At 60.3% G+C, this 342,404-nt stretch carries 311 protein-coding genes, 1 tRNA gene, 1 rRNA gene and 9 pseudogenes; 158 read left to right on the top strand and 164 right to left on the bottom strand.

The window, feature by feature from the left end; genetic code table 11:
* Window positions 1-175: 175 nt before the first annotated feature.
* Window positions 176-1,390 carry an aldose 1-epimerase family protein gene (locus HBO41_RS18275; RefSeq protein ID WP_099548732.1) on the bottom strand — a complete coding sequence of 405 codons (1,215 nt, stop codon included), beginning with the start codon at window positions 1,388-1,390 and terminating at the stop codon, window positions 176-178.
* Between the two features lie 227 nt (window positions 1,391-1,617).
* Window positions 1,618-2,412 carry a helix-turn-helix domain-containing protein gene (locus tag HBO41_RS18270; RefSeq protein WP_099548731.1) on the bottom strand — a complete coding sequence of 265 codons (795 nt, stop codon included), beginning with the start codon at window positions 2,410-2,412 and terminating at the stop codon, window positions 1,618-1,620.
* Between the two features lie 88 nt (window positions 2,413-2,500).
* Here HBO41_RS18270 and HBO41_RS18265 point away from each other — a divergent pair, with 88 nt between their 5' ends.
* Entirely contained in the window at window positions 2,501-3,748 is a 1,248-nt protein-coding gene (locus HBO41_RS18265) for an MFS transporter (protein ID WP_169987268.1), read from the top strand.
* Here HBO41_RS18265 and HBO41_RS18260 read toward each other — a convergent pair.
* Window positions 3,661-4,572, bottom strand: a complete 912-nt coding sequence (locus HBO41_RS18260) for a LysR family transcriptional regulator (RefSeq protein ID WP_083213987.1) — start codon at window positions 4,570-4,572, stop codon at window positions 3,661-3,663. The genes HBO41_RS18265 and HBO41_RS18260 overlap by 88 nt on opposite strands.
* A gap of 145 nt (window positions 4,573-4,717) precedes the next feature.
* On the opposite strand from HBO41_RS18260, the gene HBO41_RS18255 reads away from it, so the two are divergent.
* The 8 genes from HBO41_RS18255 (at window position 4,718) to HBO41_RS18220 (ending at window position 11,591) form a co-directional block, all read left to right on the top strand.
* The gene (locus tag HBO41_RS18255; RefSeq protein ID WP_169987266.1) at window positions 4,718-6,115 is read left to right on the top strand and encodes an amidohydrolase family protein; all 1,398 of its coding nucleotides are present in this window, start codon (window positions 4,718-4,720) and stop codon (window positions 6,113-6,115) included.
* An 11-nt stretch (window positions 6,116-6,126) separates the two neighbouring features.
* A complete protein-coding gene (locus HBO41_RS18250) occupies window positions 6,127-6,600 on the top strand; it encodes a DMT family transporter (RefSeq protein WP_099548728.1) in 474 nt (157 codons plus the stop codon).
* 39 nt (window positions 6,601-6,639) lie between these two features.
* Window positions 6,640-7,500, top strand: a complete 861-nt coding sequence (locus tag HBO41_RS18245) for an SMP-30/gluconolactonase/LRE family protein (RefSeq protein WP_099548727.1) — start codon at window positions 6,640-6,642, stop codon at window positions 7,498-7,500.
* Between the two features lie 567 nt (window positions 7,501-8,067).
* Window positions 8,068-8,361 carry a hypothetical protein gene (locus HBO41_RS18240; RefSeq protein WP_056859523.1) on the top strand — a complete coding sequence of 98 codons (294 nt, stop codon included), beginning with the start codon at window positions 8,068-8,070 and terminating at the stop codon, window positions 8,359-8,361.
* A gap of 447 nt (window positions 8,362-8,808) precedes the next feature.
* Window positions 8,809-9,300, top strand: a complete 492-nt coding sequence (locus tag HBO41_RS18235) for a GNAT family N-acetyltransferase (protein WP_017139679.1) — start codon at window positions 8,809-8,811, stop codon at window positions 9,298-9,300.
* 175 nt (window positions 9,301-9,475) lie between these two features.
* Window positions 9,476-10,021 carry a hypothetical protein gene (locus HBO41_RS18230; protein WP_169987264.1) on the top strand — a complete coding sequence of 182 codons (546 nt, stop codon included), beginning with the start codon at window positions 9,476-9,478 and terminating at the stop codon, window positions 10,019-10,021.
* A 193-nt stretch (window positions 10,022-10,214) separates the two neighbouring features.
* Window positions 10,215-10,634, top strand: coding sequence for a GNAT family N-acetyltransferase (locus HBO41_RS18225; protein ID WP_169987262.1), 420 nt, complete (start codon window positions 10,215-10,217; stop codon window positions 10,632-10,634).
* Window positions 10,635-10,697: 63 nt separating this feature from the next.
* Window positions 10,698-11,591, top strand: coding sequence for an AraC family transcriptional regulator (locus HBO41_RS18220; protein ID WP_169987260.1), 894 nt, complete (start codon window positions 10,698-10,700; stop codon window positions 11,589-11,591).
* Here the strand turns inward: HBO41_RS18220 and HBO41_RS18215 are convergent.
* Window positions 11,533-12,120: a LysE family translocator gene (locus HBO41_RS18215; protein ID WP_017139683.1), complete on the bottom strand. Its 588-nt coding sequence runs from the start codon at window positions 12,118-12,120 to the stop codon at window positions 11,533-11,535. The two genes, HBO41_RS18220 and HBO41_RS18215, sit on opposite strands and share 59 nt — an antisense overlap.
* 219 nt (window positions 12,121-12,339) lie before the next feature.
* Entirely contained in the window at window positions 12,340-12,774 is a 435-nt protein-coding gene (locus HBO41_RS18210; RefSeq protein WP_017139684.1) for a helix-turn-helix domain-containing protein, read from the bottom strand.
* 107 nt (window positions 12,775-12,881) lie between these two features.
* Here HBO41_RS18210 and HBO41_RS18205 point away from each other — a divergent pair, with 107 nt between their 5' ends.
* Window positions 12,882-13,580, top strand: coding sequence for an SDR family oxidoreductase (locus HBO41_RS18205; RefSeq protein WP_099548724.1), 699 nt, complete (start codon window positions 12,882-12,884; stop codon window positions 13,578-13,580).
* Between the two features lie 190 nt (window positions 13,581-13,770).
* Here the strand turns inward: HBO41_RS18205 and HBO41_RS18200 are convergent, their stop codons facing one another.
* From HBO41_RS18200 to HBO41_RS18190, 3 genes are all read right to left on the bottom strand, one after another.
* Window positions 13,771-15,216 (bottom strand): mechanosensitive ion channel domain-containing protein, encoded by a 1,446-nt coding sequence (locus HBO41_RS18200; RefSeq protein WP_099548723.1) that lies wholly within the window; start codon window positions 15,214-15,216, stop codon window positions 13,771-13,773.
* Window positions 15,217-15,430: 214 nt separating this feature from the next.
* Window positions 15,431-16,057: an isochorismate family cysteine hydrolase YcaC gene (gene ycaC / locus HBO41_RS18195; RefSeq protein WP_017139687.1), complete on the bottom strand. Its 627-nt coding sequence runs from the start codon at window positions 16,055-16,057 to the stop codon at window positions 15,431-15,433.
* A gap of 85 nt (window positions 16,058-16,142) precedes the next feature.
* Window positions 16,143-17,009, bottom strand: coding sequence for a pirin family protein (locus HBO41_RS18190; protein ID WP_017139688.1), 867 nt, complete (start codon window positions 17,007-17,009; stop codon window positions 16,143-16,145).
* A gap of 106 nt (window positions 17,010-17,115) precedes the next feature.
* Here HBO41_RS18190 and HBO41_RS18185 point away from each other — a divergent pair, with 106 nt between their 5' ends.
* Complete coding sequence (locus HBO41_RS18185; RefSeq protein WP_026013891.1) at window positions 17,116-18,024, top strand: LysR family transcriptional regulator; 909 nt, start codon at window positions 17,116-17,118, stop codon at window positions 18,022-18,024.
* Between the two features lie 117 nt (window positions 18,025-18,141).
* On the opposite strand, the gene HBO41_RS18180 is transcribed toward HBO41_RS18185, so the two are convergent.
* Window positions 18,142-19,344 carry a multidrug effflux MFS transporter gene (locus HBO41_RS18180; protein ID WP_169987258.1) on the bottom strand — a complete coding sequence of 401 codons (1,203 nt, stop codon included), beginning with the start codon at window positions 19,342-19,344 and terminating at the stop codon, window positions 18,142-18,144.
* A gap of 101 nt (window positions 19,345-19,445) precedes the next feature.
* On the opposite strand from HBO41_RS18180, the gene HBO41_RS18175 reads away from it, so the two are divergent.
* The 6 genes from HBO41_RS18175 to HBO41_RS18150 all read left to right on the top strand — a co-directional run bounded on the left by HBO41_RS18175 (window position 19,446) and on the right by HBO41_RS18150 (window position 29,682).
* Window positions 19,446-20,552: an efflux RND transporter periplasmic adaptor subunit gene (locus HBO41_RS18175; RefSeq protein WP_169987256.1), complete on the top strand. Its 1,107-nt coding sequence runs from the start codon at window positions 19,446-19,448 to the stop codon at window positions 20,550-20,552.
* A gap of 2 nt (window positions 20,553-20,554) precedes the next feature.
* On the top strand, window positions 20,555-23,638 hold the full coding sequence (locus HBO41_RS18170; protein ID WP_169987254.1) for an efflux RND transporter permease subunit: 3,084 nt from the start codon (window positions 20,555-20,557) through the stop codon (window positions 23,636-23,638).
* 146 nt (window positions 23,639-23,784) lie between these two features.
* A complete protein-coding gene (locus HBO41_RS18165; protein WP_169987287.1) occupies window positions 23,785-28,584 on the top strand; it encodes an RHS repeat-associated core domain-containing protein in 4,800 nt (1,599 codons plus the stop codon).
* Complete coding sequence (locus HBO41_RS18160; RefSeq protein WP_099547779.1) at window positions 28,581-28,961, top strand: hypothetical protein; 381 nt, start codon at window positions 28,581-28,583, stop codon at window positions 28,959-28,961. Before HBO41_RS18165 ends, HBO41_RS18160 begins: the two co-directional genes overlap by 4 nt.
* A gap of 26 nt (window positions 28,962-28,987) precedes the next feature.
* Window positions 28,988-29,272, top strand: a complete 285-nt coding sequence (locus tag HBO41_RS18155; protein ID WP_169987252.1) for a hypothetical protein — start codon at window positions 28,988-28,990, stop codon at window positions 29,270-29,272.
* Window positions 29,266-29,682, top strand: a complete 417-nt coding sequence (locus HBO41_RS18150; RefSeq protein WP_169987250.1) for a hypothetical protein — start codon at window positions 29,266-29,268, stop codon at window positions 29,680-29,682. Before HBO41_RS18155 ends, HBO41_RS18150 begins: the two co-directional genes overlap by 7 nt.
* A gap of 94 nt (window positions 29,683-29,776) precedes the next feature.
* On the opposite strand, the gene HBO41_RS18145 is transcribed toward HBO41_RS18150, so the two are convergent.
* The 5 genes from HBO41_RS18145 to HBO41_RS18125 all read right to left on the bottom strand — a co-directional run bounded on the left by HBO41_RS18145 (window position 29,777) and on the right by HBO41_RS18125 (window position 33,953).
* The gene (locus HBO41_RS18145; RefSeq protein WP_169987248.1) at window positions 29,777-31,006 is read right to left on the bottom strand and encodes a M20/M25/M40 family metallo-hydrolase; all 1,230 of its coding nucleotides are present in this window, start codon (window positions 31,004-31,006) and stop codon (window positions 29,777-29,779) included.
* A gap of 47 nt (window positions 31,007-31,053) precedes the next feature.
* The gene (locus HBO41_RS18140) at window positions 31,054-32,112 is read right to left on the bottom strand and encodes a diguanylate cyclase (RefSeq protein WP_169987246.1); all 1,059 of its coding nucleotides are present in this window, start codon (window positions 32,110-32,112) and stop codon (window positions 31,054-31,056) included.
* Window positions 32,113-32,192: 80 nt separating this feature from the next.
* Window positions 32,193-32,825 (bottom strand): LysE family translocator, encoded by a 633-nt coding sequence (locus HBO41_RS18135; protein ID WP_017137772.1) that lies wholly within the window; start codon window positions 32,823-32,825, stop codon window positions 32,193-32,195.
* Between the two features lie 66 nt (window positions 32,826-32,891).
* Complete coding sequence (locus tag HBO41_RS18130) at window positions 32,892-33,761, bottom strand: sugar phosphate isomerase/epimerase (protein ID WP_169987244.1); 870 nt, start codon at window positions 33,759-33,761, stop codon at window positions 32,892-32,894.
* A 27-nt stretch (window positions 33,762-33,788) separates the two neighbouring features.
* Complete coding sequence (locus HBO41_RS18125) at window positions 33,789-33,953, bottom strand: rubredoxin (protein ID WP_016968943.1); 165 nt, start codon at window positions 33,951-33,953, stop codon at window positions 33,789-33,791.
* A 158-nt stretch (window positions 33,954-34,111) separates the two neighbouring features.
* Between HBO41_RS18125 and HBO41_RS18120 the strand changes: the two genes are divergently transcribed.
* From HBO41_RS18120 to HBO41_RS18105, 4 genes are all read left to right on the top strand, one after another.
* Window positions 34,112-35,521 (top strand): PLP-dependent aminotransferase family protein, encoded by a 1,410-nt coding sequence (locus HBO41_RS18120; protein ID WP_138452299.1) that lies wholly within the window; start codon window positions 34,112-34,114, stop codon window positions 35,519-35,521.
* 116 nt (window positions 35,522-35,637) lie between these two features.
* Entirely contained in the window at window positions 35,638-36,378 is a 741-nt protein-coding gene (locus HBO41_RS18115) for a response regulator (RefSeq protein ID WP_169987242.1), read from the top strand.
* Entirely contained in the window at window positions 36,375-37,682 is a 1,308-nt protein-coding gene (locus HBO41_RS18110) for an ATP-binding protein (protein WP_169987240.1), read from the top strand. Before HBO41_RS18115 ends, HBO41_RS18110 begins: the two co-directional genes overlap by 4 nt.
* Before the next feature lie 199 nt (window positions 37,683-37,881).
* The gene (locus tag HBO41_RS18105) at window positions 37,882-38,964 is read left to right on the top strand and encodes an LLM class flavin-dependent oxidoreductase (protein WP_169987238.1); all 1,083 of its coding nucleotides are present in this window, start codon (window positions 37,882-37,884) and stop codon (window positions 38,962-38,964) included.
* 137 nt (window positions 38,965-39,101) lie between these two features.
* On the opposite strand, the gene HBO41_RS18100 is transcribed toward HBO41_RS18105, so the two are convergent.
* Together HBO41_RS18100 and HBO41_RS18095 are read right to left on the bottom strand one after the other, a co-directional pair.
* Window positions 39,102-39,896 (bottom strand): class II aldolase/adducin family protein, encoded by a 795-nt coding sequence (locus tag HBO41_RS18100; protein ID WP_058421580.1) that lies wholly within the window; start codon window positions 39,894-39,896, stop codon window positions 39,102-39,104.
* Window positions 39,897-40,138: 242 nt separating this feature from the next.
* Window positions 40,139-41,044: a LysR family transcriptional regulator gene (locus HBO41_RS18095; protein WP_017137765.1), complete on the bottom strand. Its 906-nt coding sequence runs from the start codon at window positions 41,042-41,044 to the stop codon at window positions 40,139-40,141.
* A 225-nt stretch (window positions 41,045-41,269) separates the two neighbouring features.
* Here HBO41_RS18095 and HBO41_RS18090 point away from each other — a divergent pair, with 225 nt between their 5' ends.
* From HBO41_RS18090 to HBO41_RS18065, 6 genes are all read left to right on the top strand, one after another.
* The gene (locus HBO41_RS18090; protein WP_017137764.1) at window positions 41,270-41,881 is read left to right on the top strand and encodes a cysteine dioxygenase; all 612 of its coding nucleotides are present in this window, start codon (window positions 41,270-41,272) and stop codon (window positions 41,879-41,881) included.
* A complete protein-coding gene (locus HBO41_RS18085; RefSeq protein WP_169987236.1) occupies window positions 41,878-43,461 on the top strand; it encodes a rhodanese-related sulfurtransferase in 1,584 nt (527 codons plus the stop codon). The genes HBO41_RS18090 and HBO41_RS18085 overlap by 4 nt, the downstream gene beginning before the upstream one ends.
* Window positions 43,462-43,560: 99 nt before the next feature.
* Window positions 43,561-44,535, top strand: coding sequence for an ABC transporter substrate-binding protein (locus HBO41_RS18080; protein ID WP_169987234.1), 975 nt, complete (start codon window positions 43,561-43,563; stop codon window positions 44,533-44,535).
* 14 nt (window positions 44,536-44,549) lie between these two features.
* Window positions 44,550-45,890 carry an LLM class flavin-dependent oxidoreductase gene (locus tag HBO41_RS18075; RefSeq protein ID WP_169987232.1) on the top strand — a complete coding sequence of 447 codons (1,341 nt, stop codon included), beginning with the start codon at window positions 44,550-44,552 and terminating at the stop codon, window positions 45,888-45,890.
* The gene (locus HBO41_RS18070; RefSeq protein ID WP_262380412.1) at window positions 45,887-47,143 is read left to right on the top strand and encodes an acyl-CoA dehydrogenase family protein; all 1,257 of its coding nucleotides are present in this window, start codon (window positions 45,887-45,889) and stop codon (window positions 47,141-47,143) included. Before HBO41_RS18075 ends, HBO41_RS18070 begins: the two co-directional genes overlap by 4 nt.
* 13 nt (window positions 47,144-47,156) lie before the next feature.
* Window positions 47,157-48,104 (top strand): D-isomer specific 2-hydroxyacid dehydrogenase family protein, encoded by a 948-nt coding sequence (locus tag HBO41_RS18065; protein ID WP_138454135.1) that lies wholly within the window; start codon window positions 47,157-47,159, stop codon window positions 48,102-48,104.
* 139 nt (window positions 48,105-48,243) lie between these two features.
* Here the strand turns inward: HBO41_RS18065 and HBO41_RS18060 are convergent, their stop codons facing one another.
* From HBO41_RS18060 to HBO41_RS18040, 5 genes are all read right to left on the bottom strand, one after another.
* Window positions 48,244-49,125 (bottom strand): LysR family transcriptional regulator, encoded by an 882-nt coding sequence (locus tag HBO41_RS18060; protein ID WP_169987230.1) that lies wholly within the window; start codon window positions 49,123-49,125, stop codon window positions 48,244-48,246.
* Window positions 49,126-49,241: 116 nt separating this feature from the next.
* A complete protein-coding gene (gene ycaC / locus HBO41_RS18055) occupies window positions 49,242-49,859 on the bottom strand; it encodes an isochorismate family cysteine hydrolase YcaC (RefSeq protein WP_017137757.1) in 618 nt (205 codons plus the stop codon).
* A 28-nt stretch (window positions 49,860-49,887) separates the two neighbouring features.
* The gene (locus HBO41_RS18050) at window positions 49,888-51,726 is read right to left on the bottom strand and encodes an amidohydrolase (RefSeq protein WP_099547767.1); all 1,839 of its coding nucleotides are present in this window, start codon (window positions 51,724-51,726) and stop codon (window positions 49,888-49,890) included.
* The gene (locus HBO41_RS18045) at window positions 51,723-52,313 is read right to left on the bottom strand and encodes an antibiotic biosynthesis monooxygenase (protein WP_017137755.1); all 591 of its coding nucleotides are present in this window, start codon (window positions 52,311-52,313) and stop codon (window positions 51,723-51,725) included. Before HBO41_RS18045 ends, HBO41_RS18050 begins: the two co-directional genes overlap by 4 nt.
* A gap of 96 nt (window positions 52,314-52,409) precedes the next feature.
* Complete coding sequence (locus tag HBO41_RS18040; protein ID WP_017137754.1) at window positions 52,410-53,318, bottom strand: LysR substrate-binding domain-containing protein; 909 nt, start codon at window positions 53,316-53,318, stop codon at window positions 52,410-52,412.
* Between the two features lie 204 nt (window positions 53,319-53,522).
* Here HBO41_RS18040 and HBO41_RS18035 point away from each other — a divergent pair, with 204 nt between their 5' ends.
* Window positions 53,523-53,921, top strand: coding sequence for a helix-turn-helix domain-containing protein (locus HBO41_RS18035; RefSeq protein WP_169987228.1), 399 nt, complete (start codon window positions 53,523-53,525; stop codon window positions 53,919-53,921).
* Between the two features lie 57 nt (window positions 53,922-53,978).
* Complete coding sequence (locus HBO41_RS18030) at window positions 53,979-56,741, top strand: winged helix-turn-helix domain-containing protein (RefSeq protein ID WP_169987226.1); 2,763 nt, start codon at window positions 53,979-53,981, stop codon at window positions 56,739-56,741.
* Here the strand turns inward: HBO41_RS18030 and HBO41_RS18025 are convergent.
* Together HBO41_RS18025 and HBO41_RS18020 are read right to left on the bottom strand one after the other, a co-directional pair.
* On the bottom strand, window positions 56,688-58,133 hold the full coding sequence (locus tag HBO41_RS18025; RefSeq protein ID WP_178110954.1) for a winged helix-turn-helix domain-containing protein: 1,446 nt from the start codon (window positions 58,131-58,133) through the stop codon (window positions 56,688-56,690). The two genes, HBO41_RS18030 and HBO41_RS18025, sit on opposite strands and share 54 nt — an antisense overlap.
* 147 nt (window positions 58,134-58,280) lie before the next feature.
* Window positions 58,281-59,231 carry a GlxA family transcriptional regulator gene (locus HBO41_RS18020; protein ID WP_017137750.1) on the bottom strand — a complete coding sequence of 317 codons (951 nt, stop codon included), beginning with the start codon at window positions 59,229-59,231 and terminating at the stop codon, window positions 58,281-58,283.
* A gap of 180 nt (window positions 59,232-59,411) precedes the next feature.
* On the opposite strand from HBO41_RS18020, the gene HBO41_RS18015 reads away from it, so the two are divergent.
* Window positions 59,412-60,134, top strand: a complete 723-nt coding sequence (locus HBO41_RS18015; protein ID WP_099547764.1) for a pirin family protein — start codon at window positions 59,412-59,414, stop codon at window positions 60,132-60,134.
* A gap of 121 nt (window positions 60,135-60,255) precedes the next feature.
* Here the strand turns inward: HBO41_RS18015 and HBO41_RS29910 are convergent, their stop codons facing one another.
* Both HBO41_RS29910 and HBO41_RS18005 read right to left on the bottom strand, forming a co-directional pair.
* The gene (locus HBO41_RS29910; protein ID WP_169987224.1) at window positions 60,256-60,660 is read right to left on the bottom strand and encodes a hypothetical protein; all 405 of its coding nucleotides are present in this window, start codon (window positions 60,658-60,660) and stop codon (window positions 60,256-60,258) included.
* Between the two features lie 152 nt (window positions 60,661-60,812).
* The gene (locus HBO41_RS18005) at window positions 60,813-61,811 is read right to left on the bottom strand and encodes a quinone oxidoreductase (protein ID WP_099547762.1); all 999 of its coding nucleotides are present in this window, start codon (window positions 61,809-61,811) and stop codon (window positions 60,813-60,815) included.
* 102 nt (window positions 61,812-61,913) lie between these two features.
* On the opposite strand from HBO41_RS18005, the gene HBO41_RS18000 reads away from it, so the two are divergent.
* Window positions 61,914-62,777, top strand: coding sequence for a LysR family transcriptional regulator (locus tag HBO41_RS18000; RefSeq protein ID WP_099547761.1), 864 nt, complete (start codon window positions 61,914-61,916; stop codon window positions 62,775-62,777).
* 1 nt (window position 62,778) lies between these two features.
* On the opposite strand, the gene HBO41_RS17995 is transcribed toward HBO41_RS18000, so the two are convergent.
* On the bottom strand, window positions 62,779-63,735 hold the full coding sequence (locus HBO41_RS17995) for a GlxA family transcriptional regulator (RefSeq protein ID WP_099547760.1): 957 nt from the start codon (window positions 63,733-63,735) through the stop codon (window positions 62,779-62,781).
* Window positions 63,736-63,841: 106 nt separating this feature from the next.
* Here HBO41_RS17995 and HBO41_RS17990 point away from each other — a divergent pair, with 106 nt between their 5' ends.
* Window positions 63,842-64,384 carry an acyl-CoA thioesterase gene (locus tag HBO41_RS17990; RefSeq protein WP_099547759.1) on the top strand — a complete coding sequence of 181 codons (543 nt, stop codon included), beginning with the start codon at window positions 63,842-63,844 and terminating at the stop codon, window positions 64,382-64,384.
* A gap of 352 nt (window positions 64,385-64,736) precedes the next feature.
* Here the strand turns inward: HBO41_RS17990 and HBO41_RS17985 are convergent, their stop codons facing one another.
* The 4 genes from HBO41_RS17985 to HBO41_RS17970 all read right to left on the bottom strand — a co-directional run bounded on the left by HBO41_RS17985 (window position 64,737) and on the right by HBO41_RS17970 (window position 69,025).
* Window positions 64,737-65,525 (bottom strand): ABC transporter ATP-binding protein, encoded by a 789-nt coding sequence (locus HBO41_RS17985; protein WP_099547758.1) that lies wholly within the window; start codon window positions 65,523-65,525, stop codon window positions 64,737-64,739.
* Window positions 65,519-66,508 (bottom strand): ABC transporter permease, encoded by a 990-nt coding sequence (locus HBO41_RS17980; protein WP_169987222.1) that lies wholly within the window; start codon window positions 66,506-66,508, stop codon window positions 65,519-65,521. Before HBO41_RS17980 ends, HBO41_RS17985 begins: the two co-directional genes overlap by 7 nt.
* Complete coding sequence (locus tag HBO41_RS17975) at window positions 66,495-67,553, bottom strand: ABC transporter substrate-binding protein (protein WP_169987220.1); 1,059 nt, start codon at window positions 67,551-67,553, stop codon at window positions 66,495-66,497. The genes HBO41_RS17980 and HBO41_RS17975 overlap by 14 nt, the downstream gene beginning before the upstream one ends.
* A 152-nt stretch (window positions 67,554-67,705) precedes the next feature.
* Window positions 67,706-69,025: an LLM class flavin-dependent oxidoreductase gene (locus tag HBO41_RS17970; RefSeq protein ID WP_169987218.1), complete on the bottom strand. Its 1,320-nt coding sequence runs from the start codon at window positions 69,023-69,025 to the stop codon at window positions 67,706-67,708.
* 345 nt (window positions 69,026-69,370) lie between these two features.
* Between HBO41_RS17970 and tal the strand changes: the two genes are divergently transcribed.
* Window positions 69,371-70,294 carry a transaldolase gene (tal, locus tag HBO41_RS17965; RefSeq protein ID WP_169987216.1) on the top strand — a complete coding sequence of 308 codons (924 nt, stop codon included), beginning with the start codon at window positions 69,371-69,373 and terminating at the stop codon, window positions 70,292-70,294.
* A gap of 161 nt (window positions 70,295-70,455) precedes the next feature.
* Here the strand turns inward: tal and HBO41_RS17960 are convergent, their stop codons facing one another.
* The 4 genes from HBO41_RS17960 to HBO41_RS17945 all read right to left on the bottom strand — a co-directional run bounded on the left by HBO41_RS17960 (window position 70,456) and on the right by HBO41_RS17945 (window position 73,569).
* Window positions 70,456-70,812, bottom strand: coding sequence for a lysozyme inhibitor LprI family protein (locus HBO41_RS17960; protein ID WP_169987214.1), 357 nt, complete (start codon window positions 70,810-70,812; stop codon window positions 70,456-70,458).
* Window positions 70,813-70,825: 13 nt separating this feature from the next.
* Entirely contained in the window at window positions 70,826-72,010 is a 1,185-nt protein-coding gene (locus tag HBO41_RS17955; RefSeq protein ID WP_169987212.1) for a sugar transporter, read from the bottom strand.
* 111 nt (window positions 72,011-72,121) lie between these two features.
* Window positions 72,122-72,484 (bottom strand): type 1 fimbrial protein, encoded by a 363-nt coding sequence (locus HBO41_RS17950; RefSeq protein WP_169987210.1) that lies wholly within the window; start codon window positions 72,482-72,484, stop codon window positions 72,122-72,124.
* Between the two features lie 86 nt (window positions 72,485-72,570).
* Entirely contained in the window at window positions 72,571-73,569 is a 999-nt protein-coding gene (locus HBO41_RS17945) for a bile acid:sodium symporter family protein (protein ID WP_169987209.1), read from the bottom strand.
* Window positions 73,570-73,654: 85 nt separating this feature from the next.
* Between HBO41_RS17945 and HBO41_RS17940 the strand changes: the two genes are divergently transcribed.
* On the top strand, window positions 73,655-74,443 hold the full coding sequence (locus HBO41_RS17940) for a helix-turn-helix domain-containing protein (protein ID WP_017137733.1): 789 nt from the start codon (window positions 73,655-73,657) through the stop codon (window positions 74,441-74,443).
* Between the two features lie 127 nt (window positions 74,444-74,570).
* On the opposite strand, the gene HBO41_RS17935 is transcribed toward HBO41_RS17940, so the two are convergent.
* Window positions 74,571-75,584, bottom strand: coding sequence for an ABC transporter substrate-binding protein (locus tag HBO41_RS17935; RefSeq protein ID WP_017137732.1), 1,014 nt, complete (start codon window positions 75,582-75,584; stop codon window positions 74,571-74,573).
* Window positions 75,585-75,749: 165 nt separating this feature from the next.
* Here HBO41_RS17935 and HBO41_RS17930 point away from each other — a divergent pair, with 165 nt between their 5' ends.
* Together HBO41_RS17930 and HBO41_RS17925 are read left to right on the top strand one after the other, a co-directional pair.
* On the top strand, window positions 75,750-76,178 hold the full coding sequence (locus HBO41_RS17930) for a hypothetical protein (RefSeq protein WP_169987207.1): 429 nt from the start codon (window positions 75,750-75,752) through the stop codon (window positions 76,176-76,178).
* 185 nt (window positions 76,179-76,363) lie between these two features.
* The gene (locus HBO41_RS17925) at window positions 76,364-76,702 is read left to right on the top strand and encodes a hypothetical protein (protein ID WP_169987204.1); all 339 of its coding nucleotides are present in this window, start codon (window positions 76,364-76,366) and stop codon (window positions 76,700-76,702) included.
* 81 nt (window positions 76,703-76,783) lie between these two features.
* Here the strand turns inward: HBO41_RS17925 and HBO41_RS17920 are convergent, their stop codons facing one another.
* Genes HBO41_RS17920 through HBO41_RS17895 form a run of 6 tightly spaced genes read right to left on the bottom strand, consistent with a single transcriptional unit; the run spans window position 76,784 to window position 82,724 of the window.
* Window positions 76,784-78,526: an ABC transporter substrate-binding protein gene (locus HBO41_RS17920; protein ID WP_017137730.1), complete on the bottom strand. Its 1,743-nt coding sequence runs from the start codon at window positions 78,524-78,526 to the stop codon at window positions 76,784-76,786.
* 48 nt (window positions 78,527-78,574) lie between these two features.
* Complete coding sequence (locus tag HBO41_RS17915) at window positions 78,575-78,847, bottom strand: DUF2160 domain-containing protein (RefSeq protein WP_026013758.1); 273 nt, start codon at window positions 78,845-78,847, stop codon at window positions 78,575-78,577.
* Between the two features lie 11 nt (window positions 78,848-78,858).
* Complete coding sequence (locus HBO41_RS17910) at window positions 78,859-79,659, bottom strand: carbohydrate ABC transporter permease (protein WP_003174634.1); 801 nt, start codon at window positions 79,657-79,659, stop codon at window positions 78,859-78,861.
* Window positions 79,660-79,669: 10 nt separating this feature from the next.
* On the bottom strand, window positions 79,670-80,536 hold the full coding sequence (locus HBO41_RS17905; RefSeq protein ID WP_017137728.1) for a carbohydrate ABC transporter permease: 867 nt from the start codon (window positions 80,534-80,536) through the stop codon (window positions 79,670-79,672).
* Entirely contained in the window at window positions 80,533-81,630 is a 1,098-nt protein-coding gene (locus HBO41_RS17900) for an ABC transporter ATP-binding protein (protein WP_099488668.1), read from the bottom strand. Before HBO41_RS17900 ends, HBO41_RS17905 begins: the two co-directional genes overlap by 4 nt.
* The gene (locus tag HBO41_RS17895) at window positions 81,630-82,724 is read right to left on the bottom strand and encodes an ABC transporter ATP-binding protein (protein WP_017137726.1); all 1,095 of its coding nucleotides are present in this window, start codon (window positions 82,722-82,724) and stop codon (window positions 81,630-81,632) included. Before HBO41_RS17895 ends, HBO41_RS17900 begins: the two co-directional genes overlap by 1 nt.
* A 289-nt stretch (window positions 82,725-83,013) precedes the next feature.
* On the opposite strand from HBO41_RS17895, the gene HBO41_RS17890 reads away from it, so the two are divergent.
* Window positions 83,014-84,831, top strand: a complete 1,818-nt coding sequence (locus HBO41_RS17890) for a sigma-54-dependent Fis family transcriptional regulator (RefSeq protein WP_017137725.1) — start codon at window positions 83,014-83,016, stop codon at window positions 84,829-84,831.
* 1 nt (window position 84,832) lies between these two features.
* Here the strand turns inward: HBO41_RS17890 and HBO41_RS17885 are convergent, their stop codons facing one another.
* The 3 genes from HBO41_RS17885 to HBO41_RS17875 all read right to left on the bottom strand — a co-directional run bounded on the left by HBO41_RS17885 (window position 84,833) and on the right by HBO41_RS17875 (window position 88,772).
* On the bottom strand, window positions 84,833-85,765 hold the full coding sequence (locus HBO41_RS17885) for a FecR family protein (RefSeq protein WP_169987202.1): 933 nt from the start codon (window positions 85,763-85,765) through the stop codon (window positions 84,833-84,835).
* Entirely contained in the window at window positions 85,762-86,304 is a 543-nt protein-coding gene (locus HBO41_RS17880) for a sigma-70 family RNA polymerase sigma factor (RefSeq protein ID WP_058421309.1), read from the bottom strand. Before HBO41_RS17880 ends, HBO41_RS17885 begins: the two co-directional genes overlap by 4 nt.
* A gap of 353 nt (window positions 86,305-86,657) precedes the next feature.
* Window positions 86,658-88,772, bottom strand: a complete 2,115-nt coding sequence (locus HBO41_RS17875; RefSeq protein ID WP_169987200.1) for a TonB-dependent receptor domain-containing protein — start codon at window positions 88,770-88,772, stop codon at window positions 86,658-86,660.
* Window positions 88,773-89,014: 242 nt separating this feature from the next.
* Between HBO41_RS17875 and HBO41_RS17870 the strand changes: the two genes are divergently transcribed.
* The 3 genes from HBO41_RS17870 (at window position 89,015) to HBO41_RS17860 (ending at window position 90,376) form a co-directional block, all read left to right on the top strand.
* Window positions 89,015-89,173: a hypothetical protein gene (locus tag HBO41_RS17870; RefSeq protein WP_169987198.1), complete on the top strand. Its 159-nt coding sequence runs from the start codon at window positions 89,015-89,017 to the stop codon at window positions 89,171-89,173.
* 5 nt (window positions 89,174-89,178) lie between these two features.
* Window positions 89,179-89,805 carry a helix-turn-helix domain-containing protein gene (locus HBO41_RS17865; protein ID WP_244972933.1) on the top strand — a complete coding sequence of 209 codons (627 nt, stop codon included), beginning with the start codon at window positions 89,179-89,181 and terminating at the stop codon, window positions 89,803-89,805.
* 61 nt (window positions 89,806-89,866) lie between these two features.
* Window positions 89,867-90,376 (top strand): hypothetical protein, encoded by a 510-nt coding sequence (locus HBO41_RS17860; RefSeq protein ID WP_169987196.1) that lies wholly within the window; start codon window positions 89,867-89,869, stop codon window positions 90,374-90,376.
* A gap of 240 nt (window positions 90,377-90,616) precedes the next feature.
* On the opposite strand, the gene HBO41_RS17855 is transcribed toward HBO41_RS17860, so the two are convergent.
* Together HBO41_RS17855 and HBO41_RS17850 are read right to left on the bottom strand one after the other, a co-directional pair.
* Window positions 90,617-90,916 (bottom strand): hypothetical protein, encoded by a 300-nt coding sequence (locus tag HBO41_RS17855; RefSeq protein ID WP_169987194.1) that lies wholly within the window; start codon window positions 90,914-90,916, stop codon window positions 90,617-90,619.
* Window positions 90,917-91,033: 117 nt separating this feature from the next.
* Window positions 91,034-91,774: a hypothetical protein gene (locus tag HBO41_RS17850; RefSeq protein ID WP_138453772.1), complete on the bottom strand. Its 741-nt coding sequence runs from the start codon at window positions 91,772-91,774 to the stop codon at window positions 91,034-91,036.
* Between the two features lie 427 nt (window positions 91,775-92,201).
* Here HBO41_RS17850 and HBO41_RS17845 point away from each other — a divergent pair, with 427 nt between their 5' ends.
* Genes HBO41_RS17845 through HBO41_RS17835 form a run of 3 tightly spaced genes read left to right on the top strand, consistent with a single transcriptional unit; the run spans window position 92,202 to window position 96,251 of the window.
* The gene (locus tag HBO41_RS17845) at window positions 92,202-92,660 is read left to right on the top strand and encodes a (2Fe-2S)-binding protein (protein ID WP_169987192.1); all 459 of its coding nucleotides are present in this window, start codon (window positions 92,202-92,204) and stop codon (window positions 92,658-92,660) included.
* Window positions 92,660-94,897, top strand: a complete 2,238-nt coding sequence (locus HBO41_RS17840; RefSeq protein WP_017137715.1) for a molybdopterin cofactor-binding domain-containing protein — start codon at window positions 92,660-92,662, stop codon at window positions 94,895-94,897. Before HBO41_RS17845 ends, HBO41_RS17840 begins: the two co-directional genes overlap by 1 nt.
* Before the next feature lie 16 nt (window positions 94,898-94,913).
* Window positions 94,914-96,251, top strand: coding sequence for a cytochrome c (locus tag HBO41_RS17835; protein ID WP_169987190.1), 1,338 nt, complete (start codon window positions 94,914-94,916; stop codon window positions 96,249-96,251).
* A 146-nt stretch (window positions 96,252-96,397) separates the two neighbouring features.
* Here the strand turns inward: HBO41_RS17835 and HBO41_RS17830 are convergent, their stop codons facing one another.
* A complete protein-coding gene (locus HBO41_RS17830; RefSeq protein ID WP_017137713.1) occupies window positions 96,398-96,760 on the bottom strand; it encodes a hypothetical protein in 363 nt (120 codons plus the stop codon).
* Window positions 96,761-96,762: 2 nt separating this feature from the next.
* Window positions 96,763-97,680, bottom strand: a complete 918-nt coding sequence (locus tag HBO41_RS17825) for a hypothetical protein (RefSeq protein WP_099547743.1) — start codon at window positions 97,678-97,680, stop codon at window positions 96,763-96,765.
* 619 nt (window positions 97,681-98,299) lie between these two features.
* On the opposite strand from HBO41_RS17825, the gene HBO41_RS17820 reads away from it, so the two are divergent.
* The 11 genes from HBO41_RS17820 (at window position 98,300) to HBO41_RS17770 (ending at window position 108,723) form a co-directional block, all read left to right on the top strand.
* Window positions 98,300-98,602, top strand: coding sequence for a DUF6124 family protein (locus HBO41_RS17820; protein WP_099547742.1), 303 nt, complete (start codon window positions 98,300-98,302; stop codon window positions 98,600-98,602).
* 296 nt (window positions 98,603-98,898) lie between these two features.
* Window positions 98,899-99,912, top strand: coding sequence for an iron ABC transporter substrate-binding protein (locus HBO41_RS17815; protein ID WP_017137711.1), 1,014 nt, complete (start codon window positions 98,899-98,901; stop codon window positions 99,910-99,912).
* Between the two features lie 3 nt (window positions 99,913-99,915).
* On the top strand, window positions 99,916-101,505 hold the full coding sequence (locus HBO41_RS17810; protein ID WP_026013755.1) for an iron ABC transporter permease: 1,590 nt from the start codon (window positions 99,916-99,918) through the stop codon (window positions 101,503-101,505).
* A complete protein-coding gene (locus HBO41_RS17805; RefSeq protein WP_169987188.1) occupies window positions 101,502-102,569 on the top strand; it encodes an ABC transporter ATP-binding protein in 1,068 nt (355 codons plus the stop codon). Before HBO41_RS17810 ends, HBO41_RS17805 begins: the two co-directional genes overlap by 4 nt.
* A gap of 61 nt (window positions 102,570-102,630) precedes the next feature.
* Window positions 102,631-103,395 (top strand): hypothetical protein, encoded by a 765-nt coding sequence (locus tag HBO41_RS17800; RefSeq protein WP_169987186.1) that lies wholly within the window; start codon window positions 102,631-102,633, stop codon window positions 103,393-103,395.
* A 23-nt stretch (window positions 103,396-103,418) separates the two neighbouring features.
* Entirely contained in the window at window positions 103,419-103,841 is a 423-nt protein-coding gene (locus HBO41_RS17795) for a hypothetical protein (RefSeq protein ID WP_017137707.1), read from the top strand.
* 82 nt (window positions 103,842-103,923) lie between these two features.
* Complete coding sequence (locus HBO41_RS17790; RefSeq protein WP_017137706.1) at window positions 103,924-104,589, top strand: response regulator transcription factor; 666 nt, start codon at window positions 103,924-103,926, stop codon at window positions 104,587-104,589.
* Window positions 104,565-105,911 carry an ATP-binding protein gene (locus HBO41_RS17785; RefSeq protein WP_169987184.1) on the top strand — a complete coding sequence of 449 codons (1,347 nt, stop codon included), beginning with the start codon at window positions 104,565-104,567 and terminating at the stop codon, window positions 105,909-105,911. The genes HBO41_RS17790 and HBO41_RS17785 overlap by 25 nt, the downstream gene beginning before the upstream one ends.
* An 83-nt stretch (window positions 105,912-105,994) precedes the next feature.
* Window positions 105,995-106,942, top strand: a complete 948-nt coding sequence (locus HBO41_RS17780) for an ornithine cyclodeaminase family protein (RefSeq protein ID WP_169987182.1) — start codon at window positions 105,995-105,997, stop codon at window positions 106,940-106,942.
* 21 nt (window positions 106,943-106,963) lie between these two features.
* Window positions 106,964-108,097, top strand: a complete 1,134-nt coding sequence (locus HBO41_RS17775; protein WP_017137703.1) for an FAD-binding oxidoreductase — start codon at window positions 106,964-106,966, stop codon at window positions 108,095-108,097.
* Entirely contained in the window at window positions 108,097-108,723 is a 627-nt protein-coding gene (locus HBO41_RS17770; RefSeq protein ID WP_138815588.1) for a transcriptional regulator, read from the top strand. Before HBO41_RS17775 ends, HBO41_RS17770 begins: the two co-directional genes overlap by 1 nt.
* A gap of 140 nt (window positions 108,724-108,863) precedes the next feature.
* On the opposite strand, the gene HBO41_RS17765 is transcribed toward HBO41_RS17770, so the two are convergent.
* The gene (locus HBO41_RS17765; RefSeq protein WP_169987180.1) at window positions 108,864-109,640 is read right to left on the bottom strand and encodes an ABC transporter substrate-binding protein; all 777 of its coding nucleotides are present in this window, start codon (window positions 109,638-109,640) and stop codon (window positions 108,864-108,866) included.
* A 388-nt stretch (window positions 109,641-110,028) separates the two neighbouring features.
* Here HBO41_RS17765 and HBO41_RS17760 point away from each other — a divergent pair, with 388 nt between their 5' ends.
* The 3 genes from HBO41_RS17760 to HBO41_RS17750 all read left to right on the top strand — a co-directional run bounded on the left by HBO41_RS17760 (window position 110,029) and on the right by HBO41_RS17750 (window position 112,362).
* Complete coding sequence (locus HBO41_RS17760; RefSeq protein WP_169987178.1) at window positions 110,029-110,778, top strand: response regulator; 750 nt, start codon at window positions 110,029-110,031, stop codon at window positions 110,776-110,778.
* Entirely contained in the window at window positions 110,775-111,836 is a 1,062-nt protein-coding gene (locus HBO41_RS17755; protein ID WP_017137699.1) for an ATP-binding protein, read from the top strand. The genes HBO41_RS17760 and HBO41_RS17755 overlap by 4 nt, the downstream gene beginning before the upstream one ends.
* Before the next feature lie 220 nt (window positions 111,837-112,056).
* A complete protein-coding gene (locus tag HBO41_RS17750) occupies window positions 112,057-112,362 on the top strand; it encodes a hypothetical protein (RefSeq protein WP_169987176.1) in 306 nt (101 codons plus the stop codon).
* 258 nt (window positions 112,363-112,620) lie between these two features.
* Here HBO41_RS17750 and HBO41_RS17745 read toward each other — a convergent pair whose 3' ends face one another.
* Window positions 112,621-113,475, bottom strand: coding sequence for a DNA/RNA non-specific endonuclease (locus HBO41_RS17745; RefSeq protein ID WP_099547733.1), 855 nt, complete (start codon window positions 113,473-113,475; stop codon window positions 112,621-112,623).
* A gap of 320 nt (window positions 113,476-113,795) precedes the next feature.
* Here HBO41_RS17745 and HBO41_RS17740 point away from each other — a divergent pair, with 320 nt between their 5' ends.
* Window positions 113,796-114,692 carry a LysR family transcriptional regulator gene (locus HBO41_RS17740; protein ID WP_169987174.1) on the top strand — a complete coding sequence of 299 codons (897 nt, stop codon included), beginning with the start codon at window positions 113,796-113,798 and terminating at the stop codon, window positions 114,690-114,692.
* Window positions 114,693-114,797: 105 nt separating this feature from the next.
* Here HBO41_RS17740 and HBO41_RS17735 read toward each other — a convergent pair whose 3' ends face one another.
* From HBO41_RS17735 to HBO41_RS17725, 3 genes are all read right to left on the bottom strand, one after another.
* Window positions 114,798-115,097: a putative quinol monooxygenase gene (locus HBO41_RS17735; protein WP_017137694.1), complete on the bottom strand. Its 300-nt coding sequence runs from the start codon at window positions 115,095-115,097 to the stop codon at window positions 114,798-114,800.
* 239 nt (window positions 115,098-115,336) lie between these two features.
* On the bottom strand, window positions 115,337-116,407 hold the full coding sequence (locus HBO41_RS17730) for an FAD-binding oxidoreductase (RefSeq protein WP_169987161.1): 1,071 nt from the start codon (window positions 116,405-116,407) through the stop codon (window positions 115,337-115,339).
* Between the two features lie 47 nt (window positions 116,408-116,454).
* Window positions 116,455-117,309 carry an AraC family transcriptional regulator gene (locus HBO41_RS17725; protein ID WP_099547730.1) on the bottom strand — a complete coding sequence of 285 codons (855 nt, stop codon included), beginning with the start codon at window positions 117,307-117,309 and terminating at the stop codon, window positions 116,455-116,457.
* 157 nt (window positions 117,310-117,466) lie between these two features.
* On the opposite strand from HBO41_RS17725, the gene HBO41_RS17720 reads away from it, so the two are divergent.
* Window positions 117,467-118,018 (top strand): GNAT family N-acetyltransferase, encoded by a 552-nt coding sequence (locus tag HBO41_RS17720; RefSeq protein ID WP_017137691.1) that lies wholly within the window; start codon window positions 117,467-117,469, stop codon window positions 118,016-118,018.
* On the opposite strand, the gene HBO41_RS17715 is transcribed toward HBO41_RS17720, so the two are convergent.
* On the bottom strand, window positions 117,982-118,473 hold the full coding sequence (locus tag HBO41_RS17715) for a DUF2938 domain-containing protein (protein WP_026013751.1): 492 nt from the start codon (window positions 118,471-118,473) through the stop codon (window positions 117,982-117,984). The genes HBO41_RS17720 and HBO41_RS17715 overlap by 37 nt on opposite strands.
* 81 nt (window positions 118,474-118,554) lie before the next feature.
* Between HBO41_RS17715 and HBO41_RS17710 the strand changes: the two genes are divergently transcribed.
* Window positions 118,555-118,980: a helix-turn-helix domain-containing protein gene (locus tag HBO41_RS17710; protein WP_017137689.1), complete on the top strand. Its 426-nt coding sequence runs from the start codon at window positions 118,555-118,557 to the stop codon at window positions 118,978-118,980.
* Window positions 118,981-118,983: 3 nt separating this feature from the next.
* Here the strand turns inward: HBO41_RS17710 and HBO41_RS17705 are convergent, their stop codons facing one another.
* The gene (locus tag HBO41_RS17705; protein WP_017137688.1) at window positions 118,984-119,868 is read right to left on the bottom strand and encodes a LysR family transcriptional regulator; all 885 of its coding nucleotides are present in this window, start codon (window positions 119,866-119,868) and stop codon (window positions 118,984-118,986) included.
* Window positions 119,869-119,987: 119 nt separating this feature from the next.
* On the opposite strand from HBO41_RS17705, the gene HBO41_RS17700 reads away from it, so the two are divergent.
* Together HBO41_RS17700 and HBO41_RS17695 are read left to right on the top strand one after the other, a co-directional pair.
* Window positions 119,988-121,373 (top strand): M20 family metallopeptidase, encoded by a 1,386-nt coding sequence (locus tag HBO41_RS17700; RefSeq protein ID WP_017137687.1) that lies wholly within the window; start codon window positions 119,988-119,990, stop codon window positions 121,371-121,373.
* Between the two features lie 66 nt (window positions 121,374-121,439).
* Window positions 121,440-122,729 (top strand): MFS transporter, encoded by a 1,290-nt coding sequence (locus HBO41_RS17695; RefSeq protein ID WP_017137686.1) that lies wholly within the window; start codon window positions 121,440-121,442, stop codon window positions 122,727-122,729.
* 8 nt (window positions 122,730-122,737) lie between these two features.
* Here HBO41_RS17695 and HBO41_RS17690 read toward each other — a convergent pair whose 3' ends face one another.
* Together HBO41_RS17690 and HBO41_RS17685 are read right to left on the bottom strand one after the other, a co-directional pair.
* Window positions 122,738-124,102, bottom strand: coding sequence for a hypothetical protein (locus tag HBO41_RS17690; protein ID WP_169987159.1), 1,365 nt, complete (start codon window positions 124,100-124,102; stop codon window positions 122,738-122,740).
* A gap of 183 nt (window positions 124,103-124,285) precedes the next feature.
* Complete coding sequence (locus HBO41_RS17685; RefSeq protein WP_017137684.1) at window positions 124,286-125,071, bottom strand: helix-turn-helix transcriptional regulator; 786 nt, start codon at window positions 125,069-125,071, stop codon at window positions 124,286-124,288.
* Window positions 125,072-125,167: 96 nt separating this feature from the next.
* Here HBO41_RS17685 and HBO41_RS17680 point away from each other — a divergent pair, with 96 nt between their 5' ends.
* The 4 genes from HBO41_RS17680 (at window position 125,168) to HBO41_RS17665 (ending at window position 127,740) form a co-directional block, all read left to right on the top strand.
* Entirely contained in the window at window positions 125,168-125,419 is a 252-nt protein-coding gene (locus HBO41_RS17680) for a hypothetical protein (protein ID WP_017137683.1), read from the top strand.
* A 396-nt stretch (window positions 125,420-125,815) separates the two neighbouring features.
* A complete protein-coding gene (locus HBO41_RS17675; protein ID WP_017137682.1) occupies window positions 125,816-125,992 on the top strand; it encodes a hypothetical protein in 177 nt (58 codons plus the stop codon).
* Window positions 125,993-126,249: 257 nt separating this feature from the next.
* Window positions 126,250-126,705 carry a GNAT family N-acetyltransferase gene (locus HBO41_RS17670; RefSeq protein WP_099547725.1) on the top strand — a complete coding sequence of 152 codons (456 nt, stop codon included), beginning with the start codon at window positions 126,250-126,252 and terminating at the stop codon, window positions 126,703-126,705.
* A 15-nt stretch (window positions 126,706-126,720) separates the two neighbouring features.
* Window positions 126,721-127,740, top strand: a complete 1,020-nt coding sequence (locus tag HBO41_RS17665; protein WP_169987156.1) for an alpha/beta hydrolase — start codon at window positions 126,721-126,723, stop codon at window positions 127,738-127,740.
* 100 nt (window positions 127,741-127,840) lie between these two features.
* On the opposite strand, the gene gabP is transcribed toward HBO41_RS17665, so the two are convergent.
* The 4 genes from gabP to HBO41_RS17645 form a co-directional block, all read right to left on the bottom strand.
* On the bottom strand, window positions 127,841-129,253 hold the full coding sequence (gene gabP, locus HBO41_RS17660) for a GABA permease (RefSeq protein WP_178110952.1): 1,413 nt from the start codon (window positions 129,251-129,253) through the stop codon (window positions 127,841-127,843).
* Between the two features lie 246 nt (window positions 129,254-129,499).
* Entirely contained in the window at window positions 129,500-130,867 is a 1,368-nt protein-coding gene (locus tag HBO41_RS17655; protein ID WP_169987154.1) for a glutamine synthetase family protein, read from the bottom strand.
* 72 nt (window positions 130,868-130,939) lie between these two features.
* Complete coding sequence (locus HBO41_RS17650) at window positions 130,940-132,337, bottom strand: aspartate aminotransferase family protein (RefSeq protein WP_169987152.1); 1,398 nt, start codon at window positions 132,335-132,337, stop codon at window positions 130,940-130,942.
* A gap of 168 nt (window positions 132,338-132,505) precedes the next feature.
* Window positions 132,506-133,297, bottom strand: coding sequence for an SDR family NAD(P)-dependent oxidoreductase (locus HBO41_RS17645; protein WP_169987150.1), 792 nt, complete (start codon window positions 133,295-133,297; stop codon window positions 132,506-132,508).
* A gap of 95 nt (window positions 133,298-133,392) precedes the next feature.
* Between HBO41_RS17645 and HBO41_RS17640 the strand changes: the two genes are divergently transcribed.
* Window positions 133,393-134,298, top strand: coding sequence for a LysR family transcriptional regulator (locus HBO41_RS17640; RefSeq protein WP_017136660.1), 906 nt, complete (start codon window positions 133,393-133,395; stop codon window positions 134,296-134,298).
* 112 nt (window positions 134,299-134,410) lie between these two features.
* On the opposite strand, the gene HBO41_RS17635 is transcribed toward HBO41_RS17640, so the two are convergent.
* From HBO41_RS17635 to HBO41_RS17615, 5 genes are all read right to left on the bottom strand, one after another.
* The gene (locus HBO41_RS17635) at window positions 134,411-136,021 is read right to left on the bottom strand and encodes a gamma-glutamyltransferase family protein (protein WP_169987148.1); all 1,611 of its coding nucleotides are present in this window, start codon (window positions 136,019-136,021) and stop codon (window positions 134,411-134,413) included.
* A gap of 23 nt (window positions 136,022-136,044) precedes the next feature.
* Window positions 136,045-136,824, bottom strand: a complete 780-nt coding sequence (locus HBO41_RS17630) for an amino acid ABC transporter ATP-binding protein (protein ID WP_053256191.1) — start codon at window positions 136,822-136,824, stop codon at window positions 136,045-136,047.
* Between the two features lie 2 nt (window positions 136,825-136,826).
* Entirely contained in the window at window positions 136,827-137,603 is a 777-nt protein-coding gene (locus HBO41_RS17625) for an amino acid ABC transporter permease (protein WP_056857994.1), read from the bottom strand.
* Window positions 137,604-137,615: 12 nt separating this feature from the next.
* Window positions 137,616-138,425 (bottom strand): ABC transporter substrate-binding protein, encoded by an 810-nt coding sequence (locus HBO41_RS17620; protein WP_169987146.1) that lies wholly within the window; start codon window positions 138,423-138,425, stop codon window positions 137,616-137,618.
* A 76-nt stretch (window positions 138,426-138,501) separates the two neighbouring features.
* Window positions 138,502-139,170 carry a GntR family transcriptional regulator gene (locus HBO41_RS17615; RefSeq protein WP_169987144.1) on the bottom strand — a complete coding sequence of 223 codons (669 nt, stop codon included), beginning with the start codon at window positions 139,168-139,170 and terminating at the stop codon, window positions 138,502-138,504.
* Between the two features lie 435 nt (window positions 139,171-139,605).
* On the opposite strand from HBO41_RS17615, the gene HBO41_RS17610 reads away from it, so the two are divergent.
* Window positions 139,606-140,667: an aromatic ring-hydroxylating dioxygenase subunit alpha gene (locus HBO41_RS17610; protein WP_169987142.1), complete on the top strand. Its 1,062-nt coding sequence runs from the start codon at window positions 139,606-139,608 to the stop codon at window positions 140,665-140,667.
* 29 nt (window positions 140,668-140,696) lie between these two features.
* Window positions 140,697-141,647, top strand: coding sequence for a PDR/VanB family oxidoreductase (locus HBO41_RS17605; RefSeq protein ID WP_058420702.1), 951 nt, complete (start codon window positions 140,697-140,699; stop codon window positions 141,645-141,647).
* Between the two features lie 6 nt (window positions 141,648-141,653).
* Here HBO41_RS17605 and HBO41_RS17600 read toward each other — a convergent pair whose 3' ends face one another.
* From HBO41_RS17600 to HBO41_RS17575, 6 genes are all read right to left on the bottom strand, one after another.
* A complete protein-coding gene (locus HBO41_RS17600) occupies window positions 141,654-142,367 on the bottom strand; it encodes a GntR family transcriptional regulator (protein WP_017134659.1) in 714 nt (237 codons plus the stop codon).
* Between the two features lie 55 nt (window positions 142,368-142,422).
* Window positions 142,423-144,165, bottom strand: a complete 1,743-nt coding sequence (locus tag HBO41_RS17595) for an acyl-CoA dehydrogenase (protein WP_169987140.1) — start codon at window positions 144,163-144,165, stop codon at window positions 142,423-142,425.
* A gap of 34 nt (window positions 144,166-144,199) precedes the next feature.
* The gene (locus HBO41_RS17590; protein WP_169987138.1) at window positions 144,200-145,435 is read right to left on the bottom strand and encodes a thiolase family protein; all 1,236 of its coding nucleotides are present in this window, start codon (window positions 145,433-145,435) and stop codon (window positions 144,200-144,202) included.
* The gene (locus HBO41_RS17585; protein WP_169987136.1) at window positions 145,432-147,306 is read right to left on the bottom strand and encodes a feruloyl-CoA synthase; all 1,875 of its coding nucleotides are present in this window, start codon (window positions 147,304-147,306) and stop codon (window positions 145,432-145,434) included. Before HBO41_RS17585 ends, HBO41_RS17590 begins: the two co-directional genes overlap by 4 nt.
* A 62-nt stretch (window positions 147,307-147,368) precedes the next feature.
* Window positions 147,369-148,817: an aldehyde dehydrogenase gene (locus HBO41_RS17580; RefSeq protein WP_099547708.1), complete on the bottom strand. Its 1,449-nt coding sequence runs from the start codon at window positions 148,815-148,817 to the stop codon at window positions 147,369-147,371.
* 76 nt (window positions 148,818-148,893) lie between these two features.
* The gene (locus HBO41_RS17575; protein WP_017139056.1) at window positions 148,894-149,724 is read right to left on the bottom strand and encodes a p-hydroxycinnamoyl CoA hydratase/lyase; all 831 of its coding nucleotides are present in this window, start codon (window positions 149,722-149,724) and stop codon (window positions 148,894-148,896) included.
* 213 nt (window positions 149,725-149,937) lie between these two features.
* Between HBO41_RS17575 and HBO41_RS17570 the strand changes: the two genes are divergently transcribed.
* Complete coding sequence (locus HBO41_RS17570; protein ID WP_017139055.1) at window positions 149,938-150,426, top strand: MarR family winged helix-turn-helix transcriptional regulator; 489 nt, start codon at window positions 149,938-149,940, stop codon at window positions 150,424-150,426.
* Between the two features lie 5 nt (window positions 150,427-150,431).
* Here HBO41_RS17570 and HBO41_RS17565 read toward each other — a convergent pair whose 3' ends face one another.
* Window positions 150,432-151,757, bottom strand: a complete 1,326-nt coding sequence (locus HBO41_RS17565; RefSeq protein ID WP_169987134.1) for an OprD family porin — start codon at window positions 151,755-151,757, stop codon at window positions 150,432-150,434.
* A 306-nt stretch (window positions 151,758-152,063) separates the two neighbouring features.
* Here HBO41_RS17565 and mhpT point away from each other — a divergent pair, with 306 nt between their 5' ends.
* Window positions 152,064-153,272 (top strand): 3-(3-hydroxy-phenyl)propionate transporter MhpT, encoded by a 1,209-nt coding sequence (gene mhpT / locus HBO41_RS17560; protein ID WP_169987132.1) that lies wholly within the window; start codon window positions 152,064-152,066, stop codon window positions 153,270-153,272.
* On the opposite strand, the gene HBO41_RS17555 is transcribed toward mhpT, so the two are convergent.
* The 3 genes from HBO41_RS17555 to HBO41_RS17545 form a co-directional block, all read right to left on the bottom strand.
* On the bottom strand, window positions 153,250-154,197 hold the full coding sequence (locus tag HBO41_RS17555) for a transporter (RefSeq protein WP_169987130.1): 948 nt from the start codon (window positions 154,195-154,197) through the stop codon (window positions 153,250-153,252). The two genes, mhpT and HBO41_RS17555, sit on opposite strands and share 23 nt — an antisense overlap.
* Before the next feature lie 80 nt (window positions 154,198-154,277).
* The gene (locus HBO41_RS17550) at window positions 154,278-155,045 is read right to left on the bottom strand and encodes a coniferyl-alcohol dehydrogenase (RefSeq protein ID WP_169987128.1); all 768 of its coding nucleotides are present in this window, start codon (window positions 155,043-155,045) and stop codon (window positions 154,278-154,280) included.
* Between the two features lie 73 nt (window positions 155,046-155,118).
* Window positions 155,119-156,594 carry a benzaldehyde dehydrogenase gene (locus HBO41_RS17545; protein WP_169987126.1) on the bottom strand — a complete coding sequence of 492 codons (1,476 nt, stop codon included), beginning with the start codon at window positions 156,592-156,594 and terminating at the stop codon, window positions 155,119-155,121.
* A 270-nt stretch (window positions 156,595-156,864) separates the two neighbouring features.
* Between HBO41_RS17545 and HBO41_RS17540 the strand changes: the two genes are divergently transcribed.
* Both HBO41_RS17540 and HBO41_RS17535 read left to right on the top strand, forming a co-directional pair.
* The gene (locus tag HBO41_RS17540) at window positions 156,865-158,619 is read left to right on the top strand and encodes a sigma-54-dependent Fis family transcriptional regulator (RefSeq protein ID WP_017139049.1); all 1,755 of its coding nucleotides are present in this window, start codon (window positions 156,865-156,867) and stop codon (window positions 158,617-158,619) included.
* Window positions 158,620-158,718: 99 nt separating this feature from the next.
* Complete coding sequence (locus HBO41_RS17535; RefSeq protein ID WP_099547700.1) at window positions 158,719-159,330, top strand: TetR/AcrR family transcriptional regulator; 612 nt, start codon at window positions 158,719-158,721, stop codon at window positions 159,328-159,330.
* 46 nt (window positions 159,331-159,376) lie between these two features.
* Here the strand turns inward: HBO41_RS17535 and HBO41_RS17530 are convergent, their stop codons facing one another.
* The 5 genes and pseudogenes from HBO41_RS17530 to tnpC form a co-directional block, all read right to left on the bottom strand.
* A complete protein-coding gene (locus tag HBO41_RS17530) occupies window positions 159,377-160,480 on the bottom strand; it encodes a polyamine ABC transporter substrate-binding protein (RefSeq protein WP_169987124.1) in 1,104 nt (367 codons plus the stop codon).
* 40 nt (window positions 160,481-160,520) lie between these two features.
* The gene (locus HBO41_RS17525; RefSeq protein ID WP_017139045.1) at window positions 160,521-161,858 is read right to left on the bottom strand and encodes an alginate export family protein; all 1,338 of its coding nucleotides are present in this window, start codon (window positions 161,856-161,858) and stop codon (window positions 160,521-160,523) included.
* A gap of 116 nt (window positions 161,859-161,974) precedes the next feature.
* On the bottom strand, window positions 161,975-163,237 hold the full coding sequence (locus HBO41_RS17520) for a serine hydrolase (RefSeq protein WP_169987122.1): 1,263 nt from the start codon (window positions 163,235-163,237) through the stop codon (window positions 161,975-161,977).
* A 268-nt stretch (window positions 163,238-163,505) separates the two neighbouring features.
* On the bottom strand, window positions 163,506-163,913 hold the full coding sequence (locus HBO41_RS17515; protein WP_017139043.1) for a DUF3224 domain-containing protein: 408 nt from the start codon (window positions 163,911-163,913) through the stop codon (window positions 163,506-163,508).
* 69 nt (window positions 163,914-163,982) lie between these two features.
* Window positions 163,983-165,118, bottom strand: a pseudogene (gene tnpC, locus HBO41_RS17510) (IS66 family transposase).
* 52 nt (window positions 165,119-165,170) lie between these two features.
* Between tnpC and fabI the strand changes: the two are divergent.
* Window positions 165,171-165,533: pseudogene (gene fabI, locus HBO41_RS17505) on the top strand (enoyl-ACP reductase FabI); the annotation flags it as partial.
* 390 nt (window positions 165,534-165,923) lie between these two features.
* On the opposite strand, the pseudogene HBO41_RS17500 reads toward fabI, so the two are convergent.
* Together HBO41_RS17500 and HBO41_RS17495 are read right to left on the bottom strand one after the other, a co-directional pair.
* Window positions 165,924-166,137, bottom strand: a pseudogene (locus tag HBO41_RS17500) (helix-turn-helix domain-containing protein); the annotation flags it as partial.
* 22 nt (window positions 166,138-166,159) lie between these two features.
* Window positions 166,160-167,725, bottom strand: a complete 1,566-nt coding sequence (locus HBO41_RS17495; RefSeq protein WP_017139041.1) for a carbohydrate porin — start codon at window positions 167,723-167,725, stop codon at window positions 166,160-166,162.
* 164 nt (window positions 167,726-167,889) lie between these two features.
* On the opposite strand from HBO41_RS17495, the gene HBO41_RS17490 reads away from it, so the two are divergent.
* The 15 genes from HBO41_RS17490 (at window position 167,890) to HBO41_RS17420 (ending at window position 181,987) form a co-directional block, all read left to right on the top strand.
* Window positions 167,890-169,164, top strand: coding sequence for an ABC transporter substrate-binding protein (locus HBO41_RS17490; RefSeq protein ID WP_026013843.1), 1,275 nt, complete (start codon window positions 167,890-167,892; stop codon window positions 169,162-169,164).
* Between the two features lie 21 nt (window positions 169,165-169,185).
* Window positions 169,186-170,148 carry a carbohydrate ABC transporter permease gene (locus tag HBO41_RS17485; protein ID WP_099547696.1) on the top strand — a complete coding sequence of 321 codons (963 nt, stop codon included), beginning with the start codon at window positions 169,186-169,188 and terminating at the stop codon, window positions 170,146-170,148.
* Complete coding sequence (locus tag HBO41_RS17480; RefSeq protein WP_017139038.1) at window positions 170,145-170,987, top strand: carbohydrate ABC transporter permease; 843 nt, start codon at window positions 170,145-170,147, stop codon at window positions 170,985-170,987. The genes HBO41_RS17485 and HBO41_RS17480 overlap by 4 nt, the downstream gene beginning before the upstream one ends.
* A gap of 27 nt (window positions 170,988-171,014) precedes the next feature.
* Entirely contained in the window at window positions 171,015-172,160 is a 1,146-nt protein-coding gene (locus tag HBO41_RS17475) for a sn-glycerol-3-phosphate ABC transporter ATP-binding protein UgpC (RefSeq protein WP_169987120.1), read from the top strand.
* A gap of 29 nt (window positions 172,161-172,189) precedes the next feature.
* On the top strand, window positions 172,190-173,659 hold the full coding sequence (locus HBO41_RS17470; RefSeq protein WP_080593801.1) for a sucrose-6-phosphate hydrolase: 1,470 nt from the start codon (window positions 172,190-172,192) through the stop codon (window positions 173,657-173,659).
* A gap of 82 nt (window positions 173,660-173,741) precedes the next feature.
* The gene (locus HBO41_RS17465; RefSeq protein WP_169987118.1) at window positions 173,742-174,734 is read left to right on the top strand and encodes a LacI family DNA-binding transcriptional regulator; all 993 of its coding nucleotides are present in this window, start codon (window positions 173,742-173,744) and stop codon (window positions 174,732-174,734) included.
* Window positions 174,735-174,928: 194 nt separating this feature from the next.
* Complete coding sequence (locus HBO41_RS17460) at window positions 174,929-175,645, top strand: autoinducer binding domain-containing protein (protein ID WP_017139034.1); 717 nt, start codon at window positions 174,929-174,931, stop codon at window positions 175,643-175,645.
* A 159-nt stretch (window positions 175,646-175,804) separates the two neighbouring features.
* Complete coding sequence (locus HBO41_RS17455; protein WP_169987116.1) at window positions 175,805-176,380, top strand: acyl-homoserine-lactone synthase; 576 nt, start codon at window positions 175,805-175,807, stop codon at window positions 176,378-176,380.
* 139 nt (window positions 176,381-176,519) lie between these two features.
* Window positions 176,520-177,113 (top strand): NAD(P)H-dependent oxidoreductase, encoded by a 594-nt coding sequence (locus HBO41_RS17450; RefSeq protein ID WP_017139032.1) that lies wholly within the window; start codon window positions 176,520-176,522, stop codon window positions 177,111-177,113.
* A gap of 13 nt (window positions 177,114-177,126) precedes the next feature.
* The gene (locus HBO41_RS17445) at window positions 177,127-177,657 is read left to right on the top strand and encodes a DUF2867 domain-containing protein (protein ID WP_099547692.1); all 531 of its coding nucleotides are present in this window, start codon (window positions 177,127-177,129) and stop codon (window positions 177,655-177,657) included.
* Window positions 177,654-178,859 carry an AfsA-related hotdog domain-containing protein gene (locus tag HBO41_RS17440; protein ID WP_169987114.1) on the top strand — a complete coding sequence of 402 codons (1,206 nt, stop codon included), beginning with the start codon at window positions 177,654-177,656 and terminating at the stop codon, window positions 178,857-178,859. Before HBO41_RS17445 ends, HBO41_RS17440 begins: the two co-directional genes overlap by 4 nt.
* Before the next feature lie 13 nt (window positions 178,860-178,872).
* Window positions 178,873-180,021 carry a hypothetical protein gene (locus HBO41_RS17435; protein ID WP_017139029.1) on the top strand — a complete coding sequence of 383 codons (1,149 nt, stop codon included), beginning with the start codon at window positions 178,873-178,875 and terminating at the stop codon, window positions 180,019-180,021.
* Window position 180,022: 1 nt separating this feature from the next.
* Window positions 180,023-180,793, top strand: coding sequence for an SDR family NAD(P)-dependent oxidoreductase (locus HBO41_RS17430; RefSeq protein WP_017139028.1), 771 nt, complete (start codon window positions 180,023-180,025; stop codon window positions 180,791-180,793).
* A gap of 8 nt (window positions 180,794-180,801) precedes the next feature.
* Window positions 180,802-181,569, top strand: a complete 768-nt coding sequence (locus HBO41_RS17425) for an SDR family oxidoreductase (RefSeq protein WP_099547690.1) — start codon at window positions 180,802-180,804, stop codon at window positions 181,567-181,569.
* Window positions 181,550-181,987: a hypothetical protein gene (locus tag HBO41_RS17420; RefSeq protein WP_017139026.1), complete on the top strand. Its 438-nt coding sequence runs from the start codon at window positions 181,550-181,552 to the stop codon at window positions 181,985-181,987. The genes HBO41_RS17425 and HBO41_RS17420 overlap by 20 nt, the downstream gene beginning before the upstream one ends.
* Before the next feature lie 30 nt (window positions 181,988-182,017).
* Here HBO41_RS17420 and HBO41_RS17415 read toward each other — a convergent pair whose 3' ends face one another.
* A complete protein-coding gene (locus HBO41_RS17415; protein ID WP_169987113.1) occupies window positions 182,018-182,932 on the bottom strand; it encodes a LysR family transcriptional regulator in 915 nt (304 codons plus the stop codon).
* Between the two features lie 141 nt (window positions 182,933-183,073).
* Between HBO41_RS17415 and HBO41_RS17410 the strand changes: the two genes are divergently transcribed.
* A complete protein-coding gene (locus HBO41_RS17410) occupies window positions 183,074-183,469 on the top strand; it encodes a RidA family protein (protein WP_169987111.1) in 396 nt (131 codons plus the stop codon).
* A 266-nt stretch (window positions 183,470-183,735) separates the two neighbouring features.
* On the opposite strand, the pseudogene HBO41_RS29530 reads toward HBO41_RS17410, so the two are convergent.
* The 6 genes and pseudogenes from HBO41_RS29530 to HBO41_RS17380 all read right to left on the bottom strand — a co-directional run.
* Window positions 183,736-183,969, bottom strand: a pseudogene (locus HBO41_RS29530) (phage integrase central domain-containing protein); the annotation flags it as partial.
* A 167-nt stretch (window positions 183,970-184,136) separates the two neighbouring features.
* Window positions 184,137-184,212, bottom strand: a tRNA-Gly gene (locus HBO41_RS17400).
* A gap of 63 nt (window positions 184,213-184,275) precedes the next feature.
* On the bottom strand, window positions 184,276-184,836 hold the full coding sequence (gene pgsA, locus HBO41_RS17395; RefSeq protein ID WP_099547687.1) for a CDP-diacylglycerol--glycerol-3-phosphate 3-phosphatidyltransferase: 561 nt from the start codon (window positions 184,834-184,836) through the stop codon (window positions 184,276-184,278).
* A 32-nt stretch (window positions 184,837-184,868) separates the two neighbouring features.
* A complete protein-coding gene (uvrC, locus tag HBO41_RS17390; RefSeq protein WP_017139022.1) occupies window positions 184,869-186,692 on the bottom strand; it encodes an excinuclease ABC subunit UvrC in 1,824 nt (607 codons plus the stop codon).
* Between the two features lies 1 nt (window position 186,693).
* Window positions 186,694-187,335 carry a UvrY/SirA/GacA family response regulator transcription factor gene (uvrY, locus tag HBO41_RS17385; RefSeq protein WP_003190387.1) on the bottom strand — a complete coding sequence of 214 codons (642 nt, stop codon included), beginning with the start codon at window positions 187,333-187,335 and terminating at the stop codon, window positions 186,694-186,696.
* Window positions 187,336-187,486: 151 nt separating this feature from the next.
* On the bottom strand, window positions 187,487-187,852 hold the full coding sequence (locus HBO41_RS17380; RefSeq protein ID WP_099547685.1) for a helix-turn-helix domain-containing protein: 366 nt from the start codon (window positions 187,850-187,852) through the stop codon (window positions 187,487-187,489).
* 81 nt (window positions 187,853-187,933) lie between these two features.
* On the opposite strand from HBO41_RS17380, the gene HBO41_RS17375 reads away from it, so the two are divergent.
* Complete coding sequence (locus HBO41_RS17375) at window positions 187,934-188,173, top strand: DNA-binding protein (RefSeq protein WP_017139021.1); 240 nt, start codon at window positions 187,934-187,936, stop codon at window positions 188,171-188,173.
* Between the two features lie 35 nt (window positions 188,174-188,208).
* Here HBO41_RS17375 and HBO41_RS17370 read toward each other — a convergent pair whose 3' ends face one another.
* Both HBO41_RS17370 and HBO41_RS17365 read right to left on the bottom strand, forming a co-directional pair.
* The gene (locus tag HBO41_RS17370; RefSeq protein ID WP_099547684.1) at window positions 188,209-188,655 is read right to left on the bottom strand and encodes an N-acetyltransferase; all 447 of its coding nucleotides are present in this window, start codon (window positions 188,653-188,655) and stop codon (window positions 188,209-188,211) included.
* A 1-nt stretch (window position 188,656) separates the two neighbouring features.
* Window positions 188,657-189,406, bottom strand: a complete 750-nt coding sequence (locus HBO41_RS17365; protein WP_017139019.1) for a carbon-nitrogen hydrolase family protein — start codon at window positions 189,404-189,406, stop codon at window positions 188,657-188,659.
* Window positions 189,407-190,026: 620 nt separating this feature from the next.
* Here HBO41_RS17365 and HBO41_RS17360 point away from each other — a divergent pair.
* A complete protein-coding gene (locus tag HBO41_RS17360; RefSeq protein WP_056858042.1) occupies window positions 190,027-191,106 on the top strand; it encodes a 3-deoxy-7-phosphoheptulonate synthase in 1,080 nt (359 codons plus the stop codon).
* A gap of 120 nt (window positions 191,107-191,226) precedes the next feature.
* On the opposite strand, the gene HBO41_RS17355 is transcribed toward HBO41_RS17360, so the two are convergent.
* The 11 genes from HBO41_RS17355 to HBO41_RS17305 form a co-directional block, all read right to left on the bottom strand.
* Complete coding sequence (locus HBO41_RS17355) at window positions 191,227-191,928, bottom strand: NAD(P)H-dependent oxidoreductase (protein ID WP_017139016.1); 702 nt, start codon at window positions 191,926-191,928, stop codon at window positions 191,227-191,229.
* A 9-nt stretch (window positions 191,929-191,937) separates the two neighbouring features.
* Complete coding sequence (locus tag HBO41_RS17350) at window positions 191,938-193,557, bottom strand: ABC transporter ATP-binding protein (protein WP_017139015.1); 1,620 nt, start codon at window positions 193,555-193,557, stop codon at window positions 191,938-191,940.
* 2 nt (window positions 193,558-193,559) lie between these two features.
* The gene (locus HBO41_RS17345; RefSeq protein ID WP_169987109.1) at window positions 193,560-194,387 is read right to left on the bottom strand and encodes an ABC transporter permease; all 828 of its coding nucleotides are present in this window, start codon (window positions 194,385-194,387) and stop codon (window positions 193,560-193,562) included.
* Window positions 194,388-194,390: 3 nt separating this feature from the next.
* Window positions 194,391-195,350, bottom strand: a complete 960-nt coding sequence (locus HBO41_RS17340; protein WP_169987107.1) for an ABC transporter permease — start codon at window positions 195,348-195,350, stop codon at window positions 194,391-194,393.
* A gap of 149 nt (window positions 195,351-195,499) precedes the next feature.
* Window positions 195,500-197,086 (bottom strand): ABC transporter substrate-binding protein, encoded by a 1,587-nt coding sequence (locus HBO41_RS17335; RefSeq protein WP_169987105.1) that lies wholly within the window; start codon window positions 197,084-197,086, stop codon window positions 195,500-195,502.
* Between the two features lie 19 nt (window positions 197,087-197,105).
* Complete coding sequence (locus tag HBO41_RS17330) at window positions 197,106-198,713, bottom strand: 5-guanidino-2-oxopentanoate decarboxylase (RefSeq protein ID WP_169987103.1); 1,608 nt, start codon at window positions 198,711-198,713, stop codon at window positions 197,106-197,108.
* The gene (locus tag HBO41_RS17325) at window positions 198,703-200,811 is read right to left on the bottom strand and encodes an acetate--CoA ligase family protein (RefSeq protein ID WP_169987101.1); all 2,109 of its coding nucleotides are present in this window, start codon (window positions 200,809-200,811) and stop codon (window positions 198,703-198,705) included. The genes HBO41_RS17330 and HBO41_RS17325 overlap by 11 nt, the downstream gene beginning before the upstream one ends.
* Window positions 200,812-200,829: 18 nt before the next feature.
* Entirely contained in the window at window positions 200,830-201,990 is a 1,161-nt protein-coding gene (locus tag HBO41_RS17320) for an acyl-CoA dehydrogenase family protein (RefSeq protein WP_169987098.1), read from the bottom strand.
* 31 nt (window positions 201,991-202,021) lie between these two features.
* Window positions 202,022-202,813: an enoyl-CoA hydratase/isomerase family protein gene (locus tag HBO41_RS17315; RefSeq protein WP_169987095.1), complete on the bottom strand. Its 792-nt coding sequence runs from the start codon at window positions 202,811-202,813 to the stop codon at window positions 202,022-202,024.
* A 150-nt stretch (window positions 202,814-202,963) separates the two neighbouring features.
* On the bottom strand, window positions 202,964-203,602 hold the full coding sequence (locus HBO41_RS17310; protein ID WP_069787296.1) for a TetR family transcriptional regulator C-terminal domain-containing protein: 639 nt from the start codon (window positions 203,600-203,602) through the stop codon (window positions 202,964-202,966).
* Between the two features lie 41 nt (window positions 203,603-203,643).
* On the bottom strand, window positions 203,644-204,402 hold the full coding sequence (locus tag HBO41_RS17305) for a class II aldolase/adducin family protein (RefSeq protein ID WP_169987093.1): 759 nt from the start codon (window positions 204,400-204,402) through the stop codon (window positions 203,644-203,646).
* Window positions 204,403-204,534: 132 nt separating this feature from the next.
* Here HBO41_RS17305 and HBO41_RS17300 point away from each other — a divergent pair, with 132 nt between their 5' ends.
* From HBO41_RS17300 to HBO41_RS17290, 3 genes are all read left to right on the top strand, one after another.
* On the top strand, window positions 204,535-206,490 hold the full coding sequence (locus HBO41_RS17300) for an FAD-dependent oxidoreductase (protein ID WP_169987090.1): 1,956 nt from the start codon (window positions 204,535-204,537) through the stop codon (window positions 206,488-206,490).
* Complete coding sequence (locus tag HBO41_RS17295; RefSeq protein ID WP_169987088.1) at window positions 206,478-207,056, top strand: cupin domain-containing protein; 579 nt, start codon at window positions 206,478-206,480, stop codon at window positions 207,054-207,056. Before HBO41_RS17300 ends, HBO41_RS17295 begins: the two co-directional genes overlap by 13 nt.
* 310 nt (window positions 207,057-207,366) lie before the next feature.
* Complete coding sequence (locus tag HBO41_RS17290; RefSeq protein ID WP_169987085.1) at window positions 207,367-208,197, top strand: hypothetical protein; 831 nt, start codon at window positions 207,367-207,369, stop codon at window positions 208,195-208,197.
* Between the two features lie 9 nt (window positions 208,198-208,206).
* Here the strand turns inward: HBO41_RS17290 and HBO41_RS17285 are convergent, their stop codons facing one another.
* A complete protein-coding gene (locus tag HBO41_RS17285; RefSeq protein ID WP_058420656.1) occupies window positions 208,207-208,602 on the bottom strand; it encodes a carboxymuconolactone decarboxylase family protein in 396 nt (131 codons plus the stop codon).
* 275 nt (window positions 208,603-208,877) lie between these two features.
* Here HBO41_RS17285 and dkgB point away from each other — a divergent pair, with 275 nt between their 5' ends.
* Entirely contained in the window at window positions 208,878-209,696 is an 819-nt protein-coding gene (dkgB, locus tag HBO41_RS17280) for a 2,5-didehydrogluconate reductase DkgB (RefSeq protein WP_169987082.1), read from the top strand.
* Here the strand turns inward: dkgB and HBO41_RS17275 are convergent.
* From HBO41_RS17275 to HBO41_RS17240, 8 genes are all read right to left on the bottom strand, one after another.
* Window positions 209,693-210,115 carry a hypothetical protein gene (locus HBO41_RS17275; RefSeq protein WP_017138999.1) on the bottom strand — a complete coding sequence of 141 codons (423 nt, stop codon included), beginning with the start codon at window positions 210,113-210,115 and terminating at the stop codon, window positions 209,693-209,695. The genes dkgB and HBO41_RS17275 overlap by 4 nt on opposite strands.
* A 134-nt stretch (window positions 210,116-210,249) precedes the next feature.
* Complete coding sequence (locus HBO41_RS17270) at window positions 210,250-213,876, bottom strand: transporter substrate-binding domain-containing protein (RefSeq protein ID WP_169987079.1); 3,627 nt, start codon at window positions 213,874-213,876, stop codon at window positions 210,250-210,252.
* A 6-nt stretch (window positions 213,877-213,882) separates the two neighbouring features.
* Window positions 213,883-214,527 carry a response regulator transcription factor gene (locus HBO41_RS17265; RefSeq protein ID WP_026013841.1) on the bottom strand — a complete coding sequence of 215 codons (645 nt, stop codon included), beginning with the start codon at window positions 214,525-214,527 and terminating at the stop codon, window positions 213,883-213,885.
* Between the two features lie 262 nt (window positions 214,528-214,789).
* A complete protein-coding gene (locus HBO41_RS17260; RefSeq protein ID WP_017138996.1) occupies window positions 214,790-215,506 on the bottom strand; it encodes an MgtC/SapB family protein in 717 nt (238 codons plus the stop codon).
* A gap of 574 nt (window positions 215,507-216,080) precedes the next feature.
* Window positions 216,081-216,662, bottom strand: a complete 582-nt coding sequence (locus HBO41_RS17255) for a GNAT family N-acetyltransferase (protein WP_099547667.1) — start codon at window positions 216,660-216,662, stop codon at window positions 216,081-216,083.
* A 13-nt stretch (window positions 216,663-216,675) separates the two neighbouring features.
* The gene (locus HBO41_RS17250; protein WP_017138994.1) at window positions 216,676-217,020 is read right to left on the bottom strand and encodes an FKBP-type peptidyl-prolyl cis-trans isomerase; all 345 of its coding nucleotides are present in this window, start codon (window positions 217,018-217,020) and stop codon (window positions 216,676-216,678) included.
* A 94-nt stretch (window positions 217,021-217,114) separates the two neighbouring features.
* Window positions 217,115-217,735: a hypothetical protein gene (locus tag HBO41_RS17245; protein WP_017138992.1), complete on the bottom strand. Its 621-nt coding sequence runs from the start codon at window positions 217,733-217,735 to the stop codon at window positions 217,115-217,117.
* A gap of 123 nt (window positions 217,736-217,858) precedes the next feature.
* The gene (locus tag HBO41_RS17240) at window positions 217,859-218,827 is read right to left on the bottom strand and encodes a hypothetical protein (RefSeq protein ID WP_017138991.1); all 969 of its coding nucleotides are present in this window, start codon (window positions 218,825-218,827) and stop codon (window positions 217,859-217,861) included.
* A gap of 171 nt (window positions 218,828-218,998) precedes the next feature.
* Here HBO41_RS17240 and HBO41_RS17235 point away from each other — a divergent pair, with 171 nt between their 5' ends.
* From HBO41_RS17235 to HBO41_RS17225, 3 genes are all read left to right on the top strand, one after another.
* Window positions 218,999-220,495 carry a PAS domain S-box protein gene (locus tag HBO41_RS17235; protein ID WP_169987077.1) on the top strand — a complete coding sequence of 499 codons (1,497 nt, stop codon included), beginning with the start codon at window positions 218,999-219,001 and terminating at the stop codon, window positions 220,493-220,495.
* Window positions 220,496-220,627: 132 nt separating this feature from the next.
* Window positions 220,628-220,879 (top strand): CsbD family protein, encoded by a 252-nt coding sequence (locus HBO41_RS17230; RefSeq protein ID WP_064451786.1) that lies wholly within the window; start codon window positions 220,628-220,630, stop codon window positions 220,877-220,879.
* Between the two features lie 14 nt (window positions 220,880-220,893).
* Entirely contained in the window at window positions 220,894-221,166 is a 273-nt protein-coding gene (locus HBO41_RS17225; protein WP_017138988.1) for a DUF1652 domain-containing protein, read from the top strand.
* A gap of 119 nt (window positions 221,167-221,285) precedes the next feature.
* Here the strand turns inward: HBO41_RS17225 and HBO41_RS17220 are convergent, their stop codons facing one another.
* Both HBO41_RS17220 and HBO41_RS17215 read right to left on the bottom strand, forming a co-directional pair.
* Complete coding sequence (locus HBO41_RS17220) at window positions 221,286-221,594, bottom strand: RcnB family protein (protein ID WP_017138987.1); 309 nt, start codon at window positions 221,592-221,594, stop codon at window positions 221,286-221,288.
* A 119-nt stretch (window positions 221,595-221,713) separates the two neighbouring features.
* Window positions 221,714-222,172, bottom strand: coding sequence for an REP-associated tyrosine transposase (locus tag HBO41_RS17215; protein WP_099547842.1), 459 nt, complete (start codon window positions 222,170-222,172; stop codon window positions 221,714-221,716).
* A gap of 421 nt (window positions 222,173-222,593) precedes the next feature.
* Between HBO41_RS17215 and HBO41_RS17210 the strand changes: the two genes are divergently transcribed.
* The 4 genes from HBO41_RS17210 to HBO41_RS17195 all read left to right on the top strand — a co-directional run bounded on the left by HBO41_RS17210 (window position 222,594) and on the right by HBO41_RS17195 (window position 227,649).
* Window positions 222,594-223,151: a helix-turn-helix domain-containing protein gene (locus HBO41_RS17210; RefSeq protein ID WP_017135024.1), complete on the top strand. Its 558-nt coding sequence runs from the start codon at window positions 222,594-222,596 to the stop codon at window positions 223,149-223,151.
* 11 nt (window positions 223,152-223,162) lie between these two features.
* A complete protein-coding gene (locus HBO41_RS17205; protein WP_169987074.1) occupies window positions 223,163-224,509 on the top strand; it encodes a glutamine synthetase family protein in 1,347 nt (448 codons plus the stop codon).
* Window positions 224,510-224,523: 14 nt separating this feature from the next.
* Window positions 224,524-225,624, top strand: a complete 1,101-nt coding sequence (locus tag HBO41_RS17200; protein ID WP_017135022.1) for a DNA alkylation repair protein — start codon at window positions 224,524-224,526, stop codon at window positions 225,622-225,624.
* 165 nt (window positions 225,625-225,789) lie between these two features.
* On the top strand, window positions 225,790-227,649 hold the full coding sequence (locus HBO41_RS17195) for a DUF3857 domain-containing transglutaminase family protein (protein WP_169987278.1): 1,860 nt from the start codon (window positions 225,790-225,792) through the stop codon (window positions 227,647-227,649).
* Between the two features lie 135 nt (window positions 227,650-227,784).
* Here HBO41_RS17195 and HBO41_RS17190 read toward each other — a convergent pair whose 3' ends face one another.
* A complete protein-coding gene (locus tag HBO41_RS17190) occupies window positions 227,785-228,678 on the bottom strand; it encodes a LysR family transcriptional regulator (RefSeq protein WP_099547661.1) in 894 nt (297 codons plus the stop codon).
* Between the two features lie 227 nt (window positions 228,679-228,905).
* Between HBO41_RS17190 and HBO41_RS17185 the strand changes: the two genes are divergently transcribed.
* The 6 genes from HBO41_RS17185 to HBO41_RS17160 all read left to right on the top strand — a co-directional run bounded on the left by HBO41_RS17185 (window position 228,906) and on the right by HBO41_RS17160 (window position 236,773).
* The gene (locus HBO41_RS17185; protein ID WP_169987072.1) at window positions 228,906-230,552 is read left to right on the top strand and encodes a GMC family oxidoreductase; all 1,647 of its coding nucleotides are present in this window, start codon (window positions 228,906-228,908) and stop codon (window positions 230,550-230,552) included.
* A 65-nt stretch (window positions 230,553-230,617) separates the two neighbouring features.
* Window positions 230,618-232,240, top strand: a complete 1,623-nt coding sequence (locus HBO41_RS17180) for an MFS transporter (protein ID WP_017135018.1) — start codon at window positions 230,618-230,620, stop codon at window positions 232,238-232,240.
* Between the two features lie 221 nt (window positions 232,241-232,461).
* Window positions 232,462-234,411, top strand: coding sequence for a DNA topoisomerase III (locus HBO41_RS17175; protein ID WP_169987069.1), 1,950 nt, complete (start codon window positions 232,462-232,464; stop codon window positions 234,409-234,411).
* 132 nt (window positions 234,412-234,543) lie between these two features.
* Window positions 234,544-234,984, top strand: a complete 441-nt coding sequence (locus tag HBO41_RS17170; protein ID WP_017135016.1) for a CBS domain-containing protein — start codon at window positions 234,544-234,546, stop codon at window positions 234,982-234,984.
* A gap of 8 nt (window positions 234,985-234,992) precedes the next feature.
* The gene (locus HBO41_RS17165) at window positions 234,993-235,838 is read left to right on the top strand and encodes an NAD-dependent protein deacetylase (RefSeq protein WP_169987066.1); all 846 of its coding nucleotides are present in this window, start codon (window positions 234,993-234,995) and stop codon (window positions 235,836-235,838) included.
* A gap of 605 nt (window positions 235,839-236,443) precedes the next feature.
* Window positions 236,444-236,773: a hypothetical protein gene (locus HBO41_RS17160; protein WP_017135014.1), complete on the top strand. Its 330-nt coding sequence runs from the start codon at window positions 236,444-236,446 to the stop codon at window positions 236,771-236,773.
* 122 nt (window positions 236,774-236,895) lie between these two features.
* On the opposite strand, the gene HBO41_RS17155 is transcribed toward HBO41_RS17160, so the two are convergent.
* Window positions 236,896-237,798, bottom strand: coding sequence for a LysR family transcriptional regulator (locus tag HBO41_RS17155; protein ID WP_017135013.1), 903 nt, complete (start codon window positions 237,796-237,798; stop codon window positions 236,896-236,898).
* Window positions 237,799-237,931: 133 nt separating this feature from the next.
* On the opposite strand from HBO41_RS17155, the gene HBO41_RS17150 reads away from it, so the two are divergent.
* The 3 genes from HBO41_RS17150 to HBO41_RS17140 are packed head-to-tail and all read left to right on the top strand — an operon-like array spanning window position 237,932 to window position 240,514.
* Window positions 237,932-238,630, top strand: coding sequence for a CoA transferase subunit A (locus HBO41_RS17150; RefSeq protein ID WP_017135012.1), 699 nt, complete (start codon window positions 237,932-237,934; stop codon window positions 238,628-238,630).
* A 31-nt stretch (window positions 238,631-238,661) separates the two neighbouring features.
* On the top strand, window positions 238,662-239,321 hold the full coding sequence (locus HBO41_RS17145) for a CoA transferase subunit B (RefSeq protein ID WP_017135011.1): 660 nt from the start codon (window positions 238,662-238,664) through the stop codon (window positions 239,319-239,321).
* An 11-nt stretch (window positions 239,322-239,332) separates the two neighbouring features.
* On the top strand, window positions 239,333-240,514 hold the full coding sequence (locus tag HBO41_RS17140) for an acetyl-CoA C-acetyltransferase (RefSeq protein WP_138454037.1): 1,182 nt from the start codon (window positions 239,333-239,335) through the stop codon (window positions 240,512-240,514).
* A 244-nt stretch (window positions 240,515-240,758) separates the two neighbouring features.
* Here the strand turns inward: HBO41_RS17140 and HBO41_RS17135 are convergent, their stop codons facing one another.
* Entirely contained in the window at window positions 240,759-241,184 is a 426-nt protein-coding gene (locus HBO41_RS17135; RefSeq protein ID WP_099547658.1) for a PaaI family thioesterase, read from the bottom strand.
* Between the two features lie 90 nt (window positions 241,185-241,274).
* Window positions 241,275-242,360 (bottom strand): DUF1615 domain-containing protein, encoded by a 1,086-nt coding sequence (locus HBO41_RS17130; RefSeq protein WP_169987064.1) that lies wholly within the window; start codon window positions 242,358-242,360, stop codon window positions 241,275-241,277.
* Window positions 242,361-242,505: 145 nt separating this feature from the next.
* Between HBO41_RS17130 and HBO41_RS17125 the strand changes: the two genes are divergently transcribed.
* The 3 genes from HBO41_RS17125 to HBO41_RS17115 all read left to right on the top strand — a co-directional run bounded on the left by HBO41_RS17125 (window position 242,506) and on the right by HBO41_RS17115 (window position 248,469).
* On the top strand, window positions 242,506-243,120 hold the full coding sequence (locus HBO41_RS17125) for a LysE family translocator (RefSeq protein WP_169987062.1): 615 nt from the start codon (window positions 242,506-242,508) through the stop codon (window positions 243,118-243,120).
* A 184-nt stretch (window positions 243,121-243,304) separates the two neighbouring features.
* A complete protein-coding gene (locus HBO41_RS17120) occupies window positions 243,305-248,041 on the top strand; it encodes an RHS repeat-associated core domain-containing protein (RefSeq protein ID WP_169987276.1) in 4,737 nt (1,578 codons plus the stop codon).
* On the top strand, window positions 248,038-248,469 hold the full coding sequence (locus tag HBO41_RS17115) for a hypothetical protein (protein WP_017137783.1): 432 nt from the start codon (window positions 248,038-248,040) through the stop codon (window positions 248,467-248,469). The genes HBO41_RS17120 and HBO41_RS17115 overlap by 4 nt, the downstream gene beginning before the upstream one ends.
* A 659-nt stretch (window positions 248,470-249,128) precedes the next feature.
* Here the strand turns inward: HBO41_RS17115 and hemB are convergent.
* The 3 genes from hemB to HBO41_RS17100 all read right to left on the bottom strand — a co-directional run bounded on the left by hemB (window position 249,129) and on the right by HBO41_RS17100 (window position 251,763).
* Window positions 249,129-250,103, bottom strand: coding sequence for a porphobilinogen synthase (gene hemB / locus HBO41_RS17110; RefSeq protein WP_169987060.1), 975 nt, complete (start codon window positions 250,101-250,103; stop codon window positions 249,129-249,131).
* 115 nt (window positions 250,104-250,218) lie between these two features.
* Complete coding sequence (locus tag HBO41_RS17105) at window positions 250,219-251,061, bottom strand: PhzF family phenazine biosynthesis protein (RefSeq protein WP_017137780.1); 843 nt, start codon at window positions 251,059-251,061, stop codon at window positions 250,219-250,221.
* 3 nt (window positions 251,062-251,064) lie between these two features.
* Window positions 251,065-251,763, bottom strand: coding sequence for a glutathione S-transferase N-terminal domain-containing protein (locus HBO41_RS17100; protein ID WP_017137779.1), 699 nt, complete (start codon window positions 251,761-251,763; stop codon window positions 251,065-251,067).
* A 252-nt stretch (window positions 251,764-252,015) separates the two neighbouring features.
* Here HBO41_RS17100 and HBO41_RS17095 point away from each other — a divergent pair, with 252 nt between their 5' ends.
* The gene (locus tag HBO41_RS17095; protein WP_169987058.1) at window positions 252,016-252,717 is read left to right on the top strand and encodes a histidine phosphatase family protein; all 702 of its coding nucleotides are present in this window, start codon (window positions 252,016-252,018) and stop codon (window positions 252,715-252,717) included.
* Window positions 252,718-252,916: 199 nt separating this feature from the next.
* Entirely contained in the window at window positions 252,917-253,972 is a 1,056-nt protein-coding gene (locus HBO41_RS17090) for a permease (RefSeq protein ID WP_169987056.1), read from the top strand.
* A gap of 117 nt (window positions 253,973-254,089) precedes the next feature.
* Here the strand turns inward: HBO41_RS17090 and mnmH are convergent, their stop codons facing one another.
* The 4 genes from mnmH to HBO41_RS17070 all read right to left on the bottom strand — a co-directional run bounded on the left by mnmH (window position 254,090) and on the right by HBO41_RS17070 (window position 257,350).
* Window positions 254,090-255,193: a tRNA 2-selenouridine(34) synthase MnmH gene (gene mnmH / locus HBO41_RS17085; RefSeq protein WP_169987054.1), complete on the bottom strand. Its 1,104-nt coding sequence runs from the start codon at window positions 255,191-255,193 to the stop codon at window positions 254,090-254,092.
* Window positions 255,193-256,227 (bottom strand): selenide, water dikinase SelD, encoded by a 1,035-nt coding sequence (gene selD / locus HBO41_RS17080; RefSeq protein WP_017134558.1) that lies wholly within the window; start codon window positions 256,225-256,227, stop codon window positions 255,193-255,195. Before selD ends, mnmH begins: the two co-directional genes overlap by 1 nt.
* 93 nt (window positions 256,228-256,320) lie before the next feature.
* Window positions 256,321-257,070, bottom strand: a complete 750-nt coding sequence (locus tag HBO41_RS17075) for a TerC family protein (protein WP_017134559.1) — start codon at window positions 257,068-257,070, stop codon at window positions 256,321-256,323.
* A gap of 28 nt (window positions 257,071-257,098) precedes the next feature.
* On the bottom strand, window positions 257,099-257,350 hold the full coding sequence (locus tag HBO41_RS17070) for a hypothetical protein (protein ID WP_017134560.1): 252 nt from the start codon (window positions 257,348-257,350) through the stop codon (window positions 257,099-257,101).
* A gap of 134 nt (window positions 257,351-257,484) precedes the next feature.
* On the opposite strand from HBO41_RS17070, the gene nhaR reads away from it, so the two are divergent.
* Window positions 257,485-258,387 (top strand): transcriptional activator NhaR, encoded by a 903-nt coding sequence (gene nhaR, locus HBO41_RS17065; protein WP_017134561.1) that lies wholly within the window; start codon window positions 257,485-257,487, stop codon window positions 258,385-258,387.
* Between the two features lie 126 nt (window positions 258,388-258,513).
* Here the strand turns inward: nhaR and HBO41_RS17060 are convergent, their stop codons facing one another.
* A complete protein-coding gene (locus HBO41_RS17060) occupies window positions 258,514-259,671 on the bottom strand; it encodes an MFS transporter (RefSeq protein ID WP_169987052.1) in 1,158 nt (385 codons plus the stop codon).
* A gap of 242 nt (window positions 259,672-259,913) precedes the next feature.
* On the opposite strand from HBO41_RS17060, the gene sstT reads away from it, so the two are divergent.
* Window positions 259,914-261,134: a serine/threonine transporter SstT gene (gene sstT / locus HBO41_RS17055; protein ID WP_017134563.1), complete on the top strand. Its 1,221-nt coding sequence runs from the start codon at window positions 259,914-259,916 to the stop codon at window positions 261,132-261,134.
* A gap of 69 nt (window positions 261,135-261,203) precedes the next feature.
* Here sstT and HBO41_RS17050 read toward each other — a convergent pair whose 3' ends face one another.
* Window positions 261,204-261,713, bottom strand: coding sequence for a DUF1993 family protein (locus tag HBO41_RS17050; protein WP_017134564.1), 510 nt, complete (start codon window positions 261,711-261,713; stop codon window positions 261,204-261,206).
* A gap of 117 nt (window positions 261,714-261,830) precedes the next feature.
* Here HBO41_RS17050 and HBO41_RS17045 point away from each other — a divergent pair, with 117 nt between their 5' ends.
* On the top strand, window positions 261,831-262,481 hold the full coding sequence (locus HBO41_RS17045) for a YceH family protein (RefSeq protein WP_017134565.1): 651 nt from the start codon (window positions 261,831-261,833) through the stop codon (window positions 262,479-262,481).
* Window positions 262,482-262,595: 114 nt separating this feature from the next.
* On the opposite strand, the gene HBO41_RS17040 is transcribed toward HBO41_RS17045, so the two are convergent.
* Window positions 262,596-263,414 carry a shikimate 5-dehydrogenase gene (locus HBO41_RS17040; RefSeq protein ID WP_169987050.1) on the bottom strand — a complete coding sequence of 273 codons (819 nt, stop codon included), beginning with the start codon at window positions 263,412-263,414 and terminating at the stop codon, window positions 262,596-262,598.
* 156 nt (window positions 263,415-263,570) lie between these two features.
* Between HBO41_RS17040 and HBO41_RS17035 the strand changes: the two genes are divergently transcribed.
* The 3 genes from HBO41_RS17035 to HBO41_RS17025 all read left to right on the top strand — a co-directional run bounded on the left by HBO41_RS17035 (window position 263,571) and on the right by HBO41_RS17025 (window position 264,648).
* Complete coding sequence (locus HBO41_RS17035) at window positions 263,571-263,924, top strand: hypothetical protein (RefSeq protein ID WP_017135284.1); 354 nt, start codon at window positions 263,571-263,573, stop codon at window positions 263,922-263,924.
* A 256-nt stretch (window positions 263,925-264,180) separates the two neighbouring features.
* Entirely contained in the window at window positions 264,181-264,375 is a 195-nt protein-coding gene (locus tag HBO41_RS17030) for a hypothetical protein (protein WP_010211349.1), read from the top strand.
* Window positions 264,376-264,465: 90 nt separating this feature from the next.
* Window positions 264,466-264,648: a hypothetical protein gene (locus HBO41_RS17025; RefSeq protein WP_017135285.1), complete on the top strand. Its 183-nt coding sequence runs from the start codon at window positions 264,466-264,468 to the stop codon at window positions 264,646-264,648.
* Between the two features lie 17 nt (window positions 264,649-264,665).
* Here HBO41_RS17025 and HBO41_RS17020 read toward each other — a convergent pair whose 3' ends face one another.
* Window positions 264,666-265,733: an AI-2E family transporter gene (locus HBO41_RS17020; RefSeq protein ID WP_017135286.1), complete on the bottom strand. Its 1,068-nt coding sequence runs from the start codon at window positions 265,731-265,733 to the stop codon at window positions 264,666-264,668.
* Window positions 265,734-265,826: 93 nt separating this feature from the next.
* A pseudogene (locus HBO41_RS17015) lies at window positions 265,827-266,273 on the bottom strand (thioredoxin family protein); the annotation flags it as partial.
* Between the two features lie 266 nt (window positions 266,274-266,539).
* Between HBO41_RS17015 and yegQ the strand changes: the two are divergent.
* A complete protein-coding gene (yegQ, locus tag HBO41_RS17010; protein WP_169987048.1) occupies window positions 266,540-267,853 on the top strand; it encodes a tRNA 5-hydroxyuridine modification protein YegQ in 1,314 nt (437 codons plus the stop codon).
* Between the two features lie 65 nt (window positions 267,854-267,918).
* On the opposite strand, the gene HBO41_RS29905 is transcribed toward yegQ, so the two are convergent.
* From HBO41_RS29905 to HBO41_RS17000, 3 genes and pseudogenes are all read right to left on the bottom strand, one after another.
* Window positions 267,919-268,674, bottom strand: a complete 756-nt coding sequence (locus HBO41_RS29905) for a methyl-accepting chemotaxis protein (protein WP_371318509.1) — start codon at window positions 268,672-268,674, stop codon at window positions 267,919-267,921.
* Between the two features lie 102 nt (window positions 268,675-268,776).
* A pseudogene (locus HBO41_RS29900) lies at window positions 268,777-269,598 on the bottom strand (cache domain-containing protein); the annotation flags it as partial.
* 246 nt (window positions 269,599-269,844) lie between these two features.
* On the bottom strand, window positions 269,845-271,164 hold the full coding sequence (locus tag HBO41_RS17000; protein WP_169987274.1) for a Na+/H+ antiporter family protein: 1,320 nt from the start codon (window positions 271,162-271,164) through the stop codon (window positions 269,845-269,847).
* A gap of 308 nt (window positions 271,165-271,472) precedes the next feature.
* Here HBO41_RS17000 and HBO41_RS29895 point away from each other — a divergent pair.
* Both HBO41_RS29895 and HBO41_RS29890 read left to right on the top strand, forming a co-directional pair.
* A pseudogene (locus tag HBO41_RS29895) lies at window positions 271,473-272,762 on the top strand (HAMP domain-containing protein); the annotation flags it as partial.
* Window positions 272,763-273,110: 348 nt separating this feature from the next.
* Window positions 273,111-273,620, top strand: a pseudogene (locus tag HBO41_RS29890) (methyl-accepting chemotaxis protein); the annotation flags it as partial.
* A 109-nt stretch (window positions 273,621-273,729) separates the two neighbouring features.
* Here the strand turns inward: HBO41_RS29890 and HBO41_RS16990 are convergent.
* The 3 genes from HBO41_RS16990 to HBO41_RS16980 are packed head-to-tail and all read right to left on the bottom strand — an operon-like array spanning window position 273,730 to window position 276,031.
* A complete protein-coding gene (locus tag HBO41_RS16990) occupies window positions 273,730-275,043 on the bottom strand; it encodes a sensor histidine kinase (RefSeq protein ID WP_017135292.1) in 1,314 nt (437 codons plus the stop codon).
* Window positions 275,040-275,708 (bottom strand): response regulator transcription factor, encoded by a 669-nt coding sequence (locus tag HBO41_RS16985; protein WP_017135293.1) that lies wholly within the window; start codon window positions 275,706-275,708, stop codon window positions 275,040-275,042. The genes HBO41_RS16990 and HBO41_RS16985 overlap by 4 nt, the downstream gene beginning before the upstream one ends.
* Window positions 275,708-276,031 carry a PepSY domain-containing protein gene (locus tag HBO41_RS16980; RefSeq protein WP_017135294.1) on the bottom strand — a complete coding sequence of 108 codons (324 nt, stop codon included), beginning with the start codon at window positions 276,029-276,031 and terminating at the stop codon, window positions 275,708-275,710. The genes HBO41_RS16985 and HBO41_RS16980 overlap by 1 nt, the downstream gene beginning before the upstream one ends.
* Before the next feature lie 171 nt (window positions 276,032-276,202).
* On the opposite strand from HBO41_RS16980, the gene HBO41_RS16975 reads away from it, so the two are divergent.
* The 7 genes from HBO41_RS16975 (at window position 276,203) to codA (ending at window position 281,989) form a co-directional block, all read left to right on the top strand.
* Entirely contained in the window at window positions 276,203-277,282 is a 1,080-nt protein-coding gene (locus tag HBO41_RS16975) for a patatin-like phospholipase family protein (RefSeq protein WP_017135295.1), read from the top strand.
* Between the two features lie 76 nt (window positions 277,283-277,358).
* Window positions 277,359-277,715 carry a 6-carboxytetrahydropterin synthase QueD gene (queD, locus tag HBO41_RS16970; RefSeq protein WP_003237990.1) on the top strand — a complete coding sequence of 119 codons (357 nt, stop codon included), beginning with the start codon at window positions 277,359-277,361 and terminating at the stop codon, window positions 277,713-277,715.
* A gap of 234 nt (window positions 277,716-277,949) precedes the next feature.
* Window positions 277,950-278,147, top strand: a complete 198-nt coding sequence (locus tag HBO41_RS16965; protein WP_017135296.1) for a helix-turn-helix transcriptional regulator — start codon at window positions 277,950-277,952, stop codon at window positions 278,145-278,147.
* A 25-nt stretch (window positions 278,148-278,172) separates the two neighbouring features.
* Entirely contained in the window at window positions 278,173-278,613 is a 441-nt protein-coding gene (locus tag HBO41_RS16960; protein ID WP_169987044.1) for a GNAT family N-acetyltransferase, read from the top strand.
* A 9-nt stretch (window positions 278,614-278,622) separates the two neighbouring features.
* Window positions 278,623-279,246 (top strand): NUDIX hydrolase, encoded by a 624-nt coding sequence (locus tag HBO41_RS16955; protein WP_017135298.1) that lies wholly within the window; start codon window positions 278,623-278,625, stop codon window positions 279,244-279,246.
* A gap of 140 nt (window positions 279,247-279,386) precedes the next feature.
* Window positions 279,387-280,655, top strand: coding sequence for a cytosine permease (gene codB, locus HBO41_RS16950; protein ID WP_017135299.1), 1,269 nt, complete (start codon window positions 279,387-279,389; stop codon window positions 280,653-280,655).
* A gap of 98 nt (window positions 280,656-280,753) precedes the next feature.
* Window positions 280,754-281,989 carry a cytosine deaminase gene (gene codA, locus HBO41_RS16945; RefSeq protein WP_169987042.1) on the top strand — a complete coding sequence of 412 codons (1,236 nt, stop codon included), beginning with the start codon at window positions 280,754-280,756 and terminating at the stop codon, window positions 281,987-281,989.
* 9 nt (window positions 281,990-281,998) lie between these two features.
* On the opposite strand, the gene HBO41_RS16940 is transcribed toward codA, so the two are convergent.
* The 5 genes from HBO41_RS16940 to HBO41_RS16920 form a co-directional block, all read right to left on the bottom strand.
* Complete coding sequence (locus HBO41_RS16940; protein WP_169987040.1) at window positions 281,999-284,155, bottom strand: lipase family protein; 2,157 nt, start codon at window positions 284,153-284,155, stop codon at window positions 281,999-282,001.
* Between the two features lie 14 nt (window positions 284,156-284,169).
* Window positions 284,170-284,955: a hypothetical protein gene (locus tag HBO41_RS16935; protein WP_138449295.1), complete on the bottom strand. Its 786-nt coding sequence runs from the start codon at window positions 284,953-284,955 to the stop codon at window positions 284,170-284,172.
* The gene (locus HBO41_RS16930; RefSeq protein ID WP_169987038.1) at window positions 284,948-285,772 is read right to left on the bottom strand and encodes a DUF4123 domain-containing protein; all 825 of its coding nucleotides are present in this window, start codon (window positions 285,770-285,772) and stop codon (window positions 284,948-284,950) included. The genes HBO41_RS16935 and HBO41_RS16930 overlap by 8 nt, the downstream gene beginning before the upstream one ends.
* Window positions 285,772-287,790, bottom strand: coding sequence for a type VI secretion system tip protein TssI/VgrG (gene tssI / locus HBO41_RS16925; RefSeq protein ID WP_169987036.1), 2,019 nt, complete (start codon window positions 287,788-287,790; stop codon window positions 285,772-285,774). The genes HBO41_RS16930 and tssI overlap by 1 nt, the downstream gene beginning before the upstream one ends.
* Before the next feature lie 302 nt (window positions 287,791-288,092).
* Window positions 288,093-289,079 (bottom strand): diaminopimelate epimerase, encoded by a 987-nt coding sequence (locus HBO41_RS16920; protein ID WP_169987272.1) that lies wholly within the window; start codon window positions 289,077-289,079, stop codon window positions 288,093-288,095.
* Between the two features lie 356 nt (window positions 289,080-289,435).
* On the opposite strand from HBO41_RS16920, the gene HBO41_RS16915 reads away from it, so the two are divergent.
* Window positions 289,436-290,587, top strand: a complete 1,152-nt coding sequence (locus HBO41_RS16915; protein WP_017135306.1) for an MFS transporter — start codon at window positions 289,436-289,438, stop codon at window positions 290,585-290,587.
* Between the two features lie 25 nt (window positions 290,588-290,612).
* On the opposite strand, the gene HBO41_RS16910 is transcribed toward HBO41_RS16915, so the two are convergent.
* From HBO41_RS16910 to HBO41_RS16845, 14 genes are all read right to left on the bottom strand, one after another.
* Window positions 290,613-291,149 carry a type III secretion effector protein gene (locus HBO41_RS16910; protein WP_178110951.1) on the bottom strand — a complete coding sequence of 179 codons (537 nt, stop codon included), beginning with the start codon at window positions 291,147-291,149 and terminating at the stop codon, window positions 290,613-290,615.
* Window positions 291,150-291,162: 13 nt separating this feature from the next.
* Window positions 291,163-291,384, bottom strand: a complete 222-nt coding sequence (locus tag HBO41_RS16905) for a hypothetical protein (RefSeq protein WP_099550076.1) — start codon at window positions 291,382-291,384, stop codon at window positions 291,163-291,165.
* Between the two features lie 814 nt (window positions 291,385-292,198).
* Window positions 292,199-294,604, bottom strand: a complete 2,406-nt coding sequence (locus HBO41_RS16900; protein ID WP_169987034.1) for a TonB-dependent receptor — start codon at window positions 294,602-294,604, stop codon at window positions 292,199-292,201.
* Between the two features lie 97 nt (window positions 294,605-294,701).
* Window positions 294,702-295,652, bottom strand: coding sequence for a FecR family protein (locus HBO41_RS16895; RefSeq protein ID WP_169987032.1), 951 nt, complete (start codon window positions 295,650-295,652; stop codon window positions 294,702-294,704).
* 32 nt (window positions 295,653-295,684) lie between these two features.
* Window positions 295,685-296,185: a sigma-70 family RNA polymerase sigma factor gene (locus HBO41_RS16890; RefSeq protein ID WP_017135310.1), complete on the bottom strand. Its 501-nt coding sequence runs from the start codon at window positions 296,183-296,185 to the stop codon at window positions 295,685-295,687.
* A 90-nt stretch (window positions 296,186-296,275) separates the two neighbouring features.
* Window positions 296,276-296,920 (bottom strand): ABATE domain-containing protein, encoded by a 645-nt coding sequence (locus HBO41_RS16885; RefSeq protein ID WP_169987030.1) that lies wholly within the window; start codon window positions 296,918-296,920, stop codon window positions 296,276-296,278.
* 94 nt (window positions 296,921-297,014) lie between these two features.
* Window positions 297,015-297,629, bottom strand: a complete 615-nt coding sequence (gene cysC / locus HBO41_RS16880) for an adenylyl-sulfate kinase (RefSeq protein ID WP_099550080.1) — start codon at window positions 297,627-297,629, stop codon at window positions 297,015-297,017.
* On the bottom strand, window positions 297,626-298,855 hold the full coding sequence (locus tag HBO41_RS16875) for a nitrate/nitrite transporter (protein ID WP_169987028.1): 1,230 nt from the start codon (window positions 298,853-298,855) through the stop codon (window positions 297,626-297,628). The genes cysC and HBO41_RS16875 overlap by 4 nt, the downstream gene beginning before the upstream one ends.
* A gap of 10 nt (window positions 298,856-298,865) precedes the next feature.
* Window positions 298,866-299,636: a bifunctional 2-polyprenyl-6-hydroxyphenol methylase/3-demethylubiquinol 3-O-methyltransferase UbiG gene (locus HBO41_RS16870; RefSeq protein ID WP_138454194.1), complete on the bottom strand. Its 771-nt coding sequence runs from the start codon at window positions 299,634-299,636 to the stop codon at window positions 298,866-298,868.
* 12 nt (window positions 299,637-299,648) lie between these two features.
* Window positions 299,649-300,785 carry a hypothetical protein gene (locus HBO41_RS16865; RefSeq protein WP_169987026.1) on the bottom strand — a complete coding sequence of 379 codons (1,137 nt, stop codon included), beginning with the start codon at window positions 300,783-300,785 and terminating at the stop codon, window positions 299,649-299,651.
* A complete protein-coding gene (locus HBO41_RS16860) occupies window positions 300,782-301,507 on the bottom strand; it encodes an SDR family oxidoreductase (protein ID WP_169987024.1) in 726 nt (241 codons plus the stop codon). Before HBO41_RS16860 ends, HBO41_RS16865 begins: the two co-directional genes overlap by 4 nt.
* A gap of 10 nt (window positions 301,508-301,517) precedes the next feature.
* A complete protein-coding gene (locus tag HBO41_RS16855; protein ID WP_017135317.1) occupies window positions 301,518-302,246 on the bottom strand; it encodes a sulfotransferase family protein in 729 nt (242 codons plus the stop codon).
* A complete protein-coding gene (locus HBO41_RS16850; RefSeq protein ID WP_169987022.1) occupies window positions 302,243-303,466 on the bottom strand; it encodes a transaldolase family protein in 1,224 nt (407 codons plus the stop codon). Before HBO41_RS16850 ends, HBO41_RS16855 begins: the two co-directional genes overlap by 4 nt.
* A gap of 25 nt (window positions 303,467-303,491) precedes the next feature.
* Window positions 303,492-304,208 (bottom strand): HAD family phosphatase, encoded by a 717-nt coding sequence (locus HBO41_RS16845; protein ID WP_169987020.1) that lies wholly within the window; start codon window positions 304,206-304,208, stop codon window positions 303,492-303,494.
* Between the two features lie 256 nt (window positions 304,209-304,464).
* Here HBO41_RS16845 and HBO41_RS16840 point away from each other — a divergent pair, with 256 nt between their 5' ends.
* The 6 genes and pseudogenes from HBO41_RS16840 (at window position 304,465) to HBO41_RS16820 (ending at window position 309,831) form a co-directional block, all read left to right on the top strand.
* Window positions 304,465-305,265: a glucose 1-dehydrogenase gene (locus HBO41_RS16840; RefSeq protein ID WP_017135320.1), complete on the top strand. Its 801-nt coding sequence runs from the start codon at window positions 304,465-304,467 to the stop codon at window positions 305,263-305,265.
* On the top strand, window positions 305,258-307,084 hold the full coding sequence (locus tag HBO41_RS16835) for a glycoside hydrolase family 15 protein (RefSeq protein ID WP_169987018.1): 1,827 nt from the start codon (window positions 305,258-305,260) through the stop codon (window positions 307,082-307,084). Before HBO41_RS16840 ends, HBO41_RS16835 begins: the two co-directional genes overlap by 8 nt.
* A gap of 123 nt (window positions 307,085-307,207) precedes the next feature.
* Complete coding sequence (locus tag HBO41_RS16830; protein ID WP_169987016.1) at window positions 307,208-307,756, top strand: GNAT family N-acetyltransferase; 549 nt, start codon at window positions 307,208-307,210, stop codon at window positions 307,754-307,756.
* A gap of 56 nt (window positions 307,757-307,812) precedes the next feature.
* A pseudogene (locus HBO41_RS29520) lies at window positions 307,813-308,053 on the top strand (hypothetical protein).
* 12 nt (window positions 308,054-308,065) lie between these two features.
* Complete coding sequence (locus HBO41_RS16825; protein WP_169987014.1) at window positions 308,066-308,695, top strand: BRCT domain-containing protein; 630 nt, start codon at window positions 308,066-308,068, stop codon at window positions 308,693-308,695.
* Between the two features lie 209 nt (window positions 308,696-308,904).
* The gene (locus tag HBO41_RS16820; RefSeq protein ID WP_099550087.1) at window positions 308,905-309,831 is read left to right on the top strand and encodes an alpha/beta fold hydrolase; all 927 of its coding nucleotides are present in this window, start codon (window positions 308,905-308,907) and stop codon (window positions 309,829-309,831) included.
* On the opposite strand, the gene HBO41_RS16815 is transcribed toward HBO41_RS16820, so the two are convergent.
* Window positions 309,801-310,769, bottom strand: coding sequence for a GlxA family transcriptional regulator (locus tag HBO41_RS16815; RefSeq protein ID WP_017135325.1), 969 nt, complete (start codon window positions 310,767-310,769; stop codon window positions 309,801-309,803). The two genes, HBO41_RS16820 and HBO41_RS16815, sit on opposite strands and share 31 nt — an antisense overlap.
* A gap of 90 nt (window positions 310,770-310,859) precedes the next feature.
* On the opposite strand from HBO41_RS16815, the gene inhA reads away from it, so the two are divergent.
* Window positions 310,860-311,540, top strand: coding sequence for an isonitrile hydratase (gene inhA, locus HBO41_RS16810; protein WP_017135326.1), 681 nt, complete (start codon window positions 310,860-310,862; stop codon window positions 311,538-311,540).
* 50 nt (window positions 311,541-311,590) lie between these two features.
* On the opposite strand, the gene HBO41_RS16805 is transcribed toward inhA, so the two are convergent.
* Window positions 311,591-312,220, bottom strand: coding sequence for a LysE family translocator (locus HBO41_RS16805; RefSeq protein WP_017135327.1), 630 nt, complete (start codon window positions 312,218-312,220; stop codon window positions 311,591-311,593).
* 165 nt (window positions 312,221-312,385) lie between these two features.
* Between HBO41_RS16805 and HBO41_RS16800 the strand changes: the two genes are divergently transcribed.
* The 15 genes from HBO41_RS16800 to HBO41_RS16730 all read left to right on the top strand — a co-directional run bounded on the left by HBO41_RS16800 (window position 312,386) and on the right by HBO41_RS16730 (window position 332,039).
* A complete protein-coding gene (locus HBO41_RS16800; protein ID WP_407073965.1) occupies window positions 312,386-312,907 on the top strand; it encodes a sigma-70 family RNA polymerase sigma factor in 522 nt (173 codons plus the stop codon).
* Window positions 312,894-313,844, top strand: a complete 951-nt coding sequence (locus HBO41_RS16795; protein ID WP_017135329.1) for a FecR domain-containing protein — start codon at window positions 312,894-312,896, stop codon at window positions 313,842-313,844. Before HBO41_RS16800 ends, HBO41_RS16795 begins: the two co-directional genes overlap by 14 nt.
* Before the next feature lie 106 nt (window positions 313,845-313,950).
* Window positions 313,951-316,437 carry a TonB-dependent receptor gene (locus tag HBO41_RS16790; protein ID WP_169987012.1) on the top strand — a complete coding sequence of 829 codons (2,487 nt, stop codon included), beginning with the start codon at window positions 313,951-313,953 and terminating at the stop codon, window positions 316,435-316,437.
* 431 nt (window positions 316,438-316,868) lie between these two features.
* The gene (locus HBO41_RS16785) at window positions 316,869-318,308 is read left to right on the top strand and encodes an undecaprenyl-phosphate glucose phosphotransferase (RefSeq protein WP_017135331.1); all 1,440 of its coding nucleotides are present in this window, start codon (window positions 316,869-316,871) and stop codon (window positions 318,306-318,308) included.
* Window positions 318,308-319,768 carry a mannose-1-phosphate guanylyltransferase/mannose-6-phosphate isomerase gene (locus HBO41_RS16780; RefSeq protein ID WP_169987010.1) on the top strand — a complete coding sequence of 487 codons (1,461 nt, stop codon included), beginning with the start codon at window positions 318,308-318,310 and terminating at the stop codon, window positions 319,766-319,768. The genes HBO41_RS16785 and HBO41_RS16780 overlap by 1 nt, the downstream gene beginning before the upstream one ends.
* Entirely contained in the window at window positions 319,768-320,679 is a 912-nt protein-coding gene (locus HBO41_RS16775; protein ID WP_099550091.1) for a glycosyltransferase family 2 protein, read from the top strand. Before HBO41_RS16780 ends, HBO41_RS16775 begins: the two co-directional genes overlap by 1 nt.
* Before the next feature lie 6 nt (window positions 320,680-320,685).
* The gene (locus tag HBO41_RS16770; protein WP_017135334.1) at window positions 320,686-321,513 is read left to right on the top strand and encodes a polysaccharide biosynthesis/export family protein; all 828 of its coding nucleotides are present in this window, start codon (window positions 320,686-320,688) and stop codon (window positions 321,511-321,513) included.
* Window positions 321,514-321,583: 70 nt separating this feature from the next.
* Window positions 321,584-323,563 (top strand): exopolysaccharide transport family protein, encoded by a 1,980-nt coding sequence (locus HBO41_RS16765; RefSeq protein WP_169987008.1) that lies wholly within the window; start codon window positions 321,584-321,586, stop codon window positions 323,561-323,563.
* Complete coding sequence (locus tag HBO41_RS16760) at window positions 323,563-324,744, top strand: glycosyltransferase (protein WP_017135336.1); 1,182 nt, start codon at window positions 323,563-323,565, stop codon at window positions 324,742-324,744. Before HBO41_RS16765 ends, HBO41_RS16760 begins: the two co-directional genes overlap by 1 nt.
* Window positions 324,741-326,081: a beta-xylosidase gene (locus HBO41_RS16755; protein WP_032865434.1), complete on the top strand. Its 1,341-nt coding sequence runs from the start codon at window positions 324,741-324,743 to the stop codon at window positions 326,079-326,081. Before HBO41_RS16760 ends, HBO41_RS16755 begins: the two co-directional genes overlap by 4 nt.
* Window positions 326,082-326,103: 22 nt before the next feature.
* The gene (locus tag HBO41_RS16750) at window positions 326,104-327,318 is read left to right on the top strand and encodes a glycosyltransferase family 4 protein (RefSeq protein WP_169987006.1); all 1,215 of its coding nucleotides are present in this window, start codon (window positions 326,104-326,106) and stop codon (window positions 327,316-327,318) included.
* Window positions 327,309-328,412 (top strand): glycosyltransferase family 1 protein, encoded by a 1,104-nt coding sequence (locus HBO41_RS16745; RefSeq protein ID WP_169987004.1) that lies wholly within the window; start codon window positions 327,309-327,311, stop codon window positions 328,410-328,412. The genes HBO41_RS16750 and HBO41_RS16745 overlap by 10 nt, the downstream gene beginning before the upstream one ends.
* Window positions 328,412-329,815: an O-antigen ligase gene (locus HBO41_RS16740; protein WP_017135340.1), complete on the top strand. Its 1,404-nt coding sequence runs from the start codon at window positions 328,412-328,414 to the stop codon at window positions 329,813-329,815. Before HBO41_RS16745 ends, HBO41_RS16740 begins: the two co-directional genes overlap by 1 nt.
* A complete protein-coding gene (locus HBO41_RS16735; RefSeq protein WP_169987002.1) occupies window positions 329,812-330,633 on the top strand; it encodes an acyltransferase in 822 nt (273 codons plus the stop codon). Before HBO41_RS16740 ends, HBO41_RS16735 begins: the two co-directional genes overlap by 4 nt.
* The gene (locus tag HBO41_RS16730) at window positions 330,633-332,039 is read left to right on the top strand and encodes a lipid II flippase MurJ (protein WP_017135342.1); all 1,407 of its coding nucleotides are present in this window, start codon (window positions 330,633-330,635) and stop codon (window positions 332,037-332,039) included. Before HBO41_RS16735 ends, HBO41_RS16730 begins: the two co-directional genes overlap by 1 nt.
* A 59-nt stretch (window positions 332,040-332,098) precedes the next feature.
* Here HBO41_RS16730 and HBO41_RS16725 read toward each other — a convergent pair whose 3' ends face one another.
* The 4 genes from HBO41_RS16725 to HBO41_RS16710 all read right to left on the bottom strand — a co-directional run bounded on the left by HBO41_RS16725 (window position 332,099) and on the right by HBO41_RS16710 (window position 336,493).
* Window positions 332,099-332,674 (bottom strand): DUF4174 domain-containing protein, encoded by a 576-nt coding sequence (locus HBO41_RS16725; protein WP_017135343.1) that lies wholly within the window; start codon window positions 332,672-332,674, stop codon window positions 332,099-332,101.
* Window positions 332,675-332,850: 176 nt separating this feature from the next.
* On the bottom strand, window positions 332,851-333,471 hold the full coding sequence (locus HBO41_RS16720; RefSeq protein WP_169987000.1) for a glutathione S-transferase family protein: 621 nt from the start codon (window positions 333,469-333,471) through the stop codon (window positions 332,851-332,853).
* A 13-nt stretch (window positions 333,472-333,484) separates the two neighbouring features.
* Window positions 333,485-334,063, bottom strand: a complete 579-nt coding sequence (locus HBO41_RS16715; protein ID WP_099550095.1) for a GNAT family N-acetyltransferase — start codon at window positions 334,061-334,063, stop codon at window positions 333,485-333,487.
* Between the two features lie 72 nt (window positions 334,064-334,135).
* Complete coding sequence (locus tag HBO41_RS16710) at window positions 334,136-336,493, bottom strand: DNA polymerase II (RefSeq protein ID WP_169986998.1); 2,358 nt, start codon at window positions 336,491-336,493, stop codon at window positions 334,136-334,138.
* A gap of 324 nt (window positions 336,494-336,817) precedes the next feature.
* On the opposite strand from HBO41_RS16710, the gene HBO41_RS16705 reads away from it, so the two are divergent.
* The gene (locus HBO41_RS16705) at window positions 336,818-339,040 is read left to right on the top strand and encodes a TonB-dependent siderophore receptor (protein WP_169986996.1); all 2,223 of its coding nucleotides are present in this window, start codon (window positions 336,818-336,820) and stop codon (window positions 339,038-339,040) included.
* Window positions 339,041-339,084: 44 nt separating this feature from the next.
* On the opposite strand, the gene HBO41_RS16700 is transcribed toward HBO41_RS16705, so the two are convergent.
* The gene (locus tag HBO41_RS16700) at window positions 339,085-339,552 is read right to left on the bottom strand and encodes an SRPBCC family protein (protein WP_017135349.1); all 468 of its coding nucleotides are present in this window, start codon (window positions 339,550-339,552) and stop codon (window positions 339,085-339,087) included.
* 100 nt (window positions 339,553-339,652) lie between these two features.
* On the opposite strand from HBO41_RS16700, the gene HBO41_RS16695 reads away from it, so the two are divergent.
* Window positions 339,653-340,054, top strand: a complete 402-nt coding sequence (locus HBO41_RS16695; RefSeq protein WP_017135350.1) for a GFA family protein — start codon at window positions 339,653-339,655, stop codon at window positions 340,052-340,054.
* Here the strand turns inward: HBO41_RS16695 and mrdA are convergent, their stop codons facing one another.
* Both mrdA and rrf read right to left on the bottom strand, forming a co-directional pair.
* On the bottom strand, window positions 340,055-341,947 hold the full coding sequence (mrdA, locus tag HBO41_RS16690) for a penicillin-binding protein 2 (protein ID WP_099550099.1): 1,893 nt from the start codon (window positions 341,945-341,947) through the stop codon (window positions 340,055-340,057).
* Window positions 341,948-342,294: 347 nt separating this feature from the next.
* Window positions 342,295-342,404 (bottom strand): 5S ribosomal RNA (gene rrf / locus HBO41_RS16685); the annotation flags it as partial.

Genomic DNA, 342,404 nt, shown 5'->3' with positions numbered 1-342,404 from the left:
ATATCCAGAGCATCAGTGAGCGCTGTCCGATGACATCCGCAGGGCATTGATCTATTGCTGCCAGTCGCAGGCCCAAGGTCACGCGCTCGCGGGCGGACCTTGAACAAGCCAACGGAATCAGACGCGACACTTGGCCGAGGAGCTGCAATATCGGCCGACAATGCTCCAGCCGGAGTCACTCCTTGGTCAGATCAACCAACGGCGTCTGCCGCACTTCAGTCTCCCGCCCATCCTGAATCTCGCTCACCTGCTTCAGGGCCTTATCCACCGCTGCCTTATCCGCTAACAAGCTGTAGCTGATGCGGAACTGCTTGTGTTCCTTGGGCCCAATTGTCGGTACCAGGTTCAGTGGCCGCTGGTAACGGCGGTTGTAGGAAAAACTTGTCCCTGGCTCCAGCCCCGTGACATAGCCCTGGCCTTGGGTATCGGTGTTTTTCCACAGGGAAAACACCGGCAATGTCTGGGTATTGAAGCCGACCGAAACGCCCAGGCTGCCGGCCTTGTTATGCAACACGGTCAACGTATCGCCCTTGGCATCGGCATACGGCACCACGTTGTAAACTGTTTCGTCGTAGTCCTTGGTCGGTGCGCGGTAGGTTTGCCAGTCGGGCAGATCGCCCTTGGCCTTGTCGTTGAACGGCGACACCTGTTTCACCGGCGCGACGAAACGAGCGCCTTGCTCCAGGAACGGGGTGCTGAAGTTGCTGTGATACAGCGCCTGGTATTCCTTCGGATAGTCGCCGTTGTTGGTCAGGGTGTCGTTGAGGGCGAACACGACGCTGCCAGGTTCGGTGACCAGTTCGGTCGCGACCGAGAAGTCGACCTTCTTGAACGCCTGCTCTTTCAATTCGCCGCGCAGGGTGATGGCGTACGGTGGTTTTTCATCGATATGCAGGGTGACTTTGTTCGCAGGAATGTTGGCGGCCCGACCGTGCAGGGTCAGCAGTTCGCCGTTGTCGACGCCGGGGTGGCCGACCCATTCGTAGCCGCAGCGGGCGACCAGTTCATTAAAACCTTCCAACCAGCCCAGACCACCGCGGCCATTGAGTTCAATGAAGGACGGATTGACCACTTCCTTGACCGGAGAATCCCAGCCCATGCGCACACTGCCGACCGAGGCCTGCAAGACGTTCATGCCGCGAGTCGGCACTACCGAGAGCTTCATCGTGCCGTTATCAATGTCGACGATGCTGACGCCCTCCTGCCGACCGCCGTGCAAGGTGCGCAGGGTAACGCTGAAGGGCTTGTCGGTTTTTATTCCGAGTTGCTGGCTGGTGATCTGCCAGCTCTGGGCGGCTTTGTCGGTGTCGAGCAGAACGTAATCCCAGGCCATGGCGTGGGAGGCAGCGGACAGTGCGCTGAGGGCAACGAAGAGTTTGAGCGGGGTCATGGCGGCAGCCTTTCTTGGAGTTGTGCCATTTTTATAAACTTGATGAAACGTTTCAGCAAGCTAAAAATAGGGTTAACGCCGACGAGGTTGGCTGCGTGCAGTGGGCGTAAGGCAAAAAGCGGTAATGTCGCTGATAGCCGCTTGCAGCCCTTCTTTACAGTCAGCAATCGGCCAATAGCAGACAGATCGTTCTACAGCCTCGGCGCTTTGTATCAGCCAGCAGAGCACTAGCGCAGAGAGGAAAAATACTGAGTAGGCGGTTTACCCAGTGCTTTCTTGAACATAGTGATGAATGCATTAACAGAGTCATATCCCAGGATGCCCGCCACACGTTGCACGGATACCCCCTCCGCCAAATGACTCAGTGCGATCATCAAATGCAATTGTTGACGCCAGCGTCCGAAGCTCAGCCCGGTCGTGCTTTCTACAAGCCTGGCCAGCGTTCGCTCACTGGTTGCAAGCCGAGTGGCCCACTCGCGCAACGTGGTTCGGTCGCCTGGATCGGAGAAGAGCATATCCGCGATTTGTTTGATCTTGGGGTGGTCTGATATCGGCAAATGCAGCTCTTTCAGCGGAGCATCGGAAAGCTGCTCAAGCAGCACTGCAACCAGCCGCGCTGTCTTGCCCTCGGAATCGTAAGCAGGTTCCTGTTCAGCGAGATGCAGGATCATCTCCCGAACAAGGGGCGTAATGGCAACCGTGCAGCATTCTTCAGGCATGGCTGCCGCACCGGGCTCAACGAACAGAAAGCAGGTCCGGGCGTTTTCGGTCACTCGGCAACTGTGCGGCGTGCCGCCCGGGATCCATACGGCGTGCTGGGGAGGGACAAGCCAGAGTGCATTTTGCACCTCACAGCTCACTGCGCCATGCAAAGACAGGATCAGCTGGCCTTTGCGATGATCATGCGGACGGGCACCCGAACCATTGAGGTCAGGCGCAACCTTGAGCGCAATCGCTGCCTGGGCGAAAAGGTCTGAATCGAAATCTTCCGGCGAGGAAACGACATTTTTTGAGCTTGGCATAATTTAGATATCAGGTGTCTTGATATCTATATTAGACGATTCTGAAGTTCTCTACATTTGTCTTCTTTTAAGAGGACAGATAAAGAATATGTCAGATACAAAAAACAAGTGGCATGCCATCGCGCTCGTCGCAGGCATTCTGCTTATCGCCGTGAACCTGCGCGTTCCCTTTACCAGCATCGCGCCCGTTTTGCCGCTGATCCAGAATGATTTTGGCTTGAGCGCCTCAGCTCTAGGCCTGCTTACTTCACTGCCATTACTTGCCTTTGCAGCCTTCTCCCCGCTCAGCGCATCGGTCGCCCGCAGGTTCGGCATCGAGCGCACGCTTTTCGGTGCACTGTTGGTCATTTCAGCGGGCATCCTGCTCCGCTCCGCAGGCAGTGCCTGGGCGTTGTACGCCGGTGCGGTATTGATAGGCACCGGGATCGCCCTGGGCAACGTGCTGCTGCCCGGCCTGATCAAACGCGACTTTTCAACAAAAATGGCGTCCATGACCGGCGCTTACTCCATCACAATGGGCGCAGCAGGCGCTGTCGGTTCAGCTGTGATAATTCCGCTGACCCAATCATGGGAATGGCCGATTGCCCTGAGTTTGTTGGTCGCAGCCCCTCTGTTGGCGATGGTGGTGTGGCTTCCGCAGTTGAAAAAACACGAACACGTAAATCTGTCCGGTCCGAAACAAGCGCCAACCGTGGCCGTCTGGCGTTCGCCGCTGGCATGGCAGGTCACGCTGTTCATGGGGCTGAACGCGATGCCTTTTTATGTCGCCGTCGGCTGGCTGCCGACCATTCTGATGGACCATGGCATATCCCCGGAGCAAGCAGGCACGGTACACGGCACGCTTCAACTGACCACGGCCATTCCCGGCTTGATTCTGGCGGCCACGCTTCGTCGTCTCAAAGACCAGAAACTGGCAGCCGCTACCGTCAGCCTGTTAACCGCCTCATCCCTGATCGGGCTCATTTACGCGCCAGACTACGCCATGTTGTGGGCCGCGGTCCTGGGCTTCGGCTCTGGTGCCAGCATGATGCTCGGCCTGACCTTCATCGGCTTGCGCACAAAAAATGCCGGTGACACGGCGGCACTTTCAGGAATGGCGCAGTGCGTCGGCTACCTGATGGCAGCCGCAGGCCCCTTGCTGCTGGGCCAACTGCACGACTGGACCGGTGGCTGGACAGCACCGCTGCTGATCACAGCCGCAATCTCCGTAGCCGGCGCATTCACCGGCATGCTGGCCGGGCGCAACGTTCAACTTGAATCTGCTGAATCATCGTCGCGAACAAGCCCAGCAATCCAGTCAGCGAATGCGCTCACAGTTGGCGATAAAAAGCGCTGATGCGGGTATAGCAGGTGCACAGGAACCGATGCGGGCTGCCAGTCAGCAAGCACTTCGACCAGTCGCCCTTCTCGCAGATGCTCGCTGACCACATTCTCAGCGAGCTGCACCAGCCCGAAGCCTTCAAGGCACATTTTGATGTAAAGCCCAGTCTCGTTGACGGCCGCTGTGCCGTTCACCGGGACTGAGATTTTTTCGGTACCACGGGCAAAACGCATTTCACCTGCTTGCCTTGCGCGGCCCGAGAAGTAATGGATGGCCCGGTGGTGAGACAAATCTTGCGGATTTTGCGGAGTGCCGTTCTCTTCGAGATAGGCGGCAGACGCACAGGTTACCCAGCGAAACCGACCGAGTGGGCGCGCAACGAGCGTTGAGTCATCGAGCTCGCCTGTACGAATAACGCAATCGACACCCTCTTGAACCAGATCAACCTGCCGATCGTTGACGCCTATCATCAGGTAGATATCTGGGTAGCGCCTGTAGAAGTCTTGCAGGTTTGGCATGACGATGAAGTGTGCAATGCCACCCGGCATATCGACACGCAAACGCCCCTGTGGCCGTTTTACGGAATCCGTCAGGCTGGTCTCTGTGTGTTCGATCAGCTCCAATATTTCCCGGCATTGCGCCAAATATTGTGCGCCCTCAGAGGTCAGGCTGACACGCCGCGTTGTTCTGTTCAGCAGGCGTACCTGCAAGTACTTCTCAAGATTTTTAACGCTGCTGGTAACTGTCGAGGCCGGCAGTGAGAGCGTCTGCGCCGCCTGGATAAAGCTTCCTGCTTCAGCCACACGTACGAAAACCTGCATCGCTTGAATACGGTCCATGACTGTTAGCAGCCTCAAAGCAGTGATCGGGGGAAGTCGTTATTATTCGTAAATATTGAATAATAAAAACAGTTTAACCATCTTTTTCCCGCGGTACCGCATTGCGTACATTGCTTCCAACGAAATTTGAAGAGGTGTACAGAAAATGGCTGAATATAACCGCAGCATTGTGCAGGCCCCGGCCGCTCCGGCCGCCCGCACCCTTATCCGCGGCGCCACTGTGCTGAGCATGGATGGCGATATTGGCAATCTGGCGCGCGGCGATATCCTTATCGAAGGCAGCACCATCACGGCCATAGGTGAAAACATCGAGGCTGGCGACGCCGTTGTTATCGAGGCATCCGGTATGATTGCCATGCCTGGCATGGTCGATACGCATCGTCACTCATGGGAGGGCCAACTGCGTCGAATCAATCCGAATGCCGAAACCCTGGAAGACTACTGCAACGCCACGCACTTCTCGTTCGCCAAATACTATCGCCCGGCTGACATGTATATCGGCAACCTGCTGACTGCATTGGGCTGCATCGATGCGGGCATCACGACCGTGGTCGATAACTCGCACAACAGCCGTACCGGCGCGCACTCCGATGCTGCGGTAGAGGCGCTGCTTGATGCTGGTATCCGATCTGTACACGCCTCCGGTGCGCCAGTTTCCGGTGAGTGGGACAAAGCCCACTGGCCCGGCAACCTGGAGCGTCTCCAGGAAAAATACGTCAATAACGGTGACAACCCGCTGCTCTCGCTGGCGGTGATGGCACAGCTTGAACCTGAGCTGTGGGCTGAGGCCAGGCGTCTGGGGCTGCCGATCATCACCGAATTTTTTGGCGGGGACATGGCAGCTGAGTTGGAGGGTTTGCATCGCGAGGGCCTGCTGCGTCCCGATAACATCTTCAACCACTGCACCTCGCTGCCGGACGCCGGCTGGAAAATCCTTAGCGAGGCTGGCGTTCGGGTCAACGTATGCCCGCGTTCAGATGCCCACTACGGCATTGAAGATGGAATGTTCGCCATGCAGTCGGCCCAGCGCCACGGCATCAGCCCGGGGCTGAGTGTCGATAACGAAACCTCCTACAGCGGTGACATGTTCATGGAGATGAGGGTGGCTTTCTACCTGCAGCGCGTCATGGGCATGCATCAGCAGCGCTGCTGCGGCGCAGAACATCATCCGGTGACCCTGCCTGCTCATGGCCTGCTCAAAGCCGCCACTCTCGACGGCGCTGCCTGCGCCGGATTGCAGGAGAAAGTCGGCAGCCTGGCCCCCGGCAAACAGGCCGACTTGATCCTTATAAACACGCAGGACATCAACCTTTACCCGTCAGGCAACGCATTCGGCACCGTGGTACACGCGGCCGAACGCAGCAATGTCGACACAGTCATGATTGGCGGGTGCATCGTCAAACGCGGCGGCAAGGTGCTGGGCGTGGACAGCGCAAGGCTGCGTGCAGCAATCGACGAGTCCCGTGAGCATCTGTTTGCTGCCGCAGGCTACCAGCCCGATATTTTTGCCGAGACATTCATGCCGCTTGAGTCAGCCAAGTAAGGGGGCGCGAGATGAACGCAGCTTACTACCTGCTGGCCATCGCCGCGGGGCTTGGCATTACCCTGCAGACCACGCTGAATGGTCAACTCGCTAAAGGTGTGGGTGGAGATTCCGTAGCGGCGGCGCTGTTCTCATTTACTGCAGGTGCGGTATGCCTGGGCTTCTTTTCATTGATGCGCGGCGGGATAGTGGCCTCACTGGCGGCTATACCTGCCCAGCCCTGGTGGAGCCTGTTGGGCGGTCTGCTGGGTGCCGGTGCCTTGCTTAGTTATGTGGTGCTTGCGCCAAAAATCGGTCTGTCAGCCCTGCTGGGCCTCGCTATCGCAGGTCAGATTATCTCTTCACTGGTTATCGATCATTTCGGATTGATGGGGGCATCGGAAAGGCCGGTGTCTCTCGTCAAGTTGGCCGGGGCGATGGTGATGCTCGCAGGCCTGGCAATCGCCTTGTTCGGTGATAGGTGGTCAGCGCTTTTCTCCAACTGACTGCCTTGTTTGCCCCATCCTGTTTCGTAGGACGCAACCATGTTTAAAACCCTAACCGGCACCACAAGTCTTCTTGGCGAGTGCCCTATCTGGTGTGAAAGAACCGAACGCCTGTTCTGGACCGACATCTCCGGTTGCGAGTTGCGTGCTCTGGACCCCGAAAACGGCGAAGTGCAGCGTTGGTCCCTGCCAGAGCCGCTAGGGTCATTTGCCCTCACGGCAGACGAAGACATATTGCTGATGGGACTGGCATCCTGCCTGGGCTACTACAACCTGAGCACTGGTCGTTTCAGCAAAATCACAGCCACCCCTGGCGTGGCAGGAACCCGGATCAATGATGGCCGCTGCGACCGTATGGGCAACTTTGTGTTTAGCACTATGGATGCCGGTGAGCCGGTGCAAACTATAGGGCGATTTCACCGGTTCAATGCCGCGACGCTCAAGACTGAAACGCTGGACCTTCCCGAAGTGGCGATCCCGAACAGCATCTGTTTTAGCCCGGACGGTTCCACCATGTACTACGCGGACTCCCTGCAAGAATGCATTTTCTGCTGCGATTACCCGTCGCTAGAAAACCAGCGTGTATTCACTACAGTCAACGGTCAGGGTGCTCCAGACGGTTCTTGTATTGATGCCCAGGGCTTTCTCTGGAATGCGGAATGGGGCGGTAGCAGAGTCGTGCGTTACGCGACTGACGGCAAAGTTGACAGCGTGATCGACTCCCCGTGTATTCAGACAACTTGCCCGGTGTTAGCGGGACCTGGTTATAAAACGCTTTACTGCACCAGCGCACGGATAGGGCTGGATAAGCCGGCAGATTTCGATAGCACGCTGATAAAAGCCGAAGCCGTTTTAGCTGCCGGATCCCCTGAAGAGCGATTTACAGGACGACTGCACTGAATAGTAGGTTCTAGCCTGTCGCGCCGTTCTGAATGCCAACTTGGTAGACGCGTATGAATGACCGGTTCTGGCCGTTTGCCGCCGTTCACCTTCGATGGATCTAAGCTATTTGCACCAGGTAACGCTAGTAGCCAATCAGGAGATTTCTGCCAGCTATGCACGCAGACCTACTGAGGCTCCCGCTGCAAACGACTGTGCAGGCCGAACGCACTTGACTGCGCTGGCCTGTGAAACTAACCAAATCTTCCTGACCTAGGGATGGAAAAGTTAATGACTGAGGTTGATACATCCTCTCAGTTGCACCCTGGCTAACCACACCTTATAGTTCGCCCCGTCGCCAGCCTTGGCCAGCGACAGGGTTTCGCAGCCCTAAAAACTATTACCTGTACCGTCAAACTCGACGCAGCCGATTCACAGCTGTCTCTCGTTTTATGGCGGTTGTGCGTGGGAGACCTTCGGGTCTGCCGGGTCTGGTAATAGTCCTCCGGTCTGCGAACCCGCGCACAGCTGCCACCCGTTTGTTTCGCAGCAAAAGGTGGCAATTTTTCTTTTTTAAGGACTATTACCATGACTACTCAACACCCGCCCCGCCGCTTCACCCCCATGTCCCAAACCGCAACCGAATACCCTGTCCTGCTCATCGACAGCGACGCCCCGCTCAGCGAGCTCCATGCCTGCGCCAGCGAGCGTCTCAATGCTGCCCTCGCCTACCTGCACCTGATGGCCTGTTCCAATGTGTCCGACTACGCCGAGCATGACGTTAATACCGTCGCCAATACCGCGCGGATCATGATCCAGGACGTGTCGGATGTGTTTACGGTGATGGAGCGGCGCGGTTTTGATGTGCCTGCTGTGAGTTGAGGTGATGTGAGCTGTAAGGAAACCCGCTTTGGCGGGTTTTCTGGTTTTTGGGGCGACTACTGCCTGGCGGTCTTGATGGTCACAACGTTTTTTCTAGGCGGCTCGCCAAACAGGCGCTTGTATTCTCGACTAAGGTACGCGGTGATAGGCGTGATGCTCGATTCACACTCCCCTCTTTTATTGGCGAAAATGGCTGTTGGAAACCCCGGCATCTGTGGCGAGGGAGCTTGCTCCCGCTGGGGCGCGAAGCGGCCCAAAAAATGGGACAGCTACGCAGTCCAACGGGAGCAAGCTCCCTCGCCACAATTACCGGCTATGCCTTAACTGACTGGCATTAGCGCAAGCCCCCTCGCCACAGTGAGCTTGTTTGCCATCACCACAATCTGTGTCAGGCACTGGATGTTTCTTTATGATGTGGCCTTTCGCTTAATGCCCCAGGAAACTCCCATGCCCGCCCTCACCTTCCGCAACGCCCTGCCCGCCGACGCCGCGCGTTGCTTTGAAATCGAAACCAGCGCCTACGAAGGCGATGAAGCGGCGACGCTGGAGAAGATCGCCACGCGTATTGCGCAGTACCCCGAGGGCTTTTTGATTTTGGAGGCGGATGGCGCGGTGGTGGGGTTTATCAATTGTGGCTGCGCCCATCAGGTGGTGATGTCGGATGAGGCGTTCAAGGAGTTGGTGGGGCATGCGGCCGAGGCGCCGAATGTGGTGATCATGTCGGTGGTGGTCGACCCGGCGCAGCAGGGTAAGGGCTATTCCAAACTGCTGATGACTGAGTTTGTGCAGCGCATGCGTGCGATGGGCAAGCAAACGATTCATTTGATGTGCAAGGAGCAGCATGTACCGTTGTATACGCGCATGGGTTACGGCTATGTGCAGCCGTCGCCGTCGGAGCATGGCGGGATGGCGTGGCATGAGATGGTGATGGGCCTTTAGGCCGTTAACTTTCTGGTCGTGTTTATGTAACGGGATTTACGCCCGTCAGCCATCATTGAACGGGCAACTGTGTTGCAACAGGTAAGAAGCGCGCCTCTATTGCCTTTTCTGACAGCCAAGTTGAAACGTCATACGCGGTTTTGAGCCACGGCCGATAGACCGCACCCATCGTTACATGAGCGCAGTCACCAGCAGTTTTGAGCAGTTACATCTGCAAAAAATCACCTTATTGAATGCCTTGGCAGGGCTCTGTAGTTTTCGAAAGGAATCGCCGGATCAGGTTCTGGCGATACTTTTTCTTAAAGATCGCCGAGGTACGTCCATGTTTCCAATCACCCGTACGCCCTACACTCCCCCTTCGCACATCCAACACATGCATGAGGCAGCTCACCGTGCTCCCTTGGATCGCGAGCCCCAGGCCTCGCATACAATCATGTCCCCAAGGGGCAAGACGGAAAACCAGGCAGATTTCCCGCTGGTCAATTCGAATACCAAACTCTGGGTCAGCCTCGAACACCGAATTGATAGCGACACGCCCTTGCGCAACAAGATGGATGACACTGCCGGTGACGATGCCGAAGTGTTCGATCCAGAGACGCAAACATGGCAGCCTACCCAAGCACTCGGCGGGGGGCTGCACGCCAATCTTGGCGACGCTTACCGCGAAGCCATCGATTTCGAAATCAAGGCCGACAACATGGGCGGTTGGCAGCGAGTGTGAGTCGCTGACGGTGTTAGGCTCGGTGGAGGGTGTTCTAAGCGCTAGACGAACCCGGCCCACACCTTCGGCCGCTCACAGGAGCTGTCTCTGCTGATGGAAGGCGCGCAGGTAGTGGCGCAAAACAAAAGGTTTGATCAGGTGGGTGAACGGCTGATGCACATGGTGCGCCAGCGGCTTTGAGGAGCGAGAACGCATGAGCATGATTGAAATCAGCGACCAACCCAACCCCGACGCCGAGCGCCTGCTGGGCGATGGCCTTGCCGCGTTCAATGAGGCCGTCACCGGCGGCAATGATCGTCGGCCGTTGATGGTGTTGCTCAAAGACCCGGACACTCAGCAGCTGCTCGGTGGCATCACGGGTAAAACCACCCTGGGCATGGCCTTCCTCGACCTGTTCCACTTGCCCGACGCCCTGCGCGGTTCGGGCCTGGGCAGCCGGTTGCTGCAGGCCTTCGAAGACGAGGCGCGGCGCCGGGGCTGCCAGCATGCGGTGCTGTACACCCTGAGTTTTCAGGCACCGGGGTTTTACGAGAAACAGGGGTGGGTGCGGTTGGGTGAAATACCCTGCCAGCCCGAAGGCAGCAGCCGGGTGTTTTTGTCCAAGCAGCTTTGAAGCTGACGCCCCCGGCGGTCTGTGCAATGATCGCAACTCGCCTCAAGGGATGGAGCCACCGCCATGTCGCTGAACACCCCGCCTCACCTCGCGCACGCGCCACGCTTCTGGCGTGACGAACGCTTGCCGTTCATCGAGGCGCGCACCATCCCCGACGGGCGCAAGGTCACTTACACCCGTCACGCCCACGAGCATTTTTCCATCGGCGCCATCACCAGCGGGCGCAGTTATTACCACTATGGCGCGCAGACCTTCGAGATCAGCGCCGGCACGGTGGTGTTGATGAACCCCGGTGATGTGCACGCGTGCAACCCGATCCACGACCAGCATTGGTCGTATCACATGATTTACCTCGACACACCGTGGCTGACGGACCTGCAATACCAGCTGGGTTTCAGTACCGAGCAGGGTTATCGGCCGTTCAATACGCCGCATACCCCCGACACGGTGTTGTATCACGGCCTGATCGAGCTGTACGGCATTCTGCTGGATGAGCAGGCCGAGCTGCTGCAAAAAGAGAGTGCGCTGGTGAGTTATTTCACCGAAGTGCAGCAGCGCCTGAACCCGTCGCTGACGCCGCTGCGTGAGGTCAACCACAAGCTGGAGCGCGCCGCGGAGTACATCCGCGCGCACTGCACCGAGGCGTTGAAGCTGGAAGATATTTGCCTGGCGGCCGAGCTGTCGCCGTCGTATTTGATTCGTGCGTTCAAGCAGTATTACGGGCTCACGCCCCATGCGTTTCTGGTCAACCGGCGCATTCAGTTTGCCCGCACGCAATTGCGCAATGGCGAGCTGATCGCCGATGTAGCCCTGGCCGCCGGGTTTGCCGACCAGGCGCATTTTCAGCGCACCTTCAAACTGCATTTCGCCGCTACGCCGGGCCAGTACCGCGACTTGCTCAAGCCATCAGCAAATAACCCACACTGGCCACCAGCAACGCGGCCATTGAGCGGTTGAACAGCCGCACGCCTTGCGGGTTGCTCAGGTAGCGCCGCAAAAACGTGCCGGCATAGGCCCAGCACGCCACCGACAGGTAGCAGATCACCAGGTACAGCGCCGCAAACAGCCACACTTGGCGCGCATCGCCATCGGCCACGAACAAGCCCATGCCCGCCACACAGGCCAGCCAGGCTTTGGGGTTGAGCCATTGCATGATCGCGCCGTAGAGCATCGAGGGCGCGGTGGCAGTGCCTTCGGCGTCGAGTCGGCCATCGTCGACCGCGAGTTTCCAGGCCATGTACAGCAAAAAGGCGACCCCGCCCCACTGGATCAACTGGGTGAGGATCGGCCAGCGCACCAGCACTTCATGCAGGCCCAGGCCGATCAGCACCAGCAGCAAGGTGAAGCCCACGGCGGCGCCGACTACGTGTTTCTGGCTGGCGGCAAAGCCAAAGCGCGCGCCGGAGCTGAGCGCCACCACATTGACCGGGCCGGGGGTGATGGAAGTGGCCAAAGCGAAGGCGGCCATGGAGATGATCAAGCTCATTGCAGTTCCTTTTGGTGATGCCGAGTGACGATGACTTCACGGTAAAGGGCTGAGCTGCGGTGGTATTGAAGAAAATGCCCCTGAGGTCTTGGAGGCTTTGCCTGAGAGCGTTTCAGGTCGCCATGTTCCCTTTGTGGCGAGCCTGCTCGCCACAACAAGCCTGTTTTCCATAACAAGCCTGTTTGCCACAACAGCCTGCTCGCCACAATGGCCCAGTCGTTATGCCGCTGGCATCTGGGTGATGATGTCTTCCAGGCCCAGCACCCGGCCGTCTTCGGACACGATCTCAACCTTGCGCAGCGGCTTGAGCAAGCGCGCATCCAGCAAGTGGGTGCTGCCATCGGCCGGCTGCGTGAAGGTTTCGCCCCATTGCGCCAGGGTTACCAGTACCGGCATCAGCGCGCGGCCTTTGTCGGTGAGTTGATATTCGCTGCGCGCGCCCACTTCACTGGTTTGCAACAGGCCTTGTTCGACCATGTCCTTGAGGCGCGTGGCGAGGATGTTTTTCGCTACGCCCAGGCGTTTTTGAAAGTCGCCAAAGCGCGTCACCCCGGCGTAGGCGTCGCGGATGATCAACAGCGTCCACCAATCCCCCACCACGTCGAGCGCGCGGGCGACCGGGCAGCAGTCGCCTTCCAGGCATTTGCGTTTCATCGTCGGGCCTCCGGGCATGCATAAATATTAGGTTGCATTATAGGACCAACAGGCTCAAGATAAAAACGGTTTCATTATTAAACCTAATTCGTTGCCTGGAGTGCATCATGGATATTCGTGGAAAAGTGGTGTTGGTTACCGGTGCCAATCGTGGCCTGGGCAAAGCGTTTGTCACCGCGCTGCTGGCAGCGGGTGCGGCCAAGGTGTATGCCGGTGCACGTGACCCGGCCAGTGTGGATATCCCCGGCAGCACGCCGATTGCCCTGGACATTACCGACCCGGCCAGCGTGCAGCGCGCCGCCGAGCAGTGCGGCGATGTCAGCGTGTTGATCAACAACGCGGGCTGGCTCAAGTACGGCTCGTTGCTGGCCGAAGACAGCATCGAGAACCTGCAGCAGCACTTTGAGGTGAACACCTTCGGCACCTTGCGCCTGAGCCGCGCTTTTGCACCGATCCTGGCCCGGCACGGCGGTGGCGCGTTGATCAATATCCTCTCGGTACTGAGCTGGCTGAGCCCTCCCGGCTCCGGCGGCTACAGCACCTCCAAGTCGGCGCAGTGGGGTCTTACCAATGGCCTGCGTGGTGAATTGCGCGAGCAGAACACCTTGGTGATCGGCGTACACCCGGCCTATATCGACACTGACATGGTGGCGGATGTGCAGGCGCCAAAAAGCACCCCGCAGGAAGTGGTGGCCATTACCCTCAAGGCATTAAGTGAGGACCGCGAAGAAGCGCTGATCACCGACATGACCCACGCGGTAAAAGCTTCGCTGTCCACCGACAGCCCGGTGTATTTGAGTCATTGAGCAACCAGCAGTGCGCGCCGAACCCGGTGCGCACCTTCCAACTGAAACAACTCAGTCTGAATGTGGGAGCGGGCTTGCTCGCGAATGCGTAGTGTCAGTCGATGCATAGGCGACTGACCCACCGTATTCGCGAGCAAGCCCGCTCCCACATTTAGATCGCGTTATATCCCGAAGATATGGCGTTACGGCCTCACAACCCGCGGTTACGCAGCCATTGCAAAAAGCCTTTCTTGACCGGCACCACCGGCGCGTCCTGGGTCAGGGCTTGCGCGGCGTGCACACGGAAATCCAGCAGTGCCTTCATCGCTTCGCTGATGTCGTGGCGCGCGTCCAGGCAGGGTTTGAGGTATTCATTCTCGATGCGGTACAGCGTGCAGAAGGTCTTGGCGGTGAAGTCCGCCAGCGCCGCTTGATCGGACAAAATCCCCGACTCGCCAATCACCTCGCCCGGCCCCATGCGCCCGGCTTCGAACGTGTGGCCATCCTTGATCAACATCACCGAGACCACGCCGGACTCGACGATAAACAAATGGTCGCTGACCTCCCCCGCCGGCAGGATCATCTCGCCGGCACGGTAGGTGTGCAGGGTCATGTTCTGGCTGAAGGTGTCTTTTTCCTCTTGGCGCAACGTGGAGAAAATCGACGAACGCTCCAGCAATGCCCGTGCGTGGGACATCACCGGCGGCGCGCTGCTTTCAGTGGCCGACAGCAGGCCCACGCCCGCTGCTTGCAGGTGGCGGAACGCCAGGTCGTAAAGCTGGTTACGCACTTCGCGCTTTTGGCCCATGGCCGGCACAAACCCGCTGATCTCGTATTCCACGCCGCCACTGGCTGAAGCCTTGAACGCCACGCTGGGCGCGGGCTTGGTCAACAATGGCCGGCAGCCTTGCATCGCGCGCTCCAGCGCTTCGATCACGGTTTGCGGGCGCGCATGCGGGCTGACTTGCAGGCTGACCGCCAGGCCGAACATGTCCGCCGGGCGTGAGAAGTTGATGATCTTGGCCTTGGCCGCCAGGGAGTTGGGGATCACCGCCATGCTGCCCTGGGAGGTTTGCAGGCGTGTGGCACGCCAGTCGATGTCAGTGACGCGCCCTTCGGTGCCGTCGATGGAGATCCAGTCATCCACCTGATACGGCTTGGTGGTGTTGAGCACGATCCCGGAAAACACGTCGCTCAAGGTGCTTTGCAGCGCCAGGCCGACGATGATCGCCACCGCGCCGGAGGTAGCGAGCACGCCCTTGACCGGCAAGTCGAGCACATAGGCCATGGCGGCGATGATCGCGATCAGGAAGATCACTGCGCCCAGCAGGTCTTGCAGCAAGCGCCCGCCGTGCCCGACGCGATTCATCATGACCGTGCCGAGCAATACCGTGAGGGTGCGCGCTGCGAACAGCCACCAGCCGATCTGCAACGCCGTGGCCGCCAGGTGCAAGGCGGTGTTGTCGCCATAGGGCGCAAGCTGCATGGGGTTCATGCCGTCGTTGAACAGCACGGCGCTGAACACCGCAAAGATCGCCAGGCGCGCCGCCAGCTTCCAGTTGGCGAGGTTGGCGGAAATAAGCCGCCACACAGCGATGTCGATAAAGATCAGCGCCACGGCGCACAGCATCGGGTGATCAGCGATAAATGAGGGCATCCAGGCGACTCCAGGGTGTATGGCGAGAAGATCGCATGAATCGGCAATACTGAATAACAAAATGTGGGAACAGGCTTTGTGTGGGAGCTGGCTTGCCTGCGATGCGGACACCTCGGTATGACTGATAAACCGAGGTGATGCCATCGCAGGCAAGCCAGCTCCCACACTAACCCGCTCCACACATGGGGTATGTGGCAACCCTTGGGTCTTGCGCTTACTTGGCGCCAGTCAGCGCGTTATAGCTGGTAAACAAGTTGCGATAGTCCGGGATATGGTTGGCAAACAAGGTGCCCAGGCCTTCGATATCGTTGCGCCAGTCGCGGTGCAGCTCACAGGCCAGGCCGAACCAGGTCATCAGTTGCGCGCCGTTGGCCGACATTCGGTCCCAGGCCGAATCGCGGGTGATTTCGTTGAAGGTGCCGGATGCGTCCGTCACCACGAACACCTCAAACCCTTCAGCCAGAGCCGACAACGCAGGGAACGCCACGCAAACCTCGGTTACCACACCGGCTATGATCAGTTGTTTCTTGCCGGTGGCCTTGACCGCCTTGACGAAATCTTCGTTGTCCCAGGCATTGATCTGGCCAGGGCGCGCAATGTACGGCGCGTCCGGGAACAGTGTCTTCAGCTCCGGTACCAGTGGGCCGTTGGGGCCGGTTTCGAAGCTGGTGGTGAGGATGGTTGGCAGCTTGAAGTACTTGGCCAGGTCAGCCAGGGCCAGCACGTTGTTCTTGAACTTGTCCGGTTCGATATCTCGCACCAGAGACAGCAGGCCAGCCTGATGATCAACCAGCAGAACGGCGGCGTTGTCCTTGTCCAGACGTTTGTAGGGAGTAGTCATGAGTGCTTCCTCTTTTCCATGGGCGACAGCCATCCTTGGCCGGTAAACCGGCCTGGCTATCTGGGTTGGGTGTTGCGGGGGTGAATCAGTGATGCATCTGGCCGAACTGGCCTGATTGGAAGTCAGCAAAAGCCTGGTGGATCTCTTGCTCGGTGTTCATCACGAACGGGCCGTGGCCGACGATAGGCTCGTCGATGGGTTCGCCGCTGAGCAGCAGGAACATCGCATCGTTGTTCGACTCCAGGGCGAGTTGGTCGCCGTCGCGTTCGAACAACGCCAGTTGCCCTTCGCGCACCAGTTCCTGGCCATTGACCTGCACCGTGCCTTTGAGCACTACCAGCGCGGTGTTGCGCCCGGCGTGCAGGTCGAGGGTCACAGACTTACCGGCATTGAGGCGCACATCCCACACGTCGATCGGCGTGAAGGTGCGGGCCGGGCCTTGTTTACCGGCAAACTCACCGGCAATCAGGCGCAAGCTGCCGGCGTTGTCGGCCAGCGGTAATGACGGGATATCGCCGTCGAGGATGGTCTGGTAGCCGGCATCGGTCATTTTGTCCTTGGCCGGCAGGTTGACCCACAACTGCACCATTTCCAGCGCGCCGCCCTTTTGGGCAAACGCTGCGGAGTGGAACTCCTCATGCAGGATGCCTTTGGCCGCCGTCATCCATTGCACATCGCCTGGGCCGATGGTGCCGCCAGCGCCGGTGGAATCGCGGTGCTCGACTTCGCCCTTGTAGACGATGGTCACGGTTTCAAAGCCGCGATGCGGGTGCTGGCCGACGCCACGACGTGCTTGGGTCGGGGTGAAATCGGCCGGCCCGGCGTGGTCCAGCAACAGGAACGGGCTGATGTGCTTGCCCATGGTGTCGTAGGAAAACAGCGTGCGAACCGGAAAGCCGTCGCCTACCCAATGGCTGCGTGGGCTGGTGTAGATACCGATGATATTTTTCATGGCGTTTCTCCAAAGGCGTGAAAGCAGTGCATGTACACAGCTTAAATCCGCTACCTTTACCGCGCTAGACGGCAAAAATAACCCTTAGCGTTCTATTTGGAGAACGATAGTGGAAGACCTCAACACCCTCTATTACTTCACCCAAGTGGTCGAGCACCGTGGTTTTGCCGCCGCGGGCCGCGCGCTGGACATGCCTAAATCGAAGCTCAGCCGGCGTATCAGCGAGCTCGAAGAGCGCCTGGGTGTGCGCCTGATCAACCGCACCAGCCGGCATTGTTCGCTCACCGAAATCGGCCAGGTCTATTACCAGCGCTGCCTGGCCATGCGGGTGGAGGCCGAAGCCGCTGCCGAAGTGATCGAGCGCAACCGTTCCGAGCCCCAGGGCATTGTGCGTTTGAGCTGCCCCACCGCCCTGCTCAACTCCTGGGTCGGGCCGATGCTGACCCGCTATATGCTCAAGTACCCGCTGGTGGAGTTGCACCTGGAGAGCACCAACCGGCGCGTGGATGTGATTCACGAAGGCTTCGACATCGCCCTGCGCATTCGCTTTCCGCCCTTGGAAGACACCGATCTGGTGATGAAGGTGCTTGGCAACAGCACGCAGTGCCTGGTGGGCAGCCCGGCGTTGGTGTCGCGCCTGTCCAACCCGCCGTTGCCGGGGGATTTGAATGGGTTGCCGAGCGTGTATTGGGGCTCGGCGCAGCGTGAGTACCAGTGGGAATTGTTTGGCGAGAACGGCGCCAGCGCGGTGATCCGGCATTTCCCACGGATGATCACCGATGACCTGTTGGCGTTGCGCCACGCGGTGTGTGCCGGGGTGGGTATTGCGCACCTGCCGAGTGTGGTGGTGCGCGAGGACATTGCTGCCGGGCGCCTGGTCAACTTGATCCCGGGTTGGTCGCCAAGGACCGGGATCGTGCACGCGATTTTCCCTTCGCGCCGTGGGCTGTTGCCGTCGGTGCGCACCCTGATTGATTTTCTCGGCGAGGAATTCGCGCACAGCGACATGGCCTGACCGCTGATCGTTCCCACGCTCCGCGTGGGAATGCATCCAGTGACGCTCTGCGTCACGACTGCCAGAGCGGGACGCGGAGCGTCCGGGGCGGCATTCCCACGCAGAGCGTGGGAACGATCAAGCCGCGGCCAGCAGCGCTTGGCGCTGGCGCAGCAGGTGGAACGCCACAAACGCCGAAACCGCAAAGCTCGCCTGGATCATGATCATCGGCGTGGCACTGCCATCACGCAGATGGCTCAGCAACAGGCCACTGCACGTCGCGCCAAACATCTGCGAAAAGCCCATCAACCCCGCCGCCAACCCCGCACGATGGGCGTTGGGCATCACCCCGCCCGTGACAGAGCCCGGCAACACCAGGCCGCCGCCGAGGGTGACCAATGCCACCGGAATATCCAGGCCCAGCGCCGACAGGCCGAACAGCTCGTAAATCACCACCGCTAGAATCCCGCCGATGGCGACCAGCGTCACGCCCATCGACACAATGCGTTGCGGCCCCAGGCGCAGGATATTGCGCCGGGTGTAGGTAGAGCCAACGATCAGCATCGACACGATCAGGCCAAAATTAAGCCCGTACTCAAGGCTGCTGAACCCCAGCAGGTTGATAAATACCGCCGATGAACCCGCGATCACCGCGAACATCGCGCCGTAGGTGCAGGCCAACGCCACCGCGTACGCCCGATACTGGCCGCCCTTGAGCAGATCCAGGTATTGCCCGCCGAGGGGGCGCCAATGCCCGGCCTTGGGGTCCAGAAAGTGATTGCTCTCGCGAAAGAACAACAGCGCCAACACCAGCACCACGCTGCCGATCACCAGCGCCAGCAGGATCGGCGCCTGCCAGCCCAGCAGCTTGATCAGCAACCCGCCAATCATCGGCGCCACAACGATGGCGTAGAGCATGCCGATCATGGTCAACGCCAGCGCCGGCCCCGCTTCGGCCTTCCACACATCACGCACCACCGTGCGCGCCAGCACCAGCGCGGCGCAGGCGCCCAGGCCTTGCAGCACGCGGGCGGCAATGAACTGTTGAATGTCGCTGACCAGCAGCATCGACAGGGTTGCCAGCACATACAGCGCCAGGCCGCCAAGTAGCACGGGGCGACGGCCGATGCGGTCCGACAGCGGCCCGAACAGCAATTGCCCAAGGCCAAATGCAGCCACAAATGCCGACAACGCCATCAACGCCGAACCCGCTGGCGCCGCCAGTTCCTGCTCGATGGCGCCCAGGCCGGGGATGAGCAATTGGGTCGAGACTTCACCGAGTGCGGTGAGCGCCATCAGTAAAAACAACAGGCTTCGTGAGGGGGCCGGGGCGTTCGACATAAGGAATATCCGGGGGCTGGATTAATTTATATTTCGACCATAATATGAGCAAAAAATTATGTCCATAATTTTTTATCCATTGGCCACCCCTGGAGCCCGTCATGCGCCCTCTTCCCCTGCGTCTTCTCACGCCCCTGGCCCTGTTGATTGTCCTCAGCGGCTGCAACAGCAAGGCCGACACCGCCGCCGAAGTGCCCCTGCCGCGTCCCGTTCTGGCCGCCAAGGTAGAAGCCGCCGGCACCCAGCAAAGCGCCTACACCGGCGTGGTCGCGGCGCGCACCGAAAGCGATTTGGGCTTCCGGGTCAGCGGCAAAGTCATCGAACGCAAGGTCGACCCCGGCCAGCATGTCGCCCGTGGTGACACCTTGCTGGTACTGGACATCGGCGACTTCGAACTGGCCCTGCGCTCGGCCAAAAACCGCGTCAACGCCGCCCAGGCCCAATTGCGCCAACGCCGTGATGACGAAAACCGTTACCAGCGCCTGGCCAGCACCGGCGCCGTGTCGCGGCAGATCTTCGACCAGTCGGCGACCAACCTGCGCGTGGCCGAAGCCGAACTGGCCGCGGCGCAATCGGATGCCAGCCAGATCGAAAACCGCCGCACCTACTCGGTGCTCAAGGCCGACGGCGACGGCATCATCACCGATGTTCGCGTGGATCGCGGCCAAGTGGTCGCCGAAGGCCAGATCGTGGCGCGCCTGGCCCACGACGGCGCCCGCGAAGCCATCGTCAACCTGCCGGAAAACCAGCGCGACCGAGCCGCGCAAAAAGCCCTGGCCTTCCCGTTCGGCGCACAGGACCAGGCCGTGACGGCCACCCTGCGCGAGCTGTCGGCGAGCGCCGACCCCACCACTCGCACCTACCGCGCACGCTACGTGCTGCATGGCGCCGTCGACCGTTTTGCCCTCGGCTCGACCATCACCGTGCGCCTGCAAGGCAATGGCCAGGCCCAGCAAACCCGCGTGCCCATCGGCGCGTTGCAGGATGCGGGGCAAGGCACCGGCGTGTGGGTGATCGGCGTGGACGACAAGGTCAGCTTCGCCCCCGTCAACGTCGCTAGCCTTGGCCAGGAAGACGCGCTGCTCGACAGCGGCGTAACGCCCGGCCAAATCGTCGTCGCCCTCGGCGCGCACTTGCTGCACAGCGGCGACACGGTGCGCCTGCTGCCGGCCCAGGCACTGGCCCTCAACCGTAAACAGGACCACTGAGCATGCGCGGCATCAACCTCTCCGAACTGGCGGTAAAGCACCGCGCCGTCACGCTGTTTCTGATCATTGCGATCCTCGCCGCCGGGATCTTCTCGTTCGGCAAGCTGGGGCGCGCTGAAGACCCGTCGTTTACCGTCAAGGTCATGACCATCACCACCGCCTGGCCCGGCGCCACCGCCCAGGAGATGCAGGAGCAAGTCGCCGACCGCCTGGAAAAACGCCTGCAGGAACTGGACTACTACGACCGCGTCGAGACCATCGCCCAGCCGGGTTTTGTGTCGATGCGCATGACCTACAAGGAATCCACGCGCCCCAGTGAGATCCAGGACCTGTTCTACCAGACCCGCAAAAAGCTCAGCGACGAAGCGGCGAAACTGCCCAAAGGCGTGATCGGGCCGTTCTTCAATGACGAATATTCCGATGTGTATTTCGCCCTGTATGCGCTGGAAGCCGAGCACCTGCCCCATCGCCAGCAAGTGCAGATGGCCGAAGACTTGCGCCAGGGCTTGCTCAACCTCCCGGGCGTGAAGAAGGTCAATATCCTCGGCGAGCAGGCGCAGCGGATCTTTGTCGAGTTCTCCTATGAGCGCCTGGCCACGCTGGGCATCAAGCCGGACCAGATCTTCGCCGCCCTCGCCGCACAGAACGCCGTGGCGCCGTCGGGCTTTGTCGAAACCGCTGGCGCGCGTGCCTATATTCGCATCGACGGCGCCTTCGACAGCCTGGCGCTGATCGAAAACGTACCGCTGGAAGTCAACGGCCGCGTACTGCGCATTGCCGATGTGGCGACCGTGAGCCGTGGTTATGAAGACCCGCCCAGCTATCGCATCCGCCATCAGGGCGACCCGGCGCTGATGCTTGGCGTGATCATGGAGAAGCACTGGAACGGCCTGGAACTGGACAAAAGCCTCAAGGCCCAGGAAGCCAGAATCCAGGCGGACCTGCCGCTGGGCGTGAACTTCGCCAAGGTCTCCGACCAGGCGAAAAACATCAGCCTGGCGGTGAATGAATTCATGCTCAAGTTCTTCGTCGCCCTGGCCGTAGTGATGGTAATCAGCCTGTTGGCCCTGGGCTTTCGCGTCGGGCTGGTGGTGGCCGCCGCGGTGCCGCTGACCTTGTCGGTGGTGTTTGTGATCATGCTGCTCACCGGGCGTGAATTTGACCGCATTACCTTGGGCGCGCTGATTATTTCCCTGGGTTTGCTGGTGGACGACGCGATCATCGCCATCGAGATGATGGTGGTAAAACTCGAAGAAGGGTTTGACCGGATTCACGCCGCCACGTTTGCCTGGAGTTCCACCGCGGCGCCGATGCTCACCGGCACCTTGGTGACCATCATCGGCTTTCTGCCGGTGGGTTTTGCCCGCTCCGGCGCCGGCGAATATGCCGGCAATATCTTCTGGATCGTCGGCTTTGCGCTGATCTCGTCCTGGCTGGTGGCCGTGGTGTTCACGCCGTACCTGGGCGTGAAGTTGCTGCCGCAGATCAAACCGGTGCCAGGCGGGCATGACGCGATTTACGCCGGCCGGTATTACCAGAAACTGCGCAGCCTGGTCGAAGCCTGCGTGCGCCAACGCTGGCTGGTCACTGGCCTGGTGGTCGGTGCCTTTGTGCTGTGCGTGCTGGGCATGGGCGTGGTGAAGAAGCAGTTTTTCCCCAACTCCGACCGTTCCGAGCTGATCCTTGAGGTGTACATGCCGCCCGGCAGCGCCTTCAAAAGCACCGAAGCGGTGGCGGCGCAGCTGGAAAAAGCCTTGCTGCAAGAACCGCAAACCAGCCTGGTCGACACCTATGTGGGCGGCGGTGCGCCACGCTTTTTCCTGTCGCTGAACCCCGAACTGCCCGACCCGGCGTTTGCCAAGCTGATTGTGCAAACCCCCGACTCGCATGCCCGCGATGCGCTGAAACTGCGCATGCGTGAACGCATTGCCGCCGGTGAATTCCCGGCAGCGCGGGTGCGCGTCACGCAATTGCTGTTTGGCCCGCCGGTGCCGTTCCCGGTGGTGTTTCGTGTGTCCGGGCCGAACCTGGATGTGCTGCGCGGGGTGTCCGAAGACGTGCGCCGCGTCGTGGCGGCCAACACGCTGACCAGGGACGCTTTCCTCGACTGGGGCGAACGCACCAGCGGTTATCGGCTGGTGCTGGACCAGGACCGCCTGCGCCTGCTGGGTTTCACGCCCAACGAGGTCAAATCCCAGCTCAATGCCTTGCTCAGTGGCAACCCGATCACCGAAGTGCGCGAAGGCAACCGCACCGTGTCGGTGGTCGCGCGTGCCCAGGGCAACCAGCGCGAGAACCTCGGTAACCTCAACAACATGACCCTCACCAACAGCGCCGGCACCTCGGTGCCGCTGGCCCAGGTCGGGCACTTCCAGGCGGTGATGGAAGAGCCGATCCTCAAGCGGCGCAACCGTGCAAGCACCGTGGAAGTGCGCGCCGACATCATCGACGGCGTGCAACCGCCCGACGTGGAAATGGCCGTGTACAAAGACCTGCAACCCTTGATCGCCAAGCTGCCCGACGGTTACCAGATCGAGATCGGCGGCCCGGTAGAAGAAAGCGCCAAGGCCAACGTGGCGCTGGCGGCACTGTTCCCGATCATGATTTTGCTGACCCTCACGGTGATCATGTTCCAGGTGCGTTCGTTCGGCGTGATGTTCATGGTCTTCGCCACTGCGCCGCTCGGGTTGATTGGCGCGGTGCCGACCTTGCTGCTGTTCAACCAGCCGTTCGGGTTTAATGCGATTCTGGGCCTGATCGGGATTGGCGGCATTCTGATGCGCAACACGCTGATCTTTACCGACCAGATCCGCCAGAACCAGGACCATGGCATGGCGGTGCGCGAGGCGATTATCGAAGCCACCGTGCGCCGGGCGCGGCCGGTGATCCTGACCGCACTGGCGGCGGCGCTGGCGTTTATTCCGTTGACGCTGTCGGTGTTCTGGTCGTCCCTGGCCTACGTGCTGATTGGCGGGGTGCTGGTAGGCACCGTGTTGACGCTGTTGTTCCTGCCGGCGCTGTGCAGCCTGGTGCTTGGGCGGGAGCGCACGAAGGCCGTTGAAACTTCCCACGTAACCACCGGATAAGCTCTACAGAGTTGTCCTGAAAATCTCTGCAAAGTCCTTCGCCTGATCACACAGTGCGAGGGATTGCAGATGGTTTTTCCGACTTACAAGGTTGTCTTTTGATCGCCGCTAGCGGCCAGACCATTGGCCTGTTGGTGCTGGCGGCCATGGATTCGAAGACGCGGGACGTCGAGTCCGTGCTTGGCGATTTCCGGCGCTGCCTCAATACCTACGATGCCTGGGCAGAAAGCTTTTTCAGCTTTTCAGCGCTGGACGTCGAACAGGTGTTCAAGGTCGGTGACGAAGTGGCGCTGGTGGCGCCGATCGACCGTTCGATCATTCCCAGCACTACCGTCGCCACCTGCCAGGCCAACGGCACGTTGACCCTGGTGCACATGTTCCAAAGCGCGCGCTTTGTGCCCATCGGCAATACGCCGGTGGTGCTGCAACGCGTCGACCCCAATGGCGGCCCGTTGGGCGATCCGATCCACAAGACCATCGGCCCTGGCGGCATTCTCGAAATCACCGAGTGTGATCGCAACCAGCAGTACCGGGTCAATTTTTACCCCAACGTTTCCAGCGAACACTTCAAAGCGCTGTATGCCTCGTATCAGTCGGTGATCGCGCCGCTGGAAGGTTGGCTGCGCAGCGAGTGGAGCGGCACATTTGCACCACTGTGGCAGGACTACTCCGAGGCCAATGTCCTCAAGCGTTATCTGTTGCTGGACCAGGCGTATGCCAAGGGGTTTGGCCAGGCGCTGTACTCACTCTGGGACAGCCTCAAGCAGCTGTTTGAGTGGCTTGCACACCCGCTGGACAACGCTGAAAAGCTGCTGAGCTATTTGTCCCAGGCCGAGTTTGAACAGCTGCTGAATGTGAGCGCCGAGGCGCTTGCGAAAGGTCTGCTGGTGCTCAGCGATGAGCCGCTGTTGTTCATCTACCTGTCGGCCATGGTCAGTTGGATGCGGTTGTTGCCGCCCGCGTACATGAACGAGTTGCTGGGTGAGATCAGCGCCGACGTGCTGATCAACCTGGTGCTGGCCCTGGCCACGGGCGGTATGGGGATTGCGATACGCATGAGCGCCCAGGTGCTGGGCGGCATCAAGTCTCGGCGTGCGCGCCGGTGGTTGGAGCAACTGGCCGGGCAATTTGGTAAATCTCGCTTGGGTGAGCATGTCGAGGCGGCCAAGCCGATCTTGCTGGGCAGTGCCCCGACGCCGATCAAGACCGTGCCGGTTGCGCCGCTGAAGGCTGGGGACCAGTTGGTTGCCAACCCGGTGCCGGCGGTGCGCGGCAAGACGCAGCAGACCGCGTTGGTGCGCCAGGAACCTGTGGATGATGTGCCGGCTTCGGGCAAGAACCTCAATGGCGATGCGGCGGCCCCTGCGGACAAAACCGTCACCCACGGTTGCCCCGTTTCGATGGTCACCGGCGAGGAATTGCTGACCCTCACCGATGGCACGTTGGACGGGATTTTGCCGTTTGAGTGGACGCGGGTGTATCGCACCAGTGCGGTGGAAGTCGATTGCGGGTTGGGGTTTGGCTGGAGTCATTCGCTGGCGCAGCGGCTTTCTGTTTCCGGTGATTCGGTGGTGTGGACGGATCATGAGAACCGTCGTACTGAGTTTGTGCTGCCCTCCGCAGCTCGACCGGCGATTACCAACAGCTTGGCTGAAGCGGCGATTTATTTGGGTGAGTTGCCCGATGAATTAGTGCTGGCTCAGGCGTCGCGTTTTTATCACTTTCACGATGGCGTGCTGATTGCCATCAGCGATGCGTATGACAACCGGCTGCGCGTTTTTCACGATCGTTTGGGGCGGGTTGAGCGGCTGGATAATGGTGTAGGTCGCTCGCTGTTTCTGCGTTATGAGCTGGGCCGCATTGTGGCGGTGGACTATCAGGTTCATCGGGCCAAAGGGCATGAGCCGTTTGAATGGGTCACCGAACAGAGCATTGTTTCCTACGCCTATGACGACCTTGGCCGACTGGTTTCTGCGACCAATGCTGTGGGTGAAAGCGAGGTTTATCGCTACGACGAGCAGCACGTCATTCTTGAACGTGGGTTGGCCGGTGGCGCGAGCTTCTTTTGGGAGTGGGAACGGGCTGGCAAGGCCGCTCGGTGTGTTCGGCATTGGGCCAGCTTTTCGCAGATGGATACGCGGTATGCCTGGGGCGATGACGGCCGTGTCACGGTGCATAACGCTGATGGCAGCCGGGAAGTGTATGTTCATGATGACCGTGCGCGGCTGGTGCAACGGATTGATCCGGACGGTGCTGAACACTTCAAATCCTATGACGACAAGGGCCGGCTGACGGTCGAGCAGGACCCGCTTGGGGCGGTGACGGCGTACCAGTACGACGAAGCCGGACGCTTGGTGGCGTTGTTTCCGGGGGACGATGAGCCGACGTCCTACGAGCATGACAACGGGTTCGTACGGGTCGTAAGGCGTGGTCTCGCCGTCTGGAAATATGAGCGCAATGATCAGGGCGACGTCATTCGCAAGACCGATCCTGACGGCAATATTACGGACTACAGCTACAACAAATATGGGCAGCTGACGGGGGTTTGGTTTCCCGACAACAGTTGCCATCGGCTGGTCTGGAATGAGCGCGGGCAGCTGCTTGAGGAGCTGCTGCCCAATGGGGGTATCAAGCGTTATAGCTATGACGATCTTGGTCGTCAGATCACGCGGGAAGATGAGCACGGCAAGCTCACACAGTACCAACGGGACGCTGCCGGGCGCCTGCGAAAACTGACCCTTCCAGGCGGCGCGACGCGCGAATACAGCTACAACGCCTACGGAAAAATTACCGCCGAACACGACGAACTCGGCCACGTCACCCGTTACGAATACGCCGACGGCCTGCACCTGATCAGCCGTCGTATCAATGCCGATGGCAGCCATGTCAACTACCGCTACGACAACGCGCGCCTGCTGCTGACCTCGATCGAAAACGAGGCAGGCGAAACCTACCAACTCGATTACCACCCCAATGGCCTGATCCAGCAGGAAATCGGCTTTGACGGCCAGCGCACGGCTTACGTGTATGACCTCAACGGCAACCTGGCGGAAAAAACCGAACACGGCGACGACGGCAGTCAGCTCGTTACACGCTATAAGCGAGACCACGCCGGGCGCCTCGTAAGAAAAACCCTGCCAGACGGCAATGTTGTCGACTATACCTACGACCGCCAAGGCAACCTCCTCAGCGTCGACGACGGCCACTGGGCGCTGGCCTACGAGTACGACCCACAAAACCGCCTCACCGCCGAACACCAAGGCTGGGGCACCTTGCGCTACGGCTATGACGCCTGCGGCCAACTGCACAAACTGCGCCTGCCAGACAACAACCGCCTTACCTTCAACCACGACAAAGGCGGCCACCTTTCCACCGTCGAGCTGAATGGCGAAACCCTCACCTCCCACCTGTTCAAAACCGGCCGCGAACACCAACGCCAGCAGGGCCAGCTCCTCAGTCACTACCACTACGACGACCAAAACCGCCTGCACGCCCACGCGGTCAGCCAACAGCAACACACGCTTTACCAACGCCAATACGACTACGACAAAAGCGGCAACCTCACCCGCCTGCTCGACACCCGCAAAGGCGAACACCACTACCACTACGACCCCCTCGCCCGCCTGACCCGCGCCGACCACTCGCAAGACGTACAGGAACGCTTCGGCCACGACCCGGCCGGCAACCTGCTCATGCAAGACCGCCCCGGCCCGGACATCGTGGCGGGGAACAGGTTGATGATCCAAGGCGATCATCACTACGACTATGACGCCTTCGGCAATTTGATCCGCCAGCGACGTGGCAAGGGTCATCAGCTGGTTACTGAATACCGCTACGACTGCCAGCATCGGTTGATTGGCATTACCCAACCCAACGGGCAAACCGCCAGCTACCGCTACGACCCGTTTGGGCGGCGGATCAGCAAAACCGTTAACGACATAACCACGGAGTTTTTCTGGCAAGGCGACAAGCTGGTGGCAGAACACCACGCGGACTGCCATCGCAGCTACCTCTATGAGCCAGACAGTTTCCGGCCGCTAGCACTACTGGAAGGTTTTGGCCCTGAAGACACCAAGCCCTTCCACTACCAACTCGACCACCTGGGCACGCCGCAGGAACTCACAAATCCCGAAGGCGAAATCGTCTGGTCCGCGCACTACCGCGCCTACGGTGAAATCGCACGTCTAGACGTCGGAAAAATCGACAATCCGTTGCGCTTCCAGGGCCAATATTTTGATGCCGAAAGCGGGCTGCACTACAACCGTCATCGCTACTACAATCCGAATATTGGTCGTTACCTGACGCCGGACCCGGTGAAGCTGGCGGGTGGGATTAATGCGTACCGGTACGTGCCTAACCCTACCGGGTGGGTAGATCCGTTAGGCTTGAATACTTGTCCTGGGGCTGATGGGTGCAAGCCAAACAATTCTGCTCAGAATCCTATAGCAGGGGTTGAACACGGAGAACCCGCTTTACCTCAACTGGGACGCGCACAGCGACAAGCACGCATTAATGAGCTTGGAGAGGCCAACGCTCACCGGCGCTTATCAGAACTGGAAAGGTCAATCCCAGGGGCGCACTTCTTGGAAAAACACGGTGCTCAAACGTTACTCGAATCTCAACTTGAGCGAGTGATTACAGCTAGAAACCCTACCACTGGGGAAATTGAAACGTTCGATAGAGGGAGGAACGCAGGACAACCTCGGCCTCCAAGCGCCGCCACACGCTTCCTGAGCCATAGAGATCAATTGAACGCTATTGATCGAGCGATTTTAATCTTCAAACTTAACGGCCGGTCCCGAGCGCCTAAAGCAATGAACATGGGCAAAACAATCGGAGAAGGATATAAAAGAGAGGGACTCGAATATGGAAAACAAACCAAAGCAATCGTACATCTAAACACAGATGGAAAACCCATCACTGCTTATACGGAGTTTGACAAATGAACAAAAAACCAGACTTGGAAATCCTTCGAGGCCTATTGTTCACTTATTGTATAGAAAACACTAAAGATCTAGACAGAGAAGAAATTATAGTTTCCAAAAACGTCAACAACCCAAAAGAGCTTGCAGAGCTTTTCGATGCATTGACCAAATCAGAATTTTTCTCCTACAGAGAAGACGAGCAACAATGGTTTATCGATACCCTTGAGCACTTCCTCTCTACCGACGAAAATTTCGAATCTGTTTTTTACTTATTCGATACCTACTTCGAAGATGAAATATTTGACAAAAGAGCCTTCATGATGGTGCTGCTCGAACGCCTCAAAAGCTACATGAGCGAAGCGCTCTCAGCTAAACCGATACAAGACGGCACCCACTAAACCCAACCCAAAGGCAAAACCAACCTATGCAACTAAGTACTAAATTCAAAAGCCACAAAATGCAACTTGCAGCACTGAATAAAGTCACCACAAGAACAGCCCGCAAACTGGAGCCTTTCACTGGAGAGGATTACTACGGAAACCCCATCGTCCGCATAGAACTGCAAGGCTGTGGAGAAGGCTACATTCCTAACCCAGAGGATCTGACCAACCCAGTATATGATGATGACATGAATACCATCGTTGCAAAATTCGACCGTGAAACCAAAAAACTCTACACCGTATTCCCCGTGAGTGACGACCAATGCTAAAACACCCTTTTCTAACTAAGCCCTACCAGCCAAAATTTCGACACTTCCTTTCCCCCTTCGACATCTATGATCGTGAAGAAACACTGGACGAAATATTTTCAACCTACAACATCAATCATAAACGCGACAGAGAAAAACTAATCAAAAAGTACATTATAGACAAAAGTACAGACTTAAATTATCGGCATCGAAAACTCCTGGTCGACACTTTAGGCGATGCTCTTGAAGACGAAACTTATGATTTTTCGCAAGCTTTGAGCCAGGCTCCTGGTTTTTACTGTTCTCTACCTTGGGGATGGAGCGATATGGAGGATCCAAGAGGTTTCTTCGAGGACATCTACAGGATGACGAATGAGTGGTGGAAAGACGACCTCCAAAAAGCCAGCCTTGAAGACCCATCAACATGGTGAAAACACCACCTACACCACTGAAACACCCCACCACTGTGGCGAGCAGGCTTGCCACATGAGTAAGCTCAGCCGTTCAATGAGCCCTGCGAACCTCTCACCGCTTCGACAGCTCCATAATCATCCGACTCAACAAATAAACCCGTGGCGCCACGCTCTCCACCTCGGCATATTCCTCCGGCGTATGAATATTCCCACCGACAATCCCAAACCCATCCAACGTCGGCGTCCCGACCCCAGCCGATAAGCTCGCATCCGCCGCCCCGCCGCTGCCTTCAATGGTCAATGTACGACCCAATTCGCCGTAGATTCCCTGGGCAATTGCGACCAATTTGTCCGACTCCGGCGTCTGTGGCATCGGCGGCAGGCCGCGCAACAAACTCGTTTTCACTTCAGTGTCCGGGATCAGCTTATTGGCTGACATCCGCGCCAGGTCTTTTTCGATCCGATCAAACTCTTCCGGCAGTGCCGCGCGCACGTCGGCTTTGGCGGTGGCTTGGTCGGGGATGACGTTGGTGCGGTCGCCGGCCTTGATCACGGTGAAGTTGATGGTGGTTTTCTTCTCTTCATCGCCGAGTTTGCCCAGTTGCAGAATCTGGTGCGCGGCTTCCATGGCGGCGTTGCGGCCCAGTTCGGGGGCGACGCCGGCGTGGGCGGCTTTGCCTTTGACTTCGACCATTGCAGTGGCGCTGCCTTTGCGCCATACCACCAGGCCGTCGGCTGGGCGACCGGGTTCCAGGTTCAAGGTTACGTCGTGGGCCTTGGCGGTTTTGCGGATCAGTTCGGAGGCGGCTTCTGAGCCGGTTTCTTCGCTGGCATCGAGCAGGAAGGTGATTTGTGCGTAGTCCTTGAAGCCCTGGTTTTTCAGGACTTTGAGCGCGTAGATGCCGGCGACGATGCCACCCTTGTCATCCATCACGCCGGGGCCGTAGGCGCGACCATCCTTGATATGAAACGGTCGCTCGGCGGCCGAGCCTTCCTTGAACACGGTGTCCATGTGCGCCATCAGCAGGATTTTGGCTTTACCGGTGCCCTTGAGGGTGGCGATCACATGGCTGTTGTTAGCCGCTTTGTCGGGCACCAGCTCAATGCTGAAACCGAGCTGCTTGAGCTCATCCACGGCAATGTCGCGCACTTGGGTCAGGCCCGGCTCGTAGCCGGAGCCGGAATCGATGTTCACCAGGCGTTCGAGCAGTTTCAGGGCCTCGGCCTTGTACTGTTCGGCATCCGCCTGGATTTGCTTGTGGGGTTCGGCGCTGTAGGCCGGCACGGCGAAGGTCAGGGCCAGGGTGGCGGCCAGCAGGGTACGGGAGAAGGTGAAGAGCATGGACCGATCCTTGTTGTTGTGGGGGTATGCTGCGCTACCCTACCCCACTAAACCGAGCGTAACCAACTGCCTTGCACCGAACTGACGCGGTTGCGCCCGCTGCTCTTGGCCTCATACAGCGCCTGGTCGGCGTCGTTGAGCCAACTGGTGGAGTCGGCGTGCGCCGGCTGGTACGGCGCCAGGCCAATGCTCAAGCTGGCGCGCAGGGTCGGGTCTTGCGCATAGGCCAGCGCGCTGAAGCGATCACGCAAAGCGTCCATCACTTCGGTGGCGCGATTGAGCGGCATGCCTGGCAAAATCACACAGAACTCGTCGCCGCCATAGCGCCCGGCCAGGTCGGACGCCCGCAGGTTCTGGCGCAACACCTTGCTGAGTTGGCGCAGCACGATGTCGCCGGTGACATGCCCGTAGGTGTCGTTGATGGTCTTGAAATGGTCGATGTCGATCAGCGCAATGGCCGCGCCCACCTGTTCACGGCGGCAACGTTGAAACTCGATTTCCAGATGGTCCTTCCAGGCGCCGTGATTGAGCAAGCCAGACAGGCTGTCGGTGCGGCTCAAGGCCAGCAACTCGCGCTTGTGGCGGGCCAGGGTCACGGCCTGGCGGTAGCAGATCCAGCCCAGCGCCAGGGGATACAGCATCAGGATCGGCAGGCACGCATACAGCTGCGCCTCGCTGGTCACCGCGACAAACGCCGGCGCGAACACCAGCAGGGCGGCGCCGATGCCCAGCCCCTGCGCCACCCAGCCGGCGAGCATAAAGCGCGGCCCGCCGATGGCGACGTTGTTCATGGTCATCATCGACAGCGTGGTCACGCTGGGCAGCGGGTTGAAGTGCATGGCACCGACCCAGAAGCCGCCGCAGAACGAATCGAAGAGTAAATTACGCCGTTCGCTGCGCAGTGAGTTGCTCGCCCGGCGCGACAACTGGTAGGCCAGGTGCGGCCACACAAACGCGTTAATCAGCATCCAGGCCCACACCCACAGCGACGGGTGCAAGGGGTACATGCCAAATACCACGCAGACAAAACCGAGCGTCAGCCCCAAGAGCCGCGATTTGAACAGGCGCGAAGCGAGCGGAAGTCCATTTCCTCCGGCGGCTGACATGGTGGGGTGTAATCCTGGATGAGTGCCTGGAGTCTAACAGGGCAACGTCAAAGCGCCACTACTGCTTACCTGCTAATACTTCAGTGCGAAAACCCGCGCGCCAGCATCAACGCAACACCCAATAGCAGCACCGCCGTGATCCGCTGCAACAGCACCCGGCGCTTGGGGTTTTCCAGCACGTGCTTGATGCGCTGGCCGAAATAGCAGTACAGGCAGCCGCTGGCAAACTGCAGGGTCAGAAACGTCAACCCGAGGATGGCGATATCCGCCGCCGAGCTGTGCTCGCCTGCACCGGCAAACTGCGGGAACACGGCGCTGAACATGATGATGGTCTTGGGGTTGGAAAACCCGGTGAGCAACCCCTTGCCGAACAGGCTGCGCGAGCCTTCCACGGCGCCGCCCTGGTTGATCGACACGCCGCTGCTGGTCCACTGCTTGTAGGCCAGGTACAAAATATAGGCCACACCGACAAACTGGATGGTCTGGGTAATGGCGAGGTTGCCCTTGATCAGTTCCGAAAAGCCCACGGCAAAGATCAGGATGGAAATCAGGTAGGACACACTGGCGCCGATCTGGGCCGGGATCGAACTGCGCAAGCCGTCCTTCAAGCCCAGGCTTAACAGCAACAGGGTCATGGGGCCGGGGCTGAAGGTCATGGTGGCGCAAAACAGCAGAAAGTAGAGAAACGAAGACAGCGTTAACGCACTTGTCATGGGCCAGAACCTTGGAATGGTAAAAACAACAACGGGGCGCGCTTGAAACGCACGCCCCTGCGCCTGTCAGGCAACGGCAATTTCAGTGGTCAGGGATTCACGGTACATCAGCGCCAGGTCGGCCAGGGCGGCCTTCGCGGTCTGGTTGCGGGTTTCGAACGCCACCAGGCCCTTCCAGTTGGTTTCTACTATTGCCTGCACCACGTCGGCGTAATCACAGTTGCCGTCATGAATGCCGAAGTGCTGATCCTGCACGCCATTGTTGTTGCTGAAAGAAATGCCCTTGATCAAGTGGTGATACTTGCGCACCACGTCGGCCGGCAGGCCGTTCTCGATGTTGGCGTGGCCCGCATCCAGGAAGAAGTACACGTTGCCATGGGCCTTCAAGCACTCGAACACAAACGCGTATTCGGCCTCATGGGTAAAGATGTAGTGGAACGGCCGGTAGTTGACGTAGTTGGACAGGTTCTCCAGGTAGATATCCGTGCCCTTGGCCTCGGCGTAGCTCGCCAGTTCCTGTACCGACTTGAGGTAGTGTTCCAGCGCAACTTTCTTGGCCATCAGCACCATTTTTGGCTCAACGATGCAGCCGCCGTGGATGATCAACGGCGCGCCCAGGCGGCTGGCGATATCAATCTCTTTTTTTACGTAGTCCACCGCCGCTGCGCGGAACGCCTCGACGTCACTGCCCAGCGGCGCCTTGAAGTTGCCGTGGAAGATCGGCTTGACGCCGGTGGCGGCGATTTGCGCCTGCAGGCTCTCAATGCGTGCATCGGTCCAGTCGTCGACCATCTCGCCGAACAGGCTGCCGTCGATGTACCAATGGGTGCAATCACCCTCGATAGCGGTTTGCAGGCCTTTTTCGGCGCTGAGGTATTTCTGGTGCGCCACACCGGTACAGAACGGCACGGTGGGGTTGATCAGTTTGCTTTCCATGGAGCGATTCCTTTCGTTGATGGAGGATTAGAGTTCAATGGCCATAAAGTCGGCCTTGGTCACGCCGCAGTCAGGGCATGTCCAGTCTTCCGGCACTTCTTCCCAAGGGGTGCCGGCCGGGATTCCGTCCTCCGGAATACCCAATTCTTCTACGTACATAAAACCGCAGGGGGCGCACATATAAGTCTTCATGAGAATGCGAAATCCATTGCTCGCGTGTAAGAAACTTCGCCAGTTTCCGGCGAGATGGCGCGCAGTCTAGGGCAGCGTCATTGCACAAGGCAGGTAAAGTGGTGCCTAATCCGGCCTAACTTCACCGGTAAAAGCACCGGCAAAGACAAGGAAGGTTTATGTTTGTATCCGCCATCGCTTTTGTGGAAGGCACGCCCAAGGTGCAGCAGATCGTCGACGCCTTCAGCCAGGCCATCGAGGCCGGTGAATGGGCACCCGGCAGCAAGTTGCCGTCGGTGCGTGAGCTGACCCAGACCCTGGGCGTCAGCAAGTTCACCCTCAACGAAGCACTGGACCGCCTGCGCGGGCGCCACCTGCTGACCTCAAGCCAGGGCCGCGGCTATTTTGTGGCGATGGAAACCGCACGCCCGGCCGCCGCGACCTGGGTCGACCTGCTGCCCCAAGACCTGCTCAGCGTGCTGCGCCGCCCGCTGGTCACCGCCAGCGGCGAGCTGCGCCCCGGTGGCGGGCACTTGCCGGAGGACTGGTTGAACGGCGAGGCCATCCGCCAAACGATGCGCAGCGTGGTGCGTGCGCCGTCACTGCGCATCGCCGGCCTGGGCACGCCGGCCGGGTTGCTGCCCTTGCGCCAAGCCCTGCAACAGAAGCTGCACGGCGAAGGCTTGTCGGTGCCGGTGGAACAGATCATCACCACGCCCAACACCGTGCAGGGCCTGGACATGCTCATGCGCCTGCTGGCGCGCCCCGGCGACACGGTGCTGCTGGACGCGCCGTGCTACTTCAACTTCCACGCCAACCTGGCCCTGCACGGGGTCAAAGTGGTGACCATCGAGCGGCGCCCCGACGGTTTTGACTTTACTGCCCTCGAACAGCTGCTGGCCGAGCACCGCCCCAGCCTGTACCTGACCACCAGCGTGCTGCATAACCCCACCGGCCATTCCTTCAGCCCCGGCCAGGCGTTTCGCCTGCTGCAACTGACCCAGCAGTACCATTGCCATATCGTCGAGGACGACCTCTACGGCGACCTGCACCCCAACCCGCCGCCGCGCCTGGCCGCCCTCGCCGGGCTGGATCAGGTCACCTACCTGTCCGGGTTCTCCAAGATCCTCAGCGCTAACACCCGCGTCAGCTACGTGGTGGCCGCGCCGCAATTGGCCGCCAACCTCACCAACATGAAGCTGATGAGCGGCGGCGTGACCTCGGAGCTGTTCGAGCAGATTGTCTACCGCATGCTCAGCGAAGGCAGCTACGCCAAGCACCGCAAGCGTATGGTCCAGCGCTTGATGGAGTCCGGCGGGCGCGTCGAACAATGGCTCAAGCGCTGTGGCTGCGAGCTGCCGATGGCGTATGAAGGCGGGATGTTTATCTGGGCGCGCCTGCCCAAGGGCGTAAACGGAGAACTGCTGGCCCAGGAGGCGTTGAAACGCAGCCTGGTGCTGGCGCCGGGCGCGCTGTTCGGCTACGACCCGGCGCACCTCAATTCGATGCGCTTCAATGTCGCCCACACTGATGAACCGCGCGCCCAGCGGGTGTTCGAGGCGCTGTTGCTCAAGGCCGTGCGCCACTGATTTTTGCTTCGCCGTGTATCTGGTCAGCGCCAGATACACTGCAATACAAAGCGCACAAGGCAAAGGCTGCGGCGATGGCTAGACTGCGGCCAAGAGCATTTAACGAGGAAGGCAGCATGGATCATGTCGATCACATCCTGATCGTCGATGACGACCGGGAAATCCGCGAACTGGTGGGCAATTACCTGAAGAAAAACGGCATGCGCACCACCGTAGTCGCCGACGGCCGCCAGATGCGCAGCTTCCTCGACACTACCCCCGTGGACTTGATCGTGCTGGATATCATGATGCCCGGCGACGACGGCTTGCAGCTGTGCCGCGAACTGCGGGTGGGCAAGCACAAAGCCACGCCAGTGCTGATGCTCACGGCGCGCAACGATGAAACCGACCGCATCATCGGCCTGGAAATGGGCGCCGATGATTACCTGGTCAAGCCTTTCGCCGCGCGTGAATTACTCGCGCGCATCAACGCGGTATTGCGCCGCACACGCATGCTGCCACCGAACCTGATAGTGAGTGAAACCGGGCGGCTGATCCGCTTTGGTCGCTGGCGCCTGGACACCACCGCCCGCCACCTGCTCGACGAGGACGACACCCTGGTGGCCCTCAGCGGCGCCGAATACCGTCTGTTGCGGGTGTTTCTCGACCACCCGCAGCGCGTACTCAACCGCGACCAATTGCTGAACCTGACCCAGGGGCGTGACGCCGACTTGTTCGATCGCTCCATCGACCTGCTGGTGAGCCGCTTGCGCCAACGCTTGCTGGATGACGCCCGCGAACCGGCCTATATCAAGACTGTGCGCAGCGAGGGTTATGTGTTTTCACTGGCGGTGCAAATCCTCGGGGCCGAGCAATGAGGCCATGGCGGCTTGGCTGGCCGCGCACACTGGCGTCCCAACTGTCGCTGATTTTTCTGATCAGCCTGGTGTGTGCCCATGGGTTGTCATTCAGTGCGCAGTTCTACGAGCGCTATATCAGTGCGCGCACGGTGATGCTCGGCAACCTGGAAAACGACGTGTCCACCTCGGTGGCCATCCTCGACCGCCTGCCCGCCAACGAGCGCGCCAGTTGGCTGGCGCGTCTCGACCGGCAGAATTACCGGTACTTGCTCAACGCCGGCGAGGCCGGTGAACCGATGACTAGCAACGATGTGCCAATGGCCGCCACCTCGATTGCGGACGCACTGGGCGAGCATTACGCCCTGACCTTTCGCGATATTCCGGGCATCCAGAAACACTTTCAGGTGCACCTGACCCTGGCCGATGGCAACCCGATCACCCTCGACGTACGCCCCGCCGCCCTGCCCGTAGCCTATTGGTTGCCGGTGGTGCTGGTGCTGCAACTGGCGCTGCTGCTCGGCTGCACCTGGGTCGCGGTGCGCCTGGCCGTGCGCCCGCTGACACGCCTGGCCCGTGCGGTCGAAACCCTCGACCCGAACGCTCACCCCACACCCCTGGACGAAACCGGCCCGAGTGAAGTCGCGCATGCTGCCGCGGCGTTCAATGCCATGCAACAGCGCATTGCCGAATACCTCAAGGAACGCATGCAGATCCTCGCGGCGATTTCCCATGACCTGCAAACGCCGATCACCCGCATGAAACTGCGCGCCGAGTTTATGGATGACAGTGCCGACCGCGACAAATTGTGGAACGACCTCAGCGAAATGGAGCACCTGGTGCGTGAAGGCGTGGCGTATGCGCGCAGCGTTCACGGCGCCACCGAGGCCAGCCACCGCATTGACCTGGACGCCTTTCTCGACAGCCTGGTGTTTGACTATCAGGACATGCAAAAGCAGGTCAGCCTGCGCGGCAAAAGCGCGCTGATCCTCGACACCCGCCCCCACGCGCTGCGCCGCGTGTTGGTGAACCTGGTGGACAACGCCCTTAAATTCGCCGGCAACGCCGAGCTGGAAGTCGGCTCGACAGCCAATGGGCAGTTGTCGATCAAGGTGTTGGACCAAGGCCCCGGAATTGCCGAAGACGAATTGGCGCAGGTGCTGCAGCCGTTCTACCGGGTAGAAAGCTCACGCAATCGCGGCACCGGCGGCACCGGGCTGGGGTTGGCGATTGCCCAGCAACTGGCGGTGGCGATCGGCGGCACGCTGACCTTGAGCAATCGGGTTGAAGGCGGCTTGTGCGCCGAGATTCGTTTGAGTCTTTAGCGCCCTGTTCTGTGGGGAGCAGGCTTGCCACATTGAATGCACAGATTTAATAAAATTTACGCATGATAATTCTGCTTTTTATAATTAGGTTAGAACCAACAGGCATTTTACAGACCCCGCCACGGCCCTTACTTTTGACCCGAGTGACCGACCCCACGCCCGGAGGAGGTGTTAATCGCGCAATCGACAAGGACAGACCATGAGCATCGAATTTATCGGTTATATCGGCGGCCATCACGCATCCGAGATTCACCCGCGCAGCGGCCCTACCCTGCAGCCGGACTACGTCGAAACCGTGGCCCGCGCCCACGAAGCGGCCGGCTTCGACCGCGCGTTGGTGGCGTTTCATTCCAACAGCCCGGACAGCACGCTGATCGCCGCGCATGCCGCCAGCGTGACCCAAAAGCTGCAGTTCCTGATCGCCCATCGCCCAGGTTTTGCCCAGCCGACCCTGGCAGCTCGCCAGTTCGCGACCCTGGACGTGTTCAACGGCGGGCGCACGGCCGTGCATATCATCACCGGCGGCGATGACCGTGAACTGCGCGCCGATGGCAGCCATATCGGCAAGGACGAACGTTACGCACGCACCGACGAATACCTCAGCGTGGTGCGCCAGGAATGGACCCACGAGCAGCCTTTCGATTTCAAAGGCACCTACTACCAGGTCGAAGGCGCGCACTCGACGGTGAAGTCGCCGCAGCAACCGCATATCCCGCTGTACTTCGGCGGCTCTTCAGCGGCCGCGATTGCGGTGGCCGGCAAACATGCCGACGTGTATGCGCTGTGGGGCGAAACCTACGAGCAGGTGCACGAAGTGGTGACCCAGGTGCGCGCAGAAGCGGCCAAGCACGGGCGCACGATTCGCTTCAGCTTGTCGTTGCGCCCGATCCTCGCGCAAACCGAGGAGCTGGCCTGGGCACGTGCCGAGACAATCCTGCAACAGGCGACCGCACTGGCTGACAAGCAGGGCTTTGTGCGCCGCGAACCACCCAACGAAGGCTCGCGCCGCTTGCTGGCAGCGGCAGCGCAAGGTTCGCGCCTGGATAAGCGCCTATGGACCGGGATCGCCGAGTTGCTGGGCGCGCAGGGCAACTCCACTTCATTGGTCGGCACCGCCGAACAAGTCGCGCAGGCATTGCTGGACTACTACGACCTGGGCATCACCACCTTCCTGATACGCGGGTTCGACCCGCTCAACGACGCAATCGACTACGGCAAGCAGCTGATCCCACTGACCCGCCAGCTGGTCGCCGAGCGCGAACAAGCCAAACAGGTCGCCTAACTAAAGAACACCACACAACCCATGTGGGAGCGGGCTTGCTCGCGAATGCGGCGGGTCAGTCAACGCAAATATTGACTGATCCACCGCATTCGCGAGCAAGCCCGCTCCCACATTTTTGATCTTCAGTGGTTTCAAGTTCAGTTTTTGTAGTCGGTATCCGTACGCTCCAACTGCCGAATCAACGCATTCCAATGCCGCGCCACACCCGGCCCTGCGCCATTGCTGAACACCTTGGCCTGCTCCTCCACCTTGGCCACCACCTCTGCCGGCGGGAAGACAAGCTCGGCATTGCCGCCTGCCTGCGCCGCGATCTGGATATTGCACGCGCGCTCCAGCCCTTGCAGTTGCTGGAAGGCGTGTTCCACGCTGATACCGGCAGTCAACAGCCCATGGTTACGCAAAATCATCACACTCTTATCGCCCAGGTCAGCCACCAAGCGCTCGCGCTCATCCAGGTCCAACGCCACGCCTTCATAACCGTGGTACGCCACGCGCCCGGAGAACGCGATGGCGTGCTGGGAGATCGGCAGCAGGCCATCCTTCTGTGCCGACACCGCAATGCCGTCGCGGGTGTGAGTGTGCAGCACCGCTTGCAGGTCATGACGCGCGCCGTGGATGGCGCTGTGGATCACGTAACCTGCGTAGTTGATACCCAGGCCGGTCGGGTCGTCGACAATCGTGCCGTCGAGGTCGACCTTGACCAGGTTGGAGGCGTTGATTTCATCGAACAACAGCCCGTAGGCGTTGATCAGGAAATGCTCATCCGGCCCCGGCACACGGGCGGAGAAGTGCGTGTAGATGTGATCGGTCCACTTATACAGCGCCGCCAGCCGATAGGCCGCCGCCAGTTTGACGCGCACCTCCCACTCTTCTGGCGTGACACGCTGGCGGACGTTGCTGGAAACACTGGAAAGCGAGGTGACGCTGCTCATGGCAAAACTTCCTGGATGGCCTTAAGGACTTCCAGTCAGCCTAGGGGATGGCCAAAAATAATAAAAATCACATTTTAATCTAAGCTAATTATTATTTTTTTTTATAAAAAAACCAGCTACCACATAGATAGTTCCCACGCTCCGCGTGGGAATTCAGCCCTGGACGCTCCGCGTCCCAAAGCGTGACGCAGAGCGTCACAGGAGGCATTCCCACGCAGAGCGTGGGAACGATCAGTCTGCACTCACGCAGCATTGCGGATCTTGTGTAAAGAGGCCGCCACCAGCGTCCCAAACGCATCCACCGGCCCTTGCAGGTTGCCCAGGAAGTGCGGGTAGATCAGCCACAAATCCATCACCGGCTTGAAGTCCTTGAGCGGCACCACCGCCAGTTGCTCAAGGTGCGCACTGCGCTCCAGCAGCGGCCGCGGCACCAGCCCCAAGCCCAGGCCGTCCGCCACCAGGCCCAGTTGCAATTCGGTGCCGAAGGTTTCCAGGTTCACCCGCAGCGCCAAGCCCTGGTCGGACAAGGTGCGCTGCAAACCGGCACGAAAACCACAGCCATCCGGGTTGAGAATCCAGCCGCCCTGGTACACATCAGCCAACTTGCAGGGCTTTTTCGGCAACTGTGCCTTGGCACACACCACCACCAACTCCATCTTGCCGATGGACTCGCCGACAATGTTGTCCGGGAAGATCTTGCCCGCCGGGAACAACGCCACCGCCGCATCCAGTTCGCCGCGCTCGATCTTGCCGACCAGTTGGCTGCCCCAACCCGTGGCGACCTGGGCGCGCAAGTCGGGGTATTCACTGCGCAAGTGCTTGAGCGCATCCAGCAGCACCACATCGCCAATGGTCTGCGGCACGCCCAGGCGCAACACGCCGGTGGGCGGCGCATCGGTGGCCACCAGCTCACGCAGGGCATCCATCTCGCGCAGGATCAGCCGGCATTGTTCATACACACGGGTGCCGATCAGCGTAGGTTTGAGCGGCTTGGTGTTGCGGTCGAAAAGCTCCACGCCCAGCGCCTGCTCGAAGTTCTGCACGCGGCGGGTGATGGCCGGTTGAGTCAACTGCAACGACTCGGCGGCGTGGCTGATGGACTGGCAACGAATCACTTCGACAAAGGCATCGATATCGTCAATTTTCATTTGGGCCGCACATAGAGAACAGTCATTAAGATGTGTGGCAAGCATAGTTGCCACACGGCGGTCTGGATAGCCTGCGCTGTGATCGATAACGTCTAACGCTATTCAGACCGGTTCTAAATTACCTAAAGCTATAAGCTAATCATTAAAAAATAGCATATTAACTATAAACATTATGCTTATATAAACCCATCAAGCCATCCCCATAACCGCCATGATGGAATTGCCATGACCCAGTCCCGACACCCCGAAAGACTCAGAGCCTTTATAGGCGCCCTGGCGGAACTGATCGACGGCAACCCGCGCGAAGGCGACCTGTTGCACCGTGGCGGCAAGCTGTTGGCGCAACTGGTCAGCCATGACGACTGGCTGCCCGACGAGTACGCCCAACCGGATCCCGAGCGCTACCAGCAATTTTTGCTGCATGCCGATTCGCGCCAGCGTTTCAGCATCGTCAGCTTTGTCTGGGGGCCGGGCCAGCGCACGCCGATTCACGACCATCGGGTGTGGGGCCTGATCGGCATGTTGCGTGGTGCAGAGTTCTCCCAGGGTTTTGAGCGTGCGCCGGATGGCAGCCTGGTGGCCGAAGGCACACCGGTTCAACTGCTGCCCGGACAGGTTGAGGCGGTGTCGCCCAAAATCGGCGATATCCATCAGGTCAGCAATGCCCACAGCGACCAGGTGTCGATCAGCATTCACGTGTACGGCGCCAATATTGGTGCCGTGCGCCGTGCGGTGTATCAGCCCGACGGCAGCGAGAAACTGTTTATCTCCGGTTATTCCAACGCCTACCTCCCGAACATCTGGGATTTGTCCAAAGAAAAGAGCCCTGCCCTATGACCACCGTATCGAACCGCAGCTTCGCCCAGATTCGCCAGGCCCTGTTGGACCGTGAAGAAGTCGCCTTGGTCGACGTACGCGAAGAAGCGCCCTTTGCCGAGTCGCACCCGCTGTTCGCTGCGAATATCCCGCTGTCCAAGCTGGAGCTGGAGGTGTATTCGCGTATTCCCCGTCGCGATACCCAAGTGACGGTCTACGACAATGGCGAAGGGTTGGCCGAACGCGCCGCCGCACGCCTGGTTGCGTTGGGCTACACCCAGGTCAGCCTGCTCGAAGGTGGCCTGGACGGTTGGCGCCGCGCCGGTGGCGAGCTGTTTATCGACGTCAACGTACCGAGCAAAGCCTTCGGCGAGTTGGTTGAGAGCGAGCGCCACACGCCCTCCTTGGCCGCCGAAGAAGTGCAGGCGCTGCTCGACAGCCAGGCCGATGTGGTGGTGCTCGACGCGCGCCGCTTCGACGAATACCAGACCATGAGCATTCCTACCGGCATCAGTGTGCCGGGTGCCGAACTGGTGCTGCGCGCCCGTGAACTGGCACCGGACCCGGCCACCCGCATCATCGTCAACTGCGCCGGGCGTACCCGCAGCATTATCGGCACGCAGTCGCTGATCAACTCAGGCATCGCCAACCCGGTGTCGGCACTGCGCAACGGCACCATCGGCTGGACCCTGGCCGGGCAGAAACTCGCCCATGGCCAAGCGCGCCGCTTTGCGCCGACCCGCGAAGAACACCGCCAGATCGCCGCACGGGATGCGCGCAGCGTGGCCGACAAGGCGCGGGTTGGCCGCGCCACGCTCGCCGACCTGCAACGCTGGCAGCAAGAACCCAAGCGCACCACGTACCTGTTCGATGTGCGCACGCCGGAGGAATTCGAAGCCGGCCACTTGCCGGGCGCGCGCTCCACACCGGGCGGCCAGTTGGTGCAGGAAACCGACCACGTGGCCAGCGTGCGCGGCGCGCGCCTGGTGCTGGCCGATGACGACGGCGTGCGGGCGAACATGTCCGCCTCATGGCTCGCGCAATTGGGCTGGGAGGTGTACGTGCTGGACGACCTGCAAGCGGCGAACTTCAGCGAACAAGGCGCCTGGGTAGCGCCGGTGCCGGCACCCTTGCAGGCCGAACTGATCAGCCCCCACACCCTGGCCGAGTGGCTGCCCCATGGCGACACGGCGGTGCTGGATTTCACCCCCAGCGCCAACTACGTCAAACGCCATATCCCCGGTGCCTTCTGGGTCTTGCGTGCGCAATTGGCCAACGCCCTGGCCAAGGTGCCGCCTGCCGAACGTTATGTGCTGACCTGCGGCACCAGCCAACTGGCGCGCCTGGCGGTCGCCGACGTCGAAGCCATCACCGGCAAGCCGGTGTTCCTGTTGCAAGGGGGCACGCTTAACTGGATCGCCGAAAAACTGCCGCTGGAAGAAGGCGAAACCCATCTCGCGTCACCGCGTATCGACCGCTATCGCCGCCCGTACGAAGGCACCGACAGCCCGAAAGAAGCCATGCAGGCATATCTGGACTGGGAATTCGGCCTGGTCGACCAACTGGCACGCGATGGTACCCACGGTTTCTACGTGATCTGAACCACCTTCACGCCTGCCCCACACCGGAGCAGGCCGCACCGACCCCTTGCCAGGCGGAGGTAACCCACACCTTTTCAATTTGCCTGGGATTTATCCATCATGGTCTTTAGCACGCCCTTCAAACACCTGCTGCTGAGCAGCGCCCTGGCCCTCGGCCTGATCAGCACTGCACACGCCGCCGACTTGCAACCGCTACGCGTGGCCAACCAGAAATCCACGATCAAGGCATTGCTGGAAACCTCGGGCGAAACCAACAACGTGCCCTATCAAATCCAGTGGTCGGAGTTCCCTTCCGCCTCGCCGCTGGGCGAAGCCCTGAACGCAGGTGCCGTCGACATTGGCGCCCTCGGCGATGCGCCGTATGTGTTCGCCTTGGGCGCCGGGGCCGCGCTCAAGGTGGTCAGCATCATCCACGCCGAAGGGCGCAACACCACCGCCCTGGTGGTGCCCAAGGACTCGCCGATCAAGACGGCCGCCGACCTCAAGGGCAAGAAAATCGTCACCGGGCGCGGCTCCATCGGGCACTACCTGGCGATCAGGGCCTTGGCCAGCGCAGGCCTGACGACCAAGGATGTGCAATTCATTTTCCTGCTGCCCGCTGAATCCCGGCTGGTACTCGATAACGGCACCGTTGATGCCTGGGCCACTTGGGATCCCTACACCACGGTGGTCACCTCACAAAGCCACGCCCGCGTCCTGGTCAGCGGCAAACAGTTGTTGAGCAACCACCTGTATTTCGCCGCCACCAGCCAGGCCATCGCCAACAAACGCCCGCAACTGGATGACTTCGTGGCCCGCGTCGACCGTGCCTACGCCTGGGCCAACACACACCCGGATGAATACGCCGCTGCCCAAGCCAAAATTACCGGCCTGCCCTTGGCGGTGCACCTGGAGGTGGCCAAAGACACGCAACTGAACCCCGTGGTGATTGACGACAGCGTGATCAAGGGCCTGCAAGCCACCGCCGACACCTATCAGCAAGAAGGCCTGCTGCCCAAGCGCATCGACGTGTCCCAGGGTTTCGACACCAGCTTTAACGCCGAACGTTTTCCCACTTCCCAAGCATCGCGCTAAGCAAGGAGCCGCATATGAGCACGCCACGTCATCTGAAACTGGGCGCTATGGTCCACGGTGTCGGTCACGGCTGGGGCGAATGGCGCCATCCGCAGGCGCAACCGAATGCCAGTACCAACTTTGGCTTCTACAAACAGCAGGCCGAGTTGGCCGAAAGCGCCAAGTTCGACTTCGTGTTTATCGCCGACAGCCTGCACATTCACGCCAAATCCAGCCCGCACTACCTCAACCGTTTCGAGCCGCTGACCCTTCTCTCGGCCCTTGCCGCGTTGACCACCCACATCGGCCTGGTCGCCACCGTGACCGTCAGCTACACCGAGCCCTACCAGGTGGCGCGCCAGTTCGCCTCTTTGGACCATATCAGCGGCGGCCGCGCCGGCTGGAACGTGGTCACCTCCTGGCTGAGCGGCACCGCCGACAACTTCGGCAAATCCGAGCACCCGCCCCACGCCGTGCGCTACCGCATCGCCAAGGAACACTTGAACGTGGTCAAGGGCCTGTGGGATTCCTGGGAAGACGACGCCTTTGCCTACAACAAGCAGAGCGGCGAATTTTTCACCCCCGACAAGCTGCACGCGCTGAACCACAAGGGCGAGTTTTTCTCGGTCAAAGGCCCGCTGAACATCGCCCGCTCGCGTCAGGGCCAGCCGGTGATTTTCCAGGCGGGCACCTCTGAAGATGGGCGCAACTTTGCCGCCGAGCATTCCGATGCGATTTTTGTGCATGTGGAGACACTCGAAGAAGCCAAGGCGTACTCGGCTGATTTAAAACGCCGCGCCAAGGGTTTTGGCCGTGATGCGGGCAGCCTGTCGATTTTGCCGGGCATTCGTCCGATTGTCGGGCGCGATGCTGCCGAGGTGGAAAGCCGCTATCAGCAGGCCGTGGACCTGGTCACCGTCGAAGATGCGATTGTGGCGCTGGGCCGTCCGTTCAACGACCACGATTTCAGCCAATACCCGCTGGACGCACCGTTCCCGGAGCTTGGCGACCTGGGCAGCAACAGCCAGAAAGGCGGTTCTGACCGTATCAAGCAACTGGCCAGGGACGAAGGCCTGACCCTGCGCGAAGTGGCCTTGCGTTTTTCGCGGCCCAAGCGCGAGTTTGTCGGCACTCCGGAGCAGGTTACCGATGCCATCCAAACCTGGTTCGAGTCCGGCGCCAGCGACGGCTTCATCATCAACTCGGTACTGCCCGATGGCTTGCAGTACTTCACCGAACTGGTGGTGCCGGTGTTGCAACAACGCGGGCTGTTTCGCAGCGAATACAGCGGCCAGACCTTGCGCGATAACCTGGGGCTGGAGGTGCCGACCAATCGGTACAGCGAAGTTGAAGTGCAACAGGAAGCGCTGGCATGAGTGAACCTCTCAACCGACTAGCCAAGGTGGGAGCTGGCTTGCCTGCGATAGCGGTCTCTGGGCCTGCCTTGCGGGTGGCTGATCCACCGCCTTCGCAGGCAAGCCAGCTCCCACAAGGGCCGGCGCAATTCGACGCCCTGCTCGAACGCCTCAGCGCCGAGCTGGCCAGCAGCGCGCACCTGTATGACCAAAGCGGCGCCTTCCCCCACGCCAACTTCAAGCGGCTGCATGAACATGGCCTGGTCGCCCTCACCGTGCCCAAGGCCCTGGGTGGGGGTGGCGCAAGCTTGGCGCAGGCGCGCAAGGCCATCAGCGCGATTGCCAGGGGCGAGCCGTCTACCGCGCTGATTCTGGTGATGCAGTACCTGCAACACACACGCCTGCAAGACAGCAAAACCTGGCCGCAGCACCTGCGCGTACAAGTCGCCGAAGACGCCGTGCGCAACGGAGCGTTGATCAACGCGCTGCGCGTCGAACCTGACCTGGGCACCCCGGCCCGTGGCGGGCTGCCGGCAACCACGGCGGTGCGCACCGCTGACGGCTGGCGCATCAGCGGCCGCAAGATTTACTCCACCGGCAGCCACGGCCTGAGCTGGTTCAGCGTGTGGGCGCGCAGTGATGATGCCGACCCGCTGGTGGGCGCCTGGCTGGTGCCGAAAAACAGCCCCGGCGTGAGCATCATCGACACCTGGGACCATCTGGGCATGCGCGCCACCTGCAGCCACGAAGTGGTGCTCGATAATGTCCTGGTGCCGCTGGACCATGCCGTCAGCGTCAGCCCCTGGAGCGCACCGCAACCTGAGCTGGATGGCGAGGGGTTCCTGTGGATGTCGGTGCTGCTGTCGTCGGTGTACGACGCCGTGGCCCAGGCGGCGCGGGACTGGCTGGTGAACTGGCTGGAGCAGCGCAAGCCGTCCAACCTCGGCGCCGCGCTGTCGAGCTTGCCGCGTTTTCAGGAAACCGTCGGCCATATCGACACCCTGCTGTTTGCCAACCGCAGCCTGCTCGAGGCCGCCGCCCAGGGCCACACGCCAGCCGCCAATGCGGCGCAGCTTAAATACCTGGTGACCGGCAATGCGATCCGCGCCGTGGAGCTTGCCATCGAAGCCTCGGGCAACCCTGGCCTGTCGCGCCATAGCCCGCTGCAACGGCATTACCGCGACGTGCTGTGCAGCCGCGTGCATACGCCGCAGAACGACGCGGTGCTGCAAGGTGTGGGTAAAGCAGTGTTCGCTCAACGTGAGCAACAATGAATAAGGAACGCTCATGAGTCAGGTGATTATCGCCAGCCAGCTGGACGAAGATTACAACCAGGTATTGCGCGAACGCCTTGCCTCGATCCACCCCCATGCCCAGGTGATCGGCGTGCCTGCCGGTGTGCCCAGCGACCTGCCGCCGCAAGCCAATATACTGCTGCTGCGCCCTATCAATGTGCGCGGCTACACCGCGCCCGATACTCCGCCGCCGGGCTGGCCGTATGGCGCGCAGTGGGTACACCTGGTGTCGTCGGGCATCGACTTCTACCCGCAGTGGCTGTTCAACGGCCCGCCGGTAACCACCTCACGGGGCAGCGCCGCCGATAACCTTGCCGAGTTCGCCCTGGCGGCGATCTTTGCGGCGGCAAAGCATTTGCCGGCTATCTGGGTGAAGGATGCCCAGTGGACATTCACCGCGCTGCGCCCGCTCAAGGGCAGCACATTGGGCATTCTCGGCTTTGGTGCGATCGGCAAGAGCCTGGCGCAAAAAGCCCAGGCCTTGGGGATCAACGTGGTTGCGCTGCGCCAGAGCCAGGCACCCTTTGAGGTGGACCATGTTGAGGCCGCCAAGGACATCCACGACCTGTTTGCCCGCGCCGACCACCTGGTGCTGGCGGCGCCGCTCACCGAGGCCACGCGGCATATTGTCGACCGCGATGTGCTCGGCAGCGCCAAGCCGGGATTGCACCTGATCAATATTGCGCGCGGTGGTTTGCTGGATCAGGAGGCCCTGCTGGAAGCCCTGGATAACGGTCAGATCGGCCTGGCCTCGCTGGATGTGACCGAGCCGGAGCCACTGCCGCAGGGCCACCCGTTGTACAGCCATGCGCGGGTGCGGTTGTCGCCGCATACCTCGGCGATTTCGACCAACAGCCAGCAGGAGATTGCCGATACGTTCCTGGCGAATCTGCAGCGGTATGTGCAAGGTTCAACGTTGGCCAATCTTGTCGCCCCTTGAATATGTGTGGGAGCTGGCTTGTGTGGGAGCTGGCTTGCCTGCGATGCAGTCACCTCGGTGTGTCAGTCACACCAAGGTGATGCTATCGCAGGCAAGCCAGCTCCCACATAAGCCAGTCTTCACAATAGATGCGTGTGAGTCAGCAACCGCTGGCCAGGCGTTCGCGCAAAAACTCCACCAGCGCCTGCACTGGCCGCGAACTTTGCCGGTGCTGCGGGTACACCGCCGACAAGGTCAGGGCTTCGGGGGCGAAGTCGTCCAGCAGGGTTACCAAGCGCCCGTCTTTCAACGCCTCGGCAACAATAAAAGTCGGCAGGTAGGTCACGCCCAACCCGGCGATTGCGGTGTCGCGCAGCAATTCGCCATTGTTCACGCGCATGCGTCCACTGACATTGAGCGCCTGCAACTTGCCTTTGAAGCGCCATTGCACTTGGCGGCCATGGCCATAGGGCAGGCAGTCATGATCAGCCAGGTCTTCGGGCTTGAGCGGCGTACCCCGGGCGGCGAGGTAATCAGGGCTGGCGCAATACACTCGCTGCACACTGGCGATGCGCCGGGCAATCAGGGTTGAGTCTTCCAGCGTGCCGATGCGCAAGACCAGGTCGTAGCCCTCGCCGATCAGGTCCACCGGGCGATCACTCAAGTCGACTTCCACCGACACCTGCGGGTGGCGTTGCAGGAACTGCGGCAACAGGCAGCCCAGATGGGCCATGGCAAACGACAACGGCGCGCTGAGCCGAATCGTGCCCCGCGGTTCGCTGTTCTGGCCGGCGATGCCCTGCTCCACTTGCTCGACTTCACCGAGCAGGCGCAAAGCGGATTCGTAATAACTCTGGCCCAGTGGCGTGACGTCCAGCCGACGCGTGGAGCGGTTGAGCAGGCGCTCGCCGAGGCGGTCTTCCAACTGGATAAGGCGGCGGCTGACGAACTGCTTGGACAGGCCGAGTTGCTCGGCGGCGGCGGTGAAGCTGCCGGACTCCATGACCTGGCAAAACAGGCGCATGTCTTCGAAGGGGTTCATTGTCGCTTCTCGGTGGACATTTGGCTGGTTTATAGCCTGTCAGCCGCTACGACACAATCAAATGCAGGAGGGGCTTGCCCCCTCCTACAGGGTTAATCTACCCCTTCAAACGCAGCTTACTTGGCCGTAAACGCCGAGTAGCTGTTCATCAGGTTACGGTAGTTCGGAATGCGCGGCGACAGCAGGTTGGCCAGGCCTTCCATGTCGTTGCGCCAGTCAACTTGCAGTTCACAGGCGACAGAGAACCAGTTCACCAATTGTGCGCCGGCGGCCGTCATGCGTGCCCAAGCGGCTTGTTGCACGGTTTCGTTGAAGGTACCCGAGGCGTCGGTCACCACGAACACCTCAAAGCCTTCAGCGAGGGCGCACAGGGTCGGGAACGCGACGCACACATCCGTTACCACGCCGGCAATGATGATCTGCTTGCGGCCGGTGGCCTTGACGGCCTTGACGAAATCTTCGTTGTCCCACGCGTTGATCTGGCCAGGGCGGGCGATGTAAGGCGCGTCCGGGAACAGCGCCTTGAGTTCCGGAACCAACGGACCGTTAGGGCCACTTTCAAAACTGGTGGTGAGGATGGTCGGCAGGTTGAAGAACTTGGCCACGTCGGCCAGGGCCAACACGTTGTTCTTGAACTCGTTCGGAGAGAAGTCTTGCACCAGGGAAATCAGGCCGGTCTGGTGATCGACCAGCAATACAACGGCGTCATCTTTGTTCAAGCGCTTGTAAGTCATGGGTGAACTCCTTTGGGTGTTTTTAAAATCAGAAGGCAAAGCACGAGCAACCAAACGCGCCCCAGAAACCCTGGAAATCGCTGACCGGTACGCTGGAGAGCCGCGCTTTTTCATGGCCGTGGGCATGCACGCCGCACGGTCCGCTGCAGTGGTGTACTTGCGCTTGCACCGGTGAACCTGGGCGCCAGTGCCCCGGCACCTTGACCACCGGCGACCAGTCCGGCAGCACCGGTACTTGGGGCGGGGCGAAATCTTCGAAGTCGCCGGCGCCGTACACCACCTTGCCGCCGACCACGGTCAGTACCGACTCGATCCATTTGATGGCTTCTTCATCGACGCTGAAGAAGTCCGCCGAGAGTGCCGCCACATCCGCCAACTGGCCGACCTTGATCTGGCCCTTCTTGCCCTGCTCCGAGGAGAACCAGGCGCTGCCGTGGGTGAACAACTCCAGCGCGGTGAGGCGCGGCAGGCCTTCGGCGTGCAGCTCCAGGCCGCCGACGGTGCGGCCGCTGACCATCCAGTACAGCGAAGTCCAGGGGTTGTAGCTCGAGACCCGCGTGGCGTCGGTGCCCGCCCCTACCGGCACGCCTTCGGCCAGCATGCGCTTGATCGGTGGCGTGGCTTCGGCGGCCTTGGCGCCGTAGCGCTCGACAAAATATTCGCCCTGGAACGCCATGCGGTCCTGGATCGCGATACCACCGCCCAAGGCCCGGACGCGCTCGATGTTTTTCGGCGTAATGGTTTCGGCGTGGTCGAAGAACCACGGCAGACCATTGAACGGAATGTCGCGGTTGACCTTCTCGAACACATCGAGCATGCGCGAGATGGATTCGTCGTACGTGGCGTGCAGCCGGAACGGCCAGCGCTGCTCAACCAAATGGCGCACCACCGGTTCCAGTTCCTGCTCCATGGTCAACGGCAGGTCGGGGCGTGGCTCAAGGAAATCTTCGAAGTCCGCCGCCGAAAACACCAGCATCTCGCCTGCGCCGTTGTGGCGCAGGTAATCGTCGCCCTGGTGCAGGGTGACGCTGCCGGTCCAGTGCTTGAAGTCGCTGAGTTCTTCCTTGGGCTTTTGGGTGAACAGGTTGTAGGCGATGCGCACCGTCAGCTGTTGGTCCTTGGCCAGTTGTTCAATGACCGCGTAGTCATCGGGGTAGTTCTGGAAACCACCGCCGGCGTCGATGGCGCTGGTGAGGCCCAGGCGATTGAGTTCACGCATGAACTGGCGGGTCGAATTGACCTGGTATTCGAGCGGCAGTTTCGGGCCCTTGGCCAGGGTTGCATACAAGATCATCGCGTTGGGACGCGCCACCAGCATGCCGGTGGGGTTGCCGTTGCTGTCGCGCACAATCTCGCCGCCCGGCGGGTTCGGCGTGTCCTTGGTGTAACCGGCCACGCGCAGGGCGGCGCGGTTGAGCAAGGCACGGTCATACAGGTGCAGCACGAACACCGGCGTATCTGGCGCGGCCTGATTCAACTCTTCCAGGGTCGGCATGCGTTTTTCGGCGAACTGGAATTCGTTCCAGCCCCCCACCACACGCACCCATTGCGGCGTCGGCGTGCGATCGGCTTGATCCTTGAGCATGCGCAACGCATCGGCCAGTGACGGCACGCCTTCCCAGCGCAGTTCAAGGTTGTAGTTCAGCCCGCCACGGATCAGGTGCAAGTGCGAGTCGTTAAGGCCGGGGATCACGGTGCGGCCCTTGAGGTCGATGACCTGGGTGCCGCTGCCGCGCAGGGCCATGGCCTCGCCGTCGGTGCCGACCGCGACAAAGCGGCCCTTGTGGATTGCGACCGCAGTGGCCCGTGGGTTTTCGCGGTCCACGGTGTGGAACTGGCCATTGAACAGAATCAGATCGGCGTTCATAGGGTGTCCTTTACAGAGGCTTCAAGCCAGGGAGCGAACAGGCGGGTGGCGGCCGGCATCAGCAGGTAAACCACCAGCAACACAATGGTCAGGGTCACCAAAAAAGTGGAAACCACATAGTTGGACAGGAACGGGTGCAGACGCAGGATCGGCCCCCAGATAAACGGCAGCAGCAGGGTTTGCGGCAGAATCACGCACAGGCTGACCACCGCCTGCTTCCAGCGCGGCGGTTTGGCGGCGCTGTCGGCCAGTGGCGCGAACCAGAACTCATTAGCCGCACCGATTTCGGTTTTGTCGCCGTCGGCCAGCATCGGCGCCGCTTCAGCGATCAGCGCCTGGCGTTCGGGGGAGTCGAGCCAGCGTTGCAGCGCGTCGGTGGAGCGATAGCGCAAGACGCAGGTAAACAGTGCTTGCCCGCCCTGCTTGCCGCGCACCACATCCACACCGAGGTGGCCGGGCCGCTCGCCGGCGATGCGCACGATGCGCCGCAGCCAGGCCTCGTAATCGGCTTCACGGCCGGCCTTGATCAGGTGTTTGACGACCAGGGTGACGACTTCGTCGGGGCTGGTTTCAGGTGTCGGGTCCATACGGTGTGATTCCCCCTGGAAAGCTAAGCGATGGGGGGAGTCTGGCGGGGAACGGGGGGCAGGAATTGGATGTTTGTGCTGTTTCGCCTGGCGCGCTCACGCCACACGCGCCATATGCTCACTGATGCGCGAGCGCAACCAGCGCTCCGCCGGGTCGTTGTCATGCACGCCGCTCCAGACCATCGACAATTCCGAGGCTTCAATTGCGAACGGCGGGTCCTCGGCGCGCAGCACCGTGCCTTCGGTCAAGGCACAGGCGGCGTAGTCGGGCACTGTCGCGATGATTTGCGTGCCCGCCAACAGTGCGCGCAAGCCGCTGAACTGGGGTACCGCCAGCACCACCCTGCGCGCCCGGCCGATGCGCGCCAGGTCAAGGTCGATATTGCCGCTCAAGTCCCCCGAGAACGACACCATAGCGTGGGGCCGCGTGCAGTAGTCATCCAGTGTCAACGGCGCCGCGCCGTCGTCGCCGCGCAGCACCTTGCAGGGAATGTCCCGCAGCTTCTTGCGCTTGGCATTGGCCGGCAGTTCGGTGGTGTAGCTGACGCCCACGGAAATCTCGCCACTGGCCAGCAACGAAGACATCAACAGGTAATTGGCGCGGCGTACCACCACGATGATCCCCGGTGCCTCTTCGCGCAGCTGGCTGAGCAACGGCGGGAACAGACCGAACTCGGCATCATCGGACAGGCCGATTCGAAACACCGCGCAGCTGGTGGAAGGGTCGAAATCCTTGGCGCGGCTGACCGCGCCTGAAATGGTGTCCATCGCCGGTTGCAGCTCCTTGAGTATCGCCACCGCCCGTGGCGTGGGCTCCATGCCGCGCCCGTTGCGCAGCAGCAATGGGTCGTCGAACAAGTCGCGCAGGCGCCCGAGCGCGGCACTCACGGCCGGCTGGCCCATGAAGAGTTTTTCGGCGACCCGGGTCAGGTTCTTCTCGAACATCAGCGCCTCGAAAATCACCAACAGGTTCATGTCGACGCGGCGCAGGTCGTTGCGGTTCATGGCGGTATCCAAACGGTTATCAGGCCGTCAGGTAAGCATGTCGCACGGATCGACGATTGCATGCCTGTGCTGTCTTTTCCGGGCGCGCACCTGGCGAAATTAACAACGATTAACTCGCCAGCCAGACGGCCCGGCGCCAAAAATACAGCGGTCTACACTGCATCCATTCACCGGGAACGCTCCCATCGACTACGGATATTTGTCATGGCCCGACTTGATGACTGTGCCCCTCGCTTTGGCGTCACCGGTGGCTTGTGCCCCCGGCGCGAGCGAGTTGCCAAGCAACTGATCCTCGCCAACCTCGGCGAAAGCCTGGCAATTGCCGACTTGGCGCAGGCCTGTGCGCTGTCGCGCAGCCATTTTTCCCGTGCGTTCAAGTGCACCACCGGGCTGTCGCCCCAGGAGTGGATTCGCCAACAGCGCATTCAGCGGGCCAAGGAACTGATCACCGGATCGTCCCTGAGCCTGACCCAGATCAGCGTCGAATGCGGCTTCTGCGACCAGGCGCACTTCTGCCATATGTTCACGCGCAGCGAGGGCGTGAACCCGATGACCTGGCGAAGTCACCACATCCGTCAAAAATCACAGGTGATTGCAGCCTAGTGGTCTGCACCGGCCTGGAATATGCTGGCCAAACTCTTTTCCTGAACAGGGGCCACTATGCGTGACCTCAACGACCAGGCCGTGCATTTCGGTCCCTACCGTGTCCACCCGCGCCAGCGCCTGGTGCTGGAGGCTGGCCGCCCCTTGCGCCTGAGCCGACGCGCGCTAGAAATCTTGCTGATTTTGCTGGAGCACGCCGGCAATGTGGTGAGCAAGCAGGAACTGATCACGCGGGTATGGCCCAAAACGGTGGTCGAAGACGGCAACCTGCGTGTGCATATGGCCGCGTTGCGCAAGGCCCTGGGCGATGGCCAGGCCGGGCAGCGCTATATCGTCACCGTCGCCCAGCGCGGCTACAGCTTTGTCGCCCCCCTGAGCATTGAACCGATGACGACAGCCATCGACGGTATTCCCCACAACCAGGGCCATAACCTGCCGCTGCGCCGTACGCGGATGATTGGCCGCCAGGTGTTGATCGACGCACTGGTGCAGCAACTGCCGCAGCAACGCTTCATCACCCTGACCGGCGCGGGCGGTATCGGCAAGACCACCGTGGCGCTGCGTGTGGCGGAATTATTGATCGGCCATTACCGCGACGGTATTCACCTGCTGGATCTGGCGCCGCTCAGCGCGCCGTCAATGATCCTGCCCAACCTGGCCGCCCTGCTCCACCTCGCACCCACCGAACATGACCCGCTGCTGACCTTGGCCCGAAGCCTGCACGCGCGGCAGTTGCTGCTGGTGATCGACAACTGCGAACACCTGCTGGACGACATCGCGCTGATCAGCGAAACCTTGCTGCGTCACCTGCCACACCTGCACATTTTGGCCACCAGCCGCGAAGCCCTGCGCGCCGAGGGCGAGTACGTGCAACGCCTGGAGCCGCTGGCCTGCCCACCCGCCACCGGGAACCGCGCCCAGGCCCTCGGCTACCCGGCCTTGCAACTGCTGATCGAGCGTGCCATGTCGCACCAGGACAGTTTTGAGCTCAGCGAGGCGCAACTGCCCCTGGCGATCGAGATCTGCAAGCGCCTGGACGGCATTCCCCTGGCAATCGAATTGGTCGCCACGCAGATCGAGCGCTTCGGCTTGCCGGGTTTGCTGGTGCAGATGGAGGACAATCTGCGCCTGCTCAACCGTGGCCTGCGCAGCGACCTGCCCCGCCAGCAAACCTTGCGCGCCACGCTGGATTGGAGTTTTAACCTGCTCACCGCGTGCGAACAGATCTGCCTGCGCCGCCTCGCGGTGTTTCGCGGCGGGTTCAGCCTGGCAAGCGCGGCGGCGGTGATCGCCGGGGAGCAGATCGCACCGGCCGAAGTGCTGGGTTCGATCACCCAACTGGTGGCCAAGTCGCTGCTCAACGTCGAGGCCGGCGATGATGACATGGTCTATCGTCTGCTGGATGTCACCCGCAGCTATGCCCTGGAAAAGCTCGACCACGCAGCTGAACTCGACAGCACACGCGAACGCCATGCGGCGCGCTGTCTGGCGCTGATGGACCAGGCGCGGGAAGACTGGGAATTCACTGCCACCGAGCTGTGGATCAACCGTTATGCGCCGTTGCGCGAGGACATTCGCGCCGCCCTCGACTGGGGCTTGGGCGAACACGGCGCGCACCTGCTTGGCATTCGCCTGACGGTCAGCGCCATGCCCTTGTGGCAGGAGTTGTCGCTGCTGCGCGAACATGGGCTGTACGTAGACCAGGCCCTGGCGCTGATGCCGCAATCGGGCGCGCCCTGCACGCAGTTGACCATGCAACTGCAACTGGCCCTGGGCAGCCTGTCCTATCACGCCTTGGGCGGCGCACCGCAGACCATCGCTGCGTTTGTGGCGGCCCGGCGCCTGGCGCAAGCGCTCCAAGACAATGGGGGCCAGTTGCGAGCCGTCTCCGGGCACATGGCGGTCAACCTGTGTGCCGGCCGCTACCGTGAGGCGCTGGAGCAGAGCATGCAGTTCGACCGCCTCGACCCGCGCACCGATCCGCTGCTGGATTTGAGTGCCCAGCGCTTACGGGTACTGGCCCAGCATTTCGCGGGCAACCAGGTCCTGGCCCTGCACAATGCCGAACAAGTACTACAGCGCATGGCCCACAGTGGCCATCTCAACCGTTTCACCCATGGCTTTGGCGTGCAATACGACCAGAGTGTGGCGTCGCTGACGGTGCTGGCGCGCATCCTGTGGCTGCGCGGGTTTCCAGAGCGGGCCGCACGAATGGCAAACCAGGCGCTGGAGCTGGCGTTGCAGATCAACCACGGCACCTCTATCTGCTATACCCTGGCCCTGGCCAGCGTACCGATTACCCACTACAACGGTGGCAGCGGCGCGGCGCACGCGCTGCTGGCGCTGTTGCTGGAGCACTCACAGAAACATTCGGTGCAGTTGTTTCATACCTGGGCGCGGCATTACGAGGGCACCGCACCCCATGCGACATTGCAAGGCCTGGGCCTGGTTCAGGACATACTGGTGACCTTCAATGCCGCGCAGGTAGATGACACGGTATTTGAGCGCGCAAGAAACGGCGCGGCCGGTTGGTGCACGGCCGAGATTCTCAGGGTGCGCGCCGAGGCCCTGCCCGACCTGCGCGCGCGCGAATCGCTGCTGCTGGAGGCATTGGGCTTGGCGCACGAGCAAGGCGCACTGGCCTGGCAGTTGCGCTGCGCGACCTCACTGGCTTGCCTGTGGCAAAGCCAGGGCCGTGTGCGGGCAGCACGTGAGCTGTTGAATTCGGTCTACGGGCAATTTACCGAAGGCTATGCCACCCAGGATCTAGTCCGCGTGCGCAGCCTGCTCGACCAGTTGCAGGACAAACGGCCGGCCTGAAAATGGCCCCAGATAATGCCCATAGCCCTGCTGCAAACGCGCCACCTGCAACGGGTCACGCAGCTGCGCCAGGGCGTAGCTGCGCACACTGTTGAGCAGCCGATAGCGCCGCGGGCCGGGGCCGGGCTCGACCACCAGGGAAGACGTCGCGACCAGGCGTGCCAGCAGGTAAGCCAGGTCGGCGTGCGCAAGTTCAGTGCCGGCCACCAGTTCGGTCAAGGCTGGCAACGTCACCGCGCTTTTGAACAGCGCCAATTGCAGGAACAGCCAACGCTGCGGCAGGCTCAGGCGTTGATACGTCCAATCCAGCGCCGCCGTCAGCGACTGATGGCGCTCGACCGCCGTGCGTCGGCCACGCCTTAACACTTGCACGCCGTTGTGTAACTGCTTTTGCAACCCGCGTATTCCCAGGGCTTCAACCTGGGCCGCCGCCAGTTCCAGCGCCAGCGGGATGCCGTCCAGACGCCGGCAGATATCGCACAACGGCGCCAGGTCCTCAGACCGCAGTACAAATCCCTGCTGACCGGCACGCACCCGCGCCACAAACAATTGCAGGGCCGGATACAGCATGGCCTGCTCGACACCACCCCGGTCAGCCGATGTCGGCAGCGCCAGCCGTGGCACGTGGTGCACCCATTCGCCGGGCACCTGCAAGGTTTCGCGGCTGGTCAGCAGCACGCTCACCAGAGGCGCCCTGGCTTGCAGTGTATGCACCAGATGACGGCAGGCGCCCAGCAACAAATCGGCATTATCGAGCACCAGCAACAGTTGCCGGGCGGCCAATTGCTCGCACAGTGCATGGGCGCCGACACAGGGTTGGAGGTGCAGGGTTTCGCTCAGGTAGTCCAGCAACCGGTTCGGCGCCTGCACAGTTGCCAGGTCCAGCCACCACACGCCATCGCGATAACGCGGCAACACCCGTTCGGCCAGCGCCAGTGCCAGGGTGCTCTTGCCGATGCCGGCGCAGCCGGTGAGCATCATCAGCCGTTGGCCGCCCAGGCGTCGCACCAGGCTGCCCAGCAGTTCGTCGCGGCCGATCACTGGGCTGAGCCGTGCGGCCAGATTGTGCCGAGGCCGCGGTGACGGCACCGGTGACGGCGCCACGAAGCAGTAGCCGCGTTGCGGTTCATTGAGGATATAGCGTTGTCCGTCCAGCGCACGACGCAGGGCGGCGATGTGCACGCGCAAATTATTGTCTTCCACCACGCTGTTCGGCCAGACCCGGCCGATCAAAGTGTCCTTGCTGACAAATTGCCCCGGCGTCTCCAACAGTATCGCGAGGATATCCAGCGCACGCCCACCCAATGGCACCGGCTGGCCGGTCTTGCTGACCAGACGTTGATCACGATGAAAGGTATAGGGGCCGAAGCTCACCGAGTGTGCATTGTTCATCTGCTGACAGCGCTGGAACACCCGGCCTTGGGCGCCTGCGCCTCCTTTCAAGGGGCCTGGGGCTATCTTGCCAGCTATGCGTGACAGGACAATGCTGGCACAGGGAGCGACACGGACAATCAGGGCAGCCAGACGGACATTCCGGCGTCAACTGAACTGTTGGCGGTACTGCGTGGGGTTAAGGCCGAGTTTTTCACTGAACAGAAAGCGCATATGCCGCACGCTGCCGAAGCCTGCGCGGAAAGCCACGGTCTTGAGCGGCAGGTCTGTGCTTTCCAGCAGGTGCCGGGCACGGTCGATACGCGCGCCTTGCACAAAGGCCATGGGCGTCATGCCCACCTCTTTGGCGAACAGCCGCGCAAAATGGCGCGCGCTCATGCCCGCCAGCGCGGCCATGGACACGATGCTCAATGGCTGATCCAACTGCGCCAGCACCTGGTTCTGCACGCGGGTGATCGGGGTTTCCAGCGGCGCGACGGCGGCGGTCATCGGGCTGAACTGAGCCTGCCCGCCCTGGCGTTTCATCACCACCAGCAGCACCTTGGCGACGTCGACCGCCACCTGCCGGCCATGGTCCTGGGCGATGATCGACAGCGCCAGGTCGATGCCGGCAGTGACCCCGCCGGAGGTAATCAAGCGGCCATCCTGCAAGTAAATGCGATCGGTTTCGACGGTGGCCTTGGGAAAGCCTTTGATCAGGCGGTCGGTGTAGTGCCAGTGCGTGGTGACGCGGTGGCCGTCGAGCAGCCCGGCGTGCCCCAGCACAAAGGCGCCGGTGCAGATCGAACCGAAGCGCCGTGCCCGAGGCGCTGCGGCCCGCAGCCAAGGCAGCAGAGCCGGATGGCATTCGTTATAAGCGCCAGGCCCGCCGGGCACCAGCAGAAGGTCGTAGGCCTCATCGGCATGCGCCAGTTGCAGGTCGGCATGCACGTGCACGCCATTGGAGGCGCGCAGCGGACCGGGCTCGGTACCGATCGTCAGGATCCGATAATGCTCCGACGCCGGCAAGTAGCGATTGGCTATGGAAAACACCTCCAGCGGCCCGGCCATATCGAGCAGCAGGAAGTCTGGAAACAGCGCCATGGCCACGGTTTTCATCAAGAGCAAGTCCATCGTAACGGGAGTCGGGACGGCATTATGGCACGCTTGAAACTGTCAACTAAAATGAGACATTAATTCAATTTTCAGCTTATTAATGAATCACTGGAAAACCATTAACCTTCTTCTCAACGCAAGCGCCCTGCATTTCGCAGCCAGCGCTCACTTGAGGACAAGACCATGCTGACCCTTCGCAAAGCCTCGGAACGCGGCGCCGCCAATCACGGTTGGTTGAAGTCGTTCCACACCTTCTCGTTTGCCAACTACTGGGATCCCAAGGAGCAGGGTTTTTCCGACCTGCTGGTGATCAACGATGACCGCGTCGCCGCCGGCAAAGGCTTCGGCCAGCACCCGCATCGGGACATGGAGATTTTCTCCTATGTGCTCGAAGGCGCCCTGGAACACAAGGACACCCTGGGCACCGGTTCGGTGATCCGCCCTGGCGACGTGCAACTGATGAGCGCCGGCAGCGGCGTGGCCCACAGCGAGTTCAACCACAGCCAGAGCCATGGCGTGCACTTCCTGCAGATCTGGATTGTGCCGAATGTGGTCGGCGCCGAACCGCGCTACCAGCAGGAGCACTTCAGCGCGGCGCAAAAACGTGGGCGCTTGCAGTTGATCATCTCGCCGGAAGGCACGGATGGCTCGCTCAACGTTCGCCAGGATGCACGGGTGTATGCCGGGCTGTTCAACGGCGATGAAGCCGCCACCCTGGAGGTGCCAGTGGACCGCCATGTGTACGTGCACGTGGCCCACGGCAGCGTCGAACTCAATGGCCAACGCTTGCAGGAAGGCGACGGCGCACGGCTGCGCAATGAGCGGCAGATCCGCCTGAGCCAGGGCGAAGACGCCGAGGTGCTGGTGTTTGACCTGCGCCCTCAGGAACTGCCGCAGATGCCTTGAGCGCCTGCACGATGGCCCGCCACAACGGGCCATCGCTGGCGTCGATAGTCACCATCAGCGCAATGAAGTTCTCTTAAAAAATCCAACGCGTACCATCAAACCCATACCCGGCAACACCCAACTACAACTCTCGGAGCACACCACCATGAAACGCCAACTCTTGCTTAGCCTCGCTTTCTCGGTACTGGCTGCCAACGCTTTTGCCCACCCGGTTGTCGCTGAAGGCGGCGCGGATCGCCTGCAAGGCAACCACGTAGCCGAAAATGGTTCTGACCGTCTGCAGGAACGCCGTATAGCCGAAGGTGGCGCTGATCGCTTGCAGGAACGTGGCCTGGCTGAAGGCGGTGCTGATCGCCTGCAGGAACGCGGCCTGGCTGAAGGCGGTGCTGATCGCCTGCAGGAACGCGGCCTGGCTGAAGGCGGTGCTGATCGCCTGCAGGAACGCGGCCTGGCTGAAGGTGGTGCTGATCGCCTGCAGGAACGCGGCCTGGCTGAAGGTGGTTCGGATCGCCTGCAGAGCAACCACGTATAACCCTCGCTGTTGGCGAGGCACCCCAAACCGGCCTGATCAGCCGGTTTTTTTTCGCCTGCGATCTGGCCATGTACCCACCCAACTTCTGGTTAACGCAGTGCCGGTGGCAAGCTTGCTAGCCACAACAAGCCTACTCACCCCACCAATCAGCGCAGGTCTCGGTCCACCCACAACACCGCCTTGCCGATCTGCTGGCGCGCCTCGATGCGCGCGTGTACCTGTTGCACCGTCTCCAGGCTGTAATGGCCCTCGATCTCCACGCTCAACGCCCCTTCCAGCATCGCCGCGAACACCGCATTGGCACGCCGCTGCACGGTCGCCCCGTCGGCCATGTGGTCCGCCAGACGTGGTCGGGTCAAAAACAGCGAGCCCGCCTCGCCCAATTCAATCGGGTCCAAATCGCTCAGTGAGCCCGACACGTTGCCATAATTGACGATCAAACCCCGCGTGCGGCAAGCACGGAAACTCTCGCGCAAGGTGGTTTTGCCGAGCGAATCAAACACCACATCCACTCCGCGCCCATCCGTGGCTTGCAGCACCTGATCGGCAAAGCCGTCATAGGTCCAGGCCCGGTGGGCGCCACGTTGCCGGGCAATCGCGCATTTTTCGGCGCTGCTGCCGGTGGTCAACACGGTCGCGCCCAACCGCCGCGCCATCTGCACCAACAACTGGCCGATGCTGCCGGACGCCGCGTGAATCAGGCAGCTGCTGCCTGCCTGCAAGCGCGCCACGTCCTCAACCAGGTAGTGCGCGGTGCAGCCCTGAAACATCGCCGCAGCCGCTTGATCGAAGGGGATGGCGCTCGGAATCTGCGCGACTTTGTCGGCAGGCACATTGGCGTATTCGGCATAGGCGCCCCAGGCAATGCACCAGGCCACCCGGTCGCCCACGGCCAGGTGGCTCACGCCCGGGCCAACCTCAACCACCACGCCGGCGCCCTCCATGCCCAGGGTGCAAGGCAAGCGCACCGGGTAAGTCACCGACGCCGCGTATTTGCCCTGGCGGGTATGAATATCCATGAAATTAATCCCGGCGCAGGCCACCTTGACCAGCACATGCCCGGCCGTGACCTGGGGTTTGGCCACATCATGGCGCAGTTGGGCGAAATCGGGACCGCCGTAGGCTTGCAGGGTAATGGCTTTCATCAGGGAACAACTCCGTTTGCACTGGGAAGCGGCCATGGTAAAAGGGATTATTCGGTTGGAATATTCCCCAATCCCTCCCAGCCTCTGTGCGGAAATAACCCGATGTTCGATTGGCAGGACCTCTACTACTTCACCGTGCTGGCCCGCACCCAGTCATTGTCGGCCGCCGCCCGCGAGCTGCAGGTGGAGCACGCCACCGTCGGGCGCCGGGTCGATGCACTGGAAAAAGCCCTGGGCGTAAAGCTGGTGGACCGCCTGCCCCGCAGCCGCCCGCTCACGGCGCAAGGCCTGGCCTTGGCGCAAGTGGCGGCGGGCATGGGCGATATGGCCACGCAGGTGATGCGCTTGTCGCGTGTGGCCTCCATTGAACTGGCCGGCACTGTGCGCGTCAGTTGCCCGCCCTCCATCGCCAACCACTGCATTGCACCTCAGCTTGCGCGTTTACGCGCCCACTACCCGCAGCTGAATCTGGTGCTGATGCCGTCCACTCAACTGGCCGCGCTGGACAAGGGCGAAGCCGACATCGCCTTGCGCACCGTGCGCCCCGACGAAGCAGCCCTGGTGCGGCGCAAAGTCGGCGTGGTGCGCTTCGGCTTGTACGCCGCACCTGCGCTCGAACACTTGCCGGCAGCGCAATGGACCTTCATCGCCTACGACGCCAGCCGCGACCACCTGCCCCAGCAAGCCTGGCTGCACCAACTGCGCGGCCCTCGCCCTATCGTATTTGCCGCCAGCGAGTTGATCACCCAGCAAATGGCCGCTCGCGCGCAGGTCGGCGCGGTAGTGCTGCCGACCCTGGTGGGCGACCACGACCCGCTGTTGACCCGGTTACCTACGCCCAGCGACGGCCCGGTGCGTGATATCTGGCTGACGGTCTACCCGGATATGCGCCGCTCACCGTCGGTGAAAGTGGTGATGGAGTTTCTGGTGGAATGTATTGAAGCGCAGGCGCAGCTACGTCGCTGATTCAGGCCGTGGCGAGGAATTTCTTGCGATACGCCGCCGGCAGCATCCCCACGCGCTGCTGGAACAGGCGGCGAAACGAATTACTGTCTTCATACCCCACCGCGTAGGTGATGCTTTCGAGGGTCATGCGCGTGGACTCCAGCATCTGCTTGGCCCGCTCCAGGCGCAGGGTTTGCACATAACCCACGGGCGTATAGCCGGTCGCCTCCTTGAAACGCCGCTTGAAATTGCGCACACCAAAACCAAAGCGCCGCGCCACGTCGTCAATTACCAACGCCTGGGCAAAGTGCTGCTCCAGCCAATGCTGCACCCGCAGGATCTCGCCGTCGCCGTGGTTCTTGGGCAACGACCACAGGGCGTACACCGACTGCTCGGTACGCACGCCGTCGATCAACAGGTATTTGCCACAGGTATGCGCAAGCTCTGGTGAACCGAAGCGGCGGATCAGGTGCAGCATCAGGTCCATCGCCGCGCTGGCGCCACCGCTGGTGATTACACGGTTTTCTTCACACAGGATCTGCGCGTCCTCCAGGGTCACGTCGGGGTAACGGCGCCGGAACAGCTCGGCAAACGCCCAGTGGGTGGTAGCGCGCAAGCCTTGCAACAGGCCGCTTTCGGCCAGCAAAAAAGCTGCGGTGCACATTGATGCCAGCACCGCGCCCTGGGCATATTGCTCACGCAGCCACGGGCCGTAGGCAGGAAAAGTGGGCAGGGCCTGCTTGAGGGTAAACAGGAAACCGGGGATCAGGATCAGGTCGGTGCGGCGCACCTGCGCCGCCGCGCACGCCACCTGCATGCACTGCCCGCTCCACGTGGTGACGGGCTGGCCGTCCAGGGAGACCACCAAGACCTCAAAGGGTGGGCTGTCGGCAAACAGATTGGCGGCGCTGAGCATTTCCAGGACCAGGGTGGCGTTGGCGGCAGAACAATCATCGGCCAGGAGCAAGGTAATGTGCATAAAAAGCCTGTTTGCGTTTTTCGCATGTAATAAGTCATTTGCGCACCTACCTTAGCCGATTCCGGCTGCGTACAGTGCGGCTTCTGATCAACTGCCTGGCACGTTTATGAATCTCTGGTTTCGATTGCTGTTCATGTTGTTCCGTCGTCCCTGGCGCAAGCCCGTGCAGGGTTTGGACACCACTGTAGTGCGCATGCGGGTGTGGCCGCTGGACCTGGATATCAACCGGCACGTCACCAACGGCCGGTACTTCACCCTGGCAGACGTTGCGCGGATGGATTTTGTGCTGCGTACCGGCGCTTTTCGCGTGGCCCTGCGCAACAAGGCGTTGCCGATTGTGGGCGACACCTGGGGCAAGTTCCGCCGCGAGCTGAAGCTCTTTGAAGTGTTCGAGGTACACACCCGCATGCTCGGCTGGGACCACAAATGGAGCCTGATGGAGCATCGTTTTATCAGCAAGGGCCGAGTGGTGGGCGTGGTGGTGATGCGCGGCCTGTTCCGCTCCGCCAAGGGCACCCTGCCCCCGGCCGACTTTGTGCGCGAACTCGGCTTGGCCGAAGCGTCACCGCCCATGCCGCAGTGGCTGAGTGACTGGGCAAACAGTTGTGATGAGATGAGCGTGCAGTTGCGGGCGCAGGAGCAGGTTTGAGCGCACCTAGGCCTTGGATACGAGTTTCTTCAGGTTGGCTTCGGCGTCATCCCTGGCCAGGTGGAGTATCGACGAAATTCATCCCAGTGCAAGTACCGACTTTTGCCGTCGACCGCTTTGCAGAGGCCCGCCAGCTCGATAACTTCCAAGCCGTATTGCTTTAGCAAATCTGCGAAATCGGTTGGCTTATGGGTTCTCGCCATCGCTGAAACTCAATTTTCGAAAACTGAGTTGTTCCTTGCGCATGGGGTTGGCGGTGTCAAGGGCTATGCAGTCAGACTGTGGGGTTGCGGGACGCGGAGCGTCCCAAGCGGCATTCCCACGCAGAGCGTGGGAACGATCAGACCGACAACTACCAGCTCTCCCCCAACCCCAACAACCCCAGAATCTGCCGGCGCAAACCCACCAGATAGGCATCATCGCGATGCCGAGGATAGGGCCGGTCAATGGTCAACTGCGCCTGGATCTTCGCCGGGCGGTCGCTGAACACGATCACGCGGTTGGCCAGCAGCAAGGCTTCTTCCACGTCGTGGGTCACCAGCAACGCCGTGTAGCCCTGGCGCTGCCACAGGTCGATAAGCTCCTTTTGCAGGGTGATGCGCGTCAGCGAGTCCAGCTTGCCCAGGGGTTCATCCAGAATCAGCAGCCGTGGCTGGTTGACCAGCGCACGGGCCAACGCCACGCGCTGGGCCATGCCGCCGGAAAGTTGTCGAGGGTAGGCGTGCGCGAAGGCGCTGAGGCCAACTTTTTCCAGGGTTTGATCGACCTTGGCCGAATGGGTCTTGAGCAAGCCTTGAGCCTCCAGGCCCAGCGCGACGTTGTCCCACACGCGGCGCCACGGGTACAGGGTCGGGTCCTGGAACACCACCACGCGGCTCGGGTCGGGGCCGGTGATGGCGTGCCCATCGGCCAGCAAACGCCCGGAGTCAGCCGGTTCCAACCCGGCCACCAGGCGCAGCAAAGTGGATTTGCCGCACCCCGAAGGCCCCAGCAACGCCACGAATTCACCGGGCGCCACCTCCAGGGAAACCCGCTCCAATACCGGCAAACGCTGCCCGTCCAGTGCAAAGCCATGGCTGAGGTTCTCAATCCGCAGCGCCAGCCCGGGCGCGGGTTGAACTGCCTGTGCCAGCGCTACCATTTCATCGCTCCTTTCTGCCAGGCCAACAAGCGGTCACGCACCAGGAACAACCCGGTGATCAACCCCGAACAGGCCAGTGCCATGATCAATAATGCCGCGTACATGTTCGCGTAGGCGGCCCAGCCCTGAGCCCATTGCAAGTACCAGCCGATGCCGGATTTAACCCCCATCATTTCCGCCACCACCAAGGTCGAAAACGAGGCGCCCAGGCCCATGAACAGGCCGACAAACACGTGGGGCAACGCGGCGGGGATCGCCACTTTGAAAATCAGGAAGCCCGGCTTGGCACCCAAGGTACGCGCCACGTCGTAATAGGCTTTATCGACACTCGCCACGCCGGACCAGGTCAGCACCGTGACCGGAAACCAGGTGGCCAGCGCGATCAGGAAAACACTTGCGCTCCAACTGCTGGGGAACAGGAAAAAACACAGCGGCAGCAACGCCGTCGACGGCACCGGCCCGAGGATACGCAGCACCGGGTGCAACCAGTAGCCGATGCGCGTGGACCAGCCGATGGAGACGCCCGCGACAAAACCAGTCGCCGCGCCCAGCGCCACGCCCGAACCCAGCAGCAAGGCCGAATGCAGCAGGCTGTCGGCCAGGCGCGCATAGTCTTCGACATACACCGCAAGCAAGGCCTGGGGCGGCGCGAAAAACGGCACCGGCAGCAGAGCCAGCTTGGCGGTGAGCAGTTCCCAGACACCCAGCAACACGGGCAAGGCAATCAACCACGGCCCGGCCTTTTGCAAGCGCTGGCCGAGCCGCGAAAAACGCAGGCCCAGCAGGCTCAACAGAATGAACAGCGCAGCCACCGCCACGCACACATTGGCCAGCCCTTGGGTCATCGGCCAATTGCGCACGGCATTGGGCCAATAGCTGATCAACAGCGCCACGGCCACCCAGGCCGCCACCACCGTGGCGCCCTGCCAGCCGGCCTTGAATGTCAGGCTTGGGTTCAGGGTGGTTGCATCAACTGAAGACATCAGCGGTGATCTCCTTGGCGAACTCCACCGGGTCGGTGCCTTTGCTGATCACCTCGACGGTTTTCAGGTCGGTGACATAGGTGGTGATTTCCTGCGTCAATGCCGCGCCGACCGCATGGTGACCGTGGGTGTGATCGTGCAGGATCGCCTGCACTTCTTCTGTCGTGGTATTGAGCGCATAGGCCTGGAAGCCCTTGGCGACCTCTTCGGGGTGCTGCACGGAATAATCATGGGCCTCCAGAACCGCCTGGGTCAGCGCCGCGACCACGCGCTTGTCTTCACGTACCAGCTTGCCGGTGACGCCGACCACGCAGCAGCTGAGGTTGGCGTATTCCTCCACCAGGTTGGTGGACAATTCCCGCGCCACGCCGGACTTGATCAGGCGGTACATGAACGGGTCACTGCCGCTGACCGCCTGCACTTCGCCACGCTCCAGCGCGGTGCCCAGCAGGTCGGCCGGGTACAGGCGCCATTCGACGTCGCGCACCGGGTCGACGCCGTGCTTTTTCAGCAGGATCGAGAAGAAATTGCGGTCGGGGCTGGCCATGTCGGTGACACCGATGGCCTTGCCCTTGAGGTCTTCGAGCTTATTCACGCCACCGTTCGCGGCACTCAGCAAGCGCAGGCAACCGCCGTGGGTACCGGCGGTGAGCTTGACGTCAAAGCCTTGTTCCAGAGCCTTGAGCCAACGCAGCGCCATGCCTATGCCGGCATCCGCCTTGCCGGTGGCAATGGCTTCGAGCAGCACTTCGGTGGAGTTGCCGAAGTTGACCAGCTCCACATCGAGGTTGTGCTTGGTGAAAAAGCCCTGGCCGTGGGCGATCACCACTGGCGCCAGGCACACAGCGTTGAGGTTGACCGCCAGTTTGAGCTTGCGCGGCGCGTCGAGGCGGATGAACTCGCCGGTGCCTGCAGGTTCCGCAGGCGTGCCGTGCCCGGCGTGCTCGTCGGCCGCCAAGCCCAGGCTGGGCAGCGCCAGGCCGGCCATGGAAATGCCCGCTATGCCGAGCAAACGGCGACGGGTCAAGTGATCGAAAGCAACCATGCGCAATTCCCTTTTTAAATTGATGTACCCAATAAAAAACACCGCCGCCCAAATGTGGGAGCTGGCTTGCCTGCGATAGCGCAGTGTCAGTCAACAACGGTGCAAACTGCCCCACCGCTATCGCAGGCAAGCCAGCTCCCACATAGAGCGCATCAGTCCAGACCGAGGTGCTCACGCAACGTCGAACCTTCGTACGCCGTGCGGAACAGGCCCTTGCGCTGCAAATGCGGAATCACGCTTTCGACAAATTCGGTGAACGAGCCCGGCAAGTACCCCGGCGAAATCACAAAGCCGTCGCAACCGCCTTGCTCGAACAACTCAGCCAATTGGTCGGCGATCTGCGCGCCGGTGCCCACCAGTTGCGGCACGCGCACGCTGCTGGCGAAGATCCGGCCGAGTTGTTCCAGGCTCAGTTCGGGGCCTTGCATCAGCAGCTTTTCCGCCGCTGCACCGTGGATAAGCGGCGACTGCGCCACCTCGGCCAGGGTGGCCGACAACGGGAACGGCGACAGGTCCACATTCAGCTGCGAAGCCAGTGTCACCAGCCCCAACTCCGGCCGCGCCAGGGCGTTGTGCTGGTCGCGCTTGGCGCGGGCTTCGGCTTCGCTGCCGCCAATAAACGGCATCACCGCGGTGAGTATTTTGCAGCTGTCGGCGGCGCGGCCTTGTTGCACCACCTGGGCGCGCACGTCATCGCGAAAGGCCCGCATCGCCGCCAGGTGCGGGTGAATGGTAAAAATCGCCTCGGCCCACCGTGCGCCAAAGCGCCGACCCCGCCCGGAAGACCCGGCCTGGATCAGCACCGGCCGGCCCTGGGGCGAACGCGGGATATTCAGCGGGCCTTCAACCCGGAACCACTCGCCCTGGTGTTGCACCGAGGTAATCAATGCCGGGTCGGCGAGCACGCCGCTTTCGCGGTCGAGCTTGAGCGCGTCCTTGCCCCAGCTGTTCCAGAGTTTCAGCGCGACCTCGACAAACTCATCGGCGCGGTCGTAGCGCAGGTCATGCTCCAGGTGCTTGGCCTTGCCGAACAGGCGCCCTTCGCTGTCATTCATCGAGGTGACGATATTCCACGCCGCGCGGCCCTTGGACAGGTGGTCCAAGGTGGCGAATTCGCGGGCAATATGCGCCGGTTCGTAATAGGTGGTGGAACGGGTCGCGCCCAGGCCGAGTTTGGTGGTCTGGCCCACCAGGTACGACAGGATCGGCAACGGGTCGAGGCGCGTGGCGTCCTGGGCGCCGTAGCGCAAGGCAAACTCACGGGAGCCGCCCATCTGGTCGCCCACGGCCAGGCGATCGGCGAAAAACAGGAAGTCGAACAAGCCTTCCTCCACGACTTTGGCGATACGCGTGTAGTACTCGGGGTCGAGGTAATTGCCGACGGTTTCGGGGTGGCGCCATACCGCGTGGCTGTGCACCACCGGGCCGCTCAACAGGAAGGCTGACAAATGGATCTGGCGGCGTGAGGTCATAAAGCGTCTTCGCGGGAAAGTTCGCTTTTGATTATATTAATCACGCACGATTATGAAAGAATCATATAACTCTATGGTTATGCCCGATTGGTCGGACGCTGCAAAAAGCGCCCTAAGCTCAGATCGAAAGAGTATTTATCGAATGCTTTTCATAACTTTAAGCTTGGCGCTATTTCGCAAGAAAATCGCGGTGATGACAGGCACGCCTTACGCCAAGGCGGTGGATGCGCAGGATGTGCAGACCTGGAAGCCTTAAGGCCGCGACAGGTTTGCACGCGCGGTAAACAGGGCGCCCCGGAAATGGTACAACAGCTACCTTCACTCTTTTCCTGGGGAGCGCCGCTCATGACGTCCAAGCTCGAACAACTCAAGCAATTCACCACCGTGGTCTGCGACACTGGCGACCTGGAAGCCATCAGCCGCCTGCGCCCGGTGGACGCCACCACCAACCCGTCGCTGCTGCTCAAGGCCGCCGCCATCCCGGAATACGCCGAGCTGCTGCGCAATGCCGTGAGCCTGTCCAAAGGCGATGTGGACCTGGCCTGCGATCACTTTGCGGTGTCGGTGGGCGCGGGCATTCTCAAGGTGATTCCGGGGCGTATCTCCACTGAAGTCGACGCGCGTTTGTCGTTCGACGAAGACGCGCTGTGGGCCAAGGCCAACCAGCTGATCGCCCTGTATGACCAGGCCGGTGTCGGCCGCGACCGCGTGCTGATCAAACTGGCCTCCACCTGGGAAGGCATCCGCACCGCCGAGCGCCTGGAAAAATCCGGTATCCAGACCAACCTCACCCTGCTGTTTTCCTTCGCCCAGGCCCAGGCCTGCGCGGATGCCGGGGTATTTTTGATCTCGCCGTTCGTGGGCCGCATCTACGACTGGTATCGCAAAAACACCGGCCTGGACTACACCGGTGCCGAAGACCCGGGCGTGCAGTCGGTGACGCGTATCTACAACTACTACAAGGCCAATAAAATCGACACCGTGGTGATGGGCGCCAGCTTCCGCACCTTGAGCCAGATCGAAGAACTGGCTGGTTGCGACCGCCTGACCATCAGCCCTGACCTGCTGCAAAAACTGGCTGACGATAACGGCGTGCTGCAACGCAAATTGGCGCCGGGTGCAGAAGGCGAAGCGCGTCAGCCATTGACCGAAGCGCAATTCCGTTGGGCGTCGAATGAAGATGCGATGGCGACTGAAAAACTCGCCGAAGGCATTCGCCAGTTTGCGCGGGATCAGGAGAAGCTCGAGGCGGTGCTGGCTGCGCTGTAAGGTACTAAAACCGCATGCGGTCAAATGTGGGAGCTGGCTTGCCTGCGATAGCGGTGGTGGCTGACAGATCGCTATCGCAGGCAAGCCAGCTCCCACAGAAAAGCCTGCTCGCCACAACAAGCCAGCTCCCACAGGTTGCTTTTTTGCCTAGGATTGCTGGCTCAAAACGGCCCTTTCGTCATCACCCGCTCATCAATGAACCCGCGCAACATGCCGATCCGCTGCGTATAAGCAGCGCTCAGGCAACTGACTTTCGCCCCGCAGGCATGCCGCTGTTTGAGCCATTCGGCCTGCCCGTCCATCAATGACCCGCGCCCGCCCATGGCCATGAAGTGCTTGTTCAGGTCGTAGAGCAACGCCATGGTCACGTCCTGGTCGTTGAGGCTGACGTTCTTGCAAATCGCAATTTCGTCAGGCGCTTTGGCCTTGCCACAGTCGAAGCTGGCGGCAACGCTCGAAGGGCTGAGCAACAGCGCAGACACGCTGGCAAGCATCGCGAAAACAGCAGGTTTGATCATCAATCGTTACTCCTCAGTTACGCACCACACCCGTCCCGAACTTGCGAATCGCCAGGCAATACCCGATCAACGCCACCGCTGCCAACGCCCCGCCCGCCACGCCGATCCAGGCGAAGCCGAAGTGGCTGCCGACCCAGCTGCCCATCAGGGCGCCGCCGCCGATGCCGATGTTGTAGATGCCGGAGAACATTGCCATGGCCACGTCGGTGGCGTCGGGTGCCAGCACCAGCACCTTCGATTGCATGGCGAGGCCGAAGCCCATGATGGCCATGCCCCAGAAAATGCTCAGTATCACCAGGTACGACTCGGCGCCGCTCAAGGGCAGCATCAGGGTCAAGCAGGCCGCGAGCAGGAACACTGCGCTGACCACGAAGATATGCGGGTTGAAACGGTGTACCAGGCTGAACAGCAGCGAGCCGATGATGCCCGCGCCGCCGAACACCAGCAAAATCAGAGTTACGGCGCCACCACCCAAACCGGCCACGCCTTCGACGAAGGGTTCGATGTAGCTGTAGGCGGTGAATTGCGCGGTGACGGTCATGGCGGTGAGCACGTACAGCGCCACCAGTGCTGGGCGTTTGAACAGCAACGGCAGGCTGCGCAGCGAGCCGGAGTTCTGGCTCGGCAGCGGCGGCAAGGTGCGCGCCAGCCAGAACACCAGCGCGCCAGCGAACGCGGCGATCACCAGGAAGGTGGTGCGCCAGCCCATGGCTTCGCCGAGCAGGCGGCCTAGCGGAATGCCCAACACCATCGCCAGGGACGTGCCGGTGGCCAATAACCCAAGGGCTTGCACCTGCTTGCCTTCCGGCGCCAGGCGCACGGCCAGGGACGCGGTAATTGACCAGAACAGCGCGTGGGACAACGCAATGCCGATGCGACTGACCATCAGCAGGCCAAAACTGTTGGCGACGCTGGAGAGGATATGGCTGGCGATAAACAGGCCGAACAGCACGATCAGCAACTTGCGCCGCTCGACGTTGCGCGTCAGCAGCATCACCGGCAACGAGGTCAGCGAAACGATCCAGGCATAGATGGTGAGCATCAAGCCGACGCTGGCGATGGGCATGTCGAAGCTCGCACCGATGGCGCTGAGCAACCCGACGGGCACGAATTCGGTGGTATTGAACACAAAGGCGGCCAGCGCCAAGGCGATGACCGGTTGCCAATTGGCTTGGGGCGTTGCGGCTGAAATGCTCATTGGCGGGCGAGATACTCTGGCGATGATCCAACGGCCGCGCAGAACAGCGCCGCCGCCGGGCATTCTATAGGTTTCTTGGCCCGCTGTTGACGCGGATCGTCGCCCAAAGGCTTAGGGCGAGGTCATGGTAATCACGTAGTTGCCCGACTGGATCGGTTTGCCGGCGGCATCCACCAGCAAGTAACTCTGGTTGTAATAACGCCCATCGCCGCTGTCTGCCACCAGCTTTACATGGGCGGCGTTGACGCTGGCCACTGGCGCCATATTGCGCACCTCGAAGCGACTGCCGCGATTGGAACTGGCGCACCCGGTCAACTCCATCACCGCGCCACTGCGCGCATTTGTCGCACAGCCGGGTTCGACGATGGCGCCGCGAAATTGAATGGTGCCCTGCCCGATGGTCTGCGCGGCACCACAGGCGCCCGCCCATAGGCAAAACAGGCCGGTTAATACCGAAATACCTTTAACGTTCATGCCGACACTCCTTATTGGGCTCTCAATAAGGAAGTCGTCTGCTCGAGCGTTAACTTGAGGTCAATCTTGCCAAGGTGTGCGCTGGATCACGGATCGACCTGGCCCATCATCTCGGGGATGCTTTCCGGGCGCTTGGCATAACGCTGCGCCAACGCCGCGCAGACCATCAACTGGATCTGGTGAAACAGCATCAACGGCAAAATCAGCACGCCCATGGTCGCCCCGGCGAACAGCACCTGGGCCATCGGTACACCGGTGGCCAGGCTTTTCTTCGAGCCACAGAACAAGATGGTGATGCGGTCTTCCTGGTTAAACCCAAATGCCTTGCCCAGCACGGCGGAGGCCACCAGCACCAAGGCCAGCAACACGCAGCAGGCGACGACCAGACCGCCCAGCTCCCACAACGGGATCTGGTGCCAGATGCCTTCGTTGACCGCTTCGCTGAACGCGCCATACACCACCAGCAGAATCGAGCCTTGGTCGACGAACTTCAGCCAGGATTTATTACGCCCCACCCACTCGCCAATCCAGCGCCGGGCGATTTGGCCCGCCACAAAAGGCAGCAACAGTTGCACGCTGATTTTGAGGATGGCGTCGACCGTGGAGCCGCCATCGCCGTGTACGTTAAGCAGCAAGGTCACCAGCAACGGCGTCAGGAAGATGCCGAACAGGCTGGAGGCCGCCGCGCTGCAGATGGCTGCCGGGATGTTGCCGCGGGCCAGCGAGGTGAAGGCAATCGCCGATTGCACCGTGGCCGGCAGCGCACACAGATACAGCATGCCCATGTACAGGTCGTTGCCGATCAGCGGCGACAGCAGCGGCTTGAGCGCCAGGCCCAACAATGGGAACAGCACAAAGGTCAGGCTGAACACCAGCAAATGCAGGCGCCAGTGCCCGGCGCCAGCGACGATGGCCTGGCGCGACAGCTTGGCGCCGTGCAGGAAAAACAGCAGCGCGATGGCCAGGTTAGTCACCCAGCCGAAGGCCACGGCGGTCTGGCCGCTGGCAGGCAGCAGTGACGCAAAGATCACCGTGGCGATCAGGGTCAGGGTGAAGTTGTCAGGTAGAAAACGCGGACGGGTCATAAGCAAATCTTCCAGGGGTTGCCAAGAGCATCGCTGCGACTCTAACTTAACGGCCTGTTACCGACTAACGCCAATGAGCCAGTAAATGCCGCCTAAAGGACATGACAAGACGGTTAGGCGCAGTGTGCCCGGGCTTTCCAGCCTGCCACGCCCGGTGTATGGCCGCACCGAATCGCTGCCCAACCGAGCGCTGACCCGCCGGCACAGCCACCCGTGGGTGCAGTTGTCGTATGCGATTTCGGGGGTGCTGGAGATCCAGACCAGTGTCGGCCGTTTCGTCGCCCCGCCCCAGCGCGCCGTGTGGATTCCTGCGGGCGTACCGCACCGGGTGTTCAGTTCACCGCACACGGAAATGCGCAGCCTGTACCTCGATTGCAGCGTTACCGCCTGGGCGGCCGAGCGTTGCCAGGTGCTGGAGGTGAGCAGTTTGTTGCGCGAGTTGATCCGCAGTTTCAGCGAGTTGCCGGTGGAGTATGCCGAGGACGGCCCGGACGGGCGGCTGGCCCAGGTGGTGCTCGACCAACTGGCGGCCGCGCCCCAGGTGGATTTGATGCTGCCGTTGCCCCATGACCCACGGCTGCGGCAGATTTACCGCAGCCTGAACCTGCACCCGGAGCAGCAGACCACCCTGGGTGACTGGAGCCACAAGCTTGGGGTCAGTGAAAAGACCCTGAGCCGGTTGTTTTTGAGTGATACAGGCCTGACCTTTCGCGCCTGGCGTCAGCGCCTGCGCTTGCTCAGCGCCCTGCCCGCGCTGGAGCAAGGCGAGCGGGTGACGGATGTGGCGCTGGGGTGTGGGTATGAGTCGACGTCGGCGTTTATCAATGCGTTTCGGCAGCAGTTTGAGTCTACGCCGGGCGAATTCTTCCGCTGACACATAGACAACAACGATCCACTGTGGGAGCTGGCTTGCCTGCGATGCAGGCACCTCGGTGTGTCAGGTACACCGAGTTGATGCTATCGCAGGCAAGCCAGCTCCCACATTGGCTCCCAATTACAAATCAGCTGCCATCACCACCATGGGCTTCTTCAAAGAAGTAATCCTTCCAGCTCGCCGCCTTGTTCTTCAGCACGCCCAATTCCTGCAGCTTTTGGGCATAGATAAACGTACGCTGCGGCACGATGGTGAAGTCGATTTCCGGGTCCTGGACGATTTTCTCCACCAGGTCCAGCGGCAGCTTGGATTCCTCTACGCGAATATACGTCTTGGCGGCCGCAGGTTTATCGGCCTTGATGATCTTCTCGGCCTCCGCCAGCGCGTCATAAAACGCCTTGTAGGTCCTGGGGTTGTCATCGTGAAATTTCTGCGTGGTGTAGAGCACGTTGAACGACGCCTGCCCGCCAAGAATGTCGTAGGAACTGAGCACCTTGTGCACGTTAGGGTTCAACAACTCCTGATACTGAAACGGCGGGCTGGAGAAGTGTGAATTGATCTCCGAACCACCGGCAATCAACGCCGCCGTGGCATCCGGGTGGGCCAGGCTGATGGAGATGTCGTCGAACTTCTTGAAATTGGCATCGCCGAACAGCTTGGCCGTCTCGATCTGCAAGGTGCGCGACTGGAAACCCACGCCGGCGGCCGGCACAGCGATGCGGTCTTTGTCGGTGAAGTCCTGCAGGGTCTTCACGTTGGGGTTATTGGTCAGCAGGTAATTGGGCATCGAACCCAGGGAGGCGATGGCCTTGACGTTCTGCTTGCCCTTGGTGCGGTCCCACAGGGTGAGCATCGGCGGCACACCCGCCGAGACCACATCCAGGGCGCCGGCCAGCAGCGATTCATTCATGGCGGTGGCGCCGGAAATGCTGTTCCATTCCACCTTGATATCCAGGCCCTGCTCCTTGCCATGTTTTTCGATCAGGTGCTGGTCGCGCACCACGTCGAGGATCAGGTAACCGATACCGAATTGCTGTGCAATGCTGATCTTGCCTTCGGCCTGGGCGCCGGGGCTGAGCAAGGCGCTCGCGGCCGCCAGGGACGCGGCCAACAGGGTCAGGGAGGAACGCTTGAAAGTCATGGGAATCTGCCGCGTTTTCGAGAAGGTGATAGAGCCTAGCGACGAATTTTAAGACTGGAAAAGAATATCGGGATCTATTGTTATGCTAATCATCCCCAAAATGCCGTGTGGCTGTTATTGTGCCGCGCTTTGAAATACACCTGCCAACCTGCGAGGAAATGGACGTTGAACACTGACGATAAAATGACTGGGGATCTGTTCGAGGTCGATAAGCGCCTGTCACTCAAGCCCGTGGTGGACTTCAACGCTTACCTGCGCAGCGCATTCGGCGATGGCCCATGCACCTGCGTGCGCTGCAGCGCCGCCAACGGTAACGAAACCGGCTACGCGTTCCAACACACCTTCAACTTCGACGGCAAACCCACGCACCGCCGCTTTGCCTCCACGGCGGGCAGCGATGTGTTGATGGTGTTGAAGAAGGCGTGGCTGTCATACACCAAGGCCGAGCTGCCGCTCAGTGGCGTATTGGTGCTGGAGACGGTGAAGGAGTTTGTCGAGCCGCAACTTCACAAGCGCTTGGCGCCGCTGTTTTTGGCCAGTGAGCTGGTCAAGGATGTGGATGGGCAGTTGCAGGTTCAGCCGCAGGCGAGTTGAACCCACTCGATAACTCTTTAGAAATAAAAAAAATTGCTCTACTTATCAAACAGTATAAAAAACTGTCAAGTCTCACAGTATGAAACCTATTCGTCCTGCCTTACCTTCAGTCCATTCAGGCCGTGACTTGCTAGACAACCCGACCAACGTCTGAATAATTGCCCACTCAATTAAGGATGATCAAAATGACTTTGATATATGGCAGCCAAGGCGACATTCCCAGTGACCTCAACGGTGCGAACGATGTGACTGTAATTGCTCTACTGGCCACCATGATGGGACGCTATAGGGTTCTTCCAAACGCCCGGCCTGGTGCAACGGTTTTGATCGTTACCCAAGACTGTCAGTACGGAGAACTCACGATGACGAACATTAGTGGCTACGCGCCTGATACCGTCCTTTATCTACAGAAAAATCATGTGTATCACCTGACGTCCAAGGGGGCGACCTGGGATATGACATTCCGGGATCTGCAATCGGGCGCTGGCTACGGCGTCGTCAATACCCCACCAGCCTATCAGTAACGCCCCTTAAACGGACCAGTCATCGTTCTAAACCTGAAAAACGGCACGCAAGCGTGCCGTTTTGTCATCACGAACCAGTGATTACTTACGCGCCGCCTCCCACTGCTTCAACAGATCACCATAAGCCACGGTCTCCCCTTTGGGCTTCTCATTCGCCAGCTTGGGCTTCGGCGCGCCCGGCTGGTCAAACCAGTACTGCGCATCCCGCTCCGGGTTCATTTTTGGGCCGCACACCGGCTGCACCTTGGAACGCTCCAGGCGCGTCATGATCGCGTCCTGTTCCTTGGCCAGGTTATCCAGCGCCTGTTGCGGGGTTTTCTCGCCACTGGCCGCTGCGGCGATGTTGCTCCACCACAGCTGCGCCAGGCGTGGGTAGTCGGGCACGTTGGTGCCGGTCGGCGTCCACTCCACCCGCGCCGGGCTGCGGTAGAACTCCACCAGCCCGCCGAGTTTCGGCGCCATGTCGGTCATGGCCTGGGAGTTGATGTCGGACTCACGAATCGGCGTCAGGCCAACGATGGTTTTCTTCAGTGATACGGTTTTTGAGGTCACGAACTGCGCGTACAGCCACGCCGCAAGCTTTTGCTTCTCGGGCGTGGACTTGAGGAAGGTCCAGGAACCCACGTCCTGATAGCCCTTTTTCATGCCCTTTTCCCAATACGGCCCGACCGGCGACGGCGCCATGCGCCATTTCGGCGTGCCATCGGCATTCACCACCGGCAGGCCCGGCTTGGTCATGTCGGCCGTAAACGCGGTGTACCAGAAGATCTGCTGGGCGATGTTGCCTTGGGACGGCACCGGCCCGGATTCGGAGAAGGTCATGCCCGCCGCTTCCGGAGGCGCGTAGGCTTTCATCCAGTCCACGTACTTTTGCGTGGCAAACACCGCGGCCGGGCCATTGGTGTCGCCCCCACGGGTCACGCTGGAGCCTACCGGGTGGCAGTCCTCCACGCGAATGCCCCACTCGTCCACCGGCAAGCCGTTAGGCAGCCCCTTGTCGCCGCCGCCGGCCATGGAGAACCAGGCATCGGTGAAGCGCCAGCCCAGCGATGGGTCTTTTTTGCCGTAGTCCATGTGCCCATAGATACGTTTGCCGTCGATTTCCTTGACGTCTTCGCTGAAGAACTTGGCGATGTCTTCATAGGCCGACCAGTTCACCGGCACACCCAGCTCGTAGCCGTATTTTTCCTTGAACTTGGCTTTGAGGTCCGCGCGCTCAAACCAATCGGCGCGGAACCAGTAGAGGTTGGCGAACTGCTGGTCGGGCAACTGGTAGATCTTGCCGTCCGGCGCGGTGGTGAACGAGATGCCGATAAAGTCCTTGATATCCAGGGTCGGCGAGGTGAAGGCCTTACCTTCGTTGGCCATCAGGTCGGTGATGGATTCGGTCTTGCCATAGCGAAAGTGCGTACCGATCAAGTCGGAATCGTTCACCCAGCCGTCATAGATATTCTTGTCGGACTGCATCTGGGTTTGCAGCTTCTCCACCACGTCGCCTTCCTGCAGCAGGTCGTGGGTCAGCTTGATGCCGGTGATTTCGCTGAAGGCCTTGGCCAGTACCTTGGATTCGTACTCGTGGGTGGTGAGGGTTTCCGACACCACGTTGATCTTCATCCCACGGAACGGTTCCGACGCCTTGATAAACCACTTCAACTCTTCGAGCTGCTGGGCTTCGGTAAGGGTGGACGGTTTAAACTCGCTGCCGATCCATTTTTTCGCGGCATCTTCGTACGCATCGGCCCAGGCCGTGGCGCTCAAACCGCTCAAGGCCAGTACGGCGGCCAATGAAATGCTATGTCGCAGCTTATTGTTTTTATTCAACATAGAGACCTCCTGGTGGTTTATTCATAAGGGCACTAGTTCATAAGGGCACTAGCCCCAACGCATCACACTCAACAGCCATACCAGGGATAGCGCAGACGCCACCCAGATGCTCCAGTCGGTAACGCCGATCACCAGCAAATGCAGGTAGGCGCTGCCGAGAAGACCGATAAACAAACGATCACCACGGGTGGTGCTGATCGGCAACAAACCGCGCCGAGGAATACTCGGCGAACGCAGTTCCCAGGTGGTCATGCCTGCCAGCAGCAGGCCAATCGTCACAAAGAACAGTGCGGTGGGGGTGGTCCAGGCCATCCATTCCATCATCGAATCCTCTAGACCCGGCCCAGGGCAAAGCCCTTGGCCACGTGGTTGCGAACAAACCAGATCACCAGCATGCCCGGCAGGATGGTCAACACCCCCGCCGCTGCCAGCACGCCCCAATCAATGCCCGAGGCCGAGACCGTGCGCGTCATCACCGCCGCGATGGGCTTGGCGTTAACCGAGGTCAAGGTGCGCGCCAGCAGCAGTTCGACCCAGGAAAACATGAAGCAGAAAAACGCGGTCACGCCGATACCGGAGCCAATCAACGGGATAAAAATCTTCACGAAAAACTTGGGAAAACTGTAGCCGTCGATGTAGGCGGTTTCGTCGATTTCCTTGGGCACGCCGGACATGAAACCTTCCAGGATCCACACCGCCAACGGCACGTTGAACAGGCAATGCGCCAGCGCCACAGCGATATGCGTATCGAACAGGCCAATGGACGAATACAGCTGGAAAAACGGCAGCAAAAACACCGCCGGCGGCGCCATACGGTTGGTCAGCAGCCAGAAGAACAGGTGCTTGTCGCCCAAGAACCGATAGCGCGAAAACGCATAGGCCGCCGGCAGCGCCACGCTCAGGGAGATCACCGTGTTCAGGCTCACGTAGTACAGCGAGTTGAGGTAACCGGTGTACCAGCTCGGGTCAGTGAAGATCACCTTGTAGTTGGCCAGGGTAAAGTCCTGCGGAAACAGCGTCAGCCCGCCGAGGATTTCGGTGTTGCTCTTGAAGGACATGTTCAGCAGCCAGTAGATCGGCACCAGCAAAAACAGGATGTAGATCAGCAGCGGGATAACCTTGCGCTTGCTCATGTTGGCGGCCTCAGCGGTTGGCGTCGGAGTGGGTCATGGCGGTGTAGAACAGCCATGACACCAACAGGATGATCAGGAAATACACCAGGGAAAACGCCGCCGCCGGGCCCAGGTCGAATTGGCCTACGGCCATTTGGGTCAAGGTCTGACTGAGGAACGTGGTGGCGTTACCCGGCCCGCCGCCCGTCAGCACGAAAGGCTCGGTGTAGATCATGAAGCTGTCCATAAAGCGCAACATCACCGCGATCAGCAGCACGCTTTTCATCTTTGGCAATTGGATATGTCGGAACACCGCCCAAGCGGATGCGCGATCAATCCGCGCTGCCTGGTAGTACACATCCGGAATCGCACGCAGCCCCGAGTAACACAGCAGCGCCACCAGCGAAGTCCAGTGCCACACATCCATCACCAGCACCGTCACCCAGGCGTCCATGGTGTTGGCCGCATAGTTGTAGTTGATGCCCATGGCGTTGAGCGTCGAACCCAACAGGCCAATGTCGGCGCGGCCAAAAATCTGCCAGATGGTGCCGACCACGTTCCACGGGATCAGCAGCGGAATCGCCAAGATGATCAACACCAATGACGACCAGCGGCCCTTGGTCGGCATGGTCAGGGCGATGGCGATGCCCAGCGGAATTTCGATCAACAGCACGCAGGCCGAGTAGATGAACTGGCGCAGCAAGGAATCATGCAGGCGCGGGTCGAGCAGCACCTGTTTGTACCAGTCGGCACCGACAAAGTAGCGGCTGGACTGGTCGAAAATGTCCTGCACCGAATAGTTGACCACGGTCATCATCGGGATCACCGCGCTGAACGCCACCAGCAGGAACACCGGCAACACCAGCCACCAGGCCTTGTTGTTCTGCACCTTGTTCATGGCTGCACCTCCAGCAGGTAATCGTCGGCGTACACCATCAACCACTGCGCGGGAAAACTGATCGAGGCTTGGCCTTCGGGCACCGGTTTGTCTTCGGCCAGGCGCACTTTCAACGGCGCGCCGTCGAGGTTGAGGGTCATGATCTTGTAGGTGCCAAGGTCTTCCACATGCACGACGTCGGCCTGCAGCGCGTCAGGGTTGTACTCGTCCCACACGTGGATAAATTCCGGGCGGATACCCACCTGCAGCTTTTTGTAGTCCGCCTCGCGCAGGCGCTGTTGCAACGCCTCGGATAACGGCAGCAACGTACTGGCAAAGCGCACGCCACCGGCTTCGGCCTGCACCTCGATCAGATTCATCCCAGGGCTGCCGATGAAATAGCCGACGAAGGTGTGGCTGGGCCGCTCGAACAACTCGCGCGGTGTGCCGAATTGCACGATCTGCCCGCCGTACATCACCGCGATTTTGTCAGCGAAGGTCGACGCCTCAAGCTGGTCGTGGGTGACGTAGACCATGGTGATATTGAACTGCTCATGAATCTGCTTGAGCTTGCGGCGCAGTTTCCATTTGAGGTGCGGGTCGATCACCGTCAGCGGTTCGTCGAACAGGATCGCCGACACGTCATCGCGCACCAGGCCACGGCCCATGGAAACTTTTTGCTTTTCATCGGCGGTGAGGTTGCGGGCTTTTTTGCTCAGCAGGGCTTGCAGGTCGAGGACTTCGGCAATTTCCTGCACCTTGCTGTGGATTTTCGCCTCAGCCATGCCCTGGTTTCGCAGGGGAAACGCCAGGTTGTCGAACACCGTCATGGTGTCGTACACCACCGGGAACTGGAACACCTGGGCAATATTGCGTTTCTCGGGAGTGAGGTCGTTGACCACTTTGGCATCAAACAACACCTGGCCTTCGGACGGGCTGAGCAAGCCGGAGATGATGTTGAGCAATGTCGACTTGCCGCAGCCCGATGGCCCGAGCAAGGCGTAGGCACCGCCCTGCTCCCACACATGGTTCATGGCCCGAATGGCGTAGTCCTCGGGGCCATTGGGTGTAGGGCTGTAACTGTGCGCGAGGTTCTGCAAATGGATCTCGGCCATCAGGCAACCCTCGCGACGCGGCGCCCGGGGGCCTGGACCAAACGCCCCTGGCCATCGAACACAAAGAGTTTATGGGTGGGGATATACACACGAATCGGCGCGTCGACGTCGTACTCATGCACCCCCGGTAAATGCAGCACCAACAGGAAATGCTCGCTGCGCACGTGCAGGAAGGTTTCCGAACCGCTGATCTCGGCCACCTCCACGGTCACCGCCAGTTCCAGGTCATCGTCGTTGCTCGGCACCAGGCTGATATGGCTGGGGCGCACGCCAAACCGGAACTCGCCTTCGCCGATGGGACGCAGATCCACGTTCAACGGGAAGTGCACGACATTGGCAAAACTCACTTCATTGCCACTGATACGCCCCGGCATCAGGTTGATCGGCGGCTCGGAAAACAGCTCGGCGGCCAGCACCGTCTGGGGCTGGTGATACACCTCGGCGGCCCTGCCGCTCTGGATCACCCGGCCTTCGTGCAGGATGGTGGTGGTGCCACCCAGGGCCAGGGCTTCATTGGGTTCGGTGGTGGCGTAGATGGCAATGGTATGGCGCGCCTTGAACAGTTCGCGCATTTCCTGACGCAGCTCTTCGCGCAGTTTGTAGTCCAGGTTCACCAACGGCTCATCGAACAGGATCAGCTCGGCGTCTTTGACCAAGGCGCGGGCCATGGCCGTGCGTTGCTGCTGGCCGCCGGAAAGCTCCAGCGGGTGGCGCTGCAGGAACTTCTCGATGCGCAGCATCTGCGCGGTTTCCAGCACTTTGCTGTGGATCAGTTCGTTGGACACACCGGCCTGGCGCAACGGCGAGGCGATGTTTTCGAACACGGTCATGGTCGGGTAATTGATGAACTGCTGGTAGACCATCGACACGTTGCGCAGGCGCACCGGCTTGTGGGTGACGTCTACGCCGTTCATCAGGATGCGGCCGCTGTCGGGCTTGTCCAGCCCGGCCATCAGGCGCATCAGGCTGGTCTTGCCGGACAGCGTGCGGCCGAGCAATACGTTGAAAGAACCGGCTTCGAAACGCAGGTTGGCGTCGTCGATCCAGGTCTGGCCTTCGACAACGCGGGAGACATGTTCCAGGGTCAATGACATGACACGCCCTTTTTATTATTGGAATGATTCTGGCCATTCGTAAGAGCGAGTTTCGTGCCAGAAGTGGCAGGTGGTTGATCTGTAAGGAAATGGGTTGAACAGGATGTTCAGGCATGAACACAAATGAACAACCAGCGCTGAACAACTGAACATTAAGCGGGTTGACATTGAACAGTTCTGAACAACAATCGATGGGCGCCACAGATTTAATGTGGGAGCTGGCTTGCCAGCTCCCACAGTTGGACGGCGTAAGGCTTGATAACAATAAAAATAAAAAAAGGTCGCCCCCATGGCCGAACCCCTCGCACACGACACCCTTATCCAGGAATCCTGGCGCCGTTGCCGCGCCTTTGGACTGGACCACCAGAGCACCCCCAGCTTTGATCAACTGCCCGCCGAAGGCATCAGCCAGTTGCTCGAAAGCCAGCATTCCCTGGTGCAGACCACCCATCAGGAAGTGCTGCCCTACTACGAAAACATCCTCAGCAATTCCAACTGCCTGATCATGCTGGCCGACAACCAGGGCCAGGTGCTGACCTCGTGGGGCACCCAGCGTTTTATCGAGCCGAAGCTGGCGCGCGGCTTCAGTGCCGGTGCCAGTTGGAGGGAGCGCTCAAGCGGCACCAATGCCATCGGCACTGCGCTGGCCTGTGCCCAGGCGGTGCATATCGAGCACGATGAACACTTTCTCAAGGCCAACCGCTTCATGACCGGCTCCGCGGCGCCGATTTTCGATGCCCAGCGTGAAATCATCGCGGTGCTGGATGTGTCCAGCGACAGCTACCTGCCGCCCTCCCACACTTTGGGCATGGTCAAGATGATGAGCCAGACCGTCGAGAACCGGCTGATCCTCAACCTGTTTCGCGGTGAACATTTTCAACTGACCTTCAACACCGGCCTGAACAACCTCGACAGCCAGTGGGCGGGCCTGATCATCTTTGATGACAGCGGCCAGGTGCTGTCGGCCAACCGCCGCGCCGATAACTTGCTGGGCATCAGTTTGTCGCGGGTGCTGATCGACAGTTTGTTTAAAGTCTCGCTGCTGGAATTGTTGAATCAACCCGAGGGCTTGCCGTTCTCGTTACAGGCCGCGGGCCGAAATCGGTTCCAGTGTTTATTGAAGCGGCCGCAGAAGATGCCGGTGCAGGCGCGGGTCTTTGCTGAGCCCAAGCCCACAAAACCTGCGCCGATGGGCATCCAGACCCTGCATTTTGGCGATGTGCGCGTAGAAAAGGCCGTGCGCCAGGCTGAGCGCTTGCTGGAAAAGGACATTCCGTTATTGATTCACGGCGAGACCGGCGTTGGCAAAGAGGTGTTCGTCAAAGCCCTGCACCAGGCCAGTTCGCGCAGCAAACAGGCGTTCATTGCGGTGAACTGTGCAGCGATCCCCGCCGAACTGGTCGAGTCCGAGCTGTTTGGCTATGAAAAAGGCGCCTTTACCGGTGCCAACCAGAAAGGCAGCATCGGCCTGATCCGCAAGGCGGATAAGGGCACGCTGTTTCTGGATGAAATTGGCGACATGCCCCTGCCGACCCAGGCCCGTTTGCTGCGGGTGCTACAGGAGCGCTGCGTGCAGCCGGTGGGCAGCAGCGAGCTGTTCCCGGTGGACTTGCGCATCATCTCGGCCACCAACCGTGTGCTGCGCGACTGGGTGCAGGCCGGGCGCTTTCGTGAGGATTTGTACTACCGCATCGGCGGCCTGACCCTGGAACTGCCGCCCTTGCGCGAGCGTACCGACAAACAGGCGCTGTTCCAGCAGTTGTGGCAACAGCACCGTGAGCCGACCCAATGGGCCGGGCTGAGTGCCGAAGTGCTGGCGTTGTTCGAGCAGCACCCGTGGCCGGGCAACCTGCGCCAGGTCAGCAGCGTGTTGCAGGTGGCGCTGGCGATGGCCGAGGAGCAGCCGGTGCGACCGGAGCATCTGCCGGATGATTTCTTTGTCGACCTGAACGTGACCGCGCCCTTGCCCACCCAGCCAAGCCTGGAAGACAACAGCGACCTGAGCCAACGCTTGAAAGCAGCGGGCGGCAACATCTCCCACCTGGCGCGGGAACTGGGCGTAAGCCGCAACACCCTGTACAAGCGCCTGCGCCAGCACGAAGGCTGATCTAGAGCGGTTTGACCACCACCATCAGGTCGGTGAAGTACTCCACCCGAATCGGCAGGTTATCGGCCAGCGCCGAGAGCGCCGCCGCCGTGTCGTCGAGTTTGAACACCCCGGACACACGCAGGTTTTTCAACGCCTGGGCATCGAAGCGCACCAAGCCGTGGCGGTAGCTGGCCAGGGTTTGCAGCACCTCACTCAGCGGTTGGTCGTTGACCTTGAGCAGGCCACGCGTCCAGGCATCCGGGTCGGCGCTGCCGGTCGCCTGTACAGGCCCCGCGTGGCCATGATCAAGAATCGCGCGCTGCCCGGCCGTGACCTTGACGCCCTCGCCCGTGTCACCTTGGACCGCCACAGTGGACTCGATCACCGTGACCACTGTGCTGCCGTCCACTGCGCGCTTGACCAGATAACGCGTGCCCAAGGCCGTGGCCGTGCCTTGATCGGTGCGTACCACGAACGGCCGTTGCGCGTCCTTGGCCACGTCAACCCACAGCTCGCCCTGCAGCAGTTCGATCACGCGCTGGTGGCCGTCGAATTTCACGTCCACCGCCGAATTGCTGTTGAGCTGCAACTGGCTACCGTCTTCAAGGGCGACCTGGCGGCGCTCGCCGACGCCGGTACGCTGGTCGGCCGTCCACACCGGCATGTGCTGCACACCAAACCAGCCGCACAGCAATACGCCGAGCACCCCCAAGGCCTGCACCCTGCGCGAACGTTGGGGCGCAAAGGCGCGATTCAGGGCGATGCGTGCCGGTTGCGCGGGCAACGTATCGAAGCCACCCCAGAGCGAGCGCATACGCTCGATGGCTACTGCATGGCGCGGGTCGGCCTGACACCAGGTATTGAAGGCGTGGCGCTCGGCATCGCTGACGTCTTCGTCGTGCAGCCGCGTCAGCCAATTCGCCGCTTGTTGAATGATCTGCTCGGTGTTCACGGCAACGGGTCCGCCCCGTACAGGCTGTGGTAGCAATGCACCAGCGCGGTGGACAGGTAGTTTTTGACCGTGCTGGGTGACACCTCAAGACGCGTGGCGATCTCACTGTAGGTGAGCCCGTCCAGGCGGCTTAACAGGAAGGCTTCACGGGTTTTCGCCGGCAGGCCAGCGAGCATCTCGGCGATGCGCTCCAGGGCTTGCAGCGCCACATGGATCGCGGCCGGGTCGGGCATGCCGGCGTCTTCACACTGCACCAGCAGGGCTTGCAGGTAGGCCTTTTCGATCCGGCGGCGCCGCGCCCCATCGATCAACAGGCGCCCGGCGGTGGTGGCGAGAAAGGCGCGAGGTTCCTTGATGGCCTGCGGATCGGCCAGCATCAACACGCGGATAAACGCATCGTGGGCCAGGTCAGCGGCGTAGTGGGAACAGCCAAGTTTTTTGCGCAGCCAGCCGTGCAACCAGGCATGGTGCTCGCGGTACATCGCCGTAAGGGTCTGCTGACGGGCGCAATCGCCCGGCGCGGCCGGAATGTCATGCATGCGCAAAAACTTCTCAAATGGGAAAGATTACCAATTGAGCGAACAATGCCAGTAAAACTGTGGCGGGGCAAGGGCCACTCGGGTGGGCTGGATGCCGTGGGCGGGCTTGTGTGGGAATTGGTCTGAGTGGATGCTGGTCTGTGTGGGAGCTGGCTTTTGTGGGAGCTGGCTTTTGTGGGAGCTGGCTTTTGTGGGAGCTGGTCTGTGTGGGAGCTGGCTTGCCTGCGATGGCATCGCCTCAGTTCAACTGAATGACCGAGGCGCCTGCATCGCAGGCAAGCCAGCTCCCACACAAGCCAGCCCCCCACACAAGCTCGCTCCCACAGTTAGACCTCGGTGACAGTTAAATTGGCTTAACGCCAGCTCCACGACACACCGGTATAGATACCGCGCCCATCGGCCGGCGTGGAGCGGGCCACATCCAACCCCTTGTCGTCATACCCCGGCGTGACGGTATTGGCATAACGCCGGTTGGTGAGGTTGCGCAGATCAACCCAGGCTTGCCAGTCCTGTTTCGGCGCGTCATAGCCGAAAGTGGCGCCCAGCGTTGTGTACGCCGCCGCGTAGTAAGAGTTGGCGTAATCCACCGCCACCCGTGAAGCGTGCTCGGTGTTGAGGCTGGTGTAGAAACCAGTCGGGTGGCTGTAGCGCACTTGCGCCTGGTAGTAATGCTTGGGGATGCCCGGCAAGGTGTTGGCGCCGAAGCGGTCGTCGTCACGGTAGTGAAAATCGCTGTAGGTGTAGGCCTGGCGCAAGGCCAACTGGCCATTACCACCGCCGTCCCAGAGTGGGCTGAGCAGGCTCAACTCCACGCCCTGGTGCACGGTGGGGCTGGCGTTGGCTTCGGCGACGACGGCGCTGCTGGTCTGTGTCTGCGCCTGGGTCTCCACTGTGAGCAGTTCGTGACGCACTTCGGAGCGATACAACGCCAAATCCCACTGGCCGAACCATTGCTCACCACGCCCGCCTATCTCCAGGGTAGTGGCGGTCTGATTGCGCAAGCTCACGCCTTCGCGGGCCAGCCCCTTGGCCGGGCCGCCGGTGAAATACTTGTTGGAGCCCCAAATCATCGACCACGCGTGCGGCGGTTCGACCGAGCGACTCAGGTTGCCGTACACCTGCAACTGCGGGGTGAAGTCATAGCGCAGGCCAATGCGCGGCGCGTAGTCCCAATCATGCTGGCTGAGCGGCGCCTGCCCTTGCGGGTAGCTGACCTGGGTTTCGCGGCGGGTGTAGATCGCAGCCAGGCCGGTGGTCAGCCACAGGTCTTGCACCAGTTCCAGCTCGTTGCCGATATGCAACACCGTGTCGGAACCCAGGTAGCTGTAGTCGCGGGTCTTGGTGCCGGGGGCGTAATAGGTGGCGGGGTTGCTCGACGGTACGCGCACATATTCCGAGGCACCGTTGTTGGGCATCGCCTGGGTGGTGCGCAGGCCAATGGTGGTTTTGCTGTCGTGGCCGAACCAACTGTCCTGGCGAATGTAGTTCAGGGTGCCGCTGACATCCGTGTAGGCGACTTTCAGGCGGTTGAGCCCTTCGCGCAAATCCATCGGGTAGTCGTGATAGGCCAGCCCCACCTCGACGCGGGAAGTGTCATCGAGCTGCAAGGTGGTCTTGTTGGCGATCCAGGTCGAGCCCGGCTGCAGGCGTTTCGAGTCGCGGGCGGCGTTGAGGCTGTTGGCGGCGGTTGGATCGTGGCTGATCTGGTAGCGCGTCAGCTTGCCGGGGCTGTCGTTGGTGGTTTCGCGGTAGCGAAAATAGAAGCGCGTCTCCAGGTCCGGGTTGAACCGGTAGCCAAAGTTGGCCGCAATGCCCTTGCCGGTGCCGGCGCTCTGGTGCTGGTAGCCGTCGGATTCGGAGTCGGTGAGGCTGATGTAGTAGTCGGCGTCGCCCAGCACCTGGCCGGAGCTGATTTCGCGCTGGGCATAACCGCGACTGCCCACTTCATAGCGCACCTGCAACTTCGGCGCGTCATAGCCGGTGTGCGTGACATAGTTGACCGAGCCACCCAGGGCCAGGGCGCCCTGGTCAAAACCGTTGGCGCCGCGCAGTACCTCGACGCGGCTTTGCCACAGCGGGTCCTTGAGTTCATAGGGCGTGCCGCCGGGGCCGGTGAGCGGCAAACCGTCGAGCATTTCATACAGGCCCGAGGCGTGGGAGCCGGGGCTGCGGTTCAGGCCGGAACCGCGGATCGACAACTTCACGCCTTCATTATTCGCCGCCTTGGCGTAGACGCCGGCCTGGTACTTGAACACGTCTTCGTTGGTGCTGACGCGCCCCTGTTGCACGCTGCTCATATCGATGAAATTGGTGCCACCGGGCACGCTCTTGAGCTGCGCCTGGGCCACCTCGCCAGCGCTGGCTTCGCTGCTGGAGACCTCGACCGGGGCCAGTTGCAGGGTGTCGGCGTGCGCCAGTGAACTGAGGGTCAGGGCGGTAAACAGTAGTGGGGGTTGGCGCAACAGCATGGGGTAAATCCTTGGCATTCGGGGGCGTGACAAAGCCTGGGCCATCACGCGAACAGTGATGGGAAGCCAGGCAGGCTCACCAGGTCACGCTTAATTAACGGACCAGACCCTTCCCACAACAGCATCGGACCGGGATTATTTTCTAAGTCCAAAATCGCATTAACACATGCAAACTCAGTATTTAAAGAAATAACCAGCACGCATTACTGTGGAGGCATTGAGTCGCCCACGAGATTTCCCCCATGCAAACATCCGCCAGCGTTATTGACTTCACCCTCCACCGTAAACGCCGCCAGGCGCGTGCCGCGGCCGAGCTGATGTGGGCGATGTACGCGGCACGCGCGGGGCTTGCGGTGTTCTCCGCCCAGGCCGCAACCGCCAGTGATACGCGCCGGGCGTAACGCCGATGAATTTTTTACAGGTACTGCCCGAATCAGCCCAAGCACTGCCAAAACCTGCGATTGAGGATGACGACACCAGCCTGTGCGTGGCGCAGAACCTGCAACGTTTGCGCAGTAAGCGCCACCTCTCGCTGGACGGGTTGGCACGCGCGTGTGGCGTGAGCCGGGCGATGCTGGCGCAGATCGAGTCGGGCCGCAGCGTGCCGTCGATCAAGGTGCTGTGCAAAATCGCCAAAGGCTTGAAGGTGTCGGTCGCGGCCTTTCTGGAGGACCGTGCCTTTGAAGGCGTCGAGGTGTTGCCGGCGCAACAAAGCAAACGCCTGGTGAGTGCCGACGGGGCATTCGTCAGCCGTGCGTTGTTTCCCTTTGATACCGCCCGCCAATCGGAATTTTACGAAATCCGCTTGCGTGCGCTCGGCGAGGAAATTTCTGCCGGTCACGGCCCCGGCATTCAGGAAAACCTGGTGGTGGCCCAGGGCGTACTGGAAGTCAGCGTCAACGATGAGCGCTACTTGCTCTCCACCGGCGACTCGATCCTGTTCTACGCCGACCAGCCCCACCGCTACCGCAACCCGGCGGACAGCGAGGCGGTGGCATTTTTGGTGATCACCTACCCGGAACGCCTGGACTGAATGCAAAAAGCCCCGACAAGTCGGGGCTTTTTTTTGCGTTTTAGGCAGCAGCGGTCAGCAGGTGCAGCACATCATCGGCATGCCGTTGCAGCTCATCATCATCGGCATGGCGCAGTCATTCATCAGTTTGTTCATCAGCATGCAGCAGTTTTCCATCATGGCCATGCTCATGCCTGGCATTGGCATCATTTTGCACATCATGCTGTCGCCCATCACGCTGCATTCCATCATGCATTTCATCATCGGCATCGACATGCCCATGGCCATCATCGGCATGTTCATGTCAGCCATCATCTTCATGGCATCGGCCGACATGCACAGCATCGACATGTTTGCGCACTGCATCATCATCGGCATGCCGCAGTTCATCATCATCGCCATCATGTCGGCATTGGTCTTGAACTGCGCCATGTCCATACCGGCCGCCGGCTTCATGGTGCACATCATGGCGTCGCCCGCCATTTCGCACTTCATGGTCGCCATCATCATCGGCATGCCCATCATCGGAATCATTGGCATGGACGTGTTCATCGGCATCTGCATTGCGTTCATCATGTTCGAAACTCCGTAATCGACAGGAAATGGCTAAGTTCTGGCGCCGATTCTAGAGACACCGGGCGACGGCGCAAGACGACGGCAGAGCAGCACAAATGGCTGTTCGGGAGCGTGCTTGGGTGACCAGGACAGCGACACCGGGCGTGATAACAGATAAATCGCTGTAAAGACGTTTAAAGCCGCTACTGGCACCGCATAAACGTCAGGATGGATATGCGATTAAAGCCTTGCGACCTTACTTAAGGAAATAAACGATCTAACCCGAGAGCAAAACCTGGTGATCAGTCGCGTCCGTGAGCGGTTCGATCGTGCGCATAAAATCATCCGCCTCAGACCCCCTGAGGAAACTGAACCCCGCCATTTCATCGCAGGCCAGGATGTCAGCCAGGGCTTTACGTAACTGAGACTCCGCCGGCGAGTCGCGCAGCAGTTTATGTGCGGTCAATAACACCTCGGCAGGAACACCCTGGGCGCTTGCCACGTCGATCACCGCAAAGAGAATGAATCGCAGACGAACTTCGCGATCCGTAGGCCAAACCGTTTTTCGCTTACCCAAGGTAGGCACTCATCCGTTGAGAAAAGTCCGAGGCTATTGCCCACCGAGGGGTGTTTCAAGCGTGGGGACTTAAGATAGGCCACTTCCTACACCTGAAAGGGAAATACCGTACCTACATTACTGCACCGGCAAGAAATTCATCAGCAGCAAACTCTGCGCGTAGTTGAGCGCCACACGTCGGTAGCGTTCATCGAGCATCTGCGCGAGCAAGTCCAGGCGCGCAACCACTTTGCCGAACTCGACCGCAAAGCTCAGGTTACTGCCCTCCTCCGATATCTCGTTGGAAAACAGCAGCAACACCCCGTTGGCATCCTGGCGCTGACTGAGCAGCCAGGTGGCTTTTTCGATATTGCGTGCGGCGTTGCTGACAAACTGCGGGTTGATCGAGTCAGTCATATAGAACTGGGTGCGGCCGCCGTGAGCGGTCACCAGCATGCTGCCGATCGCGTAGATAAACGCACCGACCCGGTCGCCTTTGAAGTCGGGGCTTAACGAGTAACTCAAGGCCGCGAGATCGCGCCGCTCGCCGAGGGCCGGCAGCGGTTGCTGATGCTCGATGGCCTGGCGGATTTCCCGCGCGGCACTCACCGCATCCGGGTAACCGGATAGGCGCCACTGGCTGGGGTTGCGCAGGTAGAGCTTGCTCATCAGCAGATACAGGCTTTGCAAGTTGTCGCGCATGCTCAGGGTTGCCATGCGGTCAACGCTGGTCTGAAAGAACTCATCGGGCCTGCCATTGCTGAACTGGCTGGCGATATCGCGGCCCTGCTGCTGGCTGCAACCACTGGTAAACAGTGCCAAAAGAACAACCAAAAACAACGGCCAGCGGGAGATACAAGTATGTGACGTTCGATCCATCGGCACCGGGTCTGATTCTGCTGCCCACACTCTGAATGAGTGGGGTCGTGACAGGGATAGATCAGGAGAATCAAAAAAAGTGCGGCGAGCCGGGTCGGATCAGAGGTTGCCTACACACAAAGGAGTGCCTATAGGATCGTTCCCACGCGCCGCAAAGGAATGCCGCCCTGGACGCTCCGCGTCCCGCTTCTGACGCCGTGACGCAGAGCGTCACAGGATGCGTTACCACGCGGAGCGTGGGAACGGTCAAGCTGCCGGTAGTGCATTCCTGCGAAATACTTGCCTGATCCTCCGACTTATCGACTGGCGGATAGATAGCCCTTGCGCCGTGGTCTAGAGTGCAACGATGGGCCACAAGTCCCACTCTTCTTATAAGGGCTCAAAAGAGCTCAGCACCACCAACCGATGATCAGCAGGTGAACCCGCCATGGAATTACGTATCAACCAAAAGACCTACCAGGTCGATGCCGACGCCGACACGCCGCTGCTGTGGGTGATCCGCGACGACCTCGGCATGACCGGCACCAAGTACGGTTGCGGCCTGGCCCAGTGCGGCGCCTGTTCGGTACTGGTAGACGGTAATGTGGTGCGCTCTTGCGTTACCCCGGTGGCAGGTGTGGTCGGCCGCGAGGTCACGACCATCGAGGCCATTGAGGACGATGCGGTGGGCAAGCACGTGGTCGCCGCCTGGGTCGAGCATCAGGTGGCGCAATGCGGTTATTGCCAGTCCGGGCAGGTGATGGCGGCCACGGCGCTGCTCAAGGACACCCCCGCGCCGACGGTCGCGCAAATCGATGCCGCGATGGTCAACCTGTGCCGCTGCGGCACCTATAACGCCATCCACACCGCCATGCAGGATCTGGCGCAGCAGAAGGAGCGCGCATGATGAATACGCGCAACGAACTGCTGGATGTGGCCCTGGGCGACCCGGTCAACCTGTCGCGCCGGCGCTTTCTGGCCAGCACCGCCGTGGGCGCGCTGGTGATTGGTTTCGGCCTGCCGCTGGGTGGCGGCCGCGCCTTCGCGGCCACCGCCAACCCTGCGGAGCGCGGCACGCAGGTGCCGGCGTTTCTCGAGATTCGCCCGGACGGCACGGTGCGCCTGCTCAGCCCCTTTATGGAAGGCGGCCAAGGCACCCACACCGCCATGGCGCAAATTGTCGGTGAAGAACTGGACGCCGACCCTGCCACCTTTGTCGTCGAAGCCGCGCCACCGGGCGATGCCTATGTGGTGATGGAAAACGGCATGCGCATCACCGGCGGCAGCATGTCGGTGCGCATGAGTTACCCGGTAATGCGCCGCCTGGGCGCCCTGGCCCGCGCCATGCTGTTGCAGGCCGGCGCCGAGCAACTGGGCGTGCCGGTCGCGCAACTGACCACCACACCCGGCCGCGTGGTACACGCCGCCTCGGGCCGCTCGCTGGGCTACGGTGAACTCGCCAGCCGCGCCCTCGACATGCCGGTGCCTGACCCGTCCACCATCACCCTGCGCGATCCGAGCCAGTTCCGCTGGATCGGCAAGCCGGTCAAACGCCTGGATGCCTACGACAAATCCACCGGCAAGGCGCAATACAGCATCGACCTCAAGGTCGACGGCATGCTCCACGCCGCCGTGCAGCATGCGCCGCGCCTGGGCATGACCGTGGGCAGCCTGCGCAATCAGGCGCAAGTTGAGGCCATGAAAGGCGTGCACTCGGTGCATCAACTGCCTGGCGCCGTGGCCGTGGTGGCCGAGCGCTGGTGGCACGCCAAGCGTGCAGTAGAAGCTATTCAGGTCGAATGGCTGGAAGCCGCCGCTGACTCTACAGTGCGCGCCATGCCGGCAGACTTTTCCAGCGATAAATACCGTGACTTCCTCGCCGCCCAGCAAGGCCCGGCCCGCGACGAAGAAAACGAAGGCGACGTCAACGCCACGCTGGCAAACGCCAAGACCAAGGTCGAAGCCACCTACCACAACCAGTACGTCAACCACGCCCAACTGGAGCCGCCATCGGCCCTGGCGCGCTATAACCCGGACGGCACGCTGGAAGTCTGGCTGCCCAACCAGGCGCCAGACATGTTCCGCGCCGACATCGCCAAGCGCACCGGGCTGGATGTGTCGAAGATCACCTTGCATTCGCCGTTGCTGGGCGGCTTTTTCGGTCGGCATTTCCTGTACGACTCAGCCAACCCGTACCCGCAGGCCGTCGCATTGGCCAAGGCTGTGGGCCGCCCGGTCAAGCTGATCTGGAGCCGTGAAGAAGAGTTCCTGCGCGATGTGCTGCGCCCGGTCGCGGTGGTCAAGTTCCGCGCGGCGCTGGATGACAAAGGCTTGCCGGTGGCCATCGAAGCCGTGAGCGCCACCGAAGGCCCATCCGAGGCCATCGCCGGCAAACAGGGCGACAAAATCGACCCGACGGCTCTTGAAGGGTTGTCAGGCAAGTCCTACGCGATTCCCAACAAACGCATCGCCCAGATCTACGTCAAAGGCCCGGCCATGCTCGGCTACTGGCGCTCGGTGGGCAACTCGCTGAATGACTTTTTCTACGAGGCCTTCCTCGATGAACTGGCTGACAAAGGCGGCCATGACCCGTATGAGTTGCGCCTGCACCTGCTGCGCGACAACAAACGCCTGACCACGTTGCTGCAAGCGGTGGGCGAGTTGTCCGGTGGCTGGAAACGTGGCCCGTATACCGCAGAAGACGGCAGCCGGCGCGCCCGTGGGGTGGCCATGGCCTCGCCCTTTGGCTCGCATGCGGCGGTGGTTGCCGAAGTGTCGATCGAAAACGGCCAGGTCAAGGTGCATAACATCTGGGAAGCCATCGACCCTGGCAGCATCGTCAACCCGGCGATCATCGAGGCCCAGGTCAACGGCGCCGTAGCGTTGGGCTTGTCACAAACGTTGGTGGAAGAAGCGGTGTACGTGGACGGTAAACCACGGGCGCGCAACTACGACCTTTACCCGATCCTGCCACCCTCGCGGATGGCCAAGGTACACGTAAAGATCGTCGAGAGCGGCGAAAAGATGGGCGGTATCGGCGAGCCGCCGCTACCCGCAGTGGCGCCTGCCGTGGCCAATGCGGTGGCGCACTTGACCGGCCAGCGCATCCGCAGCCTGCCCCTGAGCCGCTACACCTTCGCCTGATCGACAAGGAACGCCTATGAACAACCAACGATTGGCTAGAACCGCTGGCTGGCTGGTGCTGGCCGGCGCAGTCGCCGCCGGCCTGCTGGCCTGGTACGTCACCCGTCAACCTGCTTCGCCGTTTGAACAGGCCAACGCCACGGCTGACCCAACACTGGTCAGCCGTGGCGAGTACGTCGCCCGCGTCAGTGATTGCGTGGCCTGCCACAGCCTGCCGGGCAAAGCGCCGTTCGCTGGCGGCCTGGAGATGGCCACCCCGCTGGGCGCCATTCATGCCACCAACATCACGCCAGACAAGAACGTCGGCATCGGCACCTACAGCCTGGCCGACTTCGACCGCGCCGTGCGCCACGGCGTGGCACCGGGCGGGCGACGGCTCTACCCGGCCATGCCCTACCCGTCCTACGTAAAACTCAGCGACGACGACATGCGTGCGCTGTATGCGTTTTTTATGCAAGGCGTGCAACCGGCCAGCGAGCCGAACATTCCCAGCAGCATCCCGTGGCCACTGAACATGCGCTGGCCCATCGCACTGTGGAACGGCGTGTTCGCGCCGACTAAAACCTATGCCGCCAAACCCGAGCAGGACGCGTTGTGGAACCGAGGCGCCTATATCGTCCAAGGCCCCGGCCACTGCGGCAGTTGCCACACGCCGCGTGGGCTGGCGTTTAACGAGAAGGCATTTGACGAGTCCGGCGCGCCATTCCTCGCCGGTGCCTTGCTCGACGGCTGGTACGCACCCAGCCTGCGCCAGGACCACAACACCGGTTTGGGCCGCTGGAGCGAGCCGGAGATTGTGCAGTTCCTCAAGACCGGGCGTAATAAACACGCAGTGGTGTATGGCTCGATGACCGAGGCGTTTAACAACTCCACGCAGTTCATGCAGGACGACGACCTGGCCGCCATTGCGCGTTACCTCAAGTCGCTGCCGGGCGACCCGCAGCGTGACGGTTCGCCGTGGCAGTACCAAACGGCAGCGCTCGACACGAGCGCACCGGGTGCCCACACCTATGCCACCCGCTGCGCCTCCTGCCATGGCCTGGACGGCAAAGGCCAGCCGGAGTGGATGCCACCGTTGGCCGGTGCTACCTCAGCCTTGGCCAAGGAAAGCGCCTCGGCGATCAACATCACCCTCAATGGCTCGCAACGCATCGTGACCGCCGGAATGCCGGACGCGTACCGCATGCCGGCATTCCGCGAGCAATTGTCCGACCAGGAAATCGCCCAAGTGTTGAGCTACGTGCGCGGCACATGGGGCAACAACGGCGGCGCGGTGGAGGCTGCGGCGGTGAACAAGCTGCGTGGGCATACGGACCCGGCCAGTAGTAGCCCGATTATCCTGCACATGCGCTGACAGATCGTTCCCACGCTCCCGCGTGGGAATGCAGCCCGTGACGCTCCGCGTCACAGCTGCGCAAAACTTGAATGTTGTGAGCGGGACGCAGAGCGTCCCAGGCTGCGTTACCACGCAGAGCGCGGGAACGATCTGATGGCCGCAGGCTACCAGCCATACAAGAGGGTCCAGAGGATACAGCCAGCAAACCATACCATCCCAAAATGATACGGCCACACCGCCCAACGCTTGAGGGACAGAGGGACGGCCGCCACCTCTGCCTCGGTCACCTCGCCTCTTTTGATGTGAAATTTAGGCATGCCCAACAGGTCACTGATCACAAGCATGCGATGAAACCTGTCGATGTGCTTGTTTCTGCCCCAAAACCGTTTGTTGGCGCAGACCACCTCGTTTTCGCTGAAGTAGCTTTCCAGGGCTTCGAGCTTTGTGCACTCGGCGTAGAAAGTGAGTCCGCCAAAAACGAACGTCGCTATGGATAGAATGATTGCAAGGATGAGTTGAAAATCCATGCTTATGCGCCCTCTGGCTGAAAGATCAGATCACCGTCGATCTCTTCGATTTGCCCGCCCAGAAACGCACCGAAATCGCCAACTACATTGCCTACTGCAAACCCTCCCGCAGCGCCGCCGATCACTGCGCAAGCCAGGTCACCGTTTCCTTTAGCCACGACGCCCAAAAAAACCTTGCAGCCGAGACGGGCTATTTTCGCGCCCGCCTTCCCTCCGCCATAAGCGCCCCCTACGCCACCCACCAACTTCCCCGTTTCCACATACTTCGCCCGCCGACACTGCGCCTCGCGCCCCTCCACACACGCCTCCTTGATCTCCAACCCTGCCACGCCCACGTCCAGTGCCAAGCCCACATAGGTGCCCATCCCCAACCACTTCGAGGTCTGCGCAATGCTCCGCATCCGCTGCGCATACCCGGCAATCTCACCCTTGTGCAGATAGCTTTTGGTTGAAACCCCCAATATCTTTTTCAACGCCTGATTACCTCGCAACCCCGTGCCAAATCGCGCCGCGCCTTGCAACTGGGTATCCAGCAGCCCAAACAGCGCCTGGCGCTGGCGCAAAAAAGCCTCACGCTCCAAGCCTGCGGTTTTCAGGCGCTGGTGCAGCCGCTCAATCTCTTCCAGCGTCTGCGCCACTTCGTCCAGATGCCGCGCCCACGCCGATGTTGAGCTGCCCATTCCCAACGAGCCGTACCCGAGAAGACTTTGCAGCAGGTCATAGTTGTTGACCAATTGGGTGGCGGCGCGCGCGTCCAGCTCCCGACCGATTGCCTCGGCATGGCGCACAAGCCAGGCCTCTTCCAGCGAGCAGATCACGCTGTAGGGATCGGCACGCTGCCGTCCCGGGGCATGACCCATCAACTGGTTTTTCAAGCTGATGTAGTCCGTGAGGCGGTCGTTGATATAGCCCTGCGCCATGCTTCGTATCCCTGAATGCAATGAAGATGGCGTTGGAATATAAGCAGGCGAACAGGGCTCGGACACAAGGTCGGGAAGGCTGAGTGATATTTGGGAAGTTGCCTACATCACTAGAAATTAACGCCTACAAAAATGGCCGGACTTGATAGATCGTTCCCACGCTCCCGCGTGGGAATGCAGCCCGTGACGCTCCGCGTCGCACCTGCGCAAAACTTGAATGTTGTGAGCGGGACGCAGAGCGTCCCAGGCTGCATTCCCACGCAGAGCGCGGGAACGATCTGTGGCGAGATTAGTGGCATTTGGTCATGGTTTTTAAAGGGCCAGCAGGGCGCGTCCCTTTAAATTGCAGGACGTTTCCTAGACAATCCTTGCCGCCTTGTGCCTGTTGGAATCGATGGCTAGTCTGCGATCCGTCACTGCTTATCAGTGATCGGGTTTAGTCGCTCGGTATTCCAAAAGGTGCATGGCCCTCCATGAGGTTTTATGGTGGCTGTGCGCAGGGCGCCCTCGGGTGCGCCGGTTTTTACCTTTTGGTCCGGTCGACTAACCTGCGTACAGCCGCCACCCTACGTTTAGTCGCGAACGGTTCGGCTCCTTGAATCCAAAAGGTAGCTAAAGAATGAAAAAAGTCGTCCCTGACCCACCCCGCAACACCACCAAAGACCGCGCCGCCTTCAACCGCGCCATCGACCATTACCTACCCTCCAACGGCGTTAAAATCGAAGACCTGAGCTTCGAAGACGCCCTGCTCTACACCGCCAGCTTGCTCGACAGTGCTTCAGCTACCGCACTCAATTGCGGTGATCTGCTGGCCAGTCCCCAGCGCGCGAAGATTCTGGCGGTGTGGCATTTGCTGGAGATGGCCAAGACCACCGTGGACCGATCCATCGAGTGCCTTAAACCCACAGCCCCGCCTGCCTGAACACAATAAAAACGGTGGGAGCGGCGGTGCGACGATTCGACTTGCTCGCGAATGCGGTGGGTCAGACCCAGAGATGCTGACTGAACCACTGCATCCGCGAGCAAGCCAGCTCCCACATTTGACCTGCGTCATTTAATAGGCCTCATCACATTTGTTAACCGTTTATTTGACGTTTTTTTCTCATCTGCGCCTCTACATTCGCCGCGCCTCAATATGCAAATGATTCCTATTGGTCTAGTCTCAGTCGACCCCTCACGGGCTTCCCGTGCCTACATAAAAACCGGAGCATTCAACGTATGGCTTCCCGTCTACCGTCTTTCCTCACTAAAGCCCTGCTCGCCACTGCATTGGTTGGCGCCGGGCAAGTGTATGCCGCCGAAACCGCCGGCATCGTGGTGTACAACGCCCAGCACGAAAGCCTGACCAAGGCCTGGGTTGAGGGCTTCACCGAGGAAACCGGGATTCCGGTAACCATCCGCAATGGCGACGACACCGAGATGGGCAACCAGCTTGTGCAGGAAGGTGCGGCCTCACCGGCCGACGTGTTCCTCACCGAAAACTCCCCGGCCATGGTGCTGGTGGACAACGCCGGGCTGTTCGCGCCAGTAGCGCCGAGCACGTTGGAACAAGTGGACGCCGCCTACCGCCCCGCCCACGGCAAGTGGCTGGGCATCGCCGCACGTTCGACGGTGTTCGTGTACAACCCGAGCAAACTCAAAGAAGCCGAGCTGCCAAAGTCCCTGCTGGACCTGGCCTCGCCAAGCTGGAAAGGCCGCTGGGCTGCCTCACCGGCCGGTGCCGACTTCCAGGCTATCGTCGCCGCCGTGCTGGAACTCAAAGGCGAAGCCGCCACCCTCGACTGGCTCAAGGCGATGAAAGCCAACGCGAGCATCTACCGTGGCAACAGCGCGGTGCTTAAAGCCGTCAACGCCGGCCAGGTCGACAGCGGCGTGATTTATCACTACTACAGCTTTGTCGACCAATCCAAGACCGGCGAAAACAGCAAGAACACCCAATTGCACTACTTCAAACACCAGGATCCAGGCGCCTTTGTGAGCATCTCCGGCGCCGGTGTATTGGCCTCCAGCAAGCATAAAGAGGAAGCCCAGGCCTTCTTGAAGTGGATCACCGGCAAAGACGGACAGGCGATCCTCAAGGACGGCAACTCGTTCGAATACGCCGTGGGCCAGGGCGCACAGTCCAACCCCAAGCTGACACCGCTGGCCCAGCTGGACGCGCCGAAAGTGGACGCCTCCAAGCTCAACAGCAAAAAGGCCGTCGAACTGATGACCCAAGCCGGACTGCTCTGATTGCTGCCTGAACCTTTAGCTCCCGCCTTAACGCAGGCGCAACCGCGTAAACGCGCCCACGGTTTGTTTAAAAGCCGTGGGGGCACGTGGGTCACCAGTTTGTCAGTAGTGGTGTCGCTGCTGGCACTGCTGCCCATTGCGTTTGTGATCGGCGTGTCCTGGCAAATCGGCTGGGCGCAGATTGAAGCGTTGGTGTGGCGTCCGCGTGTGGGTGAACTGCTGGTCAACACCGTGTTGCTGGTGGTGTTCACCCTGCCCTTATGCGTGGTGCTGGGCATTGCGCTGGCGTGGCTGACCGAGCGCACCAACCTGCCAGGGCGCCGTGTGTGGTCGCTGCTGGCGGTTGCGCCGCTGGCGGTGCCGGCGTTTGTGCACAGTTACGCCTGGGTCAGCCTGGTGCCGTCGATGCATGGTTTGCCGGCCGGCGTGCTGGTCTCGGTGATTGCCTATTTCCCGTTTTTGTACTTGCCGGTGGCGGCGACCTTGCGCCGGCTCGACCCTGCCATTGAAGACGTGGCCGAGTCCCTGGGCCTCAAGCCCTGGGCGGTATTTTTTCGCGTGGTGCTGCCGCAGTTGCGCCTGGCGATCTGCGGCGGCGCACTGCTGGTAGGCCTGCATTTACTCGCCGAATACGGCTTGTACGCGATGATTCGTTTCGATACGTTCACCACCGCGATTTTCGATCAGTTCAAATCCACCTTTAACGGCCCTGCCGCCAATATGCTTGCGGCGGTGCTGGCGCTGTGTTGTTTGGCGATGCTCACGGCGGAATCCGCTGCACGCGGGCATGCGCGTTATGCGCGGGTCGGCTCCGGCAGCGCACGCGAGCAACGTATTGTGAGCCTGCGCACGCGCACCACGCTGCTCGCCCTTGGCCTGCAAGGGCTGACCTGCGCGCTGGCCCTGGGTGTGCCGTTGATCACCCTGGGCAAGTGGCTGATCGCCGGTGGCCGTGAGGTCTGGCAGTTCAACGAACTGCTGCCCGCGCTGGAGCAGACCGTGCTACTGGGCGTGGCCGGTGCCGTGCTGACCACCTGTGCGGCGGTGCCGATTGCGTGGCTGTCGATTCGGGCGCCAGGGCGTTTACAGCGCATCCTGGAAAGCTGCAACTACATCACCAGCTCGTTGCCCGGCATTGTGGTGGCGCTGGCCTTGGTCACAGTGACCATTCATTTCGCCCGGCCGATCTACCAGACCACCATCACCGTGCTGCTCGCCTATTTGCTGATGTTCCTGCCACGGGCGCTGGTGAGCCTGCGCGCGGGTATCGCCCAGGCGCCGGTAGAACTGGAAAACATGGCGCGCAGCCTCGGCCGTTCGCCGGGCCGCGCCCTGTGGCTGATCACTTTGCGGCTGGCCGCGCCTGCTGCGGCTGCGGGTGCGGCGCTGGTGTTCCTGGCGATCACCAACGAGTTGACCGCCACCTTGCTGCTGGCGCCTAACGGCACGCGCACCCTGGCCACCGGTTTCTGGGCGCTGACCAGCGAAATCGACTACGCCGCTGCCGCGCCTTACGCGCTGATCATGATCCTGTTGTCACTGCCGTTAACCGGCCTTCTCTACCATCAATCCAAACGCACGGCAGGCCGATGAACGCCCTCGAACTCCACGCCCTCTGCAAGACCTTCGGCACCCAGCGTGCCCTGGCGGACGTCTCCCTCGCAGTGCCCACGGGCAGCCGCACGGTAATCGTCGGCCCTTCGGGCTCGGGCAAGACCACCTTGCTGCGCATGATCGCCGGCTTTGAATTCCCCGACACCGGCAGCCTCACGCTCAACGGCCAGGTATTGGTCGACGCCACCCACGCGGTGCCGGCCCACCAGCGCCAGATCGGCTATGTACCGCAGGATGGCGCGCTGTTCCCGCACATGACGGTGGCCGACAATATCGGCTTTGGCCTGGCCACCCAAGGTGAAGCCCGGCACACGCGCATCGCCGAACTGATGGACAGCGTGGCCCTCGACGCCAACATGGCCCGGCGCTGGCCCCATGAACTGTCTGGCGGCCAGCAGCAACGCGTGGCACTCGCCCGGGCCTTGGCCCAGCAACCCCGGTTGATGTTGCTGGATGAACCGTTTTCCGCGCTGGACACCGGCCTGCGCTCGGCCATGCGCAAAATGGTCGCGCGCCTGCTGAGCGACGCGGGCATCACCACGATCCTGGTCACCCATGATCAAAGTGAAGCGCTGTCGTTTGCCGACCAATTGGCAGTGATGCGCCAGGGGCGCCTGGTGCAGGCGGGCCACCCGATGGACCTGTACCAATACCCGGTCGATGAGCAAACCGCGTTGTTCCTCGGCGAAGCGGTGGTGATGCCCGCCCGTATTGAAGCTGGCTGGGCGCATTGCGGGCTGGGCCGTGTGCCGGTGGACAGTACGGCGGACCACGCAGCCACGCGGATCATGCTGCGCCCGGAACAATTGCAGCTGAGTACCACCGACCTGTCGGGCTGTCGTGGTGTCGTGACCGAGCGCGAATTCGGCGGCAATACCTGCACGTTGACCGTGGTGTTGCAGCCTGCCGAGGATGAACCGGGCCAGGCGATTCTGGTGCGCAGTTCCGGCCTGCAAGCCCCGCGCACCGGCAGTGTGGTGCACCTCACGACACTCGGCACGGCGCATGTATTGAAAAAAACCCAGGCCCTCAGTCTCAGCTAAGTGTCGGGGCTTACCTTCTCCCCTGCGCCAACCACTGCGCAGTCAAGGAGAGGTAACCCCGATGAATGCCACAGCAGCCCGTTGGCTGAACAAAGTACCCGAGGTGACGCTGTCATTCTGGGTGATCAAGATACTGTCCACCACCGTGGGCGAAACCGGCGCGGATTACCTCGCCGTGGATGCAGGCTTCGGCGCCGGCTGGACCAGCTTCGGCATGGCCGCTTTGCTGGGGCTCGCGTTGTTCGGCCAACTGCGCACCAAGGCCTACACGCCGTGGATCTACTGGCTGACGGTGGTGCTGGTGAGCATCGTCGGCACGCAGATCACCGATATCCTCACCGATAAGCTCGACGTCAGCCTGTACACCAGTACGGCGATTTTTTCGGTGCTGCTCGCGCTTAACTTCATCGTCTGGTATCGCACCGAGCGCAGCCTGTCGATCCGCGACATCGTGACCCCACGGCGCGAGTGGTTCTACTGGACCACCGTGCTGTGTACCTTCGCTTTAGGCACCGCCGCCGGTGACCTGGCCACCGAAGCCCTGGGCCTGGGCTTTACCCTCGGCGCGGTGATTTTCGCCGGTTTAATCGGCGTGACACTGCTGGCCTGGCGCCTGGGCGTCAACAGCGTGCTGACCTTCTGGATCGCCTACATCCTCACCCGCCCGTTCGGCGCCTCCCTCGGCGACCTGCTCACCCAAGCCAAGACGTACGGCGGCCTGGGCATGGGCGCCAGTTGGACCAGCGCGCTGTTCTTGTGCGTGATCGTGTTGCTGGTGGCCGTGGCGCAAATCAGCATCGGCAGCCGTAAAACCCTCATTCAATAAATTCTCACTCCAAGGAAACTGCCATGAGCAAAGTTCGCAATGTGATCCGCCACGCCGCAATTGTTTCAGCGATTTTCATGCTGGGCATCGCCACCGGTTGTTCCAAGCCGGCTGACAAACCTGCCAGCGCGGCCAACCCCACCAGCAGCCAGCGCCATATGTCGCAACTGGGTGATCTGTCGGCGTTTCGTAACATCGCGGTAGACGTTTCCGGTCTTGTTGCCAAGAACGACCTGGCAGGTGCCAAAGCCCGCATCAAAGACCTGGAAACCAGCTGGGACAGCGCTGAAGCCGGGATCAAGCCACGTGCCGCCAACGACTGGCACGTGCTCGACAAAGCCATCGACCGCGCCCTCTCGGCCCTGCGTGACGGCAACCCTAACCAGGCAGAGTGCAAAGCCTCGATGGACGACCTGCTCAAGACCTTCGACCTGATGAAAGGCTGATATCGGACAAATGCCTGCCCAGGTGCTTCAATACACACGCGGCGATCACCTCGCCGCGCGTGCTTTTTGTGCGGAGAGACTTATGCGAATACTGCTGGTCGAGGACGACCCGATGATTGGCGATGCGATCCAGCGTGCGCTCAGCGACGCGAGCTATGCCGCTGACTGGGTCAAGAATGGCCTCACCGCCCTCGCCGCCCTCGACACCCATCCCTATGACCTGGTGCTGCTCGACCTTGGCCTGCCTGGCAAGGATGGCCTCGACGTGCTGGACACGATTCGCGCACGCAACAACCCCGTGCCCTTGCTGATCATCACCGCCCGCGACAGCCTCGACGACCGCCTGCGGGGCCTTGACGGCGGCGCCGATGATTACTTGCTCAAGCCCTTCGATATCCCGGAACTGCTCGCACGCATGCGTGCGGTATTACGCCGCAAAGGCGGCAGCGCTCAATCGTTGCTGGGCAATGGCGTGGTGACGCTGAACCTGCTCACCAAGCAAGCCAGTACGCAAGAACAGCATGAGGTCGCCCTTTCCAGTCGCGAATTTGCGCTGCTGCAAGCGCTGTTGATTCGTCCCGGCGCCATCCTTTCGCGCAGCGAGTTGGAAGACCGCTTGTATGGCTGGGGCAATGAGGTGGAAAGCAACGCCATCGAATTCCTGATTCACGCCTTGCGGCGCAAATTGGGCACTCACGTGATCAAGAACGTCAGGGGCATGGGATGGATGGTTTCAAAAAACGTCTGAGCGAGTCAGTGCAACTGCGCCTGTCGGTGGCGTTATCCCTCGCTATTTTGCTGGTGGCCTTGGTGGCCAGCGTGTTCGCCTTTGTCTCGGCGTTTGAAGAAACCCACGAACAGCAGGACGCCACCTTGCGCCAGGTGGCGATGCTGTATGACCGCCAGCACATGACCCTGCAATACCCACAAGGCCCGGCGCTTAAAGGCGATGACGAAGAAACCCGGGTGATCATCCAGCACCTGAGTGACAGCCCAAGGGCCACGGGCACCACGGATGAAGCCTTGCCTTTGCCGTTTCCGGCCAGCCTCGCCGATGGCCTGTCCACCGTCGCCATGGTCGGCGAAAATTTTCGCGTGCTGGTGCACACCACCGCCCGTGGTGAACGCATCGCCGTGGCCCAGGAATCCGATGCCCGCGACAAGGACGCCCGCGAAAGCGCCTGGCGCAGTTTGTTGCCGTTCCTGATTCTGTTTCCGGTGTTGTTACTGGTGGTCGGCGACTTGGTGCGCAAGTTGTTTCGCCCCATTGGCGTGCTTGCCGCAGAGATCGACCAACGGGCCGAGCAGGAACTGCACCCGATTGAAGAGCAGCACCTGCCCAGCGAAGTACGCCCGTTTGTGGTCGCGATCAATCGCCTGCTGGCACGCGTCGGGCAGTCCATGGACAGCCAACGGCGCTTTGTCGCCGATGCCGCCCATGAACTGCGTTCACCGATGACCGCCCTGGCGCTGCAAGCCGACCGGCTGGCCGCCACCGAGCTATCGCCCGTCAGCCGCGAGCGGTTTGAGCCGCTGTCACGCGGCATTCAACGCGGGCGCAAACTGATTGATCAATTGCTGAGCCTCGCGGCGGCGCAGTCGGCGTCTGAGCGGGCGCAAACCACACTGTCGGTGCATACCGTGTACCGCCAGATACTGGAAGATTTGCTGCCGTTGGCCGAGAGCAAACAGATCGATATCGGCGTTGAAAGCACCCAGGATGTGCAGGTGACGCTCAACGAATTGGACCTGTTTACGCTGGTGAAAAACCTGGTGGATAACGCCATTCGCTATACCCAGCCGGGTGGGCGTATCGACCTGTCGGTTGCGCTGGAGGCTGACGCCGTGCAACTGCAAATCAAAGATTCCGGCCCCGGCATTACGCTAGAGGAACAGGCGCGCGTGTTCGATCCGTTCTATCGCAGCCTGGGCACCGACGAGGCCGGCTCCGGGCTTGGACTCTCGATCGTCAAGGTGATTGCCGATCGCACAGGCGCACGGGTGCAACTCGCGTTTACTGACGCCATTGCGCAACGGGGCTTGTGTGTCACGGTGTGGCTGGCGAAGTAACGTGCAGTTTTTTCTGACGTGGATATTGCCCAACAGAACTAAAAGTCCATAATAGACAAATTAGTTTATCTGCGGAGATTGCCATGTCCAGCACGCCCCTTGTCATGAATCAGGCCCAGGCCCGTGAATTGCTCACCCAGGTCGATGTGCCCCACATTCTGCACAAGCTGTTCCGCGACCTGGCGGCCGGGCTGGCGGTGCAGCCGGCGCAACAGTTGGTGGAGTTCCCGCACGGGGCCGGCGACTTTATCAACTACCTGGGCGTGCTGGCCGACGAGGGTGTGTATGGGGTCAAGACGTCGCCCTACATCGTGCGCGAGCAAGGCCCGCTGGTGACGGCCTGGACGTTGTTGATGTCGATGCACAGCGGCCAGCCGCTGATGCTGTGTGATGCGGCCGAGCTGACCACCGCGCGCACCGCTGCCACCACTGCATTGGCGGTGGACGTGCTGGCGCCTGCTGCCGCGCGGCGCCTGGCGATTATCGGCAGTGGCAAGGTGGCGCAAGCGCACCTGCACTACGTGCGCAACCTGCGCGACTGGCAGCAGATTCGCCTGTATTCACCGAGCCTGGGCCACGCCAGCGTCGACACCCTCGCCCACCTCAAAGGCCTGGACCCGCGCCTGACCCTGGCCGACAGCTGTGACAGCGCCGTGGAAGACGCCGATGTGATCCTGCTGTGTACCTCATCGGCCGGCCCGGTGCTCAACCCGGCGCGTTTGCGCAAGCCAGCGCTGATCACCTCCATCAGCACCAATGCGCCACGCGCCCATGAAGTGCCACCCGCCAGCCTGCACGCCATGCATGTGTTCTGCGACTATCGCCAGACCACGCCGGGCGCGGCCGGTGAGATGCTGATCGCCGCCGAGCAACACGCTTGGGACAAGCGCGCCGTGATCGGCGACCTGCCGGAGTTGCTCAGTGATATGGCGCAGCGCCCGGACTATGACCGCCACGTGTTTTTCCGCTCGATCGGCCTGGGCCTGGAAGACGTCGCACTGGCCAATGCCCTGTACCAAACCCAGCGCTAACCATTGTTTAAGGAGATGTTTATGAGCCATGCAGACTTCATCATCATCGGCGGCGGCATTGCCGGTGCATCCACCGGGTTCTGGTTGTCGCAGCATGGCAAAGTATTGGTGCTGGAGCGCGAAAGCCACCCGGCCTATCACTCCACCGGGCGCTCGGCGGCGCTCTACACCGCGGCTTATGGCACACCGCAAGTGCGCGCGTTGACCCTGGCCAGCCGTGCATTTTTTGATAACCCGCCGGCAGGCTTCTGTGAGCACCCGTTGCTGACGCCACGCGGGGAGATCACCGTGGATTTCAGCGGCGACCCGGCGGAACTGGAGCGTCAATACCAGAGCGCCAAGGCCACGGTGGCGCAGGTGGAACGGCTGAGTGTCGATGAGGCGTGCGCACGCTTGCCGATTTTGCGTCGTGAAAAAGTCCACGGCGCCATCTTCGACCCGACCGCCAGCGACATCGACACCGATGCCCTGCACCAGGGTTATTTGCGTGGTATCCGTCGCCATCACGGCGAAGTGCGTACCGACAGCCCTGTACTGGGCCTGAGCCGTGACGCCGACGGCCTGTGGCAGGTGCGCACCCAGGACGCGACCTACACCGCGCCGATCATCATCAACGCTGCCGGTGCCTGGGCCGATCAGATCGGCGGCCTCGCTGGCGCGGCGTCCATCGGACTGCAGCCCAAACGGCGCTCGGCGTTTATCTTCGCCGGGCCAGAGGGTGTCGACACGCATGGGTGGCCGATGCTGGTGGCCCTCGACGAAGCCTTTTACATGAAGCCTGACGCGGGCATGTTCCTCGGCTCACCGGCCAACGCCGACCCGGTCGAACCCCAGGATGTGCAGCCCGAAGAACTGGACATTGCCATGGGCATTTACCAGATCGAAGAAGCCACCACCTTGACCATCCGCCGTCCTACCCGCACTTGGGCCGGGCTGCGCAGTTTTGTGCCTGATGGTGATTTGCTCGCGGGCTTCGACCCGCAGGTGCCGGGGCTGTTCTGGGTCGCGGCGCAGGGCGGTTATGGCATCCAGACCTCACCGGCCATGGGCCAGGCCAGCGCGGCGCTGGTACGCGGCGCACCGTTGCCGGAGCCGCTGACGCGGTTTGGCCTGGACGCTGGTATGCTCTCGCCCGTCCGCCTGGAGCCGCATTGATGAGCATTGCTGAACAAGAAAACGTTGTGCAGAACTTTCGGGCGATCGCCGATGCGATCGCCACGCTGTTCTTTCCCCACGCCGAAGTGGTGCTGCATGACTTGCGCACGCAAAAGGTCGATTACATCGCCAACAACTTGTCGAAACGCGCCATCGGTGACGAATCGTCGCTGGAGGACATGCTCAGCGATGACATCCGCGAAGTGAATATCGGCCCGTACGAAAAGCTCAACTGGGACGGTCAGAAAATCCGCAGCCTGAGCACGGTGCTGCATGACCACAAAGGTCGTCGGCTGGCGGTGCTGTGCATCAACCTGAATATCTCGTTGTTCGAAAACGCCAAGGCGGCGCTGGACCTGTTCCTGTCACCGAGCAAGCTGATCCCACAGCCGGATTCACTGTTTCGTGATGACTGGCAGGAGCGCATCAACACCTTCTTGCATGCCTGGATGCGTGAACGTCAGTTGAGCCTGAACCTGCTGACCCGCGACCATAAGCGTGAGCTGGTGCTGGCATTGCATGCCGAGGGCGCGTTCAAGGGCAAGAGCGCATCGAACTACGTGGCGAATGTGCTGGGGATGGGGCGGGCGACGGTGTACAAGCACCTTAAGGAATTGAAGGGCTGAACGATCATTCATCAACTGTGGGAGCTGGCTTGCCTGCGATGGCATCAACTCGGTATACCTGATGTACCGAGGTGTCTGCATCGCAGGCAAGCCAGCTCCCACATGTGACCGAGTATGGCTTTACTGTTGCTGTTACACCCTCAGTCGCCGTAGATATCGGACTTGAAATACTGCTGTGAAATCTTCTGATACTCGCCATTCGCGCGGATGCCGTCGATGGCCGTATTCAGCTCACTGACCAGTTCGGTATTGCCCTTGCGCACCGCGATCCCGGCGCCCTCGCCCACGTATTTGGGGTCTTTGAGTTCCGGCCCGACAAACGCGTAGCCCTTGCCACGCGGCATCGACAGGAAGTCACTCAACGGGATGGTGTCGGCAAAAATCGCATCCAGGCGCCCCGCCGCCAAATCCATGTAGATTTCTTCGTTATTGCTGTAGCGCTTGACGTTGATGCCCTTGGGCTCGAACACCTCGGTGGCATAGCGGTCGGTGGTGGTGGCGCGCTGCACGCCAATGGTCTTGCCCTTGAGGCTGGCGTACTGGTCATCCACCACCGCGCCGTCCTTCATCACCAGGCGCGAGGAAGTGAAGTAATACTTGTGGGTGAAATCCACCGATTTCTTGCGGTCTTCGTTGATGGTCATGGATGACAGGGCCATGTCGATTTTCTTCACTTTAAGCGAAGGGATCAGGCCGTCGAATTCACCTTCCACCCACACGCACTTGACCTTCATCTGCGCGCACAAGGCATTACCGATGTCGTAGTCGAACCCGACGATCTTGCCATCCTGGGTCTTGGAGGCGAACGGTGGGTAGGCCGCCTCAATGCCGATACGCAAGGTTTTCTCAGCGGCCAGCACATGGCTTGAAGCAAACAGGCCCAGGGCCAGTGCAGCGATCAGCGCGGGTTTCTTCATGGTCGTTATCTCGCAAGTTGTTGTTGGTTTGGCAAGCGTGAAGAAAGAGAGGTATAGGCTTTTTGTACTTATAATTCCATATTGGACTTTTAGGTATTGATCGTCAATCCATGCCACCTTCCTAAGCGCTCGGGCACAAATTATTGCCCGCCTCCATCGTTTCTCCACAAAACCTCCCATGAATGCGCACGTTGGTTGCGCACACTTGCGTTAACCGTTGCGTAGATTTACCAGGAGAACACGATGATTCCTGCTCTGGAGGTCAGCACCCTCACCCAGAAGCTATGATCACTACTGGCAAACGTGGCCATGGACCGGCAGCCACGATAAGGCAGATAAGCACGAGCGCAGGGATGCACAGGCTCGCCGCGTATTCACCGAGCAGACCATGACTGATTTTCCCGTTGCATCGATTCCCCGCCCGGACTGCGTCAGAGAACCCCAGGCCCTCGTGCTGATTGCCGAAGATGAGCCGCAAATCGCCGACATTCTGGAGGCTTACCTCAAACGCAGCGGCTTTCGCACCGCCCACGCGCGTGACGGCCAACAGGCGCTGGACATGCACCTGGCGCTCAAGCCGGAGCTGATGTTGCTGGACGTGCTGATGCCCCACGTGGACGGCTGGCAAGTGCTCGCGCAAGTGCGCCAGCGCGGCCATACGCCGGTGATCATGCTGACCGCGCAAGACCAGGACATGGACAAGCTCATGGGCCTGCGCATCGGCGCCGACGACTATATCGTCAAGCCGTTCAACCCCGCCGAAGTGGTGGCGCGCACCCAGGCGGTACTGCGCCGCTCCATCGCTTATCGCGACCGCGCCTGCCCCACGGTGCTGCGGGTGGACGCGTTTGAAATTGACCTGGAAAGCTATGAAGCCACGGTGACGTTGGCCGGCCGCCGAGTGCCGCTGGCCTTGACCGTCACCGAATTCAGGCTGCTGGCGCAACTGGCCAAGGCACCGAAACGGGTGTTCACCCGCGCCGAGCTGTTGGCCCAGTGCTCACCGGAAAGCGACAGCCTGGAGCGCACGGTCGACAGCCATATCAGCAAACTGCGGCGCAAGCTCGAAGACCTCGGCGTGCAGGGTGTGCCCACCAGTATCCGTGGCGTCGGCTATCGGTTCGGGAGCATGGTGTGAAAGGGCTCAATGGCCTGAGCCGCCAGATCATCTTGTCGATGTGCGCCGTGGTGCTGTGCGTGATCGCCCTGGCGGTGATCGGCTCGTATATTTTTTACGCATTGCTGTGGACCTACTGGCCGCTCACCGACGCCGAAGTGGATGCCTGGCTGCCGGCCAAGGCTGAATGGGTGTGGATGGGCCTGACCACGTGCGTGAGCCTGGCGGTGGGCTCGATTGTGGCGCTGAAACTGTCGCGGCGAATCCTGATGCCGCTTAACTCCGTGGCCGAGAACCTGCGCAAACTGGCCGACGGCGACCTGGACGTACAGGCCGTTGCCGGTGACCAGTCGATCGGCGAAGCGGCGATCCTGGTCAATGACTTCAACAGCATGGCCAAACGCTTGCAGCGCATGGCGCAGGAGCAAGCGTTCTGGAATGCCGCCATTGCGCATGAACTGCGCACACCCCTGACTATTCTGCGCGGGCGCCTGCAAGGGTTGGCCGAGGGTGTATTCGAACCCGACACCGCGCAGTTCTATAGCCTGCTGGGCCAGGTCGAAGGCTTGACGCGCTTGATCGAGGATTTGCGCGTGGTGGGCCTGGCAGACAGTGGCTACCTGGAACTCAACCTGCAAGAAGCCGACCTGGCGACAGGCATCGAAGACGATGTACGGTTGTTCGAACCGAGCCTGGTGGCCGCAGGTTTTGTGCTGCAACTGGACCTGCAACGCCGCACGATGCGCTGCGACCCGGCGCGCATTCGCCAGGCCTTGCTGGCCCTGCTGGATAACATTCGGCGGCACGCGACACCGGGCAATGTCATCGTCCACCTGAGCACCCGCGACGGCTTCAACTACCTGCGCGTGCGCGATGACGGCCCCGGCATCGACGAAGGTTTTGCCGCGCGCCTGTTTGACGCCTTCCAACGCGGTGAAAACTCCCGCTCACGCGCCCAGGGCGGCAGTGGCCTGGGCCTGGCCGTGGTGCGCGCTATCGCCCTCGCCCATGGCGGCGCAGTGACCTGCCGCCGCATGGAAAACGGCGGCACGCTGTTTGAACTCAGTTGGCACGTTTGATTGAGCGAGGCACGGCGATGCGTATGTTTTTTTCGGTGTTTAAGCGCCCGCCCCGTTATCGGCACTTTGCTTTATTGGACGCAAGGCAGGTGTGTATTGCGTTTAAAAGCTGCCGCACAAAACCTGTCGGCGAGCATTGGATAGAAGTCGAACGGGTCAACCTGTCTTGGCTGGGAACCACGCTCCCAGGCTGCGCGCGTACCGTTGAGGGAGGGTAAACATGAGCAATGACATTTCCCGACTCGAAGCCTCGTTAAGGCTGCACACGGCCCGTTTGAAAAGGTTGCAGCGTTTCTGGGTGCCGCTGCAACGGCGTGCCCCGAAGTGGGTGCTGGGGTTGTGGATTGCAGGCATCTTCATATCGCTGGCCACCCAATGTTACGAGCACTGGCTGGTGACCGCACCGATGATCTGCGCATTGATCGTGGTGGAGATTATCGTCGATGAGCGGCAAATGACGCTGTTATTGCGCGTCGACCAGATGCGTGACCTGCTCAGAGAAGCACGCAACCGCTATCTGTGTTGATAAGCGCAGGTTGCTGGCGAGCCCTTGCGCAATCATCGTAGTCAATTTTGATCAGCAGATTCTTCAGGTCCGTGAACTACGCCTGGACTAAGTGAAGGCCGAGCGAAGCTGACAGTAAAGGCCAGTATCTGCACCGGTAACCTGTGGCGAGGGAGCTTGCTCCCGCTGGGCTGCGAAGCGGCCCTGAAAAAAAGGACTGCTGCACAGTCCAACGGGAGCAAGCTCACTCGCCACAGAAGTGATACGGATCCTTAACTATTACAACGCTTGCTTGCACCCAATGCGCCCCGGCAACTGCCCTTGCCTGGCCTTCAACGCGGCCTGCACCGCCTGCGGCAGATCACTCCAGAACGTCAGCCCGGAGCGCTCTTCGATTTGACTCACGGGCACCTGGTAATCGCAGAAGTTCGCGCCTTTGGGCGTTTCCTGGTTCATGACGAACGAGGCGTACATTCCGCCTTCAGGCGAGCTGCCGACGAAGATGATTTTCCAGTAGCCACTGGGAATGGTGTGCACCTTGTTCGTACCCGGCAGCGTGCCGACAAAATGCTCATACAGCGGCCCGGTGGCGACATACACCGCGTCGATCCCCGCCTGCTTGCTCAGGTTGCGCTCCTGGTCTTCCAGGTGCGCCCACGGCCCCTGGTTGAGGTCGGACTTCTGCGGGGTGATGTTCGACAGGTAATTGAGGCTTTGCCAATCGGCTACCCCCGCCATCGAGGCGAGGTTGGCCTGATGGCCACGGTCGACTTTGAGCGCGACATTGGCGCCGTTGTAATCCACCGGGTCGAGGGTTTCGCCGGCCGGAATGTCCGGGTCGGTCTGCCAGTCGCGCGAGCGGCCGCTGGCGGGGGTGGTCTTGGTGATTTTGTACGACACCCAGTTGGCAAACTTGGTCGAGCCATTATTGTTCAGGGTGTACGCCTGGCGGTTCAGCGTCAGCGGGCTGCCACCGCTGGGGCAGCCGACCGAGCAGTTGTCGAACTGCCAGGCCTGTTGGGGCTGGGCTTGCGGTGTGACGGCCGACTCACGGGTTCTATCCGGTGTGGTACAAGCGGCAACCAGCGGGATCAACAGAAACGCGAGGTGTTTGGACTTCATACTTCCATGCATGGTGTAGCTCCTTGGGATGATTCAGTGACAGAAGGTCTGTCGGCGGCTGCGATCCATCGCAAGCCGACATAAACATTAAACCACTTAAACGTTTCAAATTGCGTACAGGTTTCAGTGGGCGCTAAAAAAACCGATCACGCCGCGCGAGCCCACATTCAGATCGCGTTACATCAGGTGGCTGCTCTGCTTTTTATCCGTTGGTGAGGATCACTTCAATGCAGGTGATTGGACACGCAGGCCTTACAATGAGAGGGTCTGCTGCGGGTGCAGGCACGGGCACTTATCCTGACCGCTCACTTATTCCCAGGCTGGGGCTTTAAATGGACATCAAGCAACTCAAATTCCTGATCGCGCTGGAGCAGACCCGGCACTTCGGCCAGGCGGCTGCGCGCTGCCATATCACCCAGCCGACCCTGTCGATGCGCCTGCGCAATCTGGAGGATGAGCTGGGCCTGGAGTTGGTCACCCGTGGCCAGCGCTTCGAAGGCTTCACCCAGGCCGGCGAACGCGTGTTGGCCTGGGCCAGAACCCTGCTCGCCGCCCATGACGGTTTGTTTGCCGAAGCGGCGGCGTGTCGCGGGCAGTTAGTGGGTAGCCTGCGCCTGGGGCTGGTACCGCTCAGCGGGTTCAACTCGATCAGCTACATCCAAGGTCTGTCCCAAACGTTTCCAGAGCTCAAATTCAGCCTGTCGTCCATGAGTTCGGACAAGATCATCGAAGCCCTGGGCACCAATCAACTGGATTTGGGCGTGTGCTACCTGGACCACGTAAACCCCAATTACCTGGAGGTTTTTGAACTGGGCGAAACCCGCGTCGGCCTGCTGTACGACACGCGCCACTTCCAGTTCGAAGGCACCGAAATGAGTTGGGAAGATGCCGCGCAGTTACCCCTGGGGATGATCAGCAACGGCATGCATTATCGAAAATCCATTGACCTGAGTTTCCGCAGCCGTGGCCTCGACCCGCAGCCCATTCTCGAAAGCGACTCGACCTATCAGTTGTTCCAGGCGATCCACGAAGGTTTTTGCTGCGCGATCATGCCGCTGGACAGTGGCATGGAAAACCCGATCGAGAACCTCGCCTTTATCAACTTGCCGGACGCCAGCGTGCTCGCGCCACTGGGGTTGGTGATGCGCAAGACCGAACCGCGCTCGGCCATCGCCGAGAAGTGTTTTACACACGCCAAACAGATGTTTGCCGGCAACGGCACGCACTGATCTGCAGCGCGAAAGGACGAACACTCTAACTGTGGCAAGCCTGCTTGCCACAGGTCCAGCGTCGCACCACCGTTATGTCGATAACGGTGCAAGATGACGAATGGCTCAGTTCGACACTTGCTCAAGGAAAATCAGCTGCAGCGGCTCGCTAAGCAAGTCGTCGGCCGTGGCTGCAAATTGCTTGAAGTACGGCGTGGCAAAATGCGCATCGAGGGCCGCCTGGTCCTTGAACGACTCACGCATGTAGAAGGTGCCGGGGGCGTCGCGCAGCTCAAACAGCACATAGTCGAGGTTACCGGGCTCGGTGCGCGTTGGCGCAACCAGGGCCAGCAGGCCGTGTTTGAGTGCCTGCTGTTTGCCAGGTTTGGCTTTGAGTACGGCGATGGAAACCAAGGGTTTTGACACAGGGGTCGCTCCGTCAGGGGAATGGCTCGCACAACCTGCAATCAACAGCGCAAGCAGCGTCACACCCGTAGAAGTGATGAGGTTTTTAAATACCATGTTGATATACGCCGCAGGTGGTTAAGGAGAAACCCAGCGTAATGAAACCCCGGCTGCGTTAGCCATCCGCTCGGGGCGCATAGACTTTCAATGGAATGTTGAAAGTGATTGAAACGGCAGCTGACGATAAAAGGTTCTGACGCTCACACCCGAAAACGCATCGGCCGAAAGTTGCCCAGCAATGGCGAAGCGACACCGGTGATCAGCTCTTCGCTCAAGAGCCGCGCCAAGGTGGGCGCCAGGGTCAAGCCTGGATGGGCGCTCAAGATATAAAGCCCGCCGTCGTCGCCCGCTGGCCCCACAATAGGCAGGTGGTCGTCAGACAGCGGTCGCCACCCCACCGCTACGGACTTCAGCGCGATGGATTGTGCACCGTTCAACTGCCCACGAATGGCCTCAAGGGCTCTGAGCCCAATGGCATCGGGGCCATTTTCGGGCGTATCGTCGATGTAGTCTTCAGCCGCAATCAGCGTACAGGTGTCGCCTTGACGAGCCTCCATTTCGGCGTTCGAAACAATGCCATTGAGCAGCGCCTGCGCCACTTCAAACTTCAACAGAATCGCCGGAGACGGTCGAATGGGCAGATGCAGGCTTTGGCCAACTAAAAGATCAAGCACTCCCAAGCCCGCAGCCAGTACCGTTTTTTTGCCATACCAATTGCCTGCCTGCGTACTGACGCCCACAACCTGGCCATTTTCAACGAGCAACTGGCTGACTGCACAATCGCAGACTACCCGTGCGCCAAAGCCTTCAGCGGCCAGAACCAGGCACTCAATGGCTTCGACCGGCGAGATGATCCCTGCCGCCTGCGTATAACGGGCGTGAAGAGGCGGGTGAGCAAGATTGGGCTCCAGTGCTCGGATTTCAGCCTGCGAAACCGTACGCGGTTGAAGGGAAGAAAGGTTCAGGCCCGCTGCTGATGCTTGGGGATTTTCCGGGCAGACGCCATAGGTCAATTCTGCACACCAACGCAACGGGAACGATGGCAACGCAGCCTGAAGGTGGTGGTAATCATCCATCACGTTTTGCGCCAGATGCTGCACGGGTTCAATCAACGCACTGGCATTGATCCACCCAAAGGCATGGCCGCTGGCACCGCTGGCAGGCCGGGCTTCTTCAATAAGCATCACGCGCTGCCCGGCCTTGGCGCTGTAATAGGCCAAAGCCGCACCATGAATGCCGGCCCCCACAATAATCAGATCGTATTGGTTCATTAAAACAACTCCCTTGCCTGGTACTTGCTTCTTCCCTGGGCCGCAGATCAACCCTGCCCGCTTGCCGCATGCTGATGCCTGCGATAGCCGGAAAGTGAAACCCCGGTTTGACGCTTGAAATAGCGGCACAAGTAGGAAGCATCGGCAAAGTTGAGAGCGTCCGCCACACGACCAATCGCCAGGTTACTGTAAGAAAGAAGCGCCTTGATCTCCAGGGTGACCTGCCGATCGATCAAGCCCTTGGGGCTGTCATTGAAAAACGCCTTGGTCAGCTGCGACAGGTAGAACGGCGTGATACTCAACGCATCGGCGTAGAACTTCACTTCTCGATGACGGGTGCAATGCTTGCCAATCAGCTCCCAGAACCGCCAACTGAGCATTTCCTTGCGGCTGAACGCCCGACCGCCCGCTGGTTGGGCCGGAAGTTGTTCGGCGATCTTCAGGAAAAACGTCTGCAGCTGGTTGCGCAGCATGATGTGCCGGTAAGTGGGACAGTTGCCCGCGATGTCGCGCATCTGTGCGACCCAGCCCTCTATCAGCGGCCTGTGGCACGGGGCAAGCACGCAATGGGGATGGTCATGCAAAAACACAAACAAGGGGTTTGGCAGTGGGTAGGCCACCTCCGCTGCAAAGCGTTTGGGTATCAGGCAAAAAAACACGTTGAACTGGCGTGAGTGGCGCTTGAACAAGGCAATCGTGTCCTCAGCCAGAACCAGCACATCACCGCGCCTTACCGCATGCTCTTTGAAATTCAGAGTAAGGCGCGCACTGCCCGACAGGCATACCAGCAAGGTCAGGTACGCATGACCGAAAGCGAGCGGCAGCCCCAGCCCTTCGGCCAAGGTGGTCTCGCCCATCAGTAGCGGGTCATCGGGGGAAGAAAGTTTCGGAATGTGATGCATTAAGCCTCAGCGCTGCAACCTGCAAGAGCGTAAATCCTATCATCAGCGGACAGAGGAGTTTCGATAAGTACCGAAATCGCCAAGGTACTGGCGTGTACCGATCAGGCGCCTGTCACTAGGCTGTGCCAAACGAACCCATCGCTGACGGACACAGGCCATGCCACTGAACACACAACGACTCTTGCTGCGCCCCTGGCAAGACACAGACGCCGCCGACCTTTACGAATATGCCAAGGATACCCGCGTCGGCCCCATCGCTGGGTGGCCGCCGCACACCAGTGTGCAGAAAAGTGCCGAGATCATCCGCACCGTCTTCAATCACCCAGAAGTCTACGCCGTCGAACTCAAAGAGAACCACCGCACGGTGGGCTGCGTGGGCATCCTGATCGGCAGCCACAGCAACTTTGAGATCAGCGAGCGTGAAGGTGAAATCGCCTACTGGATCGGCGTGCCGTACTGGGGCAAAGGCCTGATCCCCGAAGCCGTGCGCGAAGTGATGCGACACGCCTTTGAAACCTTGCACCTTGAAGCGCTCTGGTGTGGTTACTTTGCCGATAACACCCAGTCCTGTAGCGTTCAATCGAAGTGTGGCTTTCGCGTTCATCACACCGAGGAAAACCGTTACAACGCCTTCTTCGACGATTATCGGACCGAGCACATCAGCCGTATCACTTACCAGCAGTGGCTGGAACATACTCCAGCCAGATAAAGCCCCACGCCGAACACCGCATGACTGATCAGACTGCGCAGGCAGTTCTTGCCCGGCGTGGGTGTCCTGGAGGAGGCAAACCCCGCGCCCATGGCAGGTTGTATGACACACAGCGGGACAGCCACGGTGGCGATACCCAGCACCAATGCCGGCATGAATGTGGGCGCCTGCAACCAGTCGACTCCTTCTATCCCCACCAGCAGCAGCGCAAACACAATCCCGGTGACGTAGTGCGCGATCCAGCCCAGGGCGACCTCGCCCTGCACGGGCGCCGCTTGGGCAATGCTGCGATGGGTAAACTGCCCTTGGCACGCATGCCCGACCCAGCGCCCCACGAAGGCGAAATTCAGCGTGGGCACCTTCAGTGCCTTCATCAACAGCATCCACATATCCATCACGACCGTAGCCCCGGCCCCCAATAAAATTACCTGTGCAGCCACGTGCAGCGATGCCATATCGACCTCTAATTCATGGACCCATTTAACCTGCGCAGGCATCATAGAAGTTGAAGTCAACTTCAAGTCAAGGGTCTGGTAATGGATATCACTGAGGTGGTCAAACGCACGGGCGTGCCGGCTCACACCTTGCGTTTTTATGCGAAGAAAGGGCTCATCACCTCCATCAGCCCGCCCGGCGCTCGCCGTCAGTTTGGCGCGGCGGTGATTGAGCAGTTGGCGGTGATCGCCCTCGGCCAGGCGGGCGGCCTGTCGCTGGACGAGATACAGGCCATGCTGTCCCCCAATGGCCAGGCCACGGTGGACAGAACGCTGCTGCTGGCCAAGGCCGATGAACTCGACGCGACGGTCAAACAACTGCAAGCCATGAGCCGCGGCTTGCGCCACGCTGCGGCCTGCCCTGCTCCCGACCACGCGCAATGCCCGAACTTTCGGCGGTTACTCGACATTGCCGCCGCGGGGGCGTTCAAGCGTGCCAGGCACGCGGGCGCGAGCCTGACACGTTAGTGTTCAGTTGACCCGTTGCAGGCAGCCGATCAAGGTCTCGATAAAGCCTTGCAACGAAACGGGCAGCGTACGTTTAGGCATAGTCAGCACCTGAATGGTGCGGTCGGAAAATCGCGAGTTCGACAGCGGCACCGAGACCAGGTCACTGCTGTCGTTCACCCGCTGGCTGATCGCACCACCAAACGCGATGGTGTCGGAATGGCGAACAAACTCATGGATCGCGCCGGAGTAGTTGCAGGTCATTACATGGTTGAAGTGCAGCCCTTCCATTTCGCACACCAGATCGAACAACTGCCGCAGAGTCGTACCTTTTGGGGTCAGCGCCAAGGGGAACGGCAGCAGCGCACGCAGCGGCAATGTCTTGAGCGTCGACAGCGGATGACCGGCACGCATCAGCGCGCGAATGGCCGAGCGACTTGAGTAGAGGATCTCGACGCCATCAGTGGGCGCGGTGCTGAACGTCAGCCCTACATCGGCATCGCCACGTTTGATTTTTTCTGCGCACTCAAGCGGCGACATCACCTCCAGCACGTACTGAAAGGCAGGGGCTTGCTGGTAGTGCTGGATCAGCACATGGGGCAGGAAATAACGCGAAAGGCCCTCTGTGGACACCAGGCGAATTACCCGCGCACCAGGGTAATCGCCGCCGCGCAGCTCCGACAGCAACGCTTGCTCTTCTAACGACGCACGTCGGGCATGGTGGGCCAGTGCGTTACCCGCCGCCGTCGGCTCCATGCCCCGTGGCCGACGCTCGAACAACGCCACGCCGACACTCTCTTCCAGCAACGCGATCTGGCGGCTGACCGCGCTGGGCGCGATGTGCAAGCGCTCACCAGCGGCGGCCAGGGAGCCAGAATCGAATACGGCCAGAAAGTAACGGTAATCCACGGGTGTCTTCCTTAAAAAAGCATCTATTAATTAGAAGCCAGTCTTCAAAAAACAGCAATATACAGTCTGCTAGGTGACTTCTATATTGGCCTGAATCTTTTAGCCGTATCGGAACGCTCATGTCCAAGCAACAGGCACTTGCCAGTGTTCGCCAGCACTTCTCTGCCGGCCATTTCGAAACCGACCTGCGTCGCCGTGTGGCGATTCGCAGTGAAAGCCAGGCACCCAGCCAGGCGCCCGAATTGGCGCGCTATCTGCACGAGGAAATGCAACCGGCGCTGGAGCGCATGGGCTTTGCCTGCCAGCCGCTGCACAACCCGACAGGCGCAGGCCCATTGCTGTTCGCTGAGCGCCACGAAAGCGCCGACCTGCCGACCGTGCTCACCTATGGGCATGGCGATGTGGTCCTGGGTTACGCCGAGCAATGGCGTGAAGGCCTCGACCCTTGGGTGCTGACGATAGAAGGTGATCGCTGGTATGGGCGCGGCACCGCCGACAACAAGGGCCAGCACAGCATCAACCTGGCGGCGCTGGAAGCGGTGATTAACGCTCGCCAGGGGCGCCTGGGGTTTAACGTCAAGGTGCTGTTTGAAACCGGGGAAGAATGCGGTTCGCCCGGTTTGCGTGAGGTCTGCACGGCTCACCAGGCGCTGCTGCACGCCGATGTATTTATCGCCTCGGACGGTCCACGCCTGAACGACAGCCGCCCGACGCTATTTCTCGGTTCTCGCGGTTCGGCACTGTTCTCCTTGCAGGTGCAGGCCCGCGACAAAGGCCTGCACTCTGGCAACTGGGGCGGCGTGATGTCCAACCCCGCCATAGTGCTGGCTAATGCATTGGCCAGCCTGGTGGATCAGCATGGCCGCATTTGCTGCCGAGGGCTGGTACCCGCTTCGATCCCCGACTCGGTGCGTGACGCCATTCATGACCTGGGCATCGATCAACATGCGCTCGGCCGCCCACTGGATGTGGATTGGGGTGAGCCAGGGCTGACCCTGGGCGAACGCCTGTTTGCCTGGAACACCCTGGAGATTCTGGCGTTTACCGCCGGCAACCCTGCCAAGCCGGTGAATGCTATTCCACCGTCAGCCATCGCGCATTGCCAACTGCGTTTTGTGGTCGGCACCGACTGGCAGAACCTGGAACACCTGTTGCGCGAGCACCTGGATGCGCAGGGTTTTCACAGCGTGAACATCGTGATCGATCGGTGCACACCCAGCACGCGCCTGGACCCGGACAATGCCTGGGTGCGTTTCGCGAAAAAAGTCATCAGCGACACCACGCCCAGGCAGGTCGCGGTACTGCCCAACCTTGCCGGTACGCTGCCAAACGACATTTTCGCCGATGTGCTGGGGCTGCCCACCGTGTGGGTTCCGCACTCCTACCCCGGCTGTTCGCAGCATGCGCCCGATGAACACCTGCTGGGTTCGGTGGTACTCGAAGGCCTGCAGATCATGACGGCCCTGTTCTGGGAACTGGGCGACATCGCGCACTCGCGCGCCTGATAAAAACAATGGGCTCGACCCTTTGCCTCCGCCGCTCACACACTTACAAAACCAGGAGCGTCGAACATGACAGCGTTATCACCTACCCTTGTGACACCGGCAACCGACCCGGCCAAATCCATCTGGAAACCGGTCGGCGCCGCCTTGATCGGCAACACCCTCGAATGGTTTGACCTGTCGGTCTACGCCTACTTTGCGTTGACCATCAGCAAGGTATTCTTCCCCGCCGCCGACCCGGCCGTCTCGTTGTTCCTGGCCTTCGCAACCTTCGGTATTTCGTTCCTGATTCGCCCCTTGGGCGCTGCGGTGCTGGGCTCGTATGCCGACCGCCAAGGGCGCAAGAAAGCCTTGAGCCTGTCCATATTGCTGATGCTGATCGGCACCGCCATGATCGCGGTAATGCCGGGCTATGCAAGCATCGGAATCATCGCACCCATCGGCATTTTGTTTGCCCGCCTGCTGCAAGGTTTCTCCGCCGGCGGCGAGTTTGGCAGTTCAACCGCGTTCATGATGGAACACGCGCCGCAAAAGACCCGCAACTTCGTCGCCAGCCTACAATTTGCCAGCCAGGGTTTTGGTGTGGTGATTGCCTCGCTGTTCGGCTACTTCCTGACCACCTGCCTTAACGATCAACAGATGCTCGACTGGGGTTGGCGCGTGCCGTTTTTCTTTGGTTTGATCCTGGGTCCGGTGGGGCTTTATATCCGCCGCACGGTGGAGGAGTCCCCCGACTTCAAGGAAAGCGAGCCGGGCTCGCAGCCGTTAAGGGACGTACTGTATTCACAGAAGACCTTGTTGCTGGTGGCCATGGGCGTGTTGATCGTGTCGACGGCCTCCAACTTCATGATCAAATACATGCCGTCCTATGCCGCCACCACCTTGAACATACCCCAGTCATCGGGCTTTTTGGCGACCCTGACCGGGGGCTTGATCCTGACCCTGGTCACACCGGTTGTCGGCTTCATTACCGGCTTTGTCAGCCGTATCAAGATCATGCTGTGGGCCTCGATCCTCTATATGTTGATGATCGTTCCGGCGTTCATGTGGCTCAATACAGTTCCCAGTGCCACGTCGCTACTGCTGGTTGTGTCGATGATGGCGTTGATCAAGGCCGTGTACTTCGCACCACTGGCCTCACTCATGGCCGATGTGTTCCCGGTGCAGACCCGCGTCACGGGCATGTCGCTGAGCTACAACCTGTCGGTGACGATTTTCGGCGGGTTTGCGCCGGTGATCGCCACGGGGCTGATCGCGCTGACAGGTTCGCAACTGGCCCCCAGTTTTTATCTGATCCTGGCGGCCGCCCTGAGCATCAGTGCCTTGTGGGTCGCCAAACGAAAGTTAAAACTGCGATAGCAACGCGCCTACCAGAACCAATAAGGCAGAAACTTGGGGGTCGGCTCATCGGCCAACTCCAGGTGGTAAGTAATCGAATTAAAGAAGAACATATCCAGGACCAGGAAGGCGGCAGCACCAAAACACAACAGTACGAACTCCCGGTGTGGATGTACATGAAACCGTGACGTCACCCAAGGGCGAATGGCAATAAGGCTGATCAACCCGACACACGCGCCAAGATAGTTAGGCCGCAGCGGCGTCGCTGCAAACACGCCATAGAGGAAGGCAAGTAACAGCATGCCCAGGCCGACCATAGTTAAGTTGAGGCAGAACTTCAGCAATTTGTCGCGGGTACTTGCAAAGCGCTGGCTGCGATCCACGAAGATATACGCGGCCAATAATGAAATCGCCGGCGTAATCGAAAGAATGTAACGCGCTTTCTTGGAACTTGGAATCGTGAACAGTACGATCACTACCAATAACCAACCCGTCAGGTACAGCAGCATCTGAGTGGCCGGCGCCGGCGAGCGATCCAAGAAGTGTTTGCCCGTCTTGATGATCACGTTTAATGCGATAAAGGCTGTGACGCCATAGGTGAGCAAGCCTGCAGAGAAGTAGAAGTAATAACGCGGGGCGTGATCAGTGCCAAAGCGCCCCAAGCCTTGCATAACCAGCACCTCTTGCACAAAAGCCTGCCCACCTTGCAGGTAGGCCGCGCCGCTCAGCACTGTGATACCTACGGCCAGCACCAGGCCTGCGAGCAAGCAGAACACCACCAGCAGGCGCCATTGTCGACTTAACAGATAATAGGAGGCGACCACGCCCGCCGGGCCGATCAGGCCAATAGGGCCACGAAAGGCAAAGCCCAGCGCCAGGCCCAGGAGTACCGGCAGCACATGAAAACGGTGCGGGTGCAGTTGGCCCGCATAAGCCAGGTAAAAACACATCACGGTAAACAGCGCCGGGTAGATGTCCAGCGCCAAGGAATTCACGCCGTCCAGAAATGACCAGGTAAACAGCGCAAAGACCACCGCATAGGCGCCCCATTTTTTTTCGTGCAGGGCACCCAGCTTGTAAATAAACACCAGCATCAAGGCAGCCGCCACGCAAAAAGGCAGCCCCATCGACAGTATGGATACACGCCCAAACGGCAAGGAAACCAGGTACACAAGCAGTGTATTGAGCACCGTGTAATCGGGGTATGGCTGCAGGTCATCAGCAATGGGAAACAGTGTCACGCCATGGGCGAGCATATACTCGGCAAAGTCGACAAAGCGTGTGGTGTAGTTGAGCACGGCCGGTTTGTATTGCAGCACAGCCAATACAATAAACGCCACTATAAATATTGATGAACAGGGCTTGTTTACAGCCAGTTCCTTTAGCCTTTTCATGCGCGCCTGCTGCCTGTCGAAAACGCGCAGGCTAGCATGTTGTTTTTTCGCTCATCCAGACTGCAAAGGTAAAGAGTTGTAAAGGTTATACGCCCTGTTTATTCAGTTTAATTCGACCTGAACAACAGCTGAATAACCATCATTAAAAGTGCAAACCACTAACTTCAGGTATTGATTTTTTACTCATAAACTCTCATGCGTTGTGAAGTAACGCCCAGGCGTCACCCCAAACGTGCGGCGAAACAGCGCGATAAAAGCACTGACGTTGTCATAGCCCAACTCCAGCGCCACACGCGTGACCGGCACACCCGCCGCCAGCCTCTCCAGCGCGCGCAACAAACGCACGCGCTGGCGCCACGCGGTGAAACTGAACCCCGTTTCCAGCGCAAAGCGACGTGTCAGTGTGCGCGGAGCGATGCCCGCCCATGTCGCCCATTCCTGCAGGTGGCGCTCGTCATCCGGGCAATCGGACAGCGCCTCAGCGATCTTGCGCAGGCGCGCATCCTGAGGCATCGGCAAGCCCAGGGTCACACGCGGCAAGGTTCGAATCTCATCCACAATCACCCCGGCCAAGCGTTGCTGCGCAGCATCCAGTTCAGGGCTCTGCCAGGCGGCAGCGCGCATCACCGCCTCGCGCAAAAGGCCGGAGGTGGCCAGGATGCAAGGCGTATCCGGCAGCTCGACACAGCCCTGCGGCGACACGTAGACACTCCACCCCGCGAAGGGACCATGGGAGCGCGCGCCATGGGCGACATTCGGCGGGATCCACACCGCATGGGTCGCCGGCACCACCCACTGGCTGACGCCGGCGTCCACCGATAACAAGCCCTGGCGTGTGCCCAGCAACTGCCCACGCGCATGGCAATGGCGTTCGGTGATACGCGGTTCAGCGCCCACTCGGACCACGGCGACAACCAGCGGGTCATCGACAGCCGTTAATACCGAAGTGGGAATCAGCGGAGCGGACATAAGTGGCCTTAGCGGACTATTGATTGTCTTCAATAGCGTACCTAGGCCACATTGGTGCGTCTATAGTCGCAGCCTCAACTCCCAGGAATACACCGCATGCGCGCCGAAGAACTGTTGCCCGATGACCAGAACCAGACTGAACGCCACGGCGTTGTGATCCGCAAAGGCAGCGTCGGAGCCTTTCTGGTGAATGCCCAGGCCTGGTGTGATCCAAACACCGATGCACACCTGCGAACCGTCGCCGAGCAGGACCTGCTGGCGTTGCTCCCGGCGTTACGTGCCCTTGGGCTGTTCGAGGTGTTCAGGATTCGAGACCCGCAGTTGCAGCGCCTGGTGGATCAGTATTGAGCGCACGACTGGCGGACGGGTTGCTACCAGGATGCGGCCGATCTGCTGGCGCAATACGCACGTGCGGATGGCGGCGCGCAGCTGAGTTAAAACAACCCAGCCTACGTAATGCCAGCCAGTTAAGCGTTCGAGCTGACAATCACTGACCCGTGGCGAGGGCGATTGGCCCCGCTGGAGTGCGTAGCAGTCCCATTTTTGGGGCCGCTTCGCGCCCCAGCGGGAGCAAGCTCCCTCGCCACAGTTGCGAGGCGACAAAACTCAGACCACTGTTTATCCACACAGCATAAAAAATGAAGCACGCTTGCGCTGTAGAAAAATAGCGCTATGACGGCAGTCATACGCTTCGGGCCATGTCGACCCGCATTCAAGCACGCACTTTACTTAAGGATGAGTATCATGAACGACGACTTGCAGCAGTCAGGCGCTACCACTACCACCCAGGCCACCGTCTCGCAGGAGCAGATCAAAGCCGCAAGAGTCCTGGATTTCACCTGGACACCTGACGCCAACACGACCAGCACCATCGTCTCGACAGATTACATCGACTACCAGGTTGATACCTCCACACGTTAGCAACCCAGGGGTGCGAACAAATACGCTCAATCCACTCGATGAGCTGCAAGCCAGTACCTTCCAGGACGGCCCGGTCTTCCTGGCATTGCGCGTCAGGCCTGGTGCTTGACACGCTGACAGCAAAGCGCTGGCCAAGGAGGCGCTCAAGGCCAGCGCTGGCTGTATGCTGCTGATGCACTTGCCCGCTGTTCTTTTTTTGAACACTGCAAACGCCTTCAACACTAATACATTACCCATTCGCCCCAACGGTGATTCCAATGGCCCAAGACCGACACTCGCCGGCCCATGAAAACCGGCTAATCCGCCAGGCCACGCCTGATGATGTGCGCGCCCTGGTGGAGTTGGACGCCTACGCCACAGCCCACGCTCATCGACGCGTGTTTATCCATGACGCGGTAATTAGCCAGCGATGCCTGGTCGTCGTCATTGCCGGTGAATGCACGGGCTACCTGGTGTTGACTGATGAGTTTTTCAGCTACGACTTTGTTGCGCTGGTGGTTGTGTCGCCGATACATCAACGCCAGGGTCTGGCGCTGCAATTATTGGCGGGCGCAGAAGCGTTGTGCAAAACGCCCAAGTTGTTTGCGTCAACCAACGCCTCCAACCTGGCGTCCCAGGCCATGCTCGCCAAGGCCGGGTTTATACCGAGCGGGCGAATCGAGAACCTTGATGAGCATGACCCTGAGCTTGTCTATGTAAAGTTCGTGCGCTAATCAGGAGGATTTCCTTTGACCACTTCCACGCTGACTTCGCGTTTTTACAGCACGCCCCGCCATACCACGCACTATCTGGAGTCGGGCCCGGCCGATGGGCCGTTGATGATCTTCCTGCACGGCTGGCCAGAACTAAGCCTGATCTGGCGCGCGCAGATCGAGGCGTTCGCTGCCCAAGGCTGGCACTGCGTTGCACCCGACATGCGCGGCTATGGGGGCTCCTCTGCGCCCTCCGACATCAACGCCTACACCCTTGCACACATCGTGGCTGACATGGCAGAGCTGCATGACCATCTCGGTGGCGCACCCGCCATCTGGGTGGGCCATGATTGGGGCAGCGTGGTGGCAGGTGAACTGGCCGCCCATCAACCGCAGCGCAGCCGTGGCGTGGTGCTGGTGTCGGTGCCGTACTTCCCGAGCACCAATGCACTGCCCACGCTCGTCCCGCTGGTGGACCGAACGCTCTATCCGGCGGACCAGTACCCTGACGGTCAATGGGATTACTACCGCTACTACAACACGCACTTTGCGTCTGCTGTCGCTGATCTTGATGCGGATAAAGCCGCATCGCTGGCGTCGATTTATCGGCGAGGCGACCCGGCGAATATCTCCAAGGTGACGTCAAATGCCGAAGTGACCCGCAAAGGTGGACGGTTTGGCGAGGCGCATCGGGCGCCACCTACTCGACCAGACCTGGCGCTATGGCCGCAGGCGGACTTCGCTGCACTGGTACGCAGTTTCGAAGAGCATGGTTTCCGCGCGCCCTGCGCGTGGTATCTGAACGACGATGCCAATATCGACTATGCGCACCGAGCGCCCGATGGCGGTCGCCTGTCATTGCCCGTGTTGTTTGTGAACGGCGACTACGACCCGATGAATACCATCAAGGGCAATCGGTTGGGCGACCCCATGCGCGCGGCTTGCGCAGACCTCAGTGTAACCAGCTTGTCCGGCGGGCATTGGTTGCCGGTGGAGTGCAAGACGGAACTGGTTGAGGCTATAAGCACTTGGCTGCTGGGTAGAAAACTCGGGTGACGGTCGAGACAAAAAAACACCGAAGTGTCTATTACGTAAATCGCAGGCAAAAAAACCACTCACCCCTGGATAAGCCAATAACAGTGCGCCGACCGTGCTTTCATGGGCGCGAGACGGCGGGAATCGGTTTTTGTACAGAGTGGGGCTCCCGCGCGGTGATGACGCCGACCAGTGATATCAGCAAGGCCAGGCCGATCGTCGAAGACACCTCGAAGCGATGCTCGGGCGTTAAAAGCATCACCGCCAATGCACAGCAGATAAATACAATTACCGCCCAGGTGAGCCAGGGAAACAGCCACATTTTGAACGTCAGCAGAATATTGCGCTGTTGCAATACCTTGCGCATGCGCAATTGTGAAACGGCGATCACCAGGTACACCAGCAAGGCGATGGCGCCCGAACTGGCCAGCAAAAACTGGAACAGCCCAGCCGGCATGAAGTAACTGAGCAAGGTCACGCCCGCGCCCAGGATGGTGCTGGCGATCACCGCAGCCCTGGGCACACTCTGTGCCGAGGTCTTTTTCATCAAGGCTGGCGCGTCCCCACGCTTGCCCAGTGAATACAGCATGCGCGAAGCAATGTAGATGGAGGAGTTCATGCAACTGGCCACCGCAATCAACACGACGACATCCACCAGCAGCTTGGCATGGGGAATGTTCATCAACTCCAGTGCACGCTGATAAGAGCCGACCGACGCCAGCAACGGGTCATTCCAGGGCACCACGGAAATAACCACGAAGATCGATAACACGTAAAACACGCCGATGCGCCACATCACCGAACGTGTCGCTCGGGCGATATTCTGCGCCGGGTTGCTGGACTCCGCAGCCGCAATAGTGACGGCTTCAGTGCCGATAAAACTGAACATGATGGTAATGAATGCGCCGACGACGGCCGACAAACCATTAGGCGCAAAGCCTCCATGCTCATCCATCAGTCGGCTCAAACCGCTGGCCTCCCGTTCGGGAATCCAGCCCATCAACACCGCGCCCCCCAGGCCGATAAAACCTATGATCGCCACCACCTTGGCCATCGCGAACCAGAACTCGAATTCGCCGTACTTGGACACACTGAACAAGTTGGTAACCACCAACAAAAAGATCGATAACAAGGCAAACAGCCAAGCGTCGATCTGCGGGAACCACTGGTTGAGAATATGCCCGGCGGCCAATGCTTCGATGGGAATCACAAGCACCCAGAACCACCAGTAAAGCCAGCCGATGGTGAACCCGGCCCAGCGGCCGATGGCTTGATCGGCATAGGTTGAGAAGGAGCCTGTGTCGGGGTTGGCGACCGCCATCTCTCCCAACATTCGCATTACCAGCACCACCAGCAGGCCGGAAAACAGGTAGGCCAGCATCACCGCCGGGCCCGCCGCCGCAATGGCATGCCCAGACCCGACAAACAACCCCGCGCCGATAATCCCTGCAATGGAGAGCATGGTGACGTGACGCGGCTTGAAACCCTGCGCCAGCTGGCCGCTTGCATCCTTCGAACTTGGGCTGTTGATCATTCTTATTGTTCTCTGTGATCGGCTTTAAGACGTTCTGACTATAGGGTCAGGCGATCATCATTCTCCAATGACGAGTCACAATACGCGGCCTTCCAACCGCAAAAATAGCCTCATAACGGCACACTAGTGCCTGATATCGACATGCAGTGCGCTTCATAAGGCACAACACGTGTCACATTGAGTTGATCCAGCACCTCAGCAGACGTGCGCGGAGCGCCGTGCAATCCCAAACTGACGGGCCAGCATTTATGCGTGAGTGAGGTACCAGCGCCAGTCCTGTTCTCCGACTTCAGCATTGAATTGACGGAACTCGCGCCACTTGATCGCCAGGAACACCTTCAGGAACTCAGCGCCCAGCGCCTCACGTGCCCAGGTTGAACGTTGCAGTGCCTGCAAGGCTGTCAGCCAGTCGGTGGGTAGAAAATCGGTCGCCTGTTCATAGCCATTCCCCACAATCGCCGCGCCGGGATCGCTTTCATGCGTGATGCCGTAGTGAATGCCCGCCAGTAACGCGGCAGCGGCGAGATAGGGGTTGGCATCGGCACCGCAAATGCGGTGTTCGATATGCCGACTGATTGCAGGGCCGCCGGGCACGCGGAACGAAACGGTACGGTTGTTGACGCCCCAACTTTTAGCCAGCGGCGCGTAACTACCGGTTTGAAAGCGTCGATATGAATTGGCGTGGGGGCAAAATATCGCCAGAGCGTCAAACAAGGTCTCCATCATCCCGCCGATGGAGTGCCGCAACAATGGCGTGCCCTGTGGGTCTTCGCTCGCATACAGGTTATTGCCGTGCTCGTCGGCAAGGCTGACGTGCAGGTGCATACCGCTGCCGGCCTGATCGCTGAATGGCTTGGCCATGAAGCACGCTTGCAGCCCATGTTTGTTGGCCACACCCTTGACCAGGCGTTTGTAACGTACGCCTTCATCAATGGCCTGGAGTGCGTCGAACCGATGCTCCAGCGTCAACTCGACCTGGCCTGGCGCGTACTCGGATATCGCCGTACGTACCGGCAAGCCCTGCAGCGCGCACGCCGCGTAGAGGTCATCCAGAAACGGTTGCAGCTGCTCCAGCTCGTAAACGCCATAAACCTGTGGTGCAACAGGGCGTACGCCATTGGCCTGCAACGCCGGCTGCGGCCGACCGTTGACGTCGCGTTGTCGGTCCAGCAGGTAAAACTCCAACTCAACGGCCATGACCGGATGAAATCCATCGGCTTTCAGCCGCTCGATGGTGCTCACCAGTACGTGGCGCGGGTCCGCCGGTGCGGCGGGAATACCTTGGGTCGGGTGCATGCTCACCTGCACTTGACCGGTGGGGTTGGTGCGCCAGGGTTGCAAGGTCAGGCTTCCCGCCAAGGGGTATGTCCAACAATCGGCGTCAGCAACCTCCCAGACCAAGCCTGTGTCTTCTACGTCTTCACCCTGCACGGTCAAGGCGAGAATGGAACTGGGCAATGGCCGACCATTTTCGTAGATCGCCAGCAGTTCGTCGCGATGCAACAGTTTGCCCCGTGGAACGCCATTCGCGTCGATAAGGAACAACTCGATGCTCAGCACTTCAGGGTGGGCCGCCAGATAATCCAGGGCCTCTTTTTTATCCGCAAATTGCATGTCAAACCTCTTAGCGCTCATTCAAGCGACTGGCAGTATGTAAGAACAATGGCGTTTTCAGACGTGCCGTTATCAAGCGATAACCCGCGCGCCAGGCAGGGCAAGCAGCGTGGTCAGCGCGTTATCCAACTCAGCGATCAGCCGGTCGATATCCGCATCACCTGTTTGCGGACAGCACAGGGTCATGTTGTGAAAAGGCGTGATCAGGATTCCGCGATTGATCAAATAGAGATGCAACGCCATTTGAAGGCTGTCGTGAAAAGCCGCCTCAGCTTGCGCGCCTGTTCTTGGCGGTGTGGCACAGAATTGAAATTCACAACGCGCGCCCAACTCTGTTACCGACCAGTTCAGTTGGTGCCGCTTGAACAACCCTCGAAATCCCTGGGCCAGCCTTGAGGCCAGCGCCAGCATGTGCTCGTATGCAGACTCGGTCATGACCTCTTCGAGACTGACGCGCATGCAACGCATCGCCAGTGCGTTGGCGGACAGCGTCGTTCCCATGCCACTGTGGCCATGCCCACCGCTCTCCTCGCTGATGGTCTTCTGGACGTCGCGCATGGCCGAGGCGATTGGCTCGCTAACGCCAAACACCGCGCAAGGCACGCCACCTGCAATGGGTTTACCCACCACAAAAAAGTCGGGTTTCAAATCCCACTGGCGCGTGCATCCACCGAGGCCGGTGGAAATAGTGTGGGTCTCATCAATGACCAACAGGCTGCCATATTTAAGGGTCAGCTCTCGACACGTTTGCATGAACCCCGGATCCGGCAGGACCATGCCAATGTTCGTCATCGCCGGCTCGCACATCAGCGCGCACACATCACCCTGAGCTAACGCCGCCTCCAGTGCGGCGACATCGTTGAAGGGGATGGAGCGACTGTATTGGCTCAAGTCGTAGGCTTGGCCCACAAGACCTGAACGGTGCACTGTCTTGCCGTCGCGGTAGCGCACCATCACGTCATCCACGGTGCCGTGGTAGCAGCCATCGAACACCAGCAAGACCTTGCGCCGGGTGATAGCGCGCGCCCAGCGCAGCACATAACGGTTGGCGTCAGTCGCATTGGCGGTCACTTGCCAGTAAGGCAGCTCGAATCGCTCAGCCAGCAACTCACCGCAGACCACCGCGTCTTCGCCCGGCAGCATCGTGGTCAAGCCATTGTTCGCCTGTTCGGCTATGGCGCGGGCAACAGGATCAGGTGAATGGCCAAACATCGTGCCGGTGTCGCCGAGGCAAAAATCGATGTATTCATGACCGTCGACATCGGTGAAGCGCGCCCCTTTGGCACGCTGAACGAAGAGCGGCGAAGGCATCGACCAGTCGCTCATCCAGTGCATGGGCACACCGTTGAACAGATTCGCCTTGGCGCGCTCGGCAAGCGCCAGTGAAGTGGGGTTGTTTTGTATAAACCGGGCACGCTCGGAGGCGGTAAAAGCAGCAATCGCTGATTCACTGATTCCACTTTTCGACATGATCAATACCCCATGTTAATTATCAAATTAATTAAAAGTCCGTTGCTGACTGACAGCCGGATACGGCTCAAAGAACTCATAGGTTCTTTGATACATCACGCTTTTATAAATCTCGGTTATCGCCCCCGCCCACCCTCGTGGATTGAGCGCGCTGGCGCGTATTCAAACTTAATAATCGCCGTGAGGGGCTTTGTTCTCGACCAGACAGTTCCCGCCATCCACCACAAGGACGTCCCCTGTGATGTAACTGGCGTCAGGCGATGCCAGAAATGCAACCGCCGCCGCCACTTCGCGGGGGCTGCCTGCGCGCCCAATCGGGGTGAAACGCCCCGCCTCGGCTTCAACGGGGGTGGTTGAACCCGTGGTGATCCAGCCGGGGGCCACGCTGTTGACGGTAATCCCCTGGCTGGCGACTTCAAGCGCAAGCCCCATGTTCATGCCCACCATCGCTGCCTTGGCGGCGCTATAAGCGGCTTCCCCCGGATTGCTCCCGCGGGTGCCCGTGGTGGAACTGATATTGACAATGCGCCCGTAGCTTCTCGCCTTCATACCGGGCAACACGGCTCGGGTCAGCAGAAAGGCAGTGGTCAGGTTTCGGGCCAGTGAAAGGTTCCAGTCATGCAGTTCCATCGACGCCAATTTCGAGAAAATCTCAGGGCTGCCGTGCATGGACATCCCGGCATTGTTCACCAGAATATCGACCCGTCCCCAGACTGACTCTGCCCACAGGCTGAATTCACGCACCAAGTTTTCATCAGTGAGGTCTACAGGTCGGCCTTCAACTTCAAACCCTTCACGGCGCAGCTCTTTAACCCGATCCACAATGCGGTTGCTGCTGGCAGTGATGATCAACTTCGCTCCGGATGCACCTAGCCTGCGAGCAATAGCCATGCCGATCCCGGATTCACTCCCGGCACCACTGACGAGTGCAACATACCCTCTCAATTGCGTATCCAACATGGTGTGCCCCACGTACTTCATTTGAAAGAGAGTAGAAACTAGGCGAATAAATCTGATACATAAAGACAATCATCATCAGAAAATCTGACAACCCCATGGCGTTTACCAGTGAGTCACTTAAGATTTTCCTTTCGGTCATCGACAGCGGATCCTTTTCGGCGGCGGCGCGAAAATTAGGCCGGGTCCCCTCGGCCGTCAACATGGCGGTGTCGCAGCTTGAAGCAGAGCTGGATTTGTTGCTGTTTGACCGATCAACTCGCAAAGCCATTCCTACCGCCGCCGCCAAGGCACTTGAGCCCCAGGCACGACAGGTCGCGAGCCAGATCAACCTGCTGGATGCGCATGCCCTCCAGCTGCATCAGGGGTTGGAGGAACGCTTGGTCTTTGCGATGGCGCCGGAGTTGCAAACAGGCGTATGGAATCGTCCGCTGTCGATTATCGCCAGGGAGTTTCCCACGCTTGAAATCGAGATTCGCTCCGCGTCCCATCCGGAGGCAATGCGCATGCTCCATGAAGGGCGTGTGCAATTGGCACTTGGATTTGAACGACCAGGGCTTGACGAGCGGGAAACATTTCTTGAGGCGGGGAGCCAGTTGTTAGTCGCGGTTGCTGCTCCGGATCACCCTGCGGCCGCCGGCAAAAAAAGCCCCTTGAGTGAGGAGCAACTGGTCAACGTCAGGCAGATCATCGTCGCGACCGGAGGACCTGCAGACTCTGATCCACGTGTTGTGCTGTCGCGGCGGATTTGGCACAGCGACAATTATCTGGCCACGCTGGACCTGGTGCAGCAAGGATTAGGCTGGGCATATCTTCCAAAATCGCTGGTACACCCTCTCATCACGTCAGGCGCATTGACGGAGGTGGTGTTTGACTACATGCCGAGTCAGATGCGGCTATGGGTCGATATCATCTGGGTAAAAAACCGGCCCCTGGGACTGGGCGCGCTTCGTTACCTGAGCCTGATACGCGAAATTACGCAGGGCGAGCCTCGTCGTATTTGATGAGTCAAAGTGCACATTGAGGCTTGCGGCGGCGCCAACCCGCCGTCGCGAAGATCAAACAACTCATCACCCCGTCATTATTGGCCGTCTGGCCCAGCGCTTGTGTAGCCGCTCACCAAACCGCGATATGAGAGTCCGCCCTTGGCTCAGTGCCCCCGCACAACACGCCGGTGGCCGGGTCACGCAGGATGATCTGCCCACGCCCGTAGTCGGTCAGGTCGCTGTCGGTCTGCACCTTGTGCCCACGTCGCGCCAGCGCATTGACCAGGTCGCGGGACGCGCCGTGTTCGATGCCGACCTTCATGTCGCCCAGCCATTGCCAGCGCGGTGCGTCGAGGGCCGCCTGGGGGTTGAGGCCGAAGTCCACCAGGTTCATCACCATCTGCACATGGCCCTGGGGCTGCATGTAGCCGCCCATCACGCCGAACGGGCCAAGGGCCTGGCCGTCCTTGCTGAGAAAACCCGGGATGATGGTGTGGAAGGTTTTCTTGCCCGGTGCCAGGCAATTGGCATGGGACTCATCGAGGCTGAATTCCTGCCCGCGGTTCTGCAAGGCGATGCCGCTGTCGGGCAGCACCACGCCGGAGCCGAAGCCGTGGTAGTTGCTCTGGATGAACGAAACCATATTGCCTTCGGCGTCGGCGGTCGCCAGGTACACCGTGCCGCTGGCATGGGGGGTGCCGGGTTTGGGCGGCTGCGCCTGCTCGCCGATCTCGCCACGGCGACGGGTGCTGTAGTCGTCACTCAGCAGGTCGGCCACCGCCACGCGCATGTGCGCAGGGTCGGTGATGTAATGCAGGCCGTCGCTGTAGGCCAGCTTCATGGCTTCCAGCTGGCGATGCCAGGTTTGCTGGCTGTCGCGGTGATCGAAGTTGAAGCCTTCGAGGATCTTCAGCGCCATCAGTGCAACCAGGCCCTGGCCGCTCGGCGGGATTTCCCAAACATCCACGCCCCGGTAATTGATCTGGATCGGCTCCACCCACTGCGCGCGGTAATCCTTGAGGTCGCTGGCGCGCAGGTAACCACCGCTGGCGCGCGAATGCGCATCCAGGCGCTCGGCCAGCGCGCCGCGATACAGGCTTTCGCAGCCGGTGGCGGCGAGTTCTTCCAGGGTACGGGCCTGGGCCGGGTTGCGGAAAATTTCGCCTGCCCGGGGCGCGCGACCGTCGATGAGGAAGGTGTCGAACCAGGCTTGCAGCACGTCATCGCGGTGCGGGCTGAATTCGTTCAAGGAGATCTGCCATTGATGGGCAACCACCGGCGACAACGGGAAACCGTCGCGCGCCAGGCTGATGGCCGGCTGCAGCAAATCGGCAAACGGCAATTTACCGAAGCGTTTGGACAACTCGGCCCACGCCGACGGGCAACCGGGCACCGTCACCGAGGTCCAGCCGTACAACGGCATCTGTTGATGCCCCGCCGCCTTGACCGCCTCGATACTCAAGGCGGCCGGCGCATGGCCGTTGCCGTTCAGGCCATGCAACTGCCCCTTGCACCACACCAGCGCAAAGGCATCGCCACCCAGTCCACAACCGGTGGGCTCTACAACGGTCAGCGCAGCGGCGGTGGCGATGGCGGCATCAATGGCGTTACCGCCCTTCTGCATGATTTCGATGCCGGCCTGAGATGCCAGCGGTTGCGAGGCGGCGACCATGCCTCGACGCGCGAACACGCTCTGGCGTTGCGAGGAATAGGGGTATTCGTGAGCGGAGAATTTCAACATGGCAAAGGCTCTTCAAAAAAAGGTCATAACACGCGGCTGAGAAACGCCCGGGTACGCGGATGGCTGGGATGGCTGAAAATCTGTTCCGGCGGCCCTTGTTCGATCAGCTCGCCCTGGTCGAGCACCACCACGCGGTCGGCCACTTCACGGGCAAAGCCCATTTCGTGGGTGACCACCACCATGGTCATGCCCTCCTCGGCCAGCTCCTTCATCACCTGCAGCACTTCGCCGACGGTTTCCGGGTCGAGGGCGCTGGTGGGTTCGTCGAACAGCATCGCCTGGGGTTTCATCGCCAGCGCACGGGCAATCGCCACCCGTTGCTGCTGGCCACCGGAGAGCATCGACGGATAGTGGCTGGCCTTGTCCGCCAGGCCGACCCGCGCCAGCAAGCCCCGAGCCTGTTCCAGCGCCTGGGCACGCGGTACGCCGAGCACCTGGATCGGTGCTTCGATGATGTTTTCCAATGCAGTCATGTGCGGGAACAGGTTGAAGCGCTGGAACACCATGCCGATGTCGCGGCGCTGACGGGCGATGTTGCGCTCCGAATCACGCACCAGGCTGCCATCGGCGCGTTCGCGATAGCCCATGGCGCGGCCGTTGACGCGAATGCGCCCGCCCTGGATGTCTTCCAGCAGGTTGATGCAGCGGATAAAGGTGGTCTTGCCGGAGCCGGAGGCGCCGATCAGCACCACTACTTCGCCGCGCCGCACCTGCAGGGAGATGCCCTTGAGGATCTGCAACTCGCCGAACGACTTCTGGATATCCTGTGCGTCAATGATCAGCTCTTCACTTTGGTGCGCCATGGTTAACGTCCCCTCAGCAGTTTCAGGGTGCTGCGACCGAACATGCGGCTGGCGGCCGGAGGTGGCGCCGAAGGTCGATCGGACTGGCCGAAACGGTGTTCAAGCCAGCGTTGGAAAAAGCCCCACAGCGTGGTCAAGGTCAGGAAGTAAATCGCGACGACCAGGTACAACTCGAATACGCGAAACGTCGCCGAGGTCACCATCTGCGTGCTGAGCAACAATTCCTGCACGCCGATCACACTGACCAGGGTGGTGTTTTTGAGCATCACATTGAACTCATTGCCCAGCGGCGGCACGATCACCCGAAACGCCTGGGGCAGCACGATGCGCCGCATCAGCTTGCCGAACCCCATGCCCAGGGAACGCCCGGCTTCGTACTGGCCCTTGTCCACCGCGCCGATGCCGGCGCGGATGATCTCGGCCATGTACGCGCCTTCATTCAGGCCCAGGGCGATGATCGCCGCCTGGATATTGCCGGGGATGATCAGCCCGAACAGCTCGATGTCCTCGAAGCGGAAGATCCCGCCCGCTGCCAGTGCGGTGTACAAAAACACGATCTGCACCAGCAATGGCGTGCCGCGCATCAGCCACACGTAAAGGCGTACCGGCAGGTGCAGCAGCGGGTTCTTCGACAGGCGCAACAGCGCCGCCGCCAGGCCCAGCGCACAGCCGAGCAGCATCGCCAGCACGCTGATCAGGCACGTCAGCCACAGCCCGGTGAGGTAGACCCCACTGGGCTGCAGCAGGTATTGCCAGAACACATCCCAATTGAAATTCATCGTGGTAGAACCTCAGTCCAGTGTGTCGCTGCTGACATGCCATTTGTTGAGCAATTGCACATAGCTGCCGTCGCTGCGCATGTCGCTGATGATCTGCTGCACGGCGGCGGTCAGTTGCGGGTCGTCCTTGCGCATGCCCAGGCCGGTGAGGATGCGGCTGAACGCAGGCACCCCTTCCTGAAACAGCTCCGGGGCCATCGCCGCGTAGTAACCGGCGGTTTCCACGGTGGTGCCATAGGCGTCAACCTGGCTGATGCGCAGCGCCTGGAACGCATCGGTGTCAGTGTTGTAGACCACCAGTTTCATCGGTGGCTTGCCGGCCTTGGCGAGGCTCTCGTTCTGGGTGTCGAGCAGGGTCTTGATGGTAGAGCCGTTGAGCACCGCCACCTTGCGCGTCGACAGGTCATCCAGGGTCTTGATGCCTTTGGGGTTGCCCTTGGGCACCACCACCGCCTGGCTGGAATACATGTAGTTGACGATGTCGATCACCTGGCGCCGCTCGGGTTTGTCGAACAGTTGGTCGACGATCATGTCGCACTGCTGGGCAAGCAGCGCCGGCACCAGGCCGGAAAACGGAATGACCCGCCATTGCACGGTTTTATTGCCCAGGCGCTTGGCGATTTCCAGGCCCAGGTCGACGGTGAGCCCACGCGGTTTCTGAGATTCGTCGAAGGACACCAGGGGCGGTGAATCCATCCCCGAGCAATAGGTGAGTTTGTCGACGCTCTTCAGGCGCTCAGGCACCTGGACTGCGGCGCTGGCCCATTGTGTACAGAGACCCAGGGTGACAGCCACCAGCAAGGCGCGGTGTTGTTTATGCATGACCAGACACTCCACTTCGTTAAATAACGGGGCAGGAATCAACGTCTAAACATGGGCGGGTTGGAACCCGCCTCTTTTATTTTTCCAATTGCAGAAATTGAATCAGCAGCGGCACGGTGCTTTCGATGTGTTCGCGTACCACAGCTTCGGCACCGGCGGCGTCACCGGCGCGAATCGCGTCGAGGATTACCGCGTGTTCCTGGCGTGCGCTGAGGGGTTTTTCGCTGTGCTGCAGCCACAAGCGCATGGGCGCTTCCACCAGCGAATACAACGCCGAAATCTGCTTGAGCAAGCGTGGCCGGCCGCTGAGCCCGCACAGGTATTCGTGAAAGGCACGGTGGCAACGGACCCACGCGGCGCTCTCGTCGCGGTAGTCATCCATCTCGTCCAGCAGCCGCTCCAGAGCCGCCATCTGGCGCTCACCGATACGGCTGACCGCGACGCGCACCGCCAGGCCTTCCAGTGCGCTGCGCATCTCGAACACCTCGTGCAGCTCCGCGATATCCAGGCCGCTGACGATGGCACCGCGATTGGGCCGCAGCGTCACCAGGCCTTGGGCGTCCAGGCGGCGGAATGCCTCACGCACCGGCATGCGGCTCATGCCGATCTCGCTGGCGATATCCTCGGCGATCAGGCGATCGCCCTTGCGGAAACGACCACCGCAGATGGCGTCGAGGAGGAAGTTGTAGGCCTCCTCCTCGGCAGTGAGGGGCTGGCGGTCAACGTGAGCGGGAGCAAATTGCATTGGCGGCCTCTTTGTATTTTTGTATCCAATTATCCACGAATACAAAAAAAGCATAACGCGTGCCAACACCTGCCGCAGAACATTAGTCATTGATTTAAATGAAGTCTTCCGTTCGGGTGGGGGAAATTGCGCAAAGCGGGTAAAGCGATTTGCTACCAAATGACGCAGCAACTTCCCATTTCTGCGCAAAAAAGTAGCGGATGTCCGGTGAAGGGCTTGGTTACGCCCGATGATCTAGACAGGGTATTTTTTGGCAGGCCTTTCTTTGCCATCAGCGCACCAAACGCCGCCCACTCAATGGATCCAGTAAAAACCCATTGATCGATAATCGCCCATAATAACCTCAAAATAACTGCCATATATATTGACTCATAGCAGCTCTGGAAATTTAATGGATCCATTAAACAAAAATAATTAACCAGCCAGAGAGTTGCCATGTACCCCAAAAACACTTGGTACGTCGCCTGCACACCCGATGAAATCGCCCAAAAACCCCTGGGTCGGCAGATCTGCGGTGAAAAAATGGTGTTTTATCGTGGCTCGCAAGGCAGCGTCGTAGCCGTCGAAGACTTCTGCCCCCATCGCGGCGCACCGCTTTCACTGGGTTATGTCGAAAATGGCAACCTGGTGTGTGGCTATCACGGCCTGGTCATGGGGGCCGACGGTAAGACCGTCGAAATGCCCGGGCAGCGGGTGCGTGGTTTTCCGTGCAACAAGACCTTTGCCGCGGTTGAACGCTATGGTTTTATCTGGGTATGGCCCGGCGATCAGGCCCTTGCCGACCCGGCGCTGATACATCACCTGGAGTGGGCAGTGAGTGACCAGTGGGCGTACGGCGGCGGGCTGTTTGACATCCAGTGCGATTACCGCCTGATGATCGACAACCTGATGGACCTGACCCACGAAACCTACGTCCACGCTTCCAGCATCGGCCAAAAGGAAATCGATGAAGCGCCTCCCGTCACCACGGTTGAAGGCGACGAAGTCGTCACCGCCCGGCACATGGAAAACATCATGGCTCCGCCGTTCTGGCGCATGGCCCTGCGCGGCAACAACCTCGCCGACGATGTGCCGGTGGACCGCTGGCAGATCTGTCGCTTCACCCCGCCCAGCCATGTGCTGATCGAAGTCGGCGTGGCCCACGCCGGCAAGGGCGGCTACCAAGCAGCGCCCGAACACAAGGCGGCAAGCATCGTGGTCGACTTCATCACCCCGCAAACCGAGACGTCGATCTGGTATTTCTGGGGCATGGCGCGCAACTTCAACCCTCACGATGAGGCGCTGACCGCCAGCATTCGCGAAGGCCAAGGGAAGATTTTCAGCGAAGACCTGGAGATGCTCGAACGTCAGCAGCAGAACCTGCTGGCCCACCCGCAACGCAACCTGCTCAAGTTGAATATCGATGCCGGCGGCGTGCAGTCGCGCAAAATCCTGGAGCGACTGATCGCCAAGGAACGCACCCTCGAACCACAACTGATCACGACCACCACCGCCTGAACGGCGCGACAACACTGCGAGGAGCGAACATGATCGATGTGGTGGTGGTATCCCGTAATAACGAAGCCCAGGACATTTGCAGCTATGAACTGGCCAGGGTCGATGGCCAGCCGCTGCCCGCCTTCAGTGCCGGCGCGCACATTGACGTGCATCTGCCGGACGGGCTGGTGCGCCAGTATTCGCTGTGCAATCACCCCGAGGAGCGTCATCGCTATCTGATCGGCGTACTCAACGACCCGGCTTCTCGCGGCGGCTCGCGCAGCTTGCACGAGCAGGTACACGAGGGCGCCCACCTGACGATCAGCGAACCACGCAATCTATTCCCCCTGGCCCATGAAGCGCGACGCAGCCTGCTGTTCGCCGGCGGCATCGGCATCACCCCGATCCTGTGCATGGCCGAGCGCCTGGCCCATGCAGGTGCGGACTTCGACCTGCATTATTGTGCTCGCGCCAGTGAGCGTGCTGCGTTTGTACAGCGGCTCAAGGCGTCACCGTTTGCCGAGCGCGTGTTCCTGCATTTCGATGAGCAGCCCCACACGGCCCTCAAGACTGCCGAGGTGTTGGCTGCGCCCGCAGACGATGTGCACTTGTATGTCTGCGGCCCCGGCGGCTTCATGCAACACGTGCTCGACAGCGCACGGGCACAGGGCTGGCAAGAGGACTGCCTGCATCGCGAGTACTTCTCGGCGGCGCCAGTGGACAACAGCCTCGACGGGAGCTTTTCGGTGAAGCTCGGTAGCAGCGGCCAGGTCTTCACGATCCCCGCCGACAAAACCGTGGTCCAGGTCCTGGAAAGCCAAGGCATCGAGATTGCCGTGTCCTGCGAACAAGGGATCTGTGGCACCTGCCTGACCCGTGTGCTGGACGGCATCCCCGAGCACCGCGACCTGTTCCTCACCGAGCAGGAACAGGCGCTGAATGACCAGTTCACGCCCTGCTGCTCACGCTCGAAAACGCCACTGCTGGTGCTGGACATCTGAACCGTGTCACGACGCGGGCAAAATCACCTTCATGCGCGCGTCGGCGGTGGTTGAACTGAAGATCTCGGCATAACGCAATGTCGCATTGGCGTGTTCGCGCATGATGGCTTCGGCGCGCGCGCCCTGGCGATTGACCAGGGCATCGAACACCGAGTGATGCTGCATGTGGGCATAGTTGAAGCGTCGGTATTCACGAGCCATGTCCTCACGATCCACCGCCAGCGCGGTCACCGATGCGAAGGGCAGGTGATCATTGCGTGCCAGCGCATCCGTGATCGCGGGGTTGTGGCTGCCCTCCACAATGACCTGGTGAAAGCGCATGTTCAGGTCGTGGTAAACCTCGAGGTCATCTTCGGTCACGTAGCCTTTCTCGAACAGTTGGTCGCCTTCCACCAGGCAGCGCTCCAGCGCCGCACGCGCCGCGTCGGAAAGACCCTGCTCGGCGGCTTGCCGTGCAGCCAGGCCTTCCAGCACACCGCGCACTTCGACGGCGCCGGCAATGTCGCTGGCGCTGACCGACCGCACCTGATAGCCGCGCCCGCCAAACGGCACCAGCAGCCCTTCCTGCTCCAGGGTACGAAATGCCATGCGCACCGGCATGCGCGACACACCAAAGCGTTGCGCCGTAGGGGTTTCCATCAGGCGCTCCCCCGCCACCAACTCCCCGTTGGCAATCATCTTGCGCAGTGCAACCAGCACCAATTGACCGGGCTTACTCATCCAGGCAACTTCCAGAAAACGTGGCCTGCCATAGTACCGCAAGCATCCGATCCCGTCAGACGAACGCCAGCGCGGCGCGCGCCCCCTCTATGGCACCCAGGTGTTGCGCCAGCCGCGACGGCAGGTAATCGAAAAAGAACCCGGCGCTTTGCAGCTTGGCGGCACGCAATGGATCGTCTTCGGGCAATGCCCTGGAGACCCGCGCAGCCCGCGCCCAGGCAAAGGCCAGCAACGCCACGCCACAGAGCTGGAGGAAATCCGGCGCGGCCCGATAGGGGTATTCACTGTCTTCCTGCGCGCGTTCATGCACGGCGCTCACCACACTGGCCAGCGCGTCGCACAGGCTGCCCAATGCGCGGGAGAACCCTGCGCACTCGACATATTGCACGCCCTGCCCGGCCTCGGCACGCAACTCGGCCAGCAGCAGGCCAAAGGCTCGACCTTCATCCCCCAGCACTTTGCGCAGCAACAGGTCATTGGCCTGGATCTCGTTACTGCCCTCGTAGATCATCGCGATGCGGCTGTCCCGCAGGGTTTGCTCGATGGCGAACTCGGTGACATAGCCGTAACCGCCGAATACCTGCAGCGCATTGCTCGCCTGACGAAAGCCCTGCTCGGTGAAAAACGCCTTGATGATGGGCGTCAGTAAAGGCGCCAACCGGGCGGCCGACGAATCCTGGCCATGCTCGGCTTGATCCAGCAGGTGCGCCGCCCAATAGCCGATGGCGCGCATGCCCTCGCTGGTGGTGCGCAGCTCCAGCAACACGCGGCGCATGGCCGGGTGATAACGGATCGGGTCAGCGGCCTGGGCCGCCACGTCTTCGGGCCTTGACGGTGCACGCATCTGCACACGCTCGGCAGCGTACTGCCGGGCATTTTGCCAAGCCGCCTCGACATGCCCCAGACCTTGCAGGCCGACATGCAGGCGCGCCGAATTCATCATCACGAACATCGCCGCCAGGCCCTGATTGGCATCACCGATCAGCCAGCCTTGGGCGGCGTTGAATACCAGGGAGCAGGTGGCGCTGCCCTTGATGCCCATCTTGTGTTCGATACCGTCGCAATGCACACCATTGGCCCGGCCATCGTCCAGCTGCTTGGGTACCAGGAACAGTGAAATGCCGCGACTGCCCGGCGGCGCATCGGGCAGGCGCGCCAGCACCAGGTGCAGAATATTGGCCGTGAGGTCATGCTCACCGCCGGAGATAAACAGCTTGCTGCCGCTCAAGCGATAGCTGCCATCCGCCTGGGGTTCAGCGCGACAGCGCAGCAAACCGACATCGCTGCCAGCCTGGGACTCAGTCAGGCACATGGTGGGCAACGCCTGGCCACTGACAATCTCCGGCAAGTAGCGTGCCTGCAGCCAAGGGTCGGCGTGAGTCTTGAGACACAGGTAGGCGCCGTGGGCGATCCCGGTGTACATGGCCCAGGCATGGTTGCTGGCGTAGAGCATCTCTTGCAGCGCCGCATCGAGCAGTTGCGGCAGGCCCTGCCCGCCCTGCTCTTCGGCGCACGCCAGCGCCGGCCAACCACCCTCGACGTAAGCACGATAGGCCTCGACGAAGCCGTCCGGGGTGCTGACCTGGCCCGCCTGCCAGCGGCAGCCCTGGCGATCACCGTGGCTGTTCAACGGCGCCAGCACGCCCTGGCTGAAGCGTGCCGCCTCCTCCAATACTTGTAATGCCAGCGGCAGGTCGAGGGCCTCGAACGCCGGGTTGCGCCGCCAGCTGTCGGGCGCCTGCAACCAGTGTTCAAGGACAAAGTGCATATCGCGCAGGGGCGCCACATAGCTCCACATCGGGACACCTCATCAACTAAAAAGAATCACGTACTCAAGCGCGAAAAGCAGGGTTCTCGATCAGCAGCGCCATGCCCTGCCCGCCGCCCACACACGCCGCGGCAATCCCGTAGCGCAGGTTGTGCTGACGCAGTTGTCGGGCCAGGGACATGACCAGGCGCAGGCCAGTGGCAGCCAGTGGATGCCCCAGTGCCAGCGAACCGCCCTGGACGTTGAGGCGGGCGCTGTCCAGCTCAAGTTCATGGGCCACCGCCAGCACTTGGGCGGCCTGGGCTTCGTTGATCTCGAAGCGGCCGATGTCATCCAGATTCAACCCGCTGCGTTGCAGCAGCAGACGAATCGCCGGTGCCGGGCCGATGCCCATGAACTCGGGGGCCACGCCGACCACCGCGCTGGCCAGCAACCGCGCCAGGGCCGGCCGCGTGCAGGCCGAGGCGCGGCCCACCAACGCCGCCGCCGCGCCATCCACCACGGCACAACTGTTGCCGGCGGTTTGCACGCCGCCGGGATGCACGGCGTGCAAGCGTTTCAAGCTCGCAAGGTCGGTGGGCCGAGGGTGGCTGTCCTCGCTGACGGCAGCGGTCCGACGCGCCAGGCTGATGCCTCTGGGCTGGTATCCCTCAAGCTCGAATAGCTGGTTATCGACCGCCACCACCTCGTCAACCCAAGCGCCGTCACGCTGCGCCTGCAACGCTCGCTGGTGGCTGGCGCAGGCGTAGCGGTCCACCGCCTCGCGGCCCAGGCCATAACGGCGCGCCAGGTTGTCGGCCGTGGCGATCATGTCCAGGCCCGGAGCCGGGTCGTACAGGGCCTCCCACAGAAAATCCTTGAACTGGACCTCGCCGCCAAGACGAAACCCGCCCCTGTGGGTGTAAGCCGCGATGGGGTTGCGCGACATGGATTCACTGGCCACACACAAGGCCAGTTGCACGCTGTCCCGCAGTTGCCCGGCAGCCTGGCGCAACAGTTCGAAACCGGTGGCGCAGATGCGCTGCACCCCCAGTGCCGGGACCGCTTGCGCCACCCCGCTGTACAAGCCGATATGCCGTGGCAGCAAGTAGGCATCGAAACTGGCCTGGGCCATGGAGCCGGCCAGGACGCTGTCCACTGCCTGCGGTTCAATACCCGCCCGGGCCATGACCTCACGGCCGACCTTGATCCCCAGGTCGATGGGTGAGACCTGAGACAGTGCTCCACCCAGGTCAATCCAGGGGGTGCGCACGGCCTCGAAAATCGCCACATCGGCAAATGCCGAATACTGCCCGTTCAAGGTTTCGGCTCGGCGCGCAGGATCGTCGACTCTTCGCCGCGATACAACGCCTCGACCTTGGCTGCGCGCCATTGCAGCACGGCGCGCTGGTTGATCGAACCTTTGTCGGTGATTTCCCCACGGTCGATGGACGCCGGCTCGTCGAGCAGGGCAATCCATTCCAGGCGACTGGCATTGCCAGTGGCCTCGCGATTGAGGCGCTGCAACCAGTCGCCGAACCACTGGCGCACCGGCGCGCTGGCCAGCACGTCGGCGTCGCTGGCGGCGGCGTCCAGGCCTGCCAGCCGACGGCATTCGTAGAGCCTGGGGAACACCAGTGCTCCGAGGCACTCGCGATCGGGCGCGGCAATCACCAGGTCCTGCACATAGGGCGAGCCGTCGAGCACTGCGCGATTGCGCAACGGACCCACGCTGACAAACACCCCGGAAGAGAGCTTGAAATCCTCGGCAATTCGCCCATCGAACATCAGGCCCAGTTGCGGCTGCCGAGGGTCGGCGAGCTTGATCGCGTCCCCTGAACAGTAGAACCCCTGTTCGTCGAACACTTCGGCGGTTTGCTGGGGCGCCCGCCAGTATCCCGGCATGATATGCGGCCCGCGAAAGCGCCCTTCGAACTTGCCGTCCACCGGCACCAGGCGCACCTCGCAGCCCGGCGCGGGCAAACCGATATAGCCGGCCATGGATAACGGCCCGGTGGTGAAGGTGCAGGACGGCGCGGCTTCGGTCATGCCCAGCCCGGCCATCATGCGGATGCGCTCACCGCAGTGCTGTTCGGCTACGCGATCGAGGCGATCCCAGATACTTTGGGACAGGCCGGCGGCGGCGAAGAAGAACAGTTTCATCCGCGCAAAAAAACGCTCGCGCAACTCGGCGTCCTGTTCCAGGGCGTTGACCAGCTCTTCCCAGCCCTTGGGGACCGTCAGGTAAGCCGTGGGCGAAATTTCCTTGAGGTTGCGCAAGGTCTGGGCAAAACCCTGGACCGTGGGCTTGCCGTCGTCCAGATAAAAGGTGCCACCGTTGTAGAGCACAATGCCGACGTTGTGGCTGCCGCCAAAGGTGTGATTCCACGGCAGCCAGTCCACCAGCACCGGAGGTTCCTCACCGAACACCGGAAACGTCTGCAGCAGCATCTGCTGGTTGGCGCAGAGCATGCGCTGGGTGGTGATCACGGCCTTGGGCAATTTGGTCGAGCCCGAGGTGAAGAGAAACTTGGCAATGCTGTCGGGACCGGTGGCATTGAAGGCCTGCTCGGCCTCAGCGCCCCCCGGCGTGTGCAACAGGCTGGCGAAGCTTGTCTGGCTACGCCCGGGCACTTGGCCACGCACGCAGATCAACGGGGTTTCGGCCGGCAATACGGCCTCGATCGCACGCTGGTAGGCCGCCGCATCGCTGACGAACACCAGCCCGGGTTGCAGCAGGTCACAGACATGCCGCAGCTTGGCGAAATCCTGGGACAACAACGCGTACGCCGGCGAGACCGGGCAGTACGGAATACCGGCGTACATGGCGCCGAGGGCAACCTGCAAATGCTCGATGTCGTTGCCGGACAGCAAGGCCAGCGGCTTGTCCGCCGACAGCCCGTAGCTGAGCAGGCCCTGGGCAATTGCGCGCACGCTGTCGAGCATCTCGCGGTAGCTGACACGGCGCCAATCCCCACCGGCCTGGCGTGCCGCGATAAACGTCTGCTCGGGCCGTACCCGAGCCCAATGCACCAGGCGATCGAGCAGGCGCGCCGGCAACTCAGCCAGGGGCTCCAGGGAGCGCATGTGCAACACGCCGTGTTCTTCAGTGACCGCCACCGGTGCGTGGCCGATGGAGACCTCGCGGTATCGCGGTGCGGGCTGGGGTTGCGGTCGGAATTCGGAACTCACAAGGATGTCCTCCAGCAAGGCGGATCACAGCCGCCTTGTTATTGTTATGTCGCAGCAACTGCTCAGATCGGGTAATGCCGTGGCCCGTTCTGCAAGGTCACCCAGCGCAATTGCGTGAAGTGCTCAATGGACGCCTTGCCACCAAAGCTGCCGTACCCACTGGACTTGACCCCACCAAACGGCATCTGCGCTTCGTCATGCACGGTCGGGCCGTTGATATGGCAAATACCCGACTCGACCCGCTGCGCCAGTGCCAGCGCGCGCCCGGTGTCGCGACTGAAGATCGCCGCCGACAGGCCGAACTCGGAATCGTTGGCCAGGCGCAACAAGGCTTCATCACCGTCTCCGCGCAGCAGGACGGCCACCGGGCCAAAGGACTCTTCGCGGTACAAGCGCATGTGTTCGGTGACGCCATCGATCAGGGTCGGCTGCAAGATGCTGCCCTCGAGCTGGCCGCCTATCACCAGACGCGCGCCCTTGGCCAGGGCATCGTCGATCAGGGCCTTGATGCGTGTGCCGGCGCTGGCGTCCACCAGGGAACCGAGTACCGAATCCGCCGCAGCGGGGTCACCCGCACGCAGGGTCGCGACCTTGGCCGCCAGCTTGGCGGTGAACGCATCGGCGACCCTGGCATCGACAATCAGGCGTTCGGTGGACATGCAAATCTGGCCCTGGTTGAAATAGGCGCCAAAGGCCGCCGCCGCCACAGCCGCGTCAAGATCGGCATCGTCGAGCACCAGCAACGGCGCCTTGCCACCCAGTTCCAGCAACGCCGGCTTGAGGTGACGCGCCGAGAGCTCGCCGACAATCCGCCCGACATGGGTCGAGCCGGTGAAGTTGACCCGCCGCACGGCCGGGTTGGCGATCAACCGCTCGACAATCGCGGCGGCATCCGCCGGGGCATTGCTGATGACGTTGACCACGCCATCGCCCAGGCCGGCGTCCTGCAATACCTGGCCGATCAGGCGGTGCACTGCCGGGCTCAGCTCCGAGGCCTTGAGCACCACGGTGTTTCCGCAGGCAAGCGGCATGGCGATGGCGCGCGTGGCGAGGATCACCGGAGCGTTCCACGGCGCGATGCCCAGCACCACACCGCACGGTTGACGCAAGGCCATGGCGAAACTGCCGGGAACATCGGAGGGGATCACTTCCCCCGTAATCTGGGTGGTCATCGACGCCGCTTCGCGCAGCATATTGGCCGCCAGACGCACGTTGAAGCCATACCAGTTCGCCATGGCGCCGGTCTCGCCGGCGGCGGCGATGAATTCGCTGCTGCGCGCCTGCAATTGCTCGGCAGCGTTGAGCAAGCGGGTGCGGCGTTCGTTGGGCGCCAGCGCCGCCCACGCGGGGAACGCGGCGTGGGCGGCGGCGACCGCGGCGTCGGCATCTTCCAGGGTCGCCGCAGCCACCCGCGAGACCACTTCACCGGTCACTGGGTTGCGACGTTCGAAGGTTCGACCGTCACGGGCGGGGCACGACTGGCCGCCGATCAACAGGGGCACGTCCAGCATGGTGATTCCTCTTTATTGTCTTTATCGGGAATACGTTCAAGCAGGGTACAACGGCGCGGCCAGGCGGCCGCGCCCTTCAGCGTTTATAGGCCTGCAAGCCAGGCTTGATGCTCTTGTCGTCGAGGAACTGTTTCATGCCCTGCTCGCGACCGCCTTCGGTGTCGAGCAGGCGCGACTGATCGAGCTTGGCGTAGAGGTAATCCTCGTTCTGCTCCCAGGTCAGTTCACGGCAGCGCTTGAAGCCATGCTTGGCGGCACGCAGCACCACCGGGTTTTTCTCCAGCAGGTTGCGCGCCAGTTCGATGGTCACTTCGCGCAGTTGAGCCAGGGGCACGCTTTCGTTGACCAGGCCCATTTGCGCGGCTTTCTGCCCGCCAAAGGTCTTGCCGGTCATGATGTAGTACAGCGATTGACGATGGCCCACGGTGTCGGCCATGGCCTTGCTCACCAGGTTGCCCGGCGGGATGCCCCAGTTGATTTCCGAGAGGCCGAAGGTCGCTTCGTCGGCGCAGATCGCCAGGTCGCACGCCACCAGCGGGCTGAAGCCACCGCCGAAGCACCAGCCATTGACCATGGCGATGGTCGGTTTGGCGTACATGCGCAGCAGTTTCCATTGCCATTGCGAGGCTTCGCGGCGGATTTTTTCCTGGAGGATTTCCGGGCCGGCATCCACTTCGCGGAAGTATTCCTTGAGGTCCATGCCCGCCGTCCAGGCTTCGCCCGCACCGGTGAGGACCAGCACGCCGGCGGCAGGATCCTGCTCGAGGGTTTCCAGGACGTCGATCATTTCCCGGTTCAGGGTCGGACTCATGGCGTTGCGTTTTTCCGGACGATTGAGAATGACCCAGGCGATGCCTTCTTCGATCTCAACCTTGACTGTGGTCCAACGGCCTTCGTAATTGCTCATGGCGGTACGCTCTTGTTCTGGGTGTGAAGATGATTCGAAATTAAACCGCAAATATAGTTATGTCAATTAACTATTAATCTGAATAACCAATATTTTTCCTGCTTAAAACCCGCGCGGTGCAGGCGCTTTCAAAACCCGGCATAGCCATAGCGCGCCAACACCGGCAAACTAGATACTCTTATTAACCTGCACCTTCTGAGGATTGCACTGCCAATGGCCAAGCCTTCCACCATCGCCACCGCCAGCCAGGCCCTGCCCGACAACGACGAGGTACGGCCGCCGCTGGATTCAGCCCTGGACGATCTGATCGGTTACGCCATGCGCCGCGCCCAGCTCAAGCTGTTCCAGAACCTGATCGGCCGGTTATCGGACCACGACCTGCGCCCGGCGCAGTTTTCGGCCCTGGCAATCATCGAGCAGAACCCCGGGCTGATGCAGGCCGACCTGGCTCGCGCCCTGGCCATCGAGCCGCCCCAGGTGGTGCCATTGCTGAACAAGCTGGAAAGCCGCGCTCTGGCCGTGCGGGTACGCTGCAAACCGGACAAGCGCTCCTACGGGATCTTCCTCAGCAAGAGCGGCGAAACCCTGCTCAAGGAACTCAAGGCGATCGCCGCCCAGAGTGACCTCGACGCCACGGCCGCCCTCGACGGCCAGGAACGTGAAGAGCTGCTGCGCTTGCTGAAGAAGGTCTACCAGGACTGATCGGCCTACCAGAGCGCCACGGTGTAGAGCACCAGGAAACGGGTCTGGTTTTCATCGCGAAAGGCCGCGCCGCTCGGGAAGTCATTGCGGTAGATCGACTTGCGCGCCATGAACCCGACGTTCTTCAGCGGACCGCTCTGAATCACATACCCCAGTTCCATCTGGAACTCGCGCTCCTTGCGATCCTCGGCGCTCAACGCGGCCAGTTCGATGTGGTCGCCACGCACGTAGCGCAGCCGAGTCTTGAGCCCCGGCACACCCGATTCCGCGAAGTCATAGTCGTAGATGGCCTGCCAGGTGCGCTCCTTGGCGTTGAGAAAGTCCGAGCTCATGGTCAGTTCGCTCATGCCCATCAACTCCGTTCCCGAGATATAGGGCGTGGCCGTCTCCCCGCTTGAGTGCATGTAGCCAAGGCTGACGCGATGGCCGCCCAGGCGATAGCCGAACAACGCCGAGAGGTTGCGGTTATCCACCTTGCCTGCCTTGGCACTGCCATCCTCACGGCTGAAAAAACTGCGCAGGTCGCTGGTGAGCACGCCGTCGCCCACCGGCAGGTTGTGCAGCAGCGCCAGAGTGTCCTGCTGGTAGAGGTCGGCGATCTGCGCGTGATAGGCGCGCAGGCTGAGGTCTTTGTTGACCTGGTAATCGCCGCCGACGTAAGCCAGGTGCGAGGTGGTGGCGGTGGCGTTGAAGCGCCGGTTGGGTGAGGCGATGGTCATGGCCTGGTAGTCGGTGGAGTCGCGCTTGTTGATGCGGTCGATATAGCCCGTGTTGAGGGTCAGGCCATCGATGTCCTTGGAGCTCAACGTGGTGCCGCGAAACGTTTGCGGCAGCAGCCGCGACGGACTGGCAAAGGCAAACGGCAGGAAGATCGACACATCGCCGGCCTTGACCGTGGTTTGGGCGAACCGCAGTTTGGCGGTTGGGGCCAGGCGCGAGTAGTCGTCGGCGGCGCGCTTGTCGCTGGCCGACACCGGCAACAACTCGGTACCGCTGCGGTCCGGCGAAGAGTCGAGCTTGACCCCCATCAACCCGCGTACATCCAGGCCAAAGCCGACCGGGCCAGGGGTGTAACCCGATTCCAGGTTGAGGATGAACGCCTGGGCCCATTCCCGTGCGGCGGTCTTCGCACCGTCATCCTTGTAGTCGCGGTCCAGGTAGTAATTGCGCAAGGTCAGGGTGCCGTGGCTGTCGTCGATAAAGCCTGCAGCCCACAGCGAACCGGGCAGCACGCTCAAGGCCAACAATGCCATCAGCCGGCGTGGAGTGTTGTTCGACACACAGGAGACGGACGCCGCTGCAACGGCGTCCTCCATAGGGAGTTCTGGCATGTTCGATGTCCATTTTTGTTGTTGTTATTGGGTTGGCGCACGCGCGGCCCTGTGAGCCTCGCAAACCAAGAATGGAAACAGCCGACGGTACTCGTCAACCGTAACTGACCGATAATCGAACATTAATAAAGCTATCTATTTTTTATCCATGAACAAACAAATATCTCAATCAATTGAATTTAATGACTTTATTCCGTTTTTTTACTGATTTTATTCCACGATTCATTTTTTAGTTATATTTGTTATCTTAATCCTTAGCAGCCACTCAAGCTCGCCACCACAACAAAAACAACAATGAGGTTTGCCATGGACAGTCCATCGCGTCGTTCGACGCTGACTATTGCGTTGTGCTTTATCGTTGCGCTGATCGAAGGGTTCGATCTGCAAGCCGCCGGCACCGCCGCCGCTGGGTTACGTCAAACCTTCGCCCTGGATCCGAAGATGCTCGGCTGGGTGTTCAGCGTCGGCATCATCGGCCTGCTGCCGGGGGCGTTCTTCGGGGGCTGGGTTGCCGACCGGATCGGGCGCAAGAAAATCCTGGTCAGCGCCGTGCTGCTGTTCGGGTTGTTTTCACTGAGCACCGCATTTGTCGAGAGCTACTCAAGCTTGTTGCTGGTGCGCTTTCTCACCGGCCTGGGGCTGGGCGCCGCGTTGCCCAACCTGATCGCGCTGTGCGCCGAAGCGGTGAGCGAACGCAACCGTGGCACGGCCATCAGCGTGATGTACTGCGGGGTGCCGCTGGGGGGAGCATTGGCCGCGGTGGTGGCGATGTTTTCCAGTGAGCACTGGCAGACCACGTTTATTATCGGCGGCCTGGCGCCCTTGCTGGCCGTGCCGCTGATGATCCTGCTGCTGCCTGAATCCAGCGCCTTTCGCCAACAGCTCGACAACACCCACGGCGCCCGCCCCTCCACCGGCCAGGCGCTGTTCGGCGAAGGTCGCGCACGTACCACGCTGGCCTTGTGGCTCAGCTACTTCTTCACCCTGACCGTGATGTACATGCTGCTTAACTGGCTGCCGTCGCTGTTGCTGGAACAGGGTTTCAGCAAACCCCAGGCGGGCATGGTGCAGATGCTCTTCAATATCGGCGGCGCCCTGGGGTCGCTGCTCGGCGGCGTGCTGCTGGACCGCTGTAATGCCCTCAAAGTGGTGCTGTCTGTGTACGCCGGGCTGCTGGCGGCCCTGGCCGGGGTCGGGCTGTCAGTGGGCATCGTGCCCATGGCCATTGCCGGCTTTGCCGCCGGTTTGTTCGTGATGGCTGCGCAGTTGGTGCTGTACGCCTCGGCACCGCCCTCGTATCCCACCTCGGTGCGTGCCACCGGCGTCGGGGCCGCCGTGGCAGTGGGCCGCCTGGGTTCGGTGGCCGGGCCGCTGGCGGCCGGGCAACTCCTCGCTGCCGGCGCCGGCACCGCGGGGGTACTGCTGGCGACGTCCCCCGGGGTGGTGATTGCCGCACTGACCATCATCAGCGTGATGGTGCGTACCGCGCCTACTAGAACTTATGCAGCCAGTTGAGCACCAGTTTGTTGCCCTCGGTGCGGTTCTGCGCCTGCTGTTCAAAGTAGGCGTTTACCGATAGCACCTCCTCCTTGCTGAACGCATAGACCAGGCCTGGGCCAATGGCCCAGACCTTTTCCCGGCGCCCACTCACGGCGTGCCCATCGACCTGGGTGTCGGTGATCTGCTTCAACCAATAGCCGTTCACCCCCAGACTCAGTTGCTGGCTCAAGGCATATTGCAGCGTCAGGTTGGCATGCAATGCCTGGCCGGCCTGGGTATCGGAAACATCCCCGAAGCCAGCCTGCGGATCATCATTCTTGCCATTCCACAGGTACATGAAACGCCCGCTCGCCGACCATGTCGGGCTGAACCAGTACGTCGCCGCGTAATACGGGTTGAATGACCAGAAGTTGCTGCCGGGGTTGATCGAGCGATGGCGGTCATAGGCCCCCACCGGGATCGAAACATCAGCCTCGACACGCTGGGTCAACAGCGGGCTGCCATCGGCGCGGTTCAGGCTTGGCAGTTGCAGGAAGGCACCGACCGTCAGGTCACCGAAGCCAGCACGGGAACTCAGCGCCGCATTGTTCAACCCATCGTCGACATTCACCCGGGCCAGGGAAGTGTTGATCAGGGTGAAGCCGGGCATCGCGCCATTGGCCAGGGGTTGGCCGACGTAGATGATCTGCGTGGTGGGCGCCACCACTTCCAGGTCCTGCTTGGGCAGCGCCAGCTTGTTGCCGTGGGCATCATTGAAACGGCTGGCCCGCGAGTAGGTCAGGTACTCCTCCAGGTACCAACCGGGGCCGGCCGGCGCTGGCGAGCCGTCGTAGAAACTGGTGGTGCCGAGGTTGAGTCCGGGCAGGTCGTAAGCATGTGCAGTCGATGTCAGTGCGACAAATGTCGTGGCCGCAACCGTCCGCAAGATAGGCTTGAGCATCTTGTATGTCCTGTATTTTTGTTGTTGTTCAAGACTCCCGGCACGAGGGGCCGCACCGGGATTTATTGCTGTGGCAGGGCCTACACGTAGGTGGCGGCCAAACCGCCATCCACCGGTAGATTGACCCCGTTGACCCAGCGCGCAGCGTCCGAGCAGAGGAAGGCAATCACCGCCGCCACCTCATCGGCCAGGGCTGGACGGGTCATGCGCTGGCTGTCCTCGGCCACCCGCTGCGGCCCGAGCATGCTGACGAAATCGCCGAGAATCGGGGTAAACACCGGCCCCGGCGCCACGCAGTTGATACGCACCGAGTGATCGCGAAACCAGCCCTGGGATTGTTGGAAGCTCCACACGATCAGCGCCTCCTTGAAGTATTGATAACAGCTGCCCTGCTCCACCGGATTGGCCGCCAGCCACTGCTGCCCGGCCTCGAAGCTGGGTATCGCGGCCAGCGTCTTGTGCAGCTCCAGCCGTTGCGGCCATTGCGCGCCAAGCACCGAGGCGACATTGACGATGCTGCCGCCCGCCGGCATGCGTGGCAGCAGAGATTGAGTCAGGTGCCGCAGCCCCAGGTAATTGACCGTGGCCACCGCGTGCACGGGCGCCGTACCGGGCACACCAGCGATGTTGCACAGCCCGTGGACCCGCGCGGGCAGGCGCGCCACCAGCGCATCAATGCTGACAGGGTCACCCAGGTCAGCCTGGAAGAAACCATCCAGGGTCAGTTGCGGTTCATGGCGATCCACGCCGATCACCGTGGCCCCCTGGAAACGCGCGAGCCGCGCCAGTTCGGCGCCAATGCCTGAAGCGACGCCGGTGACAATCAGGGTTTTGTTGTACAGGTTCATGTTCAAGCCCTCTTATTTTTGTATAGGCACAGGTGTAACAAAGCGATGAGCCAGCGCCCAGAACGGCTATGGCTCAGAATGGATAGACAGGCGGCGTATTTTTCAGCGTGACCCACTGCCACTGGCTGTACTCGTCCCAGTCGGCCGGCCCGCCGACGCTGCCGCCGTTGCCGGAAGCACCGCGCCCGCCGAACGGGTTGATGCATTCGTCAGCCACGGTCTGGTCGTTGATGTGCAGCAGGCCGCAGTCCAGCCGCTCACCGATGGCCATGGCGCGCCCAACCGACGGCGAGATGATGGCGGCCGAGAGGCCGTACTCCGTGCGGTTGGCCAGTTCGATCGCTTCCTCGTCGGTGGTAAAACTGACAACCGTGGCCACCGGGCCGAACAGCTCTTCCTCAAAGGCGCGCATGCCCGGACGTACGCCACTGAGCACGGTGGGCTGGTAGAACAACCGGTCATAGTCGCCGCCCGCCTCCAGCCGTGCGCCGGCCTGCAGGCTGTCACTGACGATCTCGTGCACGCGCTGCAGTTGCCGTTGGTTGATCAACGGGCCGAGCGCCGCTTCACCCCGGGCGGCATTGCCCACCGTGAGTGCCCGGGCCTTGTCCACCAGCTTGCGGGTGAGGCTTTCGGCGATGGATTGATGCACGAGAATCAGCCCGGTCGCCATGCAGATTTGCCCCTGATGCAGCCAGGCGCCCCAGGCTGCATTGCTCGCGGCCAGGTCGAGGTCGGCGTCTTCAAGAATGATCAGCGGGTTTTTCCCGCCCAGCTCCAGCGCAACCTTTTTCAGGTGTCGCCCGGCCACTTCAGCGACTTTGCGCCCCGCCGCCGTCGAACCGGTGAACGCAATCATCCGCACATTCGGATCGCGGCACAGCGCTTCCCCCGCCGGCGCCGCGCCGGGCATCACCTGCAGCAGGCCCTTGGGCAAGCCCGCCTCTTCAAACAGCCGGGCAATGAGAAAACCCCCACTGACCGGGGTCTGCGGGTCAGGCTTGAGCACCACTGCATTGCCTGCCGCCAGCGCCGGGGCCACTGAGCGAAGTGACAGCACCAGCGGAAAGTTGAACGGTGAAATCACCCCGACCACGCCGTGGGGCTGGCGCCGTGCATAGGACAGTCGGCCGGCTGCACTGGGCAGCACCACCCCGTGAGGTTGGGACAACAGCCCCGCCGCCTGATGCAGCAGCACAATCGCTTCACGCACTTCGTGCTCGCCCTTGAACAACGCGCCCCCGGTTTCCCGGGCGACGTACAGCGCCAGCTCGGCGAAGGACCGCTGGGCCAGGTCCGCCGCCTTGCGAAACACCTCGGCGCGCTCCCGTGGGCCCAACGCAGCCCAGGCCGGCTGCGCCAGGGCCGCACTGCGGCAGGCGATGGCGATGTCGGCTGCGTTGGCCATGGCGCAGCGCATCAGGGGTTCGCCTGTGGCGGGTTCAATCACGTCAATCACAGATCCCGACACGGGAATCCAGTCGCCGTTGAACAGGCATTCGGACGCGATGGCCCGCTGTAGAAAGGGGGTGGTTTCAGACACTGGCATTGGCAACTCCGGTTCTTGTAATTGTCATCGTCTGCACAGGGTGCAAACGCCGCATCCAGTCTTGAGCAAAGGCTGTGCCGCTTGCACGCAACGGCGCGCACATAAACCGGCGAGGGCTCTGGGTCGAGGCCTGCCGCGCAACGCTCACACGCCTGGGGCGTTGACCCGCAAAAAACCCGGGCTCAGCCACTTGTTCAATTGATAAGGTTATGTTTTATAACTATCTGAGCAGTTGCTCATATCGATCACTCGCTTTGCAGGGGCATAACAATGACTAATCCCCACAGCGCGCTGCCCGACGACCGGGTGGCCAGCGCGCCCTACCCTCCGCGAGGCGACAGTCGCCAACTCAGTGACAGCAGCTCGCCCACCACTGCGGAACTGGCCGACTGCCTGTTCTTTTCCCCTGAAGACGGGCGCATCTGGCTCAACGATCAACGCATGTTGTTGCTGCACAGTTCGTCGTTCGGCGCCCTGCGCGCCGAGGTCATCGAGCGCCTGGGACTGGACCAGGCCCGGGGCCTGTTCACCCGCACCGGTTATGCCTCCGGCGCACGGGATGCGCGCTTGATCCGCGAGCGCTGGCCACAGGCCGATGCCGCCGCGGTATTTCGCGCCGGGACACACCTGCACACCCTGGAAGGCATGACCAAGGTCGAACCGCTGCACTTCAAGTTCGATGCCGACTCGGGGTTCTATGAAGGGGAATTTCTCTGGCACCACTCGTGCGAAGCCGATGAACATGTGGGGGCCTACGGCATCGGCCAGGACCCGGTGTGCTGGACCGAAACCGGCTACGCCATCGGCTTCGTCAGTGGCCTCTTCGGGCAAATGGTGATTTTCCGCGAAGTGGAATGCCGTGGCATGGGCCATCGCCGTTGCCGCGTGATTGGCAAGACGGCCGAGCAATGGGGTGATGTCGAACAGGACCTGCGCTACCTGAATGTGTCCCAGGCCGTCACTGGCCCTGCCACCCCCACGCTCGCAGGCCCCGTGGGCAGCAGTGGCGGAACCCGCCAGCCGCAACCGTTGGTAGGCGCCAGTGCCGCGTTCAACGCGGCGATGCAAGCGCTGCAAAGGGTTGCACTGACGCCCGCGACGGTGCTGATCAGCGGTGAGTCCGGTGTGGGCAAAGAGATGTTTGCGCGCCAGCTGCACCAGCTCAGTCGTCGCCATGACAGCCCGTTTGTGGCACTCAATTGCGCCGCCATCCCGGATAACCTGGTGGAGGCCGAACTCTTTGGTGTCGAACGCGGCGCCTATACCGGCGCTACGCACTCGCGCCCCGGGCGATTCGAACGGGCCCAGGGTGGCACCCTGTTCCTGGATGAAATCACCAGCCTCAGCCTGCCCGGGCAAAGCAAGTTGCTGCGAGCCTTGCAGGAACGGGAAATCGAACGGGTCGGCGGGGTGCGCGGGATCAAGGTGGATGTGCGCGTGGTGGCCGCCACCAATATCGACCTGCGTAAAGCCGTGGCAGACGGAAGCTTTCGCGAAGACCTGTTCTACCGGCTGAACGTTTACCCCATCGCCCTGCCCCCGCTGCGTGAACGCCGGGACGACATCCCGCTACTGATCAATGCGTTCCTGACGCGCTTCTGCCAGGACTACGCCCGGACCCCGGCAGGCCTGACCATGCGCGCCCTGAAGACGTTGCTGCGCTACGACTTCGCGGGCAATGTGCGCGAGCTGCAAAACCTCATCGAACGCGGCCTGATCGCCAGCGACGAAGGCCAGGCCATTGACCTGGTGCATCTGTTTCGCAACGAACCGCTGCCCGCCGAGCCCTATGGCCTCGACGACCAAGGCAGCCTGTCAAATACCGCGCAGGCGCCTCGCTCGACGCTGCTGGATACCCTCGACCCGTTGGACCAGGGGGTTTCCATTGAAGGCCTTGAATCGCGCCTGATCACTGAAGCATTGCAACAAAGCGCCGGCAACCTGGCCGCGGCCGCCAGGCTCGTGGGGCTCAGCCGTGCTCAATTTGCTTACCGTATGAAGAAGCACCGGCGGCAAACTCCTTGAATGGCAATTAGTGCTTTAAAAGCTTTACCCAATTAAGTATTTTGCAGGGGTATGGGGCCGACACGCGCCCCTCTTTATTATTCGTGACAAGGATCTCCTGTGAGTGGACTGCGTGAACGTCAGAAAGCCGAGCGCCGGCAAGCTATCAGTGAAGCTGCGGTCGAACTGTTTGAGCGCCAGGGTTTCCAGAACACCACCATCGAACAGATCGCCAGCCAGGCCGGAGTGTCGCCGCCGACGGTGTTCAAGTACTTCGGCAACAAGCAGGAAATCATCCTGGAGATCCTGCATCACGCCGATCAACGCGCGATCAGCGACACCCGCAGCCTGATCCACCAAATAGACGACCCGGTCGAAGCGCTCTGCCACCTGGAACGCCTGCTCACGGGCTATGCCCTGGAGGTCATGCACCCCAGCCTGTGGCGTGAACTGCTGCCGCTGATCCTGTTCGGCGGCAGCAATGGACTGCCCGAAGGCTACCGGGCCATGAACGATGCGCTCAGGGCCGAAATCAGCGAACTGCTGCGGGAACTGCAACGGGCCGGCAAGCTGCGCGCGCAACTCGATGTGGAATTGGCCGCGTTCCTGTTGAACGACTATTCGCACCTGCAATTGTTCAGGCTGGTGAACCAGGAACACCCGGATATCGACGCGCACTCCCTGCAGGTCAGGCGCATCACCGAGCTGGTGTTTTACGGCATGCAGGCCTGATTGCCTCCTGAGTCGAGCCCGGCGCGCACGCACCGGGCCACACAGATCATCGGTTGCTCTTGATGGCGGTCCAGGCGCGGGTACGGATGCGCTCCACGGCGGCCGGAATCGGCTCCAGGGCAAACAGGGTCTTGCGCGCTTCGTCCGGCACATACATGTTGGGGTCGTTGCGGATGCTGGCGTCCACCAGCGCGGTAGCGTCCCTGTTCGGGTTGGGGTAGCCGATCTTGTTGCTGATGCGCGCAATCACGTCCGGGCGCAGGATGTAATTGATGAACGCATGGGCCTCCGCCAGATCAGGGGCCTTGGCCGGGATCATCATCACGTCCGACCACATCGGCGCGCCTTCCTTGGGCAGTGCCATCTGGACCTTGACGCCCTTGCCGGCGGCATCTGCCAGACGCATGGCCAGTGCGACGCCGCCGGACCAGCCCACGCCCACACAGATATCACCGTTGGCCAGGTCCATGCCGTAGCGCGACGAGTTGAAGTAAGTCACGTAAGGGCGAATCTTCATCATCACCGCCTGGGCTTGCACATAGTCCTCACGCTTCTGGCTATTAGGGTCGAGGCCCTTGTAGTGCAAGGCAATCGGCAGGATCTCGTTGCCGGCGTCGAGGAAACCCACGCCACAACTGGCGAGCTTGGCGAGGTTTTCTTCCTTGAAGATGATGTCCCAGCTGTTCATTTGCACGTCGGGGCCGAGGGCTTTGCGCACCTTGTCGACGTTGTAGCCGATCAATGTGGTGCCCCACAGGTAAGGCGCGGCGTAGCGGTTGCCGGTGTCACCCACGGCTTCCAGGGACTGCATGAACTGCGGGTCCAGGTGCTGCCAGTTGGGCAACTGCTTGCGGTCCAGCGGTTGCACGGCACCGGCCGTGATCAAGTGCCCCAGGTTAGCGGTGCCGGGGAACACCACGTCGTACCCGGAGTTGCCCGTCAACAGTTTGGACTCCATGGTTTCGGCACTGTCGAACACATCATAAATAGGCCGAATGCCGGTTTCTTCCTCGAAGCTCTTCAGCACTTCGGGTGGCAGGTATTCGATCCAGTTGTAGATCCGTACGGTTCGTTCTTCAGCCAGGCAAACACCACTGATGAGCAACGAGGCGACAGTGCCCAGCACGGTATTACGCAGAAATCTGTTCATGATCAAAACACTCCAGCGCGGCCGCGATGGCTCGCAGCACTTAATAGCGGTAGGTGAAATACAGTTCCAGCGCACTGAACGTCTGGTCATCGCCAAACACCTGTTTGGCGGTGGCCAGTGGCTTGACCCAGTTGTAGGACAGCGACGTATAGAACGACGGCGTGGGTGTCCAGTCGAGGAAAACCACACTTTCGTCGGCAAAGCGCCGATCTCTGACCGGTGCGCCCAGGTAGTTTTTCTCATCCAGCCAGAACTGGTAGTGAATCGCGCCGAGGGTCAGGGTTTCGTTGAGGTGGGTCTTGAGGGAGAACTGCTGGACATTTTCGTTGCTGTTGAACAGCAGGTAATTGCCGACCACGTCCCCGACCAGCCACGTGCTCCAGTCGACGAAGCCTTTGCTCAGTGGGTCCCAGGCTTTTTGCCGGTTGTCGGTGAGGTTGTCGTCGCCGGAAAAGCTCGCGTAGCGGTAGCCAAGGACCGGCGTCAGCGGCAAGGTGTTGAAGGCATAGTCGGCCTGGGCATACCAGGCGCTGGCAGCGTAATCGACACCCTCGCCGCTGCCCCGCTCCAGCGCGTACTCGGCATTCAGCGTCAGCGCCTGTACGCCGGGCACTTTGGCGTTGAGCGCCCGCAGGTTATACACCTGCATCCCGTCCCGGCGGCGCGGGAGCGTGCTACCTCTGGGGCCAAGGGCATTGACCTTCATGGCCATGGCGCCGAGCGTCACCTGGTCATCGAGGTTGTAATCCAGGTTGACGCCGGTCATGCGAAAATCGCCCAAGTCATCATCGGTGCGCAAGGTGAAAGCCTGAGACTTCAGCGCACCATGATCCCAGGCGAGGATCGCCGAATCCCTGAACGCGGTTCGCGGGCCGAGCCAGTAGGCGCCATCCTTGAACTGGTCGAGGTTGCCATCCATGACGATGAACCCCGTACCGATCATGTAGTTCTGGCGGCCGGCGGTGAGCTTCCACTCGCCGGCGCGAAAACCGCCATAGAGTTCTTCGGCGGCGGCCTTGCCATCGGAACTGCGGCTGAAGCCACCCGCGTCACCATCGCCAAAGGTGCTCGCCGCCACCAGGGAACCGCCCGCGAGCAGGCTAAAATCCGGTTGCAGCGCGTACTCGAGTTTGACCCCCGGTTTTACGTAAACCTCTTGCCAGTTGATCCGGGCGCCGCCGTTTTTACCGTTGCGCGCATCGACCCGGCCGCTGCCGAAGTTGACCCCACGGGTAAACAACGTTGCCCCGCCTGCGGTGAGATTGACTTCGCCCTTGAGATCGCCGTCCTCAAAGGTGTAGCCCGCGAATGCGACGTGGGTGGTCAAGGGTAAGCCGACCGCCAACAGCGCTCGAGAGAAACGCTTGGTGAATACCATAAGAAGCTCCTGTGGAATTATTGTTGTTACAGGGCAGTCAATGGCGACGCAGGGCGCCGCCAACACCTGGGCAAGCCAGGTGAATAGAACGCAAAACTCTTATTGTTTGGCGTGGGTCAGTGGCTCAGGTGGGCGGCGATCGCGCGCAGCATGCGCACGCTGTCAGTATCAAATGGGCTGACCGCATCGGTAAGCGAAGACTGCTTGACGATCACTACGCCGGACGGCTTGTCGATGAACAGGTACTGGCCGTGAATACCCCCGGCCATCAGGGCCTGGCTGTGGTCGTTGAACACGTACCACTGGCTTCGATAGGACGCACCGGGCGTCCAGCGGGAGAACTCAACATTTTGCGTGTAGATGGCCGGGTCCGCACCGGCGGTGATACGGGCCACAGTCTCGGGCGACAACAACTCAACACCGTCGTGACGACCGTTGTTGGCCAGCAAGCGACCGAAACGCGCCATGTCTCTCAAGGTGGCGCTGAAGCCCGCCCCGGCCACGTTACGGCCCCAGGGATCGGCCAAAAAATAGCCGTCGCGCTCGCATCCCAGGCGCCCCCAGACCTCCTCCAGCATCTGACTGCAGGCCTTGCCCGAGGCACGTTCCATGACCCACGCCAAGGCTTCGGTGGTGGCCGTCACATAATGGAAAAAGCCCCCGTGGCTGCCGCGTTTCTTGAGGGATGGCAAGTACTGGTACAACGATTCGAACTGCGCGTACTGCGCCGGTGCGGGTTGAAAGCCGCAGGCATAGCCGTACTGCGAGCTTTCTGAATTGGGGTCGTCATACACTTCGCTGTAGTCGATGCCCACCGCCATATCGAACAATTGGCGCACCGTCGCATCGCCAAATGCGCTGCCCGCCAGTTCAGGCACGTAGTAAGCGGCCGGCCGCTCGGGCTTGAGCACGCCGCTCGTCACCAACTGTTCACCCAAGGTACCGATCAGCGACTTGGTGACCGAGAACATGATGTGCCGGTCACAGGCGCGCTGACCGTTGAAGTAGCGCTCGTACAACACCGTGTCACCCTGCATCACCAAAAAGGCGTCCGTCTGGCTGGCGACAAGGTGCTCGATCACACGGATGCCCAGCCCACTCTCACTGTCGAAACACAGCTGATCCAGCGCGCGCGGGGCCTCCTGAAGCTGACCGACAGGCCCTGGCCCCGCCGACACATCAATGCTGGGGCGCAGTCGCGCCAGATGACGGAACCCCCACTGATTGAAGGGCGTGCGCATCCAGTTGTTCCACGTTACCCGGTGTTCCGGCGCGGCGGGAAACCCCTGCATCAGCAGCGGCGCCACGCGAGTGGCCAATGAAGACTCATTGGCCTCGACATAAGAAGTCGCGAGGGAGAATTGGGCTTTATGACTCATCGGGGTAACCCTGAAGATGACTCTGCATGAAGCAGATGCAGAGAAATAATTACCCCATATAATATTTTAGTCAATAAAACTTTTTACCATGAAAATATATCCCCTTACACGCAGTGCCCGGGGCAACTGCAGCCTGTGTGGTCACACATTACCTTTGCGTGGATTGTTACCGTCGATCAAAGGTAAGCGTCCGGCAAAGCCACGGTAAGCACCTAGCCAGGACACCTCCCTGGTGCGTCAGGGGCGGTGCCCCTTACGGTTTGTTAAATTATTCGAGGTGGTAATTCAACCAAATATGGTGCGTTCCATCGGTGTCAATTGTGATCCCTCCTGACCCTGATATCCCTTTCAAACCGTCCGTACCACTGCCTCCAACTATGCAGAAAAACTCATCTGCACGATCAATTCCGGTAGTGGAGGCGGAATGAATGAAGTTAAAGGAACCCTCTACCCCATTCACCGTACCCTTGAAGCTCTCCATCGCGATGTAGCTGCCCCTTCTTGACGCTTGGTCGAACGCCGCAGTAAAGGCTGTTGAAGAAATACCATCGATAGCTCCTGTATAGGACTTTTCCATGGAGCTGATCGACACTGGTAAGCCTGTTGTAATTTCGGGCGTGAGAGTCAGGTCAGTTGGTTTGAAATTCTTGGAGGAAAAAGTGGCTCGCGCTTCCATTCGGATCAATCCTGTTCCATATGAGTTGAGCGGTCATTCTAATGCAAGAGCACCCTCACGTTGAGAACGTCAGGCCGAGATCCAATGCTCTGGCAGCAGTTGGTCGATCTCACTTGCTCGCTGCGTCGGCAGGCGCGTCAGCACATCTTTCAGATACGCATAAGGATCATGCCCATTCATGCGGGCGGACTGAATCCAGCTCATGATCGCAGCTGCCCGTTTACCGCTGCGTAGCGACCCGGCGAACAACCAGTTCGAGCGTCCAAGTGCCCACGGCCTTATCTGATTTTCGACCGCGTTATTATCTATGGGCACAGCCCCGTCCTCGAGATATCGAGTCAGTGCCGTCCAGCGTTTGAGGCTGTAATCCAGAGCTTTCGCGATAGCCGACCCTTCGGGCACAAGATCATGCTGGGCCAACATCCAGGTATGCAGTGCGTCGATAATGGGGGCCGCTTTTTCCTGGCGTATTCGCCAGCGATTTTCGTCGGTCATTTCCCGCGCTTGCCGTTCAATTTCGTACAACCCGCCAATTGAGTGCAGCGCCTGCTCAGCCAGTTGGCTTTTATTCGTCGCGTGCAAATCGAAAAACTTGCGGCGGGCGTGGGCCTGGCAGCCGATTTCGGTGATGCCTTGTTGGAAGCTGGCTTTGTAGCCGGCAAAATCATCGCAAACCAGCTTGCCATTCCACGGGCCAAGAAAGTTGCGTGCATGTTCGCCCGCACGGCTTGGGCTGAAGTCGTACACCACTGCCTGGAGCGCCGAAAAAGGCGTAGTGCAGTCGGCCCAGACATAAGCGCGATGGATTTTCTTCTCGCCCGGCGTGAGCATCTGCACCAGCGTTTCGTCAGCGTGGATCACGCCTTGAGCAAGCACTGTTTCGCGCAGTGCGTCGACCAAGGGTTGGAACTGCACGCCAGTTTGGCCGACCCACTGCGCCAGTGTCGAGCGGGCGATAGCCAGGCCGGCGCGGCCGGCGGATTCAACGCCTTCAGCTCGGCTTCGATGGCCGCGATGTCGGTGTCGAGCAGGTCGTCGAGCAGGCAGCCTTGGGCAGGGCTCAATTGCTCACTGCGCTTGGCAAACTTATTACGTTTGAACCAGGCGATTTCGTGGGTGAGCTGCTCGATGATGGTTTGGTAGCGGTCGTTCTTCTTGCCCATCCGGTCGACCTGCTGCCCGAGAGAATCAACCTGGGACAGCAACTGCGCCGCGAGCCTTGGGCGCTCATTGGGACAGCCTGGACTGCATTGTGCACTCTGTCTTTCCTACCTGGGCGCGGAACGCACCATGCCTAACTATAACGTCATGGGCATGGCAAAAGCCTCTCTCGAAGCCAGTGTACGTTATCTTGCCGGCTCACTAGGCCCGCAAGGCACTCGCGTCAATGCCGTCTCGGCTGGCCCGATACGCACGCTGGCCGCATCAGGTATCAAGAACTTCCGCAAGATGCTCGCGGCTAACGAGGCGCAGACTCCACTGCGCCGCAACGTTACTATCGAAGAAGTTGGCAACGCTGGCGCATTCTTGTGTTCGGAGCTGGCGTCCGGAATTAGCGGCGAAATACTGTATGTCGATGGCGGCTTCAATACCACAGCGATGGGCAACATTGAAGATTGAGGCTTCATAGGTTGCGGAAGCTTGTTATTAAGACTCAATACTTCTGCACTTTTGGATCAGGGGCGGCCAATAGGCCGCCACCTGGAGACTCATGAAGCATTCATTTGCTGAAATAACTTAACCGTATAGGCAAGAAATCCAACTTACCCCGGTTACCGGGGGACGTAAATGCGTTATGTTACGGCCCCCCCATCTTAATGATTAATCCCATGCAACTCACACGGCTCGATATTAATCCAATGTAAGGCAAAGAGGTGTCTACGAAACCCGGGGCGATTCAGTCAGGGCTTCGCCAAATACCACTGCGCGAGGCAATATCATCGTCATTTCCTCATTTTCTTGTCGTAGGGACAACTGCTGGCTGATCAGCTTCGACCGGTAATCACTTACTCAATGCGCTTTGGTGAAAGGCAGGGATTGATGAGCACCGTTTCGATTGAATAACGTCATCGCCTGTTCCGCGACGATATTCGCTCGGTGTCTGTTCCATTTCGATGCGAAAGTGTCTGTTGAAGTTAGAGAGGTCTTCATAGCCAACTTCAAAGCAGATGTCTGCAGCCGACATCTCTGTTTGCGACAACAGCCGACAGGTGCGCTGAAGGCGGTTGGCCGGACGCGTTCAAATATTAAAACCAGGTTTCCATCTGTATGCCGTATTGCCATACGCCTCCAGCGTGGAAGTCCGTCATGCCAAAGGAGTCTGTGGTACTGAATCTGTCCAGATCCGAAGACCAGTTCATGAAGCTTGCGAACACTCGCAATTCGGGGCGTGTGAGAAGATCTCCAACGTCAAGTTTGAATGTCGGGGCGACAGTGAATTTCCAGAAGTTACCGTCGACCGCATTACGTTGTAGATAGCCCTTGGGGTCGAGCTTCATGGTTTGCCAACTCATTTCGTAGGCCATCTCGAAGTTGCTGTTGATTTGGTTAGCCAATCGCACGTTGAGGGTTAGCCAGCGGTAGTCGTCACCCTTGACGTATCTGTCCTTGCTCTGCTCGGCCAGCAAACTGGGCCCGATGCGCCAGTCAGGCGCAATAGGCGTCTCACCGTAAAGTGCAAGACGCAGAGCGCGGGCGTCGTCAATCAGTTCACCGTCCGAGCCAACGTTCTTGACCTCGGCCCCCAGGCCTTGCCCATAGAGCAGCGCGGTTTTGAAGAAGCCTTCTCTGCCGAAAAAGTTTTTCTGGTGATTGGCCAACATGGTGTGCAAGCCGGAATTCGCAGGCGTCAAACCTGCCTTATTGGTGCGGGTACCGAAATCGTTTTTCTTTGCGCCGATGGCGTTGTACATCCACTGCCATTGACCCTCCTCGAAGAACTGGTTGGAGGTCAGGATGTAGCTTTCCACATTGGCATTAATACCGCCCTGACTGAAATCCCCGTAGCTACGCCCAATCAAGGAGTAATTGGAGCGCCAATTCTTGTTCATCTGCACATCGTAAATGCCACCGCCGGTGCCGGCCAGGTAGACGACGTCAGAGTCCAACCAGTGGATATCGAAATTATCTCTATCAAATCGCTTGCCTGCCCACAGCGTGGCGTTCTCGAACACTGAATTCCCTTTGAACGCCGCCACATGGTCGAGCGCGGTGAACACCTGGCGTACGTTCAGTTTGCTCTCGTCGGCCGTCCAGTCATTGGAGCTTTCCACCCCGTCGGCGATGGAGACCGTGAATTTGGAACGGGTACCGTTTTGCGCATAGATTTCTTTCGACAGGTCTATACGCATGTAGGTGTCGTCCTCGTTACCGAGTCGCCCGACTGCGCCACCGACCGAGCCGGCCGGCGTTGTATAAGGGCCACCACGGCCACCACCAAGCCCTTCGTCGACCAGCAATCCAGAGCGGGCATAGCCGTGGAAGCTGAACCCATCCGTGAGGTGTCCGGTATTGCCCTCTTTCTCCAGGCTTTGCTGACGGGCTTCGAGTTTCGCCACCCGGGTGTCCAAAGCAGGCTCCGCAATGACTTTCGCTGTAGACGCGGCGGGCTGCAAGGGAGGTGTGGCGAGTTTGATCTGCTGCAGTTCCCTGGCAAGTGCTTGGGTCTGCTGTTCAGCCGCGGCTGCACGCTGTTCTGCTGCGCTGGCACGGGCTTCAAACGCGGCCATGCGCTCTTCCAGAGTCATGGCCTGAGAGGTTGCCGCCGATGTGCCGAGCACACCTGCAAGTAGCCAGTTTGATCCTTTCCGCATGGTGGATTTCCTATTTTTTTATTGTTTGCTCCCGCAACCGGGCTTTTTTGCGTGAGTTGCGAGTTGTTCCAATTGGCGAAAAAAGGATGTCTTATCGCAAATACGCTGATACATTTGGCCGTGTTAACGTTAACTTCTCTAAAAACAAAAATAAAGGGTGATCAATGAAACATCTGAAATCTCTTCTTCCTGCCGCACTGTTCACCCTCTGTGTCGGACTTCCATCCGTCTCGAACGCAGCCGATTTGACGATCTCGTGCGGCGCGGTGGGTGCGGAGCTGCAACTCTGCAAAGAGGCAGTCGAGGCATGGTCCAAACAGACCGGCCACAACGTCCAAGTGGTTTCCACGCCTAACTCGGCGACCGAGAGGTTGTCGTTCTACCAACAAATTCTCAGCGCGCAGTCCACTGACATCGACATCATTCAAATCGATATGGTGTGGCCCGGGATGCTGGCCAAACATCTGCTGGATTTGCGCGACGTGCTGCCCGCCGATGCGACGCAAGGCTACTTCCAGGCACAGGTGGATAACGCGACTGTGAATGGACGGCTAGTAACGATGCCGTGGTTCACCGACTCGGGCCTGCTGTATTACCGCAAGGACTTGCTCGAGAAGTACAACAAGCAGGTTCCCCAGACCTGGGAGGAAATGACCACTACCGCCAGGGAGGTTCAACAGGCTGAACGCAACGCCGGGAACGCCAATGCGTGGGGTTATATCTTCCAGGGACGCGCTTACGAGGGGCTGACGTGTAATGCGCTGGAGTGGATCAGCAGCCAACCGGAAGGCGGGCTGGTCAATCCACGCGGAGAGATCGTGGTCAACAGTCAGGCCTCAAGAACTGCTTTGGCCCTGGCGAAAAGCTGGGTAGGCGACATCTCCCCACGCGGCGTACTCAACTACACCGAGGAAGAAGGACGTGGCGTATTCCAGTCGGGAAATGCGTTGTTCATGCGTAACTGGCCTTATGTCTGGGCCCTGGTGCAAAGCCAGGACAGTGTCGTCAAGGACAAGGTTGGGGTTGCTCCCCTGCCCCGAGGCGGCATGACCGGTAGCCATGCGTCCACGCTCGGCGGCTGGGGCCTGGCGGTATCCCGTTACAGCGCTCATCCCAAACTCGCGGCAGAGTTGGTGAGCTACCTCACCAGTGCTCAAGAGCAAAAACACCGTGCCCTGATCGGCGCCTATAACCCGGTTATCGAGTCGCTGTATCAGGACCCCGAATTGCTCGCGTCAATGCCTTATTACAGTCAGCTCCACAGCATTCTCAGCGACGGGGTCATGCGCCCCGCCTCAATCACCGCCGAGCGTTACCCACGGGTCTCCAATGCGTTCTTCGATCGAGTGCATGGCGTGCTGGCAGGCGAGTTGCCTGTCGATCAGGCACTGGCCGAACTGGAAAGCGAACTCACGCGCATCAAACGCAAGAACTGGTAAGCCACAAGGAAGAAAATCACCATGCCTGCCTCTATTACCCATGCCTGCCCTGATGAGCGCCTGCTCATCAGGGAAACCCCCATAGAGCGTCGCCGAATACGCGCTGCCTGGCTGTTTCTGACACCGATGTTGCTGTGTCTGGCCCTGGTGGCCGCCTGGCCGCTGCTACGGACATTCTGGTTCAGCCTGACCGACGCCGACCTGGCGGACACCGGTGGCGGATCCTTCGTGGGCTTGAGCAATTATCTGTCCCGCGACGGCGCCAACTGGTCGGGCATCCTGGTTGATCCACAATGGTGGAACGCCGTGCGCAACACGTTGCATTTCACCGTGGTGTCGGTGGGACTGGAAGTCGTCCTGGGGCTGCTGGTGGCGTTGCTGCTGAACACCAAGTTCACCGGCCGCTCCCTGGTGCGTGCGCTGATTCTGATTCCGTGGGCAATTCCTACCATTGTCTCGGCGAAGATCTGGTCATGGATGCTCAACGACCAGTTCGGCATCATCAATCACATGATGCTGAGCGTCGGCCTGATTGATGCTCCCCTGGCCTGGACAGCAGATGCGGATCTGTCGATGTGGGCGGTCATCATCGTCGACGTCTGGAAGACGGTGCCTTTTGTCACGCTACTGATGCTGGCTGCCTTGCAGATGTTGCCGAGCGATTGTTACGAAGCCGCCAAGGTCGATGGTATTCATCCGCTGAAAGTGTTCTGGCGCGTTACGCTTCCACTGTTGATGCCAGCCTTGTTGGTGGCCGCGATCTTCCGCATCCTCGATTCCCTGCGGGTATTCGACGTCATCTATGTGCTGACCTCAAACTCTTCCAGCACCATGAGCATGTCGGTCTATGCCCGCCAACACTTGGTGGAGTTCCAGGATGTTGGCTATGGCAGCGCGGCCTCGACTCTGCTGTTTCTGGTCGTTGCGGTAATCGCCATGCTTTACCTTTACCTCGGACGCCGTCAAATGGAGGTTCGAGCATGAGCCTGCGCTTACTCAAAAAAGCGCTGTTGCGCTTCGGGTTCTGGTGCCTGATCGGGGTTTTGTTGCTGTATGCGGTCTTCCCTTTCTATTACGCCATCGTGACGTCACTAAAGCCGTCCAGCGCTTTGTTCGAGGTCAGTTACTGGGTCGACAATCCCGACTTTTCCAACTATGCGACGGTACTCCACCAAGCCTCATTCCTGCGGGCTATCGGTAACTCGCTGACGGTCGCGCTTTGCGTGGTGACGCTGGCGCTGTTCCTCAGTGTGACTGCCGCCTATGCCTTGGGAAGAGTGAAATTCCGTGGGCGTGGCACGGTATTGATGATGGTGCTGGGCGTGTCGATGTTTCCCCAGGTCGCGGTACTGTCGGGGCTGTTCGAAGTGATCCGCGCTCTGGGCCTGTACAACACGTCTTGGGCGTTGATCCTGAGCTACACCATTTTCACCCTGCCCTTCACCGTCTGGGTGCTGACCACGTTCATGGGTCAACTCCCTCATGAACTGGAAGAAGCGGCAATCATGGATGGCGCTTCGCCCTGGGTCACGCTTACCCGGGTGCTGTTGCCACTGCTATGGCCCGCACTGGTCACCACCGGTTTGTTGGCCTTTATCGCCGCGTGGAACGAGTTCCTGTTCGCCTTGACCTTCACCCTTACAGACTCACAACGCACGGTGCCTGTTGCCATCGCCTTGATTTCCGGCGGGAGCCCCCATGAGCTGCCTTGGGGGCTGTTGATGGCCGCATCGGTACTGGTCACCGTCCCACTGGTGGTCCTGGTGCTGATCTTCCAGCGTCGAATCGTTTCCGGCCTCACTGCCGGCGCGCTAAAGGGTTGATGCCCAACAACTACAAGGAACAGCATCGTGATCAAATTGAAGCTAGATAATGTGAACAAACAATTGGGCGGCGCACGGATTCTTCGCGACGTCAGCCTGGAGATTGCTGCGGGTGAATTCGTGGTCTTCGTTGGCCCTTCGGGTTGCGGAAAGTCGACCCTGCTGCGACTGATCGCCGGGCTGGATTCCATCTGCGGCGGCGACTTGTTGATCGACGGGCGAAGGGTCAACGACCTGGAACCGCGCGAGCGTGGCGTCGGCATGGTGTTTCAGTCTTATGCGCTGTACCCGCATATGAGCGTCTACGACAACATCAGCTTTGGTCTCAAACTGGCCAAGACTGAAAAGACCAGTCTGCGCGAGCGCGTGCTGAAAACTGCGCAAATCCTGCAGTTGGACAAACTGCTGCAACGCAAGCCAAAGGAACTGTCTGGCGGGCAGCGTCAGCGTGTGGCGATGGGTAGGGCCATGGCGCGCGAACCGGACATTTTGTTGTTCGATGAGCCGCTCTCCAATCTGGATGCATCCTTGCGGGTGCAGATGCGCAACGAAATCGCCCGGCTGCATGATCGACTTGGCTCGACAATGGTCTACGTCACCCACGATCAGGTGGAGGCGATGACCCTGGCGGATAAAATTGTTGTGCTCAACGGCGGTCGCGTAGAGCAGGTCGGCTCACCGCGTGAACTCTATGAGCGTCCAGCAAGCCGCTTTGTCGCCGGTTTCCTCGGCTCGCCCAAAATGAATTTTCTGGCGGCACGCCTGCAGGCCCCGGGAGCCACCAGCCTGGTCGACGCCCCCGTGTTGGGCATGACCACCCTGCCCTTCGAGAGCACCGACCTGGCGGCGGGTACGCTGCTGACCCTGGGGGTTCGCCCCGAGCACATTTCGCTCAAAGCGGCAGAGGCAGACGCCGGAATCGTCGTGACCGGGGTCGAATACCTTGGCAGCGAAACGTATGTGCACCTCGAAACAGGTCAGGACGAGCCACTGATCTGTCGTTGTGAGGTCAGCGCCGGCTGGCAGGCTGGCGATCGGGTCGAGCTGCAGCTGGACATCGACAACCTGCACCTGTTCGGCGAGGACGGCACTGCCTTGAAGCGCCCCCCCCACACTGTTGAAAACCCGCGCAGTGATGTCTCCCTGCACGCAGTCCGAGTACAGGCCCTATGACCATGCCGTCAAATAACATCAGCGATCCAATGTCTTCCTGCCTCGACCTTGCGCAGCGTGCACTGACTGATGGCCTGTCTCGCGTCATCCAGGATTATCGACCCGATTATCATATCGCCCCCCCGGCAGGCTGGATGAACGACCCTAACGGGGTCGTGTACTTTCGTGGCGAATACCACGTGTTCTATCAACATTACCCCTTCGAAGCCAAATGGGGCCCTATGTATTGGGGGCACGCCAAGAGTGCCGACCTGGTTCATTGGCAGCACCTGCCCATCGCGCTGGCACCTGGCGAAGACTTCGACCGTGACGGTTGTTTTTCCGGTAGTGCCGTGGTGTGTGGAGAGACCTTGGCCCTGATCTACACCGGCCACACCTGGCTGGGAGAAGTGGGGGATGAACGCTTGATCCGTCAAGTTCAGTGCCTGGCCACCAGCACTGACGGCATCCAGTTCGTCAAGCATGGCGCCGTCATCGAGACCCCACCGCAAGACACCATCATGCACTTTCGTGACCCCAAGGTATGGAAGGAAAATGGCTGCTGGTACCTCATTGTCGGCGCACGCCTGGGCGATACGCCGCTGCTGCCGTTGTACCGTTCCACCGATCTGCACGCCTGGGAGTTTCTCGACTATGTGGCAAGCGGCAGCGAGGGTGATGGCTATATGTGGGAATGCCCGGACCTGTTTCGGCTAAACGGACACGATGTACTGCTGTACTCCCCTCAAGGAATGCAGTCCGAAGGTTACGAACGGCTCAACAAGTACCAGACGGGTTACCGCGTGGGCCGACTCGACAACGAGTGGCACTTCACTGGCGGGCCGTTTATCGAGCTGGATAATGGCCACGACTTCTATGCCGCACAAACGCTATTGGCCCCCGATGGTCGGCGCCTCGTGTGGGCGTGGCTCGACATGTGGGAAAGCCCGATGCCAAGCCAGGCCCATCATTGGTGCGGCATGCTCGGTTTGCCACGCGAGCTTGAACTCAGCGCAGATCGCCTTTGCATGTTTCCGGCACGGGAGCTCACCGCTCTGCGCCAGGCAGCGTTGCCGAGTACGCCCTGGTGGGATGAGCAGGGAACCCGGGACGTGCCGCACGTGAATGGCGATAGGCTGGAAATCCATGTGCACCTGGATGTGCTCGACTGCACCGATGGGCACTTGGGGATCGCCTTGCGCTGTAGCGACGATGGCCATGAACAGACCCTGCTCTACTACGATGCGGTGTTGCAGCGCCTGGTCCTTGACCGCAGCCGCTCAGGTGCGCAAGTCACCGGTCAGCGCAGCGTGGCGATAGACCCGACACAAGGCTTGCTGGCACTGCGTGTGTTCCTCGATCGCTCGTCCATTGAGGTGTTCGACGAAAACGGGCGCTTCAGCCTCAGCAGTCGCCTATACCCACAGCCCGGTAGTTTGGGTGTGAAGCTTGTTGCAAGCGGGAGTGGCGGACGTGTCTCGATTTCCAGGGCATGGTCTCTCGCCTCGGGATGGTTATGAGCAGCATCATTGGAGTCGCGAGAAGCGCAAACCATGTGTCATGTGTCATGATTCGTCGTCAATCTGACCGGTTTCTCCTCGCATGACTTCAGTGAAAGACGTTGCACAGCTGGCCGGTGTGTCCCTGATGACTGTTTCTCGAGCGCTCAGCAATCCGGAAAAACTGAGCCCCGAAACCTATCAGCGGGTGCGTCGTGCCATTGACGAACTGCAATTCGTACCGAGCATGTCGGCGCGAAAGATTCGCGGCGACAACCTCCAGAGTCGAACCATCGGTGTGTTCGCACTGGACACTGCTACAACACCGTTTGCTGTCGAGTTACTGCTGTCCATCGAACAGACCGCGCAGCAAGCTGGCTGGAATGTCTTTATCCTCAATCTGCTAAGCAACCCGCCCAGCGACCAGAATATCGACCTGATGCTATCGCACCGTCCCGACGGGCTGATCTTCAGTGCCATGGGGTTACGCCAGGTGTGCATTCCTGAGCGTTTGAAGAGCAAACCCCTGGTACTCGCCAATTGCCTGGCCGATGACAGTCACCTGGTCAGTTATGTGCCAGACGACGAAATGGGACAGTATCGGGCGGTACACCACGCCCTGAGCCAGGGCTATAGGCGCCCTCTGTGTATCAATTTGCCCAAAAAGAGCCTGGCCTGGCACCTGCGACAAAAAGGCATGCAGCGCGCCTGTCAGGCATTCGGGCTGGCGCCTGACGCGCTCCTGCAATACGACCTTTCTGATCATGACGCCTATGGTGAAACCGCAGCCATCCTCGACAGGCACATCATGGACGGTCGTCCCCAATTCGACATTCTGATCTGTGGCAACGACCGCATTGCCTTTTGTGCCTATCAGTTGTTGTTGGGCCGTGGCCTGAAAATTCCAGACGATGTCGCAGTACTCGGCTACGACAACATGATCGGTATCGCTGAACTGTTCATCCCACCGCTGACAACGGTACAACTGCCGTACTACGAGATCGGGCGCAGGGCCGCCCGGCACCTGATCGAAGCCCTCGACGTATCCGGAGCCCAGCCAGTTGATTGCCCATTGGTTGCCAGGACATCGCTATAAAGGATTTAGTTAATTCGGCGAAAGCCGCCCTCAGTTATCCAGCTACCGGTAGCACGACAGGGGCAGGCATTGCTGGCTCGGCGTGGTTGTGGCCGATCAGTCAACCCAGCCATGACAACACTGCCCTGCGTCATCAGTGCCTCCGAAAGTGATTTTCGGCGCAGATAGAACGTAACAAGGTCAATTCAAGGAGAATGACAGTGAAGTGGATGGATGATTTGCTAGACACGATCGACAATGCCCGAACCGAAGTTGAATTGTTGACCCGGATCGTAAGCACTGCAAAACATCTAGGGTTTGACTATTGCGCCTATGGGATCCGAATACCTATACCCGTCACCCGCCCCAAGGTCGTGATGAGCAACAACTTTCTGCCTTCGTGGCGACAACGCTATACCCAATGCGAATACATCGCCGTGGACCCGACGGTACAACACTGCACGAAATCGACGGTACCGATTGTCTGGGACGAGCAAATGACCCAGCAAAACCCGCAGATGTGGGAGGAAGCCCGCGCCGTCGGACTAGCCCACGGTTGGGCGCAATCCTGTCTGGACGGCCGCGGCAGCGGCGGCATGCTGACACTGGCGCGCCCCAATGACCCTATTACTACCCAAGAGCTTGCCGCCAATCAAAAATACATGCGTTTTTTGGTGCAGGTCGCCCATCAGGGTTTCTTGCGCGTGCTGACACCGCACTGGCAATTACCACAGGAAAAATCGCTGTCGCGGCGCGAATGTGAAGTCCTTAAGTGGGCAGCCGACGGCAAGACCGCCCACGAGATCGGTTTGATCCTCTCGCTATCGCGGGAAACCATCAAGTTTCACCTGCGCAATGCAGGCTCGAAACTGGGCGTCCATAACTGTACCGCTACCGTAGTGCGCGCCACTTCACTGGGCTTGCTCGTCTGACACACAACTCAGTTCCGCACCTCTGATGCGTTAAGGTCGCTGAGTGATAACAACAATAATGATACTCGCACCTTGGCGGCACACCTGCCCAAAAGAGCAGTACCTAAGCATTCGATTATTCTGCCGAATAGCCCCTCGATTATTTGCCGAGGGTTCCTCATGTATATGACCACGGGTACGCGCCTTACATTACCGATAGAACTGTGGCAGGCCCTGTTGCTCTATCGCTATCGCGTATTTGTCGAGAAGCTTGGATGGCATCTGGATTGTGAGATCGGTGAGGAACTGGATCAATTCGACCGCGACGACACGGTATACGTGATCGCCCATCAAGGCCCGCGCATCGTCGGCGTAGCGCGGCTGCTGCCCACGCACAAGCCCTATCTGCTGGGAGAGGTGTTCCCCCAGGTGATTGGCGGCCAGGCACTCCCTCATTCCGCAGACATCTGGGAAATCTCCCGTTTTGCCGCCGTCGACCTGCAACAACAGACCTTCACTGGCCATTCACTGTCATCGCCGAACGCCGTGGCGCTACTGCACGAAGTGCTCAAGGTCGCGGCTCGCCACGAGGTTCGCCAATTGATCACGGTCTCTCCGCCGGGGATTGCCCGATTGTTGCGCAAAGCGGGCTTCGACGCGCATTGCGAGGGCAAGCTGACCGTAATCGACGGGCATAAGATCATGGCCAACTGGATCAGGGTACCGCCCAGCCTTGTTGATCGAGCAGTGGCCTGAAGCATCACGAAAGGCCTGCCGCTGCCGGCAAGTTGGCCAAGCCGACTCCCCAAAAGGTTAGGTTACAACCTCAGGCACCTACTCTTAAATAGTGCTGCATCGGCATTCCAACCGACTCTATAAAGGACACGCGCCCTACATGAAAAACGTCATTGTCATTTCTGGCCATCCTGATCTCTCGGTTTCCCGCGTCAATACCGCGATCATGAGCAAGATCAGCCATCGTGGCGTCAAGGTCCATAGCCTGGCCAGCGCGGTCACGCCCACCGGGTTCGATATTCATGCAGAGCAAGCGTTGCTCGATGCCCATGACCGCATCGTGTTGCTGTTTCCGTTGTATTGGTATTCCTGCCCGGCAATCATGAAACAGTGGATCGATGAAGTGTTCACCCCCGGCTATGCCTACGCACGCGGCGGCGACAAGCTCAAGAACAAGGAGTTCATGATCATCACCACGGTGGGTGCACCATCCACAGGCTACCGCGCTGGCGGGTTCAACCGTTACACACTGGATGAATTGCTCAGGCCTTTGCAGCAGACGGTGGCGTATGTCAAAGGTATCTACCTGCCTGTTGTCGGGATTTACGAATCGGTATTCATCGATGACGAATCAATCGACGTCACCGCTCGGAATGTCGCCGAACAGGTCATTGAGGACCAGGCATCCGCCGACCAGCTCTACGAAAACATGCTGTTGCAGGCCGAGCAGGCGCAAATCGCCCTGCTGCAATAAGGCGTCATCAAGGATGAAGACGCCAAATGACCAGATCCCACCGTGCGCCAGCCTGGTGGCCGCGCACCATGAGCTGAATTTTCTGCATTCGGCCAGCGCGATCATCGACACCGAATCCACGGTATTCGAACTGTACTGCCAAATGACGGCCGCGACGCCCGCCTGGCTCAAAGGCGCGTTCAGGCTGCGCGACAGCATCTCCCAGCACTTTCACGTCGAGAGGATCGGCGGGTTCTCGGGCGTCACACCACAGTGCGTCCCGACGGTCGGCGAAAAGCTCGATTTCTTCACCATCGAGGCCATCAGCGCACAGAAGCTGGTACTGACCTCACGCGATACCCATCTGGCGGTCATGGTCTCGATCGATGCAACACTCGCGCAACCGCGTTGCCTGCATATCACCACCTCCGTCAAGACCTTCAACACGTTCGGCCGCCTGTACATGCTGCCGGTGGCGCCGGTGCATGGGCTCATCATCAAGCTTTTACTGTCCCACCTCCCCCTACATTCCCCAACTCGCTCACTTGGAGATCGCAACTCATGAACAGCGCAGACTCGATTGACCCTCATCTGTTGCACAAAGACACATCCAAGGATGTCCTGATCGCTCGACCAAGGCTGCTTCTGCCCAGTTTTCTCAGCACTCCGATCGGTGCCGAAATACTGGCTGGCAACGCGCAGGATCAGGCCCTGTTCAAGGCCCTGTACCGTGCGCAAGATGGCCAGTATGTGCTGCGCTATCTGCCCTTGACCATCAGCGCGCAGCAGGCGAGCACACTCTCCACCTTCGAGATCCGCCTGACTGACTTCTATACCGAGTGCGGCGACCACTTCATCCTCACGGCTGAATTCATTCCCCAGCAGGCCCAACGCTACCTGGCCCAGCATTTTCAGGGCGGTGATACCGAAATACCGGCCGACCAGGTATTACGCATGATCGAATGCCTTGAAGCGCTCGCGCAGTGGGATAAGGCCAGGCAGGGGTCTTATCTGTTGATCAACGACACCAAGAATTACTACTTCTACAACAAGCAGCACGAACATGTACCAGGCCTGATGTTGATCGAAGTGGCCAGGCAAGCCATGTACCACTACGTCTACAACTACTTGGGACACCAACGCGGCGCAGTTTCCATTTCTATCGAAGACTTGCGCATTTCCTTCAATGCCTACACCGAATCGGCCTATGAAGTCGAAGTCGTGGTGCAGCAGGCCCAGGGCCTCAAGCGATCACAACCCAAGTCCATCGACAAGTGCGCGAACTTCTATCAGAACGGTCGGCTGGTGTCGCGTCTTTGGCTACAAGGCGCAGTGATCAAGTTACCGCTGTTCAAACGCATGCGCTCGTTGAACTACCCTCAGGATCATTGGTTTGCCCCTTCTGATCGCTTGCCCAAGAACATCCTCGTGCATCACGCCGATAGCGTGTTGCAAGCCAGGCTGAGCCTGCTCTCGGTACTGGGAGTGCTGGTGACTCATCAAGGCGGGGCCATCGATTGGAGCACCGTCAGTACCGTATCGCTCTACATCGAAGGGGGTGGTTTCCTCAGTCTGCCAGTTGCTTCGAGCTGCTCCACCAGCGAGTCCGACCAGCGAGTGCTGGTGTTCGGCAAGCTGTCCAAGAACCAGGCCAGCGAACTGCGTGAAACGATCAAGTGCCACTGCTTCTTTGCCGGGCAGATGCAATGGGCCGCTGCCGCTGCCCCTTCACCTGCCTCTCTCGCCCACGAGCAAATCGTGGCATGAGGATCGTGCGCCCATGAGCTATGAGATATCACAACGCCCACTGGTGATCGGCCAGAGCGTTTCGCTGAAAAACCGCTTGTATTTCGCCCCGATGGGCATCGACCTGGCCACCTCGGACGGTTCGCTGTCCGAGGAAATGCTCACCTTCTATAAACATGTGATCGACGGTGGCTGCGCCATGGTGGTGCTGGGCAACTCCTCCATAGCGCCTTCCACGCGCCTGCATGCGCGTGGCCTGTGCCTGCACAGCGATGCCAACCTGGAAAAGCTCGTGCCGCTGGTGGAGTACGGTCGCCAGCGGGACTGCCCAGTGGTGGTGCAACTTCAGCATTACGGAGCCCAAGGCGGCACGCAGATCAGCGGCCAACCGCTGCTTTGCCCGAGCCGCAGTGCGTTATCCGCCAGCAGCGGCGCCGATCTATTGGTAGAGATGAGTGTCGAGGACATCGACGCTGTCTGCGATCAGTTTGCCCAAGCGGCTCTGCGTGCCAGGCAGGCCGGTGCCAGGATGGTCCAGCTTCAGGCATCCAACGGCTATCTGCTGAGCAGTTTTCTGTCGCCCTGGACCAACCATCGCCGTGACGCCTATGGCGCAAGCCCCATCAAGCGAGCGCGGTTCCTGCTGGAAGTCATCGACCGCATTCATAGGGTTACCGCTGGAGACCTGGAGGTTTCCGTGCGCCTGGGCATCGATGATTGTCTGGGCGCCAGAGGGCAGCAACCGGAACTGCTCGAGGACGTGGTGGCAGCCCTGGCGGACGCGGGGACGTCGGCAATCATGTGCTCGATCACCATCAAGGAAACCTTCCGCTACATGCTTACTGCCCATCCGACAATTCAGCGACAGTTCGTCGAAGGGGTACGCCTGATCAAGTCGTTCACCTCGCTCCCGGTCGGCTATGCCGGTTTCATTGGCTCCCTGCAGGAGGCAGAAGATCAACTGCGGCTTGGTCACTGCGACCTGATCGGCATGAGCCGGGCCCTTTTTGCCGATAACGACCTGATCAGCAAGTCGCTCGCCGGCCACGAGGATCAGGTCCAGCAATGCCGGTTTGACGGTAACTGCTTTCGGGACAAGAGCAATCCGCAACTCGATCGGGTGTATTGCTGTGTAAATGAGCATTACAAGCGTCCTGCTCACATCCATTACGGGAATCAATAACATGGAATTTAAAGACAAGAACATCGTCATTACCGGCGGTGCAAGCGGCATCGGCCTGGCGGTGGCAAAGCAACTGGCCGAAGCAGGCGCACGGCTGTTCCTGATGAGCAGGAACCAGCAAAAGGCTGACGCCGCTCTGGAGATACTGGGTGCTTCGGCGCAGTTCATCTTTTGCGATGTGGCGTCGCAAACGTCAGTAGCCGAGGCATTCGCGACGGTGGCTGGCGAGGTTGATCGGTTGCACTATGCAATCAACAACGCAGGCATTACCGCCCCCTACGCGCCGATCGCAACAATCCAACCGCAGGACTGGAACAGGGTCATCCACACCAACCTGAATGGCCCCCTTTACTGCCTGCAAAAAGAACTGGCATTGATCAGCCAGTACCCCAATGGAGCGATCGTCAACGTGTCCTCGTGCGCTGGCGTGATGCCCATGGCCAATCAGGCGGCCTATGTCGCCAGCAAGACAGCGCTCAATGCCTTGACGCAGGTCGCCGCCATGGAAAATGCCTGCGACAGCGAATCCCGCTTTGCCGTGCGCGTCAACGCCGTAGCGCCCGGGCCGACACTGGGAGGTATGAACTCTCCGGAACGGCTGGCTGCCCACCCGGAAAACACCCAGCGCAAGCTTGACGTGACGGCCATGAAGCGCTTTGCCCAGCCAGAGGAAATCGCCGATGCGATCGTGTTTTTGCTGAGCAAGAGATCCAGCTACATCACCGGCACGGTGCTCAGCGCCGATGGCGGCTATCACATCGGCAAATTCTAGGGGCAATCATGGCTAGCATATTGATCACCGGTGTAAGCACCGGTATCGGCAACGCTTTGGCGCGCTATCACCTGGCCAGGGGCGACGAAGTGCTCGCGGTGTCACGAAGCCCTGCGGCCAATATCCCGCCACAGGAGCGCTTCCACTTCCTGCGGTGCGATTTGACCGATATCGAGCGCGCGCCGGCAATCTTGCAGGCGTTGCTATCGCGCACCCCTACCCCGGTAGAGACCGTCTACCTGAATGCGGGAAGGTTCGGCAGCGCGCCCCAACTGGCCACGCAGACCTCGATGCAGGAGTTCAATAGCGTCTTGGCGCTCAACCTGGGCGCCGTGAAAATGGTCCTGGACATTATGCTGAGTGCGACGCAGCCCCCCAGTACCGTGGTCTTCTCATCATCGATTTCGGCACTGCGCCAACGTGCAGGGATGCTCTCATATTCGGTATCCAAGGCGGCGTTGAACGCCCTGGCAAAAATCTATCAATTGGAAAACCCACACACCTTCTTTGCCGTTCTGGGGCTCTGCAACGTCCAAACAACGGTGGCACGAACCATCATGGCGGCGGATGAGCGTTTCAGCGACCTTGTCGCGCTGCGACAACGAGCGGCAACTCCCGGCTACATCGTCGACGCCGAGTCCCGCGCTGGGCATATCGCCTACGTCTTGGCCGAGCGCCATCGTAATGGACTGAAATCGGGAGAGTTCCAAGAAATTCGTGACTTGTTGAACCAGCCACTCCAGGAGGAGACTCGCAATGACCCAATCCACACATGAGAAAATCGTACGCGTCGGCGCTGCATACGACGTCCTTGCAATGGCTCCATTCGCCTTGCCGGTGGTGTCCATCTGGGCCTATTCACTGATCCAATGGCTCGATCATCAACTGGGCTTCGACAGCCCCTTCTCGACGCTCGACCCCACGGCCATGTTCCTGCTCAACATCGGTGCGTGGGCATATCTCGTGTGGGGCTTTGTGCGTTGGCGAGCCCCCACACGCGAACACGCCCGTCTCAGCGCCTTGCTACGCGTGATCGTAGTGGTATTGCAGGTAGTGGCCGTCAGCGGTGGCGCTTCGCCGTTCTTGCTGGTGCTGGGTGCCGTTCAACTGGTGCTGGCGGTACTGGAGTTTTCCCACGGATTATTCGAGCGCAACGTCGCCAAACCCACCCAACAAGGGGCCCGCTCTTCCTGATCCTGCCGGGCCCCCATTGTGGGCCCTGTTTCACTTAACCACCGGCGCATGCTCGGCCATCAATTCTATTACCCAGTCGATAAATACCCGCACCTTGGCGCTGACGTGGCGATTCGGCGGGAATGCCAGATACATCGGCATTGGCGCCATGTGCCAGTCCTCAAACAGCGGCAGCAGCTCGCCGCTGACCAGGTGCGGTTTGGCCATGTACTGCGGTAGCCAAAGCATGCCCAGGCCAGCCAGGCCGGCGGCGAGGTACGCATTACCGTCGTCGACCGTCAGTTGCGGGCGACCCTGGGCCTCAATGCGTTCCTCACCCCGCTGCATCGCGTAGGGCAAGGATTTGCCGATACGAAACCAGAGGAAGCCAACGGTACTGTGCCTGCCCTCCTCCATCTCACGAGGGTGCGCCGGCATACCGAAGCGCTGCAGATAGCCGGGCGCGGCATACATGCCGATGTTCAGATCGCCCACATGCCTTGCCACCAGGGACTGATCGGTGATCTCGCCGCCGCGCAACACGCAGTCGACGTTTTCGCCAATGATATCGACGATGCGATCGCTCGCGCCCACGGTCAGCTGGATTTCCGGGTAGCGTGCAAAGAACCCCGGCAAGGCGGGTATCAGCAGCATTCGCGCCAGCGGGCTGGGCACATCCACCCGCAGCCGCCCGCGCGGTGTCATCGACGCGCTGGACAGGCTGGTCTCGGCGTCGTCCATATCGACCAGTAGCGGGATGACGCGCTCGTAGTAGGCCGCGCCGTCGGCGGTGACGTTGACCTTGCGTGTGGTGCGGTTGAGCAAACGCACACGCAGCCTCGCTTCCAGTTGCTGAACGAGCTGCGTCACGGTGGTCTTGCTCATGTGCAGGGTGGCTGCCGCCTTGGTGAAGCTGCCGGTTTCCACCACTCGGGCAAAGGCCTGCATTGCATCGAAACGGTCCATTTCACGCCTCACTCGGATCTGGATAGTTTGGATTCTACAAACAGTCATGACCAGCGTTGCGCGTTTATTCAGGTCGCTCGTCTTTTTACACTGGCTCCATCGTAAACAGCGGGCCGCGATGGCCCCCGAAGGAGGTATGCAATGACCCGCAAACGTGATGTCGTTTTCCCGCCTGACCGCCATGCACTGTACGAGCTCCACCGCTACTCACCGGCGATTCGCGCCAACGGTTTTCTGTTCGTATCCGGTCAGGTCGGCAGCCGCAAGGATGGCTCGGCCGAGCCAGACCTCGCGGCACAGGTTCGCCTGGCCTTCGCCAACCTCAACGCGATCCTGGCCGAGGCCGGCAGTAGTTTCGAGGATGTGGTGGACACGACCATCTTCATGGTCGACCCCGACTCAACATTCGAAACAATCTGGGAAGTAGCGGCCGAGTACTGGGGCGAAGCGCCCTACCCGACGGCGACCGCTATCGGCGTGACCTGGTTGTCCGGCTTCGACTTCGAGATCAAGGTGATTGCCAAACTATCCCCATAAACTCAGCTCAGGCCTTCTCCGACCGACAAAGGGAACCCTCTTGTTTTTTCTGAAGTGACCCTCCGCTCCCGGTCGGTTTATGCCTGATGTCATCGCCTGCTTCTGGCCAGGCTGTGTGAAAACACATGTTTATAACGATTCGGCCATGGGGGTATTTGTCTAGGTTTTGAGGCACCATATCGTCTCTAGGAAGCCAACAGCTCGACGCAGCTCGCAAACCAAATCAGGAAGAATGCTCCATCAGTAGATAGGGGTGTTCGTCACCGGGGATTGAGTTCCATACCTTCGACCTTTACCAGGGCATAGTGAAACAGCTGGTTGAACCAGGTTCGGCATTTTTCAGCCATGATGAAGGCTTTGCGTTGTTCGATGGTATTGAGAATGGCCAGCAGGTCATGGCGGGTGATGCTTTTGATAGGACGTTCAGCGAGGGTCGGCAAAATGTCTTTTTTGAAGACCCTGAGGATTTGCGAGAGGGTGGTTTGGCGACCTGAGGGGATCCAGCAACAATACGAATTCGAGTCTGTCGGTTAGACAGTACTTAAAACGATACTTAAACGTACCGGATTGCCCTGGATTCCAGTAGTTTTCCGCAGAAACGAAAAAAGACGCCTAAGCGTCTATTTCGTGGATCCCAGCGTCCAGTGGACATCTGTGGATCAAATTTTGGAGCGGGAAACGAGACTCGAACTCGCGACCCCGACCTTGGCAAGGTCGTGCTCTACCAACTGAGCTATTCCCGCGTCTTGGTGGTGTGCATTCTATAGAATCCAGAACCCCCGTCAACCCCTTGATTCAAAAAAGTTTTATTTCTTTTCAACGGTGGTACGCAGATGCGGCCAGGCGGCGCGCAAATACTGAAGCATGGACCACAGGGTCAGGCCGGCGGCGATGAGCAGCAAGGCGTAACCGATAAGAACCCAAATCGAGAAGTCCGATGGGTTGGCCAGCAAAATCACCAGCGCAAGCATTTGCGCGGCGGTTTTCCATTTGCCCATGTTGGAGACGGCCACGTGGGCGCGGGCGCCGATTTCGGCCATCCACTCGCGCAGGGCCGAGACAACGATCTCGCGGCCGATGATCACGGCGGCCGGCAGGGTCAGCCACAGGTTGCCATGTTCCTGCACCAGCAGGACCAGGGCGACGGCGACCATGAGTTTGTCGGCCACAGGGTCAAGGAACGCGCCGAATGGCGTGCTCTGCTCCAGGCGGCGCGCCAGGTAGCCGTCGAGCCAGTCGGTTGCGGCAGCGAAGGCAAACACCGAACTGGAGGCGGCGTAGCTCCATTCGTAGGGCAAATAGAACAACAAAATGAAAATCGGGATAAGCAGGACGCGTAGAACGGTGATCAGATTAGGGATATTCATCGGCACAACTGGCTACGAGGTGAGAAGGCATTCTATTCGCTGTGCAGACTTGCATAAATCAATTCTGCGAGCTTTTTACTGATACCGGGGGCTTTGGCTATTTCGTCAATGCTGGCACGGGATAGCTCCTGCAAGCCACCAAAATGTTTAAGCAAGTCGCGACGGCGCGTCGGGCCAACGCCCGCCACCCCTTCCAGGGTTGAGGTTCGCCGGGTTTTGCCACGGCGGGCGCGGTGGCCGGTAATGGCAAAACGGTGGGCTTCGTCACGAATCTGTTGGATCAGGTGCAATGCGGGTGAGTCGCCCTTCAAAGTGAACTCATGGGCGGCATCATTCAAGTACAACGTCTCGAAACCGGCCTTGCGCGTGGCGCCCTTGGCTACGCCGAGCAGGATCAGGTCGGGCACGGCCAGTTCGTTGAGCACGTCACGGGCCATGGACAACTGGCCCTTGCCGCCGTCTACCAGCAGGATATCGGGGAGCTTGCCCTCGCCGTCCTTGAGCTTACTGAAGCGCCGCGTGAGCGCCTGATGCATGGCGGCGTAGTCATCGCCGGCGGTGACGCCTTCGATGTTGTAGCGCCGGTAATCGGACTTGATCGGCCCTTCCGGCCCGAATACCACGCAGGAAGCCACGGTGGCTTCGCCGCTGGAGTGGCTGATGTCGTAGCACTCCAGGCGCTGGGGCGGCTCGTCGAGGTTGAGGACCTCGGCCAGGGCATCGAAACGTGCGGCAACGTGCTGACGATTGGCCAGACGCGCGCCCAGGGCCTGTTCGGCGTTGGTCACCGCCAGTTGCTGCCAGCGCGCGCGGGTACCGCGTACACGGTGGCTGATGTCCAGCTCGCGCCCGCGCAGCTCGTGGATCGCCTCGATCAGCGTGGGGAAGTCCTCATGCACCACGTTGACGATCAGTTCGGACGGCAAGTCGCGCTCGGGGCTACTGACGTAGTACTGGCCAAGGAAGGCGGCCATGACTTCGGCCACTTCCTCGTCGATACCAGTCTGCGGGAAGAAGTTCTTGCTGCCCAACACTCGCCCGCCACGCACGCTGATCAGGTGCACACAGGCGCCGCCCGGGTTGACGAATGCAGCGATCACATCGACGTCGCCGTTGCCACCCTCCATGCTTTGCTGGTCCTGCACGCGGCGCAACAGCGAAATCTGGTCGCGCAACTCAGCGGCCCGTTCGAAATCCAGGGTGCTGGCGGCCTGCTCCATGGCGCCGGAGAGTTCATCGGTGAGGGCATTACTGCGTCCTTCGAGGAACATCACCGAATGGCGCACGTCTTCGGCGTATTCAGCAGGTTCAACCAAGCCGACACAGGGTGCCTTGCAACGTTTGATCTGGTATTGCAGGCACGGCCGCGTGCGGTTTTTGTAGAAGCTGTCTTCGCACTGGCGCACAAAAAAGGTCTTTTGCAGCAGGCTCAGGCTTTCGCGGATCGCACCGGCGCTCGGGTACGGGCCGAAATACTTGCCTTTGGCCTTCTTTGCGCCTCGGTGAATGCTCAGGCGCGGGAAGTTGCCGTCGGACAAATACACATAGGGGTAGGATTTGTCGTCACGCAGCAGGATGTTGTAGGGCGGCCGCCACTCCTTGATCAGCGTCTGCTCCAGCAGCAGCGCCTCGGTTTCATTGGCGGTGATGGTGGTTTCAACCTGGGCGATACGCGCCACCAGCGCGGCGGTTTTCGGCGCCAGCCCGGCCTTGCGAAAGTAGCTCGCCAGGCGGTTCTTCAGGTTCTTGGCTTTGCCCACGTAAAGCAGGCGTGCCTCGCTGTCGAACATGCGGTACACGCCAGGGCGGCCACTGCAGGTTGAGAGAAAGGCACTTGGATCAAACGGTGTGGTCATGTCAGGCGCTGGCGTCCACCATGCCGTGGCGTACCGCGAGCAGGGTCAACTCAACATCACTGCTGATGGCGAGCTTCTCGAAAATACGATAGCGGTAGGTGTTGACGGTTTTGGGCGACAGGCACAGCTTGTCGGAGATCGTCTGTACTTTCTGGCAGCCGACGATCATCAAGGCGATCTGGATTTCCCGCTCCGACAGCGCATCAAACGGCGAGTCGCTGGTAGGCTGGAACGATTTGATCGCCAACTGCTGGGCAATCTGCGGGCTGATATAGCGCTGGCCGGCAAATACCAGGCGTATGGCTTGCACCATCTCGGCCAGGCCTGCGCCCTTGGTCAGGTAACCGGCTGCCCCAGCTTGCAGAAGCCGTGTAGGAAACGGATCTTCCTCGCACACAGTGACCACCACGACCTTGATGTCCGGATGGCTGCGCAACAATTTGGTGGTGGCACCAAGACCGCCAATCCCAGGCATCTTGACGTCCATCAAAACCACATCGGGTTTCAACTCCCGAGCCTTGATCAGGGATTCCTCCCCCGATTCAGCCTGGCCGACTACTTGCAGGCCATCGATGTCAGCCAGCATTCGTGTAATGCCCGTACGAACGAGATCATGGTCATCGACTACTAGCACCCTAATCAAGCAGACACCTCGCGATATGGTCTTATAGGTTGCTGAACACCTTAGCAAAAAACCAAGGCGCAGACCTAGCTGCTAGCGTCATATATATAGAGTTTCAACGCGATGCGGCGGCCCGTCGGATGACAAGCAGCGCTATTTCCTGGGTAAAAGGTCAGGAATCCTGGGGTTGCGGTTTGCTTTTCCCATTCGACGCAGCCGAATGTTCGGCCAGGGTAGACGTCAGGCGGCGGATTGCATCCTGGTCTTCCTTGAACATGGCGCGGTAATCACCGAGGACCTTTTCTTCTATCTGGCTGAGGTTTTCCAATTGAATCGGGGTGGCGTTGCCGGTTAACACATACAGGATGTCCACACCTTTTTCGGCTACCCGTGACAGGTAGTCGGCTTTAGGCGCCCGGCCCCCATTTTCATATTTACCCTGGGCATTGGCCTCAACCCCTCCAATTTCACCAAATGCTTTTTGCGACAAGCCAAGTCGCTCTCTTTCTTGCCGCAAACGCGAACCGATTCCACTCATTTGGATGTATGATCCTATCTGGCACACCCCAAGAGGTGACACATTCATCTCGTATTACACAAACTTGAACGGTTTTGAACTATGCCCGGAATCCGTACCGCTGCACAAGCCAAGGCCTGGCTGGAATATCAAGGAAAGTCAGTTCAAGCGTTCGCACGTGAACATGGCGTTGATCCGGCCACCACGTATCAAGTGCTTGCTGGGCGTAAAAAGGGACGGCGTGGGGAAGCCCATAAAGTAGCGGTGCTGCTGGGCATGAAAGAAGGGATTATCGTGGATGAACGCGTCGCTCAACACCTTAATCCAAGCAGTGTGTCCTGAGCGCAGTATGCGCTTATTCCTACAGCGTGCCTGATTTAGTCCACGACAGCCGCCCGACACTCGCGCTCCATGCGCCAAAAGCAGTCCTCCTCCCCGACAATACTCAACCCTTGGCGCTGATACAGGCGTCTCGCCGGGTTGGTCTTGAACACCGTCAAGCGTAAAAGGCCCAAGCCCTGCGCACACGTCTTTAGCACCATCTGCTGTAACACCCAACTGCCAGCGCCCTGTTTGCGGCAGCGCTCGAGCAGGTGTAATTCGCGAATATAGAGTGCCTGGCTGTCACGATTCACGCTGATAAACCCCATCACGGTTTCATTCTGGCAAATCAGCCAGTTTTCACGCGAAGCCCAGGCGACGTCAAAGCCATGGTCAGACCACAACAAATCGTACTGCAGGTAATAGCGGTTCATGGCTTCATGGGTCAGCGTTCGTGCGAATGGCAGGTCGCGGTCCGTCGCCGCGCGCAGGTGAAAAGCCATTTCAGAAGGCTACCACTTGGCCAGTCCATTGCTCACCGTTGCGGCGAGCAATCACCAAGGCCTCGCCAATGCCCGGTACGTCGGCAAGCAGGGTTCCATCAGCGCTCCAGATAGCGCTGCGCCCCGCACAGGTATAACCGCCGGACGGGCCACCATGGTTGGCCATCAGTACCAGCATGCGATGCTCTGCGGCATACCCCTGAAGCAGCGCGCTGTCGGTCGCGTACCCGCCTTCGCTGATCAGCACACCGGCGGCGTACACCGTAGCGCCAGCCTCTGCTGCCAGACGCGGATGGCTGGCGTGGGAAAAGTCCGCACAGACCGCCAGCGCAATCCGGTCATCCGCCCATTCGAGTGCTGCACCGCCCTGCCCTGCGACAAACGCCACCTCTTCGCCCGGGTGCAAATGCTGCTTGGTGTAGACCGCCAGCGAGCCATCTGCGCCCAATACCAGGGCGCCAATAAACACACCGGTCCCGGGTGCCAAGCGAATCGGCATGCCCACCACTGCGGTCATTCGCAGCTCTTGCGCCATCTCACGTAGCGGCGCCAGCAGCACGTCCTCGGGCGTAATTGCCAGTTGGGCGGCCAAAGCGGGTTCATAGCCGGTCAACGACAATTCCGGAAACACCAACAATTGCACGCCCTGCTCCGCCGCCGCCTGCATGAACCTCAGGTGCCCCTGGATGTTGCCCGGCACGTCGCCGGCGATGGAAGTGGTTTGAGCTGCGGCGAGGGTCAAGGCAGTCATGGTCGCGTCCTGGCAATCATTATTAACGTGTTACCAGCATATCGGCACTTACCCCATAGCCGTAAGTAGGTCATGCGATAGAAATTACTGATTGAATCAACCCGCGTGCCTCTAGTAAGCTCCCCCCATCATTTGGAGACACACCATGTTGCAACTCACCCATACTCAGGTTTGCCCTGCTGCCAGCGCCCAGCGCTCGGTGTCGGCTACCCGTGTGAGCGGTTTGAGCGCACTGGTCAGCTTTTATTTTGGGTATTGGTTTAGCCACTGGCGCGCCTGATACCTGAAATCGGCGCCCACTACTCAAGGGGTCGCCTACCAGAGAAATCTAACCCCCGGTCGGCTCCCCGACCGGGGGTTTTGTTTTTTCAAGGCCCCAATAATTTTGCTTCACACCGAACACTAAAAGGACTCACGACATGAACTACGCCACTTATTACCGTTACGACACTTCGACTGCATGGCGATTTAGCAAGCTCCGTTCGGGACAGCCTGCCGCCTCCGATCGGTCACCTATTGGTGGCAAGCCAACACACGTAGCCAATACGGCCAATTGTCGAACACCCCAGTAGGGCAGAGCGTGCGGGAACAGCCCGCCGCTTGCCCAGGAAGCCTTGAATATGAACTCTGCCACTGCCGCCTTGCCTGTTGCCAACCTGTCCAGCGCCAATGAAGCCCTGACCCAGCGCCTGCCCAGTTCCCTTGAACTCAAGCACCAGTTGCCCCTCAGCCCGTTTCTCAACGAACAGATCCACGCCCATCGCCAAGCCGTGCGCGCCATCCTCAATGGCGAAGACTCGCGTTTGCTGGTGATTGTCGGCCCGTGTTCGATCCACGACCCCGAGTCGGCCATGGAATACGCGCGCAACCTCAAGAAGCTCGCGCTGGAAGTCAGCGACCAGATGCTGCTGGTGATCCGTGCCTACGTCGAAAAACCGCGCACCACCATCGGCTGGAAAGGCCTGGCCTACGACCCGCACCTGGATGGCAGCGACGACATGGCCGCAGGCTTGACCCTGTCGCGCGAACTGATGCGCGAGATGCTGCGCCTGGGTTTGCCGGTCGCCACCGAGCTGCTGCAACCCATGGCCGCCGGCTACTTCGATGACCTGCTCAGTTGGGTCGCCATCGGCGCACGCACCACCGAATCGCAGATCCACCGCGAAATGGCCAGCGGCCTGGGCATGCCGGTCGGCTTCAAGAATGGCACCGACGGCGGCGTCGCGATTGCCTGTGATGCGATGCGCTCGGCCTCCCACCCGCATCGTCACTTCGGCGTGGACAGCCAAGGCCATCCGGCGATCATCCAGACACCGGGCAACCCCGACACGCACCTGGTATTGCGCGGCGGTCACCGTGGGCCGAACTACGATGCGCAAAGCGTGGCGCAGGTGAAACACGACCTGGCCAAGTCCAAGGTCGCGGCGCGCATCATGGTCGATTGCAGCCACGCCAACAGCGGCAAAGACCCGCTGCGTCAACCGGCGGTGTTCAACGACGTGCTCCAGCAGCGCCTGCAGGGTGACACGTCGCTGATCGGCATGATGCTCGAAAGCCACCTGTTCGAAGGCTGCCAACCGTTGAGCGCGTCGATGAAGTACGGGGTGTCGGTGACCGATGGTTGCCTGGGTTGGAGCGGCACCGAGCAATTGCTGCGCAGTGCGGCTGAGCGCCTCCGCCAGCAACACACAGCCAACTGATCCATGCAGATCAAAATGTGGGAGCTGGCTTGCCTGCGATGCAGACACCCCGGTGTGTCAGGTACACCGAGTTGATGCTATCGCAGGCAAGCCAGCTCCCACATTTGAATATCGTTGCGTTCAGGACAGTGGATACAACGCCTCATCAAACTGCGCCAGCTTCGGAAATACCAAGGGCTGCTCATCCGCAAGCCCTTGCAGCCGCTGTTCATACCCCAGCAGAAAATCCTGCCGCGCCTCGGCACTGATATACGGCACATGCCAGGCCACAAATGGAGCCAGCACGTCATACCCGACATACGCCAGGGTGCCGCGCAGAATCGGCCGCAGCATCTCCTCCAACGGCCCGTGGATCGTGCCCTCACCAAACATATGCTCACGCCCGCCCAGGGTCACGGCGACCAGCGCGCGCTTACCTGCAAGCCCGCCCTGATCGTAAAAACGCTTGCCGCCGTAACACACGCCGGACACCAGCACCCGGTCGATCCAGCCCTTGAGCATGGCCGGTGCCGAGAACCAGAAGATCGGGAAGTTGAGGATCAGCAGGTCGGCCCACAGCAGCTTGTCCAGTTCGCCCTGGATGTCCGCCGCGATCGACTGATTTTTTACGCCCAGGCGCTGCTCCAGGGCATACACCAGATAATCCGGATTCTCCCGCGTGGCAAAGTCAGCGGCAGACGCCACAGGGTTCCATTGCATGGCATACAAGTCACTCACCTGCACTTCATGGCCCTGGCCTTGTAACGTAGCCAGCGCCTGGTCGCGCAACGCCGCGGTAAACGACTGAGGCTCAGGGTGAGCGTGAACAATCAACACCTTCATGTGCATTCCTCAAACAGTGGGCGCCGCCCGTTGGGCCAGCAAATGGTCGAGCCAGTCCGGGTCCATTTCCGGCTCCGATGAAAACAACAGGCCGGTGTAAGCCTGGTACGGCGGAGTAAAAATCGCATTGCGGCTGCCTTGGTCCACTACCCTGCCCCGCTGCATCACCAGCACCTCGTCGGCAATCGCCCGCACGGTGGCCACGTCGTGGGTGATAAACAGGTAGGCCACGCCCAGTTGTTGCTGCAGGCGGTTGAGCAGTTTCAGCACGCCCTCGGCCACTAGTTGATCAAGGGCCGAGGTGACTTCATCGCAGATGATCAGTTGCGGGTCGGCCGCCAGCGCGCGGGCGATACAGATACGTTGTTTTTGCCCGCCCGATAATTCACGGGGCTGGCGCTCCATGAACACCGCCGGGTCCAGTTCAATCATCTCCAGCAACTCGGCGACCCGCGCGCGCATCGCCTTGCCTTTGAGGCCCAGGTAAAACGTGAGTGGCCGGCCGATGATGTCGACGATGCGCTGACGCGGGTTCAGCGCCGTGTCGGGGATCTGGTAGATCATCTGGATGCGCCGCAATTGCTCCTTGCTGCGCCGCCGAAAATCCACCGGCAGCGCCTCGCCGTCATACAGCACCTGCCCTGCCGTGGCCGGCAGCAGCCCGGTAATCAAGCGCGCGGTGGAGCTTTTGCCACTGCCGGACTCGCCGATCACCGCCAGGGTCTGGCCGCGATACAGCTGCATCGACACCCCATGCAGTACCGGCTGCTGCCCATAGCTGGCGCAGGCCTGACGCACTTCCAGCAACGGCACCTGCGCCACCGGGCATGCCTTGGGCTCGGTGCGAAAGCTGCGCACTGCCCACAACGATTTGGTGTAGTCCTGCTGCGGCTGGCTGAGCATGCTGCGAGTGTCGGCCTCCTCCACCAACTTGCCGTGGCGCAGCACCATGATGCGGTCGGCCATCTGCGCGACCACGGCGAGATCGTGGCTGATGTACAAGGCGGCGCTGCCGAAGGTTTTCACCGCGTCACGGATCGCCGCCAGCACTTCGATCTGGGTGGTGACGTCGAGGGCGGTGGTGGGTTCGTCGAAGATAATCAGGTCCGGATGGCAGGCCATGGCCATGGCCGTCATCACCCGCTGCAACTGCCCGCCCGAGACTTGATGCGGGTAGCGTTGGCCAATGGTCTCGGGGTTGGGCAAACGCAGTACGCGGTACAGCTCCACCGCCTCGCGCTCGGCCTGGGCGCGGCTGATGCCGCCGTTGATCACTGCCGTTTCCACATGCTGGTCGATCAGACGATGCGCCGGGTTGAAGGACGCCGCCGCGCTCTGCGCCACATACGCGATTCGCAAGCCGCGCAGCTTGCGCAAGGCTTCGGGCTTGGCCTGCAGCAACTCAATGCCATCAAAACACACCGAGCCGCCGATGATGCGGCAACCGTCGCGCGCATAGCCCATCGCTGCCAGCCCGAGGGTGGATTTACCCGCCCCGGACTCACCGATCAGCCCCAACACTTCACCGCGCTGCAAGGTCAGGTCAATGCCCTTGATCAACGGGTGCCAGGCATCCTCGTAATGCCCTTCGACCTGCAGGTTGCGGATTTCCAGCAATGGCCTGTCCATCCTCAACCCTCCTTCAGGCCGCTGGATTTGTGCAGCATCCAGTCGACGACAAAATTCACACTGACGGTGATCAACGCCACCGCCAACGCGGGCAACAATGGGCTGATATCGCCGAAGGTAATCAACACCGCGTTGTCGCGCACCATGCTGCCCCAGTCGGCGGTGGGCGGTTGGATGCCCAGGCCGAGGAACGACAGCGCGCTGATAAACAGGAACACAAAGCAAAAACGCAGGCCGAACTCGGCGATCAGCGGCGCCGCGGCGTTGGGCAGCACTTCGCGGGTGACCAGCCACCACAAGCCTTCACCGCGCAGGCGCGCGGCTTCGACAAAATCCTGCACCACCACCGTCATCGCCACCGCGCGGGCCAAGCGAAACACCCGCGTCGAATCCAGCAGCGCAATCACCAGCACCAGCGAGGTGGCGTTGGTGCCGACCACGCTGAGAATCAACAAGGCAAAAATCAGCTGCGGGATCGCCATGAGGATATCCACCACCCGCGACAACCCCTGGTCGACCCAACCGCCCTTGATCGCCGCGACCAAACCGCTCAAACCACCGAGCAGAAACGCCAGCGTCGTCGTCAGGAAGGCAATGCCCAAGGTATTGCGCGCGCCGTACATCAGGCGGCTGAACATGTCGCGCCCCAGGTTATCGGTGCCCAGCAAAAACTGGCCGCTCCACGGCGCGAAGCCTTCACCCACCACCTGGGTTTCGCCATAGGGCGCCAGCAGCGGCGCCGACAGCGCCAGCGCGACGTATAACAGAATAATCAGCAGGCCGAACTTGGCGCTCAACGGCGCCCGGGCCACTTGGCTCAACAGGCTCATGGCTTACCCCTTGGGATGCATCAGGCGTGGGTTGCTGGCGATGGACAGCACATCCGCCCCGGTATTGAGCAGGATGTAAGTGGCGGCAAAAATCAGGCTGCACGCCTGCACCACCGGGATGTCACGCTTGGACACCGAGTCCACCAGCAACTGGCCGAGCCCTGGATAGACAAACACCACCTCGACCACCACCACACCCACCACCAGGTACGCCAGGTTCAGCGCCACCACGTTGACGATCGGCGCCAGTGCATTGGGCAACGCGTGCTTCCAGATAATCCGCGATTGGCTGATGCCCTTGAGCCGGGCCATCTCGATAAACGGGCTGGCCAACAGGTTGATCAAGGAGGCGCGGGTCATGCGCATCATCTGCGCGATCACCACCAGACTCAGGGTGGCAACCGGCAGCACCGAGCGCTCCAGGAGCGTGCCGAACGTGGCATCCGGCGCCAGGTTGGACAGGCTGGGAAACCAGCCCAGCTTCACCGAGAACACCAGGATCAGCAGGTACGCGACAAAGAACTCCGGGAACGACACTGCGCTCAACGCCGTGGTGTTGAGCAGGCGATCGAACCAGCTGTTGCGGTACAGCGCCGCAAGCATGCCCAGTACCAGCGCGGTAGGCACCGACACCAATGCCGCCAGGGCGGCCAGGCTCAAGGTGTTACCCAGCCGCGCACCGATCAACTCGGCGATGGGCCGCTGGTTGGCCAGCGACGCACCCAGATCACCCTGTAACAGCCGCAACAGCCAGTGCGCAAAGCGCGTCAGCGGCGGCAGATCCAGGCCCAACTGCGCGCGGAAAGCGGCGATGGTTTCCGGCGTGGCCGACTGGCCGAGCATGGCCTGGGCAATATCGCCAGGCAGCAGGCCGACGGCGAGGAAGATGATCACCGAGACGGCGAACAGCGACAATACGCCGAGGGCCAATCTCTGGAGGACCAGTTTCAACAGACTATTCATGTGTGTGTTGACTCCTAAGCCACCACAAATCCAGTGTGGGAGCTGGCTTGCCTGCGATAGCGGTACATCAGCGATAGATTTTTAGCCTGACACACCGCCATCGCAGGCAAACCAGCTCCCACATTGAATCTTCATTGTTTGGAGGGTTTCTATGCCTGCCACCACCGCTCAATCAACCGCAACCCATCCAGTTCGCCGTAGGGCGCCGTCAGCGGCCCATGACTCACGCGGTTCGAACGCGCTGCCACGGAGCTGGCGAACAGCGGCACAATCGCGCCGCCGTCGTCGCGGCACAGGGCCTGCATTTCGTTGTACATCTCCTGGCGCAGCGGCGCGTTCATCTCGCCACGGGCGGCGGTGAGCAGTTGGTTGAAGCGTGGGTTGTCCCAGTGGGTTTCGTTCCAGGCTGCACCTTTGGCATAGCCGATACTGAACATGCGGTCGGCGGTCAGGCTGCTGTACCAGAACGAGGTGGTGAATGGCTGCTTCATCCACACATTGGAGAAGAACCCGTCAGCGGGTTCGCGCACCACGTCAATGTCGATACCGGCCTGGCGCGCCTGCTCCTTGAACAGCACCGAGGCGTCCACCGCGCCGGTGTAGGCGGCGTCGGAGGCTTGCAGCCGTACCTTGAGCGACTCCACACCGGCTTTGCGCAGGTAAAAGCGTGACTTGTCCGGGTCGTAAGTGCGTTGCTCCAGCGCCGCGTTGATAAAGCGGCTGCCGGGCTGGATCGGGTGGTCGTTGCCAACCAGGCCATAGCCATGCAGCACTGAGGCCAGCAAGGTTTCGCGGTTGATCGCGTGCTTCATCGCCAGGCGGATGTCGTTGTTCTTGAACTCGTTGCTGTCGCACAGCATCGGGAAGGTGTAGTGCTGGGCGCCCTTGGTTTCCTCGATCACAAGATTTGGATTGCGCTTGAGCAAGGCCACGGTTTTCAGGTCGACCTTGTTGATCACATCCACTTGCCCGGTCACCAGTGCATTGACCCGCGCCGCGCCGTCGGCGATGGCCAGCAGTTCTGCGCTGGCGAAGTGCGCGCGGCCGGGCTTCCAGTAATCGGGGTTGCGTTCCAGGTCCATGCGCACGCCGGGGTCAAAGCTTTTCAGGCGGTAACCGCTGGTCCCCACGCCGGCCTGCCAATCGGCGCCGCCGTCCTTGGCGGGCATGATCACCAGGTGGTAATCGGCAACTACATAAGCAAAGTCGGCATTGCCGGAATGCAGCTCGAACACCACCGTATCATTGCCCTTGGCGCTGACACTGGCGACGTCACCCAGTACGGTTTTGGCCGCCGACGTGGAGTCTTTGCTCAGGTGGTGATTGATCGACGCAACCACATCGTCGGCGCTGAGGCTTTTGCCGTTGTGGAAGGTCACGCCCTGACGCAAGTGAAAGGTCCACACCCGCGCATCCGGGGTGAACTCAAAACGCTCGGCCAATTCGGGGATCGCGCTGCCGTCGACGGCAATTTCAGTCAGCGTGTTGTACACCGCCGAGAAGCCGACGAACGTGAAGGTGTCGACCCAGGAGCCGGGGTCGCGCGAATCGGTGGTGCTGCCGCCGGCCAGGCCCAGGCGCAGCACGCCGCCGGCTTTGGGTGTCGCCTCTTCGGCAAACGCGTGCAACGGCAGGCCCATGGAAAACGCTGCCGCCACCGCACCCGCCACGGCGCTGTGTTTGAGAAAGTCCCTTCGGTGCATCGCTTGAGTCATTTTGTTGTTGTTTTCGCTCATGGTCTTGCTCCTCTAAAGGTCAACAGGCACAGGCATGTTTGAGCTCGATCAAGGTCACGCCATTGCGTTTGAAACCGTTGCGCAAGTCCGTCTGCAACTCATCCAGGTTTTTGGGTTGGTTCACGGTGCAGCCGAACGCCTGGGCGAACAGCGCAAAGTCCGGGTTGCGTGGCAGCACGCCGATGGGCTCGATGTCCAGGCTGAGCATGTCGTCGCGGATCTGGCCGAGGGCGTCGTTGTTCCATAGCAGCACCACCAACGGGCTGTGCAGTTCCTCGACCGCGGTCGCCAGTTCCTGGGCGGTGTAGAGGAAGCCACCATCGCCCACCAACACCAGGCCCGGACGCAGCGGCGCGCCGAACTTGGCGCCAATGCCGGCAGGCAAGCCATAGCCCAAGGTGCCGTAGCCGGTAGGGTGCAGCCAACTGCGCGGGGCGCGGCTGCGGTAGGCGTAGTTGCCGGTGTAGGCCAACTGGGTCATGTCGCTGCTGATAAATGCGTTGGCGGGCAGCTCGGCCTCGATACGCTCAAGAATGCCTTGGTGAATGGTCTGCAAAGGGCCGTGCCCCCGCTCGACCGCCTCAAGCAATGTCGCGACCTGTTGCCTTGCCGCATCGGCGTTACGCGGTGCAGGCGGCAGACGTTCGAGCAAGGCCAGCAAGGTCTGTTGGGCATCGCCTTTGAGCGCCAGGGCGCAAGGGTAGAAATCGTTGAACTTGCGCGGGTCGATATCGATGCGCAGCAGTTCGCCGGTGATGAGCAAGCGCTCGCGCCAGTAATCGGTGTCGGCCATTTCCGTGCCGACGGCCAGCACCACATCCGCCTGGCTGATCAGTTGCCAGCCGGGTTCCACGCACAGGGTGGCACCGGCATTCAGCGGGTCATTGACCGGCAGTAAACCCTTGCCGGCCACACTGCTGAAAAACGGCGCCGCCAACAACGTGCTCAAGCGCTGCAACGCATCACCCGCCGCCAGCGCGCCGCCACCGGCAATGATCATGGGTTGCTTGGCCGCCGCGAGCTTGGCTACGGCAAGCTCCAGCGCCTCGGCCGATGGCAGGCCGCGTCCCGGGCGCCGCACGACTTCATGGCTCCAGTCGCGTTTGATCGGCGCTGCCAGCACATCCAGCGGCACCGAAATATGCACCGGCCGTGGCCGCTCGCTGTCGAACACCGCATAGGCGCGGGCGATCAATTCGGGCAAATCCTCGGCACTCAAGGCCACCGCCGAAAACGCGGTGATCGGCGCGGTGATGGCGCGCTGGTCCTGGGTTTCGTGCAGGCTGCCCCAGCCTTTGCCGAGGCTGGCGGTGTGGTTGACGCTGGAGATCACCAACATCGGAATCGAGTCGGCGTAGGCCTGGCCGATGGCGGTGGCGGCGTTGGTCACGCCAGGCCCGGTGATCACAAAGCACACGCCCGGTTTGCCGCTGACCCGCGCATAGCCGTCGGCCATAAAACCGGCGCCCTGCTCGTGGCGTGTCAGCACGTGGCGAATGCCGCTGCCGGGCAAGCCTCGATACAGTTCCAGGGTGTGCACGCCGGGAATGCCGAACACGGTGTCGACGCCATAATTAGCCAGCAACCGCACCAGGGCCTGGCCGCCGGTCAGGGTCTTATCTTGCATGTTCATCTCCTAGGCGAATCAACGCATCCACCGCCAGCGTGCCGTGGGCATTGACCAACAATGGGTTCACATCCAGTTCCAGCAACCGCCCGGCGTTGGCGCAGGCGTAGTCGGCCACCGCGCGAATGGCCGCCACCAACGCATCCATATCCGCCACTTCACGCCCGCGAAAACCTTGCAGCAAGGCCGCGCTGCGCAGGCTGAGCACGGCGTTGCGAATCGCCTCATCGGTGGTCGGCAGCAGCAGGCTGCGGCTGTCTTTGAGCAACTCCACGAGGATCCCGCCAGCGCCAATCACCAGGGCCAGGCCAAAGTCATTTTCACGTTTGATGCCCACGATCAACTCGGCCAAGGGCTTTGTAGCCATGCTTTCCAACAGCAATTGATCAAAGACAATGCCCGGCGCATAAGCGCCGATTTGCTCGCGCATCTGCTCCAGCGCGGCGGTCAGTGCGACACCGTCTTTCAGGTTGAGCGCCACTGCACCGGCTTCGGTTTTGTGCGGCAGGTCGGTGCTGACGGCCTTGAGCACCAACGGATAGCCCAAGAGTTTGGCGTCTGCGATGGCGCGCCCTGGCGTGCTCAGCACCGCCGCTGGCGTGCTCAAGCCAAAGGCGCGCAAGGCTTGTTTGGACGCCCATTCATCCAGCGCCAGGCCTTGGCCCGCAAGAGGCTGAGGGCACAGCGGTGCAAGGATCGACTCGCCGCGTTCCAACAACACACGGCGATGGTTTTGATAGTCGGCAATCCGCCCCCAGGCAGCGAGTGCATCTTCCACCCCCTGCAGCGCGGCAATGCCGTGGGCATGCAGGCGTTCGCGGGCATGGGCCGGCAGTAATTCGGGAAAGGCCGAGGTGACGAATCCGGTTTTGCCATGACGACTGAGCGCGGCGCAAAACAGCGCCAACAACAGGTCGCATTCCTTGCGCTCGCCAGTGAATTCGGCCGGGTAATCCAGCACCAGCATCGCCGCATCGGCATCGGTGCGCAGGGCCGTTTCGAGCATGCGTTCGAGCGCCTCGCGGTCGCCCCAGATGGCGGTGGTGAAGTCCAATGGGTTGACCAGGTTGGCATAGCTGGGCAGCACCTGCGCCAGTTCGGCGCGCTGGCCTGCGTCGAGCTTCGGCAAGGCCAGTTGGTTGCGCTCGGCGTAGTCGGCAATCAGCCCCGCGTCGCCACCGGAACAGGCCAGTGCGATCAGGCAATTGCCGCCAGGTAGATTGCCGCAGGCCGCCGCTTTCAAGGTTTCGACAAAACTCACCGGCCCACTCACGCGGATCACGCCAAGGCGCGCAAACAGGCTGTCGTACAGCGCATCGGAACCAGACAGCGAACTGGTGTGACTCAGGGCCAACTCGGCGCCGATCTGCGACACGCCGGTTTTCAGCGCGATAATCGGGATGCCTTTTTCCAGCGCCTTGTGCGCCGCGCGGGCAAACCCCGGCACATTCTTCAAGCCTTCCAGGTGCAGGCCGATGGCGGTCACGCGCGGCTCATCGAGCAGCACGTCCATCAACTCGGCAACCCCCAACTGCGCCTGGTTGCCCACCGACGCCATATAAGCAATGGGCAGCGAGCGGTCGCTCATCGACAGGTTGTAGGCGAAGTTGCCGCTCTGGGTGAGCACCGCCACGCCCTTCTCTACCGCCTTGCCGCCGTGGGCCACCGGCCACAGCGCGGCGCTGTGCAAATAGTCCAACAAGCCGTAGCAGTTGGGGCCGAGCAAGGCCATGTCGCCCGCCGCTGAAATAAGCTGGTGTTGCAAGGCCGCACCAATGGCACCGGTCTCGGCAAACCCGGAGGCATAGCAAATGGCGCCGCCAGTGCCGAGGGCGGCGAGTTCGGCTACACAAGCCAAGGTCAGCTCCCGGTTAGTCGCGATAAACACCGCATCCGGGCCGTAAGGCAAATCGGCAACCCGACGTACACACGGGATGCCGTCGAGGCAGTCATGCTGCGGGTTGACCAGCCACATCGGCCCGGTAAAACCGCCGTCGGCGCAGCGCTTGAGGGCGCGGGCCATGCTGCGCCCGCCGACAAAAGCCAGGTGCCGGGGCGCCAGCAGGCGCTTGAGGTTGTCGCGAATAGCCTGGGACATAAGCGTTCTCCGCGCCGATCAGCGCAACAACGGCCGCAACAGTTCACGGGCAATAATGTGCCGCTGGATTTCCGACGTGCCTTCCCAGATCCGTTCGATCCGCGCGTTACGCCAGATGCGCTCCACCGGCCCTTCATCCATCAAGCCCATGCCGCCAAAGATCTGCACGGCTTCATCGGCTACCCTGCCCAGGGTTTCACTGGCAAACAGCTTGGCCATGCCGGCCTCACCGTCAGTCATGCTGCCCTGGTCCATCTTCCAGGCGGTTTGCAGGGTCAGAAGCTCGGCGGCGCGAATCTGCGTGGCCATGTCGGCCAGCTTGAAACTCACGCCCTGGTAGGTGCCGATGGGCTGGCCGAACTGCTTGCGGTCCGCCGCCCATTGCAGCGACACCTCCAGCGCACGCTCGGCCTGGCCGACGCAGTTGGCAGCGACCATCACCCGGCCGGCGGTGAGCCAGGCGTTGGCCACGTCCCAACCCTTGCCGACTTCGCCCAGCACTTTGGAGGCAGGCACACGGCAGTCGTCGAAGAACATTTCATAGGTGTGATAACCGCGGTTGCTCACACACTTGGGGCCACGGCGGATGGTCATGCCGGGCGTGCCGCGATCGACCAGGAATGACGTCACCGCATTGCGCTGGCGGCCGTTGTGTTCGTACGTGTCGGTGACGGCAAACACGATGGCAAAATCGGCATGGCCGGCGTGGCTGATGAAGTGCTTGCTGCCGTTGATCACGAAGTCATCGCCGCTGCGCACGGCGCGGGTCTTGATCGCATTGGCGTCGGAGCCGGCGCCGGGTTCGGTCAGCGCGAAACAGTCAACTTTCTTGCCTTGCACGCACGGCAACAGGTAGTCCTCGACCTGCGCGCCAGTGCAAGCCATGAGAATCTTGGACGGGCGCGCGACAAACACATGCAGCGCCCACGAGACTTTGGACAGCTCGCGTTCGATCAACGCCTGGGACAGGTAATCCAGGCCACCACCGCCCACCTCTTCGGGCATGTTGAAGGCATAAAAACCGGCAGCGACAGCCTTGTCGCGAATCTGCGCGGCCAGCTCGGGCGAAACCGCGTCGGCACGGTCCACCGCGTCCTCATGGGGCAGCAATTCCCTGGCAACAAAGCTGCGTACCGCGTCCACCAACATGTCTTGTTCTTGGCTGAGTTGGAAATTCATGGCGCTACCTGTGTGTGCTTCCTGTGTGGGCTTAGTGACCGGAGAAAACCGGCAGGCGTTTTTCCATCGAGGCACGCAGCGCTTCAGCGCCGTCGTCGCTGCGCCCGCACAGCAGCCCGGCGGCCAGTTCGGCCTCAAGCTGTTCAGGCAGGCTGCGCCCGGCGCCTTCGCGGATCAGGGTTTTGGTCTGGGCGAAAGCGAAGGTCGGCCCGTTGGCCAGGCGCGTGGCCAGCTCGCTTGCGTGGGCATGCAGCTGCTCATCGGCGACCACTTCGCCCACCAGCCCGGCGGCCAGTGCACGCTCGGCGCTCCACAGCTCATCGAGGAACAGCAGGCGCTTGGCCTGCTCGCTGCCGATCAAGCGCGGCAAGTGCCAACTGGCGCCAGCGTCCGGCGAATACGCCATGCTGGTGTAGCCGGCCTTGAACCGCGCCGACTGGGCGGCGATGCGCAGGTCGCAGCACAGGGTCAGGTCCATGCCCGCGCCGACGGCGGTGCCGTTGATCGCAGCAATCGTAGGTTTGTCGAGGGTATGCAGACGGGTCATCAGGGCGTGAGCGGTTTCGGTCCAGCCGTAGGTTTCCAGGGCGCCACGGGACTCGGCGTCGGCCCACTCAGCCAGGTCGGCACCGGCGCAGAAACTACGGCCGCTGCCGGTGAGCACCACCACCCGCACGCTGGGGTCGGTGTTGAACGCGTCGAGCACCGCATGCAGGTAGTTGAGGGTCGGGATGTCGAGTGCATTGCGCTGCGGGCCACGGTTGAGCGTGATCCAGGCAACGCCAGCTTGCACCTGAGTGAGCACGGGCGAATCGGTAGTCATGGCTTCCTCGAATTATTTTAATTGGCGTGAGGGGTGCGACATGGCGAGATACTAAACGAGTGTTCAGCAAGGAGGCAATCGGCAAACTGCAAATATTTTCAGGGCGAAAAAAAACGCCCGAATAGAGCGTTCAGGCGCTGCAGGGAAGGTTCAGGCTTTGAGCTGGTAGCGCGCGCGACCGCCGCCTTGCAGGCCGTCCACCCAGGCTTCGCAGATCTGGATGCCCTGCTGCGGCGTGAACGTGCCGGGGTTGAGCCCCGACTCCAGCCACAAGCCATCGAGCAACGCGCTCAAGCCGATGGCGGCCAAATCAGCGTCGAATTGCTCCCAGCCTTCCTCTTTGGCCATGTCCGCCAACGCCGAACGCATGATGGTGCGGTACTCGCCATAGGAATGCTCGTGGGCCTGGTTGATCGCCGGCGCGGTCTTGACCGCGCCCCAGAACACCAGCCAGGCGTCCAGCAGCTGTGGGTCGAGCAGTTCAGCTGAAAAGGAGCCACGGAACAGCGCCGATAAACGCTCACGCGGCTGCGGCGGCGCCTTGGCCATGGTCTCGCGCAACAGGCTCATGACTTGGGCGGTGATGGTGCGATAGGCCTCGGCCACCAACTCATCCTTGCCCGAATAGTGATGGCTGATCAGCCCTACCGACACCCCGGCCTCAGCGCTGATCTTGCGGATCGAAGCGCCCTGGAAGCCATCGCGCTTGAGGCACGTCAGCGTCGCCTGAACCAGGTTGGCCTTGCGCAATTGCGGCTCCATGCGGGAGAAACGCGATTCCTGAGTCATGGGGCGGTGTCCTTCGGTTGAGTCGGCTGCACGACTCTACCTCAGTCGCGGTAACCGGGCGACACCCGATCCAGCATCCGCAGCAACGCCGCCCATGCCAGCTGCATGGCATTCACATCGGTCAGCTCGCCCTCCTCCAGCGATCGGTTGGGATTATTGAATTGCTGCTCGGTGTAAGCGCAAACCTCAGCCGGCGGCAGGATCAGCTTGCCGCAGGCCTGCGCGGCGATCTGGATATCGCAGGCCTTGTCCAGGTAATACATGCGCAGAAACGCCTCACCAACCGTCGCGCCCACCGTCAACAAACCATGGTTGCGCAGCATCAGCACCGGCTTGTCGCCAAGGTCCTGCACCAGCCGGCGTTGCTCGTGCATGTCCAGGGCGACGCCTTCATAGTCGTGGTAGGCAACCTTGCCGTAGAACTCCATCGAGATCTGATTGACCGGCAACAAACCGCACTCCAGCGCCGCCACCGCACAGCCGGCACGGGTGTGGGTATGCAGCACGCACTGGGCGTCTTCGCGAGCGCCATGAATGGCGCTGTGAATGACAAAACCAGCCGGGTTGACGGCATAAGCAGAAGGTTCGACCGCCTGCCCGTCCAGGCCGATCTTGACCAGGTTGGAGGCGGTGATTTCATCGAACATCAGCCCATAAGGATTGATCAGAAAGTGATGTTCCGGCCCGGGAATACGCACCGAAATATGCGTGAAGATCAGGTCGCTCATGCGGTAGTGCGCGATCAATCGATAGCAGGCCGCGAGCTCTTCGCGCAGTTGCTGCTCGGTGGAGTGAGTCATTTTTATTCTCCAGGCACGGGGTTGGTAAAGGCGACGCTAAGCCAGCCGTCAGTAAAAAAACAAGTTGATTTTTTACTGGCGCTCGCCTCTTACTAGAAAAATAACAATAACAGCGCCTGGAGTATCCGCACCATGTCGCACGCTGCCTTCCCGCATCTGTTCGAACCCTTGGTACTGCGCGGCAAACGTCTGAAGAACCGCATCATGTCCAGCGGGCATGACACCTCGATGCCGACGGATAACCGGGTCAATGCGCAATTGATCGCCTATCACCGTGCGCGCGCCGAAGGCGGTGTGGGGCTGATTGTGTTGCAGGTGGCGGGCGTGCATGACAGTGCGCGGTACACCTCCCATGTGCTGATGGCCACCGACGACGCATGCATCGACGGCTATCGTGAGTTAGCCGATATTTGCCACGCTCAGGGCACCGTGGTGCTGTCGCAAATATTCCACCCGGGCCGCGAGATCATGGAGTCGGCAGACGGGTTGCTGGCGGTGGCGTACTCGGCGTCGGGAGTGCCTAATGAGCGGTTTCGGGTGATGCCACGGGCGCTCGACCAGGCGATGATCGATGAGATCGTCAGCGGTTACGCAGCGGCGGCCAGGCGCTTGCATCAGGCGGGAATTGATGGCGTGGAAGTGGTCGCCAGCCACGGCTACCTGCCCGCGCAGTTTCTCAACCCACGGGTTAACCGGCGCACCGATGACTACAACGGCGTGCTTGAACAGCGCCTGAGATTCCTGCGGGAAATTATTGCCGCAGTGCGGGCCGCGACCGACGCGCAGTTCATCATCGGCCTGCGCATTTCTGCCGATGAGCGCGACAGCGAAGGCCTTACCGAAAGCGAATCCCTGGAGGCCGTGCAACACCTGCAAACGCAGCTGGATTATGTGCATATCGTCGCCGGCACCTCGGCGTCCACGGGCGGCGCAGTGCATATCGTGCCGCCCATGGCCATCGCCGCCGCGTACCTGGCCGATGCGGCCGCGACGTTCAAAGCCAGCCTGTCGATACCCCTGTTTGTCACCGGGCGGATCAACCAGCCGCAGGAGGCCGAGCTGATCCTGGCGCGCGGCCAGGCCGATGTGTGCGGCATGACCCGCGCACTGATCTGCGACCCGCTGATGCCGGCCAAAACCCTCGACGGCCGCGCCGAGGATGTGCGTGCGTGCATCGCCTGCAATCAGGCCTGTATCGGGCACTTTCACAAGGGCTTGCCAATCTCCTGCATCCAGCACCCCGAGACGGGGCGCGAGCTGCACTTCGGTAACCTGCAACCGACGTTGAAACGCCGCCGCATCATGGTGGTCGGCGGTGGCCCGGCCGGCATGAAAGCAGCCGCTGTGGCCGCGCAACGCGGCCACGACGTGACCTTGTTTGAAGCCAGCGGGCAATTGGGCGGGCAAGTGCTGTTGGCGCAGTTGCTGCCACGGCGCAGCGAATTCGGCGGCGCCAGTACCAACCTGCAACGAGAGATGACGCTGGCAGGCGTGCGTGTGCTGCGCAATACCCGCGTCGACCGCGCCCTGGTGGAACAACAGCGACCTGATCACGTCATCATCGCCACCGGCGCCGAACCCTATTGGCCGGCATTCGAGCGAGGCGGCGAGCTGCAAGTAGTCGATGCCTGGCAGGTGTTGCGCGATCAGGTCACCTTGGGGCGCTCGGTGGTGGTGGTCGACTGGCGCTGCGACTGGATCGGCCCCGGCATCGCCGAGCGTCTGGTGCGCGCCGGCCATCAAGTGCAACTGGCGGTCAATGGCACGCACTGCGGGGAAAACCTGCCGCTGTATGTGCGCGATCAACTGGCGGGCGAGCTGCACCGCCTGGGCATCCCCATCATCCCTTATGCCCGCCTCTACGGCTGCGACGACAGCACGGTTTACTTGCAACACAGCGCCAGCGGCGAACCGATGCTGCTGGAGAACGTCGACAGCCTGGTGTTGTGCCAGGGCCATCAGCCAGTGGACACTCTGGGCACGGCGCTTGCCGGGCTGGTGCCGTTTGAACGCATCGGCGACTGCCTGGCGCCGCGCACCGCCGAAGAGGCGATCTACGAAGGACTCAAGGTAGCGTGGAAACTCTGAACGACGAACCGCAGCCACTGTTTCTCGGTACGCGCATTCGCGGCCTGCGCAAGGCACGCGGCCTGACGCTGACCGAACTGGCGCAACTGAGTGAACTGACCGCTGGCTATCTCAGCCAGTTGGAGCGCAACCTGGCGTACCCATCGATCCCGGCGCTGTTCAATATCGCCCGCAGCCTGGGCGTGACTATCCAGTGGTTTTTTGCCAGCGAGGCCGCCCCTGCCCCAGCGGATGAAGGCTATGTGGTACGTAAAAACAATCGTCAAAGCATCCGTTATGAAGATGGCATCGTCGACCAACTGCTGACGCCATTGCCCAACCACCAACTGGAGATCCTGCACTCATGCTTCCCACCCGGCACCTACAGCCAGCAAAGCTACAGCCATGAAGGCGAAGAAGCGGGCTATGTGTTGAGCGGCACCTTTGAGCTGTGGGTCGGTGAGCTGCATTTTCTGCTGGGTGAAGGCGACAGTTTCAGCTTTGCCAGCAGCGAGCCGCACCGGTATGGCAACCCGGGCAAGGTGGATACAGTGGTGATCTGGGTGATTACACCCCCGACATTTTAGGCCGCTGTAGCAAATGCAGACGTTTCCTACGGGAACTGGCGACAGTGGCGCGGCTTGCCATCAGTGGTGAGGCACCCAGTCGCATGCTATAAAAATGGCTACTTCTTTTCGAGGTTGTCGCCATGTCTTTATTGCATTTGTTGTTTGGGAAACCGACTCAGGACGATTGGGATCGAGTAAGGGATGTCAAATCCCGTAAAACCTGGAAGGTCGTACGTGGAGGCATCGGCCTGGACATCGATGAGGTTATCGCGTCAGAGGGTTACAAGGACGCTCTGCGCCAAGTGCAAAAAATGGAGTCAGACGACTCATGGGCCTGCTGATCATTGTGCCGTTACTGGTCAGTGGCTATCTGGTCTGCCTCAGGCACCCGTTTTTCTACTTGCGATTGCACCGATTCCAGGGACAGTTGCTTTACCTGCAGGTAGCAAGGCTCGGAATGCTCTGCCTAATCGTTGCCACGTTTTTGAGTGCTGCCCTGCTGACGTTATCAAAACAAGCAGCCTTTATCGCCGGGCATGAAGTTGCGGCGGACTACAGCCAAAAACTGGGTACGCTATTGGTACAACTCGACATTGCCAATGAGAAAAACTGCACGCTATGGGTTTTCATGTTGCAGGCGGGTATGACCACTCTGGCGATTCCTTTTTTCTGGGCAAGGCTATATGTACGCGCGAAGAAGAAAATGCTGAAGCTGGAAACCGACACGCAGCTCTACCATATGCTTTCGCTGGGTATTCTTGAGGGCACGCCATTCAAGCTTTTATTGAGAGAGTCCATCGTCAAGTGTGTGCCGTGCATGTTCAGTTTGAGCGACAGGAAGGTCTATGTCGGGATTGTAGTATTCGCAGGCACCCCCACGGAGTCCGAAGGCATTGGTCAGGGGTTCAGCCTGGTGCCCATACTCAGCGGGTACCGGGACAAGGACACATTGGAGGTCACGCTTCACACTCACCACGCCCCTATAAACCGCCCCAGGCCGATCCTGCTGGTTCAGGAAAACGTCGTGTCGGCCACTCGTTTTGACTTCACCACATGGACCCGTTCCCAGTCCCGCAGAAGCCGAAAGGCGCAGCAGGGGCAGTTCCATCTCCACCGCCCTGCGCGCCGCCCGGTAGAAGCCTCGCGCATCTGCGCATGAGGTTGGGTATCACGGCCACTTAAACATATCGTCCACCGGCACACGGTAGCCGGTCGCCAGGCGGTTGGTCTCGTTGGCCATGCCGACCACGGCCTGCAACTCGCCAAACATCTCGTCTGTCATGCCAGCCTTGCGTGCGGCGGCGGTGTGGGAGGCGATGCAATACGGGCAATTGTTGGTCACGCTGACCGCCACATACAGCAACTCCTTGGTCAGCGGGTCGAGAGCTCCCGGTGCCATGATTTCCTTGAGGCTTTCCCAGGTGCGGCGCAACGTCGGCGGGTGGGCGGCCAGGCATTTCCAGAAGTTGTTCACCTGGTCGACCTTGCGTGTTTGCATGATGTCGTCGTAAACCGCACGCACTTCAGGGCTGGCGTCGGCGTATTCGGTGAGGTGTTGGGTCATGGTCTTTCCAAGGCTGGCATAAAGCATTCTGGAATACCGCGCCACACCCATGGCTGGCAAGTGAAGCCGGTAAGCATCGGGTGACAAAGTTGACCAGCGGTCATGCGAACCCGTGCTGTTGTGAATCAGCGTGCTGGGCACAGCCTGCTCACCCTGACAAGGCCGCGGGCATTCGTGACTTGTGGTTAAGAGTCCTTTTCGCAATGGGCGGTTTTTCCGAGTGAACGACGGGCGGATACTCGACTCCATTGTTCACACCCCTTCTGGAGTTACTGATGTCTACCCCAACCCCAAACGTCCCCGCCTTCGGCCTCGGCACCTTCCGCCTGCAAGGCCAGGTGGTGATCGACTCGGTGAGCACCGGCCTGGAACTGGGCTACCGCGTCATCGACACTGCGCAGATCTACGAGAACGAAGCCGATGTCGGCCAAGCCATTGCCGACAGCGGCGTAGCGCGTGATGAGCTGTTTATCACCAGCAAGATCTGGATCGCCAATTTCGCCGAAGGCCAGTTGATTGCGAGCCTGCGCGAAAGCCTGCGCAAACTCAAAACCGATTATCTCGACCTGACGCTGATCCACTGGCCATCGCCGGAAGACCAGGTGCCGGTCGCCGAATTCATGGGCCAGTTGCTGGAAGCCAAGCGCTTGGGACTGACACGCCAGATCGGCATCTCCAACTTCACCATTGACTTGATGAAGCAGGCAATCGCCGCGGTGGGTGCCGAGAACATCGCCACCAACCAGATCGAGTTGCACCCCTACCTGCAAAACCAGAAGGTTGTGGATTTTGCCACCGCCCAGGGTATCCAGATCACCTCGTACATGACCCTGGCCTATGGCGAAGTGCTCAAAGACCCGGTGATCCAGCAGATCGCAGAGCGCCATCAAGCCACACCGGCGCAGGTCACGCTGGCCTGGGCCATGCAATTGGGTTACGCGGTGATCCCGTCGTCGACCAAACGCGTCAACCTGCAAAGCAATCTCGAGGCCCTGCACCTGACCTTGAGCGCTGCCGACATGGCGCAGATTGCCGCCCTGGAGCGTGGCCACCGCTTGACCAGCCCCAAGGGCATTGCGCCAAAGTGGGACTAAACCCCGGCCAGCGGTTTGCGCGATAACTCCCGCAGCCATGGCAACACCCGCAGGCCCGCCGTGGCTGCGGGTGGGTCGATGATGTCCATGAAGTGTTCGAGGTTGACGCTGTCCGGCACACCCGGCAACCGCACCAGCACCGCAGGCTGAGTATCAGCCGGTTCGCCCAGTTCCTGATGGTCATAGAGCAGCACATGCCGCACCTGAGGCTGCGGCCCGCAAGCCTGCAGCGCCAGCCCCGCATTAATGATCAATACGTCGAAGGGCTCGGCAGGGATCGCGGTGAGTATCTGGACTTCCTGGTAGGTTTGCACCGGCACAATGCGGTGGTAACCCAACTGATTGAGCATTTTTTCTATGTACAGTCGTTGCAGGTGTTGTTCATCGGCAATCAGGATGGTCAGTGCTTTGTTCGGCATGGCGAACCCCTGGGCTGGCAGCGCTCGTCAGTGAGCGAGCCCCATTCTCCAGACATATACCGAAGACAAAATCAGGCATGTTCCCCCTTCATGTAGGAGTTCTCCCAAATTCACCGAATGCCCCTCAACTGCAGTCAGGCCTGCTTGCAGTAGTCACCCATGCGCTGGTGCAAATCAGCAATTGCCGTGTCAATTGTTGCAACAGCCGCGCCTAATGTGCTGCGCTCCTGTCGCTCACACACCGCCTCCAGCATTTCGCAACTGGCTATCAATGGCTCGGCCTTGACCATTCGCGCCCCACCTTTGACGCGGTGTGCGAGGTCATGCAGCCCACTAAAACTATGCTGACGCGCCAGCAACGCCAGCATCGCGCGGTCTGCCTCCAAACTGTCGAGCAAGGCGCTCAAAAGCTCATTGAGCGCGGCGTGATCGTCTCCCGTGACGACCTTCAAAGCCTTTAAATCAAACCCTGGACCAGCGTCGGGTGACTCAGGGCCGAGCGCATAGACGCTCAGCGCAGAGCGCAAGTCCTCAAGCCCGGCAGGCTTGAACAGGCAACCATCCATGCCCGCCTGCCGGCAGCGCTCGGTTTCTTCCGGCTGGGCATTGGCGGTAAACCCCAGCAGCAGGCAGGCGGGCAAGCCATGCTCACGCTCTTGCGCACGGATTTCACGCGCCAAGGCATAGCCATCCTTGAGGGGCATGTTGCAATCGGTGATTACCACATCCGGCCGCTGGGTTTTCCAGCGTTCCAAGCCCTGGACGCCGTCTTCGGCGGTGCTGATGCGATGCCCCAGAAAGCTCAGCTGCCGGGCCAGCAGCAGGCGATTGGCCGGGTAGTCATCCACCACCAGAATGTCCAAAACACGCACGGGACGGGTAGGTTCCGGCGTAGCCGAAACCTCGGCCGCTATTGCTGCTGTGGTGGCCAACGTGAGTGCTACGTCCACCCGTGTCCCCTGCCCCAGCGTACTGCTCAACTGCAGTTTCCCCGCCATCATTTCGCATAGCGTGCGGCTGATCACCAACCCCAGGCCCGAGCCGCTGCGCGCCGACTGCTCGGTATTGCTGCCCTGGATAAACGGGTTGAACAGCCGCTGCTGGTCCTCGGCACTGATGCCTATGCCGGTGTCTTCTACCCACAAGGTGAGGTTCAATTGGCCGGGGTCCGATGCCAACCCACAGCGGCCGCCCAAGCGCACCCGGCCGTGGTCGGTAAACTTGATGGCATTGCTCAGCAGGTTGGACACCACCTGCTTGAATCGCAACGGGTCGATCAACACCGCGCAATCCATCTGCGGATCAAGCTCTACTTGCAGCGCCAAGCCTTTCGCGCGCGCCAACCCTTCGAATACCCGCGCCACCGACTTCAATAGCTCATGTAGGTTGGCCGGTTCAAGGGACAAAGACAAATGGCCGGACTCAATTCGGGCAATATCCAAAATGTCGCCGATCAGGTCCAGCATGCCGTGCGAGGCCACCGAAGCGACTTCCAGGGCGTCACGGTCGGCACGCCCTTGTTCAGCGTTGGCCAGCGCCAGCTCGATCATGCCGATCACCGCGTTCATGGGGGTGCGAATTTCGTGGCTCATGGTCGCCAGGAACGTGGTCTTGGCACGGTTGGCGGCGTCAGCGTCCTCCTTGGCTTCCTGCAACTGGCCCAGCAGCCGCTGGCGCTCGCTCACATCGACCCAACCGGCAATCATGCCCACGACATTTTCGTCGCCATCACGGTACGGCAGCATCCAGTGGTAAATGGTCAACACCTTGCCCGCAGGCAACCTGAGCACCCGATCATGAATCTGCGGTTCGCCCCGCTCCATCAACCGCAGATAGTCCTCATGGAATGACTGGGCCTGCGGCGGGTTGCCGGTGTCGGTCTCGATCACCGTCTTGCCGATCACCGCTTCAAGCTTGAAGCCAAACACGTCCAGGTAGGCACTGTTGCAGGCCATCAGCCGACCCTGGCGATCACGCACGTAGATCGGGTGGGGCGTACCGTCGATCAGCACGCCCATAAAGCGCATCTGGTCACTTAACGCGCGTTCGGCCTGAGCACGCTTGCGTATCAGGCTGCGCAGGTAAATCGCCCATCCCAGGGTGATCAGCAGCAATACCGCCGCCAGGCCGAATCCTTGGATAATCGTGCGGCGATGGCGTAGCCAATGGTCTTCGATGATGACATCGGTGCGCCATTGGCTGATCAGTTCATCCATTTCCTGAGGCGGGATGCTCAGCAACGCCTTGTCCAGTATCGAGTACAGCTCCAACTGCCCCCGGTTGACCCCGAACGTCATACGCACAGGTTCAGAGCCGACGGTGCTGGTCACGTGCAAGCGATCGCGGTACTCAAAGGCGATCAGGTAACGCGCATAGATCAGTGAACTGACGGCACCCTCGGCGCTGCCATTGGCCACCAGAGCCATGGCATCCGTAGGATTTTTCGCCTCCACAAACTGGATACCGGGATAGTCGCGATTGATGACGTCACGCAGCGCATTGCCGCTGGGTATTACCAGGCGTTTACCCAGCATATTTTCCAGTGTCATGGTGCCAGGCGTGTCGGTACGGGTGACCAGCACCAGTGGATTGGTCAAGTAGGGCCGCGTAAAACGCACCTGGTCAGAGCCTTCGAGGCTGGGCGTGACCACCGCCATCATGTCCGCCCGGCCGGAACGGACCGCCTCTATTTGCTGAGGCATTGAGCCGCCCGGGACCACATCGAACTTCAAGCCGGTGCGCAAGCTGATCCGGGATAGAACGTCTGCACTCAAGCCCTCTGATTGCCCTTGTGCCGTGAAGGATGCCAACGGCAACATCTGGTCGGACGCTACCACCCTCACCCGTGGGTGTTTTTCCAGCCAGCGTTGCTCGCTGGTGCTTAAGCGCAGGCGCTCGGTCCCCAGAACACCAAGATTGCCAGCACTCCAACGGCGCAAAATATCCAGCTGCTGGTTAGCCGGAATCGACCTCAGCGCGCTGTTGATGATGCGCAGCAAGCGAATATTGTCCCGGGCCAGCGCGAACGCAAAGGCGTTGGACTCCAAAGTGGAAAAGTCCGCCAGCTGTACATTGTTGAGGTGGTTGCGGTTGATCTGGTAGTGGGCGGTGATGGCGTCTCCGAGGTAGACATCGGCACGGCCAAAAGCCACGGCGCCGATGGCTTCGAAGACCGACGCAAACAGTTCCACATGGGCCTTGGGGTAAAACGCCTCGACCACATCGGGCGGCATATAGTGATAAAGCATCGCCACACGCTTGCCGGCCAGGTCGACACTCAGGGACTGGGTGTCTCCGGTACGGGTGACCAGGATGGGCTGATCATTGGCATAGGAGCGCGAAAGGACGAGTTGCGGGTCCCCCGCTTCAAACCCGTTGGCCGACCCCAAGAAATCGATAGAGCCCTGCTTGAGCGCCTCAATCACTTCATCACGGGTGTCATAGCGGCGCACTTCAACGCTGACGTTGAGCGCCTGGGCAAGCAACTTGGCATAGTCGGCGGTGACGCCTTCCAGTTCATCGTTATTGTTGGTCAGTTCGAAAGGCCCGTAATCGGGCGCGGAAACCCCCATCCACAGCGTGCGGCGCTCACGCAGCCAGTGCCAGTCAGCGTCCCCCAGCACCACGGGCGGGCCATTCTCGTCGAGGCTGGAATGCCCCAGCAACCGCAAGGTGTGGGGCTCATCAAGGGCCGCAGCGAGCAACGGCAGCAGGCTCATCAACACCAGCATGATCAACCGTCGGACCTGGGCAAGGATCATGTCGATTCAGATCAGATGATTACGCTGGGCAAACTTGGCCATGTGCACCACAGACGTCATCCGCAGCTTCTCCTTGAGCCGGGTCTTGTAGGTGCTGATGGTCTTGTGGCTCAGCAGCATATCTGCAGCAATTTTGTTGTTGGTAAAACCCAACGCCAACATCCTCAGCACTGCCAGCTCGCGGTCTGAAAGCGAGTGCACCAGCTCGTGCTCGGTGGTCTGCAAATCATCACGACGCACCGAACTGCTCGGCAGACTGGGGAAGCAGTTGTAGTTGGACATCACCGCCTTAATGGCTTTTTGCAGCTCCTCCAGCTCTCCGGTCTTGGCGACAAACCCCATGGCGCCTGCACGCATGCACCGCGTGGAAAAAAACTCCGGCAGATACGACGTCAGTACCAGAATTTTGCACGGCACACCCAGCGCCTTGACCCGGCTGATCACCTCCAGCCCACCCAGTTTTGGAATGGCCAGATCGAGAATAATCAAGACTGGACGCTTCTCTCTAACCTTCTGAAGCGCGTCCGCCCCCGTACCGGCTTCCTCGATGTCAGTGAAGCCTTCGCACTTGAGCAAATGCTTGACGGTTGCCCGTATAAACGGATGATCGTCCACAACTAACACGGTCCCACTACTTAGCGCTTTGCTCATATCACTACCCTGAAAAGAATAAGTACCCTTACACATCACACGGGACACCACTACCTGTGAGAAATGACAGTTTCGACCAGCGGTACTGCCGTCACTCAGGTGGTCCGCTTCTATCGAAGTCACATCGAGCACGTATAGCCAAACCGTGACCACCGGCTAGCTGCAAGTGCGCAACCTTAACAACGAAATGACGTATTGACCGAAGGGGCAATCCCAATCAGATGTAGGATTTTTCTTCGCAAAAGTAGCCGTTGAGCGCGTGTCAGTCAGTGGTACTCGGGCTCCAGAACGCTTGCACCACCAGTGTCGAGGTGGAAATTCGCGCCACCAGCGCGTCCAGTTCGTCGCCGTCTACCGAGGTCGCGGCCAGGGTGGCCTCGATCTCCACTTCTTCGCTGCCGAACGGCCGCACATCGACGTCGCTGGCCGGGTAGTTGCACCGCGCCAGTTCGGCCTCCAGCAGCACCATCACTGCCTGCTGCTGGCTGCGCTGGGCGATGACATAGAGGATGTTGGTGACCTCCGCCGACACCACGTCCAAAGGCTGACGGTTGATGTTATTGACGATCGGCCGCAGCAAGGTGTTGGCCGCCAGCACAAATAGCGTGCCCAGCAGTGCTTCGAGGATCAGGTCAGCCCCCGCACACGCCCCCACCGCTGCCGAAGCCCACAACGTCGCAGCAGTGTTGAGCCCACGCACGTTGCCTTCTTCACGCATGATCACGCCAGCGCCCAAAAAGCCGATGCCCGAGACCACGTACGCAACCACCCGCACCGCGCCTTCCGCGCCACCCAGGCGGTTGGCCATGTCGACGAAGATCGCCGCGCCCACTGCCACCAGCACATTAGTGCGCAAGCCCGCCGTGCGCTGGCGGTACTGGCGTTCGAAACCGATCAAGCCACCGAGGATAAACGCCGCGGTAAGGCTGACCACGGTATCGACTAAAGAGTTGAGGTTGATGTTGTTGATTGCCTGCATAAAAATTCTCCATGACTGCTGCGCATGCCAGAAACCTTAGTGCAGGTACGACCGACTGCACCGTCCCCGTTTAAAGGCACGGTCAGCTTGGCCCGCCCGCCGTAAAAGGCAGGCGCGTCCGTAGCATCCCAAGTGATTTGAGGTGCTGGTCAGCGTCGATGAGAGGGATGCAGGCAGGTGCCAGGACTGGCCGCTGCCGGAATACCGCTTCTCGCTTTTTGAGGCGAGACAACGGCATCAGGAAAAATGCGCGTTACCTTGCCAAGTATGTGCCAGTTACCGAAACCGGCCGACGACTGTCGCTCGAACAAGTACCCACTGAGGGTCTCCGCTATTGATGAAAACGCGCGGAGTTTACGCCGCGTTTTCGAGGGAGTAAACCGTAGGAGAATTTACCATAGGGGTTTAGGTGGATTGTTCAGGGTGAGTTCAGCAACTGTTTTTTGGGTCACGCCGAAGATCAACTGTGGGAGCTGGCTTGCCTGCGATAGCGGTCTGTCTGCTGGAGGTTTATTGCCTGACACTGCGTCATCGCAGGCAAGCCAGCTCCCACAAGGAGTGTGCACGTCCGCTATTACGGCATATCGGGCCGATCCCGCTCAACCCGTTTCAAGTACTCGTCCATCTGCCCACCTGCCAGCGGCTTGACCTGAATAGACACCCTGTTGACCTGCCGACCCATCCTGATGCCTTCACGCGTGCGCACCTGCACATACCCAAGCTTGGGCCAGAAGCGCTCGGCCTTGGTATTTCCGACCACCACCGTCAACCGCAGCCACTGGGCACCGTTGCTCACCGCCCACGCTTCAAGATCGGCATGCAATTGTCGCGCGAACCCGGTGCCATGCAGGCGCGTATGCACCAGCAGCAAACCGATATGCCACACGCCGACGGCCAGCAAGTCGGCCGCGATGTTCACGACGGCGGCCAGTTGGTCCTGCGTATCGCGATAACCCAGCCAGTACATCCGGCTGCAACGCCAACCTGCCGGCAACTGACCCTGTAACTCTTCGTGCGCTTCGGTCGGTGTGGCCGGCTCACCATTGACCGCGATGAAATACTCGGGTGCCTGGTCAAAAAAACACTGCAGTTCGGCCGCGTCGCCGTCGTACAGTTCAACCACTCGAATACCTTCGAGTGCGCAATCAACCTCCATGTTTACTTCCCCTTCAATCGTCGCGCGTCAGCACTTCCAACAACTCGATTTCAAAGCGCAGATTGCTGTTGGGCGTGATATGCGCGCCCATCGAACGCTCGCCATAGGCCAGGTGCGCCGGCACAAACAGTGTGCGCACGCCACCCACCTGCATGCCCATCAAGCCCTGGTCCCAGCCCTTGATTACGCGCCCGGTGCCGATCACGCACTGGAACGGCTTGCCGCGCTCCCAGGACGAATCGAACACGGTGCCGTCTTCGAGGGTGCCGGTGTATTGGGTGGTGATCAGCGCCCCCTTGACCACGGCTTTGCCGGTGCCCAGGCGGGTGTCGGTGATCTGGAGTTCATCGTTGCTCATGGGGCTCTCGTTGGATGAGTTAAGACTGGGGTTTTCCCAGAATAAAATGAGCTTGGCAAGTGCGCCCTCGCCACACCCTTATGCCGATCGTTCCTTACAACCAATGCCAGAACCGGCTCCAGAACCCGCGGCCCAAATCATCCTTACAGCGCGCATATTGCGCCGCGTACATCTGCGAGCGCGCCTGCACCTTGCTCGCCACCGGCGGCAGCCAGGCTTTGGCCGCATAGGTACGCTGGCGATAGCCGCCCCAGCCTTCGTGGTAGTTCAGGTATTGGCCGTAGGCGTCGTATTTGTACACGCCGTTGATGGTGTAGGTCTTGTCCATGTACCACCCCACAAAGTCGATGGAGTCATCGAAATCCTGACGGCTCGCACCGCTGCGGCCGGTGCTCTTGCGGTAGTCGTTCCACACTTCATCCTTGGCCTGGGAATAGCCTTCGGCGGTGGACACGCGCCCCCAGGGGATGATCCATAGCAGGTATTTGCGTGGTGTCTTGGCATCCTGGCGGAAGCCCGACTCTTGATACATGATCGCGAACGGCACCTGGATCGGCACGCCCCAGCGCTTTTGCGTGACCTTGGCGGCGTCGTACCAGTCATCTTTTTCACGGAAGATGCCGCAGATGTCGTTTGGCGTGCGTGGCGGCGAAGTACCGCACGCCGCCAACAGGGAGGTGAGTAATAACAGTCCGACAGCTTTACCTGCGCTCAAGGGGCACCTTTGCGTGATACACGTAAAAAGCCGGTATTTTACGCATTCATTCGAGCGCAGGGGGTAGCGAGTTCACTCCATAACCAGCTTCCACAGGCGGCATCCATGCCGCACATGCTCAGCTTAAGCCAACGGCACGCGACGCGTGGTCAGCGCGGTACGACCCACAAAGAAGCTCAAGGCTGCACCCAGCAGCAACATGGCCAAGGTGCTCCATGCAGCGCGGGACAGCTGTTTAGCCGCTACTTCACCGGCTTCACGGGCTTTCTGTTCGGCTTGCTGTTTCAGCTCATCGACCTTCTGCATGGCTTGCTGATAAGCCTGGGCATAGTTGTCGACGATCTGCGTGGCTTCGGCTTTGCTCTTGCCGGTACGGGCGGCCACGATGTTGACCAGCGCGTCTTTGTCCGCAGCATTCAACGCAGGCTCGCCGGAGGCTTTGACGCGTTCGAACCACTGCTTCAACTCATCACCGGCCTGGGCAGGGTTGGTCGCGGCGTCCTTGGCCGATTGCTTGCCGTCGGCGGCGGCCTGGTCGGTTTTCTGCTCGACGTTGGCAGGGTCCAGCTCAGGCTTGCCGCTTTGCTTGAGCAAGGTGTCGAGTTGGCCTTGCAGGCTGTTCCAGTCCAGTTGGATACCCTGCTCGTTCAACTGCTGCTTGATGCTGTTGCCGATCCCAGGCGCAGCAGCGGCGATACCACTGCCGGCGGCGGACAAGCCTTTGCCTACTACGTTACCGGCGGTGCCGACCACGCTGGCGGCCAGGCCAGCCAGCAGCCAGGTGGTGAGCAAGGTGGTGAAGGTCCAGGTCAATACGCCGTGCAAGCCGCCACGGTCCGGTGCAGTGCGCCCGGCCACAAAGGCGCCGAGGCCGACAGCCACCAGGGTGGAGACAAACAGCCAGATCCCGGCGCCGGTGCCGAAGCCGCTCAGGGGGTTGCCCGCTTCCATCGGGTTGACGGCACTGGCGCCGATGGCCGTGCCGAGCACGCTGAGTACCAGGTAGGTCACCAGGGCAATTGCACTACCGGCCAGCACAGAGCTCCAGGACACGCGAAACGGTGAACGATTGGTTTCATAGACAGTTGTCATGATTAATCCTTTGAGTGGTTGACCGTATCAGTCTGGCGAGACCGCTGCCGGTCGTCCCCGCTCAAATGCACCAGAGCATCTGGTGCATTCGCACCCCGCAACGGGCACGTTGTGTGCACTATCCTGATGCCTGGGTGTCGTACCCTTCATGCGCCCATCCCCGGAGAGACCATGACCCAGGACGTTCTTGCCAAAGAAACCAACCGCCGCCAATTGCAGCAGATCATCTCCGGGTTATCGGACGGTGTGATCCTGGCCGAAGTCGACCAGACCATTCTGTGGGCCAACGAAGCCGCGCTGGCCATGCACGGGGTCAGTGAGGTCGAGCAGCTCGGCGCCAATACCGAGCAATACGCCAAGCGCTTTGCCTTGCGCTATCGCAACAACCATCCTTTGCCGCTGGACAGCTACCCGCTCAGCCGAATCGCAGCCGGTGAAGAATTCAGCGATGTGGTGGTGGAAGTCACCCCCGTTGACGACGAGGACCGCAGTTGGGTGCATCGCTTGCGCAGCCTGGTGCTGACGGACGCCCACGGTGAACCGGAACTGCTGGTGCTGATCCTCAGCGACGCCACCGAATGGGCCAGCGCCGAGCAGCGCTTCGAAAAAACCTTCAACGCCAACCCGGCACCCGCGGTGATCTGCCGCCTCAGCGACCTGCGCTACATCAAGGTTAACCAGGGTTTCCTGGAGATGACCGGTTACAACCGCGATCAGGTCATCGGCAAATCCGTCTATGAACTGGATGTACTGGAACACGCCGATCGCAAGGACCTGGCCATTCAGCGCCTGAGCGAAGGTGCGACCATCCCGCAGATGCAGGCTGAACTGCGCCTGCCCGAAGGCGGCAGCAAACTGGTGATTGTCGCCGGCCAGCCGTTGGACATGAACGAGGAAGACTGCATGCTGTTTTCCTTTACCGACCTGGAGCCACGGCGCAAGGCAGAAATCGCCCTGCGCCAGAGCGAAGAACGGTTCGCCAAATCCTTTCGCCTCACGCCGGTGCCGACCCTGGTGTGCAACGCCGCCAACCGGCAAGTGGTGGACATCAACGAAGCGTTCATGAACATCACCGGTTACATCAGCGAAGAGCTGATCGGCAAGAACGTTGAGGACATCAACTTCATCGACAGCGCCCCTGCTGGAGCGCAGTTGTTCGCCACCCTGGAAAAAGCCGGCAACCTCGAAGGCCAAGACCTCAAGGTGCGCAAGAAAGGCAACGAGGTGATCGACTGCGTGGTCTCCGCCGACACAGTGATTATCGAGGACGTGCCCTGCTACCTGTTGGTGATGATGAACATCACCGAACGCAAACGCTCGGAGCTGGAGCTGGTGGCGGCCATTGAGGAGGTGATGCAAGACGCCTCCTGGTTCAGCCAGACCCTGATCGAGAAACTGGCCAACGCCAAGAGCGTCAACAGCCCCAACCTGCCGAACGTAGCCTTCACCGACCTTACCGCCCGTGAGCGTGATGTGCTGGGTTTGATCTGCGAAGGCCTGGCCGACAAGGAAATTGCCTCGCGCCTGAAGCTTGCGCCCAACACGGTGCGTAATCATGTGGCCACGGTGTACTCCAAACTCGGTGTGCACAGCCGCAGCGCGGCCATTGTATGGGCCAGGGAGCGCGGCTTGTTTGCCGGCGAACTGCGCGTCAAAAGCAAACCATAGAGTGCAAATGCACTAGTGCGACCAGTGCAAATTCGCCTTATTGCGCTGGCGTACGCTGCTTAACCTTGAAGGGTGGGCACAGGGCCTTTGGTCCCGTGCCGTAATGGTTTGATCTCTTCCAAGGAAAGCACGATGAAAAGCGAACAAGTCAAAGGCGCCGTAGAGAAGGTTGCCGGCAAGGCCCAGGGCTTTATCGGCGACCTCACCGGCGATGAACAATTGCAGGCTGAAGGTGTGGCGCGTCAGGCCGCAGGTCAACTGCAGCAAACGTACGGCGACGCGCTGGACACTGTCAGTGATTTCGCCAAAAACAAACCCCTGGCTACCGTGGCTGTCGTCGCCGGTATCGGCCTGCTTGTGGGCCTGTTGCTGCGTCGTCGTTGAGGAGGCCGAGGCCCATGTTTACCCTCTCTCAACTGCGCAACTGCATCGAAGAAGGTTTGTCACCGCTGACCTGCGAGTTCACCCTGTGCCGGGACGCGTCCCTGACCCTCAAGGTCTACGACGCCGAAACCGGCCGTGTTGATCTGGTGGTGACAGGCATCAGCACCAACCGGCTGCAAACCGCGCAAGAAGTGGCCAAGATGGTTGAAGAGTTGCGCTACGAACTGCAAAGCAACAACGTCGGCAAGCTCACACTGGATGATCTGCCTTCAACGACGGCCCAATGAAAATGAAGGCAGGCTGATATCCAGGTCGACCTGGGTGACGCCGAGGCCGAAGTGATGGGTGAGGTAACACGACCGGTGTGGCCGGTTACCTTAACGCAAGAGCGAGGAAAACAGACCGATCACCGCTTGACGGGGGTGATCTCAAGAATGGTGCCGTTGGTGGTTTTGAGCAGCACAAACTTATCACCCACCCGCGCCCATTGGCTGTCTGCCTCAGGCTGCTTGAGGCCGCGTTTTTTCCAGTCGCTGACCGCCGATTCCTTGCGCATCAGGATATCCGGGGCGCGATCACCTTCTTTCAGATCCCGCGTATTGATGCTGGAAGGCTGCACGGTTTCCTGGGGTGTATCACCGGCCTGCACGACAAAGCTGACGGTGGACAGGCCAGCGGTGAGCAGCAGGCAAGCGGCTAGGGTCTTGGACTTCATGGGTGCTCCTTCAATGAATGATGCGTACCCAGGTTCCGACCGCAGGCGCATGGAATCATTCAAGTTTGCACCCTTCCTGTGGCAAGGGAGCTTGCTCCCTCGCCACAAGGGCGCCGGGTCTATAACCAGGCTGCGTCCCAGAGCGGATAATCGCCGATATGTTCAGCCAACCCAGCGCGCAATGGGTTGCCAATTATGTAGCGTGCGATCTTTATAAGATCCTCCTCAGCGCGCGCTGCGCGATCATGGTACCCGCACTGCCAGAACGCGCCCCGTGCATGACAGGCTCGATTGATGGTCAATGTGCTGCGCGACTTCACCCTTTTCATCACTTGCGGCAACGATGCGGCTCTGAGTTCAAATAGCCAATGGAAATGGTCTGGCATGATGACCCAAGCCAAAGAGTTAACCATCTCAAGGTCATGAGCCTGTTTGAACTCTGCCACCAACAACCGCCCCAAGCGAAAATTGGCAAACACCGGGCGGCGCTGATAGACCACAGCAGTTACCAAGTAAGCCCGACCCGCCTCTGAATAACGGCCACGTCGCAATAGGTGAGAATTGGGTTTCTGAAGCAATCCTTTGCTCTCCGATTGAATGAATGATCCATTCACCCTAGCAAGCCACAGCAATACCTCCGTTCAATTCAGTTTCCCACTATGTCACGCCCCTCCACTGTGGCGAGGGAGCTTGCTCCCGCTGGGCTGCGCAGCAGCCCCAAAAAGGCTGGCCGAGTAACACCTGAACCAACGCAGTGGATCGATTGGGGCCGCTTCGCGGCCCAGCGGGAGCAAGCTCCCTCGCCACAAAAGCTTAGACAGCAGGTGTGCGCTGATAAAACACCCTCCACCACTGGCCTGGACCATTCAGTTTCCCACTATGTCACGCCCCCCACTGTGGCGAGGGAGCTTGCTCCCTCGCCACAAAAGCTATGCCACACCCATTGCCACCGTGAAATAATCCGTGTAATTTTTCATGAAATTTCTCGACATAAATTTCATGAACCAACAACAAGAACTCGACGCCCTGGCTGTGCTCATCCACGATCTGCGCAAGCACAAGAAACTCACGCTCGCCCAACTCGCGCAAAAAATCGAGCGCTCGGTGGGCTTTTTGTCTCAAGTCGAACGCGGCCTGTCACGCCCTACTGTGGCCGACCTGACTGCCATCAGCCACGCCCTGGATGTGCCCACCACCTACTTCTACAGCCTGCCCAAACCCAAGGCCGTCGACTGGGTCACACGCCCCAACGAGCGGCGCACGGTGTATTACGCCAATGGCATCACCGACATTCTGGTTTCGCCAAGCATGCACGGCGCCTTTTCGATGCTCGACAGCCTGTTGGCGCCCGGCGCCAACAGTGGCGAGCACACCATGAGCGATCGCGCCGAACAGGCCGGTTTTGTACTGGAGGGCGAGCTGACGCTATGGGTGGAAGGTGAAGCCGATTCGGTCACCCTCGGCCAAGGCGACAGCTTCCACCTGGCCAGTTTTGCCCATTGCCGCTACGCCAACCTGACTGATCTGCCCGCCCGCGTATTGTGGGTTTACAACTAGGAGCAACACCCGTGAAAAGCCAATCCTCCACGTTGCTGGCCGAAGTACGGACCTTTCGCCAGAACCACCCCGAGGTGCGTTACGTCGACCTGATCGCCCTGGACATTCCCGGCCATTTCTACGGCAAGCGCTACCCGGTGGAGATGCTCGAAAAAGTCGCCGCCGGCAGCCCGCTGAAGCTGCCGCAAAATGCCGTGCTGCTGGGCGCCCAGGGCGGGCTGTTCAAAATTGGTGACTATTGCTTCCACGACGGCGACCCGGATGCCAACCGCCGCCTGGTGCCGGGCACGCTCAAGCCGGTGAGCTGGGAAGCGCAACCGCTGGGGCAGATGCTGATCACCTCGGATGGCACTGAAGCGCCCATCGAGTTTGAACCACGTGAAGTCCTGGCCAAGGTGCTGGAGCGCCTGCAGCACAAGGGCATTCACCCGGTGGTGGCGTTTGAGCTGGAGTTTTACCTGCTCGATAAAAAACTTGACGACGGCCTGCCGCAATTTGCCCGCGACCCGCTCAGTGATGACGCTGACGACCAGCCCAACCTGCACATCGAGCGGTTGTCGCGCTTCAGCGAAGTGCTCGACGACATGGCGCAAACCGCCCAGGCCCAAGGCATCGACATCACGGTGATCACCGCCGAACTCGGCCCTGGCCAGTTCGAGATCAACTTCGGCCACTGCGACGACGGCCTGCGCGCCGCCGACTGGGCCGCGCTGTTCTGCCGCAGCACGCGTGGCGTGGCACTCAAGCATGGCTACCGCGCCAGCTTTATGGCCAAGCCTTACCTGCAATTTCCCGGCAGCGGCATGCATGTGCATGTCAGCCTGTATGACGGCGCGGGCAATAATTTACTCGCGGCGCACCAGCAGCAACCGCTGCGCCACGCGGTGGCCGGTTGCCTGGAATTGTTGCCGCACTGCATGCCGATTTTCTCGCCCAACCACAACGCCTTCCGCCGCTTGGGTGGCACCGTGAACGCGGCAACGCGTGCCAGCTGGGGCTTTGAAGACCGCGACGCGTGCGTGCGTATTCCCGATTCCGACCCGCGCAACCTGCGCATCGAACACCGCCTGGCCAGTGCCGATGCCAACCCCTACCTGGTGCTGGCAGCGATCCTGGCAGGGTTGGAGCATGGCCTTGAAGCCAGGCAAGAACCCATCGCCCCGCTGAATGAGGACCGTAACAGCGGCGCCGACTTCCCCCTGGAAATGCTCGATGCCGTACGCGCCATGCAGCATCAAGCGGTATTGCGCGATAAGCTGGGCGCCGAATTTATCGACGTGTACTGCGAAAACAAACGCCAGGACCACTTGGCCTTTCAACAAGAGATCAACGCGCGGGAATACCGCTGGTTTCTCTAGCCATGGAATCACCGATGACCGACCAAAGCGCCCCGGCCCTCAAGGAAATCTTCAACGTTGAACGCCTGCAACACATCGCCAGTGAAATGACAGCGGTGTACCCGGCCTTTGATGCAAAAGGGTTTCTAAAGCACGCCAAAGCCGGGCTGGCCGAGTTGTCGGTGATGCAGCGCATGGCGCGGGTCAGTGAGAGCCTGCATGCGGTAATCCCACTGGATTACGCGCAAACCCTCAAGCTGCTGCATGCGCTGGCTCCGCGACTGAACAGTTCATTTGTGTGCCTGTTTCTGCCGCACTACGTGGCCAGTTACGGGCAAAGTGACTTCAAGCGCTCCATGGCCGCGCTCAAATACTTCACCGTGTTTGGCTCGGCCGAGTTCGCCATTCGCCCGTTCTTGTTGAACGACTTCGAGCGTACCCTGGCCGCGATGCAGCAGTGGTCGCTGGACGCCAACGAACATGTGCGGCGCCTTGCCAGTGAAGGCTCGCGCCCTCGCCTGCCCTGGTCCTTTCGCTTGGCGGCGGTGCAGGCCAACCCGCAGCTGTGCGCCTCGATCCTGGATAACCTCAAGGCCGACAGCAGCCTGTATGTGCGCAAGTCGGTGGCCAACCACCTCAACGACATCACCAAGGACCACCCGGACTGGGTGCTCAGCCTGATCGAAGGCTGGAACCTGGACAACCCGCACACGGCCTGGATCGCCCGGCACGCCTTGCGCAGCCTGATCAAGCAAGGCAATACCCGCGCACTCACGATCATGGGCGCCGGCGCCAAGGCCGAGGTAAACATTCACCACCTGAAAGTCACACCGGCGGTGATCAACCTGGGCGAGCGGATCAACCTGTCGTTCAGTCTGGAATCCACCGCCACCGCCGCGCAGAAGCTGGTGGTCGACTACGCCATCGACTACGTAAAAAGTGCCGGCCATAGCGCGGCCAAAGTGTTCAAGCTCAAGGCATTTACCCTGGGCGCGGGCGAACATCAGAGCATCCGCCGCGAACAACATATTCGCGAGTTGACCACGCGCAAGCATTACGCAGGCAAGCACTGGGTGCATGTGCTGGTGAACGGCGAAAAGCTCGCCAGTGCCGAATTTGAACTGCTAAAACCCTGACAAAAATCAACCAAAAGGCTCTAGAACGGGCCTTTCAGACACATTAATTGTCAGACAATCCTGGCTTTTGTTGTTGCGATCCATTATCATCCGGCGCCTTCTCACTACCCATCGGGTAGTTGTTCCACTGTGTCACCCGAGGCGCCAATGTACCGTTCGCACCGTTTGTATCGTTTTTCGTTTCACTGCCCCTTGCTTGCCCTGAGCCTGGGGCTGGTTTCCCACGGTGTCAGTGCCGCCCTGCAACCCATGGCCGAAGCCCCGCTGGCCAGCGACACCGAGCTGCACTGCCACTTCAACCGCGACGCCAGCACCGACTGCACCACCACCCAGCACTACACCATCCTCAAGCCCAACGGCCGCGAAATGCTCTCGCGCATCGACTTCGATTACTCCGAAGGCGACACCTTTGAAGTGATCAGCGCGCAATCCACCCAACCAGGCGCCAAGCCGGTCGCGCTGGACGCCGCGCAAATCGACACGCGCACCGCGCCCAACCCGGACCAGGGCTTCAGCCGCTACAAGCAAACCTCGCTGGCCTTCCCGAACCTGCGCGTAGGCACGCAAATTCGCTACACCGTGCGCGAACGTCGCGCCGCCAAACCGTTGGTGACCCAGTTTCACTACGCAATCATGTTTGGCCCCAGCGCATTCCGGCGCGACCACGTCAAGGCGCGCTTTACCGCCGAGCGCCCGATCCAGTGGCGCAGTGAGTTGTTCGACGGTTTCAAAGTAACGGCATCTGCCAACGGCAAAACCCTGGACGTGGTGCAAAAAAAACCGACCTATCTCAATTACATCAACGAATCCTCCAGCGCCGCGCTGCAACGCATCCCGCGCCTGGAAGTGGGCAGCGCCCTGGAGCGCCAGGCGTATTTCGGTGATTTCGCCCAGCGTTACAACCAGATCCTCGGCGCCAACCTGCCGGCGCAAGCGGCCGCGGCCGTAGCTGCCGCACGCAACCTGGCGCCGGCACAACAGGTCGAAGCGCTGATGCAGCACATCAACGATCACTACCGCTACCTGGGCGACTGGCGCGCCACCGAGCGCGGTTATGTGCCGTTCAACCTGGCGGAAATCGAGCAGCATGGTTATGGCGACTGCAAAGACCTGGCGATCCTGCTGACCGCAATGCTCAAGGCCAGCGGCATCAAGGCCGAAACCGCCTGGGTCAGCCGTGGCGACGTGGCGTTCTCATTGTTGATCCCCGGCACCAATGCAGCGAACCACGCCATCGTGCGTGCCGAAGTCGATGGCCAGGTCTGGTGGCTCGACCCGACCAACCCGGTGTTCGCACCCGGCCAGACCATGCCCGACATTCAAGACCGCTGGGTGCTGGTCAATGATGCTCAGGGCCAGGTACGCGAAGAACAGATCCCGCTGGAACGCCCGGAAACCACCCTGCGCCTGGACAAAAAAGTGCACTTCGACAAGCAAGGCAATGGCGCCACCCAGGCCACCATCACCTTCAGCCGCCTGCCGCTGATGCAAATGAGCGTCGCCGACCGCCAGCAAGGCACCACCGCCACCGACCAGAACATCTGCGGCAACTTTGGCAACGAAATCAGCGACTGTAAAATCACCCGCCAACCCACCGCCTTCGTGGTGCACGACGGCTACACCGTCAACGCCAGCATGAACGACCAGCGCGCGCTGGAAAAGCTCGCGAACGACTACGTCTACACCGACGAGTCACTCAAAGGCCGTTGGGATGGTTTCATCAACTACCGTCGCCATGATCAACAAGCCGACCTTTACCTGGGCAACCCCGAAACCTACGACTACCGTTTCACGCTGACCGGTGGGCAGATGGAAAAAGCCATCCCCGGCTGCCAGGTGCGCTCGCCCTGGTATGACCTGGATCTGGATGGCAAGCGCACGGATGACGGCCTGCAGTATCACTATCGCCTGAGCCAGAAGATACGCTGGCTGACCCATGCAGAAGTCGCCAGTGAAGCGTTTGGCAAGATGATTGACGAGGCGCGGGCGTGTGCTGAGCAGGTGCATCAGGTGGTGAAGCTCTGACCCCTCACTGACACAACACAAACCCAATGTGGGAGCTGGCTTGCCTGCGATTGCAGTGTGTCATTCAACAAATAAGTTGACTGACAGGGACTCATCGCAGGCAAGCCAGCTCCCACATTTTTTTATCCGGTTTCTTCAGTGGGTTTCGCCTAACAGCAAGCTTTGCTCGCGCGCACACAACTCCACCACATAATCCCACAACACCCGCAACCGCACTGACTTGTGCAGCTCCCGGCGCGAGCTGATCCAGTAGCTGCGCTGGATGCTTTCTGCCGGCAGCAAAGGCACCAGGTCCGGGTCGCCAGCAGCCATAAAGCACGGCAGCACCGCAATGCCCAATCCCGAACGCGCCGCCTGGTGTTGAGCAATCACGCTGGTGCTGTGGAACACCACTTTGGGGTTGCGGCAAAAGCTGCTGAGGAACTTGAGTTCCTGGCTGAACAGCAGGTCATCCACGTAATCGATCCATGCATGGGCGGCGAGGTCTTCACGTTTTTCAATCGGCGGATTGCGCGCAAGGTAGGCGCGGCTGGCGTAGAGCGCCAGGCGGTAGTCGGTGAGTTTGCGCGTGACGAGTTGGTCGACGCTGGGGCGTTCGAGGTGGATGCTGATTTCCGCTTCGCGGTTGAGAATGCTCACAAAGCGCGGCACCGCCACCAGTTCCACTTCCAGCCCTGGATAACGCTCGAACAGCCCGCCCATGCGGCTGGCGAGGAACATCACGCCCAACCCCTCAGCCACGCCAAGGCGGATCTTGCCCAGCGGCGCAGCGGAATGGGTGAGTTCGTCTTCGGCCAGCAACGCGACGTTTTCCATGGCCTCGGCGTGCTTGAGCAGGGCTTCACCGGAAGGCGTCAGTTCGTAACCCTGGGCATGCTGCACGAACAGCGCGGTGCCGAGGCTTTTCTCGATGGCCTCGATATGCCGGGCCACGGTAGCGTGCGTGGTTTTCAGGCGCTGTGCAGCGGTGAGCAGGCGGCCGCTGCGTTGCAACTCAAGAAAAAACCGCAGGTCATTCCAGTCGAACATGTCGCCTCCCTTGGACAAATGTACCTTCTAATGCCTGGCCCGGCACCTGTGGCTGGCGCTTACTGTGGCGAGCGAGCGAGCTTGCTCGCTCGCCACAGGCATAACGTTGCTTCGAGGTTTAAGTGCCGCTGTTTAAAAACGCACAGCAGCTGGGTAAAAACTAACATTTTTAAGACGAAAACTAACAACTAGGATGGGCCCAATAAGAAAAACAAGCGAGACCTCAGATGCCCATTGCAACTGCTGAATACGATTACATCGTCGTAGGCGCCGGCCCCGCAGGCTGCCTGCTGGCTAATCGATTGTCCGCCAACCCCGCCCACCGCGTGCTGCTGCTCGAAGCCGGTGGCCGCGACAATTACCCCTGGATCCACATCCCCGTCGGTTACCTGTTCTGCATCGGCAACCCACGCACCGACTGGTGCTTCAAGACCGAAGCCCAGGAAGGCCTGCAAGGCCGTGCACTGAGTTACCCACGCGGCAAAGTGCTGGGCGGCTGCTCGTCCATCAACGGCATGATCTATATGCGTGGCCAAGCCCAGGATTACGACGGCTGGGCCGCCGCAGGCAACCCCGGCTGGGCCTGGAAAGACGTGCTGCCACTGTTCAAACAGAGCGAAAACCATTTTGCCGGCGGCTCGGAATTTCACAGCGACGGCGGTGAATGGCGCGTGGAGCAACAGCGCCTGCACTGGCCGATCCTCGATGCCTTTCGCGATGCGGCGGCGCAGAGTGGTATCGCGCCGATCAGCGATTTCAACCAGGGCGACAATGAAGGTTGCGGCTACTTCCAGGTCAACCAAAAGGCCGGGGTGCGCTGGAACGCGGCGAAGGCGTTTCTCAAGCCGATCCGCCAGCGCCCCAACCTTACCGTGCTGACCGAAGTGGAAGTCGATCGTGTAGTGCTGGAAAACGGTCGCGCTTCGGCCGTGGTCGGGCGTCAACATGGGCAACAACTGAGCTGGAAGGCACGCAAGGAAATCGTCCTGTGCGCCGGTTCTGTCGGCTCGCCGGGTATCCTGCAACGCTCGGGGATTGGCCCGTCCCATGTGCTCAAGCCATTGGGCATCAACGTGCTGCATGAACTGCCGGGTGTCGGTGGCAACCTGCAGGACCACCTGCAACTGCGCCTGATCTACAAGCTGGAAAACGCACGCACCTTGAACCAGATCGCCGGCACCCTGTTGGGCAAAATGGGCATGGGCCTGCGCTACCTGTATGACCGCAGCGGCCCGTTGTCCATGGCGCCCAGCCAGCTTGGCGCCTTCGCCCGCTCCGGCCCGGAACAGACTACGGCCAATCTTGAATACCACGTGCAGCCGCTGTCACTGGAGCGTTTTGGCGAGCCGTTGCATGCCTTCCCGGCATTCACCGCGTCGGTGTGCGACCTGCGCCCGCAAAGCCGTGGCCGCATTGATATTCGCTCCGCCAACCCGGCGGATGCACCCCTGATACGGCCCAACTACCTCAGCCATCCCGAAGATTTGCGCGTGGCCGCCGACGCGATCCGCCTGACCCGCCGCATCGTCGCCGCACCGGCCTTGAGCCAGTTCAAGCCGGTGGAATACCTGCCGGGCGACGCGCTGCAAACCGAAGAACAACTGCATGAAGCCGCCGCGCGTATCGGCACGACGATTTTCCACCCGGTGGGCACTTGCCGCATGGGCGATGACCAAGATGCAGTGGTCGATGCGCAACTGCGCGTACATGGCGTGCCGGGCCTGCGTATTGCCGATGCCTCGGTGATGCCACGCATTACATCCGGCAACACCTGCTCACCTACACTGATGATTGCGGAAAAGGCAGCGCAGCTGATGCTTTCGCCGAACACAAGGAGTCTCGCCCCGCAGAGAGAAACGGTTCATGCAATCTGAATAGCGGCGCCGCACCCGGCGCCGACAGTGGAACAACAATAAATAATCACTGTGAGGGATACCCGATGTCAGAACATGCTCAACCCCTGGGCTCGGCCGTCAAGGCGAGCACCGGCAGCGAATCAAGGAAAGTCATCTTCGCCTCGTCTTTAGGGACGGTGTTCGAGTGGTACGACTTTTTCCTCTACGGCGCCCTGGCGGCGGTGATCAGCAAGCAATTTTTTGCCGGGGTCAACGACACCACGGCGTTCATCTTCGCCTTGATGGCCTTTGCCGCAGGCTTTGTGGTGCGGCCGTTCGGCGCGTTGGTGTTCGGCCGCCTGGGCGACATGATCGGGCGCAAGTACACGTTTTTGGTCACCATCATCCTGATGGGTGTCGCGACCTTCTGTGTCGGGCTATTGCCGACCTATGCCAGCATCGGCATTGCGGCGCCGATCATTCTGATCGTGCTGCGCATGCTGCAAGGCCTGGCGTTAGGCGGTGAATATGGCGGCGCAGCCACCTATGTGGCCGAGCACGCACCGGCCGGCAAACGCGGCCTGCACACCAGCTGGATTCAATCCACAGCCACCCTTGGCTTGCTGCTGTCGCTGCTGGTGGTACTGGCTTGCCGTTACTTCACCGGCGACCAGTTCGAGGTGTGGGGCTGGCGCATTCCGTTCCTGTTCTCGATTGTGCTGCTGGGCATTTCCACCTGGATCCGCATGAGCCTGCATGAGTCGCCGGCATTCCTGAAGATGAAAGAGGAAGGCAAGGCCAGCAAGTCGCCGATCCGCGAATCCTTCGGTAAATGGGAAAACCTCAAGGTGGTGCTGATTGCGCTGTTCAGCATCAACGGCGGGCAGGCAGTGACCTTCTATGCGGCGCAGTTCTATGTGCTGTTCTTCCTCACGCAGTTCCTGAAGATGGACCCGGCCCTGGCCAATATGCTGTTGATTATCAGCGTAGTGATCGGCGCGCCGTTCTTCATCCTGTTCGGCTGGCTGTCGGACAAGGTTGGGCGCAAACCGGTGCTGATGCTCGGCTTGCTGTTGGCCACCGCACTGTACTTTCCGATCTTCAAAGGGCTGGCGCATTACACCAACCCGGCGATGGACCAGGCCAGCCACCAGGCGCCGATTACCGTATTGGCCGACCCGGCCACCTGCACCTTCCAGTTCGACCCGGTGGGCAAGGCGCGTTTTGACAGCCCGTGTGACAAGGTCAAGACCTTCCTGGTCAAGCAAGGTCTGCCATACAGCAGCGCCGCCGCGCCAGCCGGCAGCCCGGTACAGGTGAGCGTGGGTGATGTGCGTATCGACGGTTACGATGAAGCGGCCCTGCGCGGCGCGGTAACCCTGGCCGGCTACCCGACTTCGGCGGATGTGGCCCAGGTCAACAAAGTGATGGTGGTGGTGCTGATCGTGGTGCTGATCCTGATCGCCGCCATGTGCTACGGCCCGTTGGCAGCACTGATGGTGGAACTGTTCCCGACGCGCATCCGCTACACCTCGATGTCGCTGCCCTACCACATCGGTAACGGCTGGTTTGGCGGGTTCCTGCCGACCGTGTCGTTTGCCTTGGTGGTGTACACCGGCGATATCTTCTACGGCTTGTGGTACCCGGTGGTGGTAACCGGCGTGAGCTTGATTGTGGGGTTGTTCTGCCTGAAAGAAACCAAGAACGTGGATATCAATAACAACTGATCTTCAAAACGCTGAAGCCCCCTGTGGGAGCTGGCTTGCCTGCGATTGCATCACCTCGGAGTGTCAGATGTGCCGAGTTGTCCGTATCGCAGGCAGGCTAGTGCCCACATTTTTCTGAGTGCTGACCACACAAATTGCTGTACATCCATACAGATAACAGTTGCTCAATTGCCTTTGACTGAGCATCCTGCAAGGCATCGACCCGATCTGATGTGATGACCATGCGGCTGTACCTCTGTGAAAAACCCTCCCAGGCCAAGGATATCGCGGCCGTGCTCGGCGCCAGTCGGCGTGGCGACGGGTGCTGGCTGGGTAACGGGGTCACAGTCACCTGGTGCATCGGTCACCTGTTGGAAACCGCCCCACCCGACGCCTACGACGCCAAATACAAGCGCTGGGTGCTGGCCGACCTGCCAATCGTGCCGGAAAAATGGAAGATGCTGGTCAAGCCCAAGACCGCCAGCCAGTTCAAGGCCGTCAAGCGTTTGCTCGGGGAAGCTCAGGAACTGGTGATCGCCACCGACGCCGACCGCGAAGGCGAAATGATCGCCCGGGAGCTGGTGGAGCATTGCCGCTATCGCGGGCCGATTCAGCGTTTGTGGTTATCGGCGCTGGATGACGCCTCCATTCGCAAAGCCCTCGCCGCCCTCAAACCCGGCGCCGAAACCTACAGCCTGTATCACTCGGCCCTCGGCCGCTCACGCGCCGACTGGTTGATCGGCATGAACATGAGTCGCTTGTTTACCTTGCTCGGGCGTCAATCCGGGTATCAAGGCGTATTGCCGGTGGGCCGCGTGCAAACCCCGACCTTGCGCCTGGTGGTGGACCGCGACCGCAGCATCGCCGACTTTGTGCCGGTGGCTTACTGGGCCATTGATGTCGACTTGCGGCATGAGCGCATGACCTTTACGGCTCAATGGCGGGCCGCTGAGGATGCCTGCGACGATCAAGGCCGCTGTCTTAACCCGCAACTGGCTCGCGATGCTGCCGATGCGATGACCAACGCCGCCAGCGCCAGGTTGGTCAAACTGCGTACCGAACGCGTGCGCGAGGTGGCGCCCCTGCCCTTCGACCTCGGCACGTTGCAGGAAATCTGTTCCAAGAAGCTCGGCCTCGGCGCCCAGGAAACCCTGGACATCGCGCAGTCCCTTTACGAAACCCACAAAGTCATCACCTACCCTCGCAGTGATTGCGGCTACCTGCCGCTCAGCCAACACAGTGATGCGCCGAAGATCTTGGCCGCGCTGGCCCGCGCGGATGCGGCGGTGAATGAGTTGATGCCGCATATCAACCCGCAACGCCGCTCGCGGGCCTGGAACGACGCCAAGGTCAGCGCGCACCACGGCATCATTCCTACGGGTGCCGGTAAGGACGTCGCGCAACTGGCCGGCAAACACCGTGCGGTCTACACGCTGATTCGCGCGCGTTACCTGGCGCAGTTCCTGCCCAACCATGAATACGATCGCACCCAGGCGGATTTCGATTGCGCCGGCCAAGCCTTGCGCGCGGTAGGCAAAGTCATCATCGAGCCGGGCTGGAAACGCGCCCTGCCCGAGGCGCTGGCGCCTGCCAAAGGCCGTGAAGCTCCTGCACCGCAGGCCTTGCCGACCTTGGTGCAAGGCCAGAATTACGCGGTGGCCAAGGTCAACCTCAAGGACCTCTGGACCCAGCCGCCCAAGCCCTTCACCGAGGGCGACCTGATCAAGGCGATGAAAAACGTCGCCAAACTGGTGGAAGACCCACTGCTCAAGCAAAAGCTCAAGGACACCACCGGCATCGGCACCGAAGCCACCCGCGCGGGGATTATCCAGGGTTTGCTCGACCGGGGTTATCTGGTCAAAAACGGCAAGGCACTGTCAGCCACTCCGGCGGCGTTCAGCCTGATCGACGCGGTGCCTCGGGCGATTGCCGACCCAGGCACCACCGCGATCTGGGAGCAGGCGCTGGACATGGTGCAAAGCGGTGAAATGAGCCTGGAAGAATTCGTCGCCAAGCAGGCGGCCTGGATGAGCAAACAAGTGGCACGCTGCAATGGCATGCGCATGACCATCACCGGCCCAGCCAGCCCGGCAGGCCGAGGTGCTACGCCGTGGAAAAACAAGCGCAAGGCTGCACCGCGCAAGACGACAGGCGCTCCAAAGCGGGCGAAAAAGCCGAAAAGTGCCGGCTGAATAGCGAAATAATCCGGCGAATGACGTTTTTCGACGGGTTTAACGCCGCTTTGGGCCTTGCGGCGCTGTAGCCCGTCTAGGATTCTGTAAGGGACTCGCTGACTTCCTAATAACAACACCGGAGTGGCCGCCATGAAAACCGTTGCACAACTGCTCAAAGCCAAGGACCAGAAGAACCAGGACGTCCATACCATTCAATGGGACCACACGGTCTTTGAGGCGCTGGTGCGGATGTCAGAGAAAAACGTCGGGGCCTTGCCGGTGGTCAAAGACGGCGCGGTTGTCGGAATCATCAGCGAACGTGATTACGCCCGCAAACTCATCCTCAAGGGACTCTCTTCGGTTACCACAAAGGTCCATGAGGTGATGAGTTCACCGGTCATCACCGTGGATACCCATAAAAGTGTCGAAGAATGCATGAACATCATGACCGACAGTCACTTGCGCCACCTCCCAGTGGTCGAAGACGGCGAACTGAAGGGCCTGCTGTCCATCGGTGACTTGGTAAAAGAGGCCATTGCCGAACAGACCGACTTGATCAAACAGCTGGAGCAGTACATCCGCGGCGAATAGGGGAACCCATGCTCGATACGCTGGACCATCAAGAAAATCACCTCGACACCCTGTACCGGGCCATGGCTGAACGACGCTTTTTGGTCTTGACCGGTGCAGGTATCAGCACGTCATCGGGCATCCCGGATTATCGCGACAGCGAAGGCGTGCGCCGTGGCAAGGCGCCGATGATGTACCAGGAATTCCTCGCCACCGCGCAAGCGCGTCGCCGCTATTGGGCACGCGCCATGCTGGGTTGGCCACGGGTGCGTATTGCGCAGCCGAACCAGGCTCATCTGGCGCTGGCCACGCTGCAGCAGCGTGGCCGTATCAGCGGGCTAATCACGCAAAACGTCGACACCCTGCATGATCAGGCCGGCAGCCATGATGTGATCGAACTGCATGGCAGCCTGCATCGTGTGCTGTGCCTGGACTGCCAGCAGCGCAGTACCCGCGATGTGATTCAGCGGCAAATGGAAATCGACAATCCTTACCTGGTGCAGGTCCACGCGGTGCAGGCGCCCGACGGTGACACCCTGCTCGATCCGACCTTTGAAGAACGCTTCCAGGTTCCTCGCTGCCCCCATTGCAATGGCGAGCGCTTGAAGCCAGACGTTGTGTTTTTTGGCGAGAACGTGGCACCGGCTACGGCAGCCAGGGCCATGGCCGCCGTGGAGCATGCAGACGGGCTGCTGGTGGTGGGTTCTTCGCTAATGGCCTATTCGGCGTTTCGTCTGTGCAAGGCGATGGTGGAGCAAGGCAAGCCGGTAATTGCCATCAACCTGGGCAAGACCCGTGGGGATGAGCTGTTGCAGGTGAAAATCGAGGCGTCATGCGAGCGGTTGTTGCCCCTGCTCGCCGAACGACTGAGTTAGCAAAACCACCGAAAATCCAACTGTGGGAGCTGGCTTGCCTGTGATAGCGGTGTATCAGTTAACAAGTCTTTGGCTGACACACCGCGATCGCAGGCAAGCCAGCTCCCACAGGGATTGCGCGTTGGATTGGCTATCTGCCCACCACGACCCACCGCACAAAAAATGACGCCCAAGTCACGTTTTCCCGCATTCTCCCGTCCCCACAGCAATTTATGTAGTGACTAAAAATAATCACTACATAATCGTTGACGTAACCTTTTTGTCCTTGCATTATCGAGACGTCTCCCGGATCGGGAGCGTTGGTAACACGCGTTTTGAACAAGCTCGTCTGACCGCCGAGCTGTTTTTTCCGGATGTGCACTGCCCACAAGGCAGATTGATGAAGCTGACCGGCCCGCAAGGATCGGTACAAGGAGCTCAAACGCTGCTTGTCTTCGTGATGAAACCATTACGTAGCCGCTCATCAGCAAGACTACATGCATCAGGTTCAAGACCCTGCCCGTATTCGGCAGACCGTTACTGACGCCCGGTTTTCGCAACCGGAGACAACTAAGCAGTTTTAACGAACCAACTGATAGATCGCCAACTGGTCAAGGGGCTTACACATGAATCTGAACAACCAACCAACTATCGATGAATTGGCTGAGATGTTCGCAGCGCAAAAAGACAAACTCGACGACCATATCCTGTGGGTTGGCAAGTCGGGCGAAGTCAAAATTGACTGCCTGGCGCCCCACACCGAAGAAGCCGAGTTTGACCGCACTCACCGTGAACTCGCGGCGCGCCTGAAGATGTACCGCCGCGGCCAGGGTTATGTCGGCAAGAAAGCGGCGGCCGATCGAAACTTCATTGAGCAAGTATTCGACACACTTAACAATGCCTGGGCATCTTTCAAGGATAACTCGCAAGTTAAAGTGATCGACCGCTACTACTAAGTAAAACTTGCCCACTGTGGGAGCTGGCTTGCCGGCGATAACGGTTTAACTGCCAACACTTTTGTTGAATGTTAACTGGCTATCGCAGGCAAGCCAGCTCCCACATTTGTTTTGTGGCACGCTCAAAACGTCGGGAAACGTCCCTTCGCCGCTTCGTCGCGAAAAATATCAAACAACACCTGCGCCGCCGCCGACAGTTCATGACCGGGTTTGGTGAGTACGCCAATCGGCCGCTCGATCACCGGATCGCTCAAGGTGATGCAATGGGCGCCCGCCTCCTCCATCTGACGTGCGCACAATGCAGGCACGGCGCTGACACCCAGGCCACTGGCAACCATCTTGCCGACCGTGGCCAATTGATGGCTTTCCAACGCCACCGGCAATTTCATCTGCAAGGCCCCAAGGTGCTCCTCCAGCATCACGCGCACCGTCGAGGGCCGTTGCAGGGTGATGAACGGGTGTTCCAACAGGGTTTTCCAGTCGACTTCGGTACATTGCGCCAAGGGCGAATCACCGGGCACCACCGCAATAAACCGGTCCAGGTATAAAGGCGTGAATGCCAGGGACGAACCTTCGGATGGCTCGAACGCCACGCCCAGCTCCACTTGGCGATCGCGGACCATTTCCAGCACCTGTTCATTGATCAGGTCATGCACCGTCACATTCACCTGCGGGTAACGTGCGCGGAATATCTTAAGAATCGGTGGCAGCAGGTTGCCCGCAAACGAAGGCATCGCCGCCACGGTGACGCGGCCACGCTGCAGGGTGAAACGCTGACGCAGTTCGTCTTCGGCATTGTCCCAGTCGGCAATCAACCGGCGCGCCAACGGCAGCAGCGATTCACCTTCGGGTGTCAGTGCGACGTTGCGGGTATTGCGGCTGAACAGGCGCCCACCCAGGCCCTCCTCCAAGCCCTTGATGGTCAGGCTCAGCGCCGATTGGGAAAGGTGCAGGCGCTCGCAGGCGGCGGCAAAACTCAGGCTTTGGGCCACGGCGAGAAAGGCGCGCATCTGTTTGACGGTCATGAGGCTGCTCCGGGCGGCGATTGGACTATGCTGTTTTCTAAATCAATCAACCTTAAAAAACAACTTAACAAATCAATCCGTCGGCGCAACACTCAGTTCATTGGCTGGCCCACAAACAATAAAAGAGGTGCATATGGCAGGTTTCGATAAACGCGTGGCGTCCTATGAAGAAGCACTGGCAGGCCTGGAAGACGGCATGACCGTGCTCTCCGGTGGTTTTGGCCTGTGCGGCATTCCAGAAAACCTCATCGCCGAGATCAAGCGCAAAGGCACCCGCGACCTGACCGTGGTTTCCAACAACTGCGGCGTCGACGGGTTTGGCCTGGGTGTACTGCTGGAAGAAAAGCAGATCAGCAAGGTAATCGCCTCCTACGTCGGTGAAAACGCGCTGTTCGAGAAGCAACTGCTCAGCGGCGAAATCGAAGTGGTGCTCACGCCCCAAGGCACCCTGGCCGAAAAAATGCGCGCAGGCGGCGCCGGCATCCCGGCCTTCTTCACCGCCACCGGCGTCGGCACTCCGGTGGCCGAAGGCAAGGAGACCCGCGAGTTCAACGGTCGCCCGTACCTGATGGAAGAGTCCATCACCGGCGACTTCGCCATTGTCAAAGGCTGGAAAGCCGACCACTTCGGCAACGTCATCTACCGCCATACCGCGCAGAACTTCAACCCGCTGGCGGCTACTGCGGGCAAGATCACCGTGGTCGAAGTTGAAGAAATCGTCGAACCGGGCGAGCTGGACCCGGCGCATATCCACACCCCAGGGATTTACGTCGACCGAGTCATTTGCGGCACCTTCGAGAAGCGCATCGAACAGCGCACCGTCCGCAAATAATCCGCCAGCCCAAATAATAAGGAGACAACACATGGCTCTTACCCGCGAACAAATGGCTCAACGCGTCGCCCGCGAAATGCAGGACGGTTTCTACGTCAACCTCGGCATCGGCATCCCGACCCTGGTGGCCAACTACATCCCCGAAGGCATGGAAGTGATGCTGCAATCGGAAAACGGCCTGCTCGGCATGGGCCCGTTTCCCACCGAAGAAACCATCGATGCCGACATGATCAACGCCGGCAAACAAACTGTGACCGCACGCATCGGCGCCTCGATCTTCTCCTCTGCCGAGTCCTTCGCAATGATTCGCGGCGGGCATGTCGACCTCACCGTGCTCGGCGCATTTGAAGTGGACGTGCAAGGCAACATCGCGTCGTGGATGATCCCCGGCAAGCTGGTCAAGGGCATGGGCGGCGCCATGGACCTGGTGGCCGGTGCAGAAAACATCATCGTGATCATGACCCACGCGTCCAAGGACGGGGAGTCCAAACTGCTCAGCCAATGCAGCCTGCCGCTGACCGGCGCCAAGTGCATCAAGCGCGTGCTGACAGACCTTGCGTACCTGGAAATCGAAAATGGCGCTTTTGTCCTCAAGGAACGCGCACCTGGCGTCAGCGTTGAAGAGATTGTGAGCAAGACCGCCGGTAAACTGATCGTCCCGGACCACGTTCCAGAAATGCACTTCCAGTGAGGACAGATTCCATGCAAGACGTCGTGATTGTTGCTGCCACCCGCACCGCCGTGGGCAGCTTTCAAGGAGCGCTGGCCAGCATTCCGGCACCGGAGTTGGGCGCGGCCGTGATCCGTCGCCTGCTGGAGCAGACCGGTCTGGACCCGGCTCAGGTCGATGAAGTGATCCTCGGCCAGGTACTGACCGCAGGCAGCGGCCAGAACCCGGCGCGCCAGGCCTCTATTCTGGCGGGTCTGCCCCATGCGGTGCCGGCTTTGACCCTGAACAAGGTCTGCGGCTCGGGCCTCAAAGCCCTGCACCTGGGTGCCCAAGCCATCCGTTGTGGTGACGCTGAGGTGATCATCGCCGGCGGCATGGAGAACATGAGCCTGGCGCCGTACGTATTACCCGCTGCGCGCACCGGTTTGCGCATGGGCCACGCCAAGATGCTCGACAGCATGATCACTGACGGCCTGTGGGATGCGTTCAACGACTACCACATGGGCATCACCGCCGAGAACCTGGTGGACAAGTACGGCATCAGCCGTGAAGCCCAGGACGCCTTCGCCGCCGCCTCCCAGCAGAAAGCCGCCGCCGCTATCGAAGCCGGCCGGTTTGTCGATGAGATCACTCCGATCCTGATTCCACAGCGCAAGGGTGATCCGTTGTCCTTCGCCGTGGATGAGCAACCGCGCGCCGGCACCACAGCCGAGTCGCTGGCCAAGCTCAAGCCCGCGTTCAAGAAAGAGGGTAGCGTCACCGCCGGCAACGCCTCCAGCCTCAATGACGGCGCCGCCGTTGTCTTGTTGATGAGCGCCGAAAAAGCCAAGGCTCTCGGCCTGCCGGTGCTGGCGCGTATCGCCAGCTACGCCAACGCCGGCGTGGACCCTGCGATCATGGGCATCGGCCCGGTCTCGGCTACCCGCCGCTGCCTGGACAAAGCCGGTTGGAGCCTGGGTGACCTGGACCTGATCGAAGCCAACGAAGCCTTCGCCGCGCAATCTCTGGCGGTGGGCAAAGAGCTGGAGTGGGATGCGAACAAGGTCAACGTCAACGGCGGCGCCATCGCCATCGGCCACCCGATCGGCGCCTCAGGCTGCCGCGTGCTGGTGACCCTGCTGCATGAAATGATCAAGCGCGACGCCAAGAAAGGCCTTGCCACCTTGTGCATCGGCGGCGGCCAAGGGGTAGCCCTGGCCCTCGAGCGCAGTTGATCTAAAGAGCAGCAGGCTAATTGTGGCGAGGGAGCTTGCTCCCGTTGGGCTGCGCAGCAGCCCCTGTCGACAAGAGCAACATGAGAAAAGGCTCGATTCCACGAAAAATCGGGCCTTTTCTTTGCCCGGTTTTCCTGAAAAAAAACAATACTCATGTGGGAGCTGGCTTGCCTGCGATAGCGGTGTGTCAGCCAAGCAGTTGTTACCTGACACACCGCTATCGCAGGCAAGCCAGCTCCCACATTTAATCTTCATCGTCAGAGTGAGGTACCGCAAACACCGCATTCGCCCGTGCCACCACCTTGTCCCCCACTTGCAGGCTCACAGTGGCAAACGCCATCTGCCGGCCACGCTTGTGGTGCTCCAGCCGCACCACAATCCACTCCCCCACCTGCACGGCACCCAGGTAGTCCAGGGTCATGCTAGCAGTTATCAACGGTAACGGCGGTTCGCTGGAAAACGCCATCGCATAGCCCATGCCGACATCCGCCAGCGTTGCCAACACCCCACCGTGCACCGTGCCGCGCCCATTGGCGTGGCGGTTGTCGGCACGCAGGCCGATTTCCAATTGCAACCCTTCACCCCGGCAATACGCCGGACCTAACAGGTCGAGCAACGGGCTGCTGCGTGGCAGCGAGACAAACCCTTCGGGCACGGTGTAAGTGATCATGGCGAGCTCTTCCTTGGCCAAAACACGAGGTGTACCCCAGCCTCCCCAAGTTCACCATCAAGATCAGCCAAGCCAATGATCAACAATCAGCTAACGCTTCATGCAACGCTGATAGCGCTCATCCACACGCTTGGCAAACCACGCGGTAGTGAGGTTGCGGGTGATCTTCGGACTCTTGAGCACGATGCCCGGCAAAATCGCGCGCGGCACAGGCTTGCCGGCAGCTTTGTCGGCCAGGGCAAATACGCGTTTGTAGAGGGTGGTTTCTTCGAAGTCGAGCTGCTCGCCCTTTTCCAGCTGGCTGCGGATGCTGGGGTTGCGCATATCCAGCTTCGCGCCCAGGGAACGCACCGCCAACTCGGTGGTGCCGGGCAGCAGTGAGCCATAACGAATCAGGTCCCCATCCAGCGCCAGCTCGGTGCCGCTGACTCGGCTGACAGCAGCCTGGAACGCGGCATTGCGGCTGGCATACCACCCCGCGTTGAAATCGGCAAAGCGGTACAGCGGCTGGTCGTAGCTCACCGGGTAACCGAGAAGATGCGTGATACCGAAGTACATGCCGCCACGACGGGTGAAGACTTCGCGACGAATTGTGCCATCCACGGCGTAGGGATAATCGCGAGCGTGTTGCTGCGCAAAATCGATGCTGACCTGCATGGGGCCGGCGGTGTGCACCGGGTTAAAGCCGCCGAACAAGGTATTACCCAGGGGCACCATGCTGATGAAATCGTCAAAAATGCCGCTCAAGTCCTTCTCTGTGCGCGCGGCATTCAAGCGCTCGGCGTAAGTCTTGCCGGTCGGCGAACGCAGTTGCAGCGTGGTACGCACCACAAAGGCCGGCACATGGACCTTGCCGGCGCGGCGCAGGATTTCATCCTGGGCGATCTTGCCCATGTTCGGCACCGGCGGGTCTACCTGATAGGTGGACTCTTGCTCGGTCACCGCCAGCACAGCGCAGATATTTTCGCTGCTGGGGTAGATTTTCTGGGTGTCGAAGGCGGTGTAGATGTCTTTGGCCCAGCCGTTGCGGTCCGCCACCGTGGCCGGTAACAGCCGCACAATCTGCGCCTTCACCTCGGCCTCGCTGCGCTCAGGCTGCTGCGGGCCGCGTGGAGTGGAGCAGCCGGCCAGCACCAGCAAGGTGGTGAGGCACAGGATCAGGCGGCTTGAATACATGGGGTTTCCTTGAATAACGACGGGCCGGTTGTGCGGATATCGACAGGTAAGTCTAACCGGGGTTCGCCGACCTGTTGCACTCGCCAGTTATCACTGAACGTGACAGGATCGGTCATCGACCATTCGTACAAGGAGTTTGAATGCCATGCTCAGCCTGAACTTCTTCGTCACCTGCCTGATCGTCGTGCTGATCCCCGGCACTGGGGTGATCTTTACCGTGTCCAACGGCCTCACTGCCGGCAAGCGTGCCAGCCTGTTCGCCGCGTTGGGCTGTACTGCCGGGATCATTCCCCACTTGCTCGCATCGATAGTGGGCCTTTCCGCCCTGCTGCATACCAGCGCCCTGGCCTTTGAGGCGTTGAAATTCGCTGGGGCGGCCTACCTTTTGTATCTGGCCTATGCCACCTGGCGTGACCGCTCGGCCTTCGCCATGAGCGACACACCAGCGGTCGCGACTGCACGCAGCCTGATGCTGCGCGGCTTTCTGCTGAATATCCTGAACCCCAAGCTGACGATTTTCTTCCTGGCCTTCCTGCCGCAATTCGTCACCCCCGGCAGCACGGCGCCCGCTGTGCAGATGCTGGTACTAAGTGGCGTTTTCATGGCGATGACGTTTGCGGTGTTTGTGGTGTACGGCCTGCTGGCCAATGTGTTTCGCCGTGCCGTGATCGAGTCACCACGGGTACAGAATTGGTTGCGCCGCAGTTTTGCCGCAGCCTTTGCGGGGTTGGGGTTGAACCTGGCGTTTGCGCAGCGCTGACAAGAACTAGCGAAACCTCCTACCCAACACCCGGATAAGCTCTACAGATCCTTCCTGAAAACCGCTGCAAAGTCCTTCGCCTGATCACACAGTGCGAGGGATTGCAGATGGTTTTGTTAGTTAGAGCCCAGGCCAAAGGGGCTAGCGCTTGAACCCGGCCATTGGCAGGCTGGCCCTGACCCCAATGGACGTGAAGACGGTCGACGTTGAAAGCGTCTTCCGTGATTTTCGCGAATGCCTGAATACCTTTGACGAATGGGCGTCGAGCTTCTGGAGCTTCTCGGCGCTGGATGTCGAGCAGGTGTTCAAGGTCGGGGATGAGGTGGCGCTGGTCGCCCCGATCAACCGCTCCATCATTCCCAGTAGCACCGTTGCCACGTGCCAGGCCAATGGCACGTTGACCCTGGTGCATATGTTCCAAAGCAAGCGCTTCGTGCCTATCGGCAATACGCCGGTGGTGCTGCAACGCGTCGATCCCAACGGCGGCCCATTGGGCGAGCCGATCCACCACACCATCGGCCCCAGCGGCATTCTCGAAATCACCGAGTGTGATCGTAATCAATCGTATCGAATCAGTTTTTACCCCGATGTTTCCAAAGATCACGTCAAGGCACTGTACGCGTCTTATCAGTCAGTGATTGCGGGGTTGGAAGAGCGCCTGCGTAAAGCGTGGAACGACACCTTCCAAGCGCAGTGGAGAATTTATACCGACGCCAAACCGCTTGATCAACGCAGGATGCTGGAGAAAGCGGCTCTCAATGGCATGGGCACGGCGCTCTACACCCTTTGGGACAACTTGACGCAGCTGTTTGACATGTTGGCGGACATCAAGCCCAACAGCGAAAAGTTGCTCAAGTACATCTCCCAGGCCGAGCTTGATGAGCTGCTGACACTCAGCAATGACGCGATCGCCAACGGCCTGCTGGTACTCAGCGATGAGCCGCTGTTGTTCATTTACGTGTCGGCGATGGTCAGCTGGATGCGCCTGCTGCCGCCGCAAGACTTGCAGGAGCTGATGGGCGAAATCACCGGCGAGGTGTTGATCAACTTGCTGTTGATTCGGGCGACGGCGGGCATGGGCGTGGCAGTACGCCTGGGCACTCAAGTCCTCGGGCACATCAAGTCCGGACGGGCGCGGAGTTTGCTCGAGTTGCTGGCAAAACAGCATGTGGGGCCGACGTTGGAGCCACATGTAGCGGCGGTTAAACCCTTGTTGCTGAGCAGTGCCCCGACGCCGATCAAGACCGTGCCGGTTGCGCCGCTGAAGGCTGGGGACCAGTTGGTTGCCAACCCGGTGCCGGCGGTGCGCAGCAAGACGCAGCAGACCGCGTTGGTGCGCCAGGAACCTGTGGATGATGTGCCGGCTTCGGGCAAGAACCTGAATGGCGATGCGGCGGCTCCGGCCGACAGAACCGTTACCAACGGCTGCCCGGTGTCGATGGTCACCGGCGAGGAATTGCTGACGCTCACAGACGGCACGTTGGATGGGGTTTTGCCGTTTGAGTGGACGCGGTTGTATCGCACCAGTGCAGTGGAAGTGGATTGCGGGTTGGGGTTTGGTTGGAGTCATTCGCTGGCGCAGCGGCTTTCTGTTTCCGGTGATTCGGTGGTGTGGACGGATCATGAGAATCGTCGTACCGAGTTTGTGCTGCCCTCCGCTGCTCGACCGGCGATTACCAATAGCTTGGCTGAAGCGGCGATCTACTTGGGCGATTTGCCCGATGAACTGGTGCTGGCCCAGGCGTCGCGGTTCTACCACTTTCAAGAGGGTGTGCTGACAGCCATCAGCGATGCATATGACAACCGGTTGCGGGTTTTCCGCGATCGTTTGGGGCGGGTTGAGCGGCTGGACAATGGTGTAGGTCGCTCGCTGTTTCTGCGGTACGAGTCGGGCCGCATTGTGGCGGTGGACTATCAGGTTCATCGGGCCAAAGGGCATGAGCCGTTTGAGTGGGTGACCGAGCAGAGCATTGTTTCCTACGCCTATGACGACCTTGGCCGACTGGTTTCTGCAACCAATGCGGTAGGCGAAAGCGAGGTTTATCGGTACGACGAGCAGCACGTCATTCTTGAGCGCGGGCTGGCCGGTGGGGCGAGTTTCTTTTGGGAATGGGAACGGGCTGGCAAGGCGGCGCGGTGTGTTCGGCACTGGGCCAGCTTCTCGCAGATGGATACGCGGTATGCCTGGGGGGATGACGGCCGTGTCACGGTGCATAACGCTGATGGCAGCCGGGAAGTGTATGTCCACGATGACCGTGCGCGACTGGTGCAGCGCATTGATCCGGACGGTGCTGAACACTTCAAGTCTTATGACGATAAGGGCCGGCTGACAGTCGAGCAGGACCCGCTTGGGGCGGTGACGGCGTACCAGTACGACGAAGCCGGACGCTTGGTGGCGCTGTTTCCGGGGGACGATGAGCCGACGTCCTACGAGCATGACAACGGGTTCGTACGGGTCGTAAGGCGTGGTCTCGCCGTCTGGAAATATGAGCGCAATGATCAAGGCGACGTCACGCGTAAGACGGATCCTGACGGCAATATTACGGACTACAGCTACAACAAATATGGGCAGCTGACGGGGGTTTGGTTTCCCGATAACAGTTGCCATCGGCTGGTCTGGAATGAGCGCGGGCAGTTGCTTGAGGAGCTGCTGCCTAATGGGGGTATCAAGCGTTATCGCTATGACGACCTTGGTCGGCAGGTTGCCCGCGAGGATGAACAGGGAGCGCTGACCCAGTATCAGTGGGACAGCGTGGGTAGGTTGATTCGTGTCGTACCTCCAGGCGCCGCAACGCGCGAATACAGCTACAACGCCTACGGAAAAATCACCGCCGAACACGACGAACTCGGCCACGTCACCCGCTACGAATACGCCGACGGCCTGCACCTGATCAGCCGCCGAATCAACGCCGATGGCAGCCACGTTAAGTATCACTACGACAATGCACGCCTGCTGCTGACCTCAATCGAGAACGAGGCAGGCGAAACCTACCGGCTCGATTACCACCCCAACGGCCTGATCCAGCAGGAAATCAGCTTTGACGGCCAGCGCACGGCCTATGTGTATGACCTCAACGGCAACCTGGCGGAAAAAACCGAACACGGCGACGACGGCAGTCAGCTCGTAACCCACTACGCGCGAGACCACGCCGGCCGCCTCGTAAGAAAAACCCTGCCAGACGGCAATGTTGTCGACTATGCCTACGACCGCCAAGGCAACCTCCTAAGCGTCGACGACGGCCACTGGGCGCTGGCCTACGAATACGACCCACAAAACCGCCTCACCGCCGAACACCAAGGCTGGGGCACCTTGCGCTACGGCTATGACGCCTGCGGCCAACTGCACAAACTGCGCCTGCCAGACAACAACCGCCTTACCTTCAACCACGACAAAGGCGGCCACCTTTCCACCGTCGAGCTGAATGGCGAAACCCTCACCTCCCACCTGTTCAAAACCGGCCGCGAACACCAACGCCAGCAGGGCCAGCTCCTCAGTCACTACCACTACGACGACCAAAACCGCCTGCACGCCCACGCCGTCAGCCAACAGCAACACACCCTTTACCAACGCCAATACGACTACGACAAAAGCGGCAACCTCACCCGCCTGCTCGACACCCGCAAAGGCGAACACCACTACCACTACGACCCCCTCGCCCGCCTGACCCGCGCCGACCACTCGCAAGACGTGCAGGAACGCTTCGGCCACGACCCGGCCGGCAACCTGCTGATGCAAGACCGCCCCGGCCCGGACATCGTGGCGGGGAACAGGTTGATGATCCAAGGCGATCATCATTATGACTATGACGCCTTCGGTAATTTGATCCGACAGCGGCGCGGCAAGGGTCATCAGCTCGTCACCGAGTACCGCTACGACTGCCAGCATCGGCTGGTGGGTATTACTCAACCAAACGGGCAAACCGCCAGCTATCGCTATGACCCATTTGGACGGCGGGTCAGCAAAACCGTTAACGACATAACCACGGAGTTTTTCTGGCAAGGCGACAAGCTGGTGGCAGAACACCACGCGGATCGGCATCGCAGCTACCTCTACGAGCCAGACAGTTTTCGCCCGTTGGTACTGCTGGAAGGCTTTGGCCCTCAAGACACCAAACCCTTCCACTACCAACTCGACCACCTGGGCACGCCGCAGGAACTGACAAACCCCGAAGGCGAAATCGTCTGGTCCGCGCACTACCGCGCCTACGGGGAAATCGCCCGCCTCGACGTCGGAAAAATCGATAACCCGCTGCGCTTCCAGGGCCAATATTTCGATGCGGAAAGCGGGCTGCACTACAACCGCCATCGCTACTACAATCCGGATATTGGTCGTTACCTGACGCCGGACCCGGTGAAGCTGGCGGGTGGGATTAATACGTACCAATACGTGCCGAACCCTACCGGGTGGGTGGATCCGCTAGGTTTGAACTCGTGCCCTGGTGAGCATGGCTGTAAATCAAAATCTGAAGCGGTAGACATCGCCAAAGCGAAAGTAAACAAGGGAGAGCCCAAACAGCCAGCCAGCAACAGCGAATACTTATTCCGTGGCGATGACAAAACTCCAGACCGTATTTTTCAATATGGTTTTAAAAGCAAGGGCGACAGCAATGACTTATACTTGCACGCGCTCGACAGCAACAACCCACCGAGCAACTTCATAAGTACTTCTCCCTCGAAACTTATCGGAATTGATTTTGCGACCGAATACGGAACTCGAAAAGGCTTTCTCTACGCGCTAAAAAAGATTCCCGGTCGTGACGTTAACAAAGAATTAGGAAAATTAGCTCCTTTTGACAATGAAGCCGAAATAGCTATACAAAGCAAGATAAATACAGAAGACATTTTGGGTGCGACGCCTATGAAACGAGATGGCAGCTATGTGGGATATTCGATTCCAAACCCAAACAGGAAAATAAAATGAAAACAAAAAAAATCAAAGCCATAGTAAATGGTGTAGAAAAATACGTCACTTTCAAGTATGACTCAGCCCATATAAAGTTAAAGTTTTCCGAAGCAGATAATTTTGCGAAAGTATACACAGCAGAAGACATGTACAAATGCTTGGCAAAAGTTAGAATAGAATTCCCTCATATAAAGTTTCTTTGCAAAGGCGCAAAAATCAATGTCAGGCCTTCTAGCATGGCCTCGCAGATGAGTGGAGGAATGGTTGCTTATGAATTAACTCTTGGAAAACGCGCTACACGAGAAGATTTGGTCAACATATTTGACTTTGAAGAACATAACCTCACGAGCGATCCAAACGAGCAATATAATTTTTACAAAGAATGGATAACGTCTATAGGTGCAGATCGAACTGAGGCCCTTGATCCAAAAGAAAGTAACGACTGACGAAATCAGTCAATACCAACCCTGTGGCGAGATACTCACTCGCCACAGGCCTACAAACCAAATCAGATCCCGGCCAACGCTATGATTTGGATTTGGGTGAAGCCAGCGTCGTCGAGTACGCAGCCGGTCGCCTGGACTTGGCCGTGCATGGGCGCCGACGCAGGCGGCTACGGCTTGTTTGCCGAGGTTGACCTGATTAATCCCAATAGAAGTTAGAAAGTGAAAAAATTAGAGATCACCACAATCAGAAATTCGATTCGCGAAAATGCGACCATCGAGTGTGATGGAAAAACAGCAACGCTCTCGATAACGTTCGCGAACGGCGTAAAAGAAACTTACACCGACATTGACATCTATATATGTTTCGGCCTAATGAGAAAAGACTTTAGCGACATAAAATTCCTCTGTAAAGGCGCTAAAATCAATGTATATCCTTCGGCAATGTGCTCACAAATGTCTAGTGGATTGGTTGCTTACGAAACAAAACTAGGTGATCCGGACGCGAAGCTCGTTCGTATATTCGATTATGAAGAAAATGAACTCACAAACGACATTAACGAGCAAATTGCGTATCGCACACTATGGTCTGAATCACTGTATGCATAGCTTCAAGCTCCTGTGACGAGCACCCTCGCTCGCCACAGGCCCAAAACCCAAAATCAGATCCCAGCCAACGCCAAATCCATCGCAAAATACGTAAAAATCAAATCCGCGCCAGCCCGCTTGATCGACCCCAACGTTTCGCGCACCACCCGGGCCTCATCAATTGCGCCTGCCTGGGCGCCAAACTTGATCATCGCGTATTCGCCACTCACCTGATACGCCGCCACCGGCAAGCGTGAGGCTTCGCGAATGTCGCGGATGATGTCGAGGTAGGCGCCAGCCGGTTTGACCATCAGCGCATCGGCGCCTTCCTGTTCGTCGAGCAGGGACTCGCGTACGGCTTCGCGGCGGTTCATTGGGTTCATCTGGTAGCTTTTGCGGTCGCCCTTGAGGGCGCTGCCGCCGGCTTCGCGGAATGGGCCGTAGAGGGCCGAGGCGAATTTGGTGGAGTAGGCCATGATCGGGATATGGGTGAAGCCCGCGTCGTCCAAGGCACGGCGAATGGCCTGGACCTGGCCGTCCATGGCGGCCGACGGTGCGATGACATCGGCGCCGGCGCGGGCGGCGGCCACGGCTTGTTTGCCGAGGTTGACCAGGGTCGCGTCGTTGTCGACGTGGGCGCCGTGCATCACGCCGCAGTGGCCGTGGTCGGTGTATTCGCAGAAGCAAGTGTCGGACATCACGATCATGTCCGGCACGGCGTCCTTGATGATCGAGGACATGCGCGAGACCAGGCCGCGCTCTTTCCAGGTGTCGCTGCCGTTGGCGTCCAGGTGGTGGGACACGCCGAAGGTCATCACCGACTTGATCCCGGCACGGGCATAACGCTCGATTTCACCGGCCAGTTTTTTCTCAGGAATACGCACCACGCCCGGCATGCTGGTAATCGGCACAAAGTCGTCGATTTCTTCTTCGACAAAAATCGGCAGTACCAGGTCGTTGAGGGTGAATTCGGTTTCCTGGAACAGGCCACGCAGCTCCGGGGAGCGGCGCAGGCGGCGAAGACGGGCTTGGGGGAACTGGCTGGTCATGGCTTTCCTGGATAGCGGCAGAATAGTTGGGGCAAAAGCTTATGCCCCTTGGCCCCCGCAGCACAAACGCCCAGGGGCCAATAGTGTATTGCGTGGGCCGTAACAATATATTGATCTAGAGCTGGACTCGCCCTTCGATGCACGCCGCCACTGCGCCGCCCACCCAGATTTCATCACCTTGGCGCTCCACGTGAATTCGCCCGGCACGCCCAATCGCGGTGCCCTGGCTGACCACATACCGCTCGGGCGCGAGGCCTTCGGCCAGCAACCATTGGGCAACACCGGCATTCAAACTGCCGGTGGCCGGGTCTTCCTGGGCGCCGTCACCGGCGATAAAAGCGCGCACTTCAAAGTGGCTGTCCACCTCGTCACGCGCCGGGTCACAGGGCGCGATGACGCCAATGGCCAGGCCGTGCAATTGCGCGTAATCGGGCTGCAAGGCCAACACCTGCTCGCGGTCGGCCAGCATCACCGCCAGCCAGTCCGCGCCGTTATCCACCCACTGGCTGCGCACAATGGCCTCAGGTGCCAGGCCCAACCCCAGGCGCACGCGCTCCAGCAGGGGCGCTTCCACCGGCCCTGTGCGCAACAACGGCGGTGCAATAAACGCCAGTTCATCGCCTTGGCGACGGACACGCACCAGGCCGATTTCGCACTCCTGGATAATCTCCTCACCCTTGGGCACGCCACCTGCCTGCAGCCACGCATGGCAACTGCCCAGGGTCGGGTGCCCGGCGAACGGCAGCTCTTTAAGCGTGGTAAAAATTCTTACCCGATAATCCGCCCGAGGGTCACGCGGCGTCAGCAAAAACGTGGTCTCGCTGAGGTTGGTCCAGTTGGCGAAGTCGGCCATTTGCTGGTCCGTGAGGCTATCGGCGCCGAGCACGACCGCCAAGGGGTTGCCCTTGAGCGAAACCCGGCTGAACACATCCAGTTGCTTGAAATCGAAAGTCGGCATGTCTTAGCTCGGAATACTCAGGCCACGAATCACCGCCGGGCGGGCGACAAAACCGTCCAGTGCACGCAACACATTAGGGAAATCAGCGATGCCAACCAAGTCGCCGGACTCGTAGAAACCGATCAAGTTGCGGATCCATGGGAAGGTGGCAATGTCGGCGATGCTGTATTCATCACCCATGATCCAGGTGCGGCCCAGCAAGTGTTTTTCCAGCACGCCGAGCAAACGCCGAGATTCGGCGGCGTAGCGATCACGTGGGCGTTTGTCTTCGTATGCTTTGCCGGCAAACTTGTTGAAGAACCCGACCTGACCAAACATCGGGCCGATACCGGCCATCTGGAACATCAGCCACTGCAGGGTTTCGTAACGGGTGGCCGGGTCTTCGGAGAGCAACTGGCTGGTTTTTTCCGCCAGGTAAATCAGGATCGCCCCGGACTCGAACAACGCCAGCGGCTGACCGCTCGGGCCATTGGGGTCGATGATCGCCGGGATTTTATTGTTGGGGTTCAGGGACATGAACTCTGGCGACAACTGGTCCTGGGTCTCGAAACTGACCTTATGTGCTTCATAAGGCAGGCCCAGTTCCTCCAGCATGATCGACACTTTGACCCCATTGGGCGTGGGCAGCGAATACAGCTGCAAGCGCTCCGGGTGCTGGGCGGGCCATTTGCTGTTGATCGGGAAAGCGGCAAGTGCGTTCATCGGGAAGTCCCCCAGGCTCAAAGTCCCCATAATAGCCACCTGCACGCCGTCCTGCATGGGTCATCATTGCGCAACATAGCCGCGCTATGGTGCGCACAGGCGAACCAAAGAGCCGATTCACACTCTTAACTGCGCCATGACGGTGAAAGGAGATACGCCGTAACAATCACAGGTTAAACCGCAGCACGCCGGATGCGTCGCTGGGGCCAGGCTTGCCCGCCTTAATCGCCGCACTGAAGACTCGAACCTACAATGACAATCAAGCCTCTGTGCCTTGCGCAACGTCTTAAACGTTATGCCTACATCATGTTGCCGCTGTTGCTGGTGGGCGGCGCCATCGGTCTGACCCTGGAGTCGCGAATCAGCCGCGCCGCGCCGGTGGACGGTGTGCAAACCCTGGTGTTCCTGCGCCACGGCGAAAAACCCGTCGGCGGCCTCGGCCAGCTCAATTGCCAGGGTTTGAACCGCGCGATGAACCTGGCCACCGTGCTGCCGGAAAAATTCGGCAAGGCCAACTACGTATTTGCGCCCAACCCGACGCGCAATGTCGAGGAAGGCGAGCACGACAACTCCTACAGCTACATTCGCCCCCTGATGACCATCAGCCCCAGCGCCATCAAGCTCGGCCTGCCGGTGAACATCAAGTTCTCCGCCAATGACACCCACGACCTCGCCGATGAGCTGGTGGAAGACAAGTACCACAATTCCATCATCTACACCGCCTGGTCACACGGTTATTTGCCGGAGCTGATCAACCGGGTGGCCAGTGAAGCCTCGGGTGAAAAACACACCATCACGGACGATTGGTCCGGTGGCGATTACGACACGCTCTATGTACTGACACTGACCTGGCACAACGGCAAGGCTTCGCTGCTGAGCCGCAACTACAAGCAAGGCCTGGATAACGGCGAGCAGACATGCCCGGCAGCAACCCAAGTGAGCGCGGATATCTGAAGCCCTGCAGATAGAGCCCACGCTCCCGCGTAGGAATTCACTCCGTAACGCTCAACTTTCACCCTGCGCGAGGTTCAGGTGCTGGGGCCAGCGTCTCGACGCAGAGCGTCTCAGCCTGCATTCCCACGCAGGAGCGTGGGAACGATCGGTGGTAGGCGCGTATGATGGCCCGCTATTGAATCATCTGCGGACCTGCACCATGCCCAACCTCATCTCCACCCAGCCCAACCGGGGCTGGTCGTTCTGGTGGAAACCAGCGCTGTTCATATTGGTGGCCTGCATCGGCCTCTATTACGTGAAGTGGTCGCCCTACTACCTCAAGGCCTTTGTCGCTGCGGATAACCACAGCATCGGCGCCTCGATTCTCAACGATCAGCAAAGCGCGCCTTTGGCCGCGGCATTGGCCTATGCCCAGGTGTATTTCCTGGCGATCTGGAAAGCTGCCGTATTGGCGGTGATTCTGGGGTCACTGCTGCAAGTGTTGATCCCCCGCGACTGGCTATTGCGCCTGTTTGGCCGCGCCGGGCTGGGTTCGACCCTGCGTGGCGGGCTGTTCGCCTTGCCGGGGATGATGTGCAGTTGCTGCGCGGCCCCGGTGGCAGCGGGCATGCGCCGTCAGCAGGTGTCGGTGGGCGCGGCGCTGGCCTTCTGGATCGCCAACCCGGTGCTGAACCCGGCAACCTTAGTGTTCATGGGCTTTGTGCTGGGTTGGGGCTTTACCGCGTTACGCCTGGTGGCGGGGATTGTGCTGGTGGTGGGCGTGTCGCTGGTCGCACAACGCATTGCCCGTCCCGACCATGTGCCGGAAGCGGCACTGGACGCAGTGGCTGACGCGAGTCAGACCGAGTCGCAGCCATTTTTGAGCCGGTGGCTGCGGACTCTGTGGCAGCTGTTCTGGAGCACGATCCCGATCTATATCGTCGCCGTGCTGATTCTGGGCGCCGCGCGGGTGTGGCTGTTTCCCCATGTCGACGGGGCCATGGCCAATAGCCTGGTGTGGCTGATACCGCTGGCCATCGTCGGCACGCTGTTCGTCATTCCTACGGCAGCCGAGATTCCTATCGTACAAACCATGATGACATTGGGCATGGGCACCGGCCCGGCCGTGGCGTTGCTGATGACCTTGCCCAGCGTGAGCCTGCCGTCGCTGTTGATGCTGCGCAAGGACTTCGACGCGCGGGTGCTGGTGACGGTGGCCGGGCTGACCATGCTGGTGGGGGTGGTGTGTGGGTTGATCGGGGCGGTGATTCTTTAGGCTTTGTTGTGGGCTTAGGGCCTAATCGCAGGCAAGCCAGCTCCCACATGTTGATCTGTGAATGCAGTCAAATGTGGGAGCTGGCTTGCCTGCGATGAGGCCCTCAAACCCACCGCATCACCCCCGCCTGGCAACCCGCTCGCGCAAGTACGCCACCACCGCGCCCTGCTCCCCGGCAAACTCGATTCGCGCGCCTTTGCTTTCACGCTGGAACGCATACATCGGGTCGTAATACTCGCGCAACAGGCCTTCGATCCACACCCGGTGTAAATCCACAGCACCGCTGCGCGCCTGCTCTGCCAGGGCATCTTGCAAAATGGCCTGCAAGCGCTGGAAGCGTTCGCCACCCAGGCGCTTGTGGATGTTGGCCAGGCTCTGGGTCAAGCGCTCGGCAAACAACGCCTGCCCGCCTTCGCCAAACACCGCGATAAATTCGGCGCAAAGATCAACCACGTAATCGCGCAGAATCCGTTCGACGCGGCCTTCAACACTGTCTTGCAGCCACACCACCGGGAAGGTCTGCATGCCCTTATGCAACGGCAACGGCAGTGCACAGCTGCCGATCATGCGGCTTTCGTCCTCGACCACAAACTGTTCGATACCGCCCGCGCGTTTCTTCAGCAGGTCCACCGCCAGGCGGTTCTCAAAGTCGATGTTGGACGGTTGCGCCGTCGCGCGCTTGCCGAAGCTGGAGCCGCGATGGTTGGCGTGCCCTTCAAGGTCCAAGGCATTGCGCAACTGGCTCAACACCTCGGTCTTGCCGGTCCCGGTCATGCCGCCGAGCAAGACGAAATCACACTCGGCCGTCGCTTGCTCGAGGGTCTCCAGCAGAAAGGTACGCATGGCCTTATAACCACCGCCGACACGCGGATAGTCGATACCCGCCTCGGTCTTCAACCATTGCTGCACGATCTGCGACCGCAGCCCGCCGCGAAAGCAGTACAGATAGCCGTCGGGGTTGGCCTGGGCGAACTGCGCCCAATGCTCGATGCGCTCGGCCTTGATGGCCCCGGACACCAACTGATGCCCCAGCACGATGGCCGCTTGCTGGCCTTGCTGTTTGTAGCAGGTGCCGACCCGTTGGCGTTCGTCGTCGGTCATCAGCGGCAGGTTGACCACACCGGGAAACGCCCCCTTGGTGAACTCGATCGGCGCGCGGGTATCCATCATCGGCCGATCGTTGAGGAAGATATCGCGGTAGTCGGTGATGTCAGTTGCCATCAAAACACCTCTACCGCGTGGGTCTGTCGCTCAACCAGTGCGCCGATTGGCTCAAGGCTCAGGCCCAGTTCTGCGGCCACAGAGTGAAACTCGGCGTCGCCCTCCGGGGTAACGGCGATCAGCAGGCCGCCGCTGGTCTGTGGGTCGCACAGCACGCGCTTGTGCAGTTCCTGCAGACGCCCCAGCTTGCTTGAATAGCTGTCGAAATTACGCAAGGTGCCACCGGGCATGCAGCCTTGGTCCAGGTAGTCCTCGATCCCGGCCAGGCGTGGGACTTTGGCATATTCGATGCGGGCGGTGAGACCACTGCCGTCGGCCATTTCCACCAGATGACCCAACAGGCCGAAACCGGTGACATCGGTCATTGCCGTTACGCCGGCCAACTTGCCAAAACGGCTGCCAGGCTTGTTGAGCGTGCACATCCAGTCACGGGCCAGGCCGATGTCCGCCTCGCGCAATTTGCCCTTCTTCTCGGCGGTGGTAAGGATGCCGATGCCCAGCGGTTTGGTCAGGTACAGCTTGCAACCCGCGGTGGCGGTGTCGTTGCGCTTCATATGGCGCTTTTGCACGATGCCGGTCACGGCCAGGCCGAAGATCGGCTCCGGCGCGTCGATAGAGTGCCCGCCGGCCAGCGGAATACCGGCGGCGTCGCACACCGAGCGGCCGCCACGGATCACTTCGCGGGCTACTTCCGGCGCCAGCACATTCACTGGCCAGCCCAGAATCGCAATGGCCATCAGCGGGTCGCCGCCCATGGCGTAGATATCGCTGATCGCGTTGGTGGCGGCAATACGGCCGAAGTCGAACGGATCATCGACAATCGGCATGAAAAAGTCGGTGGTGGAGACCACGCCGCGTTCGTCGTCGATGGCGTACACCGCCGCATCGTCACGCGAGGCGTTGCCCACCCACAGGTTGGGGTCGAGGTTCTGTGCGCCGCTGCCGGCGAGGATCACTTCCAGCACCTGGGGCGAAATCTTGCAGCCGCAACCCGCGCCGTGGCTGTACTGGGTGAGGCGAATCGGCTCGTTCATGGTGGACCTCAAGGTATCAAGTGGGCCGATTCTAACAGACAGCAAAAAGCCGGCTGGGCTCTTGTGAGCACAGCCGGCTTTTTGCTTCAGCGCTTACGGGCGGGCTGCGAGCAAGCGTTTGTGACGGTTACGCCGGGCAATGTTCAGGCATTCGATCACCGCCGAGAACGCCATGGCCGCATACACATAGCCTTTTGGCACATGGGCGCCGAAACCTTCGGCGATCAGCGTCATGCCGATCATGATCAAGAAGCCCAGGGCCAGCATCACCACCGTCGGGTTGTCGTTGATGAACTTGGCCAACGGCTCGGCCGCCACCAGCATCACGATCACCGAGACCACCACGGCGATGATCATGATCGGCAAGTGCTCAGTCATGCCCACGGCGGTAATGATGCTGTCGATGGAGAACACCAGGTCGAGCAACAGGATCTGCCCAATCGCGGCGGCAAAGCCGATGGCCACGGTGTTGCTGACGCTGGCTTTCTCCTCGGGCTCCGGGTCCATGCTGTGGTGGATCTCGGTGGTGGCCTTCCACACCAGGAACAGGCCACCGGCGATCAGGATCATGTCCTTCCAGGAAAACGCCTGGCCGAAAATTTCGAACACCGGCGCGGTCAGTTGCACGATAAACGCGATGGTACTCAACAGGCCCAGACGCAGGATCAACGCCATGCTGATGCCGATACGCCGCGCTTTGGCCCGGTGTTTTTCGGGCAGCTTGTTGGTGAGGATCGAGATGAAGATCAGGTTGTCGATGCCCAGCACGATTTCCATGACGATCAAGGTGGCCAGTGCCACCCAGGCGGTCGGGCTGGCGGCCAGTTGTAAAAGGTAGTCCATAGGTCAGTCCTGACGTTGTGCTGGGAAATTAAGCTTCTTTACGCTGGGTTTCAGATTCTTTTTCGGCCTGCTCAGCGTCTTTTTCAGGTTTGATCAAACCTTGGGTCGCTTCACTCAATGCCTGCTCGGCGGCCTTGTGGGTGTCATCGATGGCTTGTTTGGCCGATTCGGTGGCTTTGCCCAGCACCTGCTGCGCGCTCTTTTCGACTTGATCACAGCCGCTGATCATCACCAATGAAAGCGCAAGGACGGACGCCGCGCCCAGGGAATTGAGTTTCATCATGTTTTCCTCGTTAGAACCATTGGGTCCAAATAGTGGCCCCTCGATAGCGAGGCATTCTATGCAGCTGAACAGTTCAGTAAAATTCGTATTTTTCTCACGTATACTTCGGTTTTTACGAAGTGTAGACCGCCATGCTCAATTATCGACAATTGCATTACTTCTGGGTGGTGGCCAAGACCGGCAGCATTGTGCGCGCCTGTGAGCAACTGAACCTCACGCCGCAGACCATCAGCGGCCAGATCAGCCTGCTGGAGCAGACCTTTGGTATCGCCCTGTTTCAGCGTGTCGGTCGCCAATTGGAACTCACCGAAGCCGGGCGACGGGCCTTGCCCTATGCCGAGCAGATGTTCCAGACCGGTAACGAGCTGGAAGCCATGTTGCGCGCAGCACCCGACGAACAGCAGATCCTGTTTCGGGTCGGGGTCGCGGATGTGGTGCCAAAATCCATCGTTTATCGGCTGATCGCGCCGACCATGGAGTTGAGCGAGCCGATGCGCATCACCTGCCGCGAAGACAAACTCGAACGGTTATTGGCCGACCTGGCGATCCAGCGCCTGGACCTGGTGATCTCCGACAGCCCTATGCCCACGCATCTGGACATCAAAGGCTACAGTCAGAAACTCGGGGAGTGCGGCATCAGCTTTTTCGCCACCCAGGCATTGGCGGACCAATACGGCGGCGATTTCCCACACTGCCTGCAGGGCGCGCCGTTATTGATTCCGGGTGCGGAGACGGTGGTGCGCAGCCGCTTGCAGCGCTGGTTTGCCGAGCAGCAGATCCAGCCGAAGATCATCGGCGAGTTCGACGACAGCGCGTTGATGCAGGCGTTTGGGCAGTCGGGCAGCGGGATATTTATCGCCCCCAGCGTGATCGCCGATGAGGTGGTGCGCCAATATGGCGTGGCGCTGATCGGCCAGACCGATGCGGTCACCGAGTCGTTCTACGCGATCTCGGTGGAACGCAAGATCAAGCACCCCGGCATCGTGGCGATTACCGAAGGGGCGCGGCGCGAGCTGTTTACCGCCCTGCCCTGACGGCAAGGTGTGGGAGCTGGCTTGCCTGCGATAGCATCACCTCGGTCTTACTGATACACCGAGGTGCCTGCATCGCGGGCAAGCCCGGCTCCCACATAAGCCTGATCCCGTCCCAGCCAGGCTGACTCAGGCGCTGGACGCCATCGGCTGCTCGGCGGTCATCAACCACAGCGCCAGCAGGATCGATACGAGGATAAATCCGGACGCCGCAAACCCCAGGCTGGCAAGGCCAAGGGTGTCGATCACATGCCCACCCACCATTGCCCCCAGGCCAATACCCAAGTTGGCGCCAGCGATATTCAGCGACGCCGCAAACGCCGGGGCGTGGGGCGCGGCTTTCATCAGGCGCACATGGCTGACCAGAAACATCGCCGCTTGGGTCACGCCCCACACTGCCATCGCCGCTGCCAGGCCGAGGGTGGAGTGAATCGCCGGGACCACCGCGACCATGCCGGCGATCATGAACCCGCAAAACACCATGGACGCAATCAGCGGGTGACGATCCACCGCACGCCCGCCGAGGGCGTTGCCGATCAGGCCCACTGCGCCAAAACCCATCAGGCAACAGCCCACCAGCGTGCCGTCGAAGCCGGCCAGGCGCTCAAGGATGTCTGCCAGGTAGGTGTAAGCGGTAAACATGCCGCTGAAGACCAGGATCGACAGCAGGATATGGCCCTGCATCAACGGGTTGCGCAGGAGCTTGAACTGCGAGCGCAGGCTCACCTGATCGTTCTTCGGTGTGGTCACCGGCAGGTAGATAAACAGCAGCAAGGCCTTGGCCAACGCCACCACGGCGAGAATCGCAAACGCTGTGCGCCAGCCGAACATATCGGAGATCAAGGTGCCAACCGGAATGCCGAACACCGTGGCGCAGACAATCCCGAAACCGATCTTTTCAATGGCCCGGCCGGCAAACTCCGGCCCGACGATATCCACCGCCGTTTCACTCGCCAAGGCCCAAAACACTGGCAAACCCAACGCCGGAATCAAGCGCGCCAAGGCCATGACCCAGATGTTCGGCGCCAATGCCGCCACGGTATTAGCCAGCGCAAACATGATCAGGATGCAGATAAACAGGCGCTTGCGCTGGAACCGCGCGAAGTATGCGGTCAGGAACGGCCCGAATGCCGCCACGGTAAACGCGAACAACGTCACCAGCAGCCCGGCCTGGGACACGCTGACGTTCAGGTCGCGGGCGATCGACGGCAGCAGCCCGACAATGATGAATTCTGTGGTCAGCACGGTAAAACCGGCGGCCGACAGCAGCAGGATAGGGAACAACATGAAAACTCCAGAAACGACGACATCAACGACAGCCCGAAGGGCTCGCTGACGGAGAGGAAAGATGAGAGGCCGCAATCTTAACAGAATAGGCCTTGGCCTGGCCAAACCCTACAGTTGAGGGTGACGGAATGCCGCACCGAAACGGGACGCTTCCTACAGCATGTTAGACTTTGTGCCTGCTTCCTACGTCGCTATGTGCCTGCAATGCTGCGTCCTACTAAAAAAACTAGAGACAACTGTTTATGACTGCTGCCCCTTCCCTGCTGCAACGACTGATGCGCGTCAGCCTGGTCACCCAAATTGTCATCGGCCTGGTGGCCGGTATCTTACTGGCCTTGCTGTTGCCCGAGGCTGCGCGAGCCACTGGTTTTATCGGCAAGGTGTTTGTCACCGCGCTGAAGGCCGTTGCGCCGATTCTGGTGTTTGTCTTGGTCATGGCGTCTATCGCCAACCATAAACATGGCCAGGAAACCCATATCAAGCCAATCCTGTTCCTGTACCTGCTCGGCACCTTTGCCGCTGCCGTCGTCGCAGTGGTTGCCAGCATGCTGTTCCCGTCGCCTTTGGTGCTGGCTACCCATGACGCCACCGTCAGCGCCCCCGGCGGTATCGGCGAAGTGCTGCAAAGCCTGCTGCTGAGCGTGGTGGATAACCCGGTGAGCGCGCTGATGAATGCCAACTTTATCGGCATCCTGGCCTGGGCCATCGGCATGGGCATCGCGATTCGCCATGCAGGTGTTACCACTCGCACGGTGCTCGATGACCTGTCCAATGGCGTCACCCTGATCGTGCGCGTCGTCATCCGCTTTGCGCCGCTGGGTATCTTCGGCCTGGTGGCCTCGACCCTGGCCACCTCCGGTTTCGGCGCCCTGCTCGGCTATGCCCACCTGCTGGTGGTGCTGATCGGCTGCATGCTGTTTGTCGCGCTGGTGATCAACCCCGCCATCGTGTTCTGGAAACTGCGCCGCAACCCTTATCCGCTGGTGCTGATGTGCTTGCGCGAAAGCGGCATCACCGCGTTCTTCACGCGCAGTTCGGCGGCGAATATTCCGGTGAACCTGGCGCTGAGCAAACGCCTGGGCCTGCATGAAGACACTTACTCGGTGTCGATCCCGCTGGGCGCCACCATCAATATGGCCGGCGCGGCGATTACCATCACCGTGTTGACCCTGGCCGCCGTGCACACGCTCGGTATTGCCGTGGACCTGCCAACCGCCGTGCTGCTCAGCGTGGTCGCGGCGGTATGTGCCTGCGGCGCGTCGGGTGTGGCCGGTGGCTCGTTGCTGCTGATTCCCCTGGCGTGCAGCCTGTTCGGCATTCCCAGCGAGATCGCCATGCAGGTGGTGGCCGTAGGCTTCATCATCGGTGTGCTGCAGGACTCGGCGGAAACCGCGCTCAACTCGTCCACCGATGTGCTGTTCACGGCAGCCGCCTGCCTGGGCAAGGAAGAGCAAACGGCTTAACTATCCAGGCGTAAAAAAGCCCGGGGCGTTCGACAGCAACGATCCCGGGCTTTTTTTGTATCTGGATGCTTAGAAAGCGCCCATGTAATCGCGCTTGCCCACTTCCACACCGTTGTGACGCAGCAAAGCGTAAGCGGTGGTGACGTGGAAGAAGAACTGCGGCAGGCCATAAGTCAGCAGGTAAGACTGACCGCTGAAGCGCTTCTCTTTCGGCGTGCCTGGGCGGGTGATGATCTCGATGCCTTCCTTGCCGTCGATTTGCTCAGGCTTGATGGTGTCGACAAATGCCAGCACCTTGGCGATCAGTGCTTGCAGATCGGCGAAGGTCACTTCGCTGTCTTCGTACTTCGGCACTTCGATCTCGGCCAGGCGCGCGGAAACGCCCTTGGCGAAGTCGACGGCGATCTGCACCTGGCGCACCAGCGGGAACATGTCCGGGAACAGACGCGCTTGCAGCAAGGCATTGGGTTCGATGTTCTTGGCGGTGGCGTGGGCTTCGGCTTTGTTCAGCACGTCGCTCAGCGCGTTGAGCATTTGCTTGAAGACCGGGATGGAGGCGGCGTACAGGGAAATAGTCATGACAGTCTCACGGTGATGGCAGGGTTTGGAACCAGCGGCGATTATAGCCATGCCTGCGGCTTGTCTTTTATTTTTTCAGGATTAGGCTAGTGAGCTTCACTGCATAGGGAAAGCGCGATGACCGCCGAGCACGACACCGACACCCCTGAGCCGCGCCTGAACAGCACGGAAATCCGCATCCTGGGCTGCCTGATCGAAAAACAGGCGACCAACCCGGAAACCTACCCGCTCACACTCAATGCGCTGGTGTTGGCCTGCAACCAGAAGACCAGCCGGGAACCGGTGACCAACTTGAGCCAGGGCCAGGTCGGCCAGAGCCTGCGGGTGCTCGAGGGCCAAGGCTTTACCCGACTGGTGATGGGCAGCCGCGCCGACCGCTGGGAGCATCGGGTGGACAAGGCACTGGAGCTGGTGCCGGCCCAGGTAATCCTGATCGGGCTGCTGTTTCTGCGCGGGCCGCAGACCGTCAACGAACTGCTGACCCGCAGCGGGCGCATGCATGACTTTGAAGATGCCGAACAGGTCGTGCACCAGCTTGAACGCCTGATTGCGCGCGGGCTGGCAGTATTGGTGCCGCGCCAGGCAGGGCAACGGGAAGATCGTTATACCCATGCGTTGGGGGATCCGGCGGATATTGAGGCGATCATCGCGGCACGCGGGAGCCCGGTGGAGCGTTCGGCCGGCGGAGTTTCGGTGGAGCGTATTGAGGAGCTTGAAGCCAGGATCGCAGCGTTGGAAGAGCGCCTGGCCCAGTTGGAACAGGCTTAACCCGATTAAAAATGTGGGCTTGCCCGCGATTGCGGTGGGTTAGTGACGTATAAGGCGGCTGACACGCCCTCATCGCGGGCAAGCCCGCTCCCACATTTGGATCTGCGCAGCGCTTTAGGTTCGGGCAAAGGCCACCGCCGCCTCAAACTGCTCTTGCGTCGGCCGCACACCGGTGTACAGCACAAACTGCTCCAACGCCTGGATTGCGATCACTTCCAACCCGGTAATCACCCGTTTGCCCTGGGCACGCCCGCGCACGATCAACGGCGTTTCGGCGGGGATCGCCACCACATCGAATACAGTGTCTGCAGCGTCCACAGCATCGGCCGCAAAGGCCAACTGGTCCGCTTCTGCACCGCCGGTCATGCCGATCGGCGTCACGTTGACCAGCATCTGTGGGCGCAACTCGCCCAGCTCTGCTTGCCACTCATACCCCAGGCTCTGCGCCAACGCCCGGCCCGCCGCTTCGTTGCGTGCCACAATCACGCCGTTGGCATAACCGCCGTCACGCAGGGCACTGGCCACCGCCTTGCCCATGCCGCCGCTGCCACGCAGCGCGAAGGTCGAATCCTTGGGCACCGCGTGCTTTTTCAGCAATTGTTCCACGGCAATGTAGTCGGTGTTGTAGGCCTTGAGATGGCCGTCGGTGTTAACGATGGTGTTGAGCGAAGTAATGGCCTTGACCGAGGCATCCAACTCATCGACCAGGGCAATGGCAGCTTCCTTGAACGGCATGGACACCCCGCAACCACGGATGCCCAGCGCCCGAATACCGCCGATCGCGCCGGGCAAATCCTGGCTGCTGAAGGCTTTATAGTAGAAGTTCAGCCCCAGCTGTTCGTACAGATGGTTGTGAAATCGCAAGCCAAAATTCCCGGGACGCGCCGACAATGACATGCACAGTTGGGTGTCCTTGTTGGGGTGCATCTGCATGGAAAACTCCTTTGAGTAAGCAAATCGGTACAGACCTTACACAACCTTTACCTAGCGGCGGTGCTGTTTTTCAGAAATACGTTGTCTTAAAAGTATCCCCGCGACAATCCTTGAGTCTATTGATTGCAGACCACAAGCGCAGGGGCTAACCGAGGAATGACCATGATTCGTAAAATCCCCAAAATCGCCTTGCTTATCGGCGCACTCGCTATGGCAGGCCAAGCCTCCGCCCACGGTGGTGGTTGGGGTGGCCCGGCCATATTGGGTGGTTTGATCGGCGCAGCCGTTGTTGGCTCCGTAGTTGCCAGCCAATCCCAGCCGGTTTACGTGCAGCAACCGGTGTATGTCCAGCCGCAACCGGTGTATGCCGCGCCGCCGCCGGTCTACTACGCACCGCCACCGCCGGTGTATGTGCAACAGCGGGTTTACTACCGCCCGGCGCCGGTCTATTACGGCCCACCACGTGGCTACTATGGCCCTCCCCACGGTTATTATGGCCGCGGCTGGTAACACGCAGTCAGGTTAGAAATGAACAGGCCTCGCCCACACGCGGGGTCTTTTTTTACCTGCGTTTTGCCTGAGTTTTGCCTGAAAAGCCCGGTTTTATCATGCCAAGGTCGCTATGAGGACAATGCCCGAGCCGCAATCCCACATCATGACGGTCAAATGTCCACTTGCTTGACCTGGGCCTGCGCTGTCATGTTTACGTCACTCAACGGTCTCACTATCGAGCGGTCCACCCAATAACAATTAAGGACGACTGACCATGCCCACGCAAAACCCGCACCGCACCGCTGGCCTGTGCACGTCCAGCAAGGTTTACAGCGCACTTACCGAACTCAAGCACCTAGAGGGCCACCGCAGCGCAAAATTTCTCGCGCTGCTGGCAGAAAACCTGGTGCGCAAAGGCCTGCTCAGCGAGCAGGAAGTGGTGAACATGCTCGATCAAGTAGTGGATTGACGCCTGGCGTTAATGTTGACTATCGAGAAGGGTGATTTTTCCTACGCGCCATCAGCCCGTAAGGTGACCCCCATACCTTTGGAGGTGCCTATGCCTACTGTTCAAATCATGTCCGTTGTCGGCAGTGCCGTCCCCGCCCCACTCCGGGAGCTCGGGTTGCTGGCCTGCTGGTATGTGGTACGCGATGGCGAAACCATCAGCGGCCCGCTCACCTCGCTGTCCGCTGCGCAACAACAGCAACAACAGGTGTCGAACTTCAGGCTCCATGCCTGAAGCCTCACGCCTGAGAACTAGGGCAATGGCAGTTTGACCCGCGGCTTGCTTTCGACAAACAACGCCCAACTGGACATAAACAGCGCCGCCACCAGCGGCCCGATCACAAAGCCATTCAAGCCAAACACCGACAGGCCGCCCAAGGTCGAGATCAGGATCAGGTAATCCGGCATCTTGGTGTCTTTGCCCACCAGAATCGGACGCAATACATTGTCCACCAGCCCGATCACGAACACGCCGAACAAGCCCAGTACCACGCCCTGCCAGATCGAACCGCTCAACAGGAAGTAGGCGGCCACCGGCCCCCATACGATCCCCGCGCCGACGGCTGGCAGCAACGACAGAAACGCCATCAACACCGCCCAGAGCAACGCGCTGGGAATGTCCAGAAACCAGAAGATCAAACCGCCCAGCGCACCCTGGGTCACGGCGACCAACACGTTGCCCTTGACGGTCGCACGTACCACCCGATTGAACTTGAGTTGCAACCGGCGCTTTTGCGGCTCGGCCAACGGCACCGCCGTACGTACTTTGCGCACCAGTTCCGGGCCGTCACGCAGCAGGAAAAACAGCAGGTACAGCATGATGAAAAAGCTCACCAGGAAATCAAACGTGCCCTGGCCGAAGCTGAACGCCTGGGTGGCAAAGAACTGGCTGCCTTGCATGGCGCTCTTGACGATCTTTTCCCGCAGCCCCTCCAGGTTACCCATGCCGAAGCGGTCGAGCAGGTGCTGGAAGTACGGTGGCAGGATGTTCTTGAACTGTTCGATATACCCCGCCACGTCCAATTTGCCGCTTTCGATATTTTTATAGAGGGTGGCGCCCTCTTGCACCAGCAGCACGCTGGTGATGATCACCGGCAAAATTGCGATCACCAGGCATACCGTAAGGGTGGCCAGGGACGTCAGGTTGCGGTTCCAGCTGAAGCGTTGCTGCAGGCGCCGCTGCATCGGGGCGAAGATGATGCCAAGGATGACCGCCCAGAACACCGCGCCATAGAACGGCAGCAATATCCAGATAAAGGCGATGGTCACCAGGGCCAGCAATAACAGCAGGGTTTTGAATTGAAGGTTGGTTTGGTTCATGTCCGGTCCATGTCAGAAAAGCAGAGGGCCTTCAGCGGCCCTGTTGCTTAGTCCGCGGCAGAACCTGGGAGTGCCCTTCAAGCGTAGACCGCCTCATTGAATCGCCCTGGCCTCATTCAACAGTACTTCAATCACCTGTTCCTGAGCCTCGTAGCGTCCCTCACCGAAGTGGCTGTAACGCACGTGCCCCTTGGCATCGATCAGGTAGTGGGCCGGCCAATATTGGTTATCGAAGCTGCGCCAGATCGCGTAGTTATTGTCGATAGCCACCGGATAACCGATGCCCAGCTTGCGCACCTGTTCCTTGACGTTGGCCGGGATGTGCTCAAACGCGTATTCGGGCGTGTGTACGCCAATCACCACCAAACCGTCTTTTTCGTAGCGTTTGGCCCAGGTATTGACGTAGGGCAGCGCACGCCGGCAGTTGATGCAGTCATAGGTCCAGAAATCCACCAGCACTACTTTGCCTTTGAGCGCTTCAAGGCTCAGAGGCGGTGAGTTGAGCCATTCGACCGCTCCCGCCAGCGACGGCGTGGCACCCGCAGGTTGCTTGCTCTCGCCACTGGCCATCCAGCTTGCGGTCAGAGCGAAAGCCAGCAGCAGGCTGGTAAACAGGAATGTGATAGGTCGCATGGTGATTACCTTGTCGAGTCGCAGAGTGCCTATTGAAACCCTCTGAGGTATCACGCCTGTGTCGAACGGCACCCGCCGATACACAGCGATACAAAACCCGCAAAAGCCCGACCTGGATCAATAAATGCGTGTGCCAGCTCCTTTACGCTCGCGACCTTTTGCGACCCGAGCCCATGCCCCCCGTGATTGCCCCCGAACTACTCGCCCCCGCCGGCACCCTGAAAAACATGCGCTATGCCTTCGCCTACGGCGCCGATGCGGTCTACGCCGGCCAGCCGCGCTACAGCCTGCGGGTGCGCAATAACGAGTTCGACCACGCCAACCTCGCACTCGGCATCCAGGAGGCGCATGCACTGGGCAAGCGTTTCTACGTGGTGGTCAACATTGCCCCGCACAACGCCAAGCTCAAGACCTTCCTCAAGGATTTGGCCCCGGTGATCGCCATGGGGCCGGACGCGTTGATCATGTCCGACCCAGGCTTGATCATGCTGGTACGCCGTCACTTCCCGTGCATGCCGATTCACTTGTCGGTACAGGCCAATACGGTGAATTGGGCCAGCGTCGAGTTTTGGCAGCAGCAAGGTATCTGCCGGGTGATTCTGTCGCGGGAATTGTCACTGGAAGAAATCGGCGAAATCCGCCAACAGGTGCCGGCCATGGAGCTGGAAGTGTTTGTGCACGGCGCCCTGTGCATGGCCTATTCCGGGCGCTGTTTGTTGTCCGGCTATATGAACAAGCGCGATGCCAACCAAGGCACCTGCACCAACGCGTGCCGCTGGAAATACCAGGCCACGCCGGCGGTGGAGAACGCCACGGGCGATATCGTCCAGCAGTGTGAACCGACCTTGGGTATCGGCGCGCCGACCGATCAGGTGTTCCTGCTGCAGGAAGCCAATCGCCCGGATGAGCAGATGCCCGCCTTCGAAGACGAACACGGCACCTACATCATGAACGCCAAGGACCTGCGCGCCGTGCAGCACGTGGAGCGCCTTGCGCACATGGGCGTGCATTCGCTGAAGATCGAAGGGCGCACCAAGTCCCACTTCTATTGCGCGCGCACCACCCAGGTGTATCGTCAGGCCATTGACGATGCGGAGGCTGGCCGTGCGTTTGACCGCAACCTGATGACTGATCTTGAGTCCCTGGCCCAACGCGGCTACACCGAAGGTTTCCTGCGTCGCCATGTGCACGACGAATACCAGAACTACCAGAACGGCAGCTCGGTGTCGGAGCGCCAGCAGTTTGTCGGCGAATTGACCGGCGAGCGCCGGGGCGAGCTGGCCGAGGTCAAGGTGAAAAACCGCTTTGCCGTGGGTAATCATCTGGAATTGATGACACCGGCCGGCAACTTTCACTTTGACCTGACCAACCTGCACAACGCCAAGGGCGAGGCCATAGACGTGGCGCCGGGGGATGGGCACACGGTGTATGTGCCACTGCCGAGCGACATGGACCTGCGCTTCGGCCTGCTGATGCGTGACGTCTAACACAGGGGCGGTGACAGGCCTATTTGTATCAGCGCCAGGCAAACATACGCTGAGGCCAGGGTTGATCAGATCCTGAACTGCCCCACCAACTGCCCCAGGCGCTGGCCCAGGTCCGCCAGGCTGCGCGAGGTTTGCGCGCCCAATTGGGTTTCATCCGCCACGCTGTCCACCGCCACGGCAATCTGATGCACGCTGCGGTTGATCTCTTCGGCCACGGCGGTCTGCTCTTCGGCGGCGCTGGCGATTTGCGCGTTCATCGAGTTAATGGTGCCGATCAACTGCGCCATGGTATCCAGCGACGCGCCGGCTTGGTTGGCCTGGGCCGAAGTGCCATCACCGGCATCGCTGGAGCGGCGCATGGCATCCACGGCGGCGACGGTGCCTTTTTGCAGGCGGTCGATCATGCCCTGGATTTCCTGGGTGCTGGTTTGCGTGCGACTGGCCAGCGCACGCACCTCGTCGGCGACCACCGCAAACCCGCGACCAGCCTCGCCTGCCCGTGCGGCTTCGATGGCGGCGTTGAGCGCCAGCAGGTTGGTCTGCTCGGCAATCGAGCGGATCACGCCGAGCACGCTGACGATCGACGACACGTCCTGCTGCAAGCTGTCGAGGGACACGCCGCTGCTGCGGATGTCGTTCACCAGCGCATGGATCTGCGCGATACTGCCATCCACTACCCGCTTGGCGGCCTGGCCTTCAGCGTCGGTCTGTTGCGCGGCCACCGCAGCGCCTTGGGCACTGCGCGCCACTTCGTGAGCCGCCGAGGACATTTGGTTGATCGCGGTGGCCACCTGATCGGTCTCGTGGCGCTGGCGTTCCATGGCGGTTTCCGAGCGCTGGGCCTGATCGGACACCTGGCTGACCAGCCCGGTGAGTTGCGCGGTCATCTCGGTGATCTGGCGCACCAGGCCGTGGATCTTGTCGACAAAGCGGTTGAACGCGCCGGCCAAGTCCCCCAACTCATCCTGGCTGGTGATGGCCAGGCGGCGGGTCAAGTCGCCCTCGCCCGCGGCGATATCGTCGAGGTTGGCTTTCATCAGGCTCAGTGGGCGCAAGATGGTATTGGCCACCAACATGCCCACTGCAGCAATCACCAGCAGCACCACCACCGCCACGCCAAGGATGCTCAGCAGCACGCCTTCCATGCGTTTTTCGACCTTGGCCTCGACCACCGCCACCTGGGCTTCGATGCCATCGAGGTTCACCGACGTACCAATCACCATGTCCCACTTGGGCAAGTATTCGGTGTAGCCAAGCTTCGGCACCAGTTCGGTCTGGCCGGGCTGGGTCGAGCTGTATTGCAGGTAGTGGGTGCCGTCCTTGCCGACCTTGACCAGGTCGCGGTTGACGTAGACACCGTTGGGGTCACGGTTGTCCTTGAAGCTCTTGCCTACGCCGTCCGGGCTGTTGCCCTTGAACAGGCGGATGGTCTCGGAGTCGTAGCCGAAGAAGTAGCCGTCCTTGCCGTAGGTGGTGTTGGACAACAGTTTGACTACCTGCGCCCGCGCCGCCGTGTCGCCGGGGGCGGCCGCGTCGTAGAGCGGCTTGATGGTGGTCATCGCCACTTCCACATAACTTTGCAGCGTGGCCTTGGCGTCATTGAGCAGGCGCTGGCGGGTTTCATCCACCTCATTGCGCGCCTGGCCCTGCAGGATCCACACCGTGGTCAGGCTGATGACCACGGCAAACAACAACACAGGCACGACGGCCAGGGACAGGACTTTGGCCTTCAAACTCAGACGCATGGCTTTTCTCTCTTATTCGTGGCGACTTGAGAGGTTAACGGCCAGTGGCGAAATATCTGTAGGACACCTTGGCTGAGTGGCGACTGGACTGTTGTGGCGAGCAGGCTTGCCCTGCGTTGGGCTGCGTAGCAGCCCCCTTTTCAGGCGCCGTAACACGCCAGGTAGATCGAGGTGTCTGGATTCAGGACCGCTTCGCGCTCCAACGCAGGGCAAGCCTGCTCGCCACAATTGAACCTGTTCCAGATACTAGAGGGTCATCGCGGCAAACCAGCCAAACGCCAGCAACGGAATGTTGTAGTGCAGGAAGGTCGGCACCACGGTGTCCCAGATATGGTGATGCTGGCCGTCAATATTCAGGCCGGAAGTCGGGCCGAGCGTGGAGTCCGACGCTGGCGAACCGGCATCGCCCAGCGCCCCCGCCGTACCCACGATGCACACAATCGCCAACGGACTGAAGCCCAGCTGCACACACAACGGCACAAAAATCGCCGCCAGAATCGGCACCGTAGAAAATGACGAACCAATGCCCATGGTCACCAACAGCCCCACCAGCAACATCAGCAGCGCGCCCACACCACGGCTGTGACCAATGAATGCCGCCGAGGCCTCCACCAGTGAGCGCACGTCACCGGTGGCCTTGAGCACTTCGGCAAACCCCGATGAGGCGATCATGATGAAGCCGATCATCGCCATCATCTTCATGCCTTCGGTGAACAGGTCGTCGGTTTCGCGCCAGCGCACAATGCCCGACACCGAAAAGATCAGAAACCCAGCCAGGGCGCCGATGATCATCGAATCCAGCCACAGCTGAATGATAAACGCCGAGGCAATTGCCAGCCCGGCCACCAGCAGGGTCAGCGGGTTGTACTGCACGGCTACTTGCTCGACGCGCTCGATTTTTTCCAGGTCATACACACGCTTTTTGCGGTAGCTGATAAACACCGCCACCAGCAGGCCCACCACCATGCCCAACGCGGGCAAGCCCATGGCATGGGTGACGTTGACTTGGCTGATGTCCACGCCGCTCTTGGCCACGTTGGCCAACAGGATCTGATTAAGGAAGATATTGCCGAAGCCCACCGGCAGGAACATGTAGGGCGTGATCAGGCCGAAGGTCATCACGCAGGCGATCAGCCGGCGGTCCAGTTGCAGCTTGGTCAGCACGTAAAGCAGTGGCGGCACCAGCAGCGGGATAAACGCAATATGGATCGGCAGAATATTCTGCGAAGCAATCGCCACCACCCACAACAGACCAATCAGCAGCCATTTGACATGACTTCCGCCGGTGGCTTCCTGGCGATCGACCAACAGCAGCGCCTTGTCCGCCAATGCATGCGCCAGGCCGGACTTGGCAATCGCCACCGCGAAAGCGCCGAGCAAGGCGTAGGACAACGCCACGGTCGCGCCGCCGCCCAAGCCGCCGTTAAACGCCTTGAGCGTGGCCTCGATGCCCAACCCGCCGGTCAAGCCACCGACCAGGGCGCCGACGATGATGGCGATGACCACATGCACACGGGACAAACTGAGCACCAGCATGGTGCCGACCGCGGCGATGACTGCGTTAATCATGGTTACCTCAAGCAAAAAACATAAAAAACAGACAGGCCCGCGACCGGGCGGCCATCTAGTGGCGTCCGTGTGCAGGCTTTAAGAGGTCTTATTAGAGGGCGCGCACTTTGCCGCAGGCGGGCCGTCATGTCAAAAACTGTGGCGAGGGAGCTTGCTCCCGCTGGGCTGCGCAGCAGCCCCAAAAAAACAGGAGCGCTGCGCACTGGAGCGCCAGCGGGAGCAAGCTCCCTCGCCACAGAATAAAGAAGCGTGAAAGGCAGCCGATACAAAGGCTCTCTGTGTTTTCAGGTTAAGGATGCTCCTCGATGTCGCTTAGACAGCTCTCCATTCAATGGAAAATCACCCTGCTCGCGGGCCTGTGCCTGCTGGGGATCGTGACCCTGCTGGTGGGTCTGTCGCTTTTTCGCATGGAGCAGAGTTCACAGCAGGTCAAAGCGTCCAGCATGCAGATGCTCGACGCGTCCGCCCAGGCGCGCATCGAGGCCCAAGGTGAAGTGCAGGCGCTGGGCATTCGCCAGCAATTCATGGACGCCTATCAGTACGGCCATGGTTTTTCGCGCCAAGTGTTGTTTTTGCGTGAGCAGGCGGAAAAACGTTTCCTCGACGCCTTCGATACCCGCGAAGACCTGACCCGCCAAGTCAAGGCCGCCCTGCAAGCCAACCCCGATCTGCTCGGCCTGTCGTTGGTGTTTGAGGCCAATGCGCTGGACGGCAAGGACGAGTTGTTCGCCAATCAGGCAGAACTGGGCAGCAACGACAAAGGCCGCTTCGCCCTCTACTGGTCGCAGCCCACACCCGGCAAACTCACCTCCATGTCACTACCCGAAAGCGACATGGCCGACATCAGCGTCGGCCCCAGCGGCGAAAAGGCTAACGCCTGGTTCACCTGCCCACGCACTACGCTGAAACCCTGCGTGATCGAACCGTACTTTTATGTGATCGACGGGCAAAACGTGCTGATGACCAGCATCGTCTTCCCGTTGATGGTCAACGGCAAAGTTATTGCCTCGCTGTCGGTGGACATCAACCTCAACAGCCTGCAGGCCGTGAGCCAACAGGCCAGCCAGAAGCTGTATGACGGCCAGACCCAGGTCAGCATCCTCAGCCCCACCGGTTTGCTCGCAGGCTACAGCCCGGACGCCGGCAAACTCAGCCAGCGTCTGGATCAGGTCGACAGCGCCAGCGGCGCGCAACTGATCAGCGTACTGGCCAGTAACCCTCAGACCAGCAGCCTGCGTACCGACCATCAACTCAAGGTGCTGGCGCCCTTCGCGCCGATTCCCGGCGGCAAGCCGTGGGGCGTGTTGCTGGATGTGCCGGAAAAAGTCCTGGTCGGCCCCGCCGAAACACTCAAGGCGCAGTTGGACGCGGACAACGCCCGTGGCACGCTGCTGGAACTGAGCCTGGGCCTGCTGGCGGCCGTGGTTGGCTTAGTGCTTGTGTGGCTGATGGCCCGCAGCGTGACCCGGCCGATCCTCGGCGTGGCACGCATGCTCGAAGACATCGCCAGCGGCGAAGGTGACCTCACCCGCCGCCTGGCCTACGACAAACAGGATGAACTGGGCCAACTGGCCGGCTGGTTCAACCGCTTCCTCGACAAGCTGCAACCGATCATTGCCCAAGTGAAACGCTCCGTGCAGGACGCCCGTGGCACTGCCGACCAGTCCGCCGAAATCGCCACGCAAACCAGCGCCGGCATGGAGCAGCAATACCGTCAGGTCGACCAAGTGGCCACCGCCTCCCACGAAATGAGCGCCACCGCCCAGGACGTCGCCCGCAGTGCTGCCCAGGCGGCACACGCCGCACGCGATGCCGACCAGGCCACACGCGACGGCTTGAGTGTGATCGACCGCACCACCACCAATATCGGCAACCTGGCGGCGGATATGAGCACCGCCATGGCCCAGGTCGAAGGCTTGGCGGCCAATAGCGAGAAGATCGGTTCGGTGCTGGAAGTGATTCGCGGCATCGCCGAGCAAACCAACCTGCTGGCACTCAACGCCGCCATCGAAGCCGCCCGCGCCGGTGAGGCTGGGCGTGGTTTTGCGGTGGTCGCCGACGAAGTACGCAACCTGGCGCAGCGCACCCAGGAGTCGGTAGAAGAAACCCGCCTGGTGATTGAGCACCTGCAAAGCGGCACCACCGACGTGGTTGGCTCCATGGGCAATAGCTATCGGCAGGCCCAAGGCAGTGTCGAACAGGTCGGCCAGGCGGTCACCGCCCTGCGTCAGATTGGTGAGGCGGTCACGGTGATCAGCGACATGAACCTGCAAATCGCCAGCGCCGCCGAACAGCAAAGCGCCGTGGCCGAAGAGATCAACAGCAATGTGGCGACGATACGGGATGTGACTGAATCGCTGTCGGAGCAGGCGAATGAATCGGCGCGGGTGAGCCAGGCGTTGAACAGCCTGGCGAATCAGCAGCAGGGGTTGATGGATCAGTTTCGGGTGTAATGATCGTTCCCACGCGTGGGCGCGCCTCCTGTGACGCTCCGCGTCGCCCGTCGACAGCGGGACGCCGAGCGTCCAAGGCGGCGTTACCACGCAGAGCGTGGGAACGATCTCAACGTTTGGGTAATTCGATCAGCACCTTGAGCCCGCCCAGCTCGCTGTCCTGCAACCGCAACGTACCGCCCCACACCTCGACAATATCCCGCACAATCCCCAGCCCCAGGCCATGGCCGTCAATCTGCTCATCCAGACGCGCGCCCCGGCTGAGCACTTGCTCACGCTGAGCCGGCGGGATGCCGGGGCCGTCGTCTTCGACTGCCAGCAGAAAGCTGCGCGGGGTTTCGCTGACCGTCAAGCGCACGTCGGCATCCGCCCATTTGCAGGCGTTATCCAGCAGGTTGCCGAGCAGTTCCAGCAGGTCTTCGCGGTCCCAGGGCAATTGCAGGCCGGGGTCGACGTGGTAGCTCAAGTCCAGGTGTTCACCGTGGATCATGCTTAAGGTGGCCAGCAGGCCGGGCAGTTCTTTTTCACAGTCAAACAGCGCGCCGGGCAGGGTTTCACCGGCCAGGCGGGCGCGGTTAAGTTCGCGGTTGAGGCGTTGTTGCACCTGGTCAAGCTGCTCGCGCAGCAGCTTGCCGATTTCGGGGTGGTCCTTGAGCGCTTCACTGGAGGCTGCACTCAGTAGCACCGCCAATGGGGTTTTCAGCGCATGGCCGAGGTTGCCCAAAGCATTGCGTGAGCGCTTGAGGCTGTCTTCGGTATGGGCCAGCAGATGGTTGATCTGCGCCACCAACGGCTCCAGTTCCAGCGGCACTTGGGTATCAAGTTGCGAGCGCCGGCCCTGTTGCAGTTGGGCAATCTGGTTGCGTGCCGTCTCCAGCGGGCGCAAGGCGCGGCGCACGGTGACCCGTTGCAGGATCAGCACCAGTAACAGCGCCGCCAAGCCGATGATCAGGCCGATCTGGCGCATCAGGCGAAAGCTTTCGCGCACTGGCGTGTAGTCCTGGGCCACGCTGATGGAAATTGACTGGCCGAAACGCTTGTAGTCCGAACGCAACACCAGCAGTTGCTGGCGTTCCGGCCCCAGTTGCAGGTTGCCCTTGAGCCCCGGCTCGGTCAGGCGCGGCAGTTCCTGGTCCCACAACGAGCGGGAGCGCCAGTGAACGTCGGCAAAATCAATGCGGAAATAATGCCCGGAAAACGGTCGCTGATAGGCCGGTGACAGACGCTGCTCATCCAAATGAACACCCTCAGGCCCACGCACCAGTGCGGCCAGCAGGTTCTCGCTGTCGTTGCGCAGCCCGGCTTCCAGGTAGCGCTGCAAACCGGCCTCGAACAACCACAAACTGGTTTGCGCCAGCACCACGCCCACCACCACCATGACGCTGATCAGACCCAGGCTCAAACGCCGTTGAATCGACCTCATGCCGGGGCGGCGCCAAACCGGTAACCCTGGCCACGCCGGGTTTCAATCACACTGCGCCCCAATTTTCGGCGCAGGTGGTTGACGTGCACTTCCAGCACATTGGAGTCGCGCTCGGTTTCGCCGTCATACAAATGTTCGGCCAGATGGCTTTTCGACAGAATCTGCTCCGGGTGCAGCATGAAGTAGCGCAGCAGGCGGAATTCAGCGGCGGTCAGCTGGATCTCGTCGCCATCGCGCAGCACACACTGGCGCCCTTCATCCAGGTGCAGGCCGGCGGCTTGCAGCGTCGGCTGGTTGGCCTGGCCGTGGGAACGGCGCAACAATGCCTGGATGCGCAGGTAGAGTTCTTCGGGGTGAAAGGGTTTGCTCAGGTAATCGTCGGCGCCGGCCTTTAGCCCTTCGATACGTTCGGCCCAGGAATCGCGCGCGGTCAGCACCAGCACGGGCGTGGCCAAGGCCGCGGCGCGCCATTGCGCGAGCACCTCCAGGCCCGGCAGGCCCGGCAAGCCGAGGTCGAGGATGATCAGGTCATAGGGTTCGCTGCGGCCTTGATACGCGGCGTCGCGCCCATCGGCCAGCCAGTCGACCGCGTAGCCCTGGCGCTGCAGACCGGCCAACAGTTCATCAGCCAGCGGTACGTTGTCTTCCACCAGAAGCAGGCGCATCAGTCGTCTTCCTTATCTTTGAGCAGCTTACCGGTACTGGCGTCGAGCTCGATTTCGCGCACCACGCCTTCGACGGTCAACAGTTCGATTTCGTAGATATAGCGCACCGAGCGATCCTTGTGCTCCTCAAGCTCGGCGTCCAGCAGCTTGGCACCCGGGTAGCGCTCCAGCGCCGGCCCCAGCAACTGTTCCAGCGGCGCGATGACGCCCTCCTGACGCAATCGCAGGGCTTCATCCTGACCAAGGTCATGGGCCGACAGGCTGGCGCTGCTCAGTAGCAATACCAGCGCCACCTGACTGCCCGCGCGTAGATTTACCTTCATTACGTATCCTGATGTTCCTTGAGGGCGGCCCGATGCGGGACATGGGCCACCACGGTACCCGTGACAACTTAACTGAAACTGAATTGCCACCATGGCAATTTTCAATCGGCAACCTTACCCATCGCTGCAGGAATTCTCTTATATTGCCTGTTCGCTGCAACCGAGACCTGTATGACTGCCATCCACATCAAGTTTCCCGCGCTGACCCTCAAGGCCGGCAAACGCGCTTTCACACGCATTCGCGAGCAAGGCCTTGCGCCGGCGGATGTCGGTATCCTACCCGGTGCGGCCGGTGGCCCCAAGGCGTTGGGCATTCAAGGCCTGGACCTGGCGCTGTTCGGCGATTGGCTGCCACGCGCGCCGCGTGAGCGTGCACTGATCGGCGCGTCCATCGGCTCCTGGCGGTTCGCCAGTGCGTGCCTGCCCGACCCGGTGCAAGGCCTGCTGGACCTCGGCCGCTTGTACAACGAACAACGCTTTGCCAAGGGCGTGACCATGGCCGAAGTCAGCCACAGCTGCCAGCGCATGCTCGACGACCTGTTGGCCGGCCGTGATGCGCGGGTGCTGGACAACCCCGACTATCGCCTGAATATCATGGTGGTCAAGAGCCACGGCCTGCTCGCCGATGACCACCGTGGGCGACTGGGGCTGGGCCTGTCGTCGGTGATTGCCGACAACCTGCGTGGCCGTGCGCGGCTGTCGCGGCATTTTGAGCGGTTGATCATCCACGACCCGCGCCAGGCGCCACCGGTGCATGCGCTGACGGACTTTCCCTCACGCTTCCTCGACCTGCAGGTGGGCAACCTGCGCCAGGCGCTGCTGGCCTCCGGTTCCATCCCCATGGTGATGCAAGGCGTGCGCGACCTGCCCGGCGCAGGCACGGGCACTTACCGCGACGGTGGCCTGCTGGACTATCACCTCGACCTGCCCTATCACGGCGACGACATTGTGCTGTACCCGCATTTCACCGACCGGGTGATCCCCGGCTGGTTCGACAAGGGCCTGCCGTGGCGACGCAGTAATCCACAAGGCTTGCAGGATGTGCTGCTACTGGCGCCCTCCAAAGACTACCTGGCCCGTCTGCCCCATGGGAAATTGCCGGACCGCAGCGACTTCAAGCGCTTTATGGGCGATGACTCTAGCCGCAACAAATACTGGCAAACCGCGATGAGCGAAAGCCGACGGCTGGGGGATGAGTTCCTGCAACTGGCGGACAATGGTGGGCTGGGCGAGCGGCTGCAAGCGCTGTAACCCAGCGGTATGCGCGGCAGAGGATCAAACTGTTAAACTCGACGCCTGCCAGATACCTGACCGAGCTGAAAATACTGTGGAAATCTTCAAAGAGTTTACCTTCGAGTCCGCCCACCGCCTGCCCCATGTACCGGAAGGCCACAAATGCGGGCGCCTGCACGGGCATTCGTTCAAGGTGGCTATCCACCTGAGCGGCGACCTGGATCCCCATACCGGCTGGATCCGCGATTTCTCGGAAATCAAGGCGATTTTCAAGCCGCTCTACGAGCGCCTCGACCATAACTACCTCAATGACATCCCTGGCCTGGAGAATCCGACCAGCGAAGTGCTGGCCAAGTGGATCTGGACCGAACTCAAGCCCCTGTTGCCGGAACTCAGCGCAATTCGCATCCACGAGACCTGCACCAGCGGTTGCATCTATCGCGGCGAGTAAGCGCTTGAGTGTTTAAAACCACCTGCGGGTGGTTTTTTTATGCCTGGCCACTGCAGTTGTAAAGCGTGCTTGACATGAAAAACCTGCACACCCAACGTAAAGCATCCTTTGGTTAAACTTCAGCGACGGTTTCCTGGAAACCGCGGGCCTGCCGCGCCTGTCGGCCTTCATGGTCTGGCCGATCATGGGCGGCGTCTGGTGTGTGGCCACAATCATTGGCACAAGGCGCTATCAATGAATAATCAGTTGCGCCAGTTACGCGCAGAACTGGGTTGGTCCCAGGCCGATCTGGCGCAGCGCCTGGGCGTGTCGCGCCAGACCATCAACGCCATCGAGACCGGCCGCTACGACCCGAGCTTGCCGCTGGCGTTCAAGATCGCCAAGGTGTTCGAACGGCCCATCGAAGCGATCTTCGAAGCACCAGTGGACTGAGCCTTTATGACAGGAGCACGCTGAATTGATACGCCCCGCCACTGCCAACGATAGTGCCGCTATCGAGGCCATCGTCCAGGCTGCCTATGCGCCCTACATTGAGCGCATCGGCCGCAAGCCCGGGCCAATGCTGGAGGACTACCCGCAGTTGGTCGAAGACGGGGGCGTGCATGTGCTGGACCACGCCGGGCAAGTTCAAGGCTTTGTTATCCTGAGGCACACCGACACGGCGTTGCTGTTGGATAACCTCGCCGTCACCCCACAAGCCCAGGGCCTTGGTTTCGGCCGACAACTGATGGATTTTGCCGAACAGCAGGCACTTGATGCCGGCTACAGTGCCATCCGCCTGTACACCAATGAGGTGATGACCGAGAACCTCGCGCTGTACAGTCGCCGTGGCTATGTGCAAACCCATCGCGCCGAGGAACACGGCCTGCGCCGCGTATTTATGATCAAACATCTATAGGAGCACCCCATGGAAAACCTCTGGCTGGCCCAGGCCAAACGCTTGCAGGCACTGGCGTCCACGGGGCTGCATTTTTGCACTGACGACTTTGAGCGTGAGCGCCTTGAGGAAATTGCCGAGATTGCCCACAGCATGCTCGCGCAACTGGCGGATGTGCCGCTTGCGCGCATCACCGGGCTGGTGCCGGATTTTGCCAAGCGTTATTCAACCCCGATGATTGACGTACGCGGCGCGGTGATCGAGGGCGACCGGATACTGCTGGTGCGCGAATTGACCGACGGCTGCTGGGCCCTGCCCGGTGGGTACGCCGATATCGGCCTGTCGGCGGCGGAAAACATCGTCAAGGAGATCCGTGAGGAAGCCGGGCTGAGCGTCACGGCACGCGCGCTGTACAGCGTCACGCACAAGGCCAAGGGCTTGTATCGCCCGGATGTGCGGGACTTCTACAAGCTGTATTTCCTGTGCGAGCGGGTCGACCAACGGGCGCCGATGGCGGGTTTTGAAACCACTGAAGTGGGCTTTTTTACCCTCGACGACCTGCCGCCCCTGTCCCGTGGGCGCACCATCGAAAGCGACCTTGAAGCGGCGTTTGCGTTTCATCGTGGCGAGACCACCCAGACGCTGTTCGACTGATCCATTTTGTCTCACCGCTGCACTGCTTTCGTGCCTGCGTGGGCGCGCTCGACACAGCTGCCTGGCGACAAATACGCCGCGCTGCCGGTTTGGCACGCGCAGTGCAACAGCGCTGCGTCAGTCATCCAGGGAGCAAGGCCATGACGCAGCAAGAACCGGGTAACGATTACCCCCTCAGCGAAGTGCCGATGCATGCGCGCAAGGGCCTTGCGTCCACCGCCATGGTGTTGCTGGGCTTCACCTTCTTCACCGCGACCATGTTCGCTGGCGGCAAGCTGGGCGTGGCGTTCAGTTTTACCGACATGCTCGGCGTCGTGGCCCTGGGTAACCTGTTGCTGGGTATTTACGCCGCAGGCCTGGGCTACATCGCCTTCAAGAGCGGCTTGAATTCGGTCCTGATGGGGCGCTTCTGCTTTGGCGAGGTGGGCAGCAAACTCAGCGACTTGATCCTCGGCTTCACCCAGATCGGCTGGTACGCCTGGGGCACCGCCACCGCGGCCGTGGTGCTGGGCAAATATTTCGAATTGAACCAAGGCACGGTGCTGGCACTGATGGTGCTGTTTGGCCTGCTGTTCTGCGCCACCGCGTATATCGGCTATCGCGGGCTGGAGATTCTGTCCTATATCGCGGTGCCGGCCATGGGCATCCTGCTGTTGCTGTCGATGTGGGTCGCCACCGTCAAAGTCGGCGGCCTGAAGGGCTTGCTGGCAGTGGTGCCGACGGCGGAGCTGGACTTGTCCACCGCCATCACGCTGGTATTCGGCACTTTTGTCAGCGGCGCCACCCAGGCGACCAACTGGACGCGTTTTTCTCGTTCGGCCAAGGTCGCGGTGCTGGCCAGCCTGATCGGCTTTTTTATCGGCAATGGCTTGATGGTGTTGATCGGTGCCTATGGCGCCATCGTCTATCAGCAACCCGATGTGGTCGAAGTACTGTTGCTGCAAGGTTTCGCCATGGCGGCGATGGTCATGTTGCTGCTCAACATCTGGAGCACGCAGGACAACACCATCTACAACTTCGCCGTGGCCGGCTGCAATCTGCTGCGTACCCGGCGGCGCAAAACCGTAACCCTGGCCGGCGCGGTGATCGGCACCCTGCTGGCACTGCTTGGCATGTACGACTTGCTGGTGCCTTATCTGATTCTGTTGGGCACCGTGATCCCGCCGATTGGCGGGGTCATCATGGCGGACTTCTTCTACCGCTATCGCGGCCAGTACCCGCGTCTGGCCGATGTACGCCTGCCGGCGTTCAATTGGCCAGGGCTGGCGGCGTATGCCGTGGGCACCGTGCTGGCGTTTCACTCACCGTGGGTGGCGCCGTTGGTGGGGATTGTGGCCGCGTCCCTGGCCTACATCGCACTCACCGCGGCCCTGCGCGTGCGCGCACCTTTGGCTGACGTACAGGCATGAACCCGACTGTTGCCATGAGGATGGTAACCTTGTGGCTGATAACCCTGATGACCTGGCGGCTGACTGCCTGATTATCCAAAGCCAAGAGGAACTTGCCCATGCATATCATCAATGCCCGCCTGCGCAACCGTGAAGGCCTGCATGATCTGCACCTGGAACACGGCCGGATCGCCCGCATTACTGCACAAACCGTGGCGCCGACATTAACAGCTGACGATCTCGACGCCGCTGGCAACCTGGTCATACCTCCGTTCGTGGAACCCCATATCCACCTGGATGCGACGCTGACCGCTGGCGAGCCGCGTTGGAACATGAGCGGTACCCTGTTCGAGGGCATCGAATGCTGGGGCGAGCGCAAAGCCACCATCACCCAGGAAGACACCAAGGCCCGTGCCAAGAAAACCATCCAGGCCCTGGCCACCCATGGCATCCAGCATGTGCGCACCCACGTTGATGTCACCGACCCTGACCTCACCGCGCTCAAAGCCATGTTGGAGGTGCGCGAAGAAAGCACGCACCTGATCGACCTGCAAATCGTCGCCTTCCCGCAGGAAGGCATCGAGTCTTACCGCAACGGCCGCGAGCTGATGCAGGAAGCCATTCGGCTGGGCGCTGATGTGGTCGGAGGCATCCCGCACTTTGAATACACCCGCGACCAAGGGGTTAGCTCGGTGAAGTTCCTGATGGACCTGGCCGAACGCACCGGCTGCCTGGTGGACGTGCACTGCGACGAAACCGATGACCCGCACTCGCGCTTTCTCGAAGTACTCGCCGAAGAAGCCCGCAGCCGCGGCATGGGCGAGCGCGTCACCGCCAGCCACACCACGGCGATGGGTTCCTACGACAATGCCTATTGCGCCAAACTGTTTCGCCTGCTGGGCCACTCGGGCATCAGCTTCGTTTCATGCCCTACCGAAAGCATCCACCTGCAGGGCCGCTTCGACAGCTTCCCGAAACGCCGAGGCGTCACCCGCGTCAATGAACTGCTCGAGGCCGGCATGAACGTCTGCTTCGGCCAGGACTCCATCGTCGACCCATGGTACCCGCTGGGCAACGGCAACATCCTGCGCGTGCTGGAAGCCGGTCTGCACATCTGCCATATGCTGGGCTACCGCAACCTGCAAAGCGCCCTGGACCTGGTCACCGACAACAGCGCCAAGGCCATGGCCCTGGGTGACCGTTACGGCCTGGAAGCCGGTCGCCCGGCCAACCTGCTGGTGCTTTCGGCAGACAGTGACTACGAGGTGATCCGCAGCCAAGGCCTGCCGTTATATTCGATCCGCAATGGCAAGGTGCTGATGCAACGCAGACCGGCACAGGTGGAGTTTTTGTAAGCCACGGGGTCAGACGATTGAATCAATATCCAGTGGCTGCACCCGGCCGGCGCCGTCCTGAAGTGGCGCAGGAATACTGGCGATTTGCGCCAACTTGCGGTTTTCACGGTGGCACAACCAGCGTTTCACGCTGGGCTGCAAGCCGGTGGAATCGGCGTGGCTGCCATACACGTCACGCACGTCCAGACGGCGCCAGCGTAACGACTCCAATCGGCGCCGACTGCTGCGCAAGCGGTCGACTTCAGCGTTCAGTGCCTGGTTATGCGCATGCCCATAATCGCGTTGGTTCGGTGGGCGACGACGCTCGAGCTCGCGGTTCTTGTCGCGCAATTGTTGGGTCATGGTGTCGAGCGCCAGGTCTATCAACTCGAACTCTCTGGCGGTGATCAAAGGCCCCTGGCACTCCACGGTTTGCTGCCAGCGGCGCAGAGTGGCCCACGCGGCTGGAATGTAGCTGGCGGTCATGAAATGCTGGCTGGCCTGGAACAGTTGTTTCAACAGGTTGGCACGCTCGGGCATATCGCCATGCAGTTGCAGTATACGGTTGCATCCCGCCTCAAGGATGGACTCACAACCGGGCGTCCATAACACTGAGGAGTGCGTGCCGTCCGGCAGCTTAATGGGCATGAAGTGCTGTTGTTCGCCGTGATGCTGGTAAGGATTGCCGCCGACGCGCACAAGGCCAGCGGCGAACAGCAGGCCACCCGCACCGGGCGCGGCAAAAAGCGTGACGGCGCCCGGCACCCAGAGTTTGGCGGTGGTGTTCATCCACGTGGCAGGGACACTGGGAACCGGGTCGTTGTGGTTGACGATGCGGTGATGGATAAGGGCTGAGGCGCCGTCGGTAAACTCGGAGTCTGCGGCGCGGGGAGCGCCGTAGGTGTAGAGGAGGATGTTGTACTTCACGCGTGTAACTCGGCGTAACCCCTCTGCCAGGAGCAACGCGATGGCGCCGCCAAGGCTGTGGCCACAAATCACAATGCGCTGGCCGCTGTGGAATTGATCAAGGTAGTACAGAACAAAATCGCGCATCGCTCGATATGCCTGATAAAAGCCCTCATGGGCTTTGCCAATACCTTCGGTAAATGGCACTTGGTGGGCATTCGCGTCGCGTAGTGCATCGGCACCACTGGCGGTGCCTCGAACAGCGATCAGAATTACTTCGTTGTGATGACTGATAAAGGCCTGGGTATCCGTACCAAACGCTTCATCATCAAAAAAGTGCAGGCTGGCGGGATGCTCCTGTTTCTCACCAAGCTGCGGACGATTCTGTGGATACAACTCAGGATCGAAGGGCAAAATCTCAAACCGCTGGGAGTAAGGAACCTCTTCATACAGCGGGTAGAAGCGCTGAGCCTGATCACGATCGACCTTCCAGGCTTCTTGAAACCCCGAGAGTTTTTCCGCGAACAGATTGCCTGCGCTGGGATCCAGGGGAAAACTGACGTGTTCCACCGGAGGTTTTGGAGGTTGCTGGCCAAAATCGCAGTAACTCAATGTGGACATCAACGCCAATTGATACAGGTTCAACGCACAAAACTGATCATCGGTCGACAACATCGGGCGCAGGGCCCGCAAAGGCCGTACCTCCAACACCGTGTGCAGGTTGGGGAACAGCACGACGCCTGACAATGCGGGCTGCGGCGGACCAAACCCCAGCTCAGCCATCATTTTCAATGCATGCCTTGGAGGGTGATAGGTTGCGGAGGCAAACGGCGGCAGGTGGGCAATATGTCGAACCAGGTCGCGCACCTCAACCTGATAAAACCGGTCTGCCTGGCGTTGTGCAGGGTTACCCTCGATACGTTGGCCATCAGCCGCTGAAAATCGGGTGTGTTCGGCGCGGGCTTGAAGTTCGGTGATAGGTAACGGGTAAGTCTTGCGCTTTATCAATTTGGAATATGGCTCTTCGTCGCCTGAATACTGCGCATCCAAAGAAAGAATGACAGGGCCGCAATAAAACCCTTCCACCTTGGCGTATCCCTCTCCATTCAACCTTCCGTTGTACCGGCGCCCTGTAGTGTCCTGGATTGTGTAGACCAGCCCACCGTAAGCCTTCCCGCTGCCCGTTTCATCCACCAGGCAAACGCTTGCCCAATGCCCTTTCAACGGGCAAGCAGGCATCTTGCTGCTGAAAAAAGGTTGCTTCCATGCTGCCTGGTTCATGAATCATCTCCTTGTTAATTGCACGTTGGGTAAACATCGCAAACACGGCCATCCGGCATCGTTATAGGTTTAAAGTCCGTGGTGTTACTGCCACAGTATCCGGACAGATCTTCAAAGCTTTTACCCCGGCACCGTCTCCACCCCCCCGGTACAGCTAGCCAGGTGTCCTGAAAAGCGGGGGCCTCCTCGTCTGTAACGCTCAACGTCAGCCTTACTTTTTTCCCTGGGAGCAGCTCTCTCTGCGCCACGCCACCCGGGCGCGTTTCTTGCCTTTTCCCCTTCGTGTCCAACGCGTTACATTCCAACAATTTTCTGATCGCATGCTCGGGGCCGGCCGTCCGAAAAAACCACATGCATTGTCCAAAAAACTCCTGCACACCCGACTCGGGCATCGCTGCTACGCGTTCAGACTCGATAGGATCTGCGAAAGAAATTGCCGCGAAACTGCCACCGACATCAGTGTCGAGTTCACCCCACTTCGCATAAAGAGTGAACTCCACGCTACGCAACACCGTAGGGCACCCCTCAATGGTTTCAGTCAGCGGGAACTCATAGCTCACTCGTTCGGCCACGGGTTTGTAATCGGCAATAAATATCTTGCGTTCAGGCCTTTTGCCTCGACGCTGCGGCAAGGTGCAGAGTTCATATCTGGCGGGACGGTAGTTAGCGGCACCGATGAATCGAAACTGTGCGGGTAAATCCACCTCCAGGGTAAAACGCTTAGCCGGCGGTGCCAGCGCACAACCCGAGAGCCATCCAGCACCGAGCGTTATCAAAACGCTGCGTGTCCACCTATTCATGCTTTTGCCACTCCCGTAACACCCGCTCAAAATGTTCCGACGGCGCCTCGCCCTCTATCGGCTGCCACCGAATCGTGCTGCCTTGCGTCGCCTCCTCCAACCGACGCACCACCAGAAACTCGAGCTGCTGGGGGCCTCGCCATTGCCAGGCACGGGCCTGCTCCAGAACCTGCGCCAGCCAGATTCTGGGGTTCTGAAACTCGACCAAGCCGGCGAGTTTTTCGCTGTGTTCAGTCAGCAGATAACGCAGGATATTGGCGTGCAGAATCACTTCGGCCTGAGGGTTGGGCGTGTTCAGCCAGGGCACAGCCACAGGCACGGGATACTCCCTGGGCATTGGGTTTTCACCCCGACACCAACAGCCTTGGTGCCAATAGCACACACTCATCAGTGGGCCGAGAAACACTGGCCAGTGCTCGCCCTGTAAATGGGTCAAAGCACGTGCCAAGGTACGGTTATCGTGAAAGCGATACACGGCCTGGCTTCCCTGGCGCCCTACCAGCAGACGTTCGCGCCAATGCCGAACCACGCCAGCCAGATCATCACCGGGCAGGCTGCCCAGCCAGCCCCAGTTCGTCTCGGGGTGTTGCAGCAGATCAACCAGCGCAGGCTCGTCCGCCTGCTCCACCAACAGAATCAACGGGCCTGCCGCTGCCAACTCGACCAGGGCGGTCTCAGCGTACAGGCTGCAATACTGCGACAGGTTACGCACCGCCAACAGCTGTTGACGTGCGCCGTGGTGACCATCAAGGATCAAGCACAGTCGGCGCCCCGCCTGATGCTGTTCGGCCATCCACTGGCCTGGCTCACTTGGCATCAGGCAGCCCTCCGCATGAGTGTGCACTGGCCTTCACGACACGCCTCGCACACCGGGCAGAAGTCCGCGCCCAACTGCCGGGCCTCGTCCAGAAGGGTGCCTTGGGCCGTCGAGAGGTTCGGCGCATCCATGGCCGATAATGGGTTCGCGGACCGAGTGAGGGGCGGCAAGCCGCCAACGGTGACAGGCCGGCTGCTGAAAATGCCGCCCGCCTGGATAATCAGGTGCTCGCCTCCAGCCTTGAGGCTCAATTGTGCGCCCGCATCGATGATCAGGCTGGCGCCGGCCTTGAGGACGATCTGCTGCCCTGCCTGGATAACCATGGACTGACCGATATGCGTCTGGCTGTCTCCCTGCACATCCAGCCGATCGTTCGTGCCAAGCATGGCAGTGCGGTCTCCGGTGATGTGTCGCTGCTCGCCACTTTCCAAATGAACCGTGCTTAACCCGCGGATGATTTCACGCCGCTCTCCCGCCACCTCAAGACGACTGTCATGGCCGACCTGCTGTTCCAGGTCCCGTTGGGCGCGCAGGAAGATGAGTTCCTCGCCGTGGCGATCCTCAAGGTGCAGTTCGTTGGCACCCGTACCCCCCGGAACACTACGGCTGCGCAACACGCTGCGTGTCTTGTGTTGTGGCAAAGGGTAAGCCGGCCTGTGCAGCGCATTGGGCAGGCAGCCGTTGATCAACGGCTGGTCCGGGTCGCCTTCCAGAAAGGTCACCAGCACCTCCATGCCCACCCGCGGAATCAGCATGGCGCCGAAGCCATCGCCCGCCCAACCGGATGCTACCCGTACCCAACAACTGCTGTTGTCATCGGTGGGGTCCAGGCGGTCCCAATGAAAACGTACCTTTACTCGACCGTAGGCGTCGCAGTGCACCTCCTCGTCTGCTGGCCCCGTCACGATGGCGGTTTGGCTGCCGTTGAGGGTAGGTTTCGGGTGTCTGATGGGGGGCCGATGCACGGCGCGCCAGGGTGTTGCGGTAAACCGGTTTCGGTAGCCGTGGAATGTGCCCGCCACGGGGGCTGCTTCCTCCAGCACCTGCGGTTGATAGCCTTCGTGATGCACCGACGTGAGCAACCACAAATCGTTGCAGGTGGGATCAGGGTGGTCACACAGCTCAAGAAAATGGCCGCTGCCCAGCGCCGGTTGATCACTTTTGCCCACGGCACGATGGCGGTCACGCAGATGCCGCTCCGAGCCCCTTTGCGCCAATTGTCGACCTCGCGCATGGTCGCTGAAACCACCAGGGTAATGGTAATCCTCAAGGCGCTGCGTCAATGCAGGCCCGGCCTTGTCTTCCAGGCGCAGCGACGGATGCTCGAAGTCATGATCACGGCGCACCGTCAGTTGGGTACGGGTCTCCAGGCGCACGTCGAACTGCCGGATAGCTCTCGTTTTGGCTGCCAGCTCGTGCGTCGCGCAAAATCGCTGTGCAGCCAGACGCCGAAACACCGTCTGGTCATCACCGAACACCAGCACGTGATTATTCGGGCCATGGCGAAAGTGGTAGTGAATACCCTCCTCCTCGCACAACCGCTGGATAAAGTGCAGGTCGGTTTCCGCGTACTGAACGCAGAACGGACGGGATGGGTAGGCCACAGGGCCCAGTTCGAAGGCATAGGCGTCCGCCAGAATGCCGTGGTGCTCAAGGACCGCCGCAATAATCTGCGGCACACTGCGTTGTTGGAAGATCCGCTGGTTGTGTCGATGGGCAAGACACGCCAGGCGTGGTGCCAGGGTGAGACGATAGCGAGTGAGCCGAACGCCGGGCCCCTCACGGCCGATAGCGTAGATGCGCCCATGCAGCCCCGCAGCGGATTCGCCAAAGTCCAGATAAGCCGGCTGGTGAAGCAGCGCCTCCAGATCCAGAGAGGGATTTTCGCTGACTAAGTGCACGGTAATGAAGTAAGGCTGATCAAGGCCTTCTCGGCCTTTGAAAGCGAGTACCTGAAAATCATTGTTTATTTCTGGAAGTATCAACTTGAAACGTGGCGCGGCAGATGTTTCAACCATCCCTAAGTTACCCATCATCAATTATTTGACTGAAAGGCCTCCCCCCATCGGGCATTGATTGAACTGCCGGGAAAAAGCGCCTGAACCCAATAAATCTTAGCGATTTCAGGCGGAATTTGACCCTTTAAAAATAAAAAAGACGTTTCGCACAACGTGGTAGGACGTGTCTTTTACAAAATAATAAATTCGCAGAATTTAGTAGCATTCAACAACAAGAAACTTCTTACGCCAACTTTAACCACACAACTAACCGATAAAGAAACGGCTGACACGCATTCAAGATATCAGCCACTTCTGCGCCTTCAGGCTTGCACGCATGCAGTCCCGAACAGACTGACGCTCAGCAGCGTTTCGGCCTGGCACTGTAAACGCACCGGCACTGTGCCACCTGGCATGACCACAGCCACCTCGCTGGCGTCAACCCAACCCGCGCGCCATGCCGCGCAGGCAACTGCGCTCGCGCTGGTACCCGAGGACGCGGTGGGTCCTTCTCCTCGCTCAAATACCCGCGCGATGACCCGATTGCCCGAAGCATGTGCGGCCCATTGCAGATTGATCCCCGCCAAACAAGGTTGGCCGCGCCCACCTGGCGGTGCAAAGGCAATGGCCCGTAACGACTCAAACAGTGCGGGCTGTTGCATCGACTGATTGTCCGGCAAGGCCTGTGCGTGCTCGACGAGCGTCACACAATGAGGATTGCCCACACGGACGAACTGGCTGACGGCCCATTGCGGGTCAATCGCCGCCAGTGCAGCCACATGGCTGAACTCACATTGCCCCAATGTTGCTGCGCCAGTACCGGTAGCGGCCACCGCTGCTGGCCCGAAACTCGGCCGGCCCAAGGCCAGCCAGAAGCCTGCAACCTGTTCAAAGATCGCCGGTTGTGAATAGGTCACCAGCACAGAGACTGAATCCTGCTTGTCGTGATGCACCTGCAACTCACACCCTTGCGTCATCAAACCTTGATCCGTCAGCGCCTGGGAAAAAATCGTCAACCCGTTACCACTGCGTTCGGCGAGCGTGCCATCAGTATTGACGATCAACACGTCAAACGGCGGCGCAGACTGGAACGGCCCGACCAGCAAACCATCGCAGCGGTGTGCCTTGGGAGTGGCCGCACGCGGTAACGTGCCCCATTCACACTCCGACGCGATAGCCAATGCTGCCCACTCTTTTCGAGTGCTGGCAGCGCGGTCGGCACATTCAGGCACGGCAATGCCCCTGCTGCGTAGGTAGTCGGGGCTGGCCACACCGTAAATATTGCCCCGCGCGTCATAGAACAGAGTCATCGAGACACCTTCCCAAGAAAATTCACCGGAAAATTTCTCCGATTGCCTACACACTTGGTAGCAGCGTATTACAGAAAACCGGCGCAGTGGGAAGTGGACTGGAAGGTGGTAATCCAACGCAAAAACCTGGGGTTCATCCGTTTTCACGCAGATTACGCACCTTCCAGACCACCGCCCAACAATCCGATAGCCTCTGTGTGGTCGCCACCGTCCATGACGTTCCGCTGCTGTAACAATAAACCTGCACCTGCGTGTCAGCCCCTCTCTTCAAGGGAACCCGGCTCGCTCGACAGGGCATGATGTGCAAGGATGTCGCGCCGGACATCGTTCGTTGAACGCAAAACCAAGGATTTTTCATGACTGCCATCCCCACCCCAGCGCCCGTGGTTCCCGGACGGCTGGAACAAATGTCGACCCGCATTGCCTTTTTCATCGCCGGCTTCGGTATCGCGGCTTGGGCGCCGCTGGTGCCCTACGCCAAGGCACGGGCAAACCTCAATGAAGGCACGCTGGGCCTGTTGCTGTTGTGCCTGGGCGTCGGATCGATCATCGCCATGCCGATGGCTGGCGCCCTGGCTTCACGCTTCGGCTGCCGCCGGGTGCTGACCGCCGGCACAATCATGATCTGCCTGGCACTGCCGATGCTCGCCACGGTCAGTTCAATCCCCTTGCTGATCGCCGGGCTGTTCCTGTTCGGTGGGGGCCTGGGCACTGTGGATTCGACGGTCAACCTGCAGGCGGTCATCGTTGAACGTGCCAGCGGCAAAACCATGATGTCGGGCTTCCACGGGTTGTTCAGCCTTGGCGGCATCGTCGGCGCAGCAGGGGTTGCCGGGCTGCTGGGGCTGGGCTTGTCGCCGTTGCAGGCGACCCTGGTGGTGATCGTCATCATGGCGCTTGCATTGTTCAAGGCCGGGCCTCATCTACTGCCCTACGGCAGCGAAAGCTCAGGCCCGGCGTTTGCCGTGCCGCACGGTGTGGTGTTGTTTATCGGCTGCCTGTGTTTCATCGTGTTCCTGGCCGAAGGCGCCGTGCTGGATTGGAGCGCGGTGTTTCTCAATGCAGAACGCGGTCTGGATGAAGCTTACGCAGGCTTGGGGTACGCGGCGTTTGCCTTGACCATGACCGCAGGGCGCCTGACCGGTGATTCGATTGTCCGCCGCCTGGGCGCCACCCGCGTGATCGTCATTGGCGGCGCGCTGGCGACTGCCGGCATGTTGCTCGCGACATTATTGCCGGCCTGGGAAACGGCGCTGTTGGGGTATGCCTTGGTGGGCGCCGGCTGCTCGAATATCGTACCGGTGCTGTACACCGCCGTCGGTAAACAAACGGTCATGCCGGAACATATCGCCGTGCCGGCCATCACCACGCTGGGGTATGCCGGTATTCTCGCCGGGCCTGCAGTTATCGGGTTTATCGCCCACGGCAGTAGCCTGAGCACGGCCTTTGTGCTGATTGCGCTGCTGCTGGCCGGGGTGGCCATCAGCGGTAAAATTCTCAAGGTGTAACAAGCTCACCGCACAAGGCCATGGGCTATCTGGCTTTGTGCGCTTCGTATTGTTCCAGCCAGCGTTCCAGGCTTTTGTTACAAAGCCAACCCTCATGCCTGGGACGCCCCAGCAAACGCATGTTGTTGGCACGCTCCAGCGAACGCAGCAGGCCTGGGCGCTCAATGATATTTTTGGCGGTGTAGACGCAGTGTTCACTGTACTTTTTCCTCGGTAGCCCAGTAGCGGGCTCCAACAGGGGCCGGCCCTGCGAATCGAGGTCGTCAGGATCACTCATCACGATTTTGAGCTGGGTTATTTCCACGTATTCAAGCGCTTCAAAAAATACCGTGCGGTCTTTGGGTATGTCCCGCAACTGTTTGAAATAGCCTTGCAAAGCCATTACGACCTCGGCGTTGCCCTGATCATGAAAAGGGTCCTGGCTGAAGGCGCCAGGGGAGCTGTTACCCAGCAACGCTGCGGCGGCTGCGCTCAGGCTGTCGCGGGTGATGTATCCCGCGCCGTCGATGATCGCGTCGTTCAGCAGCGGGCGGTTGAGAATTTCCCTGACCAGCAGGATCATACGGTCGCGCACCTTACTCTCCACTCAAGGTTTGAGCTGCGATCTGGCGCAACGACGCCTGCGTCAAGCGGCCTTCTTTTAAAAAACCGTGCAGCTCGCCAAAGTGTTTCTCCAGCTCGCCCGCCAATTGGCTATCTGTGGAACTCGGACCTGGCGGTGTGGTGTTGGCGCGAGCCGTGGGTGCATTTTGCAGCGCCTGCTGGCGCAGCGAAGACAAGCCTCCACGCCACAACATGGGTCGCTGCGACGGCAACTCCCGCGTTGCGAATGACTCATCGCCGGGCGAATGAAAAACGCGGGACGATGAAACCCGACCTACCTCTGGCCCGCCCAGGCCGATTGGCTGCGCGCGCAGTATTGCACCCTCAATCTTCATGCTTCATCTCTCGCCTTTTGCAGATCCATGCTTGCCTGAAAGTCAGTACCAGAGTGGCCCGAATCATCGATTCGCCCTCTGGGCAGCAAGCAACCGATATGTGGTTAGCGCCACGCGATAGTTCCGGCCGGCAGGAGCATCCCAATAACAGCATGTAACACTGGATCACCCAGGTGTTTGCCCACGCCACCGGGAGCAGAGGCCATTGATCAGCGCAGCCCAGCGAAAAATGGGGCGCCTCAAGCAGTGAGCGTTAGCGTTGTCGGCAGGCCCTGACGCATGCAGCCCGCGGGCAAAATCATCTGCGACGGGCGCCTGGAATTTTTTTTGACCCACAAATGCTTTCATTCGCAGCGTTTCGGTGGCGTATACCGTCGACAAGGCTGCGCAGGTGTCTTCCTTACTTGACGATGTCGAGCAAGCAACTTCATGCCAGCCATCAAAGGTGCACCGGCCATCGGTCTGGCCGGATTGAAACGAAGGTGAAGTCATGTCTGGCCCCTGGTTCAGCGTCTGAAAACGACCAGTACGATCAACGTCGCTGGTTACAACCTGTGTGGCAAACGCGCGGAAACAGTTCCTGCCCGGGCCCGGGCAGCTTGGTGAGCACCTTGAAAAACAAGTCAAAAAAAATCGCAGCCCTTGAGCTGCGATTTTTCTTACAAACGGTCGGTCAGAAGCCGACGCTCGCCTGCACGAAGAACGTACGCGGCTGACCGAGGTACAACCCGGCGTTGTTGTCACTGGATCGCGTGTAGTGCTGTTGGTCAAAGACGTTCTTCACGCCCACACCCAGTTTCAGGTTCGACAGTTGCGCGCCGAAGTCATACCCGCTGCGCACGTTGACCGAGACATAGCCGGGGATATCGCCGTACTGCCCATCGGCGGTGCCCTGGGTGATGTAGGTGGTGCCAGTACCCGGCGCACGTTGACCGGATTGGGCATAGACGTCCAGGTTATGGGTCCAGTGATTGATGTCGTAGCGCAGGCCCGCCGTCAGCACTTCACGGGAGTAGAGCGGCAGGTCGCGGCCCTTGAACGGCACATCACCCTCGGCAGTCGCCTTGGTGTAGGTGAAGCCCGCGTTGGCAGTCAGGCCGTCGAGGCGTGGGTCCAGGTTCGACAGGTCGTAGTGGGCCGAGGTTTCGATACCCTGGTGCCTGGTGGCGCCGAGGTTGGTCCAACCCACGTCGTTGCTCACATATTGCAGCTCATCCGAGAAGTCGATGTAGAACAGCGTCACTTCGCCGCCCCAGACACTGTCGTTGTAGCGTGTGCCGATCTCGTAGGTCTTGGCTTTTTCCGGGTTCAGGCCGTCGGCCGCCTGGTTGACGCGACCGCCCTGCCCGATCTGCGCGTACTGCAGGCTGCCGAATGAGGTTTCGTAGTTGGCGAAGACTTTCCAGGCATCGGAAATGTGGTACATCACGCTCAACGCCGGCAACGGCTCGTTACTATTGATTTTGCGATTCTTTTCCACGGTGCGCACACCGTTCAAGGCAACCACCGGGCGGTCATGCCAGTTGGTTTCAATGTGTTCAAAGCGAATGCCCGGCGTGACGGTCCACTTGCCGATATCGATTTTGCTGTCGATGTAGAACGCGTTGGCGACGGTGCCACCAGTGCGATCCTGGTAAACATGCCCGTCATTTTGCCCGCCCGGCGTCGGGACGTTGTTGACCAGATTGAGGCTGCTGGCCTGTTCATGCATGCCTTCTTTGAGGTAGCGATAACCGACGCTGACTTCCTGGGTGCTCGGGCCCACGTCGAACACATGGGAGATCCGCGGCTCGATGCCGAAGGTGTAGTAGCTGCGCGGGTAGGAACTGATGGTCTTGAGGTCGCGGTTGGCAATGTTGCTGCCACGGAAGCTGTCGATGTAATAGGTCAGCACTTCGGCCTGGGTACGGTCGTCGATCTGGCGGAGGTACTTGAAGGACACATCCTTGCGACGGCCGCTGAAATTGTCCCAATCGCGCACCGACTGATACGGGTTGGCGTCAAATTGCTTCTGGGTCAGGCCGCCGGGCATATCGGCGTTGGCATTGTAATAGTGAAGGTTAAGCGAGAAATCGTCTTGATCGGTCGGCGCCCAGTGGGTCTTGAGGATCACGTCGTCGATGTCGTTGGAGTTGTTGCTGTTGCGGTAGCCGTTGCCATTTACCCCGGTATACAGCAACGCCACGCCCATGCCGTTATCGGCAGTACCGCCGACAAAAGCATTGTCGACGTGTTTCCAGCCGCCGTGGGCAGAGGTTTCCAGGGTGGTGCCGACTTCGCCCGAGGCTTGCTCAGGAATCGCGCGGGTCACGAAGTTGATCACGCCGCCGACGTTCTGCGGCCCATAACGGACAGAACCTGCGCCGCGCACCACGTCGATACTGTCCAGGTTACCGGCAGAAATCGGCGCCATCGACAGTTGCGGCTGACCATACGGAGCGAACGCCGCCGGCACACCGTCGATCAATACGGTGGAGCGCGGCGACAGGCGCGAGGTCAGGCCACGCACGCCGACGTTGAGGGAAATATCGCTGCCACCCGTGCCGTTAGCCTCTTGCACCTGCACGCCAGGGACGCGGCGCAGCACGTCACTGACATTCATCGCCCCCTGCTCCACCATGGCTTCACGGCGGATCACAGTACGTGCGCCCGGATGGTTCTGCACCACTTCGGCATTGGCATCGCCCAGCCAGTCGCCGACCACTTTGATGTCAGTGACGCCCAACTCCACCGGCGAGCCGGCTTCCCCCGTGCCGCTGCGCAGTGGGCGAAGGGTCACGGAACCGGCATCGATCTGGTAATCCAGGCCGCTGCCCTGGAGCAATTGGCGCAGAGCCTGCTCGGGAGACAGGTTGCCGTCCACTGCAGGCGCATGCTTGCCCGCGACCATGTCAGGGCTGAAGAACACTTGCAGGGAAGTCTGCTGGCCCAGTTGACTCAGAGCAGCGCCCAGCGGCTGCGAGCGAATATGGATGCCGTCGGCCGCAGAGGCCGCAGGCAGGGCGGAACTGACCGCAAGCGCCAGCGCCAGGGGCGCCCAACGGGAGACTTTATTGTTGTTCACGACAAGTTTTTTCACGTCGAACCTAGTCCTGTGATCGCAAGAGTGTGCGGCTGTTAATGCAAACCAGTTGCAGTTGCAGAAGAAGACGAAGAACTCGAAAAAAACCTGAATATCAGCGTGAAATAATTTCCTGACTGCCGTCCGGCAAGGCTCGTACGGCCACTGGCAGGATATGTGGCAGCGCTTTGAGCAAGGCGTCGGTGTCGCTGGATTTGAACACGCTGGTCAGCCGCAGGTTGCTCACCGCCGCCGTGTTGACCCGCAACGGCTGCTCGCGATAGCGCGATACTTCCCGCGCGACTTCGCCGAGGGTGGCGTTGTTGAACACCAACTTGCCCGTGCGCCAGGCTGTCAGCTCATCAGCATTCACGGCATACGCCGTAACGACTTGCCCGGTAGAATCGACATGCGTGCCCAGCCCTGCCGTGAGCATCACGATCTGATCCGACGCACGCCCCTGCACCTTGACCGTGCCGGCCTCGACCACCACGCGGGTCTGGTCGTCATCACGGCGAACATCAAAACGCGTGCCGGTGACCGTGACCTGCCCTGCTCCGGCGGCCACCACAAATGGGCGGCGGGTGTCGTGCTCGACGCTGAACATGGCTTCGCCCAGTTTGATTTCTACGCCGCGCCGCCCCTTTTCATAGTGCACCGCCACCACGCTGCGGCTATTCAGGTCCATCACCGAACCGTCGGGCAATGCCACTTGGCGATGCTCGCCCAAGCGCGTGCTGAACTCGGCACTGTAGGGTTTGGGATGATCAAGCCCGATGAACAGGCCAAGCCCCAAGGCGATGGCCACCACACTGGCAGCCACGGCGTAACGCACAATAGCGCGACGTTTGGGGCGTTCGACCGGGGCCTCGCACAGCGCTTGCAAGCGCGCCGTGGGCACAAGGTCGGCGGCGCTCCACAGGCCTTGCAGCACTTCAAATTCGTATTGATGCTCAGGCTGCTCGGCACACCACGCATCAAAACTCTGTTGTTCTTCGGGGCTCAACTCGGCGTCTTGCAGGCGTACAAACCATTGCGCGGCTTCGTCGCGAGCACGGCTATCCATCGTGGAAGATCCTGTTTCAAAACGGGCAGAGTTCATGGGGCCATCGCGTCCAGGCGGTCGCGCAGATGCCGCAAGGTGCGGATCATATACTTTTCCACCATGTTTTTAGACAGGCCCAGGCGTACGGCGATTTCTTGCTGGGTGAGGCCCTCGATTTTCTGCCAGATAAATATCTTGCGACAGTTAAGCGGCAACTCGGCCAAGGCCCGCTCGATGGAGTCCGCCAATTGGATCGCGTGCATGACATGCTCCGGGTCACCGTTGTGGGGCGAACGCTGATCAAAGGCGTCCAATGCCAGCGCCTCACGCCGGTCTTCGCGACGGTAAGCGTCCACCGCAATGTTGCGCGCCGTTTGATGCAGATAGGCGCGCGGTTGCTCAACGTCGCTCGAACGCGACTCAAGCACGCGCACGAAGGTGTCGTGAGCCAGGTCTTCAGCCTGCTGACGGTTTCTCAGGCGGCGTGTCCAAGTACCGATCAACTCTTCGTAATGCTCGAAAAAGCCTGTTCTGCGGGGCGGCTGAGGAATCATCGCGTGAGCACTGGGAGGCGGGGCGTGAATAGTAATGCTTCCTATTAAGCGGAGCAATTGCTTCCCATCGCTCGCCTTACTGCGTTGCAACTAAAGATGACCGGCCACCTGTTTGAGTCGGCTCAGCTTCTCTCGACTGCCACACACACTCATCTGGCACCATTTGCGTTGTTTACTTTTGGAGAGGTCGAGAAATATCCAATCGCAATCGGTACAACTGCAGCTCCTCAACGCGTGAAGCTGGCTCGATACCAGCAGTTGCGTCGCGTCTGTGGCCAGGCGCGCTATCAGCATCGACGTCAACTCTTGCGCAGAGCTGCAGGTGCGCCAACCCCATGCGGGCATCCCGTCAATGGAGCGCAATACTCGCCACACCGCGCCTTGTTGGTAGTGCAGATTGATCTGCTGTAATGCCTCATCGGTGACGTTCTGGCGTAATGACAGGTTGTGGAAGACGCCGTACAGACGCTCTCTGAATGCAATAACAGCGTCCAGGTCTGGCTGGAAGGATATAGGCGAGTCAAACACCATAGGCGAATATGCATCGTACTCTTGCTCAGAGAGCAAAGAGGAGTGTAATGCCCACTCAATGAAGAACTTAAAACTGGTGAGCCGCTCTTCCGTCACCTTAAGTGTGGAATACGGCCTGCGCCCATTAGTGGTATTGATAAAATCCAATACCCGGGCGCCGCCGATCAGCCGGATTGATTTTGCAGTGCCCGTGAAATGTGTCATTCCAACTCCCGAAAAACCTGCACGCTCTGCCTTGGCAGAGAATACCTCGTTTCTTGGAGTCGAAGTCGCCACCCCGTAGCTGGAAGACCAATGGCTAAGCAGGGGCCTGCGCACGCGCCATCCAATCAAGAATGATCCCGACCGATTGTTCAACCGAAAACACGTGGGTCTGAAGATGCACTTCAGGAAACAGCGGAGTGTCGTAGTTCGAATCAATACCCGTAAAGTTCTTGAGCAGCCCGGATCGCGCCTTTTTATACAAACCTTTAGGGTCCCGCTGTTCGACAGTTGCCAGTGGGGCATCCACGTGGACTTCTACAAAATGGTCGTTGCCAATAATCGAGCGCGCGTAATGCCGACTGGCCGATGACGGCGAGATCAGCGCAACAATGACGATAAGTCCCGCCTCCACCATCAAACCCGCCACCTCAGCGACCCGCCGAATGTTTTCATCCCGATCACTGTCGGTAAACCCCAAGTCACGACAAAGCCCACTGCGTACCGAATCGCCGTCAATGATGCAGGTAAACCGGCCTTGGGCCCTTAAGGCAATATCCAGCGCATCGGCAATGGTCGATTTCCCGGAGGCAGAAAGGCCAGTCATCCAAATGACCCTAGGTATTTGCGTCATAAGTGACTGTTCGGCACGCGCGTGGCTGAACGCAAACTCATGCAAATTCTGTTGTGGGCCCTGTGCAAAATAGCTCATGACCGTTCTCCCTCCGTCAGCGAAACAGGCTGTTTGCCCAACATGAACACCATCACGCATTGCAATAACAGAAGCAGCGAAACCACCCAATAGACTGTCGCGAACGACCCTGTCAGGTCTTTGGACAGCCCGCCCAGAAAGTTACCGCACACGCCACCCAGGCCAATCAGCACATTGGCAATGCCAAATGCCTGCGTCAGCCGGTTGACCGGAACGATTTGTCCGATATAGCTGGGGACCAGCCCGAAGATAGGGTAGAACGCCAGCGCAAACAAAAAAGCCGCCAAATAGAACAACGCGATAGCGTTAAAACTGAACACCAGCATGGCTGCCAGAGCCGCGCTCAGAAAGCACAGGGCCAAGGCCGCCCTGGCACCCACTTTGTCTGCTACCCATCCCACCAAAAAGCCCGACGCCATCCCTACAGCGCCGATCGTCGTCCAGATAAACCCTGCGTCCTGTACCGAAACGCCTAACTCATCGCGCAGGTAAGGTGCCAGGTAAGTCTGAAACGGCAGCAGTGCCATCCCATTGAGAAAGGCGATGCCCCAGATCAGGTACAGCGAACGGCTCAGCCATGGCGTGTGGCCATCGAGCGACCGCGAGCGCTCACCTGAAAAACCAGCCGCCTGCTCCGCCCCCATGTTACGCAACAGAAACCAGGCCACGAAACAGAGGCCCAATGACACAAGGCCGGCGGTCAACCAGATCGAGCGCCAGCCACCCTGCAAGGTGAGAAACGACACCAGTAACCCGTTGATGAACACGCCATAGCTGGTGCCACTGGAGATCAGCCCCATGACCCGGGAGCGATTACCTGGACTGAAACCCTTGGTGACGATTTCTGCCAGAGGGATGTAAACCGAAGCGGAGCACCCTCCCAGCAAAATCAACAACCCACCCGACAACCAAATGCTGTCGCTGACGCTCAAGCCCAGCAGGGCCAGAGACGTCACCACGGTGGATACCAGGCTGATTTTCCAACCTTCGAAAAAACGGCTGATGTAACTGGTGACCGAAGAAAACAGCAGAAAGCCGATCTGTGCGCCGCCGGTGATCAAGCCCACAGTGGTGTAGTCAAAGCCGATATCTCGGCGCATATCAACGACCAGGTTGGCGAACAAGTAAACGCCGAATCCATAGGTACTGGCCACAAACCCTGTCAGTACGACTGCCAGCACCACGCTGTCCAGCGCGCGAGAATTATTCTGTACGAGTGTGCTCATCATGACGCCCTCACACGGCGCGGGCGGTGTGGATGACAAAATCACAATTCATCCTGTCGAAGTCACGCTGAAAATCACCGTAATCTTCATGGGCAGAGAAGCCGCTAGCCTGAATCTCGTCGGCCAGTTCTTTGGGTAATAACGGATACACTTTCAGGCTGTAGCGTTGTTTATCTTCAAAGTCGTAAATGAACTCGCACACCTGTGCATCGACCCTTCCCAGGCTGACCGACGCACTGGCCCCGCAGTAATAATAATTGCCGCTGGATTTGAAGTTGCCCGCGCGGATAGCAAAAAAATTACGCTGATCAACAATCAACACACCGCCTGGCTTGAGCAAGGCCCTGAACTTGCGCAGCACGCTCATGCGGTCGTGCGCCTCAAACACATGGCACAGTGAACTGCCCAGGCACACTACGGCATCGAACGTGCCCAGCACGTCCGGGTCGAGGTCAAGCCACTCCATATGGTGGGATTCAATAGCCAATTCACGTTCAAGGAAGTTCTGCCGGGCTTTTTTCAACATCGTGCCGCTACCGTCCGTAGCGACCACCTTGAAACCTGCCTGTGTGAGTTGTACGGCATGAAAACCACTGCCCGTGGATACATCCAGCACCGATCTCACACCGTGACTTTTCAGCAACTGCTCAAAGAACCCCTTCTCGCCGGCCTTTCTTTTTTCCCAATCAATCAACGCGTCCCAGCGCTCGACAAAGTCCGACGAATATTGAGTTGAGTAATTGGCTACTTCCTCGTGTTCATACCCCAGGATTTGACTCATGGCACACCGCTCCTAGCCGATTGAATTCTTGAAAGACAGGTACTTTCCCGCCAACTCCCGAGCACAGTCCGCGGACTGCCGAACCGACATGATGTCCTTGGAGTACCCCAGCATCGTCTGCATGATTGCCATGCACCTGGGGTTGAAGGTGACCGAGCCGTCACAATGGATTTCGTCGATACCGTCGTGGCTTTGGCAAATGCTGTTAAGGCGCACCGCGTCGTCGTAGGGGCATTTGTCGGAGAACTGCACATTGATGCGTCCGTCCTGAAGCCAGACCGGATAGCCGCCCGGAAGCCCCAACGGACCGGGCGCGTGCACCAGTACCGGCGTCGGTGAGAACAGCCCTTCGATCACGGTGACCGCAGAACACGCGGTTAGAAACTGCCCATCAACCCCGCCCAAGCGACGAAACTCGGATTTCACCGTAGAAAAAATCACCTCATCGGACAGACGAGCGACTTCGCGCCGGCCGCGAACCTCATACAACAAGCGATAGCTGGCACGCGGGGGCCGTCCGCCCCGTGGCACGTAGTGGCTGAAATAATGCTGGGCATACAGCATCACCTCCACGTCAGCGGGAGAACACCTCAGCAACCGCGCGATGGAGAAACGCACGGCCGGAATCAGGTTGGCGACATTACCCACCCCGATGTCTGGGGCCAGACCGACCCTGGCCAGAATCGGATTGACGGCGTCAGGAAAGGCCGCATTGACGGTCAGGGTCGTGATACCGGAAGCCTTCACTGCCTGCATCAAGTCATGCATCAGTGTCAGGTGCATGGGTAACCAGGGACCGAACTGTGCCTGGTCAAGTTGTTCGAACGAGTGTTTGGGCAACCCGGTGATCACTCTCCATGACTGCAACGAGGCGCAGTTCACGATGATGTCCGGCGCATGTTCCCGAAGCACTTGGGTAACGCTGCCGATATCCGTCAAGTCCGCGATCATTGGCGAGATAGCAACATACTGCTCCAGTTGTGCGCACGACAGCGTCACCAGGTTACACATCCGGATGGTCATTTCTTCGTTGCGCCCCAGCACGACAAACTCGAACCTGTTCCTGGGCGCCAGAATCTTGAGAATGTGCAGGCACAAATTACCTGCGCCCACCAACAGCAACTTTTTCTTCGGTATGGGCTGGCTCACCGTGGGTAGGCTCCGTTATCAACCGGGATAACCTTGCCGGTCATATGACGAAAACCTTCACCGACCAACAGCAAAATGACCTCAGCAACACCACAGGGCAGGATGGGGTCTTTAAGAATTTCCTGGCGCGCGTATTCAGCCCGCCGATATTCAGGAATAGTGTCGTAGATGGCCGTGTCGTGAATCAGTGCCGGAGACACCGCGTTTACCCGTACAAAAGGGGCGAAGTTCCAGGCATTGGCCTTGGTCAAACCGATCACTGCAGCCTTCGTGGCGCCGTACAGGGCATCACAACTGCCCACTTCCCCTGCCACTGAGGTGATATTGACGATGCTGCGCGGTGCTTCGTGCTTCATTTCGCGTTCGGCGAAATCTTTGGAAAGGTAAACCAAGGCTTTAAGGTTAACGTTAAGCATTTCATCCACTTCGTTATCGGAATAGGCATAAATGCTTTTGCCGTGATACAGCCCTGCATTATTAATTAACCCATAGATAGTGGCATGACGCTCATACAGGCTTGGAATAAAGCCCTTGATCACAGCGTCACTGGAAAGATCGGCAACCTGTGTCTCTAATACACTCGCACTGTAAGTCTGTTGCAAGGTGTTGAGCGCATCCACGTCCTTATCGACGGCAATCACAAAGTAACCATCAACAATCGCCTGTTCCAGTGTCGCCCTACCAATTCCATTAGCGGCACCGGTAATAATCAATTTTTTCATGCCCTGTTTCCTATTGACAGAATTCGTTCATGCGCGCGTAAAAAACCCGGTGATAGTCATACATCGCTTTTAACGCTGGCGTATTATCGAGAACCTCTTTATCGGGCTGAGTCTTACTCGACGAAATAATGCACTCACTGTTTTCTGCGGCGACGTGCCAACTTCGCCAGGTTTTCCATTGCGGAGGGCACTCGCGTTTCCACACCATGGCTTGCGGCAGAAATTCAATATTCAAATAGTCACACAGTTTGCCAATCACGCGCTCCGGCGCTGCCGCCAGGTCATCAGCATTAATCACATAGGGCACTTTGCCGGTGAGTTTGGTGACCACACAAAAGATCTCATACAAGGCTTTATGCCCGATGGCTTGCAACGGCATGTTGGGGTGTATTCGATAATGCGAAAGAATGCTGCTGGCGGGCTCCCGAATAAGAAAGATATTGTCTTGTTGCGCCAGAAAGTCCACGTCTACTTTTAAGTCATCGAGGCAGTGATAACACATGTCTTTGTGAAATACGCTGGCCGTCTCCCTGGCCTTGACCAGTCGTTCTTTTATGCCCTGATACGTGGTTGGAAAACTATGATCCCATTCATCCGAAGGAATGGCAGAGTCTGCAGAAAATGCCATATGAGCAAACGGCTCGTGGAAGACTTCAAAGTCTTTGCGCTCGATAAACACGCGCTCCAACACCGTTGAACGAGAACGGGGGTGCGCCCATAACCCGACCATCTTGTTCATACGAGCACCCCGTATTCGGCCGCCATGATCGCACTGAGCGAGCGGCTGAAAGCGTGCACAGGGGGGCAGAGTCGAGTGCAAAAATCGGCCAAGCGTCGGTGCGCACTGTTGGCCTCATTGCACGTGTTGATAAAAGCCTCATGATTGCAAAAGTCATAAGGCTCAATGCCGTCCAGGCAGTAGGCTTCGCAGAAGTACGGAATACGAAACAACTTCGCGAGCGTCGAAGCCGGGGGCTTCAAGGGTTCCCCTGCAGGAAATACAGGTTTACCGCGACTTTCGCGCTCAATCAAAAACTCAACCACCTCCGGCGTCAGTGTGTAGCACGTCGCCGACAAGCCGGTCTTCTCCAAGTGCCAGCAATGCTTGTTTCCACGCTCGTCGACATCGACTTTTATACTGGAAAGCAGGGTTTTGACAGGAACGGAAGACGCCGATACCAGCGCCTGTATCTGCTCATAAACCAGCAACTCGGCCCAGCGCAGATCCTCTGGACTCAGCGTCAGGCCACGCTCCGCCGCTTGTAACGCAAGCTCGGGTTGACAGGCGAAGCGGCCGATCATGAACGTGATCACGTACTTGCAATGGCTTGTGTCAACACCCTTGCTGCGTGCAGTCACCCTTCCACGCTCTATTGCCTGGATGCCTGCCTTGAATTGCGAAACAGTGAAGCAGAACGTGATGTTGAGAGAACTTCCTTGCGCCACTAAGTGCTCGACAGTCGTAAGGCCTTCCTGGCTTGCGGGGACCTTCACCATCACATTCGCAGACAACTGACGCAGCGCCACTCCCCTGGCAGTCATGCGTTCAGCGCAGCGCACATCGACCGGATCAACTTGAGCGCTAATCCAGCCTTCACACTGCCCGGATTGAACCCAGCGTTGCTTCAGGTCCGCAGCCCCCTGCACGATCACTTCGTCGTACAGTTTCCTGCGCAACTCTTGGGGCGCCAGTTTGGCAAGATTAAACCGCGACAACCAATACTCGCGTTTTTCAAGAATCACCGCAGTGACCAGTCGAGGGTTTGTCGTCACATTGCTGAACCCACCGGGTTGCGAAAATGTGTCTGGCATTAACTGCTCTATGCAGCCGGACGCTGCCGGGTATTTTTCAAGCAAGTGTTTCTTATAAGGCACATAGACGGCAGGCGACGAATCCCACCAGACCTCCGAACGTTGATCATTACCCTTTAGCCGCTCTGTATAACCTGAAGTCTTCACAACGCCTCCTCCCTGAGTAGTCATATCACGCTAGCGCCTTGCGTAATTCACGCATATTGGAAAAAGGCAACGCCCCGGCATCAGCCAAAATTAAATGTCGGCCCACGGGCCCAAAACCCAACACGCTTATATTCGCCGCAACCGCCGCGCGAATGCCGGCAACACTGTCTTCAATAACCAATGCATCACGGGGGTCGACGTTATAAGCAGCGCACGCCGTTAAAAATACTAAAGGGTCTGGTTTCCAACGCCCTAACTCATAACAACTGAATATGTGCCCGTCGAAATAAGACAACAGTCCCGTGAGACGTAAACAGTGTTCTATTTTATTACGGGGTGCACTGGAGGCTACGCAAAAAGGTAGCGTCAGGCCCTCCAGTACTTCTCTTATTCCATCGGTAGGTTTTAACTGCGCCGTCAAATCGATTCGTGCACGCTGACGGAAAGCTTCTTCAAACTGACTGTCCAGGCAAATACTCAATACCCGTTCAGCTTCACGTAAGCAGTCGGCAATCTTGCGCCCACGAAAGCGCTCAATAAATTCTACTAAGTCAAGGCCCGTAGCCTCTGGTGCGTCACGACGTGCTTGTTCATTCAGCAGGGAGATCAATACAGACAGGGTGATTTCTTCGCTGTGTACAAGTACACCGTCGCAGTCGAAGATCACTAACTTAGGCACGCCCACGCGGACAGGCGCAGCCTCCTGAACTGGTAGTTCCCCTATAAAGGCCAATGGGTACATGGGCATCTCTTATAGGTATATCCGCGATGACTTCTGAACTACCAGCGGAGCACATTTAGGTGTGCTTATAAGACGCCTAGAGAAAAATCCTGTCAAACGATTTTTAGCGGTTTATTAATTACTTTTAATTATCTATATTGTGTTTTTTATTCCTAAAAGCTAAGCGCTTCAATCGAAAAACCCATTTGCGACTGCTGAACTTCTACCGACACGTGTCAGTCAGCACAAAGGACTCTCATAGAACGGTGGGTGGGCAATGCAGATCTCCTTGCAGCAACAAGTGGCCCTGGTCACCGGCGCCAGTTCCGGCATCGGCGCAGGCGCAGCCAAGGCGTTGGCCGAAGCCGGCGCGGCCGTGGTGCTCAACTACAACTCCCAGGCGGCGCCAGCCGAAGCCCTCGCTGCGCAGATCAACGCAGGCGGCGGGCGGGCAATTGCCATCGGCGGTGACGTGTCCAAAGAAGCCGACGTGGAGCGCCTGTTCGCCCAGACCCTTGAGGCCTTCGGTCACCTGGACATTCTGGTGGCCAACTCGGGCCTGCAAAAAGACGCCAATCTGGTCGACATGACCCTCGACGATTGGAACACCGTGATCGGCGTCAACCTCACCGGCCAGTTCCTGTGCGCCCGCGCCGCCGTGCGGATCTTCAATCGCCAAGGCATTCGCGACGGCGTCTCGCGGGCGGCCGGCAAAATCATCCATATGAGTTCGGTGCACCAGGTCATCCCGTGGGCCGGGCATGTGAATTACGCAGCCTCCAAGGGCGGTGTGGAGATGCTGATGCGCACCCTCGCCCAGGAAGTCAGTGAACAGCGCATCCGCATCAATGGCATCGCGCCAGGGGCGATTCGCACGGCAATCAACCGTGCGGCCACTGAAGGCGCGGCTGAAAAAGAACTGCTCAAGTTGATTCCCTACGGTCGCGTAGGCGATGTGGAAGACGTGGCCAATGCGGTGGTCTGGCTGGCCAGTGATGCCTCCGACTACGTGGTGGGCAGCACCTTGTTTATTGATGGCGGCATGAGCCTTTATCCGGAGTTTCGTGGCAATGGTTGATTTCAAGAATGAACAACAGAGCGCCATCGATGCCCATGGCATCATCGGCGATATGCGTAGCGCAGCGCTGGTGAACGACAAAGGCAGCATCGACTTTTTCTGCTGGCCGGAATTCGACAGCCCATCGATCTTCTGCTCGCTGCTGGACTCGCCCGAGGCCGGTGCTTTCCAACTCACCCCTGACCTGCCCAACGCACGTCGCGAGCAAATCTACCTGCCCGACACCAATGTGCTGCAAACCCGCTGGCTGAGTGATGAAGCGGTGGTAGAAATCACCGACCTGCTGACCGTCAGCGAAGACGTCGATGAACTGCCGCTGCTGATTCGCCGCGTGCGTGTGGTCAGTGGCAAAGCGACCCTTCACCTGCGCTGCGCCGTGCGCCATGACTACGCCCGCGCAGCGACGCAGGCCAAGGCCGATAACGATGGCGTGCTGTTTACGGCTGACGGCCAGCCCGCCCTGCGCCTGGTCGGTAGCCATCCGCTGAACCTCGAAGACCACGCTGCAGTCGCAAGCTTTAGCCTGAGCCAGGAGGAAGGCGCCGAATTTGTCCTCGGTGGCGCCGACGACCCACGCGTCACCAATGACTGCACCGACCTGTACCTGGAACGCACTCTGAAGTTCTGGCGCGGCTGGATCGCGCAATCCAATTACCGTGGGCGCTGGCGTGAAATGGTCAACCGCTCGGCATTGGCCTTGAAGCTTTTGACCTCACGCAAACACGGCGCAATCATCGCTGCCGCCACCTTCGGCCTGCCGGAATCACCCGGCGGCGAACGCAACTGGGATTACCGCTACACCTGGATCCGCGACGCCTCGTTCACCGTTTACGCGTTTATGCGCCTGGGCTTTGTCGAGGAAGCCAACAGCTACATGCGCTGGCTCAAAGGCCGAGTCAGCGATTGCTGCGGCAAGCCGACCAAAATCAATATCCTCTACGGCATTGATGGGCGCCAGGAGCTGCCGGAAACCACACTCGATCACTTGACCGGGCACGGCGGCGCCAAGCCGGTGCGCGTCGGCAATGAGGCGTTCGACCAGATCCAGTTGGATATCTACGGCGAGCTGATGGACGCGGTGTACCTGGTTAACAAATATGGCGAGGCGATTTCCCACGAAGGCTGGAAACACACGGTGGAAGTGGCCGACCAGGTCTGCGAAATCTGGAACCAGAAAGATGTCGGGATTTGGGAGATGCGCGGCGAGCAGCATCACTTCCTGCATTCGCGGCTGATGTGCTGGGTGGCGCTGGACCGCGCAATCCGCCTGGCCTCCAAACGCTCGCTGCCGGCCCCATTCGCACGCTGGGACCAGACCCGTCAGGCCATCTACGCCGATATCTGGAGCAATTTCTGGAACGAAGAGCGCGGGCACTTTGTGCAACATATCGGCAGCACCGCACTGGATGGCTCGATGCTGCTGATGCCGCTGGTGCGCTTCGTCGCGGCCACCGACCCGCGCTGGCTGTCGACCCTGGAAGCAATCCAGAAAAGCCTGGTGCGTGACGGCATGGTCTATCGCTACCGCAACGATGACAGCCAGATCGACGGCCTGCAAGGCACCGAAGGCGCCTTTACTGCCTGCTCATTCTGGTATGTCGAATGCCTGGCCCGCGCCGGCCAAGTGGAGAAAGCCCACCTGGAATTCGAACAACTGCTGCGCTACGCCAACCCGCTGGGCCTGTACGCCGAAGAGTTCGACAGCCAGGCCCGTCACCTGGGCAATACGCCCCAGGCGCTGAGCCACTTGGCATTGATCAGCGCGGCGACGTTTTTGGACCGTAAGCTCAGTGGGGAAAAGACCGTGTGGCAACCCTGAGGTGGGCTGTGCACAATGGGCAGTCCCGTCGTGAGACTGCTCGGAAAACTTGGAGGTAGATGTGGGGTGGCATGCTTTTGCCAAAATCATTGATCGCGAGCCGGTTTTCGCGACACTAGCGCCATGAGCGGATTTCCTGCCCTCGCTACCCCGCGCCTGCACCTGCGAGAACTGCAAGTGAGCGACGCCCCCGCGCTGTTCGCCATCCACGCGGATGCCGCGAGCATGCGCTGGTTCGGCGTCGACCCGATGACTGACCTCCCCCAGGCCGAAGCCCTGATCGAAACGTTCGCCCAGTGGCGCACCCACCCAAACCCAGGCACACGTTGGGGCCTTGAACACCAAGGCAAATTGATCGGCAGCTGCGGCCTGTTCAAGTGGAACCACGTCTGGAACAGTTGCGCGTTGTCCTGCGAGCTGGCACCTGCTGCTCGTGGGCAGGGCTTGATGAACGAAGCCTTGCAGGCCATGCTCGATTGGGGCTTTGAGCATATGCAGTTGCATCGCGTCGAAGCCTTGGTGCACCCGCAGAACACTGCTTCTGTAGCGCTATTGAAACGCCTGGGTTTTAAAACCGAAGGCACATTACGAGACGCAGGGTTCTGGAATGGCCAGCGGCATGACCTGAGGGTGCTGGGGTTATTGGCGCAAGAGTGTATAGACGACCACTGAGAGGCCTATAACGATACCGATGCCACTTAACGCGCCCTGATATTCAAGGAATGAATATGATCCTGTGCCTAGAAAGAGATGTAAGCACACCGATCCGACCTATATTGAGCTGCAGCGAAACGTGGGAAAGCTACGATAAAGGCTTGATCAAATGTTGGGAGGTTGGTCGGGCACTGGCAACTGGATATTGATCCTGCGCAGGAGGTCCCTAAAACGTGCTCGCGTACTCACATGATGGTTACGTTCACGCCCGACAAAGCGAAGTACATCAATCAGACCACGGAATCTGAAGGTTAAGGAGCAGGACGCATGGATCTTCATAAGGAATTCGAGCGAAGCATTTTCTTTCACCAGGCACGTATTGACCGACGCTCTGCCGATGCATTGGTCGGGATTACCGCTGGCTTGACGGCTGATGGCAAAATCAACCAAAGGGAAGCCGAGTTTCTCAAAACTTGGATAGAGACCCATCTGATACAACTTGAAGATCCGGTCGTTAACATTCTTTATCAACGTCTCGCCAATATGCTGAGCGACGGTGTGCTGGATGAAGATGAGTCGAACGAGCTATTGGAAATGCTGCATCAATTCTCGGGCCTTCCAATTGGGGCACCTCAGCGCACGACAGGCGTTAGCAGCCTGCCGTTGAACGACCCGGTTCCTGAGCTCGATTGGCAGGGCAGGGTTTTCCTGTTTACAGGAGTCATGGCATACGGCCCTCGCAAAGACTGCGAGTCGCTCGTACTCGAACGAGGAGGCGTGATCGGAAACTCTGTTAGTAAAAAAGTCCATTTCCTGGTGGTGGGCAGCATTGGCAATGAGCAGTGGCTCCACAGTTCCTACGGTACGAAAATCAAGAAAGCAGTGGCGTTGCGAAACAGCGGCGTTCCCATCGCAATCATCAGCGAAACCCACTGGCAACAGGTGGTGTTCGGTTGAATCCCATCATTTCCATCCTCATTCACGTCCCAGACTGGCGCACCGCAACCGACGGGCTAGACAAGTCAGGCAACTGACTTCAAGCGTGCAATGCACCGTCATCGGCTTGAGCTAGAGTTCCAGCAACGTTGGCCTGACCCTGACCTGTGGCGAGCAAGCTCGCTCGCTACAGGTATCTATCGTTCGATCAATCATTTGGTATTTGCACCATGAACCCACTCGCCCAGCTGCTCTACGTGCGCACCTCCATGCTCGACGTGGCCTATGAAGCCCACGGCCCCGAAGGCGGCGCGCCGATTATCCTGCTGCACGGTTTCCCCTACGACCCGCGTGGCTACGATGACATCGCGCCGGTGCTGGCCGAGCGTGGCTACCGCGTGCTGGTGCCTTACCTGCGCGGCTATGGCCCGACGCGGTTTATCAATGAGCAGGTCATGCGCTCCGGCCAACAGGCGGCGTTGGCCAAGGATTTGCTGGACTTCATGGATGCCCTTCACATCCCGCAAGCCACTTTGGCGGGATATGACTGGGGTGGCCGCGCCGCGTGTATCGTCGCCGCGCTGTGGCCCGAGCGCGTACGTGGGTTGGTGACGGGAGATGGCTATAACATTCAGGACATCGCCAACTCACTCAAGCCGGGTGCGCCCGAGACAGAGCATCGCTTGTGGTATCAGTTTTACTTTCACACCCAGCGCGGTGTGGACGGTTTGACTGCCAATCGCCGCGAGCTGTGCGAGCTGCTGTGGAAGCTGTGGTCGCCGACCTGGGCCGAAGGACCGAGCCTCTACGCCAAGACCGCGCCGTCATTTGATAACCCGGATTTTGTCGAGGTGGTCATTCACTCCTATCGCCATCGCTTCATGTACGCCCCCGGCGACCCGGCGTTGGAAGCCATCGAACAGGCACTGGCGCTGCAACCGCCGATCTCGGTGCCGAGCATTTCGCTGTGCGGTGCCGATGATGGCGTCGGCCCGGCCCCGGTCGAGGACGACGATGTGGCGTGCTTCAGCGGCGAGTATCGGCGCCAGGTGTTGCCGGGCGTTGGCCACAATGTGTTCCAGGAAGCGCCGCAGGTGACCCTTGAGGCGCTGTTTGAACTGCTCGCTCACGACACCGGCGAAAAGCGTTCGCGGTAAGCCTGGGGCGTCACCGATAACGCGCGCAGAAAGCTGCGGCGCAAGGTTTCTTCGCAGCCGAACCCGCACTGCACGGCAATGCGTTTGATGGACGCCGTGCTGTCGGCCAACTGCCGCCGCGCCGTTTCCACGCGGATCAGTTCGACGGCGCGTGCCGGGGTTTGGCCGGTTTCGGTGCGGTAGTGGCGCACAAAACTGCGCTCGCTCATGCCAGCCTGGGCGGCCAACGTGGCGATGTTCAAATCCAGGGTAAGGTTTTCGGCCATCCAGGCGTGCAAGTCGGCAAAACGGCTGTCGCCCTTTTGCAGCGATAACGTCGCGCTGAATTGCGATTGCCCGCCCGGACGCTTGAGGAACACCACCAAATGCCGCGCCACTTCCAGGGCGACGGCGCGGCCCAGGTCTTCTTCCACCAGGGCCAGGCACAGGTCGATGCCGGCGGTGACACCGGCGGAGGTCCACACCGCACCTTGCTGGATAAAGATCGGGTTGGACTCCACCGTCAGCGCGGGAAACTTGCGCGCCAGCTCTTCACAGCGCGTCCAGTGGGTGGCCACGCGGCAGCCGTCGAGCAAGCCGCTGGCGGCGAGCAAAAAAGCCCCGGTGCACACCGACGTCATGCGCCGTGTGTGCCTGGCCTTTTCGCGCACCCACTGCACCAACGCGGGGTCTTCGGCAGCGCCATACACGCCCCAACCGCCTGCGATCACCAATGTGTCGCAGGGTGTATCCAGCGCGGGCAGCGGCTCGGCCACCAACGCCAGGCCGGCGGAGGTCATCACCGGCGCATCCTGCGCGGCGACCACCGAAACCGCGTAAGGCAACGGCAGGCCGCGCTGGCGCGCCAGGTCATTGGTTGAGGCGAACACCTGCAACGGCCCGGTCACGTCGAGCACTTGGGCATTTTCAAAAGCGAGAACGTGGATGATCCGGGTCATGATTGGCGTGATGTGTGGGCTCAATGGCGTATTCGCCAAAGCCTAGGCCTCTACAGTGAAGCCGTCCACCCCTTTATCGGAGCTTGATTCATGACCTTGCAGATCGGTTTTCTGTTGTTCCCCGGTATCCAGCAGCTTGACCTTACCGGCCCCTATGACGTGCTGGGGTCGCTGCCGGATGTGAAGCTGCACCTGGTGTGGAAAGACCTGGCACCGATCACCTCCAGCACCGGACTGGTGTTCACTCCGACCACGACGTATGCCGACTGCCCGCGCCTGGATGTGCTGTGCGTGCCCGGCGGTTCCGGCGTCGGCGCCTTGATGGAAGACCCGCAAACCCTCGACTTCCTCAAAGCCCAGGCGCAGACCGCCCGCTACGTGACCTCGGTATGCACCGGCTCACTGGTGCTCGGCGCGGCCGGTTTGCTGCGCGGCCGCAAGGCCACCACCCATTGGGCTTACCACGACCTGCTCGCCCCGCTGGGCGCCATCCCGGTGCAAGCGCGCGTGGTGCGTGACGGCAACCTGTTCACCGGTGGCGGGATTACTGCGGGGATCGATTTCGCACTGACCCTGGCCGCCGAGCTGTACAGCGAAGCCGCCGCACAGCTTGTGCAGTTGCAGATCGAATACGCGCCGGCACCGCCGTTTGACGCGGGCAGCCCGAGCACCGCGCCTGAACATGTGCTGGAAGAAGCCCACAAGCGCACGGCGGAATCGCGTCGGGTGCGCGGTGAAATTGTGGCGCGGGCGGCGGCGCGGTTGGGCTGATGGCACCTGCGCAGCAAATTCTGTGGCGGTAGTGCTGTAATGGCGGTGGGTCAGGCAGGCCGGGACATAAACGCCAACCGCGCCGCCAATAGCGTCAGCACGGTCGCCAGGCCCCATTTCTGCAGCCTGGCGCTGTGGCTGCTGCCCGCAAACACTCGGCTGATCGCCCCGCCAAAAATGCCCAGCAAGGCGTGGAAAACCCCGGCGATCAGGGTCAGAACGCCGCCCAGCACCCACAGCTGCACCGCAATGGAGCCGGCCTCGGGCCTGACGAATTGGGGCAGAAACACCATGAAAAACAGCAACGCCTTAGGGTTGAGCAAACTGTTGAGCATGGCCTGCACAAACACATGCCGTAAACGCACGCGCCGGACCTGGCTCATGTCCAGGCCGGTGTTTTTTTGCAAGGTCTTGAACACCAGCCACAGCAGGTAGATCACCCCGGCGTAACGAATCAAATCAAACGCCGGCGGCCAACTGGCGACCAAGGCGGTGACCCCGCTCGCCGTCAAGGCGGTCAACAGCAAATCCGCCACGCAGATCCCCAGGCTTGAAGCCACGCCACCGCGCCAGCCATAACTCACGCCATGGCTGATCACAAACGCCATGTTCGGCCCCGGCGACAGCAGCAACAGCAAAACAGCGCCGGAAAACACCGCAAGGGTTGCAAGGTCGATCATGCTCAAGCCCTCCACCAGAGAAAGCCTGCAGATTAAACGGCGCGCCGTGCGGCAACAAAAAATTGTGCTGGATACATTCTTCGCCAACGGTCATGTCGGGTGATTGCTCATTGCCACAACCAACGATTAGAATGCGAAACATTATCAATAATACCCTGCGTCAGGATGACCCTGTTGAGCGACCATCCTCTGGACTCTGCCGCTATCGGCCAGCTCTACCATGCCCATTCTTCCTGGTTGCGCGGCTGGTTGAGCCGGCGCACGGGCTGTCGTGAACATGCCGCTGACCTGGCGCAGGAAACCTTTGTGCGGCTGCTCCACGCGCGCAAACAACAGACCTTGCAACAACCGCGCGCCTACCTGAGCAGCATTGCGCGCAGCCTGATGATCGACCAGTACCGGCGCCGCGAGCTGGAGCGCGCCTACCTTGAAAGCCTGGCGCACTTCCCGCAAGTGGATGTGCCGTCGGAAGAAACCCGCCTGTTGATCCTTGACAGCCTGGAGCGCATCGACCGCTTGCTCGACCAGCTCAAGCCACGGGTGCGCGAAGCGTTTTTGCTGGCGCAACTGGACGGCCTGACCTGCGCACAAATTGCCCTGCGTTTGGGCGTGTCCAAGGCCACGGTTGAGCGCGACCTGGCCAAAGCCCTGCATGCCTGCTACCGGTTACGTTATGCCGAACTTTGACCCGCGCCTGGTCGACCAGGCCATCCAGTGGATGATCCGGCTGCGTTTCAACATCGCCGATGACGTCAGCACTGCTGCGTTCGAACAGTGGCTGCAGAGCAGCCCCGAGCACCAACGGGTGTGGCAACGGGTGGCCACCATGAGCGATGAGTTCAGCCACGTGCCCGCCGGTGCCGGGCGCCATGCCCTCAACGGCGCACGCCAACGCATCAGCCGCCGTGACACCTTGAAGGTGCTGGGCCTGTTTGCCGGCGCCGCCGGCCTCGCCTGGCTCGGGCGCGACTACACACCCCTGCCCGTGCTGATGGCCGACTACCGCACCGCCACTGGCGAGCGACGCTGGGTGACGCTCAACGATGGCAGCCATATCCAGCTCAACAGCGCCAGTGCGATCGACGTTGCGCTCAGTACCGAACGGCGCCGGGTCCACCTGCGCCAGGGTGAAATGCTGATCAACACCGGCGCCGACAGTCGACCGTTCTGGGTGCAAACCCGTGACGGCTACCTGCGTGCCCTCGGCACGCGCTTTCTGGTGCGCGAAGAAGGCCAAGGCACGTTGCTCGCCGTACAACAAGGCAGCGTGGCGGTGTATGCCGACCTGCACGACAGCAGCGCGCGCCAACTGATCAACCCCGGCGAACAGGTGCTGTTCGACCGCACCCACCTGCGCCCACCGATCGCCAACGGCCTGGATCCCTGGGCTTGGAGCGACGGCGTGATCAGCGCCCACAACATGCGCCTGGATGATTTCCTCGCCGAGCTGAGCCGCTACCGCAACGGTTTGGTGCGCTGCAGCGAGGCCGTGGCCGGGTTGCGCGTATCGGGCACTTACCAGTTGGATGACACCGACCAGGTGCTCAACCTGGTGGCGCAGTCGCTGGCGGTGAACGTCACCTATCGCAGCCGTTATTGGGTGACGGTTACGTCCCGCGCTTAGTGCATAAAAAATAAATGAGGTTATTTCTCATTGCCGCTCGACCTGTAAGGAAAGGCCGATCAACAGGCCGGTTCTGTTCACTTCCTTAAAGGAGCATCCCGCGGTCATGCAAGCGTTCCCTTCCCAACGTTCCCCCCTCAAGCGCGCGGTGCAGGCCGCCCTGCTGGGCGCCTGCCTGAGCGGCGGCGCCCTGCCGCTGGCCGTGATGGCCGAAACACTCGCCAACGACACCCAGGCACGCGATTGGCAGATTGCCCCAGGTGCGCTGGCCAACGTGCTGGACCAGTTCGCCCGCCAGGCCGGCATCAGCCTGTCCTACGACGCTACCAGCGTCGCCAACAAGTCGAGCCCAGGCTTGAACGGGCGCTATGAGCGCGAGCAAGCCTTGGGCGAACTCTTGCGTGGCCACGGCTTGCAGGCACAACGTCAAGGCGCAAGCACTTGGCTGCTATTGCCACACATCGCCGAGACCGGCGCGCTGAACCTGGGCGCCACCACCGTCACCGGCGAGCGTCTGGGTGCCACCACCGATGGCAGCGGTTCCTACACCACGGGCGCGGTCACCATCGGTAAAGGTCAACACAGCCTGCGGGAAACCCCGCAATCGGTCAGTGTGATGACCCGCCAACTGATGGACGACCAGAACCTCACCACCATCGAAGACGTGATGGAACACACCCCGGGAATCACCGCCTACGCATCCCCCATGGGCGGTAAATATTTCTATTCCCGTGGCTTCAAGATGCTCGGCCAATACCAGTACGACGGCGTACCGCTGGACATGGGCAAAGACTACGTACAGGCCGACAGTTTCAGCGCCAACATGGCGATCTACGACCGCGTGGAAGTGCTCAAGGGCGCAGCCGGCATGCTCAAGGGTGCCGGTACCGCCAGTGGTGCCGTCAATTTTGTGCGTAAACGCCCCCAGGCCAAGCCGACCTCCAGCCTGTCGCTGGCCGCTGGCACCTGGGACAACTACCGGGCCGACGTCGACACCGGCGGCCCCTTGAATGACAGCGGCACCGTGCGCGGCCGCGCGGCATTCAGCCAGCAGGATCGCGGTTCCTACATGGATATTTCCAAACGCAAGGACCAGGCCTTCTACGCCGCGCTGGATGTCGACCTCAACCCCGACACCACCCTGGGGCTGGGCGCCAGCTACGAAGACATCGACGCCAGCCCGTGCTGGGGCGGTCTACCGCGTTACAAGGATGGCAAGAGCGCCAAATTGAGCCGCTCCACCTGCCTTGGCCAATCCTGGAACGACTGGCAAAGCCAGCGCGCCACCTTCTTCGCCGACCTCACCCACCACTTCAACGACGACTGGCAACTCAAGGTCGCCGCCGTGCATAGCCGCAACCTGCAAGACACCAAGTACGCCGCCAGCGAAGGCACTATCGCCTATGGTGATCCCGCGCCCACGGCCAATTCCTACGCCGCGCTGATGGACTACGATCACAAGGACTTCGGCCTCGACGCCTACCTGGACGGCAAGTTCGAAGCCTTCGGCCTGGCGCATGAACTGATCATCGGCGCCAACGGCAGCCGTGGCACTCAGGACGACGTCTACGCGATCCGGAATCTGCCTACTCGCCAGAGCATCTATCAACCCGACCACCACTTCCCGGAGCCGGCCAACGACACCTTCTGGCCGAATATGTACCGGGGCGGTACGGTCAAGGAAACCGCCACCCAATACGGCGCCTACGCCACCTTGCGCCTGCGCCTGGCCGAACCGTTGATGCTGGTTCTCGGCAGTCGCGTCAGTTGGTATGAAAACCGCCGTGAGTCCTTGAACCTGGCCTGGGGCGAGTGGGCCGACCAGGATGCGCGCACCAAGGAAACCGGGGTGGTCACGCCGTTTGCCGCGCTGATCTACGACCTCAATGACAACCTTTCGGTGTACGCCAGCTACGCCGATATCTTCCAGCCACAAAGCTCCTACGCCACGGTCAGCGGTTCGGCCCTCAAGCCGAAAATGGGTGAGAATTATGAGCTGGGTATCAAGGGCGAATGGTTTGACGGGCGCCTTAACAGTTCCCTGGCGCTGTTTCGCGCCATCGAAAAAAACGCCGCCCAAACCGATTTCATCACCCGCTGCGGCAGTTCCTCCGACGGCTACTGCTACACCGACACTGGCAAAGTTCGCGCCCAAGGAGTCGAGGCCGAGCTGAGCGGCGAATTGCTTGAACGTCTGCAAGTGTTTGGCGGCTACACCTACACGCAAACCAAAAACCTGAAGAACATCGACAGCGCAGCCGAAGGCGCGGTGTCCAACACCTACGTACCCCGGCATATGCTGCGTTTATGGGGCGACTACCAGTTGGACGGTGCACTGTCAAAATGGACAGTTGGCGCAGGGGTCAACGCCCAGAGCAGTAACTACCGCCTGCAAACCATCAAACTGGAGCAGGCCGGGTATGCGTTGTGGAATGCGCGCATTGCGTATCAGGTGGACGACACCTGGACTGTGGCGCTCAACGGCAACAACCTGTTCGATAAAAACTACTACCAGACCGTGGGTACCTCAGGCTGGGGTAATCTTTATGGAGAGCCGCGCAACCTCACGCTGAGCCTCAAAGGCAACTTCTAAACATCACCAGTCCTTGCACCAGAGCTGGCAAGCCGGCTCTGGTTCGACAACCCCCCTTCCCCCGCCCTGCTTCTGTCAAAAAAAGCTTTTTTCGCTGGCAGGCAAATCCCCACGTTTGTTCCTACACTCCAAAAAGCCATCATCGATTCTCGATTTTTCTGAAAACACGGCCTCTAATGTCAATAAATCGTCATACCATGGGTCTCATGAGAGCCATTGAGGGCGACGGCGAAAAAAAGCCAAAACATTGACACTGAACCTCAAGGAAGCCACTATTTAGCCATCGTTCCGTAAATTCCTGCGTCTGAACAGGCATTACGTATTACCCAGCAACTGCAGTTGTTCGATTTGCACCACTTGTAAAGCAAACCTGCCTTATGGATGAGCAAAACGAACAGGAACGTTCTGGTGGTGTATTGAGGATCTGATCTATGCGCGGTAAATCGTCGGTCGATAGCCTGTTTTTGACTCGTCCCGGTTTCGTTGAGTTTTTTGTCGTCTTCGTCAAACTGATCCACGGCCTCACTGCTGTGGTGCCGGCAATTATCCTGCTGTTCTACCCGGAACCTGTCGCCGAGCACATGCGCAACCACTACCTGGGCCTCCTGGTATTCTTTGCGCTCTTGACCATCATTCTGTTCCAGGCCCTGGGGGTGTACTCCGAGGATCTGTTCAGCAATCGCCTGCGTTTTCGCGTGATGCTGGTGGCCTGGGTCTCGGCGTTTTGCATCTTGCTGTTCATGTACCAGATCCTGCTGCTGTTCCCACAGTTGAGCCCACGCAACCTGACGGCCTGGTTCTCCATGAGCCTGGTGCTGTTTGGCGTGGAGCGGATATTGATGCTGCGCCTGTATCGCCATTTGATGAAGAACGGCAAGTTCTTGCAACGTACGGTGATCCTGGGCTTTACCGAGACGGCGGTGCATGTGGCTGAACACCTGTCACGCAACAGCGATATCCGTTCCGGCCTGATCGGCTTTATCGACGACCGTACCGAGCGCATTCCCAAGGAATTGAGCCGCCTGCCCTTGCTGGGCAATACCCGCGACCTGGAAAAGCTGATCCGCTCCGAACAAGTCAGCCAGGTCATGATCACCCTGCCCTGGGCCGCAGAGCAGCGTATCAACGGGCTGGTCAAGCGCCTGCGGCAGATGTCGGTGAACGTCATGCTGGTGCCCGACATGGCTGCCTTGCGTTATGGGCATAACCGCATCACCGATGTGGGCGGCATCCTGATGTTCAATACCTCACAGTTGCCGCTGCGCGGCTGGTCGCCCTTTATCAAGCGTTGCGAAGACCTGCTGCTGGCCAGCATCGGCCTGTTGTTGCTGTCACCGGTGATGCTGGCGACGGCCATCGCGATCAAGCTCGATTCCAAGGGCCCGGTGCTGTTCCGCCAGAAGCGCTTTGGCTACAACGACAACCTGATCCGGGTGTTCAAGTTCCGCTCGATGTACGTCGAACAGACCGACCTGAACGCCGAGAACCAGACCACACGCCAGGACCCGCGCATCACCCGGGTAGGCAGGATCATTCGCAAGACCAGCATCGATGAGCTGCCACAACTGTTCAACGTGCTGCTGGGCAATATGTCGATGGTCGGCCCGCGCCCTCACGCCACGGCCACCAAGGCCGCCGGGGTTCCGTTTGAGCAAGCGGTCAGCGAATACAGCTCACGCCACCGGGTCAAGCCAGGCATCACCGGCTGGGCACAGATCAATGGCTACCGTGGCGAGACCGACACCCTGTTCAAAATCCAGAAGCGAGTCGAATACGACCTGGAATACATCGCCAAATGGTCGGTGTGGCTGGATCTGTACATCGTTTTCATGACGGTTCCGGCCGTCCTTTCCACCAAGGAAGTCTATTGATGAACCCTCTTAACGGATTGATCCCGTGCATCATCTCCGGTGGTTCGGGCACGCGGCTGTGGCCGGTTTCGCGGCAGAACATGCCCAAACCCTTCATGCGCATGCGCGACGACCAGAGCCTGCTGCAAAAGACCTTCCTGCGCGCCAGCCACTTGCCAGGGGTGGAGAGCATCCTGACGGTAACCAACCGCGACCTGCTGTTTCGCACCCTCGACGACTACCGCGCGGTGAACACCCAGCGATTGGCCCTAGAGCTGCTGCTGGAGCCGTTTGGACGTAACACCGCCGCCGCCATCGCCGTGGCCGCCTTGCATGTGCAGGAGCATTTCGACGCTGAAGCGCAGTTACTGGTGATGCCCGCCGACCACCTGATCCTTGATGAAGCGGCCTTCGCCCAAGCGGTAGAAAAAGCCCGCGCACTGGCCGAGGCCGGTTACCTGGTGACCTTCGGCATTCAGCCTGACCGTGCCGAAACCGGCTTTGGCTATATCGAACAAGGCGCAGCGTTAGGGGCCGGGTTTCAGGTCCGGCGCTTTGTCGAGAAGCCCGACCTGGCCACCGCCCAAGGCTATTTGGACGGCGGCAAGCACCTGTGGAATGCCGGCATGTTCTGCTTCAAGGCTGCCAGCCTGTTGGAAGAATTGGCCAGCCACGCCCCGGCAGTCCTGGACGCTGCCAAGGCCGCACTCGAGCACAGCCAGAGCCTGCAGAACAGCAGCAGTCGCCAGCGTGAACTGAGCCCGGAAGGTTTCAGTACCGCGCCGGACATCTCCATCGACGTGGCCCTGATGGAAAAATCCGCAAAGGTCGCGGTCGTGCCCTGCAACATTGGCTGGAGCGATATCGGCTCCTGGGAAGCGCTGCGCCAACTCACCCCCAGTGATGACAATGGCAACCAGATCAATGGCGAGGCGATCCTGCACGACGTGCATAACTGCTACATCGACTCGCCCAAGCGGGTACTCGGTGCAGTGGGCGTGCGCGACCTGATCATCGTCGACACCCCGGACGCACTGTTGATCGCCGACGCCCACCGCAGCCAGGACGTGCGCTATATCGTCGCCGAACTCAAGCGCCAGAATCACCCGGCGTTCAGCCTGCATCGCACGGTCACCCGCCCGTGGGGCACCTACACGGTGCTGGAAGAAAGCACGCGCTTCAAAATCAAGCGCATTGTGGTCAAGCCCAAAGGCTCGCTGTCCCTGCAAATGCACCATCACCGCAGCGAGCATTGGGTAGTGGTCAGCGGCGCAGCGATGATCACCAATGGCGAGCGCGAGATCCTGCTCAACATGAACGAGTCCACCTACATTCCCGCCGGCCACAAACACCGCCTGACCAACCCCGGCATCATCGACCTGGTGATGATCGAGGTACAGAGCGGTGAGTACCTGGGCGAAGACGACATCGTGCGTTATGACGACATCTACGGCCGCGCTCCGGTGGAAGTGAAACCCTGATGCGCACGTCCCTGATCATCCCCACCCGCAACGCGGCCAGCCATCTGGACCGCCTGCTGCCAGCGCTGCGCATGCAGACCTTGCAACCGGACGAGATGCTGGTGGTCGACAGCGCATCGAGCGATGACACCGTGGCGCGCTTTCGCGAGTTTGGCGCGCGTGTGGAGGTGATTGATGCCCGTGACTTCAACCACGGCGGCACCCGGCGCTGGGCCAGTGAACAGGTGGGCGGCGACGCTTTGATCGTCATGACCCAGGACGCGATCCCCGCCACGGCCGAGACCTTCGCCAACCTGATCGCCGAATTGCAACGGGAGCCGCTCAATGGCGTGGCCTACGGCCGGCAACTGCCGCACCCCGGTGCAGGGGTGCTGGGGGCACAGTCGCGGCACTTCAATTACCCGGCGGCCAGCCGCAGCAAAAGCCTGGCCGATGCACCGCAGCTAGGGATCAAGACCTGCTTCAGCTCCGACTCGTTTTCGGTGTACCGGCGCAGCGCCCTGCAGGCGGTGGGTGGTTTTCCCCAGGATGTGATTGGCAGCGAAGACGCCTACGTCGCCGCACGCATGTTGCTGGCCGGCTACCAGGTGCGCTACGCCGCCAGCGCGCAGGTGTATCACTCCCATGATTACCGCTTGCTGGACGAGTTCAAGCGCTACTTCGATATCGGTGTGTTCTACGGCCGCGAGGCGTGGATTCGCCAGGCGTTCGGCGACGCCGGCGGCGAAGGTAAACGTTATGTGCTGGCCGAACTGCGCGCATTGCGCGAGGCCAACGCGCTGCACCGCGCGCCGGAAGTGGTGGTGCGCAGCGCCTTTAAATTGCTGGGTTATCGCCTCGGCCACCTTGAACGCCACTTGCCCAACGCGCTTAAACGGCGCCTGGGCATGTTTTCCACCTACTGGACTTGAGCCGTCATGAAGACTACCAACCGACGTTCCCGTCTTACCCTGCTCAGCCTCTTGAGTGCCTCAATCTGGCTGGCGGGCTGTTCGACCCCCGCGCGGGTGCCGCTTCCTGACAACAATACGCTCAAGGCCGGCCATCAAGCGGCGCTGACCCTGGCCGACCTGCCACCGCCGCAGGTGCTGATCCAGACCGGCGACTCGCTGCGGATCGTGCGCGATGCCCAGGAGCCGGCGGCGGCCGATGACATGACCGTATTCGTCGTGCGCCCCGACGGCGTGATCTCGGTGCCCAATATTGGCCGGGTCAAGGCCGCCTTGCGCACGCCCGAAGACCTGGGCAAGGAAATCACCGAGAAGTACAAGCGCATCTACCGCGAACCGGCGGTGACGGTGAACATCGCCAGCGCGCCGAGCAACAAGGTGTTTATCGGCGGTGCGGTGTCCAACCCGGCGTTTTTCGACTTGGCCGGCAACGTCAGCGTCGAGCAGGCGCTGCTCAGTTCCGGTGGTGTATTGCCCTCGGCGGATGCCTCCAACGTGGCCTTGCTGCGCACCGGGCCAGATGGCAAGTACAGGACGTACTTCATCAGCCTGGAAAGCATGTTGACCAACCCCAATCACCCGCGGGTGGCGTTGCAGCGCGGCGACTTGATCTTTGTGCCGCAGTCGGGCATCGGCGCGACGGTGGAGGCCGTGGATATGTACTTCACCAAGCTGTTTCCGATCAACAAGGGGATTGGCATTGGCTTGAATTACGACCTGAACAAGAGCGACGTGAAAAACAGCGGCAACACCATCTACAACAACCCAACCATCAACACAGGCCAAGGATTATGAAGCGGGCGTCGTATCACTCGAACCAAGCGTTCCCGTTTTTCGTAAACCCCATATGCAATGGAGTGATCCTGTGATCGAAATCCGCTCTCTTCGCGACCTGCTGCGGCTGTTTTTCATCTACCGCCGCGAATTCAAACTGGCAGTGATCACCACGATCGTCGTCGCGGTGCTGGGTGCCTTCCTGTTGCCGGCTCGCTACGAGTCCGACGCGCGCTTGCTGGTCAAGCCGGGGCGGGACAACACCACCTTGCCGATCGAAGCCGCCAACCGCCAGACGCTGATTGCCCCGAGCACCCAGCACGACCCGATTGTCGACGAAGAAAAAATGCTCACGGGCCGGCCCATCGTGCATATCGTTGCCGAGCGCTATATGGCGATGACCTCCGAGCCGCCGCAGGGTTTCTGGAAGGTCACCAAGTTCTACGTCAAGAAGGGCGTTGGCGAAGTCGTCAACGGCGTGCGCAGCGTGCTGCAGTTCGTAGGCCTTGCCGAGAAACAAAGCCCGCTGGAGCGCCTGGCGACCTCGCTGGAGAAGAACTTCAAAGCCGCTCACGAGCCAGGCTCTTCGGTGATCGAGATTTCCTTCACCTGGGACGACCCGGCGGTGGCGCAAAAAGTCGTCGAAGAATGGGTCAACGCCTACCTTGAGGAACGTGCGCGGATTCTCGGGCGCAAGAGCCTGCATACCTTCTATGAAACCGAACGCGCCAAGGTGGCGGAAAATATCCAGAGCCTGAAGGACCAACTGCAAGTCCGTTTGAAGCAGATCGATTCGATCAGTGTCGATGCGCGCCTGAAGAACCTCACCAGCCAGATCGACCGTGTCACCGACGCCAAGGTCAGCGCACAAAACCAGATCTCGGGCATTCGCAGCCTCCTGGCCAACGCCAGCCAGCAGATCAAGAGCCAGCCGGCAGACGTGGTGACGATGCGCGAAACCAGCCTCAACCCCACCCAACTGGACCTCAAGCGCCAGCTCAATGCGCTGCAAGTGGAACGCGCACGCCTGTTGCGCACCTACCTGCCGGGCACGCCGCAGGTCAATCAGATCGAGCAGAATATCCGCGACATCGAAGCCCTCAGCGCTCAGGAAGCCACGCGCCTGGAACGCTCGCAAAACACCGCGCCCAACAGCCTGGTGATCAACATCAAGCAGCAAGTGATCGACGCCCAATTACAAGAGCGCAAACTGGCCGGCGAAATCGAGAACTACGACAAAACCCTCGCCGAGCTGCGCGACCAGCGTGACAAGGCGATGACCGATGAGCCGGAACTCAACAAGCTGAGCCAACAACTGCGCGCCGCCGAAAAAAGCTACGCGTTGTACTCGGACAACCTTGAACAGGCGCGAATCGATCATGAACTGGACAACAGCCAGATCAGCAACATCGCCCTGATCGAACACGCCACCCTGAACCCGTCACGTGTGTTTCCCAAAAGCCTGCTGATTCTGTTGTTCGCCATTCCCGCCGGCGTGGCCGTGGGCTTCTTGACCATTTATGTGCTGTACCTGCTGGACCAACGCATCCACGATGGCACACGCTTGCAGGAGATGTTCCAGGTGCCGTTGTGGAGCAGCATCCCCGACGTGCAAGACGCCACGCCGGCCGCCGTCACCGCCAGCCTCTATCGCTTGTACAGCCTGCTGCCCCTGGAGCGCATCGCCAGTGAAGGCTTTGCCCTGGGCCTGACCTCGGCGCGGCATGGCGAGGGTGTGACGTTTATCATCGAGCAGCTCAAGCGCCTGCTGGAAGAACGTGGCCATCGCGTCTCGGTCGACGGGGCGAACGCGCCCACGGCGGGTGAAGTGCTGTTGCTGGATGCCTCGGCCTTGTCATCCAACCCGCAGGCCTTCCTGACGCTGCGCCGTGCCGACCAGATCGTGCTGGTGATCGAAGCCCGCACCAGTACCGTACCGACCATCGAAAACGCGGTGTCGCTGCTGACCACCGCGTTCGGCAAAGTCGACGGCATGATCCTCAACCGCCGCCGCTTCGAAGTACCGGCCAAGGTCCTGGCGCGGATCAACAGCTGGCGCGGTGCGGCCTGATGCGTATTGCATTGCTGGCACCTCTGCCGCCGGAGCAGACCGGGATCGCCGATTACGCCGCGCATTTGCGCAACGCGTTGATCGAACTGGGCCTTGAAGTGGTGACCCCCCTCGCGGGTTGCCAGGACCTGGCTGAACAGTTGCGGCGCTTGCAAGCCTTTGACTGGCACGGTGTGGATCTGGTCCATGCCGAACTGGGAGGTGGGCGCTTCGGTGAGTTCCAGGCGCTTGATTACCTGCGTCGGGCACAACCACAACTGCCGTTGACCGCTACGGTGCATGACCCGGAGCGCTTGATCTGGCGCCGGGCCAAGCTGTTTTTCCCCTTGACCCTGCTCGAACGCCTGCCCCACCCGTTGCCCCAGGCGGCGGCACTGCTGGCCGACCCGCTGACCTTGCACGAAGAACGACGCCTGGCCAAAGGGATGCGCCGGCTGATCACCCTCACCCACCTGGGAGGCGACTGCCTGCGCCAACGCATGGGCCTGCGTCCGCAGCAAGTGGCGGTGATTGCTCACGGCAACCTACCCATCGCGGCCCAGGACTTGCCGCCACTTGCGCCGTTGCGTCTGTTGTATTTCGGCTTTATCTATCGCGGCAAGGGCATTGAGGACCTGCTCCAGGCCCTGGCCCAGTCACTGGCCACCCACCCGCAATGCCGAGGCCAGGTGCGCCTGACCCTGGCCGGCGGCACCGCTCCGGAAATGACCTTCGACCCGGCCGGCAACTACCTCGACGGCCTGCGCCAACAGATCATCGCGCTGCACCTGGAGGATGTGGTGGACTGGCAGTTGGACCTGCCATCAGCGCAGATCGCCGCTACGATCCAGGCGCACCATGTGATGGTGCTGCCGTACCGCGAATCGAAAAAACTCGGTTTCCTGGGACAGATGCGTGGCACCAGTGGCGCGCTGTCATGGGCCAATGCCTGCGGGCGCGGGGTGATCACCTCCAATGCGCGTGCCTTTGCTGAAGAGGTGGCCGGCGGCAATGGCATCACCTATCAGCAGGGCGATATCGATTCCTTGAGCAACGCCTTGAACCGCTTGATCCTCGACCCGCAGCAGGCCCGGCAATGGGCTACCCGGGCAGCGGAAATCGGCCACCAACGCCAGTGGGCCACCACGGCCCGACGTTTTGCCGAACTATTTCGAGATGCTTGTGAGGAGCCGTTGCGATGAATATTTCATCTGTTCGCCCGATGTGGCGCTATCTGCCGCTGGTGCTGGCAATCGCCGTGGGTGGCGCCCTGCTGTCGAGTGAAAAAGTCGATGCGCAGCCGGTGAACCTGGCCCCGGAGCGCAGTGTGGTATGGAAGGACTTCCTCGGCGTGAACGCGCACTTTCTGTGGTTCACGCCCGAGCAGTACCGCCAGCAGATCACGCAATACAAGAAACTTGGATTGCAATGGGTGCGGGTCGACCTGCACTGGGATCGCCTGGAGCCCACAGAAGACGGTTATCAACTCAGCACCTTCGATGAACTGGACCGCACCCTGAGCGCTGAAAAAATCCGCTCGGTGTTTTACCTGGTCGGTTCGGCGCCCTTTATCACCACCGCCCCCAAGGGCGCGAAGTTCCAGGACCAGTATCGCCCGCGGGACCCCGAAATCTATGCGCTGCGCCTGGCACTCCTGGCCAAGCGCTACCCCAATATTGATGCCTGGCAGGTATGGAACGAGCAGAACCTGCCGAACAACTGGCGCCCCGAAGTCAACGCCAAGGAGTACGGGCAATTGTTATTGGCCAGTCACCAGGCGTTGAATATTGCCGCGCCCGGCAAACTGCAGGTCATGGGCGGCATGGCGTACTACAGCCAAATGCCGCCGCGTGGCAAAACCCTGATGTTCGAAGCGCTCGGCGCGCTGGGCGTGCAAAACCTGGGCATGGTCGCGGCCTATCACCCTTATTCGATGACCCCGGAAACCGATGAACCGGGCAAGAACGAAGTGCTGCTGCGCGGTGATCAACTCAATACCATGCTGCACGGCGCCGGGATCAAGAACGTATGGGCTACCGAGTGGGGCTGGTCCAGCTATGCCGGCCCCAAAGAGATGCAGGACCTGATCGGTATCGACGGGCAGGCCGACTACACCTTGCGCCGTCTGGCGTTGATGGCGTCCCAGGACTATCAGAAGATTTTCCTGTTCGCGCTGTCCGACCTCGACCAACGCGCCTCGCCACGCGACCAGCATTACGGCCTGCTGAACCTGGACGGCGAACCCAAGCCGGTGTACACCGCCCTCGCCCGCTTCCTTGAGATCACCGGTCCCTCTCTTAAACCCGGCACCACGCCACAACTCAAGGACGTGCCGGACAGTTTCTACAGCGTGGCCTGGACACGGCCTGACGGAAAACACCTGTTGATGTACTGGAGTGCCGAAGGCAGCAGCATCAGCCTGCCGGATATTAAACGCGCAGAACTGCTGGACCCGCTGACCGGAGCCCGGCAAACCCTGAGCGACGACAACGGTATTCGCCCAGTGGTGAAGCCGAGTTTGCAGATACTGGTGTGGTAGCCCCGGGCATGGAGAGCTGTACATGAGAATCCTATGGATTGTGCCCTACCTGCCGTGGCCGACCACCAGCGGCGGCAAGACCCGGCAGTATCATTTGCTGCGCACCTTGAGTGAGCGCGGGCATCGCATCACGCTGCTGGCGCAATCGAAGACACCGGCCGATGACGCGGCGCACGCAGCCCTTGAACCCTTGCTCGAGCGCCTGATCGTGGTGCCGCGCCGGCCACTGAAACACCCGATGACCCTGCTCGCGGGCGTATTCGCACCGTGGCCGTTGCTGACCACGGTCAATGGCCTGTCGGCACCGTTGCAAGCCCAATTTGCGCAACTGTTGAACGAGCGCTGGGACGTGATTCAAGTGGAACACAGCTACAGCCTGCAACCGTTTCTGCGCACCTTGCAGCAGCGCAAGCGCGAGTTTGTGCTGACCGAGCACAACCTGGAATCAAGCCTGGGCGGCGCCACTTATGACCGTTTCCCCAAGTGGGCCGCGCCGTTCGTGCAGTACGACCAATGGCGCTGCCGGCAATGGGAGCGCAAGGCGTTCGATGCCGCCGCCCATGTGATTGCGGTGACCGAGGCGGACGCCCAGGCCATGCGGCCGTTGACTGCAACGCCGGTAAGCGTGGTGGTCAATGGCGTCGACAGCCGTGCCTTCGCCCAGGTCAGTGCCGATGCGCAGAGCCAGCGTTTGTTGTTTGTCGGCAATTACGAATACGCACCGAACCTGGACGCTGTGCAGTGGTTGCTTGAGGAGATATTCCCCCGGGTCTGGCTGCAGTGTCCGAACGCGCGCCTGGCGGTGGCCGGTTACGGCTTGCCCGAACACTGGCGCGACCGTTGGCCGGATGAACGTGTCGAGTGGCTGGGGTTTGTTCCTGATCTGTGCGCTCTGCAACGGCGCTGCGCCGGTTTTGTCGCCGCGTTGCGCCATGGCGGCGGCTCCAAGCTCAAGGTGTTGGAGGCAATGGCCGCCGGCTTGCCGCTGGTCAGCACGGCCCAGGGTGTTTCCGGGTTGGCGGTGCAACCACAGGCGCATTACCTGGCGGGCGAAAGCGCCGAGGCTCTGGCCGACGCCATCGTGCGCCTGCTCGATCAGCCGCTGCTGGCCCGGCAACTGGCCGATGCGGCACGCGAGTATGCGCGGCACTACCACGACTGGGCGGTGGCCGGTGACGAACTGGAGCACATCTACAACACCTTGATCGACTCTAAGGAATTTCAGCCATGCGCGTAGCCCTGGACTATCGCCCCGCCACGGTTGCGCCCTCGTCGGGCATCGCCCGCCAGGTCCTGGCGCTGGAAGATGCCCTGCGCGCGCGGGACAACACTGAGGTGCTGCTGTTCACTGAGGCGCCCCTGGACCACCCGCAACGCCAGACCGCCATATGCCCACCGTGGGCCAGCCCGCTGGATGGCCTGCAACGGCCGCAGGTACGCTTGCGGTTTGAGCGAAAATTTTTGCCCAGATCCTTGCATGAACAACAGATCGACCTGCACATCGCCACGGCCAATATGGGCTTGCCGCTGTGCCGCAAACCCGCCGGCACCCGTTATGTCCTGGTGCTGCATGACCTGTTTCAGCTGACTCAGCGTAACTTCCATCGCTCCAGGCTCAAGGCCCTGGCCTATCGCTTGATCGACGGTGCCTCGATTGCCTGGTCGGTGTGGCAGGCTGACCGGGTGTGGTGCCCTTCGCAGTTTTCCTGCAACGAAGCCGCCCGCGTATTCCCCTGGGCCCGGGCCAAGTTCCGGGTGTTGAGCAACCTGGTGCCCGAATTGAATGCAGCGCCAGAACCGCAGCCAGACAACCTGCCGGCGCGTTACTGGTTGGTGGTGGGCACACGGGAGCCGCGCAAGAACATGGCATTTTTCCTGCGCCAATGGCAGGCCTGCCGTACGGCGAACCCTGAGGTGCCGGACCTGGTACTGGTGGGCCACGCCAGCGATGTACCGTCCGCCCTTGGCGAACTGCCGGGCCTGCACTGGTGCAGCGGTTTATCCGACGGCCAACTGCAAGCCCTTTACCGTCATACCGACTGCCTATGGCAGCCGTCTTATGCCGAGGGCTTTGGCCTGCCGGTGGTGGAAGCCTTGAGTGTGGGCACGCCGGTGGCGGTGGCACGCGGTTCCGCCCTGGATGAAGTCGCGCCGCCCGGCGCCCCGCGCTTCGACCCACACGATGCCAGGCAATTGCAGAACGTCATGCAGCAAATGGCAACCGCAGGCAACACGGCAGACGCCGAAACGCAGCGCGCCTGGGCCCGGCAATTTGCCGAACCGGCCTATCGCTCGCGCCTGGATACTTTGCTCAAGGAATTGGACCGCTAATGCTGCCAGGAAAATTCATCAGCCTGCTCCTGGGCCTGGTCTTCGGCATTTTGCTGTTGGCCCTGTCGCCGATCAAGACCTTGCTGGTCGTGGCCGGCGCGGGTGTGGCCTTGACCCTGATCCGCTTTCCCCTGTGGGGCTTGCTGATTTTCGCGGTGTTGGCCACCAGCATTCCCTACACCACGTTGGAACTGGGGATCCGCACCACCATCAGCGAAGCGGTGTTGGGGCTGACCTGGGTCGGGGTGTTCTGGCAATCGTTTATCGGCAAGACCCGCGGCTTGATCCTGTGGCGTCCGACCGAGCGCGCGCTGATGTGGCTGATGCTGTTCAGTACTATTCCGTTTATCTGGGGCATGGTCATCATCCATGCCGAAGGCAACGGGCCGGTGAACTGGGTACGCTGGCTGATGAACCTGTCGTTGCTGTTTATCGTGCCGTTGCTGCTGCGCACCGACGCCGACCGCGACAAGGTGGTGGTCGCCCTGCTGCTGGGCAACCTGGCGATGCTGTTGCTGTCGATTTTCATGTTTCTGAAGACGCGCAACGCCATGTCGATGATCGAGGTGCTCACCGACCTCAAGTACGCCCACCCGGAAGCGGTGAAGGATATTTTTTCCGCCAACTACACGCGCATGGCCTCGCCCTGGGTGCACCCGAACCTGACGGGTGGCGTGCTGGTGCTGTTTATCCCCCTGGCGCTGTTCTACGGCTGGACCCGCAGCGGCTGGCGCCGGGCGCTGGGCCTGGCGGTGGCGGTGCTGGGTTGCGCCGGCCTGCTGCTGAGTATTTCCCGCGGCGCCATCGTGGCCCTGGCGCTGGTGCTGATCTGGCTGACCTATAAGCGCGTGCCTAACAGCGGGCGCATCATCGGTATCGGCGTGGCGTTTGGGGTTGCGCTGGTGATGTTCTATCCGCCGTTGCAGGAGCGCTTGCTGACCATCTTCTCGTCCACCAATGCCAGTACCGAAATCCGCTTCGACGAGTACGCAAGATTCCCCGAGGCCATGTCGACATATCCCTTGGGGATCGGCTTCAAGATAGACCCACCCGTACCCGGCACCAACCTGCTGGGCATCTCTAACCTGTGGCTGAACTTCATCTACAAGGTCGGCATTCCGGGGATGCTGTTGTTTATCACCGTCACTGTGTTGTGGTGGCGGGAAGTGCGGCCCCTGGGCCAGGTGCGCAAGGTCACCGCCGACAACGCCCTGTGGCTGGGGTGTATCTGCGGCGTGATGGCAGCGCTGTTGACGGGGATTTTCGACCACTATTTCAGCTTCACCTTTGTACTGATCGCGCTGTTCTGGCTGTTGATGGGCATGAGCCTGCAACAGGTGCGTCTGCGCCCCTCCATTACCGCCCCTGTTGCTGCTATTGCGCCAAAGGATAACCAACCATGAAGCACCGGATGATTCACTCCACCGATTTGCGCGACCGCCTCCCCACACTGGCCGCTGAAATAGGCGTGAGCCTGCCGGACCTGGAAGAGGCGCTGGACTGGTGCCTGGCCAACGACGTAGTGTTTGAAGAGGGCGAAGGCGACAACAAACGCTTCTGGATAAACTCCATCGACCTGGAACCCACCCTTGAGCACCCGGTGGCCCGCCTTTTGTTCCGTCGTATGAAACAGGACCTGCCGGGCAAGCTACTTCCGCGCTATGGCAAAAACTGGGCAACTATCAAGGATCGCTGGCGCAACGCCTGGGACATGGCCTACAACATTTTGATCAACAAGATCCCCAGCCACCATGTGCGCATTGCCTGGCTGCGCCTGGGCGGCGCGAAGATCGGCAAGGGCACAAGCTTGTGGCGTAACACCGAAGTATTGGGCATCCACAACTTGAGAGTCGGTGACGATACGGTGATCGCCTGGCATTGCCAGGTGGACGCCCGCGCCGGGCTGGTGATCGGCAACCACGTGGCGATCGCTTCCCACGTGCTGATCATCGCCGGCAGTCATGACTTGCAGGCTCCGGAGTTCTGGTCGATTTCCGGGCCGATCTACATCGACGACTATGTGTGGATCGGCAGCCGGGCGTTGATCGGCTACGGCACGCACCTGGGGCATGGCTCGGTGATCAGCGCCAATACCGTGGTGGCCAAGGCTGTGGCCCCCTACAAAATCATTGGCGGTTCCGGGGCCAAAATCATGGGCGAACGCTGCCATGATCTGAACTATAAGGTGGGTGGCAAGGGCCTGTTCACCCTGTTCCACTGATGTTCGGCAGCACGCTCTGGCTGACCGTCGCGACCCTCGCCGGGCTGGTCGCCGGTTTTGCCCGCGAATGGCTGCTGGTGGCGGCCTGGGGCGCGGGCAGTCGCAGCGACGGGTTTCTGGTGGCGGTGTTTTTGCCCGAAGCGTTGCGCATGACCCTGGCCGCCGGCTTGCTTGCGGCGGCTGCCCTGCCCCTTTATCAACAACGCGACCCACAACGCCAGCAAGCCTGGCTGGCCAGTCTTTCCCCTCGCCTGCTGGGCGTGGGCCTGGCCCTGTTTGCCGTACTGGCGCTGGGCGCGCCGCTGTGGGTGCGCCTGATCGGCCCCGGCCTGGACGCCGAGGCCCATGCCGAAGCCGCCGCTAACTTGCGTTGGCTGGCGGCCTGTGCGCCGGGCCTGGTGATGCATGGGTTGTTCAGTATTCCCTTGCAGGCACGCCAACGTTTTGTGCTGCCGGGCCTGGGCTCTTTACTGTTCAATCTGCCACCGGTGCTGTACCTGTTTATCCGTGGCAGCGCAAGCGACAGCGGCGAACTGGCCATGAGCTTTTTTGCCGGCAGTGTGTTGATGTGCCTGCCGCTGCTGGCGCCGGTCTGGTCTTTCGGCTGGCGGCCATGGCAAGTCACTGGCGACAAGCTGGCGGGCCGCGAACTGTTGGGGCGCATCGGGCCATTGTTGGCCAGCAATGTCGCCAGCCAGGGGCTGGCGCTGCTCGAACGCTTGATCGCCAGTTACCTGGGAGAAGGTGCCGTCACGTGGGTCAACCTTGCCCGCAAGTTGATCAACCTGCCATTGATCGCCCTGATGAGCCTCAACCAGGTGCTGCTGGGCATGATGAGCGGCGAACAAGGCCAACAGCGCCTGGCCCTGCTGCGTCGCGGCCTGGATGCTGCGACCCTGCTCAGCCTGCCGGCCGCCCTCGGACTGATCGGCGCCAGCCCGGTGCTGATTCATCTGCTGATGCCCACCCAAAGCGCCGACGGCCCACTGCCGGCGCTGCTGGCCTGGTTCGCGACACCACTGGTGTTCGGCGCCTGGAACGCCATGCTCGCCCGCTATGCCTATGCCAGCGGCGACACGCGCCTGCCCTTGCGCTGCGAATTGCTGGGCAGCGGGGTCAACGCTTTGCTGTTGGTGCTGCTGCCGTACTTTCTGGGTTTACCGGGTATCGCCTTGGCGGCATTGGGCGGGGTTATCGTCACCAACCTGCTGCTGATGCAACGCCAGCAATTGCTTGGCCAACTGGGCTGGCCGCTGCAATGGGGGCTGAGTGCGGTATTACTGGGTTTTGCAGCCGTCATCTTGCATCCACTGCAAAACGATGGCTGGCAACTGGGCTTGAGTACCGTGACGGCAGCCCTGGTATTGGGAGGGTTGGCTGGGTGGTTCAAGCCGTGGAAACAGTGAACTGGAACCACCACCGCAACGGCCTGCGCAGGAGCTGGTAAGCCAGCTCCTGCACGGACTCAGTCATCCAGCTGTTGAGGCGCAGCCGGCTTGGCTGCCTTACCCGCTTTGGTAGCGTTCTTGCCAGGCGCAGGCGCAGGTTCTGGCACAACCGGAGCAGCCGCTTCTTTCTCGGCCATCGGCATCTGGTCGATGGTGCTGAAGAACACCTTCAGGTCGAGGGGATCCGGCGGTACGGTCTTCTCCAGTTTCTTCTCGCCATCCTTGCCGATCAGGATCACCTTTGTACCGCTGCCGGCGCCGAGCTTGAGGGCACGGATCAGCGCGTTGGTTTCAGGTGGCGTGAGCTTCTTGTTGTCCTTGGGGTCCTTGGCGAATTTTTCGCCTTCAGCACCGATGCTGCCGAACTTCACGGTGTAGAACACCATGCTGCGCTCTTCAAAGGACTGCTTGGTAGCAGGCTCATCCAATTGTTTCTTGAGGGTCGCCAAAGTGTCGTTGCCGGAATCGAGCTCCACCACCACCAGCGGCCGAGCCTTGCCCAAGTCCTGCTTGAGCGGGTTGATATCATCAGCGGCCAACAGCGGCCCCGTAAAAGCCATCAAGGTAGCCAGGGTCAGCGACCGGATGAGCATGCGCACCTCCTTTGAATTCCATGCAGGGTTCTTGAGTTTCATGTCTGCGACAGTCAATTTCAAGGATGATTCCTACACCTCGTTAAGAAGCGTAGGTCAGTAAGCCTGCCACGCAAGGGCTCGAATGGGGTTATCAGTCATTGTTTCTTCAGATTGCGGAACCATTACGAGGCGTTCTATTGCGGCCAATGCCGCGCAAATACCGGCGCCACCACCGGGTCGGCATCCACTCGCGCCAGCGTCTGGGCAAAGCCTGGCGCGAGGTTGTTCAACACCTCCCGCGCCGCGTCCCAACGCGACACCGCGGCCGCCATAATGCCCAGCGCGTTCGGCACATTGCCGGGGGCGAACAACTGGTCGGCAAACTGCTCGGCAAACACCACCCAGGCCTGGTGCAGGTAACGGCGCGTGCCGCTGATCAATTGCGCCTGTGCGGCGTCATCCACATTACCGAGCCAGCGTTGCGGGTAGTCGATGATGCCGACCGCCGAATAGCAATTGGCGGCGATGTATACCAGCCCGCGCAGGATCTGCGCACGGTTGCCGGCGAGCAGCTCGGAGGCGGGAAACTCCAGGCCCAGGTGGATCAGGATCGCGGCGCTTTCGGTCAGCACCTGGCCCTCGGGCGTCACCAACGTGGGAATTTGTTTGAGTGGGTTGATGCGGGCCAGGGCGTCGCTGCCTTCGCCGTCTTCCCAGGAGCTTGCGTCGATGCGCCGCCATGGCACCGCGCAACGCTGCAGGGCGATTTCGATCATGCAGGAGCCGGATTCGTCGATGCCGTAGAGCGTGTACATGGGGGTTGTCTCCTTATCGCTGCAGTTTGGCCTGCAAGCTGGCCTTCACCTGCAGCCATTCCGAATCGATGATGCTGAACCGCACCGAATTGCGCTTGCGCCCATCGGGCATGATGCGCTCGTGGCGCACAATGCCCTCTTGCACGGCGCCAAGGCGCAGGATCGCGGCACGGGATTTTTCGTTGAGTTCATCGGTAGTGAACTGCACCCGCACACAGTCGAGCACTTCAAAAGCGTAGGTCAGCAGCAAGAGCTTGGCTTCGGTGTTGATGCCGGTTTTTTGCGTGGACTCGGCCAGCCAGGTGTGACCGATTTCCAGCTTGCGATTGGCCCGATCGACCTTCCAGAACCGCGTGCTGCCCACCACCTGGCCAGTGCCTGCGCGCACCAGGGTGAAGGGGATCACGCTGCCCGCGTCGCGGCCGGCCAAGGCCGTGTCGATGTAGGTGTCGATGGTGTCCGGACCTGGCACGTTGGTGACCTTGAGGTTCCACAATTGGCCGTCGGCGGCCGCTTCAAGCAAGGCGGTTTTGTGTTCGCGTTGCAGGGGCTGGAGTTCGACCGTGCTGCCGGTCAACGTGATCTGAGTCATGGAAGCTGCGCCGTCTGAGAGTGGTCGTCAGCGGCCAAGAGTGCAGGCTCGCCCCACGTACAGGCAAGCGTTTTAAAACAAGCCCATTTGCCCGCCGACCAGCGTGCCGAAATCATCATTTACGAACGGCAGGATCGCATCGGCCACCGGCTGCAATTGCCGGGTGACGTAGTGGTCGTAGTCGATCGGCGCCTGGCGTACTTCCAGCGGCTGCGGGCCGTTGACCGTGATCACATAGCTGATCCAGCCGCCGCGCTGATACTGGCGCGGGCGCCCCAGACGGTCGTTATATTCATCCGCCAGGCGTGCGGCGCGCACATGCGGCGGCACGTTGCGCTCGTAATCGTCGAGTGGGCGGCGCAGGCGTTTGCGGTAGATCAGCAAGTCGTCGAGTTCGCCGCTCAAGGTACGCCGCACATAGTCGCGAACGTAGTCTTGATACGGCTGGCGATGGAAGATGCGCTGATAGAGTTCCTGCTGGAATTGCCGGGCCAGCGGCGACCAGTCGCTGCGCACGGTTTCCAGGCCTTTGTAGACCATTTCTTCGCTGCCGTCGGCGCGTACAACCAAGCCGGCGTAGCGCTTTTTGCTGCCCTCCTCAGCGCCGCGGATGGTCGGCATGAGGAAGCGGCTGAAGTGGGTTTCGTATTGCAGTTCCAGGGCGCTTTGCAGGCCGAATTCGTTTTGCAGATGCGCGCGCCACCACTCGTTGACGTGCTGCACCAGTTCCCGACCGATGCGGCTGGCGTCCTCCGCAGCATGCGCGCTGCCGAGCCAGACGAAGGTGGAGTCGGTGTCGCCGTAGATCACGTCATAACCCTTGGCTTCGACCAGCTCGCGGGTCTGGCGCATGATCTGGTGCCCACGCATCGTGATCGAGGACGCCAGCCGCGTGTCGAAGAAGCGGCAACCGCTGGAGCCAAGCACGCCGTAAAACGCGTTCATGATGATTTTAAGGGCTTGGGACAACGGCGCGTTGTGTTCACGCTTGGCCACTTCGCGGCCTTCGGAAACCCGCGCGACAATCGAGGGCAGGCAATGCCGGGTGCGGGAAAAACGCGCACCGCGAAAGCCCTCTACCGATTCGCTGTCCTCGGGATGTTTGAGGCCTTCGATCAGGCCCACCGGGTCGATGAGAAAACTGCGGATGATCGACGGGTAAAGGCTTTTGTAGTCCAGCACCAGCACCGATTCATAGAGGCCGGGACGCGAGTCCATCACGAACCCGCCGGGGCTGGCCTGGGGCGGTTTGTCGCCCAGGTTCGGCGCGACGAAGCCCTGGCGGTGCATCAGCGGCATATACAGGTGCGTGAACGCCGCCACGGAGCCGCCATTACGGTCGGCCGGCAGCCCGGTGACGCTGGCGCGTTCGAGCAGGAACTTGAGCAGTTCGGTCTTGGCGAAAATCCGCGTGACCAGCTCGCAGTCCTTGAGGTTGTAGCGCGCCAATGCGGGCTTGTCCTCGGCGAACATGCGGTTGATTTCGTCCATGCGCTGGTACGGCGTGGAGATGTCCTTGCCTTCGCCGAGCAGGGTTTGCGCGACGTTTTCCAGGCTGAAGGATTCGAAACTCCAGGTGGCCGAACGCAAAGCTTCGATGCCATCGATAATCAGCCGCCCGGCGGCAGCGGCGAAGTAGTGGTTGCGGCTGCCATGTTCACGCCAGGCCATCGCCTCGCCGCCACGCCCGAGCAACAGCGGCACGTTGAGGCGCTGGGCATGTTCGTGGAGCACGCGCAGGTCGAACTGCACCAGGTTCCAGCCGATGATTGCATCGGGGTCGTGGGTAGCCAGCCATTGGTTGAGGCACTCGAGCAGTTGGGCGCGGGTATCGCAGTAGTCGAGTTTGAAGTCCACCGCATCGGCTTTGTTTGGCGGGCCGAGCATGTACACCTGGCGCTCGCCGCAGCCTTCCAGGGCAATGGAATACAGATCGCCTTGGGCGGTGGTCTCGATGTCCAGGGACACCAGTTTGAGCGGCGGGCGGTAGTCCGGCGCGGGTTTCATCTGCGCCTCAAGCAAGGTGCCGCTGGCATCCGGTGTGCCGCCAAACCACACGGGCGCGGTGATGAAGCGTTCCATCATGTAACGCTCGGGCGGGCGCACGTCGGCTTCGTAGACGTCGACACCGGCGGCGCGCAGGCGCTTTTCCAGGTCCATCAACTGGCGGTGCTGGCGGGTGTAGAGACCAAGGACAGGGCGATGATGGAAGTCGCACAATTGCAACGGGCGCAGTTCAATCTCGCGCTCGCCCTTGAGCAACCAGTCGAGCGGCTTGCGATGGGCTTGCGGAATAAACATCACCGAGGTTTGCACGGGTAGGCGCACGCACCGTGGGCCTTGGTCGGTGGCCAGCCAGAAACTCACCTCCGTGCCCGCCGCCGTGTCGCGCCAATGCCGGGTCAGGACAAAACCCTGCTGTAAATCCACCGTACCGCACCTCAGGAATCGCTTTCAGGGCGTGATTCTACTCGGCATCCGGGCAAACGCGATGGGCGATGGCATTTACCTTTGCGTTTGTACTCAGCGCACGGTCTATCACCCTTGCCCAGGCGCCCGAAGAAGCGTGCGCCGCACGCACCTTTGCCGCCGCTGGTCGGCAGCTCGCGCCTGCGCGGACGACGATTTCACAAACTGGTTGCGAAACATTAATGACAATTACTATCATTCGCGCCGGAGTCGTATCCGCGCAGTGAGGAAGCGCAACGTTGTTGCCCTTTTCCTCACATTGACGGTTCGCCGTCCGGATCGACCATGCCCACCTGCAACCAAATTTCTGTACCGTTTCGCCCTGCCCTGCTTGCCCTTTGCTGCTCACTGAGCCTTGCCGCTCACGCGGCAGCCCCAGAAACTAACAACCGTCCAGACGGCAACACACTGGAATTGGGTGCAACCAACATCCGCGCCGACGCACCTGCACCGAATGCATTGCCGCCGGTTTACGCTGGCGGCCAGGTCGCGCGCGGCGGCCAATTAGGTGTGCTGGGCAACCAGGACATCATGGACGCGCCGTTCAGCATGTCCTCCTACACCGAGAAGTTGATCCGCGAGCAGCATGCGCAAACCGTCGGCGATGTGTTGCTCAATGACTCGTCCGTGCGCCAGGCATCGGGCTATGCGAACCAGGCTCAAGCCTTTGTGATTCGTGGCCTGCCGCTCAACGGCGACGATATTTCGTTCAACGGTTTGTACGGCATCCTGCCGCGCCAGATCATGTCCACCGACGCCCTGGAACGGGTTGAAGTGTTCAAAGGCCCCAACGCGTTCATCAACGGCGTCACACCCAGCGGCTCCGGCATCGGCGGCGGCGTCAACCTGCAACCCAAGCGCGCTGATGATGTGCCTTTGCGCCGTTTGAGCACCGACATCAGCAGTGACGGCCGGGTGGGTGAACACCTGGACATCGGCCAGCGCTTCGGCGAAGACAACCGTTTTGGCGCGCGGGTGAATATTTCCCAGCGCGAAGGCGACACCGCCATCGACGACGAAAGCCAGCGTTCGAAGCTGTTTTCGGTCGGCCTGGACTATCGCAGCGATGCCCTGCGGGTGTCCGGCGACTTTGTTTATCAGAAGCAGCAGGTCAATGGCGGACGCAACACGGTGTTGCTTGGCAGCGGGCTGACCCATATCCCGAATGCGCCGTCGGCCGACACCAACTACGCGCCGAACTGGGGCACCACCAGCCTGGAAGACACCTTCGGCATGTTGCGCGGCGAGTATGACCTCAACGATAACTGGACCGCCTACATCGCCGGTGGCGCCAAGCACACCAACGAGCTGGGCCGCTATTCGTCGGTGACCCTGAGGGACACATTGGGCAATGCCACAGTCAGCGGCTCGAACATTGCGCATCAGGAAGACAACACCAGCCTGATGGCCGGCCTGAACGGCAAGTTCCAGACCGGTGCTGTCAGCCACAAATTGAACCTCGGCTTGACCGGCATCTGGACCCAGACCCGCAACGCCTTTGACTTTGCCTCCGGCAGCCAGCCGACCAATATTTACAGCCCCGCCGATGTGACCGCTCCAGCCAAAGGCGGCTTCACCTCCGGCAGCGACCTGAACGACCCCGGCATCACCGCCAAGACCTTCGCCCGCAGCGCGGCGGTGTCGGACACCTTCGGCTTTATGGATGACCGTTTGCTGTTCACCGCCGGCCTGCGCCGCCAGGAGCTGGTGGTTCAGGGCTACGCCTACGGCACCGGCACACACACCGCCAACTACGCCAAGGGCATCACCACGCCGGTGTATGGCCTGGTGTTCAAGCCATGGGAGCATGTGTCTCTCTACGCCAACCACATCGAAGGCCTGGCGTCAGGGCCGACGGCTCCCTCCACCTTCAGCAGCGCCATCGTAACCAACGCCAACCAGACCTTTGCACCCGCGCGTTCGAAACAGACCGAGGCTGGCGTCAAGCTCGACATGGGCACCTACGGCGCAACGCTGGGTGTGTACCGAATCGAACAGCCGACCCAGGGTTTTTCCCAACTGAATGCGGACGGCACCGCGACCTTTGTCTTCGAAGGCGAGCAAGTCAACAAAGGTGTAGAGCTGAACGTCTTCGGCGAACCTGTCAGCGGCTTGCGCCTGCTGGGCGGCGCGACCATCATCCACACCGAAGTCAACGGCACGGCAAACGGCGCCAACGACGGCAACCGCGCCATTGGCGTGCCGTCCTTCCAACTTAATGCCGGCGTGGATTGGGATGTGCCGGGTCTGCAAGGCGTGAGCGTCAACGGCCGTATGCTGCGTACCGGCGGCCAGTACGCCGATGCGGCGAACAATCTCAGCCTGCCGGCCTGGAATCGCTTCGATGTGGGCGCCCGCTACAACTTCAAGGTGGCCCAGCGTGATGTGAGCCTGGGTGCCACAGTGGAGAACGTGGCGAATACCAAATACTGGGAATCGGCGCTGGGCGGTTATCTGACCCAAGGTGATCCGCGGGTCGCCAAGTTCTCGGCGACGGTGGATTTCTAAACGCGTTGTAACCACATGAGTCAGCGGATTTGCGCATCGCTGGCTCAGGCGCGGTGGGCCTGGTTCAGATAATTTTCGATGTTGCCCATTTGCTCGTCCCAGCCTCGGGAATTCATCCTGAAGGCTTTTTGGCGACGGGGTTCGGGCACTGCGTCAAAACCGGATTCGACCACCCGCAGCAGGATGCCCGGCGCGCGGTCTTCGAGGGTGAACTCTACCAGGGTCGGTGTTTCGTGGTCGTAGTCGACGCCCTTCTCGACAGCGTAAGGGTGCCATCTGAATGAGAACAGGGTTTGGGGCAGGATGCGCACGATTTCCGCCTTCCACACCACATGTTCGTAGCCTGGGTAGGTGATCGGCGCCTCGATGGTTTTTCCAGCGGTAAAGGTTTTACCCTTGAGGGCGATGCCAAACCACTCGCCAAATTGCTCGGCATTGGTGAGCGCTTCCCAGATCTGCTTGCGCGGTACGTTGAGCAGGACTTTTCGTTCGATGCGATCTAACACGTGCATAAGTCACCTCCTCCATTGAAAGTAGGCGACAACAAACAATGCGCAACCTCAGGTTGTAAGCAATGATGATTGTCCCCGTCCTTAATCAGGCAATACGTGTATGACTGACCCGCTGAATGGAAGTTGCTTCTGCAAAGCCGTGCGCTATCAAATCGACAGCTTGGACATGCCCATCAGCCACTGCCATTGCGACAGTTGCCGCAAGGTGCACGCAGCCGCATTCGTGGCCACCGCCGGAGTGATGCGCGAGCACTTTCGCTGGATGCAGGGTGAGGCGCTGCTGTCGTCGTTTGAATCTTCACCGGGCAAGCTCAGGCATTTCTGTTCGCGCTGCGGGTCACACCTGATGGCTGAGCGTGGGCATCAGCCCCATGTGATTGTGCGGGTGGCGACGCTGGATGATGACCCTGGCGTGCGGCCCACCTCGCACATCTGGACGGCCCATGATGTGCCCTGGCTTGCTTACGCAGGCGTAGAGCACTGGGATGAGTGGAAGGTTTGACTAGACGTGCGGGTCACCGGGCGCCTTGGCCGGCGTCGCATATTGCGGCTTGAGATGGCCTTCCTGGTCAAGCAGCCAGGCGTCCATGATCTGCCGCACCACCGGGCCCGCCACGCGGCCACCGGCCTCGCCGTTTTCGATCATCACCGAGATCACGATTTTCGGATGTTCGGCCGGCGCAAAACCGACGAACAAGGCGTTGTCGCGATGCCGTTCCAGCGTCTTGTTGCGGTCATAGCGCTCACCCTGCTTGATCGCCACCACCTGCGCAGTACCACTCTTGCCGGCGATCCGGTACTGAGCACCGGCCGCTGCTGCACGGGCGATACCGCGAGGGTCATGCATCACCAGCTGCATGCCGTGGTTGACCTGCTCCCAATCACGCGGATCCTTGAGCACTACGTTAGGCATTGGGTTCTCGTCCACCGGCGGCACGCCATTGATAGTCTTGGCCAAGTGCGGACGGTTCCACACACCTTTGTTGGCGATCAACGCGGTGGCCTGGGCCAACTGCAATGGCGTGACCTGCATATAGCCCTGGCCAATGCCGAGGATCACGGTTTCGCCCGGGAACCAGGGCTGGCGACGGGTTGCACGCTTCCAGGCCTGGGAAGGCATCAGGCCAGCTGATTCTTCGAACATGTCGAGAGAGACTTTCTGACCGAGGCCGAACTCGGCCAGGTAGTCGTGCAGGCGATCAATACCCAGCTTGTGGGCCAAGTCGTAAAAGTAGGTGTCGTTGGAGCGCATGATCGCCGCATCCATGTCCACCCAGCCGTCACCGCTGTGGTTCCAGTTGCGGTATTTGTGGTCAAAATCGGGCAGTTGGTAATAACCGGGGTCGAACACTCGGGTTTGCGCGGTCACCACGCCACTGTCGAGGCCGGCGATGGCCACTTCCGGCTTGATGGTCGAGCCGGGCGCGTAAAGCCCGCGTAGCACGCGGTTAAACAGCGGTCGGTCGATGGAGTCGTGCAGCGCGGCATATTCCTTGAAACTGATGCCGGTGACGAACAGATTCGGGTCAAAGCTCGGCTTACTCACCATGGCCAGCACTTCGCCGGTCTGCGGGTCGAGGGCCACCACCGAACCACGGCGATCGCCCAAGGCCTCTTCCGCGGCTTCCTGGAGCTTGACGTCGAGGCTCAGCACGATGTTTTTGCCGGGGATCGGGTCGGTATGCTTGAGCACGCGCAACACGCGGCCCTGGGCATTGGTCTCGACCTCTTCATAGCCGACATGGCCGTGCAGCTCGGACTCGTAGAAACGCTCGATACCGGTCTTGCCGATGGACTGGGTACCGCGGTACTCCACCGAGTCGAGGGCCTTGGATTCTTTCTCGTTGATTCGGCCAACGTAGCCAATCGAGTGGGCAAAATGCGCGCCCAACGGGTAATGCCGCACGAACTGAGGTTCAACATCGACGCCCGGCAAGCGGAACTCGTTAACGGCCAGCAAGGCAATCTGCTCTTCGGTCAATTCGTAGAACAGCGTTACCGGCACAAAAGGATGGCGGGCTTGTTTCAATGCCTTGTCGAATACCGCTCGGTCTTCCGCGGGTAAGTGCAACAGGCTGACGATAGCGTCCAGCTCGCCCTTGAGGTCGGTGGTGCGCTCGCGAGTGATGGTCAGGTTGTAGCTGGGACGGTTGTCGGCCAGCACCACGCCGTTGCGGTCATAAATCAGCCCGCGCGTCGGCGTGATCGGCAGTACGTGGACCCGGTTGTTCTCGGAAATCGTCGAGTGATAGTCGTACTGCACCACCTGCAGGAAATACATGCGCCCGACCAGGGCGCAGGTAATACCAATCACCAAGAGTGCGCAGGCGAGCAAGCGCTTGTTGACCAGGCGGTTTTCTTTTTCGTGATCCTTGATCGGTATCGGTTCAGGCATTTCTACAGCATCTCGTTGAAGAAGTTCGACGCCGCGTCCTGCGGTTGAAAGATCAATCCTTGTGAAAATGTGCTGCACCATACCAAAAATGCAGAAACACTTTGCATCGATTTCCCCAACGGCATGCTGTTTTGTCAGACACGGACCGATTTTGGCTGCAAAAGGCCTTAATCACGCAAGTGCGATCAATTACATGACCCTCCAGCTTTGTGCAGGACGCGTGTGAGAATGGCGATCGGGATGATGCCGATTGAGCTGATCAAGGCGTAGAGGTTTTGAAGTTGGCGCTTTTCGACCGCCCAAAACAAAACCCCATCTGCTTTCGCAAATGGGGTTTCGGAATTTAATCTTGACGATGACCTACTCTCACATGGGGAAACCCCACACTACCATCGGCGATGCATCGTTTCACTACTGAGTTCGGGATGGGATCAGGTGGTTCCAATGCTCTATGGTC

Origin of the sequence: Pseudomonas sp. WS 5146 (assembly GCF_012985495.1) — a bacterium.
GTDB lineage: Bacteria > Pseudomonadota > Gammaproteobacteria > Pseudomonadales > Pseudomonadaceae > Aquipseudomonas > Aquipseudomonas edaphica.
The sequence above is the reverse complement of the archived record's forward strand: the minus strand, read 5'-3'. Positions and strand labels throughout refer to the sequence as shown.

Bases quoted from the DNA above. Each gene is read 5' to 3' on its own strand.
- HBO41_RS18250 (WP_099548728.1), top strand. From the start codon at position 6,127: ATGAACGCAGCTTACTACCTGCTGGCCATCGCCGCGGGGCTTGGCATT.
- HBO41_RS16820 (WP_099550087.1), top strand. From the start codon at position 308,905: ATGAACCCACTCGCCCAGCTGCTCTACGTGCGCACCTCCATGCTCGAC.
- HBO41_RS17485 (WP_099547696.1), top strand. From the start codon at position 169,186: ATGCCTGCCTCTATTACCCATGCCTGCCCTGATGAGCGCCTGCTCATC.
- HBO41_RS17925 (WP_169987204.1), top strand. From the start codon at position 76,364: ATGACTTTGATATATGGCAGCCAAGGCGACATTCCCAGTGACCTCAAC.
- HBO41_RS17140 (WP_138454037.1), top strand. From the start codon at position 239,333: ATGCAAGACGTCGTGATTGTTGCTGCCACCCGCACCGCCGTGGGCAGC.
- HBO41_RS17180 (WP_017135018.1), top strand. From the start codon at position 230,618: ATGTCAGAACATGCTCAACCCCTGGGCTCGGCCGTCAAGGCGAGCACC.
- HBO41_RS17170 (WP_017135016.1), top strand. From the start codon at position 234,544: ATGAAAACCGTTGCACAACTGCTCAAAGCCAAGGACCAGAAGAACCAG.
- HBO41_RS17750 (WP_169987176.1), top strand. From the start codon at position 112,057: ATGAGCAATGACATTTCCCGACTCGAAGCCTCGTTAAGGCTGCACACG.
- HBO41_RS18090 (WP_017137764.1), top strand. From the start codon at position 41,270: ATGACCCAGTCCCGACACCCCGAAAGACTCAGAGCCTTTATAGGCGCC.
- HBO41_RS17250 (WP_017138994.1), bottom strand. From the start codon at position 217,020: ATGAGCAACGATGAACTCCAGATCACCGACACCCGCCTGGGCACCGGC.
- HBO41_RS17310 (WP_069787296.1), bottom strand. From the start codon at position 203,602: ATGACTCAGGAATCGCGTTTCTCCCGCATGGAGCCGCAATTGCGCAAG.
- HBO41_RS17415 (WP_169987113.1), bottom strand. From the start codon at position 182,932: ATGGACCGTTTCGATGCAATGCAGGCCTTTGCCCGAGTGGTGGAAACC.
- tal (WP_169987216.1), top strand. From the start codon at position 69,371: ATGACGTCCAAGCTCGAACAACTCAAGCAATTCACCACCGTGGTCTGC.
- HBO41_RS18135 (WP_017137772.1), bottom strand. From the start codon at position 32,825: ATGACAAGTGCGTTAACGCTGTCTTCGTTTCTCTACTTTCTGCTGTTT.
- HBO41_RS16770 (WP_017135334.1), top strand. From the start codon at position 320,686: ATGAAGACTACCAACCGACGTTCCCGTCTTACCCTGCTCAGCCTCTTG.
- HBO41_RS17125 (WP_169987062.1), top strand. From the start codon at position 242,506: ATGCTCAGCCTGAACTTCTTCGTCACCTGCCTGATCGTCGTGCTGATC.
- HBO41_RS17265 (WP_026013841.1), bottom strand. From the start codon at position 214,527: ATGAGCAAAGCGCTAAGTAGTGGGACCGTGTTAGTTGTGGACGATCAT.
- HBO41_RS16940 (WP_169987040.1), bottom strand. From the start codon at position 284,155: ATGAACCAGGCAGCATGGAAGCAACCTTTTTTCAGCAGCAAGATGCCT.
- selD (WP_017134558.1), bottom strand. From the start codon at position 256,227: ATGAACGAGCCGATTCGCCTCACCCAGTACAGCCACGGCGCGGGTTGC.
- HBO41_RS17775 (WP_017137703.1), top strand. From the start codon at position 106,964: ATGAGCCATGCAGACTTCATCATCATCGGCGGCGGCATTGCCGGTGCA.
- HBO41_RS17340 (WP_169987107.1), bottom strand. From the start codon at position 195,350: ATGAATAGTCTGTTGAAACTGGTCCTCCAGAGATTGGCCCTCGGCGTA.
- HBO41_RS16750 (WP_169987006.1), top strand. From the start codon at position 326,104: ATGAGAATCCTATGGATTGTGCCCTACCTGCCGTGGCCGACCACCAGC.
- HBO41_RS16720 (WP_169987000.1), bottom strand. From the start codon at position 333,471: ATGTACACGCTCTACGGCATCGACGAATCCGGCTCCTGCATGATCGAA.
- HBO41_RS17515 (WP_017139043.1), bottom strand. From the start codon at position 163,913: ATGGAAGCGCGAGCCACTTTTTCCTCCAAGAATTTCAAACCAACTGAC.
- HBO41_RS18100 (WP_058421580.1), bottom strand. From the start codon at position 39,896: ATGAGCAGCGTCACCTCGCTTTCCAGTGTTTCCAGCAACGTCCGCCAG.
- HBO41_RS18050 (WP_099547767.1), bottom strand. From the start codon at position 51,726: ATGAACGCCGATCTGATTCTGTTCAATGGCCAGTTCCACACCGTGGAC.
- HBO41_RS17990 (WP_099547759.1), top strand. From the start codon at position 63,842: ATGAATCTCTGGTTTCGATTGCTGTTCATGTTGTTCCGTCGTCCCTGG.
- codA (WP_169987042.1), top strand. From the start codon at position 280,754: ATGCATATCATCAATGCCCGCCTGCGCAACCGTGAAGGCCTGCATGAT.
- HBO41_RS17640 (WP_017136660.1), top strand. From the start codon at position 133,393: ATGGCGTTTACCAGTGAGTCACTTAAGATTTTCCTTTCGGTCATCGAC.
- HBO41_RS17825 (WP_099547743.1), bottom strand. From the start codon at position 97,680: ATGGCGCAGGGCTATATCAACGACCGCCTCACGGACTACATCAGCTTG.
- HBO41_RS18215 (WP_017139683.1), bottom strand. From the start codon at position 12,120: ATGAGCTTGATCATCTCCATGGCCGCCTTCGCTTTGGCCACTTCCATC.
- HBO41_RS17290 (WP_169987085.1), top strand. From the start codon at position 207,367: ATGGGCCTGCTGATCATTGTGCCGTTACTGGTCAGTGGCTATCTGGTC.
- HBO41_RS18180 (WP_169987258.1), bottom strand. From the start codon at position 19,344: ATGTCGAACGCCCCGGCCCCCTCACGAAGCCTGTTGTTTTTACTGATG.
- HBO41_RS17970 (WP_169987218.1), bottom strand. From the start codon at position 69,025: ATGACCTCACGCCGCCAGATCCATTTGTCAGCCTTCCTGTTGAGCGGC.
- HBO41_RS18275 (WP_099548732.1), bottom strand. From the start codon at position 1,390: ATGACCCCGCTCAAACTCTTCGTTGCCCTCAGCGCACTGTCCGCTGCC.
- sstT (WP_017134563.1), top strand. From the start codon at position 259,914: ATGACTGCTGCCCCTTCCCTGCTGCAACGACTGATGCGCGTCAGCCTG.
- HBO41_RS16730 (WP_017135342.1), top strand. From the start codon at position 330,633: ATGTTCGGCAGCACGCTCTGGCTGACCGTCGCGACCCTCGCCGGGCTG.
- HBO41_RS17620 (WP_169987146.1), bottom strand. From the start codon at position 138,425: ATGCATAAACAACACCGCGCCTTGCTGGTGGCTGTCACCCTGGGTCTC.
- HBO41_RS18255 (WP_169987266.1), top strand. From the start codon at position 4,718: ATGGCTGAATATAACCGCAGCATTGTGCAGGCCCCGGCCGCTCCGGCC.
- HBO41_RS17115 (WP_017137783.1), top strand. From the start codon at position 248,038: ATGAAAACAAAAAAAATCAAAGCCATAGTAAATGGTGTAGAAAAATAC.
- HBO41_RS17835 (WP_169987190.1), top strand. From the start codon at position 94,914: ATGAACAACCAACGATTGGCTAGAACCGCTGGCTGGCTGGTGCTGGCC.
- HBO41_RS17580 (WP_099547708.1), bottom strand. From the start codon at position 148,817: ATGCTGGACGTGCCCCTGTTGATCGGCGGCCAGTCGTGCCCCGCCCGT.
- HBO41_RS17410 (WP_169987111.1), top strand. From the start codon at position 183,074: ATGACCCGCAAACGTGATGTCGTTTTCCCGCCTGACCGCCATGCACTG.
- HBO41_RS18040 (WP_017137754.1), bottom strand. From the start codon at position 53,318: ATGAACCGCAACGACCTGCGCCGCGTCGACATGAACCTGTTGGTGATT.
- HBO41_RS16725 (WP_017135343.1), bottom strand. From the start codon at position 332,674: ATGCTCATCCGGTCGCTGACCCTGGCTACCTTGATGGCTTTTACGGGG.
- HBO41_RS16800 (WP_407073965.1), top strand. From the start codon at position 312,386: ATGACCCTGTTGAGCGACCATCCTCTGGACTCTGCCGCTATCGGCCAG.
- HBO41_RS16825 (WP_169987014.1), top strand. From the start codon at position 308,066: ATGGATCTTCATAAGGAATTCGAGCGAAGCATTTTCTTTCACCAGGCA.
- HBO41_RS17715 (WP_026013751.1), bottom strand. From the start codon at position 118,473: ATGGCATCGCTGCACGTGGCTGCACAGGTAATTTTATTGGGGGCCGGG.
- HBO41_RS16705 (WP_169986996.1), top strand. From the start codon at position 336,818: ATGCCCACCTGCAACCAAATTTCTGTACCGTTTCGCCCTGCCCTGCTT.
- HBO41_RS16975 (WP_017135295.1), top strand. From the start codon at position 276,203: ATGACTGCCATCCACATCAAGTTTCCCGCGCTGACCCTCAAGGCCGGC.
- HBO41_RS16955 (WP_017135298.1), top strand. From the start codon at position 278,623: ATGGAAAACCTCTGGCTGGCCCAGGCCAAACGCTTGCAGGCACTGGCG.
- HBO41_RS17455 (WP_169987116.1), top strand. From the start codon at position 175,805: ATGTATATGACCACGGGTACGCGCCTTACATTACCGATAGAACTGTGG.
- HBO41_RS17480 (WP_017139038.1), top strand. From the start codon at position 170,145: ATGAGCCTGCGCTTACTCAAAAAAGCGCTGTTGCGCTTCGGGTTCTGG.
- HBO41_RS17095 (WP_169987058.1), top strand. From the start codon at position 252,016: ATGACAATCAAGCCTCTGTGCCTTGCGCAACGTCTTAAACGTTATGCC.
- HBO41_RS16920 (WP_169987272.1), bottom strand. From the start codon at position 289,079: ATGACTCTGTTCTATGACGCGCGGGGCAATATTTACGGTGTGGCCAGC.
- HBO41_RS16935 (WP_138449295.1), bottom strand. From the start codon at position 284,955: ATGAATAGGTGGACACGCAGCGTTTTGATAACGCTCGGTGCTGGATGG.
- HBO41_RS17895 (WP_017137726.1), bottom strand. From the start codon at position 82,724: ATGTCATTGACCCTGGAACATGTCTCCCGCGTTGTCGAAGGCCAGACC.
- HBO41_RS16860 (WP_169987024.1), bottom strand. From the start codon at position 301,507: ATGAAAAAATTGATTATTACCGGTGCCGCTAATGGAATTGGTAGGGCG.
- HBO41_RS18095 (WP_017137765.1), bottom strand. From the start codon at position 41,044: ATGAAAATTGACGATATCGATGCCTTTGTCGAAGTGATTCGTTGCCAG.
- HBO41_RS17460 (WP_017139034.1), top strand. From the start codon at position 174,929: ATGACAGTGAAGTGGATGGATGATTTGCTAGACACGATCGACAATGCC.
- gabP (WP_178110952.1), bottom strand. From the start codon at position 129,253: ATGATCAACAGCCCAAGTTCGAAGGATGCAAGCGGCCAGCTGGCGCAG.
- HBO41_RS16985 (WP_017135293.1), bottom strand. From the start codon at position 275,708: ATGCGCCTGCTTCTGGTGGAAGACAACGTACCGCTGGCTGATGAACTG.
- HBO41_RS17955 (WP_169987212.1), bottom strand. From the start codon at position 72,010: ATGAGCATTTCAGCCGCAACGCCCCAAGCCAATTGGCAACCGGTCATC.
- HBO41_RS18190 (WP_017139688.1), bottom strand. From the start codon at position 17,009: ATGAAAAATATCATCGGTATCTACACCAGCCCACGCAGCCATTGGGTA.
- HBO41_RS17980 (WP_169987222.1), bottom strand. From the start codon at position 66,508: ATGTCTTCAGTTGATGCAACCACCCTGAACCCAAGCCTGACATTCAAG.
- HBO41_RS17920 (WP_017137730.1), bottom strand. From the start codon at position 78,526: ATGTTGAATAAAAACAATAAGCTGCGACATAGCATTTCATTGGCCGCC.
- cysC (WP_099550080.1), bottom strand. From the start codon at position 297,629: ATGAGCTATTTTGCACAGGGCCCACAACAGAATTTGCATGAGTTTGCG.
- HBO41_RS17680 (WP_017137683.1), top strand. From the start codon at position 125,168: ATGCGCGCCGAAGAACTGTTGCCCGATGACCAGAACCAGACTGAACGC.
- HBO41_RS17260 (WP_017138996.1), bottom strand. From the start codon at position 215,506: ATGCAGGCAATCAACAACATCAACCTCAACTCTTTAGTCGATACCGTG.
- HBO41_RS17070 (WP_017134560.1), bottom strand. From the start codon at position 257,350: ATGAAACTCAATTCCCTGGGCGCGGCGTCCGTCCTTGCGCTTTCATTG.
- HBO41_RS18005 (WP_099547762.1), bottom strand. From the start codon at position 61,811: ATGAAAGCCATTACCCTGCAAGCCTACGGCGGTCCCGATTTCGCCCAA.
- mhpT (WP_169987132.1), top strand. From the start codon at position 152,064: ATGGACAGTCCATCGCGTCGTTCGACGCTGACTATTGCGTTGTGCTTT.
- HBO41_RS17700 (WP_017137687.1), top strand. From the start codon at position 119,988: ATGTCCAAGCAACAGGCACTTGCCAGTGTTCGCCAGCACTTCTCTGCC.
- HBO41_RS17865 (WP_244972933.1), top strand. From the start codon at position 89,179: ATGAATTTTTTACAGGTACTGCCCGAATCAGCCCAAGCACTGCCAAAA.
- HBO41_RS16815 (WP_017135325.1), bottom strand. From the start codon at position 310,769: ATGACCCGGATCATCCACGTTCTCGCTTTTGAAAATGCCCAAGTGCTC.
- HBO41_RS17695 (WP_017137686.1), top strand. From the start codon at position 121,440: ATGACAGCGTTATCACCTACCCTTGTGACACCGGCAACCGACCCGGCC.
- HBO41_RS16910 (WP_178110951.1), bottom strand. From the start codon at position 291,149: ATGATCCTGCTGGTCAGGGAAATTCTCAACCGCCCGCTGCTGAACGAC.
- mrdA (WP_099550099.1), bottom strand. From the start codon at position 341,947: ATGCCTGAACCGATACCGATCAAGGATCACGAAAAAGAAAACCGCCTG.
- HBO41_RS17870 (WP_169987198.1), top strand. From the start codon at position 89,015: ATGCAAACATCCGCCAGCGTTATTGACTTCACCCTCCACCGTAAACGC.
- HBO41_RS17915 (WP_026013758.1), bottom strand. From the start codon at position 78,847: ATGGAATGGATGGCCTGGACCACCCCCACCGCACTGTTCTTTGTGACG.
- HBO41_RS17230 (WP_064451786.1), top strand. From the start codon at position 220,628: ATGAAAAGCGAACAAGTCAAAGGCGCCGTAGAGAAGGTTGCCGGCAAG.
- HBO41_RS17375 (WP_017139021.1), top strand. From the start codon at position 187,934: ATGCCCGGAATCCGTACCGCTGCACAAGCCAAGGCCTGGCTGGAATAT.
- HBO41_RS17330 (WP_169987103.1), bottom strand. From the start codon at position 198,713: ATGCAAGATAAGACCCTGACCGGCGGCCAGGCCCTGGTGCGGTTGCTG.
- HBO41_RS17225 (WP_017138988.1), top strand. From the start codon at position 220,894: ATGTTTACCCTCTCTCAACTGCGCAACTGCATCGAAGAAGGTTTGTCA.
- HBO41_RS17100 (WP_017137779.1), bottom strand. From the start codon at position 251,763: ATGAACGCACTTGCCGCTTTCCCGATCAACAGCAAATGGCCCGCCCAG.
- HBO41_RS17545 (WP_169987126.1), bottom strand. From the start codon at position 156,594: ATGCCAGTGTCTGAAACCACCCCCTTTCTACAGCGGGCCATCGCGTCC.
- HBO41_RS17890 (WP_017137725.1), top strand. From the start codon at position 83,014: ATGGCCGAACCCCTCGCACACGACACCCTTATCCAGGAATCCTGGCGC.
- HBO41_RS16785 (WP_017135331.1), top strand. From the start codon at position 316,869: ATGCGCGGTAAATCGTCGGTCGATAGCCTGTTTTTGACTCGTCCCGGT.
- HBO41_RS17690 (WP_169987159.1), bottom strand. From the start codon at position 124,102: ATGAAAAGGCTAAAGGAACTGGCTGTAAACAAGCCCTGTTCATCAATA.
- HBO41_RS17490 (WP_026013843.1), top strand. From the start codon at position 167,890: ATGAAACATCTGAAATCTCTTCTTCCTGCCGCACTGTTCACCCTCTGT.
- HBO41_RS18045 (WP_017137755.1), bottom strand. From the start codon at position 52,313: ATGGACCCGACACCTGAAACCAGCCCCGACGAAGTCGTCACCCTGGTC.
- HBO41_RS18210 (WP_017139684.1), bottom strand. From the start codon at position 12,774: ATGAAACGCAAATGCCTGGAAGGCGACTGCTGCCCGGTCGCCCGCGCG.
- HBO41_RS16965 (WP_017135296.1), top strand. From the start codon at position 277,950: ATGAATAATCAGTTGCGCCAGTTACGCGCAGAACTGGGTTGGTCCCAG.
- HBO41_RS17240 (WP_017138991.1), bottom strand. From the start codon at position 218,827: ATGACAACTGTCTATGAAACCAATCGTTCACCGTTTCGCGTGTCCTGG.
- HBO41_RS16695 (WP_017135350.1), top strand. From the start codon at position 339,653: ATGACTGACCCGCTGAATGGAAGTTGCTTCTGCAAAGCCGTGCGCTAT.
- HBO41_RS17815 (WP_017137711.1), top strand. From the start codon at position 98,899: ATGGCTTCCCGTCTACCGTCTTTCCTCACTAAAGCCCTGCTCGCCACT.
- HBO41_RS16755 (WP_032865434.1), top strand. From the start codon at position 324,741: ATGAATATTTCATCTGTTCGCCCGATGTGGCGCTATCTGCCGCTGGTG.
- HBO41_RS18125 (WP_016968943.1), bottom strand. From the start codon at position 33,953: ATGAAGACTTATATGTGCGCCCCCTGCGGTTTTATGTACGTAGAAGAA.
- HBO41_RS16790 (WP_169987012.1), top strand. From the start codon at position 313,951: ATGCAAGCGTTCCCTTCCCAACGTTCCCCCCTCAAGCGCGCGGTGCAG.
- HBO41_RS18030 (WP_169987226.1), top strand. From the start codon at position 53,979: ATGCGTGACCTCAACGACCAGGCCGTGCATTTCGGTCCCTACCGTGTC.
- HBO41_RS17465 (WP_169987118.1), top strand. From the start codon at position 173,742: ATGACTTCAGTGAAAGACGTTGCACAGCTGGCCGGTGTGTCCCTGATG.
- HBO41_RS16745 (WP_169987004.1), top strand. From the start codon at position 327,309: ATGCGCGTAGCCCTGGACTATCGCCCCGCCACGGTTGCGCCCTCGTCG.
- HBO41_RS18015 (WP_099547764.1), top strand. From the start codon at position 59,412: ATGCTGACCCTTCGCAAAGCCTCGGAACGCGGCGCCGCCAATCACGGT.
- HBO41_RS16930 (WP_169987038.1), bottom strand. From the start codon at position 285,772: ATGCCAAGTGAGCCAGGCCAGTGGATGGCCGAACAGCATCAGGCGGGG.
- HBO41_RS17605 (WP_058420702.1), top strand. From the start codon at position 140,697: ATGATCGATGTGGTGGTGGTATCCCGTAATAACGAAGCCCAGGACATT.
- HBO41_RS18140 (WP_169987246.1), bottom strand. From the start codon at position 32,112: ATGTCAGCCGCCGGAGGAAATGGACTTCCGCTCGCTTCGCGCCTGTTC.
- HBO41_RS17105 (WP_017137780.1), bottom strand. From the start codon at position 251,061: ATGCCGACTTTCGATTTCAAGCAACTGGATGTGTTCAGCCGGGTTTCG.
- HBO41_RS17520 (WP_169987122.1), bottom strand. From the start codon at position 163,237: ATGAGTCATAAAGCCCAATTCTCCCTCGCGACTTCTTATGTCGAGGCC.
- HBO41_RS17025 (WP_017135285.1), top strand. From the start codon at position 264,466: ATGCCTACTGTTCAAATCATGTCCGTTGTCGGCAGTGCCGTCCCCGCC.
- HBO41_RS16980 (WP_017135294.1), bottom strand. From the start codon at position 276,031: ATGAAGGTAAATCTACGCGCGGGCAGTCAGGTGGCGCTGGTATTGCTA.
- tssI (WP_169987036.1), bottom strand. From the start codon at position 287,790: ATGGTTGAAACATCTGCCGCGCCACGTTTCAAGTTGATACTTCCAGAA.
- codB (WP_017135299.1), top strand. From the start codon at position 279,387: ATGACGCAGCAAGAACCGGGTAACGATTACCCCCTCAGCGAAGTGCCG.
- HBO41_RS17370 (WP_099547684.1), bottom strand. From the start codon at position 188,655: ATGGCTTTTCACCTGCGCGCGGCGACGGACCGCGACCTGCCATTCGCA.
- HBO41_RS17570 (WP_017139055.1), top strand. From the start codon at position 149,938: ATGGCCAAGCCTTCCACCATCGCCACCGCCAGCCAGGCCCTGCCCGAC.
- HBO41_RS18115 (WP_169987242.1), top strand. From the start codon at position 35,638: ATGGATCATGTCGATCACATCCTGATCGTCGATGACGACCGGGAAATC.
- HBO41_RS17175 (WP_169987069.1), top strand. From the start codon at position 232,462: ATGCGGCTGTACCTCTGTGAAAAACCCTCCCAGGCCAAGGATATCGCG.
- HBO41_RS17785 (WP_169987184.1), top strand. From the start codon at position 104,565: ATGGATGGTTTCAAAAAACGTCTGAGCGAGTCAGTGCAACTGCGCCTG.
- HBO41_RS16830 (WP_169987016.1), top strand. From the start codon at position 307,208: ATGAGCGGATTTCCTGCCCTCGCTACCCCGCGCCTGCACCTGCGAGAA.
- HBO41_RS17550 (WP_169987128.1), bottom strand. From the start codon at position 155,045: ATGAACCTGTACAACAAAACCCTGATTGTCACCGGCGTCGCTTCAGGC.
- HBO41_RS18245 (WP_099548727.1), top strand. From the start codon at position 6,640: ATGTTTAAAACCCTAACCGGCACCACAAGTCTTCTTGGCGAGTGCCCT.
- HBO41_RS17905 (WP_017137728.1), bottom strand. From the start codon at position 80,536: ATGAACAAGGTGCAGAACAACAAGGCCTGGTGGCTGGTGTTGCCGGTG.
- HBO41_RS18080 (WP_169987234.1), top strand. From the start codon at position 43,561: ATGGTCTTTAGCACGCCCTTCAAACACCTGCTGCTGAGCAGCGCCCTG.
- HBO41_RS17615 (WP_169987144.1), bottom strand. From the start codon at position 139,170: ATGCAATTTGCTCCCGCTCACGTTGACCGCCAGCCCCTCACTGCCGAG.
- HBO41_RS29905 (WP_371318509.1), bottom strand. From the start codon at position 268,674: ATGGAACGCCAGCGCCACGAGACCGATCAGGTGGCCACCGCGATCAAC.
- HBO41_RS17745 (WP_099547733.1), bottom strand. From the start codon at position 113,475: ATGCATGGAAGTATGAAGTCCAAACACCTCGCGTTTCTGTTGATCCCG.
- HBO41_RS17635 (WP_169987148.1), bottom strand. From the start codon at position 136,021: ATGTTGAAATTCTCCGCTCACGAATACCCCTATTCCTCGCAACGCCAG.
- HBO41_RS17350 (WP_017139015.1), bottom strand. From the start codon at position 193,557: ATGGACAGGCCATTGCTGGAAATCCGCAACCTGCAGGTCGAAGGGCAT.
- HBO41_RS17220 (WP_017138987.1), bottom strand. From the start codon at position 221,594: ATGAAGTCCAAGACCCTAGCCGCTTGCCTGCTGCTCACCGCTGGCCTG.
- HBO41_RS17910 (WP_003174634.1), bottom strand. From the start codon at position 79,659: ATGAGCAAGCGCAAGGTTATCCCGCTGCTGATCTACATCCTGTTTTTG.
- HBO41_RS17030 (WP_010211349.1), top strand. From the start codon at position 264,181: ATGCCCACGCAAAACCCGCACCGCACCGCTGGCCTGTGCACGTCCAGC.
- HBO41_RS16795 (WP_017135329.1), top strand. From the start codon at position 312,894: ATGCCGAACTTTGACCCGCGCCTGGTCGACCAGGCCATCCAGTGGATG.
- HBO41_RS16885 (WP_169987030.1), bottom strand. From the start codon at position 296,920: ATGACACATTTCACGGGCACTGCAAAATCAATCCGGCTGATCGGCGGC.
- HBO41_RS17780 (WP_169987182.1), top strand. From the start codon at position 105,995: ATGTCCAGCACGCCCCTTGTCATGAATCAGGCCCAGGCCCGTGAATTG.
- HBO41_RS17360 (WP_056858042.1), top strand. From the start codon at position 190,027: ATGAACTCTGCCACTGCCGCCTTGCCTGTTGCCAACCTGTCCAGCGCC.
- HBO41_RS17685 (WP_017137684.1), bottom strand. From the start codon at position 125,071: ATGTCCGCTCCGCTGATTCCCACTTCGGTATTAACGGCTGTCGATGAC.
- HBO41_RS17345 (WP_169987109.1), bottom strand. From the start codon at position 194,387: ATGAGCCTGTTGAGCCAAGTGGCCCGGGCGCCGTTGAGCGCCAAGTTC.
- HBO41_RS18155 (WP_169987252.1), top strand. From the start codon at position 28,988: ATGCAACTAAGTACTAAATTCAAAAGCCACAAAATGCAACTTGCAGCA.
- HBO41_RS18035 (WP_169987228.1), top strand. From the start codon at position 53,523: ATGGCCCGACTTGATGACTGTGCCCCTCGCTTTGGCGTCACCGGTGGC.
- HBO41_RS18110 (WP_169987240.1), top strand. From the start codon at position 36,375: ATGAGGCCATGGCGGCTTGGCTGGCCGCGCACACTGGCGTCCCAACTG.
- HBO41_RS17800 (WP_169987186.1), top strand. From the start codon at position 102,631: ATGAATGCCACAGCAGCCCGTTGGCTGAACAAAGTACCCGAGGTGACG.
- HBO41_RS17960 (WP_169987214.1), bottom strand. From the start codon at position 70,812: ATGATCAAACCTGCTGTTTTCGCGATGCTTGCCAGCGTGTCTGCGCTG.
- HBO41_RS17320 (WP_169987098.1), bottom strand. From the start codon at position 201,990: ATGAATTTCCAACTCAGCCAAGAACAAGACATGTTGGTGGACGCGGTA.
- HBO41_RS17940 (WP_017137733.1), top strand. From the start codon at position 73,655: ATGCCGCCTAAAGGACATGACAAGACGGTTAGGCGCAGTGTGCCCGGG.
- HBO41_RS17850 (WP_138453772.1), bottom strand. From the start codon at position 91,774: ATGGATCGAACGTCACATACTTGTATCTCCCGCTGGCCGTTGTTTTTG.
- HBO41_RS17985 (WP_099547758.1), bottom strand. From the start codon at position 65,525: ATGGTAGCGCTGGCACAGGCAGTTCAACCCGCGCCCGGGCTGGCGCTG.
- HBO41_RS17555 (WP_169987130.1), bottom strand. From the start codon at position 154,197: ATGCTCAAGCCTATCTTGCGGACGGTTGCGGCCACGACATTTGTCGCA.
- HBO41_RS17185 (WP_169987072.1), top strand. From the start codon at position 228,906: ATGCCCATTGCAACTGCTGAATACGATTACATCGTCGTAGGCGCCGGC.
- HBO41_RS17610 (WP_169987142.1), top strand. From the start codon at position 139,606: ATGTACCCCAAAAACACTTGGTACGTCGCCTGCACACCCGATGAAATC.
- HBO41_RS17740 (WP_169987174.1), top strand. From the start codon at position 113,796: ATGGACATCAAGCAACTCAAATTCCTGATCGCGCTGGAGCAGACCCGG.
- HBO41_RS16895 (WP_169987032.1), bottom strand. From the start codon at position 295,652: ATGGATAGCCGTGCTCGCGACGAAGCCGCGCAATGGTTTGTACGCCTG.
- HBO41_RS17285 (WP_058420656.1), bottom strand. From the start codon at position 208,602: ATGACCCAACACCTCACCGAATACGCCGACGCCAGCCCTGAAGTGCGT.
- HBO41_RS17725 (WP_099547730.1), bottom strand. From the start codon at position 117,309: ATGCATCACATTCCGAAACTTTCTTCCCCCGATGACCCGCTACTGATG.
- HBO41_RS17315 (WP_169987095.1), bottom strand. From the start codon at position 202,813: ATGACTACCGATTCGCCCGTGCTCACTCAGGTGCAAGCTGGCGTTGCC.
- HBO41_RS18230 (WP_169987264.1), top strand. From the start codon at position 9,476: ATGAGCGCAGTCACCAGCAGTTTTGAGCAGTTACATCTGCAAAAAATC.
- HBO41_RS18000 (WP_099547761.1), top strand. From the start codon at position 61,914: ATGTTCGATTGGCAGGACCTCTACTACTTCACCGTGCTGGCCCGCACC.
- HBO41_RS17355 (WP_017139016.1), bottom strand. From the start codon at position 191,928: ATGAAGGTGTTGATTGTTCACGCTCACCCTGAGCCTCAGTCGTTTACC.
- HBO41_RS18060 (WP_169987230.1), bottom strand. From the start codon at position 49,125: ATGAACCCCTTCGAAGACATGCGCCTGTTTTGCCAGGTCATGGAGTCC.
- HBO41_RS18025 (WP_178110954.1), bottom strand. From the start codon at position 58,133: ATGAACAATGCACACTCGGTGAGCTTCGGCCCCTATACCTTTCATCGT.
- uvrC (WP_017139022.1), bottom strand. From the start codon at position 186,692: ATGACCACACCGTTTGATCCAAGTGCCTTTCTCTCAACCTGCAGTGGC.
- HBO41_RS17450 (WP_017139032.1), top strand. From the start codon at position 176,520: ATGAAAAACGTCATTGTCATTTCTGGCCATCCTGATCTCTCGGTTTCC.
- HBO41_RS17145 (WP_017135011.1), top strand. From the start codon at position 238,662: ATGGCTCTTACCCGCGAACAAATGGCTCAACGCGTCGCCCGCGAAATG.
- HBO41_RS17445 (WP_099547692.1), top strand. From the start codon at position 177,127: ATGAAGACGCCAAATGACCAGATCCCACCGTGCGCCAGCCTGGTGGCC.
- HBO41_RS16835 (WP_169987018.1), top strand. From the start codon at position 305,258: ATGGTTGATTTCAAGAATGAACAACAGAGCGCCATCGATGCCCATGGC.
- HBO41_RS17760 (WP_169987178.1), top strand. From the start codon at position 110,029: ATGACTGATTTTCCCGTTGCATCGATTCCCCGCCCGGACTGCGTCAGA.
- HBO41_RS17945 (WP_169987209.1), bottom strand. From the start codon at position 73,569: ATGACCCGTCCGCGTTTTCTACCTGACAACTTCACCCTGACCCTGATC.
- HBO41_RS16700 (WP_017135349.1), bottom strand. From the start codon at position 339,552: ATGCACGTGTTAGATCGCATCGAACGAAAAGTCCTGCTCAACGTACCG.
- HBO41_RS18145 (WP_169987248.1), bottom strand. From the start codon at position 31,006: ATGCTCTTCACCTTCTCCCGTACCCTGCTGGCCGCCACCCTGGCCCTG.
- HBO41_RS17135 (WP_099547658.1), bottom strand. From the start codon at position 241,184: ATGATCACTTACACCGTGCCCGAAGGGTTTGTCTCGCTGCCACGCAGC.
- HBO41_RS17210 (WP_017135024.1), top strand. From the start codon at position 222,594: ATGAACCAACAACAAGAACTCGACGCCCTGGCTGTGCTCATCCACGAT.
- HBO41_RS17840 (WP_017137715.1), top strand. From the start codon at position 92,660: ATGAATACGCGCAACGAACTGCTGGATGTGGCCCTGGGCGACCCGGTC.
- HBO41_RS17035 (WP_017135284.1), top strand. From the start codon at position 263,571: ATGACCATGATTCGTAAAATCCCCAAAATCGCCTTGCTTATCGGCGCA.
- HBO41_RS17900 (WP_099488668.1), bottom strand. From the start codon at position 81,630: ATGGCCGAGATCCATTTGCAGAACCTCGCGCACAGTTACAGCCCTACA.
- hemB (WP_169987060.1), bottom strand. From the start codon at position 250,103: ATGACCAGCCAGTTCCCCCAAGCCCGTCTTCGCCGCCTGCGCCGCTCC.
- HBO41_RS16990 (WP_017135292.1), bottom strand. From the start codon at position 275,043: ATGAGGTCGATTCAACGGCGTTTGAGCCTGGGTCTGATCAGCGTCATG.
- HBO41_RS17655 (WP_169987154.1), bottom strand. From the start codon at position 130,867: ATGCAATTTGCGGATAAAAAAGAGGCCCTGGATTATCTGGCGGCCCAC.
- HBO41_RS18105 (WP_169987238.1), top strand. From the start codon at position 37,882: ATGAGCATCGAATTTATCGGTTATATCGGCGGCCATCACGCATCCGAG.
- HBO41_RS17020 (WP_017135286.1), bottom strand. From the start codon at position 265,733: ATGAACCAAACCAACCTTCAATTCAAAACCCTGCTGTTATTGCTGGCC.
- HBO41_RS18270 (WP_099548731.1), bottom strand. From the start codon at position 2,412: ATGCCAAGCTCAAAAAATGTCGTTTCCTCGCCGGAAGATTTCGATTCA.
- HBO41_RS17525 (WP_017139045.1), bottom strand. From the start codon at position 161,858: ATGGTATTCACCAAGCGTTTCTCTCGAGCGCTGTTGGCGGTCGGCTTA.
- HBO41_RS17420 (WP_017139026.1), top strand. From the start codon at position 181,550: ATGACCCAATCCACACATGAGAAAATCGTACGCGTCGGCGCTGCATAC.
- HBO41_RS18170 (WP_169987254.1), top strand. From the start codon at position 20,555: ATGCGCGGCATCAACCTCTCCGAACTGGCGGTAAAGCACCGCGCCGTC.
- HBO41_RS17235 (WP_169987077.1), top strand. From the start codon at position 218,999: ATGACCCAGGACGTTCTTGCCAAAGAAACCAACCGCCGCCAATTGCAG.
- HBO41_RS16780 (WP_169987010.1), top strand. From the start codon at position 318,308: ATGAACCCTCTTAACGGATTGATCCCGTGCATCATCTCCGGTGGTTCG.
- ycaC (WP_017137757.1), bottom strand. From the start codon at position 49,859: ATGACTTACAAGCGCTTGAACAAAGATGACGCCGTTGTATTGCTGGTC.
- HBO41_RS17540 (WP_017139049.1), top strand. From the start codon at position 156,865: ATGACTAATCCCCACAGCGCGCTGCCCGACGACCGGGTGGCCAGCGCG.
- HBO41_RS16870 (WP_138454194.1), bottom strand. From the start codon at position 299,636: ATGAGTCAAATCCTGGGGTATGAACACGAGGAAGTAGCCAATTACTCA.
- HBO41_RS17160 (WP_017135014.1), top strand. From the start codon at position 236,444: ATGAATCTGAACAACCAACCAACTATCGATGAATTGGCTGAGATGTTC.
- HBO41_RS17805 (WP_169987188.1), top strand. From the start codon at position 101,502: ATGAACGCCCTCGAACTCCACGCCCTCTGCAAGACCTTCGGCACCCAG.
- HBO41_RS17130 (WP_169987064.1), bottom strand. From the start codon at position 242,360: ATGTATTCAAGCCGCCTGATCCTGTGCCTCACCACCTTGCTGGTGCTG.
- HBO41_RS17875 (WP_169987200.1), bottom strand. From the start codon at position 88,772: ATGCTGTTGCGCCAACCCCCACTACTGTTTACCGCCCTGACCCTCAGT.
- ycaC (WP_017139687.1), bottom strand. From the start codon at position 16,057: ATGACTACTCCCTACAAACGTCTGGACAAGGACAACGCCGCCGTTCTG.
- nhaR (WP_017134561.1), top strand. From the start codon at position 257,485: ATGCTCAATTATCGACAATTGCATTACTTCTGGGTGGTGGCCAAGACC.
- HBO41_RS17935 (WP_017137732.1), bottom strand. From the start codon at position 75,584: ATGACTTTCAAGCGTTCCTCCCTGACCCTGTTGGCCGCGTCCCTGGCG.
- HBO41_RS16905 (WP_099550076.1), bottom strand. From the start codon at position 291,384: ATGTTGTGGCGTGGAGGCTTGTCTTCGCTGCGCCAGCAGGCGCTGCAA.
- HBO41_RS17365 (WP_017139019.1), bottom strand. From the start codon at position 189,406: ATGACTGCCTTGACCCTCGCCGCAGCTCAAACCACTTCCATCGCCGGC.
- HBO41_RS17595 (WP_169987140.1), bottom strand. From the start codon at position 144,165: ATGTGGAGCTATGTGGCGCCCCTGCGCGATATGCACTTTGTCCTTGAA.
- HBO41_RS17380 (WP_099547685.1), bottom strand. From the start codon at position 187,852: ATGAGTGGAATCGGTTCGCGTTTGCGGCAAGAAAGAGAGCGACTTGGC.
- HBO41_RS16805 (WP_017135327.1), bottom strand. From the start codon at position 312,220: ATGATCGACCTTGCAACCCTTGCGGTGTTTTCCGGCGCTGTTTTGCTG.
- HBO41_RS17120 (WP_169987276.1), top strand. From the start codon at position 243,305: ATGGACGTGAAGACGGTCGACGTTGAAAGCGTCTTCCGTGATTTTCGC.
- HBO41_RS17045 (WP_017134565.1), top strand. From the start codon at position 261,831: ATGACCGCCGAGCACGACACCGACACCCCTGAGCCGCGCCTGAACAGC.
- HBO41_RS17830 (WP_017137713.1), bottom strand. From the start codon at position 96,760: ATGGATTTTCAACTCATCCTTGCAATCATTCTATCCATAGCGACGTTC.
- inhA (WP_017135326.1), top strand. From the start codon at position 310,860: ATGACCTTGCAGATCGGTTTTCTGTTGTTCCCCGGTATCCAGCAGCTT.
- HBO41_RS17200 (WP_017135022.1), top strand. From the start codon at position 224,524: ATGACCGACCAAAGCGCCCCGGCCCTCAAGGAAATCTTCAACGTTGAA.
- HBO41_RS16855 (WP_017135317.1), bottom strand. From the start codon at position 302,246: ATGAACAAGATGGTCGGGTTATGGGCGCACCCCCGTTCTCGTTCAACG.
- HBO41_RS18070 (WP_262380412.1), top strand. From the start codon at position 45,887: ATGAGTGAACCTCTCAACCGACTAGCCAAGGTGGGAGCTGGCTTGCCT.
- HBO41_RS17255 (WP_099547667.1), bottom strand. From the start codon at position 216,662: ATGGAGGTTGATTGCGCACTCGAAGGTATTCGAGTGGTTGAACTGTAC.
- HBO41_RS18240 (WP_056859523.1), top strand. From the start codon at position 8,068: ATGACTACTCAACACCCGCCCCGCCGCTTCACCCCCATGTCCCAAACC.
- HBO41_RS17995 (WP_099547760.1), bottom strand. From the start codon at position 63,735: ATGCACATTACCTTGCTCCTGGCCGATGATTGTTCTGCCGCCAACGCC.
- HBO41_RS17300 (WP_169987090.1), top strand. From the start codon at position 204,535: ATGTCGCACGCTGCCTTCCCGCATCTGTTCGAACCCTTGGTACTGCGC.
- HBO41_RS17625 (WP_056857994.1), bottom strand. From the start codon at position 137,603: ATGAATTTCAATTGGGATGTGTTCTGGCAATACCTGCTGCAGCCCAGT.
- HBO41_RS17765 (WP_169987180.1), bottom strand. From the start codon at position 109,640: ATGAAGAAACCCGCGCTGATCGCTGCACTGGCCCTGGGCCTGTTTGCT.
- HBO41_RS18065 (WP_138454135.1), top strand. From the start codon at position 47,157: ATGAGTCAGGTGATTATCGCCAGCCAGCTGGACGAAGATTACAACCAG.
- HBO41_RS17270 (WP_169987079.1), bottom strand. From the start codon at position 213,876: ATGATCCTTGCCCAGGTCCGACGGTTGATCATGCTGGTGTTGATGAGC.
- HBO41_RS16715 (WP_099550095.1), bottom strand. From the start codon at position 334,063: ATGACTCAGATCACGTTGACCGGCAGCACGGTCGAACTCCAGCCCCTG.
- HBO41_RS18220 (WP_169987260.1), top strand. From the start codon at position 10,698: ATGTCGCTGAACACCCCGCCTCACCTCGCGCACGCGCCACGCTTCTGG.
- HBO41_RS17325 (WP_169987101.1), bottom strand. From the start codon at position 200,811: ATGTCCCAGGCTATTCGCGACAACCTCAAGCGCCTGCTGGCGCCCCGG.
- HBO41_RS18130 (WP_169987244.1), bottom strand. From the start codon at position 33,761: ATGGAAAGCAAACTGATCAACCCCACCGTGCCGTTCTGTACCGGTGTG.
- HBO41_RS17050 (WP_017134564.1), bottom strand. From the start codon at position 261,713: ATGACTATTTCCCTGTACGCCGCCTCCATCCCGGTCTTCAAGCAAATG.
- HBO41_RS16915 (WP_017135306.1), top strand. From the start codon at position 289,436: ATGACTGCCATCCCCACCCCAGCGCCCGTGGTTCCCGGACGGCTGGAA.
- HBO41_RS18225 (WP_169987262.1), top strand. From the start codon at position 10,215: ATGAGCATGATTGAAATCAGCGACCAACCCAACCCCGACGCCGAGCGC.
- HBO41_RS17565 (WP_169987134.1), bottom strand. From the start codon at position 151,757: ATGCCAGAACTCCCTATGGAGGACGCCGTTGCAGCGGCGTCCGTCTCC.
- mnmH (WP_169987054.1), bottom strand. From the start codon at position 255,193: ATGGCAACTGACATCACCGACTACCGCGATATCTTCCTCAACGATCGG.
- HBO41_RS17060 (WP_169987052.1), bottom strand. From the start codon at position 259,671: ATGTTGTTCCCTATCCTGCTGCTGTCGGCCGCCGGTTTTACCGTGCTG.
- HBO41_RS17650 (WP_169987152.1), bottom strand. From the start codon at position 132,337: ATGTCGAAAAGTGGAATCAGTGAATCAGCGATTGCTGCTTTTACCGCC.
- HBO41_RS17425 (WP_099547690.1), top strand. From the start codon at position 180,802: ATGGCTAGCATATTGATCACCGGTGTAAGCACCGGTATCGGCAACGCT.
- HBO41_RS16735 (WP_169987002.1), top strand. From the start codon at position 329,812: ATGAAGCACCGGATGATTCACTCCACCGATTTGCGCGACCGCCTCCCC.
- HBO41_RS17950 (WP_169987210.1), bottom strand. From the start codon at position 72,484: ATGAACGTTAAAGGTATTTCGGTATTAACCGGCCTGTTTTGCCTATGG.
- HBO41_RS17845 (WP_169987192.1), top strand. From the start codon at position 92,202: ATGGAATTACGTATCAACCAAAAGACCTACCAGGTCGATGCCGACGCC.
- HBO41_RS17675 (WP_017137682.1), top strand. From the start codon at position 125,816: ATGAACGACGACTTGCAGCAGTCAGGCGCTACCACTACCACCCAGGCC.
- HBO41_RS18020 (WP_017137750.1), bottom strand. From the start codon at position 59,231: ATGAAAACCGTGGCCATGGCGCTGTTTCCAGACTTCCTGCTGCTCGAT.
- HBO41_RS17150 (WP_017135012.1), top strand. From the start codon at position 237,932: ATGGCAGGTTTCGATAAACGCGTGGCGTCCTATGAAGAAGCACTGGCA.
- HBO41_RS17040 (WP_169987050.1), bottom strand. From the start codon at position 263,414: ATGCAGATGCACCCCAACAAGGACACCCAACTGTGCATGTCATTGTCG.
- HBO41_RS17530 (WP_169987124.1), bottom strand. From the start codon at position 160,480: ATGAACAGATTTCTGCGTAATACCGTGCTGGGCACTGTCGCCTCGTTG.
- HBO41_RS17730 (WP_169987161.1), bottom strand. From the start codon at position 116,407: ATGAACCAATACGATCTGATTATTGTGGGGGCCGGCATTCATGGTGCG.
- HBO41_RS16875 (WP_169987028.1), bottom strand. From the start codon at position 298,855: ATGAGCACACTCGTACAGAATAATTCTCGCGCGCTGGACAGCGTGGTG.
- HBO41_RS17470 (WP_080593801.1), top strand. From the start codon at position 172,190: ATGTCTTCCTGCCTCGACCTTGCGCAGCGTGCACTGACTGATGGCCTG.
- HBO41_RS17495 (WP_017139041.1), bottom strand. From the start codon at position 167,725: ATGCGGAAAGGATCAAACTGGCTACTTGCAGGTGTGCTCGGCACATCG.
- HBO41_RS17155 (WP_017135013.1), bottom strand. From the start codon at position 237,798: ATGACCGTCAAACAGATGCGCGCCTTTCTCGCCGTGGCCCAAAGCCTG.
- yegQ (WP_169987048.1), top strand. From the start codon at position 266,540: ATGCCCCCCGTGATTGCCCCCGAACTACTCGCCCCCGCCGGCACCCTG.
- HBO41_RS18175 (WP_169987256.1), top strand. From the start codon at position 19,446: ATGCGCCCTCTTCCCCTGCGTCTTCTCACGCCCCTGGCCCTGTTGATT.
- HBO41_RS18265 (WP_169987268.1), top strand. From the start codon at position 2,501: ATGTCAGATACAAAAAACAAGTGGCATGCCATCGCGCTCGTCGCAGGC.
- HBO41_RS17670 (WP_099547725.1), top strand. From the start codon at position 126,250: ATGGCCCAAGACCGACACTCGCCGGCCCATGAAAACCGGCTAATCCGC.
- pgsA (WP_099547687.1), bottom strand. From the start codon at position 184,836: ATGAATATCCCTAATCTGATCACCGTTCTACGCGTCCTGCTTATCCCG.
- HBO41_RS18205 (WP_099548724.1), top strand. From the start codon at position 12,882: ATGGATATTCGTGGAAAAGTGGTGTTGGTTACCGGTGCCAATCGTGGC.
- HBO41_RS17075 (WP_017134559.1), bottom strand. From the start codon at position 257,070: ATGGACTACCTTTTACAACTGGCCGCCAGCCCGACCGCCTGGGTGGCA.
- HBO41_RS16740 (WP_017135340.1), top strand. From the start codon at position 328,412: ATGCTGCCAGGAAAATTCATCAGCCTGCTCCTGGGCCTGGTCTTCGGC.
- HBO41_RS17440 (WP_169987114.1), top strand. From the start codon at position 177,654: ATGAACAGCGCAGACTCGATTGACCCTCATCTGTTGCACAAAGACACA.
- HBO41_RS17880 (WP_058421309.1), bottom strand. From the start codon at position 86,304: ATGCATGACATTCCGGCCGCGCCGGGCGATTGCGCCCGTCAGCAGACC.
- HBO41_RS16890 (WP_017135310.1), bottom strand. From the start codon at position 296,185: ATGATTCCTCAGCCGCCCCGCAGAACAGGCTTTTTCGAGCATTACGAA.
- dkgB (WP_169987082.1), top strand. From the start codon at position 208,878: ATGTCTACCCCAACCCCAAACGTCCCCGCCTTCGGCCTCGGCACCTTC.
- HBO41_RS17600 (WP_017134659.1), bottom strand. From the start codon at position 142,367: ATGAGTAAGCCCGGTCAATTGGTGCTGGTTGCACTGCGCAAGATGATT.
- HBO41_RS16775 (WP_099550091.1), top strand. From the start codon at position 319,768: ATGCGCACGTCCCTGATCATCCCCACCCGCAACGCGGCCAGCCATCTG.
- HBO41_RS17435 (WP_017139029.1), top strand. From the start codon at position 178,873: ATGAGCTATGAGATATCACAACGCCCACTGGTGATCGGCCAGAGCGTT.
- HBO41_RS16760 (WP_017135336.1), top strand. From the start codon at position 323,563: ATGCGTATTGCATTGCTGGCACCTCTGCCGCCGGAGCAGACCGGGATC.
- HBO41_RS17430 (WP_017139028.1), top strand. From the start codon at position 180,023: ATGGAATTTAAAGACAAGAACATCGTCATTACCGGCGGTGCAAGCGGC.
- HBO41_RS17720 (WP_017137691.1), top strand. From the start codon at position 117,467: ATGCCACTGAACACACAACGACTCTTGCTGCGCCCCTGGCAAGACACA.
- HBO41_RS18160 (WP_099547779.1), top strand. From the start codon at position 28,581: ATGAACAAAAAACCAGACTTGGAAATCCTTCGAGGCCTATTGTTCACT.
- HBO41_RS18260 (WP_083213987.1), bottom strand. From the start codon at position 4,572: ATGGACCGTATTCAAGCGATGCAGGTTTTCGTACGTGTGGCTGAAGCA.
- HBO41_RS18165 (WP_169987287.1), top strand. From the start codon at position 23,785: ATGGATTCGAAGACGCGGGACGTCGAGTCCGTGCTTGGCGATTTCCGG.
- HBO41_RS16840 (WP_017135320.1), top strand. From the start codon at position 304,465: ATGCAGATCTCCTTGCAGCAACAAGTGGCCCTGGTCACCGGCGCCAGT.
- HBO41_RS17335 (WP_169987105.1), bottom strand. From the start codon at position 197,086: ATGAGCGAAAACAACAACAAAATGACTCAAGCGATGCACCGAAGGGAC.
- HBO41_RS17770 (WP_138815588.1), top strand. From the start codon at position 108,097: ATGAGCATTGCTGAACAAGAAAACGTTGTGCAGAACTTTCGGGCGATC.
- HBO41_RS17645 (WP_169987150.1), bottom strand. From the start codon at position 133,297: ATGTTGGATACGCAATTGAGAGGGTATGTTGCACTCGTCAGTGGTGCC.
- HBO41_RS18120 (WP_138452299.1), top strand. From the start codon at position 34,112: ATGTTTGTATCCGCCATCGCTTTTGTGGAAGGCACGCCCAAGGTGCAG.
- HBO41_RS18235 (WP_017139679.1), top strand. From the start codon at position 8,809: ATGCCCGCCCTCACCTTCCGCAACGCCCTGCCCGCCGACGCCGCGCGT.
- HBO41_RS17820 (WP_099547742.1), top strand. From the start codon at position 98,300: ATGAAAAAAGTCGTCCCTGACCCACCCCGCAACACCACCAAAGACCGC.
- HBO41_RS18150 (WP_169987250.1), top strand. From the start codon at position 29,266: ATGCTAAAACACCCTTTTCTAACTAAGCCCTACCAGCCAAAATTTCGA.
- HBO41_RS17790 (WP_017137706.1), top strand. From the start codon at position 103,924: ATGCGAATACTGCTGGTCGAGGACGACCCGATGATTGGCGATGCGATC.
- HBO41_RS17275 (WP_017138999.1), bottom strand. From the start codon at position 210,115: ATGCCGAACAAAGCACTGACCATCCTGATTGCCGATGAACAACACCTG.
- HBO41_RS17190 (WP_099547661.1), bottom strand. From the start codon at position 228,678: ATGTTCGACTGGAATGACCTGCGGTTTTTTCTTGAGTTGCAACGCAGC.
- HBO41_RS16845 (WP_169987020.1), bottom strand. From the start codon at position 304,208: ATGTACCCATTGGCCTTTATAGGGGAACTACCAGTTCAGGAGGCTGCG.
- HBO41_RS18075 (WP_169987232.1), top strand. From the start codon at position 44,550: ATGAGCACGCCACGTCATCTGAAACTGGGCGCTATGGTCCACGGTGTC.
- HBO41_RS17710 (WP_017137689.1), top strand. From the start codon at position 118,555: ATGGATATCACTGAGGTGGTCAAACGCACGGGCGTGCCGGCTCACACC.
- HBO41_RS18200 (WP_099548723.1), bottom strand. From the start codon at position 15,216: ATGCCCTCATTTATCGCTGATCACCCGATGCTGTGCGCCGTGGCGCTG.
- HBO41_RS17575 (WP_017139056.1), bottom strand. From the start codon at position 149,724: ATGAGCAATTACGAAGGCCGTTGGACCACAGTCAAGGTTGAGATCGAA.
- HBO41_RS17090 (WP_169987056.1), top strand. From the start codon at position 252,917: ATGCCCAACCTCATCTCCACCCAGCCCAACCGGGGCTGGTCGTTCTGG.
- HBO41_RS17630 (WP_053256191.1), bottom strand. From the start codon at position 136,824: ATGGCGCACCAAAGTGAAGAGCTGATCATTGACGCACAGGATATCCAG.
- HBO41_RS17305 (WP_169987093.1), bottom strand. From the start codon at position 204,402: ATGACTCACTCCACCGAGCAGCAACTGCGCGAAGAGCTCGCGGCCTGC.
- HBO41_RS17795 (WP_017137707.1), top strand. From the start codon at position 103,419: ATGAGCAAAGTTCGCAATGTGATCCGCCACGCCGCAATTGTTTCAGCG.
- HBO41_RS17975 (WP_169987220.1), bottom strand. From the start codon at position 67,553: ATGGTTGCTTTCGATCACTTGACCCGTCGCCGTTTGCTCGGCATAGCG.
- HBO41_RS17165 (WP_169987066.1), top strand. From the start codon at position 234,993: ATGCTCGATACGCTGGACCATCAAGAAAATCACCTCGACACCCTGTAC.
- HBO41_RS18085 (WP_169987236.1), top strand. From the start codon at position 41,878: ATGACCACCGTATCGAACCGCAGCTTCGCCCAGATTCGCCAGGCCCTG.